Origin of the sequence: Campylobacter sp. VBCF_01 NA2, from assembly GCF_027797205.1 — a bacterium.
Taxonomy (GTDB): domain Bacteria; phylum Campylobacterota; class Campylobacteria; order Campylobacterales; family Campylobacteraceae; genus Campylobacter_B.
Map to the genome: position 1 here is coordinate 112,244 of NZ_CP115607.1, position 461,373 is coordinate 573,616.

473 protein-coding genes, 8 tRNA genes, 3 rRNA genes, 1 other RNA gene and 3 pseudogenes (2 of these 488 only partly in view) are annotated in these 461,373 nt (G+C 40.0%); 310 read left to right on the plus strand and 178 right to left on the minus strand.

Annotation, left to right across the window (positions count from 1 at the left end; genetic code table 11):
• The 9 genes from PF027_RS00640 to PF027_RS00680 form a co-directional block, all read left to right on the plus strand.
• On the plus strand, positions 1–530 hold the 3' portion of the coding sequence (locus PF027_RS00640) for a 4Fe-4S binding protein (RefSeq protein ID WP_270872097.1). Its footprint begins 1,129 nt before the window's first position; only the last 530 of its 1,659 coding nucleotides appear in the window; the start codon falls outside the window, past its left edge; its stop codon occupies positions 528–530.
• A 2-nt stretch (positions 531–532) separates the two neighbouring features.
• On the plus strand, positions 533–1,222 hold the full coding sequence (locus tag PF027_RS00645; protein WP_270872098.1) for a hypothetical protein: 690 nt from the start codon (positions 533–535) through the stop codon (positions 1,220–1,222).
• Between the two features lie 193 nt (positions 1,223–1,415).
• Positions 1,416–1,619 carry a twin-arginine translocation signal domain-containing protein gene (locus PF027_RS00650; protein ID WP_270864785.1) on the plus strand — a complete coding sequence of 68 codons (204 nt, stop codon included), beginning with the start codon at positions 1,416–1,418 and terminating at the stop codon, positions 1,617–1,619.
• Between the two features lie 9 nt (positions 1,620–1,628).
• Entirely contained in the window at positions 1,629–4,550 is a 2,922-nt protein-coding gene (locus PF027_RS00655) for a formate dehydrogenase subunit alpha (RefSeq protein ID WP_270876275.1), read from the plus strand.
• 10 nt (positions 4,551–4,560) lie between these two features.
• Positions 4,561–5,115, plus strand: coding sequence for a formate dehydrogenase FDH3 subunit beta (gene fdh3B / locus PF027_RS00660; RefSeq protein WP_270862929.1), 555 nt, complete (start codon positions 4,561–4,563; stop codon positions 5,113–5,115).
• 94 nt (positions 5,116–5,209) lie between these two features.
• The gene (locus tag PF027_RS00665; RefSeq protein WP_270877285.1) at positions 5,210–5,821 is read left to right on the plus strand and encodes a hypothetical protein; all 612 of its coding nucleotides are present in this window, start codon (positions 5,210–5,212) and stop codon (positions 5,819–5,821) included.
• 2 nt (positions 5,822–5,823) lie between these two features.
• On the plus strand, positions 5,824–6,327 hold the full coding sequence (locus tag PF027_RS00670) for a hypothetical protein (protein WP_270862931.1): 504 nt from the start codon (positions 5,824–5,826) through the stop codon (positions 6,325–6,327).
• Positions 6,324–6,956, plus strand: a complete 633-nt coding sequence (locus PF027_RS00675) for a LysE/ArgO family amino acid transporter (RefSeq protein ID WP_270858452.1) — start codon at positions 6,324–6,326, stop codon at positions 6,954–6,956. The genes PF027_RS00670 and PF027_RS00675 overlap by 4 nt, the downstream gene beginning before the upstream one ends.
• 52 nt (positions 6,957–7,008) lie before the next feature.
• Positions 7,009–8,223 carry a saccharopine dehydrogenase family protein gene (locus tag PF027_RS00680; RefSeq protein WP_270872103.1) on the plus strand — a complete coding sequence of 405 codons (1,215 nt, stop codon included), beginning with the start codon at positions 7,009–7,011 and terminating at the stop codon, positions 8,221–8,223.
• A gap of 54 nt (positions 8,224–8,277) precedes the next feature.
• On the opposite strand, the gene nuoN is transcribed toward PF027_RS00680, so the two are convergent.
• The 14 genes from nuoN to PF027_RS00750 are packed head-to-tail and all read right to left on the minus strand — an operon-like array spanning position 8,278 to position 21,752.
• Entirely contained in the window at positions 8,278–9,759 is a 1,482-nt protein-coding gene (gene nuoN, locus PF027_RS00685) for an NADH-quinone oxidoreductase subunit NuoN (protein ID WP_270872104.1), read from the minus strand.
• The gene (locus PF027_RS00690) at positions 9,749–11,272 is read right to left on the minus strand and encodes an NADH-quinone oxidoreductase subunit M (RefSeq protein WP_270872105.1); all 1,524 of its coding nucleotides are present in this window, start codon (positions 11,270–11,272) and stop codon (positions 9,749–9,751) included. The genes nuoN and PF027_RS00690 overlap by 11 nt, the downstream gene beginning before the upstream one ends.
• Positions 11,273–11,280: 8 nt before the next feature.
• Complete coding sequence (gene nuoL / locus PF027_RS00695; protein ID WP_270872106.1) at positions 11,281–13,128, minus strand: NADH-quinone oxidoreductase subunit L; 1,848 nt, start codon at positions 13,126–13,128, stop codon at positions 11,281–11,283.
• Positions 13,121–13,441 (minus strand): NADH-quinone oxidoreductase subunit NuoK, encoded by a 321-nt coding sequence (gene nuoK, locus PF027_RS00700; RefSeq protein ID WP_270858447.1) that lies wholly within the window; start codon positions 13,439–13,441, stop codon positions 13,121–13,123. Before nuoK ends, nuoL begins: the two co-directional genes overlap by 8 nt.
• A complete protein-coding gene (locus PF027_RS00705; protein WP_270862936.1) occupies positions 13,438–13,977 on the minus strand; it encodes an NADH-quinone oxidoreductase subunit J in 540 nt (179 codons plus the stop codon). The genes nuoK and PF027_RS00705 overlap by 4 nt, the downstream gene beginning before the upstream one ends.
• The gene (gene nuoI, locus PF027_RS00710) at positions 13,974–14,585 is read right to left on the minus strand and encodes an NADH-quinone oxidoreductase subunit NuoI (protein ID WP_270872107.1); all 612 of its coding nucleotides are present in this window, start codon (positions 14,583–14,585) and stop codon (positions 13,974–13,976) included. Before nuoI ends, PF027_RS00705 begins: the two co-directional genes overlap by 4 nt.
• Before the next feature lie 8 nt (positions 14,586–14,593).
• The gene (gene nuoH, locus PF027_RS00715; protein ID WP_270872108.1) at positions 14,594–15,589 is read right to left on the minus strand and encodes an NADH-quinone oxidoreductase subunit NuoH; all 996 of its coding nucleotides are present in this window, start codon (positions 15,587–15,589) and stop codon (positions 14,594–14,596) included.
• The gene (locus PF027_RS00720; protein ID WP_270872109.1) at positions 15,582–17,918 is read right to left on the minus strand and encodes an NADH-quinone oxidoreductase subunit G; all 2,337 of its coding nucleotides are present in this window, start codon (positions 17,916–17,918) and stop codon (positions 15,582–15,584) included. Before PF027_RS00720 ends, nuoH begins: the two co-directional genes overlap by 8 nt.
• On the minus strand, positions 17,918–18,625 hold the full coding sequence (locus tag PF027_RS00725) for a hypothetical protein (protein ID WP_270877286.1): 708 nt from the start codon (positions 18,623–18,625) through the stop codon (positions 17,918–17,920). Before PF027_RS00725 ends, PF027_RS00720 begins: the two co-directional genes overlap by 1 nt.
• The gene (locus PF027_RS00730; protein ID WP_270858441.1) at positions 18,622–18,852 is read right to left on the minus strand and encodes an NADH-ubiquinone oxidoreductase subunit E family protein; all 231 of its coding nucleotides are present in this window, start codon (positions 18,850–18,852) and stop codon (positions 18,622–18,624) included. Before PF027_RS00730 ends, PF027_RS00725 begins: the two co-directional genes overlap by 4 nt.
• Entirely contained in the window at positions 18,849–20,075 is a 1,227-nt protein-coding gene (nuoD, locus tag PF027_RS00735) for an NADH dehydrogenase (quinone) subunit D (RefSeq protein WP_270862941.1), read from the minus strand. Before nuoD ends, PF027_RS00730 begins: the two co-directional genes overlap by 4 nt.
• Positions 20,075–20,872 (minus strand): NADH-quinone oxidoreductase subunit C, encoded by a 798-nt coding sequence (locus PF027_RS00740; RefSeq protein WP_270872112.1) that lies wholly within the window; start codon positions 20,870–20,872, stop codon positions 20,075–20,077. The genes nuoD and PF027_RS00740 overlap by 1 nt, the downstream gene beginning before the upstream one ends.
• On the minus strand, positions 20,872–21,381 hold the full coding sequence (locus tag PF027_RS00745) for a NuoB/complex I 20 kDa subunit family protein (protein ID WP_270877287.1): 510 nt from the start codon (positions 21,379–21,381) through the stop codon (positions 20,872–20,874). Before PF027_RS00745 ends, PF027_RS00740 begins: the two co-directional genes overlap by 1 nt.
• The gene (locus tag PF027_RS00750) at positions 21,363–21,752 is read right to left on the minus strand and encodes an NAD(P)H-quinone oxidoreductase subunit 3 (RefSeq protein ID WP_270871186.1); all 390 of its coding nucleotides are present in this window, start codon (positions 21,750–21,752) and stop codon (positions 21,363–21,365) included. The genes PF027_RS00745 and PF027_RS00750 overlap by 19 nt, the downstream gene beginning before the upstream one ends.
• 207 nt (positions 21,753–21,959) lie before the next feature.
• Here PF027_RS00750 and PF027_RS00755 point away from each other — a divergent pair, with 207 nt between their 5' ends.
• Complete coding sequence (locus PF027_RS00755; RefSeq protein WP_270872113.1) at positions 21,960–23,522, plus strand: inorganic phosphate transporter; 1,563 nt, start codon at positions 21,960–21,962, stop codon at positions 23,520–23,522.
• A gap of 369 nt (positions 23,523–23,891) precedes the next feature.
• Here the strand turns inward: PF027_RS00755 and miaA are convergent, their stop codons facing one another.
• Positions 23,892–24,770 (minus strand): tRNA (adenosine(37)-N6)-dimethylallyltransferase MiaA, encoded by an 879-nt coding sequence (gene miaA, locus PF027_RS00760; protein ID WP_270872342.1) that lies wholly within the window; start codon positions 24,768–24,770, stop codon positions 23,892–23,894.
• A gap of 127 nt (positions 24,771–24,897) precedes the next feature.
• On the opposite strand from miaA, the gene mqnP reads away from it, so the two are divergent.
• The 18 genes from mqnP to trxB all read left to right on the plus strand — a co-directional run bounded on the left by mqnP (position 24,898) and on the right by trxB (position 37,580).
• Complete coding sequence (gene mqnP / locus PF027_RS00765) at positions 24,898–25,767, plus strand: menaquinone biosynthesis prenyltransferase MqnP (protein WP_270872114.1); 870 nt, start codon at positions 24,898–24,900, stop codon at positions 25,765–25,767.
• 9 nt (positions 25,768–25,776) lie between these two features.
• A complete protein-coding gene (locus tag PF027_RS00770; protein ID WP_270862223.1) occupies positions 25,777–26,136 on the plus strand; it encodes a hypothetical protein in 360 nt (119 codons plus the stop codon).
• 82 nt (positions 26,137–26,218) lie between these two features.
• A complete protein-coding gene (gene moaA, locus PF027_RS00775) occupies positions 26,219–27,184 on the plus strand; it encodes a GTP 3',8-cyclase MoaA (RefSeq protein ID WP_270865852.1) in 966 nt (321 codons plus the stop codon).
• Positions 27,185–27,186: 2 nt separating this feature from the next.
• Positions 27,187–27,936 carry a 7-carboxy-7-deazaguanine synthase QueE gene (locus PF027_RS00780; RefSeq protein ID WP_270877383.1) on the plus strand — a complete coding sequence of 250 codons (750 nt, stop codon included), beginning with the start codon at positions 27,187–27,189 and terminating at the stop codon, positions 27,934–27,936.
• The gene (locus PF027_RS00785) at positions 27,933–28,514 is read left to right on the plus strand and encodes a 6-pyruvoyl trahydropterin synthase family protein (protein ID WP_270870853.1); all 582 of its coding nucleotides are present in this window, start codon (positions 27,933–27,935) and stop codon (positions 28,512–28,514) included. The genes PF027_RS00780 and PF027_RS00785 overlap by 4 nt, the downstream gene beginning before the upstream one ends.
• Positions 28,514–28,699: a hypothetical protein gene (locus tag PF027_RS00790; RefSeq protein WP_270858431.1), complete on the plus strand. Its 186-nt coding sequence runs from the start codon at positions 28,514–28,516 to the stop codon at positions 28,697–28,699. The genes PF027_RS00785 and PF027_RS00790 overlap by 1 nt, the downstream gene beginning before the upstream one ends.
• The gene (locus PF027_RS00795; protein ID WP_270877288.1) at positions 28,699–29,196 is read left to right on the plus strand and encodes a hypothetical protein; all 498 of its coding nucleotides are present in this window, start codon (positions 28,699–28,701) and stop codon (positions 29,194–29,196) included. Before PF027_RS00790 ends, PF027_RS00795 begins: the two co-directional genes overlap by 1 nt.
• The gene (locus PF027_RS00800) at positions 29,196–29,852 is read left to right on the plus strand and encodes a 16S rRNA (uracil(1498)-N(3))-methyltransferase (protein ID WP_270877289.1); all 657 of its coding nucleotides are present in this window, start codon (positions 29,196–29,198) and stop codon (positions 29,850–29,852) included. The genes PF027_RS00795 and PF027_RS00800 overlap by 1 nt, the downstream gene beginning before the upstream one ends.
• A 71-nt stretch (positions 29,853–29,923) precedes the next feature.
• Complete coding sequence (gene rpmE / locus PF027_RS00805; RefSeq protein ID WP_270858428.1) at positions 29,924–30,124, plus strand: 50S ribosomal protein L31; 201 nt, start codon at positions 29,924–29,926, stop codon at positions 30,122–30,124.
• A complete protein-coding gene (gene rsmI / locus PF027_RS00810) occupies positions 30,125–30,940 on the plus strand; it encodes a 16S rRNA (cytidine(1402)-2'-O)-methyltransferase (protein WP_270877290.1) in 816 nt (271 codons plus the stop codon).
• Positions 30,941–30,975: 35 nt separating this feature from the next.
• A complete protein-coding gene (gene rlmB / locus PF027_RS00815) occupies positions 30,976–31,656 on the plus strand; it encodes a 23S rRNA (guanosine(2251)-2'-O)-methyltransferase RlmB (protein ID WP_270877291.1) in 681 nt (226 codons plus the stop codon).
• On the plus strand, positions 31,649–32,599 hold the full coding sequence (locus PF027_RS00820) for a helix-turn-helix domain-containing protein (protein WP_270872116.1): 951 nt from the start codon (positions 31,649–31,651) through the stop codon (positions 32,597–32,599). Before rlmB ends, PF027_RS00820 begins: the two co-directional genes overlap by 8 nt.
• Complete coding sequence (locus PF027_RS00825; protein ID WP_270872117.1) at positions 32,593–33,348, plus strand: hypothetical protein; 756 nt, start codon at positions 32,593–32,595, stop codon at positions 33,346–33,348. The genes PF027_RS00820 and PF027_RS00825 overlap by 7 nt, the downstream gene beginning before the upstream one ends.
• 1 nt (position 33,349) lies before the next feature.
• Complete coding sequence (locus PF027_RS00830) at positions 33,350–34,561, plus strand: LL-diaminopimelate aminotransferase (protein ID WP_270862213.1); 1,212 nt, start codon at positions 33,350–33,352, stop codon at positions 34,559–34,561.
• A complete protein-coding gene (locus PF027_RS00835) occupies positions 34,558–35,823 on the plus strand; it encodes a homoserine dehydrogenase (protein WP_270872118.1) in 1,266 nt (421 codons plus the stop codon). Before PF027_RS00830 ends, PF027_RS00835 begins: the two co-directional genes overlap by 4 nt.
• The gene (locus tag PF027_RS00840; RefSeq protein WP_270865861.1) at positions 35,823–36,161 is read left to right on the plus strand and encodes a YraN family protein; all 339 of its coding nucleotides are present in this window, start codon (positions 35,823–35,825) and stop codon (positions 36,159–36,161) included. Before PF027_RS00835 ends, PF027_RS00840 begins: the two co-directional genes overlap by 1 nt.
• A 78-nt stretch (positions 36,162–36,239) precedes the next feature.
• Positions 36,240–36,557, plus strand: coding sequence for a thioredoxin (gene trxA / locus PF027_RS00845; RefSeq protein ID WP_270862210.1), 318 nt, complete (start codon positions 36,240–36,242; stop codon positions 36,555–36,557).
• An 81-nt stretch (positions 36,558–36,638) separates the two neighbouring features.
• Complete coding sequence (trxB, locus tag PF027_RS00850) at positions 36,639–37,580, plus strand: thioredoxin-disulfide reductase (RefSeq protein ID WP_270872119.1); 942 nt, start codon at positions 36,639–36,641, stop codon at positions 37,578–37,580.
• A 168-nt stretch (positions 37,581–37,748) separates the two neighbouring features.
• On the opposite strand, the gene PF027_RS00855 is transcribed toward trxB, so the two are convergent.
• From PF027_RS00855 to PF027_RS00870, 4 genes are all read right to left on the minus strand, one after another.
• Positions 37,749–37,846: transfer RNA gene (locus PF027_RS00855), tRNA-Sec, on the minus strand.
• 38 nt (positions 37,847–37,884) lie between these two features.
• Positions 37,885–40,377 (minus strand): efflux RND transporter permease subunit, encoded by a 2,493-nt coding sequence (locus PF027_RS00860; protein WP_270877292.1) that lies wholly within the window; start codon positions 40,375–40,377, stop codon positions 37,885–37,887.
• A gap of 3 nt (positions 40,378–40,380) precedes the next feature.
• On the minus strand, positions 40,381–40,968 hold the full coding sequence (locus PF027_RS00865) for a Tgt2/MlaC family protein (RefSeq protein WP_270872121.1): 588 nt from the start codon (positions 40,966–40,968) through the stop codon (positions 40,381–40,383).
• Positions 40,969–40,970: 2 nt separating this feature from the next.
• On the minus strand, positions 40,971–41,681 hold the full coding sequence (locus tag PF027_RS00870; protein WP_270872122.1) for an MlaA family lipoprotein: 711 nt from the start codon (positions 41,679–41,681) through the stop codon (positions 40,971–40,973).
• Between the two features lie 186 nt (positions 41,682–41,867).
• Between PF027_RS00870 and PF027_RS00875 the strand changes: the two genes are divergently transcribed.
• The 22 genes and pseudogenes from PF027_RS00875 to PF027_RS00975 all read left to right on the plus strand — a co-directional run bounded on the left by PF027_RS00875 (position 41,868) and on the right by PF027_RS00975 (position 64,897).
• Complete coding sequence (locus PF027_RS00875; protein ID WP_270872123.1) at positions 41,868–42,644, plus strand: TOBE domain-containing protein; 777 nt, start codon at positions 41,868–41,870, stop codon at positions 42,642–42,644.
• 49 nt (positions 42,645–42,693) lie between these two features.
• Entirely contained in the window at positions 42,694–43,461 is a 768-nt protein-coding gene (gene modA / locus PF027_RS00880; protein WP_270872124.1) for a molybdate ABC transporter substrate-binding protein, read from the plus strand.
• The gene (locus tag PF027_RS00885) at positions 43,458–43,841 is read left to right on the plus strand and encodes a hypothetical protein (RefSeq protein ID WP_270872125.1); all 384 of its coding nucleotides are present in this window, start codon (positions 43,458–43,460) and stop codon (positions 43,839–43,841) included. Before modA ends, PF027_RS00885 begins: the two co-directional genes overlap by 4 nt.
• Positions 43,834–44,697, plus strand: a complete 864-nt coding sequence (locus tag PF027_RS00890) for an ABC transporter ATP-binding protein (RefSeq protein ID WP_270872126.1) — start codon at positions 43,834–43,836, stop codon at positions 44,695–44,697. The genes PF027_RS00885 and PF027_RS00890 overlap by 8 nt, the downstream gene beginning before the upstream one ends.
• Positions 44,693–45,379 carry a molybdate ABC transporter permease subunit gene (gene modB, locus PF027_RS00895; RefSeq protein WP_442867882.1) on the plus strand — a complete coding sequence of 229 codons (687 nt, stop codon included), beginning with the start codon at positions 44,693–44,695 and terminating at the stop codon, positions 45,377–45,379. Before PF027_RS00890 ends, modB begins: the two co-directional genes overlap by 5 nt.
• Positions 45,380–45,428: 49 nt before the next feature.
• The gene (locus PF027_RS00900) at positions 45,429–49,538 is read left to right on the plus strand and encodes a sensor domain-containing diguanylate cyclase (protein ID WP_270872128.1); all 4,110 of its coding nucleotides are present in this window, start codon (positions 45,429–45,431) and stop codon (positions 49,536–49,538) included.
• Positions 49,535–50,392 carry an ATP phosphoribosyltransferase regulatory subunit gene (locus tag PF027_RS00905; protein ID WP_270872129.1) on the plus strand — a complete coding sequence of 286 codons (858 nt, stop codon included), beginning with the start codon at positions 49,535–49,537 and terminating at the stop codon, positions 50,390–50,392. The genes PF027_RS00900 and PF027_RS00905 overlap by 4 nt, the downstream gene beginning before the upstream one ends.
• A gap of 2 nt (positions 50,393–50,394) precedes the next feature.
• Complete coding sequence (locus PF027_RS00910; RefSeq protein WP_270872130.1) at positions 50,395–51,645, plus strand: adenylosuccinate synthase; 1,251 nt, start codon at positions 50,395–50,397, stop codon at positions 51,643–51,645.
• Positions 51,646–51,657: 12 nt separating this feature from the next.
• Positions 51,658–52,209, plus strand: a complete 552-nt coding sequence (locus tag PF027_RS00915) for a DUF507 family protein (RefSeq protein WP_270858407.1) — start codon at positions 51,658–51,660, stop codon at positions 52,207–52,209.
• Positions 52,206–53,324 carry a glutamine-hydrolyzing carbamoyl-phosphate synthase small subunit gene (gene carA, locus PF027_RS00920; RefSeq protein WP_270864827.1) on the plus strand — a complete coding sequence of 373 codons (1,119 nt, stop codon included), beginning with the start codon at positions 52,206–52,208 and terminating at the stop codon, positions 53,322–53,324. The genes PF027_RS00915 and carA overlap by 4 nt, the downstream gene beginning before the upstream one ends.
• Positions 53,321–53,983, plus strand: a complete 663-nt coding sequence (locus PF027_RS00925; protein WP_270872131.1) for a sulfite exporter TauE/SafE family protein — start codon at positions 53,321–53,323, stop codon at positions 53,981–53,983. The genes carA and PF027_RS00925 overlap by 4 nt, the downstream gene beginning before the upstream one ends.
• A 119-nt stretch (positions 53,984–54,102) precedes the next feature.
• Positions 54,103–54,348, plus strand: a pseudogene (locus tag PF027_RS08235) (response regulator transcription factor); the annotation flags it as partial.
• A gap of 138 nt (positions 54,349–54,486) precedes the next feature.
• A pseudogene (locus tag PF027_RS08240) lies at positions 54,487–54,735 on the plus strand (helix-turn-helix domain-containing protein); the annotation flags it as partial.
• 182 nt (positions 54,736–54,917) lie between these two features.
• Complete coding sequence (ccoN, locus tag PF027_RS00935; protein ID WP_442867883.1) at positions 54,918–56,369, plus strand: cytochrome-c oxidase, cbb3-type subunit I; 1,452 nt, start codon at positions 54,918–54,920, stop codon at positions 56,367–56,369.
• A 10-nt stretch (positions 56,370–56,379) separates the two neighbouring features.
• On the plus strand, positions 56,380–57,072 hold the full coding sequence (gene ccoO, locus PF027_RS00940; RefSeq protein ID WP_270858402.1) for a cytochrome-c oxidase, cbb3-type subunit II: 693 nt from the start codon (positions 56,380–56,382) through the stop codon (positions 57,070–57,072).
• A gap of 10 nt (positions 57,073–57,082) precedes the next feature.
• Positions 57,083–57,301: a cytochrome c oxidase, cbb3-type, CcoQ subunit gene (locus PF027_RS00945; protein ID WP_270858401.1), complete on the plus strand. Its 219-nt coding sequence runs from the start codon at positions 57,083–57,085 to the stop codon at positions 57,299–57,301.
• Between the two features lies 1 nt (position 57,302).
• The gene (locus PF027_RS00950) at positions 57,303–58,154 is read left to right on the plus strand and encodes a c-type cytochrome (protein WP_270872132.1); all 852 of its coding nucleotides are present in this window, start codon (positions 57,303–57,305) and stop codon (positions 58,152–58,154) included.
• A 10-nt stretch (positions 58,155–58,164) separates the two neighbouring features.
• Positions 58,165–58,386, plus strand: coding sequence for a DUF4006 family protein (locus tag PF027_RS00955; protein ID WP_270858399.1), 222 nt, complete (start codon positions 58,165–58,167; stop codon positions 58,384–58,386).
• A 103-nt stretch (positions 58,387–58,489) separates the two neighbouring features.
• Entirely contained in the window at positions 58,490–59,089 is a 600-nt protein-coding gene (locus PF027_RS00960; protein ID WP_270872133.1) for a TPM domain-containing protein, read from the plus strand.
• Positions 59,076–59,612 (plus strand): 4-hydroxy-3-methylbut-2-en-1-yl diphosphate synthase, encoded by a 537-nt coding sequence (locus PF027_RS00965; protein WP_270872134.1) that lies wholly within the window; start codon positions 59,076–59,078, stop codon positions 59,610–59,612. Before PF027_RS00960 ends, PF027_RS00965 begins: the two co-directional genes overlap by 14 nt.
• Positions 59,593–61,983: a PD-(D/E)XK nuclease family protein gene (locus PF027_RS00970; protein ID WP_270876815.1), complete on the plus strand. Its 2,391-nt coding sequence runs from the start codon at positions 59,593–59,595 to the stop codon at positions 61,981–61,983. The genes PF027_RS00965 and PF027_RS00970 overlap by 20 nt, the downstream gene beginning before the upstream one ends.
• Positions 61,976–64,897, plus strand: a complete 2,922-nt coding sequence (locus PF027_RS00975; RefSeq protein WP_270872136.1) for a RecB-like helicase — start codon at positions 61,976–61,978, stop codon at positions 64,895–64,897. Before PF027_RS00970 ends, PF027_RS00975 begins: the two co-directional genes overlap by 8 nt.
• Before the next feature lie 28 nt (positions 64,898–64,925).
• On the opposite strand, the gene PF027_RS00980 is transcribed toward PF027_RS00975, so the two are convergent.
• The 4 genes from PF027_RS00980 to PF027_RS00995 all read right to left on the minus strand — a co-directional run bounded on the left by PF027_RS00980 (position 64,926) and on the right by PF027_RS00995 (position 69,623).
• Positions 64,926–65,546, minus strand: coding sequence for a LutC/YkgG family protein (locus PF027_RS00980; protein ID WP_270858394.1), 621 nt, complete (start codon positions 65,544–65,546; stop codon positions 64,926–64,928).
• On the minus strand, positions 65,539–66,966 hold the full coding sequence (locus PF027_RS00985) for a LutB/LldF family L-lactate oxidation iron-sulfur protein (protein ID WP_270864835.1): 1,428 nt from the start codon (positions 66,964–66,966) through the stop codon (positions 65,539–65,541). Before PF027_RS00985 ends, PF027_RS00980 begins: the two co-directional genes overlap by 8 nt.
• The gene (locus tag PF027_RS00990; RefSeq protein WP_270877293.1) at positions 66,963–67,700 is read right to left on the minus strand and encodes a (Fe-S)-binding protein; all 738 of its coding nucleotides are present in this window, start codon (positions 67,698–67,700) and stop codon (positions 66,963–66,965) included. The genes PF027_RS00985 and PF027_RS00990 overlap by 4 nt, the downstream gene beginning before the upstream one ends.
• 246 nt (positions 67,701–67,946) lie before the next feature.
• The gene (locus PF027_RS00995; RefSeq protein WP_333720478.1) at positions 67,947–69,623 is read right to left on the minus strand and encodes an L-lactate permease; all 1,677 of its coding nucleotides are present in this window, start codon (positions 69,621–69,623) and stop codon (positions 67,947–67,949) included.
• Between the two features lie 268 nt (positions 69,624–69,891).
• On the opposite strand from PF027_RS00995, the gene rplM reads away from it, so the two are divergent.
• From rplM to PF027_RS01025, 6 genes are all read left to right on the plus strand, one after another.
• Complete coding sequence (rplM, locus tag PF027_RS01000; RefSeq protein WP_270858390.1) at positions 69,892–70,317, plus strand: 50S ribosomal protein L13; 426 nt, start codon at positions 69,892–69,894, stop codon at positions 70,315–70,317.
• A 2-nt stretch (positions 70,318–70,319) separates the two neighbouring features.
• Positions 70,320–70,709: a 30S ribosomal protein S9 gene (gene rpsI, locus PF027_RS01005; protein ID WP_270858389.1), complete on the plus strand. Its 390-nt coding sequence runs from the start codon at positions 70,320–70,322 to the stop codon at positions 70,707–70,709.
• Between the two features lie 118 nt (positions 70,710–70,827).
• A complete protein-coding gene (locus PF027_RS01010; RefSeq protein ID WP_270858388.1) occupies positions 70,828–71,829 on the plus strand; it encodes an OmpA family protein in 1,002 nt (333 codons plus the stop codon).
• A 98-nt stretch (positions 71,830–71,927) separates the two neighbouring features.
• On the plus strand, positions 71,928–72,533 hold the full coding sequence (locus tag PF027_RS01015; RefSeq protein WP_333720479.1) for an HAD family hydrolase: 606 nt from the start codon (positions 71,928–71,930) through the stop codon (positions 72,531–72,533).
• Between the two features lie 7 nt (positions 72,534–72,540).
• A tRNA-Gln gene (locus PF027_RS01020) sits at positions 72,541–72,614 on the plus strand.
• A gap of 157 nt (positions 72,615–72,771) precedes the next feature.
• Complete coding sequence (locus PF027_RS01025) at positions 72,772–73,365, plus strand: hypothetical protein (RefSeq protein ID WP_270872138.1); 594 nt, start codon at positions 72,772–72,774, stop codon at positions 73,363–73,365.
• A gap of 547 nt (positions 73,366–73,912) precedes the next feature.
• Here PF027_RS01025 and PF027_RS01030 read toward each other — a convergent pair.
• Together PF027_RS01030 and PF027_RS01035 are read right to left on the minus strand one after the other, a co-directional pair.
• Positions 73,913–74,374 carry a DUF411 domain-containing protein gene (locus PF027_RS01030; protein ID WP_270858385.1) on the minus strand — a complete coding sequence of 154 codons (462 nt, stop codon included), beginning with the start codon at positions 74,372–74,374 and terminating at the stop codon, positions 73,913–73,915.
• A 91-nt stretch (positions 74,375–74,465) separates the two neighbouring features.
• Entirely contained in the window at positions 74,466–74,900 is a 435-nt protein-coding gene (locus PF027_RS01035; protein WP_270872139.1) for a hypothetical protein, read from the minus strand.
• 206 nt (positions 74,901–75,106) lie between these two features.
• Here PF027_RS01035 and rplU point away from each other — a divergent pair, with 206 nt between their 5' ends.
• The 33 genes from rplU (at position 75,107) to PF027_RS01200 (ending at position 103,301) form a co-directional block, all read left to right on the plus strand.
• Entirely contained in the window at positions 75,107–75,415 is a 309-nt protein-coding gene (gene rplU / locus PF027_RS01040) for a 50S ribosomal protein L21 (RefSeq protein WP_270858383.1), read from the plus strand.
• 10 nt (positions 75,416–75,425) lie between these two features.
• The gene (gene rpmA / locus PF027_RS01045) at positions 75,426–75,683 is read left to right on the plus strand and encodes a 50S ribosomal protein L27 (protein ID WP_270858382.1); all 258 of its coding nucleotides are present in this window, start codon (positions 75,426–75,428) and stop codon (positions 75,681–75,683) included.
• A 101-nt stretch (positions 75,684–75,784) separates the two neighbouring features.
• Positions 75,785–76,831: a GTPase ObgE gene (gene obgE / locus PF027_RS01050; RefSeq protein WP_270872140.1), complete on the plus strand. Its 1,047-nt coding sequence runs from the start codon at positions 75,785–75,787 to the stop codon at positions 76,829–76,831.
• Complete coding sequence (fmt, locus tag PF027_RS01055) at positions 76,828–77,748, plus strand: methionyl-tRNA formyltransferase (RefSeq protein WP_270872141.1); 921 nt, start codon at positions 76,828–76,830, stop codon at positions 77,746–77,748. Before obgE ends, fmt begins: the two co-directional genes overlap by 4 nt.
• Complete coding sequence (locus PF027_RS01060; protein WP_270872142.1) at positions 77,739–78,374, plus strand: biotin--[acetyl-CoA-carboxylase] ligase; 636 nt, start codon at positions 77,739–77,741, stop codon at positions 78,372–78,374. Before fmt ends, PF027_RS01060 begins: the two co-directional genes overlap by 10 nt.
• Positions 78,371–79,153, plus strand: coding sequence for a ParA family protein (locus PF027_RS01065; RefSeq protein WP_270858378.1), 783 nt, complete (start codon positions 78,371–78,373; stop codon positions 79,151–79,153). Before PF027_RS01060 ends, PF027_RS01065 begins: the two co-directional genes overlap by 4 nt.
• A complete protein-coding gene (locus tag PF027_RS01070; RefSeq protein ID WP_270858377.1) occupies positions 79,150–80,016 on the plus strand; it encodes a ParB/RepB/Spo0J family partition protein in 867 nt (288 codons plus the stop codon). The genes PF027_RS01065 and PF027_RS01070 overlap by 4 nt, the downstream gene beginning before the upstream one ends.
• Positions 80,017–80,087: 71 nt before the next feature.
• The gene (locus PF027_RS01075) at positions 80,088–80,510 is read left to right on the plus strand and encodes a F0F1 ATP synthase subunit B family protein (RefSeq protein ID WP_270872143.1); all 423 of its coding nucleotides are present in this window, start codon (positions 80,088–80,090) and stop codon (positions 80,508–80,510) included.
• A gap of 9 nt (positions 80,511–80,519) precedes the next feature.
• Complete coding sequence (locus tag PF027_RS01080) at positions 80,520–81,032, plus strand: F0F1 ATP synthase subunit B (protein ID WP_270858375.1); 513 nt, start codon at positions 80,520–80,522, stop codon at positions 81,030–81,032.
• Positions 81,032–81,562 (plus strand): F0F1 ATP synthase subunit delta, encoded by a 531-nt coding sequence (locus tag PF027_RS01085; RefSeq protein ID WP_270858374.1) that lies wholly within the window; start codon positions 81,032–81,034, stop codon positions 81,560–81,562. Before PF027_RS01080 ends, PF027_RS01085 begins: the two co-directional genes overlap by 1 nt.
• 13 nt (positions 81,563–81,575) lie before the next feature.
• A complete protein-coding gene (atpA, locus tag PF027_RS01090; protein ID WP_270858373.1) occupies positions 81,576–83,090 on the plus strand; it encodes a F0F1 ATP synthase subunit alpha in 1,515 nt (504 codons plus the stop codon).
• Positions 83,091–83,102: 12 nt separating this feature from the next.
• Positions 83,103–84,014, plus strand: a complete 912-nt coding sequence (gene atpG, locus PF027_RS01095) for an ATP synthase F1 subunit gamma (RefSeq protein ID WP_270858372.1) — start codon at positions 83,103–83,105, stop codon at positions 84,012–84,014.
• Between the two features lie 18 nt (positions 84,015–84,032).
• Positions 84,033–85,430, plus strand: coding sequence for a F0F1 ATP synthase subunit beta (atpD, locus tag PF027_RS01100; RefSeq protein ID WP_270870886.1), 1,398 nt, complete (start codon positions 84,033–84,035; stop codon positions 85,428–85,430).
• 9 nt (positions 85,431–85,439) lie between these two features.
• A complete protein-coding gene (gene atpC / locus PF027_RS01105; RefSeq protein WP_270858370.1) occupies positions 85,440–85,844 on the plus strand; it encodes an ATP synthase F1 subunit epsilon in 405 nt (134 codons plus the stop codon).
• Positions 85,845–85,846: 2 nt separating this feature from the next.
• Entirely contained in the window at positions 85,847–86,413 is a 567-nt protein-coding gene (locus PF027_RS01110; RefSeq protein ID WP_270862173.1) for a MotA/TolQ/ExbB proton channel family protein, read from the plus strand.
• 6 nt (positions 86,414–86,419) lie between these two features.
• Positions 86,420–86,818, plus strand: a complete 399-nt coding sequence (locus tag PF027_RS01115; protein WP_270858368.1) for an ExbD/TolR family protein — start codon at positions 86,420–86,422, stop codon at positions 86,816–86,818.
• Positions 86,811–87,743 carry a TonB C-terminal domain-containing protein gene (locus tag PF027_RS01120; RefSeq protein WP_270872144.1) on the plus strand — a complete coding sequence of 311 codons (933 nt, stop codon included), beginning with the start codon at positions 86,811–86,813 and terminating at the stop codon, positions 87,741–87,743. Before PF027_RS01115 ends, PF027_RS01120 begins: the two co-directional genes overlap by 8 nt.
• 53 nt (positions 87,744–87,796) lie before the next feature.
• On the plus strand, positions 87,797–89,044 hold the full coding sequence (tolB, locus tag PF027_RS01125; RefSeq protein WP_270872145.1) for a Tol-Pal system protein TolB: 1,248 nt from the start codon (positions 87,797–87,799) through the stop codon (positions 89,042–89,044).
• 51 nt (positions 89,045–89,095) lie between these two features.
• Positions 89,096–89,566, plus strand: a complete 471-nt coding sequence (locus PF027_RS01130) for an OmpA family protein (protein WP_270858365.1) — start codon at positions 89,096–89,098, stop codon at positions 89,564–89,566.
• A gap of 1 nt (position 89,567) precedes the next feature.
• Positions 89,568–90,398, plus strand: coding sequence for a hypothetical protein (locus PF027_RS01135; RefSeq protein ID WP_270872146.1), 831 nt, complete (start codon positions 89,568–89,570; stop codon positions 90,396–90,398).
• 38 nt (positions 90,399–90,436) lie between these two features.
• Entirely contained in the window at positions 90,437–91,069 is a 633-nt protein-coding gene (locus PF027_RS01140; protein ID WP_270858363.1) for an FKBP-type peptidyl-prolyl cis-trans isomerase, read from the plus strand.
• 3 nt (positions 91,070–91,072) lie between these two features.
• The gene (gene fabD, locus PF027_RS01145; RefSeq protein WP_270872147.1) at positions 91,073–92,002 is read left to right on the plus strand and encodes an ACP S-malonyltransferase; all 930 of its coding nucleotides are present in this window, start codon (positions 91,073–91,075) and stop codon (positions 92,000–92,002) included.
• Complete coding sequence (locus tag PF027_RS01150; RefSeq protein WP_270872148.1) at positions 91,999–92,682, plus strand: 5'-methylthioadenosine/adenosylhomocysteine nucleosidase; 684 nt, start codon at positions 91,999–92,001, stop codon at positions 92,680–92,682. The genes fabD and PF027_RS01150 overlap by 4 nt, the downstream gene beginning before the upstream one ends.
• Positions 92,679–93,428, plus strand: a complete 750-nt coding sequence (locus tag PF027_RS01155) for an ATP-binding protein (protein WP_270876274.1) — start codon at positions 92,679–92,681, stop codon at positions 93,426–93,428. The genes PF027_RS01150 and PF027_RS01155 overlap by 4 nt, the downstream gene beginning before the upstream one ends.
• A gap of 137 nt (positions 93,429–93,565) precedes the next feature.
• Positions 93,566–94,486: a 4Fe-4S dicluster domain-containing protein gene (locus PF027_RS01160; protein ID WP_270872149.1), complete on the plus strand. Its 921-nt coding sequence runs from the start codon at positions 93,566–93,568 to the stop codon at positions 94,484–94,486.
• Positions 94,479–96,356: a proton-conducting transporter transmembrane domain-containing protein gene (locus PF027_RS01165; protein ID WP_270872150.1), complete on the plus strand. Its 1,878-nt coding sequence runs from the start codon at positions 94,479–94,481 to the stop codon at positions 96,354–96,356. Before PF027_RS01160 ends, PF027_RS01165 begins: the two co-directional genes overlap by 8 nt.
• Positions 96,353–97,234, plus strand: a complete 882-nt coding sequence (locus tag PF027_RS01170; protein ID WP_270862241.1) for a respiratory chain complex I subunit 1 family protein — start codon at positions 96,353–96,355, stop codon at positions 97,232–97,234. Before PF027_RS01165 ends, PF027_RS01170 begins: the two co-directional genes overlap by 4 nt.
• Position 97,235: 1 nt before the next feature.
• Positions 97,236–97,871 carry a hydrogenase 4 membrane subunit gene (hyfE, locus tag PF027_RS01175; protein WP_270877294.1) on the plus strand — a complete coding sequence of 212 codons (636 nt, stop codon included), beginning with the start codon at positions 97,236–97,238 and terminating at the stop codon, positions 97,869–97,871.
• A gap of 2 nt (positions 97,872–97,873) precedes the next feature.
• Positions 97,874–99,295, plus strand: coding sequence for a proton-conducting transporter transmembrane domain-containing protein (locus tag PF027_RS01180; RefSeq protein WP_270877295.1), 1,422 nt, complete (start codon positions 97,874–97,876; stop codon positions 99,293–99,295).
• The gene (locus tag PF027_RS01185; RefSeq protein ID WP_270872153.1) at positions 99,292–100,995 is read left to right on the plus strand and encodes an NADH-quinone oxidoreductase subunit C; all 1,704 of its coding nucleotides are present in this window, start codon (positions 99,292–99,294) and stop codon (positions 100,993–100,995) included. Before PF027_RS01180 ends, PF027_RS01185 begins: the two co-directional genes overlap by 4 nt.
• Positions 100,996–101,529: a 4Fe-4S dicluster domain-containing protein gene (locus PF027_RS01190; RefSeq protein WP_270870892.1), complete on the plus strand. Its 534-nt coding sequence runs from the start codon at positions 100,996–100,998 to the stop codon at positions 101,527–101,529.
• Positions 101,529–102,302 (plus strand): NADH-quinone oxidoreductase subunit B family protein, encoded by a 774-nt coding sequence (locus PF027_RS01195; RefSeq protein WP_270872154.1) that lies wholly within the window; start codon positions 101,529–101,531, stop codon positions 102,300–102,302. The genes PF027_RS01190 and PF027_RS01195 overlap by 1 nt, the downstream gene beginning before the upstream one ends.
• 171 nt (positions 102,303–102,473) lie before the next feature.
• Entirely contained in the window at positions 102,474–103,301 is an 828-nt protein-coding gene (locus PF027_RS01200) for a transporter substrate-binding domain-containing protein (RefSeq protein WP_270877296.1), read from the plus strand.
• A gap of 80 nt (positions 103,302–103,381) precedes the next feature.
• Here the strand turns inward: PF027_RS01200 and yedE are convergent, their stop codons facing one another.
• Entirely contained in the window at positions 103,382–104,443 is a 1,062-nt protein-coding gene (gene yedE, locus PF027_RS01205; protein WP_270872156.1) for a YedE family putative selenium transporter, read from the minus strand.
• Between the two features lie 144 nt (positions 104,444–104,587).
• Entirely contained in the window at positions 104,588–104,980 is a 393-nt protein-coding gene (locus tag PF027_RS01210; RefSeq protein ID WP_270872157.1) for a helix-turn-helix domain-containing protein, read from the minus strand.
• Positions 104,981–105,171: 191 nt separating this feature from the next.
• Between PF027_RS01210 and PF027_RS01215 the strand changes: the two genes are divergently transcribed.
• From PF027_RS01215 to PF027_RS01225, 3 genes are read left to right on the plus strand one after another with little or no spacing between them, the layout of a single operon-like run.
• The gene (locus tag PF027_RS01215; protein ID WP_270872158.1) at positions 105,172–105,741 is read left to right on the plus strand and encodes a hypothetical protein; all 570 of its coding nucleotides are present in this window, start codon (positions 105,172–105,174) and stop codon (positions 105,739–105,741) included.
• 1 nt (position 105,742) lies between these two features.
• The gene (locus tag PF027_RS01220) at positions 105,743–106,558 is read left to right on the plus strand and encodes a hypothetical protein (RefSeq protein ID WP_270876817.1); all 816 of its coding nucleotides are present in this window, start codon (positions 105,743–105,745) and stop codon (positions 106,556–106,558) included.
• A gap of 15 nt (positions 106,559–106,573) precedes the next feature.
• Entirely contained in the window at positions 106,574–107,308 is a 735-nt protein-coding gene (locus tag PF027_RS01225; protein ID WP_270872160.1) for a hypothetical protein, read from the plus strand.
• Positions 107,309–107,429: 121 nt separating this feature from the next.
• On the opposite strand, the gene upp is transcribed toward PF027_RS01225, so the two are convergent.
• From upp to PF027_RS01270, 9 genes are all read right to left on the minus strand, one after another.
• A complete protein-coding gene (gene upp / locus PF027_RS01230) occupies positions 107,430–108,059 on the minus strand; it encodes a uracil phosphoribosyltransferase (RefSeq protein WP_270868537.1) in 630 nt (209 codons plus the stop codon).
• A 76-nt stretch (positions 108,060–108,135) separates the two neighbouring features.
• Positions 108,136–108,227, minus strand: a tRNA-Ser gene (locus tag PF027_RS01235).
• Positions 108,228–108,843: 616 nt separating this feature from the next.
• A complete protein-coding gene (larA, locus tag PF027_RS01240) occupies positions 108,844–110,100 on the minus strand; it encodes a nickel-dependent lactate racemase (protein ID WP_270868435.1) in 1,257 nt (418 codons plus the stop codon).
• A 93-nt stretch (positions 110,101–110,193) separates the two neighbouring features.
• Positions 110,194–111,447, minus strand: coding sequence for a ComEC/Rec2 family competence protein (locus tag PF027_RS01245; protein ID WP_270872161.1), 1,254 nt, complete (start codon positions 111,445–111,447; stop codon positions 110,194–110,196).
• A 41-nt stretch (positions 111,448–111,488) separates the two neighbouring features.
• Positions 111,489–112,919, minus strand: coding sequence for a type I glutamate--ammonia ligase (glnA, locus tag PF027_RS01250; RefSeq protein WP_270869704.1), 1,431 nt, complete (start codon positions 112,917–112,919; stop codon positions 111,489–111,491).
• Positions 112,920–113,113: 194 nt separating this feature from the next.
• Positions 113,114–113,731 (minus strand): hypothetical protein, encoded by a 618-nt coding sequence (locus PF027_RS01255; RefSeq protein ID WP_270872162.1) that lies wholly within the window; start codon positions 113,729–113,731, stop codon positions 113,114–113,116.
• A 311-nt stretch (positions 113,732–114,042) separates the two neighbouring features.
• Positions 114,043–114,564 (minus strand): hypothetical protein, encoded by a 522-nt coding sequence (locus PF027_RS01260; protein WP_270872163.1) that lies wholly within the window; start codon positions 114,562–114,564, stop codon positions 114,043–114,045.
• Between the two features lie 100 nt (positions 114,565–114,664).
• Positions 114,665–116,035, minus strand: a complete 1,371-nt coding sequence (locus PF027_RS01265; protein ID WP_270872164.1) for a hypothetical protein — start codon at positions 116,033–116,035, stop codon at positions 114,665–114,667.
• A complete protein-coding gene (locus PF027_RS01270) occupies positions 116,007–116,666 on the minus strand; it encodes a response regulator transcription factor (protein ID WP_270862263.1) in 660 nt (219 codons plus the stop codon). Before PF027_RS01270 ends, PF027_RS01265 begins: the two co-directional genes overlap by 29 nt.
• 154 nt (positions 116,667–116,820) lie before the next feature.
• On the opposite strand from PF027_RS01270, the gene PF027_RS01275 reads away from it, so the two are divergent.
• Positions 116,821–117,261 (plus strand): Dps family protein, encoded by a 441-nt coding sequence (locus tag PF027_RS01275; protein WP_270858336.1) that lies wholly within the window; start codon positions 116,821–116,823, stop codon positions 117,259–117,261.
• Between the two features lie 164 nt (positions 117,262–117,425).
• Here PF027_RS01275 and PF027_RS01280 read toward each other — a convergent pair whose 3' ends face one another.
• Entirely contained in the window at positions 117,426–117,782 is a 357-nt protein-coding gene (locus PF027_RS01280) for a histidine triad nucleotide-binding protein (RefSeq protein WP_270862264.1), read from the minus strand.
• A 132-nt stretch (positions 117,783–117,914) separates the two neighbouring features.
• Between PF027_RS01280 and pheS the strand changes: the two genes are divergently transcribed.
• The 6 genes from pheS to serA all read left to right on the plus strand — a co-directional run bounded on the left by pheS (position 117,915) and on the right by serA (position 126,753).
• Entirely contained in the window at positions 117,915–118,910 is a 996-nt protein-coding gene (gene pheS, locus PF027_RS01285) for a phenylalanine--tRNA ligase subunit alpha (protein WP_270865571.1), read from the plus strand.
• Positions 118,907–121,237 (plus strand): phenylalanine--tRNA ligase subunit beta, encoded by a 2,331-nt coding sequence (pheT, locus tag PF027_RS01290; RefSeq protein ID WP_270872165.1) that lies wholly within the window; start codon positions 118,907–118,909, stop codon positions 121,235–121,237. The genes pheS and pheT overlap by 4 nt, the downstream gene beginning before the upstream one ends.
• Complete coding sequence (gene aroA / locus PF027_RS01295) at positions 121,234–122,511, plus strand: 3-phosphoshikimate 1-carboxyvinyltransferase (protein WP_270872166.1); 1,278 nt, start codon at positions 121,234–121,236, stop codon at positions 122,509–122,511. The genes pheT and aroA overlap by 4 nt, the downstream gene beginning before the upstream one ends.
• Positions 122,501–123,334 (plus strand): 4-hydroxy-3-methylbut-2-enyl diphosphate reductase, encoded by an 834-nt coding sequence (locus PF027_RS01300; protein WP_270865917.1) that lies wholly within the window; start codon positions 122,501–122,503, stop codon positions 123,332–123,334. The genes aroA and PF027_RS01300 overlap by 11 nt, the downstream gene beginning before the upstream one ends.
• Positions 123,335–123,457: 123 nt before the next feature.
• The gene (locus tag PF027_RS01305) at positions 123,458–125,119 is read left to right on the plus strand and encodes a 30S ribosomal protein S1 (protein WP_270872167.1); all 1,662 of its coding nucleotides are present in this window, start codon (positions 123,458–123,460) and stop codon (positions 125,117–125,119) included.
• A gap of 56 nt (positions 125,120–125,175) precedes the next feature.
• Positions 125,176–126,753 carry a phosphoglycerate dehydrogenase gene (gene serA / locus PF027_RS01310; RefSeq protein WP_270872168.1) on the plus strand — a complete coding sequence of 526 codons (1,578 nt, stop codon included), beginning with the start codon at positions 125,176–125,178 and terminating at the stop codon, positions 126,751–126,753.
• Between the two features lie 392 nt (positions 126,754–127,145).
• On the opposite strand, the gene PF027_RS01315 is transcribed toward serA, so the two are convergent.
• The 3 genes from PF027_RS01315 to PF027_RS01325 form a co-directional block, all read right to left on the minus strand.
• Positions 127,146–129,200: an ATP-binding protein gene (locus PF027_RS01315; RefSeq protein ID WP_270877297.1), complete on the minus strand. Its 2,055-nt coding sequence runs from the start codon at positions 129,198–129,200 to the stop codon at positions 127,146–127,148.
• Positions 129,201–129,345: 145 nt separating this feature from the next.
• Positions 129,346–129,819 (minus strand): type II secretion system protein, encoded by a 474-nt coding sequence (locus tag PF027_RS01320; RefSeq protein ID WP_270877298.1) that lies wholly within the window; start codon positions 129,817–129,819, stop codon positions 129,346–129,348.
• 715 nt (positions 129,820–130,534) lie between these two features.
• The gene (locus PF027_RS01325; protein WP_270872171.1) at positions 130,535–132,001 is read right to left on the minus strand and encodes a sulfatase-like hydrolase/transferase; all 1,467 of its coding nucleotides are present in this window, start codon (positions 131,999–132,001) and stop codon (positions 130,535–130,537) included.
• A 133-nt stretch (positions 132,002–132,134) separates the two neighbouring features.
• Here PF027_RS01325 and galU point away from each other — a divergent pair, with 133 nt between their 5' ends.
• The 4 genes from galU to PF027_RS01345 all read left to right on the plus strand — a co-directional run bounded on the left by galU (position 132,135) and on the right by PF027_RS01345 (position 136,032).
• Positions 132,135–132,980, plus strand: a complete 846-nt coding sequence (gene galU / locus PF027_RS01330; protein WP_270872172.1) for a UTP--glucose-1-phosphate uridylyltransferase GalU — start codon at positions 132,135–132,137, stop codon at positions 132,978–132,980.
• The gene (locus PF027_RS01335) at positions 132,967–134,214 is read left to right on the plus strand and encodes a glucose-6-phosphate isomerase (protein WP_270872173.1); all 1,248 of its coding nucleotides are present in this window, start codon (positions 132,967–132,969) and stop codon (positions 134,212–134,214) included. Before galU ends, PF027_RS01335 begins: the two co-directional genes overlap by 14 nt.
• A gap of 114 nt (positions 134,215–134,328) precedes the next feature.
• Positions 134,329–134,553 (plus strand): hypothetical protein, encoded by a 225-nt coding sequence (locus PF027_RS01340; protein ID WP_270872174.1) that lies wholly within the window; start codon positions 134,329–134,331, stop codon positions 134,551–134,553.
• Between the two features lie 267 nt (positions 134,554–134,820).
• On the plus strand, positions 134,821–136,032 hold the full coding sequence (locus tag PF027_RS01345) for an MFS transporter (RefSeq protein ID WP_270872175.1): 1,212 nt from the start codon (positions 134,821–134,823) through the stop codon (positions 136,030–136,032).
• Here PF027_RS01345 and PF027_RS01350 read toward each other — a convergent pair.
• Positions 136,025–136,396, minus strand: coding sequence for an HIT family protein (locus tag PF027_RS01350; protein ID WP_270868965.1), 372 nt, complete (start codon positions 136,394–136,396; stop codon positions 136,025–136,027). The genes PF027_RS01345 and PF027_RS01350 overlap by 8 nt on opposite strands.
• A 73-nt stretch (positions 136,397–136,469) precedes the next feature.
• Here PF027_RS01350 and PF027_RS01355 point away from each other — a divergent pair, with 73 nt between their 5' ends.
• Positions 136,470–136,850: a hypothetical protein gene (locus PF027_RS01355; RefSeq protein WP_270872176.1), complete on the plus strand. Its 381-nt coding sequence runs from the start codon at positions 136,470–136,472 to the stop codon at positions 136,848–136,850.
• On the opposite strand, the gene PF027_RS01360 is transcribed toward PF027_RS01355, so the two are convergent.
• From PF027_RS01360 to PF027_RS01370, 3 genes are read right to left on the minus strand one after another with little or no spacing between them, the layout of a single operon-like run.
• Entirely contained in the window at positions 136,847–137,479 is a 633-nt protein-coding gene (locus PF027_RS01360) for an SDR family NAD(P)-dependent oxidoreductase (RefSeq protein ID WP_270872177.1), read from the minus strand. The two genes, PF027_RS01355 and PF027_RS01360, sit on opposite strands and share 4 nt — an antisense overlap.
• On the minus strand, positions 137,476–138,834 hold the full coding sequence (locus tag PF027_RS01365; protein WP_270872178.1) for an SPL family radical SAM protein: 1,359 nt from the start codon (positions 138,832–138,834) through the stop codon (positions 137,476–137,478). Before PF027_RS01365 ends, PF027_RS01360 begins: the two co-directional genes overlap by 4 nt.
• Positions 138,831–139,358: a hypothetical protein gene (locus PF027_RS01370; RefSeq protein WP_270872179.1), complete on the minus strand. Its 528-nt coding sequence runs from the start codon at positions 139,356–139,358 to the stop codon at positions 138,831–138,833. Before PF027_RS01370 ends, PF027_RS01365 begins: the two co-directional genes overlap by 4 nt.
• Positions 139,359–139,499: 141 nt before the next feature.
• Between PF027_RS01370 and PF027_RS01375 the strand changes: the two genes are divergently transcribed.
• The 3 genes from PF027_RS01375 to PF027_RS01385 all read left to right on the plus strand — a co-directional run bounded on the left by PF027_RS01375 (position 139,500) and on the right by PF027_RS01385 (position 142,042).
• Positions 139,500–140,786, plus strand: coding sequence for a citrate synthase (locus PF027_RS01375; RefSeq protein WP_270862282.1), 1,287 nt, complete (start codon positions 139,500–139,502; stop codon positions 140,784–140,786).
• 124 nt (positions 140,787–140,910) lie between these two features.
• Positions 140,911–141,474, plus strand: coding sequence for a c-type cytochrome (locus PF027_RS01380; protein ID WP_270872180.1), 564 nt, complete (start codon positions 140,911–140,913; stop codon positions 141,472–141,474).
• A gap of 85 nt (positions 141,475–141,559) precedes the next feature.
• Positions 141,560–142,042 (plus strand): GNAT family N-acetyltransferase, encoded by a 483-nt coding sequence (locus PF027_RS01385; RefSeq protein WP_270872181.1) that lies wholly within the window; start codon positions 141,560–141,562, stop codon positions 142,040–142,042.
• Between the two features lie 70 nt (positions 142,043–142,112).
• Here the strand turns inward: PF027_RS01385 and PF027_RS01390 are convergent, their stop codons facing one another.
• Positions 142,113–142,544 (minus strand): hypothetical protein, encoded by a 432-nt coding sequence (locus PF027_RS01390; protein ID WP_270862279.1) that lies wholly within the window; start codon positions 142,542–142,544, stop codon positions 142,113–142,115.
• The gene (locus PF027_RS01395; protein ID WP_270872182.1) at positions 142,541–143,248 is read right to left on the minus strand and encodes a DUF4198 domain-containing protein; all 708 of its coding nucleotides are present in this window, start codon (positions 143,246–143,248) and stop codon (positions 142,541–142,543) included. Before PF027_RS01395 ends, PF027_RS01390 begins: the two co-directional genes overlap by 4 nt.
• 171 nt (positions 143,249–143,419) lie before the next feature.
• On the opposite strand from PF027_RS01395, the gene PF027_RS01400 reads away from it, so the two are divergent.
• The gene (locus PF027_RS01400; RefSeq protein WP_270858312.1) at positions 143,420–143,650 is read left to right on the plus strand and encodes a YdcH family protein; all 231 of its coding nucleotides are present in this window, start codon (positions 143,420–143,422) and stop codon (positions 143,648–143,650) included.
• A 50-nt stretch (positions 143,651–143,700) separates the two neighbouring features.
• On the opposite strand, the gene PF027_RS01405 is transcribed toward PF027_RS01400, so the two are convergent.
• Positions 143,701–144,141: a hypothetical protein gene (locus PF027_RS01405; protein WP_270858311.1), complete on the minus strand. Its 441-nt coding sequence runs from the start codon at positions 144,139–144,141 to the stop codon at positions 143,701–143,703.
• 114 nt (positions 144,142–144,255) lie between these two features.
• Between PF027_RS01405 and PF027_RS01410 the strand changes: the two genes are divergently transcribed.
• Positions 144,256–144,840, plus strand: a complete 585-nt coding sequence (locus PF027_RS01410) for a PAS domain-containing protein (protein ID WP_270858310.1) — start codon at positions 144,256–144,258, stop codon at positions 144,838–144,840.
• A gap of 88 nt (positions 144,841–144,928) precedes the next feature.
• On the opposite strand, the gene PF027_RS01415 is transcribed toward PF027_RS01410, so the two are convergent.
• The 11 genes from PF027_RS01415 to tagD form a co-directional block, all read right to left on the minus strand.
• Complete coding sequence (locus tag PF027_RS01415) at positions 144,929–145,849, minus strand: hypothetical protein (protein ID WP_270872183.1); 921 nt, start codon at positions 145,847–145,849, stop codon at positions 144,929–144,931.
• 17 nt (positions 145,850–145,866) lie between these two features.
• Positions 145,867–146,364 carry a glucosyltransferase domain-containing protein gene (locus PF027_RS01420; protein ID WP_270877299.1) on the minus strand — a complete coding sequence of 166 codons (498 nt, stop codon included), beginning with the start codon at positions 146,362–146,364 and terminating at the stop codon, positions 145,867–145,869.
• A 222-nt stretch (positions 146,365–146,586) separates the two neighbouring features.
• A tRNA-Arg gene (locus PF027_RS01425) sits at positions 146,587–146,663 on the minus strand.
• A 241-nt stretch (positions 146,664–146,904) separates the two neighbouring features.
• Complete coding sequence (locus PF027_RS01430) at positions 146,905–147,726, minus strand: glycosyltransferase (protein WP_270872184.1); 822 nt, start codon at positions 147,724–147,726, stop codon at positions 146,905–146,907.
• Between the two features lie 97 nt (positions 147,727–147,823).
• Positions 147,824–149,008, minus strand: coding sequence for a CDP-glycerol glycerophosphotransferase family protein (locus tag PF027_RS01435; protein WP_333720480.1), 1,185 nt, complete (start codon positions 149,006–149,008; stop codon positions 147,824–147,826).
• Between the two features lie 17 nt (positions 149,009–149,025).
• Entirely contained in the window at positions 149,026–150,003 is a 978-nt protein-coding gene (locus PF027_RS01440; protein ID WP_270872185.1) for a glycosyltransferase family 2 protein, read from the minus strand.
• Between the two features lie 4 nt (positions 150,004–150,007).
• Positions 150,008–151,078, minus strand: coding sequence for an EpsG family protein (locus PF027_RS01445; protein ID WP_270872186.1), 1,071 nt, complete (start codon positions 151,076–151,078; stop codon positions 150,008–150,010).
• Positions 151,075–152,064: a glycosyltransferase family 2 protein gene (locus PF027_RS01450; protein ID WP_270872187.1), complete on the minus strand. Its 990-nt coding sequence runs from the start codon at positions 152,062–152,064 to the stop codon at positions 151,075–151,077. Before PF027_RS01450 ends, PF027_RS01445 begins: the two co-directional genes overlap by 4 nt.
• On the minus strand, positions 152,061–153,308 hold the full coding sequence (locus PF027_RS01455) for an oligosaccharide flippase family protein (protein ID WP_270872188.1): 1,248 nt from the start codon (positions 153,306–153,308) through the stop codon (positions 152,061–152,063). The genes PF027_RS01450 and PF027_RS01455 overlap by 4 nt, the downstream gene beginning before the upstream one ends.
• A 21-nt stretch (positions 153,309–153,329) precedes the next feature.
• Positions 153,330–154,595, minus strand: a complete 1,266-nt coding sequence (locus PF027_RS01460; RefSeq protein ID WP_270872189.1) for a Wzz/FepE/Etk N-terminal domain-containing protein — start codon at positions 154,593–154,595, stop codon at positions 153,330–153,332.
• Complete coding sequence (gene tagD / locus PF027_RS01465) at positions 154,592–155,005, minus strand: glycerol-3-phosphate cytidylyltransferase (protein WP_333720380.1); 414 nt, start codon at positions 155,003–155,005, stop codon at positions 154,592–154,594. Before tagD ends, PF027_RS01460 begins: the two co-directional genes overlap by 4 nt.
• Positions 155,006–155,161: 156 nt before the next feature.
• On the opposite strand from tagD, the gene PF027_RS01470 reads away from it, so the two are divergent.
• The 5 genes from PF027_RS01470 to PF027_RS01490 all read left to right on the plus strand — a co-directional run bounded on the left by PF027_RS01470 (position 155,162) and on the right by PF027_RS01490 (position 159,830).
• Complete coding sequence (locus tag PF027_RS01470) at positions 155,162–156,490, plus strand: sugar transferase (protein ID WP_270872190.1); 1,329 nt, start codon at positions 155,162–155,164, stop codon at positions 156,488–156,490.
• An 80-nt stretch (positions 156,491–156,570) separates the two neighbouring features.
• The gene (locus tag PF027_RS01475; RefSeq protein ID WP_270872191.1) at positions 156,571–156,837 is read left to right on the plus strand and encodes an ACT domain-containing protein; all 267 of its coding nucleotides are present in this window, start codon (positions 156,571–156,573) and stop codon (positions 156,835–156,837) included.
• A gap of 9 nt (positions 156,838–156,846) precedes the next feature.
• On the plus strand, positions 156,847–158,184 hold the full coding sequence (locus tag PF027_RS01480; protein WP_270872192.1) for a PFL family protein: 1,338 nt from the start codon (positions 156,847–156,849) through the stop codon (positions 158,182–158,184).
• Between the two features lie 575 nt (positions 158,185–158,759).
• Positions 158,760–159,227, plus strand: coding sequence for a hypothetical protein (locus PF027_RS01485; protein ID WP_270872193.1), 468 nt, complete (start codon positions 158,760–158,762; stop codon positions 159,225–159,227).
• A gap of 180 nt (positions 159,228–159,407) precedes the next feature.
• Positions 159,408–159,830, plus strand: coding sequence for a hypothetical protein (locus PF027_RS01490; protein ID WP_270872194.1), 423 nt, complete (start codon positions 159,408–159,410; stop codon positions 159,828–159,830).
• A 144-nt stretch (positions 159,831–159,974) separates the two neighbouring features.
• Here PF027_RS01490 and uvrB read toward each other — a convergent pair whose 3' ends face one another.
• Positions 159,975–161,951, minus strand: coding sequence for an excinuclease ABC subunit UvrB (gene uvrB / locus PF027_RS01495; RefSeq protein ID WP_270872195.1), 1,977 nt, complete (start codon positions 161,949–161,951; stop codon positions 159,975–159,977).
• A gap of 71 nt (positions 161,952–162,022) precedes the next feature.
• Here uvrB and PF027_RS01500 point away from each other — a divergent pair, with 71 nt between their 5' ends.
• The 3 genes from PF027_RS01500 to PF027_RS01510 are packed head-to-tail and all read left to right on the plus strand — an operon-like array spanning position 162,023 to position 162,980.
• Complete coding sequence (locus tag PF027_RS01500) at positions 162,023–162,280, plus strand: hypothetical protein (protein ID WP_270872196.1); 258 nt, start codon at positions 162,023–162,025, stop codon at positions 162,278–162,280.
• Between the two features lie 2 nt (positions 162,281–162,282).
• Positions 162,283–162,522 (plus strand): hypothetical protein, encoded by a 240-nt coding sequence (locus PF027_RS01505; protein ID WP_270866722.1) that lies wholly within the window; start codon positions 162,283–162,285, stop codon positions 162,520–162,522.
• Positions 162,519–162,980, plus strand: coding sequence for a hypothetical protein (locus PF027_RS01510; protein ID WP_270858294.1), 462 nt, complete (start codon positions 162,519–162,521; stop codon positions 162,978–162,980). Before PF027_RS01505 ends, PF027_RS01510 begins: the two co-directional genes overlap by 4 nt.
• On the opposite strand, the gene PF027_RS01515 is transcribed toward PF027_RS01510, so the two are convergent.
• From PF027_RS01515 to PF027_RS01530, 4 genes are read right to left on the minus strand one after another with little or no spacing between them, the layout of a single operon-like run.
• Entirely contained in the window at positions 162,981–163,517 is a 537-nt protein-coding gene (locus PF027_RS01515) for a phosphatidylglycerophosphatase A family protein (protein ID WP_270872197.1), read from the minus strand.
• A 25-nt stretch (positions 163,518–163,542) separates the two neighbouring features.
• Positions 163,543–164,616, minus strand: coding sequence for a sulfate adenylyltransferase (locus PF027_RS01520; protein WP_270872198.1), 1,074 nt, complete (start codon positions 164,614–164,616; stop codon positions 163,543–163,545).
• Positions 164,594–165,460: a hypothetical protein gene (locus PF027_RS01525; protein WP_270872199.1), complete on the minus strand. Its 867-nt coding sequence runs from the start codon at positions 165,458–165,460 to the stop codon at positions 164,594–164,596. The genes PF027_RS01520 and PF027_RS01525 overlap by 23 nt, the downstream gene beginning before the upstream one ends.
• Positions 165,461–165,462: 2 nt before the next feature.
• The gene (locus tag PF027_RS01530; protein WP_270872200.1) at positions 165,463–166,590 is read right to left on the minus strand and encodes a bifunctional 2-C-methyl-D-erythritol 4-phosphate cytidylyltransferase/2-C-methyl-D-erythritol 2,4-cyclodiphosphate synthase; all 1,128 of its coding nucleotides are present in this window, start codon (positions 166,588–166,590) and stop codon (positions 165,463–165,465) included.
• Between the two features lie 192 nt (positions 166,591–166,782).
• Between PF027_RS01530 and thiC the strand changes: the two genes are divergently transcribed.
• The 19 genes from thiC (at position 166,783) to PF027_RS01625 (ending at position 184,898) form a co-directional block, all read left to right on the plus strand.
• Positions 166,783–168,126, plus strand: coding sequence for a phosphomethylpyrimidine synthase ThiC (thiC, locus tag PF027_RS01535; RefSeq protein WP_270870941.1), 1,344 nt, complete (start codon positions 166,783–166,785; stop codon positions 168,124–168,126).
• Complete coding sequence (locus PF027_RS01540) at positions 168,123–168,890, plus strand: SDR family NAD(P)-dependent oxidoreductase (protein WP_270870942.1); 768 nt, start codon at positions 168,123–168,125, stop codon at positions 168,888–168,890. Before thiC ends, PF027_RS01540 begins: the two co-directional genes overlap by 4 nt.
• Positions 168,891–168,958: 68 nt before the next feature.
• Positions 168,959–170,026: an Mrp/NBP35 family ATP-binding protein gene (locus PF027_RS01545; protein WP_270866730.1), complete on the plus strand. Its 1,068-nt coding sequence runs from the start codon at positions 168,959–168,961 to the stop codon at positions 170,024–170,026.
• A 140-nt stretch (positions 170,027–170,166) separates the two neighbouring features.
• The gene (locus tag PF027_RS01550) at positions 170,167–171,342 is read left to right on the plus strand and encodes a YbfB/YjiJ family MFS transporter (protein ID WP_270870943.1); all 1,176 of its coding nucleotides are present in this window, start codon (positions 170,167–170,169) and stop codon (positions 171,340–171,342) included.
• Positions 171,318–171,530, plus strand: coding sequence for a tautomerase family protein (locus tag PF027_RS01555; RefSeq protein ID WP_270872201.1), 213 nt, complete (start codon positions 171,318–171,320; stop codon positions 171,528–171,530). Before PF027_RS01550 ends, PF027_RS01555 begins: the two co-directional genes overlap by 25 nt.
• Before the next feature lie 33 nt (positions 171,531–171,563).
• Positions 171,564–172,385, plus strand: a complete 822-nt coding sequence (locus tag PF027_RS01560; protein WP_270866733.1) for a LysR family transcriptional regulator — start codon at positions 171,564–171,566, stop codon at positions 172,383–172,385.
• Positions 172,386–172,508: 123 nt separating this feature from the next.
• Complete coding sequence (locus PF027_RS01565; RefSeq protein ID WP_442867884.1) at positions 172,509–174,881, plus strand: molybdopterin-dependent oxidoreductase; 2,373 nt, start codon at positions 172,509–172,511, stop codon at positions 174,879–174,881.
• Position 174,882: 1 nt separating this feature from the next.
• On the plus strand, positions 174,883–175,413 hold the full coding sequence (locus PF027_RS01570) for a hypothetical protein (RefSeq protein WP_270872203.1): 531 nt from the start codon (positions 174,883–174,885) through the stop codon (positions 175,411–175,413).
• A gap of 128 nt (positions 175,414–175,541) precedes the next feature.
• Positions 175,542–176,669, plus strand: a complete 1,128-nt coding sequence (locus PF027_RS01575) for a cation diffusion facilitator family transporter (protein WP_270872204.1) — start codon at positions 175,542–175,544, stop codon at positions 176,667–176,669.
• A gap of 62 nt (positions 176,670–176,731) precedes the next feature.
• Positions 176,732–178,324 (plus strand): ABC-F family ATP-binding cassette domain-containing protein, encoded by a 1,593-nt coding sequence (locus tag PF027_RS01580; RefSeq protein WP_270872205.1) that lies wholly within the window; start codon positions 176,732–176,734, stop codon positions 178,322–178,324.
• Positions 178,324–178,527: a sulfur carrier protein ThiS gene (gene thiS / locus PF027_RS01585; protein ID WP_270872206.1), complete on the plus strand. Its 204-nt coding sequence runs from the start codon at positions 178,324–178,326 to the stop codon at positions 178,525–178,527. The genes PF027_RS01580 and thiS overlap by 1 nt, the downstream gene beginning before the upstream one ends.
• Position 178,528: 1 nt before the next feature.
• Positions 178,529–179,161 (plus strand): sulfur carrier protein ThiS adenylyltransferase ThiF, encoded by a 633-nt coding sequence (thiF, locus tag PF027_RS01590; RefSeq protein ID WP_270872207.1) that lies wholly within the window; start codon positions 178,529–178,531, stop codon positions 179,159–179,161.
• 6 nt (positions 179,162–179,167) lie between these two features.
• A complete protein-coding gene (locus PF027_RS01595; protein WP_270872208.1) occupies positions 179,168–179,653 on the plus strand; it encodes a hypothetical protein in 486 nt (161 codons plus the stop codon).
• A 227-nt stretch (positions 179,654–179,880) separates the two neighbouring features.
• The gene (locus tag PF027_RS01600; protein ID WP_270870154.1) at positions 179,881–180,642 is read left to right on the plus strand and encodes a thiazole synthase; all 762 of its coding nucleotides are present in this window, start codon (positions 179,881–179,883) and stop codon (positions 180,640–180,642) included.
• A gap of 1 nt (position 180,643) precedes the next feature.
• The gene (gene thiH / locus PF027_RS01605) at positions 180,644–181,789 is read left to right on the plus strand and encodes a 2-iminoacetate synthase ThiH (protein ID WP_270872209.1); all 1,146 of its coding nucleotides are present in this window, start codon (positions 180,644–180,646) and stop codon (positions 181,787–181,789) included.
• 24 nt (positions 181,790–181,813) lie between these two features.
• Entirely contained in the window at positions 181,814–182,419 is a 606-nt protein-coding gene (locus tag PF027_RS01610) for a thiamine phosphate synthase (RefSeq protein ID WP_270872210.1), read from the plus strand.
• A 55-nt stretch (positions 182,420–182,474) separates the two neighbouring features.
• Complete coding sequence (locus tag PF027_RS01615) at positions 182,475–182,819, plus strand: hypothetical protein (RefSeq protein WP_270872211.1); 345 nt, start codon at positions 182,475–182,477, stop codon at positions 182,817–182,819.
• A 64-nt stretch (positions 182,820–182,883) separates the two neighbouring features.
• A complete protein-coding gene (locus PF027_RS01620; RefSeq protein ID WP_270872212.1) occupies positions 182,884–183,906 on the plus strand; it encodes an IS1595 family transposase in 1,023 nt (340 codons plus the stop codon).
• A 14-nt stretch (positions 183,907–183,920) separates the two neighbouring features.
• Positions 183,921–184,898 carry a DNA cytosine methyltransferase gene (locus tag PF027_RS01625; RefSeq protein ID WP_270872213.1) on the plus strand — a complete coding sequence of 326 codons (978 nt, stop codon included), beginning with the start codon at positions 183,921–183,923 and terminating at the stop codon, positions 184,896–184,898.
• Here the strand turns inward: PF027_RS01625 and PF027_RS01630 are convergent.
• The gene (locus PF027_RS01630; RefSeq protein WP_270872214.1) at positions 184,891–186,432 is read right to left on the minus strand and encodes a hypothetical protein; all 1,542 of its coding nucleotides are present in this window, start codon (positions 186,430–186,432) and stop codon (positions 184,891–184,893) included. The two genes, PF027_RS01625 and PF027_RS01630, sit on opposite strands and share 8 nt — an antisense overlap.
• 141 nt (positions 186,433–186,573) lie before the next feature.
• On the opposite strand from PF027_RS01630, the gene PF027_RS01635 reads away from it, so the two are divergent.
• Together PF027_RS01635 and PF027_RS01640 are read left to right on the plus strand one after the other, a co-directional pair.
• Positions 186,574–186,813: a hypothetical protein gene (locus PF027_RS01635; protein ID WP_270872215.1), complete on the plus strand. Its 240-nt coding sequence runs from the start codon at positions 186,574–186,576 to the stop codon at positions 186,811–186,813.
• Between the two features lie 396 nt (positions 186,814–187,209).
• Positions 187,210–188,664 (plus strand): Mur ligase family protein, encoded by a 1,455-nt coding sequence (locus PF027_RS01640; protein ID WP_270872216.1) that lies wholly within the window; start codon positions 187,210–187,212, stop codon positions 188,662–188,664.
• A 63-nt stretch (positions 188,665–188,727) separates the two neighbouring features.
• Here the strand turns inward: PF027_RS01640 and nusA are convergent, their stop codons facing one another.
• Positions 188,728–189,858 (minus strand): transcription termination factor NusA, encoded by a 1,131-nt coding sequence (gene nusA, locus PF027_RS01645; protein ID WP_270872217.1) that lies wholly within the window; start codon positions 189,856–189,858, stop codon positions 188,728–188,730.
• Positions 189,859–190,014: 156 nt separating this feature from the next.
• On the opposite strand from nusA, the gene PF027_RS01650 reads away from it, so the two are divergent.
• From PF027_RS01650 to PF027_RS01665, 4 genes are read left to right on the plus strand one after another with little or no spacing between them, the layout of a single operon-like run.
• On the plus strand, positions 190,015–190,257 hold the full coding sequence (locus PF027_RS01650; RefSeq protein ID WP_270858271.1) for an HP0268 family nuclease: 243 nt from the start codon (positions 190,015–190,017) through the stop codon (positions 190,255–190,257).
• Positions 190,258–190,292: 35 nt separating this feature from the next.
• The gene (gene miaB, locus PF027_RS01655; protein WP_270877384.1) at positions 190,293–191,549 is read left to right on the plus strand and encodes a tRNA (N6-isopentenyl adenosine(37)-C2)-methylthiotransferase MiaB; all 1,257 of its coding nucleotides are present in this window, start codon (positions 190,293–190,295) and stop codon (positions 191,547–191,549) included.
• Entirely contained in the window at positions 191,530–192,189 is a 660-nt protein-coding gene (locus PF027_RS01660) for a lysophospholipid acyltransferase family protein (protein ID WP_270870960.1), read from the plus strand. The genes miaB and PF027_RS01660 overlap by 20 nt, the downstream gene beginning before the upstream one ends.
• A gap of 48 nt (positions 192,190–192,237) precedes the next feature.
• Positions 192,238–192,996, plus strand: coding sequence for a hypothetical protein (locus PF027_RS01665; protein WP_270865083.1), 759 nt, complete (start codon positions 192,238–192,240; stop codon positions 192,994–192,996).
• On the opposite strand, the gene tilS is transcribed toward PF027_RS01665, so the two are convergent.
• The 3 genes from tilS to panC are packed head-to-tail and all read right to left on the minus strand — an operon-like array spanning position 192,943 to position 196,117.
• Positions 192,943–193,980, minus strand: a complete 1,038-nt coding sequence (gene tilS / locus PF027_RS01670; protein WP_270872218.1) for a tRNA lysidine(34) synthetase TilS — start codon at positions 193,978–193,980, stop codon at positions 192,943–192,945. The genes PF027_RS01665 and tilS overlap by 54 nt on opposite strands.
• A gap of 2 nt (positions 193,981–193,982) precedes the next feature.
• Positions 193,983–195,293, minus strand: a complete 1,311-nt coding sequence (gene rimO, locus PF027_RS01675) for a 30S ribosomal protein S12 methylthiotransferase RimO (protein ID WP_270877300.1) — start codon at positions 195,291–195,293, stop codon at positions 193,983–193,985.
• Between the two features lie 2 nt (positions 195,294–195,295).
• Entirely contained in the window at positions 195,296–196,117 is an 822-nt protein-coding gene (gene panC / locus PF027_RS01680; RefSeq protein ID WP_270877301.1) for a pantoate--beta-alanine ligase, read from the minus strand.
• 125 nt (positions 196,118–196,242) lie between these two features.
• Here panC and prfB point away from each other — a divergent pair, with 125 nt between their 5' ends.
• The 4 genes from prfB (at position 196,243) to PF027_RS01700 (ending at position 198,810) form a co-directional block, all read left to right on the plus strand.
• Complete coding sequence (gene prfB, locus PF027_RS01685) at positions 196,243–197,343, plus strand: peptide chain release factor 2 (protein ID WP_270868762.1); 1,101 nt, start codon at positions 196,243–196,245, stop codon at positions 197,341–197,343.
• A 21-nt stretch (positions 197,344–197,364) separates the two neighbouring features.
• Positions 197,365–197,685, plus strand: a complete 321-nt coding sequence (locus PF027_RS01690) for a type II secretion system protein (protein WP_270865088.1) — start codon at positions 197,365–197,367, stop codon at positions 197,683–197,685.
• 9 nt (positions 197,686–197,694) lie between these two features.
• A complete protein-coding gene (locus PF027_RS01695) occupies positions 197,695–198,132 on the plus strand; it encodes a hypothetical protein (protein ID WP_270865089.1) in 438 nt (145 codons plus the stop codon).
• Positions 198,133–198,264: 132 nt separating this feature from the next.
• Entirely contained in the window at positions 198,265–198,810 is a 546-nt protein-coding gene (locus PF027_RS01700) for a hypothetical protein (RefSeq protein WP_270865090.1), read from the plus strand.
• Positions 198,811–198,889: 79 nt separating this feature from the next.
• Here PF027_RS01700 and PF027_RS01705 read toward each other — a convergent pair whose 3' ends face one another.
• From PF027_RS01705 to PF027_RS01775, 15 genes are all read right to left on the minus strand, one after another.
• Positions 198,890–200,110, minus strand: coding sequence for a 2-hydroxyacyl-CoA dehydratase (locus PF027_RS01705; RefSeq protein WP_270865972.1), 1,221 nt, complete (start codon positions 200,108–200,110; stop codon positions 198,890–198,892).
• A 2-nt stretch (positions 200,111–200,112) separates the two neighbouring features.
• Positions 200,113–203,052: an acyl-CoA dehydratase activase gene (locus tag PF027_RS01710; protein WP_270865973.1), complete on the minus strand. Its 2,940-nt coding sequence runs from the start codon at positions 203,050–203,052 to the stop codon at positions 200,113–200,115.
• A 186-nt stretch (positions 203,053–203,238) separates the two neighbouring features.
• Positions 203,239–203,595: a 50S ribosomal protein L19 gene (rplS, locus tag PF027_RS01715; protein ID WP_270858256.1), complete on the minus strand. Its 357-nt coding sequence runs from the start codon at positions 203,593–203,595 to the stop codon at positions 203,239–203,241.
• Between the two features lie 10 nt (positions 203,596–203,605).
• Positions 203,606–204,295, minus strand: a complete 690-nt coding sequence (gene trmD / locus PF027_RS01720) for a tRNA (guanosine(37)-N1)-methyltransferase TrmD (RefSeq protein WP_270865974.1) — start codon at positions 204,293–204,295, stop codon at positions 203,606–203,608.
• Positions 204,292–204,822: a ribosome maturation factor RimM gene (gene rimM / locus PF027_RS01725; protein WP_270858254.1), complete on the minus strand. Its 531-nt coding sequence runs from the start codon at positions 204,820–204,822 to the stop codon at positions 204,292–204,294. The genes trmD and rimM overlap by 4 nt, the downstream gene beginning before the upstream one ends.
• Positions 204,815–205,057 (minus strand): KH domain-containing protein, encoded by a 243-nt coding sequence (locus PF027_RS01730; RefSeq protein ID WP_270858253.1) that lies wholly within the window; start codon positions 205,055–205,057, stop codon positions 204,815–204,817. Before PF027_RS01730 ends, rimM begins: the two co-directional genes overlap by 8 nt.
• Positions 205,058–205,059: 2 nt before the next feature.
• Positions 205,060–205,290: a 30S ribosomal protein S16 gene (rpsP, locus tag PF027_RS01735; protein WP_270858252.1), complete on the minus strand. Its 231-nt coding sequence runs from the start codon at positions 205,288–205,290 to the stop codon at positions 205,060–205,062.
• 80 nt (positions 205,291–205,370) lie between these two features.
• On the minus strand, positions 205,371–206,702 hold the full coding sequence (gene ffh, locus PF027_RS01740) for a signal recognition particle protein (protein WP_270865094.1): 1,332 nt from the start codon (positions 206,700–206,702) through the stop codon (positions 205,371–205,373).
• A gap of 61 nt (positions 206,703–206,763) precedes the next feature.
• Positions 206,764–207,519, minus strand: a complete 756-nt coding sequence (locus tag PF027_RS01745; protein ID WP_270862033.1) for an RluA family pseudouridine synthase — start codon at positions 207,517–207,519, stop codon at positions 206,764–206,766.
• The gene (gene waaA / locus PF027_RS01750) at positions 207,500–208,663 is read right to left on the minus strand and encodes a lipid IV(A) 3-deoxy-D-manno-octulosonic acid transferase (protein WP_270870972.1); all 1,164 of its coding nucleotides are present in this window, start codon (positions 208,661–208,663) and stop codon (positions 207,500–207,502) included. Before waaA ends, PF027_RS01745 begins: the two co-directional genes overlap by 20 nt.
• Positions 208,660–209,367 (minus strand): zinc ribbon domain-containing protein, encoded by a 708-nt coding sequence (locus tag PF027_RS01755; RefSeq protein ID WP_270868753.1) that lies wholly within the window; start codon positions 209,365–209,367, stop codon positions 208,660–208,662. Before PF027_RS01755 ends, waaA begins: the two co-directional genes overlap by 4 nt.
• A 10-nt stretch (positions 209,368–209,377) precedes the next feature.
• Positions 209,378–210,100: a Nif3-like dinuclear metal center hexameric protein gene (locus PF027_RS01760; protein WP_270872225.1), complete on the minus strand. Its 723-nt coding sequence runs from the start codon at positions 210,098–210,100 to the stop codon at positions 209,378–209,380.
• Positions 210,097–210,969, minus strand: a complete 873-nt coding sequence (gene glyQ, locus PF027_RS01765) for a glycine--tRNA ligase subunit alpha (RefSeq protein ID WP_270872226.1) — start codon at positions 210,967–210,969, stop codon at positions 210,097–210,099. Before glyQ ends, PF027_RS01760 begins: the two co-directional genes overlap by 4 nt.
• Before the next feature lie 9 nt (positions 210,970–210,978).
• Positions 210,979–211,473, minus strand: coding sequence for a 5-(carboxyamino)imidazole ribonucleotide mutase (gene purE / locus PF027_RS01770; RefSeq protein WP_270872227.1), 495 nt, complete (start codon positions 211,471–211,473; stop codon positions 210,979–210,981).
• Positions 211,470–212,732 (minus strand): peptidase U32 family protein, encoded by a 1,263-nt coding sequence (locus tag PF027_RS01775; protein ID WP_270877302.1) that lies wholly within the window; start codon positions 212,730–212,732, stop codon positions 211,470–211,472. Before PF027_RS01775 ends, purE begins: the two co-directional genes overlap by 4 nt.
• Positions 212,733–212,804: 72 nt before the next feature.
• Between PF027_RS01775 and PF027_RS01780 the strand changes: the two genes are divergently transcribed.
• Together PF027_RS01780 and PF027_RS01785 are read left to right on the plus strand one after the other, a co-directional pair.
• Positions 212,805–213,590, plus strand: coding sequence for a histidinol-phosphatase (locus tag PF027_RS01780; RefSeq protein WP_270877303.1), 786 nt, complete (start codon positions 212,805–212,807; stop codon positions 213,588–213,590).
• Positions 213,591–213,605: 15 nt separating this feature from the next.
• On the plus strand, positions 213,606–214,661 hold the full coding sequence (locus PF027_RS01785; protein WP_270872230.1) for a DUF3137 domain-containing protein: 1,056 nt from the start codon (positions 213,606–213,608) through the stop codon (positions 214,659–214,661).
• Between the two features lie 174 nt (positions 214,662–214,835).
• Here PF027_RS01785 and PF027_RS01790 read toward each other — a convergent pair whose 3' ends face one another.
• From PF027_RS01790 to rpoD, 9 genes are all read right to left on the minus strand, one after another.
• Positions 214,836–215,726 (minus strand): NAD(P)H-dependent glycerol-3-phosphate dehydrogenase, encoded by an 891-nt coding sequence (locus PF027_RS01790; protein WP_270877304.1) that lies wholly within the window; start codon positions 215,724–215,726, stop codon positions 214,836–214,838.
• A gap of 129 nt (positions 215,727–215,855) precedes the next feature.
• The gene (locus tag PF027_RS01795) at positions 215,856–216,935 is read right to left on the minus strand and encodes a DUF3137 domain-containing protein (protein WP_270877305.1); all 1,080 of its coding nucleotides are present in this window, start codon (positions 216,933–216,935) and stop codon (positions 215,856–215,858) included.
• A gap of 115 nt (positions 216,936–217,050) precedes the next feature.
• Complete coding sequence (gene gatB / locus PF027_RS01800; RefSeq protein WP_270877306.1) at positions 217,051–218,469, minus strand: Asp-tRNA(Asn)/Glu-tRNA(Gln) amidotransferase subunit GatB; 1,419 nt, start codon at positions 218,467–218,469, stop codon at positions 217,051–217,053.
• A gap of 108 nt (positions 218,470–218,577) precedes the next feature.
• Positions 218,578–218,799 carry a hypothetical protein gene (locus tag PF027_RS01805; RefSeq protein WP_270877307.1) on the minus strand — a complete coding sequence of 74 codons (222 nt, stop codon included), beginning with the start codon at positions 218,797–218,799 and terminating at the stop codon, positions 218,578–218,580.
• Entirely contained in the window at positions 218,789–219,472 is a 684-nt protein-coding gene (locus tag PF027_RS01810) for a F0F1 ATP synthase subunit A (RefSeq protein ID WP_270858236.1), read from the minus strand. Before PF027_RS01810 ends, PF027_RS01805 begins: the two co-directional genes overlap by 11 nt.
• A 78-nt stretch (positions 219,473–219,550) precedes the next feature.
• A complete protein-coding gene (locus PF027_RS01815; protein WP_270865109.1) occupies positions 219,551–220,885 on the minus strand; it encodes a coproporphyrinogen III oxidase family protein in 1,335 nt (444 codons plus the stop codon).
• Between the two features lie 64 nt (positions 220,886–220,949).
• Complete coding sequence (locus tag PF027_RS01820; RefSeq protein WP_270865110.1) at positions 220,950–221,288, minus strand: AzlD domain-containing protein; 339 nt, start codon at positions 221,286–221,288, stop codon at positions 220,950–220,952.
• 2 nt (positions 221,289–221,290) lie between these two features.
• Positions 221,291–221,998, minus strand: coding sequence for an AzlC family ABC transporter permease (locus tag PF027_RS01825; protein ID WP_270858233.1), 708 nt, complete (start codon positions 221,996–221,998; stop codon positions 221,291–221,293).
• 43 nt (positions 221,999–222,041) lie between these two features.
• Complete coding sequence (gene rpoD / locus PF027_RS01830) at positions 222,042–223,919, minus strand: RNA polymerase sigma factor RpoD (protein WP_270865111.1); 1,878 nt, start codon at positions 223,917–223,919, stop codon at positions 222,042–222,044.
• A gap of 231 nt (positions 223,920–224,150) precedes the next feature.
• Here rpoD and PF027_RS01835 point away from each other — a divergent pair, with 231 nt between their 5' ends.
• From PF027_RS01835 to PF027_RS01895, 13 genes are all read left to right on the plus strand, one after another.
• Positions 224,151–224,630, plus strand: coding sequence for a 3-isopropylmalate dehydratase small subunit (locus PF027_RS01835; RefSeq protein WP_270858231.1), 480 nt, complete (start codon positions 224,151–224,153; stop codon positions 224,628–224,630).
• 13 nt (positions 224,631–224,643) lie between these two features.
• Positions 224,644–225,714 (plus strand): 3-isopropylmalate dehydrogenase, encoded by a 1,071-nt coding sequence (gene leuB, locus PF027_RS01840; RefSeq protein WP_270877308.1) that lies wholly within the window; start codon positions 224,644–224,646, stop codon positions 225,712–225,714.
• A gap of 12 nt (positions 225,715–225,726) precedes the next feature.
• The gene (locus tag PF027_RS01845) at positions 225,727–225,972 is read left to right on the plus strand and encodes a hypothetical protein (RefSeq protein WP_270858229.1); all 246 of its coding nucleotides are present in this window, start codon (positions 225,727–225,729) and stop codon (positions 225,970–225,972) included.
• On the plus strand, positions 225,962–226,381 hold the full coding sequence (locus PF027_RS01850; protein WP_270877309.1) for a CiaD-like domain-containing protein: 420 nt from the start codon (positions 225,962–225,964) through the stop codon (positions 226,379–226,381). Before PF027_RS01845 ends, PF027_RS01850 begins: the two co-directional genes overlap by 11 nt.
• On the plus strand, positions 226,362–227,468 hold the full coding sequence (locus PF027_RS01855; RefSeq protein WP_270877310.1) for a CCA tRNA nucleotidyltransferase: 1,107 nt from the start codon (positions 226,362–226,364) through the stop codon (positions 227,466–227,468). Before PF027_RS01850 ends, PF027_RS01855 begins: the two co-directional genes overlap by 20 nt.
• The gene (locus PF027_RS01860) at positions 227,449–228,018 is read left to right on the plus strand and encodes a hypothetical protein (RefSeq protein ID WP_270877311.1); all 570 of its coding nucleotides are present in this window, start codon (positions 227,449–227,451) and stop codon (positions 228,016–228,018) included. Before PF027_RS01855 ends, PF027_RS01860 begins: the two co-directional genes overlap by 20 nt.
• Before the next feature lie 79 nt (positions 228,019–228,097).
• Complete coding sequence (locus PF027_RS01865; RefSeq protein WP_270873560.1) at positions 228,098–228,586, plus strand: tRNA (cytidine(34)-2'-O)-methyltransferase; 489 nt, start codon at positions 228,098–228,100, stop codon at positions 228,584–228,586.
• Positions 228,574–229,920 carry an endonuclease/exonuclease/phosphatase family protein gene (locus tag PF027_RS01870; protein ID WP_270877312.1) on the plus strand — a complete coding sequence of 449 codons (1,347 nt, stop codon included), beginning with the start codon at positions 228,574–228,576 and terminating at the stop codon, positions 229,918–229,920. The genes PF027_RS01865 and PF027_RS01870 overlap by 13 nt, the downstream gene beginning before the upstream one ends.
• Positions 229,917–230,051 (plus strand): hypothetical protein, encoded by a 135-nt coding sequence (locus tag PF027_RS01875; protein ID WP_270858223.1) that lies wholly within the window; start codon positions 229,917–229,919, stop codon positions 230,049–230,051. Before PF027_RS01870 ends, PF027_RS01875 begins: the two co-directional genes overlap by 4 nt.
• Positions 230,035–232,056 carry a glycine--tRNA ligase subunit beta gene (gene glyS, locus PF027_RS01880; RefSeq protein ID WP_270877313.1) on the plus strand — a complete coding sequence of 674 codons (2,022 nt, stop codon included), beginning with the start codon at positions 230,035–230,037 and terminating at the stop codon, positions 232,054–232,056. The genes PF027_RS01875 and glyS overlap by 17 nt, the downstream gene beginning before the upstream one ends.
• 9 nt (positions 232,057–232,065) lie before the next feature.
• Positions 232,066–232,458, plus strand: a complete 393-nt coding sequence (locus PF027_RS01885) for a DUF4878 domain-containing protein (RefSeq protein ID WP_270858221.1) — start codon at positions 232,066–232,068, stop codon at positions 232,456–232,458.
• Between the two features lie 16 nt (positions 232,459–232,474).
• The gene (locus tag PF027_RS01890; protein ID WP_270870992.1) at positions 232,475–232,864 is read left to right on the plus strand and encodes a DUF4878 domain-containing protein; all 390 of its coding nucleotides are present in this window, start codon (positions 232,475–232,477) and stop codon (positions 232,862–232,864) included.
• Between the two features lie 3 nt (positions 232,865–232,867).
• Positions 232,868–233,506, plus strand: a complete 639-nt coding sequence (locus PF027_RS01895; RefSeq protein WP_270872247.1) for a YiiX/YebB-like N1pC/P60 family cysteine hydrolase — start codon at positions 232,868–232,870, stop codon at positions 233,504–233,506.
• A 148-nt stretch (positions 233,507–233,654) separates the two neighbouring features.
• On the opposite strand, the gene PF027_RS01900 is transcribed toward PF027_RS01895, so the two are convergent.
• The 4 genes from PF027_RS01900 to PF027_RS01915 all read right to left on the minus strand — a co-directional run bounded on the left by PF027_RS01900 (position 233,655) and on the right by PF027_RS01915 (position 237,343).
• A complete protein-coding gene (locus PF027_RS01900; RefSeq protein WP_270858218.1) occupies positions 233,655–234,704 on the minus strand; it encodes a cytochrome-c peroxidase in 1,050 nt (349 codons plus the stop codon).
• A 177-nt stretch (positions 234,705–234,881) separates the two neighbouring features.
• Positions 234,882–235,601, minus strand: coding sequence for a metallophosphoesterase family protein (locus PF027_RS01905; RefSeq protein ID WP_270872248.1), 720 nt, complete (start codon positions 235,599–235,601; stop codon positions 234,882–234,884).
• A 769-nt stretch (positions 235,602–236,370) separates the two neighbouring features.
• Positions 236,371–236,808, minus strand: a complete 438-nt coding sequence (locus PF027_RS01910) for an ATP-binding protein (RefSeq protein WP_270873555.1) — start codon at positions 236,806–236,808, stop codon at positions 236,371–236,373.
• A gap of 37 nt (positions 236,809–236,845) precedes the next feature.
• Positions 236,846–237,343: a hypothetical protein gene (locus tag PF027_RS01915; protein ID WP_270872250.1), complete on the minus strand. Its 498-nt coding sequence runs from the start codon at positions 237,341–237,343 to the stop codon at positions 236,846–236,848.
• A 259-nt stretch (positions 237,344–237,602) separates the two neighbouring features.
• Between PF027_RS01915 and PF027_RS01920 the strand changes: the two genes are divergently transcribed.
• From PF027_RS01920 to PF027_RS01960, 9 genes are all read left to right on the plus strand, one after another.
• Entirely contained in the window at positions 237,603–238,424 is an 822-nt protein-coding gene (locus PF027_RS01920) for a hypothetical protein (protein WP_270877314.1), read from the plus strand.
• A 74-nt stretch (positions 238,425–238,498) separates the two neighbouring features.
• Positions 238,499–238,711 carry a hypothetical protein gene (locus PF027_RS01925; RefSeq protein WP_270872252.1) on the plus strand — a complete coding sequence of 71 codons (213 nt, stop codon included), beginning with the start codon at positions 238,499–238,501 and terminating at the stop codon, positions 238,709–238,711.
• Between the two features lie 279 nt (positions 238,712–238,990).
• Positions 238,991–239,230, plus strand: coding sequence for a P-loop NTPase fold protein (locus PF027_RS01930; RefSeq protein ID WP_270872253.1), 240 nt, complete (start codon positions 238,991–238,993; stop codon positions 239,228–239,230).
• A 3-nt stretch (positions 239,231–239,233) separates the two neighbouring features.
• Complete coding sequence (locus PF027_RS01935; protein ID WP_270872254.1) at positions 239,234–239,392, plus strand: type II toxin-antitoxin system HicB family antitoxin; 159 nt, start codon at positions 239,234–239,236, stop codon at positions 239,390–239,392.
• 3 nt (positions 239,393–239,395) lie between these two features.
• Positions 239,396–239,671, plus strand: coding sequence for a hypothetical protein (locus PF027_RS01940; protein WP_270872255.1), 276 nt, complete (start codon positions 239,396–239,398; stop codon positions 239,669–239,671).
• A 6-nt stretch (positions 239,672–239,677) separates the two neighbouring features.
• Positions 239,678–239,899, plus strand: coding sequence for a hypothetical protein (locus PF027_RS01945; protein WP_270872256.1), 222 nt, complete (start codon positions 239,678–239,680; stop codon positions 239,897–239,899).
• Position 239,900: 1 nt separating this feature from the next.
• Positions 239,901–240,929 (plus strand): HipA domain-containing protein, encoded by a 1,029-nt coding sequence (locus PF027_RS01950; protein WP_270872257.1) that lies wholly within the window; start codon positions 239,901–239,903, stop codon positions 240,927–240,929.
• 48 nt (positions 240,930–240,977) lie between these two features.
• Positions 240,978–241,199 carry a hypothetical protein gene (locus PF027_RS01955; protein ID WP_270872258.1) on the plus strand — a complete coding sequence of 74 codons (222 nt, stop codon included), beginning with the start codon at positions 240,978–240,980 and terminating at the stop codon, positions 241,197–241,199.
• A 44-nt stretch (positions 241,200–241,243) separates the two neighbouring features.
• Positions 241,244–241,801: a hypothetical protein gene (locus tag PF027_RS01960; protein ID WP_270872259.1), complete on the plus strand. Its 558-nt coding sequence runs from the start codon at positions 241,244–241,246 to the stop codon at positions 241,799–241,801.
• Between the two features lie 709 nt (positions 241,802–242,510).
• On the opposite strand, the gene PF027_RS01965 is transcribed toward PF027_RS01960, so the two are convergent.
• The 12 genes from PF027_RS01965 to PF027_RS02020 form a co-directional block, all read right to left on the minus strand.
• Positions 242,511–242,699 (minus strand): hypothetical protein, encoded by a 189-nt coding sequence (locus PF027_RS01965; RefSeq protein WP_270872260.1) that lies wholly within the window; start codon positions 242,697–242,699, stop codon positions 242,511–242,513.
• A gap of 257 nt (positions 242,700–242,956) precedes the next feature.
• On the minus strand, positions 242,957–244,462 hold the full coding sequence (mobP1, locus tag PF027_RS01970; RefSeq protein WP_270872261.1) for a MobP1 family relaxase: 1,506 nt from the start codon (positions 244,460–244,462) through the stop codon (positions 242,957–242,959).
• 12 nt (positions 244,463–244,474) lie between these two features.
• Positions 244,475–245,029: a hypothetical protein gene (locus tag PF027_RS01975; RefSeq protein WP_270877315.1), complete on the minus strand. Its 555-nt coding sequence runs from the start codon at positions 245,027–245,029 to the stop codon at positions 244,475–244,477.
• 383 nt (positions 245,030–245,412) lie between these two features.
• Positions 245,413–246,447, minus strand: a complete 1,035-nt coding sequence (locus PF027_RS01980) for an AAA family ATPase (RefSeq protein ID WP_270872263.1) — start codon at positions 246,445–246,447, stop codon at positions 245,413–245,415.
• 1 nt (position 246,448) lies between these two features.
• Positions 246,449–246,694 carry a hypothetical protein gene (locus tag PF027_RS01985; RefSeq protein WP_270872264.1) on the minus strand — a complete coding sequence of 82 codons (246 nt, stop codon included), beginning with the start codon at positions 246,692–246,694 and terminating at the stop codon, positions 246,449–246,451.
• A gap of 95 nt (positions 246,695–246,789) precedes the next feature.
• Complete coding sequence (locus tag PF027_RS01990) at positions 246,790–247,215, minus strand: hypothetical protein (RefSeq protein WP_270872265.1); 426 nt, start codon at positions 247,213–247,215, stop codon at positions 246,790–246,792.
• Between the two features lie 106 nt (positions 247,216–247,321).
• On the minus strand, positions 247,322–247,606 hold the full coding sequence (locus PF027_RS01995) for a type II toxin-antitoxin system RelE/ParE family toxin (RefSeq protein ID WP_270872266.1): 285 nt from the start codon (positions 247,604–247,606) through the stop codon (positions 247,322–247,324).
• Positions 247,597–247,812, minus strand: coding sequence for a hypothetical protein (locus PF027_RS02000; RefSeq protein ID WP_270872267.1), 216 nt, complete (start codon positions 247,810–247,812; stop codon positions 247,597–247,599). The genes PF027_RS01995 and PF027_RS02000 overlap by 10 nt, the downstream gene beginning before the upstream one ends.
• A 459-nt stretch (positions 247,813–248,271) precedes the next feature.
• Positions 248,272–248,469 (minus strand): type II toxin-antitoxin system RelB/DinJ family antitoxin, encoded by a 198-nt coding sequence (locus tag PF027_RS02005; protein ID WP_270872268.1) that lies wholly within the window; start codon positions 248,467–248,469, stop codon positions 248,272–248,274.
• Positions 248,470–248,540: 71 nt separating this feature from the next.
• Entirely contained in the window at positions 248,541–249,800 is a 1,260-nt protein-coding gene (locus PF027_RS02010; protein WP_270872269.1) for a tyrosine-type recombinase/integrase, read from the minus strand.
• Positions 249,801–250,005: 205 nt separating this feature from the next.
• Positions 250,006–250,081, minus strand: a tRNA-Lys gene (locus PF027_RS02015).
• Positions 250,082–250,242: 161 nt separating this feature from the next.
• Positions 250,243–251,052, minus strand: coding sequence for a lipid-binding SYLF domain-containing protein (locus PF027_RS02020; protein WP_270862005.1), 810 nt, complete (start codon positions 251,050–251,052; stop codon positions 250,243–250,245).
• Between the two features lie 110 nt (positions 251,053–251,162).
• Here PF027_RS02020 and PF027_RS02025 point away from each other — a divergent pair, with 110 nt between their 5' ends.
• Positions 251,163–251,975 carry a M23 family metallopeptidase gene (locus PF027_RS02025; protein ID WP_270865123.1) on the plus strand — a complete coding sequence of 271 codons (813 nt, stop codon included), beginning with the start codon at positions 251,163–251,165 and terminating at the stop codon, positions 251,973–251,975.
• Entirely contained in the window at positions 251,968–252,846 is an 879-nt protein-coding gene (locus tag PF027_RS02030; protein ID WP_270872270.1) for a hypothetical protein, read from the plus strand. The genes PF027_RS02025 and PF027_RS02030 overlap by 8 nt, the downstream gene beginning before the upstream one ends.
• 26 nt (positions 252,847–252,872) lie before the next feature.
• Here the strand turns inward: PF027_RS02030 and PF027_RS02035 are convergent, their stop codons facing one another.
• The 4 genes from PF027_RS02035 to mobB are packed head-to-tail and all read right to left on the minus strand — an operon-like array spanning position 252,873 to position 255,063.
• On the minus strand, positions 252,873–253,472 hold the full coding sequence (locus PF027_RS02035) for a LysE family translocator (protein ID WP_270872271.1): 600 nt from the start codon (positions 253,470–253,472) through the stop codon (positions 252,873–252,875).
• Positions 253,473–253,507: 35 nt separating this feature from the next.
• Positions 253,508–253,711: a hypothetical protein gene (locus PF027_RS02040; protein WP_270858212.1), complete on the minus strand. Its 204-nt coding sequence runs from the start codon at positions 253,709–253,711 to the stop codon at positions 253,508–253,510.
• A complete protein-coding gene (locus tag PF027_RS02045) occupies positions 253,711–254,562 on the minus strand; it encodes a class 1 fructose-bisphosphatase (RefSeq protein ID WP_270877316.1) in 852 nt (283 codons plus the stop codon). Before PF027_RS02045 ends, PF027_RS02040 begins: the two co-directional genes overlap by 1 nt.
• A gap of 12 nt (positions 254,563–254,574) precedes the next feature.
• Positions 254,575–255,063, minus strand: a complete 489-nt coding sequence (mobB, locus tag PF027_RS02050) for a molybdopterin-guanine dinucleotide biosynthesis protein B (RefSeq protein ID WP_270877317.1) — start codon at positions 255,061–255,063, stop codon at positions 254,575–254,577.
• A 90-nt stretch (positions 255,064–255,153) separates the two neighbouring features.
• Here mobB and PF027_RS02055 point away from each other — a divergent pair, with 90 nt between their 5' ends.
• Both PF027_RS02055 and ypfJ read left to right on the plus strand, forming a co-directional pair.
• Entirely contained in the window at positions 255,154–255,672 is a 519-nt protein-coding gene (locus PF027_RS02055; RefSeq protein WP_270877318.1) for a hypothetical protein, read from the plus strand.
• A gap of 71 nt (positions 255,673–255,743) precedes the next feature.
• Positions 255,744–256,625, plus strand: a complete 882-nt coding sequence (ypfJ, locus tag PF027_RS02060; protein ID WP_270868723.1) for a KPN_02809 family neutral zinc metallopeptidase — start codon at positions 255,744–255,746, stop codon at positions 256,623–256,625.
• Between the two features lie 68 nt (positions 256,626–256,693).
• On the opposite strand, the gene PF027_RS02065 is transcribed toward ypfJ, so the two are convergent.
• Genes PF027_RS02065 through gltX form a run of 3 tightly spaced genes read right to left on the minus strand, consistent with a single transcriptional unit; the run spans position 256,694 to position 259,930 of the window.
• A complete protein-coding gene (locus PF027_RS02065) occupies positions 256,694–258,352 on the minus strand; it encodes a transglycosylase SLT domain-containing protein (protein WP_270877319.1) in 1,659 nt (552 codons plus the stop codon).
• Positions 258,349–258,636: a YggT family protein gene (locus tag PF027_RS02070; RefSeq protein WP_270861996.1), complete on the minus strand. Its 288-nt coding sequence runs from the start codon at positions 258,634–258,636 to the stop codon at positions 258,349–258,351. The genes PF027_RS02065 and PF027_RS02070 overlap by 4 nt, the downstream gene beginning before the upstream one ends.
• Positions 258,623–259,930 carry a glutamate--tRNA ligase gene (gltX, locus tag PF027_RS02075; protein WP_270861995.1) on the minus strand — a complete coding sequence of 436 codons (1,308 nt, stop codon included), beginning with the start codon at positions 259,928–259,930 and terminating at the stop codon, positions 258,623–258,625. The genes PF027_RS02070 and gltX overlap by 14 nt, the downstream gene beginning before the upstream one ends.
• Before the next feature lie 124 nt (positions 259,931–260,054).
• On the opposite strand from gltX, the gene mscL reads away from it, so the two are divergent.
• The 6 genes from mscL (at position 260,055) to PF027_RS02105 (ending at position 265,492) form a co-directional block, all read left to right on the plus strand.
• Positions 260,055–260,453, plus strand: coding sequence for a large-conductance mechanosensitive channel protein MscL (gene mscL, locus PF027_RS02080; RefSeq protein WP_270858204.1), 399 nt, complete (start codon positions 260,055–260,057; stop codon positions 260,451–260,453).
• A gap of 1 nt (position 260,454) precedes the next feature.
• Positions 260,455–261,093, plus strand: coding sequence for a Crp/Fnr family transcriptional regulator (locus PF027_RS02085; RefSeq protein WP_270865135.1), 639 nt, complete (start codon positions 260,455–260,457; stop codon positions 261,091–261,093).
• A gap of 12 nt (positions 261,094–261,105) precedes the next feature.
• A complete protein-coding gene (locus PF027_RS02090; protein ID WP_270877320.1) occupies positions 261,106–262,230 on the plus strand; it encodes a metallophosphoesterase in 1,125 nt (374 codons plus the stop codon).
• The gene (gene asd / locus PF027_RS02095) at positions 262,230–263,135 is read left to right on the plus strand and encodes an archaetidylserine decarboxylase (RefSeq protein ID WP_270872278.1); all 906 of its coding nucleotides are present in this window, start codon (positions 262,230–262,232) and stop codon (positions 263,133–263,135) included. Before PF027_RS02090 ends, asd begins: the two co-directional genes overlap by 1 nt.
• Before the next feature lie 63 nt (positions 263,136–263,198).
• Complete coding sequence (locus tag PF027_RS02100; protein ID WP_270872279.1) at positions 263,199–263,630, plus strand: type II secretion system protein; 432 nt, start codon at positions 263,199–263,201, stop codon at positions 263,628–263,630.
• Entirely contained in the window at positions 263,618–265,492 is a 1,875-nt protein-coding gene (locus PF027_RS02105) for a primosomal protein N' (RefSeq protein ID WP_442867888.1), read from the plus strand. The genes PF027_RS02100 and PF027_RS02105 overlap by 13 nt, the downstream gene beginning before the upstream one ends.
• 2 nt (positions 265,493–265,494) lie before the next feature.
• On the opposite strand, the gene PF027_RS02110 is transcribed toward PF027_RS02105, so the two are convergent.
• Both PF027_RS02110 and ybeY read right to left on the minus strand, forming a co-directional pair.
• Complete coding sequence (locus PF027_RS02110; protein ID WP_270872281.1) at positions 265,495–265,938, minus strand: hypothetical protein; 444 nt, start codon at positions 265,936–265,938, stop codon at positions 265,495–265,497.
• 10 nt (positions 265,939–265,948) lie between these two features.
• Complete coding sequence (gene ybeY / locus PF027_RS02115; protein WP_270877321.1) at positions 265,949–266,365, minus strand: rRNA maturation RNase YbeY; 417 nt, start codon at positions 266,363–266,365, stop codon at positions 265,949–265,951.
• 88 nt (positions 266,366–266,453) lie between these two features.
• On the opposite strand from ybeY, the gene queC reads away from it, so the two are divergent.
• Positions 266,454–267,098, plus strand: a complete 645-nt coding sequence (gene queC, locus PF027_RS02120; RefSeq protein WP_270877385.1) for a 7-cyano-7-deazaguanine synthase QueC — start codon at positions 266,454–266,456, stop codon at positions 267,096–267,098.
• Between the two features lie 133 nt (positions 267,099–267,231).
• Here queC and tsaD read toward each other — a convergent pair whose 3' ends face one another.
• Positions 267,232–268,239, minus strand: coding sequence for a tRNA (adenosine(37)-N6)-threonylcarbamoyltransferase complex transferase subunit TsaD (gene tsaD, locus PF027_RS02125; protein ID WP_270877322.1), 1,008 nt, complete (start codon positions 268,237–268,239; stop codon positions 267,232–267,234).
• Between the two features lie 160 nt (positions 268,240–268,399).
• Between tsaD and PF027_RS02130 the strand changes: the two genes are divergently transcribed.
• The 15 genes and pseudogenes from PF027_RS02130 to PF027_RS02200 all read left to right on the plus strand — a co-directional run bounded on the left by PF027_RS02130 (position 268,400) and on the right by PF027_RS02200 (position 284,560).
• The gene (locus PF027_RS02130) at positions 268,400–269,350 is read left to right on the plus strand and encodes an NAD(P)-binding domain-containing protein (RefSeq protein WP_270861987.1); all 951 of its coding nucleotides are present in this window, start codon (positions 268,400–268,402) and stop codon (positions 269,348–269,350) included.
• Complete coding sequence (locus PF027_RS02135) at positions 269,347–270,057, plus strand: tRNA1(Val) (adenine(37)-N6)-methyltransferase (RefSeq protein WP_270872285.1); 711 nt, start codon at positions 269,347–269,349, stop codon at positions 270,055–270,057. The genes PF027_RS02130 and PF027_RS02135 overlap by 4 nt, the downstream gene beginning before the upstream one ends.
• Positions 270,047–270,412: a YkgJ family cysteine cluster protein gene (locus tag PF027_RS02140; RefSeq protein WP_270872347.1), complete on the plus strand. Its 366-nt coding sequence runs from the start codon at positions 270,047–270,049 to the stop codon at positions 270,410–270,412. Before PF027_RS02135 ends, PF027_RS02140 begins: the two co-directional genes overlap by 11 nt.
• Complete coding sequence (locus tag PF027_RS02145; protein ID WP_270872286.1) at positions 270,391–271,824, plus strand: tetratricopeptide repeat protein; 1,434 nt, start codon at positions 270,391–270,393, stop codon at positions 271,822–271,824. Before PF027_RS02140 ends, PF027_RS02145 begins: the two co-directional genes overlap by 22 nt.
• Positions 271,821–272,612: an indole-3-glycerol phosphate synthase TrpC gene (gene trpC, locus PF027_RS02150; protein ID WP_270872287.1), complete on the plus strand. Its 792-nt coding sequence runs from the start codon at positions 271,821–271,823 to the stop codon at positions 272,610–272,612. Before PF027_RS02145 ends, trpC begins: the two co-directional genes overlap by 4 nt.
• 9 nt (positions 272,613–272,621) lie before the next feature.
• Positions 272,622–273,113, plus strand: coding sequence for an HIT family protein (locus PF027_RS02155; RefSeq protein WP_270872288.1), 492 nt, complete (start codon positions 272,622–272,624; stop codon positions 273,111–273,113).
• Positions 273,114–273,115: 2 nt separating this feature from the next.
• Positions 273,116–274,111: a bifunctional 3,4-dihydroxy-2-butanone 4-phosphate synthase/GTP cyclohydrolase II gene (locus PF027_RS02160; RefSeq protein WP_270872289.1), complete on the plus strand. Its 996-nt coding sequence runs from the start codon at positions 273,116–273,118 to the stop codon at positions 274,109–274,111.
• Positions 274,108–275,385 (plus strand): DNA polymerase Y family protein, encoded by a 1,278-nt coding sequence (locus tag PF027_RS02165; RefSeq protein ID WP_270872290.1) that lies wholly within the window; start codon positions 274,108–274,110, stop codon positions 275,383–275,385. Before PF027_RS02160 ends, PF027_RS02165 begins: the two co-directional genes overlap by 4 nt.
• 9 nt (positions 275,386–275,394) lie before the next feature.
• Complete coding sequence (locus tag PF027_RS02170) at positions 275,395–275,934, plus strand: hypothetical protein (RefSeq protein ID WP_270872291.1); 540 nt, start codon at positions 275,395–275,397, stop codon at positions 275,932–275,934.
• Between the two features lie 31 nt (positions 275,935–275,965).
• Complete coding sequence (lgt, locus tag PF027_RS02175; protein ID WP_270865149.1) at positions 275,966–276,784, plus strand: prolipoprotein diacylglyceryl transferase; 819 nt, start codon at positions 275,966–275,968, stop codon at positions 276,782–276,784.
• A gap of 96 nt (positions 276,785–276,880) precedes the next feature.
• Positions 276,881–277,582, plus strand: a pseudogene (locus PF027_RS02180) (fumarate reductase cytochrome b subunit); the annotation flags it as partial.
• A 28-nt stretch (positions 277,583–277,610) separates the two neighbouring features.
• Complete coding sequence (locus tag PF027_RS02185; protein ID WP_270858185.1) at positions 277,611–279,629, plus strand: fumarate reductase flavoprotein subunit; 2,019 nt, start codon at positions 277,611–277,613, stop codon at positions 279,627–279,629.
• The gene (locus PF027_RS02190; RefSeq protein ID WP_270858184.1) at positions 279,622–280,344 is read left to right on the plus strand and encodes a fumarate reductase iron-sulfur subunit; all 723 of its coding nucleotides are present in this window, start codon (positions 279,622–279,624) and stop codon (positions 280,342–280,344) included. The genes PF027_RS02185 and PF027_RS02190 overlap by 8 nt, the downstream gene beginning before the upstream one ends.
• Positions 280,345–280,457: 113 nt before the next feature.
• Entirely contained in the window at positions 280,458–282,731 is a 2,274-nt protein-coding gene (locus tag PF027_RS02195; protein ID WP_270872292.1) for a dynamin family protein, read from the plus strand.
• A complete protein-coding gene (locus PF027_RS02200) occupies positions 282,725–284,560 on the plus strand; it encodes a dynamin family protein (protein WP_270872293.1) in 1,836 nt (611 codons plus the stop codon). Before PF027_RS02195 ends, PF027_RS02200 begins: the two co-directional genes overlap by 7 nt.
• A 15-nt stretch (positions 284,561–284,575) precedes the next feature.
• Here PF027_RS02200 and PF027_RS02205 read toward each other — a convergent pair whose 3' ends face one another.
• Together PF027_RS02205 and rarD are read right to left on the minus strand one after the other, a co-directional pair.
• A complete protein-coding gene (locus PF027_RS02205) occupies positions 284,576–284,989 on the minus strand; it encodes a hypothetical protein (protein WP_270872294.1) in 414 nt (137 codons plus the stop codon).
• Entirely contained in the window at positions 284,982–285,857 is an 876-nt protein-coding gene (gene rarD / locus PF027_RS02210) for an EamA family transporter RarD (protein WP_270861973.1), read from the minus strand. Before rarD ends, PF027_RS02205 begins: the two co-directional genes overlap by 8 nt.
• 171 nt (positions 285,858–286,028) lie before the next feature.
• Here rarD and PF027_RS02215 point away from each other — a divergent pair, with 171 nt between their 5' ends.
• Positions 286,029–287,369, plus strand: a complete 1,341-nt coding sequence (locus PF027_RS02215) for a class II 3-deoxy-7-phosphoheptulonate synthase (RefSeq protein ID WP_270866036.1) — start codon at positions 286,029–286,031, stop codon at positions 287,367–287,369.
• A 135-nt stretch (positions 287,370–287,504) separates the two neighbouring features.
• On the opposite strand, the gene PF027_RS02220 is transcribed toward PF027_RS02215, so the two are convergent.
• The 10 genes from PF027_RS02220 to ssrA all read right to left on the minus strand — a co-directional run bounded on the left by PF027_RS02220 (position 287,505) and on the right by ssrA (position 295,662).
• Positions 287,505–288,263 carry a metallophosphoesterase family protein gene (locus PF027_RS02220; protein WP_270872295.1) on the minus strand — a complete coding sequence of 253 codons (759 nt, stop codon included), beginning with the start codon at positions 288,261–288,263 and terminating at the stop codon, positions 287,505–287,507.
• 249 nt (positions 288,264–288,512) lie between these two features.
• Positions 288,513–288,755: a DUF2442 domain-containing protein gene (locus PF027_RS02225; protein WP_270872296.1), complete on the minus strand. Its 243-nt coding sequence runs from the start codon at positions 288,753–288,755 to the stop codon at positions 288,513–288,515.
• Complete coding sequence (locus PF027_RS02230; protein ID WP_270872297.1) at positions 288,739–288,966, minus strand: DUF4160 domain-containing protein; 228 nt, start codon at positions 288,964–288,966, stop codon at positions 288,739–288,741. The genes PF027_RS02225 and PF027_RS02230 overlap by 17 nt, the downstream gene beginning before the upstream one ends.
• A gap of 436 nt (positions 288,967–289,402) precedes the next feature.
• On the minus strand, positions 289,403–290,752 hold the full coding sequence (locus tag PF027_RS02235) for a hypothetical protein (protein ID WP_270872298.1): 1,350 nt from the start codon (positions 290,750–290,752) through the stop codon (positions 289,403–289,405).
• Positions 290,753–290,859: 107 nt separating this feature from the next.
• Entirely contained in the window at positions 290,860–292,491 is a 1,632-nt protein-coding gene (locus PF027_RS02240) for a hypothetical protein (protein ID WP_270877323.1), read from the minus strand.
• Positions 292,492–292,621: 130 nt separating this feature from the next.
• Positions 292,622–292,993 (minus strand): hypothetical protein, encoded by a 372-nt coding sequence (locus PF027_RS02245; RefSeq protein ID WP_270872301.1) that lies wholly within the window; start codon positions 292,991–292,993, stop codon positions 292,622–292,624.
• A complete protein-coding gene (locus PF027_RS02250; RefSeq protein ID WP_270872302.1) occupies positions 292,990–293,211 on the minus strand; it encodes a helix-turn-helix domain-containing protein in 222 nt (73 codons plus the stop codon). Before PF027_RS02250 ends, PF027_RS02245 begins: the two co-directional genes overlap by 4 nt.
• 112 nt (positions 293,212–293,323) lie before the next feature.
• Positions 293,324–293,746, minus strand: coding sequence for a hypothetical protein (locus tag PF027_RS02255; protein ID WP_270872303.1), 423 nt, complete (start codon positions 293,744–293,746; stop codon positions 293,324–293,326).
• Between the two features lie 88 nt (positions 293,747–293,834).
• Positions 293,835–295,106 (minus strand): tyrosine-type recombinase/integrase, encoded by a 1,272-nt coding sequence (locus PF027_RS02260; protein ID WP_270872304.1) that lies wholly within the window; start codon positions 295,104–295,106, stop codon positions 293,835–293,837.
• Between the two features lie 195 nt (positions 295,107–295,301).
• Positions 295,302–295,662, minus strand: a transfer-messenger RNA (tmRNA) gene (ssrA, locus tag PF027_RS02265).
• Between the two features lie 103 nt (positions 295,663–295,765).
• Between ssrA and panB the strand changes: the two genes are divergently transcribed.
• The 5 genes from panB (at position 295,766) to PF027_RS02290 (ending at position 302,604) form a co-directional block, all read left to right on the plus strand.
• Positions 295,766–296,560, plus strand: coding sequence for a 3-methyl-2-oxobutanoate hydroxymethyltransferase (panB, locus tag PF027_RS02270; RefSeq protein ID WP_270872305.1), 795 nt, complete (start codon positions 295,766–295,768; stop codon positions 296,558–296,560).
• Between the two features lie 58 nt (positions 296,561–296,618).
• Complete coding sequence (locus PF027_RS02275; RefSeq protein ID WP_270872306.1) at positions 296,619–299,693, plus strand: AAA domain-containing protein; 3,075 nt, start codon at positions 296,619–296,621, stop codon at positions 299,691–299,693.
• A 66-nt stretch (positions 299,694–299,759) separates the two neighbouring features.
• Positions 299,760–300,773: a Holliday junction branch migration DNA helicase RuvB gene (ruvB, locus tag PF027_RS02280; protein WP_270864436.1), complete on the plus strand. Its 1,014-nt coding sequence runs from the start codon at positions 299,760–299,762 to the stop codon at positions 300,771–300,773.
• Between the two features lie 84 nt (positions 300,774–300,857).
• Entirely contained in the window at positions 300,858–301,061 is a 204-nt protein-coding gene (locus PF027_RS02285) for a hypothetical protein (RefSeq protein WP_270872307.1), read from the plus strand.
• Positions 301,062–301,218: 157 nt separating this feature from the next.
• Positions 301,219–302,604, plus strand: a complete 1,386-nt coding sequence (locus PF027_RS02290; protein ID WP_270877324.1) for a phosphoethanolamine transferase — start codon at positions 301,219–301,221, stop codon at positions 302,602–302,604.
• A gap of 296 nt (positions 302,605–302,900) precedes the next feature.
• Here PF027_RS02290 and PF027_RS02295 read toward each other — a convergent pair whose 3' ends face one another.
• Positions 302,901–303,551 (minus strand): Crp/Fnr family transcriptional regulator, encoded by a 651-nt coding sequence (locus PF027_RS02295; RefSeq protein WP_270877325.1) that lies wholly within the window; start codon positions 303,549–303,551, stop codon positions 302,901–302,903.
• Between the two features lie 90 nt (positions 303,552–303,641).
• On the opposite strand from PF027_RS02295, the gene hcp reads away from it, so the two are divergent.
• Complete coding sequence (hcp, locus tag PF027_RS02300; RefSeq protein ID WP_270877326.1) at positions 303,642–305,273, plus strand: hydroxylamine reductase; 1,632 nt, start codon at positions 303,642–303,644, stop codon at positions 305,271–305,273.
• A gap of 98 nt (positions 305,274–305,371) precedes the next feature.
• Positions 305,372–305,863, plus strand: coding sequence for an EexN family lipoprotein (locus tag PF027_RS02305; protein WP_270864441.1), 492 nt, complete (start codon positions 305,372–305,374; stop codon positions 305,861–305,863).
• 71 nt (positions 305,864–305,934) lie between these two features.
• On the opposite strand, the gene PF027_RS02310 is transcribed toward PF027_RS02305, so the two are convergent.
• Positions 305,935–306,771, minus strand: a complete 837-nt coding sequence (locus tag PF027_RS02310) for a hypothetical protein (protein WP_270877327.1) — start codon at positions 306,769–306,771, stop codon at positions 305,935–305,937.
• A 206-nt stretch (positions 306,772–306,977) separates the two neighbouring features.
• Here PF027_RS02310 and PF027_RS02315 point away from each other — a divergent pair, with 206 nt between their 5' ends.
• Positions 306,978–308,117: an AI-2E family transporter gene (locus tag PF027_RS02315; RefSeq protein WP_270877328.1), complete on the plus strand. Its 1,140-nt coding sequence runs from the start codon at positions 306,978–306,980 to the stop codon at positions 308,115–308,117.
• On the opposite strand, the gene acpS is transcribed toward PF027_RS02315, so the two are convergent.
• The 3 genes from acpS to PF027_RS02330 are packed head-to-tail and all read right to left on the minus strand — an operon-like array spanning position 308,111 to position 309,709.
• Positions 308,111–308,473 (minus strand): holo-ACP synthase, encoded by a 363-nt coding sequence (acpS, locus tag PF027_RS02320; protein ID WP_270877329.1) that lies wholly within the window; start codon positions 308,471–308,473, stop codon positions 308,111–308,113. The genes PF027_RS02315 and acpS overlap by 7 nt on opposite strands.
• Complete coding sequence (locus tag PF027_RS02325; protein ID WP_270862590.1) at positions 308,474–308,962, minus strand: peptidylprolyl isomerase; 489 nt, start codon at positions 308,960–308,962, stop codon at positions 308,474–308,476.
• Positions 308,963–308,971: 9 nt separating this feature from the next.
• On the minus strand, positions 308,972–309,709 hold the full coding sequence (locus tag PF027_RS02330) for a YebC/PmpR family DNA-binding transcriptional regulator (RefSeq protein ID WP_270877330.1): 738 nt from the start codon (positions 309,707–309,709) through the stop codon (positions 308,972–308,974).
• A 150-nt stretch (positions 309,710–309,859) separates the two neighbouring features.
• Between PF027_RS02330 and PF027_RS02335 the strand changes: the two genes are divergently transcribed.
• The 11 genes from PF027_RS02335 to PF027_RS02385 all read left to right on the plus strand — a co-directional run bounded on the left by PF027_RS02335 (position 309,860) and on the right by PF027_RS02385 (position 325,358).
• Positions 309,860–312,733, plus strand: a complete 2,874-nt coding sequence (locus tag PF027_RS02335; protein ID WP_270877331.1) for an Eco57I restriction-modification methylase domain-containing protein — start codon at positions 309,860–309,862, stop codon at positions 312,731–312,733.
• Between the two features lie 603 nt (positions 312,734–313,336).
• Positions 313,337–313,546 (plus strand): heavy-metal-associated domain-containing protein, encoded by a 210-nt coding sequence (locus PF027_RS02340; protein WP_442867887.1) that lies wholly within the window; start codon positions 313,337–313,339, stop codon positions 313,544–313,546.
• 6 nt (positions 313,547–313,552) lie between these two features.
• Positions 313,553–315,721 carry a heavy metal translocating P-type ATPase gene (locus tag PF027_RS02345; protein ID WP_270877332.1) on the plus strand — a complete coding sequence of 723 codons (2,169 nt, stop codon included), beginning with the start codon at positions 313,553–313,555 and terminating at the stop codon, positions 315,719–315,721.
• 132 nt (positions 315,722–315,853) lie between these two features.
• Positions 315,854–318,403 carry a bifunctional aconitate hydratase 2/2-methylisocitrate dehydratase gene (locus PF027_RS02350; protein WP_270877333.1) on the plus strand — a complete coding sequence of 850 codons (2,550 nt, stop codon included), beginning with the start codon at positions 315,854–315,856 and terminating at the stop codon, positions 318,401–318,403.
• Between the two features lie 85 nt (positions 318,404–318,488).
• Positions 318,489–319,733: an ankyrin repeat domain-containing protein gene (locus PF027_RS02355; protein WP_270877334.1), complete on the plus strand. Its 1,245-nt coding sequence runs from the start codon at positions 318,489–318,491 to the stop codon at positions 319,731–319,733.
• 21 nt (positions 319,734–319,754) lie between these two features.
• Positions 319,755–321,458: a Na+/H+ antiporter NhaC family protein gene (locus tag PF027_RS02360; RefSeq protein ID WP_270877335.1), complete on the plus strand. Its 1,704-nt coding sequence runs from the start codon at positions 319,755–319,757 to the stop codon at positions 321,456–321,458.
• Positions 321,445–322,554 (plus strand): tRNA (uridine(54)-C5)-methyltransferase TrmA, encoded by a 1,110-nt coding sequence (gene trmA / locus PF027_RS02365; RefSeq protein ID WP_270862597.1) that lies wholly within the window; start codon positions 321,445–321,447, stop codon positions 322,552–322,554. Before PF027_RS02360 ends, trmA begins: the two co-directional genes overlap by 14 nt.
• A complete protein-coding gene (locus PF027_RS02370; RefSeq protein WP_270877336.1) occupies positions 322,551–322,940 on the plus strand; it encodes a CoA-binding protein in 390 nt (129 codons plus the stop codon). Before trmA ends, PF027_RS02370 begins: the two co-directional genes overlap by 4 nt.
• Positions 322,941–322,942: 2 nt before the next feature.
• Positions 322,943–324,154, plus strand: a complete 1,212-nt coding sequence (gene ilvA / locus PF027_RS02375; RefSeq protein WP_270865286.1) for a threonine ammonia-lyase — start codon at positions 322,943–322,945, stop codon at positions 324,152–324,154.
• A gap of 22 nt (positions 324,155–324,176) precedes the next feature.
• Positions 324,177–324,893 carry a DUF4230 domain-containing protein gene (locus tag PF027_RS02380; RefSeq protein WP_270858159.1) on the plus strand — a complete coding sequence of 239 codons (717 nt, stop codon included), beginning with the start codon at positions 324,177–324,179 and terminating at the stop codon, positions 324,891–324,893.
• A gap of 9 nt (positions 324,894–324,902) precedes the next feature.
• Positions 324,903–325,358 carry a hypothetical protein gene (locus PF027_RS02385; protein WP_270872321.1) on the plus strand — a complete coding sequence of 152 codons (456 nt, stop codon included), beginning with the start codon at positions 324,903–324,905 and terminating at the stop codon, positions 325,356–325,358.
• A 1-nt stretch (position 325,359) separates the two neighbouring features.
• Here the strand turns inward: PF027_RS02385 and PF027_RS02390 are convergent, their stop codons facing one another.
• From PF027_RS02390 to ribH, 4 genes are read right to left on the minus strand one after another with little or no spacing between them, the layout of a single operon-like run.
• On the minus strand, positions 325,360–326,100 hold the full coding sequence (locus tag PF027_RS02390) for a DUF3108 domain-containing protein (RefSeq protein ID WP_270862601.1): 741 nt from the start codon (positions 326,098–326,100) through the stop codon (positions 325,360–325,362).
• A complete protein-coding gene (gene pyrF / locus PF027_RS02395) occupies positions 326,097–326,783 on the minus strand; it encodes an orotidine-5'-phosphate decarboxylase (protein ID WP_270872322.1) in 687 nt (228 codons plus the stop codon). Before pyrF ends, PF027_RS02390 begins: the two co-directional genes overlap by 4 nt.
• Positions 326,780–327,169: a transcription antitermination factor NusB gene (nusB, locus tag PF027_RS02400; RefSeq protein WP_270866664.1), complete on the minus strand. Its 390-nt coding sequence runs from the start codon at positions 327,167–327,169 to the stop codon at positions 326,780–326,782. Before nusB ends, pyrF begins: the two co-directional genes overlap by 4 nt.
• 2 nt (positions 327,170–327,171) lie before the next feature.
• Complete coding sequence (gene ribH / locus PF027_RS02405; protein ID WP_270865282.1) at positions 327,172–327,642, minus strand: 6,7-dimethyl-8-ribityllumazine synthase; 471 nt, start codon at positions 327,640–327,642, stop codon at positions 327,172–327,174.
• A gap of 150 nt (positions 327,643–327,792) precedes the next feature.
• Between ribH and PF027_RS02410 the strand changes: the two genes are divergently transcribed.
• Complete coding sequence (locus tag PF027_RS02410) at positions 327,793–328,416, plus strand: superoxide dismutase (protein WP_270872323.1); 624 nt, start codon at positions 327,793–327,795, stop codon at positions 328,414–328,416.
• 32 nt (positions 328,417–328,448) lie between these two features.
• On the opposite strand, the gene PF027_RS02415 is transcribed toward PF027_RS02410, so the two are convergent.
• Together PF027_RS02415 and PF027_RS02420 are read right to left on the minus strand one after the other, a co-directional pair.
• Positions 328,449–329,075 (minus strand): phosphoribosylanthranilate isomerase, encoded by a 627-nt coding sequence (locus tag PF027_RS02415; protein WP_270872324.1) that lies wholly within the window; start codon positions 329,073–329,075, stop codon positions 328,449–328,451.
• A 2-nt stretch (positions 329,076–329,077) separates the two neighbouring features.
• Entirely contained in the window at positions 329,078–330,181 is a 1,104-nt protein-coding gene (locus PF027_RS02420) for a DNA adenine methylase (RefSeq protein ID WP_270872325.1), read from the minus strand.
• Between the two features lie 260 nt (positions 330,182–330,441).
• On the opposite strand from PF027_RS02420, the gene PF027_RS02425 reads away from it, so the two are divergent.
• The 3 genes from PF027_RS02425 to PF027_RS02435 are packed head-to-tail and all read left to right on the plus strand — an operon-like array spanning position 330,442 to position 333,308.
• Positions 330,442–331,236 carry a DNA-methyltransferase gene (locus PF027_RS02425; RefSeq protein ID WP_270872348.1) on the plus strand — a complete coding sequence of 265 codons (795 nt, stop codon included), beginning with the start codon at positions 330,442–330,444 and terminating at the stop codon, positions 331,234–331,236.
• Entirely contained in the window at positions 331,223–332,101 is an 879-nt protein-coding gene (locus tag PF027_RS02430) for a DNA-methyltransferase (protein ID WP_270872326.1), read from the plus strand. Before PF027_RS02425 ends, PF027_RS02430 begins: the two co-directional genes overlap by 14 nt.
• Positions 331,998–333,308 (plus strand): hypothetical protein, encoded by a 1,311-nt coding sequence (locus PF027_RS02435; RefSeq protein WP_270872327.1) that lies wholly within the window; start codon positions 331,998–332,000, stop codon positions 333,306–333,308. Before PF027_RS02430 ends, PF027_RS02435 begins: the two co-directional genes overlap by 104 nt.
• A 74-nt stretch (positions 333,309–333,382) precedes the next feature.
• Here the strand turns inward: PF027_RS02435 and trpD are convergent, their stop codons facing one another.
• Positions 333,383–334,984 (minus strand): anthranilate phosphoribosyltransferase, encoded by a 1,602-nt coding sequence (gene trpD / locus PF027_RS02440; RefSeq protein WP_270877337.1) that lies wholly within the window; start codon positions 334,982–334,984, stop codon positions 333,383–333,385.
• On the minus strand, positions 334,981–336,255 hold the full coding sequence (locus tag PF027_RS02445; protein WP_270877338.1) for an anthranilate synthase component I family protein: 1,275 nt from the start codon (positions 336,253–336,255) through the stop codon (positions 334,981–334,983). The genes trpD and PF027_RS02445 overlap by 4 nt, the downstream gene beginning before the upstream one ends.
• Positions 336,256–336,325: 70 nt before the next feature.
• On the opposite strand from PF027_RS02445, the gene PF027_RS02450 reads away from it, so the two are divergent.
• Complete coding sequence (locus tag PF027_RS02450) at positions 336,326–337,078, plus strand: YaaA family protein (RefSeq protein WP_270877339.1); 753 nt, start codon at positions 336,326–336,328, stop codon at positions 337,076–337,078.
• Between the two features lie 9 nt (positions 337,079–337,087).
• The gene (locus tag PF027_RS02455) at positions 337,088–337,840 is read left to right on the plus strand and encodes a sulfite exporter TauE/SafE family protein (protein ID WP_270868674.1); all 753 of its coding nucleotides are present in this window, start codon (positions 337,088–337,090) and stop codon (positions 337,838–337,840) included.
• Between the two features lie 524 nt (positions 337,841–338,364).
• Here PF027_RS02455 and PF027_RS02460 read toward each other — a convergent pair.
• From PF027_RS02460 to PF027_RS02470, 3 genes are all read right to left on the minus strand, one after another.
• Positions 338,365–339,729 carry a sodium-dependent transporter gene (locus PF027_RS02460; RefSeq protein WP_270872331.1) on the minus strand — a complete coding sequence of 455 codons (1,365 nt, stop codon included), beginning with the start codon at positions 339,727–339,729 and terminating at the stop codon, positions 338,365–338,367.
• 135 nt (positions 339,730–339,864) lie between these two features.
• Entirely contained in the window at positions 339,865–340,077 is a 213-nt protein-coding gene (rpsU, locus tag PF027_RS02465; RefSeq protein ID WP_270858142.1) for a 30S ribosomal protein S21, read from the minus strand.
• A gap of 66 nt (positions 340,078–340,143) precedes the next feature.
• Entirely contained in the window at positions 340,144–340,674 is a 531-nt protein-coding gene (locus PF027_RS02470; RefSeq protein ID WP_270872332.1) for a hypothetical protein, read from the minus strand.
• A gap of 151 nt (positions 340,675–340,825) precedes the next feature.
• Between PF027_RS02470 and PF027_RS02475 the strand changes: the two genes are divergently transcribed.
• From PF027_RS02475 to PF027_RS02505, 7 genes are all read left to right on the plus strand, one after another.
• A complete protein-coding gene (locus PF027_RS02475) occupies positions 340,826–342,925 on the plus strand; it encodes a ribonucleoside triphosphate reductase (protein ID WP_270872333.1) in 2,100 nt (699 codons plus the stop codon).
• Positions 342,926–342,959: 34 nt separating this feature from the next.
• Positions 342,960–343,124 carry an anaerobic ribonucleoside-triphosphate reductase gene (nrdD, locus tag PF027_RS02480; protein WP_270858139.1) on the plus strand — a complete coding sequence of 55 codons (165 nt, stop codon included), beginning with the start codon at positions 342,960–342,962 and terminating at the stop codon, positions 343,122–343,124.
• Between the two features lie 57 nt (positions 343,125–343,181).
• Complete coding sequence (locus PF027_RS02485) at positions 343,182–343,862, plus strand: anaerobic ribonucleoside-triphosphate reductase activating protein (RefSeq protein WP_270872334.1); 681 nt, start codon at positions 343,182–343,184, stop codon at positions 343,860–343,862.
• Positions 343,863–343,911: 49 nt separating this feature from the next.
• The gene (locus PF027_RS02490) at positions 343,912–344,934 is read left to right on the plus strand and encodes a ribonucleotide-diphosphate reductase subunit beta (RefSeq protein WP_270858137.1); all 1,023 of its coding nucleotides are present in this window, start codon (positions 343,912–343,914) and stop codon (positions 344,932–344,934) included.
• 152 nt (positions 344,935–345,086) lie between these two features.
• Positions 345,087–345,722 carry a protein-L-isoaspartate(D-aspartate) O-methyltransferase gene (locus PF027_RS02495; RefSeq protein ID WP_270858136.1) on the plus strand — a complete coding sequence of 212 codons (636 nt, stop codon included), beginning with the start codon at positions 345,087–345,089 and terminating at the stop codon, positions 345,720–345,722.
• A 68-nt stretch (positions 345,723–345,790) separates the two neighbouring features.
• On the plus strand, positions 345,791–347,590 hold the full coding sequence (locus PF027_RS02500) for a hypothetical protein (protein WP_270872335.1): 1,800 nt from the start codon (positions 345,791–345,793) through the stop codon (positions 347,588–347,590).
• A 66-nt stretch (positions 347,591–347,656) separates the two neighbouring features.
• Positions 347,657–348,142, plus strand: a complete 486-nt coding sequence (locus PF027_RS02505) for a DUF2628 domain-containing protein (protein ID WP_270872336.1) — start codon at positions 347,657–347,659, stop codon at positions 348,140–348,142.
• Positions 348,143–348,177: 35 nt separating this feature from the next.
• Here the strand turns inward: PF027_RS02505 and PF027_RS02510 are convergent, their stop codons facing one another.
• Both PF027_RS02510 and PF027_RS02515 read right to left on the minus strand, forming a co-directional pair.
• Positions 348,178–348,630 (minus strand): molybdopterin synthase catalytic subunit, encoded by a 453-nt coding sequence (locus PF027_RS02510; protein ID WP_270872337.1) that lies wholly within the window; start codon positions 348,628–348,630, stop codon positions 348,178–348,180.
• Between the two features lies 1 nt (position 348,631).
• The gene (locus PF027_RS02515; protein ID WP_270858133.1) at positions 348,632–348,853 is read right to left on the minus strand and encodes a MoaD/ThiS family protein; all 222 of its coding nucleotides are present in this window, start codon (positions 348,851–348,853) and stop codon (positions 348,632–348,634) included.
• 86 nt (positions 348,854–348,939) lie between these two features.
• Between PF027_RS02515 and nspC the strand changes: the two genes are divergently transcribed.
• The 16 genes from nspC (at position 348,940) to PF027_RS02595 (ending at position 366,109) form a co-directional block, all read left to right on the plus strand.
• Positions 348,940–350,097, plus strand: coding sequence for a carboxynorspermidine decarboxylase (gene nspC, locus PF027_RS02520; RefSeq protein ID WP_270872338.1), 1,158 nt, complete (start codon positions 348,940–348,942; stop codon positions 350,095–350,097).
• Between the two features lie 68 nt (positions 350,098–350,165).
• Positions 350,166–351,119 carry a formate dehydrogenase subunit gamma gene (locus PF027_RS02525; protein ID WP_270872339.1) on the plus strand — a complete coding sequence of 318 codons (954 nt, stop codon included), beginning with the start codon at positions 350,166–350,168 and terminating at the stop codon, positions 351,117–351,119.
• A gap of 64 nt (positions 351,120–351,183) precedes the next feature.
• Positions 351,184–351,780 (plus strand): sulfurtransferase-like selenium metabolism protein YedF, encoded by a 597-nt coding sequence (yedF, locus tag PF027_RS02530; protein ID WP_270872340.1) that lies wholly within the window; start codon positions 351,184–351,186, stop codon positions 351,778–351,780.
• Positions 351,777–352,802 (plus strand): selenide, water dikinase SelD, encoded by a 1,026-nt coding sequence (selD, locus tag PF027_RS02535; RefSeq protein WP_270872341.1) that lies wholly within the window; start codon positions 351,777–351,779, stop codon positions 352,800–352,802. Before yedF ends, selD begins: the two co-directional genes overlap by 4 nt.
• A 299-nt stretch (positions 352,803–353,101) precedes the next feature.
• Positions 353,102–354,612, plus strand: a 16S ribosomal RNA gene (locus tag PF027_RS02540).
• 214 nt (positions 354,613–354,826) lie between these two features.
• Positions 354,827–354,902, plus strand: a tRNA-Ala gene (locus PF027_RS02545).
• 610 nt (positions 354,903–355,512) lie between these two features.
• Positions 355,513–358,417 (plus strand): 23S ribosomal RNA (locus tag PF027_RS02550).
• A 281-nt stretch (positions 358,418–358,698) separates the two neighbouring features.
• Positions 358,699–358,817, plus strand: a 5S ribosomal RNA gene (rrf, locus tag PF027_RS02555).
• Together the 16S, 23S and 5S rRNA genes with 1 tRNA gene alongside form the textbook arrangement of a ribosomal RNA operon.
• Positions 358,818–359,092: 275 nt before the next feature.
• The gene (locus PF027_RS08245) at positions 359,093–359,536 is read left to right on the plus strand and encodes a ComEA family DNA-binding protein (protein ID WP_442867872.1); all 444 of its coding nucleotides are present in this window, start codon (positions 359,093–359,095) and stop codon (positions 359,534–359,536) included.
• 483 nt (positions 359,537–360,019) lie between these two features.
• Positions 360,020–360,946: a tetratricopeptide repeat protein gene (locus PF027_RS02565; RefSeq protein WP_270872045.1), complete on the plus strand. Its 927-nt coding sequence runs from the start codon at positions 360,020–360,022 to the stop codon at positions 360,944–360,946.
• Positions 360,947–361,155: 209 nt separating this feature from the next.
• Positions 361,156–361,530 carry a 30S ribosomal protein S12 gene (gene rpsL, locus PF027_RS02570; RefSeq protein ID WP_270859212.1) on the plus strand — a complete coding sequence of 125 codons (375 nt, stop codon included), beginning with the start codon at positions 361,156–361,158 and terminating at the stop codon, positions 361,528–361,530.
• Between the two features lie 74 nt (positions 361,531–361,604).
• Complete coding sequence (gene rpsG, locus PF027_RS02575) at positions 361,605–362,075, plus strand: 30S ribosomal protein S7 (RefSeq protein WP_270859211.1); 471 nt, start codon at positions 361,605–361,607, stop codon at positions 362,073–362,075.
• A gap of 9 nt (positions 362,076–362,084) precedes the next feature.
• Complete coding sequence (gene fusA, locus PF027_RS02580; protein ID WP_270872044.1) at positions 362,085–364,160, plus strand: elongation factor G; 2,076 nt, start codon at positions 362,085–362,087, stop codon at positions 364,158–364,160.
• Between the two features lie 194 nt (positions 364,161–364,354).
• Positions 364,355–365,326, plus strand: a complete 972-nt coding sequence (locus PF027_RS02585; protein ID WP_270872043.1) for a hypothetical protein — start codon at positions 364,355–364,357, stop codon at positions 365,324–365,326.
• Positions 365,316–365,468, plus strand: coding sequence for a hypothetical protein (locus PF027_RS02590; RefSeq protein WP_270877340.1), 153 nt, complete (start codon positions 365,316–365,318; stop codon positions 365,466–365,468). Before PF027_RS02585 ends, PF027_RS02590 begins: the two co-directional genes overlap by 11 nt.
• Before the next feature lie 113 nt (positions 365,469–365,581).
• Positions 365,582–366,109, plus strand: coding sequence for a hypothetical protein (locus PF027_RS02595; protein ID WP_270872042.1), 528 nt, complete (start codon positions 365,582–365,584; stop codon positions 366,107–366,109).
• A gap of 98 nt (positions 366,110–366,207) precedes the next feature.
• On the opposite strand, the gene fldA is transcribed toward PF027_RS02595, so the two are convergent.
• The 8 genes from fldA to PF027_RS02635 all read right to left on the minus strand — a co-directional run bounded on the left by fldA (position 366,208) and on the right by PF027_RS02635 (position 373,932).
• Positions 366,208–366,699, minus strand: coding sequence for a flavodoxin FldA (fldA, locus tag PF027_RS02600; RefSeq protein ID WP_270872041.1), 492 nt, complete (start codon positions 366,697–366,699; stop codon positions 366,208–366,210).
• Between the two features lie 3 nt (positions 366,700–366,702).
• On the minus strand, positions 366,703–367,449 hold the full coding sequence (locus PF027_RS02605; protein ID WP_270872040.1) for a hypothetical protein: 747 nt from the start codon (positions 367,447–367,449) through the stop codon (positions 366,703–366,705).
• Positions 367,450–367,570: 121 nt separating this feature from the next.
• The gene (locus PF027_RS02610) at positions 367,571–369,781 is read right to left on the minus strand and encodes an endonuclease MutS2 (protein ID WP_270872039.1); all 2,211 of its coding nucleotides are present in this window, start codon (positions 369,779–369,781) and stop codon (positions 367,571–367,573) included.
• A complete protein-coding gene (locus tag PF027_RS02615) occupies positions 369,778–370,119 on the minus strand; it encodes a hypothetical protein (protein ID WP_270859204.1) in 342 nt (113 codons plus the stop codon). The genes PF027_RS02610 and PF027_RS02615 overlap by 4 nt, the downstream gene beginning before the upstream one ends.
• Positions 370,120–370,128: 9 nt before the next feature.
• Positions 370,129–371,436, minus strand: a complete 1,308-nt coding sequence (murC, locus tag PF027_RS02620; RefSeq protein ID WP_270872038.1) for a UDP-N-acetylmuramate--L-alanine ligase — start codon at positions 371,434–371,436, stop codon at positions 370,129–370,131.
• A gap of 17 nt (positions 371,437–371,453) precedes the next feature.
• Positions 371,454–372,023: a recombination mediator RecR gene (recR, locus tag PF027_RS02625; protein WP_270859202.1), complete on the minus strand. Its 570-nt coding sequence runs from the start codon at positions 372,021–372,023 to the stop codon at positions 371,454–371,456.
• The gene (locus tag PF027_RS02630; RefSeq protein ID WP_270859201.1) at positions 372,020–373,264 is read right to left on the minus strand and encodes an ArsS family sensor histidine kinase; all 1,245 of its coding nucleotides are present in this window, start codon (positions 373,262–373,264) and stop codon (positions 372,020–372,022) included. Before PF027_RS02630 ends, recR begins: the two co-directional genes overlap by 4 nt.
• Positions 373,261–373,932 carry a response regulator transcription factor gene (locus tag PF027_RS02635; RefSeq protein WP_270859200.1) on the minus strand — a complete coding sequence of 224 codons (672 nt, stop codon included), beginning with the start codon at positions 373,930–373,932 and terminating at the stop codon, positions 373,261–373,263. Before PF027_RS02635 ends, PF027_RS02630 begins: the two co-directional genes overlap by 4 nt.
• 115 nt (positions 373,933–374,047) lie before the next feature.
• Here PF027_RS02635 and dnaJ point away from each other — a divergent pair, with 115 nt between their 5' ends.
• Genes dnaJ through PF027_RS02665 form a run of 6 tightly spaced genes read left to right on the plus strand, consistent with a single transcriptional unit; the run spans position 374,048 to position 379,099 of the window.
• Complete coding sequence (dnaJ, locus tag PF027_RS02640; protein WP_270872036.1) at positions 374,048–375,142, plus strand: molecular chaperone DnaJ; 1,095 nt, start codon at positions 374,048–374,050, stop codon at positions 375,140–375,142.
• A gap of 19 nt (positions 375,143–375,161) precedes the next feature.
• Entirely contained in the window at positions 375,162–375,389 is a 228-nt protein-coding gene (locus tag PF027_RS02645) for a FeoA family protein (protein WP_270859198.1), read from the plus strand.
• A 24-nt stretch (positions 375,390–375,413) separates the two neighbouring features.
• Entirely contained in the window at positions 375,414–377,792 is a 2,379-nt protein-coding gene (gene feoB, locus PF027_RS02650) for a ferrous iron transporter B (protein WP_270872035.1), read from the plus strand.
• Between the two features lies 1 nt (position 377,793).
• Positions 377,794–377,955 (plus strand): FeoB-associated Cys-rich membrane protein, encoded by a 162-nt coding sequence (locus tag PF027_RS02655; RefSeq protein WP_270869759.1) that lies wholly within the window; start codon positions 377,794–377,796, stop codon positions 377,953–377,955.
• A 27-nt stretch (positions 377,956–377,982) separates the two neighbouring features.
• Positions 377,983–378,249, plus strand: coding sequence for a hypothetical protein (locus PF027_RS02660; RefSeq protein ID WP_270872034.1), 267 nt, complete (start codon positions 377,983–377,985; stop codon positions 378,247–378,249).
• On the plus strand, positions 378,242–379,099 hold the full coding sequence (locus PF027_RS02665; RefSeq protein ID WP_270872033.1) for a hypothetical protein: 858 nt from the start codon (positions 378,242–378,244) through the stop codon (positions 379,097–379,099). Before PF027_RS02660 ends, PF027_RS02665 begins: the two co-directional genes overlap by 8 nt.
• 268 nt (positions 379,100–379,367) lie before the next feature.
• Here PF027_RS02665 and PF027_RS02670 read toward each other — a convergent pair whose 3' ends face one another.
• Positions 379,368–380,231: a M48 family metallopeptidase gene (locus PF027_RS02670; RefSeq protein WP_270872032.1), complete on the minus strand. Its 864-nt coding sequence runs from the start codon at positions 380,229–380,231 to the stop codon at positions 379,368–379,370.
• Positions 380,207–381,529, minus strand: a complete 1,323-nt coding sequence (locus tag PF027_RS02675) for an MATE family efflux transporter (protein WP_270868404.1) — start codon at positions 381,527–381,529, stop codon at positions 380,207–380,209. The genes PF027_RS02670 and PF027_RS02675 overlap by 25 nt, the downstream gene beginning before the upstream one ends.
• Positions 381,530–381,653: 124 nt before the next feature.
• On the opposite strand from PF027_RS02675, the gene abc-f reads away from it, so the two are divergent.
• The 6 genes from abc-f to PF027_RS02705 are packed head-to-tail and all read left to right on the plus strand — an operon-like array spanning position 381,654 to position 388,281.
• On the plus strand, positions 381,654–383,606 hold the full coding sequence (gene abc-f, locus PF027_RS02680) for a ribosomal protection-like ABC-F family protein (protein ID WP_270865505.1): 1,953 nt from the start codon (positions 381,654–381,656) through the stop codon (positions 383,604–383,606).
• Positions 383,607–383,614: 8 nt separating this feature from the next.
• Positions 383,615–384,844, plus strand: a complete 1,230-nt coding sequence (locus tag PF027_RS02685) for a M48 family metallopeptidase (RefSeq protein ID WP_270865506.1) — start codon at positions 383,615–383,617, stop codon at positions 384,842–384,844.
• Positions 384,841–385,635: a peptide chain release factor N(5)-glutamine methyltransferase gene (gene prmC / locus PF027_RS02690; RefSeq protein ID WP_270865507.1), complete on the plus strand. Its 795-nt coding sequence runs from the start codon at positions 384,841–384,843 to the stop codon at positions 385,633–385,635. The genes PF027_RS02685 and prmC overlap by 4 nt, the downstream gene beginning before the upstream one ends.
• Positions 385,635–386,279: a uracil-DNA glycosylase gene (locus PF027_RS02695; RefSeq protein WP_270865508.1), complete on the plus strand. Its 645-nt coding sequence runs from the start codon at positions 385,635–385,637 to the stop codon at positions 386,277–386,279. Before prmC ends, PF027_RS02695 begins: the two co-directional genes overlap by 1 nt.
• A complete protein-coding gene (locus PF027_RS02700) occupies positions 386,276–387,448 on the plus strand; it encodes a hypothetical protein (RefSeq protein ID WP_270872031.1) in 1,173 nt (390 codons plus the stop codon). Before PF027_RS02695 ends, PF027_RS02700 begins: the two co-directional genes overlap by 4 nt.
• Positions 387,449–387,477: 29 nt before the next feature.
• Positions 387,478–388,281, plus strand: coding sequence for a transporter substrate-binding domain-containing protein (locus PF027_RS02705; protein ID WP_270872030.1), 804 nt, complete (start codon positions 387,478–387,480; stop codon positions 388,279–388,281).
• A 169-nt stretch (positions 388,282–388,450) separates the two neighbouring features.
• Here PF027_RS02705 and PF027_RS02710 read toward each other — a convergent pair whose 3' ends face one another.
• From PF027_RS02710 to PF027_RS02720, 3 genes are all read right to left on the minus strand, one after another.
• Complete coding sequence (locus PF027_RS02710; protein ID WP_270872029.1) at positions 388,451–388,891, minus strand: hypothetical protein; 441 nt, start codon at positions 388,889–388,891, stop codon at positions 388,451–388,453.
• A gap of 173 nt (positions 388,892–389,064) precedes the next feature.
• Positions 389,065–389,457 (minus strand): YbgC/FadM family acyl-CoA thioesterase, encoded by a 393-nt coding sequence (locus PF027_RS02715; RefSeq protein ID WP_270865513.1) that lies wholly within the window; start codon positions 389,455–389,457, stop codon positions 389,065–389,067.
• Positions 389,447–389,950 (minus strand): DUF4149 domain-containing protein, encoded by a 504-nt coding sequence (locus PF027_RS02720; RefSeq protein ID WP_270877341.1) that lies wholly within the window; start codon positions 389,948–389,950, stop codon positions 389,447–389,449. The genes PF027_RS02715 and PF027_RS02720 overlap by 11 nt, the downstream gene beginning before the upstream one ends.
• A 171-nt stretch (positions 389,951–390,121) precedes the next feature.
• On the opposite strand from PF027_RS02720, the gene PF027_RS02725 reads away from it, so the two are divergent.
• Positions 390,122–390,197 (plus strand) — tRNA-Phe (locus tag PF027_RS02725).
• 123 nt (positions 390,198–390,320) lie between these two features.
• Positions 390,321–390,509 (plus strand): hypothetical protein, encoded by a 189-nt coding sequence (locus PF027_RS02730; protein ID WP_270872027.1) that lies wholly within the window; start codon positions 390,321–390,323, stop codon positions 390,507–390,509.
• A 123-nt stretch (positions 390,510–390,632) separates the two neighbouring features.
• Here PF027_RS02730 and uvrA read toward each other — a convergent pair whose 3' ends face one another.
• Complete coding sequence (gene uvrA / locus PF027_RS02735) at positions 390,633–393,449, minus strand: excinuclease ABC subunit UvrA (RefSeq protein WP_270872026.1); 2,817 nt, start codon at positions 393,447–393,449, stop codon at positions 390,633–390,635.
• Between the two features lie 127 nt (positions 393,450–393,576).
• On the opposite strand from uvrA, the gene PF027_RS02740 reads away from it, so the two are divergent.
• The 13 genes from PF027_RS02740 (at position 393,577) to tgt (ending at position 406,460) form a co-directional block, all read left to right on the plus strand.
• The gene (locus PF027_RS02740) at positions 393,577–394,998 is read left to right on the plus strand and encodes a TrkA C-terminal domain-containing protein (protein WP_270876245.1); all 1,422 of its coding nucleotides are present in this window, start codon (positions 393,577–393,579) and stop codon (positions 394,996–394,998) included.
• Between the two features lie 48 nt (positions 394,999–395,046).
• Entirely contained in the window at positions 395,047–396,081 is a 1,035-nt protein-coding gene (gene aroB, locus PF027_RS02745; protein ID WP_270872025.1) for a 3-dehydroquinate synthase, read from the plus strand.
• Positions 396,078–397,745 carry a mechanosensitive ion channel family protein gene (locus tag PF027_RS02750; RefSeq protein WP_270872024.1) on the plus strand — a complete coding sequence of 556 codons (1,668 nt, stop codon included), beginning with the start codon at positions 396,078–396,080 and terminating at the stop codon, positions 397,743–397,745. The genes aroB and PF027_RS02750 overlap by 4 nt, the downstream gene beginning before the upstream one ends.
• Positions 397,746–398,984, plus strand: a complete 1,239-nt coding sequence (mtaB, locus tag PF027_RS02755; protein ID WP_270877342.1) for a tRNA (N(6)-L-threonylcarbamoyladenosine(37)-C(2))-methylthiotransferase MtaB — start codon at positions 397,746–397,748, stop codon at positions 398,982–398,984.
• Positions 398,947–400,737, plus strand: a complete 1,791-nt coding sequence (locus PF027_RS02760; protein ID WP_270862358.1) for an AAA family ATPase — start codon at positions 398,947–398,949, stop codon at positions 400,735–400,737. The genes mtaB and PF027_RS02760 overlap by 38 nt, the downstream gene beginning before the upstream one ends.
• Before the next feature lie 7 nt (positions 400,738–400,744).
• The gene (gene mog / locus PF027_RS02765; protein ID WP_270872022.1) at positions 400,745–401,275 is read left to right on the plus strand and encodes a molybdopterin adenylyltransferase; all 531 of its coding nucleotides are present in this window, start codon (positions 400,745–400,747) and stop codon (positions 401,273–401,275) included.
• A 3-nt stretch (positions 401,276–401,278) separates the two neighbouring features.
• On the plus strand, positions 401,279–401,596 hold the full coding sequence (locus tag PF027_RS02770) for an HMA2 domain-containing protein (RefSeq protein ID WP_270872021.1): 318 nt from the start codon (positions 401,279–401,281) through the stop codon (positions 401,594–401,596).
• A 218-nt stretch (positions 401,597–401,814) separates the two neighbouring features.
• A complete protein-coding gene (locus PF027_RS02775; protein WP_270872020.1) occupies positions 401,815–402,189 on the plus strand; it encodes a hypothetical protein in 375 nt (124 codons plus the stop codon).
• Between the two features lie 9 nt (positions 402,190–402,198).
• Positions 402,199–402,498 carry a Cys/Met metabolism pyridoxal-phosphate-dependent enzyme gene (locus tag PF027_RS02780; protein WP_270872019.1) on the plus strand — a complete coding sequence of 100 codons (300 nt, stop codon included), beginning with the start codon at positions 402,199–402,201 and terminating at the stop codon, positions 402,496–402,498.
• Complete coding sequence (locus PF027_RS02785; protein WP_270872018.1) at positions 402,495–402,863, plus strand: hypothetical protein; 369 nt, start codon at positions 402,495–402,497, stop codon at positions 402,861–402,863. The genes PF027_RS02780 and PF027_RS02785 overlap by 4 nt, the downstream gene beginning before the upstream one ends.
• A complete protein-coding gene (locus PF027_RS02790) occupies positions 402,853–405,027 on the plus strand; it encodes a heavy metal translocating P-type ATPase (protein WP_270876244.1) in 2,175 nt (724 codons plus the stop codon). Before PF027_RS02785 ends, PF027_RS02790 begins: the two co-directional genes overlap by 11 nt.
• A complete protein-coding gene (locus PF027_RS02795; RefSeq protein WP_270872016.1) occupies positions 405,017–405,313 on the plus strand; it encodes a hypothetical protein in 297 nt (98 codons plus the stop codon). Before PF027_RS02790 ends, PF027_RS02795 begins: the two co-directional genes overlap by 11 nt.
• Entirely contained in the window at positions 405,303–406,460 is a 1,158-nt protein-coding gene (gene tgt / locus PF027_RS02800) for a tRNA guanosine(34) transglycosylase Tgt (protein WP_270872015.1), read from the plus strand. The genes PF027_RS02795 and tgt overlap by 11 nt, the downstream gene beginning before the upstream one ends.
• A 5-nt stretch (positions 406,461–406,465) precedes the next feature.
• On the opposite strand, the gene PF027_RS02805 is transcribed toward tgt, so the two are convergent.
• Together PF027_RS02805 and glmS are read right to left on the minus strand one after the other, a co-directional pair.
• Positions 406,466–407,362 (minus strand): hypothetical protein, encoded by an 897-nt coding sequence (locus tag PF027_RS02805; protein WP_270872014.1) that lies wholly within the window; start codon positions 407,360–407,362, stop codon positions 406,466–406,468.
• 65 nt (positions 407,363–407,427) lie between these two features.
• The gene (gene glmS / locus PF027_RS02810; protein ID WP_270872013.1) at positions 407,428–409,251 is read right to left on the minus strand and encodes a glutamine--fructose-6-phosphate transaminase (isomerizing); all 1,824 of its coding nucleotides are present in this window, start codon (positions 409,249–409,251) and stop codon (positions 407,428–407,430) included.
• A 134-nt stretch (positions 409,252–409,385) separates the two neighbouring features.
• Between glmS and mqnE the strand changes: the two genes are divergently transcribed.
• From mqnE to PF027_RS08250, 15 genes are all read left to right on the plus strand, one after another.
• Positions 409,386–410,474, plus strand: a complete 1,089-nt coding sequence (mqnE, locus tag PF027_RS02815; protein ID WP_270872012.1) for an aminofutalosine synthase MqnE — start codon at positions 409,386–409,388, stop codon at positions 410,472–410,474.
• 2 nt (positions 410,475–410,476) lie between these two features.
• Positions 410,477–411,697, plus strand: a complete 1,221-nt coding sequence (locus PF027_RS02820; protein WP_270866755.1) for a potassium/proton antiporter — start codon at positions 410,477–410,479, stop codon at positions 411,695–411,697.
• Entirely contained in the window at positions 411,681–412,976 is a 1,296-nt protein-coding gene (locus PF027_RS02825) for an NCS2 family permease (RefSeq protein ID WP_270866754.1), read from the plus strand. Before PF027_RS02820 ends, PF027_RS02825 begins: the two co-directional genes overlap by 17 nt.
• Before the next feature lie 12 nt (positions 412,977–412,988).
• Positions 412,989–413,438, plus strand: coding sequence for a phosphoribosyltransferase (locus PF027_RS02830; protein ID WP_270859160.1), 450 nt, complete (start codon positions 412,989–412,991; stop codon positions 413,436–413,438).
• 23 nt (positions 413,439–413,461) lie between these two features.
• Positions 413,462–414,616 carry an MFS transporter gene (locus PF027_RS02835; RefSeq protein ID WP_270872011.1) on the plus strand — a complete coding sequence of 385 codons (1,155 nt, stop codon included), beginning with the start codon at positions 413,462–413,464 and terminating at the stop codon, positions 414,614–414,616.
• Positions 414,594–415,802, plus strand: a complete 1,209-nt coding sequence (locus PF027_RS02840) for a hypothetical protein (protein ID WP_270872010.1) — start codon at positions 414,594–414,596, stop codon at positions 415,800–415,802. The genes PF027_RS02835 and PF027_RS02840 overlap by 23 nt, the downstream gene beginning before the upstream one ends.
• 25 nt (positions 415,803–415,827) lie before the next feature.
• Positions 415,828–416,523, plus strand: coding sequence for a type II secretion system protein (locus PF027_RS02845; protein ID WP_270866751.1), 696 nt, complete (start codon positions 415,828–415,830; stop codon positions 416,521–416,523).
• A 24-nt stretch (positions 416,524–416,547) separates the two neighbouring features.
• On the plus strand, positions 416,548–418,443 hold the full coding sequence (gene metG / locus PF027_RS02850) for a methionine--tRNA ligase (protein WP_270877343.1): 1,896 nt from the start codon (positions 416,548–416,550) through the stop codon (positions 418,441–418,443).
• An 81-nt stretch (positions 418,444–418,524) separates the two neighbouring features.
• A complete protein-coding gene (locus PF027_RS02855) occupies positions 418,525–419,514 on the plus strand; it encodes a hypothetical protein (protein ID WP_270862374.1) in 990 nt (329 codons plus the stop codon).
• 15 nt (positions 419,515–419,529) lie between these two features.
• Positions 419,530–421,374: a menaquinone biosynthesis decarboxylase gene (locus tag PF027_RS02860; protein ID WP_270872007.1), complete on the plus strand. Its 1,845-nt coding sequence runs from the start codon at positions 419,530–419,532 to the stop codon at positions 421,372–421,374.
• Between the two features lie 15 nt (positions 421,375–421,389).
• Complete coding sequence (locus PF027_RS02865) at positions 421,390–422,064, plus strand: methionine ABC transporter permease (protein WP_270859153.1); 675 nt, start codon at positions 421,390–421,392, stop codon at positions 422,062–422,064.
• Positions 422,065–422,474: 410 nt separating this feature from the next.
• Positions 422,475–422,549, plus strand: a tRNA-Glu gene (locus PF027_RS02870).
• 239 nt (positions 422,550–422,788) lie between these two features.
• Complete coding sequence (locus PF027_RS02875) at positions 422,789–423,373, plus strand: hypothetical protein (RefSeq protein WP_270872006.1); 585 nt, start codon at positions 422,789–422,791, stop codon at positions 423,371–423,373.
• A gap of 204 nt (positions 423,374–423,577) precedes the next feature.
• Positions 423,578–424,975 carry a carbon starvation CstA family protein gene (locus tag PF027_RS02880; RefSeq protein ID WP_270859151.1) on the plus strand — a complete coding sequence of 466 codons (1,398 nt, stop codon included), beginning with the start codon at positions 423,578–423,580 and terminating at the stop codon, positions 424,973–424,975.
• 144 nt (positions 424,976–425,119) lie between these two features.
• A complete protein-coding gene (locus PF027_RS08250; protein WP_442867876.1) occupies positions 425,120–425,224 on the plus strand; it encodes a winged helix-turn-helix transcriptional regulator in 105 nt (34 codons plus the stop codon).
• Positions 425,225–425,238: 14 nt separating this feature from the next.
• On the opposite strand, the gene PF027_RS02885 is transcribed toward PF027_RS08250, so the two are convergent.
• The 4 genes from PF027_RS02885 to PF027_RS02900 form a co-directional block, all read right to left on the minus strand.
• Complete coding sequence (locus tag PF027_RS02885) at positions 425,239–426,198, minus strand: helix-turn-helix transcriptional regulator (RefSeq protein WP_270872005.1); 960 nt, start codon at positions 426,196–426,198, stop codon at positions 425,239–425,241.
• Between the two features lie 52 nt (positions 426,199–426,250).
• Positions 426,251–427,651 (minus strand): anion permease, encoded by a 1,401-nt coding sequence (locus PF027_RS02890; protein ID WP_270872004.1) that lies wholly within the window; start codon positions 427,649–427,651, stop codon positions 426,251–426,253.
• A gap of 18 nt (positions 427,652–427,669) precedes the next feature.
• Positions 427,670–429,025, minus strand: coding sequence for an adenylosuccinate lyase (gene purB / locus PF027_RS02895; protein WP_270860740.1), 1,356 nt, complete (start codon positions 429,023–429,025; stop codon positions 427,670–427,672).
• Between the two features lie 263 nt (positions 429,026–429,288).
• Positions 429,289–429,774 (minus strand): YbaK/EbsC family protein, encoded by a 486-nt coding sequence (locus PF027_RS02900; protein ID WP_270872003.1) that lies wholly within the window; start codon positions 429,772–429,774, stop codon positions 429,289–429,291.
• 91 nt (positions 429,775–429,865) lie between these two features.
• Between PF027_RS02900 and mnmG the strand changes: the two genes are divergently transcribed.
• The 17 genes from mnmG to PF027_RS02985 all read left to right on the plus strand — a co-directional run bounded on the left by mnmG (position 429,866) and on the right by PF027_RS02985 (position 446,918).
• Complete coding sequence (gene mnmG / locus PF027_RS02905; protein ID WP_270872002.1) at positions 429,866–431,737, plus strand: tRNA uridine-5-carboxymethylaminomethyl(34) synthesis enzyme MnmG; 1,872 nt, start codon at positions 429,866–429,868, stop codon at positions 431,735–431,737.
• Positions 431,738–432,235: 498 nt separating this feature from the next.
• Positions 432,236–433,798 (plus strand): cyclic peptide export ABC transporter, encoded by a 1,563-nt coding sequence (locus PF027_RS02910; RefSeq protein WP_270872001.1) that lies wholly within the window; start codon positions 432,236–432,238, stop codon positions 433,796–433,798.
• 108 nt (positions 433,799–433,906) lie between these two features.
• Positions 433,907–434,230 carry a c-type cytochrome gene (locus PF027_RS02915; RefSeq protein WP_270872000.1) on the plus strand — a complete coding sequence of 108 codons (324 nt, stop codon included), beginning with the start codon at positions 433,907–433,909 and terminating at the stop codon, positions 434,228–434,230.
• 103 nt (positions 434,231–434,333) lie between these two features.
• The gene (locus PF027_RS02920; RefSeq protein ID WP_270877344.1) at positions 434,334–434,891 is read left to right on the plus strand and encodes a radical SAM protein; all 558 of its coding nucleotides are present in this window, start codon (positions 434,334–434,336) and stop codon (positions 434,889–434,891) included.
• Positions 434,892–434,900: 9 nt separating this feature from the next.
• A complete protein-coding gene (locus tag PF027_RS02925) occupies positions 434,901–435,308 on the plus strand; it encodes a hypothetical protein (RefSeq protein WP_270871998.1) in 408 nt (135 codons plus the stop codon).
• A gap of 54 nt (positions 435,309–435,362) precedes the next feature.
• Complete coding sequence (locus PF027_RS02930) at positions 435,363–435,986, plus strand: riboflavin synthase (RefSeq protein ID WP_270871997.1); 624 nt, start codon at positions 435,363–435,365, stop codon at positions 435,984–435,986.
• Positions 435,950–436,798 carry a polyphenol oxidase family protein gene (locus PF027_RS02935; protein WP_270871996.1) on the plus strand — a complete coding sequence of 283 codons (849 nt, stop codon included), beginning with the start codon at positions 435,950–435,952 and terminating at the stop codon, positions 436,796–436,798. Before PF027_RS02930 ends, PF027_RS02935 begins: the two co-directional genes overlap by 37 nt.
• A 63-nt stretch (positions 436,799–436,861) precedes the next feature.
• Positions 436,862–437,263 carry a type I restriction enzyme HsdR N-terminal domain-containing protein gene (locus tag PF027_RS02940; RefSeq protein WP_270871995.1) on the plus strand — a complete coding sequence of 134 codons (402 nt, stop codon included), beginning with the start codon at positions 436,862–436,864 and terminating at the stop codon, positions 437,261–437,263.
• On the plus strand, positions 437,244–439,211 hold the full coding sequence (locus PF027_RS02945) for an HsdM family class I SAM-dependent methyltransferase (RefSeq protein ID WP_270871994.1): 1,968 nt from the start codon (positions 437,244–437,246) through the stop codon (positions 439,209–439,211). The genes PF027_RS02940 and PF027_RS02945 overlap by 20 nt, the downstream gene beginning before the upstream one ends.
• A 245-nt stretch (positions 439,212–439,456) precedes the next feature.
• Entirely contained in the window at positions 439,457–440,251 is a 795-nt protein-coding gene (rpsB, locus tag PF027_RS02950) for a 30S ribosomal protein S2 (RefSeq protein ID WP_270860623.1), read from the plus strand.
• Positions 440,251–441,309 (plus strand): translation elongation factor Ts, encoded by a 1,059-nt coding sequence (tsf, locus tag PF027_RS02955; protein WP_270877345.1) that lies wholly within the window; start codon positions 440,251–440,253, stop codon positions 441,307–441,309. The genes rpsB and tsf overlap by 1 nt, the downstream gene beginning before the upstream one ends.
• A gap of 2 nt (positions 441,310–441,311) precedes the next feature.
• Positions 441,312–441,953, plus strand: coding sequence for an ABC transporter ATP-binding protein (locus tag PF027_RS02960; protein WP_270861911.1), 642 nt, complete (start codon positions 441,312–441,314; stop codon positions 441,951–441,953).
• Between the two features lie 58 nt (positions 441,954–442,011).
• Positions 442,012–443,892 carry a hypothetical protein gene (locus PF027_RS02965; protein WP_270877346.1) on the plus strand — a complete coding sequence of 627 codons (1,881 nt, stop codon included), beginning with the start codon at positions 442,012–442,014 and terminating at the stop codon, positions 443,890–443,892.
• Positions 443,893–444,507 (plus strand): guanylate kinase, encoded by a 615-nt coding sequence (gmk, locus tag PF027_RS02970; protein WP_270861909.1) that lies wholly within the window; start codon positions 443,893–443,895, stop codon positions 444,505–444,507. It abuts the gene before it with no gap.
• Positions 444,508–444,516: 9 nt separating this feature from the next.
• Positions 444,517–444,720: a twin-arginine translocase TatA/TatE family subunit gene (locus PF027_RS02975; RefSeq protein WP_270859118.1), complete on the plus strand. Its 204-nt coding sequence runs from the start codon at positions 444,517–444,519 to the stop codon at positions 444,718–444,720.
• Positions 444,721–444,723: 3 nt separating this feature from the next.
• Positions 444,724–446,319, plus strand: coding sequence for an arginine--tRNA ligase (argS, locus tag PF027_RS02980; protein ID WP_270871992.1), 1,596 nt, complete (start codon positions 444,724–444,726; stop codon positions 446,317–446,319).
• Between the two features lie 35 nt (positions 446,320–446,354).
• Positions 446,355–446,918: a hypothetical protein gene (locus tag PF027_RS02985; protein ID WP_270871991.1), complete on the plus strand. Its 564-nt coding sequence runs from the start codon at positions 446,355–446,357 to the stop codon at positions 446,916–446,918.
• A gap of 10 nt (positions 446,919–446,928) precedes the next feature.
• Here PF027_RS02985 and PF027_RS02990 read toward each other — a convergent pair whose 3' ends face one another.
• The 8 genes from PF027_RS02990 to ilvC form a co-directional block, all read right to left on the minus strand.
• Positions 446,929–447,819 (minus strand): DMT family transporter, encoded by an 891-nt coding sequence (locus PF027_RS02990; protein WP_270871990.1) that lies wholly within the window; start codon positions 447,817–447,819, stop codon positions 446,929–446,931.
• 228 nt (positions 447,820–448,047) lie between these two features.
• Positions 448,048–448,821 (minus strand): pyrroline-5-carboxylate reductase, encoded by a 774-nt coding sequence (proC, locus tag PF027_RS02995; protein WP_270871989.1) that lies wholly within the window; start codon positions 448,819–448,821, stop codon positions 448,048–448,050.
• A 10-nt stretch (positions 448,822–448,831) separates the two neighbouring features.
• Positions 448,832–450,079, minus strand: a complete 1,248-nt coding sequence (locus PF027_RS03000; RefSeq protein WP_270872051.1) for a glutamate-5-semialdehyde dehydrogenase — start codon at positions 450,077–450,079, stop codon at positions 448,832–448,834.
• Positions 450,080–451,198 (minus strand): glutamate 5-kinase, encoded by a 1,119-nt coding sequence (gene proB, locus PF027_RS03005; RefSeq protein ID WP_270871988.1) that lies wholly within the window; start codon positions 451,196–451,198, stop codon positions 450,080–450,082.
• A 36-nt stretch (positions 451,199–451,234) separates the two neighbouring features.
• Positions 451,235–451,627, minus strand: coding sequence for a Holliday junction resolvase RuvX (ruvX, locus tag PF027_RS03010; protein WP_270871987.1), 393 nt, complete (start codon positions 451,625–451,627; stop codon positions 451,235–451,237).
• Between the two features lie 19 nt (positions 451,628–451,646).
• Positions 451,647–452,438 (minus strand): DNA-processing protein DprA, encoded by a 792-nt coding sequence (locus PF027_RS03015; protein WP_270871986.1) that lies wholly within the window; start codon positions 452,436–452,438, stop codon positions 451,647–451,649.
• Positions 452,422–453,513: a divergent polysaccharide deacetylase family protein gene (locus tag PF027_RS03020; protein WP_270877347.1), complete on the minus strand. Its 1,092-nt coding sequence runs from the start codon at positions 453,511–453,513 to the stop codon at positions 452,422–452,424. The genes PF027_RS03015 and PF027_RS03020 overlap by 17 nt, the downstream gene beginning before the upstream one ends.
• Before the next feature lie 2 nt (positions 453,514–453,515).
• Positions 453,516–454,538, minus strand: a complete 1,023-nt coding sequence (gene ilvC, locus PF027_RS03025; protein WP_270861900.1) for a ketol-acid reductoisomerase — start codon at positions 454,536–454,538, stop codon at positions 453,516–453,518.
• A 109-nt stretch (positions 454,539–454,647) separates the two neighbouring features.
• Here ilvC and PF027_RS03030 point away from each other — a divergent pair, with 109 nt between their 5' ends.
• The 6 genes from PF027_RS03030 (at position 454,648) to rpsR (ending at position 459,740) form a co-directional block, all read left to right on the plus strand.
• Entirely contained in the window at positions 454,648–455,448 is an 801-nt protein-coding gene (locus PF027_RS03030; RefSeq protein WP_270873150.1) for a hypothetical protein, read from the plus strand.
• Positions 455,445–457,367, plus strand: coding sequence for an RNB domain-containing ribonuclease (locus PF027_RS03035; RefSeq protein WP_270877348.1), 1,923 nt, complete (start codon positions 455,445–455,447; stop codon positions 457,365–457,367). The genes PF027_RS03030 and PF027_RS03035 overlap by 4 nt, the downstream gene beginning before the upstream one ends.
• Positions 457,367–458,350, plus strand: coding sequence for a DNA polymerase III subunit delta (locus PF027_RS03040; protein ID WP_270866387.1), 984 nt, complete (start codon positions 457,367–457,369; stop codon positions 458,348–458,350). The genes PF027_RS03035 and PF027_RS03040 overlap by 1 nt, the downstream gene beginning before the upstream one ends.
• Before the next feature lie 109 nt (positions 458,351–458,459).
• Positions 458,460–458,867 carry a 30S ribosomal protein S6 gene (gene rpsF, locus PF027_RS03045; protein WP_270859105.1) on the plus strand — a complete coding sequence of 136 codons (408 nt, stop codon included), beginning with the start codon at positions 458,460–458,462 and terminating at the stop codon, positions 458,865–458,867.
• A gap of 11 nt (positions 458,868–458,878) precedes the next feature.
• Positions 458,879–459,466 carry a single-stranded DNA-binding protein gene (locus PF027_RS03050; protein ID WP_270877349.1) on the plus strand — a complete coding sequence of 196 codons (588 nt, stop codon included), beginning with the start codon at positions 458,879–458,881 and terminating at the stop codon, positions 459,464–459,466.
• 13 nt (positions 459,467–459,479) lie between these two features.
• Complete coding sequence (gene rpsR, locus PF027_RS03055) at positions 459,480–459,740, plus strand: 30S ribosomal protein S18 (RefSeq protein WP_270859103.1); 261 nt, start codon at positions 459,480–459,482, stop codon at positions 459,738–459,740.
• A gap of 43 nt (positions 459,741–459,783) precedes the next feature.
• Here rpsR and PF027_RS03060 read toward each other — a convergent pair whose 3' ends face one another.
• Together PF027_RS03060 and queA are read right to left on the minus strand one after the other, a co-directional pair.
• Positions 459,784–460,833, minus strand: a complete 1,050-nt coding sequence (locus PF027_RS03060) for a hypothetical protein (RefSeq protein ID WP_270877350.1) — start codon at positions 460,831–460,833, stop codon at positions 459,784–459,786.
• On the minus strand, positions 460,830–461,373 hold the 3' portion of the coding sequence (gene queA / locus PF027_RS03065; protein WP_270877351.1) for a tRNA preQ1(34) S-adenosylmethionine ribosyltransferase-isomerase QueA. The gene runs 473 nt beyond the window's last position; the window shows 544 of its 1,017 coding nt (coding positions 474–1,017); its start codon lies beyond the right edge, outside the window; it ends in the stop codon at positions 460,830–460,832. The genes PF027_RS03060 and queA overlap by 4 nt, the downstream gene beginning before the upstream one ends.

Here is a 461,373-nt window from a genome sequence, read left to right on the forward strand (position 1 = left end):
TTAGCCTAAATGAGACAAATTTAAGCAAAATTGAAATTTTCTCATCTCGCATGGCATTTATGGTGGGCGAGGGCGATTACGGCGTGATTGCAAACGGCTCGTCGCAAAGCCACGCTAAAATCAGCATAAACGAGCAAACCTGCACGCTGTGCCTATCGTGCGCGGGCGCATGCAACACAGGCGCACTTTTTGCCGATAAAAGCGATAATTCGCTCAAATTTAATGCTTCACTTTGCGTGGGGTGCGATTACTGCGTGCGAAGTTGCGCCGAAAAGGACACAATGGCGCTTGATTTGTGTGGCGTAGAGCTTAAAAAAGAGTTTTTTGAGTATAAAATTTTAGCCCGCGACGAGCTGTTTGAGTGTATCGAGTGTGGCAAAAAATTTGCCACAAAAAAGGCGATTATGAAAATCGCAAATTTGATGAGTGCGCACTTCTCAGATGACGCAGATAAGGCAAAAACGCTGTTTTGTTGCGCTGATTGTAAGGCGAAAATTATGATTTTAAAGCAAATGCAAGAGGAGATTTGAAAATGGATTTAAATTTGATTAAGGCTAGGTCGTATTATTATGAATTTTTCGCAATTCCGTTTTTTTTCTACGAAAACGGGGCTAAATTTAGCCTGTGGAAAGAGCAACTCGAATTTCTAAAATCATCGCCGATTAGCGAAGCAGACGCTAAGAATTTTGAAATTTTGCAAAATTTTAGTTTTGAGGAATTTAGGCGCGAGCAAAACGATGTTTTGTTTGATTTTTCCTTTGTCAATGTCCCGACGACAGCTAGTTTTTACGACGAGGGCAGGGACGAGGGCAGAATGAAAATCCTCATCACAAATACCCTTAAAAAGAGCAAATTTCGCCGTAACAGCGAGCTTTGCAAGGATAGCGAGGATTTTGTGGGATTTATCTTTTATCTGCAATCTTCGCTTTTGCGCGATGAGGCGGAGGCGCAAAATGGAAATATTTTCCTTTCAACCGAGCTTTTTGCAAGCGTGATAAATGAGTTTTGCGACCATTTTATGGGACTTTTAAAAGAACATAAGAGTTCGAAATTTTTTAAGGCGTTGGCTGGGATTATGGAGAGTTTTTTTGCTTTGGAGCGTTCGCTTTTGGCCCTGCCAAAACCGCAAAAAGATAAAAATATCGCCAAAGAATCAATTAATGCCAAGCTTTATCGCGGAAATTTCAAAAACGCGAAGCACAATTTCGAATTTGAGGAGTAAATTCGCTAAAATTTTGGTGAAATTTGGCTAAATTCGCCGAATTTTAGCCTTTCTTAAAATAAAATTAATCTTAAATTATAATTTTATTTTTAACCGCTTTATTATTAACTTTTCGTTAATATCAGCTATTTTAAGATATGTAGCAGGCGTTACGACAAAGATTAAAATAAAATTTCCTTTTAAAGGAGAGATTATGCAAAGCAAACGCAGAGATTTTCTCAAAAAATCTCTAAAAGTCGGCGCCGTCGGTGCCGTAGGTATAGCTGCTAGCGTAGCTAGTGCAAACGGTGATAAAGACACTCCCCAACCAAACACAGTTCGCGGAAAATCACCAAAAAAAGAGGTGCTTTACTTTGAAAGTGAAGCGTGGCAAAAATACTACAAAGTAGCGTATTAGGAGTAGATTATGAGTGAAAATACGATCGGCAGAAGGTCGTTTTTAAAACTCGCTGCTTTGGGCGGTGCTAGCGTAAGTGCGTTTGGAGCTAACGACACACTTCGCGAGGCGACGGAGCAAGAGATTAAAAACCCTTTTCCAAATTCGGTTTATAAAAAGACAGTTTGCTCGATTTGTTCGGCAGGGTGCGGTATCATCGCACAGGTCGATGAGAGCACAAATACTTGGATTCGCCAAGATATGGCGGTAGATCACCCGATTTCGCAGGGCTCTCACTGCTGTAAGGGAATCGATCAAATCGATTTAACCAAGTCAAAAATGCGTTTAAAATACCCGCTTAAAAAAGTTGGTGGCAAATGGGAACGCATAAGCTGGGAGCAAGCAGTTAATGAAATTTCAGCAAAAATGCTAGAAGTGCGAAAAGAAGATGGTCCAGATAGCGTAGAATTTCTAGGTTCAGCTAAATTTTGCAACGAACAGGCATTTTATTTTAGAAAATTTGCAGCATTTTGGGGTTCTAATAATATAGACCATGTTGCTAGAATTTGACATAGCGCAACAGTCGCCGGTGTGGCGAATACATGGGGTTATGGCGCTATGACAAATCACTTCGGTGATATGGCAGCAAACTCAAAAATGATACTTTTCATCGGTGCAAATTCAGCCGTGGCAAATCCAGTTGGTGGTATGAAACACGCTTTGCAAGCCAAAGATAGAAACGGCGCGAAAATCGTCGTCGTCGATCCTGCATTTACTAGAACTGCGGCCAAGGCTGATATGTATATTAGAATTCGACCTGGCACAGATATTGCCTTTATCTATGGTATGCTTCATCTGATTTTCAAAAACGGCTGGGAAGATAAAGATGTTATCGCAAATCAATCTTACGCAATCGATGAAATTCGCGCAGAGGCCGAAAAATGGACACCAGAAGAGACAGCAAATGTTACAGGCTGTAAGATCGAAGAGTTGCTCGAATTTACAAAAATGTTTGCTACGACCAAGCCAGCTACGCTGATTTGGGCTCTTGGTATCACTCAGCACTCTGTGGGTAGCTCGAATACTAGAATTCTTTCGATTTTGCAATTAGTTTTAGGAAATATGGGCAAACCAGGCGGTGGTACAAATATCATTAGAGGTCACGATAATGTCCAAGGCTCTACCGATATGGGTTGTTTGGCTGATACCTTATCTATGTATTATGGATTAGGCGATGGTGCATGGAAGCACTATTGTAAGGGCTGGGGCGTGGATTTTGATACATTTGTCAAACGTTTTGCAACGACCGTTAAAGAGCCAAAACAAGGCGGAAAAGTTGCTGGAACGAATTTTGATGAATATTTCCATGTCGATCCAAACGCCGAGAAAGAGATAACTTGGCGCAACGAAAAAGGTTACTCGCTCTCTAAATGGTGGCAAGGCGTGCTAAAAGAGGAAAAAACATATTCAAGCGGAAATTTACGCGTGCTTTGGGTTCAAGGCACAGGAATCACCTCTATGGCGCATTTGACCAAAATTCAACAAGCTGTTGATAAGCTAGATATGCTCGTCGTAGCCGAGCCTTTCTTAAACGAAGTCGCGATTTTAAGCGATAGAAAGGACGGCATTTATGTCCTTCCTACTTGCACGCAGTTTGAGACAGAGGGGCATTTGCAGGCTACAAACAGAACTGGTCAGTGGCGCACTCAGGTCATCAAACCAATCTATGAGAGCAAGGAAGACCACGAGGTAATGTTTATGTTCGCCAAAAAATTTGGCTTTTATGATGAATACACTCGCGGTATGAAAATGGAAGTCGTAAATGGCGAAATCAAGCAGGTAAAAGCCGATAATGAGCCTTTTGTGTGGCCAGATGACGCTACAAACGAGATTGCAAGGTGCGGTCATAGTATCGGCGCACAAGGTAGAACCGCAGAGAGATTAAGACGACACCAAAGAAACTGGGAATTTTTCGATCCTGATACACTAATGGGAATTGGTGGCGAAGTCGAGGGCGAATACTTCGGACTTCCGTGGCCTTGCTGGGACATTAAGCACCCAGGCACGCCTATTTTGTATGATTTAAGCAAACCTTATGAAAAGGGCGGTATGGGATTTAGAAATCGCTTTGGTTTAGAGCACGACGGCGTTTCACAGCTAGCAGGCGAGGGCATAACTCTGCCAGGAGCGAAAATTTCTGGCGGACATGCGCATTTGCTAAAAGATAATATCGAAGAAATGCTAGGAATCACGCTTAGCGAGGAAGAAAAGGCGAAAATGGGGCCTAGTTGGAGCGATGATTATAGTGGAATCATCAACCAAAAAGCGCGTGAATTTGGAATTTGTCCTTGTGGAAACGCAAGGGCTAGGGCGAAAGTTTGGGAGTTTGCCGATCCTATCCCTAAACACAGAGAGCCGTTGCACTCTCCGCGCTGGGATTTGGTAGAAAAATACCCTACATTTGACGATCAGGCTAAAAATTTCCGTGTCGAGGTCAAATTTATCAGCGAGCAGAAAAAGCAGGATTGGAGCAAGGATTTCCCTACGATTATGAGCTCAATGAGACTTGTAAATTTAAGCGGTGCTGGTATGTTGGAGCGCACTAGCAAATACCTTGCAGCAATCACGCCAGAGATGTTTGCCCATGTCAATCCAAAACTAGCGGCAGATTATGGTATAGCTGACGGGGCGATGATGTGGATACACTCGCCACAAGGCACGAAAATCAAGGTCAAATGTATATATTCGCACTCTGTTACGCCAGATCGCATAGTGCTTCCGTATAACTTCGCTGGAATTATGCAGGGCGTGGATCTAAGCTCGCGCTATCCAGAGGGGGCGAAACCTTATGTTATCGGCGAGAGTTCGAACACTATCACGAATTACGGCTTTGATATAAATACGCAAATTTCGGAATTTAACGCCGGACTTTGCCGTTTGGAAAAAGCGTAAGGAGTAGATAATGGGAAGAATGAAATTTTATGTAGATGTCCAAAGATGTATCGCATGCTACGGCTGTCAAGTAGCCTGCTCTAATGCGCATGAAGTCCCTGTGGGCATTAATAGACGCAAGGTTTTAATCCTAAATGAGGGTGTCCCTGGCAAAGAGGTGGCTAGCTCGATCGCATGTCAGCACTGCACAGACGCGCCATGTGCGCAGGTTTGCCCAGTGCAGTGCTTTTATATCAGGGCTGACGGAATTGTCTTGCATGATAAAGATAAATGTATCGGCTGCGGATACTGCTTGTATGCGTGTCCGTTTGGTGCGCCGCAGTTCCCACGAGACGGAGCTTTTGGCATAAAAGGCGCAATGGATAAATGCACAATGTGTGCAGGAGGTCCTGAGGAGACATTTTCTAGTGCCGAGCTTCACAAATACGGCCAAAACCGCATAGCCGAGGGCAAGGTGCCAATGTGCGCGGCGATTTGTTGCACAAATGCGCTTTTAGTCGGCGATAGCACGAAAGTTTCGGAAGTTTATCGCAAACGCGTGCTAACTCGGGGGACAAATTTATAAAATTTTGGGAGAGAAATCTCCCAAAATTTCTCAATTCTATAAATTCTTAATCCTAAATTTGCTACAATCTCTGAAATTTTTTCGGAGAAATTTGATGAAAATTAAAATTTTAAGCGTTTTTACGATTTGTATTTTTGCCTTTTTTACAGGTTGCGCAAAAGCGCCGGTAAATAGCGGGATTGTGCGCACGAGCGAGCCGATTTTTATCACCAAAATGCCAGAGAAAAAATTCATCAGCGTGAGTTTTACAAACACCAGCACGAGTGATTTAAATCTAACCTCGGCTGTGAGCGAGTATCTGGTAAAAGACGGATTTGTGGTAGTAAAAAACGAAAAAGACGCCACGATTAAGGTGGGTGGAAATATAAATTATTTTCGCTTGCTAAGCGTTGGTGGAGATTATTATGCAAGACCTAGGTTTAGTTTTGGCTTTGGTTTTGGTGGTGGCAGAGGTCATAGACACGGCCACTGGGGCGTAGGTATGGGATTTCCGATGTTTTATGATCCATGGTATGACGATGTGCCTGAAAGGCTATATGACGCGCAGGTTGGCTTGCTAATCAGCGTGAAAAATGGCAAAGCTTGGCAGGATTACACTACGAATTTGACCTATCAAAATAGTAGCTCAAATTTGTCAAAATCTCGCGCAATCGACGCATTTAATTATAAAATTTACGAACATATAAAACAAATTTTAAGTAGGTAAAAATGATAATAAACGAAAATAAAAAACCAGTTAGAGCAACCTTAGTCGCTGCCCTTATTTTGGCAGTTTGTGGCGGATATTTGTATCATATCGGATATGGTGGGATTGCGCTTTTTATGTCAGCGACTTGTGCTGTGAGTGCGCTGTTTTGTCTGAAAAAAATGTTTAGCAAAAAACATATCGAAATCACCGACGATGCCCTAAAAATCGTCATAAATGAGCGCGAGTGCGAGTTTAAATTCGCTGATATTAAAAATATCAATGTCAAAACTTTCACCGCTGGCAAAAAGCAGGTTAAGCTTTTAAATTTCGAATTCAAGCGCGCTCTGGATTTGGACGATACTTATAATTTCTTGCATTTTTATACTGATACAGAGGCTACGATGCCCGATATCTACGAAACCTCAATCTATGAAATAAATAAAATTTTGCGCGCTAAAATGGGCTTTGAAAACGAACCCGAAGAGCCTAGCGCAAATTCTAAAAAACACGGCAAACGCAAATGATTGATCCAGCCATCACCAGCGCATTTTTGCGCGGGGCTGGGCTCATGCTATCGATGATTGTGGCGATTGGCGCACAAAATATCTTTGTCATCTCGCAAGGCCTAGCCAAAAGCTATATTTTCGTCGTTTGCGCGCTTTGCACCCTGCTCGATATCGTTTTTACGGGCTTTGGTGTCTTTGTCGTGGGCGAGAGTTTCGCTAAAAACGAGCTTTTGACGCTGATTTTGGGTGTGAGTGGAATTTTGTTTTTGCTAAGTTACGCGCTGGCCTCATTTCGTAGCGCATACAAAGGCTCGCACTTTGCCAAAATCAAAAACGCTAAAAACGCCTCGCTGCTTCCGGTGGTTTTAAAAACCCTAGCCGTAACCGTGCTAAATCCGCATGTTTATTTGGATACTATCGTCGTTATCGGCTCGACATCAGCACCCGTGCCAAGCGAGTTAAAAATTTGGTTTTTTTGCGGGGCGGTTTTGGTATCCTTTGCGTGGTTTTTTAGCCTAGGATACGCTGCTAGGGCGCTTGCCGGGCTGTTTGCGAACGAAAAAGCATGGCGGATCATAGATAGCGTGGTGGGCGTGATAATGGTCTATATGGCGTATTTGATAGCGGAATTTTTGTTTAAAATTTAGCTTTTAAGTGCGTTTTTGATAAAATTTGCAAATTTTGTTTAAAGGAAGAAAAATGAGCCATATTTTGATTATCGGAGCAGGTGGAGTAAGCCGCGTAGCAACCGTGAAATGCGCGATGAATTCCGGGGTTTTTACAAAAATCACTCTTGCTAGTAGAACCAAAAGCAAATGCGATGAGATTGCTAAATTTATAAAAGATCGCCTTGGCGTAGAGATCGCAACGGCCAAAATCGATGCTGATGACACGGAAGCCGTGGCAAAATTCGCCAAAGAAATCGGGGCAGATTTGCTTTTAAATGTGGCTTTGCCGTATCAAGATCTCACACTAATGGACGCTTGTTTGAAAGCCAGAATCCCATATATCGATACCGCAAACTACGAGCACCCAGATACAGCGCACTTTGAATACAAACTTCAATGGGCGAAAAATGATGATTTTAAAAACGCAGGAATTCCCGCACTTCTAGGAAGCGGATTTGATCCGGGCGTTACAAATGTATTTTGCGCCTACGCGCAGCAAAATTTATTCGATGAAATAAATGAGATTGATATACTTGATTGCAACGCAGGCGACCACGGATACGCGTTTGCGACAAATTTTAACCCAGAAATTAATTTGCGTGAAGTCTCAGCTAATGGCAGATACTGGGAAAATGGCGAGTGGATCACCACAAAACCGCTTGAAATAATGATGAAATGGGACTACCCGCGTGTCGGCGTGAAAGATAGCTATTTGCTTTATCACGAAGAAATGGAAAGCCTTGTTAAAAATATCAAAGGCTTAAAGCGAATTCGCTTTTTTATGACCTTTGGGCAAAGCTATCTAATGCACATGAGATGCCTAGAAAATGTGGGCATGCTTCGCATTGACGAAGTAGAGCATAACGGCATGAAAATCGTGCCGATTCAGTTTTTAAAGACTTTGCTTCCTGACCCGGCAAGTTTAGGACCACGCACCAAAGGCAAAACAAATATCGGCTGCGTGATAAAAGGTTTTAAAGACGGCAAACCACGCAAAGTTTATATTTACAATGTCTGCGACCACGAAGAGTGCTACGCAGAGACTGGCGCACAGGCTGTTAGCTACACCACAGGCGTGCCTGCGATGATAGGCTCGATGATGATAGCAACTGGCAAATGGAGCGGAAAAGGCGTATTTAATATGGAAGAATTTGATGCCAAGCCATTTATGGACGAGCTAAATCGCCAAGGCTTACCATGGGAAATTATCGAAATGGATCCAAACGAAACTAGGGTGGCAGAGTAAAATTTGCCCGTAAATTCGCTAAATTTTGGCTCAAATTTGAGCCAAAATTTAAATTTAAAGCAAAACCTTACCTATACTACTACTTATAAAATCCACAAGAAACGGCATTATAGCGCACAAAACCGCACACAAAGCCACGGCGAAATTTATCGGTGCGCTACTTTGGCGCAGTGCGGCGCGAAATTTGGCCGAGCGAAAGTCCGCCTCGCACAAAAACATACACACGATTAAACGCAGATAATAATACAGCGCAATCGCGCTATTTACCGCCATTATCACAGCCAAGCCGTAAAATTCGCCCCTAATAGCAGAGCCAAGCAAATATAATTTGCCCCAAAACAGCCCAAACGGCGGAATTCCAGCAAGGCTAAGCATAAAAATAGCCAGAGCAATCGCGCTCAGTGGAAATGTGTGGATAAGGCCGTTAAATTTCTCGTATGGATACTCGAAACGGCTCCAAATCTCGCTACCGACGCCGTGCAAATCCCTTTTTTCCCTTGCGCTCCAAAGCACGGCAAACGCACCTAAATTCGCCATTGCGTATAAAACCCAATAAACAAAAAGGCTTAAATTTGCTTCCGTCGTGCCGATAACTATGGCGCAAAGCCCAAATCCAGCGTGGCTAATCGCGCTGTAAGAGAGCATGCGTTTGACATCGTGCTGGACTAGTGCCATAACATTTGCTACGCTCATTGTAAGCACGGCGATTGCGTATAAAACCGAGTTAAGCCACGCTACGCCTATGTTTTGCAGTGCTTCAAAAAGTCTAATTGCCACAATGAAGGCTGCGATTTTAGGCGCGACGGACATAAAGCCACTAAGGGCTGAGCTAGCGCCCTCGTAAGCGTCCATAATCCATGCGTGAAATGGGATAAATGATAGCTTAAAGCCGATAGAAGCTATCATAAATGCACTTGCGCCAAACAGAGCCGCGCTCGTGCTAAGGCCTGAATTTTGCGCAATCATAGCGATTTGCGAAATTTCAAACGAGCCTGTGATTAAGAAAAATAGCGCCGCGCCAAATGCGTAAAATGCAGAACCCAGCGCACCCATTACGAAGTATTTGAGCGCAGCCTCAGCAGAGCGCGCGCGGTTGTGCATGGCAATGAGTGTATAAAGTGCTAACGATGAGGTTTCAAGTCCAACGAAAATCATCATTAAATTTTCGCTTGATACCATAAATTCATACCCTAAAATCATAAAAAGAAAAATGGCGAAAAACTCCGCCACGCTGTATTCGTGCGCGCTTTTAGCCCCAAGGCTTAGCCAGATATAAAACACGCTACAACCCAAAATTATGAGGGTTGCGAGAATTGCTAGATTATCAACTAGCATAATATCGAAAAAGCCTCTTGCGCCGCCGCTGTATCCAAAAACGAAGCCAAAGTCCAAAATAAGGGCTAAAAGTGTGATTATGGCGTAGAAGTTTTGGGGTAATTTGCGCCCAAAAAGGCAAAGTGCTAAAATCAGTAGCGCAAACACGCACAAAATCGCCATTGGCACGATTACGGCTAAATTTAAAAGACTATTTTGCATTTATCACCGCCTTGAAATTTGCTTTTTCTATATAGTTTTTGGTGGCTAAATTTTGGGCGTTGTGCGCCATTACAGCGATATTTTCGCTCACACTTGGCGAAATGCGACTAAGCATAAAATTTGGCGCAACACCTAGGAAAATGCACAAAATACAAATCGGAACAATGCTTGAAATTTCGCTAAATTTCAAATCTTTTAAGCTCTTGTTTTGTTCGACGCAAATTTTGCCAAAAAATGTTTTTTTGTATAAATTTAAGCTATAAATCGCCCCCATAACTATACCAAATCCGCCAAAAAGCGCATACGAAAAACTGATTTTATAAATGCCAAGCAGACTTAAAAACTCGCCCACAAATCCAATCGTAAGCGGAAGTCCAATCCCGCTAAATAAAACCACACCAAAGCAAAAGGCATAAACTGGCATAATTTTGGCAAGTCCGCCAAACTCGCTTAGCAGCTTTGTGTGGCGTCTATCATAGATAAATCCCACAAGCATAAAAAGCCCGCCAGAGGTGATTCCGTGGCTAATCATCAAAAATATCGCCCCGCTAATGCCCTCGCTTCCAAGCGAGAAAATGCCTAGTATTATCACGCCCATGTGAGCGATAGAGCTATAAGCGACGACTTGTTTTATGTCTTTTTGCGCAAATGCGATGAAGCTGGTATAAATCACCATAATTATCGCCAAAACGCACATTAAAGGGGCGAAATGCACGCACGCATCAGGGAAAAGTGGCAATGAAAATCGCACGAAGCCGTAAGTTCCCATTTTTAGCAAGACAGCCGCTAGCAAAACAGAGCCGATTGTAGGGGCCTGTCCGTGTGCGTAAGGTAGCCAAGTGTGAAATGGAAACATCGGCGTTTTTATCGCAAAGGCAATTCCAAAAGCCAAAAATAGCAAATTTTGCGCATTTATTGGCAAATTTAGCCCCTGCCACGCGATGAGATTAAAGCTAAACTCGCCCGTGGATTTGTAGTATAAATACGCCATTGCGATTAGCCCCACGAGCAAAAACATAGAGCCAAAAAATGTGTAGATAAAAAATTTCACCCCAGCATAAATCCTGCGTCCGCTTCCCCACGCGCCGATGATATAGAGCATTGGGATAAGAGAGAGCTCCCAAAATATATAAAACAATATCGCATCAAGCGCGACAAACACCCCAATCATCGTCATTTCTAAAAACAAAACCGAGATGATTAAATTTTTAACCCTCTCCCTTATGCTTAGGCTAATTAGGGCTAAAAATGTCATTAGCGTGCTTAAAATCACCAAAAATAGGCTAATCCCATCTACGCCGATAAAATAGCTTATCCCATACGCGCTAATTATGCTAGCCGAGGTGCTAAACGAGGTCCCGCCTTCATAAAAAGCTAGCAAAAAGAGCGAAAGCGCAAATTCTATCAGACTCATCATCACGGCGTATGTTTTTATGCTCCTCTCATCGATAAAAACCCCAAGCGCCCCAGCGACAGCTGGGAAAAATATAATTAAACTTAAAAAATGCTCCATAATCTACCTTAAATCAAAAATACTAAAACCAAAAGCGCAAAAAAGCCAAAAATCATCAATCTCAAATTTACGCTCAAATTTGTCCCGTCGTTTGCGCCTTGGAGCGCAAAGCCCATTTTTAGTAGCGCTTTGGCGATTAGATCTACAATGCTATCAATGATCGCGCTATCTATTTTGGCGCAAATTTGGCTTATGATTTTATAGCTTCCCACTATGAAAATGTCGTAAAATTGCGGTATGAAATACTGCGCGCTTAAAATTTTGTAAATTTTAGAATTTTTCAAATTTGGGCTAAATTTTGCGTTTTTATACGCAAAAATTGTAGCGATTGCCACAACGCTAATAGCACCTAGCGTTAAGGCGATTAGCAAAATTTCGGTGTTGTGCGAAATTTCATTATGAAAGCTTGGCAAGACATAGCCCACAAAGCCGTAAAACTCAGCCGCGAAAAAGCCACAAATTATGGCTAAAACCGCCAAAACGCTCATTGCAAGCAGGGCATAAAACTTCGCCTCGTGCGGGTGGTGGTCGTATTTTTTCTCGCCAAAAAAGACAAGCATTAAAAGCCTAAAACTATAAAATGTAGTCAAAATCGCGCCAAAAAACAAAACCGCCCAGATAAAGTGCGCCCCACTGGCAAAGGCGGTTTCTAAAATTTTATCTTTTGAAAAAAATCCAGAAAATGGATAAAACCCGCAAAGTGCTAGCGAACCGATACTCATAAGCGCAAGGCTAGGCTTCATAAATTTAGCTAGTGCGCCCATTTTTTGGATATTTAGCCTATCTTGCATAGCGTGCATTACATTTCCAGCCCCAAGGAAAAGAAGCGATTTAAAAAACGCGTGAGTTACAAGGTGAAAAAGCGCGATAGCATATGCCCCAAGCCCTGCTGCTACGAACATATAGCCAAGTTGGGATAGCGTAGAGTAGGCTATGATTTTTTTAAGATCATTATGCACGCACGCCATTGACGCGGCAAAAATCGCTACAAACGCCCCAAGATAGGTGATAGCTTGCGCCACATCAGGGGCGAGCGCAAAGATAGAATTCGCCCTAATCACCAAATAAACGCCAGCCGTAACCATAGTCGCAGCATGAATTAGTGCAGAAACTGGCGTCGGTCCTGCCATAGCATCAGCTAGCCATGTGTGAAATGGAAACTGCGCGCTTTTGCCCATAGCCCCGATAAAAAGCAAGGCCGCAATGAGCGCAAGTGCGCCCCTATCGGCACTGCTAGCATTTGCTAGGACATCATCATAGGCAAATGAGCCGAAATTTAGATAAATCGCAAAAATTCCAAGTAGCATGGCAAGGTCAGCTACGCGGTTCATGATAAAGGCTTCGTTCGCGCACCAGGCGTTATTATCCCTATCGTGCCAAAAGCCGATTAGTAGCCACGAGCAAAGCCCCACGCCCTCCCAGCCGATAAAAAGCCCGATAAAATTATCGCTTAGCACTAAAACTAGCATTGAAAAGACAAAAAGCCCAAGGTAAGCGAAAAATTTGGCGAAGTCCGGGTCTTTTTGCATATAATAAATCGAATAAATATGCACCACGGAGCTTACGATCCCCACGGTAATCGCCATAATTGTGCTAAGAGAGTCAATCATTACGCCGTATTTTATATTTAGTTCGCCCACACTTATGAAATTTGCTAGCGCAATGTCCATACCGCCGTTTTGCAGGACAAATTCCACTAGCCACAGCGAAGCGATTGTGCCAAGCACTATTAGGCACGAGCAGATGACGCCTACGAATAATTTATCCCTAAATTTGATAAAAATCCCAGCGAAAATCGCCGAAACTAGCGGGGCAAAAAGTGCGATTAATAGCCAAAAAAACATAGTATCAAGCATTTTTTTCTCCGCGTGGAATTTTAAAATTTACAAAACTATCTATTTCGATACTGCCTGTTTTTTTATACCACAAAATCAAAAGCGCTAACCCCACGGCAATCTCGCTAGCAGCGATTGCGATGATAAAAAGGGCAAAAATTTCGCCATTTAAATTTTGGTGAAATTTAGCGATTGCCACAAGGGCTAAATTTGCAGAATTTAGCAAAATTTCGGTTGAGAAAAATAGCATTATTAAATTTTGTCTTTTCATAACCCCTACAAGCCCCAAAACAAACATAAGACTTGCCACGATTAAATAGTGATTTAGGCTCATGCTTCCTCCTTTATCGCGCTCTCTTCGTAGCTTTGGCAAATATCCATTTGTTTGTGAGTTAGCACGATAGCGCAAATCATCGCCACAAGTAGCATTATGGCGACCACCTCGAAAATCAGCAAATATTTCGTAAAAAGCAGAGTTCCGATAGCTTGGATATTGTCGCTATTTGGGATTTTAAGGCTTGGCGCGTCATTTGCGATGAGCGCACCTGAGATGATTAGCACTAGCAAAAGTGCGATAAAAACGGCTAAGGTGTAGAAAATTTTGGCATGTTTTGCGCTCTCTTTAACATTTTTGCTAGCGTCAAAAAACATAAGCGAAAATCCATACAGCACCATTACTGCGCCCGTATAGACTATGATTTGCACTACGCCTAAAAATTCAGCTCCGAGCAAAAAGAAAAATCCGCTCAAAAATATCATACCACCAGCTAGCGCGCTCATAGCATAAAGCAAATTTCGTGAAAACACGCTCACACTAAAAAGCCCCAAGGTAAGGATTGCGAAAAAATAAAACGCAAAAGCCTCTATCATAAGCTCTCCTTTTCATCGCTAAAATACGCAGTAGGCGTGCGCTTCACGCGCGCTCCTGCGTTCGCATCCAAGCTTCCATAGCCCTCAAATTCTTTATTTGCATCTACCAAGCACAAATCCTCGCCCCTGCTTAAAAAATCCTCTTTAAATCCATAATATGCTCGCTGTTCGCTTGCTAGCTCGTATTCGCTACCATGCACGATTGCGATTTCTGGGCAGACATCAGCACACAGCCCGCAATACACGCACCTGCCTAAATTTATGGAGTAGTTTTCGACCTTTTTGCGTCCGTCGCTTCCAAGGCTAGTTTGCATGGCAATGCAGTTTGAGACGCAGATTTTTTCGCATAGCCCACAGCCTATGCAGCGCTCATTTCCGCTTTCTAGCAATCTCATTAGCTTATGCACGCCACGATACCTTAATCCTAAATCAAATTTTTCTTGCGGATAGATTAGAGTGTGTGTATTGCCACGGGCAAGCATTTGGCGAAGCACGACCCAAAGCCCCACAAAAAGCTCGCCCCTAAATGTGCGAATTAAAAATTCTCTAAATTTATCTTTGTTATTTAAAAGTGGTTTTCGTTTGTCGATTTCTTTGTAAATTCCCATAATCTTTCCTATAAAATCACAATGCCAGTGATTAAAATGCTAAGTAGCGCTAGTGGCATGCAAACCTTCCAACAAAGCGCCATTAGCTGGTCTGGGCGCAGGTGCGGAAATGCCGCTCTGCTCCATAAAAACAAAAAGAAGAAAAAGCCCGCTTTAAGGGCTATCATCACCCAGCCAGGAATAAACCAAAAGCTATTGTATCCGCCAAAAAATATGAGCGAGATTACGATAGAGTAGGTTATCATATTGGCGTATTCGCCGATGAAAAACATACCGCCCCTTAGCCCAGAATACGCCGTGCTAGCCCCTGCTAAAAGCTCGGTTTCGTTCTCGGTAAGACAAAGTGGCGTGCGGTTACACTCCACAAACGAAGCGATTAAAAATAGCGCAAAGCATACTGGCTCTTTCCACACGAACCACTTCTCAATCCCGCCACTTTGGGTATTTACGATATCAATTAGCGAGAGCGAGCCCACAATCATAATAATAGGAATTAGGCTTAAAGCATTAATAACCTCAAAGCTAATTAGCTGTAAAAATGCGCGAAATGAGCCGATTAGGCCGTATTTATTATAGCTTGCCAAACCTCCGATTACTAGCCCATAAACGCCAGCAGCACTAGCTCCAAGCAAAAACAAAAGCGCGACATTTATATCAGCGATAATCGGGCGAATAGTGTGCCCAAAAAGGCTAAATTCGGGCAAAAGTGGCACCACACTAATAGCCACAAGCGCAGCGGCAGCTGAGATAATCGGCGAAATTTTATAAAGAAACTTATTCGCATGCGTTGGGATTGTATCTTCTTTGGTGATTAGTTTAATCATATCGGCTACGACTTGAAGCACGCCAGCAGGCCCCACGATAGCAGGACCGAGGCGGCGCTGCATATAGGCGATGACCTTGCGCTCGATATATGTCGCAAAGCCCGCCATTGTGGCGATTAGAGCGATGATGATTAGACATTTGGCAAAGGTAAATGCCAAATTTAGGGCAAACTCACTCATTATTGCCTCCGATTTTTTCGATTTTTACGGCTTTGTAGCGCGAATTTACAAAAATATTTTGCGTAGTGATTTTTGCGTCGAAATACGGCAGATAAATTCCGTGAAATTTATCGTCAAATTTGACTTTAATTACGATTTTTTCGCCCTCGCACTCGATTTTTACCATATCGTTTAGGGCTAAATTTAGCTCTTTTGCAATGCTTGGGTGCATAAATATCGCGCCACTTTCGCCAAGAGCTGCGCTAATGCCGGTAAAGGCATTAAACTGGTGAAGCGGGTTTGCTTCATATATTAAAATTTCGCCGTTTTTAGCGCAAATCTCATCTGAAACAAAAATGTCAAATTTATCAGCATTTGGCGAAATTTGGCGGTTTTGCAGAGTGTATCCGCGGTGATTTTCCCCGCAGTTGTCGTAAAAATTCTCTAAATCATCAAATTTGATTTTTTCAAAATACTCGCCCAAATTTGGCGTGTATGAAATCGCAAAAGTGGCATTAATGCCAAGGGCGTTTGCGATATCGTTTAGCTCGTATCCGCCGTATGCCAAGGCCGCATTTGTCGGCACTACGCGCTTGTCGTAGTTAGTGAAGGTGCCCTCTTGCTGCACTAGGCTAGGCGCGTGTAAATCCGCTTCACTCACGCCAAATTTAAAATCGCCGTCCTCGTTGTATCCTAAAATCTCGCCAGCTCCCTTCTCGCTAAGGTTGCAGATTAGCGCCACGCCAAGGCTATTTGTGCGAGGCGGTATGATTAAGACGCTAAAATTCGTGTATCGCTCAACCGTGCCAAGCAGTTTCGCAAGGGTGTCAGCGCGCGGGTGCTTGATAAAATCCTCGCCGATGATTAGGGCGGGATTTTGGGCGTTTTGGCAAATTTCGCGGAGGGCGTTTTCGTCTAAATTTAGGTTTTTTGCAAAATTTGAAACTTTATTTTCGCCTGAAATTTCAAAATTTGCGCCCAGCTTTTTATCCAGCCACTCTGGCATTTGCGCGCCAAAATTTTGCAAAATCCATAGCAAAATTTGCGCTTCCAAACCCGCCTTGTGCTGGCATGAAATGAGATTTTTGCCAAATGCGTCTAGCCCGCTATCACGCACGGCGTGAAAATACAGAGCGCGCGATTTTCGCACTTTTAGGGCGTTATTTAGCGCGTAAGCCAAATTTGGCGCGTCCGAGCGCAAAAAACTGCCCGCACACACGATAAAATCGCTATTTCGCACGGCTTGTTCGCTCCCGCTGTATAATTTCATACCGCTATATTCGCTAAAATTTCGCAAAAAATCTTGATATCTTTTGGCTTCAAAATTTATCAAATTTAAGTCAAATCTTTCGCGCAAAAGCTCTAAAATTCGCGCTTCCTCGTTTGTAATGAAGCTGTTAAATTTGATATTTTTGATAACGCCAGTTTTTATTTTTTCTACAATTTCGTTAAATTTGGCTTCATTTTTAACCGCGTTTTCGTTCGAAAAATCCCAGCCAAAGCGCGCCCCAGCGTGAATAGGGGCAAAATTTATATCGCTACTTACGCGGTAAATTTTCTCGTTCCCGCCGCTTATGGATTTGCGTTTTACCTCGTAAAAAAGCAGTTCGCAATCGCTCGTGTGCGGGTTGGAGGCTGGTATTTTGCGAAGCTCCCAAGCATTTGAGCTGTATTTAAAGGCACTCACGCTTAGCGCGCCAGTAGGGCATGCGGCCGCGCACTCGCCGTAATTTACGCAATCATCATCATCGCTAACGCGCGCGATTAGGCTTTTTTGCATTTTATTTAGCACGGCGTAGGCGTCTTTTGGCATGCTATCTTTTAAATTTGGACTTAGTGGCTCGCTCTGGCGCGCTATTAGTTTAAAGGCGTCAAATCCTAGGCGATCTTTGGCTGTTTTTATACAGCGTTCGCACACAATGCAAAGGCTAGGATCGTAGCTTAAAAATCCCCAATCCTCGATTTTTTTCGCGCTATCAATCACGGCGAAGGATTGAGTGCTAACGCGCATTTGCTGGGTTAGGTTTTGCAATTCGCACTCGCCACTTTTATCACATACACCACACTCCAATGGGTGATTTATACAATAAACCTGCATTATGGCGTTGCGCTCTTTGCTTAAATTTGGCGAGTTTGTGATCACGCTCATGCCATCTTTTGCCTTGGCGTTACAGCTATATACTACCTTTTCATCGGCTTCGACCATACATAGTCTGCACGCTAGCGTGGGCGATGCGCCGTGCAGGTAGCATAGAGTCGGGATATAAATCCCGTTTTCGCGCGCGATTTCTAAAATGCTCTGCCCTTCGCTAAATTCGCAAATTTGCCCGTCAATTGTAATTTTTGCCATTAAATCCTGCTTATTTTGGCTATTTCGAAGTCATAGCCACTGAAATTTTCTCCCCCAAAACCAAGTCTTGCGACCGTGCCTTTTAAATTTGCGTCTAACTCAAATTTGCGTTTTACGCTAAAATTTGGCGTGCTTATTTCGCACATATCGCCGTCTTTGATCTTTGCGACCATGCTAAAATACGCTCCACCGACGAATTTATCATCGAGGCTGTGTTTGAAAACCACGGCGCCGTCGAAGTTTTCAAGCTCTTTTAGCTCGCTTAAATTTTGCTTTTGTGGGCAAAATTCCTCGCCATTTAGGCGCAAAATTTTAAATTTATACTCATCTTGCAAAAGCGATAAAAATGTTTGGATATTTTCTTTGTCGCTGTGAGTGTCGATAAGAGCGTCATCTATAATGAGGATTTCGCAACCACTCAAAAATTCGCTCAAAACCTCGATTTCCTCGTCTCCGACATTGCTCTCTGCGCTCATAAACGCGTCGTCTAAATCCTCAAAAAACGCCTTTTGCGTGGCGTCCAAATTTGGCAAACTCATACACAAAAGCGCCAAAACATAGCCCTGTGCGCCGATTTCACATTTGATTAAATTTTCATAGCCCTCATCTTGAAGGGCAGAAAGGGTTAAAATTTCATCATTTTTAAATTTTTCCCATAAATTTGGTGCTTGCAATCTTAGCAACGAAGCGCAATTTAGTATTTTCATTTTTTTCCTTTTCTAGCGACTATCATCCAGTCGGCTTGGTTGTATCTAAGTGAGTTTAAAAGTGTCGAATTTAGCCCTTCCACGAGGTTTGCACTGGCTTTGATTTGGTCGAATTCGCCCATTTCAAAGATAAAAATCATAGTCTCGTTTGGGGCAGAGTTTTTCAAAATTTCCCCCATGCGGTTTAGGAAATTTCCCCGTAAATGGCGCAAATCATATCGCTTCATCGATCCACCTCGCCAAGAAGTATGTTTGAACTACCGATTATCGCAGCTGCGTCGGCTAGGTAGTGGCCTGGCAGTATCTCCTCATACAGCGCGCAGTGCCAAAAGCTAGGCGTGCGCACTTTGAGTCGATACGGGCGCGAATCCCCTGTGGAGTAAATGTAGTATCCAAGCTCGCCCTTTGGGGTCTCGGTAGCGTGATAAATCTCGCCAGCAGGGGGTTTTAGCCCTTGCGTAATCAAAACGAAATGTTGCATTAGCGAGTAGTTTTGCGTCATAATCTGCTCTTTGCTAGGGCTTACAAATTCCGGATTATCGGCTAAAATTCCAGCTGGCGAGCTTTTATACAGCCCTGCACACTGGCGCAAAATTTTAAGACTTTCCTTCATTTCGGCGATATAGCATTTATATCTAGCGTAGCAATCCCCAGCGTTCGCGTAAGGCACATCGAAGTCTAGCTCGTCGTAGATGAGATAAGGCTCCTCTTTTCTGATATCCCATTTATGCCCGCTTGCCCTTAGCATGACGCCAGAACAGCCCAAATTTAGGGCGTCTTCTTTGGAGATTACACCGACATCTTGGGTGCGCAAAAGCCAAATTCTATTATTATCTAGCAAATCTTCAAATTCTTTAATATCATTTGGGAAATCATCGCAAAAGCTAAGCATTTCCTCGCACCAAAGCTCAGGCAAATCCACAAAAACGCCACCGATTTTTATGCTATTGTGCGTTAGCCTCGCGCCGCAGTATTTTTCTATCAAATCCAATACATGCTCGCGCGAGCGAAAGCAGTATAAAAACACGCTCATAGCCCCGATATCTAGGGCGTGCGTGCCCAAAAAAAGCAGGTGAGAGCTAATGCGATTTAGCTCTAATAAAATCGTGCGAATAATCTGCGCTCTGCGTGGCACCTCGATACCGCATAGCTTCTCCACAGTAGCGCAAAATCCATAGTTATTCGCGCTTGCTGCGATATAATCCATGCGATCAGTTACTGGCACAAATTCGCTATAAATCATATTTTCTGCCATTTTTTCCACGCCTCGGTGCATGAAGCCAACCTCTGGGCGTGCGCGCACGATTAGCTCGCCGTCGAGTTCTAAGACTAATTTTAGCTGACCATGCGCGCTAGGGTGTTGGGGGCCGAAATTTAGTATCATATTGCCTCCGACGCGCGTAAATTCGGCATTTTCGAAAAATGGTCTAAGTTTGGTCGGTTTTTGCATTATTTTCTCTCTGTTATGATTTTGTGTGCGCCGCGTTTGGCCTTTTTGATGAAGCGCACTCCGCCAGATTCTTGGTATTCTTGTGCGCTAGCTTTGCTCGGTCTAGCCTCGCCGTAAGGGGTCTCGTGATTTATGCGCGAGAAATTAAATGTATCTTTGTCATCAACCATAGCCGAATCGCGGTTTTCCTCGCCGATTAATTCTCTATTTTCGCGCCCGAAAATTTTATCCACCTCATACCATTTGGCAAATTCGTCGCCTTGGAGCGGATATGATTTCAAAAGTGGGTGGCCAAACCAGTCATTTGGCATTAAAATTCGCCCCAAATTTGGGTGATTTGCAATCCATACCCCCATCATATCGTATAATTCACGCTCCGCCCAGTTCGCGCTTTTAAAAATACCTGTCGCGCTTGGCAGATACTCGCCGGTTTTTACGAAGCATTTGACTCTCATACGGCGCGCTCTGTGTATGTCAAGTAGCTGATAAAAGACCTCGATTCCGCCACTTTTAGCTATGAAATCAACCCCGCTTAGCTCGCATAAAATTTCATATCCTAGCTCTTTGCATGCTTGAAGCACAGGCAAAATTTCATCTTTTTTCGTATAAATTACAAGGGTGTCAAATTCGACATAAGCGTTTAAAATTTCAAATTTGGCTAAATTTGATAAATTTTCAAAATCATCGCTAAATTTGGAATTTTTCGGGTCAAATTTTTCACTTTTTTTGGGGACGAAAAATCTATCGTTGTAGTAGTTTTTCGCGCTTTTATCGCCCTTTGGTGTGTATTTTCTCATCAAATCAGCCTTTTTGGTTTTTGCGTTCTACATGCTCTTTCGCGGCGGATTTTTTTCTGCAAAATCATCAGCGCAAACTGCAATGTCTCTGGTCTGGGCGCACAGCCCGGCAGATAAATATCCACAGGCACCACTCTATCGCAGCCCTGAACCGTGGCGTATGTGTTAAACATACCGCCTGTATTGGCGCAAGAACCCATTGAAATCACCCATTTTGGCTCAGGCATCGCGTCATATAGTCTGCGGGTGAATTCGGCGTGTTTTTTCGTAAGCGTGCCTGCGATTATCATCACATCGGCTTGTTTGGCTGAGGCGCGAAAAATCGTTCCAAACCTGTCGAAATCATACCTGCCAGCGCCTGAGGCCATCATCTCTATCGCGCAACACGCTAGCCCATAGGTCATAGCCCACAGTGAATTTGACCTGCCCCAATTTATCAGCTTATCGGCAGTGGTAAGCACGATAGGAAGGCCATTTTCTTTGGTGTAGTCTATTTTGTGCTCTGCCATGAAAGCGCTCCTTTTTTCCACGCATAAACAAATCCCACGCCAAGCAATGCGATGAATAAAATCATCTCGGCAAATCCAAACGCGCCTAAGAGTTTGAAATTCACAGCCCACGGAAACATAAAGATAATCTCAACATCAAAAAGAATAAATAAAACAGCGACTATGTAAAAGTGTGAATTTATCGAATTTGGCTGTTTTACGGCTTCTGGGCCTGCTTCGTAAAAATCATTTTTCAATCTCTCATCATTGCGATTGGCGAGTTTTTTGCTGATGACCGAGCTTAATTTCACGGTGAGTGAAAACACGCAAAACGCCAAAATAAACATAATAAAAATGCCTAAATATGACGAATCGTTTGGAAGTCTTGACATTTTTTACCTTAAATTTGAAAATTTGGCTTAATTTTATCATTTTATGATTTATAAAATCTTACTTCGCGTTTTAAATAAGCTTTTTCATAAAAATTTAAGAAAAAAGATAAAAAATGTCAATATAAATTTTGCCCCTGTTTTTTAGTTTTTTTTAAATGGATAAAGGGTAGAATTGAAAGGTTATTTTTAAATTTTTGGGGATAAATTTTGAAAACACAAAAAATCAACCTCCTTTTAATCGGCATAACTCTTGGCGCACTGATTTATTTTTTTATTTGGGGTTTTGGATTTATAGGAAATGCTAATAAGCTAATCTTCGTAATCTCCGTATTTTTGGGCGTTTTCATGGCGTTTAACATCGGCGGAAACGATGTGGCAAATAGCTTTGGCACAAGCGTGGGAAGCGGGACGCTGACTATCACGCAGGCTCTTTGTATCGCGGCTGTGTTTGAAGCAAGTGGCGCAATCATCGCTGGTGGCGAGGTTACGGCGTCGATTAGAAGCGGGATTATTGATTTTGGCGGCTCTCACATACACCCGAGCGATTTTATTTATATTATGATGAGCGCGCTTTTTGCGGCTGGGGCGTGGCTGCTTTTCGCTAGCAAGCACGGACTTCCGGTTTCGACCACACATGCGATTGTAGGCGGAATTGTGGGTTCTGGCGTAACGCTTGGATTTTTGATGAATAATCCTGAAATCTCAGCCCTAGGCTTAGTCCAATGGGGCAAAATCGGCAAAATCGCCAGCTCATGGGTGCTATCGCCACTTCTTGGGGGGTTGATTTCGTATGGGGTGTTTTGGCTGATTAAGCACTATATTTTGGATTATAACAAATACGCCCAAATTCGCATTGACCGCATAAAACGCGAAAAAAAGGCACTTCGCAAACTACACAAAAAAACTTTTGAAACGCTTGATGATATCCAAAAAATCGCCTACGCAGAGGCTGTCAATCACGATATCTACGCTATGAAAGATCCTGATTTCGATCCGAGCGAGCTAGATAGCGATTATTATAAAAAAATCGTAAATTTGGATAGGAAAAAAGAGGGCTTAAAATCGCATAGAGCGCTAGAATTTGGAATTCCAGCCGTGGCAGGGATTGGGGCGTTTGTAATCTCATCAATGCTGATTTTTAAGGGACTTCAAAATTTAGATTTAGGACTAAGCGATATTCACAACTACCTAATTATCGGCATGGTTACGGTGGTAACTTGGCTTTTGATGTTTATTTTCGCCAAGACTTTGCGCAGGTCCGATCTGCATAAATCGACATTTTTGATGTTTAGTTGGTTGCAGGTCTTAACAGCGTGCGGATTTGCCTTTTCGCACGGCTCGAACGATATCGCAAACGCCGTAGGGCCGTTTGCTGCGATACTTGATACGCTTGCGAGTGGTTCGATTAACGGCGATAGCCCTGTACCGCCACAAATTATGGTAATGTTCGCCGTAGCGCTTATCGTGGGGCTTTGGTTTGTAGGAAAAGAGGTAATCGCTACCGTGGGGACGAATCTGACCGAGATACACCCTGCCTCTGGATTTAGCGCGGAGCTAGCTAGCGCAATCGTAGTTATGGTAGCCTCTGTGCTAGGGCTTCCGATTTCATCGACGCATGTGCTAATCGGCGCGATTTTGGGAATCGGCGTAGTCAATGGCAACACAAACTGGTCTTTGATGAAACCAATAGGGCTAGCGTGGATTATCACACTTCCTGCCTCATCGCTTTTAGCTGCGGTGATGTTTATAGTTTTAAGGCATGTGATTTAAATTTTAAATTTGGCGTTACGAGAAATGCGAAGCATTTCCGTAAAAATAAAATCAGCTAAATTTAGAAAAACTTCGTTTTTCTAAATTTAGCCACCTTAAAAGCGTCGTCGGGGGTTGGGGGTTTGTAAGGGGGAAGGGGCGCGACCTCGCAATTCAAGCCCCCTTCCCCCTTACAGAGAAATTCACGGCGCAGGTTAAATTTAAAAAATCGTTCAATGCAAAATTTGGGTTGAAATTTGAATTTAAATTTCCCTAGATTGCTTCGAATTTGCTACGCAAATTCTCGCAATGACATGGAATTTGCACACTTAAAATTTTACGCTCGTAGTTTGCGCTACATTTTTTACAATGACAGATTTGGTGCTAAATTTAGCCGTTTTTACCCAAAAATTCTAAAATTTCTCTCTCTAAAATTTCGCTTGGGGCGTGTATTTTGCCCTCAAACTGCGATTTGTTAAATGTGCGCTGGCGTTTGGCGAGCTGGCGCGTGTGGATTGTGATGAGCTCCTCGCAACTAGCCCTTGAAATCTCGCCCCGCAAATACTCTCCGCACTCCTTCAAACCCACGCAGGATAGGGATTTGCACTCATATCCATATCGCTCAAACAAAAATTTCGCCTCATCTAAAATTCCCGCTTCAAACATTTTTTTGGTTCGAAGTGCGATTCGCTCGTTGATTTCGTCCTTTTCGCGCAAAATTTCAAAAATTTTGAGATTTTTTATCACAGGCTGGGCAGTATTTGCTCGCAAAAATTCGCTTGGAATTTCGCCAGTAGCGACATAAATGCTATACCATTTGCGCAGTCTAAATGTATCAAATGCGCTAAATTTGGCGCAAAACTCACTATCAATTTTGCTAGCAAGCGCGAAAATTTCGCTATTTTGCGGGAAAGATTTGGCGTCTGGGATTTTGGGTGCAAGGCCTGAGAGCATGGATTTTAGGTAAAATCCGCTTCCGCCTGTGATGATGAGTGGAATTTGCGATTGTGCGGCGAATTCGCGCGCTTTTTCGTATTCTTTGATAAACTCGCCCACGCTAAAATATTCGTTTGGATATATTAAATTTATCCCAAAATACGGCACCTGCGCTAGCTCGTCTTTGCTAGGTTTTGCGCTAGCGATGTCGATTAGCTTATAGACACAAAGTGCGTCGAGGCTTAAAATCACAGCGCCCGTTTTTAGGGCGATTTTGTGCGCTAAATCCGTCTTTCCGCTGGCTGTCGTGCCGATGAGTGCAAGTTGTAAAATTTCGCTCAAATTTTGCCTTTTATTAAATTTTGGGGCTAATTTTAGCAAATTTAAGATAGAAAAATTTAATTATAAATAGATTTTTTGTCAAATTTTTGCTAAAATACCGCCCGAAATAAGGGAATTTATGGAAAAATTTAAACAAATTTTAAAAGATATCAACGAATTAATAGTTTTCAAACACTCGGTTTTTGCCCTGCCGTTTATTTTCGTGGCGATGATAACAGCTTCAAAGGCGCAAAACGGCTCAATGTGGTTTGGCTTTGGACTTTTTGTTTTGGGTGTTTTGTGCGCCGTGAGTGCTAGAAGCTTCGCAATGGCCGTAAATCGCTATTTGGACGAAGAAATCGACCGAAACAACCCGCGTTGTGCTTCTCGCCCAAGTGTCGATGGGCGCATAGGTCGCAAAAATATGCTAGCTTTCATCGCGCTAAATGCCGTGATTTTCGTGATTGTAGCCTATTTTATCAATAGCCTAGCCTTTGGGCTTAGCGTGCCGATTTTGCTCGCGCTTGGCTCGTATTCGTATTTCAAGCGATTTAGCGAAACTGCGCATTTAATGCTAGGTCTTTGCCTAGGCCTTGCGCCTATTGCTGGAAATATCGCAGTAACAGGCGCGATTTCGATTTGGTCTGTGGTGCTGTGTCTGGGCGTGGTGTTTTGGGTAGGGGGATTTGATGTGCTCTATTCGCTCCAAGATATGGAGTATGACAGGCAAAATGGGCTATTTAGCATACCGTCGCGTTATGGCAAAGAGGCTTCGATGTTTATTTCGAAGCTTTTTCATGCAATTTGTGTGATTTTTTGGTTTTTATATTGCGCGCTGGCAAATTTAGGCACATTTGCCTATATCGGCGTGGCTGTGTGTGCGCTGATTTTATACAAAGAGCATAAAATCGTCGAAAAAGATTTTAGCAAAATCGATAGAGCGTTTTTTACTTTAAACGGATATTTGGGTATTATATTCTTTATATTTGTTTGGATAAGTTTGTTTTAAGGAGATAAAGTGGATCTAAATATGCTTATTATTTTGGGACTTTGTGTAGTTATAGTTTTGATTTTAATCGTTATGTTTATCAAGGACAAACAGACAGATAAAAAATTCGAACGCTTCGATCAGGTCATCACCGATAGCATGCAAGAAAACTATATGTTAAAGAAAAAGCTCGAAGAGCTTCACGCTATGGTTGAAAATGGAGGCAATGGCGTAGCCAGCCTAGATATCAACGCAGTCGCTGATGTCATCGATGAGGTGATAGAGCAAAGACTAAGCGGGGTTTCAGCTTTGGTTGATACTAGGGTCGAGGCGCAAATCCGTCCGCTTTTAGAGCAGTTAAAAGAGCTGCTAGTAAGCGTGAAAAAATAAACCAATCAATATAAAAATAAAATTTTGCAAAAAGAATTTTATTTATATATAATCGCCGAAATTTAGAAATTTAAGGTTTATAATGCTAATTGACAAATTTGGTAGAAATATTAATTATTTGCGAATTTCAGTTACTCAAAAGTGTAATTTCAGGTGCCGTTACTGCATGCCAAATACCCCATTTGAGTGGGTGCCTAGGGAAAATCTTCTAAGCTTTGAGGAGATGTTTAGCTTCGTCAAGGTCGCAATCGATAAGGGCATAGAAAAGATCCGTATCACAGGCGGCGAGCCACTAATCAGGCGTGATATCGCAAAATTTGTCAAAATGATAAGCGATTATGCGCCAAGTATTGATTTAGCCCTTACCACAAACGGATATTATCTCAAAAATTACGCCAAAGATTTAGCGGACGCTGGGCTAAAACGCATAAATATGTCGCTTGACTCACTTCGCCCAGAGCGCGCCAAATATATCGCTCAAAAGGGCGTTTTATACAATGTCTTAGAAGGGCTTGAAGCAGCGCTGGAAGTGGGGCTGAAAGTCAAACTAAACACCGTTGTTTTGCGCGGGATTAACGATGATGAAATTTGCCATTTAATCGAATTTGCCAGAGAAAAAGGGGTGCAAATTCGCTTTATAGAGTTTATGGAAAACACTCACGCGCAAAATTTAAAGGGTGTGAAATCAAATGAAATTTTAAAAATCATCGGTGAAAAATACCAAATTTCACCGCTTCAAAAGCAAGCCACCTCCCCAGCTTCGCTTTATGCATTAGATGACGGCTACACTTTTGGCATAATTGATCCGCACAAACACGATTTTTGCGCTAGTTGCAATAGGCTAAGACTTAGCGCAGAGGGGCATTTGATACCGTGTTTGTATTTCGAGGACGCCCTAAGCATAAAAGAGGCTGTGCGCGCCGGCGACATCGCAAAAGCTAGCGAAATTTTAGCGCAGGTCTTAGAAAACAAACCAGAAAAAAATCGCTGGGAAATCGGCGCTCAAAACGAAATTTCAAGCCGTGCATTTTACCAAACCGGTGGTTGAGATTGCGCCTAGTAGAGAGCTTTTTAAGTATCCAAGGCGAGGGCAAATACTCAGGCAGGCTTGCGCTGTTTATGCGCTTTGCAGGGTGTAATCTAAAATGCGCTGGATTTGGCGTGAGCGCTCACTCACCTAAAACTGGCGAAATTTTGGTTGGGTGCGATACGATTCGCGCGGTGCAGACGGGGCATTTTGAGAGTGAAGAAATCACTAGCGCAAACCAACTTTTTTTAAAATTTTATGAGCAATTGCCAGAGAAAAAATATAAAAATGTTATCGTCGTCATCACCGGTGGAGAGCCGCTTTTGCACCACAAAAACGAAATTTTTATCGAATTTATCCAAAATTTACAAAGGTTAAATTTCGAGGTGCATTTCGAAACAAATGGCACGATTTTAATCGATTTTGAAAAGTTTGCGTTTTACAAAGATTGCGTTTTTGCTATCTCGCCGAAGCTTTCAAATTCGGGAGAAAATCGTGAAAAACGGCTAAATTTCGAGGCTTTAAAAGCGATTAAGAAAAATGCAAAAGATAGCTTTTATAAATTTGTAATTTCGCCTGAATTTGACGCCGAGGCTGAAATTTGCGAAATTTTAAGAGAGTGTGAAAACGAAGTTTTTTGTATGCCTCTTGGCGCAAACAAGGCGGAGTTGGAGCAAAACGCAGAATTTGTCGCTAAATTTTGCATAAAAAATGGTTATAATTACTCCGACAGAGCGCATATTAGAATTTGGAACGATAAGGAAAGTGTATGATAATCAGAAAAATGTATGAGTTCGAAAACGCTCATATAGTGCGCTTTTGCGGGTCGCAAAGGTGCAGACAGAGTATCCATGGGCACTCGTATAAATGCGAGGTTTTATTAAGCTCAAATTACCTTGATAATGCCGGCATGGTCTATGATTTTGGCTATATGAAGCTTGGGATTAGGGATATAATCGATAGTTTCGACCATGCTACGACGATATTTTCTGGCGAGAGCGACGAATACAAAAACGATTTGAAAAAATACAGCGCGCGCTGGATAGAGATCCCGCAAAATGCGAGCGCGGAGCAGTTTGCGAGAATATTTTTTATATTAATTCGCAGACTTTTAGAACTAAGCGAAATGAAAAACGGCGAGCGCGGAGTAAGGCTTCATAGCGTCATCGTGCATGAGACTTCCACGGGCTATGCGCAGTGCTTCGAAGAAGACGCTGATAACGAAAATATGGGCAAAATCGAGCTAGAAGATATTAAATTTTCCCCTGGCGTAATGGCTGAGTGGAGGGATAAAAAAATGTTTGAAAAGCTCGTAAATGGCGTGAATTTTAGCTACGAAAAGGATTGCTAATGAGAGCGAAAATTTTGGGTATTTTTGCGGTTTTAGCACTTTTTACGGGGTGCAAAGAAGAGGAAGAAAAGGTGCTAGAAAAGCCGCCTGTATCTAGCGAGGTGCCTAGTGATGTGAGCATCGCAAACCCTGACCCGCTCCCGCAAATCAACCCGCAACTCCCGCCAGAACCAGTGGTAGAGTAATGGAGTATATGTTTGCTAGCGCGCTAGGCTTTCATAAATTTTTCGCCTTTGTCTTTGGCGTGCTTACGATTGTGTATTTTGCTCTAACGCGCCTTAAAATCGATAAAAACATTAAATTTTACACTTTAAATTCAGCCGAGAAAAACGGCGTCGTGAAATTTCCTGCTTTGCGAAATTTAAGGGGGATAAAAGCGCGCAAAAAGCTTTTTAATGGGCGAAAATATTTAGCCAGAATTCGCAAATTTTTGCCAGTGTATTACGCTGTTTTGGCAGCGATTGTAACAACTGGGGCTGTGATGCTGCCAGTAATGGCTAGCGTGAGCGTGAGTGTGGGGCTAATGTGCGTGGGCGCAGTGTGCATAATGGGGCTGTGCGCGGTGGGATACAAACGCCTTAAACGCGCATTTTTGGGGCAAAAATTTGAAATTTACCGCGCGCAAATAGCTAAAATTTTGGGCGCAATTTTTGCGATAATTTTGATAGTGAGTTTTATATAATGGTATTTTTTTATGACAAAAACGCAGGAAGCGATATTTTAGAAATTTCGGGCGAAAATTTTTCGCATTTAAGGGCTAGACGCCTTAGCGTGGGCGATAGAGTGGATTTTAGAAATTTGCGCGATGAGAGCAATTATATCTATGAAATTACCGAAATTTCGCGCAAAACCGCAGTAGCGAATTTGGTTTTTAAAAACTCCGTTATCTCTCCAAAGCACGAATTTTGCCTTGCTTGGGCGGTAGTCGAGCCAAGCGTGATCGAAAAAACGCTGCCTAGCCTAAATGAAATGGGCGTGGCAAAAATCATTTTCGTTTATAGCGATTTTTCGCAAAAAAATGTTAGGCTGGATTTGGCTAGATTTGAACGAATTTTGACAAATTCGTCGTGTCAGTGCGGGAGAAATTCGCTTATAGAACTTGAAATTTTATCTAGCTCAGACGAGCTTTTAAACAAATATCCAAATTCGGTTTTGATTGACTTTGATGGCAAAAGTTTGGAAATTTTTGATAAAAACGAGATTCCTTTTATAGGACCTGAGGGTGGTTTTTCCGAAAATGAACGCAAAAAATTTAGCAAATCTTACGAGCTAAATTTGCCATATATTTTGCGTTCAAATACTGCAATAATGACTGCTTGCGCAAGGCTTATTTTCTAAAAAAGTCAAATTTGATTTTTTAAAAATTTTATTGTATAATCGCAACCTTTTAAAATTTGCAAGGAGTTAAAATGAAAAAAGATATTCACCCAAATTATGTTGAAACAACCGTAACTTGCGCTTGTGGCAACACTTTTAAAACACGCTCAAACAAAGAAGAAATCCGTGTAGATATCTGCTCAAACTGCCACCCATTTTTCACAGGTAGCGAAAAAATCGTAGATAGCGCGGGTCGTGTTGAGAAATTCAAACAAAAATACGGAATGAAATAATTGCTTTATTTCGTTCCTACGCCGATAGGAAATCTCGCTGATATTTCAACCCATGCCCTTGAAATACTCACCAAATGCGAGATTTTTATCTGCGAGGACACAAGATTTAGTAAAAAACTTCTAAACTTACTTAGCGAAAAATATCAGATAAATTTCACTCCAAAAGAGTTTTATTCGCTTCATACGCACAATGAAAGAGAATTTTTCGCCAAATTTGACACCTTAAATTTCACCCAAAAAAATTGCGCATTTTTAAGCGACGCTGGCATGCCTTGCATTAGCGATCCAGGGATTGCGCTTGTGAAATTTGCCCAAAATAACGGCATCGAATACGAAATTTTAAGCGGGGCAAACGCGCTTTTGCTAGCAGTCGCGGCTAGTGGGATAGTGCAGAAGGAATTTTGCTTTTTAGGCTTTTTGCCAAATACTGGCAAAGAGCGCAAAATCGCCATAGAAAACATGCTCAAAAACCCCTATCCATGCGTGATTTACGAATCGCCAAAGCGGATTTTAAGCCTTGTTTGTGGTATCGAAAATTTAGACGAAAATCGTCAAATTTTTGCCATAAAAGAGGCGAGTAAAAAGTTTGAAACCAAATTTTTTGGCAGCGCAAAAGAGCTAACCCTCACCCTAAAAACCGCGAATTTAAACGGCGAGTGGGCTGTGGTGGTAGCTGGTGCAAAAGAGGCAAATTTCGAAAAAATCAGCGAAAACGACATTAAAAGCCTTGAAATTTCACCTAAAATCAAGGCAAAATTGCTTGCCAAAATCACCGGAAAATCTGTCAAAGAAATCTACAACGATTTGATAAAATAAGGCATCTCTTAACCATTTTTTGCTAAAATCGCAAAATGATTATTTACGGAAAACAATTATTTTTACATATTTTAGAACACCATAGCGAAAAATTTGTTCGCATTATGCTTGCCAAGGAGTGCGAGAGCGATATTTTTCGCCGTATTGCGCGCACTGGCGTCAAAGTCGAGCGCGTAGATAGCAAAAAAGCCCAAGCTTTGGCGCATGGTGGCAATCATCAAGGTTTTTTAGCTGAGGTTAGCGAGTTTGAATTCGCTGAGTTTGCGAGTGTGAAAAACGATGATTTTTTGGTCGTTTTATACGGGCTGACCGATGTGGGAAACATCGGCGCGATTATGCGCACGGCTTACGCTTTGGGCGCAAATAGCGTGATAATTGTCGCAAATAATCTAAACATCGAAGGCATTTTAAGGGCTAGTTCGGGCGCAGCTTATGAGCTAAATGTAGTTAGGCTCACTGACGGGCTAGGCGCATTAAACGAGCTAAAACAAGCTGGGTTTGAAATCTGCGCTGCTAGTGCTGACGGAGAGAATTTCAAAGAGCTTAAATTTGCCAAAAAAAGAGCGCTTGTCATGGGAAATGAGGGGTTTGGAATCCCTGCAAAAGTGCTTAAAAAATGCGATAAAAAAGTATCGATCAAAATGCGCGAGGGCTGGGATTCGCTAAATGTAAGCGCTGCTTTTGCGATACTTTGTGATAGGATTTTAAATGGATGAGAAGGAAAAAAAAGATCTAGATTTAGAGCGTTTGCGAGGCATGGATTTGGGTGAGGTCGCCAATGCAACGCATATCGAAGTGGAAAATTTAAAAGCGATTTTAGATAAAGATTTTCAAAAACTTGCGAATTTTAATGTCGCTGGATATATTAAAATTTTAGAGCGCGAATTTGGGCTGGATTTGAGCGAGTGGTTGAGCGAGTTTAGGGCTGCAAAGGCTAGTTTTGAACCAAACAAAAGAGCTCATGTCGAAAAGGTCTATGCGCGTGCAAGTGGTAGCAAAAGAGAGGGTGGAGGCTGGATAATATGGCTAGTGGCGATATTTTTGATAATCGCTGCGATTTTTTATTTCGAGCTTCATAAGAAATTTAACGAATTTTTAGGCTCCATGCTAAATGAAGAAACTAACGCCACATACTCCGATAATAGCGTGGTTAGCGATACGCAAAAACAGCTAGAAAATGTAGGCATCAAGCCTTATGAATCGCCGCGCGCATCGGAATTTAACGCTAGCGATTATAATACAAGTGATTACAATGCAAGTGCGCCAAATGCGCTAGATCGAAGCATACAAATCATCAAAGCAGAGGCTAATGCAAGCGACGCAAATGCAAGCGATAGCAATGCTAGCGATAATAACACAAGCGCGAAATTTAGCCCAAGCGATGAGCTTAAACTCACACCGCATGTTAAAATTTGGCTAGGAATAATAAATTTAACTACTGGCAAAAAACGAGAATTTGTCACAAGCGAAAGCTATACGCTAAGTGCTAGCGACGAGCTTTTAATCGCTACTGGGCATGGTATGTTTGACATAGGAAAGCCAGGCGATTCAGTGAAATTTAGCGAGAAAAACACAATCAAACTCCACATCAAAAACGGCGAAATAAACAAAATTTCAAACGAAGAGTTTATTCGGCTAAATAAGGGTAAAAAGTGGTAAAAATCGTTTTCGCGCTCGCGTTTTGTTTGGGGTTGGCTTTTTGTGCGAGCCCTAGCGAAATTTTGGCGCGTTACGATATCAACGCAACCGATGATTTAAGCGATAAAAACGGCTTTGCTGACCTTACAAAGATAAGCAAAATTTTAGAAAAAAACCAAATTTTAAATTTCACTCCAAGCGATAGGGCGCGCGGGATTGAGATAAAATTTCTAACAAAGCAACATTCAAAATTTCTTTTAAAACCGCTAAATTTGGTCTTTGACAGGCTAAATTTAGAGAATTACAAAAATTTAGCTTTTCTAAATTTAGACGAGGGCGAAAAGCTAAGAAGCATACTTTTGCGCACAAACCGCATGATTGATCCAGGCGCGATTTACACAGAGCTTAAAAAGCATAAAATTTATGTCGAGGATTTTATGATTTTAGGCGATGTAATGCTGTTTCGCCTGAATTTTGAGAGTATGAATTTACTCACAAACAAAGAACAAAACGAGCTAAAAAGTAGCTATTTTATAAATATCACAAACACCAAAAAAGCAGTTGTTAAAACCAAAGGCGCGCAGGTTTGGTATCCAAACATAGCCTTTTATGACAAAAATTTAGACGAAATTTCAAACAAAATCAGTGAAGCAAAAGTAAAAGAGTTGGAGATTAAATTCCCGCCAAATGCGCATTATATGCACCTTTGCGACGCATTTGCTGGGGAAAATATCAAACAAGGCTTAGAAATCAAACTTATAGGAGGATGAGATGTTTGACGAGATTAGATTTGGCAAAATCGAGCGATTGCCTAATTATGTTTTTGCTGAGGTCAATGCGATTAAAATGGCAGCACGCCACAAGGGCGATGATATAATCGACTTTTCTATGGGTAACCCAGACGGCCGCACGCCACAGCACATCATCGACAAGCTTTGCGAAAGCGCGCAAAAAGATAAAACTCACGGATATAGCGTAAGTCAGGGCATTTACAAGCTTCGCTTGGCATGTGCTAACTGGTATAAGCGCAAATACGGCGTCATGCTAGATCCCGATAGCGAAATCGTCGCGACAATGGGCTCGAAAGAGGGTTTTGTGCATTTAACAAGCGCGATAATCAACCCTGGCGATGTAGCCGTGGTCCCAGATCCTGCCTATCCGATCCACACCCAAGCTTTCATTATAGCAGGTGGAAATGTGGTGAAAATCCCTTTGCCTTACGATACGCAAACTTTGGAATTTGACGAGAATAAATTTTTCATCGAGCTTCAAAAAACATTTGATGAGAGTATTCCTAGACCAAAATATGTCGTGGTAAATTTCCCGCACAATCCAACAACCGTAACCGTCGAAAAGAGCTTTTATGAGCGCCTTGTAGCAATGGCGAAAAAAGAGAGATTTTATATCATCAGCGATATAGCTTATGCTGAGATTAGCTTTGATGGATACAAAACTCCAAGTATCTTTGAGGTCGATGGCGCCAAAGATGTCGCAGTCGAGGCATATACACTATCGAAAACTTACAATATGGCTGGTTGGCGCGTGGGTTTTGTGTGCGGAAACAAACGCCTAGTTGCCGCGCTTAAAAAGATAAAATCGTGGTTTGATTATGGTATGTTTACCCCGGTCCAAGTCGCCGCTACAATCGCACTCGATGGACCACAAGAGTGCATTGATGAGATAAGGGCGACTTATCAAAAACGAAGAGATGTCTTGCTAGAAGCCTTTGGCAACGCGGGCTGGGAGATCGCGACCCCACAAGCTAGCATGTTTGCATGGGCAAAACTGCCTCCGCAATGCGCCGGATTAAAGAGCATGGAGTTTTCAAAACAGCTTCTAACACAGGCTTGCGTGGCTGTTAGCCCAGGAATTGGCTTTGGAAGTGCGGGAGATGATTATGTGCGAATTGCCTTTATCGAAAACGAAAATAGAATCCGCCAAGCAGCGCGAAATATCAAAAAATATCTTAAAGAGGTCAAATGAGAGTAGCGATTTTAGGCGTCGGAACCGTCGGTAACGAGGTAGCAAACATACTCATCGAAAACGAAAAGCTAATCACTGCGCGCGCTGGGGTTAAAATCGAGCCAGTTATCGGCGTGGTGCGAGATCTAAGCAAAAAGCGCAGTGCCAAAATCCCGCTAAGCGATGATTTAAATTCAGTCATAAACCGCGATGATATCGATGTTTTTGTTGAACTTATGGGCGGGGTCGAAAAGCCTTATGAGATAGTTAGTGAAATTTTAAAACGCAAAAAGGCTGTCGTTACTGCAAATAAGGCACTTTTGGCTTATCATAGATATGAGCTTGAAAATTTAGCCGGCTCCACGCCTTTTGGTTACGAAGCTAGTGTAGCGGGCGGAATTCCGATAATTAAGGCTTTGCGCGAGGGTTTAAGTGCGAATAAAATCGAAAAAATCATCGGTATATTAAACGGCACTAGCAATTATATCCTCACAAATATGATGCAAAAAAACGAAAATTTCGAAGACGCGCTAAAAAAGGCGCAAGAGCTAGGCTATGCTGAGGCTGATCCGACCTTTGATATAGGCGGATTTGACGCAGCACACAAACTTCTAATCCTAGCTAGCATTGCTTATGGGGCGCAAGGTAGGCCCGAGGATATTTTGATTAAAGGCATTGATAGGATTAGCAAAGAAGATATATATTTCGCGCACGAATTTGAGTATGTAATCAAGCTTTTGGCGATTGCAAAACGCATTGACGAAAGTCGTGTCGAGCTTCGTGTCCATCCAGCCCTAATCCCGCAAAACGCAATGCTTTCTAAGGTCGGCGGGGCGATGAACGGTGTGAGCGTTTTTGGGGATTGTATGAGCGAGAGTATGTTTTATGGCCCAGGAGCTGGCGGTAGGGCTACGGCAAGTGCAGTTATAAGCGATTTAATCGATATCGCTCGCGGTAACAAAAGCCCGATTTTGGGCTATAAAAAAGAGCTTGAAAATGATTTTGTGATTTCGCCTATGAGTGAAATTCGCACGAAGTATTATTTGCGAATTCGCGTCAAAGACGAAAAGGGCGTTTTGGCTAAAATCACAAACATATTAAGCGAAAACAACCTCTCAATTGATAGCTTTTTGCAAAAACCAAAGCAAAAAACCGAGGAGTGTGTTACGCTATTTTTCACCACTCACACGAGCTTGGAGGCCGATGTCAAGCGCGCTATGGGCGAGCTAGACGCGCAGGAGTTTATCATACAGCGACCATTTATGATTAGAATCGAAGAGTAATGGGGCTAAAAAATTATCTCTTTGGTTTTTCGGCGGAGGATAGGGCTGCGCAGTGGTTAGAGCAGAATAAATTTAAGATAATTGCGCGAAATTTTCACTCACGATTTGGTGAGATTGATATTATCGCGAGCAAAGATGAAATTTTGCACTTTATCGAGGTTAAGGCGACTAGTGGCGATTACTGCGCTGCTAGCCGTGTAACGCCTGCAAAGATGAGCAAAATTTTAAAGGCGATTGATTATTACATTTTGACAAACGAAATTTGCGATGATTGGCAGATTGATTTAATTGAAATTTATCCGCAACGGATAAATTTTATCAATAATATTTCATTATAACCCAAATTTTTACCTTTCATTAATATTGTAAAACTATAATAGTCCGATTTTCAACCAAATTTATTTAAAGGAGAATTTATGGGAAAATATATCGAACTTACATCTGCAAATTTCAAAGATGTAGTAGGCGAGGGCGTTGCGTTAGTTGATTTCTGGGCTCCATGGTGCGGACCATGCCGTATGATTGCCCCTGTCATCGACGAGCTAGCAAACGAGTTTGAGGGCAAAGCTAAAATTTGCAAGGTAAATACCGATGAAGCGCAAGATTTGGCAGTAGAATTTGGCGTTCGCTCGATCCCAACTATGCTATTTTTCAAAAACGGCGAAGTTGCAGCTCAACTAATCGGCGCGCAATCAAAACAAGTAATCACTGATAAAATCAACTCATTACTTTAAAATTTAAGGGCGAAAGCCCTTTTTATTTTTCACTGAAATTTAGCCCTAAATTTGATTAAAAAATAAAACAAAGGAGAAAAAATGTTAGATTTAGCAATCATCGGTGGCGGTCCAGCTGGGCTAAGTGCGGGACTTTACGCCACAAGGGGCGGACTTAAAAATGTTGTAATGTATGAAATGGGTATGCCAGGAGGTCAAATCACAAGTAGCTCCGAAATGGAAAATTACCCTGGTGTAGCGACCGTGATGGACGGCATGAGCTTCATGGCGCCATGGCAGGAGCAGTGCTTTCGCTTCGGGCTCAAACACGAAATGATAAGCGTCGAGCGTATCAAAAAGGACGAAGACGGCGCATTTAGCATAATCTTAGAGGGTGGCAAAACCGCTCGTGCTAAGGCTGTAATCGTAGCCACAGGCTCGAAACCTCGCAGAGCAGGGGTCAAGGGCGAGGACGAGTTTTTCGGACGCGGGGTTAGCACATGCGCTACTTGCGACGGATTTTTCTATAAAAACAAAGAAGTAGCGGTGCTTGGCGGTGGAAATACTGCGCTTGAAGAGGCGCTGTATCTAGCAAACATCTGCTCGAAAGTCTATCTAATCCACAGAAGAGACGGCTTCCGCGCTACGCCAAACACTATCGAAAAGGTCAAAAATAACGAAAAAATCGAGCTTATCACAAATGCCATTGTCGATGAGATTAAAGGCGATAATAGCGGAGTAACGAGCATTGTCGTTAGCGATAAAAACACAGGCGCAAAAAGAGAATTGAGCCTGCCTGGGATTTTTACCTTCGTGGGGCTTGATGTGCGAAACAGCGTGCTAAGGGACGAAAATGGCGATTTTATCTGCAATATGAACGACGAGGGCAAGGTCGTGGTAAATCTAAAAATGCAAACAAGCCTGCCGGGTCTTTTTGCGGCGGGTGATTTGCGCATAGATGCGCCAAAACAGGTCGTTTGCGCAGCCGCAGACGGCGCGACAGCCGCCCTTGGCGTGATTTCATATCTAGAACACTCAAATTAGTCAAATTCTTAAATTCCAAACCCCAGCCACGCCTTGTGGTTGGGGTTTATGTAAATTTAAAATTTTTCAAAAATACTAAGTTTAAATTTTAAATTCGTATAAAATTTGCAGAATTGTGAATTTTGGAAAATTTTGTGCTAAGAATTTGAAATTTTAAAATTTAAATTTTGGCGAGAGAGTGAGGGAATCGAACCCCCCAGAAAGCGGTCAACCGCCCTCTTATCGGATTTGAAGTCCGCAGACGCCACCAGGTCATCATCCTCTCCAAAACTCGCCATTATAGCAGGCTAAATTTGATTTTAGATTAAATTTTTAATCTAGATTTGCTCATTAAGAGTGAAGGCAGGATTATGAGCGCGCCAAGCAACAAAAGTGCCATTACAAGGCAGATCAAAAGCCCAAAATAAATCGTCGGCCAAAAATTGCTTATCATCATAACGCTAAATCCCAGAATTATCGCAAACGAAGTATAATACATCGCATACCCGATACTAGCGTGGCTTGCGCGGATTGCTTCTGCGCTATCTTGCGTGCGCGCGAACTCGCGTCGGAAGCGAAATAGATAGTGTATGACATCATCTACGCCGATACCGATACTAATCGCGGCAATCGTAATACTCATGATATCTAGCGGAATGCCCAAAATCCCCATTATCCCAAAGCAAACACAAAGTGGGATTAAATTTACCACAATCGCGATAAATGCGTAGCTTAGCGAGCGGAAAATCAAGCAAAACAGCACAAACAAAACCCCAACCGTAATGCCAAGCGTGCCGATTTGCGAGCTCATTAGGGTTTGGAGCATGTTGTTATAAAGCACCATTATACCGCTTACCTGCGCGCTTACGCCGTCATTTGCGAGCAATTTATCTAAATCATTTTGCAAATTTTGCAAAAATTCATTTCTGCGCAAATTTGGATTGCTATCAATCGTGCGAACGCTAAAATGCGCCTCATTTTCTTCTATGCTAACATAGGGTGAAAGCACCATTTCTCGGTAGTTCTCAGGCAGTTCGGAGTAAATCAGGGCTAGCATTAAATCATCTAGCTCTTCGCCCGAGTTTATCTCACGCCCGACTTGCAAAAGCGAGCTTAGAGAGCTTACTTGCCCGATAAATTTGTGATCGCTAATGTTTTGGTCTTTTAAAAATGCGTGAGTTTTGCCTATAATGCGCATTTTTTGGGAGCTAAACCAGTATTTTGGGTCGTTTTCGTTCGCGGCGTATTCTGCCTCGAATTCGTCCATTTCCTCGCTTGGCGCGCTCTGCGATTTTGGGAATTTTATCACGATATCGAGTGGAATCGTGCCGCCAAGCTTGGTGTCGATGACTTCCATACCGGCATAAATCGGGGTATTTTCCTTAAAATATCCGATAAAGCTATTTTCCACACGCAATTTGCCAATGCCAAAAAGCCCAGCCAAAACAGCTAGCGCGCAAACTGCGTAAATTTTGCCTCTGTGATTTAGGGCTAAATTCGCACAAAAATGGGTGAAGCGAAACTGCTTCTCAAAACTGCGATTATTATGCGTGCGCCTAGATATGCTCATCACCGCGCCAAAGAGGCAAAACACCACGACTAGCGAGCACGCAATTCCCACGCTCATCATAATTCCTAGCGAAATTACAGGCTTAATATCGCAGAAAATTAGCGACATAAATCCCACAATCGTGGTAAAAATCGCAAAAAAGCATGGCTTAGCCCGCTCGCGCAAGACCGCATATACTAGCTGGCGTTGCGAAAAGCTAGGAAATCTGGCGCTGTATTCGCGGTAAGCTACGATTAGGTGGATACATACTGAAACCGTGATGATTAGCACAAGGGCGATGAAATTTGAGCTAATTACGGTGATTTCAAAGCCCAAAAGCCCGAAAAGTCCGCTACTAATCGCCACTGAATAAAGGCAAATTATAAGCGGAAGCACGATGAATTTCGCCTGCCTAAAAAAGAGCCAAAAGCACGCTAGCAAAAGCACTAGCGCGCCCACGCCATAAGTGCTAAGATCATTTCTTACATAGCTTATCATATCATCGGCTATCATATTTATACCGCCCAAAAACAGCCGCTCGCTAGGGTGCGCGCTAGAAAATTCGGCGATTATGGCTCGAAGGTTTTGCAAATTTTCGTGGTCTTTAATGCGTAATTCATCTCTGTAAGCTTTGAAATTTTGCTCGGCAAGTTTTAAATTTTGCTTTAAATTTGAAATTTCGGAATTTGCCAAATTTGATTTTTTTGCCAAATTTAGGGCATTTTTCGCACTATCTCGCGCACGAAGCAACTCTTCGTATTTTTTCTCTGGCTTTAAATTTATCAAAATTCCAGTCGTGCCAAAATCCGCGCTGACTAAATTTGAAGCGTAAAATGGGCTAGTTAGTAGCTCACGCTTAGCAGCGGCTAGGTCGATATCTGCGTCTTTTAGCGTGGGGATATGTTTTAAAAGCTCGCTCAAATCGCCCTTTTTGTTTAGTAAAAGCGGCACATTTCCCAAATCCACCACGCTATCAACGAAATCTAGCGCGCTAAATTTGGCGTTAAGCTCTGCTATGTTTGATAGCGTCTGTTTGCTTAGCAAGTCTTGCGAGGGTGTGTATGCCACGACGAAAAAATTCGGCGTAGCATATCTCGCGCTAACTTCGCGCCAAATTTCAAGGTCTTTGTCGTTTTCTAAAAGCAGGGTTTGACTCGAAGCGTCTATTTCTAAATGTGTGCAAAAATAACCAAAAAAGAGCGCAAGAGCGCTAAATATAGCTAAAACGCTCTTTGGAAATTTGACAATTAAGCGAAAAATGCGTTTCAAGCGTTATTTGCCACTTTCGATTACGGTCGCATTAAGGCGTTTCAATAGCTCGTCAAAGCCCAAATTTTGCGCGACATCACCAAATTGTGAGCGGTAGGTTTGGATTAGGCTAACGCCCACGATATCGACATCGTAAATGCGCCAATCGCTTCCAGTCGGGAAAAATTTAAAATCTATTGCGTAGTTTTTATCTTCGCCGATGATTTGCGTTTTTAGCACGCGTCTTTTTTCGCTTGGAGCTTCTTTGCTTAAAATTTTCATATCTTGGTCGGTATAAAGTGAGAGTTTATCGATAAATGAGCGTTTCAAATGCGCCTCGTAAGCTTTGTTAAACTCGGCGATTTGGGCGTCTGAAAGGTTCGCATAATGCTTGGCAAGGGATAGTTTTGCCATTTGTTTATAGTCGAAATACTCATCAAATAGGGCGAAAATTTTGGCTGGTTTAGCGTCCTTTGCGAGCGCGCCGTCTCTCATAATCGAAACTGCTGTGGCGACCTTTTGGCTCATTACTGGCTCGATATCAGCGTCGCTAATAGCGTGTGAAAAACTAAAAAGCAAAAACGCCAAAGTTAAAATTTTAAAAAATTTCATTTTTATTCCTTTATTTTTTGTTCTCTGCTTTGCTCATAAGCATCGCGTAAAAATGGGTATAAATCCACAGCCCCGCTTGTCATTTTCTCGTAAAATTCAGGATCGCGAGAGTAATCGTTAAAAATCCTAAACGCATTTACCGACATGCTCACGGTGTTATCGTCGATATAATTTATCGGATTGGTGAAAAAATCGCCCACAAGCCCGAAAGTATCGCGCAGGTTGCTAGACCCTAGTATCGGCCAGACGATATGCGGTCCTGCTGGCACGCCCCAGTATCCTAGCGTTTGCCCGAAATCCTCATCGTGGCGCGGTATGTTAAAATGCAAAGTCGCCGCGTCGCTAAGCCCAGCAAAACCGATTGTAGTGTTTATCAAAAATCTCTTTGTCTCGTCCCATGAGTTTTCGAATTTGCCCTGTAAAAGGTTGTTTGTCAGGCGCATTGGATACATTAGATTGTGGAAAAAGTTCGCAAACGCCCCTTGTATGGGATCTGGCATGACATAATCATAGCCTGTGGCCACAGGTGTCACCAAATAGCGATAAAACACATCGTTAAAGCCAGTCATTACGCGGTTATAGCCACTTAGTGGATCGAAAACTTCCTTTTGACTATACTCGGCGTCAAACTCATCAATCTCAGCGCTAGTATCGGTAGCATACAGCGCACAGCTACACGCAACAGCGCATAAAAAAGCTCTATGAAATTTCAACCCTTATCCTTTTAAATTTAATCGAAAGGGCGATTTTACAAAATTTAAGTAAATTTTTGTCTATGTGTGAAATTAAAATTAAAATAATGAAATAAAATCCCATAAAAAGGTATTTTTAAGCTTTTTAAATATATTATTTTATACAAATAAAATCACAAAAAGTAAATGAAATAAAAAGGAAAATTTATGAACGCTAAATTTGCGCTAGAACTTTATCTTAGCAAGGATACGACGCTGATTTCACGCCATATCGCCCTGCTAAAAGCTGTCGATGAGACCAAATCAATCACCAAAGCCGCCCAAAAAATCGGCATTAGCTATAAAAACTGCTGGGATAGCCTAAATTTGATAAACAACGCTAGCAAAAAGCCTCTGATTTCTCGCGCGCAAGGCTCGAAAAAAAATAGTGGCTCGGAGCTTACTGACTACGCTAAAAGCCTAATTCGCTCGTATGATATCATCAGCAGGGTTGGGGATAGCTTTTTGGAGCAAATTTTAAAGGCCGATGATATCAGCGATGAAAATTTAATCGCCTTGGAGCGAATTGGCATAAAACTCTCAGCCAGAAATCAATTAAACGCCGTTATTAGCGAGATTAGCAGAGGCGCGGTCGATAGCATAATCACGCTCATGCTTTCAGGTGGCCAGAAGCTAGATGCGCAAATCACAATCGAAAGTGAAAAAAACCTAGAATTAAGGCCCGGCAAAGAGGTTTTGCTAATATTCAAAGCCCCAAGTGTGAAAATTTTAAAAGGCGAAAATTTGGGCGAGCCCAACGGCGTGAAATGCAAAATCAGTGATGTCAAAATCGGCATTAAAAACGCTCAAATTTGCCTTGATACCGCAGGTCATCAAAACATAATCGCCATAATCTCGCGCAAAAGCGCAAATGAGCTAAATTTGGGCGTGGGCGATGAGGTGATGGCGTGCATAGAGCCTGATGATATCATTATCGGCGTGTGATTTGAGTGATAAATTTTAAAATTTAAAATCCATTTTTTAAGGAGAATTTATGAAACACAAATTTTTACTTTGCGCTCTTGCGCTATGTGGCGTGCTAAATGCGGGCGAGGTATCTATCGCAGCGGCTGCGAATACGACTTACGCTTTTGACGAGATTAAGTCTGAGTTTGAAAAGCTAAACCCAGATACTAAGCTAAATGTGAGCCTTGGCGCAAGTGGTGCGCTAAATACGCAGATAAAAAACGGCGCACCATTTGATATTTTTATGGCGGCTGATATGAAATTTGCCGATGATTTGTTTGAGGCTGGTTTTGCTACGGCAAAAGCGCAAACTTACGCCAAGGGCAAGGTTGCAATGCTAAGCGTGCGTGGCGTGGATTTAGGGAAAGGGCTTGATGCGCTAAAAGACGAAAAGGTAAAAACGATTTCTATCGCAAACCCAAAAACAGCCCCTTACGGCACAGCCAGCGTAAATGCTATGCAAAAAGCTGAAATTTATGATAGCGTAAAAGGAAAAATCGTCGAGGCTAAATCAATCGGCGAAGCCCTAACACAGACGCTAAGTGCGGCTGATGTGGGATTTATCGCAGCCAGTGCGATGTATGCGCCAAAAATGAAAGAGAGTGGTTGCAATGAAAGTGCATGCGAGGAGGGCAAACATTTCGTGCTGGTGCCTAGCTCGCTTTACGAGCCGATCGCGCAAGGCATGGTAATACTTAAAAAAGCCGAAAATAACGCCGAAGCAAAGGCATTTTATGACTTTATTTTAAGCGATAAGGGCAGAGAAATTTTCGCTAAATACGGATATGAGTTTTGAGAGTTAGGGTAGAGCAAATTTTAGCGAGCGAGGGAATTTATAAAATTCTTTTCTCTCACGGGCTTTGCGGAGTTTTTTTAGAACTCCCAAAGCCCCTTAGTGTGGGATTAGGCGTAGAAATTGGCTTTAAAGCGACGCAGGCAGTATTAGCGCGCAAAAAATGTGAAATTTCGGCAGAAAATGAAATTTGCGCCAAAATTTCAGATATTAAATTTGGCGAAATTTTATCAAATTTAAGCTTTTGCAAAAGCGGGCAAAATTTAGAATTTGACATTATCGCAACCACGCAGAGCGTGCGAAATTTAGGGCTTTGCGTGGGCGATGAAATTTACATTTACGCAAATGCAAGCGCGATTTTTATAGAGAAAATTTATGATTAAGATTGATTGTGAAAAACGGCTAAACGAAAATTTTAAAATCAGCGTGAATTTAGAGATAAAAAAGGGCGCCTTTGTCTGTCTGTATGGGGCTAGCGGATCTGGTAAAACCACGATTTTAAGGCTACTTGCTGGCTTTATGAAAATAGATAGCGGGGCGATTACAAACGGCGAAATCGCGCTAGATAATGGGCGAAAATTTATGCACGCTAAGCAGCGTAAAATCGGCTTTTTGTTCCAAGACTACGCGCTTTTTGAGAATATGAGCGTGATAGAAAATCTACTTTTTGCCAAAAAAGATTTGCAAAAAGCGGGCGAAATGCTAAAATTTTTAGAGCTTGAAAAATACGCAAATTTCGCTATTTCGCAGCTCTCTGGCGGACAAAAACAGCGCGTGGCACTTGCTCGTGCGCTCATGCAAAGCCCAGAAATTTTGCTACTTGATGAGCCATTATCGGCGCTGGATTACAAAATCCGTGAAAAAATCCAAGACTATCTCAAAAAAATCCATGAGAAATTTCGCCCTACAATTATCCTTGTCAGCCACGATATCAGCGAGATTTACAGGCTGTGCGAGCGTGTGTATGAGCTAAAAAATGGAAGCCTTGTGCGCGAGGGCTCGCCAAGTGAAATTTTCTTGCAAACTAGCGGTTCGCAAAAATTTAGCTTTCGTGGCAAGGTGGTTGCTTTGCGCGAAGCAGGTGGCGTAAATATCGCTATAATCGCTGTTGGGGCGCAACTTTGCGAAGTGGTTTTAAGCGTGAGCGAGGCTAGGGATTTGCGCGTGGGCGATAGCGTGAGCGTGGGCGCAAAGGCCTTTAATATAAATTTGAAAAAAATCGAGGAAAACAGTGATTGAAGCTTTACAAAATTTAGACCTTACGCCGTTTTTGATTTCGCTTAAACTCTCGGTGGTGACGACATTTACTCTGTTTTGGATTTGCCTGTTTTTGGCATATTTTATGGCGTATAGGGAGTTTCGCGCCAAAAGTGTGATTGAAAGCATCATTTCGCTTCCACTCGTGCTTCCACCAAGCGTGCTAGGATTTTATCTGCTTGTGTTTTTATCGCCGTATTCGACGCTTGGCAGGTTTTTCGATGAAAATTTTGGTGTGCGATTTGTCTTTAATTTCAGCGGTTTGGTGATTGCAAGCTGTATTTACTCTCTACCATTTATGTTTTCACCCCTGCTTAGCGGCTTTCGTTCGCTTCCAATCTCGCTTCGCCACGCTTCGTGGTCGCTAGGCAAGGGGTTTTTTGCTACGCTTTTTAGGGTGCTACTACCTGCGATGAAACCGTCCTTGATAAGCGCTGTGGTGATATGCTTCGCGCACACTATGGGAGAGTTTGGCGTGGTGCTGATGATAGGAGGCTCTGTGAGCGAGCAGACTAAGGTGGCTTCGATCGCGATTTATGAGGCGACTGAAATTTTGGATTTTACCAGCGCGCATTTATACTCGGCGATTATGCTGATTTTTAGCTTTTTGGTGCTTTTGGCTATGCATTTTTTGGGTGAAAGGTCAAATAAAATAAGACTTTAATCACTTTTTTGCTAAAATGGCGCGAAAAATTTAAATTTTTGGCATAAAAATGGAAGATAAAAGAGTAATAACCAAACGATTTTTTATAGCTTTGATTCTTGGAATTTTGGCTATTTTTGCGCTTGTTTTTTGCATTTTTGGCTTTGTGGGCTCAAATATCCAAGCCGAGCTTTCTACCAAATTAAGCGTAGCAAAAAATGCTGTAAAAGACCGCAACGCTGAGCTTTTTAGCGAACTTCAAATTTTATCTGAAAACCTTAAAACCTATCAAGGTTTAAAAACCGAAAACGAGTATGCAAGAAGAACCTTGTATTTCCGTCTCATCGAGCATACAGCCTCGCAAAAGCAAAATTTCGACGCGATTTTTTATGTCAGGGCTGTGGGTAATAAAGACGAGGTTATAGCTTCTTATTTTAATGATTCTGCTATGGCAAATTTGGGCGAACTTAGGCCTGACAATTTTATCTCAAAAATCAAAGACAACCGCTATATATCGCGCTTCATGCAGATTAATGGCGCAAATAGATATTTTTTGATCCAAAAGGTCGAGGCAAATACATTTTTGATAGCCTTTGCAAACACAACCTCGCTAAATGACAAATTTACCGGCCTTGGCGAAATTTTGATTTTTAACAAAGAGGGCGAAATTTTTAATATCACAAACGATATTTTCGCACTTTATACAAATAGATTTGATTTCGAAGGCGAGAAAAAACTCAAAATTTTAAAAAGCCTTGGAGAGCGCAAGTTTGTCTATTTTGAGAAATTTGACGATTCAAACAATTTCATAATGATAAGCAAAAATTTAAAAGAATATCTAAGCTTAAAAAACCTTTTGGTTTTGCTAGCGCTTGGGTTTTTGTTTTTGTATTTGCTAATCACTTTGACAAATTACAAATTTTTAAAACGCCGAATTTTCGAGCCTTTGCACCTGCTTCACAGCTCTGTTTCAGGTGGCGTTTATAAGGCCACGGCGAGTAAAATCGAAACCATGGGCGCGCTAGATCAAATTTTAGAAATCGCGCAAAAACTCGATGAAAGCGTGCAGTATTCGGGCAGGGCTAGCAAGGTGGATTTCACATTTATCGACGCGCTGAAAAAAAGCTCGCTAATGATTTTTAGCGTCGAAAACACAAATGGCATGATAAACAACGCTAGCCTTAGAGCCAAGGAGCTTTACGGCGATGATATCGTGGGCAAAAATATCTTTACACTAGAAGCGACTTCGTTGTATGAAAACGCCCGCCAAAGCCAAATTTCACTTTACACCAAAGAAAATTATGTTATCCACACGCACGATACCCCAAACGGCAAAAAGGATATGTATATCAAAAAGACCTTTGTGCGCAATGGCGAGGATATTTTGGTGCTTTATGTCCTACTTGATGCCTCAAAATACCGCAAATTTTACACCGATACCAAAGAGAAGTATAAATATCTAAATGACGCCCCAATCGTAACCGTAGTCATCAAAGGTGGCGAAATAATCGATGTCAGCGCTAGTTCGCGTGAAATTTGGGGATATGAAAATACTCAAATTTTAGAGGGCAAAACATATTTTTGGAGCTTATTTCAAAAAAGCGACGCCGATTCTTTGCAAAACGAGCTAAGAAACCTTATGAGCGATACTAGGCAAAATAACGAGGTTACAAAGCGGGTTTATCCGATTTTGCATAGAAATTCGATTAGGGCGTTTTATGAGATTACGATTTGTCTGTATAAAAAAGAGCGCAAAGTCGTTATGTATTTTACCAACATACACGATAAGCTCATGGAAATCAACAAACTCAAATCAGATATGAAAAGCAACGAAGAGCTTTTAAAAACCAGATCGTATAGCCCATGCACGATTGATTTGCTAGCCAAAAAAATCATGCTTAGCAAAGAGTATATGGAGATTTTAGGTAGTAAGGAAGCTAGCGTCGATACAGAGATGAGTATAGGCGATTTCGTAGCGAAAATTTACTATGTGGATTTAAAGAAATTTAACGACGAACTTAACAAATGCAAGCTAGGCATAAGTGATGAAATTTCATGCGAAATCAGAATCAAGCTAAACGACGAGCTAAGCGATAACGACGAGCTAAAATACGCGTGGATTAGCCTACAAGGATATGCTAGCAAAAAAGAAAAAAGAAGTGGCGGTGCCGAAGAAATCGTCGCTACTATCGAGGATATCACTGCTAAAAAAGACATTGAAGCTGAGTTAAATCTAAATTCAAATGTATTTTTAAGGTCGTTAGAAGCGATTGTCATCACAGATGATATCGGTAGGATTATCCGCGCAAATAGGGCATTTTATACGATTATGCAATTTAGCGAAACCGATGTCGTGGGCGAGGTGCCAGAGTATTTCAGAGTCGATCATGACGGCGGTATAATGGGCGAAATCAAGGAAAAACTAGACAAAGAGAGCCTAAGCTATACAGATGAAATTTACTGCGTCAAGAAAAACGGCGATGATTTCCCTGCGCTGTTTTCGGCTATCGCGATAAAAGATGAATTTGGCGTGGTAAGCAACTATATTTTAATGTTTAACGAAATTTCTGAGATTAAGAAAAAAGAGAGCGAGCTTGTCAAAATCGCTCACCACGACGCGCTTACAGGCTTGCCAAATAGAATCTACATTATGAACGCAGCGGGCGAGTATCTAAGCGCGGCAAAGGAACAAAACAAGCTTGCGGCTGTGCTATTTATAGATTTTGACGGATTTAAGGCGATTAATGATAATTTCGGCCACGATGTGGGGGATTTGTTTTTGCAAGAGGTCAGCAAGACTATGAATAACCTACTTCGCAAGGGCGATATTTTAGCCAGACTTGGCGGAGATGAGTTTGGCGCGATTATCGGGGATTTGAAAGACGAAAAAGCAGCGCACGCGCTATTAGAGCGACTTTTAGGAATTGCGAATAAAAAATTTAATCTTGATGGCAACGAGGTAAGCGCGAGCGTGAGCGTGGGCGCGGCGTTTTACGACGGAAGCGAAGAAATCGATTTTAACGAGCTTTTAAGCAGGGCAGATAGAGCGATGTATCGCGCTAAAACGAGCGGAAAAAATAGATATTGTATCTTTGATAAAGAGAATTTTGACGATTTGCAAATCAGCGAGGAAAGGCTGAAAAAATCTATCGAAAACAACGAATTTTTCATGCTTTATCAGCCTATCATTGACGATAAAGACAAAATTTACGGCTACGAGCTTTTGTTAAGATGGCGACGCGAAAATTTGGGCGTTTTGTTGCCTAGCGACTTTTTATTTGATATCAGAGAGCCGAAACTTGAAATTTTAATCTCTAAATTTTCATTTACCCAAATGCTGAAATTTAACAAAGAGACAAATTCTCTCTGCTCGATAAATATCAGCCTAGAAGTGCTAAAAAGCGATGAATTTTACCATTTCGCTTCGCGCGCGATAGAAAAATACGCGCCAAAGACTGAGCTATTTATGTTTGAAATCACCGATTTTAACGACAGAACTGCGGCTGATTTTAAACTCATTAGACAAAGATACGCTGATTTTGGCATTAAATTTGCTCTAAATAATGCAAATCACCAAAATTCAAAATACCTAAAAGGTATGCCTTTTGATATCATTAAAATCGATATGAGGCTCTGCCTAGATGTCGCCAAAAAGCGCGAAGGTATAAAAAATCTGCTAGATTTGGTGAAATACTTGCGCGGCGAATTGAAATTTGAAAAACTAGGCGCGCAGGGTATCGAAAACGCGCTCTCACGCCGTTTGCTTAAAAATTTCAAATTTAATTTTATGCAAGGAAATTTCCTCGGAAAAGCCGTCGATAGAAGGGAAATCACCGCTATCATCGCCAAGCTAAAAGAGGCCAAGGGCGCTAAACCAATCACAAAAGATGAGTTTGAAAACTTTTTGATTGCCCTTGATTACAAAAATATCGCGCTTGAATTTTTAGAAAACGCAGAACACGGCGATATCACTGATCTTCGCTTCGAAGTTTTCCAAGAAGAAATCAAAGAGATCAAAACCAGAATCGAAAAATCCACAAGCCATAAATTTATGCTAAATACAGAAATTAATAAGCAAATTTTGGATATTCTTGCGCTTGAATTTGAAGATTTACAAAACTTCATTACAAAATACAAAGCGCGAGTAGATAAGTTTATACTAAATTTGGAGGAATCATGATAAATAGCGTCAGTGCGGACTTTGATCACGAAATACCAAATGGTTCGCGCCTATATTTTGGCACAAGCGCAAAACTAAAAAGAGAACTCGAAAACAAAGCTAGCAAAATTTTAGAAAGTCACGGATTTAGCGAAATTCTCACGCCGTATTTTTCGTATCATCAGCATTTGAGTGTGGCTGGGGCGAAGCTTTTGAAATTTTCCGATCCTAGCAACCACGAAATCGCACTCCGTGCCGATAGCACGGTCGATGTCGTGCGAATCGTGCGCCGAAGACTAAAAGATGAAAGCCTAAAAAGACTTTTTTATATCCAGCCTACATTTAAATATCCTAGCGAGGAATTTTACCAAATCGGCGCAGAGTTAATAGATGAGAGCAACCTTGCCTTGGCGATAAAAATCGCAATACAAATTTTTAGAGAATTTAGCTTAGAACCTGTTTTGCAACTAAGCAATATTGAAATTCCAAAGCGAATTTGCGAAATACTAAATTTGCCAATTAGCATTTTTGAAAAGGGCGAGATCGAGACGATTTTGGCTCAAAACTGCGACTGGCTAGGTAAAACAGCGCGCGCGACAAATTTGGGCGATGTGGAAAATTTACGAAAAATCGTCCCAGAGGAGATCAGGCCTTGTTTAGATGAAATTTTAAATTTAGGCGTAGAGTATAAAAATATCAGAGTTTCGCTTTTGTATTATTCAAAAATGCGCTATTACAAGGCGCTATTTTTTAGATTTTTAGACGAAAATAGCGTGCTTTGCAATGGCGGAAATTATGAGATTGACGGATTGAAGTCGAGTGGTTTTGCACTTTTGGTTGATGCATTGATAGAAAAATTAATGATAAAGGATTAAACATGAGTAAGGTTGATGTAATCGTAGGCGCTCAATGGGGCGATGAGGGAAAAGGTAAAATCGTAGATATGATTAGTGCTAATTACGATTTCGTATGCAGAAGTTGCGGCGGACACAACGCCGGTCATACAATCATCGTAAATGGCGAAAAATACGCGCTTCACCTAGTTCCAAGCGGTGTTTTGCACAAAAATATCATAAATATCATCGGAAATGGCGTGGTCATTAACCCTGATGTTTTAATCACTGAAATGGCGCAATTTGGGGATTTGAAGGGTAGATTTTTTATCAGCGAAAAGGCGTTTTTAAATTTAGAGTATCACTCGCTAATCGACCAAGCTAAGGAAAAATTAAAAGGCGATAAGGCTATTGGCACCACAGGCAAGGGTATCGGACCTGCGTATGCGGATAAAATTTCGCGCACAGGACACCGTATAATCGAGCTTTTAGAGCCAGAGAAACTAACAGAAGCTTTGGTTAGGGATTTTGCGAGCAGAGCGCAACTTTTTGAGAGTTTAAATATCAAAATTCCTGATAAAATGGAAATTTACGAGGAAATCAAACGCTACAAATCTGTGCTAGAACCATATATCGCAAACACAACTAATATGATTTGGAAGGCGCTTGATTATGATAAAAAAGTCCTAGTTGAAGGGGCGCAAGGAAGCTTGCTAGATATCGATCACGGCACATATCCGTATGTAACTAGCTCTTCGACTATCGCAGCTGGGGCTTGCACAGGTCTTGGTTTAGCGCCAAAAGATGTTGGCGAGGTCATCGGAATCGTCAAAGCCTATACTACGCGCGTAGGAAATGGTGCTTTCCCAACAGAGGCCAAAGATGAGTATGGCGATAGGCTTTGCGAAATCGGACATGAGTTTGGCACTACGACAGGTAGAAGACGCAGATGTGGGTGGTTTGACGGTGTAGCGGCGAAATACACATCTAGAATCAACGGAATTGATAAATTTGCCCTTATGAAACTCGATGTTTTAGACGGATTTGAGAGTATTAAAATTTGCAAAGCATACAAAATAGATGGCGAAGTGATTGATTATTTCCCAATCGAGCTTGGCGTGGTAGAGCCTGTATATGAGGAAATGCCGGGCTGGGATAGCGTAAAAGGAATCAAAAAATTTGAAGATTTGCCACAAAATGCGCAAAATTATATTAGAAAAATCGAGGAACTAACAGGCACAAAGGTAGGGTTTATCTCTACTAGCCCTGAGCGAACAGATACAATTATATTATAAGAAAGGCGGATAATGCGAATACAACTAGCACATGTTCCATACATAGCGCAAAAAATTGCGATAGATATATTAAATTCTGGCATGGTTACACTTAGCTCTGGCGTCGAGCCCATAGCCAAGGTAGCCTCAGAAATCATCAAAACTGATTTGCAAAAAGAAAAAGCCATAGACGAGCGCGCTAACGAGCTAATGGACGAGAGAATCGATGAATTTGACGAAATGAATGTAAATAAAAAAGATATGTTTTGGCTCATCAAGCGCAAGCTTGCCGCACAAGAGAATTTCGAGCTGATTTTCGAGGATAGATACTCAAATATTTCGCATGAAATTTTAGAGACAATTTGGAAGAAAAATTTAGTAGATTATCAAGTGAGCGAAAATCGCATCAAAACTATAATTTACAACTCAATCGAGGGGTATTTGAAAATTTACAAAAAAATCGAAGAAGATGTCTATGAACTCATGCAAGGACATGGAAAAAAGCTAATCCCAGGCACCGAGGAATACGAGCTTGTGTTTGCGCAAACTTACGAAAAAGAGCTTAAAAAAAGAGGTATGCTGTGAAAGCGTATGTTTATTTAGAAAACGGCGTGTTTTTGGAGGCAAAGGCGTTTGGCAAGGGTGGAAGTGCCTTTGGCGAGCTTGTATTTAACACCTCTATTACAGGATATGAAGAAATCATCTCAGATCCTAGCTATGCTGGGCAGTTTATAGTATTCACTATGCCAGAAATCGGCATTGTAGGCACGAACAGCGACGATGAGGAGAGTGGCAAAATCCACGCTAGCGGAATTTTTATCCGCGAGTTTAACAACACTCCCTCAAATTTCAGATCCGAGCAAAATTTGGAAGAGTATTTCATCAAAAACGGCAAATTTGGCGTATATGATATAGATACGAGATATCTTACAAAAATGCTTCGCGATGAGGGAAATTTGCGGGTTTTTGTCTCGACTGAAATCAGTGACAAGGAAACCTTGAAAAAAGCTCTTCAAGACTCAGCTAGGATTGAAGAGGTCAATTATGTCAGCATTGTAAGCACCAAAACCCCATATATCCATGAAAAAGGCCATTGGGATGCAGTCAAGGGCGCTTATAGCACGCCGAAAAAAAATGGCAAAAAAATTGCTGTAATGGATTATGGTGTAAAGCGAAATATCCTAAATGAGCTTTGCGATTTAGGCCTTAGCGTGGAGGTTTTCCCGTATAATACTAAGGCAAAAACGCTGATTGATAAATTTAACTCTGGCGAAATTCACGGCGTATTTTTATCAAACGGCCCTGGCGAGCCAAAAATGCTAAAAGACGAAATCGCGCAAATCAAAGAGATAATCGAGGCTAGGATTCCGATTTTTGGCATTTGCCTTGGTCATCAGCTGCTTTCAAACGCTATGGGCTATGAGACATACAAACTCAAATTTGGCCAGCACGGCGCAAATCACCCTGTGCAAAATTTGTTTAACAAATCTATCGAAATCACAGCGCAAAACCACAATTATAATGTGCCAGAATCCATAGCTGAGATTTGCGATATCACGCACAGAAATCTATTTGACGGCACGATTGAGGGCGTGAGATACAAAAACTACCCTGTTTTTTCAGTCCAACACCACCCAGAAGCGAGTGCCGGACCAAACGAAAGTAAATACATTTTCAAAGAATTTTTAGAAATTTTATGATTAGTTTTTTTGCTATCATACCCGCCACGCTAATGCTGAGCTTGACGCACTGCATTGGCATGTGCGGGGGCTTTGTGATAGCTTATAATGCAAAACTAGCTAGCCTTAGCAGGGCTAGGGCGTTTTTTTTCTCGCTTGTTTATCAAATTTGCAGAATTTTCGCTTATATCATGCTTGGCGCGCTTGGTGGGGCATTTGGCTCGGTTATAGTTTTTAGCGATAAAACAGCTGGTTTTATGCAGTTTTGCGTGGGAATTTTATTGATTATTTTTGGCGTTGCGCTATTAAAACGGGGCGTGCTTTTAAAATTTATCGAAAATCAAAAAATTTATAATCTTTTTTTAGCCAAACCAATGAAATTCGCCCTTGGCAGGGAGGATATTTTGGGGTTTTGTCTGCTTGGGTTTTTAAACGGACTTTTGCCATGTGGGCTAGTATATACCTATCTAGCCATGGCGATAATGAGCCACGATGCCATGCAGGGCGCGCTTGTAATGGCGGTTTTTGGATTATCTACCTTGCCTGCGCTATTAGCTTTTGGTGGCGTGGCGAATTTCATCAGCGCAAAATTTTCGCGCGCTATGCTTTATATCTCTTCATTTATCATAATTATTTTTGGAATTTATTGGGCTTATTGTGGATTTATTCTCACAAGATAAATTTTTTAAGTCTTATATAAGTTAAATTTTGAAAAAATGACAAATTACATTTTAAGGGGCGTTTTATGAGTGATATTTTAAAAAATTTAAGCATATTGTTGGTCGAAGATGAGAGTAAGATGAGAAACTCTCTAAGAAATACATTTGAAGGGATTTTTAAAAATGTCTATGAGGCCAAAGACGGCGTAGAGGGACTTAAAAAATTTAAAAAATACAATCCAAATTTGGTCGTTACGGATATTTTGATGCCTATCGAAGACGGGCTTGAAATGACACGCCAAATCAAACAAATCTCCCCAGATACCCCAGTTGTCGTGCTTAGCGGATTTAGCGAGAAGGCTCAGCTTTTAGGCGCAATCGAGGCAGGTGTAGCCAAATACTTTATAAAACCAGTTGATATGGAAGAATTTAAAGAAGCGATAAAAAGCCTAATGAGCGCGAAACTTAGCGTTAGTAGCGTGGTAGAAATTTCAGGCGGATATAGTTTTGATCCGCTAAAAAGGGTCTTAACTCACGGCGAAGAGGAAATTTCGCTTACGAAAAAAGAGTTAGCCTTCATTTCGCTTTTGGTTTCGCGAATCGATACTTTGGTCTTGCACGAAGAGATTAAACGATATGTTTGGGCGAACGACAACTCAGTCTCAGATGTGGCAATCAGAACTTTTATCAAACGAATTCGAGATAAAATCGGCGCAGATGTTATCAAAAATATCCCAAGTTTGGGCTATAAAATCGAATCTAAAAAAGAGTAAAATTTTAGTTGATAAAAATGTCACAAGTTTAAAACTTTTGCAAACAAAAAGTTAATAAAAAGTCAAATTTAAGCTTTTTAAAACTTATTAACTCTTATAATCCTCCATAAAGTTTCTCGACTTTTAACCAAATTTTAAAGGAGGGTTTTATGAATCCTGAACAGGCATTACGCAGTGGCAAGATGCTAAGCTACGATTATACAGTGGCAAAATTGTTTTTGTATTCTACTCTTGCATTTGGTATCATCGGTATGCTTATAGGCACGCTTATAGCATTTCAGCTAGCATATCCAGATCTTAACTACTTGCTTGGAGAGTATGGTACATTTGGCAGACTTAGACCATTACACACAAATGGTGTCATTTATGGTTTTATGCTATCTGGAATTTGGGCTACATGGTATTATGTAGGACAGAGAGTTTTAAAAGCATCGATGAGCGAATCAAAATTTTTGATGTGCGTGGGTAAATTGCACTTTGTGATTTATATCCTAATCATCTTACTCGCTGTGGTTTCGCTTTTGGCTGGTGTAACAACATCAAAAGAGTATTCTGAGTTAGAGTGGCCTATCGATATTTTGGTTGTTGTCGTGTGGGTTTTGTGGGGAATTAGCATTTTTGGTCTAATCGGTATCAGACGCGAAAAAACGCTTTATATCTCTGTTTGGTATTATATCGCTACCTTCCTTGGCGTTGCTATGCTATATTTGTTTAACAACATGGAAATCCCAACTAGATTGCTTACTGGCATGGGTAGCTGGATACACTCTGTATCAATGTATGCTGGCACAAACGACGCTATGGTTCAATGGTGGTTCGGTCACAACGCCGTTGCGTTTGTATTTACCGTAGCGATTATCGCCGAAATTTATTATTTCTTGCCAAAAGAGAGCGGTCAGCCGATTTTCTCATACAAACTATCTTTGTTCTCATTTTGGGGATTGATGTTTATCTACCTATGGGCTGGCGGTCACCACCTTATCCATGGACCAGTTCCTGATTGGGTTCAGACAATGGGTTCGGTTTTCTCTGTCGTTTTGATTTTGCCATCTTGGGGAACAGGTATTAATATGCTCCTTACAATGAGAGGCGAGTGGAATCAGCTAAGAGAGAGTCCGCTAATCAAATTTATGATTTTGGCTTCTACTTTCTATCTATTCTCTACTTTGGAAGGTCCAATCCTTTCTGTCAAATCAGTAAATGCCCTAGCGCACTTTACAGATTGGATCCCAGGACATGTTCATGACGGCACACTTGGCTGGGTTGGATTTATGACAATCGCTGCTATGTATCACATGGTGCCTAGAATGTTTAAAAGAGAGCTTTATTCAAAATCTTTAATGACAGCTCAATTTTGGATCCAAACAACAGGCGTTGTGCTATTTTTCAGCTCAATGTGGATTGCTGGTATCACACAAGGTATGATGTGGAGAGCAACTGATGATTATGGCAACTTGCTATACTCATTTATAGATACAGTTAGCGCGCTAGTTCCTTATTATTGGATTAGAGCGATTGGTGGTTTATTATACTTCATAGGTTTGTGTATGTTTGTATATAATATCTTGATGTCTATTCGCGCAGGCAGAAGCTTAGACCAAGAGCCTAGAAGCGCTTCACCTATGGCTGCGTAAGGAGAGAAAGATGTTTAGTTGGTTAGAAAAAAATCCGTTCTTTTTTGCGGTTGGTGTTTTTGTAGTCATCGCTTATGCTGGTATCGTTACGATTTTGCCAGATTTTGCTAATAGCGCTCGTCCAATTGAGGGCAAACAACCATATACTGTTTTGCAACTCGCTGGTCGCCATGTCTATATCCAAGAGAGCTGTAATGCCTGCCACTCACAACTTATCCGTCCGTTTAAATCAGAAACTGACAGATATGGTGATTATTCAAAAAGTGGTGAATTTGCTTATGATAGACCATTTTTATGGGGTTCGAAAAGAACTGGTCCAGATCTTGCTAGGGTCGGACGCAACAGAACCACAGGCTGGCATGAAACTCACATGAAAGATCCAAAAGTCCTAGTCGGCAAATCAATCATGCCTGCATACAAATCTATGTTTAAGAAAAACGCAGATATGCAAACAGCCTATGCTGAGGCTTTGACGATTAAAAAAGCCTTCAATGTCCCTTATGATACAGCTGGCGCACCAAAGCTCGAAGCTGATCCTAGCAAGGACGCTATGTCAAATTTCGAAAGCTATAAAGCTGAAATGATGGCAGAGGCTGAGGCAATCGTTAATGATATGCGCGACGAAGATGTCAAAGCGGCATTTAAAAACGGCGAAATACGCGAAATCGTTGCGTTAATAGCATATTTAAATAGCTTAAAATAGGGGGTTTGCGATGAGTGCTGATTTCATTAGAGAGTTACAAGCTTATGGCTTTATAGCTTTTGTCATATTGGCCTGCCTTGGAGTTTATGGATACTGGTTTCATTTAAAACACTCTGAAAAAACAGGGCGCAGAAACTACGAAAAGTATGCAAATTTGGCGCTTGATGATGAGCTTGGCAGTGAAATCATAGAGTCTCGCACACCTACGAAAGAAGAAAAAGGAAAATGATATGAAATGGCTAAATTTAAGCGATAATGTTAATGTTGCGGCGCTGATAGCGTCGTTTATACTTGTCGCAGTTACGGCTTTTATCGTTAAAAAATATGCTGGTCAAAGTAAAAGCTTAAACGAAACCACTGAGACAACTGGCGAAGATTTTGACGGAATTGCCGAGCTAAAAAATGGCTTGCCAAAAGGCTGGGCTATATGTTTTGTTTTGATGTTTGTCTATGCGTTAGTGTATTTTTTCATCGCTTATCCGCTAAATTCTTACTCACAAATCGGCGAGTATAACGATGAGGTAAAAGAACACAACGCTAAATTTGAAAAAACCTATGCAAACGCTGATAGCACTACGCTAAAAGCTATGGGCGAATCGGTGTATTTGGTGCAATGCTCACAATGCCACGGACTTGACGGCGATGGAATCGATGGCGAGTCTGCTGACCTTACTAAATGGGGCAAAGAAGCTGGTATAATTGACGCTATCAACAAAGGCTCAAAAGGCCTAAATTATCCACTTGGCGAAATGCCAGCAGGTATGGTTAGCCCTGAGGACGCAAAAGCAGTAGCGGCATTTATGGCAAAAGAAATTTCTAGCCTAAAAGCTACAAAAAATGAAAATTTGGTTGAAAAAGGTAGAGAGCTATGGCCTACTTGCGCTGCTTGCCATGGTGATGACGGCAAGGGTATGGACGGCTCAGCGCCAGATCTTAGCAAATACGGCTCGGCTGAATTTAGCGTCGATGTGCTAAATCGTGGCAAAAAAGGCTTCATCGGCACAATGCCAGCCTTTGATGACGGGCGTTTAAACGATGTGCAAAAACGCGCCGTTGGCGAGTATATCAACTCTATCAAATAAAGGGGCGATTATGGAAAATGTAAAAAGATCGGTTTTTGCGCTAAATGGCGTAACTGGAATGCTAATCGCAACTGCGCTTTTGCTGGCGATTCTTGCATGCCTTACCTGCCTTGGCATTAAGACACAGCAAGCCGTCATGGATAAGCCTTATGAGCTAAAAGATATTAGCTCTGTAAGCGAAAAAAGCTCAGTCGATACGCAAAAAAAAGTATTTGTGATAAAGGATAAGTGATGAGTGATGCATTGATTGAAAAATTGATTTTACTTGGTTGTATCGCTTTGGCTGTGGCAACTGCTGCCTCTGTTTTGACTAGAAATATCCTATTTATCGGTTAATGAGAGCAATTTTTGCGATTTTTTGCCTGTGCATTTTAGCGCAGGCAAAATTTGTTTTAAACACAGGCGAGATTATCACGCCTATGCTTGCAGAAAAAATCGAAATTCTAGGCGCTGAGACGCAGGATAAAACCGGCGTAGGCGTCTATGTCCTAGCCACGAAGAGCCTTGGTGGCGCAAGCTTAGAAAATTATGCCCTAAATTTCGCTTCGAATTTAAGCTCGCCTTATGCGCTTTTAGTCTTTGCCGAGGCTGAGCATAAGGTCGAAATTTACGGCTCGCCTGAGGCGTTAGCGCTTTTTGATAGAGAGCAAATTTTAAGTGTGGGAAGCCGTGGGCGCATAATCCCAATCATCGCTTCGCAAAAAAAAGATCTAAACCAAACCCAAAAAATCGGCGTTTATAACGCTGCGCTTTTAAACGGATATGCCGAGATTTGCGACCAAATCGCCGCTTCAAAGGGTGTGAGCTTGGAGAATTCTATCGGCAATACAAACAACAATTTCATAAATTTCTTGCGCTATATTTTTTACGCGACGCTGATTTTCGCGCTGGGCTCATATCTATACAAAAAAGGCAGAAAAAATGGCGCAAAATAAAAAAACTCTGTGGCCCTATGGTATCGCATTTAGCATAGTAGCAATCATCGCAGCGTGCGTAGCGACGATAATTTTCTCGCTAGATTATCCGGTGCATAGCGATAATTTTTACTTCGATAAATACCAAAAAGTCGATGAGAATTACAATGAGATCCAGCTAAAACAGCAAAATTTCGAAAAAAAATATGAGGTAAATTTTGAAATTTCAAATCCACAAAATACAGAAAAATTTAGCCTAAATTTGCCGATAAAAGCGAAAAATAATGCCAAATTTGATAAAATCTCGGCCGAAATTTTACTTACTAGACCAGATAGCACGGATTTTGATAAAAGGCTTAATACGCAGTTTTCAAACGGTGCGTTACGAAGCGAAAATTTTAGTATCGAAAAGCTTGGCAGGTGGCAGGTAATGGCAAAAATTTCAGATTCCATAGACACAGGATTTTACAAATTTGAATTCAACGCAACCAAAACAGCTTCGGGTATTTACGACTTACAGATCCTTGAAGGAGGCCGTAAATAGGGCAGAGGGCGGAATAGTTTTCGCTGAGAGTTTAAGCGAATTTTACAAAAAGGCGGTTTTTGTAAATGGCTTTGATGAGTGCGGGCAGATCGAGCGCACACTTTTTATGCAAGAGGCCGTCAAAAATACCAAAAATGCAAACGAAAAACTCCGTTTCCCAAGTGAATTTTTCGAATTTATGCAACACAAAGATTATTTGTTTAAATTTTTCAAAGAGCTTGCTAGCGAAGAGGTGAGCCTGCAAACTCTCGATTTTAGCGATACTTACGCGCAATACAGCGAACATTTCGAAATCTTAAAAGAGCTTTTGCAAAATTACCAAAATTTTTTGCAAAACGCTAAAAGCTACGATGAAATCACGCTTCCGCAAATTTATGAATTAAACGAAAATTATCTCAAAAGATTTGATAGCATTGAGATTGATATCGACGGAAATCCGAGTAAATTTGAGTTTGAAATTTTAAAGCGAGCTTCGCAGGTTACGCAAATTTATCTAAATTTTAAGGCAAGTAAATTTAATCAAAAAACGCTTCGTAGTATTAGCGAGCTTTGTGGGCTTAGTTTTGAGAGTGGATTTAGCTACAAGCTAAATTTAAGCGAGAATAAAATTTTAGAGCCTTACACCGCGCCAATCCCGCAAAATAGCGAAATTGTGCTAAAAGGATTTGAGCTTAGGGCTTTGCAGGCTTGCTATATTTTTGAGAAAATTTCAAAATTTATTAGTCTTGGAATTAATCCGGAAAAAATCGCAGTGATTTTGCCTGATGAGAAATTTGCTAAAACCCTTAAAGCTTTGGACGAAAAAATTAACAAAAACGCCCCAATGCTGAATTTCGCTATGGGCGAAAGTGTCAGAGATAGCCTATTTGGCGTGAGTTTGGCTAAAATTTCAGAGTGCATTAAAGAAGGCATAAGACCAAATTTCAACCCACAATATCTAAATTTAGGCAAAGATACGCCGCGGGATTTGCCAAATGAGTATGATTTGTTTTTTAAAGAGGCTGGGATTAGTGAAGAAATTTTTGATAAATTTAGAGAAAATTTCAACAAAAGCGTAGAATTTGAGGTTTTTGATGCTTGTATAAATGAGCTTTTGCGCGCAGTCAAAACCAAAAACGATGCCCTAGCAAACAAGCTAAAATCGCCAAAATTTTTAATCAAAATTCTAAACGAAAAATTTGGCGAAAACCTTACGCTATCAAATTTGATTGATCTTTTCCTTGGCGAGCTAAAAAATGTCAAACTCGATGATATTAATGGCGGAAAGGTCACTGTAATGGGGCTTTTGGAGAGTCGTGGTGCAAACTTTGAGGCTGTGATAATCCCTGATTTCAACGATGATTTTGTGCCAAAGCGAAGCGAGGGCGAGATGTTTTTAAACAGCACTCTTCGGGCCAAGGCTGGGCTAATTAGCCACAAAGACAGGGAGGATTTGCAGAGGTTTTATTACTCTTGTTTGATTTTTGGCGCGAAAAAAGTAGCGATTTGCTACCACGACACAGCGGAAAAATCGCCGTCTAGGTTTTTGAAAAATTTTAACACGCAAGAGGATATGGACGAGTTTAGCATGCAAGATTATTTGCGCATTTTTAATGGCAACCTCTATGAAAAGCCAGAATTTAGCGATTTTAAGCCAAATATGAAGCATGATTTTTTCGAAAAACCTGTTTCATACGCTCGTTTTGATACATTTAGCACATGCAAAAGACAGTATTATTACTCATATATTTTAAATATCAAAGAGGGGCTGAAATTTGGCGAGGATAACGCTTCTATGGGAAATATTTTGCATGAGGCGTTTGAGGAGTATTACGCTAAATACCCTAAATTTGACTACGCAAAATTTGAGGAAATTTACCTTAAAAAGGCTATGAAAAAAAATGCCGATTTTTACAGCATTTATTATGATTTATGCAGGGTTAAATTTTTGGCTAAAACCATAGTTGAACATGAACAAAAGTGGAATTTTGCGCAAAGTGAGGCGAATTTTGACGGCGTTAAATTTAACGAATTTGCCACAATTAACGGAAAAATCGATCGCATAGACACAAACGAAAGTGGCGATAGATTTATCATTGATTACAAAAGAGGCGATTACAACGCCAAATCAATGCAGCTAAAATTCTACAAAGCCCTTTTGGGTGATGATGAAATGGAGGCTGCGTATCTCTCGCTAAGGGATAAAAAATTCGCTTTCGATGAAAACGAAAAAGATAATGCCAGAAAAAGCGCATTTGAAATTTTATCTGAAAAATTTGAAGAAATCAGAGCGCTTTGTGAAAGCGAAATCAGCTTTGAGCGCGCGAGCAAGAGCGGTGCATGCAAATATTGCGCGTATAAAATAATCTGTAAAGGCGAAATCAATGATTAAGATGAAAACAAATGAAGGCAAGGACGCAAGATATCTAGCGCTTGAAGCTAGTGCGGGTAGCGGAAAGACATTTTCTTTGGCGGTTAGGTTCGTAGGGCTCGTGCTTTTGGGCGAGAATATAAATGAAATTTTAGCCTTGACCTTTACTAAAAAAGCGGCCGCTGAGATGAAGGTGCGTATAATCGATACATTTTCACTGCTTCACACTCCACAAAAAGAGGCTGAGCTTGACGCACTTTGCGGGCTTTTGAGTAAGGAAAAAGAGGAAATTTTGCGCCTTAGAGATGAGCATTTGGCGAAATTTATGGATTGCGCCTTAAATATTTCGACCTTTGATGCGTTTTTTGGCAAAATACTGCGCGCGTTCGCCCTAAATGCGGGGATTAATCCAAATTTTCAAAACGACGATAATATACTAAAAGCCCAAAATGACGCCTTTATCAAAGAAGCTTTCAAAAACGATGAATTATCGGGCAAAATGTATGAATATATAAACGATGCAAATTTAAACAAACAAGCGTTTTTTGAGGGCATTAGCGAGCTGTGGGAAAATGGAATAAGTGCAGATATTAGCCAAAGCAAAGCCCCGAATTTAGACGAAATCAATGAAATTTTAGCCCGTATGCACGGAATTTTAGTGCGCAATAAAGCGAGCGATAAACAACTAAATTTTATGTTGCAAACTAACAATATTAGCGAATTAAGTGGCAGGTCGTGGTTTGATAAACCAAGTTTAGATTACAGAACTTTTGCTAAGGCTTTTTCGCCTGATTTAGATGATGAATTTGCAAATTTAAAGCGCGCAATGCTTGAATATGCGATAAAATTTGAAAATTACCAAATTTCATCTTTGGCAAAATTTCTAAATTTCTACTCACAAAACAAAAAAGAACTTAGCAAAAAAAGCGCCAAGATGACATTTTCTGATGTTAGCGTGGGCGTGCATGAGCTGTTTTGCAAAACTGGTGAGATTGGAGAGCACAATGATTTGCTCTATTTTAGGCTCGATTCGAAAATCAAGCACCTTTTAATCGATGAGTTTCAAGACACCAGCGTTTTGCAGTATGAAATCATGCTTCCTTTGATTGATGAAATCGTCGCAGGGCTCGGTCAAAGTGGGCTAGGAAGCCTTTTTTATGTGGGCGATAAAAAGCAAAGTATTTATAAATTTCGCGGGGCAAAAAAGGAACTTTTCGATTCGCTCAAAGATAGGCATAATCAAATAGTTTTGGAAACTATGCCAAAAAATTATCGCAGTTTAAAGCTTTTGGTTCGATTTGTAAATGCGATTTTTGGGGATTTGGTGGCAAATGAAGAAACGGGCGAAAAATACGATTACAAACCGCAAGAAGCAAATAAATTTAATGAGAGCAAATTTAGCGCAGAGGTTTTGGATAAAATTTTAAAATTCCCAAAAGAAAATAAAAATTTATCGTTTTTCGCGCCAGATGACGACGATTTTGGCTATATTTGCGCTAAGACATACGAAGATGTTTGCGAGGGCGCTGTAAGCGAGGCTATACGCTTGATTAAAGAGCATGGCGTAAGCCCTAGTGACATAGCGATTTTGTGCTGGACGAATAAAGATGTAGCAAAGATACAAGAGCTTTTGTCGCTAAAAAATATTCCATCTTCGACTGGCGCTACAAAAAAACTAATCGCTACGCCCCAAGTTAAGGCGATTAGCGAGTATGCGAAGTATCTAATTAGCAAAGATGAAATTCACGCTTTAAATATAAAATCGCTTTTAAATTTAAGCGACAGGCCAGATCTTAGCCCAGTTCCGCTAAGTGATGAGCCTGTGAGCGTAGCTAAGACAATCGCTGAAAATTTAGAGCTAAATTTTGGCGATGAAAATTTGCTCATATTTTTTGAAATTTTGCAAAAGTATGATAGCTTCGCGCAGTATCTTTTCGCAGATGATAACAGCGACGCCTATGCCAAGGAGCTTAGTGGGGTCAAGATTATGACAGTGCATAAGTCAAAGGGGCTAGAATTTGCGCATGTGATTTTGTGCGATTTGCTTAGCAAAGGAGGCGGCGAGAGGGATAAATTTATGCTAGGTTACGACGGGCAGTGGCGCATAAAATACCGCATGACAAATAGAGAAATTTACGATGCAGAGTATGCAAAATTTAAAAAAGATAGCGAAAATTTGGAACGAGCCGAGGTTTTCAACAAGCTATATGTGGGCTTTACAAGAGCCGAAAAATCGCTGATAATCGTAAAAAAAGGCGGTGTTTTAAACGGAAACAACCCTAGCTATTTTACGCCTTATACTTCAAATAAAGTGGATAAGAAATTTTTAGTTATCGAGGATTTTGAGTATGGCTACATCATACCAAGTAGCGTTACGCCAGCGCTAGTGCAAAAACCAAAAAAGATAAATCTACAACCAGTCGCGAAACAAAATATCACAGAGTATGAAAGAGCCAGCGATAGGGCTGTCGTGGCGGAATTTAGCAAGGTTTATAAGGGCGAGGCGTTGCACTACACGCTTGAAATGCTCGATGATTTTGAGATTTCTAGCTTGGAGAGTGCGCTAAATTTGGCAAAAAATCGCTACGCGAAATATTTGGATTCGAGCGATTTTGATGAGATTAGGCAAAAGGTCGAAAGCTTATGCGCTAATGAGGAGTTTTTATCATACATATCAGGGTGCGAAATTTACAAAGAAATTTCGATAAAACGGGAAAATGGCGGAGTTTCTAGGGTGGATTTGATGTGCGTTAGAGATGATGAGGTTTTGCTTTTTGACTACAAAAGCTCTCCATATTTTTTAGAAAAAAACAAAAAACAGATTAAATCATACAAAAAAGATTTAATCCTATCAAGCAAAAATCCAAATTTGAGTGTTCGCACATTTATCGTGGTTTTAGAAAATTCTGTAAAAATCGAAGAGGTAAAAGAATAAATTTAACTCCCAAAACGGGAGTTAAATTTTAGTATAGCACTACATGGACATTTCGTGGTCCATGCACGCCAAGAACTGTGATAAGCTCGATATCTGCGGTGCGAGATGGTCCCATGATAAAGTTGATATTTGTAGGCAATTCATCTTTTGTAACCTCTGCTAAGGCTTTATCTAAGCTTTCTACAAGGGCATTTTTTCTAAGCAAAATAATGCAGTTTGTCGGAAGCAAGCTAAGAAGTCTTGGTTGTGCTTTTGAGCTAACTACGCAGCATACGCCAAAGTTTGAAACGCCAAGTTTTGCTTGAATAATCGAAGTATCCGCATCAAAAAGCGCTTCTCTTATCTCATTTACTGGTTTGTCAAACGGCAATTTTTCTGCTTGCAATTTGTCTGTTTTGATTGGCAAATCTGAACCAAACATAACTGTTTTTGCGCCGACTGTTTTGACAATCTCTTCTACTAGCGCTTGAAGTCCTTTTTCGTCTGTCTCATGAACAACGGCTTTATTGTTTGTCAAATTTGTCTTAAAGTTTTCATATTTATCGCCTTCGTTTTCGACAAATTTAGTTATATCTAGTGGTTCGATTTCTGTTCTTTTAGCTACTCTGTTTGACCTAATTTTAGCTAAAATTGTCTCTTTGCTACTCATAGATTACTCCTTCGATTTTTTGGATATCTGCGTGTAGATTTCCTTTTAAGACAGGTGCTGAGCGATGTCTTGTCCATAGTTTTACCACAGGGATTGAATCTGCCTTTTTAACTACGAAATTTGAGAATTTAGAAGCTATGGAAATTCCAGTTCTCCACATAAATCCATTTGTAGCAACTGTTCTAAATCCAGCAAATCCCATTGCTTCGATTTTGCTGTGTTCTAGCAAATCAGAGCCTTTTGCTTTTTTCTTACCTTCACCGACTTTATTGCTTCTTAGCTTTCTGATTGTCTCTGCTAACGGAATTTTAACAGGGCAAACTTCGCTACATCTACCACAAAGTGAGCAGAAATTAAGAATATCTGCATTTTTTTCCATACCAAAAATTTGTGGGCTGATTACTTCGCCGATTGGTCCTGGATATACAGCGTGGTATGTGTGACCGCCGATTTTATCATAAACAGGGCAGTAGTTCATACAAGCACCGCATCTAACGCATCTTAGAGCTTCGAAGTATTCTTCATTTGTTAGCATATCGGTTCTACCGTTATCTAGTAAGACAACATGGACTTCTTTTGGACCGTCTAACTCGCCCTCTTTTCTAGGGCCTGTGATGATGTTGTTATAGCAAGTAATAGGCGCACCTACGGCTGATGGAGTAACAGGCGAGTGAGCGCTTACTACATCTTCAAATGTCTCTAAAACTTTTTCTATACCACAGATTACGATATGCACATCAGGGGCTGTGGTACACATTCTACCGTTACCTTCGTTTTCTAGCAACCAAATGGCTCCTGCCTTGCTAATACCAAAATTTGCGCCTGAAATTCCGATTTTCATCGTTCTAAATTCGTTTCTTAGGTGGTTTCTAGCGATTGCATTTAGTTTTTCAGGTTCGCTCTCTAATGGCGCACCTAAGCGCTCTTGGAAAATTTTACCGACTTCATTGCGGTTTTTGTGAATCGCAGGGACGACGATATGAACAGGCGGATCTTGGATTAATTGGATAATCAACTCACCAAGGTCGGTTTCTTGGGCTTTGATGCCTCTTTCTTCTAAATAGTGGTTTAGGTGAATTTCTTCACTAGCCATTGTTTTTTGTTTTAGAACTTTATCTCCGTTGTGAGATTTTATAATTCGATAAATTATCTCGTTTGCTTCCTCGCCATTTACTGCCCAATGCACTTTCATGCCGTTTTTTGTAGCATTTGCTTCAAATTCGAGTAGTCTTTCATCAAGTGTCGCAAGAGAGTTATTTTTAACGGTTCTTGCTCTGCTTCTTAACTCATCAAAATTTTTAAATTTTGTAGTGCTAAGTCTATTTCTGTTACCTTGAAGAGTGTGCATTGCAGAGTCAAGGTTTGCTCTTAGTTGTTTGTCAGCAAGCTTTTGATTTACTAAATTTTCATGATTCATCATAGCGCTGCTCCTTCAATTCTTTTGATTATGAAATCATATAGATGAATACCTTTTACTCTTGAACCATTTTTTTTCATAGTTCCTGCGATATTCATCAAACAGCCGCCATCACCTGAAACGATATAATCAGCTCCGCTTTCTTCTATGAATTTAATCTTTTGTTGAACCATAGCGTTAGAAATTTCAGGCTCTTTTACAGCGAAAGTTCCGCCAAATCCGCAACACTCCTCTTCTCTTTCAAGCTCGATTAATTCTACATTTTTGAATTGAGCTAGCAAATTTTTAGCGTTTTGGATTGATTTTTGGACGCGCAAAGCGTGGCAGTTCGAGTGCCAAGTGATTTTTACTTTTTCGCCTTTGTCTTCGTATTTGACATGCAAAACCTTGTCTAAATACTCGCACAAATCATAAACCTTAGAACTAAATTCTTTGACTTTTCCTTCGTATTCTGTGCCTTTGAAAAGCTCGACATAATCGTGCTTCATCATACCGGCACACGAACCAGATGGAACGATAACAGGATAATTTTCGCTAAAAAGATTGATATTGTGTAGGGCTATTTTTTTAGTGTCTTCGAAATAACCTGTATTGTAGCTTGGCTGGCCACAGCAAGTTTGATCTTTTTTGAAAATAACCTCTACACCCTCTCTTCTTAAAAGCTTAACTGCATTTAAAGCGGTATCGGTAAAAACCGCGTTGCCAAGACAGGTTGCAAAAAAATAAACCTTATTCACCTTTATTCTCCTTTCTCGAATAAATTTAAATTTAGACTAGTTATTTTATCACGCTTTTGGAATATTTTGTATTAAATTTGGATTAAAATAACATTAAATTATAATTAAAATGAAATGTAATTTTTTTATTACAATATTTTTTAAGTTTAAAAAAAGAAAAATTTGAAAATTCTAAAATTTAAGTGCAAAAACAGGATAAAAAATAGTGAAATTCTATCCACAAAGATAGAATTTCACTTATAAAATTTATAGCAATATCACACCGATTATAACGGCTATTATTGCATAAAATACTGCTGGGGCTATATTGTAAGTAAGACATCTAGCCTCACCCTTACCTAGCAAGCCAACAGTCGCACACACAGCAACGATATTGTTGATACAAACCATGTTACCGATAGCACCACCAACATTTTGGAGTGCAACAATAACCTCGGTTTTTAAGCCAACAAGCGTAGCTGTTTCGTATTGAAGACCTGAGAAGAGCATATTTGATACTGTGTTTGAACCAGAGAAAAATGCTCCAAGAATACCAACTAGTGGCGCAACAGCAACATAAGCTTGCCCTGAAATATCGGCAAAGAACTTAGCCATAAGTTTAATCATAGAGTAGTTAGTTCCATCAACTGTTGTGCCGACATTTAACATGATTTGAACCAAAGCCAAACCAGCTGCTAGTGGAATTGCCGCTGCTGCAACTTGTTTGAAAGTTTTGCTCCAAGCCTCTTTTACATCATTGCCACTCATTCTGTGCAAGAATATAGTAAGGATAGCAACCAAAATAAATGGAATAATACCTGGTAAATAGCCGTAGTTGAAGCTATATGCAGTGCCAGGGACACCAAACATCAAGTTATCAGGAGCAGTAAATAGATTTATTTTCCAGCTTTGTAGAATTGGTTTTAATCCGATTGCAGGAATACGAGTAACAACTAGTATAAATGAAATAAGGATGTATGGTAACCAAGCCATAAACAATGGCATCTCTTTTTTGCTACTCTCTTCTTGTTTAGGTGCATTTTCAGAAGCCTGAGTTGAACCTATCCAAAATTCTTGCCATTGTGCGCGAGGAACGAAATCCCAGTTCTCTTTTGGAGTCATAAATCCAGCTTTTGCAGATGCGATAAGGATACCAAGAGATATAAGACCAGCAAGAAGTGATGGTAACTCAATACCCAAGAATTTTGCGCCTATCAAATAAGGAACGATGAAGCTAACTGAGGCAAGCATAGCAAACGGCAATGCAGGAAGAGCGTCTTTGAAGCTTCTGTTTTTACCGAATAGTTTTACCATTATCATAACAACGATAAAAGGAATAAAAATAGCGCCTACTGAGTGGATGATAGCAGTATTTGTGCTAACGGTAGTTATATACGGTTCTATATTTCCACCGCTTCCTTCTACAAGACTTTGAACGGTAGTTTTAACACCAAATGTTGGAGTTCCAACCGCACCGTAGCTAACAGGTGAGCTGTTTAGCACAAGACATGCAAGAGCTGCACTAAGAGCTGGGAAACCAAGACCAACAAGAAGTGGAGCAGCCAAAGCAGCAGGTGTTCCAAAACCAGCCGCACCCTCGATAAAAGCACCAAATGCCCAACCGATAATCAACACTTGAACACGGCGGTCGGTTGAAATTTTGGTAAAGCCGTTGTTGATTGATTGCATAGCGCCTGAGTATTTCATAGTGTTTAATATCAAAATAGCACCAAAAATGATGACTAAGATATCAAACGCCTTCATAAAGCCCAAAAGCACATACGCCAAAACGCTGGTGCCATCGGCATTTACACTAAACGCAGACAGAGCTATACCAATCGCTAAAAACATGGCAACACTAAGCGAGAGCTTAGAACTAAGTTTAAACCCTATCATCATAACCAAAATGACGATAATAGGTAAAAAGGCTAGCAAGGTATGCATCGTTAGATCTCCTTTGCAAGATAAATTTAGATTATCTTTTGATAATTCTTAAATCGAAAGTCTATACAAAAATAAATAAATAATAAATAAAAAAGAATACTTTAATTATTTTTTAAAAAAATTTTAAAGAAAATGTATTTAAGGTATCAAAATTTCCAAAATTTTGCCCCAAAAAACTTAAATTCTTTAAATTTTACTTAAATTCAGTTTTTTATAAGGTTATTTCTGTAAAATCCCATTTTTCAAAATTTTTAAGAAGGCGGAAATCATGACAGAAATTACAAAGCCTAGCGAAGTCAAACGCGACTGGGTTGTTATTGATGCAACTGACAAAAGATTCGGTAGAATGCTAACCGAAGTCGCAGTTTTATTGCGCGGCAAACACAAACCATGCTACACACCAAATGTTGATTGTGGCGATTATGTCATTATCGTAAATGCTTCAAAAGCAGTTTTTACAGGTGCAAACAAAGGCGAGGATAAGCTATATCATAGCTATTCAGGGTATTTTGGAAGTCTAAAAAGCGTTAAATTTGAGGATATGTTGAAAAACAATCCTGCTAAATTATACAAACTTGCAGTTCGCGGTATGCTTCCTAAAACAAAACTAGGTAAAGCAATGATTAAAAAGCTTTTCGTTTATGAGGGTAGCGAGCACCCACATACAGCGCAAACAACAAGTAAAGGAAAATAATTATGGCAACAATTTACGCAACAGGCAAAAGAAAAACAGCCGTAGCTAAGGTATGGTTAAAACCAGGTAGCGGTAAAATGGTTGTAAATGGTATGGACCTAAATACTTGGCTTGGCGGTCACGAAGCTATTAAATTAAAGGTTATTCAACCGCTTTTAGTTACAAAACAAGAGACATCTATGGATATCACTGCTCAAACACTAGGCGGTGGCTATTCAGCTCAGGCAGAGGCATTGCGCCACGGTATTTCACGCGCACTAGCAGCTATGGATAAGGATTTTAGAGCAGCTCTAAAACCAAAAGGTCTTTTAACTCGCGATTCTCGCTCAGTAGAAAGAAAGAAATTTGGTCGCAGAAAAGCGCGCAGAAGCCCACAATTCTCAAAAAGATAATAGGGTTTTGGCTGTTATTTTTCAAGGTTTTTTTAAACTTAATTGGAAAATTTTAAAAAATTTTAAAAAAAGATTTACTATAATTAAAAGTTTTAAATTCATTTCGAAAGGATGTTTAATGAAAAAAGTTTTACTTGCACTAAGCTTGTGTGCATCAAGTGCACTACTTGCAACAGATGCGGATTATCACTGGGAGATTACTCCTACAATCGGTGGCATGACTCACGAAGGTAACATGGATTTGGATTCAAATTTCATGGCAGGTCTTCGCCTAGCTAAAAACCTTCAAGATTCATTTATCGATCAAATCGAGTTAGGTTTTGACTATTCTCGCGATATCGGTTTAGAGGACCTTGCTCACAGAAATGGTGGCAAAGAGCCAAACGCTAAATACTACCACATCAATTTGGTAAAAGATTTAGTAAATTTCACTGACAACTTCAAACTATATGGCTTAACTGGTGTTGGTTATATGGATTATAGCAAAGATGTATATAATGACGGCGACCAAGACAGCGGTTTCTGGCAATATGGTCTAGGTATGAAATACTACATCACAAGAAACTTCGCTACAAAACTTGAAGCAAGAGACGCTATCAGATTCGAAGACGGCAACCATGTTCTATTCTATACACTTGGCTTCGCTGTTGATTTCGGTAAAAGATTTGCAGACGCTGCAACTGGCTGCGTAGATTCAGACAATGACGGCGTATGCGATGATATGGATAGATGCCCAGGCACAGCTGCTGGTGTAGTTGTAGATGAATACGGCTGCGAAAAAGTAATCAGACTAAACCTAGGCGTAAATTTCGCTACTGATAGCTCAAAAATTTCAGATGAATACATGAGCGAAATCAAAAATGTAAGCGACTACCTAAATGAGCACTCAGATTACAGCGTAATCCTAGAAGGCCACACAGATAGCACTGGTTCAGACGCTTACAACCAAAAACTATCTGAGAGAAGAGCAGCTGCTGTTGCTGGCGCATTGCAAAACTTCGGCGTTGATGCTGCTAGAATTTCTAGCGTAGGCTATGGCGAGTCTCAACCAATCGCTACAAACGCTACAAAAGAAGGCCGCGCTCAAAACAGACGCGTTGATGCTAAATTTAGAAAATAATCTTTCTAAAAATTTTAAGCGGGGCTTAGGCTCCGCTTTTTTTATTTACAAAAATGCAGAAATTTAACACTACAATTTTATTTGATTTAGACGGGACTTTGATAGATTCGACCTCTGCGATTTTGGAGGGTTTTGCTTATGCTTTTTCTAAAATGGGCGAGGCTTGCCCAGATGATGAAGCGATCAAAAAACTAATCGGCTATCCACTCGATGAAATTTTCGCTGGACTTGGCGTAGTGGGCGATACGAGCGAATATGTAAGGCTCTATAAAGAAAAATATGTCAAAATTTATCTAGATCAAACCACGCTTTTGCAGAGTGCTTACGAAGCTGTGGAATTTGGTGCTAAATTTGCAAATTTAGGCGTGGTTACCACGAAAACATCGAAATTCTCTAAACTCTTGCTAGACAAACTTGGCGTTGGCGAGTTTTTCAGCGTGATAATCGGCAGAGAAGATGTAGAGCGTGTCAAACCGCACGCCGAGCCTATTATAAACGCGATGAAGGGATTAGGCTTGCCTGTGGATAAGAGCGTTTTTATGGTGGGCGATACGAAGCTCGACGCACTAGCTGCGAGCAACGCCGGAGCGCGTAGCGTGGGTGTAATGTGTGGGTATGGCGATGAGGCACAGCTTAGAAAGCACTGCGAGTTTGTCTGCGAAAACGCTTACGCGGCAGTGAGTTTAATCAAACAAAATTTATAATTCCCCTTGGGCTATCGTCTAATGGCAGGACAACGAACTCTGGATTCGTGAATATAGGTTCGACCCCTATTAGCCCATCCAAATTTTACTTCCACTAAATTTTCCAAAATTTTTATGAAATTCCTTTCAAAGCCCCCATTTTAGCATACTTTAAGATTTTTTTAAGGGGGGGCGGGGGTATAATGACGAAATTTATCTGAGTTTGAAATTTGGATAAAATTTTTTTGAAAGGATTTTTATGAAATCAAATTTGGCTAAAATTTTCTTAGCAACTTCTTTGGCTTGCGCTTGCAGCTTCGCAGACGAGGGCGCATTTATCGGTATTGGTGGCGGATACAACTTCGCTGGCGATGTAGATGTTTCTGGCGTAGGCTCACTAGATAGCGTCAAACAAGGCGTAATCAGCGTCAAGGGTGGTTATGATTTCGGCGATTTTAGAGCTTATTCACAATACAACTACAATACAAAATATTCAGAGGAAGTCTATATGGAAGACACCCTTCTAGCCAAAGGCGAGCTTAGCGGACACGAGCTATTAGTAGGCGCGGACTATACACCAGCGCTTAGCTCAAACCTAAAACTAGCCGTTGGCCCATATATGGGTCTTTCGCTGCTAAAAGTCAGCCTAAGCGACGGCGAGTTTAGCGATAGCCAAACTCAAAAAGGCTTCATCATTGGCGGCCATGTGGGACTTATCATTGATAGCGAGATTGGTCAGTTCGAAGCAGGTATCAAGGCTGATAAATCATGGCACAACGGCACTAGCGATTGGCCAGATTTCGACAAATCTACATTTGGCGGATATGCTGGATACAACTATAAATTTAACTAAAACTTCTTGTAATCCTGAAATTTGGCGAATTTGCGTTCGCCAAATTTTGATAAATTTTATATTTTCGCAAACACTGCCTCGAATTTGTTTGATTTGTCATTGCGAGTGCGCACCGCGCGCGTGGCAATTCAAGAAATTTCTGCACCTTTAATTTGTCATTGCGAGCCAAAAAAAGCGTCAAGACGCTTTTTGCAAGGCGTGGCAATCTACGACTTTGAAATTCCTTGCGCTAAATTTTGTCATTGCGAGAAAACGAAGTTTTCGAAGCAATCCAGAAAAATTTAAATTCAAAATTCAACCTAAATTTTGCATTGAACGATTTTTTTAATTTAACCTGCGCCGTGCTTTTCTCGTAAGGGGGAAGGGGGCTTGAATTGCGAGGTCGCGCCCCTTCCCCCTTACAAACCCCCAACCCCCGACGACGCTTTACAAGGTGGCTAAATTTAAAGCTTTGCTTTAAATTTAGCTGATTTTATTTAATTGAAATGCTTCGCATTTCTTTGCAAAGATAGATTGAGTAAATTTTTGCCTTAAATTTCGCCAAATTTTATTTGATTTTTTCCTTGCCTTTGTATGTGGCGACGACCTTTGTGGTGCCATCTTTTTTGATTGCGATGACATCGTAAATCTCAGGCTCGGCGCCCACTTCCATACCAGGGCTTTCTAATGGCATGGCAGGAACTGCGATTCCTACAATATCGCTTGGTTTTTGATTTAGGATTATGCGGATTTCGCCTGCTGGGACATGGCCTTCGACGACATAGCCATCAATCAGCGCAGTGTGGCAGCTAGCAAGCTCCAATGGGACTTTTTCATCGTATTTTTTTTGGATAAAAGCTTCATCGTCCAAGTAGATATGTTTGGTCTCAAAGCCATTTTCGCGCAGATAAGCCGACCATTTGTGGCAGCACTCGCAGGTTAGGCCCTGATAAATTTCGATGAAATTACCAGCGTGCAAATTCGCGCAAAATGCGCCAAAAAGCGCTGTGGAGAGTAAAATTTTATTCATTATAAATCCTTTGATTACAAAAATTGTGGCGATTATATGAAAAAAGATTAAATTTTAAAAATTCCTTGCCAAATTTGGCAAGGAAGGTGGATTATAAGCATTTTGAGATTGCTGATGAGATCGCAGATTTAGGGACATAACCCTCAGAATCGCTAGTCAAAGAGACATCGCAACCTGGTTTGTAGTTTTTCCAAGTGTAGATATTGCCGTTGTTTGCGGTAGTGCGGATAGAATCTGGCTGTTTATTCCACGCTGAAATTACTTGGTTGATATGAAAAGCATCACTTTTATCGACTACGGCATCGACTGTGCCTGCATCTGGTAGGTTTTCTTCGACCATTTCTACGGTGTCGTTTGAGACCTCTTGGACTTTGTCTGTCACGCCACTTATGCTTGGCTCATTTGCTGGGGCAGTGGTTTGAGAAGCGCTTTGAGTGCGTGCGCCGGTTGGTTGGTTGGCTATATTCCAGTTAGAACAGCCTGTGAAAATAGCGGATAAAAGGATTATCGCAGCTAATTTTTTCATCTAAATTCTCCTAAAATAAATTCAGGCTGATAGTATCACATTTATGTTTAGTTTAAAATTAAAACTGCAAATATCTTAAATTTTATTATGCGTTTCAGTAGGAATTTATGAAATTTAAGATAAAATCCTAAGTTTATTACCAAATCGGGCTATTAAATTTTGCAATGCAAATGCCCTTTTGGCTACCAAATTTTTAAGGAGCTTTGATGTATGCAATCATCAAACACGGCGGCAAGCAATATAGAGTAGAGGAGGGAAACTACCTAAATCTAGATCATTTTGCAGCAGAGCCAAAAAGTAAAGTCGAACTTAGCGAAGTTTTAGCGCTAAATGACGGCGAGTTAAAGGTAGGTGCGCCATTTGTTAAGGGTGCAAAGGTGGTTTTAGAGGTCGTTACAGAGGGTAAAGACAAAAAAGTCGTAATCTACAAAAAACGCAGAAGAAAAGACTCAAAATTAAAACGCGGTTTCAGACGCCAATACACTCGCGTCAAAGTTGTCGCAATCAACGCATAAAGGATAGCTAATGGCACACAAAAAAGGTCAAGGTTCAACCCAAAATAACCGTGATAGTATCGGACGCCGCTTAGGTGTGAAAAAATTCGGTGGCGAGTTTGTTAGAGCTGGCAATATCATCATCCGCCAAAGAGGCACTGCAACTCACCCAGGTAGCAATGTAGGTCTTGGCAACGATCACACAATCTTCGCTCTAATCGACGGCGTAGTAAAATTCGAGCGCAAAGACAAAAATCGCAAACAAGTATCAGTTTATCCTGTTGCGTAATTTTAGGGGCTTTTCGCCCCTTTTCTTCTTAAAATTTCCACTTTAAAAAGTATTTTTAACCGATTTGGCTATAATTGCCGTTTTTAAATTTAAGGATTGTTATGTTTATAGATAGTGCAAAATTTAGTGTAACTTCCGGCAAGGGCGGAGCAGGGTGCGTAAGTTTCAGACGCGAAAAATTTGTCATTTTAGGCGGACCTGACGGCGGAGACGGCGGAGCAGGTGGCGATGTATTTTTTAAAGTAGATAAAAACTCTCACACTCTTTCATTTTATAAAGGCAAACGCGCTTTCAAAGCCCAAAATGGCGCGCCTGGCGAGGGTCGCAAGAAAACCGGCAAAAGTGGTGAAGATCTATATCTCATAGTGCCGCCTGGAACGGCGGTGTATGACGATGATAGTGGCGAGCTTTTGCTTGATTTGACGATTGACGGGCAAACGGAGCTGTTTTTAAAGGGCGGCAAAGGGGGCCTTGGAAATGTGCATTTCAAAAACTCCGTAAATCAGCGCCCAGAATACGCCCAACCAGGGCTTCCTGGCGAGGCTAAAAATGTGCGATTAGAGCTAAAACTCATCGCAGATGTCGGACTTGTAGGCTTCCCAAATGTCGGCAAATCCACGCTAATCTCTGTCGTTTCAAACGCCAAACCCGAAATCGCAAACTACGAATTCACCACAATCACGCCAAAGCTTGGCATGGTTAGCGTAGATGAGTTTAGCAATTTCGTCATCGCTGATATCCCTGGTATCATCGAGGGGGCGAGCGACGGCAAGGGGCTTGGGCTAAAATTTTTGCGCCATATTGAGAGAACTAAAATTTTGCTTTTTATGCTTGATCTTGCAAATTATCGAAGCCTAGGCGAGCAATACCGCGCACTTCGCGCCGAGCTTGAAAAATTCTCGCCAGATCTCGCAAAGCGCGCCTTTGCGATTGCGCTTACGAAATTTGACGCATGCGAAAATTTTGAGGAAAAATGCGATGAATTTTTGCGCGAATTTGGTTTTGAAAAAAGACAAGATTACGAAATGTTTGGCAAGCTCGACGAGAGCAAACCAGCCTTTGTTATGGGGATTTCGAGCGTTGCGGGCGCAGGTATAAACGAACTAAAATTTGAGCTATTTAAACTTGTGAAAAAAGAGGAAAAATGAAAATAGTTTTTATGGGCACGCCAGAGTATGCGACGACGATTTTAAGGGCATTGGCGGCTAAATTTGAGATTGTGGGGATATTTTGTCAGCCAGATCGCCCTGTGGGTAGAAAACAAATTTTAACCCCGCCAAGCGCGAAAATCTGGGCGCAGGAAAATTTGAAAAGCGTGCCGATTTTTCAGCCAAATAGATTGCGTGAGGGTGATAATGAGCGCATTATCAGGGAGCTTGCGCCCGATTTTATCGTCGTGGCAGCGTATGGTCAAATTTTGCCAAAAGGGATTTTAGAGATTGCGCCGTGTATAAATTTGCACGCTTCTATTTTGCCAAAATTCCGTGGCGCTAGCCCTATCCAAAGCGCGATTTTAGCGGGTGAAGCGCAAACTGGCGTAACGGCAATGCTCATGGACGAGGGGTTAGATACTGGCGATATGCTGGGTTTTGCCCGCACTTCGTGCGAGGGCAAAATGGCTAGCGAGCTTTTTAGTGAGCTTGGAGAGCTAGCGGCGGGGCTGATTGTCAAAGTTTTACAAAATTTTGCCCAAATTTCGCCGATTAAACAAAATTCCGCCCTTGCTTCGCATTGCAAAAAAATCCTTAAATCTGACGGCCTTGTGGATTTTAATGAGAGTGCAAGCGAGATTTATAATAAATTTCGCGCCCTAACTCCGTGGCCTGGAATTTACACTGCCTCGGGGCTTAAAATTTTAAATTTAGAGTTAGCACAGGATTTCAAAGACAAAGAATTTGATAAATTTGGCCAAATTTTAAGTATCCAAAAAGACGGATTTTGCCTTTCTTGCAAAAGAGGCGCGATTAAAATCACAGCCTTGCAAGAACCAAGCAAAAAGCCCATAAGTGCGAGTGATTTTATAAATGGCAAACGCCTGGGCGTGGGCGAGTTTTTATGCAGATAGAATTTGCTGGGATTTTGCCCTCGACGCAAAGCGAATTAATCGAAAGATTGAAAAACGGAAGCATTCGCGCGCCATTTTGTTTAGTGGCGCAGGCGCAAAGTAGCGGTCTGGGCTCGCGCGGAAATAGCTGGGAGAGCCAGAGTGGAAATTTGGCGTTTTCGTTTTGCGTGGAGATTAGCGATTTGCCAAGCGATGTGCCACTTCAATCGTGCAGCATTTATTTTGCGATGATTATGCAAGAATTTCTTTCTTCTCTTGGTTCTGAAATTTGGCTTAAATGGCCAAACGATTTTTACATAAATGATCGCAAAATTGGCGGAATTTTGACAAATAAAATAAAAAATATCCTAGTTTGTGGCATAGGTATAAACCTAGTTAGCGCGCCCGAATTTGCGGGTATATTAGACATAAAAATCACTCCAAAAGACGCTGTGGAGGGGTTTTTAAATTTATACAAAAATAAAATCTCGTGGAAGCAAATTTTTAGTAAATTTTCGTTACAATTTCGCCTGTCTCAAAATTTTTGCGCTCATATCGAGGGCGAAAAGGTCCCACTCTCGCAAGCGAGGCTTTGCGACGACGGGGCGATAATAATAAATAAAAAGAGGATTTATAGTTTAAGATGAGCGAGATAATAACGATTGCAAACCAAAAAGGCGGTGTAGGTAAGACAACCACAGCGATAAATTTAAGCGCGTCGCTTGCGATGAAAAAAAAGCGAGTGCTTCTAATCGATGTCGATCCTCAGGCAAACGCCACGACTGGGCTTGGCTTTAACAGAAGCGATTTTGAGTTTAATATCTACCATGTCCTAACTGGTCGCAAAAAACTCTCCGAAGTCATACAAAAAACACAAATGGAGTATATGGATCTAGCCCCTTCAAATATCGGTTTGGTAGGTATCGAGCGCGAAAGTGCTGACGAGGCTGATTTCAAACTAATCCTAAAAAACAAAATCGAAGAGATAAAAGATATATATGATTATATCATTATTGATTCACCGCCTACGCTTGGCAGTATCACGGTAAATGCCCTAGCAGCTAGCAATAGCGTGATAATCCCGATTCAGTGCGAATTTTACGCATTAGAGGGTGTCGCACTCGTGCTAAATACCATAAAAATCGTCAAACAAACCATAAATAAAAATTTGCAAATCAGGGGCTTTTTGCCGACAATGTATTCTGCGCAAAACAACCTTGCCAAGGAAACCGTGGCGAATTTGCAAGAGTATTTTGGCGAAAAGCTATTTTACATCGGCAAGGACAAAAATCTTGTCGTAATCCCACGCAATGTAAAACTCGCCGAAAGCCCAAGCTTTGGCAAACCGGTAATTTTATATGATAAAAAATCGGCTGGTTCGCTAGCGTATCAGGATTTAGCAAAAGCAGTAATGGAGAAAAGATGAGCAAGGTCAAAAAAAGTGTGCTAGGACGGGGTTTAGGCAGTATTTTAGAAGATGTCGAAAAGGCATATACAAAAGAGCTAGAAGATGGACAATCTGAAAATTTAGTCATCGAAATCGATGTGGATAAAATTTCGCCAAATCCATATCAACCAAGGCTAAATTTCAACGAAGAAGCACTTCGCGAACTAAGCGAGAGTATCCTTAGACACGGCCTTATCCAGCCAATCGTAGTCATCGAAAAAAATGGCGCCTATGTCCTAATCGCCGGCGAGAGAAGACTAAGAGCAACCAAGCTAGCAGGTCTAGCTAAAATCAAAGCCGTCGTAGCGGACCTTGGTTCGCAAAACATGCGCGAACTAGCCCTAATCGAAAATATCCAAAGGGAGAATTTAAACCCAATCGAGCTAGCCAAATCATACCGCGAACTAATCGAAGAGTATAAAATCACACAAGAAGAGTTAGCCGATATCATCAAAAAATCCCGCACGCAAATCACAAACACTATGCGTTTGCTAAATTTATCAGCCCCGCTCCAAGATGCTTTGCGCACGGAAAAAATCAGTCAAGGCCATGCCAAGGTCATCGTAGGTCTTAGCGAAGATGAGCAAATTTTGGTTTTAAATACAATCACTGGGCAAAAACTCAGCGTCAGAGAGACCGAGGATTTGATCAAAAAGCTAAAAAGCAAAGAAAATGTCAAAACTGCAAACAACCATAAAGAATTTCAAACCTTTAAGCCAGAACTTATGAAGCTGAAAGAAAAATTAAACAAATTTGGAAAAATCAGCGTGAAAGATAAGAAAATTCTTATAGAATTTAGCGAAATTTCACAAATTTCAGACTTTATGAAACAAATAGGTTAAAATTATATTAAATTTTAATCTTAATTATTGTAGTATCCCAAGTTTATATAAAATTTAGCCAAGGAGGTGTAATGCTAGAAATTAGTGTATCTGCAATGCTGACGACAATCATTGTGTTTTTAGCTCTAATAGCATTTTTAAATACCAAGCTTTACAAACCGCTTCTTGCGCACATGGAAGCGCGCGAAAAAGCGATTAGAGAAGATGAGGAAAATGCTAGAAAAAACGCACAAGATGTCGATTCTAACAAAGCAGAGATAGCAAAGGTTCTTGACGCTGCGAGGGTCGAGGCAAGTAAAATTAAGCAAGAAGCGGTAGATAGCGCAAAAGAGGTTGCTAGCAAAGAAATTGCTGAGCAAAAAGCTAAATTAGAGGTCGATTTTGCGAAATTTAGCGAAAGCTTAAACGAGCAAAAAGCAAGCTTAAAAAGTGATTTGAGTGCGAAAATTCCTGATTTCAAAGACGAAATCAAATCTGCACTTTCAAAAATTTAAGGAGTCGGCGTGAAAAAATATCTAATTTTCCTTATTTTGCCACTTATCTCGCTAGCTAGCGGACATGACGGCCCCAAAGACTACGATATAGTATGGAGAACGATAAATTTCGTATTGTTTTTCGGCATTTTATATTACCTTCTAAAAGGCCCTGCAAAAGACGCTTTCAAAGCCAGAATCGATAGTATCGCTAAACGCCTTGAAACAAATCAAAGAATTTTAAAAGAATCAAATGAGAAAAAAGAACAAGCAAAAAAAGATTTAGAAGAGGCAAAAGCCCAAGGCGCATCTTTGATCGAAACTGCTAAAAAAGAGGCTGTTTTTGCGGCTGATAAAGTAAAAGCGATGAGCGAGCAAGAGATTAAAAATTTAAACAAATCTTTCGCTGAGCAAAAAGATTTCGAAACACGCCGTATCGAAAAAGAGGTCGTAAATGAAATCTTAGATGAGGTTTTTGCAAAAGATACTATGGAATTCAAGCAAGACAAGCTTCTTGATATTATTGAGAAAAAGGCTGTGTGATGATAGATAATACGGCGAAAAAATATGTAAGCGCACTGATTAAAACTTATAAAAAAGACGAATTAGGCGCTGTTTTAGGCACATTGGAGACTATCTCATCTGCGTTTAAGGTTTCAAAATTTGGCGATATTATAAAATCTCCAACAATCAAAGACGCTGATAAAGTGAATTTAATACTTTCTTTTATCAAAGATCCAAGCGATAAAATCGTAAATTTCATCAAATTTCTTGCCAAAAACAGAAGAATTGGTTTGATTCCTCAAATCACAGATGATTTGCGTAAAAATATCTCTGCTATGGATAACAAATTCCACGGCAAAATTTACTCAAATCAAGATATCAGCGAGGATAAAATCAAGGATTTGCAAGGCAAAATTTCAAAGAAATTTAACGCTGAAATTTTACTTGAACTAGTCAAATGCGACTACGAGGGTATCAAAATCGAGGTTGAAGATTTGGGATTTGAGATTAGTTTTTCAATCGATAGATTGAAACAAAAAATGAGTGAATATATTTTAAAAGCAATTTAATAAGGAGTAAAGTGTGGGTGCGAAAATTAAAGCAGACGAAATTAGTAGCATAATTAAAGAGCGAATTGAAAGCTTTGATCTTAGCGTTGATGTCGAAGAGACAGGTAAAGTCGTATCTGTCGCGGATGGCGTTGCTAATGTTTATGGCCTAAAAAATGTTATGGCTAATGAAATGGTTGAGTTCGAAAACGGCTCTCGCGGTATTGCGCTGAATTTGGAAGAAAGCAGTGTCGGTGTCGTTATTTTGGGCGATACAAGCGGTATTAATGAAGGAAGTAGCGCAAAAAGACTTGGCAAACTTTTGCGTGTTCCAGTAGGCGACGCGCTAATCGGACGCGTTGTAAATGCCCTTGGCGAGCCGATTGACGGCAAAGGCCCAATCGATACAAATACAACAAGATTCGTTGAAGAAAAAGCAAAAGGCATTATGGCTAGAAAATCAGTTCATGAGCCACTTCAAACAGGTCTTAAAGCGATTGACGCCCTTGTTCCAATCGGTAGAGGTCAAAGAGAGCTAATCATCGGCGATAGACAAACAGGTAAAACAACCGTTGCAGTTGATACTATCATCAACCAAAAAGGTCAAGATGTCGTTTGTATCTATGTCGCTATCGGTCAAAAACAATCAACCGTAGCGCAAGTCGTTAAAAAACTAGAAGAATACGGCGCTATGGAATACACTATCGTGGTTTCAGCTGGTGCTAGCGAGGCTGCTGCGCTTCAATACCTAGCCCCATATTCAGGCTGCACAATGGGTGAGTATTTCAGAGATAACTCACGCCATGCTTTGATTATTTATGACGATTTAAGCAAACACGCTGTTGCATACCGCGAAATGTCATTGATTTTAAGAAGACCACCAGGTCGCGAGGCTTATCCGGGCGATGTTTTCTATCTACACTCTCGCTTACTTGAAAGAGCTAGTAAGCTAAGTGATGCGCTAGGTGCTGGTAGCTTAACAGCGCTTCCTATTATCGAAACACAAGCAGGCGATGTTTCAGCATATATCCCTACAAATGTTATTTCGATTACTGATGGTCAAATTTTCCTTGAATCAGGTCTATTTAACTCAGGTATCCGCCCTGCGATCAATGTCGGTCTCTCAGTTAGCCGTGTCGGTGGTTCAGCACAAATCAAAGCGATTAAAAAAGTTTCAGGCACACTTCGCCTAGACCTTGCTCAATACCGCGAACTTCAAGCGTTTGCACAATTTGCAAGCGATTTGGACGAAAGCAGTAGAAAACAACTAGACCGCGGTCAAAGAATGGTTGAAATCTTAAAACAACCACCTTATAGCCCACTTCCAGTTGAAAATCAAATCGTCATTATTTTTGCAGGTAGCAAGGGATATTTAGACGATGTCGCACCAAGCGCAATCGGCAAATTTGAAGCTGAGCTTTATCCATTTATTGAGGCTAAATACCCTGAAATTTTCGAGCAAATCAGAACCAAAAAGACTTTGGAAAAAGATTTAGAAGAGAATTTGGCAAAAGCATTAAATGACTTTAAAGCGACATTTTCGGCATAATAAGGCTAAAAAATGGCAAATTTAAAAGATATTAAGTTAAAGATAAAAAGCGTAAAAAATACAGAAAAAACAACAAAAGCTATGAAGCTTGTTTCTAATGTAAAGCTTAAAAATACCAAAGAAGCTGCTATGCGCTCTCGTGCTTATGCTGTGAAGATCAACGATGTTCTTGGTGAAATTTCAGCACGAATCAAAGACTATGTAGCTGCTAGCGTAGGTGATGATGATAAGCTAAAAATTTTTAACACAAGCAGAGAAGTCAAAGTTGTTGATTTGCTTTTTATCACAGCAGATAAGGGACTTTGCGGTGGTTTTAATATCAATACCATTAAACAAGTAAAAGCCCTAATCGAAGAGTATAAAGCGAAAAATGTAAAAGTTCGCCTAAGAGCTGTGGGCAAAAAAGGCATTGAGTATTTTAACTTCCAAGGTGTCGAGCTTTTAGAAAGATATGTTGGCGTAAGCTCATCGCCAAATCCTGAGAAGGCTAATGATATCGTAAATGCTGCGGTTGCTGATTTTAGAGAGGGCAAAACTGATAAGATCGTTCTTATCCACAATGGATATTTGAATATGATTTCGCAAGAAATGAGAGTTTCTACCCTCGTGCCTATTGGACAGCCAGAGATTGATGAGAGTGCTTTTAAAACTGGTTCTGTAATGGAAGTAGAAGTTCAGTATCCAGAAGATGAAGAAATTTTGATGATGAATTTGGTGCAAAGCTATTTGAGTTATAGTATGTATTATGCTCTGATAGATTCACTTGCAGCAGAACATTGTTCTAGAATGAATGCTATGGAAAACGCGACAAACAACGCAAAAGAGCGTGTCGCTCAGCTAAATTTGGCATATAATAAAGCTAGACAAAGTTCTATTACTACTGAGCTGATAGAGATTATCAGCGGTGTAGAATCAATGAAATAATAAATGAAAGGAGAATTAATGAAGGGAATAATTTCTCAGGTAATGGGTCCTGTCGTTGATGTTGATTTCAATGACTACTTACCTAAAATTAACGAAGCTATCGAAGTCAAATACGATGTCGAAGGCGAATCAAAAAGATTAATTTTAGAAGTTGCAGCTCACTTAGGTGATAACCGCGTAAGAACAATCGCTATGGATATGAGTGATGGTTTGCGCCGTGGTTTGGAGGCTGAGGCACTTGGTGCGCCTATTAGCGTTCCAGTTGGCGAAAAAGTTTTGGGTAGAATTTTTAATGTTACAGGCGATTTGATTGACGAAGGTGAAGAGGAAAATTTCGAAACTCGCTGGTCAATCCACAGAGATCCGCCAAGCTTTGAAAACCAAAGCACAAAAAGCGAAATTTTCGAAACTGGTATTAAAGTTGTTGATTTGCTAGCTCCTTATGCAAAAGGTGGAAAAGTTGGTCTATTTGGCGGTGCCGGTGTTGGTAAAACCGTTATTATTATGGAGCTAATTCACAATGTTGCTTTCAAACACAGCGGTTACTCTGTATTTGCGGGCGTTGGCGAGCGAACAAGAGAGGGAAACGACCTTTATAACGAAATGAAGGAATCGGGCGTTTTGGATAAAGTTGCCTTAACCTATGGTCAAATGAACGAACCACCGGGAGCAAGAAATAGAATTGCTTTGACAGGTCTTACAATGGCTGAGTATTTCCGTGATGAGCTAGGACTAGATGTTTTGATGTTTATCGATAACATTTTTAGATTTTCTCAATCAGGTTCAGAGATGTCAGCGCTTCTAGGACGAATTCCAAGTGCCGTTGGTTACCAACCGACTTTGGCAAGCGAAATGGGAAAACTTCAAGAGCGTATTACATCGACTAAAAAAGGCTCAATTACATCAGTTCAAGCTGTTTATGTTCCAGCTGATGACCTTACAGACCCTGCTCCTGCAACGGTTTTTGCTCACCTTGATGCGACAACCGTTCTAAACAGAGCGATTGCAGAAAAAGGAATTTATCCTGCGGTTGATCCACTTGATTCAACTTCAAGAATGCTTGATCCGCAAATCATCGGCGAAGAGCATTACAAGGTAGCTCGTGGCGTTCAAGCTGTGCTTCAAAAATACAAAGATTTGCAAGATATTATCGCAATTTTGGGTATGGACGAGCTTAGCGAAGAGGATAAACTTGTGGTCGATAGAGCTAGAAAGGTCGAGCGTTATCTTTCACAACCTTTCTTTGTCGCCGAAGTTTTCACAGGAAGCCCTGGTAAATATATCAGCCTTGAAGAGACTATCGCTGGATTTAAGGGAATTTTAGAGGGTAAATATGATGATTTACCTGAAAATGCTTTCTATATGGTAGGAAATATTGACGAGGTAGTGGCAAAAGCCGAAAAAATGAAGGCATAGGAATCTGCTATGAATAAATTTTTACTATTAGAAATCGTTACGCCAGAGGGTTTGGTATTCTCTGGCGAAGTTGCGTCTGTCCAACTTCCAGGTCAAACCGGCGAACTTGGTGTTTTGCCTGGACACTCTACCTTGCTGACTGGTCTGAAAAACGGCAACGAGGGTGGTATCGTTGAGATTGTAGATAAAGAGGGCAAAAAGCAATTAGTCATAGTAAATGGTGGATTTTTAAAAGTCGATGAGGAAAAAACCACTATTTTGGCAACTCAGGCTGTGGCGATAGGTGGCGATAGCGAAAATGCTGTCGCAAAATCGTTGCAAAAAGCCAAAGAATTGCTAAATTCTATCAGCACAGATACTATGGCTACCTCTGCTATCATGGCCAGAGTTGATGAATTTGCAAGGCAAAAATAAGTATGTTGGATCTTATTTTAAGTTATTTTACAAGAAGCACATTTATTACGATATTTGTGCTTTCTTGGCTTTCGATATATTTTATAGTTACATTTACCATTTTGATTTCGCGCTACGCAGGGCTTAGTGCATGGCAAGTCAAAGAAACAAAGGCGCTAGAATCGCTTTTAATGGGTGGTAAGATTGCACTTTCTGGGTCGATTTTTCAAAAAATTACTCCCGAGCGAACGACCAAAGAGGCCCTAAATGTCTATAAAAGCAAGGCTGAGCGCGACGCTACTAGTGGGCTGACTTGGCTTTCTATCATCGCTTCGACATCGCCTTTTATAGGGCTTTTTGGAACGGTTGTTAGTATTTTGGATACATTTTCAAAGCTAGGGGGCGGAAATTCGGGAATAGATACTATCGCACCAGCTATTAGCGAGGCTTTGGTTGCGACAGGTTGTGGAATTTTCGTCGCTATTCCTGCATATACTTTTGCTTTACTTATTAAGCGTAAAGCTTATGAGGTTACAAGCATTATAAACCGCACATCTGATATCTTGCTTCATAAAGCAGGCGCAAAGTAGAGTTGTATGTATAATTTCGATGAAAATCCTGAATTAAATATAACTCCGCTTGTCGATATTATGCTGGTTTTGCTCGCTATTTTAATGGTGGCGCAAACCGCGATTATTTATGATGAGAGAATCGAGCTTCCAAGCGGTTCGAAATCGGCTTCATCGCAAAATACAGCCGAATTTATGCTCGTGCGTGTGGATGCAGATAGTAAAATTTATATCGACACTAGCACTATGAGTTTGGCTGAATTCCCAGATAATTTGCAACTCATTAAAAGCAGTGGCAAATACGCTGTGGATAAGCCAGTTTATATCCAAGCCGATAAAAAAATCATTTATGATAATGTAATGTTTGTTTTAAAGACGCTAAAACAAGCTGGTTTTAATAAGGTTGTGCTTCAAACAAATGGCTAGATATTCAAATTTCACCGGGGTTAGATATGATAATTTCAGATCATTTCTAATCGCTTTGGCTCTATATTTTAGCTTGCTTGCTATTTTTCTTTATCAAATTTCAGAATACAAAAACAAAGCGAAAAAATACACCGATGATTTGGGCGCGATTATGGATATCGCAATCCCAATAGATTTTGATGATTCGCCGATACCAACAGCCCCAAATATCGCCGAAGAGGACAAAGAGGGCGACCAACACGAGCAAGAAGAAAAGCCAGTCGAAGAAGAAACTCTAAAAACTACGACTGAGGTTACTACCCCACCTCCACCACCTGCGCCCAAACCAGAGCCAGCAAAGGAAGAGGTAAAAAAAGAGGAGCCAAAACCAGAGCCTGAACCAGAACCAATCCCGGAGAAAAAGCCAGAAGAGCCAAAGCTAAAAGAGGAGGCTAAAAAAGAGCCTGAGCCAAATTTGAACGATTTGTTTTCTGATACTACGAAAGATAACAAAAAGCTAAGCGAGAGTGTTTCTAAAAACGACGCCGTGCAAAGTAGCAAAAAATCAGACAAACAAACCCAAACCAAGGCGAAAAATCAGGCGACTTCGCGCAACGCGCTAGTAAAATCAAATGTCGTTACCGGCAAAACCCAGCTTACTGGCGAATACGACGCATATCGTGGCAAGATAAACAAAATCCTCCAACGCCTTTGGAGCAAATATGCAACCACCGTCAATGACGATTCTACCGTCGTTGTAACCTTTGGCGGGGACGGTAGGATTAGCGATTATCAGATCAAAAGACTTGGAGCAAATACCGAATTTAACCAAAAACTAAGAGATTTCCTAGGAAATTTGGAAATGCAAAATTTCCCAAAATCGCCTGACGGGAAGCCTTTTATTTATGAGATAAATTTAAACGATGTAGTTAGAAATAAATTTTAATTTACAAATTTTTACTACAATTGCATTTTTTTAAAATTTTGCAAGGAGAGATAATGAAAAATTTAATGTTGATTTTTGCATTTTGTATGGCTGTTTTTGCGGCAGATGCGACGACTACGATTACAAACGAGGGCGTAAGCCTGCCAAGAATTGTCGTTCAAAATGCATCAAATCTTTCAAACGCTGAGTTTAACAACAAATTTTTTAAACTCATGGTAGGGGATTTAAAGGTTGGCGCTACTTTCGATGTTAGCGATGAGTATTTGGTGAGCGATTATAACGGGGACGCTAATTCAAATTTAGGCGAGCTAGGGGCTGCGCTTATCGTAAGATACGCAGTTAGTGACAAAATATCGCCTATGAATTTAAAGGCCAAAGTCATCGAGGCTGGGACTGGTAGAGTAATGTATGAGAAAAGCTTTTCTCTCTCAAACGCCGAGAAATACCCATTTTTGGCTCACATGGCAGTTTCTGAAATCGTAAAAGAGCTAGGATATTCTGATGTGGATTGGATGAAAGAGATGATTTTACTCTCTCGATATACTTCGACAAAAGAGAGCGAGATTATGGTGGCTGATTATACGCTGACATACCAAAAGGTAGTTTTGCGTGGTGGATTAAACATCTTCCCTAAATGGGCGAGTGCGGCGCAAAATGAATTTTACTATACTTACTATGTGAATCAAAATACCCCTGCGATTTATAAATACAACCTTTCAAACGGCTCAAAAAGTAAAATTTTCACAGGCAAAGGTATGACAATCGTAGGCGATGTAAGCTCTGATGGTCGCAAACTTCTAATCACAAACGCACCAAAAGACCAACCAGATATTTATCTATATGACATAGGCTCAGGTTCGGCTAGACAGATTACAGATTATCCAGGAATCGATGTAAATGGAAATTTCATCGACGGCGATTCAAGGGTAGCTTTCGTAAGCGATAGACTTGGATATCCAAATATTTTTGCCACTAGCATAAATGGCGGAAATGTAACACAAATGGTATATCACGGCAAAAATAACAACTCAATTAGCACAAATGGAAATTATATAGTCTATTCTAGTCGCGACGGATCTGGTAGCTTTAATATCTATATGATCTCAACTCAAACAGATATGATTCGCCAGCTAACATCTGGTGGCAAAAATATGTTCCCTAGATTTTCTAGCGACGGTGGCAGTGTTATGTATATCAAACAAGCAGGCGGTGGAAGTTCAGTAGGAATTATCCGCGTAAATGAGAATAAAAGTTTTCAATTTCCATTAAAAATCGGTCAAATTCAATCGGTTGATTGGTAATTTTAAATATTTTTATGCTATAATCTTGTAATTTTTTTTGAAAGGATAAGTATGAAACATTTAGTTTTAACTTCAGTTGCAGTTGCTGCTCTACTTTTGAGCGGTTGTTCTAAAAAGAATCCGGAGGTAGATTCAAATTTAAGCGATGCTGACAGATTGGCTGCATTAGCTGCTCAAATTCAAAGCGAAGTTGGCAATGTATATTTTGATTTCGATAGATTTAATATCCGCGCTGATCAACAAGGTACAATTAACAACAACGCAGCTTTATTCAACCAAGCTGGCGCAGAGGCTTTAACTGTTAAAGTTGAAGGTAACTGCGATGAGTGGGGCACAGATGAATACAACTACGCTCTTGGTCTAAAAAGAGCAAAAGCTGCAAAAGATGCATTGGTTGCACAAGGCGTAAATGGCGACAGACTATCAGTTGTTAGCTACGGCGAGAGTAACACAGTATGCAAAAATGGCACAAAAGAGTGCGACGCTCAAAACAGACGCGACGAATTCAAAGTAGGTTTCTAATTTGAGTTTCAAATCAAATTTAGCTGTGGCGCTTCTTGGCGTTACAGCTTTTTTACATGCAGAAGTTTCGGCATTTGACGCTGGCAATATCGGTTCAGACAGCTCTTATGGTCTGACAGAAAACGAGCAATTCTTACGCGACAATCGTAAAAAAGTAAATGATATGCAAAACAACCTAAATAGTGTTAATGAAAACATGGAGGGTTTGCGCACTGTCGTAGAAGGGGCTAATGAAAAAGTTTCAAATTTAGAAAGCAGAGTGGCTGATTTAGAAATTCGCACGACTGGTCGTAGTAACGGCAGCAGTGAGCTAGATCAGATGAAAAAAGATATCGCATGGCTAAAATCTCAAATTTCTGAAATTAATGCAAAACTTGGAAATTCAAGCGTAAAAAAAAACGCTGAAATAAGCAAAAAAACTGGCGCTCAAAGTGCCAAGGGCGCTAGTGCAACTACCACAAATAAATCAAATTTTAGCGCCAAAGACAATGCTTCAATCGCAAAAGAGGCAGAGGAATTATTTAAGAAAAAAGACTATGCAGGCGCCAAAGAGCGCTACGCTTACCTTGCTAGCAAAAATTATCAACCAGCAAAATCAAATTATATGTTAGGCGAAGTGGCGTATTTTTCGGGCTCTTACGGAGACGCGATTAATTACTACAAAAAGAGCATTTCGCACAATCAAAAACAAGACTACACACCAAGACTTTTATATCACACAGCAATTAGCTTCGATAAAATCGGGGATAGCGCAAGCGGAACGAAATTTTACAACGCTCTAAAATCATCTTACCCTGATTCAAAAGAGGCCAAAGCTGCACCAACACGCTAAAATCAAAATTTGATAAATTTTAATTTAAGGAGAATTTTATGGCGCAAAACAGAGTTATAAAAATGTATTATGAGCTAAAAGACGCAAATTCAGGCGAAATTTTAGAGTCAAATTTCAACGCAAATCCGATTGCCTTCATCACTGGCAAAGAGCAAATTATCCAAAAACTTGAAGATGAAGTTCTAAGCCTAGGCGAGGGCGAGAGCAAAATCGTTAGAATTTCCCCAAGTGACGGCGTTGGCGAATACAACGAAAACGCTATCCAAATTTTGCCAAAAGAGGAATTTGCAGGTATTGATTTGGTCGTAGGTATGGAGCTTTTCGGTCAGGCAGAAGACGGCGCGACAACCCGCGTAATCGTCAAAGCAATCGGCGAAGAAGATGTTACAATCGACTTTAACCACCCATTTGCGGGCAAAGAGTTGGAATTTAATGTCAAAGTCGTCGAAAACCGCGAGCCGAGCGAAGACGAGCTAATGACAGGCGTGCCAGAGGGCGAGCATACTTGCGGTTGTGGCGGACACGGACATCATCATGGCGAAGACCACGAGTGCTGCGGCGGACACGGACACCACCACCACGGAGATCACGAGTGTTGTGGCGGGCATGGACACCATCACCATGGCGATCATGAGTGCTGCGGCGGACATGGTCATCACCACGAGGACTAAGATATGAAATACGCATTTATTTTCCCGGGTCAAGGCTCACAAAGCGTGGGTATGGGCAGAGAAATTTACGAAAATTTTGCCAGCGCAAAAGAGCTTTTGGACACTGCTAGCGCGCATACTAAAATCGATTTTGCAAATTTGCTTTTTGAGGCAAATGATAAACTTGATATTTCTGAATTTACTCAGCCCTCTATTGCGCTAAATTCGATGATGTGTGTTTTGGCGCTAAATGAGCAGATTAAAATTTCGCCTGAGTTTTTGCTAGGACACTCGCTTGGCGAGTTTAGCGCACTTGGCGCTGCTGGCGCGATTGAGGCAAAGGAAATTTTAAGGCTTGTAAATATCCGCGGAAAATTAATGCAAAATGCTTGCGAGGGCAAAAATGCCGGTATGATGGTGGTTTTGGCCCTTAGCGATGAGGTAGTTTGCGCTATTTGCGACGAAGCTAGGGCGCAGGGCAAGCGGGTTTGGGCTGCGAATTTCAACTGCGACGGACAAATCGTCGTGGCTGGCAATCGCGATGATTTGGCGAGTTTGGAAGCCAAATTTAAAGAAGCTGGCGCAAAGCGCGCAATGCTTTTAAATATGAGCGTAGCTAGCCACTGCCCAATGCTTCAAAGTGCAAGCGACGAGCTTGTGAGCCATTTAGAGCCTGCACTAAATGAGAGTTTCGCCCCAGTCGTAGCCAATGCAACGGCTAAAATTTACAGCACAAAAAGTGAAGCCCTAGGGCTTTTAAAAGCGCAACTAATCAGCCCAGTGCTATACAAACACAGCGTGAAAAACTACGAAAATAGCGTGGATTGCTTCGTCGAATTTGGCGCAAGCGTGCTAAAAGGGATAAACAAAAAAATCACCGACAAACCGACTTTTAGCATTTCAAATTTAAGCTCGCTAGAAGAATTTGTAAAATTCGCAAAGGAAAACGCTTGAAAATCGCAATTTTAGGCGCAATGCCAGAGGAAATAGAGCCACTTTTGGCGAATTTAGACGCCAAAAAGATTGATTATGCAAACAACGAATTCTACCTTGCGAAATTCGGCGCGCACGAGCTTATCATCGCTTACTCAAAAATCGGCAAGGTAAATTCTACCCTTACTGCCACGCTGATGATAGAAAAATTCGGCGCGGGGAAGCTTATTTTCACGGGCGTTGCAGGCGCGCTTAAAGAGGGTTTGAAAATCGGCGAAATTTTATACGCTACCCGCCTAGTCCAGCATGATTTGGATATCACTGCCTTTGGTCATCCGCACGGATTTGTGCCAGGAAGCCCGATTTTTGTGGATACTGACGCGAACCTTAACGAAATCGCACAGCGCGCGTCAAGGGAATTGGGGCTAAATTTAAAATCAGGCATTATCGCAAGTGGCGATCAATTTGTATGCGACGAGGCGCGCAAAGCTTGGATTAAATCCGAATTCGACGCGAGCGCAGTCGAAATGGAGGGCGCAAGTGTAGCGCAGGTTTGCCATGCGCTAGGTGTGAGTTTTTGCGTGTTAAGAGCCATTAGCGACGAGGCTGGAAACAAGGCTGAGTTTGATTTCGACGAATTCGTCGTAAAAAGCGCGAAAATTAGCGCAAATTTAGCCCTAAAAATGGTCGAACTTCTTTGATAAATATCTCCAAAAAACTTTTGCGCGTGGTCGGTCAAACCAACGCAAAATACAAAATGTTCGAAGAGGGCGATAAAATTTTGCTTGGGTTAAGTGGCGGCAAAGACAGCATGTCTTTGGCACACATTTTGAAGCATTTCCAAAGTGTAAGCCCGCTAAAATGGGAGTTCGAGGCCGTAACGATAAGCTACGGCATAGGCGAGAATTTAGGCGAAATTTCAGCGCATTTTAACAAGCACGAAATCCCATATCATATCATTGAAACCAAAATTTTCGAATTTGGCAAGGAAAAAATCCGCGCAAACACCACATTTTGCAGTTTTTGCTCGCGCATGCGCAGAGGCTATCTCTACACATACGCACTCGAAAATGGCTTTAACAAAATCGCCATAGCTCACCATTTAGACGACGCTGCGGAGAGTTTTTTTATGAATTTCACCTATAACGGCGCACTTCGCACCCTAGCTCCAAAATACACCGCCCAAAACGGCCTAGTAATAATCCGCCCACTAATCCTAGCCAGAGAGCGTCAGCTAAGCGCGTGCGCAGCGCAAAATGAGCTTCCGGTGATGAACGAAGAAGATAGTTGCCCAGCCAAGCAATACGGAGGTAAGGAACCAATCGCCAGAGCTGCGACAAAGGAACTTTTAGCCCAGTATGAAAAGGCTCACCCGAAATTTTTTATCAGCTTAGAAAGTGCGTTTAACAACATCCACGATGACACATTTTTCACACCGAAATTTTAAAATTTTGAAATTTGGTAGTTAAATTTTAGTTTCATATTAATAAAATTTTAATAATAAATAAATTTTTCAACCTAAATTTAGACGAATTTTGATAAATTTACATGTCAATTATCAGATTTCTTTGAAAAGGCTGTCGTGTGAGTAAAATTCATCAAATTGTAATCACAAATCCGGAGCTTTGCATAGGTTGTAAGGCGTGCGAGAAGGCTTGTGTTAAAGAATCTATAAAACGCGGCAAACTAGGAATTACACGCATTAGAGTATTCAAAGTAGAAAAAACCTCTTCTACAAACCAATGTCGCCAATGCGACGATGCTCCATGCGCCGTAGTTTGCCCAAGCGGTGCTTTGCAAAATTTAACAGATTTTGTCCATCTCAATGAGCATTTATGCGTCGGCTGTGGGCTTTGCACCGTAGCCTGTCCGTATGGCGCCGTCTCATTAGATAGCACTGGTGTTTTTGGAGTCGAAAAAGACGCGAACTATCTTAGCCAACCGGGATTTCCAAGTCTCGCTGTCAAATGCGATATTTGTGATGGTAGAGAGGAGGGCTCGGCCTGTGTCGAAGCCTGTCCAAAAGGTGCGATTATAATGCTAGATTCAAATTCAGAGCATAAAATCGGAAAAAAACTCAAAAATACGGAAAATATGCAAAATTTCATCAAGGCTATCAGCGATAGAGATGTTGATCTAAGCGAGTTCATGGCTCCACCTGCGCCAAAACCTGCGCCAGAAGCGAGCGTGGCTGAAAAACCAGCTGAAAAAGTGGCTGAAAAAGTGGCTCTTGATACGGCTTCTGCGCCACAGAGTGCGCCAGATCAAAAACCAGCTGAAAAACTAGCCTCACAAACAGCTCCTGCCCTAACTCCTGCGCCAGCTGAGAAAGTAGTCCAAAAACCAGCTCCTCAAAAGGTCGAAGCAAAAACCGAGCCAAAAGTAGAAGCTAAGCCTAGTGATGAGATAAAACCGCAAAAAGTAGCCTCTAAACCGAAAAAAGAGAGCAAAGGGGCAAAAAATCCGAATTTGAAATCTAACGATAATAAGGATGACAATGCTTGAATTTATTTTTATTTCATACTTATTAATAGGCGTTATCAGCTTAGCTCTTTATAATTCGCAAAAGACTGCTTTGTATTTTGGATTTATTTCAAATGCCGCTATTTCGGTAGTGGGCGCGCTGTATTTCCTATCGCAACTGCATGGAAGTAGCGAATTTGTGCTTAGGGGATTTTTGTTTGAACCAAGCTTTTTGCTAACGCCTTTGGGTGCATTTTTTAGTTTTATAGTATGTTTTATAGGCGCGATGAGTGCGATTTATTCGCTTGGATATTTGCAAAATTTCAAGTTAAATTTCGCTGTAAAATCTGCGCTTTTTAGCTTTTTTATGCTAAGCATGCTAATGGTTATTAGTAGTAACGATGTCTTTGGATTCGTGGTTTTATGGGAGTTAATGACGCTAGTTTCTGCGCTAATGCTCAAATTCAACGACACTCCAAGTTCAAATTTCACAGTTATGCTATATCTTGGCGTGGCGCAAGTGGGCGCGTTTTGTATCGTTATAGCGTTTTTGATTATGGCGCATAGTGCTGGAAGTTTGCATTTTAGCGACTGGAATTTCAATGCTTCATCTTTATTTATTTGCATTTTGCTTTTCATCGGATTTGGCACGAAGGCTGGTCTTGCACCGTTTCATGTGTGGAGCCCGCTAGCATATCCTCTTGCAAATTCAAATGTCTCAGCGTTATTTAGTTCTGCGATGAGTAAGGTCGCGATTTTTGGTTTGATTAAATTTATGTTAATTGCCAAAATTCCTGCCTCTTTTGCCTTAGCTATGATGATTTTGGGCGCATTTGGTGCTGTTTGGGGTATCATTTTTGCTGCGCTTCAAAACGAGTATAAAAAACTAATCGCATATAGTTCTGTCGAAAATATGGGAATTATCCTGCTAGCACTTGGTGCTGGACTTTATGGGCTTGCTACTGCAAATAATATTTTAGCAGCCTTTGGTTTGGCTGGTGCGATTTTACATAGCTTAAATCACAGCGTGTTCAAGGCTGTTTTGTTCTTTGCTGCTGGAAATATCTACAATGCAAGCAAAAAGCTAAAAATCAACTCTTTGGGCGGTTTGGCAAAATTTATGCCAATCACTGCGTTTTGTTCGCTAATAGCCGTGTTGAGCATAGTCGCAATTCCGCTATTTAACGGCTTTGCGAGCGAGTGGCTGATATATAAAGCACTTTTATCAAAAACAGATCCTGGAATTTCAAGATTAGTTTTTGCGCTTTCAACTATCGGTTTGACGCTAGCTGGTGTGCTTTGTGCGTTTGCCTTCGTTAAATTTTACGGATTAATATTTAGTGGCAAAGCCAAAGGCGAGTATAGGGAGGCTTCGATTTTCTCACTCGTGCCTATGGTAATTTTGGCGCTTTTCTGCGTGATTTTGGCTCTTTCATCGCCTATGTTTGTAAGCAAAATTTGGTCATTTATGCCAGTATCAGATAGTGGAGCGACGCTATCGTTTTCATTGCTTTGGCTATGTTTGATTGCTATGCTAATCTTGCCATTTGTGATTTTGCTAGCTTTTAAATCGCCATTTGATAAACCAAAACTAAGCGATCCATGGGCGAACGGATTTAAATTTAGCAATGATTTCTTGCCAAATTCAAACACAGCCGTAGGCGATTTAAGACGAGTTTTGGCTAAATTTATGTGCATAAAAATGCGCAAAAAAGGCAGCTCTTACAGCATTGTCGTAAAAGATGTTTTTATGGAATATATCTATAAGCCTATAATTGATATAAATATGAAAATAGCCGATAAAATCGCCATTATGCAAAATGGCAAGAGTGCGACTTACGCATTTTATATGGTGCTTTATCTTGGCATTTTAGGCGTGGGAATATTTTACTTTTTTGGAGGCAAACTATGATATTACAACTACTTTTAGCTCTTGCCTTGATGCCACTATTTGACGGTATTTGTCGAAGTTTGCGTGCAAAAATCCAGTCTCGTCAAGGACCTCCGATTTGGCAAACTTATTATGATTTGTTAAAACTTTTGCGCAGAAAGCGAACAGCTCCAAATTCAGCCCATTTTGTCTTTAAATGGACGCCGTATTTGCTCGTGGCAATCGGAGCATTTTTGGTAATGCTAACGGCTGCTAGGTGCGAGGCGGTTTCGGATTTGATCGTCATCGTGTATCTGCTTGTCGCATTTAGAGTTATTCTAAATTTAGCGGCATTTGATAGCCTAAACCCATTTGCGGCAATCGGAGCAAACAGAGAAAATATGCTTGCTCTTTATGCTGAGCCTATTATGATTTGCGGTGTAATCGTGGTTTGTGCGATGTTTGGCGATACAAATTTGGTCAAAATTCACCAAGCTGTGATAAATGGCGAAATCGGCGCAAAAGCATCGTTTATAGTCGCTGGGATTGTGTTTTTATGGGCTGTTTATATCGAAATGTCAAGAAAGCCTTTTGATATAGCAGAAGCAGAACAAGAGGTCCAAGAAGGTGTCGTGGCTGAATTTAGCGGTAGAGATTTAGCACTCATCGACATTGGTGCTATGTTAAAACAATTTGCTGTAATTTGCCTGTTTGTTAAAATTTTTATCCCATTTGGGTTTAATAATTTGCTTTTAGATTGCATTTTTACGATAATCTTGGTCGAATTAGCCACAACGCTTGCTGTGCTAATTGATAACTTCGGTCCTAGGTATGCAATGCTTTCGACTTTGAAATTAAACGCTTCGTGGATGCTAGGACTTGGCATTTTAAGCGTGATTTTGTTTGCTGCGGGGGTTTGATATGGAAGTGTTTGCAATACTTTTAATGATGATTTCTTTGGCGGTATTTTCGTTTAGGGATTATAGAATTTCAATTTCTCTTTATGCGTTAAATACCCTTTGTTTGGTGACACTATTTTTTATCATGGCGGCCAAATTTGGAGCTGGCGAGCTGTATTCGTGGGCGATAATCGCGGTCATTACCAAGGTGATTTTGGTGCCTGCGATACTTTTCTTTACACTTATTAGAATCGATGAAAAGCACGAAAACGACCCATACACTGGCTTTTTCTTATCGCCTGTGATAGCTTTTGCTTTTTCGATTGGGCTAGCTTATCTTTTGACGCCAATCTTTATGAAATTTGCAATTATTCAAAATGAATTTGTCATTTGTGCTGCGATTTTTACATTTTGGATTGGGGTTTGCGGATTTATTTTAAGAAGGTCGTTTTTAAAACAAATTTTGGCTTATTGTTTGATAGAAAACGCGGTTCATCTAAATTTAGCCACAAACGCTTGTAATGCTAGTTCGCTAGTCGAACTTGGAATTTTAAGCGACGCTGTGTTTGGAATCGCGATTATGGCTATTTTGGCAGTTAGATACAAAGAGGTCTTTGGTAGCCAAAATACGAATTTAGCCAGCGAGTTAAAGGGTTGAGTATGATAATATGTTTATTGCTTATTTTGCCGTTAATATTTGCGGCGTTGATTTATTTCGTGCCTGATAACAAGATAAAAGTCGCAAATTTAGCCTTTGCGCTAATTATTTGTGCGGTTATTTTTAAAGCTATTTCGCTTATAGGATATTCGCCACTTTTCGCGCTAAATAAAATGCTGTTTTTAGATAGCTTGGGTGGAATTTATCTGACAATCATCGGCATTACGGGGACTTTGGTAACGCTATATTTTCCTACCTATCTTGGTTGGAGAGATGAAAGCCCTAAAAAAATCAAAAAAATGCTAGTTTTAGCCTATATCACGACATTTGCTATGATACTTTCTGCCGTGGCAAATGATATTGCTATCATGTGGGCGGCTGTCGAAGCGACAACGCTAAGTAGTGTTTTTATGGTTGTTTATAACAAGAAAAAACAAATCGTAGAAGCCGGTTATAAATATGTAATGGTCTGTTCTCTTGGTCTAGCATTTGCTATGCTGGCTACTATTTTGCTTTATTCAAGCGGCGGGATTTTATTTACGGATTTGATTGATAAAAAAATCGATCCGCTTACGATGAAGGTTATTTTTATCTTAGCTCTTGTGGGATTTGGCACAAAAGCAGGTCTTGTTCCAACTCATACTTGGCTTCCTGACGCTCACGCACAAGGTCCATCTCCGACTTCTGCTGTGCTTAGCGGTATCGTGCTAAAAGTGGCAATGCTAGCTCTCATTAGATACTATTTTATCGCCGCAAATTCAGTCGGCATGGAATTTGTAATGGATACTATGCTTGTAAGTGGTGTGATTACTCTTTATGTGGCTGGGTATTTCTTGGTAACTCAACACGATGTAAAACGCATGCTTGCTTATCACAGCGTAGTTCATATGGGTGTTATCGCATTTGCTTTGGGAGTTGGCGGAAAAATCGGCGTAGCGGCAGCACTTTTCCATTGCCTAGCTCACAGCCTTACAAAAGCCCTAGCTTTCCTTACCACGGGAAATACTTGGAGAATTTACCAAACAAACAACATGCACAAAATGGGTGGTCTAGCATACACTGCACCGCTTACTTGCGTGTTTTTTGGAATTTCGATTTGCTCACTTGTTGGAGTTCCAGCTTTTGCGATTTTCGTAAGCGAATTTATGACTTTTACACAAGCAATTTTGACAGAGCGATATGTCGTAGCGATTATTTTTGCGATTGCATTAGCAGTTATTTTCATAGCGGACTTTTCACACTTTTTCTTAGCTTCATTTGGCAAAAACCAAAGCGAGTTAAAATACGATAAAGAGATGAGTTTGTTTGAAAATTTACCGCTTATATTTTTGGGCTTTTTTGTTATTGCTTTCGGACTTTGGAAATTTGAGTTTTTCTGGAATTTGCTTGATTTGAGCGTGAATTTAATAAAGGATTTAAGATGATAGGTGATTTATACATTAGTCAAATCGAAAGCGAATTTAACATACTTGAAACCACTAGACAAACCGATAAACAAATAACGATTTTGGTCGATAGAAACGACCTGCCTGCTGTGGTAAATAAACTATACTATGGTATCGGCGGTTGGTTAGTGACGATGGTAGCAAACGATGAAAGGTCTATCAATAAACATTTTGCGCTTTATTATGTGCTTTCTATGGAGGGTTCTAAATTTAGCCAAGATGATGAATTAGAAGAGAAATGCTTTATAACCGTTAAAACTCTAATTCCGGCTGATGATCCTGTTTATCCGTCAGTTACGCCGCTCGTTAAGGCTGCTGTTTGGTATGAAAGAGAAGCTTTTGATCTCTTTGGGCTTAGAGCAGAAGGGCTAATAGATCCAAGAAGACTTGCTATGAGTGATGATTGGCCGCTAGATTTATATCCGCTTAGAAAAGATGAGATGAATTATAAATTTCGTCCAGATCCGCTAAGCATAGAGCCTGATTATGAATTTAAAAAGCCAAAGGGAGTAAATACCCAAGCCATTCCGCTTGGACCGCTTCATATCACGGCTGATGAACCGGGACATTTTAGGCTCTATTGTGACGGCGATACGATTGTAGATGCGGATTATAGGCTGTATTATGAGCACAGAGGCATGGAAAAACTAGCTGAAAATCGTATGAACTACACTCAAATGGCATTTTTAGCCGAGAGAGTTTGTGGAATTTGCGGTTTTGCGCACTCTATCGCTATGGCAAGAGCCACAGAAAACGCTATGGGGCTAGAAATCCCTGAACGCGCGCAGGCACTCCGTATAATGAGCGCAGAGGTCGAAAGACTTCACTCAAACCTCTTAAATATCGGTTTAGCGTGCGAGGTTACAGGAAACTATACTGCATTTATGCATGTATTTAGAGTGCGTGAATACACACTCGATTTGGCCCAAATTTTAACAGGTGGCAGGAAAACTTACGGCACGGTAACCGTAGGCGGTATGAGACGAGATATCAGAGCCAAAGAGATAAAAGAGATTTTAAATTTGCTCTCTAAAATCGAGCAAGAATTCGAAGATGTCTGGGAAGTCATCATAAATGATGAAAGACAAATGTCTCGCTGGAAGGGAATTGGCGTTTTGGATCCGCAAGTTGGCAGGGATTATGGCTCAGTAGGACCTACAATTAGGGCTAGTGGATTTAAGCGAGATGTTCGCTACGATTACCCTGATGAATTTACGAAAAAACTCAAATTTAACATAAATACCGAAACTAGTTGCGATGTCTATGGCAGGGTCAAGGTGCGCTACCACGACACAAAAGACGCGATTAATGTGATTAGGCAGTGTATAGATATAATGCCAGGTGGCGATATCATCGTAAGTAGCGATTATAGGGTTAAACCAAACAGCTACGCAATCGGTTATATCGAAGCCCCACGCGGAGAGGATATCCACTGGATAATGCAAAGTGGTAGCCAAAAAGTATATAGATGGCGTGTCAAGGCCCCTACATTTAGCAACTGGCCAGCCCTAGCTCATCAGCTTCGTGGCTACACCGTCGCTGATGCCGCGCTTATCGTATGTAGCCTAGATCCTTGTTATTCATGCACCGAAAGGCTAACCGTAGTAGATATAAAAAGCGGAAAAAGCAAAATTTTAGCCGGAAAAGAGCTTAAAGCGATTTGCCAAAAAGGAAATTAGATGAAAATTTTTGATTTAGTGAAAAAAAAGGGAGTTGTTACAAAGCCTTATCCGTTAGCGCCGTATGAAATGAGCGAAAATTTCAGAGGCCGCCCAGAATACACCTATGCTTTGTGCATTGGCTGCGCATCTTGTGGCGTGGCTTGCCCGCCAAACGCAATCAGCGTCAAAATCGAAGATGAAAAATCAGTAGTGTGGCGATACGATACTGGCAGGTGTATTTTTTGTGGTCGTTGCGAGGAGGTCTGCCCTACAAAAGCTATCAAACTTAGTTCTAAATTTGAACTAGGCGTGAATTTCAATCGAGCTGATTTGCATGTGTGTGGCACTATGGAGGCGCATAACTGCTCGCAGTGTGGAAAGGCCTTTACTTCGAAGCGTTTTGTCCAAACCGCGCTTAGTAGAATCGCGTCTTCGAATATGAGCGATGATCGCAAAAAGCTAGCCAGAGAATATACGCAAATTTGCCCTGCTTGCAAACGCGAAAACACAGCAGCGAAAATGCGAGAAAATGATTATCAAAGGATTGTGTGATGAGTAGTGGCGATGATAAATTAAAATTTTTAAAACAAATTAGGCGAAGTTTCAGCGTTTTTCGTGTCGATTGCGGTAGCTGTAATGGTTGCGAAATCGAGATTTTCGCCACTCTTGCTCCACAATGGGATCCAGAGAGATTTGGCTTCAAACTCGTCGCAAACCCGCGCCACGCCGATATTTTGCTCGTAACTGGGCCAGTTACTAGGCAGATGTATTATCCGCTTTTGCGCGCGTATGAGGCTATCCCTGAGCCAAAAATCGTCGTAGCCTTGGGCGCGTGCGGTTCAAGTGGCGGAATCTTCCACGATAGTTACGCCGTGTGGGGCGGTGCGCAAAGCGTAATTCCAGTCGATGTCTTTATCCCTGGCTGTCCTCCGCACCCAGCTGGCATTTTATACGGGCTAGCTAGCGCGCTTGGGCTAGTAGATCAAAAGCTAAAAGAGCAGAAATTTGAAAAAAGTGAGAATTTTATTTTCACAGATAAACCTTCGTTAGTAGGCGATATGGCGTTTGAAAAATCAGCTTACCAAAAGGCGAGATTTTTGATGAGCTATGTCCATGCTGACGAGCTTTATGACAAATTTATGGACGCGCTTCGCACAAGCGGTGAGCCTAAAAACCCTGCTAGCGTCAAAACAGCTGTTTTAAACGCGATTAGCGCAGAAGAGGATCCGAGATTTAAAGAGTGCTTGGGAATTATCTACAACGATGTGTATGGCAAGTATTTTGGCGCAGAAAAAATCGATTCAAAATCCCTTGCTTGGGCGTAAATTTTAAATTTACGCCCCTTTTTTAAATTTTTTAAAAATTCTTATTTAAATTTTATAATATCAATAAGTTTTATATTTTATATAATTTTAGTGTAATTTTAGTTTTAAATTTTAAAATGCTTTAATGAACACGGGTTATAATCGCACTTTATTTCGTTAAAAGGGGAAATCATGAAAAAACTTCTTTGTTCATTGGCGGGCATAGCTTGCTTGGGTGCTGGCGTAGCCAGCGCAAACACGCTAGATCAAATCAAATCTAGCAAGGTTTTAAGAATCGGCGTGAGCGAGCACATGGCACCATTTAGCGTATTGCAAAGTGATGGCTCATTTGTGGGCTTTGAGATTGACTTCGCAAAAGAGATCGCAAAGGCTATTTTGGGCGATGAGGGCAGGATAGAGTTCGTAGGCGTGCCTCAAAAAGAGCGCCTAGACTATGTCAAAGACAACAAGGTCGATTTGCTAATCGCAGCATACACTAGAAACGAAAAACGCGCCCAAGTGGTTGATTTTTCGGTGCCGTATTTTTCTATCAATCTCTCAACCGTTTCAAAAAGATCAGCCGGTATCAAATCAATCGAGGATTTAGAGGGCAAAAGAATAGCTGTCATCGGCGAGAGCAACTCAGATGTTTGGGTGCGCAAAAACCCTAATATCACCCCAGTGCCATGCCAAAACAACAAAGACTGCTACGACAAGGTCAATCGTGGCGAGGCTGACGCGTATATGCACAATATCGTTTCAGTCGCCTCTGTGCCGGTGCTAGATCTAAATTTCGAAGTATCAATCCCAAAAATCGGCGAGACATTTTTCGACTGCGTCGTCACCCAAAAGGGCAACAGAGATATGCTACAATTGGTCGATCAAAAGATTTTCGAGCTCTCGCAAGCAGGGTATTTCGATAAAAAATACGATGAGACTATCGGGCCGTTTTATAACGGAAATGTCCCTAAACACTACTTTTTGTTAGACGATTTATACAGCCAATTTTTAAATATGTAATCACCGCGAAATTCGCATTGATTAAAATTTTAACTTCTTAAAAATTTGGCGCGAGTGTTAGATCGCGCCAAATTTCAAATTTAGGCTTTTTGCCTACTAAAAATCCCAAAATACGCACAAAACGCAAAGCCAAGCGCCACTGCATACGGCGCGAATTCGCTAATCCCCTTAGCCGAGCTAGCTAGCGAGAAATTATGCGCAATAGCCCCGCCACACGCCATGCCAGCGATGAAAATCGCAGAGTTTAGATTTCCGCTTCCAGCCTGAACTAGGTGTTTGCCAGGACAGCCTTCGCACAGCGAAAAGCACAGCCCCGCCAATGCCATGCCGGCGAAATTCCAGATAAATTCGTTATGCGCGATTGGTTGAGCTTCGAAGCCGAATTTATACTGCCCAAAGGCCAAATTTGCGATTGTGGCACTCGCGATCACCGCCACTATGCCCCAAAACATAGAAAAATCGCCGTTAAAAGTGCGCGAAAGTGCGCCAACGGAGCAAAATTTGCTTCTTTGCATAGCCGCGCCGATGATGATGGCTACGATTAGGGAGATAAAAATCGGCGCATGTTGCGAACCAGGGCCCGTTGTCGAGCTAAAAATCGCGCCGTTTTCGCCGAATTTCACCCCGCTAATGAGTGCTAGCAAAAGTAAAATTCCGATGATAAGTGGCATGGCGCCAAGTGGTTTTGAAAGCTCGTTTTCGCGCTCCGTCTCGTATCCGCTAGCCTTAAAAAACCTGCCACAAGCCACCCCGGCAAATAGCCCCACTACGCCAGCGATTGCGCTCATATCGCCGCCGCCTAAGCGCAAAAACGCTCTCCACGGACAGCCCAAAAATACTAAACAGCCAATCATCGCAAAAATCCCTAAGATAAATCTCGTAAATGGCGATGAGGCTGAGAGTGTGCGATACTCGCCGCTAATTAGCGAGGCGATAAAACCGCCGATGATAAGGCCGATGATTTCTGGGCGTATGTATTGCACCGCGGCCGCTCTGTGAAAGCCGAGCGCACCAGCTGTATCGCGCAAGAAACACGCGGCGCAAACGCCCATATTCGCGGGGTTGCCATAATGCACGAGCGCGGCTCCACCAAGGCCTAGAAGGGCACCTGAAATGATAAAAAGTATGGTTGATTTTGGCATTAAATTGCCTTTTTGATAAGTTAAGCAGACCTGCTTTTTTCGGGGCGAATTGTAGCGAAATTTGATTAGAGTTGATTGAAAAAATTTGATTAGTTTGGGATAGAAATTTGGTTTTAAATTTACGGGTTTTGCGGGGTTTGGAATTTATTGCATTAAATTTTTGGTTTGGGCTTTGCTTTCGCGCAAAAGTAGCTTTATGTGTTTTAGCAAAATCGGCGAAGCATAGGGCAAAAGCTCGCTAAATTCAGGGTCGAGCGTGGCGTAGGTTTTGGCTAAATGGTTGTAAAATCTCGCCCTGTCGTTTTCGTTGCAGATGAAAAGCTCCTGCTCGAAGATGCCTAACGCCTGAGCGATAAATGGGATTAGCTCGACTTTTAGCTCACGATTGCCGTTGAGGTAGTTGTAAAGCGTGGGTTCGCTAGGGATTTCGCCTGTGGAGTTAAGGTGCGGTTCGAGCGATAAAATCCGCCTGACAAGCTCTTTTTTGCTGATATTTTTTTCTTTTGCGATTTCGGCGATTTTTTCGTAAATTTCCATTTTTGTCCTAAATATTCAAAATGAATAACTTCTTTGAATTTTAAATATTTTTTTATTCGTATTGAATATTTATAGACTTCAAATTGAATAAATTTAGGGAAAATTGGGTAGAATTTGAAAATATTTATAACTTTTGGCTTTGAATTTTTAAAAAATGCGAAAAGTTATATGGTAAATTTAAAGGAGCTTTAATGGATTTAACTAAATTTTTAGGATATAAACCTTTTTTTGATTATTACACGATATTAGATATTATAAATGATCAGGAACATTTGAGGGATATATGTTACTGCGATTATGCATATGCTTGGTGTAATGGTATGGAGTCGAATCTATTCGTGGATATGCTTATGTATAGCGCACTTATAGGGATTATTTATGTCTTTATAGTAGTGATAGTAAATTTATTACTAAAACGAGAAAAAATGGATATAACTGCTTTGAGTGCTCATTTTGCTTTTGGTTTTTTTTGTTTGGGTTGGTGTCAAAATTTACTTCTCTTTACAATAGCTACATTGCTTTTTATTATTTTACCTATTAAAATTATATATTATCAAGATTTAAAATTTGCCTTTAAAGATACCATAAAATCATTTCGTATGTATTTTGTGATTTTAATACCAATAGCGATGATGTTTGTTGGAACATTTAAGCATAAAGAATTAGAAATATGTAGGAAGAGCTTTATGTACATACGACATTATCCAGCATATGATCGGGTTGATACTTTTTCTGATTTTATTGAAAAGTGGAGAGAATAAAATGCAATTTTCAAAATTTTTACAATTAGATTATAATGACACAGAAACTAGTTTGGATTTCGACCAAGGATTAAATGGCAGATTTAAACAAATTTTAGAAACTTCATCACTTTATGCTCCAAATTTTAGTAAATTAAATGATATTGATGAGTGTAGGTATAATTTCAAAATTAGTCAAAATTTTTTAGAGAAAATAAAACAAGATTTTCAAGAAGAGTCTGATTACAATAATTTAATCGAGTATATCAAAAATAAAATTTCGGAAAAGATAAATAGCTTTTATATGCAAAAACAAGAAAAATTTATATGTTGTTTTTCTAGGCAAAATGATAAAACAAGGCATAAACTAAAAGAAGATTTATTGTGGGCTCATTATGCAAATGGTTTTCGCGGAGTAAGAATAAATTTTGAAGTAGAAGCAAGATACGATAAATATCTCCATGAAGTCGAATATAAAGATAGCGTTGGAATGTTTAGAGATTTTCAAGATTTAGATAGAAATATGATTAACATTATGACTAGGAAAAAATTTTGTTGGAAATATGAGCAAGAATATAGGGCGATTTTTGATAAATATGTGTTTGAAGAAAATCGTTTTCCTATAATAATAAACGAGATAATTCTTGGCAAAAAACTAAGCCAAGAAAGGATTTATTGCAATGAAAATGAAAATAAAAGATTTGATGAATATGAAAATTTAAAAACAATAGCAGAACAAATCAAAGAAATTTTGCGTGAGTCTAATAAATATCAAAGCGGTATTCCAAAAATTTTAGCCTATAAAACCATGTATTCTCCAAAACCAAAAGAAATTTAGTATAAAGGACTAAAAATGAAAAAATTTATATTCGCTATTTTATTCGCAAATTTATTTTTTGGCTTTGCTTTCGGGCAAGATACTTGCGACGAGCAATATATGAAAGAGTGGATTGACAGGCTAGATAGCATAAATTTGAACGCAAGGACAAGAGATTTTTGGTTTAGCAAAAGCCAGTGTCAAAATAATACAATGATATTAAATGGTCATATAAATACAAACCAAACTCCATCACAAAGAGAAAAAGATGAATTTGACAGATACGCGAAAAATAGTATATGCTCTAATTATACCCTTGAAATGCTTGCTGACATAGGGCTTTATATCAAAAATAACACTTACAACAAAAATGGAAATTTAATTCACTCTATCACTATAAATCCAAAAGATTGCCCGAATTTTGCAAATTCTACAAACATTTGCGATAGAAAATATACTATAAACGAGGTAAATAAATTAAACGCTAGAATGCCTATGGTTTTAGATGAATACACTGCGATAACAAGGGCGTTTTGCGCTAACAATACTTACATTTACAATGTTATGATTAATGTGAATTATCTAAGTAATAGCGAAATTTCAGCGCTAAAAAACGAATATCAGCAAATAATGCTAAATTCTTACTGCACTAATCCAAATGTGCGGTTATTGCGAAAAGTCGGCATGTCGGCAAAATATGATTATTACTTACAAAACGGCACATTTTTATTTAGCACACACGCAAGTCCGAGTAACTGCCTGAATTTTTAAATTTCGGCGCAGTATCGCAAACAACCCGCCAAATTTATGCGAATTTTAAAATTTTGGCGCGCCAGCACCAAACCAGCGCGCCATAAATCAAATTTAAGCGTCATAAAACGCCTAAATTCGCCTATTTCATCGTATTAAACACCCTATCGCCAGCATCTCCTAGACCTGGGACGATGTAGCCGTTTTCGTTTAGCTTCTCGTCGATTGCAGCGGTATATACAGGCACATCTGGGTAGATTTCGCTGAATTTTTTCAGTCCCTCAGGTGCTGCGATGATAGAGATAAATTTGATCTTTTTCACGCCTTTTTCTTTTAAGAATTTCACCGCGTCAATCGCCGTGCCACCGGTGGCAAACATCGGATCTATGATGATTGCGGTGCGCTCTTTGTAGTCAGCTGGGAGTTTTGCGTAGAAAAACTCAGCCTGCAAACTCTCTTCATTTCGCTGAAAACCCAAAAACCCGACGCTCGCATCTGGAATTAGCTTAAAGACAGCATCTAGCATACCAAGAGCTGCTCGCAAAATAGGGCATATCATAATCTTTTCGTCTAATCTTTTTGCTGTCATTTTCGCCACAGGCGTCGTAATCGGCGCGTCTTTTAGGCGCAAATCGTTGCTTGCCTCAAAAAGCATTAGGTAGCTAATCTCGTCGATTAGCATTCTAAACTGAAATGGATCTGTCTTTTTGTCTCGCAGGATTGAGAGTTTGTGCTCGATTAGGGGGTGTGAGATTTGTTTGATATTTTTCATGATTTCACCTTTCATAAAATTTGCCTATTATACAGAAAATTGGTAATGAAAGGGTAGATTTTGGGATTTTGATTGGTGGCGGACAGGGAGGGATTCGAACCCTCGAGCCCCGGTTAGAAGCTGCACCCTTAGCAGGGGTGTGGTTTCGGCCAGCTCACCCACCTGTCCAAGTAATAAGAAATCGCATTATATCGAATAAAACTAATATAACGCTTAAAATTTCGCTAAATTTTGAAATTTTGGTTGTTTTGTGGCAGGGCTGGGGAATACTGCGCCGAGAATTTTGGCGTGTGTATAATGCGCTATTGAGCGTAAATTTTGTTTGATGTGTCATTGCGAGCGAGTGTAACGAGCGAAGCAATCTAGCACGGCGAAGCCGTAACGAAAAATAAAACCAGCTAAATTTAGAAAAACGAAGTTTTTCTAAATTTAGCCACCTTAAAAGCGTCGTCGGGGGTTGGGGGTTTGTAAGGGGGAAGGGGCGCGACCTCGCAATTCAAGCCCCCTTCCCCCTTACGAGAAAAGCAAAATTTTGCCTAAAATTTAAAAAATAATTCAATGCTAAAATTTAGGTTGAATTTTAAATTTTAAATTTTACTGGATTGCTTCGCTTGTTACACTCGCTCGCAATGACACGGAAATCGCGTTTTGGTAATTTTAACTCGTAGATTGCCACGACGGCGACAAGTCGCCTTACAATGACAAATTTTGACAAATTTGATAAATTTGAGAGATTAAATTTTAAAAAAGCAAAATCAGGGGGTGCGAAGCCCCCTAGCAGAAATTATTTTTTTACGATTACGGAAATTCCGTTTGGAATCACAGTCAGGCTCTTTTTGCCTAGCGCATGCGCCATTTCTAGGGCTTCTTCAAGGCTAGCGGCATATTTCATTTTCATATCTTCTACCATGGTTTTGATCTCAGGGCGTGTTACCATGATGACTGTGTGTTTGATCAAAACGCGCGCGAGAATTTGGCTCTCCCATTGATCTGGGATTGTTTTTTCTTGTGGTGTTGCCATACATTGATCGTAAAAAGCCTGCGCGCTTTCGCAATCTTTAAGCGAGCGATAAAATCCCTCGCCACCGTGTCCGTCGGCGCAGTATGAGCACTCGATGATGACGCCACCAGGGTTACAGGTAGCCTCAGCTGCGGTCATTGATTTGACGCATTGGTAGAGATTTTGATCAAGTGGTGCGCCGCCGTTTGATGTGATGACGATGTCTGCCATTTTTGGCTCGACTTTGGCGTAACTTAGCAAAAAGTCGCAACCCGCTCTGTGCGCTGTAACATAATTTCCCGCAAACGCTGCGACTGTTTTTTTATCCTCGTCGATTACGACATTTACGATGTAGGCGAGTTTGGCAAATTTCGCCGCCGCTAGCATATCTGTGTGCAATGGATTACCATCTAGCACGCCAGTGCGGGCAAATTCGCTATCTATGAATTTCGAGCAGTGATTTCCTAGCACGGTTACTTTGTCGCAAACGCCAGGCAAAACGCTCTTTCTGCCGCCGCTAAATCCAGCGAAAAAGTGCGGTTCGATGAAGCCCTCTGATACCAAAAGCTCGGTCTCTACGGCTACTTTGTCGATGACGAGGGGCGCACCCGATGGCAAAATGCCGATTTGTGTGTTTGAATCAGGATCGAAGCAATCATGCACCACGATTTTTGAGCTTTCATAAATTTCATCGCCTAGTTTGGCGCGAAGTTCGGCCTCTGTGGTAGGGCGGTGAAATCCAGTGGAAACTAAAAGCGTGATTTCGATATCGGGATTTCCCTCTTTTAGCTCGGCAAACATATTTGGCAAAATATCCTTGCTTGGCACTGGGCGGGTGTGGTCTGAGATGATGATGACGCAGTTTTTCTTGCCTTTGGCAAGCTCGCACAATCGCGGGCTATCGATTGGGTTTGCCATAGCTTTTTTTACGATTTCTAGGCCGCTGCCCTCGGCTTTAAGTTCGTCGATTTTAGAGCGCAAAACATTTGCGTCCCCTTCGTCAAAGTCGATAAAGGTGTTGCCATAAGGAATCTTTAACATAATTTACCCCTTAAAATGAAATGAAAATTTAACTTTTTATTATACAGCGATGAGGTGTATATTTTGCTTAAATTCCAAAATAAATTTTAAAATTTAAGTTATGAAAAATATCGGCAAAATTCCTAAAATAGGGCATATCAAGGCGCAGGTTTTAGAGCGAATAGCGCCAAGAGCACATAAATTTGCAAGCACAAAAAGTGGAAGTGGAATTTGCGCTTTAAAGCTTGGAAGCGTGAAATTTAAAAAACTAATCAAAGCCTCATCAAAAACCCCACCCAATCCGCACAGGTGCAAAACCACGCTAAGAGGGTAAAAAATCACAAAAATATATCCGATGATAATCACGCTAAGTTGCTGAAATGAAGCCAGTGGAAAGAAAAAATACACCGCGATATTCATCGCAAACCAGACATAAAGATTAAAAAGCGCCAAATTTGCGAAAGTGCCAAATTTGCCCCAAAAATGGTGCGAATACAAAAAAATATAAAGCACACCAAGGGAGGAAAAATAAAACCCCACGCTAAATGCAAGATGCGGAAAAATGGCTAGCAAAAGCGCAATGCTAAGGAAGAGATTGGCGAAATTTAAAAGCTCGAAATTGCGCCACAAAAGGAAAAATCCCACCACGCACATCGCCAGCGAACGCAAAAAACTAGGCGTGAAATCCAGCACAAAAAGATAGCCAATCATCAGCAAAATCGCCGTAACGCTAAGGTCAAATTTGAGATTTCGCCATGGGAAAAATCGCCTTTGCAAAATGCGATAAATCGGCGCAAAGATTAGGAAAAACGACGAAAAAATAATCCCTAAATGAAATCCACTAATCGAAACAATATGCGCGATCCCCCAGTGCGTGATGTTTTGGCGCAAATCATAAGGCATGGGCGTAGCAAAATACAGCGCGCTGTAAAGATCGGCTATGAGGGGGTTTGCGTGCTGGGCGCGAATAAAATTTATGGCTTTGGTTTTGGGCGACTTTTCGTAAAATGGGGCTGAAATTTTAAAATTTGGCGCATAAAACCTAGCCTTCACAAAATCCAAAAAACTCAAATTTTGCGTGATGATACCCACACTCACGCGCGCGAATCGTGGGAATTCGCGCCCAGTTTTGGTCGTGGTATAAATCGTAAAATTCCCTGATTTTAGTTTTAGCACGGTGTATGTGCGGCCTTTGGCGTTTGTTTTGTCATAGGAATTTAGAATTTGGCTTTGTAAAAATATGCGAGAATTTGCCTTAAATTCGCAAAATTCGTGGTATTTAAACGCCAAATTTAGCGCAAAAATCAAAACGATAAAAAGCGAAAATAGGCAAAATTCTTTTTTGTTATAAAAGAGTTTGAGTTTCAAAATTTTGAAATTTGGGCGAAATCACTTTCGCCCACGCGCCCTTAGCACGAAAAATTCATCTTAAACTCATACGGAGTAGGGCGTGCTTCGTATGGCCAAACTTGGGTTTTAAATTTCATGTGTTGATAAGCTTGGATAAAATCGTCGCTCATAATATCTTTGAGATACGCTCTATCGCGGATCAGCGCTTCAAGCGAGCCACGAAGTGTGTGCGGGAACTGCTCGATACCGCGTTCGCGAATCTCATCAAGGGTGAGTTTAAATAGATTTTCGTCCATTGGCCCTGCTGGCTCGATTTTGTTTTTCACGCCATCAAGTCCTGCCATTAGCATTGCAGCGAAGGCTAAATATGGATTTGAAGTGCTATCTGGGAAGCGAAATTCAGCCCGCACGCTCTTTTCGCCTGCGCCATAAGGAATTCGCACAGAAGCTGAGCGGTTTTGGCTAGAATATGTCAAAATCGACGGAGCCTCAAAGCCCGGGATTAGGCGTTTGTAGCTGTTTGTGCTGGCGTTTGTAAAGGCTGCGACGCTTCTTGCGTGAGCTAGCACGCCACCGATATACCATCTGGCGAAATCGCTTAAATTCGCGTAATTTCCCTCGCCGTAAAATAGGTTTTTGCCGTCTTTCCAGACCGATTGATGCACATGCATGCCATTTCCATTATCGCCATAAAGCGGTTTTGGCATGAAAGTCGCGGTTTTGCCGTTTAGTTGGGCTACCATTTTGATGACATATTTGAGTTTTTGCACATTGTCAGCCATTTCGACTAGATTGCCAAATTTCACGCCGATTTCGTTTTGGCCTTGGGCTACTTCGTGGTGTCCTAGCATGACATCTAATCCCACTTGCTCCAAAACCTGCATCATCTCAGCCCTTAAATCAGTGGCTGTATCGATAGGCTGTGTCATCAAATATCCGCCTTTTTTGCGTGGGCGGTGACCGCTATTGTATCCTGATGAGAAGTTCGTATCGTCGTTCCACTCGCCCTCTTCGGTGTCTATCTCATACATAGCGCAGTTTGTGCTATCGACGATTTTGACATTATCGAAGATGAAAAACTCATTTTCAGCCCCGAAATACGCCTCATCGCCAAGCCCGCTATCTTTTAGGTATTTCATAGCCTTTTTGGCGATTGAGCGAGGGCATTTTTCGTAAAGTTCGCCCTTGTAAATATCGAAAATATCGCTAAAAACCACAGCCGTAGGATCTGCGGTAAATGGATCTAAAAATGCAGTTTCGACATCTGGCATCATTAGCATATCGCTTCGATCGATTGGTTGCCAGCCGTCCATCGAGCTAGCGTCCATTGGGATACCGTTTTTGAACTGATCTGGTTCGACGATTTTGATATTGTAGCTGATAGAGTGCCAAAATCCCTTCATATCCGTAAAGCGGAAATCGACAAATTTAACTTCGTTTTCTTCGCAAAATTTGAAAAATTCATCGACATTATTCACAAATTTTCCCATTTCTTCTCCTTAAAAATTCTAAATTTTGTAATTCTACCCTTTTGTTACTTAAAATACGAAGCGAAATATTTTTGTGCGAGTTAAATTTTGAAATTTGCGCAGTTTTGAAAATTTGGTGCTAAATTTAGTGATAAATTTAAAAAACCCCGCGAAATTCGCAGGGTTAGGGGAGTATGAAATTATTTTAGGAAGGCTTATTTTTTATCTTTTTTAAGCTCTTTTTGCGCTTCTCTTTTTTCCTTGCGCTCTTTTAAATTTTTAGCCAAATTTGACTTTTGCTCGCTGCTTAGCACACCAAGCAAAGCCTCGATGACACCAGCCTCGGCACTGATTTGCTCGGTAAATTTTTTGCTATTATTTTCGATAAATTTTGCCTTGTCAAAATTAGCGATATCTTCTAGCAAATTCTCGCGTGGCTCTGATTTTTTGGCGATTCGCGCTTCGTTTGCTTCAAACATTATTCTGCGCACCTTCGCCCATTGCTCATCGCTTAGATCAAGGCGTGGAAGCTCGCGCATAATCGCGCCTGTGTAGCGGTCATTGTGCCCCATTTTGTGGAATTTTTTCATACCTTGGCCAAATTTCGCCCCCTTTGCTTGGCAGTTTTTCATATCGCCAGCGCACGGCATTGCGCCACCTTTGAAGTCCTCATGGAAACCGCCCTTAAATCCGCCCATTTTTGGCATTAAATTTGGAGCGCATTTATGCTGGGCGTTTGCGCATAGAAGCGGAGTTTGGTCGCCTTGTGGATCTTGTGCGAAAGCCCCAGTTGCTAAAACCGCGCACGCTAATGATAGAACTAACTTTTTCATTTTTTCTCCTTTACTTTAAAGTTAGCGTGATTATACGCGCGCAAACTAACCCCAAAACCCACGCGTTGCTAACCGAAGCTAACTTTGGCAGAAATTTACGATAAATTTGGAGTTTTGAAATACTGCGCCTGGCTTTGAGATACTGCGCGGATATGCTCGCTATTGTCATTGCGAGAAACGGCGCAAGCCGTTTCGTGGCAATCTACGAGCATAAAATTCCTTGCGCTAAATTTGCTGTCATTGCGAGCCGACACCTAACTACCAAAAGACAAATGTTAATTTTTAAATTCGCAGTTTGCAATTCGTTTCCTTTATTTGATTTTAAAGTAAATTTCTTGTTTTTTATCATAAACAAATATTCTTTTATCCATTTTATTTGCTTCAAAATAATCAAGCAATTCGGTAGCTTCCGAAAGCATATTTTTATCAACTTCCATATATGATATTTCTTCGTCAGGATTTAAATGTTTTTGTTGCACTTTATAAGAATACATTGCAGGCATACTAAAAAACATTATATGAGCCTTTTTTTTAGTAATTAAATGATATTCATCATTGATTTTAATAACTTTTTGCAAATCCGAATATAACTTTTTAGTCTCATCATCAAATTTACAAGTAACATAAAAATATACAGAATCAAAATGCGAAAGCGTGTAACTAACTTCCTTTTCACAAATTTTATAAAATTTAGTTCTTTGTTTTTCCAAAATTTTATCATACTCTTTTGTTAGTTTTTCTATCTCATCATCGCTTTTATCTAGTGCTTTAAGTCTAGCGTTATAATGGGTTTTTAAATAATACAACTCATAATTTATCAAATCATCTTTCATCGCTTTTATGATAAACGGCTCTCTAAAAAATAACAAAACTATCGGTAAAAAATATATCATCGCCAATATAGTGATAAATTTAAAAAATTTTTTAACAAATTTACGCAACTTCTGTTTCACTTTTTATAAATTTTATAAAATTTACACCATTTTCGTGCGAATAGGCGATTTCGTAGCCGTTTAAAATCGCTGTTTTTTGTATGATAAATAGCCCAAATCCATACCCGCTCGAACTTTTATGGCGCACGCTTTTATCCAATTTCCAGTTTAGTTCCAACTCGCCGTTCGCGCTAGAAATGTCCTTGGCTAGGGGCTCGCCGCTGTTTTCGAAAACTATCGCGCCATGCGTGGCGTAAATTTTAATCTCGTGATTTGGCGAGTAATTCAGGGCGTTTTCGATTAAATTTTTTAGGCAAATCTCCCACAGCTCGGCGCTTCCATAAATTTTAAAATCGCGCTCTAAATCAACGCAAATTTTATCATTTTCGCGCAAATTTAGCTTTTTGCGTGTGCGCTCAAAAACCTCGCTAAAGCCCATTTGCTCGCACTCTACCGCCTCGGAGCTAACCAGACTTTCAAGAAGCCTGAAATTTTCTAACTGCTCGTTTATCTGCGCAAAAAGTCTAGCCAAATTGCCCTGATTTTGCGGGCTGGGAGCGTTTTTTAGGTAAAATGCGCCCTTGGCAAGGGGCGTTTTCATCTCGTGCATAAAGATTTTGTTAAACATTTCTCTGGTGCCAAGAAGCTGTTTTATGCGCAAAATCGCGCTGTTATAGGCGTTTTGGATACGAGAAATTTCTTTATAATCGCTTTTGATTTCCAAAATTTTAAACTCGCCGTTTTTTAAATTTAGCAAATTTGAATAAAGCAAATTTAGTGGCGCCAAAGCCTTATTTAAAAAGAAAAAAAGTAGTGCCAAAATACCTAGCAAAACGCAGAAAAAAATGTCGAAAACCGCGAAATCTCGGTCATTATCCAAGGCGCGCAAAACCATATAATTAATCGGCGTGTATATGAAAAACAGCTCCTCGCGCCCTGATTTTACGATCTGATAGCCGCTGTTTTTATCGCCGAAGCTCTCGATGATTTTGGCGTTTTTGGTGCCGAAATTTTCGGCTAAAACAAAGCCATTTTGCGCCAAAATTTCATCACTTGGCAAGCTAGCGTTTAAAAGCTCTTCTTGGAAACTTTGCAAATTTAGCCGTAAATTTAGGCGCAAAGTCTCTTTGTAGCGATAATCCTTCCAGCTATGCACGCCAAACCACAAAAAAATTACCCCCAAAAACGCTACCAAAAAAAGCATCAAAATGCGCCTGAAAATGGACTTTTGCGCGCTGTTTTGCGAATTTATTTGCGTCGGAATTTTTGCGCCCTTTTGCGTACCCGTCTGCGTCAAATTTTGAGAATTTCCCTGCGCCGAATTTTGCGCCGAATTTTGCTCGCTATTTGGCAAGGCGATACCCTCTGCCACGAAGCGAGATTATGTGATTTGCCTCGCTGTGAGGTTTGATTTTGGCGCGAATTTTGCTGATTATCATCTCCAAATTTTTCTCATTTGCCGATACAATCGAGGGCGAGGCGCGCAAAATTTGCTCCTTGCTGACAGCGGCTGGGAAGTTGCGAACTAGCTCGCCAAGCACTTCAAACTCAGCCAGCGTAAGCCCTAAATTTACGCCGTTAAACAGCACATCGCCTAGATTTTTATCCACGCTAAATGCTAAATTTTCGCTCTCTTCTTTAAAATCATTTGCCCTGCGCAAAAGCGAGATTATGCGCGCGTATAGCTCGTCTGGATCGTAAGGTTTGGGCAGGTAGTCATCAGCCCCGATTTGTAGGGCGCTTACCTTATCGACGGTCGAGGCGCGCGCGCTTGAAACGATAACCGGGATTTTGCTTTTTTTGCGGATTTCTTTGCAAACTTCCAGTCCGTCCATGCCGGGAAGCCCCAGGTCCAATAAAACCAAATCAAACTGCGCCAAATCCGTGCTAATCGCCAAAAACGGATCCTCGCACGCCTCCACGCTAATGCCCCGCGAACCTAAAAATTCGGCTATCAATCCAGCAAACTCTGCGTCATCTTCGATTAAAAAAACTTTTACCATTTTCGCTCTTTAAATTTTGATATAAAGCCTTAATTATATGTAAATTTTGTAAATTTGAGAGTTCTAAATAATAAAATTTATTAATTAGATACTTTTTATTTAAATTTATCGTTTATAATACCGACGAATTTAAATTAAGAAAGGAGACATGAAAATGTCAAAAGTAACAAAACAACTAAACCAAATCCAAGCAGATGCACACGCGCTATTTGTCGCATTTCACGCATATCACTGGAATATCAAAGGCCTACAATTCGCGCCAATCCACTCTTACACAGAGGAAGCTTACGATGAGTTTGGCGTGCTTTTCGATGACGCGGCTGAAAGAGCATTGCAAATCGGTGGCAAACCAGTAATCAAAGCCGAAGAGCTAATCAAACTAGCCTCTGCTCCAATCGATCTAAAAGACGATTATAGCGCAGAAGAGGTGCTAAAAAATGTGAAAAAAGCCTATGAATATTTGCTAAAAGAGTTCAAAAAACTAGCCGAAATCGCAGACGAAGCAGGCGATATCGTAACATCAAATTTTGCGCAAGACAAACTTGGCGGATATGAAAAACGCCTTTGGATGCTTGATGCAATGCTTGCAAAATAATCCTTGCAAACCTCAATAAAAGTCGCCAAATTCGGCGACTTTTTTAAATTTTACACTTTAAAATTCAGTATTAAAATTTAACCCAAATTATCAAAAAGCAAAATTTAAAAAAATTAAAAAAGCAGAAAAGTCGCCAAATTTGGCGACTTGTGAAATTTGTAAATTTAGAATTTATCGTGCGTATTCGCGCCGTTTGTGTTATCCCACGGAAGTTTCGTTCCACCAAGGATATGAAAGTGCAGGTGCATGACCTCTTGGCCGCTGTTTTCGCCGCAGTTGCACACTAGGCGATAACCTGTCTTATCTAGCCCCATTTTCACAGCGACTTCTTTAATAAAACTGCTAAGACCCACCATGACCTCTGGCGGGGTTACTTGGAAGTTTTCATAGCATTTTTTCGGAATTGCCAAAATGTGGATTGGAGCTTTTGGGCTAATGTCGTGAAATGCCAGAAAATCGTCGTTTTCTAGGACTTTGTTACATGGAATTTCGCCTGCTACAATTCTTTCGAAAATATTCATAATGTATCCTTTTTTGATTAAAAATTCAGCCTAGATTATAGCTAAAAATTTCAAATTTATGAATTTTTACCTTGCTTTTATGAAATTTTAAATAAAATCGCAAAATTCATTTTTTTACAAAAAGGATAAATTTTGCAAGAAATCAAAGCCAAAATCGAAGCAGCCACTAGCTTAGATGAAATCGAAAAAATCCGCCTTGAATTATTTGGTAAAAAGGGCGTTATCACCGAGCTTTTCGCTCAGTTAAAATCCGTCCCTGCCGAGCAAAAAAAGGAATTTGCAAAAGAGGCAAACCAAAAGCGAGATATTTTTTCCGAGCTAATTGGCGCGAAAAAATCAGCCTTGGAGGCAATCGCGCAAAAAGAGGCGATGAAAAAAGAGGCGATCGATGTTACGCTGTTTAACGAAAATGTCGCTAGCGGGGCACTTCACCCTGTAATGGAGACTATGGATAAGATAATCGATTATTTTGTATCGCAAAATTTCAGCGTAGAATCTGGCCCGCTAATCGAAGATGATTTCCACAATTTCGAAGCGCTAAATTTACCGAAATACCACCCAGCGCGCGATATGCAAGATACATTTTATCTAAATTCAGGCGAGCTTTTGCGCACACACACTAGCGGCGTGCAAATCCGCACAATGGAGAAATTCAAAACTCCGCCAGTGCGTATGATAGCCCCAGGTGCGGTATTTAGACGCGATATGGATTTGACACATACGCCGATGTTTCATCAAGTAGAGGGTTTAGTCGTCGAAAAGGGCGCAAATGTGAGCTTCGCAAATTTAAAATACATTTTAGAGGATTTTTTGCATTATATGTTTGGCGATGTCAAAGTGCGATTTCGCCCTAGCTTTTTTCCATTCACCGAGCCTAGCACAGAGGTTGATATTAGCTGTATTTTCTGTGGCGGATCGGGCTGTCGCGTGTGCAAACAAACTGGCTGGCTAGAAGTGCTAGGAAGTGGAGTGGTAGATCCAAATGTGTTTAAGGCCGTAAAATGGAGCGATGTGAGTGGATATGCCTTTGGGCTTGGGGTCGAGAGATTTGCTATGCTACTTCATAGAATTCCTGATTTGCGCTCACTTTTTGAAGGCGATATTAGATTATTGGAGCAATTTAAATGATAATAACGAAAAATTGGTTACAAGATTGGATTGATTTAAGCGAAGTTTCATCAGAAAATTTAGCCCTTACGCTAAATTCGATTGGTTTAGAGGTCGATGCGCACACTCGCATGAATATCCCAAATTTGGTCGTCGTGGGGCTAGTCAAAAGCAAAAGACGCCACGAAAATTCAGACCATTTAAATGTCTGCGAAGTCGATGTCGGCGAAAAAACGCTCCAAATCGTGTGCGGAGCCAAAAATGTCGATGCAGGGCAGTTTGTAGCAGTAGCACTCGTGGGAGCGAAGCTTCCTGGCGGATTGGAGATCAAACCAGCCAAACTTCGTGGCGAAGAGAGCTTTGGTATGATTTGCTCATCTACCGAGCTTGGGCTTCCTAAGACCTTTGACGGGATTATGATTTTAGACGAAAGTATCGGCGAGCTAATCCCTGGCAAGGCGTTAAATGAGTATGAAATTTTCAACGACGACATAATCGAGATCGAGCTTACTGCAAATAGGGGCGATTGCCTTAGTATTTTAGGTATCGCGCGAGATCTAAGTGCTGGGTTAAATTTAGCGTTAAAAGAAAAAGTCGAATTTAAAGATCCTGAAAATGCCCCAGGAATCGGCAGAATTCTAAATGTCCATACAAACGCCGAAAGCAACGCGAGATTTGCGTTTCGCGCCTTTGAAGCAAGGAAAAATTTTGGCCTTTCCTTCAAACACATTTTGCGCCTTGCGATTGCCGATTTGCTAGGCTCTTGCGCCGTGCAAAACTATCTAAGCTATGTTACGCACGCGACGGGAGTTTTGCTAAGGGCGTATGATTTCGAAAAAATCGCTAATGGGAGCGAAAAAATTTCACTTGATATAAAACAGCTACAAAACGGCGAATTTGGCGTGTATTGTGGTGAAAAACTGCTAAGTATCGCTGGAATTTGCCAAGATGAAAATTTCAAAGCCTGCGATGGGACAAAAATCGTAATCATCGAGGCAAACTACACCAAACCCCTTGTCATCGCAAAAGCCATAAACGAAAACAAAAGCCTAAAAGGCGACGAGCAGGTTTATCGCTCATCTCGTGGTAGCGAGCCAAGCCTAGGCGTGGGAACGGATCTTTTATTTCGCATTTTGGGCGAAAATCCTTCGATTTTGCCGTATGCTGGCGCGCAGAGAATTTCGAGCGCGTATGAGCCTGTAACGATTAGATTTAGCGACAAAGAGATTAATAAAATGATTGGCGCAGATATTTCGCGCGATCAAATCGTAAAAATTCTAAAAAAACTAGGATTTGATATCAGCATAGAGGCTGATTTTATCAACGCCAAAGTTCCGCATTTTAGGCACGATGTGCTAAATGCGCACGATATTTGCGAGGAAATCGTGCGAATCGTAGGCATTGATAATATCGCCTCAGCACCGATGAAATTCGAGGAAAAAACACGCATAAACGAAACTTATATAAATTTGCAAAATTCACGCAAAGTGCGCAAAAAAGCGGTTGCTTTGGGATTTTTCGAGTGCGTGCATTATGTCTTTGACGATAGCAAAATTTTAGCCTCTCTTGGATTTACGCCGTGCAAAAAAGAGATTTTAAACCCAATCAATAGCGAGTTAGATGCGCTTCGCCCAACTCTAATAAATCATCTTTTGGCTTCATCTGAGCGAAATTTGAAAAATTCGAAAAAAAGCGTCAAGCTTTTCGAGCTTGGCACGGTTTTTGACGCTGAGGGCGTGCAATCGCAAAAACTGGGATTTGTCGCAAGCGGACTAAAAAATGAAAGCTCTATCGCAAACGGCGCGAAACCTGCGGCTGTGGATTTTCTATACTTTGCAGGATTAATTCAAAGCGTGATTGGTAAATTTAGCGTGAAAATCCCAGAGCAAAAAATTGGCTTTTTAAGCGAATTTGAACAAGCCTTAATTGAGCAAAATGGCGAAATTGTGGGCTTTATAGGGCGCGTAGATGGCGATGTGGAAAAAAGTCGCGATTTAGAGAAAACATATTTGTGCGAGATTGATTTTGAAAAGCTAAAATTTGAAAGAATTATGGCAAATGCTTATTCGAAATTCCCTAGTATTTCGCGCGATTTAAGCATTTTGGTGCCAAATGACCTTAGATTTGAAAAGATTAAAGAGGTTATAAGCTCCCTTAAAATCGACACTTTGAAGGAATTTTTGCCGACTGATTTATATAGAGACGAAAGCCTAAAAGATAGCGCGAGTTTGACAATTAAATTTAGTTTCCAAGACGATAACAAAACCCTAGAAGATGACGAAGTAGCGGGCTTTATGGATAAAATTTTACAAGCATTAAATCAAAATTTAGGATTAGAATTACGATGAGAATTTTCGCTCAAAAATCGCCATTAAATGCCGAAATTTCAAATATCGGCTCGGATAAATCGATCTCTCATAGAAGCGCAATTTTCGCGCTTTTATCGGATAGGACAAGCAAAATTTCAAATTTTTTGCTAGCCGAGGATACGCTAAATACGCTAAAAATCGTAGAGGCTCTGGGTGCAGAGGTTAAGCGAGTGGGTGCCGAAGTCGAAATCACGCCAAAAGGCGCGATAAAAGAGCCAAATATGCCATTAGAGTGCGGGAACTCAGGCACTACGATTCGCCTTTTTATGGGGCTTTTAAGCTCGGTTAAGGGATTTTTCGTCCTAAGTGGCGATAAATACCTAAATGAGCGCCCAATGCGCAGAATAGGGGGTCCCCTAAGCAAAGTAGGGGCGAAAATTTACGGTCGTGATAATGCGAACAAAGCTCCGATTGCAATCGAGGGAAATAAGCTTGAATATTTCGAATTTGATAGCAAAATTTCATCTGCTCAGGTCAAAACCGCTATGATTTTAGCCGCCCTTAATAGCAATGGTTGCAAATTTAGCGAACCTGAGCTAAGCCGCGATCACAGCGAAAAAATGCTAAAAGCCATGGGAGCGGATATTAGCACAAACGGCCTTGAACTGCGTGTAGAGCCACTACGCGCATCACTTAAACCGCTTGAAATTTTCGTGCCAAACGACCCAAGCTCGGCGTTTTATTACGCTGTGGCAGCCTCGATAATCCCGGGCTCGCATATCGTGCTAAAAAATATGCTTTTAAATAAAACTCGCATAGAAGCTTACGAAATTTTAAAGAAAATGGGCGCTAAAATCAGCTACAAAAAAACCGATGAAATTTACGAAGAAATCGGCGATATCGAAATTTCTTACGCCCCGCTTCACGCCGTAGATGTTAGTGAAAATATCCCGTGGATGATAGATGAAGCCCCAGCCTTAGCCGTGGCGTTTGCCTGCGCGCAGGGCAAAAGCACCCTAAAAAACGCAAAAGAACTTCGCGTCAAAGAGTGCGACCGCATAACTGTCATGGTCGAGGGATTAAAGGCGTGTGGCGTGAAAGCTAGCGAGCTAGAAGATGGCTTTGAAATCATGGGCGGTGGAGAAATGAGCCCAGCAATCATCACGCCTCATGGCGATCACAGAATTGCGATGAGCTTCGCTATTTTGGGGCTTAAATGCGGTATGATGATAGAAGATGCCAAATGTATCGCGACATCTTTTCCAAATTTCAGCGAAATTTTAAAACAAATCGGAGCTAGCGTTGAGGATTGAAATGGCCAAAAGCTACGGCTTTTGCTTCGGGGTAAAAAGAGCGATTAAAATCGCAGAAAACGCAGGCGAGGCCTCGACGATAGGCGAGCTAATCCACAACGCAGAAGAGATCAACCGTCTAAGGCAAAATTTTGGCGTTAAAACCCTAAAAGACGCTAGCGAAGTAAGCGATGAAAAAAAGCTCATAATCCGCACACACGGTATCCAAAAAGAGGATTTGACGCGCCTAAGAGAGCAAAATAAAGAGCTCATCGACGCGACCTGCCCCTTTGTGACCAAACCACAGCAAATCGTCGAAAAAATGAGCGATGAGGGGTATGATATCGTGATTTTTGGCGATAGCAACCACCCAGAGGTAAAAGGGGTGAAATCCTATGCTAAGGGCAGGGTTTTTGTGGTTTTAGAGCCAAGTGAATTGGACGAGATTAAGCTAAATTCAAAGGTCGCGGTAGTTTCGCAAACTACGAAAAAAATCGAAAATTTTGTCAAAATTGTGGATTATTTAATGCAAAAATCGCGCGAGGTGCGTATTTTTAACACCATCTGCAACGCAACGCTAGAAAACCAAGAAGCAGCCGCCGAACTTGCCAAAAAAGCCGATATTATGATAATCGTGGGTGGCAAAAATTCATCAAACACAAAGCAACTTTTTTTGATTTCACAAAGCTTTTGCAAGGATAGTTATTTGATCGAAAACGAAGACGAAATCGAGCAAATTTGGTTTAAAAATAAAAATTTATGCGGGATTTCAGCAGGGGCTAGCACGCCTGATTGGATTATCAAAAAAGTCGTTGAAAAAATCGAAAAAATATCAAAATTTTAAAATTTCATCTCAAATTTAACATATCAAAATTTAAAAAAATTTAGTTGATTAAAAGCAAAATTTAGGTAAGATTTAGTTTTTAGCATTTTTGTTAAAAATGTAAATAAATTTAAAGGAAGCTTTATGGCCGAGGTGAACGAGAAAGTTCAAAATCACGCAGATGAAGATTTTGCGAAATTGTTAGAAGAGTATGACAACCAAAAATCACACGATGAGGTAGTCACAGGTAAGGTTATCGCTGTTAAAGACAACGAGATTTTCGTAGATGTGGGTAGAAAGCTAGAAGGAGTTTTGGATGTATCCGAAGTGAGCGATGCCCAAGGAAACTTGTGTGTAAAAGTAGGTGATGACATTAAAGTCGCGATAATCGGAAGTAGAGGTGGTCGCCCGGTCGTATCATATAGAAAAGCTATAAAAAAAGAAAAAGTTAAAGCATTTATCGATTCTTATGATGAAAATGCAGAAAATGTATATGATGTCAAAATCGTCTCTTTTAACAAAGGCGGTTATGTTTGCGTTAGCGAAGATGATGTCGAGTTTTTTATGCCACGCTCTCAAAGTGCGCTTAAAAACCCAAATGGCGCTATCGGAAAGACTTTTAAAGTAAAAGTTCTAAAAGTAAATGAAGATGAGCTAAGTATCGTGGTTTCACGCAAAAAATTGCTTGATGAGGACCGCAAAGCAAGCAAAGAAATCATCGAAAAAATCGTAGCTACTGAGGGTGTCATCGAAGGCACAGTCAAAAAAATCACAACTTATGGTATGTTTGTCGATGTAGGTGGCGTAGATGGACTAGTTCATTACAGCGAAATTTCATACAAAGGCCCTGTAAATCCTAGCTCACTTTATAAAGACGGCGACAAAGTCCCAGTCAAAGTGGTCAAATACGATAGCGACAAAAAACACCTATCTCTTTCAATCAAAGCTGCAATGCCAGATCCTTGGAACGAGATCAAAGACAGCCTAGAAGTCGGCGACACAATCCGCGTAAAAATCAGCAATATCGAGCCTTATGGCGCATTTGTTGATTTAGGCAACGATATCGAGGGATTTTTGCACATTAGCGAAATTTCATGGGATAAAAATATCAAAAATCCAAAAGACTTCATCAGCGAGGGCGAAGAAATCGATGTAGAAGTCGTAGAAATCAACCCAGATGAAAGAAGACTAAGAGTAAGCCTTAAAAACTTGCTTCCAAAACCATTTGATGAATTTTTGGCAAAATACAAAGTCGGCGATGTGGTAAAAGGTGCAATCACAACAATCACAAATTTTGGCGCATTTGTTAGAATCGACAGCGTAGAGGGTCTTTTGCACAATGAAGACGCTTCTTGGGATAGAAACGAAAAATGCAAAAATTTATTCAAAATCGGCGATGAACTAGAAGTCAAAATTATCAAAATCGACAACGACACACAAAAAATTTCACTAAATCGCAAAGAGCTAGGCGATAGCCCGATTAGCGATTATGCGAAATCTCACAAACAAGGCGATGTCGTAAAAGGTAAAATTCGCGATATCAAAGATTTTGGAATCTTCGTAGAGTTAGAAGGTGGCGTAGATGCGCTACTTCGCAAAGAGGATTTGGGCGATAAGAGCGCAGATGAGATCAAAATCGGCGATGAAATCGAAGCTGCAATTGCATTTATCGATGAAAAGAAAAATCGTATTCGCCTAAGCGTTCGCAGACTAGCTCACCAAAAAGAGCGCGAGCTTTTAAACGAAGTAAATAGCGATGATGAAAAAATGACTTTGGGAGATCTTATTAAAGATCAACTAAAATAACCCCGCTTGCAAGGCAGTTTTGCCTTGCAACTCCACATACAAAATAGGAGAAATTTATGAAAACTGTAATAGTTTGCGACGCAATCCACAATATAGGTTTTGAACTTCTCTCAAAAGAATCAGATATCAATGTAATCGACGCTACCGATGTCCCAAAAGACGAGCTTTACGGCATGCTTGGCGATGCAGATGTAGCAATCACTAGAAGCTCGACTGCGGTAGATGAGAAATTCCTAAATTCAGGAACTAATCTCAAAGCTATCGTGCGCGCAGGCGTGGGCGTGGATAACTGCGATATCGACGGCTGCTCTAAGCGCGGAATTATCCTTATGAATGTCCCTACGGCAAACACAATCGCCGCTGTGGAGATGACTATGTGCCACCTGCTAAATGCTGCCCGCAAATATGTAAATTCGTGCAATGATTTGAAAATCAATCGCATTTGGAAACGCGAAAAATGGTATGGCACTGAGCTATACAAAAAAAGCCTAGGCATTATCGGCTTCGGTAATATCGGCTCTCGCGTGGGTGTGCGCGCACTTGGCTTTGGTATGAGCGTCATCGCGTATGACCCATATATCGATCCAGAAAAGGCCACAAAACTAGGCGTGAAATACACTACGAATTTCGATGATATCCTAGCGTGCGATTTCATCACAATCCACACGCCAAAAAACCGCGAAACTATCAATATGATTGACGAGCCACAAATTGCGAAGATGAAAGATGGCGTGCGCCTCATAAACTGCGCGCGCGGTGGATTATACAACGAAGCAGCCTTAGTAAAAAACCTAAAATCAGGCAAAATCGCATATCTAGGCATAGATGTTTTCGACAAAGAACCAGCCACTTCGCATGATTTCTTAGATATCGAAAATTTAACCGCCACTCCGCACCTTGGCGCAAACACTTTGGAATCGCAAAGAAATATTGCAGTCGAAGCTGCTGAGCAAGCTATCAGCGCAGCACGCGGTATCAGTTATCCAAATGCGCTAAATTTGCCTATCAAATCCGAGGATTTACCAGCCTCAATCGAAGCTTATGTGGATTTGATATCAAAAATGGCATATCTAGCCGCCCAAATCAACAAAGGCCCGATAAAATCTATCAAAATCGAGGGTAGTGGTGAGATTGCACAATACCTAAATTCAATGCTAGTTTTCGCTATCGTGGGCGCAATGCACGATAGTTTGGGCGATTCGCTAAATTATGTCAATGCGAAATTCCTAGCCGATGAGAAGAGTATCGAGACCGAGTATAAAGAGTGCGTGGGCAGTATCTACAAAAATGAGATTGGCGTTACGATTATCACAGACAAGGACACTTCGAGCGTCGTGGGCACGGTCTTTGACGGCAAAGAGGGTCGCATAGTCAATGTCAATGGATTTAAAACTGACTTCAAGCCAAAAGGCAAGATGATAATCTTCAAAAACACCGATGTCCCGGGCGTCATCAAAAACATAAGCACGATTTTAGCCGATGAGAATATCAATATCGCTGACTTCCGCCTAGGCAGAGGCGAGGACGGCAACGCACTAGCCGTGATCTTAGTCGATTCTCAGGTGCAAAAATCAGTCCTAGAAAAGCTCGCTAAACTAGACACTTGCCTCATGGTGCGCTACGCATCGTTATAAATTTAGTCAAATTTAATGTAGGGGTTATAATAACGATTTTATTATAACCCCAAAAGAAAGCAATATGATAAAAAATTTAGAATTTTCTTAGTTTTAATCTGTATTACCATGAGCAAAAATCCCCAAAACATTAAATTTGTAAAAATTTAAAACTATATGAAATTTTGGATAGAAAGTTTTATGCGCTTATAAAATAGCGCAAAAATGGGCTTTTTTTATAAAATATGTAAGCGAATTTCCTGTGTATTTCACAAAAAGATAATCGATTAAAAGCAGAATTATATATGCAAAGCACAAAACGCAAGCTATGAGCAACGAGGCTTTTGTGCGCAAGAATTTTATTAAAAAAATGGATAGTAAAAATAAGGTCGTTGAAATGTAGGTCAAATTAATTATTGCTCCGTTTTTTGTGCGGTGGTGTTTATGATGAGTGGTAAATTCGATTTTATTGCCTTGCCTGCCACTACTGCATGATATTTTTTTAGCCCAGATAAAGATTGAGCTAAATCTTTTCCTATGTAATTACTTAAAAAATTATAATTTGTTTCATCGAAAGATTGAAAACAAATCATAGTATTACATTGAGTTAATATAGTTTTAGAAATATTTGCAGTTCTTTGTCCTATTATCATAAATCCTATATTATACTTTCTGCCTTGCAACGCTATTTGACTTATTGTATTTACAACGCCTTGCGAAGTCTTATCATTAGTTCCTGTAAAATTCCACTCTGGCACAATAGTATGAGCCTCTTCTATAACAATTAAAATTCTTTTATTTTGCGTTTCGCTATTTTTTGCCATTTCAAAAATTTCTTTAAAGAAAAATTTAATGTATTCGAGTGTGCTGATATTATTAACAAAATCTGGTAAATTAAAAGTTGTCAAATTATCATCTGACGATAAGAAGACCTCTATATTATTTCTTAATTTTGTTTTAATATTGTTAGTCCAAGTTGCAATATTTGTCCTATTTTGTTGATTTGCATATTTTTCATTTTCTGAAACCAAATTATCAATATTTTGTTGTATTTCATTAACATCGTCATTTTTTATAATATTTTGCATATTACTAAAATATTTTATATATTCATTATTAAAATCCACACAAATGACTTTGGTATCATTTATTAAGGCTTTTATAATTTCTTTTGCTAAAAAAGATTTTCCAGAACCTGTAACACCAATTAAAGCAGTATGATAATTGACCATATCATGTAAATTTACAATAGATGAAATATTTGTTTTTGGAATTATTCCTAATTTATATTCTGGATAATCAATATTTTCTTTGTTTGAAATATTGTTTACAATAAAGATTGGTGAATACATATTTGGAACCCAACCGAATTTTTCAAATTCTAATGTTTCTTGATTGAATTTGCCCAATTGTATAGCTTCGCCAATTATATAACCAAATTTATTTTTTTGTTCTAAAAATTCGCTCTCTGTAATGCCGTTGGTAATTTGATAGAATATTTTTTCGCCATTTATCTCAATTTCTAACAAATCACCTTTTTCAATATTATTATTTATTTTTGAATATTCAAATTTTATTTTTAAGATATCAGAATTCTCGGATACTATACCAACAAATGAATTTATTTTATTTTTAATAATATCATCATTTATTAAAAAAACTATATTTTTGTCTTTTATTATATTTTTACTTTCTTGCAATACGCAAATTTTTGCCCATAGTTGATTATTGAGATAATATATATCAAGAATAAAACCTTTAAAAGATTTATTGGAATTATTTGAAAATTCTATGACAGAAAATTTTTTTATATCTTGTTTATCCTCATACATTTTTACAAGAAAAATTTTATTTGATTGTATGGCAAATATTCTACCAATAGCTTCTTTGCTTTTAACATTTGTTTTAAAACTAAAAGAAGTGTGCAACTTCTTAGGATCAATTAATAAAATAAAAAACCAAAAAATAAACCAAATAAAAATGTTAAAATCATCGTTTTTATAATATAACAACAAAGTGGATATAAAAACAATAGAATATAATAATTTACCTTGCCCAAAAATTATTATAAATTTTTTTATATTATCAGTTACGATATTTAATATATTGTTTTCGCTTTGGTTTTTTCCATAATCTCCTAGTATTATTACTACAATAGAGAGAAATAATATACTGATAAAAAAAGAAAAAATAATCCACCAAAGAGTATTGTTTGCATAATTGTTTTTAACAGCTAAATAAACCATAACTAACGCAAATGAATTTGTAAATACATTTTTTGGAGAAGTATAAAAAGGCTCTATAAAAAGCAAAGATATAATCATAGTTGCAAGACCAGAATAGAACCATATATCCTTTGTTTCAGTTGTAGGTAAAAAATCACCCGTTAAACTTTTATGAAAAATTATAAATAATAATATCGATGATGTGAAAATAAAAAATCTATTATATACAATTTTGTTTATCATTTCTAAAATTTGAAAAAATTTAATTTACCTTGATTATTTGGCTTTAATCGCTTTGGTATGCAAAGTTTTTATACTTTTGCATTTCCCACAAAAAAAAGCCCCGAGCCGAAGCTCAGGGCTAAAAGAAGTTTATTAAGTTTATTTATTAATAAACAACATTGCTTCCGCCGACTGGGTATACACCTTTTTCGCCTGTAATATTAGCGTCTTCTGCTGTTAGCATTTTTTCGACAGCTGGAACTTGTGCTAATACACCGCATAGCGCATCTGCATTAGTTTTTACCTCTGTTACTTGAACATAAGCAACATTAGCAGCAGTAGGTTCGACTGCGGTAATTTTAATACAATCTTTGCCTTTTACTTGTAAAGTACCAGCAAAAGTATCACCAGTGCCAATATTTAAGCTTACATTTGTCATTTTTTTCATATCGCTATTAAAATTAGTTTTTGATGTATAGTAAGCTGTTACATCACTTACGACTGTGCTTAGGTTTGTAGCTGCTTTTGAAATCTCAGCATCATCTCTCGTAGCTGCTAGTCTTGGGATAGCAACAGCTGCTAAGATACCTAAAATAACGATAACAAAGATCAACTCGATCATAGTGAAACCTTTTCTCATGGTTTCCTCCTTGTAAATAGATTTCATTTTACATACATATATGTAAAACTTGCGTGGATTATAGCAAAAAAAATTAAAAAATGCAATTGTTTTTGCAAAAAATTTGAAAAAAATTTAAAATTTTATAAAAAAAGCCCATTTTTGCGTGGTTTGCGGGTGTGGAATTTGGCGGTTTGGTGTGCGTTGTGCGCTCATAATGACAGCAAATTCAGCGTTTGGTTATTTTAACTCGTAGATTGCTTCGTCGCTAACGCTCCTTGCAATGCTAATTAGAGGCAAGGGAATTTCCCTGGATTGCTTCGTCGCTAACGCTTCTCGCAATGACAATGGGGAACAAATTTGTCTAATCTGTCATTGCGAGCTTTCGCAGAAAGCGAAGCAGTCTACGAGCGACAATCACCAAAATCTGAATTTCGTGTCATTGCGAGAAATACGAAGTATTTCGAAGCAATCCAGTAAAATTTAGATAGAATTTGAAAATTAATAAAATTTATTTGAATTTCCCTGGATTGCTTCGCTCATTACGCTCGCTCACAATGACAATAGCTAGCGTGTTTGGGGCAGTATTCACAGCTTGCGAAGCGTAATGACAGCAAATTTGGTGTTTGGTGATTTTAATTTATAAAATTTTCACAGAATTTAACTTAGTCTATTTTGCTAAAATGCGAGATTTAGGAGAGTTTATGAGAGTATTGCGCTACGAATTCCGAAATTTTTAATCTGTATAGATTTTGGAATCGCGCATTATCTCATCATACGAAATCTCGGTAAAAATCCGTGAGGCTTTTTTGTAAATTTCATTGTCATCTTCGAAAGGCAAACTATCCGCCATTAGTAAATTTCTCCCCAAATTCATCTCGTCTAGTATCCCCATGTACCCAAGCAGAGTGGTAAAAGTATCAAACGAAGTGCCTTTTTTGTCTATCGTTATGGTGCCGTTTATGTCATCGTCTAAAATCACAAAAAGGTTTTTTGAATTCTGCAATTTTTTGCCGTGTTTATCGCGAGAATAAAAAAGCGGGTGATCGTTTTGCAAAACTATAATAGTGTCTTTGCTAAATTCCGAAGCGCGAATTTTATCTATAAATTTGCCGACTAAAAAATCGGTGCAATGCGCTGCTTTTTGCATTTGGCTATCGCTGGCAAAGGGCAAATTTTCGCAATTTTTGGATAAAAATCCATTTGGCGCGTGAGTTCCTATCGTCAAAAGCGTCTGCAAGAAATTCTTTTTTTCTTTCGAAAGGCGCACAAAGTCCTCCCACGCTGTTTCAAGCATATCGTCATCATTTACGCCCCACTCGTTTAGGCTTTTTTCGCCAGATTTTAAAATTTCGCTTTTGCCTTTCATTTCGTCATAATTTCGTTGTTTTAAAAAAATTCTTGTATCTTGATATTCTAAATCAGCACCTTTCATAAAATACAGATAATATCCTTGCTCTTTTAAAATATCGCTGGCGCATTTGATATTTTGCGAAAATTTCTCATCATCGTTTTTGCCGAATACAAACATATAATTTAGCGCGCAATGCGACCCAAAAAGCCCTTTTAGCGTAAATTCAGTATCGATTACCTGCGTGGTGTTTGTAAAGTCGATTTTGTTAGTTAGGGCGGATAAATTCGGCGTCAAATTTGGATAAATTTTAGAATTTAAATAATCCCTATCAAAACTCTCCAAATAAATATAGACTATATTTTTATTTTTGGCCGCTTGTTTGGGCTTAGGAACAGCGACAAAAGGATAAACTGCTTTTTTAAATTTAGCCACAGGGGGATTGTAAATCTCATAAAGCTCTTTTGCGTTTATATAAAGCGGATTTGTCAAAAAAGCTGTTATGAAAAATATCGCAAAAATCGGTATAAATTTGATATTTTTGCTAAGTTTTGGCGAAATTTTTTGGTAAAAAATCACGCAAAAAAGCAAAATCGCCAAAATCACGCAACCAAGAAGCGCGAGCTCTTTTGCAAAGGTCGAAAACGGCGCGCCTTGCAAAGATGTTTTTATAAATGTAACGACATAAAATCCAAAATGTTTGCCAAGATAGATAAGCAAAATCGTATCAAAAACAAAGGCTAAAATATACACAAAAATTCCCGCACAAGCAACGCCCAAAAGCCATTTTTTGTGTAAAAATTTAGCCAAAAAAAGTGAAATTATAAAGCAAATTAGTGAAGCGTATGTCATTTTAACCTTTTTATGCAAATTCGCGCAAAATATTTAAAAAGCCGAATTTTAGCAAATCCTTGTTTAAAATTCTCAAAATTTTATCTTTTTGCGCTATAATTTAAATTTTACAAAATTTCAAAAGGATACAATCATGATTAAGACTTGCTTATTTCCTGCTGCGGGGTATGGCACACGCTTTTTGCCAGCCACAAAATCGCTACCTAAGGAAATGCTTCCAATCCTTACAAAACCGCTAATTCACTATGGCGTAGATGAGGCGTTAGAAGCTGGTATGAATAATATGGCATTTGTTACAGGGCGTGGAAAACGCGCTTTGGAGGATTATTTCGATAGAAGCTATGAGCTAGAAGACCAAATAAAAGGCACAAGCAAGGAATATTTACTAAATGATATTAGAAATTTAATGTCATCTTGTCAGTTTTCATTTACCCGTCAAGAGGATATGAGAGGGCTAGGACACGCGATTTTTACAGGCAAAACTCTCGTTAGAGATGAGCCATTTGGCGTAGTTTTGGCTGATGATTTGTGTATAAACACCGCTGGCGAAGGCGTGCTAGCACAAATGGTTAAAATTTACGAGAAATATCGTTGCTCAATCGTAGCCGTAATGGAAGTAGAAAAAGAAGATGTCAGCAAATACGGCGTAATCGCAGGCAAAAGTATCAGCGATGATTTGATTATGGTTAGCGATATGGTCGAAAAACCAGCCCCAAAGGACGCCCCATCAAACCTAGCGATCATTGGCAGATACATACTCACGCCTGATATTTTCGATATCATCGAGCGCACGCCAGCTGGCAAAAACGGCGAAATCCAAATCACCGACGCACTCTTAGAGCAGGCCAAAAACGGCGTCGTAATGGCGTATAAATTCAAGGGAAAACGCTTTGATTGTGGCTCTGTGGAGGGTTATGTCGAGGCGACGAAGTATTTTTATGAAAAAGAATTTGCAAAGAAAAAAAATGATAAAAAATAAACTTTTTTTCACCAAAGCCAAAAACGACGCGCTAAAAAATGTTGCTTTGGCGCTAAAAGATGAATTCGAAGGTGGCGAGATCGGGTATTATCACCTACCAAATAGCGGCGAGAGCGCGATTGCGCAGGCTAGCGAGTTTTTAGCTGGCAAAAATTTTAGCGCTGTCGTAGTCGTAGGAATCGGCGGTTCGAGCGTGGGTGTAAGGGCGTTTTACGAAATGCTACGCGAAAAAATAGAGTCAAATTTAAGATTTGAAATTTTAGATAATTTAGACGATTTTAGCGTCAAAAACGCCTTAAATGGGCTCAAATTTAACGATACGCTCTTTATCATCTCGTCCAAATCCGGCACCACAATCGAAACCATTTCGCTATTTAAGGTCATTTTAGATGAGTTTGGCGCGCAGGATTTGAGTCGTAATTTCATCTTTATCACAGATCCAAATTCGGCGTTAGAAACCTACGCAAAAAGCCAAAACGCCACCGTGATAAATATGCCAGCCAATGTGGGCGGGCGATTTAGCGTGCTTAGCGCAGTCGGCCTCGTGCCAGCTCTCGCTCTTGGGCTTGATGCGCGCGCTTTGCTAGCTGGCGCAAAAATGGCGCAAGAAAGGTTTCTAGGCGAAATCCTAAACGGAAATTTCGAAAATTTAGAAAATAACGAAGTCGTGCAAAAAGCCCGCCACTACGCCACTCACAAAAATGCCACAATCAATGTGATTTTCAGCTATTGCGACAGGCTCAAAGCCTTCAACGACTGGTATGTCCAGCTCTGGGCGGAGAGTATCGGCAAAAAAATCGGCTACACGCGCTACGGGCTTACCCCAGTAGGGCTAGTTGGCTCGCGCGATCAGCACAGCTTCTTGCAGCTTATCATGGACGGCGTGAAGGATAAAACAGTAACATTTATGAAGCTAAAAAACTCCGGCACATCGCGAAAAATCCCAAATTTGAGCTTGGGAAATTTGGCTAGTTGCGACTTTGTAAATGATCTAAGCTTGGAGAGTGTGCTAAATTTCCAGTGCGACGCGACCGCGCAAGCTGTGATAAACGAGGGCGTGAGCGTCGATGTCATCGAAGTGGGCGCGCTAGATGAGACAGATGCTGGATTTTTGTTTTATTATTTTGAGCTGCTAACTAGCGGGGTTGGGGCGATTTTGGGCGTGAATACCTACGACCAGCCGGGCGTTGAGGCAGGCAAACGCATACTAAAATCAATGATTTTAAATAGATAAGTTTGTGAAATTTAGCGCATTAAACAGCTCCTCGCAATGACGATAATCTATCATTGCGCTTCGCAAGTCGGGGATACTACCCCGATACGCGAACCATTGTCATAGCGAGAATTTTTGAAGCGTTTATTTTGTCATTGCGAGGAGCAAAGCGACGAAGCAATCTACGAGTTTAAAATTCCTTGCGCCAAATTTGCTGTCATTGCGAGCGAGTGTAACGAGCGAAGCAATCCAGAGAAATTTTCTTGCCTTTTATTTGTCATTGCGAGAAGCGTTAGCGACGAAGCAATCTACGAATATAAAATTTCGGCGCAGTGTTTTTGCAGAATTTCAAAAATTTAAGTGGAATTTTGCTTTAAATTTTACTGGATTGCTTCGCTATGCTCGCAATGACACAAAATTCAGATTTTGATGATTGTCGCTCGTAGATTGCTTCGAAATACTTTGTATTTCTCGCAATGACAAATCAGCCAAAATTTCCTCGCAATGACAATCAAGCGACGCGCAGTCGCTGTCGTGGCGAAATTTTGCCCTATCCAAACCCCATATTTCAGCGAAATTTTCGAAATTTATGAGTAAAATTTAGCCCAAATTTGGCAAGGAAAATTTATGAGAAATCCATTTCACTCCCTCAAATACCGCAATTTCAGGCTTTATTGGATTGGCATGAATCTCTCATTAATCGGCTCGTGGATGCAAACAATCGCGCTTCCGTGGATTGCGCTCACGCTCACGCATGACCCCTTTAAGGTGGGGCTTGTTAGCCTCGCGCAGTTTTTACCCTCGCTACTATTTACGCTATTCTCGGGCGTTTTGCTCGATCGCTTTGACAAGCTTCGCATACTTTTGTGCGCGCAAATCGGCATGATGAGTATAGCGTGCATTTTCGCCCTTTTGGCGTGGTTTGAGGCGTTTAGCTTCGCAAACATTTTCACGCTTTCCCTCATAAACGGCGTATTTACGGCGTTTGACTCGCCCTCGCGCCAAGCCCTCGTGCGCTCGCTCATCGCTTCTAGCTCCGAGCTTCCAAACGCAGTTGCGCTGAATTCAATCTCTTTCAACCTAGCCCGTATCACAGGACCTGCGCTTGCAGGGCTGATAATGGCGCACTTTGGCGCGAAATGGTGCTTCGTGATAAATGCTATTAGCTTTTTAGCCGTCATTATCTCGCTATTTTTTGTCAAAATTTCCGAGCCTGCTAGCAAAGTGTCGCGCCCGAATTTAAGACCCCTAGCACTCATCAAACAGGGCTTTTCGTATATGCTTTCTAAAAAAATTTTAAGCGAAATTTTGTTTATTGTGCTGATTTTATCGACCTTCATACCTAATTACAATATCACAATTTCAGCCTTTGTGAAATTCGATTTGGCTCAGGGCGAGCGGTATTTTGGGTATTTAATGTCGATTTTGGGGCTTGGGGCGCTGTGTGGGGCATTGTGCGTGGCTAGTTTCGGGAATTTGTCGCTGAAATCTATCCGCATTTGCGCCGTGCTTGTGTGCGTAATCTGTGCGCTGGCTGGGGCTGTGGCGAGCTTTGCTTACAATGCCACGCTAATCGCGCTGCTTGGATTTTTTTTCGTTTTGACAAACTCGTCGATGAACTCGACCGTGCAAATGCACACCAGCAACGAATTTCGCGGCAGGATAATGAGTATCTACACTCTATTTTTCTTAGGAAGCACGCCATTTGGCGCGCTTTTTGCGGGGTTTTTCACAGATAAATTTGGCGCGAAATTCGGCTTTTTTATCAGCGGATTTTGCGCGCTAATTTTGCTTTTGGCTCTGTTTTATCTGCGTAGAAATAAATCAAAACCTACTTAAACGCTATCTTTAAATTTGCGCTTAAAATTTGGGCAAATTCGTCGAAATTTGGCAAATCGAGTTTGGCTTTTCGCATTTTTTTGCCCCACATACTCTCGGGGAAAAAGCTGTCGTTTTTAAACCTAGCTTGCAGGTGAATATGGACTTTGGGCACATAGTTTGCGAAGCTTGCGATATTGATTTTATCGGGGTTGTAGAAGTCTCGCATGCTTCTTTCGCACTCCAAAACAGCCGCCCAAAGGTGCGCAATCTGCTCGCTTGGCAAATCCGTAATCTCCTTTGCCTTAGTTTTGGCGAAAATTTTAATCCACGGGATTTCGCTCTCTTCGCGCTCGATAAAAATTATATCATCTTCGTATATCATATTTTCTCCTTATAAAAATATGGAATTTTAAACAAAATTTAATTAAAATCGCGTAAAAATTTAAAGGAAATCCGTGAAAATCGCCGTTGTAATCTATGATAATTTCTCACTTTTAAACCTAGCCCAAATTTTAAACGCCCTAAGTGCTTGCCAGCACAAAGTGCGAATCTATGCGCTCAAAGAAGCCGTGCAAAGCGCGCAAAAAGCCTGCGTGAGGGCCGATGTCAGCGACGATAGCCTCTATGGAAACGACGCTGTAATCATCTGCGACGGAGAGTGCGAGGATTTGGCGTATAACTCAATCTTTACCGCGTGGCTTCGCTCCGGTGCAATAGCGCGCAAAATCATCGGCTTTGGGCGCTCTGCTTTGCTTTTAAATTCAGCGAAATTCGAGAATTTCAGCCATTTTAGAAGCTTCGATGAGGCAAAATTTCTCGAATTTTTAACGGATTAATTTTTCTTTTTTATCCCTACGATACGCGGGCGAATTACGATTTCGCTCAAATTTGACTTGGTTTTATACGCCTCATAGGCGAAATTTGCAATCTCGTCTGGGTCGATATAGGCGCGCTCATCACTGCTCGGCTCAAAGCGCAAATCTGCAAAAAATGGCGTTTGCGTCATATCGGGGCTTATGCAAGTTACGCGCAAATCCTTGCGATACTCTTCAAACAAACATAGCAAAAACGCTCTTAGTCCCGCCTTAGAAGCCGAATACAGCGCGCTAAATCGCGAGTGTCTGTGCGCCTCAATCGAAGCAATGCCGATGATATGGGCGTGCGAGCGTTTGAGCGAATTGATTAGCGCATTTAGGATTATCAAATTTGCGCTTAAATTCACGCTTATCACGCGCGAAATCTCGTCCCCGCTTACCGCCTCAAAAGGGTCGAAATTGCCCACGCCAGCGCATAAAATCACAGTATCAAAGCTCTCTTTGCTCAAATTTGCTAGCTCTTTTTTAAGCGAGGCAGTATCCTCAAATCTCGAATTCAAGGTTACAATTTCAAAGCCGTTTTGGCTAAATTTCCGCGCTATCGCACTGCCGATCCCGCCACCTGCGCCCGTAATCAACGCTTTTTTCATAGATTTTCCTTTATTTTGCGCATATACGCCTCTTTCATCGCGCGCTCGAATTCGTCGTTGCTGGCAAACTCGCGCCCAAAAACCTCGCCCCAGAGCGCCTCGTCCTCCATGCAAAGATAAAAAAATACTTCCTCATGCCACGCGCGCAGGCTAGAATAGGCGAATTTAAACATTTCGAGTTTGATATTTTTAGGGTATGAAATTTTGCCGTTTGCCTGCGAAAATGGCATTTGCAAAATTTTGCTCTCTAAACCTCTGGCGCGCAGTTTTTTGATAACTGGTTTTATAAATGTCAGCGTGCCAAAGGATACAAGTGCTACGCTACTAGGGTCAAATTCACGCACCAATCGCGCAAAAATCACGCTGTATTCATCACGCCAACCTTCGAAATAAATCATCGGGTGAAAGTGAAATCCCACCAAAATGCCCTTTTGCGCCAGTTTTTTGGCAGCATTTAAGCGCTCATCTAGGCTAGCGCTGAGATGTTCTTCATTTTCGATAATGATTTGCGGATTTAGCGAAAATGTCACGATGATGTTGCGCGAAATGTCGTTTTGCAAAAAAAAGGAAATATTATTCGACTTGCTTTTTAGCTCTAAAATCACATTTTCATGCGCTCTGGCGAAGGAATTTAGCGCGCTTAAAATGCCGAAATTATCGCCCCACATGAGCGAATCCGAGCTCTGACCTGTGCCGATATGATAAATTTTATCACTATCAAGGTGCAGTTTCGCTAGATTTGCGCCGAAATTTTCATCAAATCCCACGACGCCGTTTTTGTAAAACGAGCCAATCGCGCAATACGAGCAGTCAAACCCGCACGAATTGATCGCATCGAGCGTGAGTAGATTGCAACAGCGCGTCCCCTCGCTAGCGACAGGACAGCGACCAAGGGCTAGCTTTTCGCCCGCAAAACGCGATATTTCGTAGCGTTTGGGCGTATAGTGCGGAGTGAAATTTTCATACGCGGGCGGGCGCGATTTGATTAGCTCATACGCGGATTTTATGCGCGCGAAAACCTGCTTGCAAGCGTGGTTTGAGGCGGGTTTGGATTGTAAATTTGGCTCTGAATTTACGCTAGGATTTTCGCTGAAATTTGTGTTAGAATTTCCGCTAAAATTTGCGCTAGGATTCCTGCTGAAATTCGAAGCAAAATTTACGCCACGATTTTCGCCAAATTTCGCTAATTTTAAAATTTCCCCCACATTTTCGCCCCAAGCCTGCAAATCAGCGCAAATTTCGGCGATTTGCTTGCGCTCTTGGAAGCTAAAATGCCCCGATAGAAAAAATTCGCGCAAAAGCTCGCTATTTTCGGCGTTTAGTGCGAGTTTGAACTCGTCATTTATTTCACTCATAACTCTCCTATTTTTTCCACATGCGCCCTAAGTAGCGCACAAGTGCTGGCCTTGTCGATTTTAGCGTCGATTAAATGATCGCTTACGACCTTGTAAATTTTAAATTTCACGCCAAATTTAGCGCAAATTTCTTTGAATTTCGCGCTTTCCATATCGTATAAACTTATCGTGGGTGCCGAAATTTTCGTAGTTTGCGGGGTGCTAACGCAGATTAGACTCACCCCTTTTGGCGCACTGTTTTCGCCCCACAAAAACCCCTCGCCGACACTGATTTCATCGCTATTACAACCACAAATTCCAAAATTTATGGCTGTTTTGGGGCTAAATTTCGCCAAAATTTCGCCAAAAATTTGCGCGTTTTCGCCGTTTTTGCCAAAACCCACACCGCAGATAAAAAGCAAAATTCCCTCACCTAGCCACACATTGACGCTTTTTTCGCCAAATTTAACGCTACTTTTTTTTAGTCTAAATCTCTCCACCAGACCCTGCGCCTCGGACTTCGTGGCGCACACAAATACTCTCATAAACTCTCCTAAACCTCGCATTTTAGCAAGCCAAGGCTAGAAAAAAGCTAAATTTGATGAAATTTTGCGTGCATTTTGTTTATTAAAACTACATAAATTTTAGCTATAATCCACGGATTAGATTTTTTAAAAGGGGCGATGATGAGCGAAACTCAATTTTCCAACTCCGTTACCTTGCGCGACAACCGCAATGGCGCGACATACGACTTCCCAATCCTTGATGGCACAATGGGTCCTAGCGTAATTGACATTTCGAATTTTTACAAAGACACTGGAATGTTTACCCTAGATAGGGGCTACACTTCCACAGCCATGTGCAAAAGCTCGATTACATACATTGACGGCGAAAAGGGCGAGCTCATGCACCGCGGATACGATATCGCGTGGCTAGCGCAAAACAAACGCTACCTCGATGTCGTGTATCTACTACTAAATAAAAAACTGCCTAGCAAGGACGAATACAACGCGTTTTTATACGAGCTCAAAACCCGCTCATTTATCAACGAAAAAATCCTAAAACTTTTCGACGCATTTCCAGATCGCGCCCACCCTATGGCGGTTTTGCAGGCATGTATCGCCACGCTTAGCGCGTATTACTCTAAGGATATGAGCTTTGATGATCCAAATGAATATATGGAAATGGCAAAACGATTAGTAGCCAAAATGCCAACATTAGCAGCATTTTATTATCGCCACTCCAAGGGCTATCCTATCATTTACCCTGATTTGGCGCGCGGATTTACGGAAAATTTCTTGTATATGATGCGAAGCTTCCCACACTCGCATGTCGATCTCAAACCAATCGAGGTTAAAGCCCTAGATAGCGTGCTTATGCTCCACGCTGACCACGAGCAAAACGCCTCAACGACGACGGTGCGCACTGTGGGTTCTACTCACGCTCACCCTTATGCGTGCATAAGCGCAGGTATCGGCGCTCTGTGGGGACACGCGCACGGCGGGGCGAACGAAAGCGTAATTCGCCAGCTAGAAATGATAGGCACACCAGAAAATGTCGATAAATACATCGCCAAAGCCAAGGATAAATCCGATCCGTTCCGCCTAATGGGCTTTGGACACCGCGTCTATAAAAATTACGATCCGCGCGCCAAGGTGCTAAAAGGTCTGCGAAATCAGCTAATCGAAGAGATCGGAATCGATACGAATTTAATCCGTGTGGCAAATAGATTAGAAGAAATCGTGCTAAATGACGAATATTTCGTATCTCGCAACCTCTATCCAAATGTCGATTTCAACTCAGGTCTAATCCTAAAAGCGCTCGGAATCCCGACAGAAATGTTTGCCGTAATCTTCGTAATGGGACGAAGTCCTGGCTGGATGGCGCAATGGATAGAGCTCAAAGAGCAAGAAACTATCAAAATTGTCCGCCCTCGCCAACTCTACATTGGCCCAGAGCGCATAAACGAATAATGCCTTATTTAGGGCAAAATTTGGGTTAAATTTAAATGCAAAATTTAACCCAAAATTTTTGAAATAATTTAAAATTTATTAAAATTTTACGCTATAATCCTATGTTTTTATGAAAGGGGTAAAAATGAAAAGAAAATTGTTTTTAATATCTTGCGCGGTATTTTGTTTGGGCTCTTTGTCTTACGGGGCACCAGAGCTCACGGTAGAAACCATGCCAGACGCGGCGAATTTGGATTTAGGCGCATATATGACTCCTGCTAATGCAAGCGAAACAAACGCTAATAGCGAGGTCGCAGCCGAGGCAAACGCGACTGCTGCCCAGCCAAGTGCAGAGGCGAGTGCCGAGGCAAACGCTACTGAGGCAGGTGAAACCACAGCTGATACGAACGCAACCGCAGCCGCTCCTGCACCTAGCATAAGCCCAGAAGTGGCAGAACAAGGCGCATTGCTGTATAAAACCTGCGTGGCTTGCCACGGCGCAAAAGGCGAAAAAACCTACACAAAAGTCCCACCTATCGTAAATTTATCTAGCGAAGAGAGATTAGAGAAGCTCCACGCCCTAAAAGACGGCACTGCAAACGACGGCAAGGGATATTATGGTATGGGCGCAGTGATGAGAGGCCAACTTCGCATAAGCGACGATCAAATCGGCGTTTTAAACGCGTATATCGAATCGTTTAAAAACTAATTTAACTCAAAAATTTTGCTAAATTTGGCCTTTGGCTAAATTTAGCAATCCTAAATTCCTTCAAATTTTAAAATTCGGAGTATTTATGCAAATACGAAGCGCGAAAACCGCGGATTTAGACGCTATCAAAGCCATAGAGGACATTTCATTTCCGCCAAATCAAAGGGTCAGCAAAGAGGCTTTTGGCGAGTTTTTGGTGAAATTCGCTGATGATATTTTCGTAGCCTGCGAAAATAATCAAATCATAGGCGAGATTGTGTCGCTATGCACAAATGAGCGAAATTTCGATGATGATATGTTTTTTGGCACTAAATTTTACGACAAAGACGGCGCGTGGCTAATGGGGCTAAGCCTTGGCGTGGTGCCAGAATTTAGGGATTGTGGGATTGGCTCTGCGCTGATAGGCACCCTGCAAACACACGCCATAGCGCGCGCAAAAAGCGGAATCGTGCTAACCTGCGAAGAGCGTTTGGTGAAATTTTACGAAAAATTTGGCTTTGTAAATGAGGGAATTTGTAAGTCAAAATTCGGCGATAAAAGCTGGTATCAAATGCGCTGGGAAATTTAAAAAGGGCTAAATTTAAGCAGAAATTTGGAAGAGAACATAAAATTTATCTAAATTTAACCCTGAATTCGCGCTAAATCGCGCGTTTTTTACTTTTTAATAATGCAATAATGCCAAAAAGTCCAAAAATAATGCCAATCACGCTAAGTAGGCCTTGATATTTCGCAAAGGCTAGCTCATCGTATTTGCTAACGCCAAAATTCTCATCAATATCTACGCTAAATTCGCTTCTGTGCTCGCCGTGGTCGCTCTGCGCGCTTATTTCGACGCGGTATTTCCCGGGCGCAGGTGGCAAAAAGGCTAGTTTGCCGTTTTCGTCCGTCTGCGCGATTTGCATAGCAAGCGCACTTTCACCCTGATAAATGCGCACTTTGGCGTGTTTGGCTGGGATAGAAGTGGCAAAATTCGCATTGATTATCACGGCTTTATCATGCGTAATATTGTAGCTAATACCGTGCGCAAACGCCAAAATAGCGCAAAACAAAACGCTAATTAAAACTCTCATTTAAGCTCAAATGTGATTGAGGTTTGGATTAAGAGTTTGTTGGCATTTGGGTCTGAATACTCGCTCCTAGCGCTTTTGGCAGCGATTACATTTAGCCCTTTTTCGACTGGGATTAGCGCGATACCAAATTCATTTGTGCTAAATTCCCAGTCCTCATGCACACCAACTTCAAATTTTGTTTTTGGCGAAGGTTTGCCGTTTTTGAGCACCAAAACAGGGAGTTTGTCGCCCTCTTTTAGTGAAAATGGATTTGTAAGAGCGATGATTTCGAAATCAAGGCCTATCGGGCTTAGCATTGCTTCGTTCCACGAAAAATAAGTTTTACCTATTTTTAGGCTTCTTGAATTTGCAAAAACTGCGCCTTTAACGCTCTTTAACCCGCCTTTGACGAAGCTTCCGCCCTCATCGGTTTCTATCCAATACCCAGCGTCGTAAATTCCGCTCATTACAGCTGGTTTGCTGGCTGTCAGCACGACAGGCGTGGCGTTTGCGTCGTCAAATTTATAATCAATTCCTGTTTTGATAGGTTTTAAATTTTCATCGTAGCCGTTAGCTGCGATTAATTGCTCGCTGGCGTATTTTTCATACTCGCCATGAGCCCAAAATTTGACTTCGTATTTGTTCGTGTCGATGTTTTGGATAACGATTTGGTGGGCATTTACACACATGCACAATGCAACGAATAAAAGTGCTTTTTTAAACATAAAATTCTCCTTGAATATTATTAAAAATGGATTAGTATTATAGCGACTAAATTTTAATATTAATTGAATTTTGGTGTTACGAATATAAATTTTTTCTTTCGTTGCAATATATACGAATTTTAAGCCCTTTTATGCTAGACTAGTAGGCTATTTCAAAGAAAAGGATATGTTATGTTTCACGAATACAGAGATTTAATCACTGAACTTAAAGGCAAAAATGCACGCTTTGATGCGTTGTTTGAAAAACACGATGATTTAGATCATCAAATCGCAGCCGCAGTCGAGGGCAGAGTGCATATGAGCGATTTAGAAGTGGATTCTCTAAAAAGAGAGAAACTTCGTGTAAAAGATGAAATCGGTATGTTTTTGGCTAAGATTAAAGCTGAAAAAGAGGGCAAATAAAAAGGTTGCGCACTCCGCGCAACCATAAATTTAATATCAAATTTATAAAATTACAAAAATAATTTATCTTCCAGGCTGTGTAAGCGTTGTAATCCGATATCGATGTATTCCATTAATTTTTCGTTGTTTTTGACCAAATCGTCGTAGTAAGCTTTGGCTTTTTCCTTCGCTACGAAGTCAGGTTCGACATATTTTATGCCTGATTTAAACAAACCCTTTGTTTCGACAAAATATGTGCCCCAGATCTTATCACAATGCTCAATGCTAGATTCTGTAAAGCTCACGATCGAATCATACGCGACATTTCCAAGTAACTCTTGCAATTTATTAGCAGGATTTTTCAAAAACGAGTAAAAATCCTTAAACGGAGCAAATACCTGCTCTAAATTTTGCGCTGAGTCCTGATAAATCCCTTTTTTGACGCGAAACATCATCATTTCTTGCGAATTTACAAATCTCTCAACAGCTTTTATAGTATCCGCTTTATTCACTGGAAATTTCCTTTGGTTGAATTAATATAAATCGCTATTATAACACAAATTTATAAAATTTATGTTAAAATACCAGAACAAAAAGGATAATATATACAAAAATAGGAGGTAAGTATGGAAAGACCTGTTCCCATAGATGAACAAATCGAGTTGGATTTCAGCAAAATCATCATCTCAAAGACGGATCCTCGCGGTATCATTACCTATGTCAATGATTATTTTTTGGAGGTTAGCGGATATAGCGAGGGCGAACTCATCGGCAAACCACACTCTATCGTCAGGCATCCAGATATGCCAAAAATCGCATTTAAGCTAATGTGGGATAGCATTTCTAAGGGCAGACCATTTACGGCTGCGGTGAAAAATCTAGCCAAAGACGGCAGGTATTACTGGGTCATCGCCAAGCTCGATCAAGTCATCGACCCGCATACCAAAAAGGTCGTCGGACACACGGCTATATCGGAGCATACGGCATTTCGCACGCCAGCGCCAGCCGAGATAATCCAGCAAATCGAGCCGATTTACAAAAAACTAGTCGAGATCGAAAATAGCTCCGGCATAAAGGCTAGCTATGAGTATTTGGAGGGGTTTTTGCACGCCAACAATACGACTTATGACGAATTTATCGAAGGGCTTGTTACAAAAAAGGGATTTTTAGACAAACTCCAAGCCAAATTTGGCAAAATTTTTGGAAGATAAATTTAGGTGAAATTTAGCGTGCCGAATTTTATTTATAGAATTCGGCACTGTTTTTTGTAATATTAAATCTAAACAAAATAGGGTTTTGTCACCAAGAATAATTTACTATAAAACAAGCTTCTGGATATTCTGTAATCGTATGTAAGCGAGTTTTTATTTCGCGAAGTGGTTCGCCTGTGCATTTCATAGCATCGTAGGCTTCATCGGAAAATTGAAAATTTCCGTTTGGTGTATAGTAAATGCCATCTTCTTTTCTAAAACTTCCACCATGAAAATATTTTCCATCAAATCCATAAAATGGATAATTCCAATCTGATGACCAAAAATAATTTCTGCCTAGTCTAGATGTAACCAAAAGAGGTATTATGGGATAATTTCGTGATGCGTTTATAGTGACAGGAGCGAAGCGAATAGGCTTATTTTCTATCCATACCTTATATTTTCCTTCGAGTGGAGTAATGCGATTTAAGTCGTTTTGCATGGCACTCATCCGTTGATAATTGTAGTTATATTGAGCTTCTAAGGCATTTGCGTAAGCAGATGATTGTATGATTAAAAAATAAGCAGTAAAAATTACGCAAGCATTTACCGCTGCTTTTATTGGTTTTATGCCACGATCTATGCAACCTAGGAAAATAATAGAAACAATAACTCCAAAACCCATAAAGACTCTTGGGACAAAAGTAGGGTTTGATAAGACTAAATAAGCCCCTGTTTGCAACACAAAACTAACTACTATACAAATAATAGTTAAAAATAGGGCTAGAATTTTGTTTATTTTGCTTTTATAAACCATAAATATGATAAATGCTATGAGTAGATATCTAAGTGAAAATTTTAAAAATATTTCATTTACATTTTGGGAGCCGTTTAAAGCTAATGTCGGCACAGATAAGGTATATAAAATATTTATATAAATGGAATCTAATAAACTATCAGATACTGCTGTGCCAGCGTAACCTGCTGTAACTGCTTTAAGAAGAGCGATTTTATAAAATAGTAGTGGCAAAATAAAACATACAAGTGCTACAAGGCAAAGTTTAAAAATTTTATTCCATTTTTACCTTCAAGAGCCATTTTTAGAGCCAAAAATATACTTATGATTATAAAAACACCATTTGCTGCTTGATATGTCATAGACATAATCAAAACAGAAAATAGCGAAATAATGGCAAAAAGTGGCAATCTTTTGACAAATAAAAATGGAAAAATCATCAACGCTAATGCTATTGCCATAAACGGTGAATCAAATTTAAAGCTCATATTTTCTAAATAAAATGGACTTAGTCCAACAGGCACAGTTGCCAAAACTGTCATAAAATTTAGTTTATTAGTAAAAATTTTGCAAAGTGCTAATGAAGCTAAACTAACTATGCCTAATGCTACTAATTGTGGAATCGGCGAAATGTCTGTATTAAAAGTAAAATCCATGTGGATGATTTTGGTAAAAAATTCGCTTCCATAACGGCTATATCCATAAACAGGATCTAAAAATCCCGGAACCCCATCTACTGCTCTACGCAAATCATCTTTATAGCTAATATTTGCTCTTAATAATGCAAAATAGCCGATCAGATAAATTCCGTAAATAATAGCAAAATATTTTTTAAAATTTTTGTCAAAAAAATCTCTGTAAATCGCAAAAAAGCCTTGATTTCGAAATTTAAGTTATGTGCTTGTTGTACCTGTCTTCTAATTTGCAGATTTTATTTTAAGCAAATTTGATAAAATTTATTGTGTAGAAAGTGGTGCGCCCGAAGGAATTCGAATCCCTGACCTTTTGAACCGCAATCAAATGCTCTATCCAGCTGAGCTACGAGCGCACAATGAAAAAGAATTTTGATTATACATTTTTATAGCTTAAATTTAGCAAAAAATAAGTAAAAATTGTGCATTTATGCTTACTTTTGCTTTTAATTTTTGGTAAAATTTACTTGGTCGGATTAAATTTAAAAAAGAGTTATAAATTTAAAAATTTATAATCAATCCCCAAATTTTGCAAAGTTTTTATCACTCTTTCGCAGTTGGCGTTTTTGAAAGTGTTGCAAATGTCGCAAAATGAATCTAATTTTTACTTCGCAAAAGTGAGTAAATTTTTGATAAAATCGCTTTTGGGAGCAAACGAACGATAAATTTGACACTAGTATTTCGCAAGAATTCATAAAAATTTAAAAATCTAAGCTTATAAAATTCTCTTTGAACTTTGAATTCGCTAATAGCGTATTTTAGGCCACCGCGACGGCTTAGTTGTGATTTGCCTGCTCGCATTTTTACTAGCATTTCAGGGATATTGTAAAATTTCGCTCCGTCCAAAAGCATTCTAACCCACAAAAAATAATCTTCTGTCATTAATGCTTTTTGATAACTTCCAGCTTTTAAAACGCTTGATTTCTTAAACATCACACTTGGGTGATTTAAAGGGGAGCGCATTTTGGCAAATTTAGCGATTTCATCGTGATTTTGCGGAAGTTTTCGGTAAGCATAAATTTCGTTTTCGTCATTTTCAAATTCGCCAACCCACGAACCACAAATATCTAAATTTGGATTATTTTCGAAAATTTCGAGCTGTTTTTTAAATCGATTTGGCATAGCAACATCATCACTATCCATTCTGGCTACCATTTCAAATTTACACTTTTCAAGTCCGATTTTTAGGGCATCTCCTAGTCCCATATTTTTTTCAAGTTTTACGATCTCTAAAATTTCACCAAGCTTATTTTTCCAAATTTCAATCATCTCGTAAAGCTCATCTGTAAGCTCACCATCTTCGACTAAGACGATTTGATTTGGCTTGATTTCTTGCTCATCATAAATGCTTTTTAAAGCTCTATCTAAAAACTGGGCTTTTTCTTTGATATAAACGGATATTAGGACGGAGAAAGTCATTTGGTTTTCCTTTTACAAAATCCAATCAGCTATTTTTAGAGCAACCATTTTTGTATAACTGCCTATCTGAATGCCTTGATAATTGATTTTAACCACTTTATTTTCCATTGTTTATATTTTGCATTATCAAATCACCAAGCTGTCTGCTTGCAGTTCCATTTTCGTAACTACCCATTTCATTAAAATGTTTTTCTATTCTGCTCAAATAATCATCATAATTAAACTTTTCTATATTTTTTTGCATTTCTTCATTAGAAAGTGCATATAGGCTAGGCATTTCTTCCATTGTTACACAAAGTCCTTGATTTTTTATGTAATCATCTAAATCTGGCACATATAAAAATACTGGTTTTTTTGTCAAATAAAAATCCCAAGATGATGATGAATAATCCGTTATAAGGACATCACTTATTAACAAAAGTTCTTGCATATCTTCATACCAATCTACATTTATTACAGATTCTGAAATTTTAAATTTACCAAGTGCTAGATGATGACCACGAAATAAAAATATAAATTTTTTATTAAATCTTTTTTCTAATGATTTTAAAGTTTCTTCTATATTTAGTTCGACTGCAAAATCGTCTGTATTTCTAAAATTTCCCCTAAAAGTCGGCGCATACAAGACTACACCTAAATTTTTATCAATTTTCAATTTTTCTTTTATTTTGGATATTAATTTATCGTTATTTTCTTTGAAAAATAGATCATTTCTAGGATAACCTATTTTTAAAAACACACTCTCATCTACTCGCCAGTATTGCGCGATATCTTTTATGAAACGATAGTTTGGAGATAGTATAAAATTTGTAGATTTTCTACGAAGAACATAGACTAAATCATAAGTTAGTTTTATGCGACCTTTTGATATAGAGTTTGAATTTGGCGATAGTGATTTGTATGCTGTGCCATGCCAAGTGCATACGAAAAACTGATTTTTCCGTTTTGGCAAAAACGGCTCGATTGTGGCCCCGCTAACATAAACTTTGCTAGTCATAACATAATAAAAGAATTGAAAAGATAGAAATTTTATCTTTTTAATATTTTTATATCGGTTTAACTCATCGCTTTCTTTATCTATAACAAAAATAAATTCTAAACTATCTTTATGCTTTTCATATAATTCCAAAAAAAGATATTTTTGATTACAGGCAAATCTTTTATTAAAACTACTTAGAACAATTCTGTTTTTTTTGATAGGAATAATACAAAAAGCCAAGCACAAAAATCTCATAAAGCACATTATTGAAACTTTTAGCAAATCTTTTATTATGTAATACATCGTAATCCTTTGTTTATTTAATGAGATTTTAAGCTCAAAAATAGTTTTTCAAATGATTTTGGACTTAGATAAAATAAAACTAATTGTAATCCAACTTTTAAATTTGTTTTTAATGCAAATAAAATATCCAAATTTTCACGCACATATTTATGATATTCGTCAATTTTGTATTTGAATTTGGTGTTTTTCTCTTGCATTGCCATTTTTGCAAGCATTAAATTTGCAATACATAAAGCCAAATTTATCTCTCTATTTAAATTTGGATATTTTTTTATTATTTTTTTTGTTAATCCGTCATAAACATTTGTTATATTCAAATGTTTTTCATTAAAAGACCTTGAAGTTGAGCCTATATTTTGTCTATAAGAATATAAAATTTTATTTGATATTATGATATTTTTTATATCACTAAAAATATCATAATATAAATATACATCCTCATAAATTATCCCAACAGGAAATCTTAAATTCGCAAAAATATCCCTATGGTACAAACATCTACAAATAAAATTATGAAATTTAGGTTTAGAAATAAGATAATTTCTAAAAAACTCTTCTGTACTGTAAGAATTTACTTCACTATTTGAATTTTTTTGTTTTATAACTTGAATTTCTTCTATTTGAGTAAAATTTTCAAAACTTATCATTGCAATTTTTGTATTATACTTTTGAATCATTTCAAAAAGCGTCCCAATATAAGCTTCATCTACCATATCATCGCTATCTACAAAAGCCAAATATTCACCCTGCATAATATCAAGTGCTCTATTTCTGGCTGCTGCTTGACCTTGATTTTTTTGGTGAATTACCTTTATACGGCTATCTTGCCTTGCAAATTCATCGCAAATTTCACCACTTTTATCAGTGCTACCATCATCGACTAGAATTATTTCTAAATTTTTATAAGTTTGATTTGTAACTGAGTCTAGGCACTCTTTTAGATATTTTTCGACATTATAAACGGGGATTATTATTGAAATTAATGAGTTATTCATTTTTTTACCTTTGAAATATTGACTGATACGGTATGATTGCTCTTGTGGCACCAATAGCATTTATATCGGCATTACTAGTGATTTTAATGCACATAGCAAAAAGTAGAAATAATACAACAAATAATGCATATTTGCTATATTTGGTTTTAGAAATAAGCAAAGAAATAGAACCAAATATAAGTGCTATTGCGGAACTATCAGCTAATCTATGAAAAATAAAAATATCCTTCATCAAAACCCTTGATATTGCAAGATAAAATAAAAAAATGCAAGTTAAATTATAAAATCTACCAAGATATGATTTAAAATCATATTTAGTCTGAAATGCAAAAATCAGCGCAAAAATAGCAAAATAAATAAATATTCCAAGTCCAGTGGCAATTTCTGCATCTCTGTTAAATTCACTAAATTCATAATTTGCATACGGTGTATAGCGAATAATGTAATTCATAAATAAATCCGCTAGATTGATATATTGTAATGCAAAAATACAAGCTAATATAAATAAATTGACGCGGGTATTAAAAAATTTAAAATTAATTTCACACATTAAAAGCACTATACCATTAAATATTATTGATTTATGAAATAAACAAGAAATAATAATCCAAAATAACATTGCTAATCTTTTTTTGGCTAAAAAATATTTTACGGCAATCAAAAATACAACTAATGCAAAATCTTGCCTAACAAAAACATAAGAATGTGTATAATAATAAAATATATAGACAATAACAGCAACCCATAAATATTTTTTTTCAAATAGATTAAAAAATATTAATAAAGATAGGAAAGCTGGAACCACAAAAAACCAATGTATATCTAAATTTAATGCATAAATCAATTTTACAAATAAAATCCAACTTATTTCCCAATCTGATAAATATTGACCACTGGTTATTAAATTCATATAATGTGGGTAATCGATACCTATGTTGTATCTAAGTGCTAATGGCACAAATAAAATCAAAAAACTAGTCCATTTAAAAATAAATGCTAAATTTTTATTTTCTGTTTTTGAATATAAAAAAATAAACAATGAAGCCGAAATATAAATAGCAATGTAAAAAATCATTTTTTAAATACTTTATATATAAAATTATATAATTTCGGATTTATTTTAAATAGTTGTAACAAAATTGCTCTTTTTAAATTTATTTTATAAGCAAAAATAAAATCAAAATTTTGTTTTACTATTTGGCGACTCTCTTCTAATTTTTTGCTATATTTTTTATAATTATTTTGCAACATAATCTCCGTATATAAAACAAGTGCGATATTGCATTTATAAAAATTTGCATACTTTTTTAAATCGCTATATTTCTCTACAATTTTATCTGCAAATTTATTTGCAATTTCAATTTTGCTTAATTTTTTCTCATTAAATTTTTTCATTATGGAATCTTCTTGTTGTCTATAAAAATATAGCTTTTTATCGCAAAATGCAACGCTTTTACTCGAATTGTATGTCTCTATGATTTCAAAATAAATATCCGTATCTTCAAATAAAATTCCTTCCCTAAATCTCAGATTTTTAAAAATCTCTTTATTATATAAATTTGTCCAAGCCGTGGTCATAAAAGCATTATAAGGCAAAAAAGAAAGTTTAAAAATATCGTGTGATGACAAAACAAAATCTTTGCTATTTGAATTTTGATTTTTATATTCATCTAATTCTTTAATGTTTTTAAATTTACAAAAACCTATCATAGAAATTTTTGTATTATACTTTTGTATCATCTCAAAAAGCGTTTGAATATAACTTTCATCTATTATATCATCGCTATCTACAAAGGCTAGATACTCGCCTTGCATTATATCAAGTCCCGCATTTCTAGCACTTGATAATCCACCATTTTGCTTATGTATAACTCTTATACGATTATCTTTTTTAGCAAATTCGTCACACATTTCCCCGCTGCTATCAGTAGCACCGTCATTAATCAAAATAATCTCTAAATTCTTATAAGTTTGATTTATGATAGAATTTGCGCACTCTTCTAAATATAGTTCTACATTATAAACTGGAACTATCACAGAAATTAATGGATTTTCGCTCATTTTTTGCCTTTAAATTTATCGTTGTATCTAAACATTACCCAAAATCCAAACAAACACGCAGCAAGGTAGCCTACACCGTATCCCGCAACTGCACCAAAAGCTAAAAATTTTGGTATAAAAATAATGTAACCGATAGCCGAAAATAGCAAAACCAAAGCCCATTTATAGATTAAAATTTTGCCAAATTGCATTTTGATGATATAAATATTTAATGCTTCATTTAAAAAAATAAATGGTAAAACTACAAGTAAAATTTCAAATACAGGGATTGTTCCACTAAATTTTGCCCCAAAAATCAAATTTATAACTAGTGGAGCTAAAAAATATAAAATAACTGCCGTTAAAATTGCCATTGCAGACATACCAAACGCAAGTTTTAAGACATTTGATTTTATGATTTTTATATCGTCAAATTTATAGACAAAAAGCGGAGCAAATGAAATCGCTATAATAGGCGAAATGGCAGTTACAATGTTTAAAAGCGACATAGCCGAAGTATAAAGCCCTAGCGAAAACTCATCGCCTAAATGCTTTAAAAACATAAAATCAACTCGCCTACAAACTATCATCAAAATAATCCCAGCAAAAAACGGCAAACCAAGTTTTAAAAATTTATAAATTTGAGCTTTGTCATAGGTAAAAAACCACTCTTTTGTTAAAATTCTATAAACCACCAAAAGCCCAAAAGCTATCAAAAATAGCTCAAAAGCTGTTACAAAGCCGTAAGCATAGATATTCGTAACACCCAAATAATAAAGAGCTAAAAACATTAAAAGTTTGATTATATGTGTTGCCATAACCAAAACCGAACGATATTTTATCATAGTTTGCGACTGTAAAAATGCCGTGATAATCGCAGAGCTTTCATTTACTAAAATAGACGAAGCCATAACAACGCTTAAATAAAAAATCTTTATGTCATCTGTAAAAAATACAAACAAAAGCAACGCTAAATACGCAACCACCGACGAAACAAACCTTATAACAAAGCCGTTTCCCATTATTATTTTGCGTTCTGCGGCATCAGCATTTGTTAGGCGCGGAACAACGATTTCAGCTGGATTTATATACGAAAGAGCAGAAAAAATAACAACAAGTCCTAAAATATACTGAAAATTCCCATACTCTTCTACACTTAGCACACGAGCTAAAATCATAGTAACAGCTAATCCCATTACTATTCTAACTCCGTGTTCGCATAAAAGCCAAGCTATATTTTTTACTATTTTAGGGTTTATCGCCATTTTGTTGCTTTTTAAAATTTTTTAGGCTTTCAAATTCTTTCTCGCTGAGATTTCGCTTTTTAGCAAAACCCAAAACACACCCAAAACACCACCTAAAAATGTCGCAATCGCTACGATTAAAAGCTTTTTAGGCTTCACAGGGGATTTGCTAGTTATGATAATGTCATCTTTTATGATGACATTGCTTAAATTTTGTTTTTCTAAACTCGCCTTTAAAATCTCTTTTTGATTTTCTAGTTTTGAAATTTCATCTTTTTTCTCATCTATGGAGTTTTGAATTTTAACTATATCGTCGTTTTTAGTCTGAATTTGATTTTGCAAATCCGTTTGCGATACAAGCAAATTTTCTTTATCTTTCAAAAGATTAGGAATTTTTACAAATTCGCTATCGTGCAAATCGTGCTCGAATTTTTGTTTTGTCGTCGTGGTCGCACTCATATAGCGATTTCGCAAATCATTTAACCGCTCTTTTAAAATAATTGCGTTATTTTGATTTAAATTTGGATTTTTTAGCTCTTTTTCTATGCTTTGAATTTCTGCGTCCAGTTTCGGAATTACATTATTTATAAGCTCATCATAAGCTTTTTTGTCATTTGGCAAGACTATATTTTGCAAATTTGCGATTTCTTTGTCTTTGTTTGGCATAAAAATTTCTTCTATCTGCCTTATGCGATTTTCAAGTTTTGGAAGCTGCATATTTTGGATATGGCTTATTTGAATTTCGCTATTTTTTAGACTATTTTGCAAGGTTTTTATTTTCGCGTCTGCATTATAAAGAGCGTTTTTAATGCGACTTTCTTGCAAAGATATGTTTGGTTTATAAATTTCTTGCTCTTCTTTAACGATTTGATTTATCAAAGCGACGGCTTCATCGTTGCTTTTGCCCATAACTTCGATGTCAAAAAAGTCGTTTAGGTTGTTTTTTGTGCCACTTATTTTTGCTGGGGCTATCTTTTCTACAAATGCACTCTCTTTTGGCTGACCTTTTAGAGCGTCAATATATTTGCTTTGAATTTTATTTATTATCATATCCGCATTAGCAAAAAGCTCTTTTTTGTTTTCGCTTATATTTTTGTAGTAAGGCACTGAAATTCTAGCATTTGCGCTATACCACGGCGTGGCGATTATGGTGTATAAAACGCCCAAAGCGAAAAACGCTAGTGTAATCATAGCAATGCTAAATTTATCTTTCCAAATTTTGCCTAGTAACTCGAAAATATCGATTTCATCGTCTTTTTTGAAAATTTCATTTTGCGAATTAGCTGAATTCATTAAATTTTCGCTCATTTTCCGTCCTTATCTTTTAAATCTTTTTTTATCTGTGTTGTTGAAATCTCCGGCGTTCGTTTTAGATAAACCACTTCGCAACCTTCGTCTTTTAAAAAGTCAAATTTGCCTTCCCAGTCATCGCCGATGACGAAAGTATCGACATGATACAAATGCACATCTTCCTTTTTTTGCTCCCATGAATTTTCTGGGATTACGAGATCTACATAGCGAATCGCTTCAAGCAGGTGTTTGCGTTTTTCGTATGAAAAATAGCATTTTTTTTGCTTTGAATTCCAGTTAAACTCATCGGTCGAAAGCGCCACAATAAGGTAATCGCCAAGTGCTTTTGCACGGCGAAGCAAATTTATATGCCCATAATGAAGCATATCAAATGTGCCATAAGTTATAACGCGTTTTATACTTTTCAATTTTTATCCTTAAACCAAAATTTGCTCTAAAAATGAGCTTTGAATTTCGTTTTTCGAAAATTCAATTATTTCAAAAATCTTAAAAATTCTAATTTTATCAAAATTAAACTAAAATTTGGCTACAATGTCGCAAATTTATTTTTGGAAAATTTAATTATGAAAAAATTTTATGCTATGGCTATACTTTTGGTGGCCGATGTTTTGTGTATTTTGATATCGTTTTTCATCGCTGTGAGCGTGAGAAATTTCATAGAATTTGATTTTGCTGGTAACACTCATCAGCATTATACCACCTATCTTGGCTCATTTTTTATATATGTTTTGATTATCGGCACATTAGCGTATCGCAAAATTTACACCAAACGCTATGATTTTTGGCATGAAAGTTACATTGTGTTTTCATCGTGTATGTTTGCGCTGGTGATGATTTTTTTCTTGCTTGCGATTAACAAAAATGTCTCGCACTCGCGATTTGTGATATTTTTGGCGTTTGGATTGTGCGCGGTTTTGATACCGATGTGCAAATTTTTTCTTAAAAAATACCTTTACCGCGTGGGAATTTGGCAAAAAAACGCTAGGGTTATCAATGGCGATAAAGAATTCCGCCGCGAAATCTTTAAAAACCACTATTTGGGCTATAAATTTACCCGTGGTGATGATTACGAGACCGTTTTTATCGCAAATAAAAATTTGAAGAGTATTGACGAGCTAAACAGGTTGGTCGAAGAAAATGTCATCAAAAACCGCGAGGTGATTTTTACTCCCGCTTTGCAAGGATATGATTTTGCTGGCGGGGAAATTTTCAGCCTTTTTAACTCTCGCACAAATTTATTTATGCTGGAAAATTCGCTCTTAAAGCCAATGAATAGGTTTTTTAAACGCTTTGTTGATATCGCGATGATAATGTGTGCTATGCCTTTGCTTGTGCCGATTTTCGCTATCGTGATAATAGCTATGAAAATAAATGAGCCGCGTGGTAGCATTTTTTTCTCTCATCCTAGAATGGGCAGATACGGCAAGACTTTTGGTTGTTTGAAATTTCGCTCGATGAGAGAAAACTGCGATGAAATGTTTAAAAAATATTTAGAGGAAAATCCGCAAGAAATCGAGTATTATCAAAAATATCACAAATACGAAAATGATATTCGCATAACAAAGCTTGGAAATTTTTTACGCAAAACCTCTATTGATGAGCTTCCGCAACTCATAAATGTCCTAAAAGGCGATATGAGTATTGTGGGGCCTAGACCAGTGCTAGAAAAAGAGTTTGAAATGGGCGATGCGACGAGATACGAAAGGGATATTGTTTTGCAAGTTCGCCCTGGCGTAACAGGACTAGCGCAAATTAATGACCGCGAAAAATCAGAATTTGGCGATAGGGTGAAAATGAATATCTGGTATGTCAAAAACTGGACGCTTTATATGGATTTTATCATTATTTTAAAGACAATTAAGCTTGTTTTAATGCGAGAAAGCGCAAGCTAAAATTTGGAATTTCAAAATTCCAAATTTCCCCCAAATTTGCTATAATCCCCCTTTAAATTTCACATTTTACAAGGATACACATGAAAGCAATTGTAACAGTAGTCGGCAAGGACAAGGTCGGCATCGTAGCTGGCGTAGCTACCAAGCTAGCCGCACTTGGCCTAAATATCGACGATATTACGCAGACCGTTTTAGACGAGTTTTTCACAATGATGGCTGTGGTCAGTAGCGATGATAAAAAGGACTTCACGGCCCTTCGCAGCGAGCTTGAAGAGTTCGGCGTTAGTCTAAATGTCAAAATCAATATCCAAAGTTCGGCGATTTTTGACGCCATGCACAATATCTAAGGCGCGAAAATGAATATCAAGCAAGTAACCGAAACAATCTCGATGATCGAGGAGCAAAATTTCGATATCCGCACCATTACAATGGGCATTTCGCTTCTTGATTGTATCGACGCAAACCCCGAAAAAGCCTGCGAGAAAATTTACACCAAAATCACAAAAAAAGCCGAAAATTTAGTCGCTGTTGGCGATGAAATTTCAGCCGAGCTTGGTATCCCAATCGTCAATAAACGCATCTGCGTAACGCCGATTTCGCTCATCGGTGCGGCCACGGATTTAGATGATTACACGATTTTTGCGCGCACGCTAGACGAGGCCGCGCACGCTGTGGGCGTGAATTTCATCGGCGGATTTAGCGCTCTTGTGCAAAAAGGCTACCAAAAGGGCGATGAAATCCTAATCCACTCAATCCCGCGCGCCCTAGCTGGAACCGAGCGCGTCTGCGCTAGCGTAAATGTAGGCTCGACCAAAACCGGCATAAATATGTCTGCTGTGCGCGATATGGGCGAAATCATCAAACAAACCGCAAATTTAAGCAAATTTGGTTGCGCTAAACTCGTGGTTTTTGCAAACGCCGTCGAGGACAATCCCTTTATGGCGGGCGCATTTCACGGAGTAGGTGAGGCTGATGTGGTTATAAATGTCGGTGTATCAGGTCCTGGCGTGGTCAAACGCGCCTTAGAAAAGGTGCGTGGAGAGAGCTTTGATATACTCGCTGAAACCGTCAAAAAAACCGCCTTTAAAATCACCCGCATAGGCCAGTTGGTCGGCTCAATGGCTAGCGAGAGGCTGGGCGTGAAATTTGGCATTGTGGATTTATCGCTAGCTCCGACGCCTGCTGTGGGGGATTCTGTGGCGAGAGTGCTCGAAGAAATGGGCTTGGAGCGCGTGGGCGCGCACGGCACGACAGCTGCGCTTGCGCTTTTAAACGACGCGGTCAAAAAAGGTGGCGTCATGGCGTGCAACCAAGTCGGAGGCCTATCTGGGGCGTTTATACCGGTCTCTGAGGACGAGGGCATGATAGAGGCGGTCAAGGCTGGCGCGCTAAATTTGGAAAAATTAGAGGCGATGACGGCGATTTGCTCCGTGGGGCTCGATATGATTGCGATTCCGTCCGATACGCCCGCAGCTACGATTTCAGCGATGATAGCCGATGAGGCCGCAATCGGCGTGATAAACCAAAAAACTACCGCCGTGCGCATTATCCCGCTAGGCCAAAAGGGCGATATGATTGAGTTTGGCGGATTGCTAGGCTCTGCGCCAGTGATGAGTGTAAATTCGGCTTCGTCGGCTGAATTTATCGCCAGAGGCGGGCAAATACCTGCGCCGATTCATAGTTTTAGGAATTAAAATTTTAAATTTTAGTTTTGGTTTAAATTTGCAAATTCTCGCAGTGGCGCAAAATTTGCCATTGCGAGAATTTTACGCCAGCGAAATTCCATAGCCTTTGATTTGTCATTGCGAGGAGCTGTTTTAACAGCGACGAAGCAATCCACGAGCTTAAATTATCCAAATGCAAATTTAACGCAAGGAATTTTAAGGTCGTAGATTGCTTCGGCGTTTCACGCCTCGCAATGACAGATTAGGCAAAATTTATGCTCATTTTGTCATTAAGAGAATTTTGTGTTAGTAAAATTTGTGGAAATTTATGAATTTAAAATTCTCGACCTTCAAATTTGCAGATTTTATAAAATTCTGCAAATTTTCCATTTTATTTTGTACCAACAATACAAAAATTTCACAAATTCCATTAAATTTAATAGAATTTTAATTCAAATATAGGCAAACTTAAAAAATTATAAAATTATAAAATAACCAACGGAAACTTATATCAAATTTTACTGAAATTGATAAGAGAAAATCCGATTAAGTTCCGTTGAGCCTTTTTAATTATCATAATAATAAAAACTAATAAAGGAATTCTAATGAAGAAAATAATAGCTGCTATAACTATATTATTAGTTTCAACATTTTCTGCTTATTTTATGTATGAATCATGGAAAGAAAAAGAATTAAAACGATTAGAACGAGAAATTGTTCTTTCATATTTCCCAGAACTTAATAGAGAAATATATATTTCTTCATTTCCTGGAGATGGTGTAGCAAGTGGTATAATGCATAAAACAAATAAATTTCTATTAGTAATGCCAGCTTGGCTATATTATTATAAAGATGCTGCTAATAATGAGGAATTCTTTATTGATGAGTATAAAGAAGGGTGTTTATTAGGTAATTCAATAGAAATGTGTGCAGAATTAGTATATATGGCAGAGAAATATGTTCATGATAGTGGATTCTTAGAGCATAGAAATTATAGTAATAACTTATTGCAGAGGTATAAAGAAAAGAATAAAATTAAAGAGGAATTAAGAATTATAAAAGGTCTTTATTAATTTAGTAGGCAATAAAAATGTTAATTATTTAGGCTCAACGGAGTTAGAGTTTAATTTCCGTTGAGTCTTTTTTTCTATTCAATACCCAAGCATATAAATAGTATATGTGCTTTATAAAGAAGTTATAAGTATAGATATATTAACATATCGAGTGCCAATTAATATAAAAGGTGTCTTTGTATGAGTAGTAAATTATCATTTTTAGTATATGCTTTAATTATATTGAATTGTAATGTATTTGCTAATGATATAATAAGTAAAGAAAGTGGTGAGAATAAACTTATTGTTACTTGTGATTACTATAATGGTGAACAATTTATAGAATCACTAGTTATTTTTGATAATAATTTAGAATGCCCTACATTTAATTCAGAGAGATTTAAAAAATTAAAGTTAAAAAATAACTTATACTATATTAAATATAAAAATAATATAGTAAATTTATTAGAACAAGAAATAAAATTATCAGTTGAACTAGCTTTTTTAAATAAGTCAATATTCCCTAGTAGTAAAAAACAAAAGGAATTAAATAAAAAACTATATAAAATCGGTATTGAAAAAACAAATTTATTTAAAGAAATACAAAAAGAATTAAAACCATAATATAAGTATCGTAAGGAGGGTATCCTTGCCCACCAAAAAATAGAGACTATCAATCTCTCTGACAAATCACTTTTGTTTGAGAATTATGGGCTTTAAATTTGGATTTGTCAGAGTTTATTTTATGGTCTCAAATTTAGCCCAAATTTAGAGTTTTTTCATTTTCGCTATTTCATCTCTTAACGCAGCAGCTTTTTCGAATTCCAGCGCAGCAGCGGCTTCTAGCATTTGCTTTCTTAGCTCTTTTATGATTTTGGCTCTCTCGGCGGCTGGCATTTTTTCTAACTTTTTCGCTTTGGTTAAAATTTCAGCCCCATCATCAATTTTTAGGCTTTCTTCTATGTTGCGACTTGCCGAGTGTGGCGTTATGCCGTGAGCGCGGTTGTATTCATCTTGGAATTTGCGTCTAGCCGTGGTTATATCGATAGCACTTTGCATTGAGCGGGTGATTTTTTTGCAAAACATCACAACCTGCCCGTTTAAATTCCTAGCAGCCCGTCCCATAGTCTGAATAAGGCTAGTTTCAGAGCGCAAAAAGCCCTCTTTATCGGCGTCAAAAATCGCAATCAAACTAACTTCCGGCAAATCCAAGCCCTCACGGAGCAAATTTATACCGATTAACATATCAAATTCGCCTGATCTTAGCCCTCTGATTAGCTCATTTCGCTCTATTGCGTCGATGTCTGAATGCATGTATTTTACTTTAATTCCTAGTTCAAGGTAGTATTTGCTAAGCTCTTCTGCCATTTTTTTTGTTAGCACGGTTACTAAAATTCTCTCGTTTCGCTCTATTACTTTTTTTGCCATATCGTGCAGGATTTCGACTTGATTGTCGCTATCTTTTATGAGAATTTCGGGGTCTAAAAGCCCTGTCGGACGCAAAATTTGCTCCACAACCTTTCCGCCGCTTAAATTCACTTCGTATTCATTTGGCGTGGCTGAAACGAATAAAAATTTGCCTTTTTTGCTGATAAATTCATCAAACATCAAAGGGCGGTTATCAAGCGCACTAGGCAGGCGAAAGCCGTATTCTACGAGCGTTTCTTTGCGACTTCGATCGCCTGCGAACATACCGCGAAACTGCGGCAAGCTCACATGGCTTTCATCGACGATAACTAGGTAGTCTTGCCCCTTGCTCTCGTAGTAATCAAATAGCGAATACGGCGTCTCTCCGGCGTTTTGCCCCGTCAAGTAGCGCGCGTAGTTTTCGATCCCTTTGCAAATGCCCGTTGCACTCATCATTTCAAGGTCAAATTCGACCCGCTGTTTTAGGCGCTGGGCTTCGACGAGCCTGTTTTCATTTTCAAAAAATTTTAATCTCTCACCAAGCTCTTCTTCAATGCCTTTAATCGCCGTTTTTAGGCGGTTTTCGCCGACGATAAACTGACTTGTGGGATAAAGGATAAATTTAGCCACGCTTTTTGTTTTTTTATTTTCCAAAACATCGAAATGATACATCGCTTCAAGCTCGTCGCCAAAAAATTCTAGCCTTATGGCTTCGTCGTTAAAATACGCCGGATAAATGTCGATCGTATCGCCGTTAGCGCGGAAATCGCCACGATCAAAAAAATTATCATTGCGTTTATATCCCATATCGACGAGTTTGCGAAGTAGAAATTTGCTAGAAAAACTTTGCCCTAGTTCAAGGTGAAGCACCATGCCTTTGTATTCGGCAGGGTCGCCCAAGCCGTAGTTTGCCGAAACCGAAGCTATTGTAATAACATCGTCAAAACTTAGCAAACTAGCCGTGGCTGAGAGGCGAAGGCGTTCTAACTCATCATTTATGGAGCTATCTTTTTCGATAAAAAGGTCTTGGCGCGGAATGTAGGCTTCTGGCTGATAATAATCATAATAGCTGATAAAATACTCGACATGATTTTGCGGGAAAAAGCCCTTAAATTCGCTATAAAGTTGCGCTGCAAGGGATTTGTTGTGTGTCATTATGAGAGTTGGAATTTGCAAATTTGCGATGATATTTGCCATAGTAAAGGTTTTTCCGCTTCCGGTAACACCGAGCAGTGTTTGATATTTTTCGCCGTTTTTGATACCCTGCACGATTTTTTCTATCGCGTTTTTTTGATCGTCGCTTGGGGTAAATTTTGATGATATTTTAAAATTTTGCAAATTTTTCCTTTATTTTAAAGCTAAATTTGGTTAGAATAAAAACTTTAAATTATATCTAAAAAAGGACAAATATGGAATCAATCTTTGATGAAGAAAAAAAAGTCGAGAGTTTGGGTCAAAAGGTCGAGGAGCTTATCAGAAGATACAGCGAGGCTAGGGAAGAAAATGCGAGATTGCGCGCAGAGCTAGTTAGTATCAAGGCGCAAAATGAGGCGATTAGTATGCAGCTTGGCACGCTAGAAGAGGACGCCGAGTATCGCAAACTAAGCGACGAGGAGCTTAGCAAAAAACTAGATGAAATTTTTGCAAAAGATGATTTTGACAACTAAAAATGAGAGAAATTTCAGTTAAATTTACAAGCAAATCTTTGAGCAAAGAGTATTCTATTAGCCTAGAAGATGAGTTTGCACTCAGCTTCGAGCGGGACTGGCGCGAGATTGCAAGAGATGGTTTGCATGTAGATGTGGGCGAGCTTTTGAAGGCATATATTCAAAAGAGTTATGAAAATTATATGTTTTCTAGCAAAATAGAGGCTATTTCAAAAAACATCGATGAAGGAGTGAAAAGATGAGTAAAGGCGGAGCAGGCGGTAGCGGACTAGGTAGTCTGATTTTAATCATAGTCGTGATTTTTTTCGGCGTTAAGGTTGTGTGGCCGAAATTTACATCTCTTACAGACGGACCATTGGCGGCTTCTGCTGTGACGGATTTGGATAGGTTTTTTAAGGATATCAAAAGCGATTATGACGCTAAGGGCGAATTTAGAGAGCTTAAAAACATGACAAGCGTGCGCCAGTTTAGCGACGAGGATTTAAACGCGAAAGTCGTAGTCGGCAAGCCTATCAAATACGGCGTGGGCGTCAAATCTAAGGGAAATATGGAAATGTGCGCAGATATCACGCTCAAACACGACGGAAATTTATACTTTATGGAGCTTTATCCTATAAACAAAAAAAGCAATCTTTGCAAAACTTTCCATAATTTAGAGACATTTAAAAAATATTCTCGCTTTAATGTAGGTAGAGGCTGATTAAAAAATCAGCCCTCCAATTCCAAATTTAATCATCAATGAAAAAATAATCAAAACCCCAAGCCCAGCGAAAAATCCAGCCAAAATATCATCGCTCATCACGCCCAGACCGCCCTTGATATCGCGATCGGCGCGCCCTATGATAGATGGCTTCCATATATCAAAAACCCTAAATAGCACAAGGGATAAAATCATCGCAAGCCACGAAAGCCTGCTAGCTTCAAAGCCAGAAATAATCTGCGCGAAATCTATCCCATACACTTCGCCCACGCTAGCACCGATGCTCATAGCGATCCACACGCCCACGACCTCGTCGATTACGATTTCACTATTATCGTGCGAGCCGACCTGCTTTTCGTATTCGTCAATGATTTTTAGCGAGATTACAAAAACCAGAGCAGCGCACAAAAACAGCGTCGTTCCTCCCGCAAGTGATAAAATCACAAGCCCTACAATCCAGCCTGCCACGCTTCCCCAAGTCCCAGGCGCAGGTCGCAAAAGCCCACTTCCAAAAAATGTAACAAATAGCTTATTCAAATTTTCTCCTTTTAAATTTCAAATTTCAAGTTTTTAGCGCGCTGGTTTGATACAGCCTCATTAACTCTTCGTAAAATTCACTTTCGCTCCTAGGCTCGATAAGTCCGTCGTTAGGGAACAAATCATCATAAAGGGCTTGCAAATCGGCGAAGCGATTAGGGAAAAGCTGGGCCAAAATCATCGCCGAAATCTCCTTTCGCATGAAAAGCGCAGGCGGCAAAATCCCAGCATAGAGCATGGCTTTGAGGTTGCGCGTGTGATAATGCACATGGTGGTGCGAGCCGTGCGGGCAGTTTTTCACGCTAGAAAGAACCTTGCATTTGTTGCAATACACATACTCTGGCATGAGCCAAATTTCGAAATTTTCGTAATCGCAAAAATCCAGCACAGAGTGCATATCGCCGTGGTCGAAATACCCCGCCACATGCTTGTGTTTTTGCCCAAAGACGACCTTATTTATGCCAAGATTGTGCGCTATGGCGCATTCAAGCGTAGGGTCGGAGTGGTTATTTAGCGCGCTAAAATCGTTTAAATCTATGAGCAAAATCCGCCCTTTTACAAGGAAATTTTCGCACAAAAACTCCAAGGTTTTTTTTCGCAAATTTGCGCTAAATGCGTCGCTTCTGCTCGAACCTACCAAAAAAATCACCACAAAATCAGCCTTGTCTATCATCAGGCGAAGTAATCTTTCATGCACCCTGTGCAAGGGATCTGCCATGGTGAAAAAGGCTGAAATTCTGGGGTTTTTGAAGCTTGATTTTCGCGCGAAAAATTCCGCAAACTCATCACCAATTATATGCGAATTTAGGCTAAGCTCGCCCCTAATCGCCTCATTTCCTGGGCGTTTGTTTTCAAAAACAGAGTTTTGTTTTTCGTCGTCTGTGATTTTTTGCGATGAAATAATTTTTAATTTTCCGCAAATTTCGCCTTCACAGATCAAATTCACTTCCGCGCCAGCTCTAAATTTCCCCGCTACAAAGGCGAAATTTTTGCCGTTTTTTAGCCTATCTTCGCCCCCAAATGCCCCAAATTTCAAAAGGTGCAGGGCGCAAAGCTCGCTTTTTGAAATCTCAATGCTATTTTTTTCGCGTGATACCATATTTTTTTCTCTTTTCCCAAAGCGATTTTCGCGAAATCCCTAAAATCGAGGCGAGCTCAGAGTCGAAATACTCACCCTGATGCGCTAAAATCGCAAATTTCAAATACTCTTCCAGGCTTAAAATTTTGTTTTTCGCGCAGTATGGAGAGAGTAAAATTTCATTTGAGTTTTCGCTAAATTCCATAGAGCAAACCTCCAAAACTAGCCGTTTTTCGGCAAAATTTGATAAAATTTGCGCTCTTTTGGCAGGCGATGTTTTATCAAATTTTTGCACGAATAAAATTTCGTTTTTTATTTTTAAGTTTTCGCAATTCTCGCCATTAGCGATTATGATTTTTGCGCCAAAATTTTGGGCGATTTGATGAGCGCATAAAAGGCGCGAAATTTCATCATAGCCCTTTAAAAAAAGCGGAAATTTAAGCTTTTGCGCGCTTATTTTTGGTGTGTCGTAAATTTCTTTTAGCGCGCGCAAGAGTTCGTCATTTCGCTCTTTTTCACGCAAAATTTGCTTAAAATACGCGTAGTGATCGAGCTTTTTGATGAGATCTTCTATCATAAACGGCTTTAAAATATAATCCGTCGCGCCCGCATTTATGGGCGCTGTAACCGTGTCGTTGCTGATGTATGAGACTAGCATTATCACGATTGCGTTTTTGTGGCGCGCAATCACGCTTAGCAAATCGCCACTCCCCCATGATGATGAGAGCAAAACAGCGTCGAATTCCCCAGCGTTCAGGGCTAGTGGCAGGGTGGAAACCACGGTGCATTGGTGGTTTAGCGCGCTTAGTTTTAGGCTAAGTGAGTTTGCCAGGTAGCTTTCCTTTTCGGCGATTAAGATTTTCAAAACTAATCCTTGATAAGCAGTTTTTTCCAGTCAAAATACTTTAAATTCACACTCGCAATCACCGCAATGCCCTCGCTTCGCCCTACAAAGCCTAGTTTTTCGGTTGTGGTCGCTTTGACATTTACCTTTTTTGTGCCTAAAATTTCGCACAAAGCTTTTCGCATTTGCTCTTTGTATGGGCTTAGTTTGGGCTTTTGCGCCATTATGGTAATGTCTGCATTTACGATTTCAAAGCCATAGCGGTGAATTTTATCTGTTACTTTTCGTAACAAAATTTTCGAATCAATCCCTTTGTAAGCCTCGTCTGTATCAGGGAAAAGTTCGCCAATATCGCCAATCCCAGCTGCCCCGCACATTGCATCAATTAACGCGTGAATCGCCACATCGCCGTCGCTGTGAGCGATGAGCGAATACTCGCAAGGTATTTTTACGCCACAAAGCGTGATAAACGAGCCAGCTTCTAGCGCATGCACATCAAAGCCGTTTCCGCAAAATGTCTCCGTGCAAACGCTAGGAAAATCAAAATTTTCTAAATCGCAAATTCGCGTGATTTTTCTAGCCGAAATTTCACCCTTTACAAAGCCAAGGCTCCCGCCTACGCTTTTTATGGCTAAGCTATCGTCTGTGAAAATTTGCTCGCTTTGCAAGGCTTTTTTTAACAAATTTGTGCGCGAGAGTTGTGGGGTTTGGATTAGTTTAATCTCATCGCGCGCTATCTCGCGCTCGCCCAAATACGCCGTGTCATTTACGCCTAAATATGGGCTTACGCAGTCAAATTTGCCCAAATTTTCAAGTAGCGAGTTTATGAGATTTTGAGAAATACTAGCCCGCGCTACATCGCTTACTAAAACAAACTCGCTTTGCACCATTTCAAGGGCATTTTTAAGCGATTTTTGGCGCATATCGCCACCGGAGACAAATTCGAATTCATCGCAAAATGAGCGCATGTATTTTAAATCTTGCGGATTAGCTACGATTATGATTTTTGCGAAATTTGCCTTTTTTGCGAGATCTTTGGCGACATGTAGCCACAGCGGATCATCGCCTATGCGAAGCCACTGCTTTTTTACGGGGCTAGCAAAGCGCGTAGAATCCCCAGCGGCGAGTAAAACGAGTGATATTTCAGACATTTGATTTCCTAAAATTTTAAAAATGTTACGAAATTATACATATTAAATTTAAAAAATAGTGAAATTTTGGCTAAATTTTGCAAATTTTGCCAAGCGGTGTTACGAATTTAAACACGCAAAAAAGATTTAAATTTTGCTTTTTTGTAGTAAAATTCTATCAAATTTCACAAATTTTCGCATGAAAGGTCAAAAATGCAAACCCCAAATTTAAAAGACTGCGCAACCCCAACTCAACTTTTTTACGCTAAAAATGGTGTTATCACCCCACAAATGGAGGCTGTCGCAAAAACAGAGTGTTTGGAAGCCGAATTTATCCGCTCTCAAATCGCACAGGGAAAACTCATAATCCCAGCTAACATAAATCACAAAAACCTAGTTCCTATGGGCATTGGCAGGGCACTAAAATGCAAAATCAACGCAAATATCGGCTCTTCTAGTCTTAGTAGCGGCATAGATGAAGAGATCGAAAAATTGCGCCTTTCGATAAAATACGGCGCAGACACCGTCATGGATCTAAGCACGGGCGGGGATTTGGACGAAATTCGCCGTGCAATCATCGCAAATTCAACCGTTCCAATCGGCACGGTGCCGATTTATCAAATTATCCATGACATTAAGGATTTAGACAACCTAACGCCACAAATTATGCTTGATTGTATCGAAAAACAGGCTAAGCAAGGCGTTGATTATTTCACTATTCACGCTGGATTTTTGCTTAAATTTATGCCGCTTGTTGCCAAACGCAAAATGGGAATCGTAAGCAGGGGCGGCTCATTAATGGCGAGCTGGATGATGAAACACCATAAAGAAAATCCGTTTTACGAAAATTTTGACGCCATTTGCGATATTTGCGCGAGATACGATGTTTCGCTCTCACTGGGCGATAGTTTAAGGCCCGGCTGCTTGTATGACGCCACAGACGAAGCCCAAATGAGCGAACTAGCCGAGCTTGGCAAACTTGCAATTAGAGCAAATGCAAAAAATGTTCAAGTTATGATTGAAGGTCCCGGTCATGTGCCGTTTAATCAGATTGAATTTAATATGAAAGAAGAGCAAAGACTTTGTAACGACGCTCCGTTTTACATACTTGGACCACTTCCCACAGACATCGGCGCAGGGTATGATCATATCACAAGTGCGATTGGCGGGACGATGGCAGCGTTTCACGGGGCTAGCATGCTTTGCTATGTTACGCCAAAAGAGCATTTGGGTTTGCCAAACGCAAAAGATGTCAGAGAGGGCATAATAGCCCATAAAATCGCAGCCCACGCCGCAGATGTCGCTCTTGGCAAAAAAGGAGCGATCGAGCGAGATCACGCTATGAGCGACGCTAGATATAAATTTGACTGGAACAAGCAGTTTGAGCTCTCCCTTGATCCTGAGCGTGCGCGCGAATATCACGACGAGAGCCTGCCTGATGAGGGCTTCAAAAATGCAGAATTTTGCTCAATGTGCGGACCAAAATTTTGCGCTTACAAGATTTCAAAGCAAATCGCAGAGCAAAATTGCGAACACTTTCCAAAAGAGAATAAATGAATAAAACTGCCTTAATTACGGGAGCTAGTAGCGGTTTGGGGCGCGAGTTTGCGCGGATTTGTGCTGAGGGCGGATATGATTTGGTTATCACAGCGCGAAATACTGACGCGCTAAACGCCCTAAAAAACGAGCTTGAAGCTAAATTTGGCGTGAGAGTTTTTATCTTTGGGGCGGATTTATCGCAAAATATTAGCGCGGATAAAATTTGCGAATTTGTCCGTGAAAATTCCCTAAAAATCGATATTTTAATCAACAACGCAGGTTTTGGCGACCATGATGAATTTACTAAAAGTAATCTAAAAAAACAGCTTGAAATGGTGCAAGTAAATATCGCTAGTTTGCTAAATTTAACGCACTATTTCGCAAATTTAATGATTGAGCAAAATGGCGGAAAAATCCTAAATATCGCCTCTGCTGCCTCGCTCACAGCGGGTCCAAAAATGAGCGTGTATTACGCAAGCAAGGCATTTGTGCGAAATTTCAGCGTAGCCCTAGGCGAAGAGCTTCGCGCGCAAAATATCAGCGTTACGGCGTTTTGCCCGGGTCCTGTGGCTACAAATTTTGGCGAAAGGGCAAATGTAAAAAACGCTAAAATTTTTGCGCGTTCAGATGACGCTGGCGCCGTGGCAAGGCGAGGGTTTGAGGCGATGATGAGTGGCAAAACGCTAGTGTATGACGGCAGGTTTATGCTTCTAGCGAACCTTTTGACTCGCATTTTCCCGCTTAAATTTTGCGCCAAAGTAACAGGCTTTTTAAACGGCTAAATTTAAAAAAAATTTCAAACTTTTTAAATATAATGCGCCTTTTATCAAATTTCAAAGAAAGAGGAAAAATGAGTAAAGACGAAATTTTAAACGCGCTTCGAGGCGTGATTTATCCGGGGTTTTCGAAATCTATCGTTGATTTTGGCTTTGTAAAAAGCGTGAGTGAGGGCGAAAATCCTGTGATAGATATCGAAATCCCAAGCCAAAAAAGCGAAATTTCAATGCAGATTAAGGCTGAAATTTTAAATTTAATCCCAACTGCGCAAATTTCGATTAAAACACCAAAACTAGCCCCCGAGCAGAGCAATTCGCGCTCTGGTAAAAATATCGCCCCACAAATCAAACATTTTGTGATGATTAGCTCAGGCAAAGGTGGCGTTGGCAAATCCACAACAACCCTAAATTTGGCGATTTCGCTCGCAAAACTTGGTAAAAAAGTAGGCGTGCTAGACGCTGATATTTATGGTCCAAACATGCCACGCATGCTAGGCGAAGAAAACACCCAAGCTAGCGTAATTGGACAGAGATTAAAGCCAATCGAAAGCCACGGAATCGAAATGATGAGTATGGGCGTGCTAATCGAAGCAGGTCAGGGGCTAATGTGGCGTGGGGCAATGATAATGAAGGCAATCGAACAGCTTCTAAAAGATGTCGCGTGGAGTGATTTAGATGTGCTTTTCATCGATATGCCACCTGGAACTGGCGATGCGCAAATTACGCTTGCCCAAAGCGTGCCAGTAACAGCTGGTGTGTGCGTAACCACGCCTCAAACCGTAGCCTTAGATGACGGCGCTAGGGGGCTTGATATGTTTGAGAAGCTCCATATCCCGGTGGCTGGAATCATTGAGAATATGAGCGGATTTATCTGCCCTGATAATGGCAAAGAATACGATATTTTCGGTCGTGGCGGTGCGCAAAAGCTAGCTAGTGCTTACAATACCAAAGTCATCGGCGAAATCCCAATCGAAATCGCAATCCGCGAGGGCGGCGATAATGGCAAGCCAATTAGCTTTTATGCGCCAGATTCTGTGAGCGCGAAACGCTACGAGCAGGCTGCGCGCGCGCTGTGGGAAAAAATCGAAGAGGTTGATAGGGAGAATTTGGCTGATAATTCAGCGATTCAACCACAGGCTTAAATTTCAAATTTCACCTACCAAACGGCGAATTTTTGCCGTTTGGTATATAAATTTCATATATCACAAATCGTTATTTCATATTTGACTTTAAATCGTTTTTATTGATACAATCTCGCAAAAATCCAAATTTAAGAAAATATATGAAATTTAACGATATTAAAATTTTACTAGCTGGAATTTGCGCTTTTATCGTGGCTATCGGCACGGCGCGATTTGCTTTTACAGCACTTTTGCCACCAATGCTAGGTGATTTTTTAAGCGTAGAACGGGCTGGAATTCTAGCCTTTGCAAACTACACTGGATACTTCGTAGGCTCCTTTGCCACGGTCTTTGTGCGCGGGGGAGAGTTTAAAATTTTGCTTTTTAAACTAGCACTTTTTCTAAGCATTTTTACGACAATTATTTTAGCATTTAGCGAAAATTACTACCTTTGGTTTGGCGCGAGAGTGGCCGCAGGAGTGGGTTCGGCGCTGGTTATGGGCGTGGGTTCGTCATTTGTCTTTGACCTGCTATCTCATAACAAACAGGCTATGGCGTTTTATTTTGGTGCGGCTGGTATTTCTATCGTGCTAACCTCGCTTGTGGGAAATTTAGCTCTTGTGTTTTTTCACTGGAAAATCGCGTGGGTTTTTTTGATAGTTTTTTCGCTTCCTTTAAGCATTTTCGCGCTAAATACACTCACGCCTAGGCGTGGTAAAAACGCCAAATTTTTGGTCGCAAAAAGCGAAAAATTGCCAAATTTGCTAATTTTGAAAATTTTAATCTTCGCATATTTTTTGGAGGGCATGGGATTTGTGGTGCAGGCTAGCTTTTTGCCCGATATCATAAACCGTGTAAAAGGGCTAGAAAATATGGGCACTTATGCGTGGTATTTGGTGGGCGTTTTCGCGATGTTTGGGCCGTTTGTGTGGGTGAATTTGGGGCGGAGATTTGGCGGAGTAGAGATGATGATAGCCTCGCTTTTGCTACAAATTTTAGGGATTTTAATCCCAGTGTTTAGCCAAAATTTAATCTTAAATTTATTAAGCGGTGCTATATATGGAAACACGATGATGGGGCTAACTGCGCTATTTATGAGCTATGGGGCGAGTCTAGCGCCCAAATCATCGGCACCGATTATGAGTGCGCTAACGGCTGCGTATGCCATAGGAACGATAATCGCGCCGTTGTATTGTGCTAAAATCTTTAATATCTATCAAAGCTACGATAGGGCGCTAGTTTTAACCGCGATTTTTGTGGGACTTAGCGCACTTAGTCTAGGGGTGATAAAATTTTTAAAAAAGGAGCAAAAATGCCACTTATCAATGTCAAAATGACTATCGAGGACGGCGGTTTGAGCGTGGAGCAAAAAGGGGATTTAGTCCGCGCGCTAACAGACGCTTTTGTGAGGGTTGTCGGTCGTGGCGAGAAAACCTGCGTCGTTATCATCGATGAGCTTAGCACCGATAACTACGCAATCGGAGGCGAGACGATAACGGCTATTAGAGCAAAGCAAAAATCATAAATTTCATAAAATTTCTTAAATTTGGAGATAAAAATGGATTCAAATTTATTAAAAGTTTTTGTCGCAGTCGCTGGTGAGCGAAGCGTAACACTAGGCGCAAAAAAGCTAAAACAGGCTCAATCAAACATCACAGCTCGTATCAAACAGCTAGAAAACGATCTTGGCTTTAAGCTTTTTCACAGAGTTCCGCAAGGCGTTTTGCTTACCAAAGAGGGCGAAATGCTCTATCCTAGGGCATGTGAGATTGTAAGCAAAATCGAGCGGCTAAACAAGGAGATTAAAAAATCCAAAGAATTAAGCCTGCGCGTAGTCTCCACAGAAGCAAATGCTGCGGTGCGCGTGGTGCCGTTTTTGCTAAGGCTTTATAATGACTTTAAGGGTGCTTCGTTAGAGCTTACCACAAATACGACTGCTGGGTGCCTTAAATGGCTACTTGATTACAAGGCTGATATTGCCTTTGTAAGCGGAATAGTAGAGCATAAAGATTTAATGACGCTAAATATTTTCGATGAGACAATGGTCATCGCAAGTCCAAAGCAAACGAGCGAAAATATGGTGTTTTTGGCATATCGTAAGGGGTGTGCTTATAATGATTTTGCGATGAAATATCTGCAATCTCGCAAAATAGAGGCTAAAATTTTCGAATTTGCTAGTTATGAGACGATTTTAGGCTGTGTGGAGGCTGGGATTGGGCAGACGATACTGCCACTGAGCATAATCGAAAAGCTTGGATACGATAAAAAGCTAAATTTGAAAATTCTTTCCAAAAAACAGGCAAATATCCCAACTACAATGATTTGCAGGAAGGATAATGTCCCAAATATCGAGCAGTATCTACGCGATATGAAATTATAAATTCCATATCGTTTTTTTATATGCACTCTATCGTTAGTTGATATTTGATTTCATTTTATCAAAGTTGTATAATTTTTGAAATTCCAAAATTCCTAACGATAGGGGGCAAGTATGAAAGATCAAATTTCAACTTCTAGGCGCAAATTTTTGCAATCATCGGCTGTGGTGGCTAGCATGGCTGCTACGGCGTCATTTAGCGCAGAGACAAAACCTGCTAAAAGCGTCGCTCACGCTAGTGGGTATGGCGCGTTTTATGCGGATTTAGACGAGAGTGGCAAGGTCGTCTCAATCCGTCCGCAAGAATCAAACAAAGATCCTAAATTCCCAGGTATCGAGGGCTTAATCGATAGAAATATGAAAAACCGCGTAAAGTATCCTTGCGTGCGAAAAAGCTTTTTGGAGGGCAAAAACACTCCCGAGCTTCGTGGCAAAGAGGAATTTGTGCGAGTTAGCTGGGAGAAGGCTTACGAGCTTGTGCTAGAAAAATTAAAAGCCGTAAAACCAGAAGAAATTTTTAATGCTAGTTATGACGGGTGGAGCCACCCAGGTATTTTGCACAATACCGTCCCGCTTCCTGGCAGGTTTTTTAATATCGCTTTTGGCGGTGCGGCGATTACGAGTGGGGATTATAGCGTAGGTGCTGCAAGTAGGGTAAATGGCTCGATTACGGGCGATTTGGAAGTTTTTGCATTGCAAACTACGCACGAAGTGATTTTAGAAAATACAAAAACCTATGTGCTTTGGGGTGCGGATATTTTAAAATGCAATCAAATCGATTATCGTATCGCAAACCACGCAAATGTGGCGTGGTATGAAAAATACGCCAAATCAGGCATTAAATTTATCGCGATTGATCCACAATACACTCAAATCGCGCAAAAATTCGGCGCACAGTGGATTAAAATCCGCCCAAATACCGATGTCGCGCTAATGCTTGGTATGATGCACTATCTATACACTAGTGGAAAATATGATAAAGAATTTATCGAAAAATATACTTATGGTTTCGATAAATTTTTGCCATATTTGCTAGGACAAAGTGAAGACAAAATCGAAAAAACCCCTGCTTGGGCGGCTGGTATTACAGGCGTGAGCGAAGAAGATATAAAAAATTTAGCCGATTTATTTGTAAGCGATAGAACGCTACTAGCTGGAAGTTGGTCGCTTCAAAGGGCGCAGCATGGCGAACAAATGCAGTGGGCGATGATAGTTTTGGCTTGTATGATAGGTCAAGTCGGGCTTCCTGGTGGTGGATTTGGTTTTGCATTGCATTACAACGGTAACTCACAAGCTAGAAGTGGCGTGAAAATGCCTGGCGGAATTTCACAAGGCAAAAACAAGGTTGATTTGATAATCCCTGCTTCAAGGGTAAATGAAGCGCTTTTAAACCCGGGAAAAGAGATAAATTTCAGAGGCGAAAAGATCAAACTTCCACATGTCAAAGTCCTTTATGCAGTAGGAACGAATATCCTAGGTCATCACCCAGATACAAACGAGGTTTTAAAAGCACTAGCCAAGGTTGAGACTATCATTTCCCAAGAGCCGTTTTGGACGCCGATGAGCAAGTGGGCGGATATTGTTTTGCCGACAACCACACAGCTCGAAAGAGATGATATAGCTTATGGCGGATCGTATTCACAAGACTATGTTTATGCGCTCAAAAAGGTCTTTGAACCGCCATTTGAAGCTAGAAACGACTATGACATTTTCGCCGATATGGCAAAGCTAGTTTCTGAAAAAGCGTGGCGACAATTTACCGGTGGCAAAGATAAAATGGAGCAAATAAGGGGACTTTATGAGCGTAGCGATTGTCCAAATTATATGAGTTTTGATGAGTTCTGGGAAAAGGGATTTGTGCATTTCGAGCCTGGCGAAGAGGCACGAAAATTCGTGCGACTTGGCGCATTTAGAGCAGATCCGGTAAAAAACAAACTCTCTACCGAAACAGGCAAAATTCAAATTTATTCAGATAAATTTGCAAGTTATAATCTGCCTGATTTTAAGGCGCACCCTATGTGGTTCGAACCTAGCGAGTGGCTAGGAAACAAAGAGCTTGTAGCGAAATTTCCATTTCATATTTTAAGTCCGCACCCAGCATATAGAATTCACTCAAATTTGGATAACTCCGATTTTATACGCAAAATTTGCAAAGTCGGCAACAGAGAGCCTGTAACCATAAACGACGAAGACGCGAGCGCACTTGGTGTCAAAGACGGCGATACGGTTGAGATTTACAATGATCGCGGTAGGGTTCTAGCTGGCGTAATCGTAAGCAAATCCATAATGAAAGGCGTAGTAGCACTTTGCGAGGGCGCGTGGTATGATCCAGACGAAGAGGGCAGAGACCAAGCAGGACACATAAATGTGCTGACAACCTCAATTCCTACTTCACAAATGGCGCAGGCTACTTCTGCAAATACTTGCCTAGTAGCGATTAAAAAAGTAGATGTCGCCCCATACAAAGGCATAAGCGAACCAAAAGTAATCGAGGGCTAAGATGAAAAAAATAGTTGTATTTATGGCGATTTTGCTAAATTTGGCGTTTGGCGAGACGAAATTTATCGCGGATATCAAAACCGATTTGATTGATCCAAATACTAAAAGCGTGGTTGGCGAAATTTTAGAAGGAACGCCAGTGGAAATCATCAAAGATGACGGAAAATTCGCCCTTGTCGAAATTAGTGGCGAAGTAAGCGAGAATGATGATAAAATTTTGGCTCTTAAAAAAGATCCGCTTGTGGTATTTTTCAAAATGAAGGAGCAAAAGGCTACGCCAAAGGCGCAGTTTTTGGTAGATAGCACGAAGCTTGGCTCAGATCCGCTTGAAGCGTGGGAAGAGGTAGAAATGCTATATTACGATACTTGCAGTTCGTGCCACGCCGCACACAAGCCAAAAGAGCATTTAATGATCGAGTGGGACGCGCTGATTACAGCGATGCAGCTTTTTGCTAAAATCGACGATGACGAAAAAGCAAGGCTTCTTCGCTATGTCCAAGCCTATGCAAAAGACGGCATAGTCAAGGAATAAAAACTTTCTTTCAAACACTTTCGCGCTAAATTTTACTTCAAATTTGGCGCGATAAATTCTCTCCTTTATTATCAAATTAAGCTTTATTTTGATAAAATCGCGCCTTTTAAATTACAAAAAGGAAATCTATGCAAATCCCAGAAAAGGTCGTTCCACGCGATAAAATCATCGTTCGCACAGGGCTAGTTGGAATTCTTACAAATGTGATTTTGGCGCTGTTTAAGGGGGCGATTGGGTTTTTTACAAACTCCATTGCTATCGTAATTGACGCCATAAACAATCTAAGCGATGTGCTAAGCTCGGTCATTACGATTGTAGGGCTTAAACTTGCTGGCAAAAAGCCAGACAAAGAGCACCCCTACGGGCATGGCAGGATCGAGTATCTCACGGCTCTAAGTATCGGCGTGATTATCCTATATGCGGGGTTTGCGGCGCTTATTAGCTGTGTGCGCAAGATTTTTGCTCCGCTCACGCCAGATTACGACGGCGTTTCGCTATTTTTGATTGCAGTTGCGGTCGTGGTAAAAATCGTGCTTGGCTCATATACCCAAAAAATGGGCGTCAGGGCAAATTCTGACTCGCTAATCGCAAGTGGAATTGACGCGAAATTTGACGCGCTAGTGTCGTTTTCGACGCTAGTGGCGGCGTTTATTTTTATATTTTTCGGCGTGGCTTTGGAGGCGTATTTGGGCGTGATTATTTCGCTATTGCTTATCAAAACAGCTGCCGAAATTTTAAAAGACACTATCAATAAAATTTTAGGAAGCCCCCTAAATATCGAGATTGCAAAGCAAATTTACACTGAAATCAAAAAAATCGACGGCGTGCTTGGTGCGTATGATTTGATGTTTCATGACTATGGCCCTGATAAAATGCTGGGCTCTGTGCATATCGAAGTTAGCGAGGATATGAGCGCGGCTAGCATAGATACACTCACGCGAAAAATTCAGAGTGAAATTTTCGCCAAATTTAGCGTGGTTATCGATACTGTGGGCATTTATGCGCTAAATTTAAAAGACAAAAAAACCGCTAAAATTTATAGTGAAATTCAAAAAATAGTTTTTAGCGATGAAAAAATTTTGCAAATGCACGGATTTCACGCAAATTTGACCGAAAAAATCATCAGTTTTGATGTGATTATTGATTTTGACGCGATTAACCGCGAGCAAATCCACCAAAATATCATCAAAGAAGTCAGCGCTAAATTTAGCGATTATGAAATTTTAATCGCCCTTGATAGCGATTATAGCGCCTAAATTTTGGCTAAATTTAGCCTTTTTTTGTATAATCGCAAAATTTTAAATTCCAAGGATAAAAAATGATAGAAATCAAAGATTTAGTAATGCGTTTTGGCAAACAGCTGCTGTTCGAAAATGTAAATTTGACGCTTTTAAAAGGCCATAGATACGGACTAATCGGCGCAAACGGCGCAGGTAAATCGACGCTACTTAAAATTTTAAGTGGCGAGGTCGAGCATAGTAGCGGCGAAATCGTCGTCGAAAACGGCCGCAAAATTGGCGTGCTCGGGCAAAATCAATTTGCGTTTGAGGAATTTTTGGTAAAAGACGCGGTTTTGTATGGCAACAAACGCCTTTACGACGCCGTCAAAGAAAAAGAAAAACTCTACGAAAGCCCTGAATTTACGGACGAAATCAACGACCGCTTGGCTGAGCTTGAAATCATCTGCGCCGAAGAGGATCCAAACTACGAGTATGAGACGAGAATCGAGAAAATTTTAAGCTCGCTGGGATTTAGTGAAGATGAATTTGGCAAAAAAATGAGTGAAATCGAGGCTAGCGACAAGGTTAAAATTTTACTAGCCCAGGTGCTGTTTCCTAAGCCTGATATTTTGTTTTTAGACGAGCCGACAAACAACCTTGACATCGACGCGATTGCGTGGTTGGAGTTCGAGCTAAACCGCCACGAGGGCACTATGGTCGTCATCAGCCACGATAGACACTTCCTAAACCGCGTCTGCACGGACATTTTGGATGTGGATTTCAAAAAGGTGCGCGAGTTTAGCGGGAATTACGACGACTGGTTTATCGCGGCAAATTTGATAAAAAAACAGGCTGAATTTGAGCGCGACAAAAAGGTTAAAGAAAAGGCGGAACTCGAAAAATTTATCGCCCGTTTTAGCGCAAACGCTAGCAAGGCCAAACAAGCCACAAGCCGTCAAAAACTGCTCGATAAAATCGACATTAGCGAGATTGCGACATCTTCTCGCAGGGAGCCAAGCATACTTTTTAAACTAGGGCGCGAGATTGGAAATGAGATTTTAGAGCTTAGCGAGATTGATAAGAGTTTCGGCGAGATTAAAATTTTGCAAAATTTCAATTTAAAGCTTTTAAAGGGCGATAAAATCGCCGTTATCGGGCGAAACGGCGTGGGTAAATCGACGCTGTGCAAGATCATCGTGGGCGAAATGGCGCCAGATAAGGGCAAGGTGCATGTGGGCGCGACTATCGAGCAAGGATACTTCGCGCAGGATACGAGCTCGGTGGTGAGTGGAGATGCGAAGCTGTATGATTATCTCAGAGATGAGAAAAACAAGGATTTAGACGAAATTCGCAAGTGCCTTGGGCGAATGCTTTTTAGCGGGGCCGAGCAAGAAAAAAGCGTGGGTGCGCTAAGTGGTGGCGAAAAACACCGCGTAATGCTAAGCAAACTAATGCTAACTAAGCCAAATTTTTTGGTGCTTGATGAGCCAAACAATCACCTTGATTTGGAGGCGATTATTGCTCTTGGCGAGGCGCTTTATAACTTCGCTGGGTGCGTGATTTGCGTGAGCCACGACCGCGAACTAATCGACGCTTTTGCGAATAGAATTTTGCACCTTAAAGGAAACGGCGAGATTGTGGATTTTCGTGGGACTTACGAAGAATACAGAGCGAGCCTGGGGGAAGAGTGATGATAAAAGTGCGCGTAAATGGGCGTGAGTGCGAGTTTGACGCCGATATGAGCGTGGAAGAATTTTTGCTTTCGCAGGGGTTTGATTTGCGTTTTATCGCCGTGGAAGCCGACGGAGAGATTTTATCAAAAACGCTTTGGAAAAGTTCGCAAATTTCAGATTTTAAAATTTACGAAATAGTCGAATTTGTCGGTGGTGGGTGAAATGCTGAATTTAAAAAACGAGAGCGAATTTAGGGCTGAAATTTTCGCGCGAAATCCGCGTGGCGTGAGCGAAATTTTATCACGCGCCAGGGTTTGCATACTAGGAGCTGGTGGGCTTGGCTCAAATGTCGCTATAATGCTTACTCGCGCTGGTGTGGGTGAGTTTTTGCTTGTAGATTTTGATATTGTCGAGCCGTCAAATTTAAATCGCCAACACTATTTCTTAAAACATCTGAAAATGCCAAAAACTATGGCTTTAAAAGAGCAAATTTTGGAAATCAACCCTTACGCAAAAGTGGAAATTTTAAACGAAAAAATCACTAGCGAAAATGTGCGTGAGATTTTACGGGACGAAAAAATCATCTGCGAGTGCTTCGACGGAGCCGAAAATAAGGCGATGATAGCGAATTTATCGGCTGAGTATAGGGATAAAATTTTCGTTTGCGCTTCTGGTATGGCGGGACTTGGGGAGGCAAATTTTATCCAAACTCGCAAATTTGGGGCAAATTTATATCTTTGTGGCGATAGCACAAGCGGTGCAGGGCTTGAAAATGGATTAATTTCTGCGCGAGTAATGCTATGCGCCGCCCGCCAAGCAAATGCCATGATAATGGCGATTTTAGGTGGAATTTAATATAAAATGAATAATTTTTTTCAAAATAATAAATTTGATAAGCCGATTTTGATATTAGAACAATCTCAATCCATAGTAGCAAAAATTTTTATTCTTTGTTTTACGGGTTTAATGATTTTTACTATGTTTCTTGGTGTAGGCAGTATTACTCTTGATGAGATTAAATTTAAAATTACAGGTTTGATTTTGCTTATATTTGCTCCATTTGCTTATTTTTATATTTTAAAAATCAAACAAATACTTTGCTATGATAATTTTTTGATTGTCAAATATCCATTTTGGAAATCTGTGTTTTATTATGATGACATAAGATATTATTGGCATAATTTTCGAATGCAAACCCTTCAATTATTTTCGAAAAAACGCAAATTTGTTTTATTTATGCGAGTTGTGTTTGTTAGTTATTATCTATTTGACAAAAATGATATTAAAAAATTTGAAAATTTTTTGGAGAGCAAAAATATACATAGGTACAGATTTAATTTGTTTTAATTATTTGTCATTGCGAGAAATTGCGTAGCAATTTCGTGGCAATCGCCAATAGTTAATGAGCCAAAATGCGAATTTGCTTATGGATTATTCAGAATTTGGCGATTGCTTCGTTCGTTTCACTCACTCGCAATGACAAATTTAACATTTCACGCAAAATATTAAAAATATTTAGATTTTATCTGTATAATTTCACTTAAATTTCAAAAAAAAATCAAAAGGAAAACTCAATGGATAAGCTGATTTTAGGTGGCAAGGAATTTTCGTCTCGCTTCATAATGGGTTCTGGTAAATTCGACCATGAGATGATAGAAGCCTGTGTCCATAATGCTGGGTGTGAGATCGTAACCTTGGCACTTCGTAGAGTAAGTGAGAGCAAAGATAGAAATATTTTAAATTTCATACCAAAAAGCGTTACGCTTTTGCCAAATACAAGTGGTGCCAGAAACGCTGATGAAGCCGTGCGTATCGCAAAACTCGCCCGTGAGCTAGGCTGTGGGGATTTCGTTAAAATCGAGATTATCACAGATAGCAAATTTTTATTCCCCGATAATTACGAAACCATTAAAGCGACCGAAATTCTAGCAAATGACGGATTTATCGTGCTTCCGTATATGCATGCTGATTTAAATGTGGCTCGTAGCCTAAAAAATGCAGGAGCAGCCGCCATAATGCCGCTTGGTGCGCCCATTGGCTCAAATCGTGGGCTTATGATGAGAGATATGATTGAAATTTTAGTCGGCGAAGTGGATTTGCCGATCATAGTCGATGCAGGTATCGGTCGTCCGTCTCAGGCGTGTGAAGCCATGGAAATGGGGTGTGCGGCTGTCATGGTAAATACCGCAATCGCCACTTCTAGCGATTTAGTCCAAATGGCAAAAGCCTTTGCAAATGCGATAAATGCAGGGCGAGACGCCTATAATGCCAAATTTGGCGCAGTGCGAAATACTGCCGCGGCAAGTTCGCCGCTAACAGGCTTTTTAAGGGACTAAAATGGAAAAACCAGATCACATGAAATATCTAGCACACATGCAAGCAATCGATGATGGCTTAATGCAAAAAGTGCTAAATTTAAGGCAAAATTACGACCCAAACGCTTATAATGAAGCCGATGTTTTAAGGGCGATAGAGAAAAAAAATAGAAATTTAGACGATTTTGGCGCACTTCTAAGCGTGGTCGGGGCTAAATTTTTAGAAGAGTTAGCAAGGGCGAGTATGAGTGAAACTAGGGCAAAATTTGGCAATAATATCTCGCTTTTTACGCCGATTTACATTTCAAATTATTGCGATAATAACTGCGTGTATTGCGGATTTAGCAAAAAAAATCAAATTAAAAGAGCCAAGCTTAGCGATGATGAGCTAATAGCCGAATACGAAGCGATAAAAAAGAGCGGACTTGAAGAGCTTTTGGTGCTAACAGGCGAGAGCAGGGTCGATAGCGATGTGAGCTATATCGCCCATGCGTGTGAAATCGCCAAAAAATATTTCAAGGTCGTAGGCGTGGAAATTTATCCACTAAATTCCGATGAATACGCTACCCTGCATAACTCAGGCGTGGATTTTGTAACCGTTTTTCAAGAGACATACAACACGGAAAAATACGCAAAACTGCACTTAGAAGGCAATAAGCGAATTTTCCCGTATCGCTTCAATGCCCAAGAAAGGGCGATAATGGGCGGTATGCGTGGAGTGGGCTTTGCGGCACTTTTAGGTCTTGATGATTTTCGCAAGGACGCCTTTGCTACGGGTGCGCATGCGTATTTGTTGCAACAAAAATACCCGCACGCCGAGATCGCCTTTTCAGTCCCAAGACTTCGACCGATAATAAACAATAACAAAATCAACCCGCGAGATGTCCATGAAAAGGAGCTTTTGCAGGTGATTACGGCATATAGACTTTTAATTCCTAGTGCGAATATTACGATTTCGACGCGCGAAAGGGCTGGTTTTAGAGATGAAGCGATTAAAATCGCCACAAATAAAATTTCAGCAGGAGTTAGTGTCGGTATCGGCGGACACAGCCAAAAAAAGGGCGACGAGCAGTTTGAGATAGATGACGCCAGAAGCGTGGCTGAGGTTTGTGCTGCGATTAGGGGTGCGGGGTTAGCGCCACTGATGAGCGAGTATATTTATTTGTAAATTTGCGAAATTTGGAGCGAAAAAGTGAAAATCACGGCGATTTCAAATTTAGAGCTTTGTGGCGGAAAAGAGGCGTTGAAAGAGAAAATTTCACGCCTTTGCGAAGCCGGGATTAGCGAAATAATCTTGCGTGAGAAAAATTTGAGTGTGAGCGAATACTGCGCGCTTTTTTGCGAAGTTTTGCAAATTTGCGAACGCTTTGGGGTTCGCCTTTTTTTGCATAATTTTTTGGATTTAGCTTTTGAATTGGAGCATAAATTTGTTTGGCTTCCTTTGGGCGTGTTGCAAAATTTCAGGCAAAATTCCACGCGAAATTTAAGCGAATTTGAAAAAATAGTAATCTCAGCTCACAGCATAGACGAAGCGGAACTTGCCCTAAAATTGGGCGCAAACGCACTTTGTTTGAGCCATATTTTTCAGACAGATTGCAAAGCAAATTTAGAGCCAAAGGGGCTAGATTTGATTCGCAATGTGCGTGAATTTTGGAGTGGCGAAATTTACGCCCTTGGCGGGATAAATTCTAGTAATTTTCGCTCCACACTAGACGCAGGAGCCGATAATATCGCCATAATGAGCTCTGCCATGACATGCGAAAACGAAAAAGAATTTATTTTAAATTTTGGAAAATAAAAATTTGGAACAAAATTCAAAAAATAACAATTTACGAGATTACGATAAAGAGCCGTTGATTATTAAAGATTATAACCAAGAAGTTACAAATTTTTGGTCGTTATTTGTTTTTATTTTTGTGCTTATTGCTATTATTTTTAGCGAAAATAAAATGGTCATTTTGCCTTTTATGATATGGGCTTTAAAATCTCAAAATCAGTATAAAAATGCCGAATTTAAATTTACAAATTCGACTATTTTGCATAAATCGCCCAAATTTATCAAAGAAATCGGCATTGCAAGAATTGAGAAAATCCAAAAAACTATGCAAATATTGTATGAAATTCATAACGAAAAAATAGAAAATAAATTTTTGAAATATTTCGTAAATATATTTTTGATTGGCTCTGTTAAAATATAGTATTGTTTTTTAAGCTTAATTTCGCTATAATTATATCATTAAAAGAACGATATAAAGGCAAACAATGGCTACTAATAAGGCAGAGCTTGAAATTATAAAACAATTATTTCAAAATTTAAATGCTGATGATAAAAAACTTTTTTTAAAATCCATAAAAGAAAAAGAGCAAATTAGTGAAAAGTTAAATTTTACAAGAGATTTAACGAATTGCCCACATTGCCATAGCAAACATTTTAAAAAAAATGGCACAAAAAATGGCAAACAACGCTATATTTGCCTTGATTGTCATAAAACATTTGCAAACACAAATAATACTATTCTTTATGGCGTAAAAAAGGATTTGTCTGTTTGGCAAAAATATATCCATTGTATGATAGAAAAATACTCTTTGCGAAAAACTGCTGAAATTTGTGGTATTTCGCTCCCTACTGCTTTTGCTTGGCGACACAAAATTTTAGATACTTTGCAAGAAATGATGAACGAAGTAAAGCTTGATGGCATCGTAGAAGCCGATGAAACATTTATGGCTATCTCATTTAAAGGGAATCACAAAAATTTTAAATTACCACGCTTGGCTAAACAAAGAGGCACAGCAAACACTAAGCGTGGATTATCAAAAGAGTTAGTTTGCATACCTTGTGTCATAAATTTAAACAAAAAATCTATTGCAAAAATATCAAATTTAGGCAAACCAAATTTAGTGGCATTACAAAAAGTTTTAAACGGCAAAATTCAAAAAGATAGCGTGTTTGTAACAGATAGTTTAAGAAGCTATTTAAAGCTATCAAATGATATGGAATTAAACCACATAAGAATACCAAGAAACAAACACACCAATGGCTCTTTTAATATTCAGATGATTAATTCATATCACAGCATTTTAAAAGCAATGTTAATCTATACTTTCAAGGGCGTATCTACGAAATATCTAAACAATTATCTTGTCTATCATAATTTCGTAAATTTCGCCAAAGAAACTAGAAACGATAAAGAGCAAATTTTGTTTAAACACATAACGAGTGCTAATTGTATTAGCAAAAGCATAAATGTGGCAAATAGACCTGCTATGCCACTTTTGGTAGCATAAGAAAAGGGTAATATATGGCAAAACAACAATTAAAAATAGGCTCTTTCTTCGCAGGTGTTGGTGGTATTGATTTAGGTTTTGAAAAGTCAGGTTTTAAAGTAGTTTATGCAAACGAAATCGACCCTTATCCTGTGCAAACATACAACCTAAATTTCAATATTCCTGCTGATAATAGAGATATTTGCGAAATAGCAGCAAAAGAGATACCTGATTTTGATATTTTAGTCGGAGGATTTCCTTGCCAAGCATTTAGTGTGGCAGGATATAGAGAGGGTTTTGATGATAAAAAAGGTCGAGGAACTCTATTTTTTGAAATAGTTAGAATTATAGAAGAAAAAAAGGCACTAGGCAAACAGCCTAGCATTGTCTTTTTAGAAAATGTCAAAAATCTAAAAACGCACGATAATGGCAACACATTTAAAGTAATCAATGAAACCTTACAAGAATTAGGATACATAGTAAAATCAGCTGTTCTAAATGCTTGCGAATATGGCAATATTCCACAAAATAGAGAGAGAATTTACATTGTTGGTTTTTTGAATAAAAAAATAGCCGATAAATTTGATTTTTCAAATATCAAAAAAGAGGATTTAAAGACTAAAATTACTGATTTGATTAGCCAAGATAAATTAGATGACAATCTGTATTATACAGCTACAAAATTTAAACAATTTGGTGAGTTAAAACAATCTATGAAATCAAAAGAAACGCTATATCAGTGGCGAAGACAATATGTAAGAGAAAATAAAAACAATCTATGTCCTACACTGACTGCAAATATGGGAACAGGTGGTCATAATGTGCCACTTGTTTTAACAGATAATGGCATTAGAAAACTAACTCCAAAAGAGTGTTTTTTGTTTCAAGGTTTTCCAAGTGATTTTAAACTTCCTGTAATGGCAACTTCAAGACTATATAAACAAGCAGGCAACAGCGTAGTTGTTCCTGTTATCTCAAAAATTGCGAGTGAGATTAAAAAGGCTATTAGCTAACAAAGTCGTTTGGCAAATTTAAATCATCAATGTATATGAATTGAAAATATACATTTTTATCATCTTTTAGCTTATAAAGCCTTATGCCATTAATGCCTATCTCATCAAGTCTAGCCTGTGTTAGTGGTTCGTATTCTTTTAGCTGAAATATCTCTCTCAAAATCCATTTACCAAGCTCAGATTGTTTTCCAAAAGATTGTATAGCCTTACCAAAATCTTGTGTAATAAAGGCTTTTATTTTTGTGCCTGATGGGTCAAAGACTAAATCAAAAGCACATTGTTCTTTTGGAAGCATTAATGCACCTTTTTCATCTAAAAGACCTATATTTTTACCAAAGAAATTTGGGTTTTGTTGATGAAAGTTTTTAGAGTGTGGGATTGGAATATAAATTTCGTTAATCGGTCTAAACAAAAATCCGTTTAGCTTAGTTGTAAAATCATCGTTATCTATCTGTTCAGCTATGCTTAAAATTTCATCTCTAATAGCAAAATCATCTTTGCCGTTGCTGTTTGCTAGCAAATATAATTTATCTACGATTTGATTTAAAATTTCATCGTTTATTGTGCCTTTAAAGGTATTGTAAAATAGCTTAATGCTAATTATTCTTTGCTCTTTGCCTTTCTTTTTCAAACCTATCCCATAAAAACTATTAAAGCCTGAGCTTGGTTGTAATTCTATTTTCCAAGAAAATGATTGAGCGATTTGTGGCACAATCTTTTTTTTGTTATATACTTCATCTGCAATTTTACTAAATATTTCATAAGCGTTATCGACATATATTACTTTCCACTCATCTTTGATGATATTTGAATTATTGAAAATCATATAAAGCTGACTATCTGAATGAGTGTATTTGTAAGTATGGTTATCATCAGTAAAAGTAAAATTTTCAGGCTTTTTAGCAATAGTGCAAGATAGAATTTTGATATTATTTATGTCAATTTCTGCGTATGAGGTTTCGCCTACAAAAATCTTTGGCTCATTGTTTTGCACGGCTGGCATTAAAGTATGATACACAGATTCGATAGTATCATTACTATCAATACAAAAGCCTCGCAAATTAGCCTTTGATGAATTAATTCTAGCGTTTCTAATAGCAGCAATTCTCTTGGCTAATTCTAGGTATCTATCTTTGTTTATATCCACTATTTCGGCTTTGCGTTTAAGATTTTTAGCACTATCTTTAATTTGTGAGATTAGACTGCTCCACTCGTTACTATTAGCTTTAAATTGTGCTATTTTTTGCTCTTGCGTTTTAAAAGTAAAGGTTTTTATGCCGACAAGATACTTAATTTTTTCGCCGTTGTCTTTTTCTAATATCAATGAGGCATCGTATGAGGTATTGCCTATGTCTTCTGCGACAGCTTTAAAGGCTTTTTGAAATACGGTTTCTTGAAATTTTGAGTTAATTATAGGCACAGGAATAGTGTTTTTATTAGTATTTTTTTGAACAAACATTTCAGTTAGACTAGAAAAAGCAAGGATTAATTTTTTGTATTCGTTTTTTTGAGAAATCGGTAAATCTTGCCACATAATTAGCCTTTTTTTGTTTTGGTAAATATATCAAAATTAATTTTAGACAAGAATAAAAGCAATACTATATTTTAATAGAGCCTTTTGATTTTGTGGTTTTTAGGAATTTGTTTTGTTACGATAGTTATTGAAAATCAAGGTATGCCACTGCTGCTTATTTTTTGTATTTTTTGTTTTGGCTTGTTTATTCCACAGCTTTTATATCATTTTAAAAAAGATAATAAATTTGTCGATTTATATGACACTATCATAATCAAATCCGACGATGATATAAAAATTTGCATTTTTTGTGCCAAAAAAGATGATTATGAAGAAATTAGAAAATATGTTTTATTCAAAAAAGGCATTGATATAAACAAAGTTGAGAAAATTTTATTATAGCAAAGCCGTTATGGCGATCTACAAGCCAAAATTTACAAACAAATTCTAAAAATAGAATTTAATTAAATTTTGGAATTTGGCTAAATTTAAAATCGTTCAATGCTAAATTTAAGTAGAATTTTGCTTTAAATTTTACTGGATTGCTTCGATTTCTGCGAAAGCTCGCAATGACAGCGAATTTAGCGATAGGAATTTTTACTCGTAGATTGCCACGCTGTGCAAAAAGCGTCTTGACACTTTGCTTTTCCTCGCAATGACAGATTAGAGTAAATTTCGTATTGACGCAAATCAAGTTCTAAATAATAAAATTTATCGCAAAAATAAGCAACAATCAAGTTTTTTTAGAATAAAATTACAGGTTTTGTAATCTAAGTCTAAATAAATTTGAGGGAAAAAATGTCGGCAGTTATTTCAAATTTTATTTTCACCCTTGCTTTGGGATTTTACGCGCTTACCTGCTTGCAGTGGTTTTCGTATCGCCCGGGGCGCGTAATGCATCATTTCACCAAGCCTATGTGGCATTTGTATTTTTTCATAATCCCAGTTTTGGCTCAAATCGCGGCCATGTTTTGTCCGTATTATTACGCAGCCTTGGGCGTGGTAACGGCTAGTTATATCGCTGTTTTGGCGCTTTGGCACAGGGGGCTGGATAAAAAGCTAGTTTTTACTGATCGCATAAAAAGGGCGTTTGCATACATAGCCTCGTTTGCGGTGATTGTGGGGATTGCGGAAATTTTGATTGATATTAAATTTTCAACCGATATCAAAATTCCAGCCGTTATCGCGCTATTTGTGGGATTGTTTTTTCATTTCAGATACGAAAAGACGCTTTTTAACCGCTTCAAAGCTAGCGCGCTAGCCAAGCTAGGCACGATGAATAACCTAATCATCGTCCAAATTACAGCAAGTTACGGTAAAACGAGTATCAAAAACTTCCTTTATGATATCCTTAGCCCGCACTTCGTCTGCTACAAGACCCCGCGCTCGGTAAATACGCTAGCTGGGATTGTAAAGGACATAAACGATGATTTGCCAAAAAACACTCAGGTCTATATCGCAGAAGCCGGTGCCAGACTGCCCGGCGATATCGCCGAAATCACCGAGTTTTTGCGCCCGCAAATCGTAGTTGTAGGCGAGATTGGCGCGCAACATTTGGAGTATTTCAAAAGCGTAGAAAATATCCGCGCTACCAAGCTTGAAGCGCTAAATTCACCGCGTCTAAAACACGCATTTGTGCATTCTAGCACGCTTTGCCACAACAGCGCCACGATTAGCACCTACGATATCGGCACGAAGGTGATTAGCTCGACACTAGACGGGATTAAATTTAGCCTTAAAATTAATGACGAAAATTTCAGACTTTCTGCGCCGGTGCTGGGCGAGTTTAACGCGCAAAATCTCAGCGCATGTGTCATGGTAGCGAGGTTTTTGGGCGTAAATGATGTCTATATCCACAACGCAGTCGAAAAAGTCCGTAGCGTCGAACACCGCCTCCAAAAGATCGAAAATGGCGGTAAAATCATCATTGATGACGCATTTAACGGCAATCTAGCCGGTATGCTAGCTAGCTACGAGCTATGCAAAACTTACAAAGGAAATAAAGTCATCGTAACGCCCGGAATCGTCGAATCTACCAAGGAAGATAATGAAGTCTTAGCCAAAAAAATCGATGAGGTTTTTGATCTCGTGATAATAACTGGTGAGTTAAATTTAAAAACACTCAAAGACAATATAAATCCCGGCAAGGTCTATGTGCTAAAAGATAAATCGAAAATGGTTGAAATTTTGGCTAAATATACCAAAGCAGGGGATTTGGTGCTGTTTTCTAACGACGCGCCAAATTTCATATAAATTTTAAATTTTGATTATTTTAAAATTTGCGAATTTTAAAAATTCGCAAATTTGAAAGAATTCTCACAGACCGCCAAAGAGTGCTTCGAGATTTTTTAATCCCTCTTCGTTTGATACTTTTTCGCTTGATGTGCCTGTTTCGATTAGCTCGATTTCATAACCGCTTAGCATTGAGGCTAGACGGATATTTAGGCCGTTTTTGCCGATAGCTTTGGATTTTTGGTCAGGGTTGATATAGACGATTGCTTTGTTTTCATCTGTGATTTTGACCGAATTTACAATCGCAGGCGCCATTGCGCGTGAGATTAAAATTTCAGGCGAGGCAGAGTATTCAAACGCGTCTATGCTCTCTCCGCCAGCTTTTTTGTCCTCTTCGCTTAAATTTTTGCTCAAAAACTTACTCACAGCGTCGATTCTAGTGCCACCTTTACCCACGGTTGCGCCCACTGGATCGATATTTGGAGAGACAGAGCTAAGGGCTATTTTCGTGCGTTTGCCCGGAATCCTAGCGCATGCTTGGATTATGACGCTTCCGTCTTTGATTTCAGGGACTTCTGTGCGTAAAATTGCTTCTAAAAATTTAGGGCTTGTGCGCGAAAGCTCTAATTTTATGCCTTGATTTTTGTCGATATAGGCGTTTTTGATGACGGCTTGGACGACATCGCCCACTTTGAAACTCTCGCCTTTTATGCGGTTTTTTTGTGGCATGTAGGCTTTGATATCGTCGATTTCGACAAATGTCGTTTCGCTAGCGTCGATTTTGGTGACGGTGCCGTGGGCTAGGGTGCCGATTTTGTTTTTATAGCTTTCGAAAATTTTCTCTTCGAGTAGGCGTTGGATATGGTAATTTAGCTCTTTTGCCAAAACCTGCGAAGCTGTGCGGCCGAGATTTTCGATATTTATATCATAGCTTAGCTCGTCGCCAATCTCAGCGTCCCCATGCTTTTTGGCTTCGCTAATTGCGATGAAATTATCCTGTCCTGCGCGCTCGTCATTATCGGCTACGACCTGGACTTTTTGGTAGAGTTTGACCTTTTTAGTAACGGGATCTACCTCGCTGTCGTAGATAAACTGCTCGCCAAATAGCCTTTTTGCGGTTTGGATAAAGGCTGTTTTGACCCGTGCGCCCACATCTGCGGGATCAAGTCCTTTTTCGTTTGCGATAGACTCGATTATGTCTGTGATTTTTTCCATAATTTTCCTTTTCTTACACTGCTAAATTTTGGGATTTTTAAAATTTTCGAGTTCGGTATTATATTAAATTTAGACTTTATTTTTATTTAAACGAATTATTATATTAATTTTGCTAAACTCATCAGTTTAAAATTTGAAATACGAAAGGATGAAGCAATGCAAGTAAAACTCGCTAGAACTAGCCTAGAAGCGAAGCCAAAGAGTGCAAAAGTCGAAGATTTGGAAGCTCAAATCGCAAAAAGTGGTCAAAAAATTTTCTATTTAGATAGAGAAAATTCGCATAAAGATATCATTGCGTTGATAGAATTTTTCGAAAAAAAGGGATTTTCGGTCTATCAAAGAAGCGTGTATTATGGTCTAAATGAAAACGAATATATGTATGAGGTGCATATAGTTTGAAAAAATTTCTCTACATACAAACCCTCGGTTGTGCGATGAATGTGCGTGATAGCGAGCACATCATCGCCGAACTAAAAAACCAAAATTACGAACTCACAAACGATATTAACATTGCTGATTTAATCCTTATAAACACCTGCTCTGTGCGTGAAAAGCCCGTGCATAAGCTTTTTAGCGAGATTGGCGCATTTGACAAAGTTCGCAAGGCTGGCTCAAAAATCGGAGTTTGTGGCTGCACTGCTAGCCACTTGGGCGCTGAAATTTTCAGGCGCGCTCCGTTCGTGGATTTCGTCCTAGGCGCACGAAATGTATCGAAAATCTCGCAAGCTGTGCAAACGCCAAAATTTATTAGCACCGATATAAACTACGATGAGAGCGAGTTTGCCTTTGGCGAATTTCGGGGCAGTCCTTACAAATCATACATAAATATTATGATTGGTTGCGACAAAAAATGTTCGTATTGTATCGTGCCACAAACCAGAGGCGACGAGCTCTCAATCCCAGCAAAAATCATACTTGATGAGGCGCGCAGAAGTGCCCAGCGTGGGGCAAAAGAGATATTTTTGCTCGGTCAAAATGTCAATAACTATGGCAAAAGATTTTCCAATGCGCACGAAAAAATCGATTTTAGCGACCTTTTAGTAAGGCTAAGCGAGATTGAGGGGATTGAGCGGATTCGCTTTACTAGCCCGCACCCGCTTCACATGGACGATAAATTTTTAGAAGTTTTTAGCTCAAATTCTAAAATTTGCAAATCCATGCACATGCCACTACAAAGCGGTTCGACTAAGGTTTTGCGCGATATGAGGCGTGGATATAGCAAGGAGTGGTTCCTTGATCGCGCGCTAAAACTGCGAGATTTATGCCCAGATGTGAGCATTAGCACCGATATCATCGTGGCTTATCCGACGGAGAGCGAGGCGGATTTCGCCGATACGATTGATGTGCTAAAACAGGTGAAATTCGAGCAGGTTTTTAGCTTTAAATTTAGTCCGCGTCCGCACACGCCAGCGCAGAATTTAGTGCTAATCGACGATAAAGTCGCAAGTGCGCGCCTTAGCTATTTGCAGGGTCTGCATAATGAAATTTTAGATGAGATTATGAGCGCGCAGGTAGGTAGAGGGCACGAGGTGTATTTCGAGGAACTGCGCGAAAACAATCAAGTAGCTGGCAGAAGTTTTTCGAATTTTTTGGTTTGCGTAAATGGTAGCGAGGAACTGCTTGGGCGCACACTAAATGTAAAAATCGAAAAAGCCGCTAGAATGGCACTTTATGGAAAAGTTACCCTTTAAAAAACGCATTATCTTTTTTTGTGTAGAATATATTGGGACTTTTTTGATACGCTTGATTTATCTTACTTGTAGGGTTAAATTTAGCGATACAAAATTATCAGATGAAACTTGCGTGGTGGTGTTTTGGCACGGCAGACTTGCAATGATGCCTTTTGCCTATCTTCGCTACTGGAAACGGTATTATGGCGAAAAAAGAAAGGTAAAGGTCATCATCTCGGACCACAAAGACGGCGAGATTATCACGAGAGTGATTTCGCATTTTGGTATTGGCGCGATTAGAGGATCGAGCTCCAAAGGCGCAGTTAGGGCGCTGATGAACGCATTTAGCGAAATCAAAAACGGCGTAGATGTCATCATCACCCCAGATGGTCCCAGAGGTCCAAGACACAGCGTCGCAGACGGAGCTGTCACGATCGCGCAGAAAAAAAATCTCAAAATTTACGCGCTAAATTACGAAGCGAGCCGTTTTTGGGAGTTTAGAAGCTGGGATAAAATGGTCTTGCCAAAGCCCTTTTCGCGCATAAATTACAGCCTAAGCGAGCCACTAGATATCGCTGGATTGGGGCTAGAAGAGGCGAAAGAGAAAATAGCAAATTTGCTTTTTGCTCAGGCCGAAAAAGATAAAAATTTCGATTTTTAGTTTTGCATAAACGATTTTTGGTATAATTAGCATTTTTTAGGAGAAAAAATGGGACTTTTCAAGGCTAAATCTTTTCTAAGCGTGGCGCAAAATGATAGCGAGTGCGAATTTGTTTTTAGAAAACTTGGATTTAGTAAAAAAATCGTAGATGAAAAGACGCTCAAATTTAGCGTCGATAGTGCAACTGATTTTGCGGCGCAAATGGCGGAATTTAGGCAAGGGATTGCCAAAAGTTTGCACGCAAATATACTAATCGACGATCCAGCGCAAAGGGTGATTTTTTCTAGCGAGCCTAAAAGGACTGACGAGTGCTTTTATCAAAGCGTCGATAGCGATTTTACCGTGGAATTCCCGCGCAGTGCGACAACGGGGAGCGACGAGAAATTCGGCGCGAGCTTCAACTCTTATGAAAGCCTTTTTAAGGTGCTTTATTTTTTATACAAAAATCAGCATGAAATCGATAGTGTCGCGATGTTTGTGCTTAAATTTAACGACCGCGTGGCGTTTTTGGTGGCAAACAAAAAACGCGCTCTTTATGCCGATATGATTCTCATAGATGACGAGATGAAGGGCATGATGAGCGATAGCGATGAGTTGTTTTATGAGATTTTAAATTTCCAAATCGACAATTTTTACCAGTCAAAAAACAGCGAGTTTTTGACAAATGTTTTCATTTACTCAGACGGCACGCTCAGCAATGAGATCGGCTATGTGATTTTTACACGAATCCATATCAAAACAAATCTTATCAACCTAAATTTCGCCGATTTTATCAACAAAATCGCTATGGTCGAGGCCAGAAATTAGCCCTTCGCACTCTGCTAAAATTTCGCTTCTAGCGAAAATATAGGGGCGAATTAGTGGCGGAATTTTTAAAATTCGGCATTTTTCTTTGAATTTTTTATCCATTTTTGTTTTCTCAAATGGGGCGACGAAGTAGAATTTTTCGTTTTTGCAAACGCAAATTTTACCCGAAAGGACGCAGTCTGTTTTTTGGATTTCTTTTCGTTGATTTTGGCTAAGAACGACGCCTAAAATTTTACACGCTTTATCGATTAAATTTAGGCTTTTTTGCGAATTTTCAAGCACAAAAAATTTATCTTTTTGATATACAAATTCGCCCATTAAATTTGCTTTGTCGAGCGATAAAAACTCAAAACTTTTGGCTAAATTTAAAGCGTATTTTTCTACGAATTTATCGCTAAATTCAGCCCTTACGGCGTTCCTTGCAAATTTAGTATTTTTGTTTGAAATATCGTTAAAAAATTTGATTTTATTTTCGCTTAAAAACTCTAAAATTTGCGTTTTGCTGACATTATAAAATGGTCGCACGATAGCGTAATTTGTGCGATTTTCGATTTTTTCAAAGCCAAGCAGATTTGCTAGACCTGCGCCTCGTCCAAGTTGCATTAAAAACCACTCAAATTTATCGTTTAATTGGTGCGCTGTGATAAGTGTGTCGTGTCCGAATTTAGCGCAGATTTCATCAAAAAAATCGTAGCGAATTTTGCGCGCAGTATTTTCGAAATCGCCTGAATTTTCTAAATTTAGCGGAGCAGTTTTGATATAAATTTTAACGCCAAATTTATCGCAAAGCTCTTTTGCAGAAATTTCTTCTAAATCGCTATTTTCGCGGGTTTTATAATTTATCAAAGCACAATCAAATTTAACGCCCAAATTTAAAAGCGTATAAAAAAGCGCCGTGCTGTCGCTTCCATGCGAAAAAGCTAACAAATTTTTTCTACCACGCAAAAAATCCAAAATCTCATGGTCTATATTTAAAATTTGCATTTTTATTTAGCTTGTTTTGTAATTTTCCCTATGAGTTTTCCGCCGATGAATTCGCTAATCTCGCACTCATATAGCTGTCCGATTTGCAGATTTTCAATCTCGCTTTCGTTGATTAAAATCTCGCCGTCGATGTCTTTGTCCCAAAGAGCTAGTTTTGCGCCGTAAAAAAACTCGCCCTCTGAGCTAATGCCAGTGATTTCCACGCTTTGCGTAGTGCCTACAAGCCCAGAGAAACTTGCCAAAATCGCTTTATCCACGATTTTTTCGATTTTATTTAGCCGTTTTGTGATAACGCGAGTTGGAATTTGCTCCATTTCGCAACTTGCCGTGTCTTCTTCTTTGGAGTAGGCAAAGGCTGAAATTCTATCAAATTTAAACTCGCTTAAAAACTCGCAAAGCTCGTTAAATTCAGCTTCACTCTCGCCCGGGTGTCCGATTATCACGCCGGTTCGCAAAAACGAATTTGGCGCCAAACGCATTAAATTTAGCAAATTTAAAATTTCATTTTTAGCATTTCCACGCTTCATAATTTTTAACATTTCGTCATTTATGTGCTGGATTGGCATATCGAAATAATTCACAAAAACGCTTGAATTTATGATAGTTTTAATCAAATTTTCGCTTGTTGTGGTCGGATAAAGATAAAGAATTCGCGCAAATTTCACGCCCTCAATCTTTTCAATGCGATTTATAAGTGCGATTAGCCCGTCTTTTTCGCCCCTATCTCGCCCATAGCTGCTCGTATCTTGCGCGATAAAGCTAAAATCATAAAATCCCTGTGCAACCAAATCCCTGACTTCGGCTTCGATGTCATCTAAACTGCGACTTTTCAAACGCCCTTTAAAGCTAGGAATCGCGCAAAAACTGCATTTTTGGTTGCACCCTTCGGCGATTTTAATGTAAGCGTGAAAATTTGAGCCAGTAATTACCCTTTTTTGCGTGGTTTGCAAGTAAGTGCTAGGCGAAAATAGATTTTGTTTTTTTAAAATCATCTCATCTATTTTATCGTAATCCCCGACACCGCTGAAAATATCGACTTCGGGAAGCTCACGCATAAGCTCGTCTTTATAACGCTCCATCAAACAGCCAGTTACTACTAAAACGCCGTTTTTTTTCTTAAATTCTGCGAGTTCGAGTATGGTTCGGATACTTTCTTGCTTTGCAGACGCGATAAATCCGCAGGTATTTACTATCATAACATCGGCATCGGCTGGATTGTCCGTAATTTCGTAGTTTTGCAACCTACCAAGCATAATCTCGCTATCGACGAGATTTTTATTGCACCCAAGTGAGACTAAATAAAGTTTTGGCATTTTTACAACCAAATATTATCGATTAGGCGGGTTTTGCCAACTTTTGCGGCGACAAGGATAATGGTGTTTTTAGGCTCGATTTGGTCTAAAATTTCGAAATTTCTATTTACAAACGCGATATAATCGACCTCTAATGGCTCTAAAATCGAAAGCATTTTATCCTTTAAAATGCTTGTGTTAATCTCGCCTTTGGCGATTAGATTGCTAGCGTTTAAGAGAGAGCGCGAAATTTTAAGCGCTAGCATTTTTTCCTCTTCGTCTAAATACGCATTGCGCGAGCTTAGAGCCAGCCCGTCGCTCTCTCTGACGATTTCGCATGGCACGATATTAATATCCATTAAAAAGCTTTTTACCATATTTTGCACGATAAAGAGCTGTTGAGCGTCCTTTTTGCCCATATAGACATTGTTTGGGCGAACGATATTGAAAAATTTATTCAGCACCATACACACGCCGTCAAAGTGCCCTGGTCGGGTTTTGCCCTCTAAGATTTCAGATGTCGGGCGCACCGCTATGATTGTTGGTTCATTATCGGTGTAAATTTCGCTAACTTCTGGGATAAACATAGCGTTGATATCTAAATTTTCGCAAATTTTAATATCTGCTTCTTCGTTTTTTGGATATTTTTCGTAATCCTCACCCGGTAAAAATTGTGTAGGATTAACAAAGGTCGATACGATTACGATGTCGTTTTCGTTTCTGGCTTGTTTGATTAGGCTTATGTGTCCAGCGTGCAAAGCCCCCATTGTAGGGACGAAACCCACATTACCACAGGCATTGGCACGAAATGCTCGTAACTCTTCTACTGTTCGAATAATTTGCATATTTACTTCCAAATTTTGAAATTTAAAGGGCGATTATAACTCAAAAAAATTAAAATTTAACTCTGGGTTAAAAGGGTTAAAAGCTTTAAGCTGTTATAATCTCGCAAAAAATTTAAAGGCAAAACTTGGATAATTACGAATATAGCGAACTTTTGAAAAACCTTGACATAAAAATCAATAATATTAGCTCGATTATCAAACCAGATGAAATTAGCGCGCGCTTAGAGGAAATTTCAAAAATCGAAGCGGACGAGAAATTTTGGAGCGATGTGAAGCTAGCAACTCAAATCGGACGCGAAAAGACCAAAATTAGCTCAGTGCTAGCTAAATTTAAAAAGGCAAATTCTGCGCTTGATGATGCGCGTGAAATTTACGAATTAGCCCTTAGCGAAAATGATGATGATACGATAAACGACCTTTTCGAGGGCGCAGGTGAGCTAGAAGAGGAAATTTCAAATTTAGAGTTAGCGATGATGCTCGGTGGCGATGACGATGACAAAAACGCGATTATCACTATCCACCCAGGAGCTGGTGGGACAGAGAGTTGCGACTGGGCGGGCATGCTGTATCGTATGTATAGTAGGTTTTGCGAGAGAGAGGGCTTTAAGGTAGAGGTTTTGGATTTCCAAGAGGGCGATGAAGCGGGGATTAAAGATGTAAGCTTTATCGTGCGCGGTGAAAACGCCTATGGGTATTTAAAGGCCGAAAACGGAATCCACCGCCTAGTGCGAACCAGCCCATTTGATAGTGCAGGGCGTAGGCACACGAGCTTTTCAAGCGTCATGGTAAGCCCTGAGCTAAACGATGATATTGAGATAAATATCGAGGATAAGGACATTAAAATCGATGTTTTTCGCGCTAGTGGGGCAGGTGGGCAACACATCAACAAAACAGAAAGCGCTGTTCGCATAACTCACTTAGCCACTGGGATTGTGGTGAATTGTCAAAACGATAGAAGCCAACACAAAAATAAAGAAACGGCAATGAAGGTGCTAAAATCGCGACTTTACGAGCTTGAACTTATGAAAAAACGAGAAGCAAGCGATAGTATCGAAAAAAGTGATATTGGCTGGGGACATCAGATTCGCTCTTATGTGCTTTTCCCGTATCAGCAGGTCAAGGACAACCGTTCAGGCGAGGCGTTTAGCCAGACTGATGCGATACTTGATGGCGATATAAAAAAGCTAATCGAGGGCGTTTTAATTTCGCAAGCAAACAAACAATAAATTTCATTAGAAAGGATTAATATGAGTGAAGAGGGAATTCTTCTAGCATTAGGTTATACTTCAAGCGAGGCGGTGATAGCGCAACTTCGCGGTATTTTGTCAAAATGTGATTTCACAGACACAGAGTTGGAGCATATCGTTACACTAAACGATAAGCTTAAAATTTATGATGCTTACATCGCTATGTCAAATACAAATCCGTATTTTAAAATCAAAAACGAGGCCGCTACAAAAGAGCGCAAAGAGGCTGTTGTAGATATGATAAAGGTATGGTCTGATAAATTTAACATAGCCCTAGAAAAAGTGCCGAACAAAGACACTTACTATATCTTAGGCAGATAAGGATAGCTTATGAAAAATTTAATCGCTGTGATGATTGCAGGATTATTTTTAGCAGGTTGTGTCAGCAATGCACCAAAAAGCGCAGTAAGCGCGCCAAAGGCTGGAAAATACAGCTATAACGAGATCCAAGACGGAATCCGCCCGGCCAAAATCGAGGGCAATATCGTCCAAAGCGACGCTTGCAGAAGCGGAAATGGCGCTTTGTGTTTTAGTTTCGCTGAATCAATGTATGCCAAAGGCGATTTCGGCTCAGCTGCAAATGCCTATAATATGGCGTGCGTAGGCACTCAAAACTTCCCAGCTTGCATGAAATTAGCTGAGATGTTCGAGCGCGGACAAGGCGTGCAACAAAACACATTTAATGCAATCGATCTTTACCGCGTAACTTGCTACCACGGATACAAAAACGCTTGCGCAAATATGAGGCGCTTGGGTTATAATGGCTAAATTTAGCCAAATTTGGGGCGAAATTTTAAAATTTATCAAATTTCGCCCTAGCTTTCAAATTTAAATTTCATAAACAAAAAATTTAATCACGCAAATGTAAAATTCGCTCCGATTTCATAAAGGAGATACAAAATGAAAATTTTAAAATTCGCAATTCTTGGCGCGATTGTCGGTCTGTTTTTCACAGGCTGTGCGCATACGAGAGCCTCAGGTAGCGTGGTGTATGATAGTGGAAGCCCGTATTATAGGGGGTATTACGAGAGCGATTATTACTATGACAGAGGATATCGCCGTCGCCCTGTGATTTATGATAGACGCCCAGTTATCGTGGATAGGCGTCCTGTCGTGGTAGATAGACGCCCAGTCGTGATCAAGGACAATCGCCACGGCCATATAAATACTCGCCCGCACACTCGCCCAGTCATCTCTTCGCACCCGCACGCTCACCGCCTAAGTAATAAATCAATCCGCCACGAGCGCGAAATTCGCAAAATTCATGCTAACAACGGCGAGCGCGAAATGACCTTGCGTCGGGCTAGAAGGGAAGCAGAAGTTATCAAAGCAAGCTCTCGTTACAAAGAAATCAAAAGGCGCGAACGCGAGGCTAGGAGCTTTGATAATGACAACGGCGAACGCCATAGAAGCGCACACAGAGATATAAAACGCAGAACAAGATAGATGAAATTTGGCTAAATTCATTGAAATTTAGCCAAATTTGGCTGTTAAATTTAGCCAAATTCTCACGAAATTTTAAATTTTAAAATTCCCTATTTGCATTTGAAAGCATTAATTTTATGCGGTTTTCCTGATTTACCGCACTTGCGCCCGGGTCGTAGTCGATCGCGGCGATGTTGGCGTCTGGGTAGTTTTGCTTGATTTTGCGTATCATACCGCGCGCGATGATGTGATTTGGCAGACAGCCAAATGGCTGGGCGCAGACGACATTTTGCACGCCTTGCTTCATAAACTCGACCATTTCGGCTGTGAGTAGCCACCCTTCGCCCATTTTCACGCCGTGGCTGATATATCCCTCGGCGGCTGCGCGCACCTCTTTAAATGGCGTTGGCGGACGAAATCCGTGTTTTTTCATAGCGCGAATTAATTTTTTTTGGCAAAATTCTAAAATTTTTGCAACCCCAAGGCTACCCCAATACGCTGCGCCACCCTTGCCATAGAGCTTTTTGTCATACACAGCATCATAAATGCAAGTCAGCACGAAATCCATTAGCCCGGTATTTACGGGTTCGGCGTTTTCTTTGATGAGGTAGGCGTTTAGGCCGTTGTTGCCGATAGGGGAGTATTTCAGATAGATTTCACCCACGATACCAACCCTGATTTTTGGCTCGCCAGAACGCTCTATTTTGGCGAAATTTTGCAAGATATGGCTAAAATTTTTATTTAGTTTGAAAAATGACTTTTGATTTGTCAAATTTGCGATAAATTCGACCATTTTTTCGTAAATTTCGTTCGTTTGATTGGGAATTTTTTCGTATGGTTTGCACTGATTGTATAAATTCATCATCAAATCGCCGTAAAAAATCGCCACAAACAGCTTGATTAGCGCCATTTTGCTCAGCGCAAATCCATTTTCATCTAGCGAGCCAAAATTTAGCGAGATCACCGGCACATAGCCAAAACCGCTCTCGTTTAGGGCTTTGCGAAGCAAATTTATATAGTTGCTCGCCCTGCACCCGCCACCTGTTTGGCTTATCAGAAGTGCGACCTTGTGCGTGTCAAATTCGCCACTTTTTAGCGCGTCGATAAACTGCCCGATTACGAGCAGGGCAGGGTAGCACATATCGTTATGGACATTTCGCAAGCCCTCCTCGACGATGTTTGCGCGGTTGTCCCGTAAAAGCACGCTTTTATACCCCTCATCAGCCAAAACGCTTTTCATAAAGCGAAAATGCGGATCGATCATCGTAGGGATTAAAATCGTGTGAGTGCTTTTCATATCTTTTGTAAATTTCGCAAACATCATTAGCCTTTTTGTATAAATTGAGCTTTTTCGCGCTCTAACATTGTCGCTTTTAGCGAGCGTAGGCGGATTTTAACAGCCCCTAGATTTGTAACTTCGTCGATTTTAAGCTGAGTGTAAATTTTGCCATTTGCGCGCAATAGATCGCGCACTTCATCGCCTGTAATCGCGTCTATCCCGCACCCAAAGCTTACGAGTTGCACGAGTTGCATTTTAGGATATTTGCAGATAAATCTAGCCGCGCTATACAGCCTGGCGTGGTATGTCCATTGATTTAGTGATTTGGTTTGAACCTGCATTAGTGGCAGGCTATCCTCGCTTAGCACGATAAATCCGAGAGAATTTAAGTAGCGATCAATCCCGTGATTTACGCTTTTGTCGATATGATAAGGTCTGCCAGCAAGCACGATTGCGCTCAAATTTTGCTCGCGGATTAAATTTAGCGTTTCTTCGCCTTTGATTAAAACCGTGTTTTTGTAGTTTTCTAGCTCTTTTTTGCCCTGAAATACGGCATTTTTGATGACATCAAGCTTAAATTTAAACCCTAAATTTGCTAGCTCTTTTCGCATAGTTTTGGCAAAAAATTCAGGCGAATTTAAATCTAGGTGCGGATACAAAAACGCCCGCTCGTCCAGCGCGCTGACATTTGCCTTGATTAGCTCTGGGTAGTATGCCACCACAGGGCAGTTGTAGCAGTTTTCGCTGATATTTTCGTCTAGGTTGTAGCTCATGCACGGATAAAATATAAAATCGACATTTTGCGCTAGCAAGTCGTAAATATGGCCATGCACGCTTTTGGCTGGGTAGCAGACTGTGTCGCTTGGTATGCTTTGGTTGGCTAAAAACAGCGTCTCTTTGCGCGGTTTGCGCGATAGTGCGACGCTCATGCCTAAATTTTCAAAAAACGCACTCCAAAACGGAATCATCTCATACATATTCAAAACAAGCGGAATTCCGACCTTTGGCGCGCCCTCTTTTGGGAGCTTTTTGTATTTTTTCAAAAGCTCGTTTTTAAACTCGAATAAATTCGTAATATCGTTTCTGATAGCCTTACCTGCGCCTCTTTCGCATTTATTTCCGGTGATAAATTTCGAATTTTCAAAATGCGTGATTGTAAGCGGGCATTTGTTTGTGCAAAGCTTGCAGGTATCAAATTCGCTTTTATGCGTGAAAAGTGCTAGTTTTTCGCTCGTGATTAAATTTGAGCTCTCTGGCGCATTATCGCGCGCAAAAAGCGCAGCCCCATACGCGCCCATAAGCTCGCTAATATCGAGCCTGATGACATTTTTGCCAAGCTCTTTTTCAAAGGCTCTTAGCACGGCATTGTTTAAAAATGTCCCGCCCTGAACCACGATATTTTGTCCCAAATCGTCAGAATTTCGCACACGAATTACCTTGTAAATCGCGTTTTTAATCACGCTAATTGCAAGTCCTGCGCTGATATCTTCCACACTCGCGCCGTCTTTTTGGGCCTGTTTGACAGAAGAGTTCATAAAGACCGTGCAACGGCTACCAAGCTTGGCTGGGTGCGAGGCGAAAAGCCCCATTTTGGCGAAATTTTTGATTTCATGACCTAGTGAATTCGAAAATGTTTGCAAAAATGACCCGCACCCTGAGCTGCACGCCTCATTTAGCACGATAGAATCGATATTGCCGTCTTTTATCGAAAAGCATTTGATATCTTGTCCGCCGATATCTATGATGAAATCGACCTTGGGGTTGAAGTGGCGCGCCGCGCTGTAATGCGCGATGGTCTCAACTATGCCGTAATCAAAGCCAAAAGCGGTTTTGATTAGCTCCTCGCCATATCCTGTAACGCCTGAGCTTTTGATTTTTATGCGAGAACCACAAAGGGCGTAAATTTCGGCTAGTTTTTCTTGCAAGATATTTATCGGATCGCCCTTGTTTGATGAGTAAAATTTGTATAAAAGCTCGTAATTTTCGCCGATTAAAACGACCTTAATCGTCGTGCTGCCGCAATCCACGCCCAAATACGCGCTCCCAGAGTATGAGGCGATGTCGGCTTTGGGGACGCTCGCTTTTTCGTGGCGAGCAATAAATTCGTCAAATTCGGCTTGTGAGCTAAACAGAGGCTCCTCTGATTCTAAAAGCTCTTTGTTTGGGCTTTTTTGCAAAAGTTCTATGATTTTGTCTAAATTTAGCGCAGTGCCTGTTTTTTTGGCATAAATTGCTGAACCATACGCCACGAAAAACGGCCCGATATCAGGAAAGGTGGCGTTTTCGTCGTTTAAATTTAGCGCCTCTTTGAAGCGTTTTTGCAAACCTTTTAAGAAAAATAGCGGTCCGCCTAGAAACAAAATATTGCCCTTAACCTCGCGCCCTTGGGCAAGTCCGGCGATTGTTTGCTCGACTACGGCTGCGTAAATGCTCGCACTTATGTCTTCTTTGCGCACGCCTTGATTTAAAAGAGGCTGAATATCGCTTTTGGCAAAAACCCCGCACCGAGAGGCGATAGGGTAAATTTTGCTCGCGTTAAAGCTTAATCTGTCTAGTTCTGCGATATCTAAATTTAGCAAATTTGTCATCTGATCGATAAATGCGCCAGTTCCGCCCGCGCACGAGCCGTTCATACGCTCCTCAACCCCGCCTGTGAGAAAGATAATTTTCGCGTCCTCGCCACCTAGTTCGATGACGATATCGGTTTTAGGAAACATCTGCCTAACTCCTAGCGAAGTGGCATAAACCTCTTGGACAAAGGGAATTTCGCAGTTTTTGGCGATACCCATACCGGCTGAACCTGCTATGGAAAGGCTGAAATTTTCGTTTGGATATTTTTTTTGGATTTCTAAAATTCGCTGTAAAACTAGCTCTTTTGGTTTGGCTAAATGTCTTTGGTAAGTTTTTTCTAAAATTTCATTATTTTCATTTAAAATTACTGTTTTTACGGTCGTGGAACCAACATCAATGCCTAGATATATCATAATTCATCACTCTTGAAAATTTTATTGAAATTTTACAAAATTTATTAAAAAAATAAGCTATGTAAAATTTAAATTTCGTGATTTTATACATTGTTTTTAAACGAAAATAAAATAATGATAGATTTTATCTCATTAGCGAGATAAAATCCTATTTTGCGCAAATTCGCGCTGAATTTTGGGCTAAAATTATTTTCTAAGTTCTTTAATTTTAGCAGCTTTGCCTTGTCTGTTGCGTAGATAAAATAGTTTTGATCTGCGGACACGACCACGGCGTAATACTTCGATATTTTCGATACTTTCGCTGTAAATTGGGAAAATTCTCTCTACGCCAACGCTGTTAGCACCGATTTTGCGAATGATAAATGTCTCGCTTACGCCTTCGCCGCGTCTAGCGATACATACGCCCTCGAAATTTTGAACACGGCTTTTGTCGCCTTCTTTGATTCTGATAGCGACTTTTAGTGTATCGCCAGCACGAAAATCAGGCACAACTTTGTTTGCAATTTGAGCATCTTCAAATGCTTGAATATACTTGTTTTTCATAAAATGTCCTTTATTTTTTGGCGATTTTTCGGTACATATCCACCCGAAAGTACCTAGTTTTCATTAGCGCCATTTGATTTTTTAAACTGTGCATTTTAGCGTGATTACCCTTTAAAAACTCTGAAATTATAGATAAATTTTTAAAAATATCAGGTTTTGTGAAAGAGGGCGCCTCTAAAAGCCCATCTTCGAAGCTCTCTTCATCAAGCGAGGCAGTATTTCCCAAAACACCGGCTAAATTTCGGCTTATAGCGTCGCTCATACACAGTGCGCCAAGCTCGCCACCAGTTAAGACAAAATCCCCTATACAAAAAACCTCGCTGACATACTCTTCGATTATGCGCTCGTCGATTCCTTCGTATCTGCCACAAATAAAGCAAATTTCACTCTGCCCAGCTAGGCGTTTCGCGTCGTTTTGGGTAAATTTTTTACCGACTGGGGTTAGGTAGATGATTTTTGCGTTTGGGGAAGTTTTTTTAAACTCATCAAGCGTCCTTGCTAGGGGTTCGGTGCCGATTAAAAGGCCTGCGCCTCCGCCTATCATATAATCATCGACCTTTTTGTATTTGTTGGTAGTAAATTCTCTGGGATTTAAAAAATTTAGCTCGATAATGCCCTTATCAACGGCTCGTTTTAAAATCGAGTCGCCAAAATATGGCTGGATTAAATTTGGAAAAAGGCTTACGAAGGTAAATTTCATGAATTTTCTAAAATCGCCTTAGCGTTTTTGGTTAAAATTTTGCGCTCATCAAGTGAAATTTGAACTACAAAATTATCTAGATATGGCACAAAAAATGTGCTAGCAAGCCCTAAATTTACAAGCTCACTCGCTGTTTTTACCTCGAAAAGATACGCGCTGCCACTCTCCATTATGTCGCTTACTTCGCCCAAAATTTCGCCATCTTCGCAAACGCTAAGCCCCAAAATATCAAAATAGAAAAATTCGCCTTTTTTTAGCGGGCAATTTTTTCTGGTGTTTTCGATAGTTTGATAAAGGGTTTTATTTACTAAATTTTGGGCTAGTTCAATGCTTTCAAAACCTACGAATTTCACAGTGGAATTTGATTGTAAAAATGCAGAAATTTCCAAAACGGTGCCATCTTGTAAGTAAAATTTGGCACCTTTTTTAAATTGTTTTGGGAAATCGCTTTTATCGTGAAGTCGCAATGCGCCTTTTAGGCCGACTGTTTTGCCGAGCTTAGCGACTTCGAGCAGGTTTTCAGGCATCTTTGGCTTTAACCGTGATTTTGTAGTTACTCGGATCCTTGGCCTTATAGCCCATGATGACCGTTTTTATGGCGTTAATCATTTTGCCGTCTTTGCCGATAAGTTTGCCAGTATCGGCCTTATCAGCGTAGATGATAATCTCTGTGAAATTATCGCCAGATTTTAGCTCGGTAGAAATCGAGTCTGGGTGATCTACGATTAGCTTTGCGTATTCTTTTATAAAGTTTTCAACCATGATTATTTGCTTGTGATTTGAGCAACTCTATCGCTTAGTTTAGCACCTACGCTTTTCCAATAAGCTAGTCTTTCGCTATCTACTTTGACATTGTTTTCGTCTTTTAGAGGGTTATAATAACCGATAGTCTCGATAAAACCGCCGTCGCGTCTTTTTCTGCTATCTGTTACAACTATACGATAAAAAGGTTTTTTCTTTCTACCTAATCTTGTTAGTCTAACAACTGTTGCCATTTTTTCTCCTTGAAATTTTTAAAGTTTTAGAACTTGTAAATACCCAAAATTTGGGCATTGATAAGCTCTAAAACCGAGAATTATCTCGGTTTTTGCACAATCGAGGCTAGCCCTTGCATACCGCCTTTTGACGAGAATTTTTTAGCAAGTTTTGCCGCGTTTGTGAATTGTTTCAAAAATCTATTGACCTCGACTTGCGACAAACCTGCGCCTTGGGCAAGTCTGCGTTTGCGAGAATTGTTCAATAAATCTGGATTTTCGCGCTCTTTTGGTGTCATAGAATCAATCATAGCCTTGATATGTCTAATCTCTTTTGAATTTTCCAAGTCGATATCTTGGATTTTGTTTGCCATGCCAGAAAGTCCAGGAATCATACCGATTAAATTTTTCATATTTCCTAGCTTTTTGACACTTTCTAGCTGCGAAATAAAGTCGTTGAAATTAAATTCGCCTTTTTTGATTTTTTTGTTTAATTTTTTTGCCTCTTTTTCGTCGAAAACAGCCGCTGTTTTTTCGACCAATGTCGCTAAATCGCCCTCTCCCATGATACGGCTAGTGATACGATCTGGTATGAAACCCTCTAAATCAGCGACCTTTTCACCTGTTCCGATAAATCTAAGTGGAATTCCTAACTGATGTGCGATTCCAAGGGCGATTCCGCCTTTTGTATCGGCGTCAAATTTGCTCAAAATCACACCGCTGATTTCAAGCACTTCGTTAAATTTAGCCGCTGTTTTTACGCCGTCTTGACCGCTCATCGCATCAGCGACATAGAAAATTTCATGCGGGTTAATCTCTTTTTTGATATTTGAAATTTGCTCCATTAGCGCTTCGTCGATTGCGAGGCGTCCAGCAGTATCGACTAAAAGCACATCATATAATCCAGCTTTTGCCTTTGCAAGAGCCTCTTTTGCGACTTTGATAGGGTTTGTTTCGTTATCTAGGGCAAATAAATCAATCTCGTTTGCTTCGCAAAGTTGTTTTAGTTGCTCGACGGCTGCTAGGCGTTGCAAGTCGCAAGCTGCGATTAGCACCTTCTTTTTTCTAAGTTTTAAGAAATTCGCAAGTTTTACTGTCGTGGTTGATTTACCGCTACCTTGAAGACCTGCCATAAGCACGATTGTAGGGTTCGTATCAGCAAAAACAAAGCCCTGATTGCTGCCTTTTGGCGCTGTTAAAATCATGGTTAGGTTGTTTTTGATTGAATCTAAAAATTGCTTTTGACCGATTCCGTTGATTTTGACATCGGCTTCTACTAATGCTATGAAATCTTTGGTTACTTTGTGATGAACATCTGCCTTCAAAAGTGCCTTTTTGAGGGTGTCAAGCGCATTTTTGAGCGCTTTTTCATCATCGATTGTTTTTAGCTTATTAACCGCATTTTTAAATGATTCACTGATTATCTCAAACACTATCGTTCCCTTATAAAATTATTAAACCTACGATATTACCAAAATTTAACTTAAATAGCTGTTAATATTGCATATTTTTTGGTATATCAAAGCCAAATTCGTTAAATTCGCCCTTTAATGGGGCGATAAATTTAAGCCCTAAAATTTCGGTTTGGTATGAGTGCAAAAACATACGCTTTGATTTGCTTTTGGCGTATTTTTCATCGCCGATTATGCCGTGAGCGAGGCTGGCTAAATGCACCCTGATTTGGTGCGTGCGACCAGTTTCGATTGTGATTTTGACAAAGGATTTTTTACCGCTTACCATGAGCGGAAAAACATTTGTAATCGCCTCTTTGCCGTTTGGCGAAATTTTCGAAATCGCGCCGGATTTGCCCTTGATTGTGAGGATTGGGTCGGTGATTTTGATCTCTTCGCTGACTATGCCATTTACGAGCGCGAGATATGTTTTTTTTACGCGCATGGCTTTAAATTCGTTTATCGCTTTTTGGCGAAATTCTTCGTTCTTCGCTAGCATTATCACGCCACTTGTCCCCTTATCAAGGCGATTTAAGAGAGTTGCGTGATAAATTTTTTCTAAATTTTCGCACTCCAAAAACGCAGGTTTATCCACGGCGATGATGTTTTCGTCCTCGTAAATCAGCTTTGGTTTTTCCATTTTTGCGACGCTAAAAATGGTTTTTTCGCTCATCATTTCGCGCGCTACGCTAAGCTTTTTGCCGTGCGCGCTCACAAGCCCAGCGTCTATTAGTGCCTTGGCTTCGTTGTTTGAAATTTTTTCTTGGATTGCTAGAAGTTTATAGGCTTTTTCTTGCATTGATTTCGTCCTTTATGATTTTTATAATGCGCCCTAAATCGCAAATTTGCAAAATTTCGCTCTTTTGGGGCGGGTTTTTTAGCGCGTCACCAAGCTCGCTAGCTTCGCAAATTTTGATATTTTTTACTAGATTATACAGCGCGTTTTGGTTGTGAAAATACCTGCCGCTGATGATTTTAGCGCCAAAGCTTGCAGGCTCGATTGGATTGTGTCCGCCGATATTTGGCACGAAACTGCCACCAAGGATTACAATATCGCTAATGGCGTAGAAATTTATCAATTCGCCGATTGTATCAAGCAAAATAAAATCGCTTTTGAAATTTTTGTTTTCGCTAAATTTCTCAAAACTCAAATTTAGCTCATCTGCCCAAATTTTCGCGATTTTGGCGCAGTGTTCGAAGCGCGCTGGGTGGCGTGGGGCAAGGATAAATTTGAAATTTTTGTTATTTTGCGCGAAATTTTTTAACCCAGCTAAAATCAGCTCTTCTTCGCCCTCGTGCGTGCTAGCAATCGTGATAGTGGTGCGGTTTTGAAATTTTGGCAAAATTTTGCTTGGAGAGCTAGAATTTGCGCTTTTGATATTTCCAGCTACGATTATGTTTTTTGCGCCAAGCTCGCTAAGACGGGCTTTGTCACGCTCGCTTTGGGCTAAGACCAAATCAATATTTTCAAAAATTTTATTGTAGTAAAATTTAAATCGCAGATAGTTTTTGTAGCTTTTATCTGAAATTCTGGCGTTTAAAAGCACGACAAAAGAGCCGTTTTTTTTCGCGCTTCGCACCAAATTTAGCCACAGCTCCGCCTCGAAAATCACGGTAACCTTGGCCTTTTCTAACCAAAATGGAAGCAGGTTTTCAAATGGCAAAAAGCGCGAGTTTTGCGTGATTTGTTTCGCTGCTGCAAAGCCCGTGTCTGTGGTCGTGGTAAGGGCGATATTTTCAAAATTTGAGATTAGGTTTTTAAGCGCATTTACCTCGCCAAGACTGCAAGCGTGAAAATGCACATCGCAGGGGTTGAATTTCGGATTTTTAAATAGCAAAAACCTAGCAGGAAGGCTTTTGTGATATTTTTTTTTGAGGGCTAGCACCGCCAAAAATGGCAGTGCAAGTAGCCAGATAAGAAAAGAAAAAAGTGTATAAATCACTCTGCTTCTTTGTATAAAATTCTGCCACAATACGGGCAGGTTACGATATCGTCGCTTTTGATAACTGCGCTATAAACTCTGTCGTTTAATCGCATGAAACAGCCATAGCAGGCTTGTTTGCGCACTGGAACGACAGCTGTGTTACTAGCCCATTTGCGGATTTTTTCGTAGAAAGATACGGTTTTTGGATCCATTGATTTGATTAGTTTTTCGCGAACTGAATAAATTTTTGATCTGCTTTCCTCGACCTCGCCCATTTGGGTGCTAACCTCTGCTTTGATCTCTTCAAGCTCAGCTTCAAATGCGCTTTTTTGCGTCTCTAAATCAGCGATTAGGGCTTTTTTGGTTTCGACATGTTTTTCTAATCTATCAATTTGCTCGTTTGCAGCACTTAACTGCTCTTTTGTGATATCGACCTCGACGCTAAGGGCTTTGATCTCTTTTTCTGTTTTTAGTGAGGCTGATTTTTTCGCGCTACTTTTTGATTTAGCGTTTAGCTCTGCAATTTGAGCGTTTGTGAGTGAAATTTGCTCACTTAGCTCCTCGATTTCACCGTTTAGCACATCGATTTCGTTTTTGGCTTTGTCGATTTGATTAACTTTCGAATTTAGTCTTGCTTGGGCTGCTTCGATTTTTGGCTTGAAGCTGTCTAGTTCTTTGTCGTGTTCGCACAGCTCGACTAACTGATTTAGGTATTTGTTCATGATTTTCCTTTTAGTAATATTTAAATGGATTTTTTTGTTCGTTTATTATAACTTTTATTTTATCTTTTGGCAAGTGTGGAGCAAGGCAAGCCCCAAAGTAGCGCTCACTTTCAAAGTGATTGATATCTATCAAACAGACCTTGTTTTCTAAATTTTGTATCGCACTATGATATTTGATATCACCTGTGATGAAGCAATCCACGCCCAAATTTTCATTTAGTTCGCTTCCACTTCCTGTGCAAAGCGCGATCGTTTTGATATGCGCTTTGGCATTTACAGCTCTGATTATAGGCATGTTAAATTTGGCTTTTATGTCGCTTACAAGCTCATAAAAGCTCATATCCACGCGCATGAATTCCAAAAATTCTCTGCTTTCATAAATTTCATAGCCCAAAATTTCACGCGCGACATATTTATTTAGCAGATGTTTGTCGAAATTCGTGTGCATGGCAATGACGCTGATGTTTTTTTGAATTAGTTGATAAATCAAATTTGAGGGATAAATTAGCGGATTTAGCGATTTTAGCCCCTTAAAAATCAGCGGGTGATGAACGATGAGAAGCGAGCCTGGCCAGGCTTTTTCCACTAATTCGCTTGTAACATCTAGACTTAAATAAATATCGCTAATCTCACTTCCTGTCTCACCTAGTAAAATTCCGCTATTATCCCAGCTCTCGGCGTCTTCGAAAGGTGCAAGAGTATTTAGAATTTCATAAATTTCGCCTAGTTTCACAAATTTTCCTTAGCCAAATTTTGCAAGTATTTTTCTGGATCTGCGTAGCATAGAGCGCAGTTTTTTGCCATATCACGGATTTTTAGGATATAGTCTTGTCTTTGGGTTACGCTGATTGCGCCTCTGGCGTCAAGGACATTGAAGGTGTGCGCTGCTAGCATGCAGTAATCATACGCTGGTAGAGCCAGTCCCTGCGCTAGGATAGATTTGCACTCAGCTGAGGCGTTTTCAAACTGCGCAAAAAGCCTATTTGCGTCTGCGACTTCGAAATTGTATTTAGAAAACTCAAATTCGCTTCTTTTATGCACATCGCCATAAGTTACATTTTCGTCCCATGCTATGTCATAGACATTGTCCTTGTTTTGTAGATACATGGCAAGTCTTTCGAGCCCATAAGTAATCTCGCCACTGATTAGCTCGCAAGGGATTCCGCCTACTTGTTGGAAATATGTGAATTGCGTAACTTCCATGCCATCTAGCCAAACCTCCCAGCCTAACCCCCAAGCACCAAGAGTTGGGCTCTCCCAGTTATCTTCGATAAATCTAATATCGTGCTCTTTTAAATTTAGCCCAAGTCGCTCCAAGCTCTTTAAATAGAGCTCTTGGATATTATCTGGGCTTGGTTTTAAAATCACTTGAAATTGATAATATGCGCCAAGGCGGTTTGGGTTCTCGCCATAACGCCCGTCAGTTGGGCGGCGGCTCGGTGCTACATAGGCTACATTCCACGGCTTATTTCCGATAGCGCGCAAAAATGTAGCTTGGTGGTATGTGCCAGCTCCACTTGGCATGTCATAAGGCTGGACAAGTAAGCAGCCTTGCTCGTGCCAGTAGTTTTGAAGTGTTAAAATGATTTGTGAAAATGTCATAGCTTTCCTTTATAAAATTATTTCGATACTTTGTGAATCTTTTTGTAATGCTTCTGCTTGTTGCGCCCTGTTTGCAAGCAGTTTTGCAGCCAAGCTCTCATCGCTTAGGGCTAGGATTTGCACGGCTAAAAACGCTGCGTTTTTGGCTCCTGCCTTGCCGATAGCTAGGGTCGCCACAGGTATTCCACCCGGCATTTGCACTGTGGCATATAGAGCGTCCATGCCCCCTAGCGCGCTTCCACCAAGTGGTATTCCAAGCACAGGTTTGGTTGTGTTAGCTGCAACTGCCCCTGCTAAATGAGCTGCCATGCCAGCAGCGCAGATAAAGACCTGCGCGCCCTTTTTCTCGGCGTTTGCGACATACTCGGCGGTGCGTTTTGGTGAGCGGTGAGCGGAGCTGATTATCATTTCATAAGCCACGCCAAATTCTTTTAGGATTTTCGCGCACTCATTTACGACTTCATAATCGCTTTTTGAACCCATTATTATCGATACAAATTTCACTTTATTTCCTTTCTTAAAAAGCTAAATTCTGGCAAATTTGCAGGAAGTTTTATTTCGTTTAAATTCCCGCTGTGAATTTCGCTAAATTCTTTGTTATTTCTAGCAATCAAACGGCTAAATTTGATAAATTTTTTGCCCCCGTTTTCAAAAATTTCTCCAAATTCGTTTTGGCAAGGCTTAATTTGCGCTCCGTGTGGCGCGAAAATTTCATAAATTTCGCCTAGTGCGATTTTATCTTTGACGCTGATAAACTCGCCGTCATTTGAAATAGCGCAGACTTGGTGCGTGCCTTCTTCGATACTGGTGTTTAAATTTTGCGTATCGTCGCGCTCGTAAGGGCGTTTGATGAGGTATCCGTCGCTAAAACCGCGATTTTTCAGCGTCGCTAGCTCGCTTTCGTAAATCTCAGGCTCAAATTTACCGCTGGCTGCGTCATCAATCGCGCGTCTGTAAGCGTTCGTGGCGCATGCGACATAATATTCGCTTTTGGTGCGACCCTCGATTTTGAAGCTATCAATCGCGCCTGTTTGGAGGATTTTTTCGGCGTGGCTAGCTAGTTTGAGATCTTTGGCGTTCATTATGTAAGTGCCCTCTCCCTCGCACTCTTGCAGGCGAAATAGGGCGTTATTATCGCTATTTTTGGCGTAAATTTCGTATTTGAAACGGCAATCGTTCGCGCAACTGCCTCTGTTGCTAAATCGCCCGCTTTGAACCGCGCTGATTAGGCAACGCCCGCTGTAAGCAAAGCACATCGAGCCATGCACGAAAATTTCGATTTCTAAATTTGGCAAATGCTCTTTGATTAGCACGGCGTCTTTTAGCGTCATTTCGCGCGCTGCTACTATGCGCGTAGCCCCTAGCTCGCTCCAAACCTGCGCGTCAAGCCAGTTTAGGACATTTGCTTGGGTCGAGATATGTAACGGAATATCTGGGGCGAATTTTTTTGCCAAACGCGCTACGCCAAGGGTCGCGACCAAAATCCCATCTACGCGCAAATCTTGCAAATATTCAAGGTGGCGCGAGAGAGTGTCGATTTGGACATTTGTGGGAAATCCATTTACTGTGGCGTAGATTTTTTTGCCCATTTTATGGGTAAAACAGACGCCCTCTTCAAAGCTAGTTTTATCAAATTCCTTTGCGCTTCTTTGGCGAAGCGAAAACGCCCCCGTGCTCGCATATACAGCGTCTGCGCCGTAGGATAGGGCGATTTTTAGTTTAGTTAAATTTCCTGCTGGACTTAGAAGTTCTGGTTTTTTCAAAAATAATCCTATAAAATTTTTTAAAGCGTGATTTTACTACAATTTAGCAAAAAAATATTTTAAGGAAGCAAAATGAAGGTCGATTTACACAACCACACAACCCTTTGCAACCACGCTAGCGGGAGCGTTTGCGAGTATGTGCAAAGAGCGTGCGAGCTGGGGTTTGATATCTATGGATTTGCTGATCATGCGCCGATGAATTTCGATGAAAAGTATCGTATGAGCTTTTCGCAGATGAGCGAATATGAGCGTATGATAAATGAAGCAAGGTCGAAATTTGGGGATAAAATCGAAATTTTAACCGGCTATGAAGTGGATTTTATGCGAAATCGCGCGCTTATAGATGAGCGAGTTTTATCGCGCAAATGTGATTATTTAATCGGTTCGGTGCATTTTTTGGATAATTGGGGCTTTGATAATGAGGAATTTATCGCGCAGTGGAGCGAGCGCGATATAGACGATATTTACGCTGAGTATTTTGCGCTGATTTGCGCGCTGTGTGATAGCGGTAAATTCGACATTTTGGGGCATTTTGATTTGATTAAAATTTTTAAATTTACCCCTAAAAAGGATATTAGGATACTAGCGCGCGAAGCTATAAAAGCTGTGAAAAAAAGCGGTATCACGCTAGAATTAAACGCCGCTGGACTTCGCAAAATGGTAGGCGAGATTTATCCAAGCGACGCGCTTTTGGCTGAGTTTGCGAGCGCGGGTGTGGATATTAGCTTTGGCTGCGATGCGCATGCTGTGGCACAAGTGGGCTTTGGATACGATGAGCTGACGCGCAAGGCTAGGGCGTTTGGCTGGGATACGGTGGCTGTATTTCGCTCACGAGATAAAGAGCTAGTGAAATTTTAAATTTAAGGCAAGAATTTGGATATTTACGAACTAGAAAATTTAAGAAAAAATACTTTAAAGGAAATTGATGATTTAAAGCCTTTTGTTATTTTGGGGACTTTTGTAATCCCGAGTTTGGTTTTGATAATTTTTCATTATTCTGGTTATGATGTAAAAAGTGCAAGTATTCCCATTGCTTTTATTTTATGTTTGCCTATGATTTTTTATATTGCGGATATTTTTGAGCTTGATAAAACGCCACAAATAAAATATATGTTGTTTGCCAGAATTACACCTATGATATTTTTTACAATAGCAACAAATTTGGCAGAAAAATATCCAAAATTTTTCTATATTGTAGTTATAATTTTTACTATTTTTTCAATGAATTTAATTTATAAAATGTGTATGAAAAGCATAAAAAAATCAAAACAGAAAAAGTATCAAAAAGAATTTAAAATTCAATCTTTGAAGCCTTATTTGGCAGAGTTTGGTTATGATTATAATGAAAATGGTTTAATAGAAAATATGTATTTAAGACATAGTAAAATTTTTAGAGAAAGTATTAATTATATAGAAAGTGGTAATGATAAAATTTGTGGAAAAGTCGATGGAATAAAATTTACTTTTGTAGATATAGCTCTTGTTGATACTATAAAAGGATATGATATTTACGGCGTATTTTTTCATGCTAGTTTTAACAAAAAGGCAAATTCAAATTTATTTGTAATTTCAAATGACACCACAAATGACAACGCCAAACAATTTAAAAAAATCACAATGGATAATAGCGAATTTAACGCTAAATTTAGCGTTTATTCAAATGATTTGCAAAATGCAATGTATATTTTAAGTCCTGCGTTTATGAAGCGACTTTTGGATTTGAAAAGACGGCTGAATTTCCCAATCAGCGTTAGTTTTGCGGGAGATAAAATTTACATATTTTTAGATACGGGCAAGGATAATTTTGAGCCAGACATCGATAAAAGTGTTTTACGCGCAAACCCAGCTTTTACCATAAAACGAGAACTTTCGCATTTTTTATCAATCGTTAAAACTCTAAATTTAAATACAAGAATTTGGAAAGCGTGAAATTTGGCTAAATTTTGCGTGGAATTTTGTAGAATTTTGCCATTTTGGTAGCTGTGAATTTAAAATTTGTAGATTGCCACGCTCGTTTCACTCGCTCGCAATGACACTTAAAAGCGAAATTTCGGTGCAGTATCCTAAAATTTGCGAAGCGAAATTTAAAAATTTCACTAAATTTTAGTGTTTTTTCAGCAAATCTCGCAGGCTCTCTTTGACATTTTTTCCGTCTAAAATTTTGCCTACTTCGCTCGAAATCGGCGTGTAAATTCCATGCTCTTTGGCGATTTTTTCGACTGCGCGCGCAGTATATACGCCCTCTGCGACCTCGCCAAGCTCGCTTAAAATTTGCTCCAAGCTTTTGTTTTTAGCTAAGCCTAGCCCCACGCGGTAGTTGCGCGAAAGCTCACTAGAAGCGGTCAAAAACAGATCGCCAACCCCGCTAAGACCTAAAAATGTGTCGTCTTGTGCGCCAAAAAACTTGCCAAATCGTGCGATTTCGACGATTCCGCGCGCGATGAGGCTGGCTCTGGCGTTGTTGCCGAGCCCCAGCCCGTCGCAAATCCCGCTGGCTATGGCGATGACATTTTTATACGCGCCACAGATTTCTGCGCCGATGACATCGGTGCTGGCGTAGGTTTTCATGTATGGCGGAAAAAGTTCTGCGATCGCTTCGGCGAGGGCGAGGGTTGTCGAGCTTACCACGAGGGCGCAAGGTAGTTTGCGCGTAACTTCGCTCGCAAATGAGGGACCTGAGAGGTAGGCGAGGTTTTGCGCACTCGTGTGGCGCTCGAAAATCTCGTTTAAAAACCTGCCACTGCTGGCCTCGATGCCCTTTGAGGCGACTAGGATTTTTTGGTTTTTGTTTGTGAAATTATGGGCCAAAAACTCCGCCGTGTGCTGTGCGGCGATGACAAATACTAGCATTTCGCAATCTAGTGCTTCTTCGATACTGACGAAATTTGGCAAATCTCGCGGTGTGCGCGAGGTGATGACGCACTCGTTTTTTTCGCTTAACGCGCCACAAAGCGCACTTCCCCATTTACCTGCACCGATGATTGCTATTTTCATAAATTCACTTTCAAATTTAAAATAAATATACGAATTTATCCAAATTTTGATAAAAAAATAATCAAAATTTGGATTTTTTGTGAAAAATAAAGATTTAGATTAATATTTATATTTGTGTGATAATTAAAGCTAAATTTTCCAAATTTTGGTGTTTAAATTTAGTATTTTTACTATCGATAAAAAATTTGCAAATTCTTTTATTATAGTTGTTGCTGTTTGAGTGGTGCTTATATCGATATTTGGCTCAAAACTATCTTTTTTGGTGTCAATAAAAATATAAATTTTGCTTTTGAAAAAACTTACTATGATAGGTGAATTAAAAATTTGCCTTAATTGTGTAAGTCGCTGCATAAAAGCGGGACTTAGAATATACATTGCATTTTGCACATCGTTTGAATATACATCAAAGAATTTATTAAATTCTGTATCGTCCATAGTGATTTTATCGCTTACAAAACCATAATCTTGCAATTTATATTTTTTTGTTGTTATAAAAGTCGTGAATTTAACTTTTTTGTTAAATTCAGCATAAAAAAATACGCCAAAAGTAGAAAAATTTATACTATTATGCACCATTATATCGGATAGTTCAAATTCTATATTATCGACTTTCCCGCTGATTTTATCATCGCCACCCGAAATTTCTTTCGTGCCAAAAATTAGACTATTTCTTATAAAATTTAAATTGATATTTCCTTTGGTTTCATACTCATACCCTTCTTTTAAAAACATAGGCTTTAAATATTTTAATTTAAATGCTTTTTTGTATTCTGCTATCTTATCGTTTTTTGCTAGGTTAAAAAACGCCAAATACGATACAAACATAGCAAATAAAGTAAGATATATCGCAGTAATATATGGAAAATCTACTTTGGTATATTGTGCTAACCCAAACAATAATATATAAGGTAAAAATAAAAAAAACATTTCCTTCATTATTATAAATTTTCTTTCATCTCTTAGATATATATAAGTAAGAAATATTGCAAAAACTATGACAGAAATAACATCTATTGTAGGATTTATAGCAACGGTAATGTCAAATTTTTGATTTTGCTCATAAGCTAAGTTAAAAAATCCAAGCACAAGCTGATTATAAGAAATAAGTATAATAGGGATTAACAATGTATATAAAAAATATTTTATTTTTAATTTATGAATTTCTTTTAAAATTTTTATTCTTAAATTTTCTAGTTCGTTAATATCCAAATTTTCTCACTTTGGTTTCAGTTTAAAAAATTTCACGCTTTTAAGAGTGGTGCATTTATCGTGCGTGAGCGAAAAAGCGTGAAATTTTTAATTTAATCCGTTGAAGTCTGGGAATTTAGAGTTTTGCCTTCAAAAGCTCATTTACTTTTGCTGGATTAAACGCTCCCTTGCCTTCCTTCATAACCTGCCCTACAAAAAAGCCAAAAAGCTTGTCTTTTCCGCTTTTGTATTCTGCGACTTTGTCGGCATTTGCGCTCAAAACTGCGTCTATTATAGCGATTATCGCGCCGTCATCGCTAACTTGTTTTAAGCCAAGTTTTTCGATTACGCTATCGACGCTTTCATCATTTTCCATTAAGAAATCAAGCACCTCTTTTGCCGCTTTTTGGCTGATTGTGCCGTCTTCAATGCGGGTTAAAAGCTCGTTCATTTTCGCGCTATCAACAGGGCTGTTTTCGATAGTTACGCCGTTTTTAAGGCGGCCGTTTAGCTCGACATTTAGCCATGTTACGCATAGTTTTGGCTCGCGCCCTGCGTTAATCAAATCCTCGAAATATTTCGCATTTTCATAGGTTGAGATGATAACTTCTGCATCTTTTGGTTTAATGCCAAGTTTCTCGACATAGCGAACTTTTTTCTCATCAGGCAGTTCAGGGATATTTTGTCCCTCTTTCATCATCTCATCATCGACTATCACAGTTAGCAAATCAGGATCAGGGAAATAGCGATATTCTGCGCTATCTTCCTTGCTTCTCATTGATTTGGTTACAAATTTATTCGTATCAAAAAGTCTAGTTTCTTGATAAACTAGCTCGTCGTATTTGCCATCTTCCCAAGCTGAAATTTGGCGTCCAACTTCATATTCTATGGCTTTTTGGATAAATTTAAATGAATTTAAATTTTTAATTTCAACGCGAGTGTAGAGCTTATCATCGCCCTTTGGTCGAATGCTGACATTGACATCGCAGCGGAAAGAGCCCTCTTGCATATTTGCGTCGCTGATATTTAAAAAGCGCAAAATCGAGTGCAGTTTTTTCAGGTAAGCCACAGCCTCATCGCTAGAACGCATATCAGGCTCGCTTACGATTTCTAGTAGCGGCGTGCCAGTGCGGTTTAGATCGACTAGGCTTCTGCCGTTTTCGTGGCTGTTTTTACCCGCGTCCTCTTCTAGGTGCGCACGCGTGATACCTATGCGCTTTTGCGCTCCGTCGATATTGATAAAAAGCTCGCCGTTTTCGACGATAGGGATTGTAAATTGTGAAATTTGATACGCTTTTGGCAAATCAGGGTAGAAATAGTTTTTTCTATCGAAAATCGACTTGCGATTTATGGTCGCATTGACCGCGGTGCCAAAGCTTATGGCCTTGATAACAGCTGCTTTATTTAGCACAGGAAGTGCGCCCGGCAAGGCTAGGCAAGTAGGGCAAACATGGGTGTTTGCCTTATCTCCGAAGCTAGTGGCGCATGAGCAAAAAATCTTGGTTTTTGTATTTAATTGACAATGAACTTCAAGTCCGATTATGGTTTCAAACATAAATTTTACCTTTAAAACAAAATTCTGTGATTTTACTACTAATTAAATTTGAAATCGGTTAAATTTTGAAATTTCAGCCCAAAATTTGGCAAAATTTGAGGCTAAATTTTACTTTTTGTTTTCTAATTGCTCTTTTAAATCGAGCAAATCGACCAAAAGGCAGGTGATGATGACACACACGATCCCGGGAGCTGTGCAGATTAGCAGAAATTTAAGACCTAAAAAATAAAATGCAGGATATGAAAAAAAGATAAACGCACCGACGAAAATCAGTCCGAACGATGCGCCTACCAAAAAGTATAAGAGATTTCGTTTAAGATTAATGCTCATCAACTACTACGGCACCAGCTAGATAAACATAGCTAAGAACCATAAAAATGAAAGTTTGCAAAATCGCCATAAAGGTTAGTAACGCATAAGGCACCATAGGCACGAGCGCAGGGAATAGCGTAAGCATAACCAAAAGGAACATATCATCGCCTTTGATATTTCCGAAAAGACGGAAAGATAACGACACAACGCGCGCGAAGTGTGAGATAAGCTCGACGATAAACATAAATGGCGCAAGAGCCTTTACTGGACCCATGAAGTGTTTGAAATATCCTACGACGCCGTGCTCTCTAATACCCTCGAAATGGTAATAAAACCACACACAAAGTGTCAAAGAAAGTGTCAAATTTAGGCTAGAAGTAGGGGATTCAAAACCAGGAATTAGACCGATAATATTGCTTAAAAATACAACCAAACCAAGAGTTGCTACAAGTGGGAGATATTTTTTGGCTCTTTCTTCGCTACCCATTGTGTCCTTGCCGATAGATAAAACACCGCCGACATAAGCCTCAGCGATATTTTGCATACCGTGTGGGACGAGTTGAAGTGAGCGAGTAGAAAAAATCGCAATAGCTATAATGATAGCAACTACTAAAAAGAAATAAAATAGATAAATAAAAGTGTGGTCGTAAGTAAATAAACTACCAGCGAACAAGAATATGTCTTTTAACATAAATTACCTTTTGGGATTAAAATTTTGCGCACATTTTACCTTTTTAATCGTTAAATTTGGTTTAAAATTTGAGGGAATTTAAGCAATTTGTTGCGCATTTTGCACTTCTTCTTCCATAATCGCGATATGCTTTGCACGCTTGATTTTAGCGTCATCTTTGAAGGTCGCTCTGACCTTATCCATGCCGGTGTAGAACTCCTTCATCAAAATCACGCAAAGATATTTTCCAAACTGCGTAGTGGTGATTTTGCCGCCTTCTACGCGGATTGCGTTTGAAAGCCTAAGTAGCGAGATTTCGCGCCCTAGCTCTTTGCGTAAATTTATGCCGTTTGCGCTTTGGAATTTTGCTATGTCAATCTCGCCGTTAAAAAGCTCGGTCAAAAATATATATTTTGCCCTCTCGCTATCGCTAAAATCGCATGTGGCAATCACTGTGCTTTTGCCCTCTTTGATGCGATTTGAATAATCGCTTAGGTTGAAAGCGTTTATCAAAAGTCTGCCGTCCAAAAAGCTAAACGCACCGCTTCCAATGCCCAAATATTCGTGGTTTGCGCCCACATACTCATCGGCGATATTTGAGCTTTCCCTCGCAAATGCCCATGAGTTATTTTTGTGCCACGAGCTAAATTCATCGCAGATTATTTTGTAAAATTCCTCTTCGTTATCCACACTGCTTATGCCTAAATTTCGCGCGATTTGATCGCGCATTAGAGGCGATTTCATTAGCGGATACATGGTGATTTGCTCTGGATTTACGGATTTTGCCATAGCGATGTCGCGGAGTAAATTCTCTTTTGTTTGAAATGGGAAATTAAAAATCAAATCAAGGCTTAAAATCGGCAACACCCCAACCGCTTTGCTTAGTTTTTCGCGCAAAACCTCGCCACTGCCGAATTTCTCATATCTCGCAGCCTTGCGCAAAATTTCATCATCGAAACTTTGCACGCCCACGCTTAATCTATCGATTAGCCCACGAAACCTTGCTAGCGAGGCAGGGTCGATGTGGTTAGGGTCGCTTTCGCATGAAATTTCCTCGATATTAAAAAGCGATTTTGCAAGCTTCAATGTGCGTAAAAGCTCGTCCTCGTCGATTAAGGTTGTGCCGCCTCCGACATAAAGTGTTTTGAAATCATATCCTGCCTCTTTCGTGCGACGCATTTCTGTTCTAAGTGCGCTAAAATAGGCTTTGCAGGCGTCTTTGTCATAGGCGTATTTGTGAAACGAGCAATACGGACAAAATGTGTGGCAAAACGGCACATGCATGTAGAGCATGTAGTTTTTCGCTGGATTGGGGATTTTTTCTATATTTTGGTCAGAAATGTCGATTCTAAGGGAATTATAAAGTGAATTTTGCATTGTTTTACTAGCATATTTTTTGGCAAAATTTTGGATAAAATTTGTGATTATTTGCATAGAGCTTAAACCTTCTTTAAAATAAAAAATTAACTTTTAAATTTAGCGAAATTTATCTTAAAATTCATATAAATCGCAGAAAAATCGTGTATAAAAGCGTCGGAACTGCGATTGTAATCAGCGAATTTCTAAATTTAGCGTGCGCCAAAAACGAGAGCGCTAAGCAAAACACAAGCCCGCAAATAGTGGCGAAAAATGTGGTATTTTCGCCATTTTCGCTAAATTTTGGAATCATAGTTTTTAGTGCATAAATCATAAGCACTATCATAATCACAAGCCCAGAGTTTTTTTGCAGATACACGAGCGTGGGGTTTTTGCTCTTTTTTTTAAAGAGCCAAAACGGCAAAAACCTCGTAAGCACGGTAGCTATGCTAGCCATTGCGATATATGCGAAAATCTCCATTGCTAGGGCCTTTCGAAAAATTTGCGAAATGCTAAAAGCGCAAAAATCGCGCAAAGCAGTGTGCCAAAAAGATAGTATTTCACAGGGAATACAAACAGCCCCGCAAACGCACAAATAAGGCTAAAAATCAAAATTTTATGCTGTGGGTTTGATTTAAACATTTCGTAACTTAGCATTGCAAAAAGTGCCACAAGGCTAAATTCAACCCCGCTAAAATCGACATTTAAACTAGCTCCAAGGATTGATCCAATCGCCACACCGCTAATCCAATACGAGTGGTTAAAAACAGCCGTGAGATTATAAATCAGCCCTAGCTCGCGCGCTCTTTGCTCGCTAATGCCATTTTTGCGCTCATCATCGCTTAAAAAAACGCGAGTTTTAAGCAGGGCAAATGTCTCATCAGTAAGCGCATAAATGGGATAAATTTTGCGTGGGATTGCGCGCAGTTCGTCGATGAGCGACATTGTGTAGAAAAAATGGCGAAAATTTAGCAAAAACGAGATGATAAAGGTATCTATCAGCGAGGCGCCAGTTACGATAAACGCCACCAGCACAAACTCCACGCTCCCTGCATAGACTAGCACGCTAGTTATCATCATCACCCAAAACTCCAATCCCTGCGAAATGCCGTAAATTCCAAACGCGATTCCAAGCGGAATATAGCCTAACATAACCGGTATTGTGGATTTGAAAATTTCGAATTTGCTCATAAGACGGAGTAAAATTTCGCCCAAAAAGGGCGAAATTTAAATTTTAAGATTCAATGTATGTTTTGAGTTTGCGACCGATTTTTGGGTGTTTTAGCTTTTTGATCGCAGAACTTTCGATTTGGCGCACGCGCTCTCTGGTGATATTTAGCTCTTTGCCGATTTCCTCTAAGGTGCGGTCACTCTCATCGTCCAATAACCCAAATCTCATGCGAATCACCGTGCGCTCGCGATCATTTAACTGCTCTAAAATATCGTCGATTTGCTCTTTTAAATCTGATTTTAGGATTTGCTCGATTGGCGAGATTGAGTTTTTATCCTCGACAAAATCGCCGAATTTGCCGTCGTCTTCGTTGCCGATTGGCGCTTCTAGGCTGATTGGCTCTTTTGTGATTTTGATGACTTGCTTGACCTTATCCACGCTAAGTCCCACTTCCTCGGCGATGACATTGATATCTGGTTCTTTACCGCCTTCTTGGATATATTTGCGTGTGATTTTGTTTATGCGATTGATCGTTTCAATCATGTGGATTGGGATACGGATTGTGCGGGCTTGATCGGCGATTGCGCGCGATATGGCTTGGCGTATCCACCATGTGGCGTATGTGGAAAATTTGTATCCTCTGCGATACTCGAATTTATCCACAGCCTTCATAAGTCCGATATTTCCCTCTTGGATTAGATCCAAAAACGGCAAACCGCGGTTTGTGTAGCGTTTGGCGATACTGACGACAAGGCGCAAATTTGACTTTGCCATGCGCGCTTTTGCGTTGTCGCTTATGCGTTTGCCACGCTTGATTTGCTCTAAAATTTCTTTTAATCTTTCTGGTTCTAAGTTGAAGCTTTTTTTGCTTGCCTCTTTTGTCAAAAATAGCTTTTTGATATCCACATAAGTCGATACCATGGTCGCTTCTGGCACACGGGCGATGATATCTTCTTTGCTTAGTTTTGTTATGTCTTTTAGGATTTTTTCGTGGTTTTCACGAAGCTCTTGGCTAAACATTGGAAGCTTGTATTCTAGGCGTTTTAGCTCTTTGTCAAACCCTGCGTCGCTTTTAAGGGCTGTTTCCATGGATTTGACGATTTCGGTAATTAGCTTGCTAGTTGGACCCAAATCCATAAGTTTTTCTTTTAAAATTTTCTTTTTAAATGCCAAATTTAGCTTAGATAGTGTGTCGTTGCTATCTTTGATTTGTTCGGCGTTTTTTTCGGCAAATCTCATCCACTCTCTTTTGGCTTTGTCTAGGGCTTTGAAGCTTTCGATGACTTTTAGAGTGCGTTTGTCGTTTTTCTTAGGGGCTTTTTTGACCTCTTTTTCCTCATCTTCGCCCTCGCTCTCATCATCGCTAAAATCATCGTCGATTTCCTCGTCCTCAGCTCCCTCTTCGTCGCTATCATCAAAGCTTTTGAAAAGCTCTTTTACACGGCGTTCGCGGTTGATTAAAGGCTCTTTGTAATCCAAAATAAAGTCGATTAGGTATGGCACAGAGCAAAACGCATCGATGATGATATCCTCGCCAAGCTCGATTTTTTTGCTGATTTCTATTTCGCCGTCTTTGGTCAGAAGTGGGATTTGCCCCATTTCGCGCAGATACATACGCACTGGGCTATCAGAGCGCGACCACTCCAAAAGCTCGACATCATTTGAGATATCAAAATCATCGTCCCAGCCCTCGTCAAGTAGCCTTTTTTGGGTAGCTTCTTTTAATTTTGCGTCCTCGATATTTCGGATTTTTGAAATTTCAGCAGCCGAAATAAGCTCCACATCGTATTTTTTGATAAGAGTTTCGATTTTTTTTACGACAGCTGTCTTTGGAGCTATATCGAAAAATTTAATCAATCTTTCAAAGGTTATGTAGCTTTTTTGGTTTTCTTCAAAAAATTGTTCAAGCGTAGAGTTAAGTTCTTTTGCTGATACTGCCATCAAATCTCCTTGTCTGCAAAAATAACCTTTAATTATACCCAAATTTTATAAAGCAAAACTTAAATTTATAAAAAATTCCCAAATTTAGGGCAAAATTTCAAAATTTAAAATTTGGCTGAATTTTTAAAATTTTGCAAAATTCATACGCTGTTTTTTGGCTAAATTGATTTAAATTTAATCTAAGTTTTGCTAAAATCAAAAGTTTATTTTAAAACTGAAAAGGTGAAAATTATGGCAAAAGTATGGAAGTTTGCAGACAATATCGACACGGACATCATCATCGCGGCTAGATATTTGAATACATCTGATGCAGATGTGCTTGCAAAGCACATTATGGAGGACGCTGACAAGGATTTTTATAATAAAATTTCGCAAGGCGACATCATCGTAGCTGGTAAAAATTTTGGTTGCGGCAGCAGTAGAGAGCACGCTCCAATGGCGCTAAAAGCGGCAGGTATTTCGTGCGTAATCGCGAAAAATTTCGCAAGGATTTTTTATCGCAACAGCTTCAATATGGGGCTTTTGATTTTAGAGTGCGACCAAACTGATGAAATTGGCGAAGGCGATGAACTAAAAATCGATTTGGATAATGGAATAATCCAAAATTTGACCCAAAATACGCAGTATAAATTCGGCGCAATTCCACCATTTATGCAAAAACTGCTAAATGCAGGTGGCGCGATAAATTATGCGAAATCTCAAATGAAATAATTCAAGGAAATTTATGAAAACTTATAATGTTTGCGTCATAAAAGGCGATGGAATTGGCCCTGAAATCGTGGAAGAAGCGGTTAAGGTTTTAGATAGTGTGAGCCATAAATTTGGCTTTGAGTTAAATTTCGACTACCATTTAATGGGCGGTTGCGCTGTCGATATTTTCGGCGTTCCGCTCCCTGATGAGACACTAAATGCCGCCAAAGCAAGCGACGCTGTGCTTTTTGGTGCGATTGGCGGGGCTAAATGGGACAATTTAGCGCGACATTTGCGCCCTGAAAGCGGACTTTTAAAACTTAGAAAAGAGCTTGGTGCGTTTGCAAACCTGCGCCCGGCAATCATTTTTGATGAATTAATCAACGCTTCCACTCTTAAAGCAGAGACCGTCAAAGGCGTGGATATCTTGGTCGTGCGCGAGCTAACGGGCGGAATTTACTTCGGACAACCACGCGAAAAACACGAAAAAAGCGCATTTAACACTATGATTTATAGCTACGAAGAGATCGAGCGAGTATCGAAAATCGCCTTTGAAGCAGCGATGAAACGGGGCAAAAAAATCACCCTAGTCGATAAGGCAAATGTGCTAGAAACCAGCCAGCTTTGGCGCGAAGTAGTCGCGGAGGTGGCAAAATCATACCCAGAAGTTGCGGTCGAGCAAATGTATGTCGATAACGCTGCAATGCAACTCGTGCGCGATCCTAAGCAGTTCGATGTGTTACTAACCGAGAATTTATTCGGCGATATTTTAAGTGATGAGGCGAGTATGATTTGTGGCTCGATCGGACTTTTGCCAAGTGCAAGTATCGGTGGCAAGGTAGGAATCTACGAGCCGATTCACGGCTCTGCGCCTGATATCGCAGGTCAAGGAATCGCAAATCCGATCGCAACCATAATGAGTGCTGCGATGATGCTACGATACGCATTTAATGAGGCCGAAGCGGCGCAGTGTATCGAAAACGCCGTGAAATCGGTCTTGCGAGATGGATACCGCACCAAAGATATAGCGAAATTTGACGCCAAAGAGATCTGCTCTACTAGCGAAATTGGCTCTATTATCAGCGATTATACGCATAAATTTTAATCTGAGCGCAAAATGGGCGAAGCGATAGAAGAAATCCTAAAAATGGAGCGCGAGGGCGATTTTTACGGCGCTTTGGCACTTGCTCGCACGCTCTTGCGCGTAGATCCAAACGACAGCGACGCTAGGGTGGCATTTGCCAGAGTGAGATTAAATCACAGGATAAAAAGCGGTGTAAATATGCAAATGAGCGAGATTTTCCTAAGTCCTGGCGGACATAAAAATCGTGAGCTTAAAAGGTGGCTAATAAATGGATTATGAGAACGAATTTAACGATATCATTAACGCTGTAAAAAGCGAAATCAAAGCGCAAAAACAGGTGCAAAATTCACAAAATTCTACCAGCGCGGTGAGTTTTGCTGAGTTTATCGAGCACTCAAACGATGAATTGAGCGCTGATTTAAATAGCGACGAGATTGCGCAAAATTTAGGCGATGATGATAGCTTGAATTTTAGCGAGATGAATTTTAATGCTCCTAAAAGCAAGGCTAGCGCAAACAGCGATGAGGTCGCGTTTTTAAGCGCGGTTAGAGAGCGGATATTGGTGCTTTTTGAGGGGCTAAATTCTTTCGATAGCACAGATATCGAGGCTAGGGTCGAGCTGAATTTGAAATTTATGGAATTTTTACTTGCGAGTATCGAAAACAGACTTGAAAATCTATCAAAATAGCGATTTTATCGCTATTTTTGACCTTCTTAAAAAATATACAAAAAGAGCGTATTTCGTCGGCGGTTTCGTGCGCGATTTTTTTTTGGGGCGCGAAAGTGGCGACATCGACATCGAAGTTTATGATATAAATCCGCAAAAATTTAGCGAAATTATGGGCGAGCTTGGCGCACTTGGGACTGGAAAGCAGTTTTTCGTCTATAAATTTCACAATTTCGACATTGCTTTGCCTCGCACCGAAAACAAGGTCGGAGTGGGGCATAAAGCCTTTGAAGTAACCCTTGCAAATGACGAAAAAATCGGTGCTAGGCGCAGGGATTTTACGATAAATTCGATGATGATAAATATTTTTAGCGGCGAGGTGCTAGATTTTTACGGCGGGTTAAATGATTTAAGGGCCCAAATTTTGCGCGTTGTCGATGAAAAAAGCTTCGTCGAAGATAGCCTAAGAGTGTATCGTGGGGTGCAGTTTGCGGCGCGGTTTGGCTTCGATATCGAGCCAAAAAGTTTGGAATTAATGCGCCAAATTGATACTTCTGATTTGAGTGTGGAGCGGATTTGTGCCGAGCTAATCAAGCTTTTTAGGGCTAAATTTCAGGGTTTGGGGCTAGTAATCTTGCACGATTTGGAACTTTTTGAGAAAATTTTTGGCGTGCAAATTTCGCGGGAGCGGTGCGCAAAAATCGCAAATTTTATTGATAATGGGCGAAAATTTATAAAAAATGAGGCATTTTTTTTATATGCAGTTTTAAATTTGCTAAATTTAGACAAAAAACAAACTTTGGAAAATTTAAAGCTAAATTCGCATTTTAAGCGCATTATAAATGAGCCGTTTTATAAAAAAATTAATGATGAAAAACTAATGCAAATTTCACTGCAAATGTCGATAAATTCGTGGCTTGGAGCATATAACCAAACTCGCGTAAATCGCGCCAAAGCACTTGGAGTGTATGAGCAAAAATTTATTTCAAAAATAAAAAGCGAAGCCGTTATAAATGACGGATTTAAAGGCAAAGAAATCGCAAATGAAATCAAACGCCGTCAAAAAGATGAGATAAGGAAATTTTTAAATGATAAAAACGCTTTTTAAGCATACGATGAAATTTTTTGAAGCTGTGTTTATTGGTTGGGCTGTTCTTTTAGGATTGATTTTGCTATTATTTTTATTTTTTTATGTATATTCTAAAATAAGTTTGTCGTATGGGGATTTTATGTCAGTAAAAAAGCACAACAGTGCAGAAATTTCTAAATTATTTAGCACAGAAAACCCAAAATCATTGTTGCTGTATCGCAGTAAAACATCGTATGGTAAAGTTTGCTATGTAAATTTTCTAAAATTAGAAAATAATTATTCTTTTACAGAAGATTTTATTTCAAAAAAAGGATATGAAAAAGTTCCTAAATCAAAATGTCACGCAATAGCAAATTTAACGAACGCTTCTACCAAATTTGCTGCGCCAAATTTTACTTATTTAAACCATAGGGAATTTTTAGTTTGGGGTTCAACGGAAAATCTTCATATTTCGGCATTAAGCGACAATATGGGGCAGGTTTGGCGAGATGGTCGTGATGAGCACGAGATTATATTTTACCCAGATAAAAATATAGTTCAAAAAAATACTCTGCAACCTTACAGATAGTCATTATTCTTTAAAAAAGCGTAAATTTAGCCTTATTTTAGTAAAATTGTCAGTTTAAATTTTGATTTTAAGAGAGTATATGTTTAATATCGTTTTAGTAAATCCCGAAATCCACACAAACACAGGCTCGATTGGGCGCATGTGTGTGAATTGTGGCAGTAGATTGCACCTAATCAAACCGCTTGGTTTTGTTATCGATGACAAGCATTTGCGTAGAGCTGGCCTTGATTACTGGGCGAATTTGGATTTGAGAATTTGGGAGAGCTGGGACGAATTTTACGCGGCAAACGAGGCACACAAAGAGCGATTTTTCTTCGCTACGACCAAGACAAACAAGCTGTATTACGAGGCAAAATTTCAAAAAAATGATTTTATATTTTTTGGCGCAGAGGGGCATGGTTTGCCACTTGATATAATGAGAATAAATCGTGAAAATTGTATAACAATTCCCATGACTGCGCTTGGGCGAAGTCTAAATTTGGCCACGAGCGTGGGCATTATCACATACGAGGCGATTCGCCAAAATTTGGGCGAATTTGATTTTAGGAGCGAGATTTGCGAATTTTAGCCCTTCTTTTCGTCGCACTCGCACTCTTTGGCGCAGAGCTGAAAATCGCCACTTACAATGTCGAAAACCTCTTTGACGGCGAAAACAACGGCAACGAATACGAGGATTTCCGCCTAGAATCAGGCAAATGGAACAAGACAAAATATAAAGAAAAATTAAATAAAATTGCGGGCGAAATTTTAGAGATAAACGCCGATATAATCGCACTTCAAGAGATTGAAAACGAAGGCGTTTTAAAAGCTTTGGCAAACAAAACGCAGTATAAATTTTATAAATTTTCAAACCCCAAATCAGCCCCAGCTGGCGTGGCGGTGCTATCAAAAATCCCGATAATTTCGAGCGAGTATTACCGTATGAGTAGCGTCAAAACTCGTGATATTTTAAGAGCGGATTTCGAGTTTGAAGGGGCGAGATTTAGCGTCTATGCCCTGCACATGCTTTCTGCACGCAATCCTATCGGGGATAGAAAAAAGAGTTTTGATTTTTTAGCAAGTGTCATAAAAAACAAAAAAAATAGCGTGATTTTGGGCGATTTTAACACCGGCATTGGCAAAAATTCGCTTTTAAACGAAATTTTGGGCGAGGGTAAATTTGTCGATTTGTGGAGCGATAATGTCTGTTTCGCAAATAAACTAATCGCGTGCAAATCTCACGATAGCGGGGCTTTGCTAGATCATATTTTACTTAGCGATGATTTTTTTGGCAAGGCAAAATTTGGTTATAAAAAAGGCTCGTTTAAGGCCGAAAGCGTGGCACAAAGCTCCGATCATATCGCGCTTAGCTTTGTTTTAAGCAGTGAAAAAATTTCGCCAAACAAACCCAAAAATTTAGCCGTGCAAAACCCAAATTTAGAGTTAAAAGAGGCGCAAATTTCTGAAATTTACGGCGATGTAAATTCTGCCCCATTTATCCTAAAAAACGCAGTCGTAACCTACACTGACAAGCACGGAAGCGCGATTTCGCAAGGTAGCAAGGGCGTGTTTGTGTATGGGCTAAGTGGCGTTAGCGTGGGCGATAGGCTAGATCTTGCCGTGCAAAAAGCTAAAATTTATAGGAAAAAATTCGAGCTTAGCGAGGCAAAAATCCTCAAAAACCACGGAAATATCGGCAGTATCGAAAAATACACGCTAAAAGAGATTAACTATCACACCCTCTCTCCGGGCGATGTCGTAGCGCAAATTTGGGGCGATGTGACGGACGGGCAAATCGTGGTAAATGGGCGAAAATATAAAATTTATTCCAAAAAAGGCAAAATCAAAAATCAAAAAAACGCAAAATTTAACAATGCGTATTTTACGATTTATGATGAGCAAAAGGAGTTTATAGTTCAATGATACATCTGCTTATGATGACCGCATTTGTGCTGTTTATGGCGTTTTTGGTCATCGGGTTTAACAAACAAATGATAGAAAAAAATAATAAACGAAATCAAGAAAAGGAAGAAAAAAATGAAATTACTTATTGAAATTGGAGTCGAAGAACTCCCAGCAATCCCGTTTTTGAAGGAATACAAAAACATTGCGCCAAAATGGAGTGCGGTTTTGGAAAAATACCGCTTGAAAAGCGAATTTAGCTTCGAATTTACCCCTCGCAGATTTGTCATCTGCCACGAAAATTTCGCTAGCACACAAAGCGATAGCCTCATTGTCCAAACTGGCGCGCCAAAATCAGTTGCCCTAAAAGATGGCGCATGGAGCAAGGCTGCGCTAAGCTTTGCTAGCAAATGCGGAATTAGCGAGAGCGAATTGAAATTCAGAGAAATCGACGGCAAAGAGGTGCTATATTTCGAGAGCGTGCAAAAAGGCGAGCCTAGCAAAAGCGTGCTAGGTGCGATGATTGAGGAGTTTTTGGGTAGTTTAAATTTCGGTAGAGCTATGCGCTGGGGCGAGGGCAAATTCGAGTTTATCCGCCCGCTTCGAAGTGTGGCTTGCTTGCTAGGAAATGATAGCGTGGAGTTTGAAATTTATGGCGCAAAAAGCGAGCTAGCGTTTTTCCCACACAGAAGCTTTGGTTATGAAAAGGTCAAATTTACTAGCGCAGAGGAATACTTTGCGCTTTTGGAAAAATACGGCGTGATTTTAAGCGCACAAAAACGCAAAGAAAAAATCCTAGCCGAATTTAAAGAAATCGAGAGCGCAAATGGCGTTACAATCGAAATCGACAAGGATTTGCTAAGCGAGGTTGTCGCCATTACCGAGCACCCAACCGCGCTACTTGGCAGTTTCGAGGCTGAATTTTTGGCAGTGCCAAAAGAGGTAATCATCACTTCGATGAAGGAAAATCAACGCTATTTTCCAGTTTTCAAAAATGGCAAGCTAAGTAATCATTTCGTCGTCGCAAGCAATGCAATCACCGATGATAACAGCCTAATCGTGCGTGGAAACGAGAAGGTTTTGCGAGCAAGACTGAGCGATGCGATGTTTTTTTGGCAAAGCGATCTAAAATCAGGGTTAAATCCAGAAAAACTAAAAAGCGTTTCGTATCTAAGCGGGCTTGGCTCGATTTATGATAAGCAAGTCCGCGAAATCTCTGTCGCAAAAGAGATTGCTAAATTTTGGGATAAAGAGCTAAGAGCCGAGTTTGGTGGGGATTACACTGGCGCGCTAGAAGAGGCGATAATGCTTAGCAAGGCGGATTTGGTTAGCACTATGGTGGGCGAATTCAGCGAGCTTCAAGGCATTATGGGAAGCTACTACGCCGCGCATGCGGGCAAAAACGAGCTAATCTCGCGCGCGATTTATGAGCAATACCTGCCAAATTCCGAGGACAGCGAGCTTCCTACTGGCGTGTTTTCGTCACTCGTGGGGGTTGCTACGAAATTTGAAAGCCTAGCAGGTCTATTTAGCATAAATAAAATTCCAAGTGGAAACAAAGACCCTTACGCACTGCGCCGCGCGGCCGCTGGAATTATCAAAATCGTGCAAAATTTGGGGCTAAATTTGGATATTAAGGCGTTAGTTGAAAATGTAGCGGTGCAATATCCGGGATTAGATAGTAATAAATTGCTTGATTTTATCAAAGATAGACTTTATGCTATTTATGATACTAATCCGTCGATTATACAGGCTTGTTTAAATAGTGGAAAAAACGATATAAAAGCTCTTGGTAGTGCGATTATGGCACTTGATAAAATTTCAAAAGATGAGAAATTTAAGGATAATTTCGACACCTTCAAACGCCTATCAAATATCATAAAAGATGAAAAAATCGGTGCTGTCGATGAAGCGCTTTTCCAAAACGAAGCTGAGGGCGAGCTAAATTCGGCGTTTAAGGCGATTAGCGTGAGCCAAAACGAGCCTGAGGCTTACCTAAATGCGCTTTTTGGATTGAAAGATAAAATCGATATGTTTTTTGAAAAAGTAATGATAAATGTAGATGACAAGGCTGTCAGGGCAAACCGCATTGCAAATGTGGGTCAAATTTACAATGCGTTCAAAAAAATCGCAGATATCAAAGAAATCAGTTTTTAAGGAGAGAGTATGAAGAAACTAATTTTAGCGTTTTTTGCTATGTTTTTTCTAATCGGTTGTGGTGGCGGTAGTGTCGATGATACGGTAAAGGGCTTTTTGGAAGCAGGGTATGCTGGCGATACAAAAACAGCCGCAAGCCTTATTTATCTTAGCAAAGAAGATATGCAAGATGAAAGTGTCAAGCCTGCATTAGAGGGCAAAGTGGGTATGTTGGTAGGCGAGGCTATGCAAGTAGCCAAAAAACATAACGGTCTAAAATCGATTGAAATCGTAGATAAAAATCTCGGCGAGGATGTCGGCACGGTGAAAGTGCGGATAGTTTTTAAAGATGGCAAAACGATAGATGATATGATGAAAGTGCGCAAAAATCACAAAGGCGAGTGGAAGGTGAATATTTTCTAAATTTTAAGGAGTAGCGATGAAAAGGTTATTTTCAGCGATTATAATGATAGTTTTTGTGGGTTGTGGCGAAGGTCCTGAGGAAGTGGTAAAAAGCTATGTCGATTCGGTAGGGTGCAAAGGAGATATCGAAAAAGGCGCGAGCCTAGTGTATCTAAGTGAAAGCCAAATGAAAGATGAAGCCACAAAGCGCAAGGTAGAGAGCAAGCTAGACTCGATGTCAGGCACTACCACAAGAGACGCTATGAGGCGCGGAGGGTGCAAAACAATCGAAATCACCGATAAAAATATCGGCAAAGACGCTGGCAGAATGAAGGTCAAAATCACCTTTGGCGACGGCACTACCGAAGAACTTGACGCCAGGGTGCGCAAAAATCATCAAGGCGATTGGAAGGTAGTATGGCGATAGTTTATGAAATTTAAAATTTCGCTTTTTATTTTTTTGGGATTTGCGCTTTTTTTGGCGGTGCAAATCCCGCAAATCCGCCAAAATTTACCGCAATTTTTCCAAGACAAAAATTTAAAATTTCAAACCCTAAATTTGCAAAATTTAACAAATTTGCCAAATTTAGCGCCCGGCGATCTGGTTTTTCGCCTAGGCGATGAGTTTGATAGCGCGCTAATCGCGCAAATGAGCGAGTGGAAGTATTCGCATGTGGGGGTAGTGATAGATACTGCGCCGACGCGAATCCTGCACGCAATCAGCGATGAGCGATACGCTCAAAACAGCGTCGTGATAAGCTCGCTAGATGAGTTTGTATATCGTGCGCGTAAATTTGGCGTAGCAAGGATAAATTTTTTAAGCGCACAAGAGAAGCGAAATTTGATAAATTCGCTAAATTTGCGCGTGGGTGAGGAGTTTGTTTTGGCAAAATCGACTGAGCCAAATTTATATTGCACCACGCTAATCGAGCATGAAATCGCGCAAATTTATCCAAATTTCGCCCCCGCTTACACCTATATTGACGCGCCGTTTTTTCGTGGTGAGTATCTATTCCCGCGCGCACTTGCTGAATTTAATGGCACCGAAATGATTTACGAGAGCGAGTGAAATTTCGCCATGAATTTAGCTGTGAAATTTAGCAAGTAAAATTTAGCAAGTGAAATTTAGCTGTGAAATTTAGTGAGAAAATTTGAGCATAAAAAAAGCTTGCCAAATTTGGCAAGCTTTGTGTGTCCGACGAGAATTTTATAAAACCTTAGTAATCTAACTCTGGTTTTGGAGTAGCATCTGTTCTAGCTGGCAATACTGGGTATTTTAGAGCTGCATCAGGTAGTTTTCCGCTTAGAGCGTTGAAGAAAGTAACGATTTTGTTTGCTTCATCATCGCTGATTTCGATACCAAGTTGAACGCTACCCATTGCTTTAACAGCGTCTTTTAGTGACCAGATTGCGCCATTGTGGAAATATGGAGCTGTATCAACAATATTTCTTAGAACTGGTGCTTTAACCATACCGTTAGCATCGCCTTTGAAATCGCCAACATTAGCGAATTCGTATTTGCCTGCTACTTCGAACGGTTGCATTGTGCCGCCTAGGTTGATTCCATTGTGGCAAGATACACAACCTTTATCGATAAATGTTTTTAGACCCTCTTTTTCGGCGTCAGTTAGGGCTTTTGAGTCGCCGTTTAAGAACTCATCATATCTTGATGGAGTTACAAGTGTTCTTTCGAAAATTCCTACTGTTGTAGCGAATAGATCGAAAGTGATTTTTGTATCTTTGCCATAAGCATCTTGGAATTCTTTAACATAGCCAGGGATTGAGTTAAGTAGTTTTTCTACGCTCTCAGGAGTTGCAGCCATTTCAGGAGCAGCTGTTGCTGGACCTGCTGCTTGCTCAGCTAGGTGAGCTGCACGACCATCCCAGAATTGCGCTGAGTTGAACACTGAGTTTAGTGTTGTAGGCGCATTGATATGGTGTGGGTTTGGAGTCCATTTGTGACCTGTTGAAGCTGGAACGCCGTCAGTTCCGCCGATTGCTAGGTTGTGGCAGGTATTACAGCTGATGATTCCACTTCTTGAAATTCTTGGGTCAAAATATAATTTTTTACCAAGTTCAACTCTTTTGTCGGTTGTTGGGAAATCTTTTGCATCTGGTGCTGCACTCTCTGCAAGTTTTGCGATTTCAGCAGCAGTTTTAGGTAGTGCTTGTAAGCCACTATCTTTTGCAAGTTTTGCCAAATCGTCAGCTGCGAATACTGAGCTAGCAACAACTACTGAACTAAGTAATAAAAACTTAACTTTCATTTTCCTCTCCTTTAAAAAAATGTAAATGGATTTTAAAATTTATTAAATAAAAAGTTACTTAAAAATTTAAGCGAAATAATAAAAATTCTTAAAAAAAAAAAAGATATAATTTATCGCAAAAAGGTGCTAGAACATAAAAAAATTACAAAATTTTATTAATTTAAGTTTTTTTTAAATTTAAAGCCGAATTTCTTCGATTTCTTGATAAATCACCCGAAATTTATCGTCAATTTTAAAATCCTCGTGAAAATGCCCAAAATACCACTTTTTGAACTGGGTTTTGTCGTAAAAATCCTGCAAAATTTTCGAATTTACATCATCAATTTTCGCCGCCATTGATAGTTTTATCACGCGCGGTATGACAAATCTGGGGCAGGTGTGCGTGATGATGATATCGACATTAAAGCCGTGTTTTGCGAGGTTTGCGTTCGCTTCGCAGATATCGGCCTGGCTTATCATTTCGCCCTCCCACCACGAAAAGCCAAGCTCTCGTCTATCTCGGTCGATACTAAGCGCGCCACCCATGGTGAAAATTTTGCGCCCTGCGATCTCATAGACTTGCCCCCTCATTAAATGATACACGCTTTGCGAAATTTTATGCACTTTACCGCCAGCAAATTCGCTGATTTCATAGGCGTTTAATCGGTCGAAATTTTCATGGTTGCCGTCGATGAAAAGCGTGGTAAATTTACGCTCATTGAAGTATTTTAGCCACTGCTCCTCGCGCGCGTCGCTTTGAAACATATTCCAAACAAAGCCAAAATCCCCAGCGATGATTAAAAAATCATCTTTGCAAAGCGCACTTTCGAATTTTTCGAACTTTTTAAATCGCGCCATTTCGCCGCTAAACCCGCGCCAGCCGCCGTGTGTATCGCCTGTGATAAAAATTCTATTCATTGCTTGCCTTTTTAAATTTTTGTTTGATTTTTGCTTTTGCGATATTTATTTTATGTGCAAAATCCAAAATTTATGGAATTTTCGTTATGTTTTAAATTTTGTATTTACCAAAATACTGACCCAAAAAACGATTACAACTATAAAATTGAAATTTTTGTATTTTATCGGAAACGAAATAAAGCTCAAAGGAAAATTTGGTGGTGTCCCGTGCAGGCTTCGAATTATACCTTTGAATATCCATAAAATAGGGATTTTATTATTTTATATTTTTATAAACTTACCTTATTACTTACTATAACTATGAAAATTATTAGAAAATATGTAAATTTTAAAATGGAGAAGTGTAGCATATTTTTCCTTTTACAGAATAAAATTTTGTTTAAGTTTCGAATAAAAAGTATAGAAACCTTAAATGCAAATTTTTAGTAGTTTTTGCTTAATTAAAACTTAAAAATACAATTTTAGCGATATTGCTACGATTTTTAATGCCTTTAAAATCGTATGAAGCCCCTTAAAATGGGAATTTTAGTCTTTTTTAGCCTTTACGGTTTTAAAATGGATTAAAATCGTAGGAAAGCCCTTAAAATGGGAGTTTCAGCACCTCACGATTTTAATGCCTTTAAAATCGTATGAAGCCCATTAAAATGGGGCTTTGTGCGTAGTGGTATGTCTGTGTGCGTGTGCGTATATGAAAAAAATGGTTTAAGGAAAGAGAAAACTTAAAATATAGTTGCGTTTTAGAATAGGGCTGTTATATCCTAAATTCTATTTACTGCCATTTTTGTTTTTGTGATTTTTTGGCTTTCATTTCTTCTTTGAGTTGATAAGCCAAAATTCTCTTAACTGCTACAAAATCAACTTCATCAAGCAAATTTTCATCTTTTAATTCCGCTTCTGCTTCTGCAATTTCTTTTCCAAGCTCATCAAATTTGCTATCATTTATTAGCATAGTTGCATATTCGCCAACTAATGCAGGATTGAATTGTGGCTCTAATTTATTGTATTTCAAATTTTCTTTTTGATATTCAACAATAAAATCTTGTAATTTTTTGGCAAATGTTGTTTTGCCAACACCAGCAGAGCCGTAAATATTTATCATAAGTCTATTTTTTGGATTACCTTTTTGAAGTTCTTGTGGTATAATTTCGGTATCGGCAGTTGCTGAAAGTGCATTTGCACCAAATGAATTAACTTCATTACCGCCCATCAAAGCTTGACTTTGAGTGTGAAGAGAGCGGACGGCTTCACCAGCAATTGCCTTTTTGAAGTTCTTGTGGTATAATTTCGGTATTGCCGTTCTTGTTGGTTGAAGATGTGATACCTGTAAAAGCTTTCTGTGGCGAGTATGACTCGAAGTTTGGAGAACGGTATAATAAATCTTTCTCATCTAATTTTTTCAATTTATTTTCTAGCAATAATTCTAATGTTCTTTTTAATTGTTCGCTTATTTTATCCTTTGAAACTGCGTTTCTAATTCCAGCTTCCGTATAGCCTATTTGTTCTGCAAGTTCTTTATAATTCATACCTAGCTTTTTGGATATTTTTTTAACTGGATTTACATATTCAAAATACAATTTTTTTAAATTTTGCATTGTAAATACAATTCTATCTACCCATTTTTTATCTTGATTTAGCATACCCCTAGCTTGGATATATTCGATAAAATCATCATATTTATCAAAATCGAAATTTTGCTCTTTTAAAAATTTATCTATGATTTTTTTGTCTTTTTCGTTTATCATTGCTTGCCTTTATTAAATTTTGCGTTATTTTAGAATATTTTTCTTTATTACCGATTTGGGGGTTTTGCTCTAAACTTTATCTAAAAATAAAATATCATTTAAGAGTTCTAAAAAATATAAAAGACAATCGTAAAGTAATAGTTAAAAAAGTGGTAATATTAAAATAATTTAGTTTATATTAACTTAATAGATTTTATATTAAGTTAATATTTAGTTTATTTGATTATAATAGGCAAAAATTTAAAACAAGGAGAACACGATGTTTCAAATAATCAATCCGAACACGGAAGAATTAACTCCACTGAATACGGAAGAGATAACGACACAGATTTGGGAGTTCATACAATATCCACAAAATCACAAAATACTTCCGATATTGACAAAGGGGCTGTTTTTGGAGATGATGAACAAACCATTACTAACGGCAATACCATTGGAGGACAATGAAATCGAGGAGGAGTGGATACCCGAACTGATACTGAAAAAAGTGTTGGAAGTTCAGGAGGAATTGAACAACCTGCCACAGGAACAATTAACGGAACAACGGATTTTGAAAGCGAAAGTGGAGATAGGCAAGTATATAGCACGACACAGAATAAATTATATAATGGCTCATCATCTCAAACCACAATGTATGCTGGGACTGGAAACAGCTTTGGAGGGGATATGGGTCAGGCAGGAAGCCGAACTCAGGGAGATACTACCGATAGAGATAGTGGAACTAACGAGGGACACTTCACTTCCGCAAGTGGGAGAGCTGGGCAGATGGGTGTATCGAGTGGGAATACTATGGAATTGGGCGATGCAACTCAAAACGATGGGTATGCTACAAGACCTACAAGCGAGAAATCCATATTTCAGTCAGAGCCTATCGGAGAAACTAGCACAAGCTCTACAATGGCAGGAACTCAGGGAGATGGAAATTCTAACACTTCCACAAGCCAAAACGATGAGAGAAATGGGGAACACGGACTTGGAGATATTCAAAGCGATGGGGTTGAGTATATACAAGGAGTATCTAACAATGCCACAAGCAGTGTATCCGATGAGCGAAATCGAAGCGAGGGCGTTTCACTACTAAATGAAAATGGAGCTGATAATAGTGTCAGCTCCGAAATTGAGTTGATATAGAAATTTTATTTGAAAGGATTAAAAATGTTAAGCAAAGAACAATTAGAAATGTTTGAAAAGGTTAGTATCCATATGACAAAAATGGAAAATGACCCAGAGTATCGCAAGAAAATCGAAAAAGAACTTTATCGTGGCGCACCTGATGAATTATTAGATGAGCTTGAAAAAGAAATTGCAGAACAAGAAGAGTTGGAATATGAGAAAAATTCAGTTAGTAAGCAAAATAAAGAGAATTGATTTTAGCTCAAATTCTTGGCTAAATGAAGTTTAAGAAAAAGCAATAACCAAAAATCTCTAAATCTAAATTTGTTGAGTTTTCCTTGCAATTAGTCGCCTCCATATTAAATTACGATATTTTATATTTACTTAATATAATTAATTATAAAATATTTAAAGAATTTGATTTATAAAAATAGCATTAATCAATAAAAGCAAATAATGAATTGGTTGTAGTAGATTAATATAAAAAGTTTTTAGTGAAATCAAAAATTTTAAATTTAATAAAAGGATAAGGCGATGCAAAACAATATAGCCGAAGAAGTAGTCGCAACAAATACTTCCGAAAATGCTGATAAAACGACTGAAAAAGAGGCAAAAAAGTATAAACGCAAAACAATCCAAGTCAGCGTTTATTTGCAACCAAATGAAATAGAATATTTGGATAAAATGTGCCATACACATTTTTTGACACGACCGACATATTTGCGAAAACTGCTTGTCGAAGATATTCATAAAAATACAAATGAAAGGATATAGGCTATGATTTTACAAGCAATTATTGAAAAAGATGAATACGGCTATTTTGCTTATGTTCCACAACTTCAAGGTTGCGTATCGCAGGGCAATACCTACGAAGAAGCATTAAGCAATATTAGGGAAGCTATGGAGCTTTATTTAGAGAGCTTACAAAAAGAATAAACGATGCAAATCACACTTCTGATACAAAACGGCAATCAAAGTATTTTTAATGCTTTGAAGGCATTTTTAAAAACATACCCTGAATTGAATTTTAAAATTGAAAAAATCAATTCGCCAAAAACCTCTAACGGCTACACAAAAGAATTCGAAGCTAAAATTTTAAAGGAAAATGAAGCCACAATGAAAGCATATAAATCAGGTAAAATAAAGAGCTATTTAAACGCCAATGTAATGCATGAAGATATTTTTGCTATAAATAAAAATAATAAAATGGAGTAAAATAAAATGTTACATGATAACGATGATTTGATTTTAGACGAAAGGACTTTGCCGTTATATTTACAGCAAGATATACAAGCTTATAAAGCTTGTATAGAAGCAAACGATAAATTACATTTAGACCTTTATTGGGGTGAATTATATGGATCTATAAATTCGGCTCAATATGGATATGAAATTTCAAAAGAAATTGCAGATTATTTAAGAAAAAAATATTTAGGAATTTAAAATGTGTAATGAGATTGATTTTACAACTTGTAAGAGAAATGTGAGAGTATTCAATGGGGGTAATGGTTCAAAAATCGGAATTATATATAACAATGAAAATTATTTACTAAAATTTCCGCCACAAGGAAAAGATACAACAGAATTATCTTATACAAATAGTTGTTTCAGCGAAGATATTAGTTGTAAAATTTTTAAAACATTGGGGCTTAATTCGCAAGATACAATGTTAGGTAAATATAAAGATAAAATTGTAGTAGCTTGTAAAGATTTTACCGAAATAGATTATAAATTATATGATTTTGCAAGTTTAAAAAATACAATAATAGATAGCGTAAATAATGGGTATGGAACAGAATTAAAAGATATTTTAATCACTATTGAAAGCCAAGAAATTTTTCAAATAGATAAACAAGAATTAAAAGATTTTTTTTGGAATATGTTTATTGCCGATAGTTTATTAGGTAACTTTGATAGGCACAATGGAAATTGGGGATTTTTGATTAATGAAAAAACAGGAGAACATAAAATCGCACCTATTTACGATTGTGGTTCTTGTTTATTTCCACAAGCCGATGAAAAAATGATGTCTGCAATATTAACAAATCCCAAAGAATTAGAAATGCGAATATATACATTTCCAAATTCTGCCATAAAAGAAAATAATGTCAAAATTCGACCATATCATTTTTTAACAAATACTAACAATATGGATTGTTTAAAAGCTTTACAGAGAATTACACCAAAGATAGATTTAGCAAAAATAAATTCGATTATTGACAACACACCATATATTTCTAATTTGCATAAAGATTGTTTAAAAATAATCATTAAAGAAAGAAAAGAAAAAATTTTAGATTATGCGTTGAATTTGGCATACGAAAAAGGCAAATTAACAAAAGAACAATTAAAAGAAAAAGCAGAAAACAATCAAGTGAGTGTTGCGAGTGTTCTATCAGAAGCTCAAATGGTAGCGAAAAAGCTAAAAATTGGTAAAAAAATTAGTAGTAAGAGCAAAGAAATAGATTTTTAAGTATATTTTCTATTAGCTGAAATTAAAAAATTAAATGGAGCAAAATCAATGGATAACAATATAACTTTTGAGAGTGTTAAAAGCTACATAGAAACAATGCCAGTAGATGTGAAATACTACATAATAATCGCTTGTATTCTTTTGGTTGTTTTTGTGATTATGTTTATAAGAAACAGAAAATATTATAAGTTAGTAAAAGAATATAATCTTTTGATGTTGGAACGAAATGAGCTAGAAAGACAAATAGTTCAGAAAGTTAAAAAACTTTAATTTAAGTATATTTTTTTGTAGATAGAATTCATAAAGGATTTACTATGTGGCTAATTAGTTTAATTTTATGGTTGCTTCCGATTTCTATTTTGATTGATTATGATTATTTAGAGTTTAAAAATAAAGCAGAAGAGCGTTTAGCTATCTATGTTCCTATTATTTTTGTTCTCTATTTAATTTTTAATGAATTTTATAAGTGTTTAGCTAAAACAAATTTTGAAATATCATCTGTGTGGATATTTTTATTAGATTTATTTTTCCACGAAATTTTTGTAGTCGGATTAGGTTTAATGGTTATGATGTTTTTATATATAAAAATATTTAAATATGTCGTGCGACTTTTGCGTTCTGTATTACACGAATTTATCTATGTTTTTATGGATTTTGTTTTTATGCAAGACCACGAAGATTTTGTGAAAAAAGGCGAGTATTATGCTTGGACGGAATATTTAACGCAAAATAAAGTAAGCGAAGCACAATTTAGCAAAATAGCACCATTTGAAACTTTGAAAGATTTTGAGAATTGGGCAAATGCAACAAACAATGAAAATGTTCAAAGAGTTTATAATGAGATAATGAAAAAGCAAAAAGGTGAAAAATAAAAACAAAAAACCTTTTTAAAATATATATATTATTTTTAAAGTTTTATATACCTAACGGCTCTATGGAATTTAGATAATCTCCATACCATTGCATAAGCTTCTTTAATGCTCTATTTGCGCTCTTTTTGCACATAGGCATTTTTGCTAGACACTTGACAATAATAGAATAAATAGCAATTTTATATCGCTATTTTGGGCTTTGTGGATTAATTATAATGAAAAAGAAAGCAGAAAATATATTAGGTGGTGTCCCTGGCGAACTCGATAATATACTTATAAAATACCGATAAAATCAATATTTTAATGTGTTATTGCTTTTATATTTTACCTAATAGCTAAAATTTAGCCATAAACTTGCATTAGAACACACAATTCCATAAACTATTTCTTTATTATCTAATCTCTATGCTTAATTTTTTCCCTAAAACACTAGTCGCACTTTGCAAAGTTTGCAAAGTCAAGGAAGTATTTGTGGTATAATTTCGGTATCGGCAACAGATGAAATGTTCTTTTGAACCAGTCGTCCGTCAAGACTTTGGGCTTGATTGTAGGGGGTGTGGGCGTCCCTACCATCTGTTGTCATTTCTTGTTTTTGTGATTTTTTTGGCTTTCATTTTGGCTTGGATCTGATATGCCAAAACTCTTTTGACTGCCACAAAATCAACTTCATCAAGCAAATTTTCATCTTTTAAAAAATCTTCAAATGAATTTAGTGCTTCTTTTTTTCATCTTTTTTTTCGCTTTCAGAAATTCTTTTTTTAATTCTATTTAATAACCAGCTTGGAGCACCTTTATAAAGTTCTTTTTCGATTTCTTTGCAATATTCAGGGTCGTTTTCCATTTTTGTCATATGGGCACTAGCCTTTTCAAACATTTCTAATTGTTCTTTGCTTAACATTTTTTATCCTTTCTTTTATAAAATGAATTGTAGTATAACATAACTTACCTTATTTTAATATAAAATAAGGTAAGTTAATACAAATTATATTTTAATATTCAATGCCACTACCACTAATTCTATCTGTATCGGTTTTTTAGTTGTAGTTGTTTTGTTGAGTTCCTCCTTTCTTAATTTTAAATTTGTTTTTATTTCTCTTTTACAGATATTTGGGGCTTCTCCCCAAAGAATTTTCTTGTAAAAGGGAAAAAATGTTTTTACACTCTACTAAATCCACGACTTTTGTTTGGTGGCTCTTTCTTTTTACCCATTTTTTTAGCAACTTCCATCATTTCTTTGTGTAAGTCTAATGCTCCCAAGACTTCTGCTTTTTCTGTGCTTAATAGCTCTGTTAGCTTTCTAGTATCATCAAAGTTCTTTGGTTGGTTTGCTACATAGTTTTTATGCTGTGTTGGGGTAAAGAAAATATATTTGCTTTGACCACTCTTTCTGTTTTCTCTCTCTTTGAAGTGTGTGTATTCTCCGTTTTCTTTTTCTTGGTTGATTTTTTCTTGGTCATTTAAAGGCGTTTCTTTTGCGTTTTCTTGCGTTTTAACGCTTTGGGTGTCTTTTATCGTTTTTTTGTTTTGCGTTGAAATTTCAGCCACTAATTGCTCGTTATTAGGTTTTGAAATTTCATTTTGTGGTGAAATTTCAGGTGCGTCTATAATCTTATAATCATTTGGCGTAAAATGTTTGAGTGGATTTAGCACCTTTTCGGCTCTGTTTTCAATTGAAGCGTCCCAAGTCTTTTTATAAAATGTCTTTTCTATGTATTGATTTTTTCGTTTGTCGAATTTTCTTATAGTTTTTGGAGTTTCATCTACGATTGCAAATCGCACATATTCGCCCTTTTGGATATTGTTTTGTTCTATAACTCGCTCTAAATCATCAGCCCAAATGTCAATCTCTTTGCCTTTGCTTGTGCGATAACGCACAAAAAAGCTCTCTTGGTTGTCTTGGTTAAATTTATACGGAGCTTTTCCGAAATCCACAACTTCATAATGGTGTGGTTTGTGTTTTGTGGTATCGTAATAGTAATTTTCGATAACTTTGCCTTTTTTCTTTGTGGCTACTGCTTCTACGCCCAAATCTCTTAAATTTTCGGCAAATTTCTCTCTCATTTTTTGCAAATCTGCGTTGTGGGGATTTATTCTATCGCCCCATATATCTTTGACTTTTAATACCAAATGGCAATGTGGATTGTCTGTATTTGTATGCACTGCAACGGCATAGTGGTTATTTGGATACATTTCGCTTATAGTTTTCATCGCACTTGCTTTGATTTTACTTGGTGGTGCATACTGAGCATCTTTCATCGAAAATACGATATGCAAGGCTTCTCTTTTTTCTTTTTGATTGTTTTTTTCAAGGTCGTTTTGTGTAGGGATTTCATAATATTTGTTGAAACTATCGGTTGCTTTTTTCAATTCGCCTTTGCCAAATACTTCAAAATCGCTTGTCATTATCTCTTCGCCGTGGCGTGAAATATAGTTAAGATGAGCCCTTAATCCATTGAGGGTTGTATTCGAACCTGTGATTTTAACCACAACTTCTTTTTGTGGCTCTTGCAAAAAGCTAGGTTTGCTGCTTTGTGTTATTGTTCGATTTTTGTATTTACCTAGCTTGTTTTTATATGCGTATGAGCTTTTAGACTTTTTGTCTAATGCAGTCCAAACCTTTTTGGCTTTCCACTCATCATCAAATACTTTTTTCTTGCGCATTATTTTGCCTTTTTAGAATTTATCTCTCAACTTCGCTCGGTAATCTGTAACCAAATCATTGATGGTTTTGATTTGAGTGTTTATGTCTGTAAGTAATCTCTCTAATCCATTGTAATTTATATTCAAATTAAATGGGTTGTGTGTTCTTAAATATCTTATAATTTCGCTTATGTTGCGACCTAAAATATTTAAATCATTTGTTGCTTTTGTCAGCTCTTTCATCTCTATGTTGTTGAATACTTTTTCATTGCCATAAATGAAATTTAGAAGTAGAAATTTTATCTCTTTGGTTGCTGATGAAAAACCATTTTTTTCTGCTTGATTTTGTAAAAATTTATATTCTTGCTGTGGTATAAAAAATCGAATTTCGACACTATCTTTTGCCATAGACATTGGCTGTATTTTTTCGGAATTTTTGTCAGATTTTTTATCAATAAATTTAAATAATGCAACATTAACTATATCGGAAAATGTCTGATTTGTGTTTTGGATTTTTTCGTTTATTTGTTCCAAAAGCGTATCATCAATTCTCACACCTTTAAATGTTTTTTTACCCATTTTTTTCATTATCCTTTCTATCATTTTTCTCAAACAAGAGCGTCGCAGACACTGCCTTTTAATCCGATTAATGTAAAACATTTAGGAGTTTTGTTGTTAAACAAAACGGATAAATGTGTTTAACATTTCGGATTAGATTGTTAAACATTTTCCATTTTGTTGTTAAACAAAATGGATAAATCTGTTTAACAAATCGGATTAAAAAGGCGTAATCCTGCATTATTATTATTTTTAAATAACTTAGAAATAGATACATTTCACATTTGAAATACAATATCTATTTCCCTTTACTGATAAATCTTTTTTCAATCGGTGAATTTCAGTTGGCAAAAATTCATCAGTAAAGGGAAAGAGTTTTTACTAGCTCTTTCGCCTTAGATTTGTGATTAAATTTACAATGGACTATAATAACTTTTGATAATGCAGCCATTGTTATTTTCTTTTTCGATTTTAAAGTAAATTCCGTTGTATTTAGCAAGTAAATTCCACAAGCTATTAAGCCCTAAAATTTCTACTTGATTTTCACTTGCGATTGCGTTAATTTTCTTTGCAAGAAGCGATTGTTGAATTCTACCTTTTTTGATGACTTCTCTTGCAATTGCAAGAGTGTGTCTTTCTTTTTGATTTAATCCATAAAGGAGAAAATCCGAAATTTCTACCGAGTGAGTTTGTGTATCTATGATAAAAGCATAAGACTTGATTTTATATCTTGGTTTTTGTGGTTCGAGCGTAAAAATAATTTTATTTTTACCGATTTCATACTCATCGGTTTTGTTATCTAAAAAATAAGAAGCGTCTGGCGTTTCAGTAAAACCAGTTGAGCCTTTTGCGATTTTGTTATTTTCATCTCCGTATTGTTTGGGTTGGTGGTGTAAAAAAATAATAGTGGCATTTTTGGCTCTTAATGTTTTTAAATTTGATAAAAAATCATTTACCTCTTTATCTGATTGCATATTGATATTCATAAAATCTCTAATGCTATCAAAGACTAGCAAGGTATCTGATAAATCATCGGCTCTTTGTGCGAAATCTTTCACGAAATCATATTTCGATTTTTTATCGGCTTGATTTTCGAAAATTTGTAAATGAAATTTTTGTAGATGATTTTGCATAATCTCATATGTCTTTCTATCTGCATAGACTATCTCTGTATTATCGGCATCGAGATAATAAATTTCTTTAACCTTGTCGTTATCTAGCAAAAATTTACACAGATAAAGCGCAAGAATACTTTTGCCAGTTCCTGGTTTGCCATAAATATTGATTATGGTTTTTTTGGGTATAAAATTTGGTATCAACCACTCTACTTTTTTATTTTTTAGCTCATCTATATTTACAGAATTCGAAAATTCAGCTATAATTTCCTTTGCTTTATTTTTACAATTTTCCCCCACGCTCTGTGGGGGTTGGGTTGTTTTATCTTTCATTTTATTTTCCTTTGCGAAGACCTGTCTTTTGTGTGTCTAGTTTCAAAAGCCACTCATCAATTTTTGCTTTGTTGTATAACACTCGATTTCCTACTCTTGTAAAAGGGATAGGCGGAATATGTTTTGCGTTTTCGGGTTCGTAGTTTATGCGCATACGCAACTTGCATTGATGCTTTACGCTTATGTGATACTGCTCTTGTAGTTGTTGTGGGGTAAGCCAGTCGTTTTGCGAGGTGTTAGTTTCCATAATTATCCTTTCTTTTTTAAATTTGGATAATTATAGATTTTTTTTAATAAAATGTCAAATAAAAAATCGTTTTTTATTATAATATTTTTTATTATCTATATTTTTTTAACAAAATCTAGTAAAAATATCTTTAATTTTTCAATTTCATATTCTCTTTCTTTCTCTCTTTCCTTTAACTCATAATTTTCTAGCAATAATTCTAATGTTCTTTTTAATTGTTCGCTTATTTTATCCTTTGAAACTGCGTTTCTAATTCCAGCTTCCGTATAGCCTATTTGTTCTGCAAGTTCTTTATAATTCATACCTAGCTTTTTGGATATTTTTTTAACTGGATTTACATATTCAAAATACAATTTTTTTAAATTTTGCATTGTAAATACAATTCTATCTACCCATTTTTTATCTTGATTTAGCATACCCCTAGCTTGGATATATTCGATAAAATCATCATATTTATCAAAATCGAAATTTTGCTCTTTTAAAAATTTATCTATGATTTTTTTGTCTTTTTCGTTTATCATTGCGTTGTCCTTAATTTTCGATTATTTTAACATAAATTATTTTTAATTTCTTTTTAATAAGATTTTTTTATCCTATAAAAGAAAAATGAAATTTAAGGCTTAAAGTTTAGTTCGTTGCTTTCCATAAATTTGATTTGTAAATGCCTAGAAGCAATATTTCGGTATCATTAACGAAATATGGTATGACATATTTTTTATAGATAAAATCCCTTGCTTTATCATCATCGAAACTTACAGATTTTCTAAAAGCAAAAGGCTGTTGGGCTATGATTTGCAAATTTTGCAGAAGTTCGGTCTGAAATTCTATGGCTTTACTGATACTATCTTGTGCGATGAAGTCGGAAATTTGATTTAACTCATCTACAAAACGCTCTGATTGTATTATTCGCATTTGATATATTTCCAACCGCTACCAAGCGTTGAAGTCTTTAAAATGCCGTTTTTATAGGCTTTTAAATCGGATTTATAATTTTGCATTTTTTCATCAAATTCGCTAGGTTCTGCATTGTCTAACTTAAAATCAATATTTAGTGATTGAATTAATTTTATGATTTGTTTCATTTTGCTTTCACTGGCTCTGATAGTCAAAGTTTGCATTGTTTTCCTTTTGAATTTTTTGTGATTATATCTAAAATATTTTAACTTTTGCACTTTTTTGGCAAAACACGCCAAATTTGCGTTTTAAGCGTTTTAAAGTGTTAGGTGGTATGAAATATCGAAAATTTGTTTCAAAGCGAAATTTGAGTGATTTTTTCCTTTTACTGATGGGGTTTGGGGCAAAGCCCCAAGTTAAATTTGGTAAAAGTTCAAAACTGCTTCGCAGTTTTGATTTACCGATTGTATTTTTTTGATTTTAAGAATTTAAAACAACGCATTATTTTTTTGATATTTTTTTAAAAATATATAGTTCTCCCCTCCCTTTCTCTCTATTAAGGGTTAGAGCTTGGATTTTTTGACAAAAGAATTTTCCTAATGATATACCCTTAAAATTAATAAATATTTAATAAGAGTGTATCTATAAAAGAAAAAGCCCTATTATAGAGCTGTCAATACTTTTTAAGCTTCATCATTTGGTATATGCGAAATCGTGCTAGATTTTCTCTTGGTTCGCAGTTTAAAGGGTATGCCGTTATAAAGTATAACTTGCTTAAAAAACGCATTTGTAGCCGAACTAATCGTAAGTCCTAACTCGCTAAAAATTTTCTCTACTTCTTTCTTGTCTTGGTCATTGACCTTAATGCTGACATTTGCCATTTGTAATCCTTTTCATTGATAAAGTATGGCTATTATACTACTTTTTAATGAATTTATTCTGTAAAAGAAAATTATATCCCTAATGGCTCTATGGAATTTAGGTAGTCGCCATACCATTGCATAAGCTTCTTTAAATGCTCTATTTGCGCTCTTTTTCGCACATAGGCATTTTTGATTTGGTTTTTCTCTTTGTGAGATAAGGCAACTTCTGGTGCTTGATATGGTAAGCCCATTGTTATCAATTCGGCTGAATTTAACTCACAAATAGTGTCAAATGTGCTTCTAAATCCGTGTGAAGTAGTTCTTTTAAACCATTTTCTTTTGCCCCCTAGATTGATGATAGCTATTCTTAATCCATTGGTTGTAATATGGGTTAGCTCCCCCTTTTCGTTTATACTAGGGAATACATACTCGAAATTTCCACTTAATAATTTTTGCTTTTTTAGAATTTTGATAGCATAGCTAGATAAGGCGACAATGTGTTCATCAATATCTGTTTTCATTTCTTCGCCTGGTATAGTCCAAATTCCATTTTCCAAATCTATATCAGCCCATTTTGCTTGTGCTGTATTTTTAGGGCGATTAGCGCAAAGCATTTGCAGATAAATGGCGTGTTTGCAATGAAATGTATTGTTGGGCTTCCACGCCTTTAAATCGCTTAAAAACTCTTTTATATCGCTTTCCTCTATGAGCGCAGCATAATGTGTTTCTTTTTGTTTTGCATATTGCTCTTGTAGTTTGTAGGCTGGATTATAGCTAATAACTCGTTCTAAAATCCCTATATCGAATATAGCATTTAACTCACGGCATAGCCTATTTTTATTATCGCCTATGCCTTCTTCGTTCATTTTATCTGTGATTTGTTTTAGCATCATAGGGTGTTTTTCTATCTCTCTAATATCAATGTTACCTAGACTTGGTGTAACCCATCTTTTATGGCGATTTTCTATGCGTTTGATTGTATCCTTTGATATGTTTTTTGCTCGTTTGACATTTAGAAATTTCTCTAAATATTTTTCATAGGTATATTTATCGTAATTATTAGTTTTTAGCTCAATGATTGTTTTACCACTAATTAGCTTTGCAAGTTTATCTCTTGCCTCTTTTCGTGCTTGTTCTACGCCGTATAAGCCTTTTTCATATTTGCCCAACTTTAACTGCTTTTTCTTGCCACTTTCAACACACCAAAGAAAAAATCTCTTTTCGCCATTAGGGTTAATGCGAATATAAAGTTGCGATGGCTCACCGACTTTTTTATAATACGCTTTATCGCTTGGTTGCAACTCTCTAATCATTTTATCTGTTAAATACGCTTCTGCTTTTCTTGGCATTGTGAAGTCCTTTGTTCGTAGAATTTGTAAAAATGTATCAAAACTTACTTATCAAATTTTAAACTTACTTTACAACTTACCATATAAAATTAAATAAATTATAAAAAAATTATGTTAAAAATAAATAAAAATGAAGTTCAGTTCCCTTGTTTTGGGATTTTCGGAATTAAAATTAAAATAAACGGAATTGATGTTATATGTATAGTGGTGTCCCGTGCAGGCTTCGAACCTGCGGCCCTCTGATTAAGAGTCAGATGCTCTACCAACTGAGCTAACGAGACACGAACTTGTATTTTATTCATATATATATAAAAAATAGGTTAAATTTGGCAGAATTTTCGAAAATTTGATTAAATTTAAATGATTTGTTATTGAGAGTGAAATTTCATAGATAAATTTAATGGATTTTAGGCTCCCTCAGCGAGAGCCTAAATTTGAGAAATTATTTTTTTGTTTGAGTTTTGCTTGCTTTTGCGCCTTTTTTGTAAGGGCGGTCAGAAACGATTGGTTTGCCATCAGCGTATTTTTTCTCTATTTTTGCAAACTCATAATTTGCGCCTACATTTTTAGCTGAGCGGACATTGCCCATTGTTAGGTATTTATAAAGAACATTTTTTAGGTTTTTAGTGTGTTCTGTATTGCGTGGTGAATCGTTTAAAATATCCTCGTAAGCGTAAATTCTCTCATAATAATCGTTTGTTAGTTGATCATCGATTGTGATACGACCGCTATCGATTGTTACGCCAGCATACAAGCCTGTTTGCTCACCTGGGGTTGCAATCCATGCTGAAATATCAGGTAAATCAGTAGCGCGACCAGCTTTCGCACCGTGTCCGCCAAATGCTGCACCAGCGCTTACTTCTAGTGTATCAGCACCTGTGAATACATCTTGGTAAGATTTAGTTGTGTGGAAAAGTAGCACAACATCGCTTGTCTCGTATCCTGCTTGGATACCTACACCAAAGCCTTTGTATTTGATGAAAATCGGAGCACTCCATGTGCCATCAGCATTTTTTACGCTAAAAATTCCATCGCCGTATTGGATAGAAGCGCCAGCTGCTAGGCGTTTGACATCTGTTAGGATCGCTACTGCTTTTGCGCCTTGTAGATATTTTTGATCTACATGGAAACCGCTAGATGCGCCAAATGATCTCATAACATTAGTCGCTGCGATGACTTCTTGATTTGCTACGACATCAGCGTGCAAAAAACTAGAAACTACAAATGAAGCAATTAATAAAAATTTTTTCATATGTTTAATCCTTTTAAAATAGAAATTTAGTTATTATAACAGCAATTTCATTTTTTTTAGCTAATTTTTAACAAAAAATTGATGAAAAATAACAAATTTTTGGGAAAATAATGAAAATTTTGGCGATTTTAGCATTATGCGCAGTTAAAATTTTTGCTTTATCGATAGTAAATGGTGAAGCAATTGTTTTGAAATTTAACAAAAACACGAGTGAAATTTTAGCAAATGGTAAAAAAATTCCCCTCGTAAATTCACTGGGTAGTGATGAAAAAATTGCAATTATCGCTGCAAATTACAGAGCCAAAAACGATATTAAACTCAAAATCACCCAAGATGGCAAAACCACAACCGAGATTATAAATTTAATCAAAGGCGATTACAAAAGCGAGGCATTTTCTGTCGCTCCGTCTAAGGTAAAACCGCCAAAAGAGGCCAAAGCTCGCATAGAGCGCGAACTAGCCGAAGCAAACAAAATTTACGCTAAAACTACGCCAAAAATTTTATTACAAAAACCTTTTTTATTACCTTCAAATGCTAAAATTACATCCGCATTTGGCAATGCGCGCACCTTTAATGGCGAGCTGAAAAGCTACCACTCAGGCACGGATTACCGCGCTGCTATGGGCACAGATGTGCATAGCGTGGGCGAGGGCGTGGTTGTGATAGCAAAGGACAGATATTACGCTGGTGGTTCTGTGGTGATAGATCATGGTGCTGGCGTGTATTCGCAGTATTATCATTTAAGTAAAATTTTGGTAAAAGTAGGTGATAAAATAGGCGGTGGCGACAAGCTAGGGCTAAGCGGTGCTAGCGGGCGCGTGAGTGGGCCGCATTTGCACTTTGGGATTGCTATAAATGGTGTGAGTGTGAATCCTTTGGATTTTATAAATAAATTTAATAAAGTGGTGTTTGAAAATGAGTGAAAACAAAAAATTAACCCCAAAAGAGTTGATAAAAGAGTTGATCGAAGGTAGCGAATATACGCTCAAAGACTCGGTAAAAGGGCGCGTGCGCATAGTAGGGCGAGATAAAAAAATCATAAATTTCCTCCCAAGACAATTTGGCGTAGAGAGTCTCAATGACAAAATGAGTCTAAGCCCAGAACAAATCGAAAAAATCAAGGCAAATTTCTTATCTATTTTGCGCGAGGGAGCAAAACCAGTCGCGAGCACTGGGATCACTGGCGAGGCTAGCATGGAGCAGGATTTGCAAAGCGCTACAAAAAAATCGGTCAAAAGCAAGCCGAAATTTAACCTAGCGTCTAAAAATAAAACCTTGCAAGAAATTTACGAGGGCTCGAAAACAGCTGCCGCTAAGTCGCAGAGCAAAAGTGCGCAGTATTTCACGCCAGTAGCCGTGCGCAAGAAAAACACAAAAATCCCGTGCAAGGTGAGAATTTCGTTTTTGCGCAAAAGTTGCAGTGACGAAAAATTAGGAATCCTAGCTAGGGTGAAAATTCCGCTTTTAATGGAAAATTTCGGACTAAACGATGTCATAAACTCATCTGAACACGCGCAAATGGCGAAAAAAATGGTTCGCACAATCGCGAATTTGTATGTCGCCAAAGATTTGCGTGGCGTGCGCATAGAAGGCCCTGTGTGCCTATCTATGGGCTTTAAAAGTCAAATGGCAGATATCAGCAACCACGCTTTTGTTTTCAAACTCATCGAGGATACTTTGGTAAATAACCGCGTCATCACAGACGATAACGCTAGCGTCGTCAAAGAGATAAAAATGTATAAACAAGACGAATTTGACGGCGTTTTGGTCGATATTTTAAAGACAGATAGATAATCGCTTCAAAATTTAATCGCTTAAATTTAAGCGATTAAATTTTTCACCACTCCCCAAAGAAGTTTTGCAGCATAAAACACCAAAATCGCCGTAGAAATGTAAGCAAACGCCCTAGCCACGCTATCTGGCAGGCGCGCTCTGTTTTTATAGATCACAAGCGGAAAAAGTGTAATCCACGATAAAATCGCTACAAAAAGTCCCAGCAACGAGAGAGCGAAATTTTCGCTACTTACGCTAGCAGAGACACTGAGCCAAAACATAATCACATAAGGATTTAGCAAATTTAGAAAAAAGCCTTTTGAGTAAATTTTGGCGTGAGAGCCAAGCTCAACGCTTTTGATTTCGGGTGTGTTGCGCGCGCTTTTGTAAATTCCGTAGGCAATATATGTCAAAAAACACGCCCCAAACACCGAAATAATCGCAAATACAAGCGGAATTTTGGCAAGTTGCGAAATCCCAAATGCGCTAAGGGCGAGATAAAGCATATCCGCACTCATCGCGCCAAGCCCCAAGCAAAGGGCTTTTGTATAGCTTTGCAGCGCATAAGACATAATCAAAACATTAATCGGACCGATTGGCACACTCACACCAAAGCCCATTAAAATGCCGTTTATAAAGGCGTTCATCAATTTCCTTTAAATTTTTAGTGTGAAATTAAAATTTAAAATTCAAAATCGCCAGTGCTACCTTTGGACATACTCTCAAACACGGCCTTGACATACTTATCGCGCGTTTGGCAGTCTAGGATTTTTTCGCACTGACTACAACTTTGCAAGCCATTTTGCGCTTGGCAATCTTGCAAAATGGCTAAATTTTTGTCTAAAATTTGCTCGAAAATATCGCGTTCTTGGTTATTTTCTGACATTATTTTTCGCTTTGATAAATTTCGTGCATTTTTGAAATTTCATATTTCGAGCCGAAAAAACACGGTGTGGTTTGGTGAATTTTTGAAATTTCAAGCTCTAAAAGCGAATTGTTTTTTCCGTCGCTAGTAGCGCCATTTGCGTGCTCATAGATATAGGCAAACGGCAACACTTCAAACGCCATGCGAAGCTTGCCTGCTGGGTGATCGCTCGTGGCTGGGTAGCTAAATAGCCCGCCACCTTTTAGCAAAATTTGGTGCAGGTCGCTGACCATGGCTCCTGAGTATCGGAGGCGATAACCCTCGTCAAATAGCGCTCTTACGAGCACTCTGTGCGTATCGCTCCAACCTTTTTGCGTCGCTCCCGTGGCGTTTAGTTTGCCTTTTTCGTTTAAAACTAACTCTTTTGCGAAGGCAAATTTGCCGTCCCTGCCAAGCCTGTATAGCTTCGGAGTGTCGCCTAAACATACGCAAAGCTCGATTCTAGGGCCATACACGCTATATACTGCTCCGCGCAATGAGCTTGGTGAAATTTCGCCCTCATAAATCGCAAAAATCGAGCCCACGGCGAAATTTACATCTACTAGGCTAGATCCGTCGAGCGGATCGTAAGCTACTATAAATTTGCCATTTTCATTAATGCTAAGCATTTCCTCTTTTTCTTCGCTAATTAGCGCCTTTACGCACTCTACGCCGCGAAATTCGCGCTCGATTATCATATCGCTTAGCACATCGAGTTTAAGCTGTGTATCTCCGGTGGAATTTTGCGTGCTAGCGTAGCCGAAATCAGCGTATTTTAGCTCTTCGCTGATTAAAACGGCGATTTTTTCTATTGTCTTTACGATTTCTTGCATACTCTCTCCTTTTTAAACTTTTTTAGCATTATCAAGTATCCATTTTGCGATACTTTGCGCGTCGTTTATGTCGAAATTTACGGGGCAAGCTTTATCCATTTGCGCTCTTGGCAGATTTGTTGCAATGGCTTGCGAAAACGGCAAATATGCCTCGTCGATTTTGTCCCTAAATAGGCTGATTCGTGGCAGGGGCAGTGTTTTTAGACCCTCCACAATCAAAATATCAAAATCACCAAAACCAGCGATAATCTCGTCTAAATTTCGCATTTGTTTCAAAAAATATGTCGTGCGCGTAGGGCTTACAACCGCCACATCTGCGCCAACTTCGCTAAATTTTGCGCTATCTTTGCCCTCAGTGTCAAATTTGGCCTTGTCTTTGGGGTCGTGTTTGACGATAGCGACCTTTAAATTTTGCTCGATAAAAATTTGCGCTACCTTGCAAATTAGCGTCGTTTTGCCGGTGTTTGACGGACCTGAAAACGCAATGGCTAGTCTTTTCATCTCTCTCCCTTAAAAAACCTTGATTGTATCAAATTTAGCCTTTTAAAAAGCAAAATTTGATAATATACGCCAAAATTTAAAGGAAGAAAAATGCAAAATTTAACTATTTCAAAATTTGCGCGCACTCTGATTTTAGGGCTGTTTGCGCTAGGAATTTGCTCGTGCGCTAACAAAGAAAAAGTCCCTCACGACCCGGTCAAAAACGAGTTTATGGCATATACGCAAAAATTCGAAAGCGTTAAAGAGGGCGATAGATACCTGGGCGTGGCGACCTATCTAAACCCCACAATGCCTGAGATTCGCAACGAGCGCGAGGACGAGTTTTTCTTGCTAACCTCGTATCCAAAAGAGATCGAGATCAAAAATGTGCGTGTAAATGGAAGCGACGAAAATGTCAGCGTGGAGCTAATCGCCGATGAGAGCCCGCTAGCTAGCAAAGAGGTTTTTAAAATCGCGTGGTCTAATCGCTACAAAATCAGCGCGCCAAAAACGCAAAAAGATAATCTCGTGCTTAGCTTTACGACCTCAAACGACCTAAATGCGAGCGTGAAATTTCGCAAGGTCTCAAAGTCGATGTATTGGCACCCTAAGCTCAAACTCGATGATTAGAGTGGGCGCAAATTTTGCTAGAAATAAAATTTGTGATAAAATTTCAGAAATTCAAATTTGAAGGATAAAAAATGAAATGGCGTGGTGGAAATAAAAGCTCAAATATCGACGATATGAGGGCTAGTAGCGGTGGTGGCGGAGGCGGAGTAAATCTCGCGCTTTTGATTCCTGTGGTGAAATTTTTAGTAAAAACGAAATTTGGCAGAATCGTCCTAGCCCTTGGTGTGGTAGCGGCGTTTATGGGTTATAATCCGCTAAATTTGCTAAATTTCACCTCTGCTGGCGGTGGAGCTGCGGCTAGTAAATTTGAAAACAACGAAGCAGCGCAGGAAGCCAAGGATTTCGTCTCTACCGTTTTGCGCCAAACCGAAGATGTTTGGGGCGCGATTTTTGCGAAATACGGCGCGAAATACTCTGAGCCAAGACTGCTTTTATTCCACGGCGCGACAAGAAGCGGGTGCGGGTATGCTAGCTCGCAAGTTGGACCATTTTACTGCCCGGCTGATACTAGGATTTATTTGGATACGGATTTTTTCTCTGATTTGGCGAAAAAACACCACGCAGCGGGGGATTTTGCGCAAGGCTATGTCATCGCGCACGAAGTGGGACACCATGTGCAAAACCTGCTAGGAATTTTATCTAACGCCGATAAATTAAAGGCCAGAACAAACGAAGCTGGGGCAAACGCGATTCAGGTTAGAGTGGAGCTTCAAGCCGATTGTTTGGCGGGTATTTGGGGACATCATCAATACAAAATTTTAGAAGATGGCGACTTGGAAGAGGCGCTAAATGCCGCCACGATGATAGGCGATGATACCTTGCAAAAAAAGGCTCGTGGGTATGTGGTGCCGGATTCTTTCACGCACGGAAGTGGCGCACAAAGAAAAGAGTGGTTTTATAAAGGCTTTAAAAGCGGTTCGCTAGAAGCGTGCAAAAGCGGATTGGAAAGTTAGTGAATTTGGCGAAATTTTAAATTTCGCCAAATTTTGAATTTTAATAAATTCGCTAAATTTGGTTAAATTTAGCGAATTTTATCACTCTTGCTTGGGATTAAGAGCTTATCTAGCTCCTCACGCACGCTTACCTTTGAATTTGGGTTTAAAATATGCGAGTAAATCACATAATTTGCCAAAACCTTCTTGCCATAATCCCTGCTCTCAGCAAATGTTACTAGCTCCATTGACAAAAACGGCTCGTATTTTCCCCTCTTAAACAAATCCGCTCGTTTTAGAAGTTTGCTCGTAAATCCTAGTCCGCCATTGTATGCGTATGCGATAAAAACGGGGCTAAGTAGCTTGGTTTCGAGTGTGTCGATATGGATATTGGCGAATTTATAGGCGATTTTTGGATCAAACATCATATCTTGATCCCAGCCCTCGATACTGATTTGTTTTTTGGCGATATCGTTCGCTACAAATGGCATAAACTGCATCATACCAAGCGCATACGATGTCGAAACGGCGCTTGGGATAAAGCGTGATTCTTGGCGGCCAAGAGCTAAAATCAGTGCTTGGCGGTGCAAATCAGTAGTGCCGATATGCTCCATAAATGGCGTTAGATAGTAGTTATCGCGTCCGCCACTAGCCTTATTCATTATATACGCCCACTCGCCAAGGCTCTCTTTGGTGTCAAATTTCTTCGCAAACTCCAAAAGCTCTGCTTTGCCCATTTTATCGGCTTTGGCCTTGGTGCGAACCCAGTTAAATGGGTTTTTGATATCATAGTTTGAAATTTTATCGCGCGCTGGGGTTGGATTTATGATATTTAGGCTTTTATCACCCAAAATTTCCTTTGCATAGAGCGAATAGAGGCTATAATAGTTGCTTTTGGCAAGCTCGTGTAAGATATTTTCGTCTTTGCTTAGCAAATAGACCCAAAATTTCGCATTGTGCGAGTTATGCACGCTCTCTATCGTAGCTGCTGCGCGCCCAAAATACGCCAAAGCCTGCGCCTCATCGCCATAAGTTAGAGCATTTACGCCGAGCAAAAACGCGATTTCTTTATCCACTTTTTGCGGATCAATTCCTAGCATAGATTGGCGCAAATTTGGATATTTGCGCTTGATTACAGCATCTTCAAGCACGCTTTTAAAGCCAGAGAGTTGCGCCATATCTGTGATAAAAGCGGGGCTTGCGTTTATGTTTAGCAAGCTCTCATCGCCCTTGAATTGATAATATGAAAAATAATTTTGCGCATGACCGTTATCTTTAAAATACTGCGCCGGCGAGCCTGAATTGAAGCCTTTTAGCAAATTTATCGCACTCATCGCGCCCAAATTTCCACTATTTTCAAATTTGCTAATTAATGCCGAGCGAGTTTTGGGGCTTAGCTTTGCCACAAACGCTGGATAGCTTCTTGCTTTTTGGCAGGTTAAATTCGCATCTAGTATATTCGCGCTCGTTACACCTGCGCATTTATCTGGCTTTGGCAAAGCCTTAAACGCGCCTAAAATTTTATCAAGTTCCTTTTTTATCTTGCCACGATAGCGGTAAATTCCAGCCTTTCTAAGGGCTTTTAGCTCGTTTTTATCGTATTTGGTTTCTGTGGCTAGGCGATAAATATAATAATCTTTTGCCAGAGATTTTGGTTCGTTTTTTATTTCGTTATAACTTTTGACCTCTGCTATGGCAAAATTTGCGCAAAGTGCCACCGCTAGGCTAAATTTAAATAAAATTTTCAAAAAACACTCCTTTGTAAGGCATAAATTATCGCATTATCAATCACGCTAAGACCGATTAAAATCACAAGCGGGGCGAAATCAAACCCGCCAAGAGTGGTTGGGATATAGCGTCGCACGAGCGCAAAAGTCGGAGTTGTGAGCTTGTAGATGATTTGGACAAATTTGTTAAACGGATTTGGGCGTATGAAGCTAAGCACGCAGGCGACAAACACAAGCAAAATGTAGGCTTGTATGGCGTAGTGCAGAGTGATTAAAACGCCGTAAATTAGGCTATTTGCTAGCATTTAGGATTTCCTTGATTGATGATTTTATGAGCGGGTAAAGTTCATTTAGCTCTGGTCCGTGAGGCGCGCCTGTAAGAAGCAATCTAAGTGGCATAAAAAATGCCTTGCCTTTGAGAGCGGTTTTTTCCATAAGGATTGTTTTTAACTCGTTAAATTCGGCTGGAATTTGGGCTAAATTTAAAATTTCATTTCGCAAAATTTCAGCGTTTTGGCTAAATTCGCTTGGAATTTCTTTTTGGCTAAAAATTGCGTTTATTTTCGCTTTGATTTCTGGAATTAGGCTGGATTCTTGGGTGTAAAATTTCACTAACTCTACCTTGCTCTCATCTACGCCAAAAAGCTCGCAAATGCGCTTAGCACTCGCTCTTTTGATATGTTCGCGGTTGATAAATGCGAGCTTGTCTATGTCAAATTTCGCCGGAGCCTTTGAAATTTTAGCGATATCGAAAAACTCCACCGCTTCTTCGATACTAAATACCTCGCACGGGGTTTTATTTCCAAGCAAAACCAAATAATTCGCAATCGCCTCAGGCAAAAATCCAGTATCTAGCATCCATTTTACGCTACTTGCGTCGTCGCGTTTGGACATTTTCTTGCCATCAGGCCCCAAAATAATCGGCAAATGCGCATACGAAATCTCGTCTGTATATCCCAAACACTCCCTAATCCAGTTTTGTTTCGGGGTGTTGCTGACATGATCCTCGCCCCTGATTACGAAGGTAACGCCTTCTAGCATATCATCAGTGGCGCAAGCGAAGTTGTATGTCGGGGTCTTATCTGCGCGCATGATGACGAAACTATCGATATTTTCGGGCTCGAAGCTAATCTCGCCTTTGATAGCGTCTGTGAATTTCAAAACTCTGGTTGGTTTTTTAAGTCTAATTGTAAATGGCTTTGGATTGTCTATGACCTCAGCGTCACTTAAATGCTCGCAAGTCCCGTCGTAGCGATACGCTACGCCCTTTTCTTTGGCTTTTTCTTTTTTCTCTGCTAGTTCTTCTTCGCTACAAAAGCAGCAAAACGCCTTGCCTTCTTGGAGCAGTTTAGCGGCGAATTCTTGGTGAAATTTTAAATTTTTGCTTTGATAATACAGCGTTTGCCATTTGATACCAAAAAGGGTTAAAATTTCCATTATATCTTTGTCTTTGCCCTCGATATTGCGGGCAGTATCGGTATCCTCGATACGCAAAATAAATCCACTTTTATCTTGAAGCGAGCGGATATAGTTAAAAATCGCGGCGCGTAAGTTTCCAATGTGCATATCGCCTGTGGGTGATGGCGCAAATCTATACATAAATTTTCCTTTTCTTTATTAAATTTCAAAATTCGCCATTATACTTTTTTCTACCTAATAAAAAGCAAAAAGTAAGCAAAATTAGGTTATTATCTATCCTTTTATTTCCCAAAGGAGGCTTTTAATGAGCTTTATTCAAGAATTCAAAGAATTCGCAATGAAAGGCAATGTCATCGATATGGCAGTGGGTGTGGTCATCGGTGGAGCCTTTGGCAAGATCGTAACTTCACTAGTAGGTGATGTCATTATGCCAATCGTCGGAGTTATCACAGGTGGTATGAATTTTACCGATTTAAAAATCGTTTTAAAAGAGGCTGTGGGCGAAACACCAGCCGTGACGATAAATTACGGCTCATTTATCCAAACAGCGGTTGATTTTATCATTATCGCATTTTGTATTTTTTGCGCGATTAAGGCGATCAACAAGCTTAAAAAAGAAAAACCAGCCGAGCCTGAGGCGCCAGCTGAGCCTAGCGAAGATATCAAACTTCTAAGCGAAATCAGGGATTTACTAAAAAAATAATATGGAAATTTTGAAATTTATCCCTTTTTTTAAGGGGCTTGATGAGGCCAAAATCGAGCGATTAGCGCAGATTAGTAGCAAAAAGGCTTTTAAAAAGGGAGAAATTTTATTTTATGAGGGCGATACAAGCTCTCATTTAATCATCTTGCTTAAAGGCACAATCGAGATTTACAAAACAGCCCCTAGTGGCAAGGAAATCTATATCCACGAAATTCGCCCGATGTCTTTCGTGGCTGAGGCTGTAAATTTCGAAAATATCCCCTATCCAGCCAGCGCGCGCTTTGCTAGCGGTGGCGAGGTTTTAAAAATAGATTATGAAAAATTTGTCGAAGAGTTTTTGAGTGAGCCTGAGATTTGCATTAGCATTATAAAATCAATTTCGGCGAAGTTAAGGGCGCTAGAATTTGCGTTTGAAAACAGCGTCGTGCTACCTAGCGAGGCAAAAATATCAAAGTTTATCATCGAAAATTTTGATATTTTTACCAGCTCAAAACACATTAAAATCGCCAAAATTTTAAATATCACCCCCGAGACATTTTCTCGCACGATTACGAAATTTAAAAAATCTGGCGCGCTTTTGGTCGATAAAGATGGCGAAATTTCGGGCTTCGATAGAGAAAAATTAGAAAAATTTATCTGATTTGGAGTAAGAGTGAAAATCCCATATATTTTTCCGATTGTAGCCACGACACTCTTTGTTTTTTTGAATTTATACATTTACAAATCAATCTCAGCTAGGTTTGAAATTTATGATAAATTCAAAAAAATAAAGCCGTTTTTGATAGTTTTTTGCCTATTTTTGGTGATTTTCGAGGGTATGTTTTTTACTAGAAGCGTTTTTGCCGGCGCACTAAAAGATGAAATTTTATACAAAATTTGCGTCGTTTGCGTGGCTAGTAGCTTTTCGCTTTTCTTTTTGTGCCTAGCCTATGATATTTTAAATGTGAGTGCAAAATTTGCCAAATTTAGCGAGAGCAGGCGCAGATTTATTAAAATTTGCGTAGATGTAACCTTTGTGATAATGGCGTTTAGCTACCTTTTTAAGGGCTTTTACAATGCGCTTAAAATTCCAAAAATAAATGAAGTGGATATAAAAATCAAAAATTTGAGCCAAAATTTAAATTTAGCCGTGGTGAGCGACATACACTTGGGCGAGTTTTTGAAAAAAGATTTTTTGCAGACTATCGTAGCGCAGATAAACGCTACCAGCCACGATGCTGTGTGTATCGTGGGCGATATGTTTGATTTGCGTTCTCACGAGCTAGGCGATATTTTGGAGCCTTTGCGCGAACTAAAAAAGCCTGTGTTTTTCGTAACTGGAAATCACGAGTATTACAGAGGCGCAAAGGGGCTAATCGAGGCTTTGGAGCGCGAGGGCGTGAGGGTTTTGCAAAACGAGAGCGTGGAGTTTATGGGGATAAATCTGCTTGGCACGCACGATTTAAGCGGTGTGAGATTTAATGAATTAGAGCCAAATTTCAGGGCAGCCCTAAAAATGGCAGATCCAAATAAACCTAAAATTTTACTCGCTCATCAGCCAAAATTTATAAATTTATATGTAAAAGATGAGGTGGATTTGTGTATTTGCGGACATACGCACGGCGGGCAAATTTTCCCATTTAGCCTGCTTGTAGCACTCGATCAAAAATATGTCCATGGGCTATATAATGACGGAGCGAAGCAAATTTATGTGAGCAGTGGGGCTGGATTTTGGGGGCCTCCGATGAGGATTTTTGCCGACGCAGAAATCGCGCTACTAAGACTAAGGAGAGAGTGATGAAAAAGCTAATTTCACGCTGTTTTGGGGCTGTGGCTGGGGTAAAATTTCCGCGCCCTGTGCAAAAGTTTATAAATCAAAAATACATTGACGCTTTTGAGATTGATATGAGCGAATTTTTAGGCGCAGGTGATTACGATAGCCTAAATGCGCTATTTACGAGGCGTTTGGTGAGGGAGCGTGAAATTTGCGCCGAGCCTAGTGCGTTTTTGAGCCCGAGCGACGGAGTGATTTTTGAGTGTGGGCGCACGAGCGATTTTAGCGCGTTTAGCATAAAGGGGCATAAATACGATATTTGGGAGCTTTTGGGGCTTAAATCTTGGGCTGGGGATTTGCAAAAGCAAAATTCAGAAATTTTTATTAGTTTGCTAAATTTAGATGATATGAAAACTTCCAGAGATTTTAAAATGTCGGCGGATTTGACATACGCAAACATCTATCTAAGCCCAAAAGACTATCATCACTATCACGCTCCATGCGATCTTAGCGTCATTGGTGCGCTATATATCCCGGGCGAGCTTCACAGTGTGGCAAAAAAATATCTGCTAAAAGTGCCAAATCTCTACGCCAAAAATGAACGCGTGGTACTGCTGTGTAAAATGAGTAATGGCGGGCTTTTGTGGCTGGTTTTTGTAGGGGCGCTAAATGTAGGCAAGATGAAATTTGACTTTGATAGCAGGATTCAAACTAATGCTAAGGCTAACGATAAGGCTAGGGAAATTTTGAATTTTGATTATAATAAATTCGATTATGGCGAGGGCGTGAGCTTTAAAAAGGGCGAACATATCGGGAATTTCGAGCTTGGCTCTACGATAGTGATGATTGCCGAGGAGGAATTTTTGGGGTTTGAAATTTCGCAGGGGCAGAGAGTAAAATTTGCGCAAAAAATCGCTAGCTTAAAATAATTTAAAGCTAGCTTAATTTTATTTTGGCTATACTTAAATCTATTTTAAATCAAAGGATTTAATATGAAAAACGCATTTACTATGATTGAGTTGATTTTTGTTATCGTCGTTCTTGGCATTTTAGCAGGTGTTGCTGTGCCTAGACTAGCTATGACCAGAGATGATGCTACGGTCGCAAAAATGAGAGGCGATTTGGCTTCGATTAGAAGTGGAATTTCGCTAAAAAGAGGCGAAGAGCAATTAAAAGGCAAGAGCGCATGGCCTGATTTAAACAGCAGCGGCTCTGATATGTTTGGTAATGTTTTGCAAAATGACCTAACTGCAAGCACTGGCAAAAACGGCTGGAAAGTTAAAACACGAAATAAAACTTATGAAGCGTGTGTAGCTGGCAACTGCGTTGATTTTACATATTATCAAACAGCAGACGCTACTCACAAGGCTGGCACATTTGATTGTGACCACTCAAAACCAACTTGCAAAGCATTAGCAGAATAAGCTTGTATTACTATGAAATCGCGGTTTTAGGGGCAAGACTAAAACCGCTTACCTATTTTTCAAATTCACAAATTTCACCATACCAAATAGTCCAAATTTCCGTAAAAAACGCCCAAAAACGCGGTGTAGTTTTGCGAGAAGTGCCAAAACCCGAGTTTTGCACGAAAGAAATCGGCGAAATTTTGCCCCTAAATTTCACGCCGTTTCAGGTGGAGTTGGCGCAGTTTATTTCGCATTTTTATATCTGCGAAATCGGCGTGGCGTTTGGGGTTTTTGAGCCAAATTCGAGCATAAATTGCGCGCCTTGCGAAAAGCCAAATTTCACAAAAACGCCAAATTTGACCCCGGAGCAGACAAAAGCTCTAAATTTTGCCAAACAAAACGCCGTTTCGCTGATTTTTGGCGATACGGGAAGCGGCAAAAGCGAGGTTTATATCTCGCTCATAACAGAAATTTTAAACTCTGGCAAACAAGCACTATTTTTAATGCCAGAAATTTCGCTCACACCGCAAATGACGAAGCGCTTGCAAGGGTATTTCGGCGAGGCTCTTGGCGTGTGGCACTCCAAAATCACCCCCGCTAAAAAACGCCAAATTTTAGCCGATTTTTTCGCAGGCAAAATTCGCCTTATCGCAGGCGCGCGCTCGGCGCTGTTTTTGCCGTTTCATAGCCTTGGCGCAATCATTGTCGATGAGGAGCACGATGATAGCTACAAATCAGCCTCCGCTCCACGCATAAATGCCCGAGATCTCGCGATTTTTGCCGCGCACAAATGTGGCGTTAAAACCGTGCTTGGCTCAGCCACACCCTCGCTTACGAGCTTTGCGAAACAGCCAAATTTCAGGCTCAAAGGCACATATTATGCCACGCACAAACGCTACATTTACGACGAGAGCGAAACTTCCCTCACTCCCAAAATAAAAAAAGAAATCAGCGCAAGTCTAGGCGCAAATCGCCAAGTGGTGGTGTTTTTGCCCACACGCGCAAATTTCAAATATATGGTTTGCAAAAGTTGTGGCGAGATTATCAAATGCCCGTTTTGCTCGGTGGGTATGAGCTATCACGAAAAGGAAAAGGCGCTAAAATGCCATTATTGCGGATACAGCGCGTTTTACAAACAGCCTTGTGCTAAATGTGGCAAAAGCGTAAGTGAGGCCAAAAAAATGGGCACTAGCGAGCTTTTAAAGGAGTTAAAAGCAAATTTCCCTGAGGCAAAAATCGCTAAATTTGACCGCGATGAGATTACGACCCAAAGAAAGCTAGAAACTCTACTAAACGACTTTAACGCCCATAAAATCGACATTTTGGTAGGCACACAAATGCTTAGCAAGGGGCATGATTACCATGGCGTGGATTTGGCGGTGATTATGGGGATTGATGAGCATTTGAACTACCCTGATTTTAGGGCGCGCGAAAAGACCCTAGCCCTTGGCATGCAAGTAGCAGGTAGAGCCGGCAGAAAGGGCGAAGGCAGGGTCGTGATACAGACTCTGCAAAGGGCGTTTTTCGAGGATTTTTTGCAGGATTATGACGCGTTTTTAGAAGAAGAAAGCGAGGATCGAGATCCGCTATATCCGCCATACACTAGGCTTTTGCGTGTTTTAATCTCGCATAAAAACGAGGCAGAGGCGGCTAAAATTTGCGCTAGCGGGCTTGAAATTTTACACGGCGCGCTAAAAGCCAAAAAACTAAATGGTTTGCAAATCATAGGGCATGGCAAGGCTGGAATTGCGCTGATTGCGGGCAAATTTCGCTACGAAATACTGCTTCGAGCTACCACACACACACCACTTTTAAAGGCTGGCGCACTTCTAGCACATTTGCCCGTTGAGATCGATATGGATCCTGTTAGTTTTGTTTAAAATTAAAAATCTTTAAATCTACGAAATTTTCTTTTAATCACAATTTCTGTGATGTTTTGGTCTGATAAATTTTGATATTCATCGAAATTTATCATTTTTATTTTTCCATTTTCTTTTAAGAAAAAATTCCAACATCCATTTGGTTTTTCTTTTGTAGAAAATATACATGAAATATCTTTTAAAAGCCCACCCGTGCCGTCATTTGTTCCGATAAATAAAATTTGTTCGCTACTAGAAAAATTTTCTGAAATTTCTTCTAAATTTAATTTTTTAGAAAATTCATAATTTTCTTCTAAAAAATATGCAACTCTATCGCCTTTCGATAATTCAGCATGCACAAGAAGCCTATCCAAGCCAGTTGTAAGGCGAGTATCAAATCCTATAAAAAAAATGAAAACTAAGAAAATCGCCAAAAATATGTTTAAAATTTTTCTTTTTCTACTCAAAATTTATCCTTTATTCCAGCGTTCGCACGATTAGGCTTTTTGGAAGCCCAAATTTAGCGATGATTTCGCACTCTTTTTCGCGCATTTCCCCATTATCGATTTCGTGATCAAAACCCAAAATATGCAAAAGTCCATGTGTGAATAAAAGCGCGATTTCATCGTTATTGCAGTGCGAAAATTCTAACGCTTTTTGCTCTACTAAATCCAAATTTATCACAACAGAGCCTATCGGGGCAGTATTCGCACCACCTGGCACAATTTCGAGCGGAAAACTAAGCACATCGGTGGTTTTATCGACCCCGCGCGCGCTTTTGTTGATTTCGCGCATTTCTTCGCTTCGCACGAAGAGTAGCTCGACCGCACCCGCGCTAAGCGTGGCTAAAATTTCGTCCAAAATTTTTGGGTAATTTTCTTCACAAAGTATCAATTTCAAGCCCTTTAAATCAAAATTTGCCTATAATTCTACCAAAAAAGGATTAAATTTGAAAAAAGCTTTATGTATCATCAGTGGCGGTATGGATAGCGCGACTTGCGCGTATATCGCCAAAAATTCAGGCTATGAGGTCGTTGGAGTGCATTTTGATTATGCTCAGCGCACGCAGGATAAAGAGCGCGAGTGTTTCGAGAGAATTTGCGATGATTTGGGCGTTACGAGGCGATACACGCTGGATGCTAGATTTATCGCGCAAATCGGCGCAAACTCGCTTACAGATACGAGCCTTAGCGTGCGAAAGGGCGCAAACATCGACAAATCCGAGATCCCAAACACCTATGTGCCGTTTCGAAACGGCGTGTTTTTGAGTATCGCGGGCGCGCTTGCCGAGCGTGAGGGGTGTGATGCGATTTTCATCGGCGTGGTGCAGGAGGATAGCAGCGGATATCCTGATTGCACGGCGGAATTTATCGCAAAAATGCAAAGCGCGATAAATGCGGGCACTTCGCCGAATTTTAGCGTGGAGATTAAAACGCCTTTGGTGCATTTAAACAAGGGCGAGATTGTGGCGCGTGCGCTTGAAAACGGCGTAAATTTGGGGCTTACTTGGAGCTGTTACACAAACTCGCACAAGGCTTGTGGCGTGTGTGATAGCTGTCAATTGCGCCTAAATGGCTTTGCAAAAGCCGGCGTAAAAGATCCAATCGAGTATGAAATCGAAATTTAAAATTCTTTGCTCTAAATTTGCTGTCATTGCGAGAAAACGAAGTTTTCGAAGCAATCCAGTAAAATTTAAATTTAAAATTCAATCCAAATTTAACATTGAACGATTTTTTAAATTTTAGGCGAAATTTTAAATTTCACTCAAATGCGGAGTTTAAATTTAGGCTTGGGATAATTTGCAAATTTTGCGGTGCGATAAAGCTTTGTTTGCGGTATTTCTCTAAACCTGCGCGCGCTATCATCGCGGCGTTATCCGAGCAAAATTTCAGTGGCGCAAATAAAAGTTCGCACTCGTGCGCGTCGCATAAATTTGCCAAATTTTGGCGCAAATACAGATTCGCACTAGCCCCGCCCACGACGCCAAAACGCCTAAATTTGCGCTCATCAAAGACCCGCGAGAGTTTATCCATGATATGCTCGCAAGCACTTTTTTGAAACGCATAAGCGATATCGCACTTATCTTGTTCGCTTAAATCGCCATTTGCCTTAATTTTTTCGATTTGCACTCGAACGGCATTTTTAAGGCCTGAGAAGCTGTATTCTAAGCGTTTATCGCCTTTTAAAGGCACTGGAAAGTTAAATTTAGGCGTGCCATTTTTGGCTAAATTTTCGATTATCGCGCCACCTGGATAGCCAAGTCCTAGCATTTTAGCGCACTTGTCAAATGTTTCGCCAAAGCTATCATCGCTGGTGCTTGCAAGCACGCTGATTGCGCCATTTGCGTCAATATCAAGAATCATCGTGTGCCCGCCACTTACTAGCAAAACCCCAAGCGGAAATTCTGCTTCTTTGTCCAAAAATAGCGAATAAATATGCCCGATTAGGTGATTTACGCCAATTAGTGGCAAATTTAGCGCAAGGCTAAGAGTTTTTGCCATATTCACGCCCCCTATCAAACTCACGCTAAGGCCCGGTGCGTGCGTTACGGCGACGGCTTTAAGAGAGCCAAAAAAGGGCTTTGCGCGCTCTAAAATGCGAGGCAGTGCTTCTGTGTGAAGACGCGCAGCTAGTTCTGGCACGACACCGCCGTATTTGGAGTGTTCGAGTTCTTGGGAGATTTTTTCGTAAAACTCTAATGCGAAATTCGAGCTGTTTAGCACAGCAATCGAGCTGTCATCACAGCTACTTTCAATGGCTAAAATCATTATTTTCCTTTAAATTTTTTCTAAATTTAGCATTTTTGGGCTAAGTTTTGGGTAAAAATAAAACAGACAAATAAAATCTCAAAAATGTAATTATTTTTACCATTTATAAATAAATTTTGATTATAATCAAAGGTTGTAAAATTTAACACAAAGGAAAAAAATGATAAATGTTTATGATGTAGTTGTCATCGGTGGCGGTCCTTGCGGAATCGCGGCTGTGGTCGAGGCCAAAAGAAAAGGCGTAGCCAAGGTGCTTTTGCTAGAAAAAGGCGATAATCACTCTCAAACAATCAGACAATTTTACAAAGACAAAAAACGCGTAGATAAAGAATACAAGGGCATGGATAGCGAGACAAAGGGCACGATTAGCTTCGAGACTGGCACGAAAGAGAGCGTGCTTGATTATTTCGATAGCTTGCTAGATCATGGCGATATCGATATTTACTTCAATAGCGAGGTCGAAAAGGTCGAGAAAAAAGAAGGCGGGCTATTTTGCATAACCACAGCCTCAGCTGGCTTTGTAGCGCGCAATGTCATCATCTCAATCGGCCGTATGGGCAAACCAAACAAACCAAGCTACAAAATCCCGCCTTCAATCACACAAAGGGTAAATTTCAACCTCGATAAATGTAGCGTCAATGAAAAAGTCCTAGTCGTGGGCGGTGGCAACTCAGCCGCCGAATACGCACTCTCGCTATGCAAAACAAACACCGTTACCCTATGCTACCGCAAAGAGAGCTTTACTAGACTAAATGAAATCAACGAAGAAGATATCAAAAAAGAGGCCAGAAATGGCGACATTATTTTGCGCCTTGGGCTTGATATCGAAGCGCTAGAAAACGAAAGTGGCAAGGTGCTAGTGAAATTCACAAACGGTATGGAGTTAGTTTATGATCGCATAATCTATGCAATCGGTGGCACGAGCCCTGTGGATTTCCTTAAAAAATGTGGCGTAGAATTCGACGAAAACGGCGTGCCAAGCGTCGATGAGAGGTGCGAAACAGCCACAAAAGGGCTTTTTGTGGGTGGAGATTTGATCACTAGAAACGGCGGTTCGATCGTCGTAGCCTTCAACCACGCTCACACAATCGTAGAAAATCTGCATTTATGAGACTTTTCCAGCTAAAAAGTGGGTATCGCTACACCAGCGATACCATTTTTTTATGGAATTTTATCTGCGAAAACTGGCTTAACTCTCGCGCCACAAATTCTCTTAAAATTTTAGATGTTGGGGCAGGATGCGGGATTTTGGGGCTGATGTTGAAGCGGGATTTTCCAAATTTAGATTTAAGCTTGCTTGAAATCCAAGAGCAAAATTTAGAAATTTTGCGTAAAAATTGCAAGCAAAATTCATTACAGGCTCAAATTTTGCACGAAAATTTCGCAAATTTTAAAAGCGAGCAAAGATTTGATTTAATCGTTTCAAATCCGCCATTTTACAGGGAAAAAATCCTAACTAGCCAAAATTCGCACATCGCGCTAAGCAAAAGCGCCACAAGCCTAAGCCTTAGCGATTTCGTGCGTGTTAGCAACACTCATTTAAAGCCAAAAGGCGCGCTAATTTTTTGCTACGAGGCGGGCAAAATCGCGCAAATTTGCGAAATTTTGCAAAGTTATAAGCTAAATTTGACAAAGCTTGCTTTCATCTATCCTAACGAAAACAAGCCTGCCAAACTCGCACTTTTTTTGGCGCAAAAAAGTTCGCACTCACTTTGTGAAATTTGTGCGCCGATTTATACATTTCTTAATGGTGAAAAAAGTAAAATAACGGCTAAAATTTATGAAAAAGCCAATTTAGAAAGTGTCGATATTGAGTAGTGAGTTTGACTATACCTTCGATAGTAGCGCCTGCGAAAGCTGCGGTGGCAAGTGTTGCACGGGCGAGAGCGGATATATTTGGATAAATGACGCAGAAATCGAGAAACTCAGCGAATTTATGGGGATAGATAAGGCAAATTTTATCCGCGTATTTTTAGAGCGAGTTGGGAATAAATTTAGCATAAAAGAAAAACCATACCTTGACGGTATGGCGTGTGTGTTTTTTGACGAAAAGCACCGAAACTGCGGGATTTATGAATACAGACCAAATCAATGTAGAACCTTTCCATTTTGGGATTATTTCAAAGAGCATAAAGATGAATTGGAGAAAGAATGTATTGGGGTAAAATTTTAACCGCTTTTTTGGCTCTTGGTGCCCTAAATTTGGGCGCTAGCGAAACTAAAAGCGATGCGATAAAAGATATGAATAAAAGCTCGGTTATCACAAATACTGCGCCGGTACCCGAGAAAAACGCTAGTGAAGAGATGACGCAAAAGGCCACCACACCGCAAAAGCTAAAAGAGGCGATGAAGGCTTACGATGAGGCTGAGCTGAATTTCGATCTGCTAACTGCGCTAGAACTAGCCAACAAAGACCCGCAAAGCGCGATGAAGCTTTACGAAAAGGCCTTTTTAAAGACAAATTCGCAGGTGTATTTGCTAGAAGCCTTAAAGCTTGCGTTTTTCTTAAAAGATAGCAAAGCAACCGCGCGCTACCTAGCTTTGGGCGATAAAATTTTGGCTGATGATAGCGAGTATTTGCGCGTAAAAGTGGGGTATTATATGGGGCAGGGAGAGATACTCAAAGCCAACACTACCGCGCTTCATTTAGCAAATTTAGAGGTAAATTCGAGAAATTATTCGATTTTGGGCGCGACATATTATGCTATGGATAATTTCGCCCTAGCCAAGCAGTATTTTGAAAAGGCCTATGAGCTGGAAAAATCAGAGGAAAATTTAATCCGCCTTAGCGATGTGCTTTTAAATAGGCTTGATAGTAGCGACGCTGCGGTGCGTATCATGGAGACGCATAGGCGAATTTACGGGTGCGCTAGCGGTATGGTGTGCGAGGTTTTGGCTGATGTGTATCGTATGCAAAAAAAATACTTCGAGGTCGCCAAACTCGATGAGGCGCTGTATGAGAGCAAAAAAAATACAAAATTCCTAGACGATATGATTGGGATTTATTATTATATGAAGGAATTTGATAAAATCATCGAAATTTTGCAAAAATACGATTATAAAAAAGATCTCATAATGGACGCTTACGCTCAGAAAAAGGACTTCGCCACAGCCATGAGATTAGCGCGCGAGGAGTTTTCGAAAACCGAAAATTACGATTATTTGGCGAACGAGGCGATTTATCTGTATGAATCTTTTGGTGATAAAAAAACAGCCGCTCAGATTAACGAAGTCGTGGCGAAATTTGAAAACATAGCTAGCAAGCTAAAAGATCCGGTGCATTTGAATTACTACGGATATATTTTAATCGATCATGATTTGGATATCAAAAAGGGCATTGATTATGTCGAGCGCGCCCTAAAAGACGAGCCAAATTCGGTTTATTACATAGACTCGCTAGCGTGGGGGTTTTATAAACTTGGCGAGTGCGAAAAAGCCAAAGAGTGGATGGATAAGATAAAAGACGATGAGTTTTACACCAGCGACGAGGGCAAGGGGCATGTAAGCGCGATAGAAAAATGTGTGATAGATAAAAATATCCAAAAAATAGGCGAAATCGCAGGCGGAATAAAGGCGCAAAAATGATTTTAGATGAAATTTTAGAAAAAACGCGCGAGGATTTAGCTAGGCGCAAAGAAAAATTTAGCTTTGATATGCTTGGTCGCACGCTAAGTGCTAATCCCATGATACCGCGCGACGCGAAAAACGCGCTAAAAAGCACCCCGGATAATCCGCTTCGCATAATCGCAGAGGTGAAAAAAGCAAGCCCTAGCAAGGGCATTATCAGAGAGGATTTCGATCCGCTTAAAATCGCTATGGAGTATGAAAAGGCGGGTGCGAGTGCGTTTTCTATTTTGACTGAGCCACACTATTTTAAGGGCGATATTAGCTATATTTCGCAAATCAGGCGCTACACAAACACGCCGATTTTGCGCAAAGATTTTATAATCGATGAGTATCAAATCCTAGAAGCGCTCGTGTATGGGGCGGATTTTGTGCTTTTAATTGCAAAGGCTTTGGAGCAAAAAGAGCTTAAAAGACTTTTGGAATTTGCTAGGCATTTGGGGCTTGAAGCGCTTTTTGAAATTCACGATAAAGATGATTTGAAAAAGGCGATTTTCGCAGGGGCTGATATAATCGGCATAAATCATCGAAATTTGCAGACTTTCGAGGTTGATTTGAGCTTATCGGCAAATTTAATCCCGCTTATCCCAAATGGCAAAATTATCGTCGCAGAAAGTGGGCTAGGCTCGCACGAACAGCTACTCGAATTAAGCGCACGCGGGGTCGATGCGTTTTTAATCGGCGAGAGTTTTATGCGCCAAGATGATGTTGGTGTGGCGCTTAGAGCAGTGAAATTTGGCGAAAAATAGGGGGAGAATATGGATTATATTTGCGCGCCGTGGAGAAGTGATTATTTTACCGAAAAACGCAGCGGTTGCCCATTTTGCGATGCAGCAAAGGCAAAAAAGGGAGAAAAGTGCGTAGGCGTGGTATTTCGCGCTAAATTTTGCTTCGGGCTTATGAATTTATATCCATACAATCCTGGGGCTTTTATGGTGATTCCTTACGAGCACACCGATAATATCGAGAATTTACCGCTAGAAGCGTGGTTAGAGATGAGCGAATATATCCAAAAGGGCGTGCGAGTGCTAAAAACCGCTCTTGGCGCAAAGGGGGTAAATATCGGTATGAATCTAGGCTCCGCTGCTGGGGCTGGGATAGCCGAGCATGTGCATTATCATCTAGTTCCGCGCTGGGAAAGGGATACGAATTTTATAACAACTATCGCAAATGTGCGAATTAACGGCGTCAGCTTCGCCCCGCTTTATGAAAAGATAAAAGCTGGATTTGAAAATTTGAATAAGGATTAAAAATGGTAAGTGTAGAACAAGCTATACAAGATATGAAAAATGGCAAGATGATTGTCATGGTCGATGATGTTGATCGCGAAAATGAGGGCGATTTGATTTTTCCTGCGACTTTTACGAGCGCAGAGAAGGTAAATTTCGCTATCACACACGCTCGTGGCGTGGTTTGCGTGGCATTGGACGAGGAAATCGCCAAAAGGCTAGATTTGCCCCTAATGGTCGATAAAAACACATCCTCGCACGAGACGGCATTTACTATCACAATCGACGCAAAAGACGCAACCACGGGCGTTAGCGCGTATGAGCGAAATATGACAATCGAGCTTATGGCGCGCCCAAACTCCACCCCAAGCGACTTCGTGCGCCCTGGCCACATAAATCCGCTCATCGCTAAAAAAGGCGGAGTGCTCGTGCGCACAGGCCACACTGAGGGCTCTGTGGATTTGTGCAAGCTCGCTGGAATCGCGCCAAGTGCGGTGATTTGCGAGATCGTAAATGAAGACGGCACAATGGCGAGGCGCGATGATTTGGAGAAATTCTGCGAAAAATTTGGCATAAATATGATTTCAATCGCCCAAATCGTCGAATACAGATTAAAAAACGAAACTTTGGTTAAATTTGGCGATTTTAGCGAGGGTAAAATTTGCGGTAAGCCTTGCAGAGTTTGCGAAATCACAGACCACGATGACAACGCTCACAAAGTCTTTATTTTCGGCGAAATTGGGGAAATTTGCAATGTAAAATTTCATAAAATTTCAACCGATTTAGAATTTATGCAAGATGAAAATTACGATGATTTTATGCAAAATTTAGAAATTTTAAGCGCGAGCGGTGGCGTGATTGTGGCGCTAAATTCGGCTTCGCACAAGGGCGATTTCAAAAGCTATGGTATCGGGGCACAGATTTTAGCGCATTTGGGGATTAAAAAAATCAAAATTCTTTCAAATTCCAGCCCGAAAGAATACGCTGGACTTAGTGGATTTGGGATAGATATAGTTTGATAGTCCATATCGATTTAGACTGCTTTTTCGTATCTGTCGCAAGGCTGATAAATCCCGCTCTTAGCGGACTTCCTGTCGCAGTTATCGGCGGAAATAATGAGGAAATTTTTGCTAATAAAGATGAGGGTTTTGGGGCGAAATTTCACTTCGATGAGAGCGCGCAAAATTTTAAAATTCAAGCCCAAAAAGAGCAAAATTTGCAAAATTTTGCCGATGAGCAAAAGAGGCTAAAATCCTTGCAAAAAGGTGTGGTTTTAAGCGCTAGTTACGAGGCTAGAAAATTTGGCGTGCATTCAGCACAACCCCTAAAAATGGCGCTTCTAGCCTGTCCGGAGCTAGTGCTGGACGCGGCAAAGCACGGCGTGTATGGCAAGATTTCAAACCAAATTCATAAATTTTTGCTAAATTTCACGCCAGAAATCGAAAAATTTAGCGTTGATGAGTTTTTTTTGGATTTGCGTGGCACGAAATACAACGAAAACGCGCGCGAGTTTGCGCTCTTTTTGCAAAGCGAAATCAAGGCGAAATTCGGGCTTCCTAGCAGTGTGGGGCTAAGTGAGGCGAAATTTATCGCTAAGCTTGCCACCGATTTAGCCAAGCCTTTCGGGGTGCGTGAGATACCCATCTCGCGCCTTAAAACCGAGCTTAGAGATGTCGAAATTTCAAAATTTCCAGGTGTGGGAAAATCTATGCAAAAAACGCTCGCAAAATACGGGATTAAAAGCATTGGCGACGCGTGGGGACATAGGGAAATTTTCGAAAAAATGGGCAAAAACGGCGAGCAAATTTTCGCTCAAATCAGTGGCGATACGAGCGAGCGGGTGCAGGTTAGCAGGGAGCGCAAAAGTATCGGTCTTGGGCGCAGTTTCGAGCCGTGCTTCGATAGGGACGAGATCAAAAGGCGCATTAAAATCCTCTCTCGCCACCTAGCTAGCGAGGTTTTAGAGGGTGGGCTAAATCCACTTACTTACGAGGTCAAAATCCGCTACAAATCGCGCGATGAGAGCTCTAAAAGGCTTAGTCAGCACAGGCCTTTTAGCCTAGATTTGCTCGATGAGACGGCACTTTTGCTTTTCGAGGCTATTGATGTGCATAGGGGCGATGCGATAAGTCATGTGTCGCTAAATTTGTCAAATTTTGGCGCAAATAGCGCAGAGTGTGCGACGCTGCTTTTCGATGAAATCGATAAAAAACGCCAAAATTTAGATAAATCAATGAATCAAATTTGGTCAAAATTTGGTGTGGAAAAAATTAAAAAAGCTAGTGAAATTTAAGGAGAAAAGATGAAAGTAGGGGAACTTTATTCGGTTATGTGTATAATTTTCGCGACGAATTTTAAGGGCGCGATAAGCAAGGAAAATTTCGAAAAACTTGCTAGCAAATGGATTATAATCAACGAAAATGAGGAAAACAAAAAGGGCCAAGAGCTTTGGGCTGGGGTTAAAAATAGCGATTATGAGGCCATTTGCGCTGATTTTGAAAATCTCAAAGAGGCCTTTGATATGAGCTATTTCAAGCTAATAAGTGCGAGCGAAGTGAGCGTTTTTTACGAAAAATGTCGCTTCAAAAAGCCTTTTGCGGATTTGCCAGATACACACGCTGCAAACATGCTAGGGCTGTTGGCGATGATTTTCAAGCAAGATACAAACGAAAAATCGCACAATATTTTGGGCGAGTATTTGACAAATTTTATCATGCCAAGCCTGCGCGGGCTAGCCGGACATTTGCAAATTGGCGCAAAAAGCGATTATTACAAGGCGTTTGGGTATTTTTTGGCGGATTTTTGCGTGGTTGTGAAAAATAGCTTGGGGCTTAAAATTTAGCCAAATTTACAAATTTAATTAGGGGCGAGAGTTGGAATTTTGGAACCACATTTACGAAAAATTTGACCCGGTTGCGTTTAGCATCGCCGGTTTTAGCGTGCATTGGTATGGCATAATGTATGTTTTGGCGCTGCTAATCGCACTCTTTATGGCCAAATGGATTGCTAAGCGCGACGGACTGAAATTTAGCAGTGCGGTGCTGGATAATTATTTCATCTGGGTCGAAATCGGCGTGATTTTGGGCGCTAGGCTCGGATATATCGCGATTTATTCAGGCGAGGCGCTGTGGTATTTCACTCACCCATGGCAAATTTTCAACCCCTTTTATAACGGCGAATTTATCGGAATTCGCGGTATGAGCTACCATGGGGCAGTGGTTGGATTTATCATCGCCACAATAGCGTTTTGTCGTCGCCACGCCCAAAACCAGTGGGCGCTGCTCGATCTTGTCGCGCTTAGTGTGCCGCTTGGGTATTTTTTCGGGCGGATTGGAAATTTTTTGAACCAAGAGCTAATCGGACGCGCAACCGATGTGAGCTGGGGGATTTTTGTTGATGGCGTGCTTCGCCACCCTAGCCAAATTTATGAGGGTTTGCTTGAAGGAATTTTGATTTTTGTGATTTTATTTTTTAGCAGGAAATTTAAGAAATTCGACGGCGAACTGATTTGCAACTACGCTATTTTATACACATTTATGCGCTTTGTGAGTGAATTTTTCAGAGAACCAGACGCTGGGATTGGGTTTGTAATCGCTGGATTTTCAATGGGGCAAATTTTATCGCTCGTTATGTTTTTGGCGGGCGTTATATTAAAAATTTCTTTGAAATTTCAACTAATAGGGCGTAATTAACTTTACTTAAAGTTAAAAAATACTATAATGTCCTGTTAAAGTTAAATTTACAAATTGTTAGTAATTTAACTAACTAATTTTCTATAAGGAGAGCTCATGAGCGAGCAAATCGAAGGCTTCTTAGGTATCCGCACGGATCGCACAAAAAGCCGTATGCCAGCGCGCCTAGACTTAATCCAAAGTATCAGTGGTGGAATTTTGGGTCTATTTATGTGGGTGCATATGATGTTTGTTTCTACTGTATTGTTCGGTGGAGACTTTTTTACCAAAGTTGTTGAATTCTTAGAATTAAGATTTTTGAGCGACAGCCCTTCTATGAGCTATATTACATCTTTCTTAGCTCTTGCTGTATTTATCATTTTCTTTATTCACGCTGCGCTAGGTATGAGAAAAATGCCAATCAATTTCCGCCAATGGCAATCATATCGTGCTCACATGAAACGCTTCAAACACGAAGATACTTCACTTTGGTGGGTTCAAGCAATCACTGGCTTTATTATGTTCTTCTTGGGTGCTGCACACCTTATTTTCATCATCACAAACTCTGATAAAATTTCAGGTGATATGTCAGGTGCTCGTGTAGTAAGCCATTTTATGTGGTTGTTCTACTTAGTATTGCTTTTCGCTGTTGAACTTCACGGTAGCATTGGTTTATACAGACTATGCGTTAAATGGGGTATTTTCGAAGGTCCTGATGCAAAAGAAAGTCGTAAAAAACTTAAAAAATTAAAATGGATTGTTTCAGCTTTCTTCTTAATTTTAGGTCTTTTATCTTTGGCTGCATTTATCAAAATCGGTGTAAATTTATAAAATAGGGAATTGAAATATGAATGTTAAATATTATGATGCATTAGTTATCGGTGGTGGGCTTGCAGGCCTACGCGCTGCGGTAGCTGCTGGCGAAAAAGGGCTTAGCACAGTAGTTTTAAGCCTTATTCCTGTTAAACGCTCGCACTCAGCAGCAGCACAAGGTGGTATGCAAGCAAGTCTTGGTAATTCTAAAATGAGTGAAGGCGATAATGAAGATGTGCATTTCGCTGATACCGTAAAAGGTAGCGACTGGGGTTGCGATCAAGATGTAGCTAGAATGTTTGCTCAAACAGCTCCAAAAGCTATTCGTGAGCTAGCTGCGTGGGGCGTTCCATGGACTCGTATCACAAAAGGTAAAAGAAGCGCGATTATTAACGCTCAAAAAACAACAATCGAAGAAAAAGAAGAAGTTCATGGTCTAATTCACAGCCGTGACTTCGGTGGAACAAAAAAATGGAGAACTTGCTACACAGCTGACGCTACTGGTCACACTATGCTTTTCGCTGTTGCAAACGAGGCATTAAAACACAATGTCGATATCCATGATAGAAAAGAAGCAATTGCTCTAATCCACGAAAACAACCGCTGTTATGGCGCGATTGTTCGCGATTTGGTAACTGGTGAGCTTACAGCTTATGTTGCAAAAGGCACACTAATCGCAACTGGTGGTTATGGTCGTGTATATCGCCACACTACAAACGCTGTTGTTTGTGAGGGAACTGGTGCTGCTATCGCACTAGAAACAGGCGTAGCTCAATTAGGAAATATGGAAGCAGTTCAATTCCACCCAACTCCAATCGTTCCAAGTGGTATCTTGCTAACTGAGGGTTGCCGTGGTGATGGTGGTATCTTGCGTGATGTCGATGGATATCGCTTTATGCCTGATTATGAACCAGAGAAAAAAGAACTAGCTAGCCGCGATGTTGTTTCACGCCGTATTATGGAACACATCAGAAATGGTAAAGGCGTTCCTAGCCCTTATGGATACCATGTTTGGCTTGATATTTCTATCTTGGGTCGCGAGCATATCGAGAAAAACCTTCGCGATGTTCAAGAAATTTGCCAAATTTTCAACGGTATCGATCCTGCTGATACAGAGACTTACACAGATGAAAATGGTCGCAAAAGAGGCAAAGGTTGGGCTCCAATCCTTCCAATGCAACACTACTCAATGGGTGGAATCAAAACAAAAGCAACAGGCGAAAGCCCAACACTAGCAGGTCTATTCTCAGCTGGTGAGGCTGCATGCTGGGATATGCACGGATTCAACCGCTTGGGTGGAAACTCAGTTTCTGAGACAGTTGTCGCTGGTATGATTGTAGGTGATTACTTCGCAGATTTCTGCGCAAGCCACGAAATCGATATCAAAACAACTTCAATTGAAAAATTTGTAAATAAATCACAAGCTTACCTACAAAGCCTACTTGATAAAGACGGCAAATACAATGTATTTGAGATCAAAAACAAAATGAAAGATATCATGTGGGAACATGTTGCGATTTTCCGCACAGGCGAGGGCTTGGCAAAAGCTGTAAAAGAGCTAGAAGAGCTTTACAAAGAATCAACAAATGTTAAAATTTCAAACAAAGAGCTATTTGGAAACCCAGAGCTAGAAGAGGCTTATCGTGTTCCTATGATGCTTAAACTTGCACTTTGCGTTGCAAAAGGCGCACTAGATCGCACAGAGAGCCGTGGTGCTCACTACCGCGAGGACTTCACAAAACGCGATGACGCAAACTGGCTAAAACGCACACTAGCGACTTGGAAAGACGGCGATACATTGCCAACTCTAACTTACGAGCCACTAGATATTATGAAAATGGAAATTCCACCAGCATTCCGTGGATATGGCGCGAAAGGTAATATTATAGAGCACCCAGATAGTGCAAAACGCCAAAAAGAAGTTGATGACATTAGAGCAAAAATGGAATCAGAAGGCAGAGGACGCTATGAAATCCAAGAAGCACTAATGCATTATGAGTTGCAACCAAAATATAAAGCACCAAATGAAAGAGCAGGTATAGGATATGAGTAGAAAAATCACAATTAAAGCGTTTAAATTTAATCCGCTAAGCAAGGTTTCTAAACCTCACTTTGCGACTTATGAGCTTGAAGAAACAGATGGTATGACACTATTTATCGCACTTAATGTCATCCGCGAAAAATTTGACCCAGAGCTAAGCTTCGACTTCGTATGTCGTGCTGGTATCTGTGGTAGCTGCGGTATGTTAGTCAATGGTAAGCCAGCACTTGCTTGCCGCACACTAACAAAAGACTATCCAGAGGGCGTTATCGAGCTTATGCCACTTCCTGTATTCAAACTACTAAAAGATTTGAGCGTAGATACAGGTAACTGGATGAACGCGATGAGTAAGAGAGTCGAGAGCTGGATTCACACTGACCATGTAACTGACATCTCTAAATTAGAGGAAAAAGTCGAACCAGAAGTAGCACAAGAGGTTTTCGAGCTAGATCGTTGTATCGAGTGCGGTATCTGCGTGGCAGCATGCGGAACTGCGATTATGAGAGAGGATTTTATCGGTGCTGTTGGTATCAACCGCGTAGCTAGATTTAAAATCGATGCTCTTGATAACAGAACAGACGATGATTTCTACGAGTTAATCGGCGATGATGACGGTGTGTTTGGTTGTATGAGTTTGCTAGGTTGCGAAGACAACTGCCCTAAACACCTTCCATTACAATCTCGCATTGCTTATATGCGTAGAAAACTTGCTGCAAAAGGCAAATAATCCTATGACGCTTGCAAAATTTTTGCAGGCGTCTTTCTACTTTTATAAAATTTTGAAATTTTATTGCAAAACTTATCAAATTTCTAACCATTTCAACCCAAAAAAGGTAGTTTATGAATAATTTTATGAGTAAAATTTGGGGTTCAAAGAGGCTTTTTATCGATGAGAGTCTAACTCGCACTATGCCTAGCGATATCGCTGCGCTTATGTTATGCACAAATTCGCAAAATTTCGAAAAATTTAAATCGTTGCAAAGTTTTAGAGAAATTTTAAAAGAGCTTGGCGAAGAGATTGGAATCTATGCGATTCAGTCGCTACAAATCGGCGCAATCAATGCGATTTGCAAGCTTAAAATTTCCAAATTAAGCGTTTTGATGATGGTTGAAAATTTAAGCAAAGAGGGAATTATTAGCAAAAGCGAGTATGATGAAATTTCAAAATTTTTGCTTCAACTTCAAAGCGATTTGAGCGAAAACGAAGCCCCAAATTCGCCCGCAAATTTCGCATTTTACGGCAAATTGGAGAGTTTGGATATTATTAGCGATGAGCTAAAAGCACTTTTGAGCGCCAAAAGCGAAGATGAACTTGCAAATTTGGTTTCAGGCACAGACACTGGCGCGGGTGCAAATTTAGGCGCAAATTTAGGTGCTCGTTCGAATACTAGCGCGAGCGAAAATACGAGCGAAAATTCAGATACAAATCCAGGCGCAGGTTTTCTCGTTTGCGCGAGCGAATTTGAAAATTCACTCTTTGAGCGCACAAACGCCGCCAAATTAAACGCCAAAGATGCAAATTTTACACTCTCGGTTACTGGCGTAATCAACGCTGGGAAATCCAGCATGCTAAATCGTCTTTTGGGATTTGATATTTTAGGGACTTCAAATATCCCTGAAACGGCGAATTTAACGCTTCTTAAAGGTAGCGATAAGCCTTATGCTAAGGTCAAATTCTACGATGATGAGGAGCTTGAAATTTTGGGTTTTGCGCAGGAATTTCGCTCGAAATTTCAAAACCAAAGCGAAGCCATAATCGAGCCAGAAAAACTGCAAGAATTTACCTCCGCCAAGTATGAAATTTCAAAATTTATCAAATTTATCGAACTTGGCATAAAAAGCGATTTTCTAAGCGATAAAATCACCGTCGTCGATACCCCAGGGCTAGACGATAGCGTGGTTTTGCGCGAGGAGCTGACGAAAAACTTTATGTTTTCAAGCGACGCGATAATCCACCTAATGAACGCCTCTCAAAGCTCGACCAAAAAGGATATGAGCTTTATCGCAAGCACCCTAAAAAGCTCGAAAAACAACTCGCTCATTGTGGTTTTAACCCACGCTGATTTGCTTAGCCAGACCGAGCTAATCGACGCGCTAAGATACGCTAGGGCTAGCATTTGCGAGGAGCTTGGGGCGTTTGGGTTCGATGAGGGGCTGATAGAAAATGTGAGCTATTTTTGCATAGACAGCCACAGCGGACGGGGTATTGGCGAGCTGAAATCTCATCTTTTCGAGCGATTTTTCGGCGAAAATTCAGCCAAAGCAGATGAAATTTTATCCTCATACAAAAAAGAGTTATCGCTGATTTGCGAGGCGTATTTGGCTGATTTGCAGGAGCAAAACGCCGATTTTAGCGCGAATAAAAGCGAGCTAGCCCAAAAATGCGAGAATATAAACGCCGAAATTAGCGCGCTAAATGCAAATTTAGCTAAGTTAAAAAACGATTTAACCGGCGCGATTAGCAAGCTTAGCTACGATGATAGCACGCTTTTTGCGCCGCTAAAATCAGCGATTTTGACGATTAAAGACAGGGTTTTAACCGACATAAATTACTCGAAAAAAAATAAAAAACAGATTGATTTTTCTAGGCTAGAAGTCATCGCAAATTCTGGCGTCAAAGATGTCATCACGGACATTTTCCGCTCGTTTTCGCAAAAGATTTCGCGCGATATTTCTGATATCAAAGAGCTTTTAGGAAGCGATTTTAGCGAGGTAAATTCGCTTAAATTTGATACGAAAAAATACATGGACGAAAATTTCGCCCAGCCAAATTTCGCTAAATTTAACGAAAGCCTGCGTGAAATCGTGCGCAAAAACAGCGATTTTGGCGCATTATCGGCGAGTTTTGACGCGCTATTTAGCGAGTTTTTCGCTAAGCTAAATTTAAAATCTAGTTTCGAAAACATCGCCAAAACCTGCACCGCGGAGTTTAAAGAAAATGTCCTAGCTCTTTTTGCTAGCAAAAAATCTAGCCTAGATTTGCGCCAAAGCGAGCTTGAAAGCGCGCTTAAAGCAGGCGATGAAAACGCCGAGCAAATCGCCAAAAACGCGCGATTGGTGCGAGAAAAAATAAATTTGGTAAATGGATTAATTAAAAGGATCGAGCAATGCTAAGGGAATTTATCAGCGAGTATAGGGCGAAATTTTTACCCAGCACGAAGCAGGGATTTTGGGGCGATATGAGCAGGGCTGTGGGCGAGCTAAAAGACCCGAGTCTGCACCCTAGCGCGCATTTAAGCAAGGTTTTAGATGAAATTTTGCTCGTCGAGTCCGAGCCTCTTAAAATCGCGGTTGTGGGGCAGTTTAGTAGCGGTAAATCGACATTTTTAAACACCTTGCTTTCTAGCGAAGTTTTGCCAACTGGCGTCGTGCCAGTTACTGCCAAGGCCACTCATATCAAATACGCCCCTTATGAAATGATGAGCGTAGCGTATAAAAACGGCTACACCCAAACCTTAGAAAGCTCGCAAATTTCGGATTTCGTCGATCAAAGGCGGGAGTTAAAAGATATCAAAAATATAAATATGTTTTTGCCACACGAGCTTTTGAAAAAAATAAATTTCATCGACACCCCAGGGCTAAATTCGCGCTCGAACGCCGATACCAGGGAGACATTGGAGATTTTCGATGAGGTTTTTGGCGTGCTTTGGATTTCACTCATCGACAACGCCGCTAGAAAGAGCGAAACAGCTCAAATTTCGCTTTTGCCAAAATTTTTAAGCAAAAACTCCATTGCGATTTTAAGCCAAAAAGATAGGCTTGGCGCCGAAGAAATCGAGCGTGTGCATAATTACGCTAAAACTATTTTTGGTGCGAATTTCGCCTCTATCGTGCCAATCTCATCAAAGCTAGAAAAAGCTGGCGATAGCCAAAACAGCGGGTTTAGCGAGGTTAGAGAGTTTTTAGACGGGCTTGATAAAAACCGCATTAGCTTTGCCAAATCTAGGCTAAATTTCATACTTGCCGAGCTTAAAAACGAGCGGGCAGGGTATTTGGAAATACATAAAATTTTAGAAAACATTATCGCTTCAAACAAAGATAAAATCGCCGAATTTTGCGCCAGTGAGCGCGAAATTTACAAAGAGGAATTTAGCAAAATTTACGCCTCGATTAAAGAGACCTCGAAATTTATCGCTAAAACCATGCAAGAAGCCCTAAGCTCGAAGCAAAACGAGTATTTCATAAGCGCGACGCAGACGAAAAAGAGCTTTTTTGGCACGCAAACCTCGAAGGGATACGAAAAAGTAGCCTACGAGGCGCCGTATTTCAACACCGACGCTGCGCTTTCGAAGCTGATTTACAACGACGATAGGCTAAATGTGATTTTTCGCCGTTTTAAGGCCGAGTTAGTCAAAACCCAAAATGCTATGAGCGAGGCGATAGAGCGCATTTATGCGGGGTTTGAGAGGGAAATTTTGCTATTTAAAGGTAGGTTTGAAAACTACGAGCGCCAAAGCGATTTAGCCTCTATCATAGAGGCTTCAAATATCGCCAAAATCGCAAGCGAAGTCTATGGGTTGTTTTTAAAAGACGGCGAGAGGGCCGTTTTTCAAATCTGCCAAAAAATCGCGCTGTTTTTCGAGCAAATTATGATAAAAATCGCCTCAAACTACACAAACGCTGTAACCCTAAGCGCGAATTTCATCGCAAACAAAATCGCAAAATCAATCAGCGATTACGAGGAAGAACCGGGACTTTATCAGCTTTTTTATCCATCTTATGAGGACTTTGAAAAGGCGGTTTTAGGGGGACTTCATTACTATGAGTTCGAAAATGACTTCGTAGGGTCTAGCTCGTTTGTGGATAAAATTTACTCAGATTTTAGCGCGCAGATTGCGCAAATTTTCGAGGAAAATTTAGCCAAAATCGCGGATTTTAAAGCCACGCAAGAAAATGCGCTTGCGATTTTTAGCGCACTTGAAAATTTGCAAAGCCAAAATTAGTCTAAATTTCTAAATTTAGACTAATTTCGCAAACTCGCTTCCTAGTTTTTCGCGCCAATTATCGGCGATTTTTTCGCCCTCTTTGGCGTATTTTAAAATCACGCCCTCACATTTTTGCAAAAATTTAAAGAGCTTTTCCTCCCAAATTTCGGGGCTTTGATTATTTTTGTGCATGGTTTGGATAAAGACTAATTCCTTGCTAAGATTTGCGATTTCATCGAGCGCTTCGTCCCTTTGGCTCTCATCTTTTAGCTCTAAATTTTGCAAAGCTAAAATTTCGCCATCAAGTATGTCGCAAAAGCTCAGATATTTGGCGTTATTTGGCACTTCCTCTATCATATCAGCGCGTGAGGCTGCGCGCATTACCTGTGAATAAACGATAAAACCTACTATCAAAAAAACCGCCAAAATCAGCGTTACATTAACCATTTTTCCTCCTTTTTAAGCTATCAAATCCCACTATCGCAAGCCCTAGCCAAATGAGCGAAAAGCTGAAAATTTTGTAAAAACTAAGCTCCTCGCCGTATAAAAACACAGCGATTAGCATGCTCATCGAGGGGCTAAGATACTGCATAAATCCGATTGTCGAAAGCGGCAGATATGCAGTCGAAATCGCGAAGGTAATTAGTGGTAAAACCGTGATAACTCCGCTAAATGCGAGCAGTGCGCCGGTGCTGTGTGCCCCAAATGCGCTAGTGCCCGAATACGCGCAAAAGCCCAAATACGCGCACGCAAGCGGGAGCATGAGTGTGGTCTCGCAAAACAGCCCCTCGAAGCTAGGCACGGCGATTTTTTTGCGAATTAATCCGTAAAATGCGAAACTTGTCGGCAAAATCAGCGATACAAATGGCAGTCTGCCAAGTGCGTAAATTTGCACGCAGATCGCCAAAAACGCCAAAAATAGCGAAACTCTCCCTGCTAGGCTTAGCCGTTCTTTTAGAAAAATTGCGCCCAAAAGCACCGATAGTAGGGGGTTTATGAAATACCCTAGGCTCGTGGATAAAATATCGCCCAAATTTACCGCCCAGATAAAAATGCCCCAATTTATGCTAATCAAACAGCCTGTGCAAAGAAGTGCTAATGCCTTTTTGCGATCTGATAACAAAAGCGAGATGTTTTTTAGCTTTTTTGTAAAAAATAAAAATAAAAAAAGCAAAACAAAGGACCAAAAAATTCTGTGCGCTAAAATTTGCGTAGCATCTACATCTTGGATAAATTTGAAATAAATCGGAAAAACGCCCCACATAAAAAAGGTCAAAAACGCGATTATTAGCCCTTTTGTGCGGTCGTCTTTCATAAAATTCCTTAAATTTGTGATTGATTTAAAAGGCTTGCATTTTAAAATTTAATTGATTAATAACTGCTTATTTTTGGCGTGAAATTTAGGAGTAAATTTATATTTTTGAAATGAAATTTAGTCATATTTAGGTATAATGGCAAAATTTTTAAAACCAAAAAAGGAGAATTTATGAGTTGGGATAGATCGTCTTGGAAAAATTTCAATATCTTACAGCAGCCCACATACCCTGATATGGGCGCAGTCGAGGCCGTCAAAGAAAGGCTCTATAACTTCCCGCCACTAGTTTTTGCTGGCGAGGTCAGATCTTTAAAAAGCGATCTTGCCAGAGCCACAAGGGGCGAGGCGTTTTTGCTTCAAGGTGGGGATTGTGCTGAGAGTTTTGCAAATTTTAGCGCAAATAATATCCGCGATATGTTTAAGGTAATGCTTCAAATGGCGATTGTAATGACCTTCGCCGCTGGCAAGCCTATCGTAAAGGTCGGACGCCTAGCAGGTCAGTTTGCCAAACCTCGCAGTAGCGATTACGAAGAGGTCGGCGGTGTGAAGCTTCCTAGCTATCGTGGCGATATCATAAATGGCTTTGAGTTTAATGAAGCTGCGCGTGTGCCAAATCCAGAGCGTATGATCGAGGCATATCACCAAAGTGCGGCTACGATGAACCTTTTGCGTGCGTTTTCACGCGGTGGTCTAGCCAATCTGCACGAGGTGCATAAGTGGAATTTGGGCTTTTTGAAAAGGGCTGAGTTGCAGGCGAAATTCAACGCCCTAAGCGATTCTATCTCAAATGCGCTGAAATTTATGGACGCATGCGGTATAAATACGCAAAGTGCGCCAACGCTAAATGAGACGAAATTTTACACTTCACACGAGGCGCTTTTGCTAAATTACGAAGAGTGTTTGACGCGTATAGACAGCACGAGCGGGGATTGGTATGACTGCTCGGCGCACATGGTTTGGATAGGCGAGCGCACTAGGGGAGTTGGTGATGCGCATGTGCATTTTATGAGCGGTATCAAAAACCCTATCGGCGTAAAAATCGGACCAAACGCCAGTGCGCAGGATATTTTGCGCTTAGCTGATGCACTAAATCCAGAAAACGAGGCTGGCAGGCTAAATATCATCATCCGCATGGGCGCGGATAAAATCGGCGATAGGCTGCCAAAAATACTGCGCGAGCTAAAAAGCGAGGGCAGGGAAATTTTATACAGTATCGATCCTATGCACGGAAACACCGTCAAAGCGGGCAATTACAAAACGCGCGAGTTCGATATGATTTTAAAAGAGGTTCAAAGCTTCTTTGAAATCCACAAGGCCGAGGGCACGAAAGCTGGCGGAATCCACCTAGAAATGACAGGCCAAGATGTCACAGAATGCACAGGCGGGGCATTTAACGTAACCGAAGAGACGCTAAAAGAGCGCTACGAAACCCAGTGCGATCCGCGCCTAAACGCTGATCAAGCGCTCGAACTTGCCTTTGTAATCGCTGATAATTTAAAGGCAGTGGAGTAAAATTTAAAATTTAAATTTTGCCTATAAGCCAAATTTGCCATTTTTGGTGAATTTGGCTTTTTTATTTTGTGGTGGATTTGTAAAAATGAATTGTTGTTATTTGTTATGGATTAATTTATAACTTGCGAAGCGAGATTAAATCACGCACAAATGCTTGATTTTCTCGCTCTCAAATTTCAGCTCCACTATGTCGTGCCAAAGCGTGACAAACTGGCTATTTACGCAGAAAAGTTCCTCATGAAAGTGTCCGAAAAACCACTTTTTAAATTCGATTTTGCGATAAATTTCTTCTAGTAAATCGCCGTTTGGGTCGTGGAAATCTAGCGCAAACTCATTTAGGGCCAGCACCTTTGACGCGATAGAATTCGGCGCAGTGTGCGAAAGCACCAAATCCACGCTAAAATCGTGCTTAGCGAGGTTTTTGTAAGTTTCGTTTAACTCAGCCTCGCTGATATTTTCGCCCTCCCACCACGATATGTTTTGCGTGCGATACTCCCTGTCGATACTCGCCGCACCGCCCATACTAAGGACTTTGTGCCCTGCAAGCTCATAAACCTGCCCGCGCATTAAATGATATATGCTTTTTGAGATTTTATGCACTTTTCCGCCGTGAAATTCGCTGATAGGGTAGGCGTCAAGGCGGTCGAAATTTTCGTGATTTCCGTCGATAAACAGCGTCGTGTAGGCTCGCTCGTCAAGGTATTTTAGCCAGCGAATTTCATCGTTATCTGGCTGAGCCTCCCAGATAAAGCCAAAATCGCCTGCGATGATTACAAAATCATCCTTACAAAGCTCTTTTTCGGTTTTGTATCTAAACTTTTCAAACCTTTTCATTTCGCCGCTAAACCCACGCCAACCGCCGTGCGTATCGCCTGTGATGAAAATCCTAGCCATTGTTTTGCCTTTAAATTTGTGAAATTTTGTAAATTTTATGAAAACAACTTAAAAAAAGCTTAAATGGTGGGGTGTGCTCTCTATACCTATGCCTTTCTAACTACGATAAATAGCGGATTTGAAAGCTTTAAGGTTTTTAGCATTACCCAAAAAGTAACTTATTTACTTTTTGTTTTATAAATTTTCGCTCATTTAAGCAACCAAAACGAAGTTATATTATAACAATTTTTTTTCTTTTACAGAATAAAATTACGAAGCCTTAGTCGCTTGGCTTTCAAGCATTGAAATTATGCTTAAATGATAATCTAGCTTTTCCCACTCTATGCCCGTGTTGTCGCAGATAAATTTATAATCATTAATGTCGTTTATGGAAGCTTCTTGCAGTGGTTTATACCAAGATAAGGGAGTGCCTATAATTCTGCCATCTTGAAGCTCTACGATAAGCAAATCATCTGCAAATCTGACTTTTTTGCCTTTAATTAAAGTATTCATCCCAAATCCTTTCAAATTCTGCCCTATGCTCTTTGATTACTTGTAAAGCAAAGTCTAAATCTTTGTTCTTAAAGCTACTAAAATACACGCTCAAATCAATCAAATTTATTTTAGCATATTCATCGCCTTTTAGAATGTGAATATGCTTCGGCTCGTGTTCGTTCGAGTAAAAGAAAAATTTAAAGCCATTTAATTTTAGCAATGTTGGCATTAATTAACCTTTGATTGATTTTTGTGATTATAACATATTTTAACTTTTTTCCCTTTTACAGAATAAAATTTGGGGCTTTGCCCCAAAGCTCATCAGTAAAAGAGAAATACAAAAAACTCTAATATTTGCTTTAAGGTTTCACAAAACCTTAAACGAAATTTTGACTAAAAAACGCGTTTTTTTACAGCGAATTTGACCGAAAAATTTTCAACTCCCATTTTTAGGGGCTTAATTGTTTAAGAAAAGTCTAAATTTAGCCGTGATTAAATGCTTTTAAAATATTATTTTAGTGGTGTTTCACGGATTTAAGTTTAAAATTCGGTCGAATTTGACCGAATTTGACCGAATTTTCTTTCAAACGCCCATTTGTAGGGAAATTTTTCGGTCAAATTCTGCCATTTTTCGGTCAAAATTTTTGTAAATTTTATTTAAGCTTTTAATCATTTTTTAAAAGACTTATTGTTTTATCTCTATTTTCGATAATAAAATCATTTAGAATTTGCCTTATATCATTTGTTTTATAGTCTTTAAATGGTCTATTGTCAGCAATATTTTTCATAGTGCAATTACCATATTTTTTTATTCTTTGTTCTATATACTCAATCATCTTATTTCTAACGCTTTGTATGCTGTCGCTTTGTCCGTTTAGCTCATCAAACATAAGCGACAAATCAATATAAGGCTCTATGAAGCTAATGGCTTCTTCTATCGTGCTATCATCAACTAATGGGCTAAATTCTACGCTTCTTTGTGCCTTAATGCTCTCATATTGCTTCAAATAATGCAATGTTTGAATAATGGCGTTTAGATTTTGCGTGGTGCGAGAATACAGCTCTTTATACTCATTTGATTTATCTTGCTTTTTCTTATGTGTTTCTTTGCAAAATTTATCGTAATTTGCGTTATTGTGAAAGGCATTTATATTGATTTCATATTTTTCTAGCTTTAAAAAATTCATAAAACCGATGATAAAATTTTGAAATTTTGAAATTTCATCATTTAACGGCTTATTTGCGTTAAATTTGAAGTTCTCATAAGAAAGAATATCTTTGGTATAGACAATCACAAATCGATTAAATAAGCCCCCTAAATACTCTTTTATCACGCTATCATCACAGCCTAGCTGTTGTAGGTTTGTATCTGCTGATAGATAGAATTTGACATTATCTAAAAATGGTGGTAAGGCTTTTTTCTTGCTGTTGCCTTTGGAGTTTTTATATACTGGTCTTGTTAGGGTGTTGTTGGCTGAGTTTTTATCTGTTAGCATAGTTAAAATTTCTTGTGTTTTTGGGTCTTTGTTTTTCAAAGCTGTTCCGATTTCGCCAAAATTTGCAAAAAATACTCTCTGATTTAATGCACTTGTAAAAATTCCTTCGCTAGTGATTTTGCCTTCGATTAAAAACGAATATAGCTCAATTTCGTTACTAGCTTTAAATTTTTTATCTAATTCTTGTTTTATAGGGTCAAAAAGTATATCGAATTGAAATTTTTTATTTCTACTTTTGCCTGTGCCACTATCTGAAATATCAAGTAAAAAGAAAGGCAAATTTGGCTGATTGCAATACGATATAATCGCACTCATACACTGCACGGCTTGGATTTCAATCTGTCTATAATTGCTAGGATTATACTCTCTTACAAACTTACACCACTCATTTAAAAATGAGCTTTCAAAAGCAAAGGGAGTAATATAAGCTTTTTCTAATGCTTTTTTGCTTATACTTCCTTTGCTTATGTTTCTTGCTCTGTGCTGTTTATGCGCAGAGCTTTTTTTATTTATACTCATTTTTTTAATTTCCTTTCTTAGTTTTAAAATTTGTTTTTATTTCTCTTTTACGGATATTTGGGGCTTCGCCCCAAAGAATTTTTCTTATAAAAAGAAAAAGATTTTTATCACTCATAATCAAATCCTTTGTCTTTTTTTGGAATTCTGTTTTTAGAAAACTTTGAAGAGAGAAGAACTTTTTTTTGTTGCTCCATAACACTCGCAACAGAAATTTCGCTATCTATTTGCATTTCTTTTGCGTTCTCTTGCGTTTTAACGCTTTGGGTGTCTTTTATCGTTTTTTCGTTTTGCGTTGAAATTTGAGCGTTTAATTCTCTGTTTTCACTCTCTAATTTAAAATACTTAGACAAAAACTCACTATATTTTTCCTCGACCTTTTTTGCTACGATAAAATCATCGTTTAAATTTTTCTTTTTAATGATTTCTTGTAGTGTTTCGTTCTGTTCGCCTAGTTCTTGTGCTAGGGCTTTGTGGTCTGTAACTTCTTTGCCAAAATATAAAATACCTTTTTTGGTATGTTTAGCTTTTAGCTCTTGGTAATTATATTTTAGGGCTTTTTTCTCTAAATTTGATAGTTGTTCGTATTCATAATCATTAAACCCTTTGCGCTCATTTAATTTTTCGTTTTCAGTTTGTAAGGCTTTGATTTTTTCATCTTTCTCTTTTTTTTCTTTCTCGGATTGTTCTTTTTCAATTTGCAAAGCTTTGATTTTTTCATCTTTCTCTTTTTTCTCTTTATCGGATTGTTCTTTTTCGGCTCTAAATTTAGCGTTCATTTGCTCTTGAATTAAAGCTATTTGCTTTTCAAATTCAGCCTTACTTATTAGCTCTTTATTTTTGATAGCTTCCCTTATTTTCTTTACTTCTTGTTCTAATTTAGCATAATCAGCCCTTGTAGCGTGGTTTTCTTGTAGCTGTCCCCTTAAATCTTTGATAGTTTCGTTTAACTCTTTTATCGTTAGTTTATCTTTTTCCTTATCTTGTTGTAGCTCTTTTATTGTTAGGTCTTTTTCTTCGGTAGCCTTTTGTAAGTCTTTCATTTTCATAGCGTATTGTTGGCTACTTAACCCTTTTGGTGCTTTTTCTCCATTAGCAGAATAATCAAATCCACGCTCCATACCTAACTCATCGGCTACTATTGTTTGAAGTCTTTTGCCTATATCTCTTTTTTGTCTAGCCCTAAAACATTGTATTCCCTTTTCGTTAAGCGTGATAAATTCGATATGAGCGTGTAAATTTGGGTCAAAGCACTTTTTGCCATTTTCATCTGTATAAAAATGCCCCTCATCTCTATGGACTGCACTGCCGATATATTGCCACCCAAATTCCTTACAAACTTTATCAGCTACTCTTTCAACATCTGCTAGTGTATGTTCTGCGTTTAAAGTTATAACCATTGATTGTTTATAATTTTTTGCTTGAATTCGTTGCTTTGTGCGTTCATAGTAGTTTTGTATGGTTTGAGCCATTATTTCATCTTCTCGCTTTTGCATTTGCTCTGCCGAGCAAGAATATTCATTTAGTTCAGAATAAATATCTTTAATACTTTTTGCTTTTAACTTTTCTTCTTCTTCTCTCGTATCGTGCCAAAAATTTTGTGATTGTCTTGGCTGACAATTAGCATTAGCTTTTGCTGTTTTTGGTGTGTATTTTATTTGATTTGTTCTTTCAATTTTATCGAGTTTAGTCCAAACTCTTTTGGCTCTCCACTCATCATCGCTTCTGTATTTGCGCTTCATAATATTTTCTCCTTTAAAAGAAAGTTGTGATATAATCCTTTTTCGTATGCCCTTGTGGCTAGAAAAAGCGCAACTTAACCCTTACTCGTTAGAGTATAGGGTTTGTAGTGCGCGCACTACTACCCATTGATTATTCACTACGCTCATAATCAAGGGTCAATGCGCCTAATCCGTCACCACAAGGGCTAGGATTAGGATTATCATTTGTAGTGGAAGTAGATTTTGTAAGATGAAAAATTTCATCATCGAGTTTAGCTAACTTATCTTTTTCTTTTTGAAAATTTTTATCTAGCCTATCTTTTTTTGCTTGACAAATTTTATCTAACTTATCTTTTTCCTTTTGACAAATTTTATCTAATTTATCTTTTTCCTTTTGACAAGCTTTATCTAGTTTTTCTTTTTCATCTAAGATAGAATATTGCATATCAAATATTTTATTTTGAAGTTTATTTCTTGCACGGCGTTTGTTTTTTATGATTGTTCTAATATTTGGAGTTTTCATTTTGAAGCTCCAACGACACAAGTTTCTATAAACTCTTTTATATCGCTTGTTTTATATAAAATTTTTCTGCCTATTTTGTAATATTTTAAATGTGGTTTATCAGAGAGTTGGCTTTTTTGAGTTCGCAATTTTTGTTGGGATATTCTTGTCAATCCATACATTTGCGTAACTTGTTCGATTGTTAAAAATTCATCGTTGATGATATCTATTTTTTGCATAATTTGCTCCTTGCTTGTAGAAAATTTTTACAAGGGCATTATAATGTGTTTATTTTAAAAAGTCAAGCAGTTTAAGTAATTTTTATAAACTTATTTTAGAATTTAATAGATTTTAATCATTTAAAGTATCTTTCAACACTTTTTTTAAATTTGAAATTACAATGTCTTTATCTGATAATTTTTGCTCTAATTTGTGTATTTTTAATAAAAGAAACAATGCTTTTTCCATAGGTTCGCTTACTTCGCCCCTTGCCACTGCATTTTTAAAAGCTCCCTCAGTGTAGCCTGTAAGTTGCGATAATTCTTTGTATTTTAGTCTTAGGAATTTTGAAACACGCTTTATAGGGTTAAGAAATTCTAAATATAAAACTTCCAAATTTGCTTTTGTAAAAAATACTTTATCTAAAATTTTCTTTTTATCATTTAGCATACCCCTAGCTTGGATATATTCGATGAAATCATCATACTCATCAAAATTAAAATTTTGCTCTTTTAGAAAATCATCTATGATTTTTTTATCTTTTTCGTTTATCATCGCATTGTCCTTAAATTTTCTGATTATTTTAACATAAATTATTTTTAATTTCTTTTTACTAGAAATTTAATTCTGTAAAAGGAAAAAATCAAATTCCAAGTGGTTCTATTGAATTTAGATAATCTCCATACCATTGCAATAAAGCCCTTTTTTGCTCGATTGTTGCCCTTTCTAGTTGATAGCTGTATTCTACTTTATTGCGTTGTTTGTGTGCTATACAATCCTCGATAGTATCGTTATTTGCACCATTTTCCTTTGTGTGTATATTGCAAAGCGTTTTAAATGTCTTTCTAAAACCGTGAGCCGTTAATTTGCCTTTCCATTTGTCTTTTCCGCCCATATTTTTACAAGCCTTATTTAGGTTATTTATGCGATTTTCGTGGGCTTTTTTTAGTTGTTCTTCGTTCATACTTTCATAACCAAATATAGGGAAAACATACTCAAAATTTCCACTATATAGCTTTTGAGTTTCTAAAATTTTTAACAAATATGTTGATAATGGCACACTATGGCGAATTTTCCTTTTCATTGCGCTTGCAGGGTAATTTAATACCTTGTTTTCGTAGTCTATCCACTCCCATTTGATTTTAACGGTGTTTGCAGGGCGATTTGCGCTTAATACTTGAAATAAGACCATACGGCGCACTTCATCGCTGATTTTTGTTCTTTCTCTCAAATCTTTTATCCACTCTTTAATCTCATTTTCTTTGATAAGCCCCTTTTTTCGAGGGTCGTAATCGTTTTGGGAGTAGAAATTGTGTTTGCTAGGAAAATACTCTTTTAAGCCTCTTGTAGGATTTTTGCTGATATAGTCGTTGTTTATGGCTATATCAAAAATATCTCTCATATAGTTTATAAGCCTATCTATAAGTTCAAGTCTGCTTGCTGTTATGTTTTCTGGTCTAAAAATAGGGTTTAAAACCTCTAAAAGTTCAATTTGTTTAATGTCTTTGATATCTCTGTCTTTAAATTTTGGGAGTATGTATCTTTTGAATGCTTGATACATTTTATCGGTGTAATCTTTCGAATTTTGTTTATATTTTTGCCTGAAAAATATTTCTAGCAAATTACCAAATTTAAATTTATCATCTCTATTGTCAAAAGTTCCACCATTTTCAAGCCTTTTAAGTTCTGCAATAGCATCTCGCCTAGCTTCTGCGACAGAATACACATTTTCTCTAAATTCTTTGATTTTTTTATATTTGCCTTTATATCTAATTTCAAAAGTTTTTATTCCCTCGGGATTAACAAAAATATAAAGCTCTTTTGGGTCGCCTACTGCTTTAATATATCGCTTATTTTTTGGTTCTAAATTGCGTATATCTTTATCCGTTAAGTGTGCTTTGCTTACATTTCCCATTTTATCGACCTTTTGAAGTGGTTTTTTTGAAAAAGTTACTTAATCGGTTTTAAGTAACCTATTAAGTAACTTAATTAAAACAATTTAATTATATCACAAAAATAACTAAAAATAATCAAAACTAAACTAAATGCCCTTAAAATGGGAGCTAAAAGAGATTAAAAAGAAGTAAAAACAACTTAAAAAAAGCTTAAATGGTGGAGGTGTGCGGGATCGAACCGCAGTCCAAAAACAAACGACCAAAGCCTCTACATGCTTAGCAAAAGTGAAATTCTCGCCCCAGCTTGCTCACTTTTCAAAACAACTCGCCAAAGCAAAGACTAAATTTCGCCCCGCGCCTCGTCAGAGCGCGAAACTACGCTATCTAGGATTACCCGCTACCGCGCTTAGATAGTATGGGCGCAGTGCAGGGCTCGACTGCGATTACGCTACTTTTGCGTAAGCAGGAGCAAAATTTTTGTTATTTGCGTTTAATTTTAATTTGGATTTTATACGCTATATCCGAAGCGGCATGCCACCTTGACCAATCCATTTCTGTCGAAGCCAAGTCACCCCCAAAAGGAAGTCGCACATTTTACTTCAAAAATTTTATATTGTCAAATTTGGGTTAAATTTGCCAAATTTAGGCTATAATCGCAAAAAATTTTTAAGGATAGAATATGGCAAAAATCACTATAAATGACCTTTATAAAATGAAAGAAAACAGCGAAAAAATCGTTATGATCACAGCATACGACGCACTTTTTGCCAAAATTTTTAACGACCAAGTCGATATGGTGCTAGTAGGCGATAGCCTAAATATGAGCTTTGGCGGACACGATGAGACTATCGGCATAAGTGTCGATGAGATGATTTATCACGCAAGGGCTGTCAGGCGCGGTCTAACTCGCCCGTATTTGGTCGTGGATATGCCGTTTTGTTCGTGCGCCACGCCCCAGCTTGCGCTTAAAAACTGCGCCAAAGTCTATGAAAAGACAGGTTGCGACGCCGTTAAAATCGAGGGCGGAAAGGACTTTGCCGCTACCGTCGAGCTTCTTAGCAAAAATGGCATTGCCGTTATGAGCCACATAGGACTGCGCCCGCAACTTTCTCGCTTTCAGGGTGGTTACAAGGTAAGCGGTCGTGAGAAAAATGCGCTAAATTTGCTTCTTGATGACGCCAAAGCCGTGCAAGATGCTGGGGCGGTTTTGCTTCTGCTTGAAGGCACGGTCTCTGGCGTGGCAAAAGAAGTTATGAGCGTCGCAAATGTCCCTGTCATCGGTATCGGCGCAGGTTCATGCGACGGACAGGTGCTAGTGTGGAGCGATATGCTGGGCTTTTTTGACGAATTTAAGCCAAAATTTGTAAAACGCTACCTGAATGGTGCCGAACTTGTGCGAGAAGCTGTGAAAAACTACGCTAACGATGTAAAAAAAGGCATTTTCCCAAGCGAAGAATTTGAGTATTTGAAGTAAATTTAGGCGTTTTATATGAAATTTTATTTGTAAAAAATTTATCAATATAAGGTTTGTTTTGAAATATAGTATCGGTAAAGTAATTTCTAAGTCGATTAAAGAGAGTAAATGGCTTAGCATAGAGTATGTCAATCAATACGGCAAAACAAGCTATTTTTGGTGCGCGGTTTTGGATATCGATGTAGAATACAAAAAATTAAAAATCGATATGTTTAATATCGGCGTGTTTAATCATGGCGAAGGAATAGACGCCAAAGGCGGAAATATCTTTTTCGACAAGATAAAAAGAGCCAAGGTCATCGACGGGACATATTATTCGTGCGAACCGCATTTAATCGATAAAATAGAAAAAAATATCTCGGAACTTGCGTGGCTAGAATTTGATAATTTCGACGACAAAATTTTAGAATATTACAGCGAAGCAAAAAAGCTCGATGTCGATCCATGTCAAAATGATTATTCAAATGTCGATGGAATCGATGTTAGAACGCTACTAAAAAATGAGAAAATTTTACTAAGCGACGAGCAGTTTAAAAGTATCGTAAATGATATTTACGACAAAGAAAAATTTGAGCAACAAAACAAATATTCGCAACTTGCAATCAATAAATTATCGATTTACGACAATAATAAACTCTATGTGGTTGCGTATTATCCGCTGTTTTTGGATATAAAAGAAAAAAGCTTGATGATTAATGGCGAATTAATAATCAATAATAGCTTTTTGATTGACGGAAATAAAAAATCGTTGGCTGAGTATTTGAGCATGAATCCAAGCGAATTTGCTGGATTGTTGCAGGTTGATTACGAAAATACAAAAGAGCTATTAAGGGAAAATTTAAATAGCAACGAAAAACTAGATGAAAATCCGCTCTTTATGCTCATAACTAGGGAAATTCGCATGGATTTCGACCCAGTGTATGAAGGCATAGTGCAAAAGCATAAAAATGGCACTCTCGAACACCCGCTTAAAGCTTTTTTTGGCGAACTCTCCAAGCGAAATATGGGAAAAACTGAGCCAAATATCGTATTAATGGATAAAAATGTCAATATCGATCAAATAAGAGTGGTTTATAATGCGATGAAAAATCCAGTTACCTATGTCCAAGGACCCCCAGGCACAGGCAAAACCACTACGCTGATGAATGTTGTTTTATCATCTTTTTTAAACGATAGAACATGCCTAATTTGCTCGAATAACAACCACCCAATCGATGATATTTTGAAAAAATTTAAATTTAAGTATAAGCACAAAGAGATACCATTTCCGATTATTAGGCTTGGAAATCGCGTAGAAATCGGCAAATCATTGGATAGGATTAGAATTTTACTAGAAAAAAATGATGAAAATATCAAAATTTATGATGATAGATTAAAAGAAATTGGCGATAAAACTTCCAAAAGATATAGTGATTTAAAATCTCTACTGGCAAAGTATGAAGAAAAGCAAGAACTGCTCCAATCCAAAGCAGAGCTCGATAAATTTTATGATTTTGTGATGAATAATGAAAAATCATCAAAAAAACTCAAAGACAAACTTGCAGAGCAAAAAAACACCATTGAGGAAAAATTGCAAAATTTGCCCGATATTAGCAATGAAGAAGTTTTGTCAAATGTCAAATTTGTCGGAGATGACTCTGATTTTTTAATGTATTTGTATTTTAGTTCGTTTAAATTCATAAAAAGGCTAAAACAGCCAAGCTACAAGGATTTAAGAGATATTATCAGCATTGACGATAAAGAAAATCAAATTACCGAATTTACAAAATGGCTAAAACAAAGCGAGAATTTTAAAAAATTTCTAAAAATTTTCCCTGTAATTGCATGCACAAATATCGCGTGTTTGAAACTTGGCGACAATGAAGCTTATTTTGATATTTGCATAATGGACGAAGCAGGACAATGCGATGTCGCAGCCTCGCTTGTGCCGATTTCAAAAGCTAAAAGATTGCTTCTAGTAGGCGATGTAAATCAACTCCAACCCATAACGACGCTAGATAACTGTATCAATGATAAATTGATGGAAAAATACGAAGTTCCAAGGCAGTATGATTATTGCGGGAATTCTATTATGAATTTAATGTCGCGTGTCGATGAAATTTCAACTAAAATTTTACTTAGCTATCATTACAGATGTGGCAAAAAAATAGCTGATTATTCAAACCACAGATATTACGGCGGCAAGCTAAATATCCAAACTTCCTTAGGCGAAAATCAATTAGAATATGTAAAAGTGCGAAATAAAGAATTTGCTAGCGAGCGAAATTCATACCTAGCCGAAGCCTTGGCGGTTGTAGAATATATCAAAGAAAACAAATTAGACGAAAACAGCGTCACCGTAATAACGCCATTTAGAAATCAAGCCCATCTCATACAAAGCGAATTAGCTAAGCAAAATTTAAATGTGAAATGTGGGACGATTCACACCGTTCAGGGTTCTGAAAATCAAACCATTATATTTTCCCCCGCAATCGGAGTAAAAAGTTCTCTAAAAACCTACGAGTGGCTAGCGAATAATAAAGAGTTGATCAATGTAGCAGTTACCAGAGCCAAGGATAAATTGGTTTTAGTAGCCGATGATGAAGCCTTAGAGGCTCTATCGAATAAAGAAATGGACGATGATATTGCTAGTCTTAGCCATTATGTCAAACAAAACGGAAATATAAGCGTATCGCACTCAAAGGTCAATAAAATCGAAATCGGTCTCTCAAACAGCTCACGGTGCGAAAAAGAATTTTTTGAAACGATAACTCATTTTTGTAGCGTTTATAAAAAATTTAGTGTTAAGCGAAATCAAAGCGTTAGCAAGGTGCTAAAATCAATCGATGATGAGGAGCTAAAATCATACTTTACAAAAGCAGAATTTGATCTGGTTTTATACTCAAAAGATGAGTTTGGTGCCACTAAACCGCGCCTAGCTATCGAGTTAAACGGCGGCGAACACTACATTTCAAAAAGCAAAAGCATAGACAATGATAAAAAGAAAATGCAAATATGCCAAAAGTGTGGTATTTCTTATCTTTGCTTGCCAAATTCATACTCTAAATCGTATGAAACTATATCGAATTTAATATTTGCATTAAACGGCGAAAGCGATGAAGAGTATAATTTGTTTAGCCAAATAGAGCCGTGAAATTTAAAATTTCAATTTAATTAAAATTTCGCTAAACTACGCATTTATTTTAAATTTGAGAAAATCATGGACAGAATCGTAGAAATAGAAAAATTAAAACTAGATGAAGCGTCGGAAATTTCGCTAAGACCGGCGAATTTCGAGGATTATATCGGGCAAGAAAAAATCAAATCGAACCTAAACATAGCAATCACGGCCGCCAAAAAGCGTGCCGAGTGCCTAGATCATGTGCTGTTTTATGGGCCACCAGGGCTTGGCAAGACCACGCTTGCGCACATTATCGCCACGCAAATGGGAGCCAATATCAAAGTAACCGCCGCTCCGATGATAGAAAAAAGCGGTGATTTAGCCGCGATTTTGACAAATCTCGAAGAGGGCGATGTGCTTTTTATCGATGAAATTCACCGCCTCTCCCCTGCAATCGAAGAAGTTTTGTATTCTGCGATGGAGGATTTCCGCCTCGATATCATCATCGGCTCAGGCCCAGCGGCGCAAACCATTAAAATCGATATTCCACACTTTACACTCATCGGTGCGACCACGCGTGCAGGCATGATTTCTGCGCCACTTCGCGATCGCTTTGGTATGCAGTTTCGCTTGCAGTTTTACACCACCGAAGAGCTTGCCAAAATCGTAAAAATCGCCTCAATCAAACTCGAAAAAGAGTGCGAAAAAGACGCTAGTAGCGAGATTGCGCGTCGTAGTCGTGGCACGCCACGCATCGCGCTTCGGCTTTTGAAACGCATAAGAGATTTTGCCGAGGTCAAAGACGAGAAAATCATCACCAAAGAGCGCGCAAACGAGGGTTTGGACGCGCTTGGGGTCAATGAGCTTGGATTTGATGAGATGGATTTGCGATACCTTGCGATTTTGGGCGAAGCGGGCAAGAGAGCCATGGGGCTAAGCACCATCGCAGCGGCACTTAGCGAAGACGAGGGCACGATCGAAGATGTCATCGAGCCGTATTTACTCGCAAACGGCTATATCGAAAAGACAGCCAAAGGGCGCATTATGAGCGTGCGCGCAAAATCAGCCCTAGGATACGAAACCAGCCCCGATGAGCGGGGGCTTTTTGATTAAATTTAAAATCCGAATAAATTTAATAAATAGTATTTTGTAAGTTACACACGGCGAAATATTGTAATTTTGGTAAAAGGAGAGAGATTGAAAGATTTAAATTTTATAAATTTACGAGTAAATTCACTTAATTTTTTCGTGCTTTTTGCGCTTTCGTATATGCTATTTGTATCACTTGCGTATGTCCTAGCTAAGGGTATGCCAGTCGCAATAAATATAGTTAAATTTTTCTTTATAGATATGATTTTTGTGAGTGCTTTCATCGCCATTGGGGGGGCTTTGGCGCGATGAAAGGGCGTTTTTTAAGAAATTTTGCTTTATCTTTTTACTCATAAGCATTCCGCTGTTTTTAAATTTTACCACACCTTCTTTGCTAATAAATCGTAGTCCTAGTCTAAATTTCGCTTTTTTCGCTGTTTTGGCATTTGTTTTACTTATAGTTTTTAGATTGATTAAATTTAAAATAGTGCGAATTTTGCTCTTTGTTTTGATGATAATTCCTAGTGCATTTTATCTAGTGTATTTTTCGCAAACAGGTGGACTTTTTAACGAATACTCGCTTATAGCGATACTCCAAAGCGAACCAGGCGAAGCCATAGAATACCTAAACACGAAATTTAACCTTTATTTGCCCTTAATCATTGCTTTTTTTATTTTGTCGTATTTTGTCATTTTTTCTAAATTTGAGCGATTAAATTTCGTTAAATTTGATTTCGGCGCAGTATTAAAAGTGGCTATATGCGCGCTTTTGGTATTTGATATTTTTACTAAATTTAATTTTAGAAAAATGCAAATTTATGCCATATCGTTAGATAAGGCAAATGAATTTTTGCAAAGCCTAGACAAATTTAAGCAAAACGAAAACGAGCGAATTAGTGGCGTAAAAAATTTAAAATTTAGCGATGAAAAGGCTCTTTATGTCCTTGTCATCGGCGAAAGCCAAAACAAAAATCACATGAGCGTGTATGGTTACAAGCACGATACTACGCCATTTTTGCGCGAATTTGCAAAGCAAGGCAACTCGGTATTTTTCACAAATGCCTTTTCAAATCACAGCTTTACAATTCATGTGCTTTATCAGTTTATGACAGCGCGAAATCAATACAATGAAATCCCGCAAGAAAAGGCTATTAGCCTAATAGAACTGGCAAAAATGGCAAATTTTGAAACTATATATATCTCAAATCAAGCAAAACACGGCATTTATGGCTCGCCACTTTCTATGCTTTTTGCTAGCGCAAATCAAAAATTTTGGCTCACTGCGCTAGGCACAGATAGATTTCATCGCCCAGAAGAGCCGTATGATGAGAAAATTTTGCCAAAAATCGATGAGATGAAATTCGGGGATAAAACACTTCTTATCTTGCACCTTATGGGCGCACACTGGAAATACGAAGCAAGGTATCCAAAAGATTTTGTAAAATTTGAATCAAAATACGACAATGCGGTATTTTATAATGATTTCATAGTGCAAAAAATTTACGAAAAAGTGCGCAAAATGCCGAATTTCAAGGCGCTTGTGTATTGCGCTGATCACGGCGAGGATATGCTTTATCAGCACGATAGCTCAAATTTTACTATGGATATGGCGCAAATCCCGTTTTTTGCGTATTTTAGCGATGATTGGATAGCTTTAAATTCGCAAAAATTTGCACAAATCAAAGCCAATGCAAACGAGTATTTTACAAATGATTTGATATTTAATTTCATAAGTGGCATTATGGGGATAAAATCATCAGTCGATGAGCCGTATAATGATATTTCCGGCGAATTTTACGACGCAAATAAAAGCCGTTTTAAAACGCTTCATGGAAAAAGAAAAATTTTAGAATAGTTTTAAATTTTGCATAAAAATATTATAATGTTTTTTAAATTAATTTAAAAGGCAAATTATGAAATTTATAAATTTTTGCGTTTTGGCGATACTGGGCGCAGTGTTTTTGGGTTGCGAAAGCAAAAAAGCGTGGATTATTACAGGGCAAATTTAAGCGCAGCCAAAGGCCGCATTATGAGCGTGCGCGCAAAATCAGTCCTAGGATACGAAACCAGCCCCGATGAACGGGGACTTTTTGATTAAATTACGTTAAATTTGCAAAATTTAACGCAAAATTTTGCAAATTTTAAAAAATTTCAAATATCAAAATTCAGGCGAAATTCGTTTTTATCATAGCTTATTAGTCCGTCTTTCGCCATTTTGCTAAGTTCGTTTGACATAGCGCTTCGATCCACACCTAGATAATCAGCCAGCCCCTGCCTAGAAAACGGCACACAAAAGCTGGTGCTTGCGTTTTTGAGTGCTTGCTCACCAAAATAAGAAAGCAATCTCTCTCGTATAGTCTTGGGCGCAGTGTGCATCATGCGGGCTGAGAGATTTAGGTTTTTGTTGCTTGAAATTTTAAACAGATTATAGATGATTTTGTGATGAAATGGGCAATTTTTGGCACAAGAAGTTAGAATTTTGCGCAAATTTAAAAATAAAATTTCACTTGGCTCTGCGCTTACAACATCGCATTCTAGGGGTTTTGCGCTTATGGCGTAGTTTGCAGCAAATATATCGCCTCTGGTAATACGCCCAAAAATATTGCTATTTCCGCGCAAGAAATTTACGACAATATCCACGCTCCCGCTTAGCACGAGCCCGATTTTTGTAGTGCTGTCCCCACAGCGAAAGATTATCTCATCTTTGGCGAATTTCGCCCTTTGTGCTTCCAAGCAAGGGAGCAAATCTGCAATCTCATCTTCGCTTATGCCGTTAAAAAGTATGGTTTTGGATAAATTCATAAATTTTGCCTTTTTGTTGTTATAACAACAGAAATTAATTTTGCATTATATTATAATGCGCCTTGAATTTCAAATTTCAAAGGAGAAATTATGGAAAATATGTTTTGTTTCCAATGCCAAGAGACGGCTAAAAACACAGGCTGTACGATTAGTGGCGTATGTGGCAAAAAACCAGAAGTTGCAGCTATGCAAGATTTGTTAGTTTATGTTACAAAAGGGCTTTCAAGCGTAGCTTGTGCGCTAAGGGCGCAGGGTAAAAGCGTAGCAAAAGAGGTAAATCACAGAGTAACGATGAATTTATTCGTAACTATTACAAACGCAAATTTCGATAATCCTGCGATTATCGCAATTATCAAAAAAACCCTAGAAATGAAAAAATCGCTTATCGCAAATTTAGGCGATTGTTCAAATTTGCCAAGCTTTGCCCTTTGGGAGGGAGAAGAAAGCGAATTTGCACAAAAAGCAAGAGAAGTCGGAGTTTTAAGCACGGCTGATGAGGACAAACGAAGCCTAAGAGAGCTTACCACTTATGGATTGAAGGGGCTTGCTGCGTATATGAAACACGCAAATGCCCTAAATAAGGAAGATGAGAGCATTGATATTTTCATCCAAGAGGCTTTGGCAAAAACCCTTAATGATAGCCTAAGCATTGATGATTTAATCGCTCTTGCCATGGAGACTGGCAAATTTGGCGTATCTGGTATGGCTTTGCTAGATAGCGCAAATACAGGCGCTTACGGCAATCCTGAGATTAGCGAAGTAAATATCGGCGTAGGGAAAAATCCCGGAATTTTAATTTCAGGGCATGATTTGCGCGATTTAGAAATGCTATTGGAGCAGACACAAGGCAGTGGCGTAGATGTCTATACACACTCTGAAATGCTTCCAGCCCACTACTATCCGTTTTTCAAAAAATATCCGAATTTCATCGGAAATTACGGTAATGCGTGGTGGAAGCAAAAAGAGGAATTTGAGAAATTTAATGGTCCGATTTTAATGACGACAAACTGCGTCATAATCCCGCCAGAGAGCTACAAACACAGACTTTGGACGACAGGTGCTGTGGGCGTGGAGGGTTGCTTGCACATTAAGGGCGAACACGGCGAAAATAAGGATTTTGGCGCCATAATCGAGCAGGCCAAAACCTGCGCCCCACCGACACAAATCGAAAGTGGTAAAATCGTAGGCGGTTTTGCTCACGCACAGGTTTTCGCCCTAGCTGATAAGGTCGTAGAAGCTGTAAAATCGGGCGCAATCCGTAAATTTGTCGTCATGGCTGGGTGCGACGGACGGGCGAAATCTAGGGAGTATTACACTGAGTTTGCAAAAGCTTTGCCAAAAGATACTGTGATTTTAACCGCAGGTTGTGCGAAATACAAATACAATAAGTTAAATCTCGGCGATATAGGTGGAATTCCGCGAGTGCTAGATGCAGGACAATGCAATGATTCTTATTCGCTAGCATTAATTGCGCTTAAATTAAAAGAAATTTTCGGTCTAAATGATATAAATGAACTTCCACTAGCATTTAATATCGCTTGGTATGAGCAAAAGGCGGTTATCGTGCTTTTAGCGCTTTTATATCTTGGCGTGAAAAATATCCACCTTGGACCTACACTTCCAGCGTTTTTATCGCCAAATGTAGCAAAGGTATTGGTCGAAAACTTCGGCATTGCGGGCATTAGCTCGGTTGAGGCCGATATGAGATTGCTTGTTGGATAAATAATAATAGTTCTCCTTTTATGCTCGCCGTTTTGGCGAGCAAATTTTAACCCCAAATTCGCTATAATCTTTCTTCAAATTTCACAAAAAGGCTAAAAATGAAATTTATAAAATTTTGCGCTATTGTGGCGTTTTGCGCCGTTTTTTTAGGCTGCGAAAGCGAAAAAAGCGTGGATTATTACAGGGCAAATTTAAGCGCAGCCAAAGAGCGAGTAGCGCAGTGCAAAGACATAAAAAACAAATCCAAAAAAACAGCCAAAGAGTGTGCAAACGCGAGCACGGCGCTTTCGCAAGTGGCGGCGAAAATGGATTTAGAAGCAAATCGTGCCAAGCTTAGCATAGGAGCAATTGTGCAGGATTTCACCACGCATTATATAGCGCAGGGCGAGTTTGGCGCGCCATCTTCTATGAGTGGCGTCTCGCTTCCTTTGCGTGTGGGAAGCGTGGTTTGTGCGGAGTTTGAGCGCAAAAGTGGAGATGAAATGTGGCTTGTGATAAACCGAGATGATGAGTTTTGCGCCGTGATTTATAATGAGTTTAGACAGGGCGAAATTTCAGTGGCAAATTCGGCTAAAATCATTGTAAAATAGGCAAAATTTTAAAATTTTGCTTTGCAAATCCCAAATACTGGCGCGGAATTTTCTTTTAAATTTCGATAATCTTATTTGCATAATTCTGCAATTTCTTTTCGCAAAAATTCTGGGTAAATGGTGCAAATTTCGGGGTGTAATTTTATATACTTTTTAACTTTATTTAACCCAATACCGTGTTTTTTATCATCATAAATCAAAAATCCAGCGTAAAATTGAGCCGTATAAAGTCTTGTTAAATATTGATAAAAAAAGTAGTTGTGAAAGCCACTTACTATCTCTTCATTTTTGCTACTAAATGTAGCCAAAGCCTCAAAATGCGCTTCCAAGCTCTTTTCATGCAAAAGTTCTAATAATTGGGATTTTTGCTCTGTAAATGAGCGTTCGTATAGATAAGACTTGTAGTCTTTACCTGCTTGGGCGCTGATTTTTTTGACGATTTGCAAATCTACATTTTGCATTTCTTTCAGAGCTTGCAATATGCCAGCTAGATTTAGCACTTCGGTTGGGTGTCCGCATGGATCGCCTACGCAGGTTTCTAGCTCGTTAAATTTGGCTAAATTTTCCGTGCCGTTTGAGAGCAGAAAATCGACCTTTTCTTGCAAATACTCTTTGTAAAATTCTAAGGTCTTATCGAATTTGTTTTGATTTTGTGTTTGAGTTGCAATAAGTAAGAAATTTAGCCTTTGATCTAGTAGAAAATATTCTACAAATTCTTGATTTTTCAAGGTTTTGAGCTTTGTTAAATTTGCTATATTTTCATCTTGCCATTCCTGGCTCAAATCTAGCAATTTTTGTGTTTGGGTAGAGTTGTTTGCGTCTAAATTGCTAAGTTCTTTTGCAAATTCAGTTTTATCAAAAGCAAAAATTTGCCCCACAAGAGATAAAAACAGCAATATTTTTTTCATAAAAATTCCTTGAATAAAATGCGAAATTCTATCTTTTTAAATTTAAAATTTAGTTTGATTTTGTTTTCACAGAATTTTAAGAGAGGTAAAATTTCGGCGCAGTATTTATAGCCTGTGGTAGCGAATTTGAAAGAATTTGGCGTAAAATTTGAAATTTAAAAATTAAATTTATAAAATACCCCTTTTGAAATTTAAAGGATAAAAATTTGGCAAATAACGAAAATTTAGACGCACTTTCACACTCACGCCCTAATATCGTCGATTCTAAGGGCGAACCGCTGGGCAAAGCTAGGGCGAAAAACGCAAAAACGAGCAAGATTTTTTTCATCGGTATAATTTTATTTCTGTTTTGTTGTGTGATTTATCTGTTTTCGCCGTTTTTGCTGGCGATTGCGATTGGGGTTTTGATTTCGATTTCGACATCTGGTTTGCATGTCAAAATCCTCTCATTTGTGCGTGGCAAAAAGGTCCTAGGCTCGCTTCTAACGACGCTGGTGCTGTGCGTGGTGCTGTTTGTGCCATTTATCTATGCTGGCACGCAGATTACGAAAAATATCGCGCATTTTGACATTTCTAGCCTAAATTTAATGGTCGAAAACGCCAAAAATATGGATATTCAGTTCCCAAAGGCACTAAATGGATTTGAGGCGCAAATCAAGGAATTTTTGGGCAATCTAGACATCGCAGCCACCGCGAAACAGGCGTTTTCATACTTTTCTGTGGCGGGCAAATCGAGCCTAAAATTTATCGCTGATATGGTGCTAATCATCATTTTTTGCTTCTTTTCATACCTTTATGGTGCCGATATTGCGGGATTTATCAAAAAAATCGTTCCCGTCAAAGCCGAGCAGCTTGATTATATCTTCGCAGAGACCGCAAACACCATGAGCGTGGTGCTATACTCGACGATTTTTAACGCCGTTTTGCAGGGGCTTTTGTTTTCGGTGATTGCTGGAAGTTACGGATTTGACCCTGTGCTAATGGGCGTGATTTTTGGATTTTGCTCGCTAATCCCTGCAATCGGTGGCGCACTCGTGTATGTGCCTACCGCGCTAATCGTCTTTATCGGGGGTTCGACGAGTGGCGCGCTTATCATTTTGATTTATTGTGTGGTGATGATTTCGACGATCGCTGATAGCTTTGTAAAGCCACTTGTGATTAAATTTATCAACTCGCGCCTTGTCAAAAATCCTGCCAAAATCAACGAAATTTTAATCTTTTTCTCAATGCTTGCTGGAATTTCTACCTTTGGGTTTTGGGGTGTGATACTAGGCCCTGCAATACTGACGCTGTTTTTAAGCGTGCTAAGCCTGTATGATTATCTCAAAAGCGCAGATTTTCAGTAAGTTTTCAAATTTATCGCTACAATCGCAATCGCGACGCCGTTATCGTGCGTAATCGAAAGCGACGAGGCTTTTATGCGGAATTTCTTTTTTAGTTTTTTTGTGAATTTAAAATTTGGCGCGCCAAATTTGTCTTTGTAAATTTTGGCGTCTTTGAAGCTAAATTTCGCTCCAATACCCACGCCAAGTGCCTTAGATAGAGCTTCTTTGGCGGCATACGCCCCAGCGATACTCTCATCGCGCACGAAAATTTCCCGCTCACTCTTGCGCAAAATTTTACACAAAAACTTCGCGCCGTATTTTTCGCGAAGTCTTACAATGCGGGAAATTTGGGTAATATCCGTGCCGATTTTTAGCATTTATAGAGTTTCTTTAATCTCGATATCTAGGATTTTATCGCCGGCTCTAATCGCGTCAAGCACGGCTAATCCTGCATTATCCACGACCTTGCCAAATACCGTATGCACGCCGTCAAGGTGCGGTTGCGCGCTGTGGCAGACGAAAAACTGGCTTCCACCTGTGTTGCGTCCAGCATGCGCCATGCTTAGGCTACCACGCTCGTGTCGGTGTTTTTGACCTACGCACTCGCAGTTTATGCGCCAGCCAGGACCGCCTGTGCCAGTGCCGTAAGGGCAGCCGCCTTGGATTACGAAATTTGGGATAACTCTGTGAAAATTTAGCCCTTTATAAAAGCCTGAGTTTGCAAGTGTAGCGAAATTTGTTACAGCTTGTGGTGCCTCGTCTGCGTATAATTCTAGCGTCATGTCGCCTTTGTCTGTGTGGATTATGGCGAATTTTAGCTTCGATAGCGCGCTTTCGTCGATTTCATAGACTTTTAACTCTTCCATTTTTGCTCCTTATTCGATATTTGTATATATTGCTTGCACATCGTCGTCGTCTTCGAGGCGGTCTAGTAGCGCGTCGATATCGGCGATTTGCTCGTCGCTGAATTCGTGTTTGTCGTTGGCGATGAATTTCAAATTTCCGCTAATTAGCTCCAAACCTAGCTTTTCGATACCCTCATTTAGAGTGCCGAAATTTTCGTATTCGCCGTAGATGATTAGCGTTTTTTCGCTCTCACCTTTGTCGTTTTCAAACTCATTTACCTCGATTTCACTTAGTCCAAAGTCGATTAGTTCGAGTTCTAGCTCCTCGATATCTGCGCCCTCTGGGAATTTCGTCTCAAAAACTGCCTTGCGAGAAAACATAAATTTCAGACTTCCGCTTGGCAAAAACTCGCCCTTGCCTTTGTTGAAGGCTGATTTTATGTTTGCAACCGTGCGCGTAGGGTTGTCTGTGGCGCACTCGACGATGACAAGCGCGCCGTGTGGGGCTTTGCCGTCGTAAAATACGGTTTTGATCTCCGCGCTATCCTTACCGCTGGCGCGTTTAATCGCCGCGTCGATATTGTCCTTTGGCATGTTTTGTGCCTTTGCAGTCGCGATTGCAGCGCGAAGTTTGGCGTTCATTTCAGGATCTTCGCCACCTTCTTTGGCTGCCATTGTGATTGCCTTGCCAAGTTTTGGGAAAAGTTTGCTCATTTTCCCCCATCTAGCCTCTTTTGCCGCTCGTCTATACTCAAACGCTCGTCCCATAAATTATCCTTGTGAATTTAAAATTTAAAAACCTGCGATTGTAGCAAAATTTGGCTTAAATTTTGTGTTATGGTGGATATTTGCAGTATTTTAAATCAAATTTCGCTAAAATCACAAAATTTTTAAATTTCAAAATTTTGGGAAATGAATATGCCACTTTTCAAACGAAAAATCGCACAAAATCAGACACAAAACTCCGAACTGCTCGAACAACGCTACGCAAATTTATTAAAATTTCAAGCTAAAATCGAACTTCTAAAAACCATAAAAGAAGAAGAGTATCAAACGGCTTTTTTGCAAGATATTTTTGAAAACTGCTTGGGCTATACGCTAAAAACGACAAATCCACAAAATTTCAATCTCCAACGAGAGAGCAAAAACGAAACCGACGGCAAAAAAGCAGACGGCGCAATCCTAAATCAAAACGGCGAAGTCATCGGCGTTATCGAGCTAAAAGACCAAAAAACGCACGATTTGGACAAAATCGAAAATCAAGCCTTTAATTATCACAATTCAAACTCAAAAAGCCGTTATATCATCATCTCAAATTTCGATGAAATTCGCCTATATATCGACAAAAAGACAGCTTACGAAAAATTCAGCCTTTTTACGATGAGCCGTGCGGAATTTGAGTTTTTTCACCAAATTTTATGCTTTGAGAACATAATCTCAAACGCAACGCTAAATTTGCTAAAAGAAAGCAAGAATTTCGAGCAAGAAATTTCTAAAAAACTCTACGCTGATTTTAGTGAATTTCGCCTAAAACTCTTTGAAAATGCCGTTTCGCTAAATTCGCAAATTTCGCAAACTACGATTTTAAGCCTAACCCAAAAACTCTGCGACCGCATTATTTTCGTGCTTTTTGCCGAAGATATGGGGCTTTTAAAATCAAATTTGGTTAGCGAAATAAATGATAAATTTACCCAGTTAAAGGACATTGCCGATATGTCGCTTTATCAAATTTGGCAGAAATATTTCGAAGCGATTGACAAAGGAAGCCAAAATTTGCAAATTCCAGCCTACAACGGCGGACTTTTCGCCACCGATGAGACGCTAAATTCGCTAAGGCTTAGCGATGAAATTTTACAAAGCTATATCGCCAAACTCTCATCTTACGACTTTGCAAGCGATATTGGCGTAAATATCTTGGGTCATATTTTCGAGCAAAGCCTAAGCGATTTAGAAGAGTTAAATTCGCAAATAATCGGCGAAAAATTTGAAAAAATAAACTCCAAACGCAAGAAAGACGGCATTTTCTATACGCCTGAATACATTGTGAAATTTATCATTAGCCAAACACTAGGCGAGATTTGCGAAAACGAAAAGTCAAGGCTAAATTTGCACGAAATCGCAATCCCAAAAAACCCAAAACGCCTTAGCAAGGACGAAAAACAAACGCTAGAAAATATCCGTGCTTATAAAGAATTTTTGCTTGGTTTAAAAATCATCGACCCTGCTTGTGGAAGTGGAGCATTTTTAAACGGGGCTTTGGATTTTCTCATTAACGAACACAAAAATTTAGATAAATTTCGCAAAATTTACGAAAACGAAGCTTTGCCGTTATACGACATAGAACCCCAAATTTTAGAAAACAACCTTTTTGGTGTGGATATTAACGCCGACGCCGTGCAAATCGCCAAACTCTCGCTTTGGCTCCGCACCGCGCAAAAAGGGCGAAAACTCACTGATTTATCGAATAATATAAAATGCGGAAATTCGCTTTTAGATTTTCCGTTTGATTTCAAATTCGACTGCGTTTTAGGCAATCCGCCGTATGTAAATGCAAAAAATATGAATAAAAATGATAGAAAAGAAATACTTTGCAAATTTCCGCTTCTAACTGGTTCTTGGGATTTGTATTTGCCATTTTTAATAAAAGGTTATGAAATCCTAAAAGAAAATGGAGCTTATGGTTGGATTATCCCAAATAAGCTTTTAATTGCAGATTACGCAAAACCAACGCTTGAATTTTTAAAATCTAATTCATTAAATAAATCCGTAAATATTTCAAATTTACCTATTTTTGATGATGCTAGCGTCTATCCTATTATAATTTTAGGTAAAGTTAAATCAGATATTGAATTTAAAGAATATGCGATAAAAGATATAAACAATTTAAATAATATTGAAAATTTTGAAAAAGAAAAAAATCTTTTTAAACGATTTAAAACTTTTGCTGATTTTGAAATTTTAATAAATTCTGGCACAACTGGATTTGAAGCTCAAAAAATTATTCCACTTTTAAATGAAAATAGCGATGGAATAAAATTTATAGTTAGCGGAACGATAGACCCATATATAATCTTAAATCAAAAAATTCCGTATATGAAAAAAATCTATACAAACCCATATATCAAATTTGATGAAAATATCATAGCAAAATCAAAATTTGAATTTTGGAATAATCCAAAAATTGTTATTGCTGGTATGACGAAAAGAATTGAAGCTGTTTATAGCGACAAGCCGTTGGCGTTGGGTGTAGGTTGCTATGGAATTTATGATTTTAAAAATTTTAACCCAAAATTTTTATTAGCCATTTTAAATTCTAAATTTTTAACTTATTATTTAAATATTGAGTTTAAAGACAAGCATTTAGCGGGTGGTTATTTGGCAATAAACAAATCAACAATAGAGCAACTTCCGTTAGTTTTCACCGACAATCAACAACCATTTATAGATTTAGCTGATAAATTGATAGAATTAAACTCAAATTTGCAAAGCGTAAAAACCGAATTTTTGCGTGAGCTGAATTTAGAAAAAATTCCGCAAAAACTCGCCGAATTTGAGAATTTACAAATCGACGAATTTATCAAAGAATACGCAAAAGCCAAAAAAGAAAAATTCGCTGACAAACTCGCCGAAGTGAATTTTAAAAATTACTATCAAGGCTTTTTTAGCGAATACAAATCGCAGGTATTGAGCCTAAAATCGCAAATTTCACAGAGCGAAAACGAGCTAAATTCGCTTGTTTATAAGCTCTACGATTTAACTGCCGACGAAATCGCCTTAATCGAAAACTCTTAATCTGTCATTGCGAGAAACGGCGTAAGCCGTTTCGTGGCAATCTACGAGCATAAATAATCCAAACGCAAATTTCGTGTCATTGCGAGAGCCGAAAGGCTCGAAGCAATCCAGCAACGGCGAAGCCGTTTATAAAATCAAACATTGTTTAAATTTTACTAGATTGCTTCGTCGCTACGCTCCTCGCAATGACAAAAAAGTGTCATTGCGAGAAACGGCGCAAGCCGTTTCGTGGCAATCTACGACTTTAAAATTTAAGGTCAGCGTTTTTGCAAATTTACCGCAAAGAATTTTAAACTCGTAGATTGCTTCGTCGCTGTTTCACAGCTCCTCGCAATGACAAAAAAAAGTGTCATTGCGAGAAAACGAAGTTTTCGAAGCAATCCAGTAAAATTTAGAGAGAATTTGAATTAATTAAAATTTATCTGAATTTCCCTGGATTGCTTCGCTTTCTGCGAAAGCTCGCAATGACAAATGAAGGCAAATTTTGCTTCACTTTTTGCAATGACAAATTTTCGGCGCAGTATTATGGGGTTGCGCTAGCGAAATTCCGAACATTTAACTTTATGATATACAATCGCAAAATAATTTTTTCAAGGAGCGAAAATGTCTTTTAAACAAACTATGAAATTTAGCGCACCAAAAATCATGTGCAACGGCTGCGCAAATACTATCAAAAACGCCCTAGCTGAGGAGTTTGGCGAGATTAGCGTCGATGTAGAAAACAAGGTCGTAAGCGTAAATTTAAGCGCGGATGAGGTGGAAAAATTTCTTAGCGAAATGGACGATTTGGGATTTAGCGCAACCAAAATTTAATCGCAAATGTCACAAAAATTTAACCTAAACATAGTCGGAATGACCTGCGTGAATTGCTCGAACGCAATCGAGCGAGTTACGCGCAAGATTGAGGGTGTAGAAAGCGTAAATGTGAGCTTCACAGCTGGGTTCGGCGAATTTGAAGTCGCAAATGAAGCCGTCCTAGACGCCGTAAAAGCGAAAATCACAAAACTAGGCTATGAAATCGCCACAAACTACGAAGAGCTAGAAGCCAAAAAGGCGCGAAATTTAAAAAATATGCTTTTTAAATTCGTTTTAGCCGTGATTTTAGCGTGTTTTATAATGCTAATCGAAATGAAATCAAATTTCGGCTTCGCCGTAAAAGCCTCGATTTGCGCTGTGCTGGGCGCCGTCGTGCTAGGCTTTTGTGGCAAAAACTTCTTTTACCACGCCTATGGGTCGCTAAAAAACAAAAACTACGATATGAATGTTCTGGTTTCGCTTGGCTCGTCTGCGGCGTATTTGTATTCGCTAGGAAGTGCGATTTTTGTCTATTTTAAGGGCGGAAACGAGTGGGCGAATTTGTATTTTAGCTCGTCAGCGATGATAATTGCTTTCATATTGCTAGGAAAATACCTTGAAGAGCGAAGCAAACTTAAAGCCAATGATTATATTAAAAAACTTATCGATTTAAGCCCAAAAAAGGCGGTTTTGATTAACCCAGACGGCACGACAAGCGAAATTTTGGCTAACGAACTAAAACCCGGCGATAAAGTTTTAGTCAAAAACGGCGCGCAAATCCCGGGCGACGGCATAGTCATAGAAGGCGCGGCTGAAATTGATACAAGCCTTATAACCGGCGAGAGTTTAGCCGTTTTTAAAAAGGTCGGTGACACGGTAAATGCTGGGTGCGTGAGCGTAGAGGGAATTTTGCAGGTCGAAATCACCAAATTTTCGCACCAAAGCGTTTTGGCTGAAATCAAAATTTTACTCAGCGAAGCAGGAAGCAAAAAAATGCCGATTTCTCGCTTTGCCGATAAGATCGCAAATATCTTTGTGCCAAGCGTGATTTTTATCGCCGTTTGCGTGTTTGTGATTTGGCTAGTCGCTGGGAAAGCCTATATTGGCCTGCTTTGCGCAATTTGCGTTTTGATTATTTCATGCCCTTGTGCTTTGGGTTTGGCTACGCCCATTGCGATAGTTTGTGCTATTTCAAATGCCGCTAAAAACGGCGTTTTGGTGAAAAACCCGGAAGTTTTAGAAATCCTAAAAGATACGAAAATCGCCGTTTTTGACAAAACAGGCACACTAAGCAAAGGCGAAATTTCGGTAAATTTTACAAATTTAAGCGATGAAAATCTCGCACTAATCGCAAGCGTGCAAATGCTAAGCGAACATCCGATTTCAAAGGCGATTGTGAAATTTGCGAAAGAAAAAGGGCTTAAATTTGCTAAAATTGACGGGGAATTTGAGAGCCTGCTAGGGCGAGGCATAAAGGCGAAAAACGGCGAATTTACGCTACTAGCGGGAAATAAAGAGCTTTTAAATGAAAACGGCGTGGAATTTGAAATTCCAAAAAATGCAGATGAGTTTTTGTGCGATGGCTTTGGCGTGATTTTTGTGGCTATAAATGCCGAATTCGTGGGCTTTGTGGCACTTAGCGACATTTTGCGAGATGAAGCCGTAGAGTGCATAAACACACTTAAAAATCAAGGCATAAAAACCATAATGCTAACAGGCGATAACGCCAAAACAGCGAATTTCATCGGCAAAAATTTAGGCGTAGATGAGATCATAAGCGAAGTTTTGCCAAGCCAAAAATATGAATTTATAGCAAATTTAAAAAACAGCGAAAAAGTCCTTTTCATAGGGGACGGCATAAACGACGCTCCGTCTCTTAAAACCGCAGACATAGGCGTCGCGATGAACTCAGGCAGCGACATCGCCAAGGGTGCCGGAGATATAATCTTTATCAAAAATGACTTGCGAAATTTGGCTTATTTGATAAATTTGTCGCAAAAAACCATGACGACGATAAAACAAAACCTTTTTTGGGCGTTTTTTTACAATCTCATCTGCATACCTGTGGCGGCTGGAATTTTATATCCTTTATGTGGAGTACTACTAAAACCGATGTTTGGCGCAGCAGCAATGTGTTTTAGCTCGGTAACCGTGGTGCTAAATTCAATCCGCCTAAAATTTGCGAAAATTTAAAATTTAAATTGTTTTGAATTTTGCTAATGCAAATTTCTTGCAATGAGTGCAAATTTAAAATTCCTGTGAATTTAACTATTTAATCAAATTTATTGTAAAATTGTCCGAAATTTTACCAAAAAGGGGCAAAATATGGACTTTTTACAAAACTACGAATCCAGCGTAAATGAGCGCGCGAAGCTAGGTATCCCGCCACTAGCACTTAGCGCCGAGCAAACCAAGCAGCTATGCGAAATCCTAAAAACCAATCCAAGCGAAAAATTAATCGAAATTTTAAAAACACGCATTAACCCTGGCGTCGATGATGCCGCTAAAATCAAGGCTGAGTTTTTGGGCGAAATCATAAACGGCGATTGTAGCGTGGCTGGCATTAGCAAAGATGAGGCTTTTGTGATGTTAGAGCGTATGCTTGGCGGATACAGCGTGATTGAGCTAATTCGCGCATTACAAAGCGCAGATGAAGCCACCGCAAAGGGTGCAGCAGTGGCTCTTGGTAGGACGATTTTCGTGCATGATTATTTCGTAGAGGTCGCAAGGCTGGCAAAAAAGGGCAACGCTCACGCAAAAGCTGTGCTTGAAGCGTGGGCGAATATGGAGTGGTTTAGGGCGAAAAAATCTCTGAGCGAGTGTATCAAAGGCGTGGTTTTCAAGGTCGCTGGCGAGACAAACACAGATGATTTAAGCCCTGCTAGCGAGGCTTTCACGCGTTCGGATATCCCGCTTCACGCTCTAAGCATGCTTAGCAAACGCCAAGCCGGTAGCCTAGAAACAATCGCCCAGCTTAAAAAAAGCGGTAGGCAGGTCGTGTATGTGGGCGATGTCGTAGGAACGGGAAGTAGCCGTAAAAGTGGCGTGAATTCGGTTCAATGGCATATCGGCGAGGAAATTTATGGTATCCCAAACAAAAAAACAGGCGGTGTAATCATAGGCTCGGTCATCGCGCCGATTTTTTTCAACACAGCCCAAGATAGCGGTGCTCTGCCAATCGAAGCGAGTGTGGAAAACCTCGAAATGGGCGATGAAATCGAGATTTATCCATACAAGGGCGAGATTGTCAAAAATGGCGAGGTTGTTTGCAAATTTAGCCTGAGCCCAAATACGATTTTCGATGAATACAAAGCCGGCGGGCGAATCCCGCTAATCATCGCAAGAGGGCTTTGCGCTAAGGCTAGAAAAGAGCTAGGCTTAGGCGATGATGAGATTTTTACTAGACCAGAGCAACCTAAATTTGACGAGAGCGCAGGTTACACTCTCGCGCAAAAAATCGTCGGCAAAGCCTGTGGCATGGCGGGCGTGAGAGCTGGTATGTATGTCGAGCCACTCACGCTAACTGTGGGTTCGCAAGACACCACAGGCCCTATGACGCGCGATGAGATTAAAGAGCTTGCTAGCCTTGGATTTGGCGCAGATTTCGTGCTTCAAAGCTTTTGCCACACAGCAGCCTATCCTAAGCCAAGCGATACTATCACGCACCGAACACTTCCGCCTTTTATGAGTAGTCGTGGTGGCGTGGCACTACGCCCAGGGGACGGAGTAATCCACTCATGGCTAAATCGTATGGTGCTCCCTGATAGCGTAGGTACGGGCGGAGATAGCCACACGAGATTTCCAATCGGCATTAGCTTTCCAGCAGGTAGCGGTCTAGTAGCGTTTGCAGCAGTTACTGGAAGTATGCCACTAAATATGCCAGAATCTGTGCTTGTGAGATTTAAGGGCAAGTTGCAAGAGGGCATTACTTTGCGCGATTTGGTAAATGCAATTCCTTACTATGCGATTAAAAAAGGCTTATTGAGCGTCGAGAAAAAGGGCAAGAAAAATATATTTGCAGGCAAAATTTTAGAGATTGAAGGGCTTGAAAATTTAAAGGCCGAGCAGGCTTTCGAGCTAAGCGACGCTAGCGCTGAGAGAAGTGCAGCGGCGTGCGCAATCGCGCTAAATACCGAGAGTGTGTGCGAATACATACGCTCAAATATCGCTCTAATCGACGCTATGATAAAAGCTGGTTATCAAAACAGCGACGCACTAGCTATAAGGGGCGAAAAAATGAAAAAATGGCTAGAAAATCCGACACTTCTAAAAGCCGATGAAAACGCAAAATACGCAGAAGTGATTGAAATAGATTTGGGTGAGATTACAGAGCCGATTTTAGCCTGCCCTAATGACCCTGACGATGTCGCAACGCTAAGCGAAATTTTAGCCGATGAGACAAGGGCGAAAAATATCGATGAGGTTTTCATCGGAAGTTGTATGACAAATATCGGGCATTATCGCGCCGCAGCGCAGATTTTAAAGGGTAGCGCGCAAACACCAGCCCGCCTTTGGATAGCACCGCCTACGAAAATGGACGAGGCAAAACTCAAAGAAGAGGGCGTGTATAGCGTATTTGGTGCGGTAGGAGCGCGCACAGAGGTGCCTGGGTGCTCGCTGTGTATGGGAAATCAAGCGCGCGTAAAAGATAATGCGGTCGTGGTCTCAACTTCGACTAGAAATTTCGATAATCGCATGGGTATGGGCGCTAAGGTATATTTAGCCAGTGCCGAATTAGCCGCTGTTTGCGCGATGCTAGGCAGAATTCCTAGCGCGAGGGAATACAAAGAGATAGTGCGCGAGAAATTAAATGGCAAAAATAGCGAAATTTATCGTTATTTAAATTTTAACGAGGAAGAAAATTTCGCGCTCTAAGCCACGAATTAGCGCATTTTGCGCTAATAAGTTTAAATAAGCAAAATTTCGCTAAAATGGCGGGTTAAATTTGACAAGGTTGGTTATGCAAAGAATTTTGATTTTATGGATATTTGGCGCAATCTGTGCTTTTGGCGCGACCTGCGCCGATATCGAGGCAGATCCGAAAGCCTATTTTGCCAGCACGCCAAGCCCTAGCGAACTTTTGCTGAGCGATTATGATTGCAAGGGCTCGCTTGTAGAGGCTTCATTTTTGCGAAATTTGCAAAATTTAGCTAGGACGATTAGGAGCGAGAGTATCGAGTGCGTGGGAAACGAAGCTAGCATAAATGAGAAAAAATTCGAACGCATGTTAGCGCAGGCTGGCATGGATAGCGAGGGATTTTTGCGCGAGGCTAAGCAGAAAAATTTAGGCGCAGCGTATGCAAATGCGCTAGAAATTTTAGAATTTTACTCTGAGCAAAAATTTATAAATTTCATAAATTTCAAAAATTTTATCTCTGAGATAAATTTGGCAAAAACGGCATTACAAAGCCATTTTAGCGCAAATTTATCCCCAAATGAGGCTAGCGAGATTGCGGGTTTTGTGCTGAGCGAATTCGCCCTATACGCGGCTAAAAATCGCAGTATCGATGCGTATAATAAGCTCGAATTAGCCCTTAAAAACAGGGTAAATATAGATGAGTTTAATGTGCTTTTAAGCAGCGACACTTACAGCACAAACGACCTTAGCGGTGCGCTAAATTTGGCGCTTTTGCTAGGATATGATACGAAATTTATCGACGCACTTATTACGCGTGGGGCGAAGATCAACGACGGGGACGATAGCGCGCTATTTTACGCTATGTCAAATTTAAAAAATGCTAAATTTCTAATCTCCAAAGGCGCGCAAGTATCGCACAAAAATCAACTTGGCCAAACCCCGATTTTCTACGCTGTGGCTAGCAAAAACTACGAAATGGTAAATTTCATGGTCTATAACCACGCAAGTGTCAATGTCCGCCAAATCGGCTCTACCGAAAAGGGCGCGCTAGCTTCGCTTGGCGGGTATTCGGACGCGTGTGCGTTTAATGATTTGGGTGCTAGTTTGCTAATGTATTCGGCACTACATGGAAACAAAGAAATCACCGAGCTTTTGGTCAAATCAGGCGCAGATGAAAAAAGAGTAGATGAGGCTGGGCTAAACGCGCTTGATTACGCTATTTTTGGTGGCGATGAAAAGATTCAAGAATACCTCAAATCTATCGGACTTAAACCTAGTGTAAGCGCGAATAATGGGGATTTCATGGGAAGCATGGCAGAGGAAAATTTCGAAGATATAGCGAACTAATCTAATACAAAAAGGAAATTTATGTTTAGGATTTTATTTATTTTTTTGCTTCCGTTTTTTGTCTTTGGCGTGGAGCTTAGCCCAGCTGAAAAAAATGCAAGCATTTACGGCGCACTGACGCTGATTCCGCCACTTGTGGCAATCGCTCTTGCATTTATCACCAAAGATGTCATTTTATCGCTATTTTTGGGCGTGTTAAGCGGGACATTTCTTATCGGTATGAACGATAATGGCGTGCTTTCAGCCTTTGTCGTAGCTTTTACGGATTTGTGCTCGCGCGTGGTTGCCTCCATGGCTGATGCGTGGAATGCGGGAATTTTGCTTCAAGTTATGTGTATCGGAGGCTTAATCGCGCTAGTTACCAAAAGTGGCGGCACCAAAGCCCTTGCTATGTGGCTTGGGGCTAGGGCGCATACTGGGGTTAGGGCGCAAATTTACACTTGGTTTATGGGAATAATTATTTTCTTTGATGATTACGCAAACGCCCTTATTTTGGGGCCTATAATGCGTCCTTTGATGGATAGATTTAAAATTTCGCGTGCAAAATTTGCCTTTATCATCGACGCGACAGCTGCGCCGATAACTGGAATTGCGCTGATTTCGACTTGGGTTGGGGTTGAGATTTCGGCGATTAAGGAAGCGTATGCGCAAATCGGCGTCGAGGATATCAACGCATTTACGATTTTTGTGGAGACAATCCCATATAGATTTTATAATATTTACATGCTTTTCTTTGTCGTGGCAAGTGCTGTGATGATGAGGGAATTTGGCCCTATGTATCGCGCCGAAATGGCGTCTCGTGCTGGCAAAAATGGCGGACGGGACTTTAAAATCGCAAATTTAGAAGATCAAGCATTTAGCCCAAAAGAGGGTATCGAACCGCGCAAGATTAATGCTTTAATTCCGCTTGGAGCGATGATTGTGCTAAGCGTGATTGGGTTTTATGCAAACGGACTTGGCGCGCTTGGCGAAGAGGAATTAAAGGCTGTGCAAGCAGATCCGTTTTCCTTCGTTTCTATTAGAACGGCATTTAGCGGGGCTGACGCTTCCGTGGTGCTGTTTCAGGCGGCTATGTTTTCGTCGATAATCGGCATAGTTTTGGGGCTGTGGCAAAAAATTTATGGTATCAAAGAGGGGATTGAAATTTGGATTGGGGGCTGGAAAACCATGCTCACAACCGTTTTAATTCTGCTTTTTGCGTGGTCACTAAGCTCTACGATAAAAGAGCTTGGCACCTCAAAATACCTTGTCGATTTGCTAGGCGAGAGCACCCCTATGGTGCTACTTGCGCTCGTGATTTTCGTGCTAAGCTCGATTATTTCATTTTCAACAGGCACTAGCTTTGGCACTATGGGTATCGTAACTCCACTCGCTGTGCCACTAGCTGCCTCTGTGGGGGCAAAATACGGCCTTAGCGGCGATGAATTTCATGCTTTTATGTGTTTAAATATCAGCTCGGTTTTTACAGGGGCGATTTTTGGCGATCACTGCTCGCCGATTTCAGATACCACAATCCTCTCCTCAATGGGCGCAGGTTGCGATCATATCGAGCATGTCAGCACTCAGCTACCTTACGCTATCGTCGTGGGTATCATCAGCACACTTTGCGGGTTTTTGCCAGCTAGCTTTGGGGTAAATGTCTGGGTCTGCCTAGTCTTTGGGCTTGGCGTAACCGTGCTTGCGATACGAATTTTAGGCAAAAAGGTAAGCGGTGAAGTGCGATAAATTTGGTATTTGTGGAAGTTGCGTTTATGATTTGCCTTACAAAGAGCAGTTGAATTTAAAAAAAGAGCGCATAAGCGCGGAGTTTGCGCCGTTTTATACTGGCGAAATCGAGGTTTTTGCCTCCAAAGAAAGCGCATTTCGTTCGCGGGCTGAATTTGGGATTTTTCACGAGGGCGAGGAGCTTCATTTTAGTATGCGGGGCAGGGATAAAGAGCGTGTTTTCGTGCAAAACTGCCCTATCGTAGATGAAAAAATCCAAAGCTTTATGGATAGAGTTTTGCCGATTTTGCGGGGCGATGAGGTTTTGAAATTTAGGCTGTTTGGGTGCGAGTTTATCGCCACGAAAAATGATTTTTTATGCGTGCTTTTATATCACCGAAATGTCGTGGAAATCGAGGCAAATTTGGCAAATTTAGCCAGAAATTTAGGGCTAAATTTAATCGCTAGATCGCGCGGGAAAAAGCTCATTTTTGGCAGGGAAAATTTAGAAGACGAGTTTGAAATAAAGGGACAAGCTTATCGCTACACTTTCGAAGCTACGGCGTTTTCGCAGCCAAACAGAGGCGTTAATGAAAAGATGATTTCGTGGGTGTTAGGCGCAGTGGGCGATGAGAAAACGCCTAAAAAAGATTTGCTTGAAATGTATTGCGGACATGGGAATTTCACAATCCCGCTAAGTGCTAAATTTCGCCAAATTTTGGCAAATGAAATTAGCAAAAATAGCATAAAAAACGCACTTTTAAACGCGCAAAAAAACGGCGCCAAAAACATAAAATTTGTGCGCCTAAGCGCAGATGAGCTAATGAGCGCATTTGCTAGGAAGCGCGAATTTACCCGCTTAGAGGGGGTGGATTTGCAAGGCTATGAAATCTCGCATATTTTGGTAGATCCACCGCGCGCAGGGCTTGAAGCAAGCGTGCTAAATTTCATCAAAGATTACAAAAACATAATCTACATTTCGTGCAATCCGCAAAGTTTAAAGCAAAATTTAAGCGCACTTTGCAAAACGCATAAGTTGGAGAAATTTGCGATTTTCGATCAGTTCGCGCACACTAATCATGTCGAGTGTGGCGTGATTTTAAAGGCGTTAGCGTGATAAGTGAAATTTTACAAAATGCCAAAAATATCGCTATCGTGGGGCTTAGCCCAAATCAGAGCAAGCCAAGCAACCGCGTGGGGCAGTATTTAGCCGCGCAAAATTTTAAAATTTTTCCGATTTATCCTAGATTTGATGAAATTTTAGGCAGAAAGGTTTATAGAAATTTAAAAGAAATAAATGATAAAATCGACATTGTCGTTATGTTTCGAAAAGGCGAGTTCGCAAATGCGCTTTTTAGCGATGTTTTGGCGTGTAAAGCCAAAATGCTTTGGTTGCAAGTTGGCATTTTTAACGACAGCGTGGCTTTTCTCGCGCAAAAAAATGGAGTAAATTTTATCCAAAACAAGTGCATAATGATAGAGCATAAAAATTTGAAAGGCTAAAAATGGTAGATTTAAATAAAATAGTTCAAGCAAAACGCACAATAGCGGCTTTTGTGCATAAAACACCCTTTGCTTTCGCACCAAAGTTAAGCGAAATTTATGGGGCGCAAATTTATCTAAAAAATGAGAATTTACAACGCACAGGTGCGTATAAAATTCGTGGCGCATACAACAAAATCGCTCATCTTAGCGAAGATGAAAAGAGCCGTGGCGTAATCGCAGCGAGTGCAGGCAACCATGCGCAAGGCGTGGCTATGAGTGCGCAAAAATTTGGCGTGCGCGCCGTAATCGTCATGCCAGAAGCAACTCCGCTTTTAAAGGTCAGTGGCACCAAGGCTTTGGGGGCTGAGATTATCCTAAAAGGCGATAATTTCGACGAGGCTTACGCTTATGCGCTCGAATACGCCAAGGAAAACAACCTTACCTTTGTCCATCCTTTCGATGATGAGCTAGTCCAAGCAGGACAGGGCACAATCGCGCTTGAAATGCTAGAAGATGTCGCGGATCTCGACTATATCATAGCGCCTGTGGGCGGTGGCGGACTAATCAGTGGCGTGGCAAGCTGTGCTAAACAAATCAATCCTGATATAAAAATCATCGCTGTTGGTGCAAAGGGCGCGCCTGCTATGCACGATAGCTTCGTAGCCAAAAAGGCGATAAACTCTCAGAGTGTGCGCACTATCGCCGATGGTATCGCGGTGCGTGATACTAGCGAAATCACGCTAAAACATATTTTAGAAAGCGTCGATGAGTTCGTCCAAGTCGATGATGAGGAGGTCGCAAGCGCGATTTTGTATCTGCTAGAAAATCAAAAAATCATCGTCGAGGGCGCAGGAGCTGTGGGCGTGGCTGCGCTGATAAATCATAAATTTAGCTTTGAAGAAGGCGCTAAAATCGGCATTATTTTAAGTGGTGGAAATATCGATGTGCAGATGCTAAACATCATCATCGAAAAAGGTCTTATCAAATCTCACCGCAAAATGACGATAAATGTCACGCTCGTGGATAAACCAGGCTCGCTAACCAAGCTTACAAATGTTTTGCGTGATGCGAACGCAAACATCGTCAAAATCGACTATGATCGCTTCTCGACCGAGATCGAATACGGCGATGCGCAAATTACAATCACGCTAGAAACCAAGGGCAAGGCGCACCAAGAGGAGATTGCGTGGGCGTTAAAAAGCGCAGGATATGATTTCAAAGAGCTGTTTTAGGCGAAATTTGAAAGGATAAAATTTGGAAAATTTGGCTTTTATCTTAAATTTTTTAATTTTTGTGATTTTGGTTTATATGTTTTTGCGTATGAAAAAATCTGGCGCAAATGCCCCTAAAACGGAGATTAGCACGGATATTACGCGCCTAAAAAGCATAGGCGAGCTAAGCGTGTTTAAAATTTATTCCAAAGAGATTGTTACGCGCAAAGAAAATGTCGCTGACGGCTTCCTTGGCTCACTAGTTTCGCCACTGATGACGAAAAAACAGATTGCGATTATTTTTGAGTTTGAGATAGATTTCGTCTATGACCTGCTAAGTCCTGAATTTAGCATAATTCCGCGTGGCGAGGACAAATACGAGATCAAAATGCCACCTTGCAAATACAAATATTCGATTAAGGATATGAAAATTTACGACGAGCAAAATTCCAAACTTTTGCCGTTTTTGCTGCCTGATTCGCTAAATGGTATTTTTGGGTCAAGCTTTGATGAGAGCGATAAAAACCGCCTAATCGACGACGCGAAAAACGAGGTTAAGGCACTCTCGCTTAAAATCATAAACGATTTAGGGGGCAAAATCCACAAATCCGCAACCGACACACTTGAAACCATAGCAAAAAGTTTTGGCGCCAAAGAAATCGGCTTTGTCTTCCAAGACAAGGCATTAGAGACAATCGATATCAATCCAAGCGATATTTCTATCGCAAGCTCGCTAAAATCGCAAATCGAAGAGAAATAAGGGCGAGCGTTGCAGGCTTACGAGGCGCTGTTTAAGCTGTATTTTTCGTATTATACGAGCTTTAAGCGCAAAATTTACGCTAAATTCGAGCGATTTATCACTCCGATTCGCCTAAGCAGGGAGAAAAAACGGCTCAAAGCCAAGGGCTATTTCGTGCCAGATGAGCTTTGGGCGGGCTTTTTTGGCGAATTTAGCTTTTGTAAATGCTTTATCATAAAAAAAATCCTTTTTCCGAATTTTTACGCTATCAAAAACAGCTCCAAATGGCAGATACAAAACGCGCAAATCGCCTTTAAAATCGGGGTTTTTGCATACGATGAGATAGCGTGGATTTTCATACCACAAAGCTACGATAAAATGAAAAAAAATGATTTGGAAATGGTGTTAGATTTGCTAGCAAAATTTCCGCAAATTCGCTACGAAAAACTAGAAGAGGGCATTAAAATTTTCGGATATGAATTTTAGGCTAAAATTTGGCCTCAGTTAGCTTAGCATGGATATCGCCGAAAAACAAAACATCTTTTAAAATCACATTTTCTGCGATTTCTTGGCGATTTAGCGAGAGGTAGAGTTCGCCCTTTTTGCTAGAAAAAATCTTTTGATTTATAAAAACGATAAATGGGTTCGAGCTCGTCTGCAAGGCGTTTTGGATAGCTTTGGCGTGTTTGCCACGCGGGATTTGCACATCTATGCGCCCGGTTTCATTTTTGGCTCCGGCTGCGGTTAGGAAAAACATATCGCCTTTGTGCGGAATTTTGCCGAAATTAAAAAACACGCTTAGCAGGTCGTTTGTCGCAAAATATGGCAAAATTTTGTCGCTACTAGGGCGCAAATCGCCGTTTTCGCCCTTAAATTTCTGCTCTCTAATGCGTTTGTTGTTGTAATCAAATGTGAAAATTTGGCGCGTGTTTATGGTTTTTTTGCCTTTTTTGCGCTCGACTTCGTGGCGGTAAATTTTGGGTTTTAAAATCTCGCCCACAACGCTTCCTTTGGAGTAAAATTTCTCCCTTCTATCCCCGCTTAGCGAGCCAGCGATCCCATAAGCCCTCGCATTTAGCGTGATTTCGTAGGTTTTGGCGGTTTTGACTAATTTAGCATCAGCATGCCCCACGACGCCAAAAACGCCGTAAGAAATATCGTAGTGCGCCTCGATAGTCTCGCCAAATACTGCGCCGAAAAAGAAAAAAAGAAATGCTAAAACTCTCATAAGCTAGCCAAAATTTGATTTACGATTTGCTCTGGATTATGCGCTTGATAAATCGGGCGACCGACCACGATAAAATCGGCGTTTGCGCTTTTAGCGTCGTTTAAATTTGCCACGCGCGCTTGATCGTTTGCACTCTCGCCAAAAGGTCGCACGCCAGGGCAAAGTGTGATAAATTCGTCGTTTGTGGCATTTTTAATCGCGTTTGATTCAAAAACCGAGCAGACCATGCCATCTAGCCCGCACTCATGCGCAAAACGCGAAAATTTCACCACGCTTGGCGCAATTTCATCATTGTAAATTTCGCCAAATTCGCTCTCGTTAAAGCTTGTCAGAGCCGATACGCCAAGCACGAGCGGGCGGGTATTTAGTGCGCCTAAGCGGTTCATAACCTCGCTCATAGCGCGCTTTCCAGCGCTTGCGTGCAAGTTTATCATATCTACGCCAAGACCTGCTACGACCTGCGCGGCGTCAGCCATGGTGTTTGGGATATCGTAAAATTTAAGATCTAAGAAAATTTTAAAATTTGCAATTTTTTTGAGTTCTTCGATAAATTTCGCTCCGTCTCGCAGATACGAGCGCAGGCCGACTTTGAGCCAAATTTGATTCCCAAATTGCGCTAAATTCGCACTCAAAGCTAAATTTTGCTCTTTGCTAGCCATATCTAAGGCTACGCAAAGCTTCATTTTACGACCTTAATAGCGTCTAAAACGCCGTTTATTAGCTTTGAGGACGCGCCAAGCTCCTTGGCTGCGGTTACGGCTTCGTTTATGATGATACCAGCGTCTGTATCACTGAAACGCAACTCATACGCGCCAAGTCGCAAAATAGCGCGCTCAACCGCCGAAATTTCGTGTAGTTTAAATTCCTTCAAATACTCGTTTAAAAGCGCGTCAATTGTCTCTGTATTATCGCGCACGCTGTGAAGCAGGCCTAGCGTCCAGTTTCTCTGCTCGTTTCTAATCTTTTTTTCTTCTAAATACTCGTTTTCAAACTCAGGCTTTTCTTCGTTCATATCTTTTGCGTAAAGTAGCGAAATCACCGCCAATCGCGCTTGGTGTCTTGTTGCCATGATTACGCCTTTATTTCGCGAAATAAGCTTAGCATTTCGATTACGCCTGTCATCGCTTCAAAGCCCTTGTTGCCGGCTTTTGAGCCTGCGCGCTCAATCGCTTGCTCGATAGTATCTGTGGTAAGCACGCCAAAGGTAACTGGCGCGCCGTGGCGAAGCATGGTGTTTGCGATACCCTTGCTGACCTCTGCGCTGACATAGTCAAAATGCGGTGTGCTGCCTCTGATGACTGCGCCTACGCAGACGACGGCGTCGTATTTTTTCGATAAAAGTGCCTTTTCTAGGGCGAGCGGGATTTCAAATGCGCCAGGGACTAGCATTAGGCTTAAATTTTCCTCTTTGCCGCCATGTCGCAAAAATGCGTCGTGAGCGCCTTCGACTAGGCGATCTGTGATGATGTGGTTAAATCTGGCGTTGATGATTAGGATTTTTTCATCGCCGTTTAGGGTCAAATTTCCTTCAATAATGTTCATTTTATATCCTTTAAATTTCAAAATTCGCTAAGTTTAGCCAAATTAGGCAAAATTTTTAATAAATTTATAAATTTCAATTAAAGGATAAAATTTATCTTTTGTTTAAGAGAGTTTTGTATCATAGAGGATAATTTTTTTAAAGGAGAGAATATGTTTAAACTTAGAAATTTACCTTTCGAGGCAGAGAAAAACGCCGTAGTAAGCGCAAAAACCTGTGAGTATCACCACGGCAAACACCACGCAACTTATGTGGCAAATTTAAATAAAATGACCGAAAGTGGCGAGTTTGCGGGCAAGGGGCTTTATGATATCGTAATGAACGCTACTGGCGGGGTTTTTAACAACGCGGCGCAGGTGTATAACCACGACTTTTATTGGGATTGTATCGCAAAAGTTAGCAAGCCAAGCGAGGCGCTAAAATCGGCATTGGCTGAAAATTTCGCTGATTTTAAAGCTGAGTTTATCGCGGCAGCGACGGCTCACTTTGGCTCTGGCTGGGTGTGGCTAGTGTGCGATCCAGCTACTAAAAAGCTTTCGATTGTCGCTACGAAAAACGCCGATACACCTGCGCGCGACGGGCTTGTGCCGCTTCTAGTAGTCGATGTGTGGGAGCACGCATACTATATCGATGTTTGCAACGCGCGCCCAGCGTATTTGGAGAAATTTTATGCTGGAATCAATTGGGAGTTCGTATCAAGTGCCTACGAGTGGGCTCTGAAAGAGGGTATGGGCTCGGTGAAATTCTACATAGATGAGCTTCACGGCAACGACTGATTTTGATTTCGCTTCTTATTTTGCGCGTGGATTTACTGCGCGCAAATCTTTAAAATTTCCATTATTTTTGCTGGGTTTTTTATGCCATTTTCGTTTTCTGCTTTGCTATTGATATCGAGGCAAAATGGCTTTATTTTTAGGGCGTTTGCGAGGTTTTGCGCGCCGATACCGCCAGCTAGGATAAATGGAATTTGCAGATTTTTTAGCATTTTCCACTCGAAGCTTTCGCCGTTTCCGCCCATTTTTTCGCCTTTGTAATCAAACAAAATTTTATCATAGTTTAAATTTTTTAAATCCCCAATTTCATCTTTCACACGCACGACCTGCCACGCTTCGACACCCAAATTTGCAAGATTTTGCTTTAAATTTAGCGAAATTTCTTTATAAATTTGAGCCACATTTAAATTTGCAAATTTGCAAATTTGCAAAATCTCATCATCGCTCGTATCGGTAAAAACGCCGACACTTTTTCGCCCAAATTTATGCACTAAATTTGAAATTTCTTTTGCTATTTCGGGCGTTACTTTTCGCGGACTTTGGGCAAAAATTAAACCTAAAAAATCCACTCTAACGCCGCTGTATTCGCACTCTAAAACGCTTTTTGCTTCGGCTAAATTTTTAATCCCGCAAATTTTGATTTTTGTTCTTGCAACGCCCATTTTCACGCCTTTTTGACGATATACAGATACTCGGTTACATGCAAATTTCGGTTTCGCAAGTTCCTTGAAGCACGATACGCAGGGTATTTTATCTCGATTTTTCCCACTTTACCGATGAGAGCAAGATTTTTTAAAAACTCATCTTCGCTGATGAAGCCTTCTGAATTAAACGAGATTATCAAATATTTTGCCCTAAATTCAGCCAAAAGCGTGAAAAATTCATCTGCGGCACGAGATTTTTTGTTGTAATTCGAGCGGTTCCAGCCGTTTGGGATACCGCTAACTTCGCTTAAATCCCCTAAATTTGGTGCTTTAAAATCAGCGATTAAATTTAGCATAAAATAATTCGAACCATAAGGGTGCTGGTTATACGGCGGGTCAAAATACGCTATATCCACGCTTGGAGCTAGTTTGCTAAACTCGTAAGCATCACTCTGAAAAACCTGAAAATCGCTTGTGAAATTTGAAAAAACCGGCATTGGAAGTGAAATCTCGCCCAAAATGCGAGATAGCGCATTTTCGCCACTTCCGCCGAACTTCCCCACGCCGTTTTTGTCCTTGTAAAAGCCCTTAAAAACGCCGCCTGTGTTTGAGTGGATACTAGCTTCGCTTAGAAGCGGAGCGATGAAGTATTTTTGAAATTGCTCAGGAATTTTCGATATGGCTTTACGCAAACCACCCAAAATAAGGGCGTTTTGGCGTGAGTAAAAAACCCTTTCGCCTTTTTTGATTTTTTCATCGTCTTTTGGGGCGTAAAGTTCGCTGATAAAGCTCTCGCACGGCTTAAAATTCGCTAAAATTTCGGCATGAAATTTAGCTAAATTTGCTCTTAACTGGGGCGTTAAATTCTCCAAATAGCACGAATTTATGATGAAAGAGTATTTTTCCAAATCATTTGCCAAAACCAAATTTGAGTGCGCTTTGGCAAATCTCGCCACCACGCCACTGCCGCTAAAAACATCGGCAAAAGCGATTTTTTCAGCTCCCAAATTTGCCTTAATGTCCGTTATAACGCCATTTATCGCCCCCAAAAGCGAGCGTTTGTTTCCCAAATAGCTAATAAGCTGTTCGCCCAGATAGCTTTCGTTTTCTTTTAAATTTGCCATAAATGCTTACTTTAATATATTATAAATTTGCTTGAAATTATACATTATTAGGACTTTTAACGATATTAAAAATAGAAATTTATATATTTACAAAGTAAAATTTGCTAAAATTTTGCGTTTTTAAAAAGGAGTTTTTGCGATAAAAAGCGAGTTGTTGTCAAATTTAAAAGCAAAATTCAAATAAAAACATAAAATTCACTACTTTGGTTTTTGGTATGAAAGATTTTTTAAATCAAGTTTTTTATAAATCATCGGAAAAAATGTCTGAAATTCCAGATTGTTGCGTGGATTTGATTATTACAAGTCCGCCGTATTTTAATATAAAAGATTATTCAAAAAACGGCTACCAAAACGAAATTCACTCTAAAAGCAACATTGCTGATTTGGGAAATTTAAAAAGCTATGATGATTATATAAAAGGGCTTTTAAAGGTTTGGAAAGAGTGTTTTAGGGTGCTTAAACCAAACGGAAAACTTTGCATAAATGTCCCTTTAATGCCTATGCTTAAAAAAGATTTAACTACACATTATAATCGCCATATTTTCGATTTACAAAGCGATATTCAGCACAGCATTTTACACAATACTAAATTCTTTCTTTTAGATTTATACATTTGGAATAGAACAAATACAAGTAAGAATTTAATGTTTGGAAGCTATCCGTATCCTAGAAATTTTTACGCTCAAAATACAAGCGAATTTATTACTATTTTTGTAAAAGACGGAAAATCTACTTTTGTAAGACCTGAAATTAAAGAACAAAGCAAACTAGCACAACAAGAGTGGGTTGAATTTACAAAGCAAATTTGGAATATTCCTATTCCAAATAAAAACGATATTGCTTTCGGCAAACACCCAGCGATTATGCCAGAACAAATTCCTTATCGCCTAATTAAGCTTTATTCTTGCGTTGAAGATATAATTTTAGACCCATTTACTGGGAGCGGAACTACTCTAAAAGTCGCAAAAGAGCTGAATAGAAATTTTGTCGGTTACGAACTTTATGAATATTACAAAGATATAATAAGCGAGAAATTAAACTATGCAAACAAATAAAATTTATATATGCGATGTTTTTAAATTTTTAGATAAATTGCCAAATGAATTTGCAGATTTAGCCATAATCGACCCGCCGTATAATCTAAAAGTAGCAGATTGGGATAAATTTAAAAGCGAAAAAGAATTTTTAGATTTTAGCTTTGAGTGGATTGATAAAATGCTTTTAAAATTAAAACCAAATGCAAGTTTTTATATATTTAACACGCCTTATAATTGTGCTTTATTTTTAAATCATCTTAGAGACAAAAAGGTGTTTTTTCAAAATTTTATAACTTGGTATAAAAAAGATGGTATGAGTGCATGTAAAAGAAAATTTAACAATAACCAAGAAAGCATTTTATTTTATACAATGAGCCAAAAGGATTATTATTTTAACCATAATAGCATTAGAATTCCGTATTCATCGACAAATAGAATTGCGGCGGCTACAAAAACGGGAATTGTAAAAAATGGCAAACGCTGGTATCCTAATCCAAATGGCAAACTCTGTCCTGATGTTTGGGAGATAGTTTCAACACGCCATAAAAATAAAATAAACGGAAAAGTTACTAAACAAAATCACGCCACGCCAAAGCCAAGAGAGATGATAGAACGGATGATAAAAGCAAGTAGCAAAGAAAATGATTTAGTTTTAGATTTATTCAGCGGAACGGGCATTACGAGCGTAGTCGCGAGAGATTTGGGACGAAATTATATTGGTTGCGAACAAAATATTGAATTTGTGGATAAAAGTTTAAATTTAGAAATGGAGAAAGAAAATGAAAGAGACTTTCGAAACAAAATTATCGAAGATACAAAAAGAGTTCAAAGAAAAACTATTGGGCATACAACCAGCCTTGAAATGCCTTCAATTTCTTTATGATAGAACGCTAAGAGTTGATTATCGTGGAACGCATAAATTACAGCATTACCGTTGGAATAAAGAATTCATAAAAATTGTTTTAAAAAATTTACCAAAAGAAAAACTATTATATCACACAAAGGGTGATATACACGATGATTATAAATATAAACCAGATGAATATGAATTTTGCGAGTATTTAACAAAAGTAAATAAAGAATTAGAAGAAATTGGTTCAAATATACCAAGACATAAAGATATGGTAATGCGAAAAATACTTTTTGTAAATTTACAAAGAATGGGCTTTATCGATAGATTTGCGTTGAGAAAAAATGGAAAAATTGAATTTTGCAATCCTAATGAAATATATAGAAATTATAGATATGTAAAAATAAATAATAATGGTTTAAAATTTTTAAATTCAAAAGATATTTTTGAAGAACAAAAAATTTTAGGAGTTGCATTAGATAATGTTTTTAACGGCTTAGCACAAGATATTTTAGATATTCTAAATTCATTACAACCACAATATATAACTGTTAGTGAGATGATGTTTTTTGTAACATATTTAGGCAGAGAATATCAGGGAAAAATTTTAACAAAAGATAATATTGTAGAATTTATAAACGAATTTAGAAGTTTAAAAGCTAGACGAAAAACAACTGAAAATGTCGTATCCGAATATTGTGATTTTGTTGAAGAATTGTGCGACAAATTTAAAAGAGAAAAAACAGATATGAGAGATTTTCATAACTGGAAAAATGAAAGTCAAACAATGTTTAATAACTTTAACCTTATGTCGCTTTTCGAACACGACGAAAAACAAGAACGATTGCTTTTAAAAACAACAATAAAAGGCGAAAAAATAATATTTAAAAGAAGCTCGGTGATTAAAGAACAATATTTTAAAGAACACAATATAAACAAAAATTTACAATTTGAACTTCATCACATAGTGCCATTTTACTATGCAAAAGACATTGATGCTCTAAAAGCTATTGATGATTGGAAAAATTTGATTTATATTGATGCAAATTCGCATAAACTTTTTACACTAGATAAAAAAATAAAAAATGCAATTCGCTTGAATTTTAGGAATTTAGACGCTGTGCTTGATAATTTAGTCGGAGATGAAGTTGTGTTAAAATACACAGACAATATAAAATATAAAGTCGCATTACAAGATTTGATTAAAAATTATAACAAATCACTTTTGGGTGAAAAGTAATGTGCTAAATATCATAAAAACCATAAATTTGAAAATTAACAAAATTTATGGTTTTTTAATAAATTTTAAAATTTCTACTCAAAATTCTTAATATAATTTTGATAAAATCCCCACACTTTGCCGCTATCAAGGGCATTTTCGATTATCTCTTTGGCCTCGGTTGGGCTTTTGGCAAAGTCAGCCGCATACAAAGCAAACATCGCATTTAGCACGACAATGTCGCGTTTAGGTCCTTTTAACTCGCCTTTAATCGTGCTTTTAAAAATTTCAGCATTAAATTTGCTATCTCCGCCTTCGATGTCGGTGTGAAAGGCGCGGTTAAAGCCAAATTGCTCAGGCGTGATTTTATACTCGATGATTTTCTCGCCCCGCACTTCATGCACGAGCGTCTCGTCGCATAGCGTGATCTCGTCCATGCCGTCCATGCCATGCACGACTAGGGCGTGCTTTCGACCTAGTTTTTGCAAGGTTTGCGCTATTAGCTCATTTACTTCTTCGTGGTAGTTGCCTACGACTTGATTTGAAAGGGTCAAATTTGGATTTAGCAAAGGTCCTAAAATATTAAAGAAAGTGCCGATTTTAAGGCGAGTTCGCGCTTCTTTGACTTCGGCTGTAACCTTGTGAAAAAACGGCGCGTGGAAAAACGCCAAATTTGTCTTATCCATAAGCGCTCTAAGTTCGCCAAGATCGCTATTTAACGGCACTCCCAAAGCTTCAAAGATATTGCTCGATCCGCTCTTGCTTGATACTGCGCTGTTACCGTGTTTGCCGACCCTGACGCCAAGAGAAGCGAGTATAAACGCGCAGGTTGTGGAGATATTTATCGTTTTTAGCGCGTCTCCGCCGGTGCCGACGATGTCAAGCATAGCTCTTTCGTCGCTGTAAGTTTTGGAGTATTTCAAAACGCTTCGCACAAGCGCACTTAGGCTATCTGGGTAGAGCGATTTTTCGCTAATTAGCACGAGCAAACCAGCCAGTTGCACTATGTCATAATCCTTTGCCATAACGGCACTAAAAATCTCTTCATAATCGCCGCCTTCGAGCGGGAAGCCCTTTTGTAGCTTTATCATAAACGGGGCGAAATTGCTCATTTTTTTCTCCTGTGTTTTTGGTTTGTTTAAATTTACAAAATTTTCAATGATTTTTTTGCCATACTGCGTGAAATAGCTCTCAGGGTGAAACTGAATGCCGTAAATTTCGCGTTCTTTGTGCTTCATCGCCATTATGACGCCGTCTTCGCTCACGGCTGAAATCTCCAAGCACGGGGGCAACTCATCTACATAAAGCGAGTGATAGCGCATAACTTCAAATTTGCTAGGCAAGCCTGCCAAAACTGCATTTTCGCCCACTACGCTAATTTCGCTAGTTTTGCCGTGTTTTGGCACTTCTAGCGTTTTGATTTTCGCGCCAAAGCTTAATCCTATGGCTTGGTGTCCCAAACACACGCCTAAAATGGGAATTCCCAAATTTGCCTTTAAAATTTCTAGGCAAATTCCGCTGTCTTTTGGGTGCTTTGGACCCGGGCTTAGTATGATTTTGCTAGGGTTTAAAAATTTCACCGCTTCAAGCGTTATTTCGTCATTTCGTTTGCAAACTATCTCTTCGTCAGTAGTTTCAAGCACATATTGATATATGTTAAATACGAAACTATCGTAGTTATCAATCATTAAAATCATTGCATTTCCTTGCAAGTTTTTTCAAAAATTTTTAGGCAAGATTTGCGTTTGTTGCAGATTTCGGCGTATTCGTTTTCAAACACACTATCAAACACCTGCCCATATCCTGCTCCCACGAAAATATCGCTAAATTCGGGGTTTGCCCTGTCGCGCACGAAAATCGCAGAACGGATTAAAATCGCCATTTGCAAATCGCCGTTAAAATGCCAAAAGCCAATCCCGCCACCATAAATCCCGCGCGCGTGGCTTTCTAATTCGTTTATAATTTGCATAGCGCGAATTTTTGGGCTTCCGCTAAGTGTGCCGGCAGGAAAAACCACACCCAAAACATCAAAATTATCCTTGCTTTCATCTTTTATGCCACGCACATCGCTGACGATATGCATAACGCTTTCAAAAAACTGCACATGGGCTAAATTTCGCACTTTCACGCTTCCTTTTTTGGCAAATTTGCCAATGTCGTTTCGTGCCAAATCAACTAGCATTTTGTGTTCGCTCATCTCTTTTTCATCGCCAAGTAACTCATTTTTTAGGGCTTCATCTTCATTTGCGTCCTTACCGCGTGGCCTAGTTCCTGCTATGGGAGCGACAAAAATTTCGTTATTTCTGATTTGAAGCACGAGTTCAGGCGAACTCCCCGCAACCACGCCGTAAGGTGTCGGGAAAAAATACATATAGTGGCTTGGATTTTGGCGTTTTAAAATTTCATAAAACTCCAAAGGGTCTAAATTTGAGTAAATTTGCAGTGTTTGAGACGGCACGACCTGAAAAATATCGCCACTTTTGATATACTCTTTTGCTTTTTTAAAAATACGCTCGGCGTCGCTTTTTTCGGCGTTTAAATCGGTTTTGATTTTATAAAATTTCTCGCCCCCAAATTTCGGCGCAGTATCCCCAAAATCTGAATTTTCCAAATTTTCAAAATATTTTCCTTCGCCATAAAAGCTGTAAATTTTGCTTTGTTTGTCGTAGTGCAGATACGCCCTTGCGTTCGCGTAAAAATATGTCGGAAAGTCGTAAAGGCATGGCTTAATATCTCCCAAGCGTTCAAATTTATAAACTGCTTCGTAGCTTAGCACTCCAAAAAGCCCTGCAAATTCGCAAATTTGCGTGGTGTTTTGCAAAGCAAATTTGAGTTTATCAAGGTCATCGCCTTGTAAATATTCGCAGTCAATGCCGATGATGATCTGCCCGCCGTCTTCGGCGAGATAGGAGTTTGGAAACCTAGATAAAATATTTTTGAAATAAAAAATCGGATCTTTTAAAAACATACGCCCTCTTTGTATTTTTTTGTAACTTAAATTATAGTAAAATGGGCTTAAATTTTGTATAAGGATTGTGATGAAAGTTTTGTTTTCGCCAAGCGAAATGAAGTCGAAAATCGGCTCGGATAAAATTTTGGATTTGTCAAATTTCGAATTTTGCGATGAGAGTGGGGTGAGGGCAAACGCTGTCAAAGAGTATGCAAAATTTGTCGCAAATGCCGAGTTGGGCGCGCTTTGCAAACTTTTTGGGCTTAAAGAAATTGATGATGGATTGCGGGAGAGTATCTTTAAAAAAGGCTGTGTGAGCGCGTTGGAGCGTTACACTGGCGTGGCGTATGAGGCGCTAGCTTACGCTAAGCTTGAAAATACTGCGCGCGAATTTTTGGGCGCCAATGTGATAATTTTTTCAAATCTTTTTGGGCCGATTTCGGGGCGCGACCAGCTCCCTGAATATAAGCTTAAACAAGGCGAGAAATTTTCTGGGCTTGATTTGCCAAAAATTTATAGGGAAAATTTTAGCGCGAAAATAGATGAAATTTTGGAGTGTGAAATAGAAAATGGCGAGTGCGTGGTGGATCTGCGCGCTGGGTTTTATGAGAAATTTTACGAGTTAAAAGTCCCGCATCTAAGCTTTAAATTTATCAAAAATGGCAAGGTCGTAAGCCATTATGCTAAGGCGTATCGCGGGAAAGTATTGCGCGAAATCGCACGAAATTTAGCCAAAACCGAGCGGGAAATTTTAAATTTAAATTTTAGTGGTGTAAAATTAGCCGAAATCAGAGAAATTTCACTCAAAAAAGAGATAGTTTTGGAAATTTGCGAAAACTAAGGGGAGAAAATGCTTTTTATAATACCATTTTTAGGGATTTTGGTAGGTTGTATTTCTGGGTTTTTCGGCATTGGTGGCGGCACAATCGTCGTGCCGATAATGATGGCGCTAGGATACGATATCAAAGAAGCCGTGGGGATTTCGATTTTGCAAATGCTTTTTAGCGCGATTTTTGGGTCGTATCTAAACTACAAAGCAGGCAAACTCCGCCTCGATAGTGGCGTAATTGTGGGGCTTGGCGGACTTTGTGGCGCGTCGCTTTCTGGCTTTATCGTCGCAAATGTGGCTTCAATCGTCCTAGAAATCGGACTTTTGCTGACTTTGACAATCGCGTTTTGCAGAGTTTTGATGACAAATGTCGAAAACACTGCGCCCAAAGAACCAGCCAAAATTTTGCTTTTTGCCGTGGGCTTTGCAATCGGCGCAATCGCCATTAGCATGGGCGTTGGCGGGGCGATTTTCTTAACGCCGATTTTGGTCGGTTTCCTTGGCGTGGATATCAAAAAAGCTGTTTCTATGGGGCTATTTTTCGTGATTTTTAGCTCGTTTAGCGGATTTTTAAGCATGGCGTATAATGGCAATGTGCAGTATTTAGAGGGCGTATTAATGGGGCTTGGCGGCCTTGTGGGCGTGTATTTTGGCACGAAGATTTCGCACAAAGTGGCTAAAAGCACGCAGAAAAAATGCCTTTTGGTGATGTATGTGGTGATGTTTTTGTTAGCCCTTAAAAAGACGCTCGGGGTTGATTTTGGGATTTTGTAAAATTTCGAAATTTTAAAATTTGGCGAAATTTTGCTAATGGTTTGAAATTTTAAAATTTCGTTGCCGCAAGCTCCAAAATACTGCGCCGAAATTTTTTCAAATTTCGCTTTTTGATTTTGCGTAAATTTTGCTTAATTTATCATTGCGAGCAAAGCGAAGCAATCTAGTAAAATTTAAAGCAAAATTCTACTTAAATTTTGCATTGAACGATTTTGTAAATTTTAGGCGAAATTTTGCTTTTCTCGTAAGGGGGAGGGCGCGCTTTTTAGGAGACGCTACCCTCCCCCTTACCAACCCCCACCCCTGTAAAACCTTAGAAGTGGCTAAATTTTAAAAAGCGTTGCTTTTTAAAATTTAGCTGATTTTATTTTTATTGAAATGCTTCGCATTTCTCGCAATGACAAATCAAGCAAAATTTCGCCACTGTATTGTAAAAACAAAATTTGAAAAATTTCGGGCGCAGTATTTGAAATTTGCGATAGCGAAATTTAGCGCAAAATTTGCGCTAAATTTTCAAATTTTACCTAAAACGCGACTTTGTTTATCAATGCGATACCGCACAAAACAAGCACGATTGGCACATAGATAAATTTGCCGATATAATACCAGGCGTTTGAGTATGTTTTAGCCGAGCCTGTGTTGATTTCGTCCAAAAGCTCGTCCTTGCGCAAAATCCAAAACCACGAAATCGCGCCCAAAACCGCGCCGATTGGGATTATATAGATAGATACTAGATCCATCCACGGACCCCAGTTGTGTAGATGAACTTCGTAAAATGTGGTCGCTGGGTTTGTGTCGCTTGGCGCGATTGTCTCCATATTTACGCCGATTCCGAAGCAGACCACACACAAAATCACCAAAACCAAAGCCCTATTTAAGTTTGGAAATTTATGCAAAAGCGACTCGGTTACGGCTTCGAACATGTTTTGAAGCGATGAAATTCCGCCAAAAATCACCGCCGTAAATAAAATAATCGCAAAAATTCCGCCACCTGGCATGTCTTGCAAAATTTTTGGCAGCGTTACGAAAAGCAGTCCAGGGCCCGCTGTTTGGTCCTCGCCGTAAGCAAAAAGCGCAGGTATCATCACCAAAGCCGCCACAAAAGCAGCGATTGTGTCGAAAAATGCGGTTTTTTTCGCCGCATCGACGATATCCTCGTCTTTGTGCAAATACGCGCCATATACGAGCATTCCTGAGCCTGTGATAGAGAGCGAAAAGAGCGCTTGTCCCATGGCTGTGATCCAGACATTGGCATCGCTTAGTTTGCTCCAATCCGCGCTAAACATAAATTTATATCCAGCCCCAGCTCCGTCTAAAAGTGCCACGCGCACCGCTAAAATGGCAAAAAGCACGAAAAATAGTGGCATCATAATTTTGTTTGTGCGCTCGATACTTTTCGCGCCTAAAAATATGCTAAAAAGCGTGCCAGCAACGATAATGAAATGAAATGGCACCACAGAATATGGCGTGAAGGCAAACGAGCCAAACCAAGTCGATGTATCCACGCTCATAAGTGAGCCATTAAGTGCCTGAAATAGGGCTTTTAGCACATAAGCAATGATGACGGCGTATCCGATAGCGATACACATCGACCCTGCTAGTGGAAGCCAGCCTAAAATTTTGCCAATGAAGCCTAAATTTCGCGATTTCCACGCAAGCTCATAAGAGCCAAGAGTGCCGGTTTTAGCCCGTCTGCCGATAGCGTATTCGGCTGAGAGCGCGACATAGGCAAAAAGTGCGATGAAAAAAATGTAAATGAGTAAAAACGCGCCACCGCCGTTGGCACCGAGTTTATACGGGAAGCCCCAGACATTGGCCATGCCCACAGCCGAGCCGACACAGGCTAAAATAAAAGCCCAACGAGATGAAAAAATTTTATTTTTGCTCATTATGGTTTCCTTTTTGCGAAAAAATTCAGGGATTATAGCAAATTTAAAATTTAATTAATTTAAATTTTGATTAAGATTTAAAATTCGGTTAAGCGAAAATTTAAGAGAGAAATTCGGGCGAAATTCGCCCGAGAATTACAAACGAGATTCGTATCTGCGAAGTGTGTAAAGTCTTTTAAGCATTTTTTTGCGAGCCGCAATTTTTTGTTTTTTGCGGATCTCAGTCATAGGCTCGAAATACTTTCTAGCACGGACTTCGGTAACGATAAGGTTACGATCTGTCTGTTTTTTGAAGCGTCTGTAAGCTTCATCAAATGATTCGTTCGGATGTACCTTAACTCCTGGCACGCTCCTCACCACCTTTCGAAAAAAATTAAGCCGTGATTTTAGCCAAAATAAGCTTAAATTTTGGTATTAGATTGCTTTTTTATAATGCCAAATTTCACTTTTTTTGTTTGCATCTCTTAAGCTAAGCTCGTAATTTCGCCCATTTGCTTCTTTTTTAATTTTTGGTATGAGTATAAAATCAGGTGCATAAATGGAGTTTGCGTGTGCGCTATCGTCTTTTTTAATCCCTTTGTTGCTAAATACAAACTCATCATCGCTTGGCGCGTCGATGACGACCACACGACCAGAGTGAAGTAGGGCGACTTTGATTTTCTTTCGCAAAAAGTCGCGGTCGAAATCGCAGGTTTTTTCGCAATCAACTTCGCTTATGCCGACAATCGAAAAGCGGTTTTTTTGTTTAGGAAATTTGTTTTTGCTTAGTAAATTTTTGGTGCTATCATCGGCTAATTTTTGTAGAGTTTTGCTTGAAATTGAGCCCTTGCTAAAATTCTTGGAACTGCTAGAACTAGGCGAGTTTGAGCTAGTTTTTTGTGCGATACAACCGCTTAGACAAAGCGCGCTAATCACAGCCAAAATTAGAATTTTAAAATTTTGCATACAAGCTCCCTAATCAAAAATTCAAACCCCTAAATTATAACGATATAAGATAAAATTTAGCTTGATTTTTTAAGTTAAAATTCTGTGATAATCTAAGTGAAATTTTACTTTTTCGCGTTATAATTTCGCTTTTTATTTTAAGGGGATACAAGTGAAAAAAATCATCAAACGCGACGGAAGTTTCCAAGAATTTCATGATTACAAAATAAAAGACGCTATCAAAAAAGCCTATGAGAGTGTGGGCGCAAATTTTGATGAAAAAGTCTTCGAAAATGTCCTAAAAACGATTGTTTTCAAAGATAGCCTAAGCGTCGAAGATGTCCAAGACATAATAGAAAAAAAGCTGTTTGAAAGCGGAAATTTCGATGTTTTAAAAAGCTTTATGATATATCGCCACACGCACAAAATGCAAAGAGAGCATGTCTATGGGCTAGAAGAAGATACCACCTACATAAACTGCACCCAAACCGTCAATGAATATATCGGCAAATCAGATTGGCGAATTTTAGCCAACTCAAACACAAGCTATTCAAACGCAGGATTGATCAACAACACCGCTGGCAAGGTCATCGCAAATTACTGGCTAGACAAGGTGTATTCGCGCGAAGAGGGGGCGGCGCACAGAAACGGCGATTATCATATCCACGATTTGGATTGCCTCACCGCATACTGCGCTGGTTGGAGCCTAAGAGTGCTTTTGGACGAGGGATTTAATGGCGTTAGGGGTCGCGTAGAGAGCAAGGCTCCGAAGCATTTTAGAGAGGCACTTCATCAAATGGCGAATTTCTTAGGAATTTTGCAAAGCGAGTGGGCGGGAGCGCAGGCATTTTCTAGCTTTGATACCTATCTTGCCCCTTATGTTTTTAAGGATAAATTAAGCAACAAAGAGATCAAAAAGGCAATCACAAGCTTCGTTTATAACCTAAATGTCCCAGCGCGCTGGGGTCAGAGCCCATTTACAAATGTTACGATTGATATGACCTGCCCAGAGGATTTAAAGGCGCAAATCCCTACCTCAAACCAACACCATCTTTTTGAGGGAATCGATGATGAGGAGCTATTGCAAAGGGCAAAAGAGCGTGGCAAAAACTCACTTATCGAGCTTACTTACGGCGATTTTGAGCCGGAGATGAGGCGGATTGTTATCGCATTTTACGAGGTTTTGACAGCGGGCGATAAATGCGGTCAGCCATTTACCTTCCCGATTCCTACCGTAAATATCACTCAGGATTTCGACTGGGACAGCGACGCGGCAAATGCAGTGTTTGAAAACACAGCCAAAATCGGATCAAGCTATTTTCAAAATTTCGTCGGAAGCCAGTATATTACGGACGAAAACGGCAACAAAGTCGAAAATCCAAAAGCCTATAAACCAGGTGCAGTTCGCTCGATGTGTTGCAGACTGCAACTAGATTTAAGAGAGCTTTTAAAGCGTGGTGGCGGGCTTTTTGGCAGTGCTGAGATGACTGGAAGTATTGGCGTGGTAACGATAAATTTAGCCCGCCTTGGATACCTTTACAAAGGCGATAAAGAGGCGCTTTACGCGAGGCTTGAAACGCTTTTGCAGTTAGCAAAAAGCACTTTGGAGAAAAAGCGTGTGTTTGTCAAGGAAATGTTCGAACGCGGGTTGTATCCATACACCAAGCGCTATTTACCGGGCTTTAACAACCATTTTAGCACCATTGGCATTAACGGCGCAAACGAAATGATTAGAAATTTCACAGATGATAAAGAGGACATTACGACCAAATTTGGCCGTGAATTTGCGCTAGAATTGATCGAGTATTTGCGCCATAAAATTCGCCTTTTCCAAGAAAACACAGGAAATCTATACAACCTCGAAGCAACGCCAGCGGAAGGCACCACATATCGCTTTGCCAAAGAGGATAAAAAACGCTACCCAGATATCATACAAGCGGGCTTTGGCGAAAATATCTACTACACAAACTCTACCCAAGTCCCAGCAAGTTTTAGCGACGATCCGTTTGCGGCACTGGATATGCAAGATGAGCTACAAAGTAGCTATACAGGGGGCACGGTGCTTCATTTGTATATGAAAGAGCGAATTAGTTCAGGCACGGCGTGCAAGAAATTTATCAAAAATGTCATTAGCAACTACAAACTCCCATATATTACGATTTCGCCTGTATTTAGCGTCTGCACGAAGCATGGATATATCGCAGGCGAGCACGAATACTGCCCGAAATGCGACGCTGAGTTAATGGCGGAGTATGAGAGCAAGGGTGCTTGAAATTTGAAATTTGAAATTTAAATAAGGAGAGAAAATGGAATTCCCAAAAGAGTTAGAAAAAAAACGCACAAAGTGTGTAGTTTATACCCGTGTAATGGGGTATTTGCGCCCTGTGGAGAGCTTCAATGTAGGCAAAAAGGGCGAACACAAAGAGAGAGTGTTTTTCGACGAAAATAAGGTAAAATTCGAAGAAAAATAGTCAAATTTAGCCAAATTTAGCGTGTTTAAATTTGGCTAAATTTTAAAATTCACAATTATGCAAAATTCTCAAATTTACCATATCACGCCATTTACGATGACAGATTTTCCTGAGCGGCTCTCGGCTATTGTGTGGTTTGCGGGGTGTAATATGCGATGCCGGTATTGCTATAACCCGAGCGTCGTGCGTGGCGAGGGCAAAATCAGCGAAGATGAGCTATTTGCGTTTTTGCGTTCGCGCGTAGGCAAGCTAGAAGCCGTGGTGTTTAGTGGGGGCGAATGCACCTGCGCTAGGGGATTTATGCAAATTTTGCAAAAAACGAAAAATTTGGGCTTTGAGGTCAAAATCGACACAAACGGCTCAAATCCACAAATCATACAAAACGCCGTAAATTTGGGCTTAGTCGATTTTATTTCGCTTGATTTTAAGGCGCATGAGGCTAAATTTAGCTTTATTACAAAATCAAATTTCTACGAAAAATTCCTTCAAACTTTGAAATTTTTATTATCCATAAATTTTGCTTTTGAGGTGCGAACTACCGTGCATAGCGATCTTTTAAGTGAAAGCGACATTTCGCAAATGGCGCAAATTTTGCACGAGCAAGGATACACGGGCGAGTATTTTTTGCAAAATTTTCTTGATACTGGCGAAAATTTGGGCGGTCTTGGCGCGCCAAAGCAAAATTTCGATCCCTCTAAGATAATCTCGCCTCTAAAAATCTCTCTTAGAAATTTCTAATTTGTATTTTGCTAGAATTGCGAGTTAAATTTCAAAAAAAGGCAAAATTATGGATAGAAAAAAAATCTACAACCCCTTTTCAGACGAAACTCTCACCAATCGCAAGGTCTTTAACGGCAATCCGCACGGAATACTAAATTTCACCAAGGCAAAATACCAATGGGCGCTCAAACTCTGGGACATTATGGAGGCAAACACCTGGTTTCCAAAAGAGGTCGATACGACTGATGATGTGAGGGATTATAACTTCAATCTCACAACCGCCGAAAAGCGTATGTATGATTTGGTATGGAGCCAGCTAATCTCCATGGATAGCTTCCAGACAAACAATCTAGCTGATAACATAAATCCTTATATAACAGCCCCTGAAATCAACGCTGTGCTAGCTCGCCAAGCTTACGAAGAGGCAAATCACAGCAAAAGTTACGCGGTAATGGTCGAGGCGATTTGCGAAAATACCGATTTGATTTATGAAATGGAAAAGCACGATGATGTTTTGCGCGAGAAAAACGCCTATATTTCGAGCGTGTATGAGGAGCTAGCAGGCGAGGTTACGGACGATAAACTGCTGTTAGCAATGGTTGCGAATCAAATTTTAGAGGGCATTTATTTTTACAGCGGATTTACTTCGATTTATGCCTTGGCACGCGCTGGCAAAATGCTTGGCTCAGCGCAGATGATTAGATTTATCCAAAGAGATGAAATCACGCATCTATTGCTTTTCCAAAACATGATAAATTCAGTGCGCAAAGAACGAGCTGACCTTTTCCACGAGAAAAATATCAGCAAAATTTATGAGATGTTCGAAACAGCTGGAAATTTGGAAATCAAATGGGGCAAATATATCACAGATAACCAAATCATGGGCTTTACAGACGATATCATCGAAGAATACATACACTACCTAGTCGATCAACGATTGCTTGCGATTGGTTTAGAGAAAAAATACGGCGCCTCTCACCCGATAAAATGGGTCGATGATTTCTCTAAATTTAACGATCAAAAGTCAAATTTCTTTGAAAGTAAGGTTACGAATTATTCAAAAGGAAGTTTAAGTTTCGACGATTTTTAGGCTTTTTTGGTTATTTTCGCGGAGCTTGCAAATTTTGCGCTTTGGCAGACTTCATGTCTAGCCTCGCACAAAATTTCCGTCGCAACCGCGAAAATACCTCAAAAATAGCTCTTTAAAAATAACTTGCTATTTTAATTTTATGGAGAGAAATTTTGGATAGTTTAGAAAAACTTCGTTGCGAAAAAATGGCGGAGGAAATCGCTGATAAAATCGCTATTTCGCCAGCGCTTTATGACGCATTAAAAAGCGTATCTCGTAGCGAGTTTGCCCCATTTAGCGCGCATGCGTTTAGCCTAAATGCGCAACCGATTTTGGCGTCTCAGTGGATTAGCTCTCCGCTAACTGTGGCTAGAATGAGTATGGCGCTTGACATTGATGAGAGCGTAGAAAATGTCCTAGAAATCGGCTGTGGGAGCGGGTATCAGTCTGCGATTTTGGCATATATGGTGCGTAGGGTTTTTGCCGTGGAGCGCGTGGAGAGGCTAGTGGGCGAGGCGAAAAAACACTTCGCAAATTTGGGTATTCGCAACATAAATCTCCGCCACGATGATGGCAATGTGGGTTGGCGCGAGTTTGCGCCTTATGATAGGATCCTGCTCTCAGCCTGCGCGTCCAAAATTAGCGACAGGCTCTTCGCTCAGCTTAAAATCGGCGGTATTTTGGTGGCTCCCATGAGTGAGGGCGGAGCGCAATATATCATCAAATTTCATAAAATTTCGCCTAGCGAGATAAGCCAAGAAAATTTGGGTGCGTGTGAATTTGTCCCGTTAATCTCGGGCATACAATAAGTTTTATTTATTATTTATTTAAATTTGGGTATCTTGCGAGGTTTTATTTATCTTAAAAGGAAAAGTCCATGCAAGATTTTACAAAAGAGCAAATTACCGCGCTTGCTAGCGATTGGAAAAATCATAGCAAAAACCAGTATTGGGTCAAAAAACACCTAGCCATTTCAAAACATTTGCAAACTTTAAAGCACAATTTAAATAGTTTCGATGATTTTGAGAGCGATTTTTTGTCGAATTTATACATAAATTTCAGCGACGGAAATTTAAGAAGCGACAAAATTTTAAGCTTCGGCGAGAAATTCCCGCATGCTGAGTATTTTTTTATGGAGCAGTTTTTTGACGCGAATATCGGCGCGTTTTATTACGATTTTGTCTTCAAAGACCGTATCGCAGCCAAAAAAGATCTTTTCCCAAAAACAGCCGCGACTAGCGTCGAGAGCGTGCTTAGCGGTGAGGATAAAGATGTCGTCTCACTCTACATTTTCATAGAAAATATAATCAAAAATTTCAATATGGCGACGCAAGAACGCCTTCAACGAAACGAATTTAAGCAAAAAATCATAAATTTTTACGACACGATGTATAGGCTATTTATCAGCATTGACGCGAATTTAGCCAGCGAATTTTTTGATATTTGCTTGCATAATCAGCCTTTTGTCGTAATTGAGTTTTTAAAAGCCACGATGAAGGCGGACAATTTTTTCTTATTAGAGCATTATTTAGGCGACGAGGGTTCGCTGAATTTAGGCGTGGGTGCGGGCGCGGACTTGGAGCAGGCCAGCTCGGAAAAACTCTACTTGCTAGCTAGTATTTTCACGCAGGCTAATGATGAGCTTCCGACATTTTTATACACAAACGAAAGCGTGAATTTGCTAAATTCGCTCTACGCCATGCAAATCGAGAATTTCTCCGATTTTTACGAGGCTAGCGCGAAATTTATGAGCGAGTTTGAACCATACCCTGCCCAAGCTCCATATAACGCCAAACCGGTTTATGCTTCGCTATTTTTCGAGTATTTGCAAAATTACAAAAGCGAAGAAGTCGCCAAAAATACGATATTTTTCGGCGCAATCGGCTCAGGAAAAACTAGAAGAATTCGCGCATTAATCAAGGATAAAAAGCTTGCCCCAAGCCATTTTTGCTACCTTAGCTTCCACGAGAGCTTCTCATATAGCGATTTTATCGATGGTTTCGTGGCTGGTAAGCTAGTAAATGGCGAATTTAAGGCACTTTGCAAAAAGGCGCTAAAAGATCCAAAAGGCGAGTATTATTTGATAATCGATTCCATTGATAGCGGAAATTTCGATGAAATTTTTGGCGAGAGCATTGCGCTTTTGGAACGCAGATACGACGAAAATGACCCGCTCTCTATCATCCGCACCAAAAATTCGCACTTCATCGACACCCTCGATGAGGCGGAAATGGAAAAATTCAGCGTGATCGTGAAAGATAATAAATCCTATTTCGCCGTGCCAAAAAACCTCTTTATCATCTGCGCAGCAAATGTCAATGACACCCAAATTTCCCCGTCCAGCGCGAAAGCATTTCGCTGGATCAAATGCGAGTGCGATTATGGCGTGCTCGAAGACTTTTTAAACGACAACCATGTCGCTAACGCCAAAGCCACAGTGGCTGTGTGCCACGCGCTAAACGATTTCATGGGCAAGGAAGCGCGCTTTGGCAACGAAATCGGACATGGTATTTTTATGGGGCTAGCAAGGTATGCTAGCAACGAGCAGATTACCCAAGAGGGCTTAAACGCCTTTTTTACCGAGGTTTTGGAGCCGATTTTTAAATGCGGTTACCAAAAAATCGATATTGCAATGGCAAAACAAATTTCATCTGCAAAAGATGTGTTTAAATTTTAACTTACACTCTCGCCGAATTTATAATAAATTCGGCGAAAATTTTATCAAATTTTTAAAAGGAAATTTATGACGGATTATGCAAAGGAAGTATTTAACGACCCAAAATTACTCAGAGAAAAATTAGCATTATATATAAAAACGCCAAGTAAAGTCGAACTTTATGCAAAAGATTGTGAAAATTTTTTCGTAGCAGGGAAGGGCGAAAAATTGGAATTTGCTAATGTTTTTAGCTGGTGGGGATTTTTTGGGAATATTTTCTTTTTGGTTTATCGAAAAATTTACTGGTTAGCAGGAGTTATTTTTGTTTGTAATTTTTTGATTAATATTATTTTTCCAGATTTAGATACAAGAGCGGATAGAGCGATTGCCACAGGTACATCTGCATTGTGTGCTATATTTGGTAGATATTTAGTTTGCAAAAGATTTTTAAAATTTCTAGAAATGCAAGATGATGAAATTTTGGTCAAAAAAGGCGGGGTGAATTATTTCGCTTATGTTTTATTTGTGGTGCTTTCGTTGCTTGCGTATTGGAGTGTAGTCAATAGTAGGTAAATTTGCGTTATGTCAAAGAGTGAAATTTGCAAATTTCACCCCAAAATACCTGCGCCGCGTAGTTTTTGTGAGCGAGAGGCGGCGTAAATTCGCTCTCCTTTTATCAAATCATATTTCCAAATCGGCGCATTTGCCTTAAAATCCTCGACAAAATCGTTTATCAAAGCAAGAGCGACCTTGCGCTGTGGGCTTAGCACGCCCGCGATATATGAGCTTTCATGCACGCTCACATCGCCTTTTGAGTGCGCGAAAAAGACCTGCGCGCCAGATTGTTGCGCCTTTGTTTGCCACGATTGAAACCACGAGCGCAAAATCGGCTCGTATATATCAAAACTAAGTCCGCTAATGCCGTCTTCATCGCGCACAATGCCGATAAAAGTAATCAGCGCACCGCAGTTTGCGCCTTTGTAACGCTCATACCATGAATTCGAAATCGCAGGGATATCAAGCGCACCATCGTGCAAAGAAAAATTGCCAGCAAATTTCATCTCAACCCCCACAAACTGGCGGCAAAAGGCTGATTTTATCGCCGTCTTTAAGCGCGGTATTTAGCTCATAGACCATTTTGTCATTTACCGCCACGGCGCAGCTAGATAGCCACTCTTTTAGCGAGCTATCTTTGCTTAAAATCTCTTTTACTTCGCTTAGCGTTTTGGCGTCAAATTTCATCGGCTCTTTGCCGATTGGACCTAAAAATTCCACTTCTACCATATCTTTCCTTTGATTTAAAATTCGGCGATTTTAGCCAAAATTTTATAAAATTTTATATAATTAAAAAATTTTACAAAAGGATTTTTATGAAAATTGATGAAATTCAAACCCCAGCGTATGTGTGCGAAAAATCGAAATTGCGGGCAAATTTAGCCCTTTTGCAAAGCGTGGGGGAGCGAAGCGGGGCAGTGGTTTTGTGTGCGTTAAAGGGCTTTGCGTTTAGCCTTGGTATGCCTTTGGTGAAAAAATACCTTTCCGGGGCTACTTGCAGCGGCTTGCACGAGGCGAAATTCGCTAGGCAAATGCTTGGAGCGGGCGCGCAGGTGCATACATACTCGCCAGCTTTTCAAGAGTGCGATATGGCTGAAATTTTATCCCTTAGCGATCATGTGGTTTTCAATAGCGCCTCTCAGTGGCGAAAATACCGCGCGCAGGCGACGAGTGCGGGCGTGCAATGTGGGCTTCGCCTAAATCCACAAACTTCTTTTGCGCCCAAAGACGCTTACAATCCGTGCGGTAAATTTAGCCGCCTTGGTATGACGCTTGGGGCGTTAGAGCGCGCTATTAGCGAGGAGAGCGGGTTTTTAGAGGGGATTAGTGGATTTCATTTTCATGCACTTTGCGAGGAGGGTGCGGAGAATTTAAAGCGCGTTTTAGAGGCGTTTGAGGCGAAATTTAACAAATATTTTGGTGTGATTAAATGGCTAAATTTCGGTGGCGGACACCATATCACGCGCGAGGGATACAATGTCGAATTGCTAATTAGCTTAATCAAAAAATTCCGTGAAAAATACGGCGTGGAGGTGTTTTTAGAGCCGGGAGAGGCTGTGGGCTGGGAGTGCGGATACCTGGTTGCTAGCGTGCTTGATATCGTCGAAAACGACGCAAATATCGCGATTTTGGATACTTCGGCTGAGGCGCACATGCCAGATACCGTGCTTATGCCATATCGCCCTGCGGTGCGTGGCGAGAGCAAAGAGGGCAAATTCATCTATCGTTTCGGTGGAAATACCTGCCTAGCTGGCGATATTGTAGGCTTGGAAGCAGGTGAGCCAGAGTATAAATTTGACAAACCTTTGCAAATCGGCGATAGGGTGATATTTGAAGATCAAATCCACTACACGATAGTCAAAAACACGACCTTTAACGGCATAAAATTGCCAAATTTGGTAATGGTAGATGAGAGCGGAAATGTCGAGGATATGATAGAGTTTGGTTATGAGGAATTTAGGCGAAGAAACTAATAAAATTTTCTAAGCCATAATTTGGCTTAAAACGCTATAATCCCTAAATTTTTGTGTCAAGGAAATATATGAAGAAGTTCTTTTGTGTGCTTTGCGCCTGTTTGGGCGCGTATGCCGAGGACCGACCATATGCACAGGTTGTGCAAACTAGTGGGAATAATGTGTGGGGGAAAGCCCGACTAGAAAACATAAATTTATACGAAGACGGACTAGCGCCACTTTTTGTGCAACTTCAAAGTTCGGGATTTTTTGCGTGGTTGGCCTTGGGGGCTAGCCTTGCGGTGATACTCTCGTTTTTGGGACATTATTTGATTGTAGGGGCGAAACACTTCGACCACCACGCTGGCAAGCCTGTGCTTGCATTTACCCTTTTTGAGCGATGTTTTCACTTCGTCGCGGCTAGCTCGTGGGCGATTTTGGTGCCAACTGGTCTAATAATGATGTTTGGCGAGAGTTTTGGCGGGGGAAGCTTCGTGAGGTTTTGTAAAAACGCCCATGGAATCGCCACTATCGCATTTGCAATCGCTGTGATTCCGATGTTTGTTTTGTGGTTTTGGCGTATGCTGCCGCGCTTTTATGATATTAAATGGATGATTATCATGGGTGGATATCTTAGCAAAAACAAGCGCGCAATCCCTGCTGGTAAATTTAACGCTGGCCAAAAGGCGTGGTTTTGGATAGCGACTGTGGGCGGTATGGTGATGATAGCCACTGGTGCGTCAATGTATTTTTTGGATTACAGCGCGCCTGCGGTAAATAGCGCACTTGGTGGCGTGAGCCAAATCGAGGTTTTGCGTGCTAGTGTTATCGTGCATAATGTGCTTGGCGCAGTTTGCGCTGTGTTTTTGTGCGTGCATATCTATATGACCGTGTTTGCGATCAGCGGAGCGATACACTCTATGATAGATGGACACAAACCAGAAGAGGAAGTTTATGTGCTTCACCACTACTGGTATCGCGAGCTTTTGGATAAAGGAAGCGTGGCAAAATCGCAGTTTGAGGAAAAATATCCTCGTTTATAAAATTTAAGCGAGGATATTTCCTCGCTAGCTTTGCGTGTCAAAGATATTTTTTTAAGGATTTAATTTGCAACTAGATTGTCGAAATTTATCGTGTCCCGAGCCACTTTTGCTTACCAAAAAAGCCCTAAATTCGCTAAAAATCGGCGAAAATTTGGAAATTTTGGTTAATGATATCGCACCCAAAGAAAACATAAAACGATTTTTGCAAAAAAACGGATTTGACGCGCAAATCAGCGAAAATGGCGGTGAAGCCACGATTTCGCTTACCAAAACCGATGAGCTAAAAGATGAGAGTTTGGACGATATTTTTTGCGATACGCCAAATTTCGCTAAGCCAAAGGTGGTGTTTTTAAACGAAGAAAGTTGCGGTTCTGGCGCAGTCGGCAAGGCGCTTTTGGCTAAATTTTTGGGCGCGTTATTAAATTTAGAGCAAAAACCAGCCAAAGTCATTTGCGTAAATAACGCCGTATTTATCACCACTAATCGCGCTCACCCAAGCTTTGAAGCATTAAAAAATTTAAGCGAGGCAGGCGTGGAAATACTAAGTTGCGGAAGCTGTCTGGAAAGCTATAAATTAGTCGGCGACCTAGCCCTTGGCGAAATTTCAAACGCTTATGAGATTATGGAAATTTTATCAAAATACGAAGCTATAAAACTATGATTTATCGTGATTTTAACCTTACGAAATTTATCAGCGCAGCGGGTTGAGCAGCCAAGCTGGACCCGGCGGGTCTAACGAAAAATCTTGGAAGCCTAATCGCACCCGATGTAAATTTATTATCGTCGATTGATAGCAACGAGGACGCAAGCGTCTTTCGCATAAGCGAGAGCTTGGCGCTCGTGCAGACGCTCGATTTTATCACGCCGATTGTCGATGATCCATACATTTTCGGCCAAATCGCCGCGGCAAATTCGCTCAGCGATATCTTCGCAATGGGCGCAAAAGTGATAAACGCTCTAAATATCGTTGGATTTGATGATTGCCATTTTGGTGATGAAATTTTGCAAGAAATTTTGGCTGGGGGCAAGAGCAAAATCAGCGAGTGCGGTGGCGTGCTCGTGGGCGGACACACGATAAAAACGAAAGAAATTTATTATGGATTAAGCGCTACTGGCGTGGTTGAGCCGGGGAAATTTTGGTCGAATAACACTGCGCGTGAAGGGGATTTGCTCGTGCTGACAAAATCTATTGGCACTGGCATAATCTCAACGGCGATAAAGGCAAAATTTTTGAAATTCGCTGAATTTCGCGACGCAATCGAAAGTATGATTAGGCTAAATTCATACGCTGTTGGTGCGCTTAGTGGGCTAGAAATACACGCTGCGACCGATATCACGGGCTTTGGGCTTTTGGGACACGCGCTAGAAATGATAAATGAAAATATTAGTTTTGAAATTTTCGTGCGCGAAATTCCGCTTTTTGCAAGCGTGCAAAAGTGCCTAGATGAGGGGCTAATCCCTGGCGGAAGTTATAGAAATTTAAAATTTATTGCTCCGTTTTGCGATAAAGAAGCGCAAGTGATTTTAGCCGATGCGCAAACTAGTGGCGGGCTTTTGCTCGCTATAAGTGAAAAAGATGTCGCTAAGGCGGTGCGAAATTTAAAAAATGCAGGATATGAAAGTGCCACTATCGTGGGTCGCGTCGTAAAACGGGCAGAAAATAAAATTTTGATTAAAGATTAAATTTTAAAATTTCAAAAATTCCCCCTCCATTTAATCTCTTTTTAAGCAACCCTTGAATATAATCCACTTTCGTTTTTGAAATCTAACTTCTGTTATTTTCCAATGCGTGTTATTTTATTTATTATTGTCAAAAACTATCTTTTAGTCAATCTTTGAAATCTAAACAAGTGATCGATTGAGCCAAAGACAATTTTTATAATTGTCAAATTTAAAAGTTACAAACAATTAAGTTTTTAGATTAAAAACTTCATAAATTGAATTTAAAAGATAAAAAGTTTCTTTTTATCTTTGATACATTTTTTATGGAGAGTTTGATCCTGGCTCAGAGTGAACGCTGGCGGCGTGCCTAATACATGCAAGTCGAACGGACAAGTAAGAGCTTGCTCTTATGAGTTAGTGGCGCACGGGTGAGTAATGTATAGTTAATCTGCCCTACACTGGAGGACAACAGTTAGAAATGACTGCTAATACTCCATACTCCTTCTTAACACAAGTTAAGTCGGGAAAGTTTTTCGGTGTAGGATGAGACTATATTGTATCAGCTAGTTGGTAAGGTAATGGCTTACCAAGGCTATGACGCATAACTGGTCTGAGAGGATGATCAGTCACACTGGAACTGAGACACGGTCCAGACTCCTACGGGAGGCAGCAGTAGGGAATATTGCTCAATGGGGGAAACCCTGAAGCAGCAACGCCGCGTGGAGGATGACACTTTTCGGAGCGTAAACTCCTTTTGTTAGGGAAGAACACTGACGGTACCTAACGAATAAGCACCGGCTAACTCCGTGCCAGCAGCCGCGGTAATACGGAGGGTGCAAGCGTTACTCGGAATCACTGGGCGTAAAGGACGCGTAGGCGGATTATCAAGTCTCTTGTGAAATCTAACGGCTTAACCGTTAAACTGCTTGGGAAACTGGTAATCTAGAGTAAGGGAGAGGTAGATGGAATTCTTGGTGTAGGGGTAAAATCCGTAGAGATCAAGAAGAATACCCATTGCGAAGGCGATCTACTGGAACTTAACTGACGCTAATGCGTGAAAGCGTGGGGAGCAAACAGGATTAGATACCCTGGTAGTCCACGCCCTAAACGATGTATACTGGTTGTTGCTATGCTAGTCATGGCAGTAATCCACCTAACGGATTAAGTATACCGCCTGGGGAGTACGGTCGCAAGATTAAAACTCAAAGGAATAGACGGGGACCCGCACAAGCGGTGGAGCATGTGGTTTAATTCGAAGATACGCGAAGAACCTTACCTAGGCTTGATATCCAACAAATCTCTTAGAGATAAGAGAGTGCTAGCTTGCTAGAATGTTGAGACAGGTGCTGCACGGCTGTCGTCAGCTCGTGTCGTGAGATGTTGGGTTAAGTCCCGCAACGAGCGCAACCCACGTATTTAGTTGCTAACGGTTCGGCCGAGCACTCTAAATAGACTGCCTTCGTAAGGAGGAGGAAGGTGTGGACGACGTCAAGTCATCATGGCCCTTATGCCTAGGGCGACACACGTGCTACAATGGCATATACAATGAGACGCAATATCGCGAGATGGAGCAAATCTATAAAATATGTCCCAGTTCGGATTGTTCTCTGCAACTCGAGAGCATGAAGCCGGAATCGCTAGTAATCGTAGATCAGCCATGCTACGGTGAATACGTTCCCGGGTCTTGTACTCACCGCCCGTCACACCATGGGAGTTGATTTCACTCGAAGCCGGAATGCTAAACTAGCTACCGTCCACAGTGGAATCAGCGACTGGGGTGAAGTCGTAACAAGGTAACCGTAGGAGAACCTGCGGTTGGATCACCTCCTTTCTAGAGTACAAATGAATATTCTCTCACAAGATATTCATCATAAACTCAATCGTCCTTGTTTAGGTTTGAGGGATTGACGATTTGCAAATACCTTAGTTTATGATTTATGAAAAAGCGAAGCTTTTGAATAAATCTTTGTAACTTTAGGTGGGTGCAGGGAGTGTAGCTCCCGCTCGCAAAGACTAGCTTTGCTAGTTTGCGAAGTGAAAAAGATGGGGAATTAGCTCAGCTGGGAGAGCGCCTGCTTTGCACGCAGGAGGTCAGCGGTTCGATCCCGCTATTCTCCACCATTTAATCTCAAATTTAAAATCAAAAGATAGTTTTAAAGACTTAAATAGGAAGTTGCGAATTTAAACTTTCTATTTAAGTCTTTTACGACTTAAAGTTCTTTAATTTACCATTGTTAAAAGTCACAATCAAGTTTTAATAAAAACGATTTTACAGGATCTTGTTAAAGCTTTAAATTTAGACACTAATGCAAATTTAGTAAATTTGTTATCCCAAATTTAAATGATTGAGATTTAAATCTTCAAATTTAAATCATAAAGTTTAAATTTTACATTTACTAAATCAAGTTTAACGGCACAAACAATTAGAGTTAAAACTTATCTAGTTGTTGTTAATGCTTTCCGTCTTGGGTGTTTTAAATTTAAATATTGTAAAAGCAATTTATCAAATTTAAAATTTATAAATTAAATCTTTTATCTTTAACAAGGAAGTAATGCAAATTAGAATATTAACATAGTCTAATACTTCGCTATGAGAGCGACTATATGATTTGCCTTTATGCTAGATAGCATAACCCAAAAATTGCGTAAGCAATTTTCACTTTAGGTGGGTCAAGGGAGCGAAGCTCCTTGTCGCAAAGACCAGCTTTGCTGGTCTGCGAAGTAAAATAAAAGGTAAGCTACTAAGAGCAAACGGTGGATGCCTTGGCTAGTAGAGGCGATGAAGGACGTGCCAGGCTGCGATAAGTCTCGGGGAGCCGTCAAGGGGCTTTGATCCGGGAATTTCCGAATGGGGCAACCCAGTTAATAGTAATATTAACTACCTACGGGGGCGAACGAAGGGAACTGAAACATCTAAGTACCTTCAGGAAAAGAAATCAAAAGAGATTACGCTAGTAGCGGCGAGCGAACGCGTAAGAGGGCAAACCACTAGCTTGCTAGTGGGGTTGTAGGACTGCAATAAAGACTAAAAGCAGATAGCAGAATAAACTGGAAAGTTTAATCATAGAGGGTGATAATCCCGTATGCGAAATCTCCTTTTTACTTAGCAGTATCCTGAGTAGGGCGGGACACGTGAAATCCTGTCTGAAGCTGGGTAGACCACTATCCAACCCTAAATACTACTACTAGACCGATAGTGCACAAGTACCGTGAGGGAAAGGTGAAAAGAACTGAGGTGATCAGAGTGAAATAGAACCTGAAACCGTTTGCTTACAATCATTCAGAGCCCTATGATTTATCAGGGTGATGGACTGCCTTTTGCATAATGAGCCTGCGAGTTGTGGTATCTGGCGAGGTTAAGGAAACCCGGAGCCGTAGCGAAAGCGAGTCTTAATAGGGCGATTAGTCAGATGCTGCAGACCCGAAACGATGTGATCTATCCATGGGCAGGTTGAAGCCGGTGTAAGAACCGGTGGAGGACCCAACCGACGGCTGTTGAAAAAGCTCCGGATGACCTGTGGATAGGGGTGAAAGGCCAATCAAACATCGTGATAGCTGGTTCTCTCCGAAATATATTGAGGTATAGCGTTGTGTCGTAATTATAAGGGGTAGAGCACTGAATGGGCTAGGGCATACACCAATGTACCAAACCCTATCAAACTCCGAATACTTATAATGTAATCACAGCAGTCAGGCGGCGAGTGATAAAATCCGTCGTCGAGAGGGGAACAACCCAGACTACCGACTAAGGTCCCTAAATCTTATTTAAGTGGAAAACGATGTGGAGTTACTGAAACAACCAGGAGGTTGGCTTAGAAGCAGCCATCCTTTAAAGATAGCGTAATAGCTCACTGGTCTAGTGATTCTGCGCGGAAAATATAACGGGGCTAAAATAAGTACCGAAGTCGTAGATTTGCACCTAGTGCAAGTGGTAGGAGAGCGTTCTATTCAGCGTCGAAGCCATACCGGCAAGGAGTGGTGGAGCGGATAGAAGTGAGCATGCAGGCATGAGTAGCGATAAAATATGTGAGAATCATATTCGCCGTAAACCCAAGGTTTCCTACGCGATGCTCGTCATCGTAGGGTTAGTCGGGTCCTAAGCAAAGTCCGAAAGGGGTATGCGATGGAAAATCGGTTAATATTCCGATACCAATATTAGTGTGCGATGGAAGGACGCTTAAAGTTAGGGGAGCCAGCTGATGGAAGTGCTGGTCTAAGTGTGTAGGTTGAGTTATAGGCAAATCCGTAACTCTTTATCCGAGACATTAAAGGCTCTTGACGCTCTTCGGAGTAGATTGAGAATCCTTGATACTATCGAGCCAAGAAAAGTTTCTAAGTTTAGCTAATATTGCCCGTACCGTAAACCGACACAGGTGGGTGGGATGAGTATTCTAAGGCGCGTGGAAGAACTCTCTTTAAGGAACTCTGCAAAATAGCACCGTATCTTCGGTATAAGGTGTGCCTAACTTTGTTAAGGATTTACTCTGTAAGCAAAGAAGGTTACAACAAAGAGTCCCTCCCGACTGTTTACCATAAACACAGCACTCTGCTAACTCGTAAGAGGATGTATAGGGTGTGACGCCTGCCCGGTGCTCGAAGGTTAATTGATGATGTCAGCTTTTGCGAAGCATCTGATCGAAGCCCGAGTAAACGGCGGCCGTAACTATAACGGTCCTAAGGTAGCGAAATTCCTTGTCGGTTAAATACCGACCTGCATGAATGGCGTAACGAGATGGGAGCTGTCTCAAAGAGGGATCCAGTGAAATTGTAGTGGAGGTGAAAATTCCTCCTACCCGCGGCAAGACGGAAAGACCCCGTGGACCTTTACTATAGCTTGACACTGCTGCTTGGATAAAGATGCGCAGGATAGGTGGGAGGCTTTGATCCATATACTCCGGTGTATGGTGAGCCATTGTTGAGATACCACTCTTCTTTATTTGGGTAGCTAACTAGCCTAAGTTATCCTTAGGTAGGACAATGTCTGGTGGGTAGTTTGACTGGGGCGGTCGCCTCCCAAAATGTAACGGAGGCTTACAAAGGTTGGCTCAAAGCGGTTGGAAATCGCTTGTAGAGTATAAAGGCATAAGCCAGCTTAACTGCGAGACACACAAGTCAAGCAGAGACGAAAGTCGGTCTTAGTGATCCGGTGGTTCTGTGTGGAAGGGCCATCGCTCAAAGGATAAAAGGTACCCCGGGGATAACAGGCTGATCTCCCCCAAGAGCTCACATCGACGGGGAGGTTTGGCACCTCGATGTCGGCTCATCGCATCCTGGGGCTGGAGCAGGTCCCAAGGGTATGGCTGTTCGCCATTTAAAGCGGTACGCGAGCTGGGTTCAGAACGTCGTGAGACAGTTCGGTCCCTATCTGCCGTGGGCGTAAGAAGATTGAGGAGAGTTGACTCTAGTACGAGAGGACCGAGTCGAACTGGCCACTGGTGTATGGGTTGTTCTGCCAAGAGCATCGCCCAGTAGCTAAGCCGGGATGTGATAAGAGCTGAAAGCATCTAAGCTCGAAGCCAACTCCAAGATGAATCTTCTTTTAAGAGCTCAGAAAGACTATCTGTTTGATAGGCCGGATGTGTAAGTGATGAAAGTCATTTAGCTGACCGGTACTAATAGCTCGTTTGCTTATCTTTTTAAGCATTACTTCCTTGTTAAAGGTATTAGAAATCCTTTAACAATAATAGTAAAATATTTTATTAGGCTTGATGACTTTTACAGTGTTAATTAAGAAAATATCAAATTTTATAATTTAGGATTTGTGAATTTGCAATTTCTAAAATTATAAAGTATTTTTTTGCTAGGCGAGGCAGATGAGCAAGCACAAAGGAGCGAACTTTGGTTCGTGACTGCGGTGCGAAGTGAAATCTAACGAAGCATAGCGAAAAAAGACGAAATAATTTTTTTAATTAACACTGTCCGTGACTATACAGATGAGGAAACGCCTTGCTCCATACCGAACCAAGAAGCTAAGCTCATCATGGCTGATGATACTCTCCGTTACTCGGATGTCGGGAAAGTAGGTCGTTGCGGACTTTGTTTTTATTCTTTATGCTTTTTAAATCAATTAAATTTTTATGTCAGTCAAATTTTAAATCAATTACAATGAAATTTTTAAAATTTTGCTTGTAGTTTTTAAATTTTAAATTCCAAATTCTATAAATTTTATCTTTAAATTTAAAATTTCACTTTGCAAATTTAATTTTATCGCTAAATTTTTAAATTATTCTTATCAAAATTTAAAAAAATTATTAAATTTTAAGTAGCTTAAATTTAGAATTATTTCTCAAATTTAACCCAAAGGAGAAAAAATGAAAATCTTTAAAATCCTATCAACAACCGCAATCTTTGCAAGCCTAGCTTTCGCTGGGATTAACCTAAACACCGCCACAAAAGACGAGCTAATGGCGCTTCCTGGCATCGGTGAAGCCAAGGCTGAGGCTATCATCGAATACAGAAAAAACAATAAATTTAACTCAATCGACGAGATTAAAAACATCAAAGGTATCGGCGAGAAGCGCTTTGAAGCTATCAAGGACGATCTAACTCTCACTGGCAAGACGGACACTAGCGATCTAAAATCTGCCGCTAAAAAAGAAAAAGAAAAAGCCACAAAAAAAGCCGATAAAAAGGTAAAAAAAGAAATCGTTGATCTAAAAGACAAGGCCGCGAGCACTGATACAGCCAAAAAAGCCAAAAAAGCAAAAGATACGGCAGATGAAGCCAAAAAAATCAAAAAAGCTGTGAGTGAGTAAGAAATTTAAAATTCATAAATTCCACAAAATTCTCAAATTTCCAAATTTAGGCTATGGGTTAAATTTTAAATTTAGCCCATAGCTTGAAATTTTAAAATTCGCAAATTTACCACATTCTAAATACTGCCCCGATATGCTAACCATTGTCATTGCAAGAATTTTTGAGCAGACAAACAACTTACAAAAATTAAAACTGGCGATAAAAAAAGTGCAGAGCGAATTGTGATATTTTTAGAAGAGCTTGAAAAAAATAGAAAATCCATTTGCGTTGAAAACTGTGGCAAAATGGAAGGATACGAAAATCGCTGAAATGGTATGTAGGAATTCATTACCGAGTAATCGGCAAAAAGCGCGATGATATACTGACAATCGAAGTTATCGAAATCGCAACAAGAGAAAATGCGTATAAGTAAAAGTTTGTAATAGTGAAAATTGCGTTTTTTTGATACAATGCCGAATTCATAACAAAACAAAAGGATAAAAATGAAAAAATTTGTATTATTTGGTTTAATATTTGCAATAATATTTGCAGACGAAGTTTCAAATTTAGAAACTTCTTGCGAAAAAGGCGACGGTAAAAGTTGCTATGAGCTTGGAATTTTGCACGGACAAAATAAAAAGGTAAAAAATGCTAGTAATGAAAATTCTATTTTATATCATCAAAAAGCTTGTGATAAAGAAATAGCCGAAGCTTGTTTTGAATTATCCGATTATTATAGGGTTGGTGTTTGGATAGAAAAAGATGAAGAAAAAGCAAAAGAGTTGTTTAAAAAATCTATGGATTTGCACAATATTGGTTGTGATAAAAATATAGGAAAAGATTGCGAAGCATTGGCAAGTATGTATGAAATAAGTAATGGTATGGCAGATGAAGATTCTGATAAGGCAGAAGAATTATATAAAAAAGCTATTGATTTGTATAAAATAGATTGTGATAAAAATAACGCAACGGCTTGTTTTGGATTAGGGATATTACACGAACAAGGCAGAGGAATAGAGAACGACTTAAAAACAGCATTATCTTTTTATGAAAAATCTTGTGAAATGAAAAATGAAGACGCTTGTTATAGTTTGTATGTTATATATGAGACCGAAATGGAATTTAAAGATGAGAAAAAAGCCTATGATTACGCTATAAAATCTTGTGATTTTGGTAATTTCATAGCTTGTGATAGTTTAGGTTTTATGTATAACAATGACAATAATAAAACAGAATCTAGAAAGTATTATAAAAAATCTTGTGAATTTGGTTTTAATGATAATTGTAGTAAGGTTTGTTACGATTTAGGTTTAGAATACGATTACGATTATAAATCAGAAGGCTATAAAACAGAAGCTCAAAAATATTGCAAAAAAGCTTGTGAGCTTGGAGATAAAGGTAGTTGTGATAGTTACGAAAATTCTAAATAATTTTTAGATAGGTAGGGTGGGGCATCCTTGCCCACCGAAAAATTTGGCAACCTTAATGGTGGGCGAAACGCTCCACCCTACATTTTAAATTTAATAGACAAAATATTTCATTTCTTAGAAAAAGCATAAATTCATAGTAGTTTAAGTAATTTTTTTGTAAAATCAATCTCTTTTTTATTTAATAAATTTTTTGATGAAAGGAATTTACTGTGCCAACCATAAATCAATTGGTCAGAAAAGAGCGCAAAAAAGTGACTGTAAAGTCAAAATCACCTGCGCTAAAAGAGTGTCCTCAAAGACGCGGAGTTTGCACCAGAGTTTATACAACAACTCCTAAAAAACCAAACTCAGCTTTGAGAAAAGTTGCCAAAGTAAGGCTAACAAGCGGTTTTGAAGTCATCAGCTATATCGGCGGTGAAGGTCATAACCTACAAGAACACAGCATTGTTCTAGTTCGCGGCGGTCGTGTAAAAGACTTACCGGGTGTTAAATATCACATTGTTCGTGGTGCGCTTGATACCGCAGGTGTCGCAAAAAGAACAGTTTCTAGATCTAAATACGGTGCTAAACGCCCTAAAAAATAGTTTAGCTAAGACAGATTTAACCCTTAGTTTTGGTTAAATTTGAGTAAAATTTTCAAATTTGAAGGAATAATAAAATGAGAAGAAGAAAAGCTCCCGTAAGGGAAGTTATGCCTGACCCAATTTATGGCAATAAAGTAATCACTAAATTTATTAATTCACTTATGTATGACGGCAAAAAAAGCGTTGCGACTGAGATTATGTATGGTGCGCTTGATTTGATCGACAAAAAAGGCGGCGAAGCCAAAGGTATCGATGTTTTCAACGACGCTATCGAAAATGTAAAACCACTTATGGAAGTTAAATCTCGCCGTGTGGGTGGTGCTACATACCAAGTTCCAATCGAAGTTCGCCCTGCTCGCCAACAAGCTTTGGCAATCCGCTGGATCATCACTTTTGCTAGAAAAAGAAGCGAAAGAACTATGATCGAGCGTTTAGCTTACGAGCTACTTGATGCAGCGAATTCAAAAGGTTCTTCATTTAAGAAAAAAGAAGATACTTACAAAATGGCAGAAGCTAATAAAGCATTTGCCCACTATCGCTGGTAGGAGAAAACTATGGCAAGAAAAACTCCACTTAATCGTGTTAGAAATATCGGAATTGCCGCTCATATCGACGCCGGTAAAACAACAACAAGCGAAAGAATTCTATTTTTTACAGGTATGAGCCACAAAATCGGCGAGGTGCATGAGGGTGCTGCTACTATGGACTGGATGGAGCAAGAAAGAGAAAGAGGTATTACTATTACTTCTGCTGCGACTACTTGCTTTTGGAACGATCATCAAATCAACCTAATCGACACCCCAGGTCACGTTGATTTCACTATCGAAGTTGAACGCTCTATGCGTGTTTTAGATGGCGCTGTTTCTGTATTTTGTTCAGTTGGTGGTGTGCAACCACAAAGTGAGACCGTTTGGAGACAAGCGAACAAATACCAAGTCCCAAGAATTATTTTCGTAAATAAAATGGACCGCGTAGGCGCAAATTTCTTCAATGTCGAGCAACAAGTCCGCGATAGATTAAAAGCTACACCAGTTCCGATTCAAATTCCAATCGGTGCAGAAGACAACTTCAAAGGCGTAGTTGATTTAATCACTATGAAAGCCCTTACTTGGGACGATGCAAAAGGTCCAAGCGCACCAGAAGTAGGCGAAATTCCAGCTGAATTAAAAGAAAAAGCACAAGAATATCGCGATAAAATGATTGAAGCGGTTGCTGAGACTGATGAAGCTTTAATGGAAAAATATTTCGCAGGCGAAGAGCTAAGCGAGGCAGAGATTAAAGCCGGTATCAAAAAAGGCTGCCTAAGCCTAGCATTTTTCCCTATGATGTGCGGAACAGCTTTCAAAAACAAAGGTGTTCAACCACTGCTTGACGCTGTCGTATGGTACCTACCAGCTCCAAACGAAGTTCCAGCTATCAAAGGCGTTTATGAGGACGGAAGCGAAGCGGAAGTTCTATCTACTGATGACGGCGAATTCGCAGGTCTTGGATTTAAGATTATGACTGACCCATTTGTCGGCCAGCTAACTTTCGTTAGAATTTACCGCGGTATGTTAGAGAGCGGAAGCTATGTAATCAACTCTGGTAAAAACAAAAAAGAGCGTATCGGTCGTTTGCTTAGAATGCACTCAAACAAACGCGAGGAAGTCAAAGAGCTTTACGCTGGCGAAATCGGTGCGATTGTGGGCCTAAAAGATACACTTACTGGTGATACACTAGCTAGCGAAAAAGATAAAGTTATCTTAGAGCGTATGGAATTCCCAGATCCAGTTATCAGCGTCGCAGTTGAGCCAAAAACAAAAGCAGACCAAGAGAAAATGGGTATCGCACTTCAAAAACTTGCACAAGAAGATCCAAGCTTCCGCGTAGCAACTGACGAAGAGAGCGGTCAAACAATCATTAGCGGTATGGGTGAGCTTCACCTTGAAATCATTGTCGATAGAATGCTACGCGAATTTAAGGTCGATGCAGAGGTTGGCCAACCACAAGTTGCTTACCGCGAAACTATCCGCAAATCTGTCGAGCAAGAATACAAATACGCTAAACAATCAGGCGGTCGCGGTCAATACGGCCATGTATATTTGCGCTTAGAGCCATTAGAGCCGGGTAGCGGATATGAGTTTGTCAATGACATCAAAGGTGGTGCGATTCCAAAAGAATATATCCCAGCTGTCGATAAAGGTTGCCAAGAAGCTATGCAAAGTGGTGTTTTGGCTGGATACCCTGTCGAAGATGTCAAAGTTACAGTATTTGACGGAAGCTACCACGAAGTCGATAGCTCTGAAATGGCGTTTAAACTAGCCGCTTCAATGGGCTTTAAAGAGGGCGCACGCAAAGCTGGCGCAGTTATCTTAGAGCCTATGATGAAAGTCGAAGTTGAAACCCCAGAAGAGTATATGGGCGATGTAATCGGCGATTTAAACAAACGCCGCGGCCAAGTAAATAACATGGGCGAACGCGGTGGAAATAAAATCATCGACGCTTTCTGCCCACTTTCAGAGATGTTTGGTTACTCAACTGACCTTCGTTCTCAAACACAAGGTAGAGCTACTTACTCAATGGAATTTGACCACTACGATGAAGTTCCAAAAAATGTAAGCGAAGAAATCATCAAAAAACGCAACGGCTAATTTTAGCTAGTTTTAATACTTTTTAAGCGGAGAATTCGGCGAATTTGCTGAATTCTTCGCTTTTTTTATGCTTTAATTTTGCTATTAATTAAATTTATAAAAGCGTAGGGTGGGCAAGGATGCTCACCCTACAAATAAAGTAGAAATAATTTTGCAATTTAAAATCTCTTTGCTTGTATTAAAAAGGAAATAAAATGGAAAATTGGAAAATTAAATTGTTTATAATAGGAACCTATATTTTAATAGTATCTTATTATGTTTTTTACAAAAATTATAACATTGCCAACGAAAGAGAACAAGACAGACAAGATAGGGAGTATTTTTATAATCATAACGCAACATTTGAAGAAATCACGGAAAATGGCAAAGTAAGCGTTAAAGAGTTGGTGGAGCGAAATTTAAGAGACCATTTACAAAAATTGTATAAGCTTGATAATTTTAGTAAAGATGAAATTGAGATAATGAGACACAAAAGGGGCGATTGGAAACTTAGCCATACGCATTCAGCATACCAAACCTGCACATTGTATAATAGCAGCAAGACAAAATGTAGATTTTGGAAAATAGATAAAAATTTAAATTTAGAAAAATTGATGAATATCGTATCTAAAATTTGCGATAACAATGGTAGTGTTAAAGCAAATTATGAAGAAATTTTAAAAAGCAATCCGCTACCAAAAAAAGAGTTATTTGACCCGTTTGCACAAAAAGATTTAATCGATGAAAACGGAGATTTTATAGAAAATTTTATATATATCAGACCTTATGTGTATGACGGGGGATTTGAGATTGACTTTTTTACTAATTATGCGTTTATAGAAAAAAGAAATAAGCGATACTATGTGCTTATTCCACAAAATCTGTATTTTAATATTTTTGCGTCAGAATTATTAGACGATAGAATTAGTTTTAAAGAAGTTTGCAGATACTACGAACAAATTCACGATAAAACAATAGATGAACTAGAAGAAATTTACTATTTCAAAAATATAGCAATCCACGATAAAAGCTATACGGCTAAGATTGCAGATTACGAAAGATTTTCGGAAGCACGAAGGCGTGGCGAATGGGGTATTCGAAACACTACTGAATGGAAAGACAAAATTAACAAGATAAAAAATTTAGAAAATAAACTTCAATATAAAGGAGATAACGATGAGTTTTAGCGTAGGGTGGGCATCCTTGCCCACCAAAAAATTTAGCAACCCTATTGTCATTGCGAGACGGCGTAGCCGTCGTGGCAATCCAGTAAAATTTAGAGCGAATTTAAAATTTATCAAATTTTATTGTGAATTAAAATTTTTTTAAATTTCTCTGGATTGCTTCGTCGCTGTCGCTTCTCGCAATGACAGATTAAAGCGAATTTGTAAATTTAAACAAAAAATCGCTAGAATTTACCTAATTTTTCAAAAGGAAAAACAATGAGTTTTAAGTTTAAAGAAGCCAAAATATCGGACTTAGATAGCGTTTTAAAGCCGTTTTCAAGCATAGGAAAAGAGTGGATGCTAGTTAGCAGCGGCACTAGCGAAAAATACCCACACTACAACACAATGACAGCCTCATGGGGCGGATTTGGCTATCTTTGGGAAAAGCCAGTAGCGCACATCTACATCCGCCCGCAACGCCACACCTTCAAATTCAGCGAAAAAGGCGAGCTTATGAGCCTTTCGTTTTTTGAGCCTGGACACAAAAAGGCTCTGGCATATTGTGGCAAAATCAGTGGAAAAGACGAGGATAAGGTCGCAAATTGTGGCTTAAATTCGGTTTTGTTAGAGCGGGATTTAATCGGTTTTGAAGAGGCAAATTTGATACTAAAATGCAAAAAACTCTACACTTCGTATTTTAAAGAAGAGAATTTCATAAGCTCGCAAGAGCCTGAAATGTGGTATTCTAACAAGGATTTTCATAGAATTTACATTTGTGAAATTTTGGGATTTTACACAAAATAAATTTTAAAATTTAAAGCTAAAAGTGGCGAGCTTTCGCCACTTTGATTAAAATTCCGCCACTAAATTTCGCGGCGCAGTATCCCCCAAACTAGATAAATTTACGCCAAATTTGGCTTGATTTGCTCCACCCACGCGCTAATTCTAGAATCCGTCAAATCGCTTTGGTTGTCGTTATCTAGGGCAAGGCCTACGAATTTGCCATCTTTGACAGCGTTGCTAGCGTCAAACTCATACCCCTCAGTGCTCACCGCACCCACGATTACGGCGCCTTTTGCGACGAAATTTTCGTATAATTCCGCCATTGCGTTGCAGTAGGCGTCCGAGTAGCTAGCGCTATCGCCCATGCCAAAAATCGCCACGGTTTTGCCCGTAACTTCAAGAGCGCTAAAATCGAAGCTCGCCCAATCGTCCTGCAACTCGCCGTCGTTCCAAGTCGAGCTTCCTACGATGAGCGAGCTGTATTTGCCAAGCTCGCTAGGGGCGATGTCAGCGACATTTACGACCTCGTTTTCAGTGCCAAGTTGCGCTGAAATCGCCTTTGCGGCGTCCTCTGTGTTGCCCATAGAGCTACCAAAAATAATTCCTACCATGTTTTATCCTTTCAAAAAAATTTTATTATTTATGCTGTAAGGGACGAGTTTGAGAGTGAAATCCGGCGCGAAAGAGTGGGATTTGACTTCGATATGACGGCGAAAATGCTCGCTTCTAGGATAGACTAGATATAGCGTGTCTAGATTTAGGTGCGAATTTTGCGAGATTGCAAGGGCGATGTCGCTTTGAATACCTGCGCCGTTTGCGTCGCCAACCTGCCTAAAAAAGGGCAAAATTCCAAGGCGAAATTCGCCCTTTTGTATGACGATAACCTCGCCATTTAGCGAGATTTGGCAGTTTTTGTTTTTGTATGAAATTTTGTCAAACACGAAATTTTTAAATCCGCTTGAAGCGTCGAAATTAATGCCAAATTCGCCGTTGTTTTGGAGTAGGGCGATGATTTTGGCGACTTTGAGTTTTGGTAAGCTCGCGCAAAGTGGAGCCTTTTTGCCCTGTAAAAATGAGTAAATGATTAAATTTGAAGTAAGGCAAAATTTGGTTGTTTTTTTGAAATTTAGGCTGTTTTTGGCGAGTGAAAATTTGATAAATTTATCAAAAATTTGGCGAATTTTGGTGCAATTACGGCTAAATTTATGCGGGATTTGATAAGCGCTACCAAGATTTGCGTTATACAGCGTCAAAAAAATTTGGCAAATTTGCTCTTTGCAAAATGGTTTAAAAATATCTGGCACGAAATCTTTGTTTCCAGCAAAGCCGAAAATTTCGTTATTTGGTGTGAAATTTTTCATCGCTAACCTTTTGTATTTTGATATTTGATATTATTATAGTGGATTGTAGATTAAATTTAACTGATACCAAATATCATAAAAGCAAAAATTTCACACTAAATTTTGAAATTTCACGCAAATTTTAGAGTTTGACGACCTTACTTCCAAAACCCCCTTCGTTCGGGGCTCCGTCGCGGAAATCTTTCACGCTTGGGTGTGATTTGAGAAACTCTTTTACGGCGTAGGCTAGTTTGCCAGTGCCGATTCCATGCTTTACGATAACCTCGTCAAAGCCCATTACAAGGCTTTGGCTGATGAATTTATCAAGGCGCGTTATCGCCTCATCGGCGCGTAGTCCGTGCAGATCTAACACTAGCGAGGCTTCGCGCGGTTTTTCGACCTTTATGCTGATTTTATTTGGCGCTGGGGCTGGCTGATTTCCGCTTAGTTTTAGCATATCGCGTGGCACACGAAGCCTTATTCCGTCGCTTTCAATCATCGCCATAGTTTTGTTTAGGCTTACGATTTCGCCCTTGATTTTGCCGTATTTTACGCGATCGCCGACCTTGAAATCCACAGGCTCGCTGGCACTAAATTCCGGTTTAGAAATCGCCTTAACTAGCTCGTTTGCGTGGTTTATAGCGCGTTGCTTTTCTTTGGTATCATTTAGCCTAACCGTGCGTTTGGCCTCGCTTATAGCGTGGTAATACTCGTTTTCTAGCCTAGAAATCGTGGCAGCTAGCTCGTTTTGTGCGTTTTCTTTTTGCTCTTTTAGCGTGGCAGTTAGGGCGTCGAGTTTGCGCTCTTTTTGCTCGGTGGCGATTAGTTTTTGCTTTAATTCTAGCTCTAAATTTATCGCTTTTGAGATTGCTTCGTTTAAATTCTCTTTATTTTCGCCGTAATTTTGGCGCGCGGCTGCGACTAAATTTTGCGCTATGCCGTAACGAAGCGCTGTTTCAAAGGCATAAGACTTGCCGATAATGCCCTTTAAAAATTCGTATTTTGGGACGCTGTTTTTCTCATCATACAGCGCGGCGATTAGCTCGACATTGGCGTCTTTTGCCAAAAGCATTGCGAGGCGTTTGTGGTGGGTGGTGATGACCATTTTGATATCGTTTTGCATGAGACGCTCTATCATCGCGCTATACAGGCTCGCAGCCTCCTCGAAATCAGTTCCTAGCTCGATTTCATCGACACCCACAATCATATCCTTGCGCCCAAAAAGCTTGCTAAATGCGACCATGCGCCCAGCAAATGTGGAGATATCGTTTTTGGCATTTTGCGGATCTTCCATGATTAGCTCAAATTCCTTAAACGAGCCAATCTTGCTTTTTTGGGCGCAAATTCGCATAGGAAGCAGGTATTTGCCTAGCAGGCACGCACTCATTATGCTTTTTAAAAGCATGGATTTTCCGCCGGCATTTACGCCAGTAATCAGCAAAATTTTGCCACGAAATTCCACGCTGATTTTTTTAGGATTTTTTAGCGCAGGGTGTGCAAATTCGCTAATTACTATATCTTTTGAACTATCGGCTAGCACGATTTCGTAGTCATTTGCTCTCATCATCTGCGCTCTTGCGATAAGTCCGTCGATTTCGTCGAAAGCTAAGTTTATAAATTTCAAAAACGGCAAATTTTTGGTGAAATTTGAACTAATTATTTTACAATGCTCGAAAATGATTTCTTCTTTTTTATCCAAAATCGCACTTTGAGCCGATTTGAGCGCGGTTACAGCATCGGGTGCGACATAAAAATACCCATTGGCCGAGCGCCCCAAAACTGCGCCTTTTAGCGCGTGGTTAAATCCGCCCCGCACCAAAAGCGTCTCGCTGTCGTTGATATAGTGAATCTGCGTGTCGGCTAGGTAGGGCGAAATGGATTTTGTGTAGATTAGCTTTTTTAGGGTTTGATTAATCTCTTCGCGCTTGATTTTGTAAGCCTCATTTAGCGCGATGAAACGCTCATCGACGCTGTCTTTGAAGGCGCCGTTTTCGTCAAAATAGTCTTTTATGGCTTTTATGCTATCTGGAATTTCGATTTTATCAAGGTATGCGCGCAGTTTTCCTTCGAAGTTTTGCCTTTTTAGATACAAAAAATAGCGGATAATCTTGCTAAATTCGTAAATTTCGCTTATGTGAAGCACGGCGTGTTTGCCAAGGCGCATTAGCGCGTCATCGAGATTAGCGATAGTTTCGCAAGGATTTATGTCAAATTTAGCGAATTCATTTATTTTTTCGAAATTTATCTTGCTATCGCCGTGCAAAAATAGCGGTTTTTCGCGCGCCAAATATGAGTTAAATTTCGCCAAATACTCGCTTAAATCGAGTTTTTTAAACAGCTCGTCTATGTTCATAATTCGCACTCTTTAATCTCGTAAATTTTGCCGTTGTATGGGTGTGGAGCGTCTTTTTTGGCGATGAAGGAATTTAGCGAAAACGAGTAGGTAAAATGCGCGCTCTCCACGCTCTCGCCACGGCATTTCACGCTTTTTCCAGCATTAAAGGCATTTACGATTTGCTGGGAATTTTTAGCAAAATTTGCGCTAAAATTTTCGTAAAAATAGGCGCTACCTCCCACGCATAAAATAATTGCAGTAAGCAAAATTTTAAATTTTGCATTTAAAATTTTATTATCCACGAAAAAAATCGCCACTATGAATAAAAAAGCAAAAATAAAAATCAAAAATCGCACAACTTTTCCTTAAAATTCTCCACGCAACTGATATGTGATATCACCTGCGCCAAAGCCGATTACTAGGCCGTCATTGATGATATGGCGCACGCCAAAAATATCGCTGAATTCGATCTTTTCGCCGTTTCTAAATACTCTCTCGGCAAAAAGCGGATTAAGGCCTTTAAACTCCTCTTTTAAATCCACGCCGTTTGGGTTCTCGCCGGCTGCATACACAGGCAAAATCACCAAATCCACACCCTCACCAAAGCACTCTTTAAACCCGGCTAAATTTGCCTTTAACCTGCTGTATCTGTGTGGCTGGAAAATCGCCGTAATCTTGCTAATGCCTAGTAAGGCGGCGTATTCTTTCGCGCTTTTTAGCGTAGCAGCGATCTCTGTGGGGTGATGACCATAGTCGTCGATTAGGACGAAATTTGGATTGGCGCAAAGTATGTCAAAACGCTTTTTAATGCCTTTGTAGTTTAATAAATTTTGGCGTATGTTTTCTAGCCCCGTCTCGCACGCAGCGGCTAAAATCGCAAGCGATGCGTCGATTGCGATATGCTCGCCAATCCCAAAAACCTCAAATCTGCCAAGCTCTTTGAGATTGAAGCTAAGATAGGGTTGATGATCACGCAAAACCATTTTTAGATCCGTGATATCTCGCGAAGGGTAGAGTTTGATCGCGCTTAAATTTAACGAGCCTAAAAATTCGTCCTCGGCGTTGATAACGCGAATTTTAGCCCTTTCCAAAAATCCGCGATATGCGGCGTGAAATTTGTCTAAATCATTATCATAATGATCCATGTGTTCTGGCTCAGCGTTGGTTACTACTGCGACATAAGGGTTGGAGTTAAGAAAGCTAGAATCGCTCTCGTCGGCTTCGAAAATGATATTTTCGCTGTTTTCGTATTTCATATTTGAGCCAAACTGCTTGCTAATCGCGCCGATGATAACCGAGCCATTTATCAGCGATGAGGCAATCGCGCTCGTGGTGCTTTTGCCATGCGCCCCAGCCACGGCAAATACATGCTTGTCTTTTAGCACATAAGGCAAGGCTTCTTTGCGCGATAGGCATTTGATACCGCGCCTTTTGGCTTCGACTAGCTCGACATTATCCTCTTTGATAGCGGCTGAATACACCACGACCTCTTGATCTTTTATCGCCTCTGCGCTGTGCGGGGTGTTGATATCCATACCGCTTTCGCGTAGTTTTATCGTAGTGGGGCTTTCTGAAATATCAGAGCCTGAAATCGTGTAGTTTCGCTCCTGCAAAAATCTAGCCAGCGCGCTGATTCCGATACCGCCAATGCCTATGAAATGAACCTTTTTCACTATTTTTCCTTTTAAATTTATATATTCGTGCGCCCGTTGATTGCCTTCATAAGCGAAAGCATATCTATATTATCCAAGCTTACGCCAGTTGGCACGCCTTGGGCAAGCTTGCTAAAACGCAAATTTAAATCAGAGAGTTTATCCTCGACATAGAGCATAATCCCGTCTGAATTTATACTAGGCGTTAGCGCAAAAATCAGCTCATTTGCGCCATTTTGGATTATCATGGCGCGAAGTTTGTCGATGATTTCTTCGCTAGCGTCTTCTAAGACAAAATATTTGCCGTTAAAAATTTTATTACTCTCAAAGATAAAAATATCTTTTGGGCTCTCTACAATGGCGATTTTCTCGCTCTCTCGCTCCTCATCGGCGCAGTATTCGCAAATCTCGTCCTCACAAATCGCACCGCAAATTTCACATTTTTTCAGACCCCGCACAGCTTCTTCGATATTGTGAGCTAAATTTAGCCCGAGGGTTGAATTTTGCACGCTGACATAATACGCAAAACGCAAAGCCGACTTTTTGCCCACGCCCGGGAGCTTTTCAAAGCTAGCAACTAGCTCTTCAAATTTATCATTTGCACTCATTTTTTACTGCCTGGATTGTTGAAAATTATAGAAAAATAATGTGTATTATCTGAATAATTATAAGTAAAGCTAAATTTGTGAAGTTCGCAAATTTTATCTATGATATACAGCCCAAGCCCCATGCCAGTGGCCTTTTCGTTTTTGTTACGAATAAAGGCTTGTTTGTAGTGCTCGAAGGATTTTTCAAGCGCGGCTCCGTGGTTGGCTACGCTGATTTTGTTTTCGTCGCAAATCACGCTGACATGGTGATCGCTGGAATATTTTAGGCCATTGTCGATTAAATTTTTAATCGCCAAGGCAAAAAGCCCAAAATCGACATTGATAATGGCGTCATCTTCGATATTTTCGGCAACTAAGCTATCCCATTTATCTAGCATTGACATATCGCGAACCTGCTCTAAAATCAGGCTAAAATGGTATTTTTGGTAATTTAGCGTGTAGCTTTTCGATAGAAGTTGCTCGATTTTTGCAAATTCATTAATCAAAATTTCAAGCCTTTCAAAAACAGCCACAAGGCGCGTCTTTTGCGTCTCGTCATCGAGCATTTCGGTGATTAGTCTGCCTTTGCCAATCGGGGTTTTTAGCTCGTGCATTATAGTGCGTAAAAACAGCTGTCGAGAGCGGATAAGCTCTTGAATTTTAATAATCGCGTTGTTAAATTCATGCGCTACTTGGCCGATTTCGTCTTCACGGCGAATTTGTTTTAAATCTATTTCTAAATTTCCAAGTGAGAATTGTTTTATGTTTTTGCTAAGCTTTTTTAGTGGCGCGAAACTGCGTAAAATCGAGAGATACAGCGAAAACAAAACCACAATAGTAATCAAAAATCCCACCCAGAGCGGATCGTTTAAATTTTTGGTGCCAATGCTCTCAAAAACCACGACCATTGAGTTGTTTTTGATATTTAAAAACAGAGTGTTGTTATACTCGATCGAGCTAATCTCGCCTATGGCAGTTTCTTGCGCGAAGTATTTTTTGCCTGAAATTAGGACATTTTGGACTAAATTTTTATCCTTGACAAGCTCCAAGCCAAAATTTGAAAAATAGCTTTCGATATCTTGTGGCGGGTTGTTTCGTTTGTAGGATTCTAGCAGGTAATTTACGGCGTTGATTTGGTTTGCTTGCATGCTACCTAGGGCTTTGTTCATTTGAATTCGCCCAAATGTGATAAACAGCACGCAAACCAAAATTATCGCAGTTACGAAAAATATCGTAATTTTCGTGATTAAAGAGTGCTTCATCCGATGAGCTTATATCCGATTCCGCGAACTGAAAAAATATGTTTTGGTGATTTTGAGTTGTCTCCGATTTTGGTGCGAAGGCGACCGATGATGACATCAAGGCTCTTTGAGTCTTTGTCTTTTAGGCTCTTGCAGTGATATACTAGCTGCTCGCGAGAAACTGAAAAGCTGTGTTGTTTGATGAGATATTCTAAAATTTCATATTCAGCCGGAGTTAGCACGAGTGCCTCTTCGCCAAAGTAAATTTCATGGCGTTTTTCATCTATGCGAAATACGCTATCAGCGACGGTTTCTTCTTTTTCGATTGTTTTTTTATAGCGGCGAATTAGGCTCATAATGCGCGCGTGCATTTCCTTTGGATCGTAAGGTTTAGGCAGATAATCATCTGCTCCGATTTGCAGGCCCACGACCTTGTCGCTGACATCTGATCTGGCCGAGCTAATGATGATTGGAATATCGTATTTTTCGCGGATTTCTTTGCATACTTCCAGTCCGTCCATGCCAGGAAGAGTTAAATCCAAAATTAGCAAATCATAGTTTTTGATTCCGGCACTTAGTCCGATATATGGGTCTTCGAAATTTGTAACATTGATATTAAATTTAGCCAAATATTCACTTAGCAAAGTAGCAAATTCGCTATCGTCTTCGATCATAAGCACATTTACCATGACGCGTCCTTTATAAAAATTTTGAAATTTTGCATTATATTGTAAAATAGTTAAATCTTAACTTGCATTTTAGCAAATTTAGATAAAATTGAGCCTTTTTAGTTTAGGAGAGATAATGGAAGAAGATTATTATGATATTTTAGGCGTGGCGCGCGACGCGGACGCTGAAACGATAAAAAAGGCATTTCGCAAACTAGCCTTACAGCACCACCCAGACCGCAACCAAGGCAACAAAGAGAGCGAAGAGCAGTTTAAAAAAATAAACGAAGCTTACCAAGTCCTAGGCGATGAAGAAAAACGCAAAATGTATGATAGATACGGCAAAGAGGGCTTATCTGGCGGATTTGGCGGTGGCGGTAGCGCAGGAGATGCCTTTGGGTTTGGTTCGATGTTTAGCGACTTTTTCGAGCAAGCCTTTGGCGGAGGCGGTAGCAGAGCCAAACGAAGCGTCGATCCGTATGGCATAGATACAGAATTAGCCGTTACTTTGGAATTTAAAGAAGCTCTACGCGGCGTGCATAAAGATGTAAAATACAAAATCAAAAAACCATGCCCTACTTGCGACGCAACCGGCTCAAAAGACAAGAAAAAACACACCTGCCAAACTTGTGGTGGTTCTGGGCGAATCATGGCAAGGCGCGGATATATGAGCTTTATTCAGACTTGTAGCGCGTGCGGTGGAAGTGGCGAGAGCATAAAAGAAAAATGCAAAGATTGCGGTGGCAAGGCATATATCGAGGAGGAAATCAGCGTCAAATTTGACATACCAGCTGGCATTGATGATGGGCAAAGAATCCGCCTAGGGGGCAAAGGAAATGTCTCTAAAACAGGCGAGGTCGGCGATGTGTATGTGCTAGTAAGGGTGCGCGCAGATAGCCATTTCGAGCGCGATGGCGATGATTTGTATATCGAAGTGCCTGTGTTTTTCACCCAAGCGATTTTGGGCGAGAGTATCGAAGTACCGACGCTTGATGGCAAAACCGAGTTAAAATTAAAAGTCGGAAGCAAGGATAAGGATAGATTTGTAATCCATGGCGAGGGTGCGCCAAATATCAGAACGAAGCAAAAAGGCGATTTGATTGTGCAAATCAGCGTCCAAACTCCAAAGAAACTAAACGACAAACAAACCGAGCTTTTGCGCGAATTGCAAGCTAGCTTTGGCGAAAATGACGAGGGAATTTTAAGCAAAATCAAAAATTTCTTTAAATAATGAAATTTATGGAGAATTTATGCAAAGGCTAAATGAGGTAAAAATCGGCGCAAGTGTCAAGGTGGTCAAAATCCACGGAGACGGCGCACTTAGGCGCCGTATTATGGATATGGGGATTACAAAAGGCATTGAAATAAAGCTAAAAAAAGCCGCCCCCTTAGGCGATCCTTTGGAGCTAGGCGTGAGAGGATACGAGCTCTCGCTACGCAAGGCTGACGCGTCATTGATAGAGGTCGAAAATTTATAAAATTTGCAAATTTAAAGAGTAAAAATGATAAAAATCGCACTTGTAGGAAATCCAAATTGTGGCAAAACGACATTTTTTAACGCCCTAACTGGCGCAAATGCCTTTGTCGGCAACTGGCCGGGCGTAACGGTCGAGAAAAAAGAGGGCTGTTTAATCGGTAAAGAAAATATCATAATCACCGATTTGCCGGGCATTTACTCGCTCTCGCCATACACGCCAGAAGAGATTGTGGCGCGCAACTACCTTTTGCACGAAAATCCAGATGTGATTTTAAATATCATCGACGGCACGAATTTAGAGCGAAATTTATACCTTAGCACGCAACTTTTGGAGCTTGAAATTCCAATGGTAATCGCTGTGAATATGACCGATATTTTGCGCAAAAGAGGCGATAAAATCGATTTAAAACTTCTTAGCAAAACCCTTGGCGCGCCGTGTGTGGAGATTTCTGCGCTTAAAAATATCGGCACGAATTTATGCGTGGAGCTAGCAATCGAGGCTAGCAAAAACCCTGCCCCGCACCCAAAACACGATTTTTGTGGCGCAGCCGAACACGCGCTAGCACATATCGAAGACGCTGTTTTAAAGGGCGAAAAGGGCGATAGGTGGTATGCGGTTAAAATTTTCGAGCGCGATGAGAGCGTGCTAAAAGAGCTAAAAATCGAAAAAGCCAAATTTGGCCTAATCGAGGAAAAAATCAAATCCTGTGAAACCGAGCTCGATGACGATAGCGTGGGGATTATCGCAAATGAACGATACAACTATATCGCGCGCGTAAAAGAGGCGTGTTTTGCCAAAAACACCGATTTCGTAGCAAATGCTAGCGAAAATATCGACAAGGTTTTGACGCATAGAATTTTCGCTTTGCCGATTTTTGCGGTGATTATGTTTATCGTGTATTATACTTCGGTTACAGGCGTGGGCGGGCTGATGACGGACACCGTAAATGACGGGATTTTTGGCGACGGATTTTTCGTGGGAAGTGGCGAAAAATACGAGCAAGCTCTTGGCACACATTTGCAAAGCAAAATTTGCACGAGCGAATTTGTGGGCGCGCTAGATTTGATAAATCCTGAATTTAGCGCAGTCTCAGAAAATCTCAAAACCGCTTGCAATGAAAGCGATTTTGGCGCATTTAGCGAAAATTTTGACGCACTAAGCGGTGAAATTTCGCAAATTTCAAACGAAAATTTAAAAGAGCAAATTTCACTAGCTAGTGCGAATTTAGAGGCCCAAATTTTACCAAATCCTAGCGAGTATGGGCTGTATTTGCGTGGGCTTCCTGTGGTAATGGACGAGTTTTTGGAGCGCATAAACTGCGCACAGTGGCTAAAAAGCCTCATTATAGACGGCGTTATTAGTGGCGTTGGAGCAGTGCTTGGCTTCGTGCCACAAATGGCGGTGCTTTTTATCTTTTTAGCGTTTTTGGAGGCGTGCGGATATATGACGCGCGTGGCTTTTGTGCTGGATCGCGCATTTCGCAAATTTGGGCTTAGTGGCAAGTCCTTTATCCCTATGCTAATCGGCACGGGCTGTGGCGTGCCCGGCGTGCTAGCCACGCGCACAATCGAGAGCGAAAAAGACCGCAAAATGGGCATTATGACGACGACATTTATGCCGTGTTCGGCGAAAATGCCGATGATTGCGCTCATTTCCGCTGCGCTTTTTGGCGGAGTGTGGTGGGTGGCACCTAGTGCGTATTTTCTAGGGATTTGCGCGATTGTGATTTCAGGGCTAATACTGAAAAAAACGCCGATGTTTGCGGGCAAACCTGCACCTTTTGTCTTGGAGCTGCCGCCATATCACATGCCAACCCTCAAAAATATTTACCGAAGCGTCAAAGAGCGCGTTAGCTCGTTTATCAAAAACGCTGGAACGATAATTTTCATCTCATCGGTGCTGATTTGGTGCGGATCGAGATTTGGCTTTGCCGAGGGGGGCTTTGTCTTTGATATAGAGCTTGATTTAAATGATAGCTTTATCGGCAAAATCGGCGCGTTTGTGGCGCCACTATTTGCGCCACTTGGCTTTGGCGACGCGAAGTCTGCAATCGCTACGCTTATGGGCTTAGTAGCCAAAGAAGAGGTCGTGGCGGTCTTTGGGATACTCGATTTTTCGGGGCTTGACACGCTTAGCGGATATGCGTTTTTGGCTTTTAACCTGCTTTGTGCGCCTTGCATAGCGGCAATGGCGACAATCGCAAAAGAGATGAGAAGTGTGCGCTGGACGGCGTTTGCGCTTGTGTATCAGACGCTGTTTTCTTACGCGGTCGCGCTTATGATTTATCAATTTGGCAGATTTTTTAGTGGTGCGCAAGGCGTGGGAGTAGGGCTTTTCGTGGCGTGCGCGTGCGCTGCGCTGATGATTTTAATGCTAGCAAAACCTTATAAAGAGAAAATTTGATATGGAAATTTTAATCAACAATATCGGAACAATCGCGGTTTTAGTGGTGCTTGGCGGGCTTTTGTTTTTGGCGGCAAGAAGCTTTGCGAAAAACAAAAATTCCTGCAACAAATGCGAGGGCTGCGGCTGTAACAATCCGCAAGAGTGCAAAAAAGACGAGTGAGGGTGATTTTGCCTTTGCAAGGCGCGCTTGGCGCGAACCTATGAACCCTGCGCCGATTTGCCGTTGCGCGGTAATCAAAGTGCAAATTTTGCTAAATCTGTTATTGCCACGAATTTAAAATTCCAAAACGCAAATTTCGTGTCATTGCGAAATTTTAGTAATAAAATTGAAGCGATAAACTCGCTAATTGCTACCATAGAAGCAAAATCAGAGCTACAAGCTCACATACTAAAATCAAATTTCACGCTTAAAAAACTTAGCCTAATTGCAGAGCAGAGTAAGAAGTGTGAGTGAGGGAGAGATGATGAATTCTAATAAGAGAGATTATGATAAGGAACCGATAATTATAAACGATTTGTCAGTATTTTCATTATTTTATTTATTTTGGTTTTTGTCCTTATTTGGTTTATTATTTTTTGTTTATATCGTAATTTTTATAGGTAATTTTACTAATAGAAATATACTTGGTTTATTGATTGCTGTGTATCTTGTATTTGTTTCTATAAAAAATTTCATAACAATGAAAAAATACAAACAACAAAACAAAAGTTACTTCACTTTTACAAGTCAATCAATTACAAGCACAAGAGCTTATATAATTGCGGATTTATTTTCTAAAAATAAATATATAAATGAAAATAAAACAATCCCAAATCCTGCACTGAATTTAGAAAAAGCCTATTTTTGTGTAGTTTGCGAATTGCAATCAAATTTTGGCAGATTTCATTATTTCACGCCTTATGAGTTATACAAAAAATCTAGCATAGGCGTTCATATCGGTAAAATCGTGCTTTATATTAGACATTTAGCTTTGTATTTGCTTTTTGCCTTACCATATAAAATTTACAAGCTAAAAAAGGCAAATGAACCACTTTGGTTACTTAAAAAGAATTTTGTTTTAAGGTGCAAAAATAGAAATTATCTTTTGGTAAATGTCTATTCAGTTAAAGAATATAACGAGCTTTTAGAATACTTTAAATCAATAAATATTGAAGTAGAGAACAAAACCAAATTTATACCACATATTCAAAATGACGGCTGGTTTCAAAATAAAAATGAAATTTGGAGCGATGATTTTGACGATATAGAAATTCCAAAAGATACTTTCAAAAAGAAAGTTAGACGATTTTTTAGTTTAGATTAAAAATTTAGATAGTGTGCCACGCACAATGTCGATTTTTAATAAAAATATAAAATTTAGAAAATTCAATTTTTAATAAAGGAGTAAGTTATGGTTAGCATAGAAAAAGCCAAACAAATTTTGGGTATTGCAGCAAAGCTACTAGTGAGCTAAACAAGGCAGAATAGAGATTATAAATTTTGATAAATTTTAAAAATTCTCTAAATTTTGCACGCGTAGATTGCTTCGTCAAGGCTTGCGCCTTTCCTCGCAATGACAACAGGGGTGCAAATTATCTATTTTTCACCAGATTAATTCGCTCTTTGAAATCAGGCATAATCCCAGCTATGAAGTCGTAAAATTCGCGCCTGTGGTGGGCGTAGATGAGGTGAGTTAGCTCGTGAAGCACGACATAATGGATAAAGCGCAAATCTTTTTCGACCAATTTTAACGACAAATTTATGTAGCCCTTCGCGCTGTTGCAACTGCCCCAGCGCGTCTTCATATCGCGCACGACTAGGCGATTGACGCTCTTTTGCACGAACGGCAAGTAGAGTTTAATCAAATCTTTGTATAAATTTAACGCTAAAAATTTCTTAAATTTCGCAAATTCTATCTCGTTTGCGCAGTAAATTTTACTCTCCAAAATGGCGATTTTGCCGTTAAATTTCGCCAAATTTTGCGCCAAAATTTCGTTTGGCGTGGCGTTCGTGGCGTTCGTGGCGTTCGTGTTTGGCGTGGCGCTAGGCGCAGTATCACTCGCGAAATTTGCGTCAAATTTTAGCGCACTATCACTCGCGCCACTCTCGCAAAATTTCGGCGCAGTATCGCCACCGCTAAAATTTTGCGCACTAAATTTCGGCGCAGTATTCCACAAATCCGCGAATTTCTCGCCAAATTTCAGCTCATAAATTTGCCCTAAAATTTCACTCTCGTTTTCTTTTAGCGCCAAATTTTCGTATTTTTCTAAGGTTTTTTTAATCCAAATTTCATGCGAGGCGATAAACTCTCTGGCTCTCTCCACGCTCCAAAACCACGGCACGCTAGCACGCACGGCGCAATCAGGGCTAATGCGAATCCTAGCGTATTTTACGCGCTTGAAACTAGCCAAAACGCAAATTTCGCCCAAATTTAGACTAATCGTTTGCTCTGCCATTTTTTGCTAATCCACCGCCAAGTATTCGCCCCGCCTCTGAGCCACTCATCGCACAAAAACCCAATCCAAACGCCCAAAATCCCGATTCCAAGCGAAATGCCTAAAAAATACCCCACCGGAAGCGACACGCCCCACATGAAAATCAACCCCATTAAAAACGGAAATCTCGCATCGCCGCTGGCGCGTAGAGCATTTACGAAAACGATATTGAAAGTGCGCCCAAGCTCTAAGATTATCGTTAGATAAAACAGCGGCCGCATGATTTCTTTGTGCGCCCCGCCCAGATTTAGCGCGCTCATGATTAGCTCGCGCGCGAAAAATACAACCGCGATGAAAAACGCCGTGACGATTAGACCGATTTTTAGCGCGTGAAAGGTGTGCGAATACGCGCGTTCTGGCTCTTTTGCGCCCACTAGGCGACCTACGATGACCTCGTTTGCCATGCTAATGGCGCTTCCGCCAAAGAAAATAAAGCTTGAAATCTGAAAATAAATCGTCTGCACCGTAAGACTTGCCTCGCCCATACTTGCTACAAAGGCAAAGGCGACTAGATATTGCGTGATCCAAAGCAGATTTTCCCCAGCGCTCGGCAGTCCCACGGATAAAATTTTGCGTAAAATTTCAAATTTTATTTTCAAAAACATTGAAAAGTAAAATTTTAGTTTTATGATTTTTACGGCAATTAGCGCGAAAAGTATCACGCCCACAATCCGCCCGATAATCGTGCTAATTCCCACGCCAAAAAGCCCATAAAATGGCAGTCCAAAGGGCTGGAAAAGTGCGATAAAATTTCCAACCAAAGTGATGATATTCATCGTTACTGAGATGATGATTATGTAGTTTGCATAGCCATACACGCGGATTATCGCGCTAAAAACTATCGCCACAGCGTCGATTGCAAAGACAATGCTAATGATTTTTAGATAAATCGTGCTATCAGCGAGAAGTTCGCTTGGCACCTGTAAGGCACGGAGTAAAAGCGTGGCGCACGAAAATACAAAAACCCCGCTAAGTCCGCCGATTAGGGCGTTAAAGGTAATGCTAGTATGTATTGCGCGCAGGGCTAAAATTTTATTCCTAGCCCCCAGAGCTTGGGCGACCACGACCGAGCAACCCACAGCCAAAAACCCAAAAACCGTGATAAAAAGCAAAAATACCTGATTGCCAGCGCCCAGCGCGCCTACGAGCCTGACATCGACAAGGCTTATCATATAGGTGTTAATCAGCGCGGTAACTAGGCGCAAAAACATATCCGCATAGATTGCTAGGCTTAGTTTTGTTAGTGAAATTTCCTTCATTAATTCTCTTTTTTTAAAATAAGAAGCGCATTTTAGCGAAAAATTCATAGATTAAATTTAGAAATTATTCAAATTTAATATTTTTTTTACTACAATCGACAAATTTTATCTATAAAGGCAAATTTTGGCATTAGTTGATTTGATTGATGTAGTTAAAAAATTCGGTTCAAACACTGTCCTTGACGGCGTGAATTTCAGCCTAAGCTCTGGCGAGAGAGTCGCAATCATCGGCAAAAACGGCGGCGGAAAATCTACGCTGATGAAAATCATCGCTGGTGAGTATGAAATCGACGGCGGTCGTGTCATCACGCAAAATGGCATAAATATCCAAATGCTAGAACAAAGCCCGAAATTTGACGATAATCTCTCTGTCAAAGACGCCCTAAAACGCGAACTCAAAGAAATTTACGATGCCATTGATGAATACAACCAAATTTTAGAACAAATCTCAAACGACCCCCAAAACGAAGCACTTCTAACCCGCCAAAATGAGCTAAATAAATTTATCGACGCCAAAGATGGCTGGAATATCGACAATAAAATCGAGCGAATTTTGGAGCATTTTGGGCTTAAAATTTACGAAAACCGCTCGGCTTGCACGCTAAGTGGGGGCGAAATTCGCCGCGTGGCACTTGGTGCGCTGGTGCTAAAAAAGCCAGATATTTTGCTACTCGATGAGCCGACAAACCACCTTGATGTCTATATGGTGAGATTTTTGGAGGATATGCTTTTAAATTCGAAGCAAACCATACTTTTCATCTCGCACGATCGCTATTTCATCGACAAACTTGCGACCAGAAGTATCGAGATAGAGGAGGGCAAACTAAGCTTTTTTGATGGCGGATACGAAAACTATTTAAGGCGCAAACAAGAAATTTTAGCTAGCTTGCAAAAATCCCATGAAACGCTTTTAAAACAGCTAAAATACGAAGAAGAGTGGCTTCATCGTGGTGTCAAAGCTAGGCTCAAACGCGACGAGGGTCGCAAAGCCCGCGTGCTAGCCATGAGAGAAGAAGCCAAAAAAAATCCGGGCGTGATAAGGCGCGTGAAATTGGAGCTTGAACGCGCTAGTAGGAATTTCAACGGCACAGGTGGCGAGAACCGCAAAAAAATGCTTTTCGAGTGCAAAAATGTAAGTAAAATTTTAAATGGAAAAGACCTTTTTAAGGGCTTTTCGGCTAGGGTTTTGCAAGGAGAGAGGATTGGCATAGTCGGCGCAAATGGTGCTGGAAAATCGACATTATTAAAAATGTTAATTGGCAAAACTCGCATTGACGGGGGCGAGATCAAAAGGGGCGATATTAAGATCGGCTATTTTGATCAGGCTAGGTCTGAAATTTCAGGCGATAAGAGTTTGATTGAGATTTTTTGCCCAAATGGCGGAGATCACATTATGGTGCGCGGACATTATATGCATGTTTATGGCTATCTTAAAAATTTCTTATTCCCAAAAGAATTTTTGGATAAACCAGTAAGCGTGCTAAGCGGTGGCGAAAAAAACCGCGTCGCCCTTGCCAAGCTTTTTACCGAGCAATACGACTGCCTTATTTTAGATGAGCCGACGAACGATTTGGATATCGCTACAATCAACATTTTGGAAGATTATTTGCTCAGCTTCGAAGGTGCAGTTATCATCGTAAGCCACGATAGATATTTCATCGACAAAATCACAAACAAGCTTTGGGCGTTTGAAAAGGGCAAAATCGAGCAGATTTATATACCATACAGCGAGTATTTGGAGTATGAAGACGAGATAAAAGACCTTGAAATTTATGAAAGCGAGGTCGCTTCTAGCGCGGGGGATACTGCGCCCGAAATCAAAGAAAATAAAAAAGAAAAAACCGCCACGACTAAACTTAGTTATAAACAAAACAAAATTTTAGAAGAATATCCAGCCAAAATCGAAGAGATAGAAAATAGAATAAAAGAGCTAAATCACGCTCTTTCAACCCCTGAAATTTACCAACAAATCGGGCTTCAACCGCTTTTTGAAGAGCTCGAAGAGAAAAAGGGCGCACTAAATCAAATGGAAAACGAATATTTCGAGGTGCTCTCGCTGGCTGAAAATTTAAAATAGGAAAATTTATGCTTTATTTTTTGATAATCATTTATATAATTTACACGATTTATAAAATTTCATTAGCCCTTTTACAGCTAAATTTTATCAAAGAAAACGCCAAAAAACCAGCCGTGATTTTAAGCGAAGCAGACTATCAAAAGGCTGGAATTGTCAGCATTACAAATCTGAAATTTGAAATTTTTAGCCTTGCGTTTGGGCTTTTGGTCGCGATTTTTTGGATTTGTTATGGTGCGGGTGCGTTGCAGGAATTTATCTACGCCAAATTTGGCGGGTGCGGCGTAAATTTGGAGGGCGGCGCAAGTATCCTAATCCAAAGCGTTTTTGTTTTAGTTTTCATCATACTTGGCGGGGTGATTGATTTGCCGTTTGAAATTTACGCCACTTTTATCAAAGACAAAAAACTAGGATTTTCCACAATCACGCCTAAAATTTTCATCGCTGATAAGCTAAAAGCCCTTGCGCTAACGCTAATTTTTGGCTTTTTGGTGGTTTTTGCGCTAGTTTTTTGCGTGCAAAATTTGGGGCAGTTTTGGTGGGTGTATGGGTTTGGATTTTCGTTTGGGCTGATTTTGCTGATAAATTTGATTTATCCTACACTCATCGCGCCGCTATTTAACAAAATGTCGCCACTAGCTGAGGGCGAGTTAAAATCGCAAATCGAGATTTTACTCGCAAAATGTGGCTTTAAAAGTAGTGGCGTTTTCGTCATCGACGCAGGCAAGCGCGATAATCGCTTAAATGCGTATTTTGGCGGACTTGGGGCGAGTAAAAAGGTCGTGCTTTTTGACACTTTGATAAAAAAGCTAAGCCAGAGTGAAATTTTGGCAGTTTTGGGGCATGAACTAGGGCATTTCAAACACGGCGACATACTCAAAAATATCGCGCTTGGGGCGTTTATGCTGATTGTGATTTTTGGCGTGTTTGGAAATCTGGCTACAAATGGGGTTTTTGACGCGCTAAATTTAGTGCGCGACGGCGGTGCGACGCTGATTTTTATCATGCTATTTTTGCCGATTTTGCAGAGTTTTTTGGAGCCTGTGATGTCGAAATTTAGCCGTATGCACGAGTTTGGCGCGGACAGGTTCGGCGCAGATAATGCGAGTAAAAATGATATGATTAGCGCACTTAAAAAACTTGGTAGCGAAAACAAAACTTTTCCGATTTCTCACCCGCTTTACAGCGCGATTTACCACTCGCACCCGAGCCTGTATGAGCGTATCAAGGAGCTAGAATGAAAATTTTCGAGGCGTTAAAATGGGCGCACGGCAGGACAAATTCTAGGTATGTTTCAAGGGAGCTTTTGAAATTTAGCGAAAATTTAAGCAACGAAGAGTTTGTAATGCTCTTTAACCACGCTATGCGAAATGAGGAAAAATTTCGCCAAAGTGTCGAAATTTACGCTTCTGGCGTGCCACTTGAATACATTACAAACAAGTGCAAATTTTTCGATTTTGAGTTTTTCGTCGATGAGCGGGTGCTGATACCTCGCTTCGAGACTGAAATTTTGGTCGATAAGGCTTTTAGCGTGGCTCATCTTTTCAAAACTCCGCGCATTTGCGAGGTCGGCACTGGAAGCGGGATAATCTCGATTTGCCTTAAAAAATTTTTCCCAGACGCGCAAATTACCGCCACTGATATCAGCGAAAGTGCGCTTGAAGTAGCGCGCAAAAACGCCCAAAATTTGGGTGTGGATATTGAATTTGTGCATTGTGAATACCTAAGCGGGGTGCAGGGGGATTTCGATATCGTAGTATCAAATCCGCCATATATCGCCTCCTCGTATAAGCTCGATGAGAGAGTGCTAAAAGAGCCAAATTTGGCGCTAATCGGTGGCGAGAAGGGCGATGAGAAGCTAAAAAAACTAATCTTTTTAAGCGAAAATCGCACGAAATATCTGCTTTGCGAAATGGGCTATGATCAAAAGCAAAGCATGCAAGAAACACTAAGCGAGCATGGATTTGCCTTTGAATTTTACAAAGATTTAGCCGGGTTTGATCGCGGATTTGTCGCAAGGAAAATGAAGTAATGCAGGGCTCGAAACTTCATAGATTGCTTTGCTACAAGGCGTTTGGTTACAGGTATATCGACGCTGGAATCCTTGCTAGTGGCGAGAGATTTTTTAGCGATATTGATAGCCTTTCGCATAGCGTGCAAAACTGCGCGCTGTGCGAACTATCCAAAACACGCACCCACGCCATGGTGCCTTATGGCGATAAAAACGCTAAAATAATGGTAATCTCTCAGTGCCCAACGCACGCAGAAGATGAGAGCGGTGAGCCATTTAGCGGGAATTTGGGCGAGAAATTTAGGGCTAGTTTGAAGGAGTTTTGCGGTTTGGAAATCGACGAAATTTACGCGTCGTATCTGATAAAATGCGCCCTAAATTTAAATAAAAAACTCACCTCTGAAATCATACTCAAATGCGCTCCCTACGCTATCGACGAGATTAAAATAATTCGTCCCAAAGTCGTGCTTTGCCTTGGCGAGCTGTGCGCTAAAATTTTGCTTAAAAACAACAACCTCCCAGATATCAGGCTGATTCACGGCACGCCATTTCGTGAGGGCGGGATTACCTTCATACCGACATTTGATCTAAATTTCCTAAGCCAAAACCCAAGCCAAATTCCACTTTTTCACGATGATTTGCGCAAGATAAAGGAATTTTTGTGAGAGCGATTTTTGCGCTTTTAATCGCTGTTTTTTGCTTGGCGCACGATGACGAAAATATTTCGCTAAAAGATTTAAATTTTACGATAAGCGATGATGAAAATTCTAGCACCCAGATTTTGTTTGAGGGCGAGGATTTTATCCAAAAAAGCCTAGATGAGGGATACACGCTCTGGGACCCAGACAGTGAAAAAGGCGAGGTGTATAATCTCGTGGCAAATGCGATGAGTGCGACGATTGAAAACTCGCAAAATTCGGGCTTTAAAGTGGGTGTTTTAATGGCGCAAAATATCCTTGGCTCGCGCGCAGATAGCATTGCAAATGCGCTTTTGGCATTTGTGAGCGAGAGAAATTTGCAGGCGAATTTGCGCTTTTATTACATAGGAAATGAGAGCGAGGAGGGCATTATAGCGGCACTTGAAGCTATGGAGCGCGATAATGTCGCCCTCATAATCGCTCCATTAAATAGATCTGGCGTGGATATAGTAGATGAAAACTCGCAGTATAGTAGTATAGTTTTTGTGCCGACGCTAAATCAAAATTTAAGTGGGTTCGTGTCGAATAATATATATTTTGGCGGTATTGATTACAGCGAGCAAATGCAGTATCTGCTGGGGCGTTTCGCTGAGAATTTATACGCTATCGGCGATGAGAGCGCGCTGTCGCAGGTGCTAAACGATATGGCGTTTGATAGTCGCAATATCGAGGAGTTTTACACGATTAAAAGCAACCGAAATGCGGTTTTCGATTTTGAGGGCGAACTGCCACAAAATGCGAATTTTATCCTAAATTTGCCTAGTTCTAAAATACTCTCAGTAATCGGCGAAATTTCGCACAAAAAGCTAAACACGCAAAACCTGCTTGCTACGCAAGTGGGCTTTGACGGCGAGATTATCGGTGCGCTTCCAAGCGCGATTGGCGGGAAATTTTACCTTGCAAACTCCATTTCGCCGGTTTCAAACTCGCTTCTTCATCGCGCGCTTAGCCTTGGCGTGGATTTGCGCTACGAGTGGATTGCATACAGCGCGCTTAGCGGGTTTGACTATTTTTATTCAAATTTTGCATTAAACCGCTATGAGCGGGCATTTAGCGAGGAATTTTACGATAACGGCCTTAGGTTTGATACCAAAATTTACGAGGTCGGCGAGGGTAAATTTCAAAAATTAAATTAAAATTTCAAATTTTTTTAGAAAGGAATTGCATGAAAAAGTATTTCAAAACACTTTTTTTAGGGCTTTCGTTTTTGTTTTTGCTCGCTGGTTGTGCGAGTAATCAACCAGCGTTAAACCAACCTACGCTAGATCAAATCAAATCTCGCGGAACTATCCTAGTGGGCGCTACTGGGGATTATAAACCGCTAAGTGTGCGCGAGCAAAACGGCACGCTATGGGGATTTGACATCGATATCGCAAAAGCAATCGCCGAGAAGCTTGGCGTGGAGCCTGAGTTCGTCGCCACTAGCTGGCCGAGTCTGAGCGATGATACTATGGCAGAGCGCTTCGATATCGCTACTACCGGCATTACGATTAACGAAACACGCAAAAAAACTATGCTAATGAGCGATGGCTACCTTGCTAGCGGTAAGACGATTTTGTGCCGCAAGGGCGACGCAGCGAAATTTACAAGCTTAGAGAGTATCGATAAAAAGGGCGTTCGCGTGATGATAAACCCGGGCGGAACGAACGAGAAATTTGCGAGGGCAAATTTTAAAAACGCTAAAATCATCGTCCATAAGAAAAACGCCGAGATCCCAGCGCAAATCGCAAAAGGCGTAGCTGATGTGATGATCACAGAAACCACTGAGGCGCCGTATTATGTGGCAAACAACCCTAAACTAGCCGCTCCGCTACTAGAAAGTCCATTTACGCGCGATGAAATCGGGGCTTTGATGTCGCAAAACAAGGGCGATTTGCAAAGCTTCGTAAATAAAGTAATCGCTGAGATGAAGGCAAATGGTGAGTTGAAAAAAATCACTGAAAAATACGGATTAGTTTATTCGTATTAAAATTTTAAAATTTCGGTTGTGAGAACTGCTTTTGCTTTTCGCAACCGCTTTTAAAATTCCACGCTGAGGCAATCTTGGATACTGCGCCGAAATTTTAGTTGTAGTGTGGTAAGTTGCCTAGCGAAAATTTTGGTAACCTTATGGTGGGCAAGGTGCTCACCCTACGATACTAATAAATCTTTCCAGTTTCTTTATCAACCCAACGGATTTGCGGACAATCATCATACCAAAAAATACCATAGTTTTTACTATTTGAATAGTTACTTATATCATTTAAATCTTTCGGTAAAACACTGCGTGTATAATTTATAATTTCATCAGATGGAATATCCCAAAAAATATCCCGCTCACCATTTATTTTTTTAATTTTTGTTGAATATGTTTTTGTTTGTTTGTCATAAAAACAATATGGAACTAAAACCAAAATTTCTCCATTATCTATCAATTTTTTTAACATATACAAAAATGCTTCAAAATTATATTCTAAATTATCTTTAAATTCATCATAGTTCCAAAACAATATGTGAGAAGAACATCCAAAGCACTCTAACGCCTCATTATAATATTTATTTACAATTTTTTTGATATATGAAATTTCTGATTGTTTCATAAAAATTTCCTATTTAAATTTATTTTCATAAAGCACCGTAGGGTGGGCGTCCTTGCCCACCAAATTTATATTTTTATCAAATTTTATTTTAGCCCCTTTAATTCTTTTAAAATTTCGGTAGATAAAAGCAAGTTTTTATATTTTAAATTTGCAAAATTTAGCCCTGCCAAACCTCACAACCCCTTGAAAAACTCCACGATTTCGTCGCTGAATTTCACTGGTTTGCCGTTTTGCAGGTATGCGACTCTGACATCTTGGGCGAAGATTAACTCGTCAAATTCGCGCCCATTTATATCTTTTAGTTTGTAGATTTTTTGCGTCAGCACCGCGCTTGCGTTTTTTAGCTCTTTGAGCGTGGTTTTGATTTCTAGTTCGTCGCCCAGCACCGCAGAGCGCAGGAATTTCGCCTGCAAATCGCTCACCACGAAATGCGAGTGCTCGCCAAAAAAACTCACGCCCGCACGCATTAGCGCCTCGCTTCTAGCCCGCTCGCAAAATTTTATGTAGTTTGCGTGATAGACGATGCCCTGCGCGTCGGTATCGTCGTAATAAATCCTAAATTTCATCGCCTCTGCCTATGCGCAAGTTTGGCACCATTTTTAGGAAAAACAGCACCGTTTGCGCGATTATCATTAGCTTGGCGCACCACTCGCTGGCTTTGTGGATTTGGGCGAATTCGGCTGTTTGTGTGCCTGCTTCGCCTAGCTTTTGCGCGTCTAGGATAAATTCCGTGAAATACAGCACGAAAAGTGTCGCTAAAATGAGGTTTATGAGCGCTAGCATGAGGGTTGAGAGTTTTAGGTTGAAGGGTTGGGATTTGTTGTTGTTGAAATTCACCATTTCAAAAATTAGGCAAATTATCGAAAACGGCATTAAAATGGCGTTGTATTTGACAAAAATCGCGCTCATCATCTGACCGCTTTGGAAGTGGCTAAGCACGCCCTCGCCAATGAGATTTTGCGGGTAAAAAATCGTCGGAGCCACAAGCGCGCCAAGGCTAAGCTCGATACCGATGAGCGCGCCAAGAGCGAGGATATAAATCGAAAAAATCGCTTTCATAAAAATCCTTAAATTTGTAAATTTCGTAAATTTTGTAATTTCGCGCCATTATACCCTAAAATTTGTCTTTATTTGGAAATTTTGTGTAAATTTGGCTGAAATTTAGCCGAATTTTTCAAATTTTATCATTATTTAAGCAATGTTTAAATAAAATGATTTCTCTTTTTTCGTGGTTGGATAGCTCAGTCGGTAGAGCAGCAGACTGAAAATCTGCGTGTCGGCAGTTCGATTCTGCCTCTAACCACCACTTTTATTCAAATTTAAATCCCAAAATCAGTGAAATTTAAGGCGCGCAATCATAGAAAATCGCAAAATAAATCGTAAATTTAGCTGTCTTTATAATAAAATTGAAAAGATAAATTTAAAGCCAATGGCGAATTTTGCGCCGAAATTTGCGAATTTGCCAGGCAGGGTTACAGAGGCGATAGCTAAATTTTATGACGAGCCAAAATTTGCGGGTGAGTTTTTGAAAATTTTGGATAATGCCTGCAAAAACGGCGAAATTTCACGCGCGTGCAAAGATGAAATTTATCGTAGATTTTTAGCCGAGAAATTTTAGGCTAAATTTGAAAATTTGGGAAAATTGACGCAAATTTTATGCAAATTTCACACAAATTTTAAACTAAATTTGCCAAATTTCGCTCCAAAATTCACGCTAAATTTCCCCAAATTCACCCAAATTTTACCCTGCAAATTCCTCGTTTAGAAACTCACCTGTGTAAGAGCCTGTTTTTTTGTAGTTTTTTGCAAGCTGTTTTGGTGTGCCTTGCGCTACGATTTTTCCGCCACCATCGCCACCCTCTGGCCCCATATCTATGAGATAGTCGCAGTTTTTGATGATGTCCATATTATGCTCGATGACAAAGACAGAATTGCCCAAATCCACGAGGTGATGAAGCACCTGCACCAGCCTATCGACATCGGCGAAGTGTAGGCCAGTGGTCGGCTCATCGAGGATATAAAGTGTATTGCCGGTATCCGTGCGACTAAGCTCTTTCGCGAGTTTGACGCGCTGAGCCTCGCCCCCGCTTAGCGTGGTTGCAGGCTGACCTAGCGCGATATAGCCAAGGCCTACATCTTGGAGGGTTTTGAGTTTTTGATAAATTTTTGGCACAGCTTTGAAAAACTCCAAAGCCTCGTCGATACTCATCGCCAAAATCTCGGCGATATTTTTGTTTTTGTAGTAAATTTCAAGCGTCTGGGCGTTGTAGCGCGAACCACCGCATGCGTCGCAAACTACGCTAATATCGGGCAAAAAGTGCATTTCGATTTTGATTTCGCCCTCTCCTGCGCATTTTTCGCAACGCCCGCCCTTGACATTGAAGCTAAATCGCCCGATTTTATACCCCCTTATCATCGCCTCTTTTGTCTGCGCAAAAAGCGCGCGGATCTCGTCCATGACGCCAGTGTAAGTGGCTGGATTGGAGCGTGGGGTACGACCGATTGGGCTTTGGTCTAGGTAGATGACCTTGTCTAAATTTTGCAGGCCTGAAATTTTGGCATTTTTTAGAATTTTAACATTTCTGGCGCGGTTAAGTTCCTCCAATGCTGCTGGCAGGATTGTTTGAAGCACGAGCGAGCTTTTGCCGCTGCCGCTAACTCCGGTAATTCCGACTAAATTTCGCAAAGGAAATTTTGCGCTTAGGCCGTGGATATTGTTGATTTCGACATTTTTTATGCTTAACCACTCTTTTTGCGGGCGGTTTTTTTGGTAATCAATCGTTTTGTGATTGTTCATATACAGCGCAGTTTGTGTGTCGCTTTTAAGCAGATTTTCCACACTTCCACTAAATACGACCTCGCCGCCGTATTTACCAGCCCCAGGTCCGATATCTACGACGAAATCTGCTTGTTGTATGGTTTTTTTGTCGTGTTCGACGACGATTACGGAATTTCCTTTTTGTTGTAAATTTCTAAGTGTATTGATTAGCTTTTGTGTATCGCGCTCGTGAAGCCCGATACTAGGCTCATCTAGGACATACATTACCCCGCTTAGTCCGCTTCCAATCTGGCTTGCGATGCGGATTCGTTGCGCTTCGCCACCGCTGATTGTGCGTGCGTCGCGCCCGAGGGTCAGGTATCCAAGACCAACATCGTTTAAGAAAAATAGCCTTTCGTTGATTTCTTTTAAAATAGGCGCCGCGATTTGCGCTTCTTGCGGGCTAAAATGGGCGAAATTTTTCTCATCGCCAAAGAATTTGACATTTTCTTCTATGCTTGTCTTCACCACTTCGCCAAGGCCTTTGCTAGCGACTTTTACGGCTAGGCTTTGGGGTTTTAGACGCAGTCCGCCACAAGCAGAGCAGGTTTTTTCGCTCATATATTCGTCTAAATCGTTTTCGTTTTTTAGCAAATCATAGGCGTATTTTATCGCGCCCTCGAATTTACGCATTAGCTTGTGCGATTTCCAATAAAACGGCACCTCTTTCGCGCTTCCGTATAAAATGAGCTGTTTTTGTGCCTCGTCAAGCTCGGCGTATGGGACATCTGTGGGGATATCGTTTGAGGCGCAAAATCCGAGCAAAAATTTATAATAATAGCTTTTGTTAAACCCTGACATTACCTTAATCGCGCCGTTTTCGATAGAATTTGCCTCGTTTATGATTTTAGCTAAATCTAGGCTAAATTTAATCCCAAGCCCGTCGCACTCCTCGCACGCACCTTTTGGGCTGTTGAAGCTAAAAGTCAGCGGTTCGAGTGGGGTAAATGAAATTTTGCAATCAAAGCACGCCATGTGTTCGCTGTAATGGATATGATCGTGCGCAAGCCCGAATTCACCTGCGTTTGCGATATCGATTTCGACCTCGCCGAAGCTAAGTTTTAAGGAATTTTCGATGTCGCTTGCGATTCGCGTGGCGTTTTCTTCGCTGATACTGACGCGGTCGATGACGACTTTGATTGTGTGTTTTTTGGTTTTGGCTAGTTCGATTTCTTCGTCAAGTCTGACTAAAACGCCGTCAATCTGGGCTCTGACATAGCCTTTGTTTCGCATATCTTCGATCAAATCAGCAAAAGTGCCCTTTTTTTCGCGCACGAGCGGGGCAGAAATTGAAATTTTCGCGCCATTTGGGAGTTTCATAACCTCGGCGATGATATCAGATGAGCTCATTTTTGAGATTGGTTTGCCGCATTGGTGGCAGTGTTGCACGCCCGTTCTAGCGTAAAGTAAGCGCAAATAATCGTAAATTTCAGTTATCGTGCCAACAGTCGAGCGCGGGTTTTTGGAGGTGGTTTTTTGATCTATCGCAATCGCTGGTGTTAGGCCGTCGATTTTGTCGATATCTGGCTTGCCAACCCTGTCTAAAAACTGCCTAGCATACGCCGAAAGGCTCTCTACATAGCGTCTTTGACCCTCAGCATAGAGTGTATCAAAGGCTAGCGTGGATTTGCCAGAGCCCGAAAGGCCGGTAAAAACGACTAATTTATTTTTTGGAATTTTCAAATTTATATTTTTTAGGTTGTGTTCTCTTGCGCCGATAATTGTGATTTTATCGTTCATTTTAGCCTCTTTTTGTGAAAATTAACCTTTAATTATATCTTAAAATTCTTTGAAAGAGTTTGCAAAAACGCTTAAATTTCAGCCATGTTTGATATAATTTTGAAAAATCAAAATTTAATGGATAAAAATGAAAAAAGTTTTAATCATAGCAAGTGGCGATTTCGCGCGCCATTTTTTAAATAGAATTTACAAATCCAAAGATGTTATCCACGAATACTTCATCATCGCAAAAGACAGCTCCTGCGTGCCTGAGGGGATTTTGGGTATGCAAAATTTCAGCGTGGAGATTTTCGATCCCACAAGCATAGAAAGGCTAAAATTAGTAGTAAATCAGGGCGAATTCGATAGGTGCATAATGATAATGGACATTGAATTTGACGCTAGGGTGAGCCTGAATAATCTCAAAGAAATTGCGCCAAATTTGGAAATTTATCTTGCTGATTTTTGGGATTTGGTGCAAGAATACAAAGAAGAAAAGCATATTAAAATTTTAAATGTTTTATCGCTAAATTCATCTCGTTTTATGGGTTGTTTGCCAGATAGCCCGGTTTTTGCGCAGTATGTGGGGCTTGGTAGGGGCGAGATAATGGAGGTAAAAATCCCCGTGGGAAGCTCATTTGCGTATCGCAAGGTAGGCACTCTAAGCTCGAAGCGATACAAAATCCCGATGATTTATCGCCACAACACCTACATAATCACCACGAAAAGCACGGTGATTTATCCAAACGATACGATTTTGGTCGTGGGCGAGCCAAGTGCCTTGCGCGCGGTATTTGCGCAGGTCAAACAACAAAACGGCCAGTTTCCATCGCCATTTGGGATAAATATTTATGCACTAATTGATATGAAGGAAATGAGCGAGAGCTCGATTTATAAGATGCTAAGAGCGGTGGAGTATCTAGATAGCAGGCTTCAAAATCACAAAATTTGCATTAGGGTGGTAAATCCTAAAATTTCGCCTAGTTTTGAGGAGATTAAGGCTAAAAGCGATGATGAAAAATTTGAAATTTTAATTGATTATAAAGAGAAAAATATCTCGAATTTAAACGGCGATGTGAGCGAAAATAAGGCTGGTTTGGTCGTGTGTGTGAGGGAGATTTTTGAAAAAAACAAAGCCTATTTGCAAAGTCTTGGCGTGCCGATTTTAAGCCTAGGGCAGAGCGAGTTAGACGCGATAAAACGCAGTGTGGTGGTAAATGGCGGAGCGAATATGGACGAGGAATCAAGCGTAGTTTTTGATATCAGCTCGCAGCTTGGTATGAATATTCACCTGTATATTTTTAACGAAAACGGTGGCAAAGGTGGAGAGTTTGTGCAAAATTATCTAAATTTGTCAAAGCTTTTCTCAAAAGAGCTCATAATCCACGATGATATGAGCAAAAACCCATTAATCGAGCTTAGCGGAGAGAGTGATTTCTTGCAGTTTGTGCCATTTAGCGATAAAATTTTAGCCCCGAAATCGACAGCAATTTTCAAAAAAGACCTTGACAAAATGTATTTCAAACTAAGCCATAATCACCAAATTTTTCTTCCATGCGATATGGGGTAAAAAAATGCAAAATTTATGCTACAATAAGGCAAATAAAGGGGTTAGAATATGAAAATTGATATTGATTTGAAAGAGAAAAGTTACAGCGTTTTTATCGACGAATTAGCCAAAATTTCACTTCCTGGCAAGGTCGCAATCATCACAAACCCCAAGGTTAGCGGGCTTTGGCTCTCGTATTTGTTGGAGAGATTGGAGTGTGGGCAGAAATTTATCATTACAATTCCTGATGGCGAAGAGTATAAAAATCTATCCAGCGTCGAGCAAATTTTAGAGCAACTTTTTAGCTCCAAACTAGATCGCAAAAGCACGCTAATAGCACTTGGCGGTGGCGTGATTAGCGATATTACTGGATTTTGCGCGAGTATTTATGAAAGAGGAATAAATTTTATAAATATCCCAACCACGCTTTTAGCCCAAGTAGATGCTAGCGTAGGCGGGAAAACGGGCGTGAATAACCGCTTCGGCAAAAATTTAATCGGCTCATTTTATCAACCACGCGCCGTGTATTGTGAGAGTAAATTTCTCTCAACCCTGCCGGCGCGCGAATTTGGCGCAGGTGTGGCAGAAGCCGTGAAAATGGCGGTGACATTTGATAAAGAGCTATTTGAGTATTTTTGCGAGCATGATTTGAAGAGTGATAGCGAAGTAGCCCATATCATCGCAAAATGCGTGGAAATAAAAGCTGGTGTTGTGGCGAGAGATGAGCGCGAAAACGGCATCAGAGCGGTGCTAAACTACGGACACACCTTCGCGCATGTGATTGAGAATTTGACGAATTATTCTGTGTATTTGCACGGCGAGGCTGTGGCGATTGGCATGGTTATGGCAAATGATTTGGCTGTAAGACTTGGCAAACTAAGCGCAAACGAAGCAGAGAAAATTCGCGCGCTGCTCGCTAAATTTGGACTTCCTGTGAGTTATAAAATCCAAAATGTAGATAAATTTTACGAAATGTTTTATTTGGATAAAAAAAGTGCCTCAGGCAAGATAAAATTCATCATGCCAAAGGGAATTGGTGATTTTTTCGTATCTGATGATATCGATGAAAATCTCGTAAAATCGACATTAAGAGCGTTTCAATGAATAAAATTTTAACTCTTTTTTTATTTTTTGTTTTTGCTTTTGGCGAGGGAAATTTAAGCGAAAATTTAGCAGAGCAAAATTTAAGCTTATCAGAGCAAAACAGCTCCGCCACTAGATTAAATAAAGAATATGTTAATTCGAGCGAAAGTGCCGATGTAGCGATGATTGCTCCGCTTGGCGAGCAGATTAGGGCGATTGATGAGGAGATCAAAAACAATCTTTGGGTTAGCAGATTTGCGAATTTCATCGGTTACCAAGAGCTTTTAAAACAGCAAAAAATCCTGCAAGATGAGCAAAAATCCCTAAGCGACGCGGACGAGATCAACGAAATAGGCAAAAAACTTCGCGCCGTAAATGAGCAACTCTCGCTTTTAAAAGAGTATGAAAAAAGCCCATTTTTGGACATTGTCGCTATGCCAGAGACCCCAGAGCCAGAGCGTGTGAGCAATCCCTTTTCGATAATCACGGGCTTTTCGACGATTCGAAATTTACAAGAGCAAAAATTAGAGCAAAAACGAAAAATCGAAAATTTAAAGGTTTTGATAGAAAAACTCGAAACCAAAGCCGAATTATACGCCAAAGTGGAGAAAATTTCACCAAATGATAAACTTATCAAAGATTACGAAAATTTAAAATATGAAATCGGCGAATTTAGCTCTGCTTACGAGCTTGCAGGCACTACTTATGATGTGTATGAGAAAAAAATAAACTCCCAAATCACCGCGCTAACTGCCGATATCACGGCGCAAATCAAGCGCGCTGGAAATATCCTTATATGGATTGGCATAGTTTTGGCGTTGGCGTTTTTAGCCAAATTTATCGCCAAACGATATGTCATAAATGATGAAAATTTCTACCTTGTAAATAAAATTATAAATGTCATAAATTTCACCATTATCGTGCTGATTTTGCTATTTTCGTATATTGATAATATGACGCATTTTGTCACCGTGCTGGGCTTTGCTTCGGCTGGTTTGGCGATTGCGATGAAGGATATGTTTATGAGCTCGCTTGGCTGGCTTGTAATCGTATTTGGCGGCACATTTAGGGTAGGGGATCGCGTCAAAGTCTGCAAAAATGGCGTCGTGTATGTGGGCGATATCATCGATATTTCCGTGCTTAGAATGACGATTTTCGAAGATGTTACGATGACTACATGGCGAGAAAACAAACGCGCCGGCAGGGTTGTATTTATACCGAATAACTACATTTTTACAGATTTGCTGGCTAATTATACGCACTCTGGGTTAAAGACCGTTTGGGACGGCATCGATATCTTACTCACATTTGATAGCAATCACAAAAAAGCTATGTATATCATCAAAAACATAGTCAGAAAGTATTCGAAAGGCTACACCGATATCGCCAAAAAGCAAATGTCAAAACTCCGCTCTCAATACAGCATAAAAAATCCAAATGTGGAGCCTAGAATTTTTAGCTTTTTCGAGCCTTATGGTATTCAAATTTCGGTTTGGTATATGACGAATTCATACGCTACTTTGGGCCTTAGAAGCAATATTTCAAGTGAAATTTTAGAAAGCTTACAAAAAGAAGATGATATCAAAATCGCTTACCCAGCTTACACGCTTTACAACGGCAAAACTTATGGCGCAAACAAAGCGCCAAATTTCGAGCCAAACGAGCCACCTATGGGGGAAGTATAGGTGAGGGTGTATTTTAAGACCTTTGGGTGTCGCACGAACATTTACGATACTGAATTAATCAAAAAAATGGTGCAAAACGCGCAGATTGTGGGCAATGAGAGCGAAGCAGATATCGTTGTGATAAATTCATGCACCGTTACAAACGGCGCAGATAGCGATGTCAGAGGCTATATTTCGCGTATGAATAGGGCTGGAAAAAGGGTGATTTTAACAGGCTGTGGCGCCAAATCTCAGGGGCAAAATTTGCTAGCAAAAAATCAAATTTTTGGCGTTTTTGGTATGAGCCAAAAGGCCAAAATCGATGAGTATTTGCGCGCAGATACGAAATTTTACGATATCGGAGATTTGGAGTATAAAGAAAGTAGCGTGCTCGGCGATTTTGAGAATCACACGAAAGCCTTTATCAAAATCCAAGAGGGTTGCGATTTTTCGTGTGCTTATTGCATAATCCCCTCTGTAAGGGGGCGCGCGCGCTCTATTGATGAGAATTTGATTATAAATGAGGCGCAAAATTTAGCCCAAAATGGTTTTAGCGAAATCGTCCTAACTGGCACAAATATCGGAAGTTATGGCAAAGATAGCGCCACATCTCTTGGGGCTTTGTTACAAAGGCTTGGCAGCCTTTCAGGCATAAAGCGCATTAGGCTAGGTTCAATCGAGCCAAGTCAGATTGATGAGAGTTTTCGCGAAATTTTGGGCGAGAGCTTTTTGGAGCGACATTTGCATATCGCTTTGCAGCACACTTCGCAGACTATGCTTAGCATTATGCGTCGCAGAAACACGGCGTTTAGGGATTTGGAGCTGTTTTTGGAGCTGGGCGAGAGAGGCTTTGCGCTAGGCACTGATTTCATCGTCGCTCACCCTGGCGAGAGCGAGGAAGTCTGGGGCGAGGCGGTTGAGAATTTCAAAAAATTCCCGCTTACGCACCTGCACGCCTTTATTTTCTCTCCACGCTGGGGCACAGCTTCTGCTTCGATGAGTGGGAGGATTAATGGCGAAGTGGCGAAAGCTAGGCTTAAAATGCTTAAAAATATCGTAGCGTTAAATAATTTCGAGTTTCGCAAAGCTCACAAATCGCCACTTTCGGTGCTAGTAGAGCGCAAAAATGGCGAGTGTTACGAGGGATACGATGAGTTTTATAATAAAATTTTGATAAAAAGCGAAAAAGATTTATCTAAAAAATGGGTAAGGATAGAAGATTATGAAGTCAAATTTGAGTCAAATGTGGCAGAAATTTAAGGCAAACAAGCTAAATTTAATCCTTGTGTTTTTGGGATTGCTTATCGTTTTGCTTAGTATTGTGTATTTCAAAGATGACGCGCAATACATCAGCGAACGCGAATTTAGCGAGCTTATGCAAAGGGATTTGATCAAGCGAGCCCATATCGAGGACGGCGCGCTAAATTTCATTTACGAGGGCAAAAGATACCGCATTTTAGCCGATATCGTCGATCTCAAAGAGCTAGCAAATCACGCAGTTATCAGCAAATCGCACGGCAATAGTGGCGAAATGACAATCAGCGCGATTTTGGTGATTTTCACTTTTGCATTTTTTCTTTTTGTCTATTATTTCGAAACCGTGCTTTCGCGCCGTAAAAAAGGGCAAAATTTAGCTTCGCAAGCCCAAAATACTGCGCCGCAAAATTTCGCACCAAACTCATTTGAACCAGTTAAAAGCGATGTGAAATTTAGCGATATCGCAGGCATTAGCGAGGTCAAAGACGAGCTAATCCAAATCGTAGATTTTCTAAAAAATCCGCTTAAATACCAAAAATTTGGCATAAAACTTCCAAAAGGCGTTTTGATGATTGGGGCTCCTGGTGTGGGAAAAACGCTAATTGCAAAGGCCGTAGCTGGCGAGGCTGGCGTGCCGTTTTTTTACCAAAGTGGGGCGAGTTTTGCTGAGATGTTTGTCGGAGTGGGCGCAAAGCGCGTCAGGGAGCTTTTTGCCAAGGCAAAATCCTGCGCGCCTGCGATTATTTTCATTGACGAAATCGACGCTGTGGGCGGTAAAAGGGGCGTTGGGCGAAACGACGAGAGAGAGGCTACGCTCAATCAGCTTCTAACAGAAATGGACGGATTTGAAGAAAATAGCGGTGTAATGGTCATCGCCGCGACGAATAAAATTGATTTGATCGACGAGGCTCTGCTTCGCTCTGGCAGGTTTGATAGGCGCATTTTTATCTCGCTACCAAACTACAAAGACAGGATTGAAATTTTAAAAATTTACCTTGCGGATAAAAAATTTGATTTAAATATAACCAAGGTTAGTCGCCTTTGCGTGGGATTTAGCGGGGCAGGCGTGGCGACATTTGTCAATGAGGCTGCGATGAAGGCATTGGAGAGGGGAAGCGATAAAATCGAGCTAATAGACTTCGAAAATGTGCGCACAAAGGTATTTTATGGTGTGCAAAAAAGCCAAATTTTAACAGAAAACGAAAAAGAAATCCAAGCCTTTTATCAGGCTGCAAAGGCGCTAATCGCGTATTGGTATTCGATGAATTTCGATAAAATCGAGCTTTTAAACGATAAATTTTTAAACGATGATTTCGAAATCCGCTCCAAAACCCAAATGCTAAATCAAATCAAAGTCCTACTCAGCGGCACAGCAGCCCTTGCGATACACAAAAATGACGCCTTTACAAACGGCTCAAACGATGTCAAAGAAGCCACCGAGCTGGCGCAAAAAATGGTCTATGAATACGCTATGGGGGATAGTTTCGTGCCAAATCCAGCCAGCGTCAATGAGATATTAAATTCGTGCTTTGAAGATGTGGGCGAGACGCTTCGCACTATGCAAGAGGCGCTAAATTTGATAGCGAAGCAAATTTTTGTTTATGAGTATATCACTCACTCTGGCGTGCGCTCGATATTGCAACCAGAGCTTGATGAGGACGAGGAAAATTTGGGCGAAGAGCATGGCGAAGAGCAGAGCGAAATTCAGAGTGAAACACCTGCGCCTAGAAGTGATAGATTAAATTTCGATGATTAGGAAAAATATGCAAAAAAAGGTAAAAATAGGAATTTTAACCATTAGCGACCGCGCTTCAAGCGGGGTTTATGAAGATTTGGGAGGCCCAGAGATAAAGCGCATAATGAGCGAGTGGATAGAGGGCGAGGTGGAATTTGACTACCGCATAATCGCCGATGAGCGCGCGCTAATCGAGGGTAGTTTGCGAGAAATGTGCGAGAGCGGGTGCGACGCTGTATTTACCACAGGTGGCACAGGTCCAGCCCTACGCGATGTCACGCCAGAAGCTACCGAGGCAGTGTGCGAAAAAATGCTACCTGGTTTTGGCGAGTTAATGCGCGCTGTGAGTCTAAAATATGTCCCAACCGCCATTTTATCGAGGCAAACAGCTGGTATTTACAAAAACTCTCTTATCGTAAATTTGCCGGGTAATCCAAAGGCGATTTTGCAGTGTTTAGAGCCGATTTTCCCGGCGATTCCATACTGCATAGATTTAATCGGTGGCGCTTATATCGAGGTAAGCGATAAAATCACAGCCTTTCGCCCAAAAAAGAAGTAAAAAATGCAAATTGAGAAAAACGATATTTTAAATTTTGCCAAATATTTTACCAAAATCGCCCACACAAGGGGGCGTTTGCGAATTCGCGTAAGCCCCAAGATTAGGGAGATTAGTGGGGTTAGTGAGGCGGAATTAAAGGCGAAAATCGCTAGTATTAGCGGGATAAAAGAGTATAAATTTAACCCGCTAATTGGCTCTTTGACGATTTTTTATGACAGCGAAATTTTTAAGCCCCAGCTGTGGGAGGAGTTTTTATCTGGGCAGATTTCGACTGAGTTAATTTCGCTTGTAAATTCTACGGCTGATGATATTTGCTCTTAAAATTTTCATAATTAAATGAAAATCGTTTTTATAAATTCAGCTAATTTTATACAAAAATATTCTATTATTTCACACTAAAAATTTGATAAATTTATCGTTTAAAACGCCTTAAAATTTTGATTGTAAGGCGTTTTGGCGTAAAATCAAATTTTACTTTTTCTAATTATGATAGCAAAAATCATAAGTATGTAAATTTTAAAATTTTAAAAGGAGAAATTATGCCGATTAGATTTTTTTTAGGTTTAGTTTTTGGCGGGGCTAGTGTCTATGCACTCACAAATCGCAAAAAAATCGCACAAGGTCTTAGTGAGCTTGCCAAAAGTGAGGGCGCAAAAAAGCTAAAAGATAAGGTAAAAAGTGCGAGTGAGGGCGTCAAAACCACGCTAAATAAGGCAGGCGATGAGATTAGCGAGAAATTTAAAAACGCAAAAGGCGAGCCAGAAAAAACTGCTGGTGAGCCAAAAAAATCCGCAAACAAAAAAAGCAACGAAAAATCAGTCGAAAAACCAGCGAAAAAACCGCGGGCGAAAAAATCAACCACCCCTAAACCACGCGCCAAACGCGCAGAGGGCGCGACTGAGACGCAAATTTAAGGTTAGGGTATGAATACCAAACTAACTCTATCTCGCTCGCCAATCGATAATGCCCTAAGTGGCGCGCTGGCTGGGGCGATTGCTGGGGCTGCGAGCGAGATTGCAAATGTCAAAAAGGGCAAAAACAAAAAGCAGGCCATGCGCGACGGGCTAAATTCGGCGCTTCGTGGAGGTATCATCGCAGGTGGGGCGATTTATAGCGCGAATAAACTAGTCCAGGGCGAGTATTTGGGGGCGCTTGTGGGCGCAGTTTTGGCGACATGCGCGCTAGAAATGAGCGAAAATTTAATCACAAAGGAAGAAAAATGAGCAAAAAAAAGATTTCTAAAAAAGAGTTAAAACAAATTTTAAAATATTGCGAAAGTAGCGCAAATGGCGAGCTTGGCGAGCTATCAAAATGGATAAATAGCGCACTTGGTGGCAAAAAATCAAAAAGCCTTTCAAAATTTGCTGGGCTAAATCAATTAGGCAAAAGCAAATTTTTTAAGAAAAATTCATTTCTAAATGGCGCAATTTTGGGCGCTGCGGTCGTGTATTTTTTCACTAACGAAAATGCGCAAACAAACCTTTTTAAATTTATCGCAAAGGGCTCGGAGCTCTTTGAAATGGGGATTGAGGAGATGAAGGAGCGTTTTTTGGACGCAAAAGCGCAAATGAGCGAAGATGAAATTTGAGATAAAACACGAGTGTGCGGGGCGAATCAGGCTTAAAATTTGCGCTTTTAAAAATTTAAATGAGGGCGAATTTTTAAAAGAAATTTCAAAATTCAGCGGCGTTAAAGAGTGCAGATTTAACGCTAAAATCGGCGCTTTAATTATAAATTATGACAAAAATTTTACTAGCTCAGCTTTCAAAAATACTGCCCGCGAAGGCGAGGGCGAGAGTGAGGGCTCCCGCAATAGCGCAAACTCTCGCAAGAGCGCAAATACTGGCACTCGCGACGAGTTGATAAAGCACCTAGCGAATTTAGATTTAGCCAAATTTAAGCGCGCCAAAAAGCGCGAACGCTCACATGCTCCTAGCAAAAACGCTTTGATTGTCTCAGCAGCTGCGCTTGGAGCGAATTTTTTCTTTCGAAATTCGGCGTTTGTGCGACTTTTTAGCTTGATTGCTTGTTTGCCGCTTCTTAAAGAGGGGGCAAAAGAGAGCCTAGCGCACGGACTAACTTCTAAAACGCTCGAAGCTTTGGCTGCGGGGATTTCCTTTGGCAGGGCCGATACTTTCGCGGCAAATAGCACAAATACAATGCTAGCCCTTGGCGAGTATATGGAAGAAAGCACCGTTTATAAAAGCGATGATTTGATAAAAGAGCTAGCCAAACCTGATATTAGCGAGGCGTGGGTTGAGGTAGAGCAAAACGGCGAAAAAATTGAGATGAAAATCCCAGCTAGCAAGCTTAAAACAGGCGATATCGTCGTGGTAAGATCTGGCGATATCATCGGCGTAGATGGCCATATTTTAAGCGGAGAAGCACTCATTAATCAATCCTCCATGACAGGCGAAGCCTTGCCAGCGCGCAAAAGCAGGGGCGATAGTGTGCTATCTGGCACGATTGTCGCAGAGGGCAAAATTCGAATTTGGGCCGAGAGCGTGGGCGATGAAACATCTGCGCACAGTATCAAAAAATACATCGCAAACGCACTCAAAGAGCGCTCGCAAATCGGCGCGCGTGCGATGAGGCTGGGCGATAAGCTAGTGCCTATTACCTTTGGGCTAGCTGGGGTTTCGTATCTGATAAATCGAAATTTCACTAGCGTTGCCTCTGTTTTGCAGGCTGATTATTCCTGTGCGCTCAAACTCCCAACGCCAGTTGCCTTTAAATCGAGTATTTCAAAGGCTGGCAAGGCTGGAATTCTCATAAAAGGGGCGAAAGCCTTAGAGAGCCTTGGAGCTAGCGATACCTTTGTCTTCGATAAAACAGGCACGCTCACACACGGGAATTTAGAGGTCGTAAAAATCATATCCTTTGATAAAAATTTCAGCGATAAAGACATTTTAAATTTGACAGCGAGCGCGGAGGAGCACTATTTTCACCCAGTCGCCCAGGCTATCGTAGAAGCAGCCAAAAAGCGTGGATTTATCCATGTCAGCCACGATGAGGTCGAATTTGTCGTAGCGCACGGGGTGAAGACAAACATAGAGGGCAAAATTTTAATAATCGGTTCGAAGCATTTTTTACAAGATGATGAGATGATAGATTTCGCGCCGTTTAAAAAACGGATTGAAAATTTAGAAAATCGCGGTCTTTCGCTACTTTTCATCGCATTTGACGGCAAACTTTTGGGCGTGATTGGACTGCGTGATAGGCTTCGCGATAATGCTAAATTTGTGATTTCCCAGCTTCGCAAAATAGGGGTCAAACAAATCATAATGCTAAGTGGCGATGTGAAGCAAAAAGCCGATGAAGTGGCGCGCGAGTTGGGGCTTGACGCGGCGTATGGGGAGCTTTTGCCGACGCAAAAAACCGAGATTATCAAGGATCTGCAATCGCGCGGGCATAAGGTTACATTTATCGGAGACGGCATAAACGACGCTCCTAGCCTAATGGCGGCAGATGTGGGGATAGGTATGCCTAGCTCTGCGCACATCGCAAAGGCGAGCGCGCAAATTTTGCTTTTGAAAAACGATATCGAGGGCGTGGCGAAAATCAAAGCCGCAGCAGATGATACACTAAGGCTGATTAGGCGGAATTTTAACGCCACCGTTGGGGTAAATTCGGTGATTTTGCTTTTGGCTACGCTTGGGATTTTAAGCCCGATATCCACGGCAATTTTGCATAATGGCACGACGATTGCTCTGCTTTTAAATTCGATAAAAGGGGCTAAATTTGAAAAGTAAGGATAAAATTTTGGATTTGCAATTTCAGCGAAAACTAGCCAAAAACAGCCTTGCAGTGAGTATGGGAGTCTGCGCGTTTAGTGGGTTTAAAAAGGGCAAGGCGTGGCGCAAAATCCATAAAATAAGCGGAATTAGCATGCTTGGCTTTGCAATTTGGCACGCAAGTCTGTATGGCACGAGATACAGCGAGTATTTAAGCGGACGCAAAAATTTCAAAAACTCTAAAAAAGGCAAAAACTTTGGTAAAATAGCGCAAAATTTACCAAAGGAAAGTAATGAAATTTAAAATAGACGCAAAAGACGGCGCAGCGCGCGCCTGCACCCTAGAAATGGCGCACGGCGTGGTGCAAACGCCGATTTTTATGCCTGTTGGCACGGTGGGTGCTATCAAAGGCCTAGACGCGCACGATGCGAGCGAAATACTAGGCGCAAAGATAATCCTAGCAAACACATATCACATGTATCTGCGCCCAGGAGCTAGCGTGGTAGAGGAATTTGGCGGACTTCATGGATTTAGCAAATTTGGGGGAAATTTTCTAACAGATAGCGGTGGGTTTCAGGCATTTTCACTGCGGGCAAACACCAAAAATGACGAAAACGGTATAAAATTTAAAAGCCATATTGATGGAAGCACGCATTATTTCACGCCCCGCTCTGTGATAGAGACGCAATACGCGCTAAATTCGGACATTATGATGATTTTAGATGATTTGGTCGATTTGCCACGCAATCCAAACGAGCTTGAAAGCGAGGCTAAAATCAGACTTAAAAAGCGCATTGATTTGAGCGTGAAACGCACCATAAAATGGGCAAAGGAAGCGGTGGAATTTCACAGCGAAAATAAATCGCGCGGATTTCACGCTCACCAAAATATCTTTGGCATTATCCAAGGTGGCACGGATTATGAGGCGCGAAAAGAGTGCGCGCTCGCACTTTGTGAAATGAGCTTTGACGGGCTTGCGATAGGCGGATTGAGCGTAGGTGAGACAAACGAGCTTATGTATGATACGGTCGAGGGGGTCATGCCTTTTATTGATGAAAACAGACCGCGCTATTTAATGGGCGTGGGCACGCCAGAGGATTTGGTCGAAAATGTCGCGCGGGGCGTGGATATGTTTGATTGCGTAATGCCTACGCGAAATGCGCGTAATGGCACGATATTTACAAGCAGGGGCAAATTTAGCATTAAAAACGCCTGTTTCGTCCATGACCACGCCCCACTTGATGATGAGTGCGATTGCTACACTTGCAAAAATTTTTCGCGCGGGTATTTAAACCACCTATTTCGCGCGCACGAGCTGACATTTTACCGCCTAGCAAGTATTCATAATCTGCATTATTATCTAAATTTAGTAAAACAAATGCGAGAGGCGATAATGCGGGGCGAATTTGCTAAATTTAGGCTAAATTTTTACGCCAAAAGAGCCAAATAAAACGCCTAAACAAGGCGTTTTATCAGCAAAAACGAAAGTATATAAAGTGGCGCGATAACAGCGCAGATTGCGACATGCTGCCACCAAATCAAATCAGGGTCAATAAAGCCAAAAAATCTGTTTAGCACATTTGCGCTAAATACAGCCACGAAATCCACAATCAGGGCTAAAATAAAGAGTTTGACCCCTGTTTTTTTGCTAAGATAAAAAAATGCCTTGGCTTTGTAAAAATATTCGCAAAACCCCAGCACGCCAAGCACGCACAGCACGCCAAGGCCGTATTTTTGTAGCCCAAAGAAATTATTCATTTCTGCAAGTGCGACAATCAAAGTTAGGATAAAAAATAGATTAAATGAGTTGATTTGGCGTTTGGCGTATAGATCGTGCGTGGCGACTGCAAGGCCGTTAAACGCCAAATTTAGCGGTATTAAATACGCAAGTAACCAGATAAAAACTATGGCTAACTCTACGCAAATCCCAAGTGAAGCTGAATTTACAAAGCCCAAATTTGCGCTATTAGCGAGCAAAAATGAGATTATTTCGCCTTTGAAAAACATTAATCCCCCAGCCAAAATCAGTGGCAAAATGCACGAGAGAATTCCGTGTTTGCGTATGAAATTTGAATAAATTTTGCTCTCTAAATTTTCGTTTTGTTTAGGCTCGATTTCGACGAATTCGAAATTTACCTCTTTTTTGAGAAACGAAGTCTCGTCCTGTGGCTCTGGGCTTACGCCGTCTTTTATGTATTTGATAAAAACTGCTTTATTTTTTTCAGCGATGAAGCTTACAAAATCGCCGATTTTTAAATTTTCGTCGTGGAAATCAAAGGTAGAGTAGCTGTATCTTTTGCCGTCGTCGCCTAAGATTACAGATTTGTTTAGAATTTGTCCTGCAAGTTTCATAAAAACCCCGTGAAAGTGAAATTTCACGGAATTTTATAAATTTAAAGTAAATAAATATTTAAAATTTATTCTACGGTTACACTTTTTGCCAAATTTCGTGGCATATCCACATCGTTGCCAAGGCGCACAGAAATTTCAAGGGCTAGAAGTTGCAAGATTATCATCATTTCGAAAAATTCAGCCATTGGGCTGGTTTGGTCGCTGGTTTTGATAAAATCATCTGCTAGGTCAAATTCCTTTGGGCTAATCGCTAAAATATATGAATCCCTAGCGGCAAGTTCTTCGACATTGCTTTTGGTTTTCTCATACAGCAGGGATTGTGGCATTAGCGCGATTGTGAAAAGATGCCCGTCTGCTAGCGCGATTGGGCCGTGTTTCATCTCGCCGCTTGGGTATCCTTCGGCGTGAAGATATGAAATTTCTTTTAGTTTGAGTGCGCCTTCAAGTGCAAGCGGATAGAAAATATCCCGCCCGATAAAGAAAAATCCATGTCCGTGCAAATAGTGCTTGCTAAGGCGGTAAATTCGCTCTTGCAGGCGCGGATTTATTTTTAAAATTTGCGGAATTTTAAGCATTGTTGAAATTTGCTCGTTTTGCTCATTTTCGCTGATAGTTTTGCGCAACCTTGCAGCATAGACGCTTAGCATCCATAGCACCATGACCTGCGTAGCAAAGGCTTTTGTGCTTGCTACGCCCTTTTCGATACCGGCGCGAGTTAGGATTACACTGCCTGCTAAGCGCACGATTGAGCTGTTATCGACATTGCAGATTGCTAGGGTTTTTAAACCTGCTTCTTTGGCGATTTTTAGGGCTTCTAGGGTGTCAGCTGTCTCGCCACTTTGGCTGATTACGATAAAAAGCGCATTTGGGTTTAAAAACGGCTCTTTGTAGCGAAATTCGCTAGCGATTTCGATTTTGGTGCGAATTTTGGCAACTCTTTCGAAAAGATACGCGCTAACTAGCGCGGCATGGTAGCTCGTGCCACACGCACAAATCATAATTTCATCTACACCCTTAAACAAATCAGGCGAAATTTCATCAAATTTAATATCCCCAGCCTTTATCACACGCCCCATCATGGTCTCTGTGATGACTTGGGATTGCTCGTAAATCTCTTTTTCCATGAAAAATCTATAACCCTCTTTTTGCGCGTAGCCTTTGTCTTTTGGAAGTTCGCCGTAGTTTGGAGAGATTTTTTTGCCGTTTTGATATACACTGATTTCATCGCTATTAGCCACGCCATACACGCCGTCATCTAGGTAGGTAACCTTGCTAGCTAGTCCGATTAATGGCGCGTCTGATGAGCTAAACAAAACTTCACCACTCTCGCCAAATCCCACGATTAGTGGGGCTGCGTTTTTGGCGAAAAATACCTTCCCTGGTGCTGCTTTTGTGATTAAAAGTGTCGCATAAGCCCCATGCAAGCGCGCAATCGTAGCCTCGTAAGCCTTAAACGCGTCGGCGTGAATTTTATAGTATTTTTCAAACAAATGCACGATGACCTCAGTGTCTGTTTGGCTTAAAAACACCACGCCCTCGCTGCTAAGCTCATCTTTTAGCTCTTGGTAATTCTCAATAATTCCATTATGCACCACAAAACTAAATTCGCCAAAATGCGGGTGAGCGTTTAGCTCGGTCGGTTTGCCGTGCGTCGCCCACCTAGTATGCCCGATCGACACGCCAAAACACTCGCTGCTAAAATCAGCCATTTTTTCATCTAAATTTTTAAGTTTTCCCACAGCCTTAAAATATGTAATATTCGCGTTTTCCATGCCCTCCATAATAGCGATTCCAGCGCTATCATAGCCTCTGTATTCAAGCTCTCTTAGACCATTTAGGACGATATTTTTTTTCTCTTTATTTCCGATATATCCTACGATTCCGCACATTTTTAAATTTTATTCCTTTCAGCAAAATTCGCAAAATTATAGTAATTTTTCGTAAATCGTTAGAAAATTTTTAAAAAATTAGCTAGATTAAATTTTAAAACTATATAATTACGATTTAAATTTTAGGAAGTTTTATGGAAATATTAAAAAAATTAGAAAATAATGAAAGATTAAATTTCGATGAAGCGACCAAATTGTGGGACTTAGACCTTTTCGACCTAGCTAAATTTGCAAATTTGATTAGAGAGCAAAAAAACGGCAAAAAGGTGTTTTTCAACTCAAATCGTCATATAAATCCTTCAAATTTGTGCGCTGATACCTGTAAATTTTGCGCTTTTTCGGCTCATCGCAAAAACGAGAAGCAATCTTACACAATGAGCAAAGATGAAATTTTGGGCATAGTGGCTGATACTGTGGAGAGAGGCACCAAAGAGGTGCATATCGTAAGTTCGCATAATCCAAATTTAAAGCCCGAGTGGTTTTTTGATTTATTTAGCTCGATAAAAGCCAAATTTCCAAATTTGCATATCAAAGCAATGACCGCAGCCGAGGTGGATTTTTTCAAGCGAAAATGGAAAATGCCTTACGAAGAAACGCTAAAAAATATGATTGCTAGTGGCGTAGATAGCATGCCTGGTGGCGGTGCTGAGATATTTGATGAGGGCGTGAGGGAGCAGATTTGCAAAGGAAAGGTAAGCTCAGCAAACTGGCTAGAAATTCATAAAATTTGGCATAAAATGGGTCGCCAAAGTAATGCTACTATGCTTTTTGGCCATATCGAAAATTTCGCTCACCGCACAGATCATATTTTGCGAATTCGAGGTCTTCAAGATGAAGCTCTTAAAAACGGCAACGGCGGTGGATTTAACGCGTTTATCCCGCTTGTGTATCAAAGAGAAAATAACTATTTGCAGACGCCTAAGGCTATGGGTTCGGCTGAGGTTTTAAAAACAATCGCAATCGCTCGAATTTTGCTGGATAATGTCGCGCATATCAAGGCGTATTGGGCGACTTCGACGCTAAATTTAGCCTTAGTGGCGCAAGAATTTGGCGCAGATGATATCGACGGCACGATTGAGAACGAAAGTATCCAAAGCAGCGCAGGTGCGCAGAGCAAAAAGGGTGTGAATAAAAAAGATTTTATCGATTTAATTCAAACTGCCGGGTTAATCCCAGTCGAGCGCGATAGTTTGTATAACGAACTTCAAATTTATGCGAGTTAAAAATGGAAATTTTACTAAGTAGCCTGAATTTATATATCATCGGTATCGGTGTTATACTTTTTATCAGTGTTTATGCTAGTAAAATTTCAGAAAAAATCGGGCTTCCGCTTCTGCTTGTGTTTTTGGGTTTTGGTATGCTACTTGGTAGTGAAGGCATTGTGGGCATCGAATTTGACAATCCGCATTTGGCACAAGCTGTGGGGACAATCGCCCTTGTTTTCATACTTTATAGTGGCGGATTAAATACCAAATTTGAACACATTAAAAGCGTTATGGTAAGCGGGGTTTTGCTTGCGACCATTGGTGTTTTGCTGACTGCTTTGATAATGGCGGTTTTTATACATTTGGTTTTGGGTTTTGCGCCACTTCACGCACTTTTACTTGGCTCGATTATATCTTCGACAGACGCTGCGGCTGTGTTTATGATTTTGCGAAGCCAAAAAATCAAGCTCAAAAATGGCTTAAATGAACTTTTGGAGCTAGAAAGCGGTAGCAACGACCCTATGGCGATTTTTTTGACAATCGCTATTTTAAATTTGATAGTTTTAGCCCAAGATACAACGATAGAAAAAATGCTAATGCACTTTTTCTTGCAGTTTGCAGTGGGCGGAGTTTTGGGCATTGCGTTTGGGTATTTGTTCCCTAGAATTTGCATAAATTTACGCCTTATGCAAACAGGACTTTACCCGCTAATTAGCATTGCGTGGCTACTTATAATGTTTGGGCTAAGCTCGCATTTGGGCGGTAATGGATATTTAAGCGTCTATATGGCTGGGGTTTTGGCGAACAAATACGCATTTCCAAACAAAGAAAATATCATAGCATTTCACGAAGTGATTGCGTGGATGATGCAAATCGTCGTATTTTTGACCCTTGGGCTTTTGGTTTTTCCATCAGACCTGCCTCAAATCGCGCACAATGCGATTATTTTGTCGCTGGTTTTGATTTTTATAGCTAGGCCAGCTAGCGTTTTTATATCACTTATCAAAAGCAAATATTCCAAATTTGAAAAATTTTATATTTCGTGGGTAGGGCTAAGGGGTGCAGTTCCTATCATACTTGCGACATATCCTTATGTTTATCATTTAGAGGAATCTCATATTATTTTTAATATCGTTTTCTTTATGGTTTTAATCTCGGTTTTAATCCAAGGAACGACTATAAATTTTGCAGCAAAAAAACTAAATATCACTGAAAAGGACGGCGATGACTTCGTTATTTAAGTTAGAAGAGAACAAAACTTCTATCAAGCAAGAGTTGAATGCGGGAATTACCACATTTTTGGCTATGATTTACATAGTGCCTGTAAATGCTATCATTATGAGCCAAACAGGCATGCCATACGAGGCGCTAGTTACTGCAACTGCGCTAATTACGATATTGGCGACGCTTTTTAATGGCTTTTTTGCAAATACGCCTGTCGCACTTAGTGTGGGTATGGGCTTAAATGCGTATTTTACATTTGGGCTTTGTATGGGAGCGCAAATTCCATGGCAAACAGCCCTTGGAATCGTGTTTTTGAGTGGATTTTTATTTACTGTTCTTTCATTTACAAATTTCCGAATTTGGGTTATCAAATCAATTCCGCTTGATTTGCGTCGCGCGATAAGTGCCGGTATTGGCGCATTTATCTGCTTTATCGGGCTCAAACAAATGGGCATTATCGTAGCCGATCAAGCTACCCTTGTCGCTCTTGGCAATTTGCGCGATCCGCTTGTTTTGCTTGGTCTTGGCGGACTTACTATCATGATTTTGCTTTTTGTTTTGCAGGTAAAAGCTTCGTTTATTTTGGCGATTTTGATTACCTCTGTGATTGCGTGGGTGTTTGGAATTTCGCCTAAACCAGAGGGTATCGTCTCACTTCCTGCTTCAATTTCGCCGATTTTTGGACAGCTTGATATCATGGGCGCGCTAAAACTCGCGTTTTTGCCATTTATCATCACATTTTTTGTAACTCACCTTTTCGATAGTATCGGCACGCTAACTGGTGTCGGAAATAGAGCGAAAATTTTTAGCGACGAAGATCCTGAGGGTATGAAAAAACTAGCGCGAAATTTAACTGCCGACGCTGTTGGCTCAGTAGGTGGCGCGATAGTGGGCACTAGCACGGTTACAGCCTTTGCAGAAAGCGCAAGTGGTGTCGAGGCTGGTGGTCGCACTGGTCTAACTGCTGTATTTGCGGCGGTTTGCTTTATTTTGACGCTATTTATGCTTCCGCTTTTTAAAGCGATTCCAAGTAACGCAATTTATCCAGTTTTGGTAATGGTTGGAATTTTGATGTTTAGCGAGCTTGGCAAGCTTGATTACAGCGATATTGGAATTTTAATTCCGGCGTTTTTTATCGTTATGCTTATGCCTTTTACATATTCGATTACAAATGGTCTAAGCTTCGGATTTATCAGCTATTTGCTTGTGCGTTTGGTGCAAAGAAGGTTTAGCGATATAAATTTGGGCGTTTTGGTGCTAGCAGGAATTAGCGCGCTGGTATTTATTTTGCATTAATAAGGAGAAAATATGAAATTTTACAGCTTCGAAGAACTTGATAAAGATAGTAGAATCATCGCCAAGCAGGTGCGCGATAGCTTCGCGCCTGACGCGATTGTAGCGATTGCGCGTGGCGGGCTGACATTTGGTCATGCGCTAGCAAACGCCCTTGATATGAGGACGATTTTTTCGATTAACTCAATCCACTACGCAGATACGCAAAAGCTCGATACAATCGATGTTTTCAATATCCCTGATTTGGAACTTTATAAAAGAATTTTGCTAGTCGATGATATCATCGATAGTGGCGATAGTATGGTCGAAATCAAGCGTGTTTTGGAGGAAAAATACCCTAATGCTGAGATTAAAACAGCGGTGATTTTTTACAAAAGCAAGGCGCTAATCCAGCCTGATTTTAAAATCAAAGAGACCGATGAGTGGATTAACTTTTTCTGGGAAAATTACAAAATAGAAGAGTAAATTTTAAAATTTAGAAGTGGGCTGTGAAGAATTTTAATTTTTTGATTTTATATTTTTGTGCGGTTTTAGCAATGTGCATTATGTATGCGCCACAGCCCTTGCAACCGCATTTCGAGCAAATTTTAGAAATTTCAAAATTTAAAGCCTCGCTTTTTACCACTGCGATTTTAGCCCCGCTTGCATTTGCTTCGATAATTTATGGCTATATTTTAGAAAAAGTTTCGATTAAAAATGTCCTAGTGGGGGTGTTTTTTGTATTTGGCGCGAGCGAAATTTGCTTTGCTTTTGCAGATAGTTATGAAATTTTGCTTACTATTCGCATAATCCAAGGCTTCATCGTCCCAGCGGCTCTGACTGGGATAATGAGCTACATCTCCCAAAGTGCAAACAAACAAAACCTAGCCAGCGCAATCGGCGCGTATGTGGGTATGACGATAGCTGGGGGATTTATCGGGCGATTTTTGAGCGGATTTTTTACCGATTTGTTTGGGTGGAGATTTTTCTTTTTTGTGCTTGGAGCGCTTGCATTTGGCGTGAGCGCACTACTTTATAAAATTTTGCCTGTGATTAAAATCAGCCTTGTAAAGCCTAAAATTCGCAACATAGCCCAAATTTTATCAATTCCGCGAAATATTTATATTTTTTGCGCGATTTTTGGTATGTGTTTTGTCTTTCAAGCTACGCTAAATGTTTTGCCATTTGAGCTAAAAAGGCTTCTTGGCGAATTTAACGGCTCGAAAATCGGCTTTATGTATTTTGGCTATATCGTGGGAGTTTTTATTTCCTTTAATGTCGCGCGCATTGCGAATTTTTGCAAGGGTCCGACAAACGCGATTATGATAGGGTTTTTGATATATTTCATCGCGCTTTTGCTTTTGCATGTGGAGAGCTTCGGCGTGATTTTTGGTTCGATGATAGTGTTTTATTTCGGCTCGTTTATGGCGCACTCGGTCGCCACTGCGCATGTCAATAAAAAGGCCACCGCTCACAAGGGCATTACAAACGGCCTTTACATTAGCTTTTATTATTGTGGCGGGGCTTTGGGGAGTTTCGTGCCTGGATTTTTGTATGATAGCTTTGGCTGGGAAGCCTTTTTAAGCGCGCTTTGCGTGGTGGTTATGGCGTCGATATTTTTTATATGGAAACTAAAACGATATGAGCTTAGAAAAATTCATTAAAAACGAAATTTTAATCCTAGCGATTTTGTTTTGTGCTGACGCGCTTTTTTTGATTTACGCCATATCAAATTTAAGCATAAGCTACTATGAGGCTGAAATTTTTTATAACCAAAACAGCCTAACTTCGCTCATAGCAAATGTTTCGTGCAAAATTTTCTCTCAAAATGATTACGCGCTAAGGGCGCCTTTTTTGATTTTGCATTTCATAAACTGCGCCTTGATTTATAAAATTTCAAAATTTACCCTAAAACGCAGATTTGATAGACTTGTCGCAACTGCGCTATTTATGGGGCTTCCTGCTTCGATGAGTAGTGCGATTTTGCTAAATCCAGCCGGCATTATTATCTTTGCTACGCTTTTGGCATACTATTTTGCCAAAACCAAAAACTGGGGCGCACTCATCGCTGTTTTGGTGCTTAGCGCCTTTATTGATAGGGCGTTTTTTATGCTTTATATCGGTTTTGGAATTTGGGCTTTGAGATCTGGGAAGCGAGAAATTTTCGTGCTAAATTTAGCGCTTTTTGTATTTAGCATAGTCTTTTATGATATCGGCACACAGGGCAAACCGCGCGGGTATTTCCTAGACGCTCTTGGCGTATTTGCAGGGGCGTTTTCGCCTTTTGTTTTTTTGTTTTTTGTCTATGCGATTTATCGAATTTGGATTAAAGAAAACAAAGATTTGCTCTGGTATATCGCTACTAGCGCGTTTTGTTTGGCACTAATTTTTTCGCTTAGACAGCGTGTGGCTATGGAAATGATGCTACCATACTGCGTGATTGCGACGCCACTAATCGTGCGGGTCGTGTTTAATTCATACAGAGTAAGGCTCCCTAGATTTCGCTCTTTTCACAAATTTGCGCTTGGCGTGAGTTTGTTTAGCTTAGTTTTTAGCTATTTTTCTGTGATTTTTAGCGACGCAATGTATGTGGTGTTTTTCCAAAATCACCCTAGCAAACATTTCATTTATAAATTTGATGTGGCAAAAAATTTAGCTAATGAGTTAAAAAAGCGCGGGGTTGCAAGCGTGCTTTGCGATGATGAGCAAATGCAGCTACGGCTTAAATTTTATGGTATAAACAAAGGTTTTGACGCCATAATAGAGGAAAAAAATGAAAGAAATTTTGATCAAAGTATTGATATTTATAAACTAGGCGTTCAAATTGCGAAATTTTATGTTAAAATATAGCGAATTTTTATGAAAGGTAAAAATTATGAGAAAAGGTTTTACATTAATTGAACTTATTTTTATTGTAGTTATAGTTGGGATACTTGCAGCGGTTGCAGTTCCCCAAACAGAGCGAAATGCCCTAGTCGAAGCGAGCGATCAGCTCGTATCACACATACGCTATACGCAACAATTGGCGATGTATGATAATAAATTTGACGCAAATGATGTTAATTGGTATCAAAGAGCATGGAGAATTCAGTTTCATAACGCTGCCAAGGCCGGTCATGCTACTGGGTGGAGATACACCATTTTTACAGATACTTCTGCTGCTGCTGCTGATGGTAAATTGTCTGGTAATCCAAATTGTGGTGGTCCAGATTTTGTTTGTGTCGCCAGAGATCCACAAAATCCATCTAGACTTCTAACCTCTGGTTTTGCAGATCAAGCTTTTAACAACAGAGGTGATTTGATGAATAATAAGTTAAATTTACAAGGCAAATATGGCATTACAAATATCGCTTTTGCTGGCGGGTGTGCTGGCGTGCAGACAATTTCGTTTGATCATATCGGACGCCCAATGGGTGCATTACAAGCTTCTGCTACGCCGTATGATAGAGTGTTTGTCGAGGATTGTAATGTAACACTTACAAATGATGCTGGCGATAGCTCTGTTATTACCATACGCCCTGAAACTGGCTATGTTTCATATCAGCTAAGTGGCGCAGATATCAGCCAATAATATAATTTTAACCCAAGGAAAAAGATGAAAAAATACATACTAACGCCTATTTATTATGTCAATGATGTCCCGCATATCGGGCATGCTTATACTACGATTATCTGCGATACTATGGCTAGATTTTATCGCTTGCAAGGGCATGAGGTTATCTTTAAAACCGGCACCGACGAACATGGTCAAAAAATCGAAGAAGCCGCTGCTAAACGGGGTAAAACACCGCAACAATACGCAGATGAAATCAGTGCGAAATTCAAAGAATTATGGGATAAATTCGAAATTTCTTACGATATGTATTCAAGGACGACAGATAAAAACCACGAAATAGGCGTGCAAAATGTATTTCGCAAAATGTATGAAAACGGCGATATTTACAAGGGCGAATACGAGGGGAATTACTGCGTTAGTTGCGAGAGTTTTTTCCCGTCAAATCAGCTAATAGACGGCGAATACTGCCCTGATTGTGGCAAAAAAACTAGAATTTTAAAAGAAGAAAGCTATTTTTTCAAACTCAGCGCTTATGGCGATAGGCTCTTAAAATGGTATGAGAGCGATAAGTGCATTTTGCCTTTGGGTAAGAAAAATGAGGTTATAAGCTTCGTAAAAAGTGGCTTAAAAGACCTTTCTATCACACGCACAGGCTTTGATTGGGGTATTAAAATTCCAAGCGAGCTAAAAGATGATAAACATGTGATTTATGTCTGGTTAGATGCGTTGATGGATTATCTCACTTCCATAGGTTATGGTGTAGATGACGCTAAAATGGACTTTTGGGGCGACACGCTTCATATAGTCGGCAAGGATATTTTGAGATTTCACGCTGTGTATTGGCCGGCGTTTTTGATGAGCTTAAATTTGCCTATGCCACGCACTATCGCAGCGCACGGCTGGTGGACTAGGGACGGACGCAAAATGAGCAAAAGCTTAGGCAATGTCGTAAATCCTGCCGAGGTGGCTGACGCTTATGGTTTGGAGCAGTTTAGATACTTTTTGCTCCGTGAGGTGCCGTTTGGTCAAGACGGCGATTTTTCGCAAAAAGCTATCATTAGTCGCATAAATTCAGAACTTGCAAACGAACTTGGAAATTTATTAAACCGCATTATCGGTATGAGCGCGAAGTATTCGGCAAATATCATAAACTCCAAAGATGTTTTAAAATACTACACAGACGAGATAAACGAGGCAAATGCTTTGATAAGCTCGGCAATCGCTCAACTTGAAGAAGTCGCGACAAATCGCTATTTAGAGGAGCTTTGGAAGGCTCTTGCGTTGGCAAATGGCGCGATTGCAAAATATGAGCCGTGGAATTTGATAAAAAATGGCGAGAGCGAAAAAGCAAATGCGCTTGTGGCGCTTGTAGCCAATATTTTGGCCAAAGTTGCTGTGCTTTTAAGTCCTGCAATGCCAAAAACTGCGGATAAAATCGCCTCTGCGCTGGGATTTAAAATTTCAACTGAAATTTACGAAAAACTCTGTCTTCGTGGCGAGTTATTGGATTATAGCGCGAGTGCGTGCGAGCCGCTGTTTGCGAAGGTCGAAAGTGAGCTTATGAGCAGACCAGAGGCAAGTGTCGAGCCTAAAAAAGATGAAAACGCTGAGGCACAGATCAAAATCGATGATTTTGCAAAATGCGTGATTAAAGTAGGCAAGGTCTTGGAGTGCGAAAATATCGATGGTAGCGATAAATTGCTAAGATTTATGATTGATTTAGGCGAGGAGGCTCCACGCCAAATCATCAGCGGTATCGCTAAATTTTATAGTCCAAAAGAACTAATTGGCAAACAAGTCTGCGTCCTAGCAAACCTAAAACCAGCCAAAATTTTCGGACACATTAGCCAAGGTATGATTTTAAGCGCGGAAGACGGCAAACTTACGCTTCTTGGCACACATGGCGAAGTAAAAAACGGCGCGCGAGTAGGGTAGGTTTGTGCTGTTTATCTCCCAAATTTCGGCACAAATTTTGCTAAAATTTAGCGCGAATTTACGCATTTTGGCGATTAAACAATGACAAATTTAGCCAATTTAGTCCGCATTGTAAATGGAAAAATGCTAAACCGCCCGAGTGTTTCGGCGGTGGAGAGTTTTTCTATTTGTGCGCATAAAATTCACAAAAAAGCAGCCTTCATAGCGGTAAATGCGAGCGCAAAAGATGTCGAGACGGCTATTGCAAACGGCGCTTATGCCGTGATTTTTGATAGTGATTTTAAGGTTAGCAACGACGAGGTCGCCTTTATCAAGGTCGAAAATTTAAATGTTGCCTTGCTTAGAATGATTAAATTTTTAGGCGATATTTGGCGTCATCAATTCGTGCTAATTGATGAAATCCAAGCCTCGATTTTGCGCTTCATCAGCGTGCCAAAAAACCTGATTTTTGCCCCAAACACGCTTCACGAGCTTTTTATTCATCTAATCAGCCACGAGCAAAAGCACATTTATTTCACCAAAAATAGGGAATTTTTGCAACTTTTGGAGATTAGCTATCAAAAAATCGAAAAAGATGAAAATTTAAGCGAAACTTACAGTGGGTCGATATTTTATTCGAGTTTTATTTATGATGAAATTTATTATTCAAATTTAGTTTTTCCGCAAATTTTCCTGCCAGATTTGTGTGGAATTTTGAAATTTTTGGGGCGCAAAAATATCGAATTTAGACTTCAAAATTTCAGTGCTCTAAGCCATTTCGAGCCGATTTTCGTGGATAAATTTTTAAATATCACCCCTTTTGGCGAGAGTTACCGCGCCTTTATCATCGAAAGTGATAAAGAGCTTTTTGTGCGCGCGGCGCAGTATTTGCGGGCAAAATTTAGGGATAAAATTTTAATTTGTGCGAGCTGGGACGATGAGTTTGGCGAAACCGCAATCGATTTTAGATTTTCAAAACTAGAAATCCTAAAAACAATCCCAGAGTTTCACTATGCCCTGATTTACGGCAACCGCGCTGATATAGTGAGTTTTTTGAGTCAAAAACCGCGCGAGAAAAATCTGTTTTTTTAAATTTAGGAGGCGTGAATGAAAAGTGTAGAAAATATAGAAAATCTCATAACGAGCAATCCTTGGATTCACAAACTCCATAAGGCTGGGCTTTTGCGCATTATCGCTGAGCCTTGCGATATCGATTTAGAAATCGCTCACATTAGCTATATCGAGGTGAAAAAGCCAAATTCGCAAGCTCTGCTTTTTTTGAACCCGACAAATTCAGCTGGGGCGAAATTTGCGCCGGTGCTGACAAATGTTTTTGGGAGTTTTGAGGCGCTAAATTTGATTTTAGGCCGTGAAGTAGAGGAGATCGCAGGCGAAATCGAAGCACTTTTAAAGCCAAAAAAACCAAAGAATTTTAAAGAAAAAATAGATTTTCTCTCGTATTTAGTATCGCTTCGCAAGGTTTTTACAAAAAGAAAAAAAGTGCGGGGCGAGTGTCAGCAGGTCGTGCATACTGGTGCGGATGTCGATTTGGGCTCGCTTCCTATCCTAAAAACTTGGAAAAACGACGGCGGAGCGTTTATTACTATGGGGCAGGTTTATACGAAAGATTTAAACGGCGATACCCAAAATTTGGGCATGTATCGCTTGCAAGTCTATGATAAAAACCACCTTGGCATGCACTGGCAAATTCACAAGGACGGCGCGCATCTCTACCACGAATACGCGCGCGCTGGGCGCAAAATGCCAGTATCAGTGGCGATCGGTGGCGATCCGCTGTATATCTGGTGCGGTCAAGCGCCCCTGCCAAAGGGCGTTTTCGAGCTTTTACTCTATGGTTTTATCCGCAAAGAGCCAGCCTGCCTAGTCAAATCTATCACAAACGATATTTATGTCCCGCATGATGCGGATTTCGTGATAGAGGGCTTCGTGGAGCCTGGCGAGATGTGCGATGAGGGGCCATTTGGCGATCATACGGGCTTTTATACGCCGATTTTGCCGTTTCCGGTGATGAGAGTGGAGGCTATCACGCACAAAACAAATCCGATTTTTGCCGCCACGGTCGTGGGCAAACCGCCACTAGAAGATAAATTTATGGGATACGCCACGGAGCGCATTTTCTTGCCACTTTTTCGCACGAGCGCGCCTGATTTGATTGATTATCGTATGCCTGAAAATGGGGTTTTCCACAACCTGATTTTGGCTAAATTTCACTCTCGCTACCCAGCGCACGCACAGCAGTTAATGCACGCATTTTGGGGTGTGGGGCAGATGAGCTTCGTAAAACACGCGATTTTTGTGGGTGAAGATGCGCCAAATTTGGGTGATTATAGGGCGCTGGCAAAATTTATCCTTGATAGGATTTCGCCTAGATCGCTCACATTTAGCGAGGGTGTGTGCGACCAGCTAGATCACGCTAGTCCAAATGCGTGCTTTGGCGGTAAGCTTGGTATCGATGTTTCGCAGCCTAGCGCGAGTCCTGCGCCACAGGTGCTTAGCGATGAGGATTTGTTGGAGAGCTTTCATAATGTCAAAAAAGATGTAGTCTCCCTAGCGCAGCACTTTACCGAGTGCAAAAATCCCTTTGTGCTTGTGAATTTGAAAAAATCTTCGAGTGTGAGGGAGACCTTTGAACTGCTCTGCAAAGAAGCTGGGGCGAATTTTAAAATTTTGATTTTCACAGATGAGAAAAACGACCCAAACAACCTGTATATGAGCCTTTGGCGTGTGGTGAATAATATCGACGCTCTGCGCGATGTTTTTATAAATGGCGAGCATATCGGAATCGACGCTACTAGCAAGGGCGCGCAGGACGGGTATGATAGGCAGTGGCCGGGCGAGACGCTGTGTTCGCGCGAAGTGCTAGAAACTCTGGTAGCTAGGGGGCTTATCGAGCGCGACGAAGAGTTTTGGCATAAATTTGAGATAGTTTAAATTTGGAGATTGGAAATGTTTGAGAGCATACAGGGATTTTTTAATTCACAGATTACTTCGCTTTTGTTAGAGGCGACGCGAGATACGCTGTATATGACCTTCGTATCGACATTTTTGGCGTTTTTGCTAGGTAGCGTGCTAGCTATCGTGCTGGTGCTCACGCGCGCTGGCGGGCTATACGAAAACCGCTCGCTATACGCGGTGCTTGATATCGTGGTGAATATCTTGCGAAGTTTCCCGTTTATTATCCTGCTAATCGTGCTGTTTCCATTTACGAAAATGCTCGTAGGCACGAGTATCGGCACCACGGCGGCGATTGTGCCTCTAACAATCGGCTCTGCGCCATTTATCGCGCGTCTAATCGAAAGTGCGCTAGTCGAGGTCGATCCTGGCGTAATCGAGGCTGCGAAGAGCTTCGGGGCGAGTAAGTCGCAGATAATCTTCCGCGTGATGTTCGTCGAGGCACTGCCTGCGATAATAAACGCGATTACGCTTACTTTGATTGTGATTATCGGATTTACGGCTATGGCTGGCACGGTCGGTGGCGGGGGACTTGGCGATGTGGCGATTAGGTATGGATTTCAGCGTTTTCGCCCTGATATTATGGCTTATACGGTCGTGATTTTGATAGTAGTCGTGCAGATTATCCAAAGCGTGGGAAATCTGCTATATAAAATCACGAAAAAATAGGGAAGTTGCGTTAAGTTTGCTTGTAGAATTTGAAATTGTGAATTTGAAATTGTGAATTTGAAATTGTGAATTTGAATTTGTGAATTTGAATTTGTGAATTTGAATTTGTGAATTTGAATTTGTGAATTTGAATTTGTGAATTTGAATTTGTGCTAAATTTGCCCGCAGAATTTGCATTTTAAAATTTGCTCATTGAATTTGAATTTGTGCGCAAATTTAGGTTGATTTGAGAGAAATTTTTGCTGTTTTCACACGCTGTCTTGGCGGGCTGTTTATTTCCGCGCCAATTTTCAAAATTTGATTTAAATTTTAGCTATTTAACTTAAAATTTGAAATTTAGCGCCAATTTGCTTTCAATTTTATCTTAAATTTATAATCCTTTGGGTAAAATAATATTTCTTATTTTTTGTGGCCCATTCGTCTAGCGGTTAGGACACTGGCCTCTCACGCCGGTAACAGGAGTTCGAGTCTCCTATGGGTCACCATTTTAATTTTTAATCATTTCTTCATATTTATGGTTAGTTCCTAAATAATGATATTCATGCAGTTGTTCTTTTTACTTTTATATTACAATCATTTTGTTGATTTACAAATTTAAATTTACTTGTTACATAAGTTTAAATTTGATATTTTAAAATATTGGGCAAAGAGAGATGCTTGATTATTTGGGTATAAATTTAGTTTGAAAGTAGTAGTATTTCAAATATTGATAAGGACAACTGTTTTGAAAAAACTAGATAATGAAAAAAATAATATCAGAGGCAAGTTTTTGATTAACTTTTTACTTGCTCATCCGGTGATTTCTGCAATGGTATTTTTTCTACCAAGCGATATTTTAAGTAAAAGTGAATTATGCGCTAATTTTGTGAGTTTTATGAAGCATATTTTTCCGAATATAGAAATATTTGCAAATGTTAGCAAAATGCCACAAGTTACAGAATTTTATGTAAGTGCATTATGGATATGGATAATTGTATTATCGATTTATTTATGTTCTATATTTTTTTCTATTAATTTAAAATCAGAGCGCATATCAAGCATGATTGAGCCAAAGGATATTTTTATTGTTTTAATAGGCTTAATTTTTGGTTATATGCTACTAAATATTTATTTTACGGCATGGGTTGCACAGGAGCCATTTGGAGTGAAAGATTATGTGTTGCAACTAAATTCTAAATTGAGTAACTATTTTTGGATAATGATTTTTTCGCTGTTTTTTCCTATTGGAATATTTTGTATTTTTATTGGTTTGTTTATGGGAATAATAATTCTATTAAATTTTAAAAATAGTAAAAATTTTAAGGAGTAGAGTATGGCTATTGTTGCGTTGTAACTATTTCAAATTCACCCATTAACGAAATTAAACAAAAATCACATAAAAATCACATTTTTTCCAAATTTTAAGCAATATTATTTGTAAATGTTACATAAATTCAAATTAAATTTATGTAACATTATATACAATTTTACAAACAATTTTTTTTGTTTTGAATTCTTTTTTGAGGAGGCAAAAATGCTTTGGTTTTTCTTTTGTGTAGCGCTTCTGATTGGAGCGTTTTTTACATACGGAAAATTCGTAGAAAGTGTTTTTGGTGCCAGTGCTGAGCGCAAAACTCCTGTGCATGACATGGCCGATGGCGTGGATTATGTCAAAATGTCAGATTGGAAAATCTATCTGATCCAAATCCTAAACATCGCCGGTCTTGGACCTGTATTTGGTCCGATTATGGGTGCGCTTTATGGTCCTGTGGCTATGCTATGGATCGTCATCGGAACGATTGTAGCAGGTGCTGTGCATGACTACTTTTCTGGTATGCTGAGCGTGCGCGCAAACGGTGCTTCTATCCCTACCGTCGTAGGTGTGCAGTTAGGAAACTGGGCGAAACACTTCATGAATATTTTCGCTCTTGTATTGCTCGTGCTCGTTGGTGTTGTTTTCACAACTGGTCCTGCTGGCCTTCTTAAAGGCATTACAGGTATGGAAGCTGGTATTTGGGTAATCATCATTTTTGCTTACTACTTTATCGCGACACTATTTTCAATCGATAAAATTATCGGTAGATTTTATCCGATATTCGGTGCTTTGCTGATTTTCATGTCAGTTGGTCTTACTGTCGGATTTATCGTTAGTGGCAGAAGCTTCTATCCAGAGGGTCTAAATTTCTTCGTAAATATGGATCCAAAAGACCTTCCACTATGGCCATTGCTTTTCGTTACTATTAGTTGTGGTGCGCTTTCAGGCTTCCACGCTACACAATCACCGCTTATGGCTAGATGTATCCAAAACGAAAAATCAGGTAGAATGGTTTTCTATGGCGCAATGATTGGCGAGGGTATTATTGGTCTTATTTGGTGCACACTTGGTCTAAGTTTTTATGAGACAAGAGAGGCTCTTGCAGCGGCTGGTAACCCAGCACAAGTAGTCCATGAGATCTCAAAAACACTTCTTGGACCTGTTGGTGGTATCATTGCGGTTCTTGGTGTCGTTATTTTGCCTATCACATCTGGTGATACTGCGTTCCGTGCGGCTCGTTTGATTATCGCTGATTTTTTCAAAATGCCACAAAGAGATATCGTAAAACGACTTTTCATTGCCGTTCCGCTATTTGCTATCGGTATCGGTCTATCTCAAATCGACTTTGGTATCATTTGGAGATATTTTGGTTGGGCGAACCAAACAACTGCGACTATCATGCTATGGGCAGCGTCAGCCTACCTATACCGCAGAGGTAAATTCTTCTGGGTTACTTTGATCCCAGCGATTTTTATGTCAAATGTCGTAATCGCTTACCTTGTAAATGCGAAAATCGGCTTTAACATGCCTATGACTATCGCGACAGCGGCTGGTATCATCGGCACTATCGTTATCTTGCTACTATTTTTCAGACTTAAAAAAGTTAGCGAAGAATAATCCATAAGGGGCAAATTTTGCCCCTTTTTTAAATTTCAAAATTTACTCGTTTTTTAAAATTTGTTCTACTGCACGAGTAAAATCTGCCAAATCGAAGCTTTGCATTAAAATTTGAGCGTTTTTATAGCTAAATAGTATCCTACCATACCACCTACGGTCGAATACACTCTCGTAAGTCGCGGTAAAACGCTAATCCCAGCTCTTGAATCGCTCTATCTCTGGGCGCAAACGCAAATGAGTGGAGAGTGAAATTTAGGCTAAATTTACAAATTTAGCCTATCTAAATTTTTCCCAAATTTTAGATAATCCATAACCAATTTATCAAATTTATCCCTTGTTGATTTCGGCGAAAGTATCACAAAATCAGGAAACCAACGCCTTGCTAGTGGCATTAGCATATCATCGCTACTTATGGTAAATTCGACCACTCTCCATGAATTTTCTAAAATTTCATCGGTGATTTTTTGAGAAGCGAAAAATGTCTTTTTCTCGAAAAATTTAACCACTTTTGGCGAGATAGCTACCCGCACCACAAAGGGCTCGGCTCTGTATCCGTCAAAAAATGTTTCTAAATTTTGTATAAAATTTTCTGTGTATTTGTCGGTATAAAAAGTGTTTTTAAGCAACCTAATCTCATCTATAAAATTTACTCTTAAAACCTCGAAACCGCTGTTTTTATCGCAATCCCTGAGCGTTGCGACAGACCAATTTCCCTTTGAATAAATAAGCTTTAAAATTTTCACATTTTTTAAAATTTCATTATCGTATTTTAAATTTGTATATTTTTTAAATTTAATCGCTTGTTGAAGTTTGGCAAAAATATCTAAATTTGGTGTTTTTTCGTGCGGTGAGCCTTTTATTAAAAAAATTTCGCTTAGCTCTTTTTCGAGTTTTTCATCGACTTTTTTGTGCGCTTGTGGCAAAAATTTACTAAATCCGGGATTTATGATATGGAGCAAATCGATGAGTTTTTCGCTTTCGTTTTGGTATTTGTTGGGGCTGATAAAGGTTTTGAAAAATTCTGTATTTTTGCAGATATAGCTTCCTTTGGCGAGTTTTGCGATAAATTCTTCGCCAAAAATCTCTCGCAGATCTTTTACATATCTTCTGGCTGTGCGGGTTGAAATGCCTGTTTGTAGGGCATAATCCTCGATGATTATCTCTTTTCCGCTAACGAAATCTTTAAGCAATTCCAAAATTTCAAAAACTTTTTTATTTGCCATGAAAAATCCAAATTTAAAAATTAAAAAGAGCGGAAAAATCCGCTCTTTTATTTTACCATAAACCTAGAACTTTCCACCAAATTCCGCCTATTACCGTCCAAATAAACAGATTTATTAGAGTTGTGATAAATCCTAGCCTCCACCACTCGTTTTGGGTGTTGTAACCTGCACCAAAGATTATCGGTCCGGGAGCACCGCCGTAGTGAGTGATTGGCATCATAAGGTTGCTTGCATAAGCAAACACGAGCGCTACGAAAACAGCAGGAGCTCCCGCTGCGATAGCAACTGCACCAAAAGCCGCATACATCGCAGTAATGTGTGCTGTTAAACTAGCAAATAAATAGTGCGAATAAACATAGATTAAAAGCAAAATTCCCATTATCAAAATCCAGTTTATATCGCCCATACCGCCTGCGACGGTGTCTGAAAACCACTTGATAAAGCCAAGTTTATTTAAACCGCCTGCAAGTGCGATTAGCGCACCCATCCACATTAGCGTATCCCATGCGCCTTTTTCGCCGATGACATCGTTCCACTCTAAAATTTTTAGAGCAACCATAACACAAACCGCTATCATACCGACATTGGTCGCATTTATGCCTGTTAAGCTTCCGGTTGCCCATAAAAGCAAAGAGCCGATAAAAACGCCTAGCATACATTTTTCACTTTTTTGCATAGGTCCGATTTTTGCAAGTTCGGCTTTTGCGATTTCTTTGCCTTGTGGAAACGCCTTTATTTCGGGCGGATAAATTTTATAAAGCACAAAGGGGATTATTATAAGCGAACAAATCGCAGGAACTATTGCACCAAGTGCCCACAATGTCCAGCTAATCTCCACACCAAATGAGCTTAACGCTAAGCTTGCAATCAGCGGGTTTCCTGCCATAGAGGTTAGAAACATACCATTTGTAATGGTATTTCCTTGCCAAAGCGTTTGCATGAAATATGCTCCTGCCTTTTTTCTGCTTCCATCAGGCTCAGAACCTAACGCCTTAGCTAACGAATTTACGATAGGAAATAAAATTCCACCAGCCCTAGCACCACTACTTGGCATAGCAGGGCTGATAACCGCATCACTTATGACGATGGAGTAACCTAGCTTTAAGGTGCTATCTCCCAAAAGCGAGATGATTTTATAAGCAATACGCCTACCAAGCCCTGTTTTGATAAATCCGCGCGCTATCATATACGCGCTTACGATTAACCAAATAGTCGAATTCCCAAAACCAGCTAATGCTTCTGCTGGTTTCATCGTTTTAGTTAAAATCGTAATCGTAACACCGATAAAGGCAACCGCTCCGATTGGAAGCGGTTGGAGAATAAGACCTAAAATCGTAGCAAAAACTATGGCAAAAAGATGCCACGCTTGATCGCTTACAGCCTCAGGGTGCGGACAAAACCATATAAGTATTCCGACGACAATGACTAGAATTCCTTTTGTAAGCTTATTCATAGCTTATCCTTTTTAAGTTTATCCGAAGTATTTTTTACTATCTTCGATAACTCTATCTACAAAAGTAGCACTCAATCCGACATATTTTTCAGGTTGCATGATTTCTTCTAAATCTGCTCTTGTGAAATATTTACTAACCTCTTCGCGCTCTAAAAGATCATCAATTACTGGTTTGCCGTCTGTGAAGGCTTTCATACAAACTTCATAAACGATTTCGTGCGCAGTTAAACGACCAAGCTTTTCGCCTAGGTGTAGCATTACGGCTTCGCTTAGCATTGCGCCTTTTAGTGCGTTGAGATTTCTTTTCATATTTTGTGGATAAACAAGTAAATTTTCTAAAATATCGTTGATTTTTTCAAGCGCACCTGCGATTAAAATAGAGCTTTTTGGAATTGCGTCCCACTCGACTGCCTCGCAACCCCAGTCGCGCTCGTTTTCGCACTCCATAGCCTCTACCATTAAAGGAGCTTGTGCGCGGACAATTTTAGTTAGAGCGATTACGCCCTCGCAAACTTGCGGATTTCGTTTATGTGGCATAGTAGAGCTTCCTACTTTTCCCATGAAAAACGGCTCTTCAACCTCGCAAATTTCAGTTCTTTGAAGACTTAAAATTTCTCTTGCGATGCGTCCGATTGTTCCTGCGATTATCGCTAGCGTAGATACATACTCAGCCATGTGATCTCTGCTTGGGTGCCATGAAATCACAGGGATATTTAAGCCCAAATCCTCCATCATAAGTTTTTGCATTTCTAAGCCTTTGCCCTCTTGGCTTGCCATAGTGCCGACCGCACCGCTTAATTGACCAACTAAAACTCTTGGAGTAATCTCTTTTAATCTATCAAGGCTTCTGCGAATTTCTTGTGCCCACATTGCGGTTTTAAAACCAAATGTAATAGGCAAAGCGTGTATTACATGCGTTCTACCAGCCATAACTGTGTTTTTGTGCTCGGCTGAAATTCTCAATGCCTCTTTGTAGGTTTTTTCTAAAAGTTTTTTGATAAGTGGCAAGGCTTCTTTGATTTGCAAAACCATACCATTATCCATAATATCTTGGCTTGTCGCACCCCAATGCACAAATTCGCCACTATCATCATCAAAGACCTTTTTAAATTCTTTTAGCAAAGGAACGATTGTGATAGAGCTTTTGTAGTTTTCACCTATCGCGTCTAAATCTAAAAGCTCGGCTTTGGCAAATTTTGTGATTTGCTCGGCGCGTCTTGGCTCGATAATGCCTAGTTTTGCTTGCGCTCTTGCAAGAGCAGCTTCGGTATCTAGCCATTTTTGCGCTTTGTTTTCGTCGCTGAAAATCTTTCTCATCTCTTCGCTGACGAACATAACTCTAAAAACTCTACTATCTACTACACCTGATGCCATTTCGCACTCCTTAAAAAGAAATTTGTTTTTCTAATTTTCTTGGCAAAATTTTACTGAATAAAAATGTCAGAAATTGTCCGTTTGGATTTTAAAAAATTTGGATTAGTGAAATTTTGATTTAAAAAAGTGCGCTGTTTTGGGAATTTGCTGAAATTTGGCTAAATTTGATTTATTTAAATTTAAGCCCAAATTTAGGGAATAATTTTAAAAATAATGTCAAAATTCGTCCGTTTAAATTTAAAAAAAGCCAAATTTTTATTTGGCTAAATTTTAGCGAATTTTACCAGCTTTGGATTTGCGATTTTTTGGTAATCTTTCGCGTCTAAAATCACCGAGTGATCGAGCAAGCCTGCGTTAAATGCGATTTCGTCATATCGCTCAAAAAGCGCAGGGTCGCAGACTAAAACTAGCTTTTCGTGGAAGCTAAACGGCGGCACAGAGCCAAAAACGCAATCACTTAGCTCCAACCCCTCTGCTGGCGATACTAGCGAAGCACGATTTCGCTCAAACGCCCTTGCTAGCGCGCCCAGATCTGCTTGCATATCGGCTGGAAGCACAGCTAGGGCATAGATTTTTTCTTCGCCACCTTTTAGGGTGCAAATTAGAGCTTTTGCACCCTGTCCAAGCTCGGTGCCTCTTACCTTGGCAACCTCTGCGCTAGTGCCTACGCTATCGTGAGTTACGACGCGAAATTTTGCCCCATTAGCCTCTAAAATTTCAACGATTTTATTAAAAATTTTCTCGCTCATTTTCAATCCTTTTTAAATTTTAAAAGCTCAATTTTACCAAAATTTCATAGAGTTTTTGATACTATCGCACGCAAAATTTTAAAGGAAAAATATGAATTATGATGTGATAGTTATAGGCGGCGGACACGCTGGAATCGAAGCTGCGCTAGCAAGCGCGAAAATGGGCGTGCGCACACTTTTGATTACGATTTTAGTCGAGCAATTAGGTGCTGCAAGCTGTAATCCTGCAATCGGAGGCCTAGCTAAGGGGCATTTGGTCAAAGAACTCGACGCTCTTGGCGGTCAAATGGGGCGCACTACCGATGAGTGCGGTATTCAATTTCGCATACTAAACGAGAGCAAAGGCCCAGCTGTGCGTGGTTCGCGTGCGCAAATCGATATGGATAAATACCGCATTTATATGCGAAATTTGCTTTTAAACACGCCAAATTTGGAGCTTACGCAAGAGATCGCAACCGAAATTTTAAGCGAAAATCGTGATGATGAAATCATCGTGCGAGGTGTGAAAACCCACCTTGGCAACGAATACACCGCCAAAAAGGTCGTCATCACCACCGGCACATTTTTAAACGGCCTTGTGCATGTGGGCGAAAGCACCATAGAAGCGGGGCGCGTGGGCGAATTACCATCGAAAAATCTCTCAAATTCGCTCAAATCTTTCGGGCTAAAAATGGGCAGGCTCAAAACCGGCACCTGCCCTAGAATTGACGCAAAAACAATTGATTTTAGCGTCTTGGAGCGTCAAGACGGCGACGAAAATCCAAAGCCATTTAGCTTCCGCACCGAAAATTTCGCGCCAAATCAGCTTCCATGCTACATCGCCTACACAAACGAAAAAACCCACGAGATAATCAGCTCAAATTTCGCCCGCGCGCCGATGTTTACTGGGCAAATTTCAAGCACAGGACCAAGGTATTGCCCTAGCATAGAAACCAAAATTTACGAATTCCCAGATAGAGAGCGCCACCATGTCTTCGTCGAGCCCCAGACTGCACAGGCTAGCGAGTATTATGTCAATGGACTTTCGACTTCGCTTCCTTACGATGTGCAAGTTGGCTTTATCCGCTCGATTAAGGGCTTTGAAAACGCCAAAATCGTGCGCCCAGGATACGCTATCGAATACGATTATGTCGATCCAACTGAGCTCAAACACTCTTTGGAGTGCAAAAAGGTCTCGGGGCTGTATCTTGGCGGACAGATTAATGGCACCACAGGCTACGAGGAGGCTGGGGCGCAGGGGCTTATGGCGGGTATTAACGCAGGTCTTGCCGTGCGCGCCAAAGAGCCACTAATCTTGCGCCGTGATGAGGCTTATATCGGCGTGCTGATTGATGACTTGGTCACCAAAGGCACGAAAGAGCCATACAGAATGTTCACTTCGCGCGCCGAGTTTAGGCTACTTTTGCGCGAGGATAACGCGATTTTGCGCCTTGGCAAATATGGCCACGAAATAGGGCTGATTGATGATGAAATTTATAGCAAAATTTGCAAGATTGAGGGCGAGACGAGGGCTGGCGTGGAGTTTTTAGAGGCCAAAGAACTCACGCCAAACAAGGCAAATTTGGCGTTTTTAGCAGAGCTTGGCGAGGAGCCGATAAGCCAAAATGTAAGCTTGCAAAAAATCGTAGCCAGAAAGAGCTTTACAAAAGAGAAATTAAAGTCGCTTGATCCGATTTTTGCGGGATTTTGCGATGAGAGTTTGGAGCAAATTTTAGTCGAGTGCAAATACAAACACTACATCGCCGAACAGCGCGCCAGTATTGATAAAATGAAGGATATGCTAAGTGTGAAAATCCCTGCGGACTTCGATTTTCGCGCGGTTAGCGGGCTTAGCAATGAAGTGGTCGAAAAACTCGAAAAATTTGCCCCGCCGACGCTGTTTGCTGCAAGCGAGATTTCAGGTGTAACACCTGCCGCGATTGATATTTTGCACATTTATATCAAAATGCGCGGGAAAAAATAAAGGAAATGCGAAGCATTTCCGTAAAAATAAAACCAGCTAAATTTAAAAAGCAACGCTTTTTAAATTTAGCCACTTCTAAGGTTTCACAGGGGTGGGGGTTGGTAAGGGGGAGGGTAGCGTCTCCTAAAAAGCGCGCCCTCCCCCTTACAGAGAATTTCACGGCGCAGGTTAAATTCAAAAAATCGTTCAATGCAAAATTTAGGTTGAATTTTACTCTGAATTTTACTGGATTGCTTCGAAAACTTCGTTTTCTCGCAATGACACGGAATTTGCATTTTGGTAATTTTCGCTCGTAGATTGCTTCGCTTTCTGCGAAAGCTCGCAATGACAGATTTAACAAATTTGCCTGCCATTGTCATTGCGAGTAAATTTCGGGGCAGTGTTTGGGGGTTGCGCTAGCGAAATGCGAAATTTTAAAATTTCAAATTTACCAAATTTAAAATTTATAAAATTTTTTGTGCTTAAATTCTGCGATTAAACAAATTTAAGGACAAAATTTTGAAACACTACAAAGGTTTTGGCAAGCAAATTTTGCTAATGATTATCTTTAATGCAGTTTATAGTGGCGCTGGAATCGCGATTTTAGCGTTTATCAACAAATATTTGTTAGGCGAGGGCGAGAAAACGACCTCGCTAATTTTTATGTTTTTTGGGCTTTTGGTGCTGTTTTTGGCTCTTTCGGTAGCTTCGCGCGCCGTGCTTTGCGTGATTGAAAACAACTTCGTCTTCAACCTGCGCTCAAAGGTCATCAAACAGATAATCGATACGAAATTTGAGCGCATCGAGGCCGCGTCAAAGGCGAATTTGCTGGCGTCGCTAAGCTCTGATATTTCGCGCCTGACTGACGGATTTATGCGCATTAGCGAGCTAATTCAGGGCGGTATGACGGTCGTGTTCGCTGGAATTTATACGATTTACATTTCGCCGAAAATGTTTTTGTTTTTGTTCGTGTGGATCGGCGCGCTGATGATTTTAAACCAGCTAATCATGCGCAAAGTAATGCAAAATTTCGACGCTTACCGCAAAAATGAGGACGAGCTTTACAAGAACTATTCTAAGGCAATCGAGGGGCACAAGGAGCTCTCGCTAAACATAAAAAAAGCGCGCTATCTTTACGAAAATGAGTTTATCCCAAACGCAAACAATCTGCGCCAAACCTCGCTAAAAGCGCAGGTTTATCAGGCATTTGCGGGGAATTTTATGAGTGTGATGATGCTAGGCGCTGTGGGTGTGGTGCTGTTTTGGGGGCTAAATGGTGGCGCACAGGCTCTCGCAAATGCCGTAACAATCGCACTTACAATACTATTTTTGCGCGCGCCACTAATGATGCTTGTTTTCTCTTTCCCAAGCATTTTGCGCGCCAAAATCGCTTACCAAAAAATCGAGGAATTAGGGCTAGATCCGCATGTGGCAGGATTTGAAATAAAAAATTTGCCTGCGTGGGAAAAACTCGAATTAAAAAATGTAAGCTTTACCTATAAAAACGGCAAATTTGGCGTGAAAAACCTAAATTTAGCCATAAATTCGGGCGAGGTCGTGTTTTTAGTCGGCGAAAACGGCAGCGGCAAATCGACACTGTTTATGATTTTATCTGGGCTTTATGGCGCGCAAGCTGGTGAAATACGCGCCGATGGGCGCGCTATATGCGCCGATGAGCTTCGCGCGTATAGCAACAACATAAGCGCGGTTTTTAGCGATTTTTATCTGTTTGATTATATCGTGGGTGATGAAAATACTGCGCGCGAGTGGTTAGAGATCATGGAAATTTCGCAAAAGGTCAGTATCGAAGGGGGCAAATTTAGCACCACAAATCTCTCCGCAGGTCAGCGCAAACGCCTAGCACTCGCGGCTGCGCTAAGCGAAGGGCGCAAATTTATCATGCTCGATGAGTGGGCAGCAGATCAAGACCCACACTTTCGCGCGCACTTTTACGAGTGCATAATCCCAAGGCTCAAAGAGCGCGGATACACGATATTTGCGATAAGTCACGATGATAAATATTTCGGCGTGGCAGATAAAATTTATAAAATGAGCGGGGGCGAAATTTCACAAATTCGCTGAAATTTCGCTATAAATTTTGTCGGATTAATTTTTCTTTGATAAAAATTTAATTTTAATTTACAAAATTTAGATTATACTTCACACGCAATTTAACTGAAAGGATCGAAAATGAAAAAGATTTTCATCGCATGTGCTGCATTAGCGGCAATTAGTTCAAGTGCTTTTGCTGCTGACGGAGAGGCGCTATTCAAAAAATGCGCAGCATGCCACGGCGCAAACGCTGACAAACCTTACCTAGGCGGTAAAGTTCCAGCGCTAAACACACTTGCAAAAGACGATATTGTCGCTAGTATCAAAGGCTACAAAGAAGGCACTGTCGGCGACGGCGGTAAGGGCAAATACGGCATGGCTGGCGTAATGAAAGGCCAAGTCGCAACACTAGATGACGAGTCAATCGCAGCATTGGCTGATTTCATCGAAAGCAAAAAATAATCCCCCTTTTTAATCAATTCTAGCCTGGCGCGTCCCCCTCGCGTCAGGCTTTTTTAATTTAATCAAATTTATAATCATTGAAATTTTGAAATTTGGAGCTTTTATGAGCGATTTAAATTTTATAAACGAGATGAAAAACAAGGCTATCGCCAGTGAGAATTTAAGCAAAAACGAAGCGTTAAATTTAGCTAAAACTAGCGATTTGGACGCACTTTTGAGCGCGGCAAATGAGATTAGGCAAATTTGCTGTGGCGATGAGTTTAATTTTTGCTCGATTATAAATGCGCGTTCTGGCAAATGCTCGGAAGATTGCAAATATTGCGCTCAGTCTGCGCATTTTAAAACAGGTTGCGAAACTTACTCGCTTTTGGAGACTACGCCCGTTTTGCAAATGGCAGGGCAAAACGAAAAGGCAAAAGTTCATCGCTTTTCGCTCGTTGCCAGTGGTCGTGGGATAAGAGAAAATGACAAAGATATGCCAAAAATCGAGCAAATTTATCGTGCGCTAAGAGAGCAGACAAATTTGCACCTTTGCGCTTCGTTTGGGATTGCCACAAAAGAAGCCTTGCAAAAGCTTAAAGATAGTGGCGTGAAAACCTATCATCATAATTTAGAGACTTCGCGCAGATTTTATCCGCGAATTTGCACCACACACAGCTAAGATGATAGAGTGCAAACTATCAAAAACTGCCACGCTGTCGGGCTTGATGTGTGTAGCGGCGGGATTTTTGGGCTTGGCGAGAGCGTGGAAGACCGCATAGATATGGCGTTTGAGTTGCGAGAACTTGGCGTAAGCTCTGTGCCGATAAACATTTTAATGCCGATTTCAGGCACTCCGCTTCAAAACTGCGCGCCGCTTAGCGAAGAAGAAATTTTACGCTCTATTGCTGTGTATAGATTTATTTTACCGCGCGTTTATCTGCGTTTTGCGGGCGGACGCGTAAAGCTTGGTAAAAGTATAGAAAAAGCGCTAAATTCTGGCGTAAATTCGGCTATTACAGGGGATTTTCTCACCACCACCGGCGATAGCATAAAAGGCGATATGAAGCTTGTCGCTTCACTTGGATTTAGGATATAAATTTGCGAATTTAAGCTGTTTTTTGTAAAATTTCGCAAAAATTTTGGAGAAAAAATGTTTAACGGACTAATTAGAGAAATCGCCGAAGTCATTAGTTTTAGCGGAAATTCGCTTCGAATTCGCGCCAAATTTCGCCCTGAGCATATCGGCGATAGTATCGCCATAAACGGCGCGTGTTTGAGCGTAACGCAAATTTTATCTGACGGCTTTGTCGTGGAGATTTCGAGCGAAACCGCCGCACTCATCGCCACGCAAAATTTCAGAGGCAGAGTGCATATCGAACCTGCTATGCGACTTGGAGATCGCATTGACGGGCATTTGGTGCAGGGCCACATCGACGGCGTGGGCGAAATCACAAAAATCACAAAGCTAAAAAGCGGATATGATTTTTTTATAAATTTGCCAAAAAATTTAATGCCCTTTGTCGCAAACAAAGGCTCGGTCGCAATCGACGGCGTTAGCCTAACCATAAACGAAGTCTTGCCTAACGCAATTCGGCTAACCATAATCCCGCAAACTATGAAAGATACGCTATTTGGTGAGTTTCAAGCAGGGCGAAAGGTAAATGTCGAAACCGATCTGCTCGCAAGATACGCAGCGCGAATTTTGGGCTTTGTGGGCGAGAAAAAAGAGAGTTTGTCGTGGGATCAGGTGAATTTGATTTCAAGCCTTTATTAAACGCCTTTAAATTCGGCTTTACCGATAGATTTGGCTTAGCTAACGCAATTTTTAACGATACTGCACCGCGAAATTTTGACTGCGAAAATTTGGATAAATTTGATAAATTTAACCTTGCTTTTCATGTTGGCGATGAATTTGAAAATGTGCTAAAAAATCGTTTTAAACTAGCAAATTTACTAAATTTACCAATAAAAAATTTAATTTTTATGAACCAAATTCATAGCGATAAAATTTGCGTTATAGATGAAAATTTTTTGCAAAATTTCCACGCTAAATTTGATGAATTTTTTAAATTTGACAAATTTAAAGATGAAAATTTGCAAAGTGAATTTATGAAAATTTTCCCTGAGTGCGACGCAATGATTACAAATTTGCGTGGCGTGGGACTGTGTGTCATGGTGGCGGATTGTTCGCCTGTTTTGTTGCTCGATGAAAAAAGCGGCGCAGTGGGCGTGGCTCATGCCGGTAGAGTCGGGGTTACGCAAAAAATCGTAACCAAAACAGCCTTTAAAATGAGTGAAATTTACGGCACGAAAATTTGCGATTTAAGCGTAATCGTGGGGGCAAATATAAGGGGCGAGTGCTACGAAGTGGGGAAAATGGACTTGGGAGAATTTAACGCCTTTAAGCGTAGAAATAAATTTGATATGAATTTGGCTTTAAAGGCTGAATTTGCTGAGCTTGGCATAAAAAAATTCAAATTTAGCAAATTTTGCACTCATTGCGAAAATCATCTTTACTCATACCGCCGAGATGGCGTAACAGGGCGTTTTTGCGGGTTTGTGGTGAAAAATTTTATAAATATATAGTTGCACAAATGTGTTTAAGAAAAAATATTATAAAATTTGGGATATTTTCATTAAAGGATTTATATGTCAAACAAAACACTAAATTGTCCAATTCGTGGCGAACTGAAAGTTAAAGAAAAAGCCAAAGATGATTTAACTTTTACAGAAGAATATCGTAGAATAGAGTGCGTGAAAGAGCTATTAAATTTGGGTTATCCAAAAGAAAGATTTGATTTTGAAAAAATTGTTTGGGATAATTTAGGAAATTCTGGTAGAAATAATATACGAGCGGACATTGTTATTTATGATGACGACAAAAAAGAAAAGATTTTTCTAATAGCCGAAATAAAGAGAGATGATGTAAATAAAAAAAATGAAACAATAGAAACACAATTAAAGCCACCACTGATAAAAAATAAAGCTACTTATGGAATTTATTATGATGGTGTAGAAAATGTATTTTTAGATGCGGGGGGGGGGCTATGAACAAGAATATCCTTTTGTAAAATTTCCAAAATATAATTGGACTTTCAAAGATGAGCCATTAAAATATTCTGACTTGCAACCAATAAAATCATTTTATCCATTTCTATATATAATTCATCAATTATTACACAATTTGGGTTCAACAAAAGAAAAATCATATAAAGAATTTTTTAAAATTTTAATATGCAAATATTATGATGAAAAAGAGCATTGTAATGATGACGAGCCGTTGAGTTTTCAGGTTGGAAAAGATTTGCAAACTAAAATGCAAGAATTATATGAAAAGGCGAACAAATATTATAAATTAGATTTAGATGATGAATTTAACCTGCACAATGAAACTTTGATAAAAATAGTTAAATTATTAGAACAATATACATTGTTGGAATCTCGACAAGAAGTATTACAAGCATTGTTTATGAAATATGCAGAAAGCACTTTGAAAACGGAATTATCACAATTTTATACACCTATTGATATTATAGAATTTATTGTTGGAATGCTGGTTATAGGAAATATGACGACAGTTATAGACCCAGCTGGTGGTAGTGGTGATTTTTTGATAGGTGCTTTAAAAAAGAATAAAAATATTAGAGAAAATTTATATTATTTTGATTGTTCGCCAGAAGCTTGTAAAGTTGCTAAAATGAATATGATATTAAATGGTGACGGCAAAACAAATATTTATGAAAAAGATAGTATTGCTGAATTTGATATATATAATGAGCGTTTTGATTTAGTAATAACCAATCCACCGTTTGGAACTCAAACTATTTTCAATGGAAGTGATGATATTTTAGAACAATATGATATTTTTAAATATTTCAAAAGTGGCAAAAGCAAAAGTTTTGATAGCAAAGATAATCAAGGAAAAAGGCTTGGTGTATTATTTATAGAGAGAAGTCTAAAATTGCTCAAAAACAATGGTATTTTATGTATAATTTTGCCAAATGGATATTTAAATAATCCTAGCGATGTTGCGATTAGAAAATTTTTACTCAATTATAGGATAGTAGCTTATATTTCTTTGCCAGAAGGCGTTTTTAAGGGTAGTAATACTGGTGTAAAAACTGGAATTTTAGTAGTAAAAAAAGAAAAAATGGAAAATGATTATAGGATTTTTACTGCCGTAGCCAATGATGTAGGATTTGATTTTCATAAAAAAACATTAGATAGATTATATCAAAGAGATGAAAATAATGGAACTGAAATTTTAGATACAGATAATAATAAAATTCCATTAAGTGATTTTCCGTTAATTTTACAAAAATTTAAACAATTTATTTTTGATAATAATATAAGTGGTTTTGAAAAAGAAAACACTAATATGGATTATGCGTATATAACTAGAAATAATTTTTTAAAAAATTTGATTTTAAGAGCAGAAAGCAATGAATTTGAATATATATCAACTATAAATAAGATAAAATCACAAGATTACTTTACATTATTAGCAGATGAAATAACAAATAAAAAAGAAGTAAAAAAAATATCTCATGATGACTATATTTACTTAGATATAGGCAATATTGGATATGGCTCATATAGGTTAGATAATATTTTAAAAGGTTGGCAATTACCAAATAGGGCTGCAATGAATTTGCAAAAATATGATATATGTATATCAAAGTTAAAAGGAAGTTTGGAATCGTTTGCTATGATTTTGCATGATAATGCAGAAAATTTTATTTTAACAAATGGGTGCTATCGTATTAGAATTGATGATGAAGTTAAAAGGCTTAGTTTTTATGGTTTTTTATTTTCACAAGATTATTTAATACAAATGAAAGCATTGGCAACTGGTTCAATTATGCTTGATGTAAAAGAAAACGATTTATGCGACATAGTATTTCCGAAATTAAGTGACTATAAATTACATGCTATAAAAAATTATATAAACAGTTCAAGGGAATTTATAAATCTTAATACAAAACTATTTAATTCATAATTTTTTATAATCAAATTCGAGATTTTTACTATGTATTTTTGTAGCGAAATCTCGAATTTTTAATTTATCTTAATTTCAGAATAATTTCAGTATAATCCACATTTCATTTCACACGCATTTATCCTTATTTAGTTGCAAATTTGGCAAGTTGTGAAAGCAAATTTCACGCCCAAAAAGCCCTAAATTTGCTAAAAAATGCGGAGGAAGAAACTAAATTTCGGGCTAGTCCCACAAGGAGAAAACTCATGGTTACAATGAGAGATTTATTAGAATGTGGCGTTCATTTTGGTCACCAAACACGCCGCTGGAACCCAAAAATGAAGAAATTCATTTTCGGCGAGAGAAAAGGTATCTATATCATAGATTTGCAAAAAACTATTCGCTACTTCCGCTACACTTACAATGTCGTTCGCGATGCAGCAGCTGAGGGCAAAACAGTGCTATTTGTCGGCACTAAAAAACAAGCAGGTGCGACTTTGCGTGAATATGCTGAAAAATGCGGAATGCCATTTGTAAATCATCGCTGGTTAGGCGGTATGCTAACAAATTTCAGCACTATCAAACAATCAATCCGCAAACTAGAAGTCATCGAAGCTATGGAAGAAGACGGCTCAATCAACCTTCTAACAAAAAAAGAAGCCCTAATGCTACGCCGCAAAAAAGAGAAATTAGAGCAATATCTGGGCGGAATTCGCAATATGAAAAGCTTGCCTGATATGATTTTTGTCATCGATGTAGTAAAAGAAAAAATCGCCGTAGCAGAAGCAAACAGACTAAAAATCCCTGTCGTAGCTCCGCTAGATACAAACTGCGACCCTGATGTTGTAGATTTCCCAATTCCTGGCAATGATGACGCTATCCGCTCGGTTCAACTTTTCTGCCAAGAAATGGCTGAGGCTATCAATGAAGGAAAAGCGCTAAGAGACCAAGACGGCGAAGTAAGCGAAGAAAAAGCAGAAGTAAGCCAAGAAGAAAAAGATGAAATCGTAGAAGAAGCGATGAGCGAAGAAGATTTCGAAACAGCAGAGGACGCAGAATAATGGAAATTTCAGCACAAATGGTAAAAGAACTGCGCGAAAGCACTGGCGCAGGTATGATGGACTGCAAAAAAGCATTAGTTGAAACAAACGGCGATATGGAAAAAGCCGTAGATCTACTACGCGAAAAAGGTCTTGGCAAAGCTGCAAAAAAAGCAGATCGCCTAGCTAGCGAAGGTCTAGTATGCGTAGAAGTCAATGGCAACGAAGCAACAATCAGCGAGGTAAATTCAGAAACTGATTTCGTCGCTAGAAACCAAAATTTCATTGATTTAGTTAAAAATATCACTGTGCATGTGCAAAAAAATAGTATCCAAACACTAGAAGCACTAAATGAGAGCGTAATCGACGGCGTAAAATTCGAAGATCACCTAAAAACTCAAATCGCAACAATCGGCGAAAATTTGGTTGTCCGCAGATTTGAAACCGTCAAAGCTGGCGCAAACGGCGTAGTCCAAGGATACTTGCACTCAAACAGCCGTGTGGGCGTCATCATCGCAGCAGCTTGCGATAGCGAAAAAACTGCCGAAGGCGCAAAAGATCTAATCCGCAACCTTTGTATGCACGCAGCAGCTATGAAACCAAGCGTGATTAGCTACAAAGATTTGGATAAAGAATTTATCGAAAAAGAATTCGCAGCACTTGTGGGCGAGTTAGAAAAAGACAATGAAGAGAGAGTAAGACTAGGCAAACCTTTGCACAAAATCCCAGTATATGGCTCACGCGCTCAAATCACTGATGAGGTGCTAGCAAAAGAGACTGAGAATTTAAAAGCAGAACTTAAAAAACAAAACAAACCTGAGCAAATTTGGGACAAAATTATCCCAGGTCAAATCGATAGATTTATCGCTGATAACACTCAAATCGATCAAAGACTTACGCTTATGGGACAATTTTTCGTAATGGACGATAAAAAAACTATCGAGCAAGTAGTGGCTGAGACAGCCGAGAAACTCGGTGGCAAAATCGAAATCGTAAAATATGTCCGCTTCGAAGTAGGCGAGGGCTTAGAGAAAAAAGTCGATGACTTCGCAGCAGAAGTCGCAGCACAAATCGGCTAAAAATGACACTTTTAAAGGGCGTTAATCTTACACATGCGTATGATTATACGCTCTTTAACGATATAAATATCACAATAAATTCAAATTCTACTAGCGCCATTTTGGGCGTGAGTGGTTGCGGTAAATCCACACTTTTGCATATTTTATGCACACTTTTAAAGCCAAATTCGGGCGAAGTTTTTTACAATGACACAAATTTATACTCGCTAAGCGCGGACGAACGGCTTAAAATTCGCAGGCATGATTTTGGTATAATTTTTCAATCACACTACCTTTTTAAGGGCTTTTCTGTCAAAGAAAATATCGAACTTGCAGCTAAGCTCACAAACAACAAAATTGATTATGAAATTTTAGAAAAACTAAAAATTACTGGGACGCTATCCCAAAATATCGGCGAACTTAGCGGTGGTCAGCAGCAGCGCGTCAGTATCGCTAGGGTGTTAAACAAACGCCCACGCATTATTTTTGCCGATGAACCAACTGGAAATTTGGACAAAAACACCGCTAATGAGGTCATGGAGGTGATATTTGATTATATCGCCAAAAATGACGGCGCACTCGTGCTTGTTACCCACGATGAGTCACTTGCAGGCAAATGTTCGTCAATTTATCGCCTAAATAATCAAAATTTAGCTAAAATATAAGCAATCACTAACCAAAATTATCCTAAAATAGGGAAATTTTTTTTCAAAAAGGCTAAAAATGAAAATTTTACTTGATAGCACAAATGAACAAGTTGCAAAAGTAGTTAATATTTGTTGCGAACGCACACACTCTGATTTAGCGCAATATAGCATGGACGAACAAGATTATGATTTGGTGATAAAAGATTATAGTGAAGAGGATAGCATTTCTCATTTTGATGTCGATAAAACCCTGTTTTTGATCTCCAAAGACGATATTATCGTAGGCGCGACACACACGCTGACTAAGCCATTTGCGCCTGCTGAATTGATTAAATTTATTAGCGGATTTTCATCGGCAAAACCAAATCCTGAGATAAAATCAAAAATGGCACAAGAATTCGCCGATGTAAGCTCGATGATGAAAGAGATCGAGTCAATCGATGAAAAGAGCGACAAGGGCGCTGATATTGGAATCGGCCTAGCGCCAATCAACGATAGCGAAGATGAGGAAACAAAAGCTGAAAACCCTGCGCCAAAACCAAAACCAGCTCTAAATATCGATGCTGGCGATACAATCTCTCTTGCTACTAGCGCAGAAGCTAGCGATGAGACGCAAAACGAAGTAAAATCTGAACCTGCAAAAAATGAGCCTTTTAATATCGAAATTCCTGATAATTTAGATGATTTGGTTTTAGAACTTGCCCCTAGCGAGTCAGAAGCTAAACCAAGTGATGAGAGCGTTAGTGAGCCTGCAAATGAGGCCGAAACTACCGCAGAAGCTAGCGTAGAGCCAGCTAGCGAGGTGGCTTCTGAAAGTAGCGAAGCTAGCCAAAGCGAGGCTAGCACGCAAAATTTCGAAAGCCTTTTAGATGATTTTTATAACTCTGACGATGATGTTCCGCTATCTGCATTAGCTGAAAATATCGATGATGACACACCGCTTTCTGCTATGTTAGATAATGTAAATGATGATGTCCCGCTATCTGCATTGGCCGAAAATATCGATGATGATACGCCATTAAGTGAAATTTCACTTGATGATCTTGACGATGATAAACCTTTAAGCGCATTAGCAGATGAAATTTCGCTAGATGATATTGATGATGACATGCCACTAAGTGCTGTTATGGAACAAATTTCAGACGATATGCCACTTAGCGAGATTGCGCAAAATAACGAGCTAGAAGAGGCACAAGAAGAGCAAAAAGAAGAAGCAAAAGAAAAAGCGCAAGAAGAAGCCAAAGAAGAACCAAAAGAGCAGAGTGATGACTCTGATAGTGATTTTGGTTCGATGTTTTCTTCGATGTTTGATAATTCTAGTGATGATGAGCCAGAGGATAAAGCAGAGGGCGAAAAAGAGAGTGAAGCTCCAATCGCGCTAGCTAGCGACACAGAAATTCCTTTGGCAAATGTTTCGTTAGAGCCAGCATTTGAGAGTGTAGAGCACGGCGAGGACGAAGCAAAGGCTGAGCCAGAAGCCCAAATTTCACAAGATGAGACCTCAGATGAGGACGATGAGGAAACTGGCGATGATGATTTGCTTTTTGATAATATTTTAGCCCTTGAAAAAGATAAAAAAGTCGCTTCCGAGCCTGTTAAAGCGGCAGCGCAAGATGAGAAAAAAGATGAAAAACCAAATTTTGATGATTTGGATTTACCGCAAGTCGCAAGCGGCGTAGAGCTACCTGATATCAAACCAGCTGTCGATGTCAGTGTCGAGCCGACCGCTCAAAGCGAGGTTCCTGCGCATGTCGCACCAAAAACTCGCGATGAGGTTAATCGAATTTTAGAGCAAGAGCGTAGATTTTTGAGCGTTGATGAGCTAAAAGAGCAGTTGCGCTACGATTTAGAGGCAAATATCGCTAGTGTGTTGGAGCAATTCTCTGGCGAGGAAAACATACAAGAAGCACTTAAAGACCTTAGAATCAATATCAATATCTCATTTGAGGATAAATAATTGCTAGGTAAAATTTTACTAGTTTCAGGTCCAAGCGGCAGCGGTAAGAGCACCCTTATAAAGAGGCTTATCGCTGAGTTTGGCACAGATGAGATATATTTTTCTATCAGTTCTACCACAAGGGATATGCGAGATGGCGAAAAAGACGGCGTGAATTACCATTTCATCAGCAAAGACGAATTCAAAGCCGGCATAGAAAATGACGAATTTTTAGAGTGGGCGCTCGTGCATGGCAACTACTACGGCACATCGTTAAAAGCCGTGCGAGAGGCGCTAAATTTGGGTAAAATTGTGATTTTTGATATTGATGTGCAAGGTTTCGAAATCGTTCGCCAAAAAATAAGCAAAAACGAGCTTACTACGGTTTTTGTAACCACTCCGAGTCCAGCAGAGCTAGAAAAGCGTCTGCTAGCACGGGCAGATACAGCTTCTGGCGATATCGCTACGCGTTTGCAAAACGCAAAAGATGAGATAAAATATCTCGCGCAATACGATTATTTCGTAATCAACGACGAGCTAGAAAGCGCGTATTTAAATTTTAAATCAATCTACAAAACAATCAGATTAGAAACCGCTAGATGCGATATTTCAGCGGTTATGAAATCTTGGAAATAAGGAGAGACAATGGGCGTTAGCGTTCAACAATTGCTAATTATTTTGGCTATTATAGTGTTGCTTTTCGGAGCGAAAAAAATCCCTGAGCTTGCAAAAGGCGTAGGCAAGGGTATCAAGTCGTTTAAAAAAGAGATGGAAGACGACCCAAAGCTTGAAGAGAGTGTGAAAAAAGAGAGCGAAACTACCAAAGCTGATGAATCTCAAAAGGCTTAGTTTTTGAAAAATTTAGCTATAAACGAAATCTCTCGCGTCCTAGGGCGCGAGGTAATCATCGAAAAACCAAAAGACAAAACCCTAGCTCACTATGCTTCGCCTGTGGCTTTTTCGCTCGCAAAAGAGCTTAGAAAAGCCCCTAAAATCATCGCCCAGGAGCTGGCAGCTAAATTTAGCGATAACGAAATTTTATCAGCAAGTGCGATAAATGGGTATTTGAATTTTCATATAAAACCTAGTGTGCTTGGAAATTTAGCCCAAAATGCGCTAAATTTGGGCGAAAATTTTGCGAAAAATAGCGCAGAGCATAAAGGCGAAAAAATCCTGCTTGAATACATCAGCGCGAATCCAACCGGCCCTCTTCACATAGGCCATGTCAGGGGCGCAGTATATGGCGATACCTTCGCTAAGGTAGGAAACTACCTAGGTAGCGAGGTTTGCACAGAGTATTACATAAACGACGCTGGCAATCAAATCGAATTGCTTGGTATTTCCATGATACTGCGCGCAAAGGAAATTTTCGGGCAGAGCGTCGAGTATCCCGAGAAATACTATCGCGGCGAGTATATCGATGAGCTGGTAAATTTAAGCGTAGAGAAATTTGGCAAAGAGATTTTTTACGATGATGGTAGAATTTTAGAGCTTGCAGAATTCGCCAAAGACGAGGTTTTGAAAATCATCAAAAAAGATTTGGCTGATTGTGGGATTACTATACAAAACTGGGCTAGCGAAAAGAGCCTTTATGGCGAGCTTGACGCGACGATTGCCAAGCTTGAAAAAAGTGGCGAAATGTATAAAGAAGGCGGTAAGGTTTGGATCAAATCCAGTGCTGTGGGCGATGAAAAAGACCGCGTCGTCATTCGCGAGGACGGCCGTCCGACATATCTAGCGGGCGATATTGTATATCACAATAACAAATTTGAACGCGGATTTGAGCGATATGTCAATGTCTGGGGCGCAGATCACCACGGCTATATTGCGCGCTTAAAGGCGGCAATCCACTTCCTAGGATACGATGAAAATGCCCTAGAAATCGTGCTTATGCAAATGGTAAATTTGCTAAAAAACGGAGAAGCGTTTAAAATGAGCAAACGATCAGGCACCAGCGTGCTAATGAGCGATGTGTTGGGCGCGATTGGCAAAGATAATTTGCGCTTTATGTTTATTAGCAAAAAGGGCGAAACACCGCTAGAATTCGACATTGACGAGCTTGGCAAGGAAGACAGCTCGAACCCGATATTTTATATCAATTACGCTCACGCTAGAATTTATCAAATTTTTGGCAAAGCTGGCAAAAATATGAGCGATAGCGAGGTTTTGGGCGCAGATTTTAGCACGCTTGATGAAGCTGGGCTAAATTTGGCTTTTGAGGCGATGACGCTAAATGAGGTTTTAAACGAAGCTTTTGCTAGCAGAGGATTGCAAAAAATCCCTGATTTCCTTAAAATTCTAGCCGCAGATTTTCACAAATACTACAACGAAAACCGCGTGGTTGGCAGCGAAAACGAAAATGCCAAACTCAAACTTTTTGCCCTTGTCGCGCTTAGTATTCGCACGGCGTTTGGCTTAATGGGGCTAAGTGCGAAAGAGCGCATGTAAATTTTGCCGAATTTTCGGCAAAATTTCATTTCAAAATGAAAAATCCTATCAAAACTCTACTTTATAAAATCAAAAAACCGCTCCCGCCGGGTGCGCGCAAAATTAGCGGAATCATCAGCGATGTGCGTGCCTGCGAGGTGAGGGAGAATTTTTTTGTCGTGATTTTTCATGTAGGAGGGCTTAGGTTCAGCTCGATTTTTGCCAAATGGTGGGCGAAAAACGGCGATTTGATCGATGTGATTTACACCAGAGGCTGGCAAGAGGGCACTTATAGCGCGCTTAGTGTTACTAGCTATTCGACCACGGCTTATTGGGGAAATTGGAACTTGATAAAGCGATTTTGTGGCGTGGTATTTTCGCTACTTTTCGTCGCATTTATGAGCGCGGTTATCGTATCTGGCGTGGAAGAAATCGCGCGGATAGAGTATTTTTACGACAAGCTAATTTATTTTCTTTTCTTTTGCATTGTCGCAATCGTCTATGGCATGGGCGTGGTAAATGCCTATGTCAAATTTAAAGTATTTTTTAGTTTTATCTACTATAAGCGCAAATCTGATAAATTTTTAAAAGCCCTAAATTTAAGATTTCCGTTAAAATAAATTTTAAATTTCAGCCCAAATTTTGATTTTTCGCCTTAAAATAGCTTCCAATTTCGCTGATTAGCACGCCTGCGATTATCAAAACAGCGCCTAAAATTTGCCAGCGATTTAGGATTTCTCCACCTACGAAAACCCCCATAATACCCGCAGTTACTGGTTCTAGCGTGAAAAACAGAGCGACTTTAATCGGCGTGGTGTAGCGCTGCATCAAAGCCTGCGCAAAAAACCCAAAAACCGTCCCTACAAGGCAAATGAAAATCATCGCGATGAAAAATTTCGTATCCAGCACGGGCGCGACACTCACGCCACTGACAAAGTAGCTTGCCAATGCGCAAAACAGGCTAAGCGAGGCGATTTGGACATAGACCATGCCAAAAATTTCGCATTTGCGCACGAAATTCGCCGTCAGCACGATATGAAACGAATACGCGCTCGCGCAAACGAGTGCCAAAATTTCGCCCGCTCCAAAGCCAAGCTCGGTTTGGCAGATGAGATAAAGCCCTGCCACAGCGAAAGCAACGCCGATATAGGCGTATGAGTAGATTTTGTATCCAAACAAAATGCTGGCGATAAATGGCACGAGTGCGACATTTAGCCCCACGATAAAGGCCGCCGACGAGCTAGCGGCGAATTTCATTGCAAAGGCTTGGCTTACAAACCCCGCGAACAAAAACAGGCTCAAAACCACGCCATATCGGATTTGCGTGCGCGAGATAGATTTGATTTTGCGCCAAAACAGAGCCACGATAATCACGCTAGCGATAAAAAATCGCCAAAAAAGCAAGACAAAAACATCGTTGCTCTCAATCGCCCATGCTGTGGGCAAATACCCCAACCCAAAGGCAATCGCCACAAAAATCATGCCAATATCTGCTCTAAATTCCATGCTTAAATTTTTCATAAAGACCCTTTTTGTATTTGGCAAAAATTTAGCAAATTTGGCTTAAATTTGGAATTTTAAAATGTAATTAAATTTACAAAATAATCAAGAATTAATTATAAATTTTCCGCTTCGCAAGCCCGCAATCCTGCGCCAGAATTTGAATTTTGTGGTTGAAATTTTAAATTTCGCCAAATTGCAAGTTTTTGTAAAAATGCAAATTTAGCGAAATTTTGCAAAAAGCCAAATTTAGCCTTTTGCCTTTTCTTCGCAAGCTTTTATTGCTTCGATGATAGCTGCGGCAAAGCCCATTTTTTCGAGTGTTGCGACCATTTCTATGGTGGTGCCTCCCGGTGAGCAGACCTCGTCTTTGAGTGCGCGTGGGTGGGCTTTGGTGCGAGCGCATAGGCTAGCTGAGCCAATCACGGCATTAGCGATGATATCGTGCGCCATTTCGCGCGCTATCCCACCGCGCACAGCCCCGTCGCTAGCGGCTTCGATTAGGTTAAAAATTATCGCTGGCAAGCTTCCGCTAATGGCTGTGAAAATCGCAAATTTGCTCTCTTCAATCTCGTAAGTCTGCCCAAATACGCTAAAAATTTCCCTGATTTTGGCTTTTTCCTCTTCGCTAACTCCGCTAAAACACAGCGCAGTATTTCCAAGCGAAATTTTAGCAGGAGTATTTGGCATGGCGCGAACGATTTTTTGTGCCCCGCAAAGCTCGCCAATGCGCGAGACGCTGAAATTTGGCGCAAGCGAAATTAAAATTTTATTTTCCAAATTATATTTTATTTTTTCTAGGACGCTCTCATAAACGGCAGGTTTGATTGCCAAAATAATAATATCGGCAAAATTTGCAAGCACTGCCTCATTTTTAGCGGATTTTATGCCTAGTTTTGCGCAGAGGTTCTCGCCTTTTTCCCTGCCATAAACGCAAATTTTATCTTTTGCAAATTTCGCCCCCACGAGCGCCTCTATCATCGCTGCGCCCATATTTCCTGCGCCTATAAATCCTATTTTCATCGCATTTTCCTTATCTGATTTGTCCCTCGCCACGCACGATGTATTTCGTCGTAGTGAGTGCCTCCACGCCCATTGGACCGCGCGCGTGAAGCTTTTGTGTGCTTATGCCGATCTCGCCACCGAATCCAAACTCGCCCCCGTCGCTAAATCTGGTTGAAGCGTTGGCATAGACGACTGCGCTATTGATTTCGTTTAGAAATTTTTCGATATTGGCGGAATTTTGGCTTAAAATCGCTTCTGAGTGCGCGCTGGAATTTTCGTTGATAAACTCAATCGCTTCGGCGGTGTTTTTTACGATTTTAACAGCCATTATTAGCGATAAAAACTCCGTGCCAAAGTCGCTAGAATCCGCTTTTTTGGTGTTTGCGAAATTTGTAAATTTCGCGTAAATTTTCTCGTCTAGGTGAAATTCTACTTCGTTCATTTCCTTTAATAAAATCGGTAAAATTTGCTTTGCGATATTTTCGTGCAAAACTAAGCATTCTAGGGCGTTGCAGACACTTGGGCGTTGGGTTTTTGCGTTTTTGATAATCTCTACTGCTTTGCTTAAATTTGCGCTTTCATCGACGAAGGTGTGGCACACGCCAGCCCCTGTGATGATGACTGGGATTTGCGCATTTTGCGTGATGAAGTCTTTGAGATTTTTGCCACCGCGAGGGATTAGCACATCGATCCACTCTTTTAGCTGGATTAGTTTTAGCACATCTTCGCGCTCTTTGGATTTTATGAGTGATACTGCGCCGCTAGGCAGGCCAAATTTCTCTCCCACACGGCAAAAAATTTCGCTTAGGCAGATGTTTGAGGCAAGAGCGCTAGCTGAGCCTCGCAAGATTATCGCATTGCCCGCTTTTAGCGCGAGTGCGGCGGCGTCTATGCTGACATTTGGTCTGCTTTCATAAATCATAGCGATTACGCCAAGAGGCACACGCACTTTGGCGATACTCATGCCGTTTTGGTGTCGCCAGCCTCCCACGATCTGCCCGATTGGATCAGGAAAATTAGCTAACTCTTTTAAAGCCACGCTCATTGCGCTAATCCTGCTATCATTTAGCGTGAGTCTATCAATGAGAGCCTCGGAAATACCTATCTCGCGCGCGTTTTTTATGTCGATTTGGTTTTGCTCTTTGATAAACTCTTTTTGAGCGATTAACTCATCAGCAATGCTTAGCAAAATTTGATTTTTTTGCTTGCTACTTAGCTTTGCGACCTCGTTGCTTGCGCGTTTTGCGCGTTTTGCTAATTCTAAAATTTCCATAATCTATCCTAAGACAATATTGTTTGCATGCACGATATAATCATCGCTCACGCTAGGTAAAATTTTCTCATATTCACTCGATTTTTTCCCCATAATCAGCGAAATTTCAGAGGCGCAGTAGTTTGCGATACCGCGCGCGATGCGCTGTGAATCCGCGCCCAGTATTTCGATGACATCGCCCCGCTCAAACTCGCCACTCACTCCCACAATCCCCACGCCTAGCACGCTTTTGCCGTTTTTTATGGCTTTGCATGCGCCCTCATCAAGGCTGATTGCGCCACGCACATTGGCACCATAAGCGAGCCAGTATTTTTTCGCGCTAATGGATTTTTCCTCTTTGCAAAAAATCGTTCCGACCTCCTCGCCAGCGATGATTTTGGCTAAAATTTTACTCTCTTTTCCATTTGCGATTATCATATTTGCGCCGATTTTAGTAGCCATTTTAGCAGCACCAAGCTTTGTTGCCATGCCCCCAGTGCCAAATTTCGACCCCACATCGCCTGCCATTTTAAGGGTGTTTTCGTCGATAAAATTTACGATTTTTATCAGTTTTGCGTCAGGGTTCGTGCTAGGGTTTTTATCATAAAGCCCGTCGATATCGCTTAAAAGCACGAGCAAATCAGCGTCGATTAGCCCGGTTACTAGCGCGCTCATCGTGTCGTTATCGCCGATTTTGAGCTCATCGCCACTGACTGGATCGTTTTCGTTGATGATAGGGATAATGCCTTGCGAAAGCAGGGCGGTAGCGACATTTCGCGCACTTAGATAGCGCGCGCGGTCGCTAAAATCAATGCGCGTCAGCAAAAGTTGCGCGATAATCTCATCATGCGCCCAAAAAAGCCTCTCATACAGGTGCATTAAAGCGACCTGTCCCACGGCGGCTAGGGCTTGTTTGGCGCTTAGCTCTTTTGGTTTTTGCTCGATTTTTAGTATGCCCATACCAGCCCCGACCGCGCCAGAGGTTACGAGCACGACCCCAAAGCCTTGTTTTTTGAGTTCGCAAATTTGAGCCACGAGCGATTTGATAAAGCCCTCATTTAGCGAGCCGTCACTGTGAGTTAGCGTGCTGGTGCCTACTTTGATAACGATTCGTTTGGTGTTTTTTAGTAGATTTTTTCTCATTTTTTGCCTTTTGAAATTTTGGTATTTTACCTAAATTTAGCCATTTTTCGCCAAAAATCGCTCTAAAATTATCATCGCTGCGACGCTATCAAATTTCTCATTTACACCGCTTTTTTTCGTGCTTTTTAGCGCGAATTCCTTCGCCTCGACACTAGAAAAGCTCTCGTCTTGGTAGCAAATTTCGCCATTAAATTCTAAAAGCGAGACAAAATGTTTTATGCGACGCTCCATTTCTTCTTCGCTAGCACCGCCTTTGGGAAGGCCAACGACGAGCTTTTGCGCTCCCCTTTCGCGCAAAAACTCGCTAGCTTCCCTGGCGGCTTGGTTGCGGTTTTTACGCAAAATAGGCTCGCTAGGAAGGGCTAGTGCGCCATTTGGGCTGATTGCTACGCCGATTCGTTTAAGTCCCACATCGAAAGCTACTATCAAATTGAATCCTTTTTTTAGGTTACGCAAGCGAAATTTTTGTCGCTTCTATTATGATTTTTCCCTCTAATTCGTATTCGTAAATGCGCTCGCCAAATTTCAGTAATGCTTCATCTAAGCTCGAATTTAGCGCGACAAAATCCAAAATTTCGTCGCTGTGCGAAAAGAGATTTTTTGGTTTTTCTTTTCCGCTAAATTTAGCCACAAATTTATCCAAATCGCTAATTAGCGTGGCGTCTTTTTTGGCTAAAAGCTCGTTGGTGCCGATACTCTCGTCGATTCTGTGCGGCAGGACAAAGACAGGAATCCCAAGCTCTCTTGCGATACGCGCGCTTTGAAGCGAGCCTGATTTTGGCTCGGCTTGGGCTACGATTAGGGCTTGGCAGAGGGCTACTACTATGCGGTTGCGCTCTAAAAACTGAAAATTTCGCGCAGGCGTGCCGTCTTCGTATTCGCTCAGTGCTAGGGCGCCAGCGTAAATTTTGCGTATCATATCCTCGTTTTGTTTGGGGTAAATTTCATCTAGCCCGTTTGCAAAAACAGCGATTGTGCGCGAAAATGCGCCCTCATGCGCCGTGATATCGCAGCCAATCGCAGCCCCTGAGACCACGCAAATACCAGCGTTTGAGAGTTTTTGGGCTAATTTTGTGATTAAATTTTTGGTGTAAATGCTCATTTTGCGAGAGCCTACGATTGCGATTTTTGGCATATCCAAAAGCTCTAAATTTCCCTTGTAATACAGGGTTTTAGGCTCTGTTTTGCCAAGGCGAGATAGGGCGGGGATTTTGAAATTTAGCTCATTTGTAGTATTCATAAATTTCGCCTAGATAGATGACTTCGACGCCGTTTAAAATATCTGCGCTATTTTCTAGGGCGGTGAAGGTGGATTTTTTGGGGTGGCCGATAGCTATGGCAAAGCCCCTTTTCTGCGCGATTTGCACGGCTTTTTGTAGCATTTGGCGCACAGCTTTTACCTCGTCGGTATTATCAATAAAAACATCTCTATAAACATAGCGCAAATTTTGCCTTTTAAGCTCGTCGGGAGCCTTGGTCTGTGCGCTCGTGCGAGAATCGACGAAATAAAAATCGTATTTTTGCATGGCTTTGATTAAATTTCGCATTGAGGCTGAATTTGCCGTAAATTTCGAGCCTGTGTGGTTGTTGATAAATTTAGCGTGCGGGAAATCAGCTCTGATTTGCGCTAGAAATTTTTCGATTTCTTTGTAGCTATCGCCCACTTTTAGCGCTTTTACATCGTGAGCGAAGACCTCTGCCTCCATTGGCAGGTGAATTGCGAAATTTTGCAAATTTTTAGCGATAGCCGGGGTGTTTTTGTAATTTTTCGCTGGCGGGAAAATTGATGGCGTAACCTTTATCGGCAGTGCCTTGATACGCGCTATTTGTGCGCTTGTGGAGATATCGTCCATTATGATAGCTAGTTTTGGTTTTGAGCCTTTTGGCAGGGTTTTGGCTGGTTTATTGCTAGGGGCTGAAATTTTTGGCTCTGTTTTTTCCTGCGATTTTGGCGTGATTTCGCCTATACTTTGGGCTGCGATTTTGGCTAGTTCTTCCTCGATAATTTCCTCTTTTGTTTTTGAAATTTGGGTTAAATTTTGCTCTTTTATCTCAGGCGAAATTTGGGGTGCAGGTTTTGCCATGCTCAAATTTTTATCTTTTTGAATTATGGGTTTTGAAATTTCGCTTTTATTCTCATCACGCGGGACTTTAAGCACAATTTTTGGCTCGTTTTTGAAAAATTTATTTAGCACGGCATACGAAAGAGCGGCGCAGGTAAAGCAAAAAATTGCGATTAAAATGTATTTTATGAAATTTGGATTGAAATTTAATAAGGGCGCGTTTTTGCGCCCTTTGGTGCGTTTTTTAGCCAAGATTAGTTTTTATCTTTGTCGATGATTTTGCCACTTGCGATCCATGGCATCATACCACGAAGTCTTTCGCCTGTCTTGGTAATCAGCGCGTTTGCGGTCATATTGCGCTCTGCGTTCATTTTGACATAGCCAGCTTGGCGCTCTAAAATGAAGTTTTTCGCAAAAGTTCCGTCTTGGATCTCTTTTAGGATTTTTTTCATTTCGGCTTTTGATTGTTCGTTGATGACGCGTGGCCCGCTGACATAATCGCCAAATTCAGCTGTGTTTGAGATAGAGTATCTCATATCAGCCATACCGCCTTGATAGATCAAATCTACGATTAGTTTCATTTCGTGTAAGCACTCAAAATACGCCATTTCTGGGGCGTATCCAGCCTCTACTAGGGTCTCAAAACCAGCATTTATTAGCGAGCATAGACCACCGCACAAAACTGCTTGTTCGCCAAATAGGTCTGTTTCGGTCTCGTCTTTAAATGTAGTCTCGATGATACCGCTTCTACCGCCACCAATCGCGCTAGCGTAGCTTAGAGCGATCTCTTTTGCCTTGCCAGAAGCGTTTTGCTCTACTGCGATTAGATCTGGGATTCCACCACCATTTACAAATTCATTGCGCACAGTGTGTCCTGGGGCTTTTGGCGCTATCATAATTACATCTATGTTTTTTGGAGCCTTGATTTGTCCGAAGTGGATATTAAATCCGTGAGCAAACGCGATTGCTGCGCCGTCTTTTAAATTTGGCTCGATTTCGTTTTTGTAAATTTCGGCTTGAAATTCATCTGGGGTTAGTATCATTATGACATCTGCCACTTTTGTCGCATCAGCTACGCTTAATACTTTAAAACCCTTGTCCTCGGCCTTTTTCCAGCTTGCGCCACCTTTTTTTAGTCCGACTACTACTTCTACGCCACTATCGCGTAAATTTTCAGCGTGAGCGTGACCTTGTGATCCAAAGCCAATCATAGCCACTTTTTTTGAGCGAATTAAATTTAAATCGCAGTCTTTGTCGTAATACACGGTAATTGCCATGAGCCATCCTTTTCAAAAAAAAATTTTGCGTGATTTTAGCGCAAAAATGCTTTTATGTAGCTTTTTTGTGATATTATAAACGCAAAATTTATGAACGGAAAATGTAGATATGCAAAGCTTTATTAGCGAAAAAATCGCTTCAATGCCTAAATTTAACGATAAAATTTTAAAAATTTTAAGCTCATTTGAAAACGCTAGTAGCGATGATGAGGTTATTTTTCAGATTATGAATAACCCAGAATTTGAGAGTAGGATACTAGACTACGCATTTAGCACTTTTGCGCAAATCAGCATGGAAAAAACCCTTCCAAACGCCTTTAAATTTTACGGACGAGAGGGGGTTAGGGCGCTATTTTTGTTTAGTATTTTTAAGGGTAAATTTGAGCTAAATTTCGAGTGTTATAAGACAGATCGTGCTAGGTTTAATGAAATTTCGCTAAAAAGACATTTGTTTTTGAAAGAGTGGATTAAATTTTACCCAGAGATTTCGCCTGATATCCTATCTAGCGTGATTTTAATGGATTTTGGCAGGGTTTTTATCAGCGAGTATATCGCTAAGCACGATAAAAACAGCGAGTTTTATCTGCATATCAAAAACTGCCTTTTCCCGCAGGATTTCACCGATGTGGAAATGCGATTTACCGGTATGAGTAGAGAGAGCGTGGGGGAGGTTTTGTTTAAGCATTTTGGGCTAGAAAAAATCGCCAAAGACATATATTTTTCTGATTTAATCGATGAAGCGCCATTTGAGAGTGCGAGGCGATACGAAATGCTAAAAGTAGCCAAAACCGTAATGGGGATCTATCACTGCTTCGATGAGCGCAGTATCGATAATGCGCTAAATTTGCTAGTGGAATTTGGCTTGGAGCAAGAGGCGTTTTTCGAAGCTAAAATAAGGGCTGGATTATGAAGGAATTTCTAAGCTCGCTTAGCCTTGGAGTGGTGGAAAAAAATCTAAATTCTGACCAAAAAGAGCTAGTGCGAAATCTGCTAAATTTAGGCGCATTGAGCTCTCACAAAGGCAAAATTTATCTAAATAATAGCTATGTTTTTGGCAGGCTTGATATCGCGCGCGATGGGACTGGGTATTTGCAAAGCTACGATGATAGATATAAAAAAGATTTGATAATCGAAAATAAATACCTAAATGGCGTGCATTTAGGCGATATAATCCTAGCAAAAATCATCAACTCAAAAAAGGCTAGAATCCACGCAAAGGTGCTAATGTGCGTAAAACCTGCCTTTTCATCAAGCGTGGTTTATACGAAGAATTTCGGGCGCGAAATTTTGGGCGTAAATGTCAAAACAGGCCTTGCAAACCCGCTCAAAGCCACGCAAAAATCGCTTAAAATGCTTCCACCTGGCACGCTTTTGAAAATTGATAATTTAAGCAATGAAATTTGCGAAGTTTTAGGGAATTTAGACGATCCGTGGGTCGATGAGAAAATTTCACTTGCGATTTATAACAAAAATGACGAATTTAACGAAGCCTGCAAGGAACAAGCCCTTAGCTTTGGCTCGTCGGTCGATCCTACGCTCTATCCTGAGCGCGTGGATTTGCAAAATTTGAGCTTTTGCACGATTGATCCAATCGACGCCAAGGACTTTGACGACGCGATTTATTATGATAAAAAAAATCGCACAGTCTATGTCGCAATCGCCGATGTGAGCGAGTATGTCAGCGAATACTCGCCGATTGACAAGGAGGCGAAGGTAAGAGGGTTTTCGATATATTTCCCGCATAAATCCGTCCCAATGCTTCCGCGCGAGCTTAGCGAAAATATCTGCTCGCTAATGCCGAATTTACCGCGATTAGCATTTGTTTTTAAAATTTGCCTTGATGAAAATTTGAGCGTGATTAGCGAGGAGCTGTTTTCAGGCATAATCAAATCAAAAAGGCGTTTTAACTACGATGAGGTCGATGAGATTTTGCGCACAAAAAGTGGCTGCGAGAGCGAAATCCTAGACTGGCTGCTTCCGTTAAATGAGCTTTGCGAAAAACTTAGAGCGCAAAGATTAAAGCATGGATTTGACTTTCGCACAAAAGAACTTCGCATGAGTATCGATGAGGCGGGGCTTTTAAAATCGACTAGATTTGAGAGCGATACGCCCTCACACAAGCTAATAGAAGATTGTATGCTTCTAGCTAACAAAGCCGCCGCAAAGCGCATAGAAACGGGCGTTTTCCGCAATCACGGCGCGGCTGAATTAAAGAAAATTTTCGCTTTATTGGACGATTTGGCGCTGTTTGGAATAGACGCGATTTATAAGCCAAATTTGGCAAAAATGATAGGCGAAATCCAAGCCCAAGCCGACGCGCTTGGCATGCGAGAAGAGGTCGATAAACTCATAATCAAAGCGCAAAAACGCGCCGAATACGGCTCGATTTCACGCGGCCATTTTGGGCTTGGTTTTGATACATACACTCATTTTACAAGTCCGATTAGGCGGTATTCGGATTTGATTTTACACAGGCTTTTAAAGGCGCAAAGCAGGGGCGATGAGAAATTTTATAATTACCTGCTTTTAAACATAGACGCGACTTGCGAGAGGCTAAATGAGCTAGAAAGAGAGGCTGATAAGGTCGCATTTGACTTTATGGATCGTAAATTTGCGCGCTGGGCGAGAGAGAATTTGGGGGCTAAATTTCGCTGCTATATCGACGAAAATGCAAATGTCGTAACTGCTAAACTCGATGATAAATTTAAGGGTGCGAAAATTTTTATTACAAATTTTACTGGTGATATTTTAACGCCAGTTTTGGTCGAAATCACAGACGCAAATATCGCAAGTGGCGTGATTATGGGAAGAGTGGTGAAAAAAATATAATGTATAAAAGAGATTTTGATGCTAGGATTGCTTCTGGAAATGTGGCGAATTTTATCTTGCTTCGAGGCGTAGATGACTTTCAAAACGAGCTTTATGCTTGGAGATTAAAGCAAATTTATGGGGCCGAAAATTTTATGAGTTTGTATTTTGGCGAGTATGAATTTAGCGTAGCAAAGAGCTTTTTGGAGCCATCGCTTTTTGGCGAGAGCAACACACTTCATATAAAAACGAACTCTTGCATAAAAAAAGATGAAATTCGCCGTTTGATTGAGTATTGCAAAAACGACGAAAACAACCATTTAATCTATGAATTAAACGAGAGCGAGGGTGCGGCAAGTAGCGATTTTGTGCGGGAGTTTGGCGGAAATGAGGTGAGGTTTTTCCGCCCAAGCAGTATGAAGGAAGCTATGGGATTGCTAGCGCAAAAGTGCGAAATGGTGGGGATTTTCGCAAACAGCGCCGCGCTAAATAGAATTTATCAAATTCACAACGAAAACCTAAATTTAAGCGCAGCCGAGATTGAAAAATTCGCAAATTTGGGGATTGAGCTAAATTTGGAAAATGTAAATGATATGGTCTATGGACTGAGCGAGATAAGCTACGAGGAGCTTTTCGATAAAATTTTCACCCTTAGCGATTTTCGCAAGGATTTTTATAGATTGGCTCAAAATGGCGGATACAACGACATGGAGCTGATAAATCAATTTTACAGATTTTTGCATAGAATTTTTAGGCTTCATATCTCGATAAAAACCGCGAATAATTCCGATTTTAAGGTGATTTTCGGATACACTCCGCCGCCAAATATCGCAAACAAGCTAAAAACATACGCTCAAAGTTTAAATGAAAATTTATTTCGCAAAATTTTTATCCATTTAAATAAACTCGAATTTGCGCTAAAAAGCGAGAAAAATTTAATCAAAGATGAGTATTTGCTCGCCTCGCTTTTGGAATTGCAAAGAATTTTATCAAAGAAAAACTAGGCTAAAAAGCAAAGATTAAGTCAAAATTTTGTAATATACAGGTTGCATTTTTTGCAAAATCCTTGCCCGCAGATTACATTTGCGAGCTAAAAATCCATAAGGAGAATTTATGAGAAATTACGAGGTTTTATTCATTGTCAAGCCTACGCTGACTGATGATGAAGTAAAAACAAAAGTTGATTTCGTTAAAGAAATCATTACAAAAAATGGCGGAAATATCGCTTCTGTCATCGAAATGGGCGCACGCAAACTTGCCTATAAAATCGATAAATATGAGCGCGGTGTTTATTTTGTCATTTATTTTACTGCCGAGCCAAGCTTGATTGCTGAGCTAGTTAGAAATTTGCGTATCACAGAGGATATTATTAGATTTTTGACTGTGAAATACGAGACAAAACGCGAGGTTTTGGCATGGGAAAAATTAAGCAAAGGCATTAAACTTAGCCCAGCTAAAAAAGAGCGCGAACCACGCGTAGCACCTGAGGCAAAAGAGCAAGCAGAGCAAACCGCTGAATAAAAGGATTTTAGATGTTTAATAAAGTAGTTTTGGTTGGAAATTTAACTCGCGATATTGAGCTTAGATATTTACAAACTGGCACCGCAATCGGTAAAACTGGCATTGCTGTAACTCGTAAATTTAATGGCGGAAATGGCGAAAAACGCGAAGAGACTTGCTTTATTGACATTGATTTTTGGGGACGCACAGCAGAAATCGCAAATCAATATTTAAGAAAAGGCTCAAAAGTGCTAGTTGAGGGGCGTTTAAAGCTCGATCAATGGCAAGACCAAAATGGTCAAAACCGCTCAAAACACAGCGTAGTGGTAGAGTCTATGGAAATGCTAAGTGCTCCACAAGGTGGAAATGGCGGAAACAATAGCTATGGTGCAAATAGTGGAAATTACGGCGCAAATAGCGGTAATAGTTATGGTGGCGGATACAATCAACACTCAAACTACTCTAACCCAAATCGCCAAAGCTCTGGCGGATATGGCGCGAACCAAACCACACAAAATCACTATGAAGCACCGAAAAAAGAGAGCTATGAGAGCCAAATTCCAGAATATGATGTTGATTCGGACAAATATGACGAAGGCAACGATACAATTCCATTTTAATTAAGGAAAAACAATGGCAGAAAAAAGAAAATATAGCAGAAAATATTGCAGATTTACAGAGGCTAAAATCGAATTTATCGATTACAAAGACACAGGGTTATTAAAATATTGCCTTTCAGAGCGTTTTAAAATCATGCCAAGACGCCTAACTGGCACTAGCAAAAAATACCAAGAGATGGTTGAGAAAGCAATCAAACGCGCTCGCCAAGCAGCTCTTATCCCTTATGTCGTAGATCACAACGAAGTCGTTACAAACCCATTTGAAAATCTATAATTTTTCTTAGGCTAGGATTTTTCCTAGCCTATTTTTTATCTTTTTACTCTACTTTCAAAAAGTCTTTGTCTATTTTTAGCTGTTTTACTAGATCCAAAATAGCGTAAATTTCATCGTGGAAATACGGCATATCCAGCTTAAAAAAGTTAAATTTCAAATCATTTAATGCTTTTTGCGAATTTGCATTTTTGCGCAAAAATACGAAATGTGTCTCTTCCTTGTCGATTAAATTTAAATAAGCAATCGCAGTCGAGTCTGTGCGCAAAATCTCGCTATCAATTAGCACGATATCAGCCTTGTAAATGCGGTCTGCTAGGTGTGTTTTGAGATTTTCCCAGGTGTTGTTTGGCACTACATTACAACCCGTGCTATCTAAAAAATCCTTCAAATCATCGAAAATTTCTTTATCTTTATGCGCGATTAAAATTTGATAATTGTATTTTTTGGCTCTTAGTCTGTTTTCTTGCTCCAAATACGAGCATTGAGCGTGCAATTTGATATGGGTTCCGCCATTATCGTTGCTTAGCTCCGCGATTTTGCCGACATCGCCTATGCTTTGTTTGGCTTTGGAAATGTATGGGTCGTTTATGAGCTTACCGCTTATGAGGGCAGTTTTTAGGTTGTGGATATATGTGGTGCGGATCTCTTTTTTGACGCTGATATCGACTAAGAGTTGCATTCTTGATAGTCCTGGCTTATCATCTCGCACGGAAAATACGATTTTTATAAGAGTAGGGTCTTTGACATTTTGCAAGAAAAATAGGCAAATATGGTAAATCGCATTTGAGAGATTTATCACATATCCGTCATAATAGCGTGGCGCGTCTGGCGGGAATTTGATAAAGACCGAGCTATCGTATCTGCTACACTCTTCGAATAAAATTTCACTTTGAAATTTAAGCGGTTTTAAGATATCAACTTGATTTATTGGGATAATTTTCTTTTTTACAGGTTTTATTTCGACTGGCTCTTTTTTAGGGAAAATATCGCCCTTATACGCCCTGCGCCTAAGTGCCTTGCGAAATACGATTCTATACACCAAAACTAATGCCAAAAGTCCTAAAATCCCAAGTAACGCGTAATCTTTAATCATAGTATTATCATCCCGTCGCCATAAGAATAAAATCTATACTTTTGCTCCACTGCTTCGCGGTAAATTTCAAGGGTCTTTTCAAGGCCGATGAAGCTAGCAACCAGCATAATTAAAGTAGATTTTGGTAAGTGAAAATTTGTAAGCAGATAATTTTGCCTAATAGGCGGATTATTTGGGTGCAAAAACAGCTCACAAGCCCCACATCTCGCGCCATTTCGTGCGAAATTTTCCACAGTTCTAGTAACCGTAGTGCCTACACCTAAAATTTTTTTATCGCTTTTTAAAATACCAGCCGTATCTTGCGCAATGCTGTAAAATTCGGAGTGCATTTTATGCTCTCTTAAATCCCTTGCCTCGACCGGCTTAAATGTCCCAGCACCCACATGCAGGGTAATGTAGTAAATCCCATGATTTGCTTTAAGCGCGCGTAGCATTTCCTCGCTAAAATGCAGGCTCGCAGTCGGAGCCGCCACAGCCCCAGCCTCGCGCGCGAAAATGCTTTGATACCAGCTCTCATCGTCTTTGGTGTCTTCGCGCTTG

Coding starts and splice junctions, on each gene's coding strand:
- PF027_RS00910 (WP_270872130.1), top strand. CDS start 50,395: ATGAGTAAGGTTGATGTAATCGTAGGCGCTCAATGGGGCGATGAGGGA.
- nuoK (WP_270858447.1), bottom strand. CDS start 13,441: ATGAGCCTAAATCACTATTTAATCGTGGCAAGTCTTATGTTTGTTTTG.
- rpoD (WP_270865111.1), bottom strand. CDS start 223,919: ATGGCAGTATCAGCAAAAGAACTTAACTCTACGCTTGAACAATTTTTT.
- PF027_RS02455 (WP_270868674.1), top strand. CDS start 337,088: ATGCTTTTTATAATACCATTTTTAGGGATTTTGGTAGGTTGTATTTCT.
- PF027_RS02655 (WP_270869759.1), top strand. CDS start 377,794: ATGGAAATTTTAATCAACAATATCGGAACAATCGCGGTTTTAGTGGTG.
- tilS (WP_270872218.1), bottom strand. CDS start 193,980: ATGCAAATTTTAAATATAGACCATGAGATTTTGGATTTTTTGCGTGGT.
- PF027_RS02590 (WP_270877340.1), top strand. CDS start 365,316: ATGAGTTTTAGCGTAGGGTGGGCATCCTTGCCCACCAAAAAATTTAGC.
- leuB (WP_270877308.1), top strand. CDS start 224,644: ATGAAAACTTATAATGTTTGCGTCATAAAAGGCGATGGAATTGGCCCT.
- PF027_RS01350 (WP_270868965.1), bottom strand. CDS start 136,396: ATGATATACGAAGATGATATAATTTTTATCGAGCGCGAAGAGAGCGAA.
- PF027_RS01120 (WP_270872144.1), top strand. CDS start 86,811: ATGGCTAGATATTCAAATTTCACCGGGGTTAGATATGATAATTTCAGA.
- PF027_RS01510 (WP_270858294.1), top strand. CDS start 162,519: ATGAGTAAAGGCGGAGCAGGCGGTAGCGGACTAGGTAGTCTGATTTTA.
- PF027_RS01130 (WP_270858365.1), top strand. CDS start 89,096: ATGAAACATTTAGTTTTAACTTCAGTTGCAGTTGCTGCTCTACTTTTG.
- PF027_RS01505 (WP_270866722.1), top strand. CDS start 162,283: ATGAGAGAAATTTCAGTTAAATTTACAAGCAAATCTTTGAGCAAAGAG.
- gltX (WP_270861995.1), bottom strand. CDS start 259,930: ATGTATAGATTTGCGCCATCACCCACAGGCGATATGCACATTGGAAAC.
- PF027_RS01365 (WP_270872178.1), bottom strand. CDS start 138,834: ATGAGTGAAATAAATGACGAGTTCAAACTCGCACTAAACGCCGAAAAT.
- PF027_RS01360 (WP_270872177.1), bottom strand. CDS start 137,479: ATGAAAAAAGCGTTGATTACGGGCGCAGGTGGCGGGATCGGCAGTGCG.
- PF027_RS02715 (WP_270865513.1), bottom strand. CDS start 389,457: ATGAAATTTAGGATTTATTACGACGATACCGACGCGCAGGGCATCGTC.
- PF027_RS00955 (WP_270858399.1), top strand. CDS start 58,165: ATGGAAAATGTAAAAAGATCGGTTTTTGCGCTAAATGGCGTAACTGGA.
- PF027_RS00705 (WP_270862936.1), bottom strand. CDS start 13,977: ATGATAGAGGCTTTTGCGTTTTATTTTTTCGCAATCCTTACCTTGGGG.
- PF027_RS01960 (WP_270872259.1), top strand. CDS start 241,244: ATGTGGCTAATTAGTTTAATTTTATGGTTGCTTCCGATTTCTATTTTG.
- PF027_RS01115 (WP_270858368.1), top strand. CDS start 86,420: ATGTATAATTTCGATGAAAATCCTGAATTAAATATAACTCCGCTTGTC.
- nuoN (WP_270872104.1), bottom strand. CDS start 9,759: ATGCAAAATAGTCTTTTAAATTTAGCCGTAATCGTGCCAATGGCGATT.
- PF027_RS01985 (WP_270872264.1), bottom strand. CDS start 246,694: ATGGAAACTAACACCTCGCAAAACGACTGGCTTACCCCACAACAACTA.
- PF027_RS01955 (WP_270872258.1), top strand. CDS start 240,978: ATGGATAACAATATAACTTTTGAGAGTGTTAAAAGCTACATAGAAACA.
- PF027_RS02215 (WP_270866036.1), top strand. CDS start 286,029: ATGAGTTGGGATAGATCGTCTTGGAAAAATTTCAATATCTTACAGCAG.
- asd (WP_270872278.1), top strand. CDS start 262,230: ATGAAAAAGCTAATTTCACGCTGTTTTGGGGCTGTGGCTGGGGTAAAA.
- PF027_RS01445 (WP_270872186.1), bottom strand. CDS start 151,078: ATGATTTTTTACATTGCTATTTATATTTCGGCTTCATTGTTTATTTTT.
- PF027_RS00675 (WP_270858452.1), top strand. CDS start 6,324: ATGATTGATCCAGCCATCACCAGCGCATTTTTGCGCGGGGCTGGGCTC.
- PF027_RS01690 (WP_270865088.1), top strand. CDS start 197,365: ATGAGTGAAGAGGGAATTCTTCTAGCATTAGGTTATACTTCAAGCGAG.
- fusA (WP_270872044.1), top strand. CDS start 362,085: ATGGCAAGAAAAACTCCACTTAATCGTGTTAGAAATATCGGAATTGCC.
- PF027_RS02310 (WP_270877327.1), bottom strand. CDS start 306,771: ATGAAAAAAATATTGCTGTTTTTATCTCTTGTGGGGCAAATTTTTGCT.
- PF027_RS02890 (WP_270872004.1), bottom strand. CDS start 427,651: ATGAATAAGCTTACAAAAGGAATTCTAGTCATTGTCGTCGGAATACTT.
- proC (WP_270871989.1), bottom strand. CDS start 448,821: ATGAAAATAGGATTTATAGGCGCAGGAAATATGGGCGCAGCGATGATA.
- PF027_RS01075 (WP_270872143.1), top strand. CDS start 80,088: ATGCTAGAAATTAGTGTATCTGCAATGCTGACGACAATCATTGTGTTT.
- PF027_RS02695 (WP_270865508.1), top strand. CDS start 385,635: ATGCAGGGCTCGAAACTTCATAGATTGCTTTGCTACAAGGCGTTTGGT.
- thiH (WP_270872209.1), top strand. CDS start 180,644: ATGGAAAAACCAGATCACATGAAATATCTAGCACACATGCAAGCAATC.
- PF027_RS02205 (WP_270872294.1), bottom strand. CDS start 284,989: ATGGTTAATGTAACGCTGATTTTGGCGGTTTTTTTGATAGTAGGTTTT.
- PF027_RS01860 (WP_270877311.1), top strand. CDS start 227,449: ATGATAAAAACGCTTTTTAAGCATACGATGAAATTTTTTGAAGCTGTG.
- PF027_RS01745 (WP_270862033.1), bottom strand. CDS start 207,519: ATGCAAGAAAAAGCCTATAAACTTCTAGCAATCCAAGAAAAAATTTCA.
- PF027_RS00740 (WP_270872112.1), bottom strand. CDS start 20,872: ATGAGAAAATACACACCAAAGGGCGATAAAAGCGCGAAAAACTACTAC.
- PF027_RS01815 (WP_270865109.1), bottom strand. CDS start 220,885: ATGCAAATAATCACAAATTTTATCCAAAATTTTGCCAAAAAATATGCT.
- atpG (WP_270858372.1), top strand. CDS start 83,103: ATGGCAAATTTAAAAGATATTAAGTTAAAGATAAAAAGCGTAAAAAAT.
- PF027_RS03030 (WP_270873150.1), top strand. CDS start 454,648: ATGCAAAGCTTTATTAGCGAAAAAATCGCTTCAATGCCTAAATTTAAC.
- PF027_RS02670 (WP_270872032.1), bottom strand. CDS start 380,231: ATGGCAGAGCAAACGATTAGTCTAAATTTGGGCGAAATTTGCGTTTTG.
- PF027_RS00905 (WP_270872129.1), top strand. CDS start 49,535: ATGATAAATAGCGTCAGTGCGGACTTTGATCACGAAATACCAAATGGT.
- PF027_RS00725 (WP_270877286.1), bottom strand. CDS start 18,625: ATGAAAATACTAAATTGCGCTTCGTTGCTAAGATTGCAAGCACCAAAT.
- PF027_RS02630 (WP_270859201.1), bottom strand. CDS start 373,264: ATGAAGCACTCTTTAATCACGAAAATTACGATATTTTTCGTAACTGCG.
- PF027_RS01390 (WP_270862279.1), bottom strand. CDS start 142,544: ATGAGAGTTTTAATTAGCGTTTTGTTTTGCGCTATTTTGGCGTTTGCG.
- PF027_RS02070 (WP_270861996.1), bottom strand. CDS start 258,636: ATGCTAGCAAATAGCCTAATTTACGGCGTTTTAATCACTCTGCACTAC.
- mqnP (WP_270872114.1), top strand. CDS start 24,898: ATGGAAAAATTTAAACAAATTTTAAAAGATATCAACGAATTAATAGTT.
- purB (WP_270860740.1), bottom strand. CDS start 429,025: ATGGCATCAGGTGTAGTAGATAGTAGAGTTTTTAGAGTTATGTTCGTC.
- PF027_RS01165 (WP_270872150.1), top strand. CDS start 94,479: ATGCTTGAATTTATTTTTATTTCATACTTATTAATAGGCGTTATCAGC.
- PF027_RS02345 (WP_270877332.1), top strand. CDS start 313,553: ATGTCACAAAAATTTAACCTAAACATAGTCGGAATGACCTGCGTGAAT.
- PF027_RS01980 (WP_270872263.1), bottom strand. CDS start 246,447: ATGAAAGATAAAACAACCCAACCCCCACAGAGCGTGGGGGAAAATTGT.
- PF027_RS01665 (WP_270865083.1), top strand. CDS start 192,238: ATGGGACTTTTCAAGGCTAAATCTTTTCTAAGCGTGGCGCAAAATGAT.
- PF027_RS02565 (WP_270872045.1), top strand. CDS start 360,020: ATGAAAAAATTTGTATTATTTGGTTTAATATTTGCAATAATATTTGCA.
- PF027_RS01845 (WP_270858229.1), top strand. CDS start 225,727: ATGGGCGAAGCGATAGAAGAAATCCTAAAAATGGAGCGCGAGGGCGAT.
- PF027_RS02100 (WP_270872279.1), top strand. CDS start 263,199: ATGAAAAACGCATTTACTATGATTGAGTTGATTTTTGTTATCGTCGTT.
- PF027_RS01375 (WP_270862282.1), top strand. CDS start 139,500: ATGAGCGAAACTCAATTTTCCAACTCCGTTACCTTGCGCGACAACCGC.
- PF027_RS01780 (WP_270877303.1), top strand. CDS start 212,805: ATGAAGGTCGATTTACACAACCACACAACCCTTTGCAACCACGCTAGC.
- PF027_RS01450 (WP_270872187.1), bottom strand. CDS start 152,064: ATGAGCGAAAATCCATTAATTTCTGTGATAGTTCCAGTTTATAATGTA.
- PF027_RS00745 (WP_270877287.1), bottom strand. CDS start 21,381: ATGGCAGAGCACAAAATAGACTACACCAAAGAAAATGGCCTTCCTATC.
- PF027_RS01640 (WP_270872216.1), top strand. CDS start 187,210: ATGTCGGCAGTTATTTCAAATTTTATTTTCACCCTTGCTTTGGGATTT.
- PF027_RS02485 (WP_270872334.1), top strand. CDS start 343,182: ATGCAAAATTCTCAAATTTACCATATCACGCCATTTACGATGACAGAT.
- PF027_RS01225 (WP_270872160.1), top strand. CDS start 106,574: ATGAAAAAATTTATATTCGCTATTTTATTCGCAAATTTATTTTTTGGC.
- PF027_RS00965 (WP_270872134.1), top strand. CDS start 59,076: ATGGCGCAAAATAAAAAAACTCTGTGGCCCTATGGTATCGCATTTAGC.
- glmS (WP_270872013.1), bottom strand. CDS start 409,251: ATGTGCGGAATCGTAGGATATATCGGAAATAAAGAGAAAAAAAATATC.
- PF027_RS02860 (WP_270872007.1), top strand. CDS start 419,530: ATGAAAAGTGTAGAAAATATAGAAAATCTCATAACGAGCAATCCTTGG.
- ilvA (WP_270865286.1), top strand. CDS start 322,943: ATGGTAGATTTAAATAAAATAGTTCAAGCAAAACGCACAATAGCGGCT.
- PF027_RS01925 (WP_270872252.1), top strand. CDS start 238,499: ATGTTAAGCAAAGAACAATTAGAAATGTTTGAAAAGGTTAGTATCCAT.
- PF027_RS01530 (WP_270872200.1), bottom strand. CDS start 166,590: ATGTCTGAAATATCACTCGTTTTACTCGCCGCTGGGGATTCTACGCGC.
- PF027_RS02220 (WP_270872295.1), bottom strand. CDS start 288,263: ATGGCTAGGATTTTCATCACAGGCGATACGCACGGCGGTTGGCGTGGG.
- PF027_RS01430 (WP_270872184.1), bottom strand. CDS start 147,726: ATGACTTTCTCCGTCCTAATATCCGTTTATATCAAAGAAAAAGCCCAG.
- PF027_RS02610 (WP_270872039.1), bottom strand. CDS start 369,781: ATGAACATAGACGAGCTGTTTAAAAAACTCGATTTAAGCGAGTATTTG.
- PF027_RS03060 (WP_270877350.1), bottom strand. CDS start 460,833: ATGATTAAAGATTACGCGTTACTTGGGATTTTAGGACTTTTGGCATTA.
- PF027_RS01555 (WP_270872201.1), top strand. CDS start 171,318: ATGCCACTTATCAATGTCAAAATGACTATCGAGGACGGCGGTTTGAGC.
- PF027_RS01975 (WP_270877315.1), bottom strand. CDS start 245,029: ATGAAAAAAATGGGTAAAAAAACATTTAAAGGTGTGAGAATTGATGAT.
- PF027_RS01635 (WP_270872215.1), top strand. CDS start 186,574: ATGCCACTGCTGCTTATTTTTTGTATTTTTTGTTTTGGCTTGTTTATT.
- PF027_RS03050 (WP_270877349.1), top strand. CDS start 458,879: ATGTTTAATAAAGTAGTTTTGGTTGGAAATTTAACTCGCGATATTGAG.
- nuoH (WP_270872108.1), bottom strand. CDS start 15,589: ATGAGTGAGTTTGCCCTAAATTTGGCATTTACCTTTGCCAAATGTCTA.
- aroA (WP_270872166.1), top strand. CDS start 121,234: ATGAGAATTTTCGCTCAAAAATCGCCATTAAATGCCGAAATTTCAAAT.
- PF027_RS03040 (WP_270866387.1), top strand. CDS start 457,367: ATGTATAAAAGAGATTTTGATGCTAGGATTGCTTCTGGAAATGTGGCG.
- rpsP (WP_270858252.1), bottom strand. CDS start 205,290: ATGGCAACAGTTGTTAGACTAACAAGATTAGGTAGAAAGAAAAAACCT.
- PF027_RS02645 (WP_270859198.1), top strand. CDS start 375,162: ATGCAAAGGCTAAATGAGGTAAAAATCGGCGCAAGTGTCAAGGTGGTC.
- uvrA (WP_270872026.1), bottom strand. CDS start 393,449: ATGAACGATAAAATCACAATTATCGGCGCAAGAGAACACAACCTAAAA.
- PF027_RS02945 (WP_270871994.1), top strand. CDS start 437,244: ATGCGGGGGGGGGGCTATGAACAAGAATATCCTTTTGTAAAATTTCCA.
- glyQ (WP_270872226.1), bottom strand. CDS start 210,969: ATGACATTTTCACAAATCATTTTAACACTTCAAAACTACTGGCACGAG.
- rlmB (WP_270877291.1), top strand. CDS start 30,976: ATGATTATTTACGGAAAACAATTATTTTTACATATTTTAGAACACCAT.
- PF027_RS02730 (WP_270872027.1), top strand. CDS start 390,321: ATGGCGAATTTTGCGCCGAAATTTGCGAATTTGCCAGGCAGGGTTACA.
- thiS (WP_270872206.1), top strand. CDS start 178,324: ATGATAAAAGTGCGCGTAAATGGGCGTGAGTGCGAGTTTGACGCCGAT.
- PF027_RS02240 (WP_270877323.1), bottom strand. CDS start 292,491: ATGAAGCGCAAATACAGAAGCGATGATGAGTGGAGAGCCAAAAGAGTT.
- PF027_RS00950 (WP_270872132.1), top strand. CDS start 57,303: ATGAAATGGCTAAATTTAAGCGATAATGTTAATGTTGCGGCGCTGATA.
- PF027_RS02965 (WP_270877346.1), top strand. CDS start 442,012: ATGAAAATTTTACTTGATAGCACAAATGAACAAGTTGCAAAAGTAGTT.
- PF027_RS02190 (WP_270858184.1), top strand. CDS start 279,622: ATGAGTAGAAAAATCACAATTAAAGCGTTTAAATTTAATCCGCTAAGC.
- PF027_RS00690 (WP_270872105.1), bottom strand. CDS start 11,272: ATGGAGCATTTTTTAAGTTTAATTATATTTTTCCCAGCTGTCGCTGGG.
- ruvB (WP_270864436.1), top strand. CDS start 299,760: ATGGACAGAATCGTAGAAATAGAAAAATTAAAACTAGATGAAGCGTCG.
- PF027_RS02780 (WP_270872019.1), top strand. CDS start 402,199: ATGAATACCAAACTAACTCTATCTCGCTCGCCAATCGATAATGCCCTA.
- PF027_RS01620 (WP_270872212.1), top strand. CDS start 182,884: ATGGCTACTAATAAGGCAGAGCTTGAAATTATAAAACAATTATTTCAA.
- trpC (WP_270872287.1), top strand. CDS start 271,821: ATGATTTTAGATGAAATTTTAGAAAAAACGCGCGAGGATTTAGCTAGG.
- PF027_RS02840 (WP_270872010.1), top strand. CDS start 414,594: ATGAGCTTAGAAAAATTCATTAAAAACGAAATTTTAATCCTAGCGATT.
- PF027_RS02085 (WP_270865135.1), top strand. CDS start 260,455: ATGGAAATTTTGAAATTTATCCCTTTTTTTAAGGGGCTTGATGAGGCC.
- PF027_RS02330 (WP_270877330.1), bottom strand. CDS start 309,709: ATGGGACGAGCGTTTGAGTATAGACGAGCGGCAAAAGAGGCTAGATGG.
- PF027_RS00960 (WP_270872133.1), top strand. CDS start 58,490: ATGAGAGCAATTTTTGCGATTTTTTGCCTGTGCATTTTAGCGCAGGCA.
- PF027_RS02255 (WP_270872303.1), bottom strand. CDS start 293,746: ATGATAAACGAAAAAGATAAAAAAATCATAGATGATTTTCTAAAAGAG.
- PF027_RS01920 (WP_270877314.1), top strand. CDS start 237,603: ATGTTTCAAATAATCAATCCGAACACGGAAGAATTAACTCCACTGAAT.
- PF027_RS01335 (WP_270872173.1), top strand. CDS start 132,967: ATGATAAAAAATAAACTTTTTTTCACCAAAGCCAAAAACGACGCGCTA.
- PF027_RS00790 (WP_270858431.1), top strand. CDS start 28,514: ATGAGAGCGAAAATTTTGGGTATTTTTGCGGTTTTAGCACTTTTTACG.
- mnmG (WP_270872002.1), top strand. CDS start 429,866: ATGAATTATGATGTGATAGTTATAGGCGGCGGACACGCTGGAATCGAA.
- PF027_RS02355 (WP_270877334.1), top strand. CDS start 318,489: ATGCAAAGAATTTTGATTTTATGGATATTTGGCGCAATCTGTGCTTTT.
- recR (WP_270859202.1), bottom strand. CDS start 372,023: ATGAGTGCAAATGATAAATTTGAAGAGCTAGTTGCTAGCTTTGAAAAG.
- nusA (WP_270872217.1), bottom strand. CDS start 189,858: ATGGAAAAAATCACAGACATAATCGAGTCTATCGCAAACGAAAAAGGA.
- rpsG (WP_270859211.1), top strand. CDS start 361,605: ATGAGAAGAAGAAAAGCTCCCGTAAGGGAAGTTATGCCTGACCCAATT.
- nuoL (WP_270872106.1), bottom strand. CDS start 13,128: ATGCTTGATACTATGTTTTTTTGGCTATTAATCGCACTTTTTGCCCCG.
- PF027_RS02705 (WP_270872030.1), top strand. CDS start 387,478: ATGAAAAAGTATTTCAAAACACTTTTTTTAGGGCTTTCGTTTTTGTTT.
- PF027_RS02445 (WP_270877338.1), bottom strand. CDS start 336,255: ATGTTTTTAAAAGATCCGATTTTTTATTTCAAAAATATTTTATCTAGG.
- trmD (WP_270865974.1), bottom strand. CDS start 204,295: ATGAAATTTACCTTCGTAAGCCTTTTTCCAAATTTAATCCAGCCATAT.
- proB (WP_270871988.1), bottom strand. CDS start 451,198: ATGAGAAAAAATCTACTAAAAAACACCAAACGAATCGTTATCAAAGTA.
- PF027_RS00785 (WP_270870853.1), top strand. CDS start 27,933: ATGATAATCAGAAAAATGTATGAGTTCGAAAACGCTCATATAGTGCGC.
- PF027_RS01070 (WP_270858377.1), top strand. CDS start 79,150: ATGAGCAAGGTCAAAAAAAGTGTGCTAGGACGGGGTTTAGGCAGTATT.
- PF027_RS02490 (WP_270858137.1), top strand. CDS start 343,912: ATGGATAGAAAAAAAATCTACAACCCCTTTTCAGACGAAACTCTCACC.
- rimO (WP_270877300.1), bottom strand. CDS start 195,293: ATGCCAAAACTTTATTTAGTCTCACTTGGGTGCAATAAAAATCTCGTC.
- PF027_RS01805 (WP_270877307.1), bottom strand. CDS start 218,799: ATGAGCATTAATCTTAAACGAAATCTCTTATACTTTTTGGTAGGCGCA.
- hcp (WP_270877326.1), top strand. CDS start 303,642: ATGGAAAATATGTTTTGTTTCCAATGCCAAGAGACGGCTAAAAACACA.
- PF027_RS00645 (WP_270872098.1), top strand. CDS start 533: ATGGATTTAAATTTGATTAAGGCTAGGTCGTATTATTATGAATTTTTC.
- PF027_RS02605 (WP_270872040.1), bottom strand. CDS start 367,449: ATGAAAAATTTCACACCAAATAACGAAATTTTCGGCTTTGCTGGAAAC.
- PF027_RS01820 (WP_270865110.1), bottom strand. CDS start 221,288: ATGGAGATTTTCGCATATATCGCAATGGCTAGCATAGCTACCGTGCTT.
- PF027_RS01395 (WP_270872182.1), bottom strand. CDS start 143,248: ATGTTTAAAAAAGCACTTTTATTCGTTGCATTGTGCATGTGTGTAAAT.
- PF027_RS01950 (WP_270872257.1), top strand. CDS start 239,901: ATGTGTAATGAGATTGATTTTACAACTTGTAAGAGAAATGTGAGAGTA.
- PF027_RS01560 (WP_270866733.1), top strand. CDS start 171,564: ATGGATTCAAATTTATTAAAAGTTTTTGTCGCAGTCGCTGGTGAGCGA.
- PF027_RS01280 (WP_270862264.1), bottom strand. CDS start 117,782: ATGAATATTTTCGAAAGAATTGTAGCAGGCGAAATTCCATGTAACAAA.
- PF027_RS01010 (WP_270858388.1), top strand. CDS start 70,828: ATGAAAAAAGTTTTACTTGCACTAAGCTTGTGTGCATCAAGTGCACTA.
- PF027_RS01630 (WP_270872214.1), bottom strand. CDS start 186,432: ATGTGGCAAGATTTACCGATTTCTCAAAAAAACGAATACAAAAAATTA.
- rpsR (WP_270859103.1), top strand. CDS start 459,480: ATGGCAGAAAAAAGAAAATATAGCAGAAAATATTGCAGATTTACAGAG.
- PF027_RS01705 (WP_270865972.1), bottom strand. CDS start 200,110: ATGTTTGCGAAATTTACAAAAGATATGAAAAGCACTCACACGATTTTA.
- PF027_RS01710 (WP_270865973.1), bottom strand. CDS start 203,052: ATGATATATCTAGGCATTGATGTTGGTTCCACGACCGTAAAAACAGTA.
- mqnE (WP_270872012.1), top strand. CDS start 409,386: ATGGAAATATTAAAAAAATTAGAAAATAATGAAAGATTAAATTTCGAT.
- rplU (WP_270858383.1), top strand. CDS start 75,107: ATGTATGCAATCATCAAACACGGCGGCAAGCAATATAGAGTAGAGGAG.
- panC (WP_270877301.1), bottom strand. CDS start 196,117: ATGCAAATTATTCGAACAGTAGAAGAGTTACGAGCATTTCGTGCCAAT.
- PF027_RS02130 (WP_270861987.1), top strand. CDS start 268,400: ATGATAAATGTTTATGATGTAGTTGTCATCGGTGGCGGTCCTTGCGGA.
- prmC (WP_270865507.1), top strand. CDS start 384,841: ATGAAAATTTTCGAGGCGTTAAAATGGGCGCACGGCAGGACAAATTCT.
- PF027_RS02710 (WP_270872029.1), bottom strand. CDS start 388,891: ATGAAACAATCAGAAATTTCATATATCAAAAAAATTGTAAATAAATAT.
- PF027_RS02450 (WP_270877339.1), top strand. CDS start 336,326: ATGAAAGTTTTGTTTTCGCCAAGCGAAATGAAGTCGAAAATCGGCTCG.
- fabD (WP_270872147.1), top strand. CDS start 91,073: ATGAAATACGCATTTATTTTCCCGGGTCAAGGCTCACAAAGCGTGGGT.
- PF027_RS02350 (WP_270877333.1), top strand. CDS start 315,854: ATGGACTTTTTACAAAACTACGAATCCAGCGTAAATGAGCGCGCGAAG.
- PF027_RS01380 (WP_270872180.1), top strand. CDS start 140,911: ATGAAAAGAAAATTGTTTTTAATATCTTGCGCGGTATTTTGTTTGGGC.
- PF027_RS02635 (WP_270859200.1), bottom strand. CDS start 373,932: ATGGTAAATGTGCTTATGATCGAAGACGATAGCGAATTTGCTACTTTG.
- PF027_RS01385 (WP_270872181.1), top strand. CDS start 141,560: ATGCAAATACGAAGCGCGAAAACCGCGGATTTAGACGCTATCAAAGCC.
- PF027_RS02685 (WP_270865506.1), top strand. CDS start 383,615: ATGCTTTATTTTTTGATAATCATTTATATAATTTACACGATTTATAAA.
- PF027_RS02145 (WP_270872286.1), top strand. CDS start 270,391: ATGTATTGGGGTAAAATTTTAACCGCTTTTTTGGCTCTTGGTGCCCTA.
- PF027_RS02425 (WP_270872348.1), top strand. CDS start 330,442: ATGTCTGAAATTCCAGATTGTTGCGTGGATTTGATTATTACAAGTCCG.
- PF027_RS00840 (WP_270865861.1), top strand. CDS start 35,823: ATGGGGCTAAAAAATTATCTCTTTGGTTTTTCGGCGGAGGATAGGGCT.
- PF027_RS02900 (WP_270872003.1), bottom strand. CDS start 429,774: ATGAGCGAGAAAATTTTTAATAAAATCGTTGAAATTTTAGAGGCTAAT.
- thiC (WP_270870941.1), top strand. CDS start 166,783: ATGCAAACCCCAAATTTAAAAGACTGCGCAACCCCAACTCAACTTTTT.
- acpS (WP_270877329.1), bottom strand. CDS start 308,473: ATGCTAAAAATCGGCACGGATATTACCCAAATTTCCCGCATTGTAAGA.
- dnaJ (WP_270872036.1), top strand. CDS start 374,048: ATGGAAGAAGATTATTATGATATTTTAGGCGTGGCGCGCGACGCGGAC.
- rpmE (WP_270858428.1), top strand. CDS start 29,924: ATGAAAAAAGATATTCACCCAAATTATGTTGAAACAACCGTAACTTGC.
- PF027_RS01110 (WP_270862173.1), top strand. CDS start 85,847: ATGTTGGATCTTATTTTAAGTTATTTTACAAGAAGCACATTTATTACG.
- PF027_RS01260 (WP_270872163.1), bottom strand. CDS start 114,564: ATGAAAGATGATTTGATAAATTATGAGTTGTATTATTTAAAAACCCAT.
- PF027_RS02775 (WP_270872020.1), top strand. CDS start 401,815: ATGCCGATTAGATTTTTTTTAGGTTTAGTTTTTGGCGGGGCTAGTGTC.
- PF027_RS02030 (WP_270872270.1), top strand. CDS start 251,968: ATGAGTGAAAACAAAAAATTAACCCCAAAAGAGTTGATAAAAGAGTTG.
- PF027_RS02845 (WP_270866751.1), top strand. CDS start 415,828: ATGAGAAAAGGTTTTACATTAATTGAACTTATTTTTATTGTAGTTATA.
- PF027_RS02325 (WP_270862590.1), bottom strand. CDS start 308,962: ATGGAAGAGTTAAAAGTCTATGAAATCGACGAAAGCGCGCTATCGAAG.
- PF027_RS00820 (WP_270872116.1), top strand. CDS start 31,649: ATGGATGAGAAGGAAAAAAAAGATCTAGATTTAGAGCGTTTGCGAGGC.
- PF027_RS01200 (WP_270877296.1), top strand. CDS start 102,474: ATGAAAAAACTTCTTTGTTCATTGGCGGGCATAGCTTGCTTGGGTGCT.
- nspC (WP_270872338.1), top strand. CDS start 348,940: ATGAAAATTGATGAAATTCAAACCCCAGCGTATGTGTGCGAAAAATCG.
- PF027_RS00975 (WP_270872136.1), top strand. CDS start 61,976: ATGATTAAGATGAAAACAAATGAAGGCAAGGACGCAAGATATCTAGCG.
- PF027_RS02830 (WP_270859160.1), top strand. CDS start 412,989: ATGAAATTTTACAGCTTCGAAGAACTTGATAAAGATAGTAGAATCATC.
- PF027_RS00665 (WP_270877285.1), top strand. CDS start 5,210: ATGAAAATTAAAATTTTAAGCGTTTTTACGATTTGTATTTTTGCCTTT.
- miaB (WP_270877384.1), top strand. CDS start 190,293: ATGAATGTGCGTGATAGCGAGCACATCATCGCCGAACTAAAAAACCAA.
- tolB (WP_270872145.1), top strand. CDS start 87,797: ATGAAAAATTTAATGTTGATTTTTGCATTTTGTATGGCTGTTTTTGCG.
- PF027_RS01580 (WP_270872205.1), top strand. CDS start 176,732: ATGATAGAAATCAAAGATTTAGTAATGCGTTTTGGCAAACAGCTGCTG.
- PF027_RS02930 (WP_270871997.1), top strand. CDS start 435,363: ATGTTTAACGGACTAATTAGAGAAATCGCCGAAGTCATTAGTTTTAGC.
- PF027_RS02960 (WP_270861911.1), top strand. CDS start 441,312: ATGACACTTTTAAAGGGCGTTAATCTTACACATGCGTATGATTATACG.
- PF027_RS02010 (WP_270872269.1), bottom strand. CDS start 249,800: ATGCCAAGAAAAGCAGAAGCGTATTTAACAGATAAAATGATTAGAGAG.
- PF027_RS00985 (WP_270864835.1), bottom strand. CDS start 66,966: ATGATGAATCATGAAAATTTAGTAAATCAAAAGCTTGCTGACAAACAA.
- PF027_RS02360 (WP_270877335.1), top strand. CDS start 319,755: ATGTTTAGGATTTTATTTATTTTTTTGCTTCCGTTTTTTGTCTTTGGC.
- tgt (WP_270872015.1), top strand. CDS start 405,303: ATGAAATTTAAAATAGACGCAAAAGACGGCGCAGCGCGCGCCTGCACC.
- PF027_RS02160 (WP_270872289.1), top strand. CDS start 273,116: ATGGTAAGTGTAGAACAAGCTATACAAGATATGAAAAATGGCAAGATG.
- PF027_RS01025 (WP_270872138.1), top strand. CDS start 72,772: ATGAAATCAAATTTGGCTAAAATTTTCTTAGCAACTTCTTTGGCTTGC.
- PF027_RS02420 (WP_270872325.1), bottom strand. CDS start 330,181: ATGGCAAATTTAAAAGAAAACGAAAGCTATCTGGGCGAACAGCTTATT.
- PF027_RS00915 (WP_270858407.1), top strand. CDS start 51,658: ATGCGAATACAACTAGCACATGTTCCATACATAGCGCAAAAAATTGCG.
- tsaD (WP_270877322.1), bottom strand. CDS start 268,239: ATGATTTTAGCCATTGAAAGTAGCTGTGATGACAGCTCGATTGCTGTG.
- yedE (WP_270872156.1), bottom strand. CDS start 104,443: ATGCCAAAATCAACCATACTTTTTATCATTTCAGGTGCCCTTCTAGGC.
- PF027_RS01180 (WP_270877295.1), top strand. CDS start 97,874: ATGATAATATGTTTATTGCTTATTTTGCCGTTAATATTTGCGGCGTTG.
- fldA (WP_270872041.1), bottom strand. CDS start 366,699: ATGGTAGGAATTATTTTTGGTAGCTCTATGGGCAACACAGAGGACGCC.
- PF027_RS02005 (WP_270872268.1), bottom strand. CDS start 248,469: ATGGCAAATGTCAGCATTAAGGTCAATGACCAAGACAAGAAAGAAGTA.
- PF027_RS01440 (WP_270872185.1), bottom strand. CDS start 150,003: ATGAATAACTCATTAATTTCAATAATAATCCCCGTTTATAATGTCGAA.
- PF027_RS02410 (WP_270872323.1), top strand. CDS start 327,793: ATGTTTAAACTTAGAAATTTACCTTTCGAGGCAGAGAAAAACGCCGTA.
- PF027_RS01220 (WP_270876817.1), top strand. CDS start 105,743: ATGCAATTTTCAAAATTTTTACAATTAGATTATAATGACACAGAAACT.
- PF027_RS00875 (WP_270872123.1), top strand. CDS start 41,868: ATGAACGCTAAATTTGCGCTAGAACTTTATCTTAGCAAGGATACGACG.
- PF027_RS01695 (WP_270865089.1), top strand. CDS start 197,695: ATGAAAAATTTAATCGCTGTGATGATTGCAGGATTATTTTTAGCAGGT.
- atpC (WP_270858370.1), top strand. CDS start 85,440: ATGAATAAATTTTTACTATTAGAAATCGTTACGCCAGAGGGTTTGGTA.
- PF027_RS01945 (WP_270872256.1), top strand. CDS start 239,678: ATGTTACATGATAACGATGATTTGATTTTAGACGAAAGGACTTTGCCG.
- PF027_RS01270 (WP_270862263.1), bottom strand. CDS start 116,666: ATGGTAAAAGTTTTTTTAATCGAAGATGACGCAGAGTTTGCTGGATTG.
- PF027_RS01370 (WP_270872179.1), bottom strand. CDS start 139,358: ATGAGAGTATTTGTGTGCGCCACGAAGTCCGAGGCGCAGGGTCTGGTG.
- PF027_RS02510 (WP_270872337.1), bottom strand. CDS start 348,630: ATGAAATTTGCTGGCAATTTTTCTTTGCACGATGGTGCGCTTGATATC.
- ypfJ (WP_270868723.1), top strand. CDS start 255,744: ATGAAATGGCGTGGTGGAAATAAAAGCTCAAATATCGACGATATGAGG.
- pheT (WP_270872165.1), top strand. CDS start 118,907: ATGATAATAACGAAAAATTGGTTACAAGATTGGATTGATTTAAGCGAA.
- PF027_RS02865 (WP_270859153.1), top strand. CDS start 421,390: ATGTTTGAGAGCATACAGGGATTTTTTAATTCACAGATTACTTCGCTT.
- PF027_RS01455 (WP_270872188.1), bottom strand. CDS start 153,308: ATGGCGATAAACCCTAAAATAGTAAAAAATATAGCTTGGCTTTTATGC.
- PF027_RS02040 (WP_270858212.1), bottom strand. CDS start 253,711: ATGTCAGAAAATAACCAAGAACGCGATATTTTCGAGCAAATTTTAGAC.
- PF027_RS02250 (WP_270872302.1), bottom strand. CDS start 293,211: ATGCAAAAAATAGATATCATCAACGATGAATTTTTAACAATCGAACAA.
- nuoD (WP_270862941.1), bottom strand. CDS start 20,075: ATGCAAAAACCGACCAAACTTAGACCATTTTTCGAAAATGCCGAATTT.
- PF027_RS02750 (WP_270872024.1), top strand. CDS start 396,078: ATGAATAAAATTTTAACTCTTTTTTTATTTTTTGTTTTTGCTTTTGGC.
- PF027_RS02940 (WP_270871995.1), top strand. CDS start 436,862: ATGTCAAACAAAACACTAAATTGTCCAATTCGTGGCGAACTGAAAGTT.
- queC (WP_270877385.1), top strand. CDS start 266,454: ATGGATAGCGCGACTTGCGCGTATATCGCCAAAAATTCAGGCTATGAG.
- PF027_RS01305 (WP_270872167.1), top strand. CDS start 123,458: ATGGCCGAGGTGAACGAGAAAGTTCAAAATCACGCAGATGAAGATTTT.
- PF027_RS01540 (WP_270870942.1), top strand. CDS start 168,123: ATGAATAAAACTGCCTTAATTACGGGAGCTAGTAGCGGTTTGGGGCGC.
- PF027_RS00795 (WP_270877288.1), top strand. CDS start 28,699: ATGGAGTATATGTTTGCTAGCGCGCTAGGCTTTCATAAATTTTTCGCC.
- thiF (WP_270872207.1), top strand. CDS start 178,529: ATGCTGAATTTAAAAAACGAGAGCGAATTTAGGGCTGAAATTTTCGCG.
- PF027_RS01475 (WP_270872191.1), top strand. CDS start 156,571: ATGAAAGCAATTGTAACAGTAGTCGGCAAGGACAAGGTCGGCATCGTA.
- PF027_RS02170 (WP_270872291.1), top strand. CDS start 275,395: ATGAAAGTAGGGGAACTTTATTCGGTTATGTGTATAATTTTCGCGACG.
- PF027_RS01480 (WP_270872192.1), top strand. CDS start 156,847: ATGAATATCAAGCAAGTAACCGAAACAATCTCGATGATCGAGGAGCAA.
- ilvC (WP_270861900.1), bottom strand. CDS start 454,538: ATGGCAATTACCGTGTATTACGACAAAGACTGCGATTTAAATTTAATT.
- PF027_RS00750 (WP_270871186.1), bottom strand. CDS start 21,752: ATGTCAAGACTTCCAAACGATTCGTCATATTTAGGCATTTTTATTATG.
- PF027_RS01325 (WP_270872171.1), bottom strand. CDS start 132,001: ATGACATACGCTTCACTAATTTGCTTTATAATTTCACTTTTTTTGGCT.
- PF027_RS01850 (WP_270877309.1), top strand. CDS start 225,962: ATGGATTATGAGAACGAATTTAACGATATCATTAACGCTGTAAAAAGC.
- PF027_RS01965 (WP_270872260.1), bottom strand. CDS start 242,699: ATGTTAAGCAAAGAACAATTAGAAATGTTTGAAAAGGCTAGTGCCCAT.
- trxB (WP_270872119.1), top strand. CDS start 36,639: ATGTTAGATTTAGCAATCATCGGTGGCGGTCCAGCTGGGCTAAGTGCG.
- PF027_RS01275 (WP_270858336.1), top strand. CDS start 116,821: ATGTCAAAAGTAACAAAACAACTAAACCAAATCCAAGCAGATGCACAC.
- ccoN (WP_442867883.1), top strand. CDS start 54,918: ATGCTAAGCTACGATTATACAGTGGCAAAATTGTTTTTGTATTCTACT.
- PF027_RS01470 (WP_270872190.1), top strand. CDS start 155,162: ATGAAAAAATTTTATGCTATGGCTATACTTTTGGTGGCCGATGTTTTG.
- PF027_RS02740 (WP_270876245.1), top strand. CDS start 393,577: ATGAAAAAAGTTTTAATCATAGCAAGTGGCGATTTCGCGCGCCATTTT.
- PF027_RS01900 (WP_270858218.1), bottom strand. CDS start 234,704: ATGAAAGTTAAGTTTTTATTACTTAGTTCAGTAGTTGTTGCTAGCTCA.
- upp (WP_270868537.1), bottom strand. CDS start 108,059: ATGAAAAATATCAAACAAATCTCACACCCCCTAATCGAGCACAAACTC.
- PF027_RS01170 (WP_270862241.1), top strand. CDS start 96,353: ATGATATTACAACTACTTTTAGCTCTTGCCTTGATGCCACTATTTGAC.
- PF027_RS01935 (WP_270872254.1), top strand. CDS start 239,234: ATGATTTTACAAGCAATTATTGAAAAAGATGAATACGGCTATTTTGCT.
- PF027_RS01190 (WP_270870892.1), top strand. CDS start 100,996: ATGAAAATTTTTGATTTAGTGAAAAAAAAGGGAGTTGTTACAAAGCCT.
- PF027_RS00925 (WP_270872131.1), top strand. CDS start 53,321: ATGATTAGTTTTTTTGCTATCATACCCGCCACGCTAATGCTGAGCTTG.
- PF027_RS01460 (WP_270872189.1), bottom strand. CDS start 154,595: ATGAGCGAAAATTTAATGAATTCAGCTAATTCGCAAAATGAAATTTTC.
- PF027_RS02000 (WP_270872267.1), bottom strand. CDS start 247,812: ATGCAAACTTTGACTATCAGAGCCAGTGAAAGCAAAATGAAACAAATC.
- PF027_RS00680 (WP_270872103.1), top strand. CDS start 7,009: ATGAGCCATATTTTGATTATCGGAGCAGGTGGAGTAAGCCGCGTAGCA.
- PF027_RS02595 (WP_270872042.1), top strand. CDS start 365,582: ATGAGTTTTAAGTTTAAAGAAGCCAAAATATCGGACTTAGATAGCGTT.
- trpD (WP_270877337.1), bottom strand. CDS start 334,984: ATGATTTTAATGATTGATAACTACGATAGTTTCGTATTTAACATATAT.
- PF027_RS02135 (WP_270872285.1), top strand. CDS start 269,347: ATGAGACTTTTCCAGCTAAAAAGTGGGTATCGCTACACCAGCGATACC.
- moaA (WP_270865852.1), top strand. CDS start 26,219: ATGCTAATTGACAAATTTGGTAGAAATATTAATTATTTGCGAATTTCA.
- PF027_RS02825 (WP_270866754.1), top strand. CDS start 411,681: ATGACTTCGTTATTTAAGTTAGAAGAGAACAAAACTTCTATCAAGCAA.
- gatB (WP_270877306.1), bottom strand. CDS start 218,469: ATGTTTGAAACCATAATCGGACTTGAAGTTCATTGTCAATTAAATACA.
- mobB (WP_270877317.1), bottom strand. CDS start 255,063: ATGAAAAGACTAGCCATTGCGTTTTCAGGTCCGTCAAACACCGGCAAA.
- PF027_RS01215 (WP_270872158.1), top strand. CDS start 105,172: ATGGATTTAACTAAATTTTTAGGATATAAACCTTTTTTTGATTATTAC.
- fdh3B (WP_270862929.1), top strand. CDS start 4,561: ATGGGAAGAATGAAATTTTATGTAGATGTCCAAAGATGTATCGCATGC.
- PF027_RS02505 (WP_270872336.1), top strand. CDS start 347,657: ATGACGGATTATGCAAAGGAAGTATTTAACGACCCAAAATTACTCAGA.
- PF027_RS01790 (WP_270877304.1), bottom strand. CDS start 215,726: ATGAAAATAGCAATCATCGGTGCAGGTAAATGGGGAAGTGCGCTTTGT.
- PF027_RS02200 (WP_270872293.1), top strand. CDS start 282,725: ATGCTAAGGGAATTTATCAGCGAGTATAGGGCGAAATTTTTACCCAGC.
- PF027_RS01835 (WP_270858231.1), top strand. CDS start 224,151: ATGGCAAAAGTATGGAAGTTTGCAGACAATATCGACACGGACATCATC.
- PF027_RS02785 (WP_270872018.1), top strand. CDS start 402,495: ATGAGCAAAAAAAAGATTTCTAAAAAAGAGTTAAAACAAATTTTAAAA.
- PF027_RS00835 (WP_270872118.1), top strand. CDS start 34,558: ATGAGAGTAGCGATTTTAGGCGTCGGAACCGTCGGTAACGAGGTAGCA.
- PF027_RS02920 (WP_270877344.1), top strand. CDS start 434,334: ATGAGCGATTTAAATTTTATAAACGAGATGAAAAACAAGGCTATCGCC.
- PF027_RS01995 (WP_270872266.1), bottom strand. CDS start 247,606: ATGCGAATAATACAATCAGAGCGTTTTGTAGATGAGTTAAATCAAATT.
- PF027_RS01660 (WP_270870960.1), top strand. CDS start 191,530: ATGGAAAAGTTACCCTTTAAAAAACGCATTATCTTTTTTTGTGTAGAA.
- PF027_RS02225 (WP_270872296.1), bottom strand. CDS start 288,755: ATGAATACTTTAATTAAAGGCAAAAAAGTCAGATTTGCAGATGATTTG.
- PF027_RS01435 (WP_333720480.1), bottom strand. CDS start 149,008: ATGTATTACATAATAAAAGATTTGCTAAAAGTTTCAATAATGTGCTTT.
- PF027_RS02260 (WP_270872304.1), bottom strand. CDS start 295,106: ATGGGAAATGTAAGCAAAGCACACTTAACGGATAAAGATATACGCAAT.
- PF027_RS02195 (WP_270872292.1), top strand. CDS start 280,458: ATGAATAATTTTATGAGTAAAATTTGGGGTTCAAAGAGGCTTTTTATC.
- PF027_RS02985 (WP_270871991.1), top strand. CDS start 446,355: ATGAAAAATCCTATCAAAACTCTACTTTATAAAATCAAAAAACCGCTC.
- PF027_RS02720 (WP_270877341.1), bottom strand. CDS start 389,950: ATGAAAGCGATTTTTTCGATTTATATCCTCGCTCTTGGCGCGCTCATC.
- rpmA (WP_270858382.1), top strand. CDS start 75,426: ATGGCACACAAAAAAGGTCAAGGTTCAACCCAAAATAACCGTGATAGT.
- nuoI (WP_270872107.1), bottom strand. CDS start 14,585: ATGGGAATTTACAAAGAAATCGACAAACGAAAACCACTTTTAAATAAC.
- rimM (WP_270858254.1), bottom strand. CDS start 204,822: ATGCCTGAAAACCTGCTCGAAGTCGCTAAGCTCGGCAAAACAGTCGGC.
- PF027_RS01755 (WP_270868753.1), bottom strand. CDS start 209,367: ATGAACAAATACCTAAATCAGTTAGTCGAGCTGTGCGAACACGACAAA.
- tsf (WP_270877345.1), top strand. CDS start 440,251: ATGGAAATTTCAGCACAAATGGTAAAAGAACTGCGCGAAAGCACTGGC.
- PF027_RS03015 (WP_270871986.1), bottom strand. CDS start 452,438: ATGAATACTACAAATGAGCTAAATTTCAAAATCCCCGCCCTATCTCGC.
- PF027_RS01990 (WP_270872265.1), bottom strand. CDS start 247,215: ATGATAAACGAAAAAGACAAAAAAATCATAGATAAATTTTTAAAAGAG.
- PF027_RS01545 (WP_270866730.1), top strand. CDS start 168,959: ATGAGTAAAGACGAAATTTTAAACGCGCTTCGAGGCGTGATTTATCCG.
- PF027_RS02155 (WP_270872288.1), top strand. CDS start 272,622: ATGGATTATATTTGCGCGCCGTGGAGAAGTGATTATTTTACCGAAAAA.
- PF027_RS01345 (WP_270872175.1), top strand. CDS start 134,821: ATGAGAAATCCATTTCACTCCCTCAAATACCGCAATTTCAGGCTTTAT.
- PF027_RS02295 (WP_270877325.1), bottom strand. CDS start 303,551: ATGAATTTATCCAAAACCATACTTTTTAACGGCATAAGCGAAGATGAG.
- pyrF (WP_270872322.1), bottom strand. CDS start 326,783: ATGAAGCTTTGCGTAGCCTTAGATATGGCTAGCAAAGAGCAAAATTTA.
- panB (WP_270872305.1), top strand. CDS start 295,766: ATGGCAAAAATCACTATAAATGACCTTTATAAAATGAAAGAAAACAGC.
- PF027_RS01030 (WP_270858385.1), bottom strand. CDS start 74,374: ATGAATAAAATTTTACTCTCCACAGCGCTTTTTGGCGCATTTTGCGCG.
- PF027_RS02025 (WP_270865123.1), top strand. CDS start 251,163: ATGAAAATTTTGGCGATTTTAGCATTATGCGCAGTTAAAATTTTTGCT.
- PF027_RS01035 (WP_270872139.1), bottom strand. CDS start 74,900: ATGAAAAAATTAGCTGCGATAATCCTTTTATCCGCTATTTTCACAGGC.
- PF027_RS01140 (WP_270858363.1), top strand. CDS start 90,437: ATGGCGCAAAACAGAGTTATAAAAATGTATTATGAGCTAAAAGACGCA.
- PF027_RS02230 (WP_270872297.1), bottom strand. CDS start 288,966: ATGCCAACATTGCTAAAATTAAATGGCTTTAAATTTTTCTTTTACTCG.
- rarD (WP_270861973.1), bottom strand. CDS start 285,857: ATGAAAGACGACCGCACAAAAGGGCTAATAATCGCGTTTTTGACCTTT.
- PF027_RS00900 (WP_270872128.1), top strand. CDS start 45,429: ATGGAAGATAAAAGAGTAATAACCAAACGATTTTTTATAGCTTTGATT.
- PF027_RS01905 (WP_270872248.1), bottom strand. CDS start 235,601: ATGAATAGAATTTTTATCACAGGCGATACACACGGCGGCTGGCGCGGG.
- PF027_RS02020 (WP_270862005.1), bottom strand. CDS start 251,052: ATGAAAAAATTTTTATTAATTGCTTCATTTGTAGTTTCTAGTTTTTTG.
- PF027_RS02990 (WP_270871990.1), bottom strand. CDS start 447,819: ATGAAAAATTTAAGCATGGAATTTAGAGCAGATATTGGCATGATTTTT.
- PF027_RS01910 (WP_270873555.1), bottom strand. CDS start 236,808: ATGGGCGGTAATGAAGTTAATTCATTTGGTGCAAATGCACTTTCAGCA.
- rplM (WP_270858390.1), top strand. CDS start 69,892: ATGACAGAAATTACAAAGCCTAGCGAAGTCAAACGCGACTGGGTTGTT.
- PF027_RS01195 (WP_270872154.1), top strand. CDS start 101,529: ATGAGTAGTGGCGATGATAAATTAAAATTTTTAAAACAAATTAGGCGA.
- PF027_RS00830 (WP_270862213.1), top strand. CDS start 33,350: ATGTTTGACGAGATTAGATTTGGCAAAATCGAGCGATTGCCTAATTAT.
- PF027_RS01490 (WP_270872194.1), top strand. CDS start 159,408: ATGAGTAGTAAATTATCATTTTTAGTATATGCTTTAATTATATTGAAT.
- PF027_RS02435 (WP_270872327.1), top strand. CDS start 331,998: ATGAAAGAGACTTTCGAAACAAAATTATCGAAGATACAAAAAGAGTTC.
- PF027_RS00670 (WP_270862931.1), top strand. CDS start 5,824: ATGATAATAAACGAAAATAAAAAACCAGTTAGAGCAACCTTAGTCGCT.
- feoB (WP_270872035.1), top strand. CDS start 375,414: ATGATAAAAATCGCACTTGTAGGAAATCCAAATTGTGGCAAAACGACA.
- PF027_RS01700 (WP_270865090.1), top strand. CDS start 198,265: ATGAAAATTTTAAAATTCGCAATTCTTGGCGCGATTGTCGGTCTGTTT.
- PF027_RS02045 (WP_270877316.1), bottom strand. CDS start 254,562: ATGCAAGAAATCGTAAAGACAATAGAAAAAATCGCCGTTTTAATCAGC.
- PF027_RS01895 (WP_270872247.1), top strand. CDS start 232,868: ATGAAATTTAAAATTTCGCTTTTTATTTTTTTGGGATTTGCGCTTTTT.
- mobP1 (WP_270872261.1), bottom strand. CDS start 244,462: ATGCGCAAGAAAAAAGTATTTGATGATGAGTGGAAAGCCAAAAAGGTT.
- PF027_RS01915 (WP_270872250.1), bottom strand. CDS start 237,343: ATGATAAACGAAAAAGACAAAAAAATCATAGATAAATTTTTAAAAGAG.
- PF027_RS01575 (WP_270872204.1), top strand. CDS start 175,542: ATGCAAATCCCAGAAAAGGTCGTTCCACGCGATAAAATCATCGTTCGC.
- PF027_RS02760 (WP_270862358.1), top strand. CDS start 398,947: ATGAAGTCAAATTTGAGTCAAATGTGGCAGAAATTTAAGGCAAACAAG.
- PF027_RS01865 (WP_270873560.1), top strand. CDS start 228,098: ATGTTTAATATCGTTTTAGTAAATCCCGAAATCCACACAAACACAGGC.
- PF027_RS01875 (WP_270858223.1), top strand. CDS start 229,917: ATGATACATCTGCTTATGATGACCGCATTTGTGCTGTTTATGGCGTTT.
- PF027_RS01410 (WP_270858310.1), top strand. CDS start 144,256: ATGGAAAGACCTGTTCCCATAGATGAACAAATCGAGTTGGATTTCAGC.
- PF027_RS01730 (WP_270858253.1), bottom strand. CDS start 205,057: ATGGTTGAAAACTTTATAAAAGAATACGCAAAGCTAATCGTAGATCAC.
- PF027_RS02770 (WP_270872021.1), top strand. CDS start 401,279: ATGCAAATTGAGAAAAACGATATTTTAAATTTTGCCAAATATTTTACC.
- serA (WP_270872168.1), top strand. CDS start 125,176: ATGAAAACTGTAATAGTTTGCGACGCAATCCACAATATAGGTTTTGAA.
- PF027_RS02305 (WP_270864441.1), top strand. CDS start 305,372: ATGAAATTTATAAAATTTTGCGCTATTGTGGCGTTTTGCGCCGTTTTT.
- PF027_RS01520 (WP_270872198.1), bottom strand. CDS start 164,616: ATGGTATCACGCGAAAAAAATAGCATTGAGATTTCAAAAAGCGAGCTT.
- galU (WP_270872172.1), top strand. CDS start 132,135: ATGATTAAGACTTGCTTATTTCCTGCTGCGGGGTATGGCACACGCTTT.
- PF027_RS02415 (WP_270872324.1), bottom strand. CDS start 329,075: ATGGGCGTTGCAAGAACAAAAATCAAAATTTGCGGGATTAAAAATTTA.
- rpsI (WP_270858389.1), top strand. CDS start 70,320: ATGGCAACAATTTACGCAACAGGCAAAAGAAAAACAGCCGTAGCTAAG.
- PF027_RS02855 (WP_270862374.1), top strand. CDS start 418,525: ATGACAAATTTAGCCAATTTAGTCCGCATTGTAAATGGAAAAATGCTA.
- PF027_RS01940 (WP_270872255.1), top strand. CDS start 239,396: ATGCAAATCACACTTCTGATACAAAACGGCAATCAAAGTATTTTTAAT.
- fmt (WP_270872141.1), top strand. CDS start 76,828: ATGAAAATAGTTTTTATGGGCACGCCAGAGTATGCGACGACGATTTTA.
- PF027_RS02805 (WP_270872014.1), bottom strand. CDS start 407,362: ATGAAACTTGCAGGACAAATTCTAAACAAATCTGTAATCTTAGGCGAC.
- PF027_RS02335 (WP_270877331.1), top strand. CDS start 309,860: ATGCCACTTTTCAAACGAAAAATCGCACAAAATCAGACACAAAACTCC.
- PF027_RS02235 (WP_270872298.1), bottom strand. CDS start 290,752: ATGAGTATAAATAAAAAAAGCTCTGCGCATAAACAGCACAGAGCAAGA.
- ccoO (WP_270858402.1), top strand. CDS start 56,380: ATGTTTAGTTGGTTAGAAAAAAATCCGTTCTTTTTTGCGGTTGGTGTT.
- PF027_RS01595 (WP_270872208.1), top strand. CDS start 179,168: ATGAATAATTTTTTTCAAAATAATAAATTTGATAAGCCGATTTTGATA.
- PF027_RS01210 (WP_270872157.1), bottom strand. CDS start 104,980: ATGGAAATTTACGAAAAAATCGCCGAAATCGCAAAAGAAAAAAATATC.
- PF027_RS02430 (WP_270872326.1), top strand. CDS start 331,223: ATGCAAACAAATAAAATTTATATATGCGATGTTTTTAAATTTTTAGAT.
- PF027_RS01550 (WP_270870943.1), top strand. CDS start 170,167: ATGAAATTTAACGATATTAAAATTTTACTAGCTGGAATTTGCGCTTTT.
- PF027_RS00650 (WP_270864785.1), top strand. CDS start 1,416: ATGCAAAGCAAACGCAGAGATTTTCTCAAAAAATCTCTAAAAGTCGGC.
- nrdD (WP_270858139.1), top strand. CDS start 342,960: ATGGAATTCCCAAAAGAGTTAGAAAAAAAACGCACAAAGTGTGTAGTT.
- PF027_RS01255 (WP_270872162.1), bottom strand. CDS start 113,731: ATGAAAAAGTTAGTTCTATCATTAGCGTGCGCGGTTTTAGCAACTGGG.
- PF027_RS01600 (WP_270870154.1), top strand. CDS start 179,881: ATGGATAAGCTGATTTTAGGTGGCAAGGAATTTTCGTCTCGCTTCATA.
- PF027_RS08245 (WP_442867872.1), top strand. CDS start 359,093: ATGAAAATCTTTAAAATCCTATCAACAACCGCAATCTTTGCAAGCCTA.
- PF027_RS00980 (WP_270858394.1), bottom strand. CDS start 65,546: ATGAGTAGCAAAGAGACAATTTTAGCTAAAATTAGGTCAAACAGAGTA.
- modA (WP_270872124.1), top strand. CDS start 42,694: ATGAAACACAAATTTTTACTTTGCGCTCTTGCGCTATGTGGCGTGCTA.
- nusB (WP_270866664.1), bottom strand. CDS start 327,169: ATGGCAACAAGACACCAAGCGCGATTGGCGGTGATTTCGCTACTTTAC.
- PF027_RS01570 (WP_270872203.1), top strand. CDS start 174,883: ATGAAAAAAATAGTTGTATTTATGGCGATTTTGCTAAATTTGGCGTTT.
- PF027_RS01930 (WP_270872253.1), top strand. CDS start 238,991: ATGCAAAACAATATAGCCGAAGAAGTAGTCGCAACAAATACTTCCGAA.
- larA (WP_270868435.1), bottom strand. CDS start 110,100: ATGTTAAAGATTCCTTATGGCAACACCTTTATCGACTTTGACGAAGGG.
- PF027_RS02470 (WP_270872332.1), bottom strand. CDS start 340,674: ATGCAAAATTTTAAAATTCTAATTTTGGCTGTGATTAGCGCGCTTTGT.
- rpsF (WP_270859105.1), top strand. CDS start 458,460: ATGAGAAATTACGAGGTTTTATTCATTGTCAAGCCTACGCTGACTGAT.
- obgE (WP_270872140.1), top strand. CDS start 75,785: ATGTTTATAGATAGTGCAAAATTTAGTGTAACTTCCGGCAAGGGCGGA.
- PF027_RS01650 (WP_270858271.1), top strand. CDS start 190,015: ATGCAAGTAAAACTCGCTAGAACTAGCCTAGAAGCGAAGCCAAAGAGT.
- PF027_RS03035 (WP_270877348.1), top strand. CDS start 455,445: ATGAAGGAATTTCTAAGCTCGCTTAGCCTTGGAGTGGTGGAAAAAAAT.
- PF027_RS01065 (WP_270858378.1), top strand. CDS start 78,371: ATGAGCGAGATAATAACGATTGCAAACCAAAAAGGCGGTGTAGGTAAG.
- PF027_RS01885 (WP_270858221.1), top strand. CDS start 232,066: ATGAAGAAACTAATTTTAGCGTTTTTTGCTATGTTTTTTCTAATCGGT.
- rpsB (WP_270860623.1), top strand. CDS start 439,457: ATGGTTACAATGAGAGATTTATTAGAATGTGGCGTTCATTTTGGTCAC.
- PF027_RS02245 (WP_270872301.1), bottom strand. CDS start 292,993: ATGAAAACTCCAAATATTAGAACAATCATAAAAAACAAACGCCGTGCA.
- PF027_RS01085 (WP_270858374.1), top strand. CDS start 81,032: ATGATAGATAATACGGCGAAAAAATATGTAAGCGCACTGATTAAAACT.
- PF027_RS01825 (WP_270858233.1), bottom strand. CDS start 221,998: ATGAGCAAATTCGAAATTTTCAAATCCACAATACCGGTTATGTTAGGC.
- PF027_RS02915 (WP_270872000.1), top strand. CDS start 433,907: ATGAAAAAGATTTTCATCGCATGTGCTGCATTAGCGGCAATTAGTTCA.
- glyS (WP_270877313.1), top strand. CDS start 230,035: ATGAAATTACTTATTGAAATTGGAGTCGAAGAACTCCCAGCAATCCCG.
- PF027_RS02390 (WP_270862601.1), bottom strand. CDS start 326,100: ATGAGAGTTTTAGCATTTCTTTTTTTCTTTTTCGGCGCAGTATTTGGC.
- PF027_RS00865 (WP_270872121.1), bottom strand. CDS start 40,968: ATGAAATTTTTTAAAATTTTAACTTTGGCGTTTTTGCTTTTTAGTTTT.
- PF027_RS01185 (WP_270872153.1), top strand. CDS start 99,292: ATGATAGGTGATTTATACATTAGTCAAATCGAAAGCGAATTTAACATA.
- ribH (WP_270865282.1), bottom strand. CDS start 327,642: ATGAACATTATTGAAGGAAATTTGACCCTAAACGGCGATGAAAAAATC.
- glnA (WP_270869704.1), bottom strand. CDS start 112,919: ATGGGAAAATTTGTGAATAATGTCGATGAATTTTTCAAATTTTGCGAA.
- PF027_RS00730 (WP_270858441.1), bottom strand. CDS start 18,852: ATGAAGCGATATGATTTGCGCCATTTACGGGGAAATTTCCTAAACCGC.
- rplS (WP_270858256.1), bottom strand. CDS start 203,595: ATGAAAAACAAGTATATTCAAGCATTTGAAGATGCTCAAATTGCAAAC.
- PF027_RS02340 (WP_442867887.1), top strand. CDS start 313,337: ATGTCTTTTAAACAAACTATGAAATTTAGCGCACCAAAAATCATGTGC.
- PF027_RS01320 (WP_270877298.1), bottom strand. CDS start 129,819: ATGAGAAAAGGTTTCACTATGATCGAGTTGATCTTTGTTATCGTTATT.
- PF027_RS00890 (WP_270872126.1), top strand. CDS start 43,834: ATGATTAAGATTGATTGTGAAAAACGGCTAAACGAAAATTTTAAAATC.
- PF027_RS02975 (WP_270859118.1), top strand. CDS start 444,517: ATGGGCGTTAGCGTTCAACAATTGCTAATTATTTTGGCTATTATAGTG.
- PF027_RS02885 (WP_270872005.1), bottom strand. CDS start 426,198: ATGGCAAATAAAAAAGTTTTTGAAATTTTGGAATTGCTTAAAGATTTC.
- PF027_RS02515 (WP_270858133.1), bottom strand. CDS start 348,853: ATGGTAGAAGTGGAATTTTTAGGTCCAATCGGCAAAGAGCCGATGAAA.
- metG (WP_270877343.1), top strand. CDS start 416,548: ATGAAAAAATACATACTAACGCCTATTTATTATGTCAATGATGTCCCG.
- PF027_RS00720 (WP_270872109.1), bottom strand. CDS start 17,918: ATGGCAAAAATTACAATTGACGGGCAAATTTGCGAATTTAGCGAAGGG.
- PF027_RS02525 (WP_270872339.1), top strand. CDS start 350,166: ATGAAGAAGTTCTTTTGTGTGCTTTGCGCCTGTTTGGGCGCGTATGCC.
- PF027_RS01500 (WP_270872196.1), top strand. CDS start 162,023: ATGGAATCAATCTTTGATGAAGAAAAAAAAGTCGAGAGTTTGGGTCAA.
- PF027_RS01485 (WP_270872193.1), top strand. CDS start 158,760: ATGAAGAAAATAATAGCTGCTATAACTATATTATTAGTTTCAACATTT.
- mscL (WP_270858204.1), top strand. CDS start 260,055: ATGAGCTTTATTCAAGAATTCAAAGAATTCGCAATGAAAGGCAATGTC.
- PF027_RS00800 (WP_270877289.1), top strand. CDS start 29,196: ATGGTATTTTTTTATGACAAAAACGCAGGAAGCGATATTTTAGAAATT.
- PF027_RS00995 (WP_333720478.1), bottom strand. CDS start 69,623: ATGCATACCTTGCTAGCCTTTTTACCTATTATCGTCATTTTGGTTATG.
- PF027_RS02035 (WP_270872271.1), bottom strand. CDS start 253,472: ATGAACGCCTTTATAAACGGCATTTTAATGGGCTTTGGTGTGAGTGTG.
- trxA (WP_270862210.1), top strand. CDS start 36,240: ATGGGAAAATATATCGAACTTACATCTGCAAATTTCAAAGATGTAGTA.
- PF027_RS02820 (WP_270866755.1), top strand. CDS start 410,477: ATGGAAATTTTACTAAGTAGCCTGAATTTATATATCATCGGTATCGGT.
- PF027_RS00945 (WP_270858401.1), top strand. CDS start 57,083: ATGAGTGCTGATTTCATTAGAGAGTTACAAGCTTATGGCTTTATAGCT.
- PF027_RS02675 (WP_270868404.1), bottom strand. CDS start 381,529: ATGAAGGAAATTTCACTAACAAAACTAAGCCTAGCAATCTATGCGGAT.
- mog (WP_270872022.1), top strand. CDS start 400,745: ATGCAAAAAAAGGTAAAAATAGGAATTTTAACCATTAGCGACCGCGCT.
- PF027_RS02055 (WP_270877318.1), top strand. CDS start 255,154: ATGCAAAATTTAACTATTTCAAAATTTGCGCGCACTCTGATTTTAGGG.
- PF027_RS02880 (WP_270859151.1), top strand. CDS start 423,578: ATGCTTTGGTTTTTCTTTTGTGTAGCGCTTCTGATTGGAGCGTTTTTT.
- PF027_RS01810 (WP_270858236.1), bottom strand. CDS start 219,472: ATGTTAAAAGACATATTCTTGTTCGCTGGTAGTTTATTTACTTACGAC.
- PF027_RS01060 (WP_270872142.1), top strand. CDS start 77,739: ATGCAGATAGAATTTGCTGGGATTTTGCCCTCGACGCAAAGCGAATTA.
- PF027_RS02500 (WP_270872335.1), top strand. CDS start 345,791: ATGCAAGATTTTACAAAAGAGCAAATTACCGCGCTTGCTAGCGATTGG.
- PF027_RS01400 (WP_270858312.1), top strand. CDS start 143,420: ATGTTTCACGAATACAGAGATTTAATCACTGAACTTAAAGGCAAAAAT.
- PF027_RS01625 (WP_270872213.1), top strand. CDS start 183,921: ATGGCAAAACAACAATTAAAAATAGGCTCTTTCTTCGCAGGTGTTGGT.
- aroB (WP_270872025.1), top strand. CDS start 395,047: ATGAAAATTGATATTGATTTGAAAGAGAAAAGTTACAGCGTTTTTATC.
- hyfE (WP_270877294.1), top strand. CDS start 97,236: ATGGAAGTGTTTGCAATACTTTTAATGATGATTTCTTTGGCGGTATTT.
- PF027_RS02185 (WP_270858185.1), top strand. CDS start 277,611: ATGAATGTTAAATATTATGATGCATTAGTTATCGGTGGTGGGCTTGCA.
- PF027_RS02460 (WP_270872331.1), bottom strand. CDS start 339,729: ATGAGCAAAAATAAAATTTTTTCATCTCGTTGGGCTTTTATTTTAGCC.
- atpD (WP_270870886.1), top strand. CDS start 84,033: ATGAAGGGAATAATTTCTCAGGTAATGGGTCCTGTCGTTGATGTTGAT.
- PF027_RS02585 (WP_270872043.1), top strand. CDS start 364,355: ATGGAAAATTGGAAAATTAAATTGTTTATAATAGGAACCTATATTTTA.
- PF027_RS01890 (WP_270870992.1), top strand. CDS start 232,475: ATGAAAAGGTTATTTTCAGCGATTATAATGATAGTTTTTGTGGGTTGT.
- PF027_RS02790 (WP_270876244.1), top strand. CDS start 402,853: ATGAAATTTGAGATAAAACACGAGTGTGCGGGGCGAATCAGGCTTAAA.
- PF027_RS01315 (WP_270877297.1), bottom strand. CDS start 129,200: ATGATAAACAAAATTGTATATAATAGATTTTTTATTTTCACATCATCG.